Here is a 456909-nt window from a genome sequence, read left to right on the forward strand (position 1 = left end):
TCCCGAAGGCGGTGCCGCGGCCCCAGCGGTCGGCGGGGTCCGCGAGCACGAGGTCCAGGCCCTGCCCTCGCCGCGCCGCGGCCCGGCACAGGTGCAGGGCCACGAGGGTGCCCGCCGCCCCGGCACCGGCCACCACGACCAGGGGGCGACCGCCCCGCCGCACGACCGCCACGGCTCCTCCTCCTCCTCGTCCCGCGAGCGTCAGCTCGCGCCCTGCGTCGCCTGGTTGTTCAGGAAGAGGTCGTCGGTCGCCGGGACCTCGCGGATCATGCCGATCGACTGCATGAACTCCGCGAAGGTGCCGAAGCCGGTGGGCTTCGTGGTCCAGCCGACGTCCTCGGCCGTGATCTGCGCCAGCAGCTCCTGCGCGGTCTGCCCCGTCTCGGCCGCCAGGGTGCGGGCCGCCTCCTCGGGCTGGTCGGTGAGGCGCTCGTTGGCCTCGCGCACCGTCGACACCAGGGCGTCGACGACCTCGGGGTTGCAGGCGGCGAAGTCGCGCATCGTGTAGGCGCTGTTGAACGTGTGCCGGCCGAAGAGGTCGTAGCTGGACAGCAGCGCGCGCGCCCCCGCGGCCTCCTCCTGCTCCTGGAAGGGCGGGGCGGTCAGGTGCCCGGCGACCTGCCCGGCCACGAGCGCCTGGACGCCGTCGGGGTGCCCCATGGCGACGACCTGGCTGTTCAGGGCCGCGGCGTCGCCGAGCTCCTCCTGGGCGCCGCGGCGCAGGACCACCGCCTGGATCGAGTCGGGCGCGGGCACCGCGATGCTCCCGGCCCCCCGCAGGTCCTCGAGCGTCCGGATGGCGGGGTCCTGCACCATGAGCTGCAGGCTCATCTCGTTGAGCCCGGTCACGACCTGCCAGTCGACGCCCCCGTCGACCCCGACGAGGAACGGGCCGATGCCGCCGGCCCCCACCTGGACGTCGCCGGCGATCATGCCGTCGCGGATGGCCGCGCCCGAGTCGAGCTGGCGCCACGACACGTCGACGTCGGGCAGCGCCTCCTCGAGCGTCCCCTCCTGCTTGGCGAGCAGGAGCGAGGCGTAGCCGAGGCCCGGCTGGTAGGCGATGGTCACCTCGTCGGCCGGCTCGCAGCCCGAGCCCGAGCCGGCGGAGGAGCTGGAGCTGCCGCAGCCGGCGAGGCCGACGGCGACGGCGGCGGCGAGGGCGGCGGCCCCGCGGGAGCGGAGTGTGGTGCGCAGCATCTGGGTGCCTCTCGGTGACGGCGGCGCGCGGCGGGCGCGCCGGGACCGCCGCGGCGGTCCGTGTGCTGGGACGTGCTGGGACGTGCTGGGACGTGCTGGGACGTGCTGGGCCGTGCTGGGACGTGCCGGGGGGTGCTGGGACGTGCCGGGGGGTGCTGGGACGTGCCGGGGGGTGCTGGGGAGCTGGGCCGGGCGGGCGTCGGGCCGGCCCGGCGCGGGCGTCAGGCCCTGCCGGCCATGCCCCAGCGGACGACGGTCCGCCGCTCCACCAGGGCGAAGAGCAGGTCGAGGGCGATGCCGATGAGGGCGATGGTGACGAGGCCCGCGAAGATCTCGGGGGTGCGCAGGAAGTAGCGCGCGTCGTTGATGAACCAGCCGAGCCCGCCCCCGCCGCCGGCGACGCCGAAGACCAGCTCGGCGGCGATGATCGTGCGCCAGCCGAAGGCCCAGCCGGTGCGCAGCCCGCTGAGGATGTGCGGCAGGGCCGCCGGCAGCAGCACGTCGCGCACCATGCGCCAGCCGCGCAGGCCGAGGGTGCGGCCGACGGCGACGAGCGTCGGGTTGACGGTGCGGAACCCGGTCGTGACGTTGATCGCGATGGGCCACACGACGGCGTTGGCGATGACGACCACCAGCGCCTGCGTGTCCAGGCCCAGCCAGAGGATGACCAGGGGCAGCACCGCGATCGACGGCAGCGGGTTGAGGATCGAGGTCAGCAGGGCCAGCAGGTCCTCGCCGAGCCGCGTCCAGGTGGCGAGGGTGGTGAGCACCGCGGCCACCACGGTGCCGATCGCCATGCTCGTGAGGAGCACCTGCAGCGTCAGGACGGTGGCGTCGAGGAGCCGGCCGTCCGCGAAGCCCTGCGCGAGGGCGCGCGCGACGTCGACCGGTCCGGCCACGAGCAGCGGGTCGACGCCCGAGGCGCTGACGTACAGCTGCCACAGGCCGACCATGGCGACGAGGAGCGCCGCCCGGCGCGGACCCACCGGCAGCGAGCCCCACCCGCGGCGCCGGCGGGGGGCCCGCGGGAGCGGCCGCGGCACGGCCGGGGTGGTGGTCGTCACGGGGGCGCTCACTCGAACCCCAGCCCGGTGGGCTGGTCCTCGTCGCCGGCCAGCAGCGCCCGCAGGCGCGCGGTCGCCGCCCCCGTCGCGGGGTCGGTCGGGTCGCCGAGCCCGCTGACGTCGAGCTCCTCGACGACCCGCGAGGGGCTGCCGCCGAGGACGACGACGCGGGTCCCCACCTGGACGGCCTCCTGGATGCTGTGGGTCACGAAGAGGACCGCGACGCCGGTGCGCTCGGCCACCTCGACGAGCTCCGCCTGCAGCCGCGAGCGGGTCTGCGCGTCGAGCGCACCGAAGGGCTCGTCCATGAGCAGCACCTCGGGGTCCGTGGCCAGGGCCCGGGCGATGGCGACGCGCTGCTTCATCCCGCCCGAGAGCTGGTGGGGGAAGCGGTCGGCGGCCGCCGTGAGGTGCATGAGCGCGAGGTAGTCCTCGGCGCGGGCGCGCGCCTCGGCCCGCCCGCGCCCGAGGACCCGCTGGGGGTAGGCGATGTTGTCGCGGACCGTGCGCCAGGGGAACAGCTGGTCGAACTCCTGGAAGACGACGGCACGGTCCGGCCCGGGCCGCAGCGCTCCCCGCCCGCGCAGGGTGATGCTCCCGTCGAACGGCTCCACGAAGCCCGCGACCGCCTTGAGCAGCGTGGACTTCCCGCAGCCCGACGGCCCCAGGAGCATGGTCCGCTCGCCGCGGCGCACCTCGAACGAGACGTCCTCGACCGCCACCTGCGGGCGGCCGTCCACGACGTAGCCCACCCGGGCCCGCTCCACGCGGAGCAGCGCCCCTCCGGCGGTCACCGCGGCGCGCGAGCGCGCCGGGCGCGTCCTCATGCCGATCATCCGTGCGGTCCTCCCACGGCGGCGCGACCCTCGTCGCGCCGTCCCGTCGTCGTGCTGGTCCCGGGCCGCGCTGCCCGCAGGCACGACCCTGGCACCTCGCCGCAGCCCTTGTCTAGTAAACCGCTCAAGTTGCAGGGGCTAGAGGTCTGACCACGGGTGCGGGGCGTCGCGGCCGTCCCGGACCGGCCCGTGCAGCGGCACCTGCCGCAGCGGCGCGCCGTCCCCGACGAGCAGCACGGCGCCGGGGGCGAGCGCGTCGCGGAGCCGTACGAGCGCGCGCCGCCCGGCGTCGGGGTGCCGGCCGTCGAGCGCCCCGACGCGGACCGCGACCGCGAGGTCGTACGGCGCCTCGCCCGGCTCCAGGACGAGGTCCTCGACCGCGACCCGCCGGAAGCCGAGGACGCCGGCGGCGACCTCCGGCGCGGAGCCCTCGAGCGCCTGCCGCACGGCGGTCGCCGAGCGGTCCACGCCGAGCACGTACCCGCCGTCGAGCCGGCGGGCGACCTCGCGGGCCAGCGCCCCGGGGCCGCAGCCGACCTCCAGGACGCGCAGACCCGGGCGCAGGGGGAGCGCGTCGGCGACGGCGCGCAGGCGGTCGGACAGCGGGGCCACGGCACCTCCTCGTCGCCGTGCACCGCAGCAGGGCGTCAGGGATCCGTCAAGACCGGGGGCGGGGGCGTCAGGGATCCGTCAGGAGGGCCGGGGGCGGGGTCGGGCCGGGCGTCCCCTGGAGGGGCACGACCCCGCACCCCCGACAGGAGCACCCCCATGTCCGACGTCCTCTTCCTCCTGCTGGTCCTGGCCTCCGTCGCCGGGCTGGCCCTGCTCGCGAAGGGGCTGGAGCGGCTGTGAGCGCCGAGGACGCGGTCGGGCTGGTGCTGGCCGTCCTGCTCGCCGCCTTCCTGCTCGCCGCCCTGCTGCGCCCGGGGGGCGAGTGATGTCCGAGGGCCTCGCCGGCGCCCTGCAGGTCGCCGTCCTCGTCGCCGCCCTCGCGGCCGTCCACGCGCCGCTCGGCGACGCCATGGCGCGGGTCTTCACCGCGCGCCGCCACCTCGCCGTCGAGCGGGCGCTCTACCGCGTGGCGCGCGTCGACCCGGGCGCCGACCAGCGCTGGTCGACGTACGCCTTGTCGCTCCTCGGCTTCAGCGCCGCCTCGATCCTCGCCCTCTACGGGCTGCTGCGCCTGCAGCACCTGCTGCCGCTCTCGCTGGGGCGCGAGGGCGTGCCGCCGGACGGCGCCTTCAACACCGCCGTCTCCTTCGTCACGAACACCAACTGGCAGTGGTACTCCGGCGAGTCCACGCTCGGGCACCTCGTGCAGGTGGTCGGCCTGACCGTCCAGAACTTCGTCTCGGCGGCCGTGGGGCTCGCCGTGCTCGTGGCGCTCCTGCGCGGCCTCACCCGCTCGCGCACGGACCGCCTGGGCTGCTTCTGGGTCGACCTGACCCGCGGGTGCGTCCGCATCCTCCTGCCGCTGGCCGCCGTGAGCGCGGTCGTGCTCGTCGCGGCCGGCGTGGTGCAGGACCTCGCGGGGCCCGAGGAGGTGCGCACCCTCTCGGGCGGGACGCAGACCCTGCTGACCGGGCCGGTGGCCTCGCAGGAGGCGATCAAGGAGCTCGGCACCAACGGCGGCGGCTCCTACAACGCCAACTCCGCGCACCCGTTCGCGTCGCCGAACCCCTTCACCAACCTCCTCGAGGTGTTCCTCCTGCTCCTCGTCCCGAGCGCTCTGCCCCGGACCTTCGGCCGGATGGTCGGCGACCGCCGGCAGGGGCTCGCGGTCCTCGGCGTCATGGCCTTCCTCTGGCTGGCGGCGCTCGTCGCCACCACGGCGGCGGAGGTGGCGCACGCCGGCACCGTGCCGCAGGCGGTCGGCGCCGCGATGGAGGGCAAGGAGGTGCGCTTCGGCGTCCCCGGCTCCGCCCTCTTCGCGGTGTCGACGACCGCGACGTCCACCGGTGCCGTGAACTCGTTCCACGACTCCTTCACCGCCGCCGGCGGCGGGGTCACGCTGCTCAACATGATGCTCGGGGAGGTGTCGCCGGGCGGCGTGGGCTCCGGCCTCTACGGGATGCTCGTGCTCGCCGTGCTGGCCGTCTTCCTCGGCGGCCTCATGGTCGGGCGCACCCCGGAGTACCTCGGCAAGAAGATCGGCCGGCGCGAGATCACGGTGGTGGCGCTCTACGTGCTCGCGACGCCGACGGCCCTGCTCGTCGGGTCGGCGCTCGCGGTGTCCTTCGCCGGCCCCGCGTCCTCGGTCCAGGACCCCGGTCCCCACGGGCTCACCGAAGTGCTCTACGCCTTCGCCTCGGCGTCCGGCAACAACGGCAGCGCCTTCGCCGGCCTGGCCGTGGCGACCCCGTTCTGGAACACCGCGCTGGGCCTGGCGATGCTGGTCGGCCGCTTCGTGCCGATCGTCCTCGTCCTCTGCCTGGCCGGCGCCCTCGCCCGCCAGCAGCCGGTCCCGGCGAGCGCCGGCACCCTGCCGTCGCACCGCCCGCTCTTCGCGGGCCTGCTGACGAGCGTCGTGCTCGTCGTCGCGGCGCTCACGTACGTCCCCGCCCTCGCGCTGGGCCCGGTCGCCGAGGCGCTCGCATGAGCGCCCGCGGCACCCGGTCTGCCGACCCCACCCCGGAGGCACCTGCCATGACCACCGACGTCGAGGCCCCCGCGGGCACGGAGCCCGCGCCGGTCGTCGGCGCCGCCGCCCGGCGCCGCGTCGCGGGAGGCGCTTTCCAGCCGCGCGCGCTGTGGGCGGCACTGCCGCAGGCGGTGCGCAAGCTCGACCCCCGCGACGTCGCCCGCACCCCGGTGCTGCTCGTCGTCGAGGTGGGGGCCGCCGTCACGACCGTCCTCGCGGTGGTGGACCCGTCCGTCTTCGCCGCGGCGATCGCGCTGTGGCTGTGGGCGACCGTCCTCTTCGCCACCCTCGCCGAGGCCGTCGCCGAGGGCCGCGGCCGCGCCCAGGCGGCGACGCTGCGCCGCGCCCGGGAGCACACGACCGCCCGCCGCACCACGGGCGAGGTCGTCCCCGCGTCCGAGCTGCGGGCCGGCGACCTGGTCGTGGTCGAGGCGGGCGAGACGGTCCCCGGGGACGGGGACGTCGTCGAGGGCGCCGCGAGCGTCGACGAGTCGGCCGTGACCGGCGAGTCGGCGCCCGTGGTCCGCGAGTCCGGCGGCGACCGCTCGGCGGTGACGGGCGGCACCCGCGTCCTCTCCGACCGCATCGTCGTGCGCGTGACGGCCAAGCCGGGGGAGAGCTTCCTCGACCGGATGATCGGCCTCGTCGAGGGCGCCTCGCGCCAGAAGACCCCGAACGAGGTGGCGCTCGACATCCTGCTGGCCGCGCTGACCCTCGTCTTCCTCCTCGCGGTCGTCACCCTCCAGCCGCTCGCCACCTGGTCGGGCGAGCCGCAGGCGCTCGTCGTGCTCACGGCGCTGCTCGTCTGCCTGATCCCGACGACCATCGGCGCGCTGCTGTCCGCCATCGGCATCGCGGGCATGGACCGGCTCGTGCAGCGCAACGTGCTCGCCATGTCGGGGCGCGCGGTGGAGGCCGCCGGCGACGTCGACGTGCTGCTGCTCGACAAGACGGGCACCATCACGCTCGGCGACCGGCAGGCGGTCGAGCTGCTCGCGGCACCGGGCGTCGGGGAGGAGGAGCTCGCCGACGCGGCGCGGCTGTCGAGCCTCGCCGACGAGACGCCGGAGGGCCGCTCGGTCGTCGTGCTGGTCGAGGAGCGCTACGGGCTGCGCGCCACCGGCCCCGGCGTCGTCGACGGGGCGTCGTTCGTCCCCTTCACCGCGCAGACCCGCATGAGCGGCGTCGACCTGGGCGACCGCCAGGTGCGCAAGGGCGCCGCGGCCGCCGTGCTGCAGTGGGTCCGCGAGGCCGGGGGCAGCACCCCGACGGAGGTGGGCGGGGCCGTCGACCGCGTCGCGGCCGCCGGCGGCACGCCGCTGGTCGTCGCCGAGGCGGGGCCCGGGACGACCGCCGGGGCGCGGGTGCTCGGCGTCGTCCACCTCAAGGACGTCGTCAAGCCGGGCATGCGCGAGCGCTTCGACGAGCTGCGCGCCATGGGCATCCGCACCGTGATGGTCACCGGCGACAACCCGCTGACGGCGCGCGCGATCGCCGCCGAGGCGGGGGTCGACGACGTCCTGGCCGAGGCGACGCCCGAGGACAAGCTGGCGCTCATCAGGGCCGAGCAGGCCGGCGGGCGGCTCGTGGCGATGACGGGCGACGGCACCAACGACGCGCCCGCCCTCGCGCAGGCCGACGTCGGCGTCGCGATGGGCACGGGGACGTCGGCCGCCAAGGAGGCCGGCAACATGGTCGACCTCGACAGCGACCCGACGAAGCTCATCGAGGTCGTGGAGGTCGGGAAGCAGCTGCTCATCACCCGCGGGGCGCTGACCACGTTCTCCATCGCCAACGACGTCGCGAAGTACTTCGCCATCGTGCCCGCGATGTTCACCGGGCTGTTCCCGCAGCTCGAGGCGCTCGACGTCATGCGCCTCGCGACGCCCGAGTCGGCCATCCTCTCCGCGGTCGTGTTCAACGCGCTCGTGATCGTCGGGCTCGTCCCGCTGGCGCTGCGCGGCGTGCGCTACCGCCCGTCGTCCGCCGAGGCGCTGCTGCGGCGCAACCTGCTCGTGTACGGCCTCGGCGGCCTCGTCGCGCCCTTCGCCGGCATCAAGCTCATCGACCTGCTCGTCCGCCTCGTCCCCGGGATCGGCTGACCATGACCTCGCTCACCGCCACGCTCGCCGCCCTCGGCCGGCAGTCGCTCGCCGGCCTGCGCGTGCTGCTGCTGCTCACGGTCCTGCTCGGGGTCGCGTACCCGCTCGCCGTCACCGCCGTCGCGCAGGTCGCGTTCCCGCGGCAGGCGCACGGCTCGATGATCGAGCTCGACGGGCGCACCGTCGGCTCGAGCCTCGTCGGGCAGGCCTTCGAGGGGCCGGAGTGGTTCCACGGCCGTCCCTCGGCCGCCGGCGACGGGTACGACGCCCTGGCCAGCGGCGCGTCCAACCTCGGCCCGGAGAACCCGGACCTGCTCGCGGCGGTCGAGGAGCGCCGGGCCGCCGTCGCCGCGCAGGACGGGGTCGACCCCGACGACGTGCCGCCCGACGCCCTCACGGCGTCGGCCAGCGGGCTCGACCCGCACGTCTCCCCGGAGTACGCCCGCCAGCAGGCCGACCGCGTCGCGTCCGCCCGGGGGCTCGACCCCGCGGAGGTCCGCGGCCTCGTCGAGGAGCACGTGCAGGGTCGTACGCTCGGCGTCCTGGGAGCGCCCCGCGTCAACGTCCTCGAGCTCAACGTCGCGCTCGAGCGGCGGTCCGGCGCGGGGGAGCCGTGAGCGCCGGAGGGGGCTGAGGTGCGCAGGGGCAGGCTGCGGGTCTACCTCGGGGCGGCGCCGGGGGTCGGCAAGACGTACCGGATGCTCGGCGAGGCGCACCGGCGGGCCGAGCGGGGCACCGACGTGGTCGTCGCGCTCGTCGAGACCCACGGGCGGCGGCGCACCGCCGCGATGGTCGAGGGGCTGGAGGTCGTCCCGCGCAGGGTCGTCGTGCACCGGGGCGTCGAGCTCGGCGAGCTCGACGTGGACGCCGTCCTCGCCCGCCGACCCGAGGTCGCCCTCGTCGACGAGCTCGCCCACACCAACGCGCCCGGCAGCCGGCACGAGAAGCGCTGGCAGGACGTCGAGGACCTCCTCGCCGCGGGGATCGACGTGATCTCCACGGTCAACATCCAGCACCTCGCGTCGCTGACCGACGTCGTCGCGTCGATCACCGGGGTGCGCCAGCAGGAGACGGTGCCCGACGAGGTGGTGCGCCGGGCCGACCAGGTCGAGCTCGTCGACATGACGCCGGAGGCGCTGCGGCGGCGGCTGGCCCACGGCAACGTCTACGCGGGCGAGACGGTCGACGCGGCGCTCGCGCAGTGGTTCCGCCCGGGCAACCTCACCGCCCTGCGCGAGCTCGCGCTGCTGTGGCTCGCCGACCGGGTGGACGACGCCCTCGAGGCGTACCGCGCCGAGCGGGGGATCGCCGCGACGTGGCCGGCCCGGGAGCGCGTGGTCGTCGCGCTGACGGGCGGGCCGGAGGGCGAGACGCTCGTACGGCGCGCCGCCCGCATCGCCCGCCGCGGCGCGGGCGGTGAGCTGCTGGCCGTGCACGTCGTGCGCGACGACGGCATCGCGGGGGCGGCGCCGGGGGCGCTCGCCGCGCAGCGCCGGCTGGTCGAGGAGCTCGGCGGCAGCTTCCACGCGGTGGTCGGGGACGACGTCGCCGACGCGGTGCTGGACTTCGCCCGCGGCGTCAACGCGTCGCTGCTCGTCCTCGGCGTGAGCCGCCGGCGCCGCCTCTCGGTGGCCCTGCGGCCCGGTGCCGGGGAGCGGGTGATCCAGGGGTCGGGCGCGATGGACGTCCACGTGGTGACGCACGAGCGGGCCGGGAGCCGCCGGCGCCGCGCGCCGCGCCGCGACCCGCTCGGCCGTCGCCGCAGGGTCGCGGGCTGGGTGCTCGCGCTCGCCGGCCCCGCCGCCCTCGCCGCCGTGCTCCTCGCGACGCAGGACCTGCACAGCCTGCCGACCGAGCTCATGCTCTTCCTGACCCTGACGGTCGTCGTGGCGCTGGTCGGCGGGCTGTGGCCGGCCGTCGCCGGCGCCGTCGTGGGCAGCCTGCTCGTCAACTTCCTCTTCACCCCGCCGGTGCGCACCTGGACCGTCGCCGACCCGGAGAACGCCTTCGCGCTCGGGGTGTTCGTCGCGGTCGCCGTGGCCGTCGCCTCGGTGGTGGACCTCGCCGCCCGGCGCTCGGCCCAGGCCTCGCGCGCCCGGGCGGAGGCCGAGACCCTCTCGCTGCTCGCCGGCAGCGTGCTGCGCGGCGAGGTCGGGGTGGACGCCGTGCTGGCCCGGCTGCGCGAGACCTTCGCGGTGCGCTCGGTGAGCCTGCTCGAGCGCGACGACGAGCGCAGCCCGTGGCGCTGCGTCCGGTCCAGCGGGGCCGGGCCCTGCGCCGCCCCGGAGGAGGGCGACGCGGAGATCGTGGTCTCCCCGCGGCTGGCGCTCGCCCTGCAGGGGCGGGTGCTGGCGGCGGGCGACCGGCGGGTGCTCGAGGCCTTCGCGGCGCACGCGGCGACGGCGCTGGAGCGCGAGCGCCTGGCCGCGGACGCCGCGCGGGCGCAGGAGCTCGAGGAGGGCAACAGCATCCGCTCGGCGCTGCTGGCGGCGGTCTCGCACGACCTGCGCACCCCGCTCGCGACGAGCCGCGCCGCCGTGAGCAGCCTGCTGCAGCAGGACGTCGCCTTCAGCCCCGAGGACGAGCGCGCCCTGCTCTCCACCGTCGACGAGGCGACGTCCCGGCTCGAGCGGCTCATCGACGACCTGCTCGACGTGTCGCGCATCGAGGCGGACGCGGTGCGGGTGCGGCTGCGCCCCGCCAGCCTCGACGAGGTGCTGCCGGGGGCGCTCGCGGCGGTCCCGCCGGGGGCGGTCGAGGTCGACGCCCCCGAGGACCTGCCGCTGGTGAGCACGGACCCCGGCCTCGTGGAGCGCGCGCTGGCCAACGTGGTGGAGAACGCGGTGCGGCACGCCCCGCGCGGCTCGCGGGTGCGGGTCTCCGCGGCCGTGGTCCCCGCCCCGGGCGGGCCGGTCGTGCAGGTGCGCGTCGTGGACCGGGGTCCAGGGGTCCCCGACGAGGACAAGCCGGCGATGTTCCGGCCGTTCCAGCGCCTGGGCGACGCCCCCGCGGGCGCCGGGACCGGCCTCGGGCTCGCCGTCGCGCGCGGCTTCCTCGACGCGGTCGGCGCCCGGGTCGCCGCCGAGGACACCCCGGGGGGTGGGCTGACCATGGTCGTCGACCTGCCGCTGGACGGGGCCGGGGCCCCCGCGGCCGCCGGGGCGGGCGCGTGAGCCGCGTCCTCGTCGTCGAGGACGAGCCCGGGCTCGCGCGCGCCCTCGCGATCAACCTGCGGGCCCGCGGCTGGGAGGTGGTCACGGCCGCGGACGGGCGGGGAGCGCTGGAGGCCGCGGCCGCGGAGCACCCCGACGTCGTGGTGCTCGACCTGGGCCTGCCCGACCTCGACGGCGTCGAGGTGATCCACGGCCTGCGCGGCTGGAGCCGGGTGCCGGTCGTCGTGCTCAGCGCCCGCCACGACTCCGACGACAAGGTCGAGGCGCTCGACGCGGGCGCCGACGACTACGTCACCAAGCCCTTCTCCATGGACGAGCTGCTCGCCCGGCTGCGCGCCGCCGTGCGGCGGGCGGCGCCGGGCGACGCCGACGAGGCGGTCGTCGTGGCCGGCGCCCTCACCGTCGACCTGGCGCGCAAGAAGGTGCGCCGGGACGGGCACGACGTGCGCCTGACCCCCACGGAGTGGCAGCTGCTCGAGGTGCTCGTGCGGGCCCGGGGCCGGCTCGTCGGCCGGCACGAGCTGCTCGCCGAGGTGTGGGGGCCTGCCTACCGCACGGAGACGCACTACCTGCGCGTCTACACCGCCCAGCTGCGCCGCAAGCTCGAGGACGACCCCGCCCACCCGCGGCACCTGCTCACCGAGGCGGGGATGGGCTACCGCTTCGAGGTCTGAGCACCGGGTGCACCGCTGACCCGACCGGGGTCGTACTTCGCGCAGGGTGAGACGAACTTTTCACACAGTGTTGACAACCTTGTCCCTCCTCCGGTGTGATGCGTCACAGGCCCCCCGGAACCGCCGGGGACGCCAGCCGTCCGGACCGCTGACCGGGCGCACGGGCCCCCCGCGCGCACCGGCACGGCCAGCGCCCGGACCGCGCCACGGCACGGGTGCCGGCCCGCCGTCGGCGCGCCCCCGTCCACCCCCGAACCGACGGCACGCGGTCGTTCCGCGTGCAAGCGCTTGCCGCCCTGCTCGGGGCACGAGGTCCCGAGGTCCGCGCACGCCTGCGCGCGCCCCGACGCACGACGCGTCGGCGGCGCCGCTCCGTGCTGCCCCGGCGGGCGCGCCTGGAAGGAGATCCATGAGCGAGCCCACCTCCCCGCGGGACCTGCGCCGGAACGCGTTGTCCCGGCGGGCCCTGCTCGTCGGCGCCGCGGGCACCGTCGCCGCGACCCCCGTGGCCACCCTGGCCCTGGGCGCCGGCGGCACCGTCACGGCCGCCCCGGCGGCGGCCGCCACCGGCCGGACCCGCGCCATCACCATGTACGCCGAGCGGATGGACGGCGGCATGGTCGGCTACGGCCTCGAGCCCGGGAAGGCGACGGTGCCCGGCCCCCTCCTGGAGATGTGGGAGGGCGACACCCTCGAGATCACGCTGGTGAACACGACCGACCAGCGCCTGTCGATCCACCCGCACGGGGTCAACTACGACGTCGACAGCGACGGCAGCCCCTTCAACGGCTCCTTCAACGAGCCGGGCGAGACGCGGACGTACACCTGGACGACCGTGCCCATGAAGCGCGACCGCGGCATCTGGATGCCCGGCAGCGCGGGCTACTGGCACTACCACGACCACGCGTGGGGCGAGCACGGCACCCAGGGCATCGCCGCGGGCCTGTACGGCGGCCTCGTCGTCCGGCGGGTCGGCGACATCCTCCCGGACCGCACGGTGACCGTCGTGTTCAACGACATGACGATCAACAACCGGATGGCCCCGGACGCCCCGATGTTCGAGGCCCGCCTGGGGGAGCGCGTCGAGTGGGTCTGCATCGGCCACGGCAACCAGCTGCACACCTTCCACCTGCACGCGCACCGCTGGGCCAACAACCGCACGGGGCTGCTGCAGGGCCGTGACGACGTGACGCAGGTCGTGGACAACCGCGACCTCAACCCCGGCGACTCGTTCGGGTTCCAGGTCGTCGCCGGGCTCGGCGTCGGCGCGGGCGCGTGGATGTACCACTGCCACGTCCAGTTCCACGCCGACGGCGGCATGGCCGGGATCTTCCTCGTGCGCAACGCCGACGGGAGCATGCCGCCCGGCGCGCAGGAGTCCATCGACCGCTTCCACGCGGGCCACGGCCACGGCACCACCGCGCCGCCGGCGAGCGGCAGCACCGGCGGCCACGCCGGCCACTGACCAGGCCCCCCCGAGAGACCTCCCGGCCCGACCCTGCCCCGGGCGCCCGCACCGATGACGAAGGAGCCAGAGAGTGCTACGTAGGCGCGAGACCCCCACGACGGCGAGGGGGCGCTCCCGACCGGGGGTCCTCCGGCCGCTGGCCGTGGCCCTGACGAGCGCGGCGCTCGCGGTCGGCCCGGCCGCGGTCCCCGCAGGCGCCCAGCCCGACGCGGCAGCGCAGGCCACCGCGGCGCAGCAGGCTCCCGCGGAGGCCCGCACGAAGGCGGCCGCGAAGGCGTCCGCGAAGGCGGCGGCGACGGCGGCGGCGCCGGTGCGCGTCCTCGTCTTCCACGGCGCCCCGGACGCGCAGGACGACCCGGTCGCGGAGGCGGCCCAGGCGGTCGCCCAGCTCGGCGCGCAGCACGGCTTCGCGGTCGAGGCGTCCTCCGACCCGGCCGTGTTCAGCGCCGCGGGCCTGGACGGCTACCGCGGCGTGGTGTTCCTGTCGGCCGAGGGCGTCGAGCTCACCGGCGCCCAGGAGAGCGCGCTCCAGGACTACGTCGGTGCCGGCGGCGGCTTCCTCGGCGTGCGCGACGCCGCGCGGGCCCAGGAGGCGTCGCAGTGGTTCGGCGGCCTCATCGGCGCCCGCGTGGCCGGCGCCCGGCCGGACCCGGAGGACGTCGCGGAGGTCTCCGCCACGGCGGAGAACGCCCCGAACGAGGACGCGGAGAACCTCGTCGACGGCGACCCCGGGACCAAGTGGCTGGCCTTCGAGCCGACCGCGACGCTCACGGTGCGCCTGGCCGAGGCGGTCGCGGTGAAGCGCTACACCCTGACCTCGGCGAACGACTTCGACGGCCGCGACCCCCGGTCGTGGACCCTGCAGGGCTCGCAGGACGGCCAGGCGTGGGAGGACGTCGACGCCCGCAGCGGCGAGGACTTCCCCGAGCGCTTCCAGCCGCGCGACTTCGACGTCGAGGGCGAGACCGCGTACGGCTGGTACCGCCTCGTCATCACCGAGAACGCGGGCGACGACCTCACGCAGCTCGCCGAGCTGTCCCTCTTCGGCCCGGACGCGGTCGAGCAGCCCGACCCCGAGCTGCCGGTGGAGGAGGGCACCGTCGACCTCGTCGACCGCCAGCACCCGGCGACGGCCCCGCTGCCGCTCACGTGGGACCACGAGGACAAGTGGCTGGACTGGGCCGACGACCCGGCGGGCGAGGTGCACACCGTCGCCCAGCTCGAGCCGCAGGGCCAGCCGGCCGGCGGCGTCTCCGCGTTCACGCCCGTGTCCTGGTGCCGTGACTACGACGGCGGCCGCTCGTTCTACACCGGCCTCGGCGGGACGCCGGAGACCTGGACCGACGCGACGTTCCGCCGGCACCTGCTGGGCGCCCTGCAGTGGACGACGGGCACGGTCCGCGGCGACTGCCAGGCGACCATCGCCTCGAACTACCGCACCGAGCGCCTCACGGCGGAGAACGAGGACGGCGAGCTCGACCAGATCGGCGAGCCGCACGGCCTCACGGTCGCGCAGGACGGCACCGTCTTCTACGTCGGTCGCGGCGCCTGCCCGAGCGGGCCGGTCGTGCCCTGGAGCGACCCCGACGTCGGGCTCGGCTGCGGCACGATCCACCAGTGGGACCCCGAGACCGGCCAGGCCTCGCTGCTGACGACGCTCGACGTCATGGGCAACCGCGGCAGCGGCGACGAGCTCGTCAAGAACGAGGAGGGCCTGCTCGGCATCGTGCCGGACCCGGACTTCGCCGAGAACCACTGGCTCTACGTCTACTGGATGCCGCACGACTCGATCGACCGCGAGCGGCGCGTCGGGCTGCGCACGGTGTCCCGCTTCACCTACGACCCCTCGGGGCCGAGCATCGACCAGAACACGCGGGTCGACCTGCTGCAGTGGGAGACGCAGATCCACAGCTGCTGCCACGCCGGCGGCGGGATGGCGTTCGACGACGAGGGCAACCTCTACGTCGGCTCCGGTGACAGCAACTCCTCCGGAGGGTCCGGCGGCTACTCCGGCAACAACTGGGAGCAGGAGTACGCCGGGATCAGCTTCCAGGACGCGCGCCGCACCGCGGGCAACACCAACGACCTCAACGGCAAGATCCTGCGGATCCACCCGGAGGACGACGGCACGTACTCGATCCCGGCCGGCAACCTCTTCCCGGAGTCCCGCGACCCGGGCGACAAGACCCGCCCCGAGATCTACGTCATGGGCGTGCGCAACATCTCGCGCCTGCAGGTCGACGCCGACACCGACTGGCTGACCGCGGCCTGGGTCGGGCCGGACGCCTTCGCGCCGGACCCCGAGCTCGGGCCCGCGAAGTACGAGACGGCGACGATCATCACCTCGGCGGGCAACCAGGGCTGGCCGTACTGCATGGGCAACGGCCAGCCGTACCGCGACCGGAGCAACGAGGACGCCGACGTCCTCGCCGGCTGGTACGACTGCGACGCGCCCAAGAACACCTCGCCGCGCAACACCGGCCTCGTCGACCTGCCGCCGGTGCGCGACAACATGATCTGGTACTCGCCGAGCGGCGGCGGCCCGGTCTTCCCGCTCCGCGAGGACGGCAGCGGCATCCCCACGTACGAGGAGGAGGACGCCACCTACACGCTGCCGTGGCTGCGCGGCGGCGGGCAGGCCGTCATGTCCGGCCCGACGTACCGCACCTCGCAGGTCGACCCGGCCAGCGACGTGGCCTGGCCGTCGTACTGGGAGGGCAAGTGGTTCCTCGGGGACCAGTCCAACCCGAACAACCGCGTCGCCGTGACGGTCGACCCGGCGCAGGTGCCGGCCCAGGGCGCCCCCGCGTTCGGCGAGGACCTGCGGCACATCCTCCCCGGCGGGCGGGCGGACGACCGCGTGCAGAGCTGGATGGACGCCAAGTTCGGCCCTGACGGCGCGCTCTACATGCTCGACTACGCCGGCGGCTTCTTCAGCCTCGACGACAACCAGAAGCTCGTCCGGGTGACGTACCACGGCGGGGCCCCGACCCCCGCGCCCGCCGCGTCCGGCACGAGCGTGCAGGGCGACCCGCTGACCGTGGCCTTCACCGGCGAGCGGTCCGGGGGCGTCGCGTACCGCTGGGACTTCGGCGACGGCACCACGTCGACGCAGGCGAACCCGCGGCACACCTACGCCCGGGTCGGCTCCTACGAGGCCACGCTCACCGTGACCTACGCCGACGGCAGCACCGCCACCGTCACCGCGGACGCGACGACGACCTGCACCATCCCGGACGACCGGGGGACCGTGTGGTTCGGCGACGTGGACTCCGGGGTCGCCAACGACGACCTGGGCGGCTGCACGGTCAACGACCTGTTCCAGGACGAGAAGGAGTGGGCGAGCCACAACCAGTTCCTGCGCCACGTCAAGGGCGTCGCGGCCGGCCTGTTCGAGGACAGCCGCATCACCCGCAAGGAGCGCCAGGCCCTGGTGAACGCTGCCGCCCGCTCGCAGATCGGCGTGGAGCCCGGCGGCTACCGCACGATCTTCGACGGCACGCGCGAGTCGCTGCGCGACTGGGTGCAGCTGCCCGGCGGGAGGTTCGACCTGCGCCCCGACGGCTCCCTGCGCTCGAACGGCGGGCTGGGGATGCTCTGGTACGCCGGCGAGGAGCTCGGCGACTTCTCGGTGAAGCTGAAGTTCCGGGACGTGTCCCAGGGCGACACCTACGCCAACGGCGGCGTCTTTACCCGCTTCCCGGACCCGACCGCCCCGGCGGACGAGCTGCCGGAGTGTGCGCAGGGCGCCTCGTCGCCGGCCTGGGTGGCCATCTACTGCGGCCATGAGATCCAGATCTACGACGGGCCCACCGGCGAGCCGCAGAAGACCGGCTCGGTCTACAACTTCGACCCGGTCGGCCTCGACCAGGCCGCGGTCAGCCCGAAGGGCGCGTGGAACGAGTACGAGGTCCGCGTGGTCGGCCAGCAGTACACGATCATCCGCAACGGCGTGGTCATCAACGAGTTCGAGAACTCGCCCGGCAAGCAGTCGTCCCGGGCGGGCGACCCGCCGACGGACCTGCGCCAGTTCGAGCGCGGCTTCATCGGGCTGCAGAACCACGGCGCGAACGACCTCATCGAGATCCGCGACGTCCGGGTGCAGGAGCTGTAGCGCCCGGCCGGGCCGGCGGGGCGGCACGTCCGCCCCGCCGGCCCGGCGCCCCCTGCCGCTCCTGCGGCACACAGACCACCGGAACCACGACGCACGAGGAGTGCGAACCCCATGGATCGACGCAGCGCACGGCGGGTCATGGTCGGCGTGCTCGCCGGCCTCACCGCCGTCACGGTCGCCCCGGCAGCGGCCTCCGCCGCACCGGCGGCGGTCCCCGTCACGGCCCGGGCCGCCGAGCGGGCCGCGGAGCAGGCCGCCGAGCAGACCCTCGTCTGGACGGCCGACAACAGCGTCACGGACTACAAGTCCGCCCCGGCGACGGCCGTCGCCGGCGAGACCACCATCGTCTTCGAGAACAGCACGGCGACTGGCAACACCATCGCCATGCCGCACACCCTGACGTTCGACACGTCGACGCCGGGCTACAACCACGACGTCGCCCTCAACATCCTCGCCAACCCGTTCGACGCGAACCAGGGCCGGCACGAGGCGACGGTGACGCTGACGCCGGGCACGTACCTCTACTTCTGCTCCATCCCGGGCCACGGCCAGATGCGCGGCGAGCTCGTCGTCACCGGCGAGGGCGGGGGCGGCGACGAGGACACCACGGCGCCCGAGGTCACCGCCGAGGTGACCGGCGAGCAGGACGGCGACGGGGCGTACGTCGGCTCCGCGACCGTCGCGCTCACCGCCACCGACGAGGAGGGCGGCTCCGGCGTCGCCTCGGTCGAGTACGCCCTCGACGGCGGCGGCTGGACGGCGTACGGCGAGCCGGTCGTCGTCGACGCGCCGGGCGAGCACACGCTGACGTACCGGGCCACCGACACGGCGGGCAACGCCTCGGAGACCGGCTCGACGACCTTCACGGTCGTCGAGGGCGGCGGTGGCGGCGAGGAGGACACCACGGCGCCCGAGGTCACCGCCGAGGTGAGCGGCGAGCGGGACGCCGACGGGGCGTACGTCGGCTCCGCGACCCTCGCCCTGACCGCGACCGACGAGGGCTCGGGCGTGGCGTCGATCGAGTACGACGCGCACGGCGGGCACTGGATGCCCTACACCGAGCCCGTGGTCTTCTCCGAGCCCGGCGAGCACACGGTGTCGTACCGCGCCACCGACGAGGCCGGCAACGTCTCCGAGACCGGCTCGACGACCTTCACCGTCGTCGAGGGCGGGGGTGGCGGCGAGGAGGACACGACCGCCCCCGAGGTCACGGCCGAGGTCAGCGGGCAGCAGGACGCCTCGGGCGCGTACGTCGGGTCGGCGGCCGTCACGGTCACCGCGGCCGACGAGGGCTCGGGCGTCGCGTCGGTCGAGTACGACCTCGACGGCGCCGGCTGGCAGCCGTACACCGGGGCGGTCGTCATCGACGGGCCCGGCGAGCACACGCTCTCCTACCGGGCCACCGACGAGGCCGGCAACGTGTCCGAGGACGGCTCGGTGACCGTCACGGTCGTCGCGGCGGACCCGGGCGACACCGAGGCCCCGTCGGTCTCGGCCCGCCTCACCGGCGCGCGCAACGCCGCGGGGGAGTACCTCACCGCCACGGTGCAGCTGAGCGCCAGCGACGGGGACTCCGGCGTGGAGAAGGTGGAGTTCCAGCTCGACGGTGGCGCCTGGACGCGCTACGCGAACAAGATCACGGTGACCGCGGCGGGCGAGCACGTGCTCGCGTACCGGGCCACCGACGTCGCCGGCAACGTGTCGGCGCCGCAGACGCTCGCCTTCGCGGTCGCCTCGCGGGTGCCCGCGGACACCACGGCCCCCGAGGTCACCGCGGCGGTCGGCGGGTCGCGGAACGGCGACGGCGCCTTCGTCGGGCGCGCGTCGGTGCAGGTCACCGCGACCGACGCGGGCTCCGGGGTCGGCACCGTCGAGGTGCAGGTGGACGGCGGCGCGTGGCAGCGCTACGCGGCGCCCGTCGTGCTCGTCGGCGACGGCGACCACACGGTCGCGTACCGCGCGACCGACGTGGCCGGGAACGCGTCCCGCACCCGGTCCGTGACCTTCACCGTCGTCACGCTGGCCCGGGACGCCTGCCCCGGGTCGGACGTGCGCCCGACCGTGGTCATCGGCGGGCACGACAGCACGGTCGAGAACAAGGACGACGGCGAGGGCTGCACGGTCAACGACCACATCGCCGAGGGAGGCGACCACGCCAGCCACCGCGCGTTCCTGCAGCACGTCAAGGCCGTGACGTCGGACCTGACCCGCGGCAAGGTCATCTCCTGGGCGGAGCGCCGGCGCATCGTCGCCGCCGCGACGCTGTCGGACGTCGGCCGCAGCTGACGAGGTCCCACCCACGACGAGGGCCCGGGTCGCGCCCCTCCGGGCGCGGCCCGGGCCCTCGTCGTACGGGCCCGGTGCAGCCCGCTAGGCCGCCGCGGCGGCGCGCCGCACGAGCTCCTCGACCGCGGACGGGTCGTCCTCGTCGACGACGAGGAACCCGGCCCCGGTCTCGCCCTCCTGGTGGATCGCGATCCCGGGGTTGTGCACGTCGGTGCCGTCGGCGAGGAAGAAGTGCGGGCTCCCCTGCACGGCGTCGCGGTGCGCGCGGTACTCGCGCAGCATCGGCCCCCGGGCCCGGCCCGACTCGAGGTCGTCCCGCAGCCGGTCGAGGTCCACCCGGTCGCAGGCCGCGGCCACGTCGAGCACCTCGTGCAGCATCGACACGCAGCGGCTGTCCCGCCAGAAGCCCAGCCGCAGCGCCATGTCCAGCTGCTCCGCGGCGGCGTACGACTGCCCCTTGGCCGCCTGCACCGCCTCGTTGGCGAGCAGGCTCGTCACCGGGTACTCGGAGAGGTCGCGCTGCCAGGGCTTCACGCCGAGGCCGGGCTCGCAGGCGCCGACGACGGGCTTCTCCGGCTCGATGATCCGCCAGCCCAGCGCCACCTGGTTGACGTCCTCCAGCAGGAACACCCGGTGGTCGACGCGGACCGCGTCGTCGAGCCCCGCGGCGGCGCGGGCCCGGTAGAAGCGGTGCAGGGCCACCGTGGCCCACCCGCACATGACGTCGCTGACGAGGGTGACGGTGCCGGGCGCGGTCGTCGGTCGGCTCATGCGGGCCGTCCTACCCCGCGCCCGGCGCGGCGGCACCCGGGGGCGCTAGAGGATCGGGCGCCCGCCGGTCACGGCGATGCGCGCACCGCTGATGTAGCTGCCCTCGTCGGAGGCGAGCAGGACGTACACCGGCGCGAGCTCCGCCGGCTGCCCGGGGCGCCCCAGCGGCGTGTCGCCGCCGAAGCTCTCGACCTTCTCCTCCGGCATGGTCGCCGGGATGAGCGGGGTCCACACCGGCCCGGGGGCGACGCTGTTGGCGCGGATGCCGCGCTCGCCGAGCATCTGCGCCAGGCTCGCCGTGAAGTTCGCGATGGCGGCCTTGGTCGCGGCGTAGGGCGCGAGGGTCGGCGAGGGCGAGTCCGAGTTCACCGACGAGCTGCCGATGATCGACGAGCCCGGCCCCATGTGCGGCAGCGCCGCCTTGACCAGGTGGAACATCGCCCGCACGTTCGTGTCGAACGTCCGGTCCCACTCCTCGTCCGGGATCTCCTCGATCGACTGCCGCGTCATCTGGTAGGCGGCGTTGCTGACGAGGACGTCCACCTTGCCGAACTCCTCGACCGCCTTGGCGACGACCGCCTTGCAGTGCTGCGGGTCGGCGAGGTCGCCCGGCACGAGGACGGCGCGGCGGCCGGCCCGCTCGACCCAGGACGCAGTGTCGCGCGCGTCCTCCTCCTCGTCGAGGTAGCTGATGAGCACGTCCGCGCCCTCGCGGGCGTAGGCGATGGCGACGGCGCGCCCGATGCCGCTGTCGCCGCCGGTGATGATCGCGGCCCGGCCCTCGAGGCGGCCGTGCCCGCGGTAGCTCTCCTCGCCGCAGTCGGGCTTCGGCGTCATCTCGCCCTGGGTGCCGGGCACGTCCTGCTGCTGGGGTGGCTGGCTCACGTCGACCTCTCCTGTGGTGGTGGCGTACGCCGCCCCTGCTGCCCCGCGGCGGCCCGCTCACGCGCCCGGACCGCTCCCGGGCGCCGGGCGGGGCCGGCGGGTGCGCGGGGGGCGACGGGTCGCGCGGCCGCGGGCGGGTACGGGAGGGCAGCGGCCGGCCGGCCGACGACCAGCGGGACGGACCGCGGCCCGCGGACGACGACGGGAGACCCACGTGCCCCTGGACCACCCCACCGAGCCCCCCGCGGCCGGCGGGCCGCCGGCGGACGAGCCCGTCGGCGAGCTCGAGCTCGTGCACGCCTTCACCGGTCCGATGCCGACCGGCGTGAGCGTCTCGCACGGCGGCCGCGTCTTCGTCAACTTCCCCGAGTGGGGGGACGAGGTGCCCGCGACCGTCGTCGAGCTGCGGGACGGGCAGGAGGTGCCCTTCCCCGACGAGCGGTGGAACAGCCCCGCGGGCGACGACGACGCGACGGCCTTCGTGTCCGTGCAGAGCATCGTCGTCGACCCGCTCGACCGGCTGTGGGTGCTCGACACCGGCAGCCCCCTGTTCCGGCCGACGCGGCCCGGCGGTCCCAAGCTGGTCTGCGTCGACCTCGAGCGCGACGAGGTCGTGCGGGTCATCACCTTCCCGCCCGACGTGGCGCTGCCGACGACGTACCTCAACGACGTCCGCTTCGACCTGCGCCGGGGGACGGCCGGGACCGCGTTCATCAGCGACTCGGCCGACCAGGGGCCGAACGGGATCATCGTCGTCGACCTGGGGTCCGGCACGTCCTGGCGGCGGCTCCACGAGCACCCGTCCACCACGGCGCTGCCGCTGCAGGAGTTCCGCCCGGTGGTCGAGGGCCGCCCGTTCCTCGAGCGGCCCGAGGAGGGTCCCCCGCAGCCCGTGACCATGGGCGCGGACGGCATCGCGATCTCCGCCGACGGGCACCGGCTCTACTACTGCCCCCTGGCCTCCCGCCGGCTGTGGAGCGTCGCCGTCGGCGCGCTGCTCGACCGGGGCATGGACGACGCGACGGTGGCCGAGACGGTGCAGGACGAGGGCGACCGCGGGTCGGGCGCCGACGGCCTCGAGACGGACGACGCCGGGCGGCTGTACGCGACGGCGTACGAGCAGGACGCGGTGCTGCGCCGCACGCCCGACGGGGACTGGGAGACCCTCGTCCACGACCCGCGGCTCCTCTGGCCCGACACCCTGTCCCTCGCCGCCGACGGGCACCTCTACGTCACGGCGAACCAGCTGCACCGCCAGGAGAAGTACCAGGGCGGGCAGGACCTGCGGCGCAAGCCCTACGCCCTGTTCCGCACGCCGGTCGACGCGGGCCCCGTGCTGCTGCGCTGAGCCCTAGGCTGCGCCCGTGGACGCGGAGGTGCGCGAGGTCGAGCGGGTGCAGGGCGCCTGCGGCGAGCTCGTGCTGCGCACCGACGGACGGCACCACGAGATCGTCGCCAACGGCACGTTCCTCATGGACGACCGCGACGGCCGCTCCGAGCGGCTGCTCGCCCGGGCGCCCCTCGACCTCGTCGCGCGCCCGGCCCACGTCCTGATCGGCGGGCTGGGGGTGGGGACGACGCTGCGGGAAGCGTTGTCCCACCCCCGCGCCGCCCGGGTGACCGTCGTCGAGGTCGAGCCGGCGGTCGTGCGCTGGAACCGGGAGCTGCTGGGGGGCGCGGGGGCCCTCGACGACCCCCGTACGGTCCTCGTCGTCGGCGACCTGCTCGAGCACCTGGCGACGACGGGCGCCACCTACGACGCGGTCTGCCTCGACGTCGACAACGGGCCGGACTGGACGGTCGTCCCGGGCAACGCCAGGCTCTACGAGCCGCAGGGGCTCGCGCTGGTCCGGCGGGTGCTCGCCCCCGGCGGTGTCCTCGCGGTGTGGGGGGCGGCCCGCGCCCCGGCGTACGAGGCCCTGCTGGCCCGGACGGGGGAGGTCGCCGTGCACGAGGTCCCGGTGGCGCGGGGCGAGCCCGACGTGGTGCTCGTGGTGCGGGCGGGAGGGGGTGGTCCCCGTGGCGGATGACGCGCGCCGCGCGCCGGCCGGCCAGGGGCCGCTGTCGCGGGTGCTGCCGGCCGTCGGCCACGCGCTGCACGCGCTGGGCGTCGGGCGGCACGAGCCGCCCCCGCCGCCCCTGCGCCCGACGGAGCGGGTCGTCGGGCAGGTGCGCCGGCTCGTGGCCGACGCGCAGGTGCTGCACGACGTCGCCGCCGAGCGGGTGGGCCGCAACGACCACACGATGCGCGAGTTCGTCCTCATCCGGGACCGGCTGGCGGACCTCGTCGGCGAGGACGGCGCGGCGGTGCGCACCGAGCTGTCCACCCGCTTCGACGACCCGGAGCAGTGCACCCGGATGGCGCGGCTCGTCGGCGGCGACGAGGTGCTGACGATCCAGGCGTTCGACGCCTACCGCTACGCGCGCGCCCGCGGTCGCGGCGCCGGCAGCTCCGTCGACGAGCTGTTCCTCGTCGTGGAGCGGGGCGGCGGCGCCGGCCGGGGTGCGCCGGAGGTCGTCGCGGTGCTCCCGCTCGACCCCGACACGCTGCAGTGGGAGGACGCGCTGCGCGGCGGCAGCCCGGAGGCGTGGCTGCGCGAGCTCACCCGCTTCGTCGAGCAGGACGCGGCCGCCGTGTCGGCGCAGGTGGGGCAGCTGCGCCGGAGCTGACGCACTCAGGACCGCGGGGGCGGCGCCATGCCGCCCGGGGCCCCGCCCCCGCTCGGCGGCTGCCCGCCGCCGGTGGGCTCGGTGCGGGTGTCGACGCGGACGGCGAGGGACACCGCGTAGCCCGCGTCCACGTCGCCGGTCGCCGTGGCGAGCTGGCTCGCGCCGCCGTCGTCGCCGAAGACGCCGTCGGAGTCCAGGCTGACGCGCGCCAGGTTGGCGACCGACGCCTCGTACCCGTCGGTCGCGTAGACGGCCTCGCACACGGCCTGCGGCAGGGCGAGCTGGGAGGTCGCGATGGCGTTCGCCGCGTCGTCCGTGCTGTCGAGGTCGGGGTAGACCTCGACGTGCACGTGCGGCCAGCGGCCGTCGTAGCAGGCGGGCACGACGCTGGTGAAGCGCACCCGGCCGTCGGCGTCGGCGACCTGGACGCCGCGCAGGTAGTCCTCGTCCTCGACGCCCTCGGAGTACATCGAGTACCGGCCCTCGCGGTCGCAGTGCCAGACGTACACCGCGACGCCGGCGAAGGCCGAGCCGCCGCTCGCCAGGTCGCTCACCGCGAGCTCCAGGGTCATCGGCACGCCCTCGGCGGTGCCACCGGCGCCGCCGAGGCTCGTGCGCAGGTCGCTGCGGACGACGCCGCTCTGCTCGAGGACGTCCGGCCCGTTCGAGCCGTCCCCCGGGTACGGCCCCGCCGTCTCGTCGGGGATCTCGCCGGTGGCGCCCGCCGCGGACGCCGAGGACGTCCCCGAGGACGACGCCGAGGACGACGCCGAGGACGCCGCGGAGCCCGTCCCGCAGGCGGCGAGGCCGAGCCCCAGCGTCCCCAGGCCCAGGGCGCGCAGCGCCTGCCGCCGCCCGAGCAGCGTGCCCAGGTCGAACCCGAGCCCCTGGTCGACGACCTCCTCGTCGGGGCGGGCCAGGGCCCGGCCCTCGTACGTCGGTGCGTCCCGCCGCGTGCGGCGCCCAGCGCGGTCCATCCGGTCCTCCTCGTCGTCCCCGCCGGTGCCTCCGGCGGTACGACGAGCCTCGGCGGTGGACCCGGGCACCGGCTGTGGCGCCCCTGTGGGCCTGCTGTGGACGCTGCTCGAGCGGCCGCGCGTGGCGCCGGGGACCCGGGGTAGTCGCCGTCCACGACCTCGCGGCCGGCCGGCAGGTCGTGGGGCCGAGGCCCGGCGCTCCAGACCACGTGGGCGCCGGGCCGCCCCGCGCCCGCGACGGCCGGGGACGCGAGGGTCAGGCCGGGGAGCCAGCCCCGCGGCCGGTGGCGGACGCACGCGGCGTGCGCCGCGTCGCGACGCGTCGGGCGGCGACCTCGCGCAGCACCTGCGGGGCCAGTTGCGTGGTGGTCGCGAAGCCCTGGCCGGGCCTCCACCGCCTCCCTCCGCCGCCGCGCGCCGGTGGGCCGCGGGTCCCGCGCCCCCACCGGGGCTCGGCCCCGGCGGCGGCGCGTCACACGGCGAGGGCCGCGCCGCCGCCGGTGCGCGCCCCGGACCCCACCTCGACGACGCGCCAGCGCGCGTCCAGCGCCGCCGGGCTGTGCGTGACGAGCAGCACCGCGCGCGGGTCGTCGGCGAGCACGCGCAGCACCCGGGCCGCGAGCGGGCCGTCGAGGTGCGCGGTCGGCTCGTCGAGCAGCAGCAGGGGCGCGGGGCTCAGCAGGGCGCGCGCGACCGACACCCGGGCGCGCTCCCCGGCGGAGAGCCGCTCGCCGGACTCGCCGACCCAGCCGTGCAGGCCGACGCCGTCGAGGACGTCGTCGAGGCCGAGGGCGCGCAGGACGTGCGCGAGGTCGGCGTCGGTCGCGTCGTGCCGGGCGAGGCGCAGGTTGCCGGCGACCGTGCCGCCGAGGAGCTGGGGGGACTGGGCCGACCAGGCCGAGCGGGCCCGCACGTCGGCGAGCGCGAGGTCCCGCGCGTCGGTGCCGCCGAGGAGCACCCGCCCGCGGTCGGGGTCGCGGGCGCGCAGGGCGAGGGCGAGCACGGTGCTCTTGCCGGCGCCGCTGGGCCCGGTGAGCGCGACCTTGTCGCCGGGGCCCACCTCGAGGTCGAGCCCGTCGAGGGCGGGGCGGGCCGCGCCGGGGTAGGTGAGGGCGACGCCCTCGAGCCGCAGCCCCGTCGCCCCGGGGGCGGGCAGCGGCTGCCCGGGCTCGCGGACCGCGGGCTCCAGCGCGCCGAGGGCCCGGACCCGGTCCGCCGCGGCGCGCACGCCCGCCGCGGCGGCCCAGGCGGCGCCCAGGCCCGCGACCGCCTCGAAGGCGCCGAGGACGCCGAGGGCGGCGGCGGCGAGGAGGGCGGGGTCCGTACCGCCCGCGGCGACGCCCTCCCCGACGAGCCACAGGGCCGCGACGAGCCCGAGCGCCGGCACGCCCTCGCGCAGCCAGGTGGTCGCCGCCGCGACGCGGGCGGCGGAGCGCTCGGCGATGACCTGCCGGTCCAGGTGCGCGTCGAGCGCGCCGAGGGCCGTACGGCCGCCGTCCGCGCCGAGGTGGTCGGCGAGCCCGTGCAGCAGGTCGAGGACGTCGGCGCCGACGGCCGCCTCCTCGCGCGCGCGGGCCACGGCCGAGCGCCGCCCCGCCCGCCGGGCCCACAGCGGCACGCCGGCCCCGAGCAGCACGAGCAGCGCGGCGAGGACGAGGGCCAGCGCCGGGCTCACGAGGGCGGTCAGGGCCACCGCCGCCCCCCCGGCCACGACCGCGACGGCGGCGGGGGCGAGCAGGCGGACGAAGGCGCCCTGCAGCTCGTCGACGTCCGCGCGGACCGTGGCGAGCAGGTCGCCGCCGCGCACCCCGGTCAGGGCCGCCGGCGCGAGGGGGACGAGCCGCTCGAGCAGCCCGGCGCGCAGGCGCGTGACGAGCCGCAGGGTGAGGTCGTGGGAGACGAGGCGCTCGGCGTACCGGGCCGCGGCGCGGGCCACGCCGAAGAGCCGGACGGCCGTGATGAGCGGCATGAGGACGAGCAGGGTGCTCGGCCGCTGGGCCGCGCCGGTGATGAGGGCGCCCGAGGCCGCGAGGAGGGCCGCGCCGCACAGGACGGTCAGCGTGCCCAGCAGCACCGCCAGCGCGGCCCGGCCGCGGGGGAGCAGGCGCAGCAGGTCGCTCACCGCCCGGCCCCCGAGGGCACCGCGGCGCCGTCGCGCAGCACGACGACCCGGTCGTGCAGGGCCAGGGGCGCCTCGCGGTGCGTGACCGTGAGGACGGTGCGGCCGCGCGCCAGCGCGTCGAGGGCGGCGAGGACCTCCGCCTCGCCCTCGGGGTCGAGCTGCGACGTCGGCTCGTCGAGCACGACGAGGACGGCGTCCTTGACGAGGGCCCGGGCCAGCGCCACCCGCAGGCGCTCGCCGCCCGACAGCAGCGCGCCGTCCTCGCCGACGGGCGTCGCCGCGCCCCGCGGCAGTGCGCGCACGAAGCCCAGCGCGTGCGCGGCCGCCAGCGCCGCCTCCACCTCCGCGTCGCTCGCGCCGGGCCGGCCGAGGCGCACGTTGTCCGCGACGCTGGCCGGCATGAGCCACGGGCGCTCGGGGACGTACGCCACCCGCGCGCGCCAGGCGTCCGGGTCGAGCTCGGCGAGGGGCACCCCGTCGACGAGGACCGCCCCCTCGTCGGGCGCGGTGAAGCCGAGCAGGACCCGCGCGACGGTGCTCTTGCCGGCGCCGCTGGGGCCGACGAGCGCGGTGCGCGAGCCCGCGGGCAGGTCGAGGTCGAGCCCGTCGAGGGCCGCCTGCCCGTCGTGCCGCACCACGACGCCCTGCAGCCGCACGCCCGGCACGCCCGCGGGGACGGGGCGGGTGCCGCGCGGCGGCTGCGGCCGGTCCAGCAGCGCGAGGAGCCGCTCGGCGGCCGGCACCCCCTCCAGCCGCGCGTGGTGGTCGCCGCCGAGGGCGCGCAGCGGGGCGAAGAACTCGGGGGTGAGCAGCAGGACGAGCAGCGCGCGCTCGAAGCCGAGGTGGCCCTCGAAGAGCCGGACGCCGACGGTGACCGCCACGAGGGCGGTGCAGAGCACCGCGCCGAACTCGAGGACGAAGCCGGAGAGGAACGCGGTGCGCAGCACGCGCATCGTCGACGCGCGGTACGCCTCGCCGGTGCGCACCAGCCAGTCCGCGCTGCCGCGCGCCCTGCCGTAGGCGACGAGGGTCGGCAGCGCGCGCAGCGTGTCGACGAGCAGGGCGCCGAGCCGGCCCAGGGCCTCCCACTGCCGGTCGGCGGCCTGGGCGGCGCGGGTGCCGACGAGCCAGAGGAAGACGACGAGGAGCGGACCGGTGACGACGAGGAGCAGGCCGCTCGGGGGGTCGAGCACGAGCACGGTCCCGGCGACGAGCACCGGCACCACGGCGGCGGTCACCGCCCCCGGCACGAAGCGGGCGACGACCGCGTCGAGCCGCGCCACGCCCTCCGTGGCGGTGCTCGCGACCTCGCCGGCGCGCTCCCCGACGACGGCGTCCGGGCCGAGCGCCAGCAGCGCGCGGGCGAGCCGGGCCCGGGCCGTGCGCCGTGCGGCGGAGGACGCGCGGGCGGCGAGCAGGTCGCGGGCCGCGACGGCACCGGCGCGGGCCGCCCAGGCCGCGAGCACGCCTGCGAGGGGCGCCGGCAGGGCGGCGGGCGGCGTGCCGTCGACCACGGCCACGACGACGTGCGCCACGAGCGCCCACTGCGCCAGCAGCAGCGCCCAGACGAGCACCGCCAGCGCGGCGCACGCCGGGACGAGCCACCGCGCGCCGGCGAGGGCGAGCACCCGTCCGGTCGCGCCCCCGGCTCCCCTGGCCACTAGGAGACCGCCACTAGTAGCCCCGGTCGAGCGCGCCCTCGTCCGGGCGCACCCGCTCGCGGAAGACGTAGTAGTTCCAGATCTGGTAGCCGATGATGAGCGGCAGGAAGATGGCGCCGACCCACGTCATGAGCTCCAACGTGTACGGCTCGCTGGCCGTCTCCTCGAGGGTCAGGCTGAGGTCGTCGCTGATGGTCGACGGCAGGACGACCCCGCGCGTGAACAGCGCGATGAAGACCGTCATCGTGGCGAAGACGATGGTCAGCCCGCTCATGACGAAGGCGAGGACGTCCCGGCGCGTCACGAGCGCGAGCCAGATGCTCGCCAGGGTCAGGAAAGCGGCTGCCGGGAAAAGCCACGGCAGCACGCCGAAGTCCTCGAAGAGGCCCTCGGTCACGTAGCCCTGGATGACGAACACGAGGATCGCCACGGTCGCCAGGGCGCCCCAGACGAAGGCCATGGTCCGGGCCCGGCGGTAGAGGACGGTGTCCGTGTGCAGGCGCAGCAGCAGGAAGTTCGCGCCGTGCAGGACGAAGAGCAGCAGGGTCGCCGCGCCGCCGGCGAGCGCGAACGGCGTGAACACGTCGCCGAGCCCGCCGCCGACCGTCTGGTCGTCCCGCACCGGCATGCCCTCGATGATCTTGGCCATGACGACGCCCCACAGGAACGACGGCACGATGCTGCCGAGGAAGGACATCCAGTCCCAGACGTCGCGCCAGCGCTGGCTGTCCACCTGGTTGCGGTACTCGAAGGACACCCCGCGCAGCAGCAGCGCCAGCAGGATGACGACGAACACCGGGTAGAGCCCGCTGAAGAGCGCGCCGTACCAGACGGGGAACGTCGAGAACATCACGCCGGCGGCGGCGATCACCCACACCTCGTTGCCGTCCCAGAACGGGCCGATGGTGCCGGTGAGGGCGCGCTCCTCGCTCTCGTCCTTGGCGATGAGCGGGCGCAGCGCGTCGACGCCGAAGTCGAACCCCTCGAGGAAGAAGTAGAGGGTGAAGGTGAGCGCGATGAGCCAGAACCAGAGGTCGACGAGGTCCACGGCTCAGCGCTCCCGGTCGTAGCCCACGGGCCCGCCGACCCCCGTGCCCTCGTAGTCCGGGGCGGGCGCGGCAAGGATCTCGGCATCGGGCTTGTGCGTGCCCGCCTTCGCCGTCTTGGTGAGCAGGTAGATGTCGAGCCCGATGAGCCCGAGGTAGACCACCCACAGGCCGACGAGCCCGGTGAGCACCTCGGTCACGGAGTTGGCGCTGACGCCCTCGTCGACGGTGAGCAGGCCGTAGACCATGAACGGCTGGCGGCCCATCTCGGTCGTCATCCAGCCCGTGAAGTTGGCGATCCACGGCAGCGGCAGCAGGAGCACGAGGGCGCGGAGGTACCACCGGGTGCCGTCCAGGGCGCCGCGGCGGCGCCACCACAGGAACAGGCCCGCGAAGGCCGCGCCCATGAGCAGGACGCCGATGCCGACCATGATGCGGAACGACCAGTAGACCCAGGTGACCGGCGGGATGTAGTCGCGGCCCTCGCCGTAGAGCTCCTGGTACTCCTCGTTGAGCGAGTTCAGCCCGCGGTAGCTCGCGCTGAGGTTGTTCTCGGCGAGGATCGACCCGACGTACGGGATCTCCAGGCTCCAGGTGTTCTCCCGGCGCTCCTCGTCGATGAGGGCGAGGGCGGACCAGGGGGCCGGGGAGCCCGAGTCCTCCCACTGGGCCTCCATCGCCGCGAACTTCATCGGCTGGTCCTCGCGGGCGTACTGCGCGGCGGTGTGCCCGCTGGCCGCCGAGAAGACCGTGCCGACGGCCGCGAAGACGAGCGCGAGGCGCAGCGCGCGGGAGAAGACGTCGACGTCGTGCTTGCGCAGCAGGTGGTAGGCGCTGATGGCCAGGACGAAGAAGCCGGCGACGGTCCAGGCGCTGCCCTGCACGTGCAGCGAGTAGAGCCACGCCTTGGGGTTGAAGACGACGGCGGAGAAGTCGGTGAGCAGCGCGCGGTCGCCCACCACCTCGTACCCGACGGGGTGGTGCATCCAGGCGTTGGCGAGCACGATCCAGAACATGCTGATCTGGGTGCCGATGGCGACGAGCCAGATCGCGCCGAGGCGCATCCACGGCTTGAGCCGGTCCTTGCCGAACCACCACAGGCCGATGAACGTGCTCTCGAGGAAGAACGCCATGAGCACCTCGAGCGCCAGCGGCACGCCGAAGATGTTGCCGACGAACTCCGAGTACTCGCTCCAGTTCATGCCGAACTGGAACTCCTGCACGATGCCCGTCACGACGCCCACGGCGAAGTTGATGAGGAACAGGTGCCCGAAGAAGGAGCTCATCCGGTCGTAGACCGTGCTCCGCCCGCGCCGGAAGTACGCGAACGTCTCCATGACCGCGATGAGGAAGGCCAGTCCGACCGTCAGCGAGACGAAGAAGAAGTGGAAGATGCTCGTGGACGCGAACTGGAACCGGCTGAGATCGACCACGTCCATGGGGTGCGGACCTTCCTCCGTACGGGGGACCGTGCCCGTCCAGCCTGGCACGGGTCCCCGCGGTCGGCAGGGGGACGTTCGTCACGCTGCCCCGGTACGGCGGGGTCAGTCGCCCCGGTCGGCGCTGGTGGACCGCGTGGACCCGTTGCCGCGGGCACCGTCCCGGCGGTCGTCCCACAGGGGCTGCGGCGTGCCGAGCAGGCGGTTCAGCGCCACGCCGAGCACGGTGACGAGCACGACGGCGCCGCCCATCGCGACGAGCTCCGCGGCCGAGGTGAGGATGCCCAGGCTGACGATGAGCGTCGTCGCCCCGGCCGGCGGGTGCGGGGCGTCGAGGAGCTTGAGCACGAGGGCCGTGAGGGCGACGGAGAGCGCGGCCGCGCCCGTACGGGCCGCGGTCACGCCCTCCTGCACCACCGGCGGGTGGTCCGCGAGGCCGAAGGCGACGAGGCAGGCCGCACCGGCCAGCAGCGCCACGCCGTGCCCGAGGAGCGTGTTGCGCGGCGCGGCCGAGCGCTGCCGCGGCGTCTCGAAGAACAGCATCACGGTCGGGCCGAGGCTCGGGAAGAGCAGCGGCTGGCGCAGGAGCAGCGCGGCGAGCCCGGCCGCCGCCAGGACCGCGAGGCAGAGGAGGAAGGCGTACGCGCCGCCGCCGACCCGCCCGGCCCGCTCCTGCGCCGCCCCCAGCAGACCGCCGCTCACGTCGAGCCGCCGCCGGCGAGGAGCGCCTGCGGCGCGGCCTGCTTGATGCGGGTGTTGAGCCACCGCAGCTGCTGCGTCGTCTCCTGCTCGCACTCCGCGACGAGCTGGAGCAGCTCGCGGTCGCGCACGCCCTGCGCCGCCTGGCCCAGGACGGTCCAGGTGATGTCCACCAGGCTCGCGAGGAGGTAGAGGTCCTGCAGGTCGCGCAGCAGCCCCACGCCGCCGGAGCGGGTCTCGGACAGGGCTTGCGCGTGCAGCCGCTCGGGCTCCTCCTCACGCTGCTCGCCGTAGCGCTCGACGGCTGTCCGCAGGCGCTCGACGTGACCGTCGCACCACTGGGCGAGGTGGTGGCAGAGGACGTGGACGTCGGGCTCGGCCGCGTGCCCGTCGGCGACCTGCCGGAAGGAGGCGGCGAGCGCCTGCGAGGCGCCGTGCTGCAGGCCGAGGTACGTCGCGAGGTGCACGTCAGCCCCTCCCGGTCCGGACGTCCTCGTCGACCCGGGCGTCCGGCCCGCCGACCGTCCGCGGCACGCCGTCGGGCCGCGCCGGGGCGGAGGCCGTCGTCGTCGGGGCGGGCGAGGCGCCGGTGCCGGGCCGGACGCGCGTGATGCTCACGGCACCCACCTTGAAGAGCGGCTGCTTCGACACCGGGTCCCACTCGGTGAGGGTCATCTCGTTGGCCGCGCGGCCCGGCCCGCCGCCGGGCGATGACCCGTCGCCCGGGAGGTCCCAGTAGCCGAAGTGGAACGGCACGAAGGCCACGCCGTCGCGCCCCCTGCCGACCCGTGCCGGTGCCTCCACGGACCCGCGGGGCGAGGCGACCCGCACGACGTCGCCCTCCTCGACGCCGAGCCGCTGCGCGTCGCCCACGGAGAGCTCGACCCACGCGCCCGGCGCCGCGCGGCGCAGCTGCCGGGACCGCCCGGTCTTGGTGCGGGTGTGGAAGTGGTAGACCGTCCGGCCCGTGGTCAGGGCGAAGGGGAACTCCTCGGACGGCGACTCCGGCGGCGGGACGTACGGTGCGCCCTTGAGGAAGGCGCGGCCGTCGGGGCGCTTCGCGCGGTAGGTCTGCTCCCCGATCGCCCCGCCGGTGAGCAGGTCGTGCCCGTACGACTCGCAGACGTCCGGCGCCGTGGGGAAGACGCCGTCGGCGTAGAGCCGGTCGGTGCCCTCCGGGCGCTCCGCCGGGGCTGGCCACGGGATGCCGCTGCCGCCGCGCAGGCGGTCGTAGGACAGGCCGGTGTAGTCGCAGGGGCGCCCGCGCGTGCACTCCCTCCAGGCCTCGAACACCTCCTCCGGGGAGGTCCAGGTGACGAGCGGCGCCCCGTCCTTGTCGCGGAAGCCCATGCGCCGGGCGTAGTCGAGGAAGATGTCGAGGTCGCTGCGCGCCTCGCCGGGCGGCTCGACGGCCTTGTCCGACAGGTGGACGGTCCGGTTCACGTTGGTGAACGTCCCCTGCTTCTCGCCCCAGAGTGCGGCCGGCAGGACGACGTCGGCGAAGCGGGCCGTCTCGGTGAGGAAGCCGTCCTGCACGACCACGAACAGGCCCTCCCGCTGGAGGATCCGCCGGACCCTGGCCAGCTCGGGCAGGCTCACCGCGGGGTTGGTCGCGGAGATCCAGAGGAAGCGGATCGACCCCTGCTCGCAGTAGCGCCAGATCTGCATCGCGTGGGTCGGCGGGGACCAGTGCGGGATGACGAGCGGGTCGACGTTCCACAGGTCCGCCAGCTCCTGGATGTGCTCGGCGTTGTCCCAGTTCCGGAACCCGGGGAGGTCGCCGTCGGCGCCGCACTCCCGGGTGTTCTGCGCCGTGGGCTGGCCGTTCATCTGCAGGACGCCGCAGCCCGGGCGGCCGAGCAGGCCGCGCAGCAGGTGCAGGTTGTTCACCTGGCAGGCCGCCGCCGTCGCCTGGTTCGACTGGTAGAAGCCCTGCAGCACGGTCGAGAGCACGCGCCCGCTGGTGCCGAAGACCTCGGCGGCGCGCCGGACGTCGGCGGCGGGGACCCCGCAGACCTCGGCCACGTGCTCCGGGGTGTACGGCTCGACCTCCCGCGCGAGCTCGTCGAGGCCCAGCGTGTGCGCGGCGACGTACTCCTCGTCGACCCAGCCGCGGTGGAGCACCTCCCGGACGAGCCCGTTCATGAGGGCCTGGTTCGTGCCCGGGAGGGGGGCGAGGTGCACGCCGCCGGTGGCGACGGCGGCCTCCGCGACCTTGGTGGTGCGGGGGTCGACGGCGACGACCACCGGCGGGTCCACCCCCTCGATGCGGTCGAGCACGCGCATCCACAGGACCGTCTGCGTCTCGGCCATGTTGTGCCCGTAGAGGAAGATCGCGTCGGTCGCCTCGATGTCGGTGTAGCTGCCCGGCTGGCCGTCCGAGCCGAAGCTCTCCTTCATGGCGGCGGCGGCCGTCGCCGTGCACAGGCGCGTGTTGCCGTCCATGTGCGGGGTTCCGAGGCCGGCCTTGCCGATGACGCCGAGGGCGTAGTACTCCTCGAGGAACAGCTGCCCGCTGGTGTAGAAGCCGTGGGTCAGCGCCCCCGCCTCGGTGGCCAGCAGGCGCTGGGACTCCGCGACGACCCGGCCCATCGCCGTGTCCCAGTCGGTCTCGACGAGCTCCCCGGAGCCGTCGCGCACCAGGGGCCGGGTCAGGCGGTCGCTGCGGTCCCACTGCCAGGAGCCGTACAGCCCCTTGGGCCCGAGCCGGCCCCGGTTGACGACGTCCACCGCCCGGCCGCGGACGCCGACCATCCGCCCGTCCTTGACGGCGATGTCGCACGCGCAGCCGTTGCTGCAGAGCACGCACGCCGACTGGACCCAGCGGTCCGGCTCGCCGGACCCGGGGTCGAGGTGGGTGTCGATGCGCACGGGCCACGGCTCGTCCCGGCCGTGCGGGGTGCGCGTGCCCCAGACGTCGGCGATGCGGTCGGTCACCGGTCCTCCTCGTACCCCGTCCCGTCGGTCCGGGCGCCGGACCGTCGCGACGACTACCCCGCGGGACCCGCGGCGCACCTGTCGGTCGCCTGACGGTCCCGACGGTGGTGCACCACCGGCCGTGTCCGGCGGCGGCCGGTGGGGCAGGGTCGGGGCATGGGCTCCCGGATCGAGGACTACGCCGTCGTCGGCGACCTGCAGACCGCCGCGCTCGTGGGGCGCGACGGCTCCGTCGACTGGCTCTGCCTGCCCTCGTTCGACTCGGGGGCCTGCTTCGCGGCCCTGCTGGGCGACCGGCAGGCCGGGCGGTGGCGCGTCGCTCCGGCGGGGGCGGGGGACTGCACGAGCCGGCGCTACGTCGGGGAGTCGCTGGTGCTCGAGCAGACCTGGGAGACCCCGACGGGCACCGTGCGGGTGCTCGACCTCATGCCGCCGCGCGGGGAGGCGCCCGACCTGGTGCGCATCGTCGAGGGGGTGGAGGGCGAGGTCGAGGTCGAGAGCGACCTCGTGGTCCGGTTCGACTACGGCAGCGTCGTCCCGTGGGTGCGCCACCCCAAGGGCCGCTGGTCGGCCGTGGCGGGACCCGACGCGCTGTGGCTCGACACGCCGGTGCGGCTCGAGGGGCGCGACGACCGGACGACGTCGTCGCGGTTCCGGGTGCGGGCCGGCGAGCGGGTCCCGTTCGTGCTGACCTGGCACGAGTCGTACCGCAAGGCGCCCCACCCGGTCGACCCGGAGCACGCGCTGCAGGAGACGCTGCGCTTCTGGCGGCACTGGCTGCGGGGCTCGACCTACGCGGGACCGTACGAGGCCGCCGTGCGCCGCAGCCTGGTCGTCCTCAAGGCGCTCACCTACGCCCCGACCGGCGGCGTCGTCGCCGCGGTCACCACGTCGCTCCCGGAGGCGCTCGGCGGGGTCCGCAACTGGGACTACCGCTTCTGCTGGCTGCGTGACGCCGCGTTCACGCTGCAGGCCCTCGCCGGCGCGGGCTTCGTCGACGAGGCCAAGGCCTGGCGGCGCTGGCTGCTGCGGGCCGCCGCGGGCGACCCGGCCGACGTGCAGATCATGTACGGCCTCGACGGCCGCCGCCGGCTGCCCGAGCACGAGCTGCCGTGGCTGGCCGGGTACGAGGGCTCGTCGCCCGTCCGCGTGGGCAACGCCGCGGTCGACCAGTTCCAGCTCGACGTCTACGGCGAGGTCCTCGACGGCCTGCACGCCGCCCGCTCGGCCGGCCTGAGCGCCAACGACGACGCGTGGGACCTGCAGGTGGCGATCACCGAGCACCTCGCGACGGTGTGGCGGCGCCCCGACCGCTCGCTGTGGGAGGTGCGCGGCCCGGAGCGCCACTTCGTGCACTCGAAGGTCATGGCCTGGGTGGGCTTCGACCGGATGGTCAGGACCGCCGAGGAGGGGGGCCTGGACGCGCCGCTGGACCGGTGGCGGGCCGAGCGCGACGCGGTGCACGCGCAGGTGTGCGAGCAGGGCTGGGACGCGGAGCGCGGGACCTTCACGCAGTACTACGGCTCCCGCGGGCTCGACGCGGCGCTGCTGCTGCTGCCGCGCCTGGGCTTCCTGCCGCCGGAGGACCCCCGGGTGCGGTCCACGGTGCGCGCGGTGCAGCGCGAGCTGTGCGAGGACGGCTTCGTGGTGCGCTACCGCCCCGACGCCGACCCCGAGGGCGAGCACGGCAGCGTCGACGGCCTCCCCGGTACGGAAGGCGCTTTCCTCGCCTGCAGCTTCTGGCTGGCGGACGCCCTGGCGCTCATCGGCGAGGAGGACGAGGCGGTCGCGCTCTTCGAGCGCCTCCTGGGACTCTGCAACGACGTCGGGCTGCTCAGCGAGATGTGGGACCCGCACCTCGGCCGCCAGCTGGGGAACACCCCGCAGGCCTTCAGCCACGTCGAGCTGGTCAACACCGCGATCGCGCTTGGGGCGCACCGCCCGGAGCGGCTGCGCACCGACGACGGGACCGACGCGCGAGGTTGCGGGCCGGGGTGACGGGTAGCCGGTGCCGGAGCGACCGACCAGCAACGGGAGGCACCATGAAGGCCGTCGTGTGGCACGGGCCCGGCGACATCAGGCTCGACGACGTGAGCGACCCGACCATCCAGGAGCCGAACGACGCGGTCGTGCGGATCACGACGTCGGCGATCTGCGGCACCGACCTGCACATGGTCCGCGGCACCATGGCCGGGATGGAGCCCGGCACGGTCCTCGGGCACGAGGCCGTCGGCGTGGTCGAGGAGACCGGGCCCGGGGTCCGGAACCTGCCGAAGGGCACCCGGGTCGTCATCGGCTCGACCGTCGGGTGCGGCTACTGCTCGTACTGCCGCTCGGGGACGTACTCGCAGTGCGACAACGCCAACCCCAACGGGCGCAACGCGGGCACCGCGTTCTTCGGCGGCCCGGGGCCGACCGGGCCGTTCGACGGCATGCAGGCGGAGTACGTGCGCGTGCCGTTCGCCAACGTGGGCGCGGTCCCGGTGCCCGAGGGCGTCACCGACGAGCAGGCGATCATGGTGTCGGACATCTTCCCCACCGCCTGGTTCGGCGGGCGGCTCGCGGAGGTCGGCCAGGGGGACACCGTGGCGGTGCTCGGGGCCGGTCCCGTCGGGCAGTTCGCGGTCGTGTCCGCGCTGCTGCAGGGCGCCGGGCGGGTCATCGTCGTCGACGGGGTGCCGAGCCGGCTCGAGGCGGCGCGGCGGCTCGGTGGCGAGGCCGTGGACTACAACGCCGAGGACCCCGTGCAGGTCCTGCAGGAGATCACCGGCGGCAGCGGCCCGGACCGGGTCATCGACGCGGTCGGCGTCGACAGCGAGCGCCCGAAGACCGGCCCCGCCGCCGAGGGCGCCGAGCCCGCCGAGCAGGCGGAGCAGGAGCGCGCCCAGGTCGCGCCGGACAGCGGGCAGCGGGGCGAGCAGTGGGAGCCGGGCGACGGGCCCTCGCAGGCGGCGCTGTGGGCCGTGCAGGGGATCGCCAAGGCGGGGACGATCGGGGTCATCGGCGTCTACCCGCAGACCTACGCGACCTACCCGTTCGGCCAGGCGTTCATGAAGAACCTGACGATCCGCACCGGCAACTGCCCGCACCGGCGCTACATCCCCGACCTGCTGCGGCTCGTCGCGAGCGGTGTCGTCGACCCGGCCACCGTGATGACGCAGCACGAGGGGGTCACGAACGCGATCGAGGCGTACGAGACCTTCGACCGCCGCGAGGAGGGCTGGATCAAGACGGTCCTGAGCACGTCGTGAGGGCGCTGCTCGTCGGGGCGGCCGCCGGGGCGGCCGGCACGACGGCGCTCGACGCGGTGACCTACGTCGACATGGCGCTCCGCGGGCGACCCGCCAGCTCGACGCCGGAGCAGTCCGTGGAGAGGCTGGCGGACAGGGCGCACGTGCGGGTCCCGGGTGAGGGGGAGCAGCAGGACGCCCGGGTCTCGGGGCTGGGTCCGCTGCTCGGCATCGCCAGCGGCGTCGGCGTGGGCGTGCTGTACGGCGCCGTGCGCGACCTGGGCTGGCGCCCCTCCGTGCTCGTCGGCGGGCTGGCCACGGCGGCTGCCGCGATGGTGGGCACCAACGGACCCATGGCCGTGCTCGGCGTCTCGGACCCCCGGACGTGGAGCGCCTCGTCCTGGGTGTCTGACGTCGTCCCGCACCTCGCGTACGGCCTCGTCACCGCGGCGACGGCGGCAGCGGCGGAGCGCTGAGGCGGAGGGTCACCGGCGGCGGTCGCGGACGAGGTCCGTGACCGCCGCCGCGTCGTAGCGGGGCCGCCCGCCCGCGACGGACACCGCGAGCGAGGCGGCGGCCGAGGCCCGCCAGGCCGCGTCCTCCACCGGGTCGCCCCTGAGCAGGGCGACGGCGAGGGCGGCGACGTACGAGTCCCCGCCGCCGGTCTTGTCGACGACGTCCACGTCGAGCAGGGGGATGCGCAGGCAACCGCGTTCCCACGCCACGACGTTGCCCTCGGGCCCCGCGCCAAGGGCCACGACCCGCGGGCCGGCGGCGACGAGCTCGCGGGCGGCTTCCTCGACGGCCCCGACGTCGGGCAGCTCGCGCCCCACGAGAAGCTCGGCCTCGTGCGCGTCGGCGCGCAGCACGTCCGCCCGGCGCAGCAGCGCCTCGCGCAGGCCGTCGTCCCCCGGCGCGCCGTCGGCCAGCAGGCACGGAGCGCCCGGAGCGGCGGGGCCGAGGGCCTCGAGGGCGGCGTACGCGGCGTCCGCGGGGGTCTGCAGCTGGAGCAGGACCCACCGCGCGGCGGCGAGCGCACCCGCCGACGCCCTGACGTCCTCGGGTCGTACGAGCACCTCGTCCGGCGCGTCCTCCAGCAGCCGGCGGGTGCCGTCCTCCTCGACGACGTCGAGCAGCAGCGCGGTGGCGGCTGCGGGGCGCACCACGACGCCCGACACGTCCACGCCGTCCCGGCCCGCCGTGCGCAGCGCCCGCGCGCCGGCGTCGTCGTCGCCGACCACGCCGACGAGCGCGGCGGAGGCGCCGAGCCGGCGGCACGCCACGGCCTGGTTCGCGCCCTTGCCGCCGAGGCCCTCCCACTCCCGTCGGGCCGGCGCCGACCCGTCGGGGCCGGGCAGGCGCGACGCGCGCACCACCAGGTCGCGGGCGACCTGCCCCACGACGACGACCTCGGCCGCGCTCACCGCGCCACCGGGTCGCGCTGGCGGAGGGCCCGCCGCGAACGGCAGCAGGTGGCCGAGCGAGCGGCCGGCAGGACGTCGCCGGCGCTGCGCACGCCGAGGTCCGCGACCGCCCCCGCCGGGCCTGCCACGAGGTCCGGGTCCTCGCCCCGGGGGACCCGCCGGCCCACGTGCCGCATCCGTGCCTCCTGCGTCCTGCGTCCTGCCGCGCCCGGGCAGGCGCAGCGCAGGGTGCCGGGCTACCCGCCGAGGGGCCGCTCCACGCCGTGGCGCTCGCCGTGCCCCCGGGGAGGGAGCCGGACCGCCTGCCGCCCCGGACCGACGCCGCTGCCTTGCGGTCGCCTGACGACCTCAGCCCGGGCCGTGACGCGCCCGGCCCGGCCGGGCACCGGGGCTCCATGACCGGTGGACGACGCACGGCGCTGCGCGCCGCGACGGGGGCGCTCGCCGCCCTGGCCGTCGCGGGCTGCGGCGCGGGGACCTGGGGGCAGGAGCAGGAGAGCGCCTCGACCACGCCCGACGTGGCCGAGGTCGACGACGACCGGGGGGTGCTGCTGCGCGGGGCGTACCTGCAGGAGCCGCCGGACGGCGCGCGGGCGTGGGCGGAGGGCAGCGACGTGGCGGTGCAGGGCCGGCTGCTCAACGAGGCCGCGGCCCGCGACGCCGTGCTGTCCGCCTCCTCGCCGGCGGCGGCGGGCGTCGACCTCGTCGACCCGTCCGGCGCGGTCGTCGGCTCGCTCCCGCTGCCGCCGGGCGAGCCGGTCGACCTGCGTCCCGGCGGCCCGACGCTGGTGCTCCGCGACGTGCAGCGGGAGCTGCCCGAGGGCGAGCAGGTCCAGCTCACGCTCGTGCTGCGCGAGGCCGGCGAGCTGCCCGCGACCCTCCAGGTGCTCATCGAGGACCCGGCGGCCGGCTGAGCGTTCGCACCGCGCCCAGCGGGGTAGCGGCGTGCGGGGTCGGCCGGGAGGGAGCGGAGGTGCGCGATGGGCGAGTACGCGGGTGCCCTCGGCCTCCTCCTCGTGGCGCTGGCCGGGGTCGGCGGGCTCTACCTCGTGCACCGTGCCACCGCGCTGCGCCCGGACGCCGTCGAGGCGCTGCCGTTCCTGTCCGGCTGGGAGCCGGAGCAGCACGCGCTGTCCCGCTTCCACGTGCGCTGGTACCCCGCGACGCTCGTCTTCCTGGCCTTCGACGTGGAGATGCTCTTCATGTACCCGTGGGCCGTGGTGGTCGCGGAGGTCGGCGCGTCCGCCGTCGTCGAGATGTTCCTCTTCCTCGGCGTCCTGTTCGTCCCCGTGGTGTGGGCCTGGCGCGAGGGGGCGCTGCGGTGGGTCTGAGCCTGGACCGCCTCGCCCTCGGCGGCACGCGCGTGCTCGTCGCCGAGGCGCCCGGGGCCCGGGTCGTCCGCGCCGCCGTGGAGCGCGCGGCCCTGGGCCGCGGCTGGGGGCTGGCCTCGTCGCCGGCGCAGGCCGGGGTGCTCGTCGTCTGCGGCGCGCCGCAGCAGCGGCTGCAGGAGGCGGTCGACCGGGTCTGGGACCAGCTGCCGGGGCCCCGGGCCCGGGTGGGGGTGCTCGTGCCGCAGGACGCCGCCCCCGCGCTCGAGCGCGCCGCGGGGCACCTCGCCGACCGGGCCGAGCAGCGGCGCGACGCGGACGCGCGCGGCGCCGGCCCGGGCGCCGGCGGCGAGGAGGGCGACGACGGGGGGCACGGGGACGACGGGGACATGAGCGACATGGGCATGGCGCCCGCCGGGGTGCCGCTCGCCGGCGGCGACGAGGACCGGGACGGGCTGGAGATGGACGTCCTGCAGGTGCCGCTGGGGCCCGTCCTGCCGGCGTGGCCCGCGGGGCTCGTGCTGCGCTGCGCGCTGCACGGGGACGTCGTGGCGTCGGCGGAGGTCGAGGTGCTCGCGGGGAGCGGCCCGGGCGGCGGCAGCGCCGCTTCCCGGGCCGCCGACGGCGCGGCGCGGCTGCTCGCCCTGGCCGGCTGGGACGACGCCGCCGCCGCAGCCCGGCGGGCGCGCGACGCGCTGCTCGACGGGGACGACGCGCGCGCCGGGCACGTCCTGGAGGGCCTGCGGCGGCGCGTCGCCCGCTCCCGGGCCCTGCGCTGGCAGCTGCGGGGCCTGGGCCGGCTCGACGGGGCGGCGCTCGCCGAGCACGGCCTGCCCGGCCGGCTCGGCGGCGACGTGCACGACCGCCTGCTCGCGCTGCTCGACGCGGCCGCGGGCGACCCGCGGTATACGGGCGAGGGGGACCCCGACTCCGCCGCTGCTGCCGACGCCGCTGCGGCCGACGCTGCCGTCGTCGCGGCCCTCCCGGCGCTCGTCGCCGGGCTCGACCTCGCCGCCGCGCGCCTCGTCGTCGCGAGCCTGGACCCGGAGCCCGTACCGGAGCGGCGGGTGGCCCGTGGCTGAGGCGGCGGTGGAGACGGCCGCGGCGCCGTGGGCGCTGCTGGCGGCCGTGCTGCTGGGCGCGCTGGCGCTCGGGGCCGCGTGCCTCGACGGCGTCCTCGCGGCGTGCGCCGAGGGGGTCCCGGCACGGGTGGGGCTGCGCGCCCCCGTGGCGCGCACGGCCGCGCTGCTGCGCCAGCGCCGGCGCACGACCGTGGCGGCGGACGGGCTGCTGCAGCGGGCCGGTGGCGGCGGCCTCGTCGTCGCCGCCCTGCTCATGGTCGCGGTCGTCCCGCTGGGCGGGCACGCCCTCGCCGACCTCCCCGCCGGCGTCGTGTGGTTCAACGCGATGGACGTCCTCGTCTGGGCGCTCGTCTGGCTGGCCGGCTGGGGCGGGGACTCCGCCCTGGCCCTCGTCGGCGGCTACCGCTTCCTCGCCCAGGCCCTCGCGTACGAGCTCCCGCTCATGTTCGCCCTCACGGCCCCGGCGGTCGCCGCGGGCAGCCTCCGGGTCGCCGACGTGGCCGCGGCCCAGGACGGGCTGTGGCACGTGGTGTGGATGCCGGTCGCCTTCGCGGTGTACTGCGCCGGCGTCGTCGCCTTCAGCGTGCAGGGGCCCTTCGCGCCGCCGGCCGGCCTCGACCTCGCGGGGGGCGTCCTCACCGAGGCCTCCGGCGCCGACCGGCTCCTGCTGCAGGCCGGTCGGTACGCCCTGCTCGCCGCGGGGGCGGCGTTCGCGGTGCCGCTCTTCCTCGGCGGCGGCGCGGGGCCGCTGCTCCCGGGCTGGGCCTGGGTCCTGCTCAAGGCAGGGCTGCTGCTCGCCGCCCTCGTCGTCCTGCGCCGCCGCGTCCCGGCGGTGCGCCCCGACCGCTTCCTCGAGGCGGGCTGGCTGGTGCTCCTGCCCGCCGTGCTGCTGCAGCTGCTCGTCGTCGCCGTCGTCGTCGTGGGGAGGGGCTGAGCGTGCCGACCGACCTGGGCGCCGCCGTGGGCGTCGCGTTCTGGGGGCTCGCCGTCGTGGCGGTCGCCGCCGGCGTCGCCGTCTTCCGCGTCGACTCGATGGCCCGGGCGACGTACGCGCTCGCGGTCTCGTTCGTCGCCGTCGGCGCGGCGCTGCTCCTCGTCGGGCTCGACTACGTCGGGCTCGTCGTCGTCCTCATGATGGTCATGGAGATGGCCGTCATGGGCGTCTACATGGTCATGCTCATGGGGATGAACCCGGCCCTCATGCCGATGAGCATGGTGCACTCGGGCCGGCGCGCGGCCGTGCTCGCCGCCGGGACCTTCGTCGTCCTCGCCGCCGGGGCGCTGCTCGTGCCCTGGCCCGAGCGCCGCGGCGCCCCCGCCCCCGACACGGTCGCCGCGCTCGGCACCGCGCTCATGGAGTCGACGATGCTCGTGATGCTCGTCGTCAGCCCGGTGATGGTCGCGACGATCGTGGCCGGCGTGGCGCTCGCCGTGCCGCGCGGGCGCTACGACCGGCTCGGCGACGACCTGCGCCGGCGCCCCGCGGACGACCCCCAGCCGGGCGGGGTGGGCCGGTGACCCTCGAGGCCGTGCTCGTCGTGGCCGCCGCGCTCGTCGCCGTGGGCCTCTACGGCGCGCTGTCGCAGCAGGTCGTCGTCATGGTGATGATGGGCCTCGAGCTCATGCTCAACGGCGTCATCCTCGCCGCGGGGGCGGTGTGGTGGTTCCTCGCGCCCGACCCGACCGGGCAGGTGCTGCTCCTCGTCGTCGTCGCCGCCATGACCGTGGAGATGGCCATGGGGTTCGCCGTGGCCACGCTGCTGCACCGCTCCCGCGGCACGGACATGACCGACATGGCCGCGGACCTGCGGCGGTGAGCGCTCTCCCGCTCTGGGGCCTCGTCCTGCTGCCGGCGGTCGCGGGGGCGGCGCTGGCGCTCGCCGGGCCGCGGGCCGAGCGGGTCGCCGTGCCCGTGTCGCTGGTGACGGCGACCGCCACGGCCGTGCTCGCCGGCGTCGCCGCGGTCCAGCGGCCGTCGCTGTCGGTGCCGTTCGTCGCGGGGGCGCCGTTCGCCCTCGCCGTCGACGCGCTCGCGGCCCTCGTGCTGCCGGCGGTGGCGGTGGTCACGCTCCTCGTGCTCGTCTTCGCGGCGGGGGACGTGCACGCCTCGCGGGCGCGGTTCCACGGCCTGGTGCTGCTCTTCGCCGCCGCGGTCGGCGTCACGGCGACCGCGACCACCCTGCCCGCGCTCCTGCTGGCGTGGGAGGTGATGGGGGCGACCTCGTACGCCCTCATCGGCTTCCCCTGGTCCGACCGGGCGCACGTCGCCGGCGGCGAGGCGGCGTTCGTCACGACCCGCACGGCCGACCTCGGCCTCTACGCCGCGGCGGCGGCCGGGCTGGCGGGCGGCGCGGGGCTGCGCCTCGACGACCTCGCGTCCGCCGACGGGGCCTGGCAGGACCTGGCGGCGGCGGGCGTCCTCGTCGCGGCGCTGGGCAAGGCGGCGCAGCTCCCGTTCTCCGCCTGGCTCTCGCGGGCCATGCTGGGGCCGAGCCCGGTGAGCGCCCTCCTGCACTCGGCGGCGATGGTCGCCATGGGCGGCTACCTGCTGCTGAGGGCCGCGCCCCTGCTGGAGGCGACGGGCTGGGCCGCGACCGCGGCGGCGTGGGCGGGTGCCGCGACGGCGCTGCTCCTCGGCGTCGTCGCGCTCGCCCAGCGGGACCTCAAGCAGCTGCTCGCGGCGTCCACCGCGGCGCAGCTCGGCTTCGTCGTCCTCGCGGCGGGCCTCGGCGCGGTGGCGGGCGGGGCGGCGCACCTCGTCGCCCACGCGGCCACCAAGGCGCTGCTGTTCCTCGCGGCGGGCGCCTGGCTCTCCGCCCTGGGCACGCGGCGCCTGGAGGCCCTGCGGGGTGCGGGGCGCCGGTGGGTGCTCGTCGGCGCGACGGCGGCGGTGGGCGCCCTCTCCCTCGCCGGGGTCGCGCCGCTCGCGCTCTGGGCGACGAAGGACGCGGTGCTCGCGGCCGCCCGGGAGGAGGCGCCCGCCCTGTACGCCGTCGGCCTGGCCGCCGCGGCCCTCTCGGCGGCGTACGCGGGCAAGGTCCTGCTCGTCGTGTGGCGGCCCGCTCCCGACGGCGTCGAGGACGGCTGGGACGACGAGCGCCCCGGGACGCGCCACGTCGGCCGCCTGGAGCAGGCGCCGCTGGTCGTGCTCGCGCTGGGGGCGGCGCTGCTCGGCGCGCTCGCGCTGCCGCCGGCCGGGGACGCGCTGCGCCGCGCCCTGGGCGGGTCGACGCCCGCCGCCGGCGCCGCCGAGCTGGCCCTGTCCGCGGTGCTGGCGCTGGCCGCCGTCGCCGCGGTGGCGCGGTGGGGCTCCCCGGAGCCGCGCTGGGCGCTCGACTGGCTGGGGCTCGAGCGGGCCACCCGGGCCGTCGCCGTGCGCCCCGTGCTGGCCCTCGCCGAGGGGCTGGCGCGGTTCGACGACCGCGTGCTCGACCGGGCGGTGCACGGCGGCGCGGGCGCGGCGCTCGCGGCCGCGCGGGCGCTCGCGGGCCTGGACGACCGCCGGGTGGACGGCGCCGTCCGGGCCGCGTCCCGGGGCGGCCTGCTGCTCGGGGCCGCGGCCGCGCGGGCGGACACCGGGGGCGTGGACCGGGCCGTCGAGGCGACCGCCGGGGGCGCGCGGCGGGCCGGGCGGCTCGCCCGCCGCCCGCAGACCGGCCTCCTGCACGAGTACTACGCCCAGGCCGCCGCGGTGCTCGCGGCCGGTGTCCTCCTCCTCGTCCTCGTGAGGTGAGCGTGCTCAGCGTCCTCGTCGTCCTGCCCCTCGTCGCCGCGGCGGTGCTCGCCGCGGCCCCCGCGCTGCCCGACCGGGCCGCGCGCCGGGGCTGGGTCGCCGTCAGCGGCGTCGAGGTGGCCCTCGTGGCGGCGCTCTGGCTCGGCTACGAGGACCCCGGCCCCCGGCGGCTGGCGCACGAGGAGCAGGTGCCGTGGATCCCGGGCGTGGGCAGCAGCTACCACGTCGGCGTCGACGGGCTGAGCCTGCCGCTGCTCGCGCTGACCTGCGTGGTGTTCGCCGCGTGCGCGGTGCACGCGCTGCGCGAGGAGCGCCGGCCCCGCGTGCAGGCGGCGCTCATGCTGTTCCTCCAGGCGACCTGCCTCGGGGTCTTCGCGGCCCAGGACCTCGTCCTGTTCTTCGTGTTCTTCGACCTGTCGATCGTCGGGATGGACTTCCTCATCGCCGGCTGGGGCCACGGCGACGCCGCCCGCTCGGCGCTGAAGTTCTTCCTCTACACGTTCCTGGGCTCGCTCGCCCTGCTGCTCGGGTTCATCGGCCTCTACGCCGCGTCCGAGCCGCGCACCTTCGACATGGTCGCGCTGGCGCAGGACCCCCCGCTGCAGGACGAGCCCCTGGTGGGCGGCCTCGTGCTCGCGGCACTGCTCGTCGGCCTGGCGGTCAAGACGCCCACGTTCCCCTTCCACACCTGGCTGCCGCCCGCCCACACCGACGCGCCGGCGGTGGGGTCGGCCGTGCTGGCGGGCGTGCTGCTCAAGATGGGCACGTACGGCTTCGTGCGCATCGCGATGCCGATGCTCCCGGCCGCCTGGCGCGACTGGGCGTGGGTCGTCGTGGCCGTGGGGGTCGTCTCGGTCCTGCACGGCGCCCTCGTCGCGCTCGCGCAGACCGACCTCAAGCGCATGGTCGCCTACACGTCCGTGAACCACATGGGCTACGTCGTCCTGGCCGTCGGCGCCGCGGGCGTCGTCGCGGGCTCGGACGCCGAGGCCCGCGAGGTGGCCGTGACGGGGGCGGTCGTGCAGATGGTGAGCCACGGCCTCATCACCGGCGCCCTCTTCCTGCTGGCCGGCACGCTGCACGACCGGGCGGGCACCTACGACCTCGACGCGTACGGGGGCCTCGGCACGGTCGCGCCGCGCTTCGCCGTGCTGCTGTCGGTGGGGGCCTTCGCCTCGCTCGGGCTGCCCGGCTTCAGCGGCTTCATCGCGGAGTTCCAGGTGTTCGCGGGCAGCGTCGCCACGGTGCCCTGGACCGCGGTCGCCCTGCTCGGGATCCTCGTGACCGCCGCGCTGTTCCTGCGGGCCCTGCAGCGCCTGCTCGTCGGCGAGGTGCGCGGGCGCTCGGCGGGCTTCCGCGACCTGCGCCCCTCCGAGGTGTGGTCGGTCGCCCCGCTGCTGCTCCTGGCCCTCGTCCTCGGCATCGTGCCGCGCCCGCTGCTCGACGTCGTGGAGCCCGCCGCCGGGGCCGTGGTCGGCCTCGTCGGGCGGTAGGCGTGGAGCCGCTCGCCCTGCTGCCCGAGGCGCTGCTCCTCGGCGGGGCGCTCGCCGCCCTCCTGGCCGGCTCCTTCCTGCCGCGGGAGCGGCAGTGGGTCGCCCGCCTCGTCGCGGCCGCCGCGCTCCTCGCGTCGTCGGTGGCGTCGGCTGTCGCCCTCGCCGGCCCCGCGCGGACGGTGTTCGAGGGGACGTACGCCGTCGACACCGCCACGGGAGCGGCCCGTCTCGTCGTGGCCCTCGCGACGCTCCTCGTGCTGGGCCTGGGGGTCGACGAGCTGGCGGGGGACCGGCAGGAGAGCGAGGCGTACTGCCTGCTCCTGCTCTCCGCGCTCGGGGCGGTCGTGGTCGCCGGCGCCGACGACCTGCTCGTCCTCGCCGTCGGCTTCCTCCTCGCGAGCATCCCGCTCTACGCGCTGGTCGGACTCGCCCGCACGCCCGCGGCGGCGGAGGCCGCGCTGAAGACGTACCTGCTCGGTGCCCTCTTCGGCATCACCATGCTCCTCGGGGTCACCGTCCTCTACGGCGCGACCGGCACCACCTCGTACGCCCTCCTCGGCGAGCGCTTGCCCGGTGCGCCGGACGCGGCGGTCGCGCTGGGCGCGGTCGCCGTCGTGGGTGGCCTCATGTTCAAGGCCGGCGGCGTGCCGGGCCACTTCTGGGTGCCCGACGCCGCGCAGGGCGCGGGGGTCGCGGCCGCGGCCTTCGCCACCACCGTGCCGAAGGTGGGCGCCCTCGTGGCCGTGCTCCGGCTCGTCGACGTGCTGGCGCCCGTGGCCGGCGTACGCCTCCTCGTCGGCCTCCTCGCCGCGGCCGGGATGGTGCTGGGGAACCTCGCGGCGCTCGGGCAGACCGACCCGCGCCGGCTGCTGGGCTGGTCGACCGTCGCCCAGGTCGGCTACCTGCTCGTCCCGGTCGCCGTGGTCGGCCGCTCGGACCTCGCCGTCCCGTCGCTGCTGCTCTACCTCGCCGCGTACGCCGTCACGAACCTCGCCGCCTTCGCGGTCGTCGCAGCGCTGCCCGCGCGGCGGGACCTCGCCGCGTACCGGGGCCTCGCCGGCGCGCGCCCTGGGCTGGCCGCGGCGCTGCTCGTCGCCCTGCTGGGTCTGCTCGGGACGCCGCCGACGGCGGTGTTCGCGGGGAAGCTCACGACGGCGACCGCGGCGTGGGACGGCGGCGAGCCCTGGCTCGCGGTCGTCGTGGTCGTCACCACGCTGCTCAGCCTCGGCTACCACCTGCGGTGGTTCGTCCCGGCGTACCGGGCGGGGGAGCCGCCGGAGCGCGCGGACCGCGGTGCCTTCGTCCCGCGGCCGCGGGCCGCGGCGGCCGCCGCCGTGGCGGCGGTGGCGAGCGTGGCGCTGGGGGTCGCGGCCGGCCTCGCCTGGGCCGTCGCCGACGGCCCGCTCGTGCGCTGAGCCGCCGCCCCGGCGGTGCGCCGGGGCCGGTCAGCGCAGCCAGGTGTCCGACGGGTCGCCGGGCCCCGGGGCCGGCGCGTCCTGCGCCGCGCTCCGCCGCGCGGCCACCGCCGCGTCCACGGCGTCCCGGTGCTCGGGCAGGGCGGCCTCCCGCAGGTCCGCGAGCATGACGTCCAGCCGCCGCAGGACGCGGGGGGAGTCCGAGCCCCAGTGGGCGATCTCCTCGGTGGCCAGGGCCAGGTGGTCGGCGAGGGCCGGACCGGGCACGTGGACCGCGAGCGCGCCGTCCCGCGTGCACCGCTGGCGCGGCCGCAGGTGCCGGCTGACCAGGCGGCGCAGGAGGTCGTGCAGCTGGTCGACGACCTGCACCGCGGTGGTGGGGTCGTTGACGCCCGGCGACAGCGCCCGCTCGGCGATGTCGACGAGCTGGCGCAGGCCGAAGCCCACGTCCTGCTGCAGGCTGCGCTCCTTGCCGAGCAGGACGCCCGCCCGCAGCCGCGCGGCGGGCAGCGCGTCCTCGTCGGCGCCGTGGACGTCGAGCAGCGGCGCCCCCGCCGGCACGAACTCGCCGACGGCGCGCCGCAGGACGACCGTAGCCCCGCAGCCGCCGGCGAGGCGGGCGAGCCCGGCGTCGTCGACCTCCTGCACCACCCCCGGCGCCGCTGCCGCCACCGTGCGCCCCGGCCACGGGGGCAGCGGCAGGCCCGCTGCGGGGTCGGCGTCGGCCGGGTGCACGCGCTCCAGCAGCGCGCGGGTCTCGTCGCCGATGCGCTCGACGATGGTGGCGGCCCGGATGGACTGCGCGATGTGGTGGATGTAGCCGAGGAAGACGAGCACGCTCGCGAGGACGAAGGCGAACGCGGTCGTGACGGCGAGCTGGGGGACGAACGGGTCGACCTGCGCGGTCCCCCGGACCGAGCGGAGCACGACGAGGGCGTACGTGAAGGTCGCCACGAAGACGCCGAGCGCGAGCTGGTTGGAGCGGTCGTCCAGGAAGCTGCGCAGCACCCGGGGCGAGAACTGGCTGCTCGTGAGCTGCAGGACGACGACCGTGATCGAGAAGACGAGGCCCGTGAACGAGATCATCGACGAGATGACGGCCGACAGGACGGCGCGGGCACCCTCCGGCCCGCCGGCGAAGAGGAACGGCAGCGTCAGCGAGGTGTCGAGCGAGCGGTCGAGCCGGGCCAGCGCGAGGCCCAGCAGCGCCGCGGACGCCGTGCACACCAGCGGGAGCACCCAGAAGCGCCGGGCCAGCCGGCGCACCCTCTCCAGCACGGGACCTCCCCGGGTACGGGCCGGCCCTTCCGGCGCCGGCCTCGTCCGCGCCCTGGCCACTCCCGACGCGACCGGTCACGGCGCGCGGCACGGGCCGGGCTCAGGGCGCCGCGCCGACGAGGAGCCCGCCGAGCCCGAGGAGCCGCAGGACGCGGGCCACCGGGGGGCGCGCCCCCCAGACGCGCAGGCAGGTGCCCCGCGCCTCGGCCTCGCCCGCGAGGAGCCCGAGGAAGCCGGCGCCGGCCGCGTCGGCGGAGGTGACGTCGGACAGGTCGACGACGAGCACCGGCGGGACCGGCCGGACCCGCTCCAGCACCCGCTCGAGCTCGGGCACCCGGGCGAGGTCCAGCTCCCCGTCGAGCTCGACGGTGACGGCGACCGGTCCCCGGTCGTGGACGGCGACGTTCATCGGGTCCCCCTCCCGCGGCCTGACGGACGCCTCCACCCGACCAGCCGGCGGGCGCCCGGGCAAGCCCGCGGCCGGCATCGTCAGCGGACCGTCAGGCGCGGCGGGTGCCGCGGGCGGTGCGGGCGGGGGCGTGCCCGTCGCCGGGGCGGGTAGCGGACCGGCAGCGACCTCGGGCCCGCGGGGGCGCACCGGGAGGAAGGGGGCCGTGATGGCCGGCAGCAAGCCGCACGAGGAGGCCGAGGAGCTGCGCGACGAGGTGCCCTCGACCGTGGCGCGGTCCGACGACAAGGCCGTGCGCACGTTCGCCAAGACGCTCGAGTCGGCGGAGGAGTCGTACGGGCCGGGCGAGCGCGCCCGGCGGACCGCCTTCGCCTCGCTGAAGCACACGCACGAGAAGGTCGGCGACCACTGGGAGCCGAAGGACGAGAACGGGCCGTCCGACCCTCAGGCGGCGAAGAGCGCGCCGGAGTCGCGCGACGCCCCGCGGGAGAGCGCGCAGGGCGTCGACGCGGCGGCGAGCAAGGCGCACCTGCTCGAGGTGGCGGAGAAGGTGGGCGTGGAGCACACGAGCCGGATGACCAAGGACGACCTCGTCGAGGCGATCCAGAAGGCGAACGCCCGCGCCACGGCGAAGGCGCGCCGGGGCTGAGCGCGCCGTCCCTGCTCACGGTCGGGCACGGCACCCTGCCCGCCCCCGACCTCCTGGCGCTCCTCGCCGGCGCGGGCGTCGAGGAGCTCGTCGACGTGCGCCGCTTCCCGGGCAGCCGCCGCCACCCGGACGTCGCCGGACCGGCGCTCGCCGCGGAGCTGGAGCGGGGCGGGGTGGCGTACCGGTGGGAGGAGGCGCTGGGCGGGCGGCGCCGGCTCGCCCCCGGCGACCCCTCGCCCGACGCCTGGTGGCAGGTCGCCTCGTTCCGCGCCTACGCGGCGCACACCCGCACCCCGGGGTTCCGGGCCGCGCTCGACGCCCTGCTCGACGGCGCGGCGGGCCGGCGCACCGCGGTGCTCTGCAGCGAGGCGGTGTGGTGGCGGTGCCACCGCCGGCTCGTCGCGGACGTCGCCGTGCTGGCGCGCGGGCGGCCCGTCGACCACCTCATGCCGGACGGGCGGCTCGCCCCGCACCGCCCGGCGGCCGGGGCGCGCGTGGTCGGCGACGACCTGGTCTGGGACGGCCCGCCCCAGCAGCCTCAGGCGCCGGTCGCCGCGGGGCGCCCGCTCGCGCTCCAGGCCGACCAGGAGCCCGGGTAGAGGCGGCCGCGGCCGAGCCCGGCGTGCTCCATCGCGAGCAGCACGTGGCAGGCGGTGACGCCGGACCCGCAGTACGCCACGACGGGCCGGCCGCCGTCCGCCCCCGCGGCGGCGAAGCGCTCCCGCAGCGCCGCCGGCGGCAGGAAGCGCCCGTCGGGGCCGAGCGCGCCGCGCGCGGGGAGGCTCACGGCCCCGGGGACGTGCCCGGGCCGCGGGTCCACCGGCTCCACCTCGCCGCGGTAGCGCGCGGCGTCCCGCGCGTCGAGGACGACGTGCGCCGGGTCGGCGGCGTCGTCGGCGTCCGCGAGCAGCGCCCCGGGCCACGGGCGCGGGGTGCGCGGGGCCGGCGGGAGGCGGACGTCGGCGGTCTCGAGCGCGCCGGCCTCGGCGCTTCCGGCCGCGAGCCCGCCGTCGAGCAGGGCGGCCGGCTCGCCCAGGGCGCGCAGCAGCCACACGAGCCGCGCGGCGACCGTGCCGCCGGCGTCGTCGTACGCCACCACGGCCTGCCCGTCGCCCACGCCGAGCGCGCCGAGCCCCTCGGCGAACGCCGCCGGGTCCGGCAGCGGGTGCCGGCCCCCGTCCGCACTGGGCGGGGCCGCGAGCACGCGGTCGAGGTCGACGTGCACCGCGCCGGGCAGGTGCCCCTCCCGGTAGGCCGTCCGCCCCGACCGGCCGTCGAGGTACCAGCGCACGTCGGCGAGCACGACCTCCCCGCGGTGCGCGTGCAGCCAGTCCGCGTCGACGACGGGGGGCAGCCGGGGGTCGGGCGGCGCGGCGTCGGGGGCGGCGGGTGAGGCGGGTGCGGGCACGGCGGCAGCGTACGCGCGGGGCCTCCGCCCGGCACCGGAAAGACGTACTGTGGTTCGCATGAAGCGGTCGCTGGGGGCCCTGGCCGCCGTCGTGGCGGCCCCCGTGCTCGCCGGGTGCGAGCGCCCCGTGCCGGCGGTCACGCTCGCCGCGGACGCCGGGTCGGTGCGGACCACGGCCGCCGCCTGGTGCTGGGGGCCGGCGGGGCCCTGCGTGGACCGCCCCTCGGACGTGCCGGGCCTGCCGGTGCGGGCCGGGGACTGGCTGCTCGTGGCGGTCGACCCCGACGTGGTCGAGCGGGGGTGGCGGGTGCTCCTCGACGGCGTGCCGCAGCCGCCGGTCACCGGGACGACGACGCTGGAGCTGGTGGCCCCGCGCGTCGCCCCGGGCGGGCGGGTCGAGGTCGTCGTCGAGGCGCTCGGCGGCCCCGGGGGCGGGCCCTCCGGGCGCTGGGCGCTGCAGCTGCTGCCGCGCTGATCAGCTCCGGGGCGGGGCGACCAGGTCGAGGAAGGCGCTCACCTGCACGTGCGCCTCGAGCGGGTGCCGGAACGGCAGCCCGGTCGCGACGCGGTACGTGTTGCGCCGCCCGACGCGCTCGCGCTCGACGTACCCGGCCTCCTCGAGGTCGCGCACGATGAGCTGCACCGCCCGCTCGGTGATGCCCACCCGCTCGGCGACCTCGCGCACCCGCGCGTGCGGGTCGCGGGAGAGGGCCACGAGCACGTGCCCGTGGTTGGACAGGAAGGTCCAGTCGGCGGCCACGGGCCGAGGCTAGCGACCCGCGGCACCGGGGTTGCGCAGAACGACGAACTGCGTTTCACTGGTCGTGTCGTTGGAGGGGAGTACCCCCGCAGCGCAGCGTCGTCACTCCGGCCGCCAGGCCCGGCGCTGCGGACCCCCGGCAGGGGGTCGGGGGAGACCTCCGGTCCCTGCGGATCGGGAGGCCCTCGTTGGACGTACCCCTCTGGGCGTGGCTCGCCGTCCTCGCCCTCATCCTCGGCATGCTCGCCGTCGACCTCGTGGCCCACCGGCGCGCGCACGCCATCGGCGTCGGCGAGGCGGCGGCCTGGTCGGCGGTCTGGGTGGCCACCGGCGTCGCCTTCGGCGTCGTCGTCTGGCGCGCCTGGGGCGCCGAGGCCGGCCAGCAGTACTTCGCCGGCTACCTCGTCGAGAAGTCGCTCGCCGTCGACAACGTCTTCGTGTGGGCGGTCGTGCTCACCTGGTTCGGCGTCCCGCGCGAGCTCCAGCACCGCGTGCTCTTCCTCGGCGTCCTCGGGGCGCTGGTCTTCCGCGGCGCCTTCATCGCCGCCGGCAGCGTCCTCATCGCGAGCTTCTCGTGGGTGCTCTACCTCTTCGCCGCGCTGCTGCTGTGGACGGGCTGGCGGATGCTGCGCCAGCGCGACCAGCACCTCGACCCCGAGCGCTCGCGCGCGCTGCGCCTGTTCCGGCGCTGGGTGCCGATGACCGACGCCTACCACGGACAGCGCTTCCTCGTACGGATCGACGGTCGCCTCCTCGCGACGCCGCTGCTCGCGGTGCTCGTCGTCATCGAGGTCAGCGACGTCGTCTTCGCCGTCGACTCGATCCCGGCCATCTTCGCCGTCACCGAGGAGCCGTTCCTCGTCTTCACGGCCAACGCGTTCGCGGTGCTGGGCCTGCGCGCCATGTACTTCCTGCTCGCCGACCTCATCCACCGCTTCGTCTACCTCAAGACCGGGCTCGCCCTCGTCCTGCTCTGGGTCGGCGTGAAGATGCTCCTCAAGGTCGACCTGGTCTACGTCCCCACCACGCTCTCGCTGGCCGTCGTCACGGCCATCCTCACCGTCTCCGTCGTCGCCAGCCTGCGGGCCACCCGCGGCCAGGGCCGCCAGGCGCCCCCGGCGCCGGCCGACCCGCCGTTCCGCGTGGCCTCGCCGGAGGAGACCGCCGCCCTCGAGCCCGTCCTGCGCCGCCGCACCCGTACGACCGTCGGAGGAGCCCCGTGACCAGCCCCGTGACCAGCCCCGTGACCAGCGCCGTGACCGGCCCGCCGGACGAGCCCGCCGCGCCGGCGGCGGGCCCCTCGACCCCCGTGCGCCCCGCCGGTCGGGCCCGCCGCCCGCGCGTCCCCTCGCCGGCCCAGGTCTCCGCCCTGCAGGCGGTGCGCGGGCGGCCCTGCGTGTCCCTGCTCTGCAGCACGACGCCGGGGCAGCGCATGGCGCCGGCGGACGCCGCCCGCCTGCGCGCGCTCGCCGCGCAGGCCGTGCGCCGGGTCGCCGCGGAGGGCCGCGACGACGCCGACGCGGTCCTCGACCGCCTCGGGCAGCTCGTGCCGGAGGCGGTCGCGGGACCCGTCGACGCCGCGGTGGCGGTGTTCGCCTCGGCCCGGATCGGCCAGGTCGTGCACCTCCCCGTCCCCGTGGCCGACCGCGCGGTCGTGGACCGCAGCTTCGCCACCCGCGACCTCGTGCGCGCCCTGCACCGCACGCCCCGGCACGTGGTGCTGGTCCTCAGCGCCGACGAGGCCCGGCTGTTCGACGGCGTCGGGGGGACGCTGCAGCCCGCCGTGCGCAGCGGCTTCCCGCTGCGCGCCCGTGACGTCCTGCCGGCCCCGCGCGACGGGCGGGCGGACGGGCGCGGCGACCGCGGCGGGCGGCGCCCCGCCGACGCCGCCACCGCGGCGTTCCTCAGGGCGGTCGACCGGGTGCTCGTGGCGTACCTGCGGCTGCACCCGGCGCCCCTCGTGCTCGTCGGGCCCGAGCGGCTCGTCGCCGCCTTGCGCCTCACGACGCGCGCCACCCGGGTGGCCGGGGCCGTCACGGGCGCGCGCCCCGGGGCCCCGCTGCCGGAGCTGGCGCGGCTCGTGCGACCGGTGCTCGACGCGTACCTGCACTCGCGCCAAGCCGAGGCCCTCGCCCTGCTCGAGCGGCGCACCGGCCAGCACCGGGCCGTGTCCGGCCTGGAGGACTGCTGGTTCGCCGCCCGCCGCGAGCGCCCGGAGATGCTCGCGGTCGAGGACACCCTCGCCCGCGCGGCCCGGCTCGGGCCCGACGGCGACGTCCTCCTGCCGGTCGACGACCCGTCCTCCCCGGACGTCCTCGAGGACGCGGTGGACGAGCTCATCGAGCTGGTCCTCGAGCGCGGCGGGTGGGTCGCCCTGGTCGAGGAGGGCGCCCTCGCCGGCCGCGGCGGGGTGGCGCTGAGCCTGCGCACCCGCTGACGAGGGGCACCCCCAGGCGCTGCGCCCGCGCGGGCGCGACGCCTGGGGCTCCCGCTCAGCGGCCCGCCGGGACCGCTCCCGCGGCGGGCCCGGGCCGCGCGGGGTCGCGGGGCCGCAGCGCGAGGTGGGCCTCCCCGTCGACCTCGACGCGGCGCACGCGCACCTCGTACACCGGCTCGAGCACCCCGGGCACGAGGACCTCCGCGGGGGTGCCGGTGGCGACGACCCGCCCGCCCTGCAGCAGCACGAGGTCGTCGCAGTAGCGCTCGGCCAGACCGAGGTCGTGGAGCACGACGACGACGGTGGTGCCGAGGCCGCGGACGAGCGCGAGCACCTCGTGCTGGTAGCGCACGTCGAGGTGGTTGGTGGGCTCGTCGAGCAGCAGGTGGTCGGCCTCCTGCGCCAGCGCCCGGGCGAGCAGGACCCGCTGCCTCTCCCCGCCGGACAGGGCGGCGAAGGGCCGGTCGGCGAGGTGCAGCGCCCCGACCCTCAGCAGGGCCCCCTCCGCGACCTCCTCGTCGTGCCCGCCGGCGCGGGAGAACGTCCCCAGGTGGGGCGAGCGCCCGAGCATCACCATGTCGGCGACGGTCAGCGGCACGTCGCCGCCGTGCTCCTGCACCACGACCGCGAGCCGCGTCGCGAGCGTGAGCGCGGACAACTCGGAGAGCGCTGTCCCGTCCAGCCGCACGCTGCCCGCCGACGGGCGGAGGGAGCCGTACAGGGTGCGCAGCAGGGTCGTCTTGCCGCTCCCGTTCGGGCCGATGAGCCCGAGGACGCGCCCCGGCCGCGCCCGCAGCGAGGCGCCGTGCAGCACCTCCGTGGCGCCGTACGCGAAGGACACCCCCTCGGCCTCGATCACCGCGCCCCCCGGTCCCACGCGACGAGCCGCTGCAGGCCCTCCAGGGCGAGGGGCGACGGCGGCTCGGTGAAGTTGAAGAGCTGCGTGAAGAGCCGGTCCTCGCGGACCGCGGTGAGCCGGTCGGCCCCCGGCAGCGACGCCAGCGCCTCGCGCACCGGGCCCGGCTCGCCCTCGGAGTGCAGCAGGACGAGGACGTCCGGGTCGCGGCCGATGACCTCCTCGAGCGTCACCTCGAACACCCGCTGGTCCACGTCCGCGAAGGCGTCCTCGAAGCCGGCGGCCTCGAGCTGCGGGTGCGCCATGCTCCGGGTGCCGTACGCGTAGAGCGTGCCGCCGCCGACGGTCGGGTAGAGCACGGCCGCGGTGCGGGCCTCGCCCTCGGGCGCGTCGACCACGGACGCGGTCGTCTGCTCGAGCTCGGCCCGCAGGGCGGCGACGCGCTCCTCGGCGCGCTGCTCGCGGTCGAAGACGCGCCCGTACGCCCGCAGCTGCTCCTCCACGGCGGCGAAGGAGGGCTCCTCGGGCGGGTCGGGGCACAGGGCCGGCTCCTCGAGCAGCGGGACGCCGACCGCCTCCAGCGTGGCGCGGTCCAGGTTGTCGGTCTGGCCGAGCACGAGGTCGGGCTCGAGGTCGAGCACCGACTCCGGGGAGAGCTGCAGGTGCCCGCTCGCGTCGAGCTCGTCGGTGAGCAGCGGCACCTCCTGCAGCTCCGCCCACGTGGCGTCGTCGTAGTACCCGCGCGGGTAGGCCCCGGCGCGCGCCACCACCCGGTCCAGGACCCCCAGCTCGTGCAGGTACGTCACGGGCGCGCTCTTGAGGAGCACCACCCGCTCCGGCGGGGCGTCGAGGGTGACCTCCGCGCCGCAGTTCTCCAGCGTGAGCGGGTACGCGCCGCCCGCGGCGGCCGCGCCGCCCTGGTCGCCGGCACCGGCGTCCGCGCCGCAGGCCGGCAGGGCGAGGACGGCGGCCCCGGCGAGGGCGAGGGCGGTGCGGCGGCGGGCGGTCACGGGGGGGTCCTCCGGGTGGTGTCGGGTCGCGCCGTCAGGCGGTGTGGAGGCGGCGGACGAGGGTCAGCAGGAACGGGGCGCCGACCAGGGCGGTGACGATGCCGATGGGCAGCTCGCGCGGCTGCAGGGCGACGCGGGCGACGACGTCGGCCCAGACGAGGAACACCGCGCCCATGAGGGCCGCGACCGGGACCGCGCGGGCGTGCGCGGCGCCGACGGCGCGCCGCGCGAGGTGCGGCACGACGAGCCCGACGAACCCGATGCTCCCCGAGACCGCGACGAGCACGCCGACGCAGAGCGAGACGAGCACGAGGAGCCGCGTGCGGAAGGCCGTGGGGGACACCCCGAGCGAGAGCGCGGTGTCGTCGCCGATCGCGAGCGCGTCGAGCCGCCGGCCCCGGAGCGCCAGCAGCGCCACGGTCAGCGCGACGACGACGGCGACGACCGCGAGCGGGCCGCCCCAGCGCGCGAGGCCGAGCGAGCCGAGCAGCCAGAAGAGCACCGACCGCGCGCCCTCGGCCGAGCCGGAGGCGAAGATGAGGAAGCTCGTGGCGGCGTAGAGCGCGTACCCGACGGCGACGCCGGCGAGCAGCAGCCGCACGGAGGTCACCGTCCCCGCCGACCGCGCGACGAGGAACACGAGCAGCGCGGCGGCGAGGGCGCCGACGAAGGCGCTGCCCTGGAGCGCGTAATCGCCGAAGCCCGCCCCGACGCCGAAGAGGATCGCCGCCGCGGCGCCGCTGGACGCCCCGGAGCCGATCCCCAGCAGGTACGGGTCCGCGAGCACGTTGCGCACCATGGCCTGCAGCGCGGCGCCGCAGACGGCGAGCCCCGCGCCGACGAGGACCGCGAGCAGCACGCGCGGCACCCGCACCTGCCAGACGATGGCGTCCTGGCTCGGGCTCCACGCCTGCTCCGCGGGCCAGCCGAGGGTGTGGTGGCCGACCACGGCGGCGACGGTCGCCGGGGGCACGGCCACCGCCCCGGCGCCGACCGCCACGAGGACGCTGACGACGAGCAGGGCCAGCAGCCCCCCGGTCCACAGCACGGCCCGGCGCCGGCGCCGCGCGAGGCCGAGCCGATCGGCCGCGTTCGCGCCGGCCCCGGCGGGCGCCCCCGGGCGCGGCGGCGCGGGCGCGGGGCCTGCGCTCATGCCGGGGTCCTCCTGGGGGGTGCAGCGGTGGTCGTGCCGGCAGCCTCCCACGCCCCGCGACGCGTGTGCAATTGCGCAGCGTTCGCAGGAAGCGGGCGGAGGTGGCGGCGCAGCAGCGCGACGGCCACCGCGCCCGCGGCGGGCAGCGCGGCGACCAGGAGCCAGGGCAGCGCCCGGGCCGGCCCCGCGGCCCCACCCGCGTCGAAGGCGCGCCCGACCAGCGCGCCGCTCGCGAGGACGGCGACGCCGCCCGCGGTGCTCAGCAGCCCGTAGCGCGCGCCGAGGTGGCGCCCTGCCGCCAGGCGCGCGACGACGTCGCGGGTCACCGGCAGCAGGAGCATCTGCCCGAGCGTGAGCAGCAGCACGAAGCCGCCCGCCGCGGCGACGAGCGCGCCCGACGCGCCGGGCTGCGCCTGGCGGACCGCGGCGACGAGGAGCGCGCCGGCGGCGAGGGCGATGAAGCCGAGCACGAGGGACCGTACGGTCCCCAGCCGCCGCTCCGCCCACCGGGTGAGGGGCAGCTGGGCGAGGACGACGAGCAGCGACGCGCCGACGAAGAAGGGGCCGACCGCGGCGTCGGAGCCGGTGCTGCGCGCGAGCTCCAGGGGCAGCGCCAGGTAGAGCTGGTGGTAGGTGGCGAGGTAGCCGCAGGAGGCCGCGGCGAAGAGCAGGAACGGCCGGTCGCGCAGCACCTCGCCCCAGCCGGCGAGCACCGGCGCGCCGCGGTGCGCGGGGGCGTCGCGCGGCAGCAGGCGCAGGTGGACGGCGAGGACGCCGGCGAAGACCGCCGCGGCCACCAGGCAGGAGGCCCGGAAGCCGGCGAGCAGCAGCGCGGTGCCGAGGGCGGGGCCGAGCAGGGTGCCCACCTGCGAGCAGACGCCGTTGAGCGCGAAGACCTCGCTGCGCGACGGCCCGTCCCCGCGCTCCTGCGTCGTCCGCGCGAGCGCCGCCTCCACCGCCGGCGTGAAGAGCGCGCCCGCCACGCCGACGAGCACGACCCCGGCGACGACGCCGCCGAGGCCCTGCGCGGCGCCGAGCAGCACGAAGCCCGCGATGCGCACGACGATGCCCGTGAGCACGACCGGCCGGGTGCCCAGGTGGTCCGCCAGCGTGCCCCCGAGGAGGAACAGCCCCTGCTGGCTCGCCGTCCGCAGTCCCAGCAGGAGGCCGACGGTGCCGGCCGCGAGGCCGAGGTCCTCGCCGAGGTGCACCGCGAGGAACGGCAGCACCATGAAGAAGCCGACGTTGAAGGCGAGCATCGTCAGCACGAGCAGGCGCGCCACGGGGTCGACCCGCCGGAGCAGGGCGAGCGCGGACCAGCGGTCCAGGGCGCGCGGCACGGGCTGCCTCCGGGTGCGGTTGCTGCGAGGACTTCGCAACAGCGAAGCACACGCGCTAGCGTCGCCCGCATGACGGTCCTCGAGCGCGCGCCCGCCCCCGTCGGCGGGTACGCGGTCCGCCCCGCCGGACCGTCCGACCTGGCCGCGGTGCGCGCGCTCGTGCTCGACGTCACCCTGCGCGACCTCGGCTACGGCTACGAGCCCGCGTGGCACCGCGACCTCGACCGCGCGGCGCAGACCTACCTCGCGCCCGGGCGCACGCTGCTCGTCGCCGTCGACGGCGACGGCCGGGTCGTCGCCACGGCGGGGGTCCGGCCGGGCGGGCCGACGGCGCCGGCCGCCATGGTCGAGCGGTACGCCCGCGCCGGGCGCGTCGCGCAGCTCGTCCGGGTCGCGACCGACCCGGCGCACCGGCGGCGGGGCCTGGCCCGCGCGCTCGCCGAGGGCTGCCGCGCCTTCGCCGCGACCGCCGGGTACGACGTCCTCTGCCTGCACACGAACGCCCGCACCCCCGCCGCGCTGCCGTTCTGGCGCTCCCTCGGGGCCGTCGTCGTGCTCGACGAGCGCGGGCGCGAGGCCGACCCTCGCCTGGCGACGGTGCACCTCGAGCTGCCGCTGGGTCGGGCCGCCGCGGGCTGAGCCGGGTGGGGCCCGGCCGCGCCCGAGCCCGTCCTCCCGCGCGGCCGGCCGGGCGGGGCCGGGACAGGTCCGGCTGGTGCCGCGCGCCGGCGCCCCCGCTGCTGCCGCGGGTGCGCCGGCGTGACGGCCTTGTGTGCGCCATGAGGGGCACCCTCAGGCAGCGGTGCCGGATGAGGGGCACCCTCAGGCAGGGGTGCCGGATGAGGGGCACCCCCAGGCAGCGGTGCCGGATGAGGGGCACCCTGAGGCAGCGGTGCCGGATGAGGGGCACCCTCAGCAGAGTCGAGTCTGCTGAGGGGCACCCTCAGGCGGGGAAGCCGCTCGAGGGGCACCCTCAGGCGGGAGGGTGAGGCACGCTCAGGCGGCTGTGCTCAGGCGGTTGTGCTCAGGCGGCGTGCTTGCAGGTGCTGCAGGAGCAGTCGGCACAGGTGCAGTTCGCGCAGCTGTCGGAGCAGTGCGCGCAGGCGCAGGTGTTGTGGTTGCACGTGGCGCAGGTGCAGTCCGTGCACGAGCAGTTCGCGCACAGGTCGGTGCAGCCCTGGCACGAGCAGGTGGCGCACTCGTCGTAGTGGCCGTCGTGCTCGTGGTGGGCGTGGCCGTCGTGCAGGTAGTCGACGTGGTCCTCGTGGATCACGGCCTCGTGCCCGCAGGCGGGGCCGTGGGTGTGCCCGTGGGACTCGGCGGTGCGGTGGTCGGTGACCGTCATGCGGGGTTCCTCTCGTGCTCCCCGGCGCGGCGGGCGCCGGGGCAGGGCGGGGCGACGGCGGACCGGGCGTCCGTCGGCGGTGGTCGTGCTGGTGGTCGTGCGGGTGGTCGTGCGCCCGGTCAGGTCGCGACGGGGCGGTCCTCGGCGGCGTGCTGCACCGCGTCGAGGACGATGTGCGCCACGTGCTCGTCCGCGAGCGCGTAGACGACCTCGCGGCCCTGCCGGTCGCCGCGCACGAGGTGCGCGGCGCGCAGGTGCCGCAGGTGCTGGCTCACCAGGGGCTGCGAGGCCCCCAGCGCGTCGACCAGCTCCTGGACCCGCCGCTCGGCCCGCGCGAGCTCCACGACGATGCCCAGCCGGAGCGGGGTCGACAGCACCTTGAACAGCTCGGCGGCCGCCAGGAGGGCGGGGTCGCCCCCGGGGCGGCCGTCGGGCTGCTCGTCAGGCACCGCAGGACCGTAGCACGTATAGCGACGTGTGCATATGTCGATCTCCGCCGGCGGCAATTACCGCACCGCGAGCGTGAAGAGCAGCAGCCCCGCCCCGTGCGTCTCGACCTCGAACTGGCCGGTCTCGTCGGCGGTGAGCTCCAGGGTGCCGGGCACGCCGGGCTCGAGGTCGAGCGACGGGCCGCCGAAGCCGTGCACGTGCAGCTCGTCCTGCTCGTCGCTGGTCACGGTGATCCGCACGCGGTCGCCCTCGGCGATGTCGTACGTGCCCGTCGCCGGGCTGACCTCGCCGTCGGCGATGGCCACCTCGATCTCCCGCGCCGCGGTGGCGTCGGGCGCCTCGGGCGCGGTCGTGCCGGGGGCGGGGACAGCGGCAGAGGGGCTGGCGGGCGGGCTGGCGGGCGGGCTGGCGGACGGGCTGGCGGACGCCGCGGGGGCGGCGCCCGACGTGCCCTCCTCGTCCGCCGACGCGCAGCCGGCGAGGCCGCCGGCGAGCGCGGCGAGCAGCAGGAGCGCGGCAGGGGCGCGGCGGGCGCGGGTCGTACGGGTCGTGCGCGTGGTCATGCGTGGTCCTCCTGGGGCGTGCGGGGCCGCCGGGCCCGCCCCACGGACAGGGGCGGGCCCGGCGGGGCTCGGGTGTGCGCTCGTGGCGCGGGGGTGCGCGGGTCAGGCGCCGGCGGGCGTGCGCCGCCGCAGCCGGGCGCGCAGCCCGAGCAGCACGTCGACGGCGAGGAACGCGAGCAGGCTCACCCCGAGCAGGGGCAGGGCCCAGCCCACGGCGAGCGCGGCGAGGCCGACGAGCGCGACCGCCCACGGCGGGGCCGAGCGCAGGGCGCCCCGCGGGTACGGCCGCCCCACCCCGCCGCGGCGGGACAGGTCGGGCCGGCGCTGCCACCACATCCGGTAGCCCCAGACGATCGTGCAGGCCAGGCCCAGGGCCAGGGCGAGCAGCACGAGCTGGTTGAGCAGGCCCCACGAGCCCATGTGCAGGTCGACGCCCCAGCGGGCCAGCTTGGCCATGAGCGGGTGGTCGGCGAAGTCGACCCGGTCCACGACGGTGCCGCTCGCGGGGTCCACCGACGCGGCGTCGACGTCGGTCGGGAAGCCGCGGTCGATCTCGGTGACGGTCCACGCCGCGCCCTCGCCGGCCGGCGGCTCCACCTCGACCTTGCCGGCGTCGATCCCGCCGTCGCGGGCGACGGCCAGCGCGCGCTCGTAGTCCGAGGCCAGCGCCGCCGGGTGCACGTCGGCGCCGTGCCCCTCGTGCCCCGCGAGCCCGCCGTGGTCCGCGTGCTCGCCGGCCGGCTCGGAGGTGCCCTCGCTGCCGGGCAGCGCCGTGCTCACCGCGGGCGTCGACCAGCCCAGCGCGCTGCGGAGGTCGGAGACGCCGGCCCCGGCGTACGTCGACCACGTGAGGCCGGTCGCCGACAGCGCCAGGAGGCCGAGCGAGGTCCACGCGCCGACGGCGCCGTGGAAGCTGCGGGTGCGCCGCCGGCCCGAGGCCGACAGGTCGGGCAGCAGGAGCCGCCGGGCGCGCGCCCGGCGCCGCGCGCGCGCCGTCCACAGCACGAGGCCGCTGAGGGCGAGCACCCACAGCCACGAGGCGGCGAGCTCGCTGTAGAGGCGTCCGGGCTCGCCGAGGTGCAGGTGCCGGTGCAGCTGGCTGACCCAGGTGCGCAGCGGGAGGACGCCGCTCGTGCCGTACACGGTGAGCTCGCCGCGCACCTCGCCCGTCCCGGGGTCGACGAAGACGGCCCGGGTCTCGGACTCCGCGAGGTCGCCGACGGCGAACATGACGCGGGTCGTGTCGGAGGGCGTCGGCGCGGGGCGCACCGCGACGAGGTCCTCGGCGTCGTGCACGGCGAACGCGGCTTCGACCTGCTGGCCGAGCGGCAGCTGCGTCGGCGACGGGTCGACGCGCAGCTCGTCGCGGTAGACGACCTGCTCGAGCTGCGGCGTGGCGGCGTAGAGGGCGCCGCTGAGCGCCGCGACGAGCAGGAACGGGCCGACGAGGACGCCGGCGTAGAAGTGCCAGCGCAGCAGCAGCGGGCGCCACCAGCCGGCACGGGGGGCGCTGGGGCCCTCCGGCGAGGTGCGGGGGCGGACGAGGGCGGTACGGGCGGCGCCGTCGGTGCGGCCGCCGGTGCGGCTGTCGGGGCCGGTGCGGGCGTCGGTCGGCGGGGTGGTCGGCGGGGCGGTCTGCGGGGCGGCGCCGGGCACGGCGGGGCCTGGGGGTGGGTTCACGGGGGTCCGTCCTGGGACGCGGGGTGTCGGGGGCACGGCGGGGCCGGCCCCGCACCCCGTCTCAGCGGACGGCGGCGGCGGCGACGGCCCGGCGGTGCGCCGGGGGGCCGCGACGGGCGGCGTCGAGCACGAGCAGGCGCGGGCGCAGCGGCACGGGCCGCGCGGCCGGTCGCGCCAGCGGGGCGCGGGCGGGCAGCGCCCGGGCCACGAGCAGGCGCACGAGCGGGCGCAGCAGCTCCAGCAGGGCGGCGGCGGCCCGCTCGCCCGCGCGGAGCACGACGGCCGCGGCGAGCGTCGCGACGACGTGGGCGAGGCCCATCGCGTCCGGCGGCAGCACGGGGTCGGCGGCGGGCAGCGCGCCGTGCGCGTGCCCGGCGGCGCCGGCCGCGTGCAGGAGCACGTGCACCGCCACCTGCCCGAGGGCCAGCAGCGCCAGCACCTCGGCGGCACCGACCGGGCGGCGCGTGGCGGGCCACCAGAGCGCCGCGACGAGCGCCGCGGACAGCAGGGCGGCGAGGGCGTCCGGCGGGTGGCCGGAGGCCAGGACGTGCGCGAGCACGCCCAGCGCCGTCGTCGTGCCGGCCGCGACGAGGCAGCGCAGGGCGCGCAGCGCACCCCGTGCCGTCGTCGTCACGCGGGCCACCCTAGGCGCAGGCGCACCGCGCGCACGAGGGGTCCGGGGCGCGCGCAGGCAAGCCTCTCCTGCCTGGACGGACCTGTGCGGACCCGGCACGCTGGGGCACGACCCGGCCGTCACGGGTCGCCCGGCGACGAGGAGGAGAAGGACATGTCGACCGTCCAGGAGCTGCCCCCGGTCCAGGAGTGCTCCGTCGGCAGCTGCTCGTACAACGCGGACGCCGCCTGCCACGCGGGCGCGATCACCGTCGGTGGCGAGCACGCCCACTGCGGCACCTTCGTGGAGATCCCGCTCAAGGGCGGTCTCGACCGGGTCGGCCGCGTCGGGGCCTGCCACCGGCAGGAGTGCCGGCACAACGACGACCTCGAGTGCGGCGCGCCGTCGGTGCGCGTGGGGCCGGCGCGCGACGTCGCCGACTGCCTGACCTTCGAGCCGCGCTGACGGCCGGGGCGCGACGAGCCCGGGCTGCCCTCGGCGTCGGCCGACCTGCCGCCGGGCCGGCGTGACCGGCTAGGGCGCGGCGAGGGCCGGCACGGCCAGGTCGTCGTGGGCGAGGGAGCCGTCGTCGCCGCACCGCAGGGCGGCGTCGGCCACGGCCAGCGCCGCCACGGGGTCGGCGTCGTCGAGCAGCACGGCCGCGCCGGTGGCCGCGACGCGGCGCACCGCGGCGAGGACGTCGCGTCGCTCGGCCGCGGCGAGCCCGGCCGAGGGCCGTACGGCGAGGAGCACCGGCACGCGCTCCCGGCAGGCCTCGTCGAGGGCCGCGACGCGCGCGGCCGCGGGCTCGCCCGGGGCGGGCTCGACGCGCAGCACGCCACGCACGGCGTGCCCGCCGGCGCAGCGCGCCGCGCGGGGGTCGAGCGCGGAGCGCACGCGGTCGCGGGCGCCCTCGGGCCCCAGCAGGACGGTGACCTGGCCGCGCTGCAGGCGCAGGCGCGGCGCGTCGTCGTGGCGGTGCACGGCGCTCCTCGGCTCGGGGTCAGGGAAGCCTAACCTGAGCTCCGCCCCGGAGCCAAGGCCGTGCCCGCCGGCAGCGGGCAGTCGCCGCACGTCCCCCCGCCCGGCAGCCGGTAGTAGAGGCAGCAGGTCGAGCGCCGGAAGCCGCGCGACGCGCCGCCCGCGCCCCGCAGGGGGTGGCGGGCCAGCAGCCGGTCGACCAGGTCGTGCGCGCGCCCGCCGGCCTCCGCGTCGTGGCGGGCCAGCACCGCGGCCGCGCCCGCGAGCCCCGAGGCGACGTTCCCCAGGAGCAGGGCCCGGGCCAGGGGGGCGACCCGCCGCGCGGTGCGCGCCAGCGGCACGAGCAGGGGCTCGACGAGCTGCTCCTGCAGCGCGTCGGCCAGCCGGGGCGCGCCGCCGGTGGCGGCCCACGACGTACCGGGGTCGAGGCGCAGGGCCACGGGGCCGGGTCCCGCGTCGCGCCACCGGAGCCCGTCCGGCTGCGGGACCATGCCGTGCAGCGCCGCGAGGCCGAGGACGGGCGCGCTGAGCCGCGCTGCGACGCCGAGGACGACCACGGACGCGGCCACGCGCTGCTCGACCTCCCCCGGCGCCAGCCCGGCGAGGCGGGCGAGCAGGGCGCGGCCCGCCTCCACCCGCCCCCGCAGGAGGGCCTCGTCGGCGACGAGCGCGCCGACCGGCCGCCACCCGCCGGGCGGATCGCCCGGCCCGGGTCCCTCGAGGATGAAGAACGGCCCCGCGCCCCCGAGGGAGCGCAGGGCCGTCGCGAGGTCCTGCGGGGCGGGACCGGCCTCAGGCACCGGCGGGCACGGGGGGAGCCGTCCGGTGGGCGCCCCGGCCGCGCAGGTGCCGGTCCACGAGCGCGCCGGTCACCAGGCCCAGCGCAGCCCAGAGCACGGCCTGCACGGCGAGCGTGCTCACCCGGAAGCGCCACAGGACGTCGGCGGGGAAGCCCTCGCTGGACACCTGCTGGTCGGGCAGCAGCAGCGCGACCAGGGCGCAGCCGACGACGTACGCGCCGACCGCCACCAGCACCGCGTCCCAGCGGCCGAGCCGCGGCACGAGCGCCCCGGCCAGCACGGCCGCGGCGACCGCGAGGGCGACCGAGGCCGCGACCATGGCGAAGTACGTCGCCGTGCGCGTCCCGATGCTGTCCGGGTCGCCCACCGCGGGCGGGTTCGCCGGCTGCACGAGGAACGGGACCAGGTAGACGGCGACGAAGCCGACCAGCGCGAGCACGCCGGCCGTCGAGCGGGCGCCGGTGAGCCCGAGCGCGCGGAGCCGGCCGGAGGCGGCGCCCAGGACGAGGGCGAAGACGCCGCCGAGCGCCACGCCGTACAGCGTCGTGGCGGTCAGCAGGCCGACCCCGCTCTGGGTGGAGCGGCTGACGAGCTCCTCGTCGTCGGTGCCGGGCGCCTCGTCGGTGCCGGTGGCGGCGCCGTGGTCGTGGGCGCCGTGGTCGTGGCCGCCCGCCGCGCTCTCGACCGCGATGGCGTCGCGGAGCGGGGCCTCGCCGTAGGACCAGGCGACCACGAAGGCGAGCAGGCCCGCGACGAGCCCGGCGAGCAGGCCGCGGACGAGCAGGGTGCGTGCCACGCTCCCCCGCCTCAGTGGCAGGGGAAGCCGAGCAGGTGGCGGCCGTCGTGCACGAACTCGTGCACGGCCTCGCCGGAGACCAGCGACGTGGCGCCCTGCTCGGCGCCGACGAAGTAGACGAGGACCAGGCCCAGCACGGCGGCGAAGAGCGCCCAGGGCAGGAGCTCGCGCACCGGCACGGTCGGCAGGCTCGGGGCCTCGACCGCGGTGCCGGTCAGGGCCGGGCCGGGCAGGGGGAGGGAGGGGCTGGACACGGGGGCCTCCTCGGGATCGTGCGTCCCGTCGTGGGGTGACCGGCGGCGGAGGGTCTGACTCCCGGTCCTCGGCGCGCTGGGCGCCGGGGGCCGGACACAGTGGCGCGACCGTGCCGAGGTTTCATCGGCTTCCTCCACCGCCGCGCTGCGGAGGGCGAACGTACGCCACCGCCGCTCCGGCCGTCCACCCCCGTCCCCGCCCGGGCCCGGGTAGCGCCGCGGCGCCCGACCGGGGCGGTGGCCCGGCCGGGCGCCGCGGGCGCCGTACGGCCGCTCAGCCGTCGGTCGGGCCGCCGAGCTGGCCCTTGAGCTCCTGCATCACCGTGTTCGGGCCGTCCACCTCGCGCACGCCCTTGAGGGCGTCCACGAGCTCCTGGTCGGCACCGTTGGACTGGGCGAGCTCGGAGAGCGCCGCGCCGTCCATGGGGTAGTTGGCGCCCTTGAGGGCCTTCTGCACTTCGGTCACCTGGAATCCAGCCATGCGCCGGACGTACCCCCGCCGCGCGGGGCGAACCGCCCGCGCCCGGCCGCCGCGCCGGTGCGGCGCACCGCCGGGCCCCGGGTCCGGGACCGGGACCTAGGGCCCTGGCCGCGGTGCGGCGCGGGGGGCACCGTCGGGGGCGTGGACGCGGAGATGACGATGATGGAGCGCGCGGAGTGCCTCGCGCTGCTCGCGGACCAGCAGGTGGGACGGGTCGTGCACGGGGGCGGTCCGCTGCCCGCGGTCGTCCCGGTGACGTACGCCCTCGACGGCGAGGACGTGCTGCTGCGCACCCTCGCCAGCTCCCAGCTCGCCGCGGCGGTGGGCCGAGTCGTGGCGTTCGAGGTCGACGAGGTCGAGCCGGCGCTGCGGGCGGGCTGGAGCGTGGTGCTCCAGGGGCGCCTCGAGCGCGTCACCGGGCCGGAGCAGGCGGAGCGGGCCGAGCGCCTCGTCGAGGCCTGGGCGCCCGGCCCGCGCGACCTGCTCCTGCGGGTGCGCCCGACCCTCGTCAGCGGCCGGCGCATCCGGCCCGCCACGGGCGCCCGGGCGCGGACGGGCTGAGGGTCCCCGCCGGTGCCGCCGGCGCCGGGCCGCTCGCGGCGGCCCGGGTCGCTCCGGCCTGCTCGGGCCTGCTCGGGCCTGCTCGGGCCTGCTCGGGCCTGCTCGGGCCTGCTCGGGCCTGCTCGGGCCTGCTCGGGCCTGCTCGGGCCTGCTCGGGCCTGCTCGGGCCTGCTCGGGCCTGCTCGGGCCTGCTCGGGCCTGCTCGGGCCTGCTCGGGCCTGCTCGGGCCTGCTCGGGCCTGCTCGGGCCTGCTCGGGCCTGCTCGGGCCTGCTCGGGCCTGCTCGGGCCTGCTCGGGCCTGCTCGGGCCTGCTCGGGCCTGCTCGGGCCTGCTCGGGCCTGCTCGGGCCTGCTCGGGCCTGCTCGGGCCTGCTCGGGCCTGCTCGGGCCTGCTCGGGCCTGCTCGGGCCTGCTCGGGCCTGCTCGGGCCTGCTCGGGCCTGCTCGGGCCTGCTCGGGCCTGCTCGGGCCTGCTCGGGCCTGCGCTCGGGCCTGCTCGGGCCTGCTCCGGCTGCTCCGGGGCCGCGCTGGTGCGGGCCGCTCAGAGGTACCCGTGCTGCTCGAAGGCCGGCGGCAGGGGCGCGGGGACGAGGCGGACCCCCGTGACCCGCTGCGGGATGAGCCTGACCCAGTGCTCGTGCGGGCCGGGGGCCCAGGGCTCGAGGCCCGTGGCCGCGCTGGCCCGCACGAGCGCCTCGTCGTGCTCGGGGCCGAGGACCTCGGCGAGCCCCCGCACGAGGACCGACCAGCCCGCCTCGTGCACGGGGTCGACCTGGTCGACCTGCAGCGAGGCGTTCGCGTGGTCGGCGGCGTCGAGCACCAGCCCGGGCGCGAGGCGCAGCACGACGACCCGGTCGTGCAGGGCGTAGTTGACCGGGTGGACGACGGGCCAGTGCCCCGCGACGACCGCGAGCCGGCCCACGCGCTGGGAGGCGAGCAGGGTCCAGCAGGCGTCGGGGTGCAGGTGCAGGCGCTGCGCGCCGTCCGCGCTCACGGCGCGCTCCGGCGGGCCACCGCGACGGGGCACTCGGCGCGACGGAGGACCGCGCGGCTCACGGAGCCGAGCAGCATGCCCGCGAAGGCGCCGCGCCCGTGCGAGCCGACGACGAGCAGCCGCGCGCCGCGGCCGGCGTCGACGAGGGCCGGTACGGGGTGGGCGGCCACGACGCACTCCTCCACCCGGACGTCGGGGTGGCGCTCGCGCACCCCGGCCACCGACTCCGAGACCCAGCACCGCGCCTCCTGCACCAGCTGGGTGCGGAAGTCCTCGTGGACCCAGAGCTCGAGCGGGGCGGTGACGGCCATGACCACCTGCAGGAGCGCGCCCGCCGCGGAGGCCTGCTCCGCCGCGAACGGCACGGCGTCGAGCGAGCACGCGCTGCCGTCGACGCCCACGACGACCCGCTGGGGGCCCGTGCCCGCCGGGAGCGGGGAGCGGACGACGACGAGGGGGCACCGGCTGCGCGCCGCCAGGTGGGTGACGAGCGAGCCGACGCCGCGCGCGCCGACGAGGGACTCGTGCGCACCGAGGACGAGCACCGCCGAGCGCCCGCTCTCCTCGACGAGCTCGGGCACCCGCCCGCCGCGGCGCTCCACGACCTCGACCCGCAGGTCGGGGGCGACGGCCGCGACGTGCGCCTGCGCCTGCTCCAGGGCCTTGCGCCCCTGCTCGAGCAGCAGCCCGTAGAACGCCCCCGGCACCGGCGCGAGCGCCGCCTCGTGCGCGGCGAGGTCCGCGACGTTGACGAGCCGCAGCGGCACCCTGCGCCGCGACGCCTCCTGCACCGCCCAGTCCAGCGCGTGCGCGCCCGTCCCGCCCCCGTCGACCCCGACGGTCACCCTCTGCTGCACAGCCCCTCCCGGTGCTCCTCGTGGTCCCCGTGGTCCCCGTGCCCGCTCGTGCGGTCAGCCGACGCGGGAGGGCGCCAGCGCCCGCCCGATCCCGGCGGCCCAGTCCTCGACCTGCGCCCAGTCGCGGAAGTCGCCCTCGGGCGCCCGCAGCGCGCGCAGCACCGCCCGCTCCGCGAACGACAGCCGGGCGCGCTCCACGCGGCCCGGCAGCACGCGGTGGTCGCGGGCCGCGGTGCTCGCCAGCACCCGCTCCACGTCGACCGGCTCCCCGACCGGGTACGGCGGGTCCCCGACCGGTCCGCTCGAGAAGAGCCAGACCGGCCGCAGGACCAGCTGCGCGCTGAGGCGCAGGGCGAGGGCGCGGGCGGGGGCGAGCCAGTGCCCCGCGTACACCGCGCTGCCGAGCACGACCGCGTCGTAGCCGTCGACGGCGCCGACGTCGTCGGGCCGCACGAGGTCGACGTCGTGCCCCCCGGTGCGCAGCACCTGGGCGACGCGCTCGCCGATCTCGGCGGTGGCCCCGTGCTTGCTGGCGACGCTCACCAGGACGCGGGCGCCGGCCGGCGCGCGCGGTGGGGTGGGGTGCACGGCTCCTCCTCGGGTCGTCTGCTCCCAGGCTCGCTGCGGCGCCCGTACGGCGGCAGGGCCGAAGGTCCCGGCCCGGCCCCGCCGGCCTGCGGTAGGACTGGGCGCATGGACGGGACGGGCGTGGTGCGGGTCTTCCTCCTCGACGACCACGAGCTGGTGCGCTCGGGGCTGCGCGAGCTGCTCGAGCACGCCGGGGGGTTCGAGGTCGTCGGCGAGTCGGGGTCGGCGCAGGAGGCGTCCCGGCGGATCCCGGCGCTGCGCCCGCACGTGGCGGTGCTCGACGCCCGGCTGCCCGACGGATCGGGGATCGACGTGTGCCGGGACGTGCGCTCGGTCGACCCGTCGGTGCGGGGGCTCGTCCTCACCTCGTACGACGACGACGAGGCCCTCGTGTCGGCGGTGCTGGCGGGCGCGTCGGGCTACGTGCTGAAGACGGTGCGCTCGCGCGAGCTGCTCGACGCCGTGCGCCGGGTCGCGGCGGGCAAGTCCCTGCTCGACCCGGTGCTCGTGCAGCGGGTGCAGGAGCGGCTGCAGGCCGGCCCCGACGAGCCCGAGGAGCTGGCGGGGCTGACCGTCCAGGAGCGGCGGGTGCTCATGCTCGTCGCCGAGGGGCTCACGAACCGCGAGGTCGGCGAGCGGCTCTCGCTCGCGGAGAAGACGGTGAAGAACTACGTGTCGAGCGTGCTCGCGAAGCTCGGCTTCGAGCGGCGCACGCAGGCGGCGATCTTCGCCACCCGGCTCACCGGCCGCTGACGGGCACGGTCCAGGTCAGGACGGTGCCGCCGCCGTCGCGGTCGGCGACGGAGGACGTGCCGCCGTGGCGGGCCGCCCGCGCGTCGAGGCCGGCGAGGCCGCTGCGGTGCTCGGGCGAGCCGACGCCGCGGCCGTCGTCCTGCACCGTCAGGCGCACGGCCTCCCGGTCCACCGACAGGTGGATCTCGACGTGGCGGGCACCGGCGTGGCGCACGACGTTGGAGAGCGCTTCCTGCAGGGCCGCCAGGAGGTCGTGGCGCACCTCGGGCGGCACGCCGAGGTCCACCGGCCCGTCGAGCACCAGCCGGGGGGAGGTGCCGAGGTGGTGCCGGGCGTCCTCGACGAGGCGGGCCAGCTCCGCGGCGAGCCCGGTGTCGTCGCGCCGCCGGTGCAGCTGGAAGATCGCCGCGCGCAGGTCCCGCATCGTCACGTCGATGTCCTCCACCGCGGCGAGGACCCGCTCCTCGGCGGGGCCGGGGCCGGCGAGCTCCGCGGCGGTCTGCAGCCGGAGCCCGACGGCGAAGAGGCGCTGGATGACGGTGTCGTGCAGGTCGCGGGCGATGCGGTCGCGGTCCTCGAGCACCGCGATGCGCTGGCGGTCCTCACGGGCCCGCGCGCTCTGCAGACCGAGGGAGGCCTGGTCGGCGAACGACTGCAGCTCGGGGACGTCGTCGGCGACGAGGCCGGCGCCACCGGGACCGGGCCGCGCGAGCAGCAGCACGCCGACGGGCCCCTGCGGGCCGGGCAGCGGCACCAGCAGGCCCGTACCCGCGGGGACGGCGGCCCCGAGGCCCGGGACGGCGGCGGCGAGGTCCGGGACGACGACGGCGTCGCCGGAGAGCGCCTCGCCGAGCGCCCCGTCGTCGGCGGCGAGGCGCACCCCCTCGGCCGCGCGGGCGCCGGGACCGTCCGCCGCGCGCACCTCGAGCAGGTCGCCCTGGCGGACCGCCACGAGGGCGGCGTCCGCGCCGGTCAGCGCCAGGGCCTGCTCCGCGACGACCCGGGCGGCGCCGCGCCCGTCGGCCGGGCCGAGCACCGCCTCGGCGGCGGCGGCGGCGCCCTCGAGCCAGCGCTGGTGGCGCCGGGCGCTCTCGAACAGGCGGGCGTTCTCGACGGCGATGCCGGCGGCCGAGGCGAGGGCGGTGACCACCGTCTCGTCGTCGTCGGTGAACTGGTGGCCCCCGGCCTTCTCGGTGAGGTAGAGGTTGCCGAACACCTGCCCGTGCACCCGCAGGGGGACGCCGAGGAACGTCGTCATCGGCGGGTGGTGGGCCGGGAAGCCGTACGACGCCGCGTGCTCGCGGATGTCGGGCAGGCGGATCGGGGCCGGGTGCGTGATGAGGTGCCCGAGGACGCCGTGGCCCTCAGGCGGAGGGCCGATGCGCGCGCGCTCCTCGTCGGTGATGCCGTGGGTGATGAACTCGACGAGGGTGTCGTCCGGGCCGATGACGCCGAGCGCCCCGTAGCGGGCGCCGGAGAGCCGGCACGCCGTGCCGGTGATGCGCTGGAGCAGGCTGCGCAGGTCGAGGTCGGAGCCGAGCGCCACGACGGCGTCGAGGAGCTGGCGCAGCCGCTCCTGGGTGGAGACGACCTCGCCGACGCGGTCGAGGAGCTCGGCGAGGAGCTCGTCGAGGTGCACGCGCTCCAGCGGTCGCAGGGCGCTCGACGGCGCGGGCTCCGGGATCCTCTCGGCCACCCGCCGAGGGTACGGCGCGGTACGTGACCTTCGACCCTGCCGCCGGGCCCCGCGCGGGCCGATGCTGCGGGGCATGGTCGGTCGTGCGGCGGGTGGTGAGCTGGGGTCCGAGGAGAGCCGGGCCCTGCTGCTGGCCGCTGCGCTGGCGCGGCTCGTGTACGTCCACCGGGCGCTGCCGGCGGTGGCCCCGGTGGTGCCCGTGGCCGACGGGGGCTGCCTCGTGTTCGCCGCGCCCGCCGGCTCGGAGGTCGCCACCGCCGCTCCGGGGAGCGTCGTGGCCCTGCACGCCGACGACCTGCACGGTGACGGCGGGTGGGCGGTGACGGCCACGGGCCTGGCCGAGCTGGTCGCGCCGGAGGAGGAGCCGGAGCTGCGGCGGCGGGCCGGGGAGGCGTGGGGGCCGTACGACGTGCTCCTGCGGCTGCCGCTCGAGGTCGTGCGGGGGCAGCGGCTGGGCTGAGGCGGGGCCGCCGTCGGCCACGGGCGGTCGTCGGGCGGCGGCGCGGGGCGGAGGGCCTGCGCCGTACGGGTGGCTGTGGTGCGCTGCCGTGGGATAGCGCCCTCCTGGTCGTGGAGCTGTCGGTGCTCGAACGTGGGTTCGCAGCGGGGTGGAGCAGGTGGTGGGGTCGCCGGTGGCGGCTGCGCTGGGCGAGGTCGCGGCGGTGCTGGGGTCGGTGTCGCTGGTGACGTCCGACCCGCGCGCGGTCGCCGCGGAGGACCCGGGTGCTGCGGGTGCTGGTGGCGCGGGTGGTGCGGTGTGGCAGGTGCCGACGGGGAGCTGTCGCAGGTGGTGGCGGCGGTGCTGGGGTCGCGGGCCGGTTGGACGCTGTGCTGCTGGCGGTGGTGCGTGAGGCGGACGTGCGGGGGGTGCACGCGGCGGCGGGTGCCGGGTCGACGGCGCGGTGGTCGGCCGGGGTGGCGCGGTGGGAGCCGGCGGAGGCGCGGGGGTGAACCGCCCACGAGGGTCGGGCCGGGACCGTGGTGGAGGTGGTGCCGCCGCGGTGGGTCGACCCCGAGCAGCGACCCCGCCGCCACGAACGCCACCTCGCCCAGCGCCTCACCCGGCGCCGGTGGGAGCCCGCCGCGTCGGTCCGGCCGCGGCCGGCCCCGGCGAGGTCCTGCGCAGGCGGCTCGCGCCCCGGAGGGAGTCCCCGCGGCCCGTGCGTCAGCGCAGGACGCGCCCGGAGCTACGCCGCCAGCGGCGCCGTGAGCGGCGTGACCGTGCCGGCGTCGACCCGGACCACGGCGTCGAGCCCCTGCAGCGCCTCGGCGCGGTGGGTGACGACGACCAGGGTGCGACCGCGGGCGGCCTCGCGCAGCGAGGCGGTGAGCTCGCGGGCGAGCGCGACGTCGAGGTGCGCCGTGGGCTCGTCGAGGAGCAGCACCGGGGCGCCCGAGAGCAGGGCGCGGGCCAGGGCGAGCCGCTGGCGCTCGCCGCCGCTGAGCGTGGCGCCCTCCTCGCCGAGCACGGTGCCGAGGCCGGCGGGCAGGGTGCGGACGCGGTCGAGGAGGCGTACGGCGCGCAGGGCCGCCTCGAGGTCGGCGTCCGCCGCGCCCGGTGCGGCGAGCCGCAGGTTCTCGCGCACCGACGTGTGGAAGACGTGCGCGTCCTGGCCGCACCAGGCGAGCCGGCTGGCCACCGCGTCGCCCAGCGCGGCGGGGTCCTCGCCGCCGACCCGCACCCGCCCGCGCTCGGGCACCAGCGCGCCGAGCAGCGCGGCGACGAGCGTGCTCTTGCCCGCGCCGCTGGCACCCACCACCCCGACGTGGGCACCGGCGGGGACCACGAGGTCGACGTCCCGCAGCACGGGGGCGGCCGCCCCCGGCCAGCGCAGCGTCGCCCCCTCCACGAGCAGGTCGGGCACGCCCGTCGGCGCCCCGGAGGCGTCCGGCCCCGCGAGCGGGCGCGCCGCCGGCCGCTCCTGCGCCAGCACCTCCTGCACCCTCGCCGCAGCGGCCCGGGCGCGCTGCAGGGCCACGGCCGCGGCCGGCAGCCCGGCCACCGCCTCGGCGACCGCGAGCGGCACGAGCACGACCAGCGCGAGCAGCACCGGGTCGAGGGCGCCCGTGCGCACGGCCGGCACCCCCACGAGCAGGCCGCCGGCGACCGGCACCGCCAGCCCGAGCTGCGACAGGGCCGTGCCGGCCCCCGCCCAGCGCGCGGACCGGCGCTCGGCCGCCGCGAGCCGGGCCTCGAGCCGGTCGAGGTGGTCCAGACGGGCCGGCCCGGCGCCGAGCACGAGCAGGTCCGGCGCGGCCCCCACGAGCTCGGCCGCCGCGGCCGCGACGTCGGCCCGCGCGGTGGCGGCAGAGCGCTCCGCGCGACGCGCCGTCGCCGCGGTCAGCGCCGGTGCCGCCACCCCGGCGACGCCGAGCCCGGCGAGCAGCAGCAGCGCCGCGGCCGGCAGCACCGCGGCGAGCAGGGCCGCGCTCCCCAGCGACACCGCGGCGGCGGCGACCGCCGGCAGCAGCACCCTCAGCGCGAGGTCGGGCACCGCGTCCACGTCCGCGACGAGCCGCGCGAGGAGGTCCCCCCGGCGCCGCCCGGCCAGGCCGCCGGCGCCCCCGGCGTCCACCGCCCGGAAGACGCGCACCCGCAGGCCCGCGAGCAGCCGCAGCGCCGCGTCGTGGGCCAGCAGCCGCTCCAGGTAGCGCAGCACCGGCCGCCCCAGCCCGAAGGCGCGCACGCCCACGACCGCGACGGAGAGCACCAGCACCGGCGGGTGCTGCGCCGCCCGGCTGATGAGCCACGCCGAGCACGCCATGAGGGCGACGCCGCAGCCGAGCGCGAGGCTCCCGACCGCCGCCGCGATGGCGAGGCGCCGCGCCGCCGGCCGCAGCAGCGCGGACGGGCTCACCGGGCGCTCCCCGCGGTCGCGAGGGGCGGCACGACGACCTCGACGGCGTCGCAGAGGTCCAGCGCCGCACGGCGGTGGGTGACGAGCACGACGGTACGACCGCCGGCCTGCGCGGCCAGGGCGGCGAGCACCTGGGCCTCCGTCGCGTCGTCGAGGTCCTCGCTCGGCTCGTCGAGCAGGAGCAGCGGGGCGTCGCGCAGCAACGCGCGGGCCAGCGCGACGCGGCGGCGCTGCCCCGCCGACAGGGTGGCGCCCCGCTCGCCCACGACGAGGTCGAGCGGCAGGTCGACCTGCGCGGCGGACGCGGCCGCCGCGACCTCCGCCGCCGCGGCGGTGGTGCCGAGCGCGACGTTCTCGGCGACCGTCCCGGCCACGAGGCGCGGGCGCTGGGGCACCCAGGCGACGTGCCGGCGCCAGGCGTCCGGCGGCACGTCGGCCAGGTCGGTCCCGTCGACGAGCACGCGTCCGCGCGTGGGCCGCACCGTCGCGAGCAGCAGGCCCAGCACCGTGGACTTCCCGGCCCCGCTGGGACCGACAAGCCCCAGCACCGTCCCGGGCTCGACGACGAGGGAGAGCCCCTCGAGGGCGGGGCCGTCGGCGCCCTCGTACGTCACGGCGACGTCCTGCAGCTCGATGCGGCCGGGCCGCGGCGCCGGCCGGTCGCCGTGCTCCGGGAGGGGCTCCCCGAGCACCGCGAAGGCGCTCTCCAGCGCGGCGGCGCCCTCGGCAGCGGCGTGGTACTGCTCGCCGACCCGCCGCAGCGGCAGGTAGGCCTCCGGTGCGAGGAGCAGCACCAGCAGCGCGGTCTCGAGGTCGACCGAGCCGTGGACGAGCCGCAGCCCGATCGACACCGCGACCAGCGCGACGGACAGCGTCGCCACGAGCTCGAGCACCAGCGAGGACAGGAAGGCCACGCGCAGCGTGCCCATCGTCTCCCGGCGGTGCCGTTCGCTGACCTCCCGCACGGCGTCCGCGTAGCCGCGCGAGCGGCCGTACGCGCGCAGCTCGGCGAGCCCGCCCAGCGCGTCGGCGAAGTGCCCGCCGAGCCGCTCCAGCGCGCGCCACCGGCGCCGCGTGCGCTCGCGCGTCGCCAGCCCCACGAGCACCATGAAGAGCGGCACCAGCGGCACGGTCACCGCGACGACGAGCCCGGAGAGCGGGTCGGCGACGAGCATCCGCAGGCCGACGAGGGCGGGGACCAGCGCCGCCAGCGGCAGCTGGGGCAGGTAGCGGGCGAACCACGGGTCGAGCGCGTCGAGGCCGCGCGTCGCGAGCGTCGTCACCTCCCCGGCGCGGTGCCGGGCCAGCCGCTGCGGGCCCAGGAGCAGCACGTGCTCGAGCAGCCGGCGGCGCAGGCGGGCCCGCACCGCGGCGGAGGTGCGGGCCGCGAGGGACTCGGTCAGCCAGGACAGCCCGGCGCGGGCCGCCAGCACCGCGCCCAGCGCCAGGACGGCCCCGCCGACCTGCCCCGGCCCGGCGCCGTGGACGGCACGGGCCACGGCGGAGGCGACGAGCTCGGCCTGCAGCACGACGAGGACCGCCGTGACGAGGCCGACCGCGACGCAGAGCACCAGGTACGCCGCCGCGGGCCGCGCCTCGCGCAGCAGGCGCGGGTCGACCGGCCCCGCCACGTCAGCCGACCTGCTCGGGGGCGGTCTCCGGGCGGCGCTGCGCCGGCAGCGCGACCGGGGCGGGGATCGACCCCCGGCCGATCCGCCGGCGGAACACCCAGTACGTCCAGCCCTGGTAGAGCAGCACGAGCGGGGTGCCGAAGGCGGCGACCCGGGTCATCACCTCGAGGGTGTAGCCCGACGAGGCGGCGCCGGCGATGCTCAGGGTGCCCGCCGGGTCGGTCGACGAGGGCATGACGTCGGGGAAGAGCGCCACGAAGAGGGTGGCCACCGCGGCGACGAGCGTCACCGCCGTCAGGGCGAAGGCCCAGCCCTCGCGCCGCGCGCGCTGCGCCACCAGCCCGGCGACGAGGGCCGCCGCCGCGACGGCCGCGAGGGCGAGGGTGGCGGCGCTGCCGCGCAGGGCCTGCGTCCAGCCCAGGAACGCGACGGCGAGGGCCGCGGCGACGGGGCCGAGCGCTGCCGCCGCGCGGTGCGCGCGCTCGCGCACCCCGCCCGTGGTCCGCAGCGCCAGGAAGAGCGCGCCGTGCAGGAGGAACAGCGTGCAGGTGGTGAGGCCCCCGAGGAGGGCGTAGGGGTTGAGCAGGCCGAGGAGCGAGCCGTCGAACTCCCCCTCCGCCGTCATCGGCACGCCGCGGACCAGGTTGGCGAACGCGACGCCCCAGAGCACCGAGGGCAGCAGCGAGCCCCAGACGATGCACAGGTCCCACCGCCGCCGCCAGGAAGCGCTGTCCACCTTGCCGCGGTACTCGAACGCCACGCCCCGCACGATGAGCGCGACCAGCACGAGCAGCAGCGGGAGGTAGAAGCCGCTGAAGAGCGAGGCGTACCAGTCGGGGAAGGCGGCGAAGGTCGCGCCGCCCGCCACGAGCACCCACACCTCGTTGCCGTCCCAGACCGGGCCGATGGTGTTGAGGACGACGCGGCGGTCGACCTCGTCGCGGGACAGCCCCGCCAGCAGCATGCCGACGCCGAAGTCGAAGCCCTCGAGGACGAAGTAGCCGGCCCACAGGACGGCGATGAGGACGAACCAGAGCTCGGGGAGGGTCATCGGGAGCTCCTCAGTACGCGAAGGACAGGACGGGCTCGTCCTCGTCCGCGGGGTCGGGGGAGTGCGCGGGCACCGCGGGCGGCCCGGCCTTGGCGTAGCGCACGAGCAGGCCCAGCTCGACGACGGCGAGGACGCCGTAGAGGGCGGTGAGGACCGACAGGCTCGTCGCGATCTCGGCGACCGACATGGTCGGCGAGACGCTGGAGCTGGTGGGCAGGACCCCGTACACGGCCCACGGCTGCCGGCCCATCTCCGTGAAGACCCACCCCACGGAGTTCGCGGCGAAGGGCAGCCCGATCGCGAGCACCGACGCCCGCCAGAACAGCCGGCTCGCGGGCAGCCGCCCGCGGCGGGTCAGCCACAGGCCGAGGACCGCGAGGCCGGCGGACAGCACCCCGAAGCCGATCATCAGGCGGAAGGTCCAGTACGTGACGGGCACGTTCGGCACGTAGTCGCCCTCGCCGAACCGCTCCACGGACGCGGCCTGGAGGTCGTCGATGCCCTCGACGCGCGCGTCCGGGTCGCCCTCGGCCATGAACGACAGGACGCGGGGCACCCGCAGGCTCCACAGCTCCTCGCTGCCGTCCAGGCTGCCGAGGGTCAGCACCGAGAACGAGGCCGGGGCCTGCGTCTCGTACAGGGCCTCGGCGGCCGCCATCTTCATGGGCTGCTGGTCGGTCATGAGCTTGGCCTGCAGGTCGCCCGTGACGGCGACCCCGACGCTGCCGACGAGGGCGACGACGAGCGCGAGCCGCAGCGACGGGCGGAAGACCTCCACCTCGTTGCCCCGCGCCAGGTGCCACGCGCTGACGCCGAGCATGAAGGCCGCACCGGTCACCAGCGAGGCCGTGATGACGTGCGGGTACGCGACGAGGACGGTCGAGTTGGTCAGCACCGCGCCGATGTCGGTGAGCCGGGCCCGCCCGGTGGCCGGGTCGACGGCGTAGCCGACCGGGTGCTGCATCCAGGAGTTGGCCGCGAGGATGAAGTACGCGGAGAGCCACGTCCCGAGCGCGACGACCCAGATCGTGGCGAGGTGGACGCGCCGCGGCAGGCGGTCCCAGCCGAAGATCCAGAGGCCGAGGAACGTCGACTCGAGGAAGAAGGCCAGCAGGCCCTCCATCGCCAGCGGCGCGCCGAAGACGTCGCCCACGAAGCGGGAGTAGTCGCTCCAGGCCATGCCGAACTGGAACTCCTGCACGATCCCGGTCACGACGCCCATGGCGACGTTGATGAGGAAGAGCTTCCCCCAGAACTTCGTGGCGCGCAGGTAGCGCTCCTGCCCGGTCCGGTGCCACGCCGTCTGCAGCCCCGCGACGAGGACCGACAGGCCGATCGTCAGCGGGACGAAGAGGAAGTGGTACACGGTGGTGATGCCGAACTGCCACCGCGCGAGGTCGAGGGCGTCCACCCGTCGCTCCGTACGTCGTGCCCGCGGCGCGCGAGCGCCGCGCCCGCGGTCCGGCGGGCAGGAGGAGCGTCGTCGCGGCGGCGCCGCCGCAGCAGGGCCGAAGGTCCCGCCGGCCGGTGTGACGCCCGCCGCTCAGGCGCCCGCGGCGGCGGGCGCTGCCCCCGCGGGCGTCGTGACGCCCCCGCCCGCGTCCAGCGACGCCACGAGCGCCGGCACCGCGGCGGCGGGGACGGGGCGCGAGAAGTGGTAGCCCTGCACGAGCCGGATGCCCACGCCCGTGACGAGGTCGAGCTCGTCGGCGGTCTCGACGCCCTCGGCCACGCAGTCCAGGCCGAGGCGCGCGGCGAGGTCCGCGACGGCCGCGACGAGCACGCGGGTGCGCGGCTCGTGCAGCGCCGCCTGGACGAACTCCCGGTCGAGCTTCACCGCGTCGGGCTGCAGCCGGCGCAGGTAGCGCAGCGAGGACCAGCCGGTGCCGAAGTCGTCGACGGCGACGCGCACGCCGCGCTCCTGCAGGGCCGCGAGGGTGCGCCGGGCCGCGCCGAAGTCGTGGAGCAGGCCGTCCTCGGTGAGCTCGACGTGCAGCAGCCCGGCGGGCACGCCGTGGCGGTCCAGCGCGGCCGCCAGCCGGCACGGCAGCGCCGGGTCGGTGACGTCGGCGGCGGTGAGGTTCACCGCGACCGGCGTCCAGGCGCCCGCGCCCTCGTCGTGCCAGCGGCGCAGGTCGCGCGCGACCCGGTCCAGGACGTGGTCGGTGAGCACGCCGAGCGAGCGGACCTCGCGCGCCAGCGGGACGAACACGGCCGGGCTCACCGGCCCGTGGACCGGGCTCGTCCAGCGCAGCAGCGCCTCCAGGCTGCGGACCCGGCCGGCGACGGCGTCCACCACCGGCTGGTAGTGGACGTCGAACTCCGCGAGGTCGGGGTCGGCGAGCGCCTCGCGCAGGGCCGAGGCCTCGCGGGCCCGGTCCCGGGTCGCCCCGTCGAGCACGTGCACCGCGGCCCCGCGCTCCTCGCCCTCCCCGTGCTTGGCCCGGCGCAGCGCCAGGTCGGCCTCGACGAGCAGCTCCGCGCTCGCCGACGGCGCGGCACCGGGGCCGCGGAGCACGACCCCGACGCAGACCCGCAGCGGCCAGCGCACCCGCCCGAGGGGGAGGGTCGCCGGCAGCGCGCCCGTGACGTCCCGGGCGGCCCGCTCGCCCGCCGCCACCCCGCCGACCCCGCCGACCTCGCCGACCTCGCCGACCCCGCCGACCCCGCCGCCCAGCGGAACGACGACCGCGAACTGGTCCGTGCCCACGCGGGCGACGAGCGAGGCGCCGGGCACCCCCGCGACGAGGTGGCCGGCGACGGCGCGCAGCAGGGCGTCGCCGTGCTCGTGCCCGTGGTTGTCGTTGAGCGTGCGGAAGCCGACCACGTCGACCACGACGAACGCGAACGGCCGACCGTCGCGACCCAGCGCGTCGAGGTGGGCGGCCAGCGCGACCCGGTTGGCCAGGCCCGTCGGCTCGTCGGTGGTGGCCCGCCGCCGGGCGTCCTCGGCCTCGTCGGCGAGCTCCTGCACGAGCCGGGCGGCGACCCGCGTCGCGACCGCGTGCCGCACGAGCACGCCGGTGGCGACGACGAGCACGGGCGCGGCCAGCCCGGCGACCGCGGGGGCGCCGGCGGCGTGCCGCACGGCGGACAGGCCCAGGGCGAGCACGAGGGGGGCGTACGGGAGCAGCGCCGGCACCAGCGCTCGGGCCCGCGCCGGCGGCGCGGCCGCCGCCGCGGCGACGCCGCGCGAGCGGAGCGCCGCGACGGCGAGCACGAGCAGCGCCGCCTGGTTGAGCACGGCGGCGGCGGAGGTGGGGGCGTACGTGCCCTGCCGGAGCTGCCACGCGTAGAGCACGTCGCCGGCGCCGAGCACGAGCATCCCCGCCGCGGCCCAGCCCACGAAGGGGCGGGCCGCCGGGGCGGCCAGCGGGAGCACCCCGAGGGCGGTGGCGACGACGAGGGCGGGCAGGACGACGTACACGACCTGCAGGGCCTCGCCGGGCCTCGTCAGCGCGGCCGAGACGTCGGCCGGGACGGCGAGGACCACGAGGTACCAGAGCGCGCCGCCGGCGACGGCCGCGTCGGCGAGCACCCGCAGGCGCCCGCCGAGGTCGGCGCGCACCCACGGGACGCTGACCAGCCCCGCGACGGCCAGGGGCGCGTAGCCGAGGTAGAGGACGGCCGCGGCGCCGCCCACGGGCGGGGTGCCGTCGAGCACGGCCTGCACGCCGGCGAGGACGCCGCTCGCCATGCCGACGAGCAGCGCGCCGGCGAGCAGGAGGCGCCCGGGGCGCACGGCGCTGGCGCGCCCGCCCGCCAGCAGCAGCCCGGCCGCGAGGGCCGCGGTGAGGGCGCGGACGAGGTAGCTCGCCACGTCGTCCGCCGCGACGGCGGCGAGCGAGGCGGCCGCGGCCCCGGCCGCGAGCAGGGCGGGACGAGCGCGCACGTGCCCCTCCCTCCCCGTCGCCGCCGGGCCGTCCGGCCCGTGCACCGGGACCATCGGCGGGGCCGGGCGGGACCTGAGGGCCCGACCGGGCGGCGGGGCGGGCGGTGGGCGGGGCTCAGGAGCGGACGAGCCGCGCGATCGCCTGCGACGCCTCCTTGATCTTGGCGTCGGCCTCCTCGCCGCCGCGGGCGGCCGCGTCGACGACGCACCCGCTCATGTGCTCCTCGAGCAGCTCGAGGGAGAACGACTGCAGCGCGCGGGTCACCGCGGACACCTGCGTGAGGACGTCGATGCAGTACTTGTCCTCGTCGACCATGCGCTGCAGGCCGCGGACCTGGCCCTCGATGCGGCGCAGCCGCTTGAGGTGGTCGTCCTTGCGGTGCGTGTAGCCGTGCGGCGGGCTCGCGCCGCTCACGGCGCCGCGACCTCGTACCCGGCCTCCTCGACGGCCCCGGCCACGGCCGCGTCGTCGAGCGGGCGGTCGCTCGTGACGACGACCCGGCCGGCGGGCACGTCGACGTCGACGGCGGTGACGCCGGGCAGGGCCGTGACCTCCTCGGTCACCGCGCGGGCGCAGTGGTCGCAGGTCATGCCGCGGACGGCGTACGTCGTGGTGGTCGCCACGGTGCTCCTCCTCGCCCCGGGGCGCGTGCGGTCCCGGGTACCCGTCAAGAGTACCCCCCCGGGGTAGAGGGGGAAGCAGTCAGCCCATGGACGCGAGCAGCGCCCGGCAGGCCTCCTCGCACTCCCGGCACGCCTCGGCGCACAGCCGGCAGTGCTCGTGCATCCCGGCGTGCGACGCGCACTCGTCGCCGCAGGAGCGGCAGGCCGTGACGCAGGCCTCGAGCAGCGCGCGGGAGAGGTTCGCGTCGTAGGCCGTGTGCCGCGACAGCACCTTGCCGGTCGCGAGGCACACGTCCGCGCAGTCGAGGTCGGTGCGGATGCACTTCGCGAGGTCCGCGACCATGTCCTCGCCGAGGCAGGCGTCCGCGCAGGCGGTGCACGCCTGCGCGCAGGCCCACAGCGCGTCCAGGGCCCGCCCGAGCAGGTCGCGGTCCAGGTCCACGGCGTCCTGCGGGTGGGTGTCGAGCAGCCGGCGGGCGTACGTCACGAGGTCCTCCGTCGTCGTGGGGTCGTGCGGGGTGGTCGTGCGGGGCGGTCGTGCGGGTGGTCGTGCGGGGTCGCGGGCGCGGCCGCGCACCCCCGGTGCCTGCCCGCTGCGCGCCCGGGCGAACGCCCGCGGGTAGCGTCGGCCCGTGGCCCTCTCCGTGCTCTTCCTCGGCGGCACCGGCATCATCAGCTCCGCCTGCGTGGCGCGGGCGCAGGCGGTGGGCCACGAGGTCACCGTCGTCAACCGCGGGGCCACCTCCGCGCGGCCCGTGCCCGACGGGGTCGAGGTCCTGCACGCCGACGTGCGCGACCCGGCGGCGCTGCGCGGCGCGCTCGGCGGGCGCTCCTTCGACGTCGTGGCCGACTTCGTGGCCTTCCTGCCCCAGCACGTCGAGGACGACGTCGCCCTGCTCGCCGGGCGCACCGGCCACTACGTGCTCATCAGCAGCGCGTCCGCGTACCGGACGCCGCCCGGGCGGCTGCCCGTCGTCGAGTCGACACCGCTGCGCAACCCCTACTGGCAGTACAGCCGCGACAAGATCGCCTGCGAGGACGCGCTCGTGCGGGCGTACCGGGACACCGGGTTCCCGGGCACGGTCGTGCGCCCCTCGCACACCTACGACCGCACGCTCGTGCCCACGCACGGCGGCTGGACCGACGTCGACCGCATGCGCCGCGGCCTGCCGGTCCTCGTCCACGGCGACGGCACGTCGCTGTGGACGCTGACGCACCACGCCGACTTCGCCCGCGCCTTCGTCGGCCTGCTGGGCCACCCGGACGCGGTGGGGGAGGCGTTCCACATCACCAGCGACGAGGCGATGGCGTGGGACCGGGTGTACGAGGCGCTCGGCGCGGCCGCGGGGGTGCCCGCGCCGCGGCTCGTCCACGTGCCCTCGGAGGTCGTCGCCGAGCACGACCCGGAGACCGGGGCGAGCCTGCTCGGGGACAAGGCGCACTCGATGGTCTTCGACAACAGCAAGGTCAAGCGCCTCGTGCCCGGCTGGGAGGCCACGACCCCGTTCCACGTCGGGGCCCGCGAGGTCGTCGCGTGGTACGACGCCGACCCCGCCCGCCGCCGCGTCGACGCCGGGTGGGACGCGCTGTCGGACCGGCTGACCCGCCGCTAGGCGAGCGGCCCCCGCCAGGGCGTCGGCGCCGCGCCCCCGCACTGCGCGATGAGCTCGGCGTGGACCCACGCCTGGAGCGCGCGCACGTCGTCGGGCTGCACCATCGTCAGCAGCTCGCGGTCGCGGGACCAGGCGTCGAGGGCGCCGAGCGCGTCGCGGAACTCGCGCACGAGCTCCTCGCCGCCGGGCGCCCAGGGGTAGTGCAGGTCCACGACCGCGTCCCCTCGCAGGTACGCCTCGCGCCGCTCGCGGTCCGGCCCCGGCAGGTCGTCCCCGAAGCGCTCGCTGGCCTCGGCGGCCACCCGCAGCAGCCGCTCCGGCGCGTGGGTGCCGCCGCGAGCGGCGCCGTCGGCCAGCAGGGCGCACTCGCGCAGCAGGGCCTCGGCGTGCTCCTTGGCCCGCAGCCCGAGCTGCACCGGGTAGTCGCGCAGGACGAGCAGGCGGGCCGCCGGCGGGTCCTCCGGGGGCTCGTCCGGCCAGGCGGCGAGGAGCGCGTCGACGTCCAGGTCCTCCGCGACGGGCGCGGGCGCGAGGTCGAGCTCGCACCAGACGACCTTGCCGACGCCGGGGCGGGGGTCCACCCCCCACGCGCGGCAGAGCGCCTGCACCATCTCCAGCCCCCGGCCGGTGACCGCGCCGTCGCTGTGCACGACCTGCCGGGGGACCCGCGCCGAGCGGTCGAGCACCTCGAGGCGCACCGCGCCGGAGGCGAGGGCGACGAGCACCTCGAGCTCGGTCCGGGCGTGCAGGACCGCGTTGGTGACCAGCTCGCTCACGCAGACCTCGGCGTCGGCCACGACGTCGTCGGGCACGGTGCCCGCGCCCAGGTGCCCGCGCACCAGGCGGCGGGCGGCCGGGACCGACGCGCTGGCGGCCGGGAACCGGGCGCGCGCCGCCCCGGGCGCGGTGGTCGGGCCCACAGCGGCGCCTCCGTGCATCGAGATCTCCCCCGTCCATCGCCTCGCGCCGACCCAGTGTTACCGATCGGCCACGAGGCGTCCTGCCAGACGCGGGACCCGGGCACCAGCCACCGGCCGCATCAGCCCCCGGCCGCAGCGGCCTCCGGCTCGCGCACCTCGACCTCGAGCCGGCCGTCGCGCACGCCGAGGCGCGCGACCTGGCCCCGGCGCAGCCGCCCGCCGAGCAGCAGGTTGGACAGCCGGTCGTCGACCTGGCGCTGGACGGTGCGCCGCAGCGGGCGCGCGCCGTACTCCGGCTGGTAGCCCTGCTCGACGAGCAGGTCGCGCGCCTCGTCGTCCACCTCCAGCACGACGCCCTGGGCGTGCACCCGCCGGCGGCTCTCCTCGAGCACCAGGTCGACGACCTGGCGCAGCTGCGCCTGCTCGAGCCGGCGGAAGACGACGATCTCGTCGATCCGGTTGAGGAACTCCGGGCGGAAGGACTCGCGCAGCCGGCGCATGACGCGGTCCTGCACGTCCCGCTCGGCCGGCCCGTCGCCGGTGCTGAAGCCGATGCGCCCGACGGTGCCCACCACGGCCTCCGAGCCGAGGTTGCTCGTCATGATGACGACGACGTTCTTGAAGCTCACCGTCCGGCCCTGCGAGTCCGTCAGCCGGCCGTCGTCGAGCAGCTGCAGCAGGACGTTGAACACGTCCGGGTGGGCCTTCTCCACCTCGTCGAGCAGCAGGACGCAGTACGGGCGGCGCCGCACGGCCTCGGTGAGCTGCCCGGCCTCCTCGTGCCCGACGTAGCCGGGGGGAGCGCCGACGAGCCGGCTCACGGTGTGGCGCTCCTGGAACTCGCTCATGTCGAGGCGGACCATCCGGTCCTGGTCGCCGAAGAGCGCCTCCGCGAGCGTGCGCGCCAGCTCGGTCTTGCCGACGCCCGTGGGGCCGAGGAACAGGAAGCTGCCGATCGGGCGGTCCGGGTCGCCGAGGCCCGCGCGGGAGCGGCGCACGGCCTGCGCCACCGCCGCGACCGCCTCGTCCTGGCCGACGACCCGCTGGTGCAGGGCCTCCTCGAGGCGGGAGAGCCGGTCCATCTCCTCCTCGGTGAGCTGCGCGGCGGGGATGCCGGTGCGGCGCGCGACGACCTCGGCGACGTCCTGCGCGGTCACCTCCGGCACCGCGCCCGTGCCCGTGCGCGCCTGGTCGACCTGCTCCTGCAGGGCCGCGACCTCGTCGCGCAGCGCGACGGCGCGCTCGTACTGCTCGTGGGCGACGGCCTGGTCCTTGTCGCGGCGCAGCTGCTCCAGGCGCTGCTCCAGCCCGCGCACGTCCGCCGCGGGGGTGCGCACCCGCAGCCGCTTGCGCGCGCCCGCCTGGTCGACGAGGTCGATCGCCTTGTCGGGCAGGAACCGGTCGGCGACGTACCGGTCGGACAGCTCGGCGGCGGCGGCGAGCGCCGCGTCGGCGTACCGGACCTGGTGGTGCGCCTCGTAGCGGTCGCGCAGGCCGCGCAGGATCTCCACGGTCTGCTCGACGGTCGGCTCGGGCACGAGGATCGGCTGGAAGCGTCGCTCGAGCGCCGCGTCCTTCTCGACGTACCGCCGGTACTCGTCGAGCGTCGTCGCGCCGACGACGTGCAGCTCGCCGCGGGCCAGCGCCGGCTTGAGCATCTGCGCGGCGTCGGCGCCGCCGCCCTCGCCGCCCCCGCCGGCGCCCACCACGGTGTGCAGCTCGTCGATGAACAGGACGAGCTCGTCGCCGTGGGAGCGGACCTCGTCGAGCACCGACGTCAGCCGCTCCTCGAAGTCGCCGCGGTAGCGGGTGCCGGCGACGAGCCCGGTCACGTCGAGGCCCACCACGCGCCGCCCGCGCAGCGTCTCCGGCACGTCGCCGTCGACGATCCGCTGGGCGATCCCCTCGACGATCGCCGTCTTGCCGACGCCGGCCTCGCCGACGAGCACCGGGTTGTTCTTGGTCCGCCGCGACAGCACCTCGAGGGTCTGCTCGATCTCCTCGTCGCGCCCGACGACCGGGTCGAGCCTTCCGGAGCGGGCGGCCTCGGTGAGGTCGCGGCCGTACCGGTCGAGGGTGGGGGTGCCGCTGGTCGCGCCCTGGCCGCCGCCGGGCTGGCCCTGCGGCGCGGGGCCCCCCGGGACCGGGGCGCCGGTGGCGCCGCCGCCGGCCGGCGGCCCGGCCTGCAGCGACTGCGCCGTGACGCCGTTCGCCGCGAGCACCTGGGCCGCGCCCGACTCGCCGTTGAGCAGCAGGGCGAGGAGCAGGTGCTCCGGGCCGATGTACGAGGCCCCCAGCGCCCGCGCGACCTGGTGCGCGTCCAGCAGGGCCCGCTTCGCGGCGGGGGTGAGCACCGGCGGCTCCTGCGCCGCGGGCGCGCCCTCCATGACGAGCTCGAGCTGGCGCAGCACCGCGTCGGGGTCGGCGCCGGCGCGCGCCACGAGGCCGCGCCCGGGCTCGGTGCGCAGCACCGCCCAGAGCAGGTGCTCGGTGTCGAGGTCGTCGCTGCCCCACTGCGCGGCCTGGCGCGCCGCGGCGGTGAGCACCTCGCGCGCGGCCGCGCTCATGAGCCGCGTGATGTCGACCCGGTGCACGGGCCGCCCCGCCCCGCCGAAGAAGCGGGCGAGCAGGTCGTCGAACGAGCCCGGGTCGAGCGGGCCGCCGTACCCGGCGCTCACCGGCGCGCCCGGCCGGTGCTCGCGGCGCGGGCCGGGCCCGCCGCGCCCGGCAGGGGCGTCCGGGTCGTCCGGGGGGTCCGGGTCGTCCGGGGGGTCCGGGTCGTCCGGGGGGTCCGGGTCGTCCGGGTCGTCCGGGTCGTCCGGGTCGTGGTCGTGGCGCTGCGCATGCCGGCCCGGCTTCCCGGCGTCGCCCCGGCCTAACGCGCACGACCGGTACCGTCCGTCCTGCACGGGGGCCGGGACGCGCGAGGAGGTGCCGAGGTGGCCGCACGGAGCGGTCCGGACGCGGGGCGTCGTGCCCCGACGCTGGAGCAGGTGGCGAGCCTGGCCGGCGTCGGGCGGGGCACCGCGAGCCGCGCCCTCACCGGAGCCCCGCAGGTCAGCCCCCGGGCGCGCGCCGCCGTGGAGCGGGCGGCGGCCGAGCTGGGCTACCGGCCCAACCGCGCCGCGCGCAGCCTGGTGACGCGCCGCAGCGGGTCGCTGGGCCTGGTGCTCAGCGAGACCGAGGAGCAGGTGTTCGGCGACCCCTTCTTCGCCGCGGTCGTGCGCGGGGTCAACGAGGAGCTGCTCGCCACCGACGTGCAGCTCGTGCTCATGATCACGCGGACGCCGGTGGAGCGTGAGCGGCTGGAGCACTACGCCGTCGACCGGCACGTCGACGGGATGATCCTCGTCTCCTCGCACGGCGACGACCCGCTGCCGGGCACCCTCGCCGGCGCGGGCGTGCCCGTCGCGGTGCTGGGCCGCCCGGCCCACGACGTGCCGGGCGTCCTCGTCGTCGACGCGGACAACCGCGGCGGCGCCCGGGCCGCGACCGAGCACCTCGTCGCCGCCGGCCGCCGGCGCATCGCGACGATCGCCGGGCCGCAGGACATGGCGGCCGGCGCCGACCGCCTCGAGGGCTACCGCGAGGCGCTCGTCGCGGCGCGGCGGCGCCCGGCCAAGGCGCTCGTCGGGCACAGCGACTACACGGTGGCGGGGGGCCGCGCGGCGATGGAGCGGCTGCTGCGCCGCGAGCCGGGCCTGGACGCCGTCCTCGCCGCCTCGGACCTCGTCGCGGCCGGCGCCCTGCAGGCCCTCGCCGCGGCCGGGCGCCGGGTGCCCGAGGACGTCGCCGTGGTCGGGTTCGACGACATCCCGCTCGCCGCGCACCTGCAGCCCGCCCTCACGACGGTGCGCCAGCCCATCGACGAGATGGGCCGGCGCCTCGCCCGCATGCTCCTCGACGCCGTGGCCGGGCGCGCCCCCGAGCCCTCGACGGTGGTGCTGCCGACCGAGCTGGTCGTGCGCGCCTCGGGCTGAGGCGGGCCCGGGCTCAGCCGCGCGAGGCCGCCCGGTCGATCCAGACGAGCACCTCGCGCGGCCCGCCGGGCACGGCGAGGGCCATCGCGGACACCCGGGCGCGCACCGCCTCGAGGTCCTCCTCGGCCCAGCCGCCCGGTCCCGGCGGCTCGACCTGCACGCTCACCGCGAGGAACGGCTGCTCGGGGTCGATCCAGCGCTTCTCCGCGACGACGCGCGCGACCCGCACCCCGCCCGCCTCGACCGCCGCCGCCTCGCGGGCCACGACCTCGACGGCCTTGGCGACCGCGCGGTCGAAGGACTCGGCGCGGTCACGGCGCAGGTGGTCGGACCGGGCCCGCCGCGCGTCGGCGACGGCCTCGGCCCGCGAGCGCCCCACGCGGTACGCCGGCCGCTCCGGCGCCGGGTCCGGCGCCGCCGGGGGGCGCCGCGGCCGCTCGCCCCAGTGCAGGTGGCCGTACGGCTCGTCCACGCCCCCCGCCCCCCTCCTCGTGCCGACCCCTGCCCGTCGGCCGCCGCGGGCCCGACCTGAGCAGGCGCGCGGCCGCGGGGGGTCACGCCACCCAGGGCGGCGGGCCGTCCGGGCGCAGCACGTGCACGTCGAGCAGGAGGGCGGCCTCCACGCCGAGCGCCGGGCCCGAGGCCCGGGCCATCCAGGTGAGGAACGGGCGCGGCTCGGGCCCCGCGGCGCCGAGGCCCGCGGTGTACTCGGCGTGGGCCTCGAGCGAGCGCACGCCGCGCTCCAGCGGCTCGCCCGTGACGTCGACGCCGTGCGTCGGGTGCGGGGAGCCGGCGACGGCCACGAAGCGGACCCCGCCCCAGGGCTCCAGCCCGTCGGCCAGCTGCTCCGGGAAGACCCACCGGTTCCCGGCGTCGCGGGCCGCGTCGAGGGCGGCGAGCCCGACCACCCGGTGGTCCGCCTGGTTGACCATGCCGCCGACCATGCGCACGTCGAAGGCGCCGGTGAGGAGCACCTCGGGGCGCAGGCGGCGGACCTCGAGCGCGATCTCGCGCCGCAGCCGCAGGGCGTCGTGGACCACGCCGTCGGGGTGGTCGAGGAACACCAGGTCCTCGACGCCGACCTCCCGGGCCCCCGCGCGCTCCTCCTCCTCGCGCAGCGGCCCGGCCCGCTCGGGGGCGAGCGCGTCGATGCCGGCCTCGCCGCGGGTGGCGAGGAGGTACGTCACGCGCTTGCCCTGCGCCGTCCAGCGGGCGACGGCCGCCGCGGTGCCGTACTCGAGGTCGTCGGGGTGGGCGGCCACGGCCAGGCAGCGCTCCCAATCCTCGGGGAGCGCGGGCAGGAGGCCGGCCGCTGGGCTGGACGCGTCCACGGCGCGGACGCTAGCCCCGCCCCTCCGCCCGCGCCATGGCCCGTACGGACCACCCCGCGCACCGGCGGGGGTGCCGGGGCGGCGCCAGGCGGTACGGTCCCGGTGTGCCGCCCGCGCCCGAGCCCCCGCGGGAGCCGCGGCCCCCCGCCGCCGTGCTCCCGGGCGCCCTCGCGTCCGGCGGCCGGGTGGGGCGCGACCTCGCCGCGGTCGACTGGGCGGCCACGCCGCTCGGCGACCCGGCCGGCTGGCCGCAGAGCCTGCGCAGCACGGTGCGGATCCTGCTCACCTCGCGCTTCGCCATGTGGATGGCGTGGGGCCCGGAGCTGACGTTCCTCTGCAACGACGCCTACCGCCGCGACACGCTCGGGCGGAAGTACCCCTGGGCGCTCGGCCGGCCCGCGCGCGAGGTCTGGGCCGAGATCTGGCCGGACATCGCGCCGCGCATCGAGCGGGTGCTCACCACGGGCGAGGCGACGTGGGACGAGGCGCTCATGCTCTTCCTCGAGCGCAGCGGCTACCGGGAGGAGACGTACCACACCTTCTCCTACAGCCCCCTCACCGACGAGGACGGCGTCGTCGTCGGCATGCTCTGCGTCGTCAGCGAGGAGACCGAGCGGGTCGTCTCCGCCCGGCACCTGGCGACGGTGCGCGAGGTGGGCTCGGCGCTCACCGCGCTGCGCAGCGAGCGGGAGGTCCTCGACGCGGCGGCGGCCCGGCTCGCGGCCGACCAGCGCTCCCTGCCGTTCACGGCGACGTACCTCGTCGACGCCGAGGCGGTCACCGCGCGGCTCGGCGCCGCCAGCGGCGTGCTCCCCGGCGCGCCGGCGGCCCCGCTCGAGCTGCCCCTCGGCGACGGCGGTGCCTGGCCCCTCGCCGACGTGCTCGCCGGGCGCACCGCGGTGCTCGACGTCACCGCCCGCCCCGGCCTGCCCACCGGCGCCTGGGACGCCCCGCCCCGGCACGTCCTCGTCGTGCCGCTGCGCCAGCAGGGCCCCGACGGCGGCACCCGGGTCGCGGGCGCCCTCGTCGCCGGGCTGAACCCGTGGCGCCCGCTCGACGCCGACGCCCGCGGCTTCGTCGAGCTCGTCGCCACCCAGGTGTCCAGCGCGCTGGCCGGCGCGCGGGCGTACGAGGAGGAGCGCGAGCGCGCGGAGCGCCTGCAGGAGCTCGACCGGGCCAAGACCGCCTTCTTCACCAACGTCAGCCACGAGGTCCGCACGCCCCTCACGCTGCTCCTGGGACCGGCGGAGGACGCGCTCGCCGACCGCGCGCACCCGCTGGCGCCCCCGCAGCGCGAGCGCGTCGAGGTGGTGCAGCGCAACGGCGAGCGCCTGCTCAAGCTCGTCAACACCCTGCTGGACTTCCAGCGGGTCGAGGCCGGGGGGCTCCGGGGGCGCTTCGAGCCGGTCGACCTCGCCGCCGCGACCGCCGAGCTCGCCGGCACCTTCGCCGCCGCGTACGAGCGGGCCGGCCTCGCGCTCGTCGTCGACTGCCCGCCGCTGCCCGGGCCGGTCCACGTGGACCGGGAGATGTGGGCCGAGGTCGTCCTCAACCTGCTGTCCAACGCGCTGAAGCACACGTTCGAGGGGCGCGTCACCGTGCGGCTGCGGGCCGGCGACGGGCGCGCGGTGCTCGTCGTCGAGGACACCGGCACGGGGATCCCGCAGGACCAGCACCACCGGCTCTTCCAGCGCTTCGCCCGCGTGGAGGGGGCGGCCTCGCGCAGCCACGAGGGGTCGGGGATCGGCCTGGCGCTCGTCGCCGACCTGGTCCGGGCCCACGGCGGGACCGTCGCGGTGCGCAGCGCGCCGGGCGCGGGGAGCGCCTTCGAGGTCGCCGTCCCGCTGGGCAGCGACCACCTGCCGGCAGACCAGGTCGTCGCGGAGCCGGGCCCCGCCGGCGGCGACCGGGCCGCGCGCACCGCGCGCGGCTTCCTCGCCGAGGCGCTGCGCTGGAGCGCCGCGGCGCCGGAGCCCGACGGCGAGGACCCCGCGGACCCGCGGGAGCCGGCCCGGGCGGCGCCCGCCGCCGCGCCCCCCGCCCCGGCGCCGGGCGGGCGCCCGCGCGTGCTCGTCGTCGACGACAACGCCGACATGCGCGACCACGTGCGCGGGCTGCTGGCCGCCGACCACGAGGTCCTCACGGCCCGCGACGGGCGCGAGGGCCTGGCCCTGGCCCGCGAGCGCTCGCCGGACCTCGTGCTGAGCGACGTGATGATGCCGCGCCTCGACGGCTTCGGCCTGCTGGCGGCGCTGCGGGCCGACCCGCTCACCGCCCGCACCCCCGTCATCCTGCTCTCGGCGCGCGCCGGGGAGGAGGCGACGGTGGAGGGCCTGGAGGCGGGCGCGGACGACTACCTCACCAAGCCCTTCTCCAGCCGCGAGCTGCTCGCGCGGGTGCGCGCCAACCTCGAGCTCGAGCGGGTGCGGCGCAGCCGGGGCGACCTCGCCAGGGCCCGCGAGCTCCTGGACCAGGCCCAGCGCCTGGCGCGGGTGGGCAGCTGGGAGATCGACCTGGCCAGCGGGGCGCTGCGCGCCTCCACCGAGCTGCGCCGCCAGCTGCAGCTCTCGCGCGCCGAGCTCGACGCCGCCGGCTCGCAGGGCGTGCTCGACCTGCGGGTGCCCGACGGCGACCGGCAGCGGCTGCGCGCCGCGCTCGACGCGGCGGCCGAGGGCGAGCCCCTCGACCTCGAGGTCCCGGTCGCCACGCCCGACGGGCAGCAGCGCACCTACCGGGTCCTCGGCGAGCTGGAGCGCGACGACGAGGGCCGGCCGGTGCGGCTGCGGGGCAGCACGCAGGACGTCACGGGGCGGCGGGAGGCGGAGCGGGCGGTGGCCCGCGCCGCCGCGGTCGCCGAGGCCGCGGCCCGCGAGCGCAGCATCGCCGACGAGCTGCAGCGCAGCCTGCTGCCGGAGGTGCCGCCGCGCGCCGAGGCGCTGCGGGTCGCCGCGTACTACCGGGCGGGCACCGAGGGTACCCAGGTGGGCGGCGACTGGTTCGACGTGATCGAGCTGGGGGCCGGGCGCACCGGCCTGGTCCTCGGCGACGTCATGGGCCGCGGGGTCAGGGCGGCCGCGGTGATGGGCCAGCTGCGCTCGGCCGTGCGGGCCTTCGCGCGCCTCGACCTGCCGCCCGCCGACGTGCTCGAGCACCTCGACGGCGTGGTGCGCGACCTCGGCGACGACCAGATCGTCACCTGCCTCTACGCGGTGCACGACCCGTACGACCGCGTGCTCACCTGGGCCAACGCGGGCCACCTGCCGCCGCTCGTGCGCGACCCGGACGGCGGCGTGCGGCGCCTCGCGGACGCCGAGGGCCCGCCGCTCGGCACCGGGGTGGGGGCGCTCGCCGAGCGCTCGACGACGCTCGAGCCCGGCGCCCTGCTCGCCCTCTACACCGACGGGCTCGTCGAGCGGCGCGACAGCGACATCGACACGGGGGTCGGCGCGCTGGCGGCCGCGCTCGCCGGCCCGGGGGCGGCCCGGCTCGCGCCCGACCTGCCCGGGCGGCTCGTCGACGCCCTCGTCCCCGGCGAGCCCGACGACGACGTCGCCGTGCTGCTCGCGCAGGTCGACCCCGGGCCGACCGCCCCCACGGTGTCGATCGACGTGCCCGACGACCCCGCGGCCGTCGCCGCCGTGCGCCACCGGGTGGCCGACGTCGTCCGCTCGTGGGGCGCCGGGCCCGTGGCGGTGCTCGACGACGTGCTCCTGCTGCTCAGCGAGCTCGTCACCAACGGGCTGGTGCACGGCGCGCCGCCGGTGCGGGTGCGGCTGCGGCGCGCGCCCTCCGCGCTGGTGCTGGAGGTGCACGACGGGGCCCCGTCGCTGCCGCGCCGGATGCGCCCCGGGGCCGACGACGAGCACGGGCGCGGCCTGCAGCTCGTCGCGCTGCTCGCCGGGCGCTGGGGCACGCGGCCCACCCCGGGCGGCAAGGCGGTCTGGTGCGAGGTGGCGCTCCCCCCGGGGTGACCTCGGCCGCGGGAGGGGTGCGCGGGTCGATCAGGGGTAACGGCGTGACCATGCCGTCCCTCCCCTCGAGGCACCGCCTCCGAGACCTCCTGCCCGGCTCCAGCGCGGGCGCGGTCGACCTGCGCGACCGGGACGAGCCGGACCCCCGGCTCGTGCAGGCCGCCGCGCGGGCCGCGCAGCCCTACGTGGACCGCTCGGTGCAGCACGCGTGGGACGTGCACGAGACCAGCTGGGACCGCCTCGACCCGGACCGGGCCGTGCCCTGGCCCGTGCGCGCGAGCGCGGCCTGGGCCTGGCGCGGCCTCGTGCTCGCCGCGGCGGTGTGGGTGGCGATCCAGGTGGTCTCGCGGCTCACCCTCGTCGTCTACTCGCTCGTCGTGGCGCTGCTGCTCGTGGCCCTCATCGGCCCGGCGGTGCCGCGCCTGCAGCGGCTGGGGATGGGGCGCACGCCCGCGGCGGCGCTGGTGTTCCTCGGGGGGGTGCTCGCGGTCCTCGGGATCCTCTCCGCGATGACGGCCTCGCTCATCGCGGAGGGCCCGGACATCGTCACCAACGCCTCGAGCGGCATCACCCGGATCCAGGACTGGCTGCGCACCGGGCCGCTCGGGCTGGAGGACCGGCAGATCCAGGGCTACCTCGACCAGGCCCAGGACTGGATCGTCGACAACCAGGGGACCCTGACCCAGGACGCGTTCGGCATCTTCGGCACCGCCGGCAACATCCTCACCGGGCTCGTGCTCGCGCTCTTCACGGCGTTCTTCTTCCTCAAGGACGGCGAGCGCATCTGGCGCTGGTTCGTGCAGCTGTTCCCGCGGCGCGGTCGCGAGGCGGCCGACGAGGCCGGCCGGCGCTCGTGGACGGCCCTCGTCGGGTACGTCCGCGGGCTCGTCCTCATCGCCGCCATCGACGCCACCGGCATCGGCCTGGTCCTCGTCTTCGTGGGCGTGCCGCTGGCCCTGCCGCTGGCCGTGCTGGTCTTCTTCGGCGCCTTCGTGCCGATCGTCGGTGCGGTCGTCACCGGGGCGCTCGCCGCGCTGGTCGCGCTCGTCACCAACGGCGTGACCGCCGCCGTCATCGTCCTCATCGGGATCCTCGTCGTGCAGCAGCTCGAGGGCAACGTGCTCCAGCCGATGATCATGAGCCGGAGCGTCTCGGTGCACCCGCTGGCCGTGGTGCTCGCCGTGACGGCGGGCGGCCTGCTCGCCGGCATCGGCGGCGCCGTCGTCGCGGTGCCGCTCGTGGCCGTGCTGAACACCGCGCTGCTCAGCCTCTTCGGCCGGGCCCGCAAGCTGCCCGAGGAGGTGCGCGACGCCCCCGAGGGTGCGCCGTCGCCGCACCCCGAGGACGACGCCCGGGCCGAGCGGCAGATCGAGGAGGGCCCGCGGGCCGAGGGCGCCGCGCGCGGCGGCGGGGGTCAGACGACGCCGTAGAGGCGGTCCCCCGCGTCGCCGAGGCCGGGCACGATGTAGCCGAGCTCGTTGAGCCGCTCGTCGACCGCGGCGGTCACGACGGACACCCGCGAGCCCGTGCCGTCGGCCTCGACGGCGTCGCGGAGCACCTGCACGCCCTCCGGCGCCGCCAGCAGGCAGATCGCGGTGATGTCGTCGGCGCCGCGCTCGAGCAGGAAGCGCACCGCGGCGACGAGGGTGCCGCCCGTGGCCAGCATCGGGTCGAGGACGAAGCACTGCCGGCCGGACAGGTCCTCCGGCAGGCGCGTCGCGTACGTCGAGGCCTGCAGGGTCGACTCGTCGCGGATCATCCCGAGGAAGCCCACCTCGGCGGTCGGCAGCAGCCGCACCATCCCGTCGAGCATCCCGAGCCCGGCGCGCAGGATGGGGACGACGAGCGGCTTGGGCGCCGCGAGGCGCACGCCCGTCGTCGAGGCGACCGGCGTGCGGATGCTCGCCGGCTCCACGCGCACGTCGCGCGTGGCCTCGTACGCGAGGAGGGTGACGAGCTCGTCCGCGAGGCGGCGGAAGGTGGGGGAGTCGGTCGCCTCGTCGCGCAGCGTCGTCAGCTTGTGGGCGACGAGCGGGTGGTCGGCGACGTGGAGGCGCATGGGGGCACGCTAGCGGGCCCGCGGTGAGAGGTGTCACGACGTCGGGCCCGCGCCGCCCCGGGGCCCGCCGCGCGGGTGCAGCGTCGGGGGTGCCCGCTCCCCCCGCCGCCCCGGAGGACCCCGTGATCGCACGCCGCACCCTGCTCCAGCTCGGCCTGGGCGCCGGCGTCCTCGGCACCGTCGCCAGCCCGGCCCTCGCCCTCGGCGGCGCGCGCCCCCGCTCGGCCGCCGCGGTGCCGCACTTCACCCGCCCGCTCACCGTCCCGCCGGTGCTGCGGCCCGTGCGCCGCACCCGGGACACCGACCACTACCTCGTCGTCGTGCGCCGCGCCCTCGCCGAGCTCGTGCCCGGGGTCCGGACCGAGGTGCTCTCGTACGGGGGCGGCCTGCCCGGCCCGACGATCAGCGCGACGCGGGGCCGGCGGGCCGCCGTGCACCACGTCAACACGCTCGCCGACCCCGTCTCGGCGCACCTGCACGGCGGCGCGAACCCGGTCGAGCACGACGGCGGGATGATGGACACGGTGCCGCGCGGCGGCCGGCGGACGTACGTCTACGAGAACGACCAGTCCGCGGCGTCGCTGTGGGTGCACGACCACGCGCACCACGTCGAGTCCGAGCACGTGTACCGGGGGCTGTCCCACCTCTACCTGCTCCGCGACCCCGCCGAGGACGCGCTCGGCCTGCCGTCGGGCCGGTACGACGTCCCGCTCGTCCTGCGCGACGCCCGCCTCGACGAGCGGGGGCGGCTCGTGTACGAGCTCGACGACGCCGAGCAGCGCTCCACCGTGCTGGTCAACGGGCGGGCCTGGCCCTACCTCGACGTGGCGGCCCGCAAGTACCGGCTGCGGCTCGTGAACGCCTCGAACCTGCGCACCTTCGTGCTCGCGCTGTCCGACGGCGCGCCCCTGCAGGTCATCGCCTCGGACGGCGGGCTGCTCGAGCGGCCCTTCCCGACCCCGGTCGTCGTGGTCTCGCCCGGCGAGCGGGTCGAGGTGGTCGCCGACTTCTCCGGGTACGCGCCCGGCACGCAGCTCGTCCTGGCCAACATGACCGGCCCCGGGCCGATGGACCAGGTGGGCGAGGTCCTGCGCTTCCACGTCGGGGCGCCCGCGCCCGACGACAGCCGGGTCCCCGAGGTCCTGCGCGCCCTGCCGCCGCTGCCTGAGCCGACGGTCCGCCGCGAGTTCGTGCTGTCGATGGACGAGCCGGGGACGGGCCACGCGGGGCACGGCGGGCACGGCGCCGAGGGGCGCAGCGGCACCATCAACGGCCGCACCTTCGACCCGGCGCGCATCGACACCCGCGTCCGGTGGGGGACCACCGAGCACTGGACCGTCACCAACGCCGGCGCCACGGTGCCGCACAACTTCCACCTGCACCTGGCGCAGTTCCGGCTGCTGACCCGGGACGGGCGCCCCGTCGACCCGACCGAGGCCGGCGAGAAGGACACCGTCCTGCTGTTCCCCGGCCAGACCGTGACCCTGCAGGCCACCTTCGACACCCACCGCGGCGTCTACCCGTACCACTGCCACCTCGTCGACCACGCCGCCATGGGGATGACCGGCCAGCTGGAGGTCGTCTGAGGCCGGGCCCCGCACCCGCGACCGGCGCCGGCACCCGCGCACGACCCGCACGACCCGTACGACCGACCCGCACACCCGATCCCAGGAGGACCGCCATGACCGCCATGACCACCGCCACCACCGCAGCCGTGCCCGCCGCGGCGGGGACGCGCGCGCGCCGCGCCCTGACCGCCCCCGCGGCCGCGCTCGCCGCCCTCGTGACCTGGGCGCTCGCCGTGCCCGTGCTCGACGTGGACCTCGCCGTGCGCCAGGGCGGCACCGAGACCACCGTCGCCGCCCCTGCCGTCGCGGCGGCCGCGGTCGTCGCCGCCCTCGCCGGCTGGGCCCTGCTCGCCGTCCTCGAGCGCGCCGTGCGCCGCCCGCGCACCGCCTGGACCGCCGTCGCGGGCGTCGTGCTCGTGCTCTCGCTGGGCGCGCCGCTCGGCAGCGGGGTCGGCGGCGGCGCGCAGGCCGTGCTCGCCCTGCTCCACGTGGTCGTGGGCGCGGTCGTGGTGGCCGGGCTGCGGCCGACCGCGCGGCGCTGACGCGCTGCCGCGCCGGAGCGCTCGGACGCCCCCGGGGACCGGAGTCCCCGGGGGCGTTCAGCGCCGCGGCGGAGGGGTAGTGCGCTCACGGTGCGTCATGGGACAGTCGACCCAGCGCATCGACCTCGTCACCCGTGGAGGTGCACCGTGACCGCTGGCCTCGCCGCCGACCGCCCCGAGGTGCTGCGCGCGGCGCCGCCGCCGGGCGCTGCGGACCCTGCGGGCGCGGAGGCGGCGGACGGCGCGGACGGCGCGGACGGCGCGGCGGACTTCGCGCTCGCCGCGTGGCGCGAGGACGGCGCGTGGAGCCTGGCGCCGCTGCCCCCGTGCACGGCCGGGCACCTCCCCGACCTGCTGCGCGCGCTGCGCCAGCTCCCGGCCGACGCCGGGGCGCTCGGCCTCGTCAGCCTCGCGGACAGCACCTTCCTGCTCGTGCGGGTGGGGGGCGGCGAGACCCGCCTGCTCGTCGCCGACCCCGAGGCCGCCGAGGGCACGGCGCTGGGGCGCGAGGCGGTCGACGCGCTCGTCGACGCCGGGGCCGACCTCGCGCCCGAGGACGACCCGTGGCTCGGGGACCTCGGGCTGCTCGCCGACCTCGGCCTCGAGCCGGCCGCCCTGCGCTCGCTGTGCGAGGACGACGAGGCGTACCCCGATGAGCTCCTCGGCGTGCTCGCGGAGCACCTGGGGCTCGGGCCCGCGTACGAGGCCGCGCTCGACGCGACCTGAGCGGCGCGGCCCGTACGCTCCCCGCGTGCCGCCGCCCGCCGTGACCGCCGCCTGGGAGCCCGCCATGCGCCGGGCCCTCGCGCTCGCCGCGGGCGCCGGCGACGACGGCGACGTGCCGGTGGGCGCGCTCGTGCTCGGCCCCGACGGCGCGGTCCTCGGCGAGGGCGGCAACGAGCGCGAGGGGCGCGAGGGCGCCGCGCCCGACCCCACCGCCCACGCCGAGGTCCTGGCCCTGCGCCGCGCGGCGGCGGCCCGGGGCTCCTGGCGGCTCGACGGCTGCACCCTCGTCGTCACCCTCGAGCCGTGCACGATGTGCGCCGGCGCGGCGGTGCTCGCGCGGGTCGACCGCGTCGTCCTCGGGGCCTGGGACCCCAAGGCGGGGGCGGTCGGCTCGCTGTGGGACGTGGTGCGCGACCGGCGGCTCAACCACCGCCCCGAGGTCGTCGCCGGGGTGCTCGAGGGGGCCTGCTCGGACGTCCTGCGCCGGTTCTTCGCGCACCACAGGGTCCGGTAAGGTACTCCGCGGTGGTGTGTCCGAGCGGCCTAAGGAGCACGCCTCGAAAGCGTGTGAGGGTTCACGCCCTCCGTGGGTTCAAATCCCACCGCCACCGCAGCCGCCGCCCCGTCGAGGGGCGGCCCGCGCAGAGCCCCCCGGGTGAGCCCCGGGGGGCTCTCGCGCGTCCGGGGCGCCTGCGGACCCCCGTCCCGTGGTCCGACCGGGTGATCTGCGTCTCCGCCCGTGCTCAGGGAGCCGCCTGGGGGTGACCAGGAGCGTCCGGTGGAGGAGGCTAGGGGCAGCCGTCGCGCCGGCCGGCCTCCCGGGCACGTCCCCCCGGACCCGGGAGGTCCCTCCGCCCCTGTCCCCCCGTGGGCGGCGGGAGGTCGGCGCGGCGGCCCCCTGGTGCGTCCCCGGGCCGCGGCGAGCCCCCCGCCGGTGCGCCGCGGAGCGCCGCCCCGGTGCGCCGTCGCCCCGCCCCCGCCCCCCGCGTCCGGCCCCGTCCCGGGCCTGCCGCGCCGGTCCGCCGGGTCGGGGAGCGCCTGCCCGGTCCGTCCGGTCCCGGCTGGTCCGTCCCGGTCCCGGCCCGTCCGTCCCGCTCCCGGCTGGTCCGTCCCGATCGGGGCCCACCCGCACCCATCCGCCGCCACGGCGGCCCCGAACCCCTGGGCGAGGACCGGCTCCCTGCCCTCGGAGGGAGGGGCAGGGCGCCGGTCCGGCCGCACCACCGGCGCGCCGCGCCCCGGCGGACAGCCGCGCAGGGGGCAGCGGTGCGTCAGCGGAAGACGACGGTCCGGGTGCCGTTGAGCAGGATCCGGTGCTCGGCGTGCCACCGGACCGCCCGCGCCAGCACCTGCGCCTCGACGTCGCGCCCCGCGGCGACGAGGGCGTCGGCGTCCATCGCGTGGTCGACCCGTACGACGTCCTGCTCCACGATCGGGCCCTCGTCGAGGGCCGCGGTGACGTAGTGCGCGGTGGCGCCCACGAGCTTGACCCCCCGCTCGTGCGCCTGGTGGTACGGCCGCGCCCCCACGAAGCTCGGCAGGAACGAGTGGTGGATGTTGAGGCAGCGGCCCTCGAGCGCCCGGCACAGGTCGTCGGAGAGGACCTGCATGTAGCGGGCGAGCACGACGAGGTCGACCTCGAGCTCGTCGACGAGCTCGAGCAGGCGGGCCTCCGCGGCCGCCTTGCCGCCGGCCGGCACCGGCACGTGGTGGAAGGGCACGCCGTACGACTCTGCCAGCGGCCGCAGGTCCTCGTGGTTGGACACGACGGCGGGCACCTCGACCGGCAGGCCGCCCGCGCGGGTGCGGAAGAGCAGGTCGTTGAGGCAGTGCCCCGCCCGCGACACCATGACCAGCGCACGGGTGGGGCGGGACCGGTGCAGCTGCCAGTCCATGGCGAAGCGCTCGGCCACCGCGGGGAAGGCCGCGGCGAGCGCGTCGAGGCGCTCCTCGCCCTCGAGCGGGGCCATGGCCACGCGCATGAAGAAGCGGCCGGTCTCCGGGTCGCCGTACTGCTGGCTCTCGACGATCGTGGCGCCGGCCTCGAGGACGGCGCCGCTCACGGCGTGGACGATGCCGGCCCGGTCCGGGCAGGAGAGGGTGAGCACGCGCACGGCGACGAGGGTAGGCGTTGGGCGCGCCGCCCCGGCGCCCAGGCGCGTCAGCAGGCGCGGGCGGTGGGCGGCACCGCCGCGTGGGCGGCGAGCTCGCGGGCGACGCCGAGCGCGTCGGCGCTGCTGCGGAGCCCGTCGAAGCCCTCGTGCAGCACCAGGTGCACGACGCCGCGGGCGCGCCTGTCGAGCACCGGGACGGCCCCGGGCACCTGCGCGAGCAGGGCGGCAGCGGCGGGGCGCCCGCCGCGGCCGTACCGCAGCTCGGCGCTCGTGCCCGGCCGGTCGTCGCGCCCGGTGTCGTCGCCGGCGGGGCCGGCGAGCCGGAAGCCGCGGGCCGCGAGCTCCTCGGCGGTCCGCCCCGCCAGCCCGGAGGAGCGGGTGGAGTTCCAGACCTGCACCGTGACCCGCGCGGGCGGTGCCGGGGCGACCCCGGCGAGGGCGGCGGCCGGCCCGCGCGGCCCGCAGCCGGGGCCGCCGGCCGCCGGGACGGCCGTGCTCACGGGGTCGGGCTCGACGAGGAGGCGCCAGCTGGCGACCGCGCCGCCGCCGAGCAGCGCGAGGACGAGGCCGACGGCCGCGGTGCGCGCGGCCGCGCGGCGCAGGGCGTGCGGGCGGCGCCCGTCCGCGCCGAGCGCGAGGGCGGCGTCCCTGGCCTCCTCGTACGGCGCGCTGTCGCGGGACCCCCTCGGCACAGCGGCACCCTACGACGGCCCCCAGCCGCTCCGCAGCCCCTCGCGGGCCCTCGGGCGCGGGGCGTCAGGCCGTCGGCTCCTCGTCGAGGACGAGCACGCGGGCGTGCAGGACCTGGCGCTGGTGCAGCGCGGCGCGCAGGGCGCGGTGCAGGCCGTCCTCGAGGTAGAGCGTGCCGCGCCACTGCACGACGTGCGCGAACAGGTCGCCGTAGAAGGTGGAGTCCTCGGCGAGCAGCGCCTCGAGGTCGAGCGTGCGCTTGGTCGTCACCAGCTCGGCGAGGCGGACCTGGCGGGGCGGCACCTGCGACCACTGGCGCGGGCTGAGGTCGTGCTCCGGGTAGGGCCGACGGTCGCCGACGGCGCGGAAGATCACGCGCCGAGCCTAGCGAGCGGGGGAGGGGGGCCGGTCGCCCGGCGCCGGCACGAGGCCGGCGCCGGGCGGCGCGACGGCGGAGGATACGAGATTTGAACTCGTGAGGGGTTGCCCCCAACACGCTTTCCAAGCGTGCGCCCTAGGCCACTAGGCGAATCCTCCGCGGACGAGCATACAAGCCGCCGCGGGCGGCCCGACCACCGCCGGGCGTCGGGTACGGTGGTGCGCAGACCCCTCGTGCGGCGTCATCCCACCGAACCCCCCCAGGGCCGGAAGGCAGCAAGGGTAGGCAGGCTCTGGCGGGTGCGCGAGGGGTCCTCTGCTGCCCGGGGCCGTGCGGCGCCGACGGCGCCTGCTCAGCGGGGGAGCCAGCGCGACGTGCGGGGGAAGCGGACCACGACGTCCCCGACGCCGGCCGAGCCGCGCACGTGCAGGAGCGTCCCGCCGCCGCCCGGGCTCTCGCCCACCTTGTTCTTCACCGACCCCACCCCGGCGCTGACCTGGTCGGTGCGCGCGCTCCAGCCCTCGGGCACGACGAGCACGACGTTGCCGACGCTGGCGCGCACCTGCACCTCCACCACGGGGTGGGCGCACACGGCCTCGGTGAAGTCCACCTTCACCGTGCCGAGGCCGGCCTCGGCGACGATGCGCCGCGGCACGACCCAGCGCCCCTCCTGCTTGCGGTCGCCCACGGGGGCGCTCAGGCGCAGCACGTCCTCCTCGCCCACGGGCAGCCCGCCCGCGACGGGCACGGGCAGCGCCGCCGGCCCCGGCGCGGCGGCGCCGGGCAGGTCGGCGAGGAGCGCGTCCAGCTCGCCGTAGGTGCGCGCGGAGTGCGCGCGCTCGAGGCGCTCGTCGAGCTCCTCGAGGTCGAGGAAGCCGTCGCCCGCGGCCCGGCGCAGCACCTCGGCGACCGCATCGCGGTCCTGGTGGCCGCAGCGCAGGCCCGCCCGCCCGCCCGTCGGCGCGTCCTCCCGGCCGGTCCCGGCCTCCGCGACCCCGTCGCCCTCCACGGGCGGGAGCCTAGCCGCGGCGAGGGCGCAGCGGGAGGGCCGGCGGCGGGCCCGTCCGGGCCGGGCAGGGGCCGGGCGGCGGGCCCGTCCGGGCCGGGCAGGGGCCGGGCGGGGGGCGGCAGGGCTCGGGCAGGGGCCGGCTAGGGGGCCGGCAGGGGGGCGGCGGAGGACGGGCAGGGGGGCGCTGCCGAGCCGGCGCCGCTGTCGGGCGGGCCGGTTAGTGTCGTCGTCGTGCCGCCCGCCCTCTACCGCCGCTACCGGCCGGAGACCTTCGCCGAGGTCATCGGGCAGGAGCACGTCACCGAGCCGCTGCAGCAGGCCCTGCGCCGCGGGCGCACCAGCCACGCGTACCTCTTCAGCGGCCCCCGCGGCTGCGGCAAGACGACGAGCGCGCGCATCCTCGCCCGCTGCCTCAACTGCGTCGAGGGCCCCACGCCGCAGCCGTGCGGGCGCTGCGACTCCTGCGTGGCGCTGGCCCGCGGCGGCCCGGGCCACATCGACGTCATCGAGATCGACGCGGCGAGCCACGGCGGCGTCGACGACGCGCGCGAGCTGCGCGAGAAGGCGTTCTTCGCGCCCGCCGCGTCGCGCTACAAGGTCTACATCGTCGACGAGGCCCACATGGTCTCCGCGAGCGGCTTCAACGCGCTGCTGAAGATCGTCGAGGAGCCGCCGCCGCACGTCGTCTTCGTCTTCGCCACGACCGAGCCCGACAAGGTCATCGGCACCATCCGCTCGCGCACGCACCACTACCCGTTCCGGCTCGTGCCGCCGCGGCGCCTGCTCGACCACCTCGCCGACGTCGCGGGGCGCGAGGGCGTGGCCGTGGAGAAGGGCGTGCTGCCCCTCGTCGTGCGCGCGGGCGCGGGCTCGGTGCGCGACGCCATGTCGGTGCTCGACCAGCTCGTGGCCGGCGCCGGCGACGACGGGGTGTCCTACCGGCTCGCGGTGGGTCTGCTGGGCTACACCGACGGCGCCCTGCTCGACGACGCCGTGGAGGCGCTGGCGGCCGGCGACGGGTCCACCGCGTTCCGGGTCGTGGACCGGGTCGTCGAGGCCGGGCACGACCCGCGCCGCTTCGCCGAGGACCTCCTCGAGCGGGTGCGCGACCTCATCGTCCTGCAGGCCGCGCCCGACGCCGCCGCGGAGATCCTCGACGACGTGCCCGAGGACCAGCTCGAGCGGCTGCGCGGGCAGGCCTCGCGCCTCGGCGCCGCGGAGCTGTCGCGCGCGGGCGACCTCGTCGCGACCGCCCTGACCGAGATGCGGGGGGCGACCACCCCGCGGCTGCACCTCGAGCTGCTCGTGGCCCGCATCCTCCTGCCGGGCGCCGAGGACGACGCGCGCAGCCTCGCCGCCCGGCTCGACCGGGTCGAGCGCCGCCTGGCCGTCGCCGGCGCACCCAGCGCGGGGCCCGCGGCCGGCGTGCGCCCGGTGCTGCGGCCCGCGGCGCCGGCTCCCGCGGGGGAGGTCGACGGCCACGCCGCGCCGGCCTCCGCCCCCGCCCGCCCGGGTCCGGCCGAGCAGGGTGGCGGCGACGGCGCTGGTCGGGGGCCCGCGGGAGCCCGTCCGGGCTCGTCGCCCGCCGCCGCTGCCGCCGCCGAGCCCGCCGCCGAGGGTGCGCGCCCCGCCGCCGAGCCCGCAGCCGAGCCCGCCGCCGGCCCCGGCGTCGAGGCCTGGCCCGAGGTCGCCCTGCCGCCCGCGGGCGCGCCGGGCGCCTTCGGCGAGGACCCCGCCCGGGGCGGCTCGGCCGCGGTCGCTCCGCCGGAGCACCCGCCGACCGGGCCCGTCGCGGCCCCCGCCCCGCCCGGGGCGCCGCCCCCGGCGCCCCACGCGCCGCCGCACGACCCCCCGACGGTCGACGGCCGGCCCGCCGACGCCCCGCACGCCCCGCCGGTGCCCGTCGACCCGGCCGCGGCCGGGGCCATGGACCTGGCCGCCGTGCGCGGGCTGTGGACCGAGGTGCTCGACCGGCTCCGGCGCAAGCGGGTGACGTGGAGCCTCGTCGCGCACAACGCCTCGGTCGTCGACCTCTCCGAGGGCCGGCTCGTGCTCGGCTTCCCGCACGCGGCGCTGCGCGACCGCTTCGGGTCGGGCGCCCACGGCGACTGGGTGCGCCAGGCGCTCATCGACGCGATCGGCCTCGACGTGCGGGTCGAGGCGATCCTCGACCCGTCGGCCGGCGGCTCGCCCGCGCCGCCGCGCGGCGGCGCGCGCGCCCCCGAGCCCGACCCCGGGCCGCCCGCGGACCTGCCGGCGTGGTCCCCGCCGGGCCAGGGCGCGCCGGGCCAGGGCGCGGCGGGCCAGGGCGCGGCGGGCCGCGGCGGCCCGGACGACGGCGCGGGCGCCGAGCGGGGCCCCGCCCGGGCTCCCGCCGGCCGGCCGGCGGGCGCTGCGCCCGTGGCCCCGGCGCCCCCCGCCCCGGCCGGACCCGGCGCCGCCGCGGCGGCGCGCGCCGCCATGGCCGCGGGCGCGCCCCCGGCCGCCGCGGCCGCCGGGCGCGAGCGGCCGCGGCCCCCCGAGGACGGCGGCGCGAGCGCCGACGACCCCGACGTCGACGACACCGGCCTGTCCGGGCGCGACCTGCTCGTGCGCGAGCTCGGCGCCACGGTGATCGGCGAGTACGACGAGTAGGCTCGGCCGCGAGCCGCACCTCCCCCCGGCAGTCCCGCCCGGCAGTCCCCCCGACAGTGCAGGAGACCCCGTGTTCCCCGGTGGCCAGCCCGACATGGCGCAGCTGCTCGCCCAGGCCCAGCAGCTGCAGCAGCAGCTCGCGCAGGCGCAGGAGGAGCTGGCCCGCACCCGCGTCGACGGCTCCGCCGGCGGCGGCCTGGTGACCGCGACGGTCATGGGCTCCGGCGAGCTCGTCGACCTCACCATCAGCCCGCAGGCGATCGAGGGCAGCGACGCGGCCGAGGCGGCGGAGACCGTCGCCGACCTCGTGCTCGCCGCGGTGCGCGACGCGACCTCCAACGTGGCCGACCTGCAGCAGCAGGCCCTCGGCCCCCTCTCGCAGGGCCTCGGCGCGCTGGGCGGCGGGCTCCCCGGCACGCCGGGCGCGCCCGGCCTGCCCGGGCTGTAGGGGCGCGGTGTACGAGGGCGTCGTCCAGGACCTCATCGACGAGCTCGGCCGCCTGCCGGGCGTCGGTCCCAAGAGCGCGCAGCGCATCGCGTTCCACCTGCTCAACGCCGACCCGGCCGACGTGCGCCGGCTCGCCGCCGCGCTCGAGCAGGTGAAGGAGAAGGTGCGCTTCTGCGCGACCTGCTTCAACGTCGCCGAGTCCGAGCAGTGCCGGATCTGCCGCGACCCGCGGCGCGACCTCACGGTGCTGTGCGTCGTGGAGGAGCCCAAGGACGTCGTGGCCATCGAGCGCACCCGCGAGTTCCGCGGGCGCTACCACGTGCTCGGCGGGGCGATCAGCCCCATCGAGGGCGTCGGCCCGGACGACCTGCGCATCCGCGAGCTCATGGCCCGCCTCGCGGACGGTACGGTCACCGAGCTCATCCTGGCGACCGACCCGAACCTCGAGGGGGAGGCGACCGCGACGTACCTCGCGCGGCTCACCCGCCCGATGGGGCTGCGGGTCACGCGCCTGGCGAGCGGTCTGCCGGTGGGCGGCGACCTGGAGTACGCGGACGAAGTGACGCTCGGACGGGCGTTCGAGGGGAGGAGGCTGCTCGATGTCTGAGGACCTGACCGGGTTCACCGCGGAGATCGCCGACCAGGTGGAGAGCTTCGTGCTCGCGGTCCGCGAGATCTCCACGGGCCAGAGCCCCGACCACGCGATCAGCCTGCTGCTGCTCGAGGTCAGCCAGCTCATGCTGGCCGGCGGCCGGCTCGGCGCCATCAACGACGTCGTGCCCGAGGAGCGCTTCGAGCCCGACCCGGGCGGCGACCCCGACGTCGAGGGCGTGCGCGACGCCCTCGCCCGGCTCCTCGAGCCGATCGACGAGTTCCGCGAGGTCTTCGACCCCTACGCGGCCGAGCCCGAGGTGCTCGTCACCCGGCTCTCCGACGACATCGCGGGGATCGTCTCCGACCTCGCGCACGGCCTGGCGCACTACCGCCGCGGCCGCTCGCTCGAGGCGCTGTGGTGGTGGCAGTTCTCGTACCTGTCGAACTGGGGCGGCACGGCCGGGTCGGTCCTGCGCGCGCTGCACTCGGTCGTCTCGCACGTGCGCCTCGACGCGACGGTGGACGACGAGGTGGCCGAGGAGGACCGCCTCCTCGCCGAGGTCTCGGCCGACGCCCTCGGGGTCGGCGGCGACGAGCGCTGAGCGCGCCGGCGGTGCGTACGTGAGACGGCCGTCCCAGCATCTGGAACGCCCGGGGCTCGTCGGACCGCCTCGCTAGACTCGGCCCGGCAGCCGAGAGCGTCGACCGCCCGTCGCGGTCGCCCTGACAGCGGGAGTCGCAGTGGGCCTGGTCGTCCAGAAGTACGGCGGTTCCTCCGTCGCGGACGCCGAGGGCATCAAGCGCGTGGCGCAGCGCATCGCCGCGACGAAGAAGGCCGGGCACGACGTCGTCGTGGTGGTCTCCGCGATGGGCGACACCACCGACGAGCTCATCGACCTCGCCGAGCAGGTCAGCCCGCTGCCCCCGGCCCGCGAGCTCGACATGCTGCTCACCGCCGGCGAGCGCATCTCCATGGCCGTCGTGGCCATGGCGATCGCCAACCTCGGCATCGAGGCGCGCTCGTTCACCGGCAGCCAGGCCGGGGTCATCACCGACTCCGCCCACGGCAAGGCCCGGATCATCGACGTCACGCCGGGGCGCATCCAGACGGCGCTCGACGAGGGGTCGGTGGCGATCGTCGCCGGCTTCCAGGGCGTCTCGCAGGACACCAAGGACATCACCACCCTCGGGCGCGGCGGGTCCGACACCACGGCGGTCGCGCTCGCCGCGGCCATGGGCGCCGACGTGTGCGAGATCTACACCGACGTCGACGGGGTGTTCAGCGCGGACCCGCGGCTCGTGCCGACGGCGCGCAAGCTGCCGCGGGTGACGTACGAGGAGATGCTCGAGCTCGCGGCCAACGGCGCCAAGGTGCTCCACCTGCGCTGCGTGGAGTACGCCCGCCGCTACGGCATCCCCATCCACGTGCGGTCCTCCTTCAGCCAGAAGGAGGGCACGTGGGTCACGGACCAGCCCCAGGACCAGCAGGAGGAGCCCGGCATGGAGCAGGCGATCATCTCGGGGGTCGCCCACGACCGCAGCGAGGCCAAGGTCACGGTGGTCGGCGTGCCCGACAAGCCCGGCGAGGCCGCGTCGCTGTTCCGCGCGGTCGCCGACGCCGGCATCAACATCGACATGGTCGTGCAGAACGTCTCGGCGGCGGCGACCGGGCGCACCGACATCTCGTTCACGTGCCCGCGCAGCGACGGGCAGGCCGCGCTGTCGGCGCTGGACCGGGTGCGCGGCGCCATCGGCTTCGAGCAGCTGCTCTACGACGACAGCATCGGCAAGATCTCCCTGGTCGGGGCGGGCATGCGCTCGCACCCCGGCGTCACCGCCGAGTTCTGCGGCGCGCTCGCCGACGCCGGCGTGAACATCGAGCTCATCTCGACCTCGGAGATCCGCATCAGCGTGGTCTGCCGCGAGGAGGCGGTCCCGGCGGCCGTCGCCGCGGTGCACCACGCGTTCCAGCTCGACGCGACCGACGAGGTCGCCACGGTCTACGGAGGCACCGGACGATGAGCGCGCGCGACGACCGCCCCACCCTCGCCGTGGTCGGCGCCACCGGCGCCGTCGGCACGGTGATGCTCGACATCCTGTCCACCCGCGAGGACGTGTGGGGCGAGATCCGCCTGCTGGCCTCCCCGCGCTCCGCGGGGCGCCGCCTCACGGTGCGCGGCGAGCAGGTCGAGGTGCAGGCGATCAGCCCCGAGGCGTTCGACGGCGTCGACGTGGCGATGTTCGACGTGCCCGACGACGTGTCCGCCGAGTGGGCGCCGGTCGCGGCGTCGCGCGGCGCCGTCGCTGTCGACAACTCCGGCGCGTTCCGGATGGACGACGACGTGCCCCTCGTCGTGCCCGAGGTCAACGCCGCGGCGGCGCGCACCCGCCCGCGCGGGATCATCAGCAACCCCAACTGCACCACGCTGTCGATGATCGTCGCCATGGGCGCGCTGCACCGCACGTACGGCCTGCGCGAGCTGGTCGTCGCGTCGTACCAGGCGGCCTCCGGCGCCGGCCAGGCCGGCATCGACACCCTGCACGACCAGATCGCCAAGGTGGCCGCCGACCGCGAGCTCGGCACCCGGGCCGGCGACGTGCGCCGCGCCGTCGGCGACCTCGGGCCGTTCCCGGCGCCGCTCGCGCTCAACGTCGTGCCGTGGGCCGGCTCCCTCAAGGACGGCGGCTGGTCCTCCGAGGAGCTCAAGGTCCGCAACGAGTCGCGCAAGATCCTCGGCCTGCCGGACCTCCGGGTGAACGCCACCTGCGTGCGCGTACCCGTCGTGACCACGCACTCGCTCGCCGTCCACGCGACGTTCGAGCGCGAGGTGTCGCAGCACGAGGCCCAGGCCGTGCTGCGCGACGCCGCCGGCGTGGTGCTCTGCGACGACCCCGCGGCGTACGAGTTCCCCACCCCCGCCGACGCCGTCGGCACCGACCCCACCTGGGTCGGCCGGGTCCGCCGCTCGCTGGACGACCCGCACTCGCTCGACCTGTTCCTCTGCGGCGACAACCTGCGCAAGGGCGCCGCGCTCAACACCGCGCAGATCGCCGAGGTCGTCGCGGCGGAGCTGACCGAGGGGCGCTGAGGCCGGTGGCCGGCGCCGGGCCGTGGGTCGTCCGCGGGGGAGAGGCGGTGCGGCCCGCGCCCGAGGTGCTCCACGAGCTGCGCCCGGACGGGCTGACCGAGCGGTCCGTCGGGCGCGTCCTCGGCCCGTCGGCCGGCGGCGGGTGGTTCGTGGCGTTCGTCGGCGGCGGGTACGCCGGGGTGCCGGGGCTGCTCGGCGGGGCCGACCTCGTGCCCGTCGAGCTCGACGATCCGTTCCGGCACGGCCTGGGGACCGACCCGCCCCTCGCCGCGGTGCGCGCCCTGCTCGAGCGGCACGACCCGGACGGGACGGGCGGGGGGTCGTACGCGCTCACCGCCGCCCTGCTCGCCGAGCACCTGCGCGCGCTGGGCACGGTGGGCTGGGCGGCGCGCGACGCGGCCGCGGACCTGTGGGCGGTGCGTCGCGTCGCCGGCTCCGCGGTCGCGCCCGGGGCCGCGCCCCCGCGACCGCTGCTGGCGGACCTGGCGGCGCTGCGGTGGTGAGGCCCGCGCGCCGCAGCGCCGGCCTGCTGCTGCACCGCGGCGAGGGGGCCTCGCTCGAGGTGCTCGTCGGGCACATGGGCGGGCCGTACTGGGCGCGCAAGGACGCCGGCGGCTGGTCGGTCCCCAAGGGCGAGCACGGCCCGGACGAGGAGCCGCTCGCCGCGGCGGCCCGTGAGTTCACCGAGGAGCTGGGGCTCCCCGCCCCCGACCTCGCCGCGGCCGTGCCGCTCGGCGAGGTGCGCCAGTCCTCCGGGAAGGTCGTGGCGGTGTGGGCGGTCGCCGCGGACCTCGACCCGGCCTCCGTGGTGCCGGGGACCTTCAGCCTCGAGTGGCCGCCGCGCTCCGGACGGGTGCAGGAGTTCCCGGAGCTCGACCGGGTCGCCTGGCTCGCCCCCGACGCGGCGCGCGCGGCGCTCGTCGCGTACCAGCGCCCGTTCGTCGACCGGCTCGAGGCGCTGCTGCGCTGAGGGGGCCTGGCGGAGGGGCCTTGCTGAGGGGGGCCTGCCGGCCCAGCTGGACGCGGACCCGCGTCCCGGACCCGGAACCACGGCCAGGACCAGGACCCGGACCCGGACCCGGACCCGGACCCGGACCCGGACCCGGACCCGGACCGGACCGGACCCGGACCCGGACCCCATGAGGGTGCCCCTCAGGGCGCCGACCCAGGCGTACGGGTGCCGACGCAGGCCAGTGGGCCTGGGCCGGCACCCGTAAAGGTGCTGCACGTGGTCGACAGGGCAGCAGCGGGAGGGCTCAGCCCGGCAGGACCTTGCCGGCCAGGCCCTGCAGGGTCGCGCGGGGGCGGTAGGCCTGCACGAGGTAGGACGTCAGGACGATGTTCGCCCCCGACAGGACCGGGACGAGGGCCTGGGCGACGCGCTGGCGCTGCTGCCAGGCCGCGATCTCCGGGGGCGTCGCCGGCGAGGGGAGGGTGGCGTCCTTGGTGTCGACGTTCTCACCGCGGGCGTGCGCGGCCTCGGCGAGCTTGCCGATCTGCATGCCGCTGTACGCGGCGTAGGCGGTGGCGCCGGCGCCGAGCACGGTCACGGCGACCTTGGCCGCGCCCGTGCGCCGGAAGCCCTCCTGCGCGGCCAGGCGGCCCTTGTTCGTCGCGCTGAGGCGCAGGCCGGCCAGCGCGGTGGCGGCGATCCCGCCCCACTGCGCGGGGGCGAAGCGCTGCCAGGCGCTGCTCGCGACGCGGATGCGGTCGATGCCGCTCGTGAGGTCCTGCCCGGACTTGTTCACGCCGGCGACGCCCATGACGGACCCGCCGAACCACAGGGCGGCGCCGAGGTCGTGGACGGCCTGCGCGAGGCCGTGGTTGTCGCTGCTGTTCGTCACGCTGGTCTCCTCGATGGTGGGGTCGCGGGCGCCACTACCCGTCAGGCGCGGCCTTCCACGTCGGTGCGCCCGTCGTTCGCGCCGCGGGCGCCCGAGCCGGACCCGGCCTCGGCCTCCGCGAGCTCGACGTCGCTGCCCGCGTTCACGCCCTCGGGCTCGACGAGCCCCTCCGCGCGGCTGGTCTCCGGCTCGGGGGCGCCCGGCGCCCCGGTGGTGTCGGTCATGCCCCCTGCGGTGCCCCGCGGCCGGCGCGCCCATGCGCGTAGCGTCGGGCCCGTGGGCGACGACGCGGCGTGGCGCGAGCAGCAGCGCGAGGCGGCGCTCGAGCGCCGCGCGGCCCTCGAGCGCAGGGAGGCCGCCGAGGCGGGGGCGGCCCGGGAGCTCGTCGCGGCGTTCCTCGCCCGGGTCGCCGCCGGCGGGCCGCCGCCGGTCGCGCTGCGCGCCCGCGGCTACGACGGGCGCGACTACCGCACCGCCCTGACCGGCTGGTACGTCCGCCGCGACCGCTCGGCGGCCGTCGCGGCCGACGGGCGGTTCTACGTGCTCAGCGCCCCCGGCGGGCTCGCGGCGCGTCTGCGCGGCGTGCGCCCGCAGCCGTCGGACCCGCCGCTCGTGCTCGGCGCGGGCGGGCGCGACGGGGACTCGGTGCCGCTCGAGGTGGCGCTGCAGCGGGTGCTCGACGGGGAGGTCTGAGCGGGCGGCGCCCCGGCCTACCCGACGGGGGCGGGCTCCGGCGGGGCCGCGGCGGGGGAGGCCGGCCCGCCGGCGAGGCGGACCCGGTCGCGCCCGGCGCGCTTGGCCTCGTAGAGCGCCGCGTCCGCCGCGGCGTACAGCCCCCGCAGGTCGGTGGCGTCCCGGGGGCGCACCGCCACCCCGACGCTCACGGTGACCGGCGCGTGCCCGCCCTCGGGGAGCGGGGCCGGGGCCGCCCGGACCGCGCGGACGAACCGCTCCGCGACCTCGGAGGCGACGGCCAGCCCGCAGCCGGGCAGCAGGACCGCGAGCTCGTCCCCGCCGAGGCGCGCGACCGTGGCCCCCTCGCGGCAGCAGCCGCGCAGCACCGCGGCCACGTGCACGAGCACCGCGTCCCCGCCCGGGTGGCCCCAGGCGTCGTTCACCGCCTTGAACTCGTCGACGTCGACGAGCACGAGCGCGGTCTCCTGCGCGCTCGCCCCGGCGTCGAGCGCGCAGCGTGCGGCCTCGTCGAGGACCCGGCGGGTCGCCAGGCCGGTCAGCGGGTCGACGGCGGCCTGGCGCCGCAGCTCGGCGTTGAGGCGCTCCTCCCGGTCCCGGGCGCGCACGAGCAGGAGGCAGACGACGGTCAGCGTGGCCGCGACGGCCGCCAGGTCGCTCAGCGCGCGCTCCAGCGGCAGCAGGAGCAGCACGACGAGCGCGTCGGCGAGCACCACCTCGAGCAGGACGGCGTAGGCGAGGCGGGGGCGCAGCTCGTACGCGGCGTAGAGCACCGGCCAGCACAGGAAGACCTGCCCGCCGGCGCTCGCGTCGCGCGTCACCAGGTCGAGCACGAGCGTGACGACGACGACGACCGTCGGGACCCCGGCCCAGAACAGCCGCGGCAGGCGGTCCGGCGCCCGCAGCGCGACGACCCCGAGGACCACGAGCACCGCGGCCATGGCCAGCGTCGTCACCAGGCCGAGCGTGCTGCCCCCGGTGAAGGCGGGCGAGGCGGCCGTCGCCACCCCCAGCACGGCGGCGCCAGCCAGCGCGAAGGCCGCCCCGGCCCGCGCCGCGGAGGCGCGGTCCCGCGGCTCCAGCTCCTGGCGCAGGCCCATGCCCCCAGGTTCGGCACCCCCGCGCCGCTCCTGAGGGGCCGGCGCGGGTCAGGCGCGGGTCAGGCGCGGCTGGCCTGGATGGCGGTCAGCGCGATCGTGTAGACGATGTCCTCGACGAGCGCGCCGCGGCTCAGGTCGTTCACCGGCTTGGCCAGGCCCTGCAGCATCGGCCCGACGGACACCACGTCCGCGCCGCGCTGCACCGCCTTGTACGTCGTGTTGCCGGTGTTGAGGTCCGGGAAGACGAACACGTTCGCCCGCCCCGCCACCGGGCTGCCGGGCCGCTTGGTCCGCCCGACCGAGGCGATGGCCGCCGCGTCGTACTGCAGCGGGCCGTCGATCGCGAGCCCCGGCGCGCGCTCGCGGGCGATGCGGGTGGCCTCGGCGACCTTCTCCACGTCCGAGCCCGCCCCCGACGTGCCGGTCGAGTACGAGAGCATCGCGACCCGTGGCTCGATGCCGAACGCCTCGGCGGAGCCGGCGCTCTGCAGCGCGATGTCGGCGAGCTGCTCGGCCGTCGGGTTGGGGTTGATCGCGCAGTCGCCGTAGACGACGACCTCGTCGGGCAGGCACATGAAGAACACCGACGACACCAGCGCGGCGCCCGGCGCGGTCTTCACGAGCTGCAGCGCGGGCCGCACGGTCGCCGCCGTCGTGTGCACCGCACCGCTCACGAGCCCGTCGACGTCGCCCTGCGCGAGCATCATCGTGCCGAGCACCACCGTGTCCGCGAGCTGCTCGCGCGCCATGTCCTCGGTCATGCCCTTGTGACGGCGCAGCTCGACCAGAGGGGCGACGTACTGCTCGACGAGGGACTCCGGGTCGAGGACCGTGACGCCCTCCGGCACCGCCCGCGCCTCGTCCGGGCCCGCGAGCAGGACCGGGCGGGCGATGCCGCGCTGCGCGCAGACGGCCGCGGCCTGCACGGTGCGCGGCTCGGTGCCCTCGGGGAGCACGATCCTCCTGTCGGCCTGCTGGGCCAGCTTGACGATGCGGTAGCGGAACGCCGCGGGGGACAGGCGCCGCTTCACCGGCGCGGCCGTGGCGACCCCGCGCAGCCACTCCTCGTCGATGCCGTCGGCGACCGACTGCATGACCGACCCGGCGCGCTCCGCGTCGTCGACCGGGATCTCCGGGTCGATGTCGTGGACGAGGGTGGCGGTCTCGTACGTCGAGCGGGGCGTGAAGAGGACCGGCAGGCCGGTCGCCCGGGCCGACTCGGTGAGCGCCCAGACCTCGGGGTGGGGCACCTCGTTGGTCAGCAGCAGCCCGGCGAGGCGGGTGCCGTTGGACGCGGCGAGGCAGGCGGCCATCGTCACGTCGTCGCGGTCCCCGGAGGAGACGAGCAGCCGGTCCTCGGTGAAGACGTCGAGCACCCCCGGCACGCCGCGGGCGCACACCGAGACGTCCGCGACGCGCCGCGCCTCCTGCTCGCCCGGGTGCAGCACCTGGGCCCCCAGCGCCCGCGCGACGTCGAGCACGCGGACGCGGGCCAGCTCGGGGTCGTCGGCGACGTGCCCGACGAGCGGCAGGCCGTGCAGCGCGAGCGACTCGCGCAGCGCGGCCACCGCCGGCGGGGACACGTCGGGCAGGCGGTTGGCGATGCAGCCGACGACGCGGGCGTCCTCGCCGCTCGCGTACGACCCCGCGGCGATCGCCATCGCCTCGACCAGGTCCTCCACGTCGCCGCCGGTGTGCGGGCCCGGTGCGCCGACCAGGACCACCTTGGCGTCCAGCGCCTTGGCCATCGCGAGGTTGACGCGGGTCGAGTAGACGAGGGTCGGGCCCGGCACCATGCCCTCCACGACCACGACGTCGTGCGCCGCGAGGACCTCCTCCGCGGCGCCGACGACGTCCTCCATGAGGTCGTCGACGGCGCCCTCGGACAGCCGCGCCTCGACGTGCTCCAGCGGCAGCGGCTCGGGCGGGGTGAGGGCGGTGGCGAGCCGGACGAGGGCCGTCGAGCGCTCGGGGCCCGCGGGCTCGCCGGGGCGGGGCTGCGCGATCGGCTTGGTGAAGCCGACGCGCACCCCCAGCCGGTCGAGGGCGCGCACGAGGCCCAGGCAGGCGGCGGTCAGCCCGACCCCGTGGCCGGTGGGGACGACGAGCAGCGTCTGGGGCACGGGGCCATCCTGCCCCGGTCGCCCGCGGTGACCCGTCCCGCGCGCAGCCCGGGCTCAGCCCTCCGCGGCCACCGCCCGCCGCTCCTGCAGGAGCCGGTCCTTGGACCGGACGAGGCGCAGCAGCGTGACCAGCCCGAGCCCGCCCACCACGTTGCCGAGGGTGGTCCACCAGAACCAGCCGAGCCAGGCGCCGTACCCGAAGGGGGCCTCGCCGGTGTGCAGGGCGCCGAAGATCAGCAGCGAGTCGAGGATGCTGTGGAACATCTCCAGCCCGGCCAGCAGGAACGCCCCCGCGACGGCCGCCGCGATCTTGCCGACCATCTCGTCGGTGCCGTGCTGCATGCGGGTCATGAGCGTGATGGCCGCGCCGGCGAGCACCGCGAGGGCGAAGGTCTCCGGGGACAGCGGCGCGGTCGCGAAGTGCGCCGCGGACTCGACGGTGCGCGCGCGCAGGTCGGGGAACGCCGTCACGACGAGCCACATGATGAGCCAGCCGCCGGCGAGGTTGGCCAGCAGCGTGCCGGACCAGAGCTTGCCGAGCTGCGCCGCGCTCGCCCGGCCCGCCGCGACGGTGGTGACCGGCACGAGGAAGCCCTCGGTGAACAGCTCGCTCTTGCCGAGCAGCAGGGCGAGGAAGCCGACGCTGAACGCCAGCCCCGCCAGCAGCGCGCTGCCCGTCGCCTCGCGCACCGCGACGAGGGCCAGCACCCCGAACGCCACCTCGGTGCCGCCGAAGAAGCCGGTGACGAGGACCTCGCGCCACGGCCGGTGCAGGCGCTGCACGCCCTCGCCGACCAGCCGCTCGAAGGCCTGCTCGAGCTGGTCCTCCATCGGCCCGTCGGTCTCGCCGATGTCCCGGCGCTGGGCGGTGGTCGGGTCGCTCATGGTGCTCCTCGGCGGTGGGCGGCAGGGCGCGCACTACCCCCGGCGGCGCCCGCCCAGTCCTGGCCGGCGGCCTGAGTACGAGCACCCGGGTGCCCGCGGCGCCGCCGCCGCACGCTGGGGGCATGCCGCACCCGACCGCCCGCACCGCACGCACCGCCCGTCCCGCCGACGTCCTCGCCGTGGCCGCGCTCGCCGCCGCCGTCCCCGTCCTCACCTGGTACGCCGTGGGCGACCTCTCCGTGCAGGGCACCGACCTCGACCACGCCTACCGCGCCCCGGAGCTCCCCGCGTGGGCCGACGCCGGCCTCGTCGCCGCCGCGCTCCTCGCCGCCGGCCTCGCGGCCGCCCGGCTGCTGCGCCCCGCGGGCCTGCTGCGGCGGGACCGCCGCTGGTGGGGCGTCCTGCTCCCGGCGGCCGCCACCGGCCTGCTCGCCGGGTGGGGCGTGCGGGTGGCCACCGCCGGCGTCATCGGCGCCAACATCGGCGCCGGGCTCGTGCTGCTCGTCGGGGTACCGCTCGGCGGGGCGCTGCTGCTCTGGGCCGTCGGGCGGGCGGGGGTGCTGCTGCGGCGTCCCGCGTCGACCACGTGAAGCAGGCGCACGGGTGCCGCACGTGGCTCGTCGGCCTTGGCCGGCACCCGTACGCCTGCCTCACGTGGTCATCGCCGGGGCGCCCGGCAGCTGGCGGCGCACGAAGTCCAGCTCCGCGCGGACCTGCCGGATCCGCTCCTCGACGACGAGGGAGCCGTGCCCGGCGTCGTAGCGGTAGACCTCGTGCGGCACGCCGCGCTCGGCGAGGCGCGCGAGGTAGTTCTCGATCTGCCGGATCGGGCAGCGCGGGTCGTTCTCCCCGGCCATGACGAGCACCGGCACCCGCACCGCGTCGACGTACGTGATGGGGGAGGCCCGCTCGTACTTCTCCGGCACCTGCGCGGGCGAGCCGCCGAAGAGCGAGCGGTCGAACGCCTTGAGCGGCTCCATCTCGTCCTCGTACGCGGCCACGTAGTCCGCGACCGGCACGGCCGCCAGCCCGAGCGCCCAGCGGTCCGGGCTCGTCCCGAGCCCCAGCAGGGTGAGGTAGCCGCCCCACGAGCCGCCGGCGAGCACCACCCGCTCCGGGTCGAGCACGCCCTGCTCGACGAGGGCGTCGCGCACCGCGACGACGTCCTCGAGCTCGGTGAGCCCGACGCTCGCCTCGAGCGCGTCGCGCCACGCGGTGCCGTACCCCGTAGAGCCGCGGTAGTTGACCCGCAGCACCGCGAAGCCGTGGTCGACCCAGGCGGCGGTGCCGGCGGCGAATGAGTCCGTGTCGTGCCAGGTCGGGCCGCCGTGCACGTCGACGACGACCGGGTAAGGCCCCTCGCCGGCCGGGCGGGACAGCAGCGCGTGGATCCGCCCGCCGGGCCCCTCCACCCAGACGTCCTCGCTCGGGACCGACGGCGGGGCGGGGTCCCCCGGCGGCGCCAGGACCACGTCACCGGTCGTGGAGCGCACCACCGGCGGGTGCTCGCTGGAGGACCAGGAGTACTCGACCGTGCCGTCGGGGCGGGCGCCCGCCGCCGTCACCACGCCGGGCGGCGTCGGCAGGTCCTCCAGGGAGCGCCTCGCGAGGTCGTAGCGGTGCAGCGTCGAGCGCCCCGCGTGCTCGTGGACGACGAGCAGGGCCGCGCCGTCGGGGTACCAGTCCGCCGACAGCTCGCCGGGCAGGTCCAGCTCGAGCTCGACCTGCTCGCCGGACGCCACGTCCCACAGCAGCAGCTCCGGGCGGCCGCGGCGCTCGTGCTCGACGAGCAGGCGGGTGTCGCCCACGGCCGGCGCGAACGCGATCGCGCCGAGACCGCGCTCGGGGCCGTCCCACAGGTCCGCGACGGTCGAGCCGTCGGCGGTCCGCAGCACCCGCACGGCCGTGCGCCGGCTGTCGCCGTGCTCGCTGTGGTCGAGGGCGAGCAGCGACCCGTCGCGGCTCAGCGCCGCCGCCTCGGCCTGCTCGGCGTGCCGGTAGAGCAGCCGCGGCGCCTCGCCGGGCGTCGCCCACCAGACGGTCGTCTCGTCGTCGGCGCTGCTGCCGACCACCGCCGTGCCGCCCCGGCCCAGCTCCAGGCCCGCGGGGTAGCCCGGCTCGAGCCCGGGCACCGCCGGCTCGGGGTCGGCGCCCCCGGCGAACGGCTCGCGCACCCACGTGCCGAACTCGTCGCCGTCGGTGTCCGCGAACCACCACACCCACTCCCCGGACGGGTCGATGGCCGCGTGCGACGTGCCCTCCGTACGGCGCGTCACCTGCCGCTGCTCGCCGGTCGCCCGGTCCCAGGCGTAGACCTCGAACACCCCGGAGGCGTTGCCGACGTACACGCAGCGGTCCGGGGCGTCCTCGGCCCAGTCGGGCAGGGACACCCGCGCGGCGCGGAAGCGCCGCTCCCAGGCGGGGACCTCGGGGGCGTCGGGCGCGGAGCTGGGGGTCGTCACGGGGGCATCCTGCCCCGTGGTGACAGGGGTCGCCTCACTCGTCCGGGTCCTCCGGCCCGGGCGGTACGGGCCGATGGGCCCGGTACGCGGGGACTTGCCCCCGACCACGACCCAGGGAGCCCTCGTGCGCATGCCGTCCCGCCGTACCGTCCCGCTCGCCGCCGCCGCGCTGCTCGTCAGCCTCGGCGGCGGTGCCGTCGCCGCGACCGCCGCCTCCAGCGCGCCGGAGACCGACCGCGTCTTCGTCGCGAGCGCGAAGGGGTCCGACGCCCAGCTCGCGGCCGCCGCCGCGGGCAAGGTCGGCGCACCGCTGCTGCTCACCGAGCGCGACGACCTGCCGGCGGCGACGGCGAAGGCCATCAAGCAGCTCGAGCCCCGCCAGATCGTCGTCGTCGGCGGCGGCGCGGCGGTCTCCGCCGCGGTGGAGAAGGAGCTGCGCGGGCTCGCGGGCAGCGTCAAGCGGGTCAGCGGCGCCACCGCCGAGGACACCGCAGCGGCCCTCGCGACGTTCTCCGCCGGCCTCCCGCGGGTGACTGGCCCGCAGGGCCCGGCCGGCGCGAAGGGCGCCAAGGGCGACCCCGGTGCCAAGGGCGCCCCGGGCGCTCCGGGAGCGAAGGGCGAGAAGGGCGAACCCGGCGAGAAGGGCGAGCCCGGTGAGAAGGGCGAGAAGGGCGAGCCCGGCGCGGCGGCGCCGGCCGCGGGCTTCCTGCTGTCGGGCAGCACCACGGTCGGCCAGCTCACCCCGGACGCGGAGGTCGGCTTCGGCGCGGTGACCAACGGCACCGGTTGGCAGAAGGCCGTCGTCGCCCCGCGCGACCTCGTGCTCAGCGACCTGCGCCTGTCGGTCTACTCGCCCACCACCGGCGAGGCGCTCGTGCCGGACGACCAGGTCCGGGCCTACCTGCGCGTCGAGGGCGAGGAGGAGCAGGACACGCAGGGGCACTGGTTCGCCTGCGGCACCGGCGGCGTGACCTCCGGCTGCACCTCGAACCCCGGCTCCGAGGCCGTGGTGCGCGCTGGCGAGCGCTTCTGGGTCATCGTCCCGTCGTACGGCTCGCTGGGCCTGCCGGCCGACACGGTCGTGGCGGTGAGCGTCGAGGCCCGCTGACCCGGCCCCCCGTACGGCGACGGCCGGCAGCCCCCCGAGGGGGACTGCCGGCCGTCGTGCGTCGGGGTGGCGGGATTTGAACCCACGACCTCTTCGTCCCGAACGAAGCGCGCTACCAAGCTGCGCCACACCCCGGAGTGCTCGACGAGGATAGCGGACGCGGGTCGGTGCGGGCGAACCCGTCCCCGCGGGCCGGCCGGGCGCCCGGCGCGCGGTGCGAGGATGGCGGGCATGGCTGACCTCAAGGACCGGCTCCGCGGCGACCTGACCACCGCGATCAAGGCGCGCGACGAGCTGCGCTCGGCCACGCTGCGCATGGCGCTCACCGCGGTGACGACGGAGGAGGTCGCGGGCAAGGAGCAGCGCGAGCTCAGCGACGAGGAGGTCGTCGCCGTGCTCGGGCGCGAGGCGAAGAAGCGGCGCGAGGCCGCGACCGCGTACGACGACGCGGGCCGCGCCGAGCTCGCCGCTCGCGAGCGCGACGAGCTGGGGGTCCTCGAGGCGTACCTGCCGGCGCAGCTGTCCGACGAGGAGCTGCGCGACCTCGTCGCCGCGGCCGTGGCGCAGACCGGTGCCTCCGGCCCCAGGGGGCTGGGCCAGGTCATGAAGGTCGTGCAGCCGCAGGTGGCCGGGCGGGCCGAGGGCGGGCGGGTCGCGGCCGAGGTGCGGCGCCAGCTCGCCGGCTGAGCCGGCGGCGCCCCTGGCCGCGGGTGCGCCCTCCGCGCGTGGTCGCGGCGGGGTACGGGGACCGACCGGCACCTCGGCCGCCATCTGCGCATGATCGCGGCGGGGCTACGGCGACGCCCCCGGCCGCGGTGCGGCCGGGGGCGTCGTGGTCCGTGCAGGGCGGTCAGCCGTTGCCGCGGCCGCCGCCGTTCCCGCCGCCGTTCCCGTTCCCGTTCCCGCCGCCGTTCCCGCCGCCGTTCCCGCCGCCGTTCCCGCCGCCGTTCCCGCCGCCGTTCCCGCCGCCGTTCCCGCCGCCGTTCCCGCCGCCGTTCCCGCCGCCGTTCCCGTTCCCGCCGCCGCGCGGCTGGTCGGTCGCGCGCTCGCTCGGGCGGGTGCCGGGCTCGTCGGTGGGCTCGTCGGTGGGCTCGTCGGTGGGCTCGTCGGTCGGCTCCTCGGTCGGCTCCTCGCTCGGCTCGGGGTCGGGCTCGTCCTCGCCGCCGGAGAGGTAGATCGTCACGGTGTCGCCGGGGTAGGCGCTGGAGCCGCCGCCGGGGGAGGTGTAGGCGACGTCGCCCTCGTCGACGGAGCTGGAGTCGACGCGGTCGGAGGAGACGCGCCAGGAGAAGCCCGCGTCCTCGAGCTCCTCGACCGCGCCGGAGCGGCTCTCGCCGCGCACGTCGGGCACCGTGACCGCCGCGCCGCGGACCGTCTCGGTGTCGGGCTGGACGAAGTCCTCGACCGGCAGGTCGCGGACCGCGACCTCCATGGTGTCCTTCCAGATCGGACCGGCGACGGTCGAGCCCGCCGCGGCCGAGATCGACTGGCCGTTGATGACGACGTTGCGCATCTTCTGCCGCACGATCTCGCCGTCGCGCACCCGGCCCGGGTCGCCCACCCACACGGCCGCGGCCATGTTGGGCGTGTAGCCCGCGAACCAGACGTCGTAGTTGTTGCTCGTCGTGCCGGTCTTGCCGGCGGTCGGCCGGCCGAGGTCCATGTTGCGGCCCGTGCCGTTGTCGACGACCCCCTCCGTGAGCAGGTTCGTCGCGTCGGCGACCTCCTGGTCCATCACCTGGCGGCACTCGGGCTTGGTGAAGGGGCGGCGCTCGCCGTTGCGGTCGCGGACCTCGAGCAGCGGGGTCGCGGGGCAGTGCAGGCCGCGGGCGGCGAAGGTGGCGTACGCCTCGGCGACCGTCACCGGCGCCACCTGGGCGATGCCCAGGGTGAAGGACGGGTAGCGCTCGAGCTCGTCACCCGTGGCCGTGTGGATGCCGACCCGCTCGGCCATGTCGACGGCCTTGCACTGGCTGATGATCTCCTGCAGGCCGACCGCCCAGGTGTTCACCGACCAGGCGAGGCCCTCGCGCATGTCGAACGTGCCCGAGCGCGTGGAGTTGACGACCGTGTACGGCGGGAAGTCCGCGCCGGTGTCGCAGTTCTCGAACCCGCTGAACGTGCGGGTGGCGGGCGAGCTGATCGTGCGCGAGATCGGGATGCCGTCCTCGATCGCCGCGGCCGCGGTGAAGACCTTGAACGTCGAGCCGGCCTGGAAGCCGACGCCGCCGTTGTACTTCTGGTCCACCGAGTAGTTCAGCTGCGTGTAGCCCGCCTCGTCGCTCTCGCCCCACGAGCGGTTCTGCGCCATGGCGAGGACGCGGCCGGTGCCCGGCTGCACGACGACCGAGGAGGTCGCGAAGCCGCTCTCGTCGTCGCGCGGGATGTTCTCGTCGACGGCCTCCTGCGCGCCGCGCTGCATGCGCGGCTCGAGGGTGGTGCGGATCGTCAGGCCGCCGCGCAGCAGCACGCGCTCGCGCTCACCGCGGGTCGCGCCGAAGGCGGGGTCGTCCTTGATGACGTTGACGACGTAGTCGCAGAAGAACGGGGCCTCCGTCGAGGAGCACCCGTTGCGGGTCGGCGCCTCGTTGACGCCCAGCGGCTGCTTCTTCGCCGCCGCGGCCTGCTGCGGGGTGATGGCGGCGACCTCGGGGTCGGACATCCGGTTGAGCACCGTGTTGCGCCGGACCTTCGCCCGCTCCGGGTTGATCGTCGGGTCGAGCACGCCGGGGCTCTGCACGAGCCCGGCGAGCATCGCCGACTCCTGCAGGTCCAGGTCGGCCGCGCTCTTGCGGTAGTAGTGCTGCGCGGCGGCCTCGACGCCGTACGCGCCGGAGCCGAAGTAGGCGATGTTGAGGTAGCGCTCGAGGATCTGGTCCTTGGTGAGCTTCTCCTCCAGCGCCACGGCGTAGCGCATCTCCTGGAGCTTGCGGGCGTACCCCTCCGTGCCGGAGCGCACGACGGCGGCCTGGGCCGCCGCCTCGTCGCCGCGGGCGAGGGCGGTCTCCTGCTGCACGAGCTTGACGTACTGCTGCGTGAGGGTGGACCCGCCCTGCGTGCTCTCGCCGCTCTGGTTGCTGACGAAGGCGCGCGCCGTGCCGCGCACGTCGACGCCGCCGTGCTCGTAGAACCGGTAGTCCTCGATCGCCACGATCGCCTTGCGCATCGCCGGCGACACCTTGGACAGCGGGACGTTGATGCGGTTCTCGTAGTAGAACTGCGCGATCACCCCGCCCTCGGCGTCGAGCATGGTGGTGCGCAGGGGCAGCGGCGGGGTCTGCAGGTCGGCCGGCAGCTGCTCGAAGCTGCGCGCGCCCTCCCGCCCCACGAGGCCGATCGCCCCCGTCACCGGCAGCGCGAGGCCGGCCACGAGCAGGCCGGCGACCACGGCCGCCGCCACGAACATCACCAGGCGCGCCCCGGCCTTGCCGAGGCGCAGAGAGAGACCCGCCATGCCACCACAGTAAGGGCAGGACCGGCCGGCGGGGCCGGTCGCGCGCTGTGCGGAGCGACACGGCCACGCTGCGTACGAGAACCCCTAGCACAGTTCACCGTCCGGTGGGGCCTAGTCCCTAAGGGCTACCCGAAGTTGGACCGATGGGCCCTGGTGGGGACCCCGCGGCCGGTGGGAGCCTCGTCGTACCGGCCCGGGGGCGCGAGCCGCCGGGAAGGGGGGAGCCGCGGCCGGTGGTCGCGGGGGGAGCTTCACGGGCCAGGAGGCCGGCATGACCGCAGGGTGGGACGAGGGCTGGGCGGCGCGGGGGGCGTGCCGCACGGCCGACCCGGACGCGCTGTTCGTCCAGGGCGCCGAGCAGAACCGCGCGAAGGTGGTGTGCCAGGGCTGCCCGGTGCGCACCGAGTGCCTGGCCGACGCCCTCGACAACCGCGTCGAGTTCGGCGTGTGGGGCGGGCTCACCGAGCGCGAGCGGCGCGCGCTGCTGCGCCGGCGCCCCAACGTCACCTCGTGGCGCGCCCTGCTGCAGGCCGCCCGCGAGGAGTACGAGCGCGAGGGGCAGCTGCCCGTCGCGATGTGACGCGCCGCCGCGCGGCACCACGGGCTCCGGGGGGAGCACGGCCGGCGCGCGGGGCCTGGCAGGCAGGTCCGGAGGGGGTCCGGGACCGCCCTAGGCCTCGCGCGCCAGGTCGCGCGCGACGGCCCGCAGCCCGTCGAGGTCGTGCACGTCCTCCGCGCGCGCCCGCACCTCGACCACGGGGACCGCGGGGTGCGCCCCCGTGAACCGCTCGCGCAGGCGCTGCTCGCGCCGCACCGTGGCGGCCCGCTCGGCGTGCAGGCGCAGCAGCTCGGCGGCGAGCTCCGCGTCGCGCGGGGCCCGCCCGCCCTCGGCCAGCTCGTCGAGCCGGTCCGCCGCGTCGCCCGCCCGACCGGCGGACAGCCGCGGGGCGGCCGTGGTGTGCACCCGGTTGAGCACGAGCCCCGCCAGGGGCATGCCGTCGGCCGCGAGCCGGTCGACGAAGTACGACGCCTCCCGCAGCGCGTCCGCCTCCGGCGCCGCGACGACGACGAACGCCGTGCCGGGCGCCGCGAGCAGCTCGTACGTCGCCTCGGCGCGCTCGCGGAAGCCGCCGAACATCGTGTCCAGGGCCGCGATGAACCCCTGCAGGTCGTGCAGGACCTGCCCGCCGAGCACCTTGGTGAGCACGCCGGTCACCGCGCCCACGCCGGCGCTGAAGACCTTGAGGTACGCCCGGCCGCCCGCCTTGGCCGGTGCCATGAGCAGGCGGATGAAGCGCCCGTCGAGGAACGAGCCGAGCCGCTGCGGGGCGTCGAGGAAGTCCAGCGCCGACCGGCTGGGCGGGGTGTCGACGACGACGAGGTCCCAGCGGCCCTCGGCCTGCAGCTGGCCGAGGCGCTCCATCGCCATGTACTCCTGCGTGCCGGAGAAGCTCGACGAGAGCGCCTGGTAGAAGGGGTTGGCGAAGATCGTCGCCGCCCGCTCGGGGGTGCTGTGCTCGAGGACGATCCCGTCGAACGTCCGCTTCATGTCGAGCATCATCGCGTCGAGCCGCCCGCCGGCCGCGCCGTCGACGCCCGCCACCGGGTGCGGCTCGTTGCCGAGCTCCTCCAGGCCCATCGCCTGCGCCAGCCGCCGGGCCGGGTCGATGGTGAGGACGACGACCGTGCGCCCCCGCTCGGCCGCCCGCAGGGCCAGCGCGGCCGCCGTCGTGGTCTTGCCGACGCCGCCGGAGCCGCAGCACACGACGATGCGGGTGGCGGGGTCGCCGACGACGGCGTCGAGGTCGAGCAGCGGGGTCGCGCGGCGCCGCGGCGGCGCGGGGGAGGCTGGGGCGCTCACGCCGGACCGCCCCCGGCGGCCCGCGCGGGCGCCCCGGCCAGCGGCGCGAGGTCCTCCGCGAAGCGGTAGAGCGCCCCCAGGTCGACGCCCTCGGCGAGCAGCGGCAGCTCGAGCACGGGGCGGTCCAGCGCCGCGACGCGCTCGCGCTGGCGCGCCTCGAGCGCGGCCCGCGCGGCGTGCTCGGCCCCCACCGCGAGCAGCGCGTCGAGCACGGCCGGGTCGGGCTCGAGCCCGCCCGCGCGCAGCGCCTCGGCCACCCCGTCGCGGGGGAGCCCGCCCTCGGCGGCCGCCGCGAGGACCGCGGGCTCGAGCCGGGGGTCGCGGGCCATGTTGACCACGACGGCCCCCACCGGCAGGCCGGCCGCCCGCAGTTCGGCGACGGCGTCGACGGTCTCCTGCACGGGCATCTCCTCGAGCAGCGTCACCAGGTGCACGGCCGTGCGGGGCGAGGCGAGCAGCCCCATGATCGAGTCGGCCTGGCTCCGGATCGGCCCGACCTTCGCCAGCCCGGCCACCTCGCTGTTGACGTTGAGGAAGCGCACGACCCGGCCCGTCGGCGGGGCGTCCATGACCACGGCGTCGTACACCGGGCGCCCGTCGCGGTCCCGGCGCCCCACGGCCTCGTACGCCTTGCCGGTGAGGAGCACGTCGCGCAGCCCGGGGGCGATCGTCGTCGCGAAGTCGACCGCGCCGACCTTCTTGAGCCCGCGCCCGGCGCGGCCCAGCCGGTAGAAGAGCTCGAGGTACTCGAGCAGGGCCTCCTCGGCGTCGATCGCCAGGGCTAGCACCTCGCCGCCGCCGGGCGCGACGGCGACCCGGCGCTCCTCGTACGGCAGCGGGGGCGCGTCGAAGAGCTGCGCGACGCCCTGGCGGCCCTCGACCTCGACGAGCAGGACCCGCCGCCCGCCGGTCGCGAGGGCCAGCGCGAGGGCCGCGGCGACCGTGGTCTTGCCCGTGCCGCCCTTGCCGCTCACCACGTGCAGGCGGACCCCGTCGGGGGCGGCGCCGCCCGGGCCCTGCCGCCTCGTGGTCACGGGGGCGAGCCTAGCGAGGGGACCACTAGGGTGCCTGCCATGGCCAAGTGGGAGTACGTCACCGTGCCGCTGCTCGTGCACGCCACCAAGCAGATCCTCGACACCTGGGGCGACGACGGGTGGGAGCTCGTGCAGGTCGTGCCGGGCCCGTCCGGGCCGGAGCAGCTGGTGGCGTACCTCAAGCGGGAGAAGGCGTGAGCGCGCCCGAGGAGGCCCTGGCCGGCCTCGGGCTCGCGCTGCCGCCGGTCGCCGTGCCGGCGGGGGCGTACGTCCCCGCGGTGCGCACCGGCTCCCTCGTCTTCACCGCGGGGCAGATCCCCGTCGTCGACGGGCAGGTGCAGGCCACCGGCAAGGTCGGCGGCGCCGTGACCCCCGAGCGGGCGCGCGAGCTGGCGCGGCTGTGCGCCCTCAACGGCCTCGCCGCGGTCAGGGCCGAGGTCGGCGACCTGTCCCGGGTGCGCCGCGTGGTCAAGGTCGTCGGGTTCGTGGCGAGCGAGCCCGGGTTCGACGGGCAGCCCGGCGTCGTCGACGGCGCCAGCGAGCTGCTCGGGCAGGTGTTCGGCGACGCGGGGCGGCACGCGCGCAGCGCGGTCGGGGTGGCCGTGCTGCCCAAGGACGTCCCCGTCGAGGTGGAGCTCGTCGTCGAGGTCGAGTGACCCAGCACGCCTCGCCCGCGGCCGCCGAGCAGCCGGTCGTCGACACCGCGTACGCCCGCCTCGACGAGCTGCGCAGCACCGCGCAGGAGCGCCTCGACGCCGTGCGGCGCTCCCGCCCGTCGGGCACCGCGCAGAGCCGCTCCGAGCGCGACGCCTTCGCCCAGCTCTACGAGGACCGCCTCGCGCAGCTGCGCGGCGTAGAGGACCGGCTCGTCTTCGGCCGGCTCGACCTGCGCGACGGCACCACGCGCTACGTGGGCCGCATCGGGATGTCCGACGAGGACCAGCGCCAGCTGCTCGTCGACTGGCGCGCCCCCGGGGCCGAGCAGTTCTACCAGGCCACCGCGGCCGCGGCGGGCGACGTCGTGCGCCGCCGGCACATCGCCCTGCGCGGGCGCACCGTCACCGGGGTCGAGGACGAGGTGCTCGACCTCGACGCGCCCGCCGAGGGCGACCTCGTGCTCAGCGGCGAGGGCGCGCTCATGGCCGCGCTCGCCGAGCACCGCACCGGGCGCATGCGCGACATCGTCGGCACCATCCAGGCCGAGCAGGACCGCGTGGTGCGCGCGCCGCTCGCCGGCGTCCTCGTGGTGCAGGGCGGCCCCGGCACCGGCAAGACCGCGGTGGCCCTGCACCGCGCGGCGTACCTGCTCTACACGCACCGCGAGCGCCTCGAGCGCAGCGGTGTCCTCGTCGTCGGGCCGAGCCCGGTGTTCCTGCGCTACATCGAGCAGGTCCTGCCGAGCCTCGGCGAGACCGGCGTCGTGATGTCGACCCCGGCCGAGCTCTACCCCGGCGTCGTCGCGCGCGGCGCGGAGGACCCGCGGGCGGCGGCCCTCAAGGGCGACCTGCGCATGGCCAAGGTCGTGCGCCGCGCCGTCGACGCGCGCCAGGTGGTGCCGGCCGAGCCGGTGCCGCTGCGCGTGGAGGGCACCACGGTGCACCTGCGCCCGCAGGTCGTGGCCGAGGCCCGGGCCCGGGCGCGGCGCTCGGGCAAGCCGCACAACGCGGTCCGCGCCACCTTCGTCAAGCAGGTCCTGGACTCGCTGCTCGGCCAGCTCGCCCGCGAGCTGCGCGTCACCCTCGACGAGCACAGCCGCCCCGAGCTGCTCGCCTCGCTGCGCGAGGCGCCCGACGTGCGCCGCGAGGTCAACCTCTGCTGGATGCCGCTCACCCCCGAGCGGCTGCTCGCGGACCTCCTCGCCGACCCGCGCCGGCTGGCCGCGGCGGCCCCCTGGACGACCCCCGCGCAGCGCCGCCTGCTCGCGCGCCCGCGCGACGCGGCCTGGACCCCGGCCGACGTGCCGCTGCTCGACGAGGCCGCGGAGCTGCTCGGCGAGGACGACACCGCCGCCCGGCTCGAGGCGCGCCGGGCGGCGGCCGAGCGGGCCGCCGAGGTCCGCTACGCCCAGGGCGCCCTGCAGCTCAGCGGCGCCGGGGCGATGGTGAGCGCGGAGCTGCTCGCCGACCGCTTCGCCGACCACGGCCCGCGCCTGAGCCTCGCCGAGCGCGCCGGGGCCGACCGCACCTGGGCCTTCGGGCACGTCGTCGTCGACGAGGCCCAGGAGCTCACCCCGATGCACTGGCGCCTGCTCGCGCGCCGCTGCCCCAGCCGCTCCATGACCCTCGTCGGCGACGTCGCGCAGACCGCCGCGCTGGGCGGCGCGACCTCGTGGGCCGCCGCGCTCGACCCGGTGCTCGAGGGGCGCTGGACGCTCGAGGAGCTCACGGTCGGCTACCGCACCCCCGCCGGCATCACCGCCGTGGCGGCGGGCGTGCTCGAGGCCGCCGGGGTCGACGTGCGCCCGCCGCGCGCCGCGCGCGAGGGGGAGCCGCCGGTGGCCCACCGCCTCGCGCGCACCGACGCGGCGGCGGTGGCGGGGGTGCTGCGCGGCGAGCTGGCGCGCCTCGGGGGCGGCCGGCTGGCCGTCGTCGTCCCCCGCCGCGGGCACGAGGACCTCGCCGCCGGGCTGCCCGGCCTGCTCCCCCCCGGCACCGTCGGCGCCGGGGGCCTGGACGACGCCCCGGTCTCGGTGCTCGACGTCGAGCAGGTCAAGGGCCTGGAGTTCGACGTGGTGGTGCTCGTCGAGCCGCTCGACGTGCTGGAGCAGTCCCCGCGCGGCGCCAACGACCTCTACGTCGCCCTCACCCGGCCGACCCAGCGGCTCGTCGTGGTCCACGCCCGCGACCTGCCCCCGGGCATGGGGGCGCTGCGCGCGCTCGACCGGAGCGCCTGAGGCTCAGTCCTCGTCGTCCGGCTCGAGCAGGTGCCGGGCGAGCGCCGCCTCGAACCCCGCGGTGAACGCCCGCAGCGCCAGCGGCAGGACGTCCGCGGTCACGGCCTGCGTGGCGCGCACCCGTGCGGCCACCTCGCGGGCCGCCGCGGCGGCCGCCAGGTGGCACTCGACGACGACGTCGTGCGTCACGCCGGCCCCGTGCAGGTCCGCGCCCAGCGCGGCGAGCGCCCTCGTCGTCCACCACGAGCCGTCCTCGCCGCGGCGCAGGATGCCCGCCGCCTGCAGCTCCTCCGGCAGGGACGGGCGGATCGCCCGGACGAGGTCCATGCCCCCCTCGGCGAGGGGGACCGCGTCGTCCTCCCACGGCCCGCCCCGCGCCGGCCCCACCGGACCGAGCAGGCCCGCGTACACGAGCGGGGTCTCCACCACGAAGCGGATCGCCTCGAGCGAGAAGCCGCGCTCCTGGAGGTCGCGCACGAGCATGAGCCGCGCCACGTGGTTCCCGCCGTAGTAGGCCCGCCCCCCGACCACCTCCGGCGGGTCGAGCAGGCCCCGCGACTGGTGCGCGCGCACGTTCCGCGGCGTCATGCCCACCAGCTCGGCCAGCTCCTCCACCGTCAGGCCCCTGCTCCCCGGCACCCCGTACCCCCGTCCCCGTGACCGCTCCTCCCAGCGCGAGGGAGGGCGACCGCACCGTAACCGCTCCCACCGGCGGCGCACGACGGACTCGGCCGGGCAGGAGCCCGTACGATCCGCCGCGTGACCGCCGTCCCGCGCTCGGCCCCCGTCCCGGAGGCGGGCCGGGCCCGGGCGCGCGCCTGGCTCGCCGGCGGGCTGGAGCCGGTGCCGGCGCGCGACGCCGCGACGGTGCTGCTGCTGCGCGACGGGGTGCGGGGGCTGGAGGTCTACCTGCAGCGGCGCTCCGGGGCGCTGGCGTTCGCCGGGGGGATGCACGCCTTCCCGGGCGGGACCGTCGACCCCGCCGACCGCGACGGGGGTGCCGCCGCGTGGGTGGACCCGCCGTCGGCGCAGGACGCCCGGCGGCTCGGCGGGCCCGCCGCCGCGCTGCTGCGCGCCGCGGCCCGCGAGTGCCTGGAGGAGTGCGGGGTGCTCCCGGCGCTCGACGCCGACGGCCGGCCCGCCGGTCCCGTGCCGCCCGGCGACCGCGCCGACCTGCTCGCCGGCGCGGTGGGCCTCGACGGGGTGCTGGCCCGCAACGGGCTGCGGCTGTCCGCCGCGCTGCTGCGCCCCTGGTCGCGCTGGGTCACGCCGCTGGACCAGCCCCGGCGGTACGACACCCGCTTCGTCGCCGCGGCGCTGCCGCCGGGGCAGGAGCCGTACGAGACCGGGGGCGAGTCCGCCGGCGGGGCCTGGGTGCGCCCCGCCGACGCGCTGCACGAGCACGCCGCGGGGCGCCGGGCCATGCTCCTGCCCACGCAGGCCGCGCTCGCCGAGCTGGCGCCGCTGCCCACCGTCGCCGCGGCGCTGCGGGCCGCCGAGGACCGGGACTGCGCGCCGGTGCTGCCGCGGGTCGTCGAGCGCGACGGGCGCCTCGTCGTCGAGGTGGTCCCGTGAGCGGCGCTCCCGGCGGCCCGGAGCCGGCGCCGCCGCTCCCGCCGTGGGTCGCGCTCGTGCGCGCGCCCAACCCCGGCCCCATGACGCTGGAGGGCACCAACACCTGGGTGCTGGGCACGGCCGGCGGCGTGGTCGTCGTCGACCCGGGGCCGCTGCACGAGGAGCACCTGCGCCGCGTCGCCGCGCACGGGCCGGTGCTGCGCACCGTCCTCACCCACGGGCACCCCGACCACGCCGAGGGCGCCCGGCGCTTCGCCGCGCTCACCGGCGCGCCGGTGCTGGCCCGGGACCCGGCGCTCGCCCTCGACGGGCCGGCGCTCGCCGCGGGGCCGCTCCCGCTCGACGCCGCTCCCGGCGCCGCGCCGCCCGGGCTCGACGTCGAGGTCCTGCTCACCCCGGGGCACACCGCGGACTCCGTGTGCCTGCTCGTGCGCGGCCCGGACGGCGCGCGGGCCCTGCTCACCGGCGACACGGTGCTCGGGCGCGGCACCACGGTCGTGGCGCACCCGGACGGGCGGCTGGGCGACTACCTCGCCTCGCTGCGCCGGCTCGCCGCGCTGGGGCCGCTGCCGGTGCTGCCCGGGCACGGACCGCCGCGCCCCGACGCCGGGGCCGCGGCGCGGGCGTACCTCGCCCACCGCGAGCAGCGCCTCGCCGAGGTCCGCGCGGCCCTCGCCGCCGGCGCGCGCACCCCGGCCGAGGTGGTGGCCGCGGTCTACCCGGACCTGCCGGCGGCGCTGCGCCCGGCCGCCGAGCGCACGGTGCGCGCCGCCCTCGTGCTCCTCGGGCAGGAGGGGCTCAGCGCGAGCGGCGCGTGAGGCGCTCCACGTCGAGGATGACGACGGCCCGGGCCTCGTGGCGCAGCCAGCCGCGCTGGGCGAAGTCGGCGAGGGCCTTGTTGACCGTCTCGCGCGAGGCGCCGACGAGCTGCGCGAGCTCCTCCTGCGTGAGGTCGTGCGTCACGTGGATGCCGTCCTCGCTCTGCACGCCGAAGCGCTTGGCGAGGTCGAGCAGGGCCTTGGCCACGCGGCCGGGGACGTCGGAGAAGACGAGGTCGGCCAGCGTGTCGTTCGTGCGGCGCAGGCGCTGGGCGAGCGCGCGCAGCAGCTGGGTGGCCACCTCGGGGCGACCGGTGAGCCACGGCTGCAGGTCGGCGTGCCCCAGGGCGATGAGCGTGGTCGAGGTGACCGCCGTCGCGGTCGCGGTGCGCGGGCCCGGGTCGAAGAGCGACAGCTCGCCGAACATCTCGCCCGGGCCCTGGATCGCGAGCAGGTTCTCGCGCCCGTCCGAGGAGGTGCGGCCGAGCTTGATCTTGCCCGAGGTGACCACGTAGAGCTGGTCGCCCGGCTGGCCCTCGTGGAAGAGCACGTCGCCGCGCGAGAGCCGCACCTCGGTCATGCTCGCCCGCAGCGCGGACGCCGCCTCGTCGTCGAGCGCCGCGAACAGAGGGGCCCCCCGGACGTCGCCCTGCCGGTCCTCTGCCACCGCGGTTCCTCCTGCTCGACGTGCTGGTCCCGCGGTCGCGCCGCGGGGTCCGTCACCGGATCGTGACACGGCCCATACTGCCGCACGCCCGCACGGGGCGCCGGGAGGTGCCGCCGCGCAGCGCCCGGCGCGCCCGGCCCGGCGCCCGCCCGGCGCCCGCCCGGCGCCCGCTCAGCGGCGCGCGAACGGACCCTGCAGCGGCAGTGCCGCGAGGCAGCTCGACGGGTCCTCCCGGTAGCGCGCGATGAGCTCGGTGGTGGCCTCGTCGATCCAGCGGTGCAGCGTCGTCCGGTACGCCGACAGGTCCTGCTCCGCCCGCTCGAGCCGGGCCACGAGGGCCGCCCGCTCGGCCGGGTCCTCGCCCGGCAGGCTCGCCCACAGCACCGCGAGGTCCGGCAGCGGCGGCGCCTCGCCGTCCTGGCGCACCCGCACCAGCGCCGTGCGCCGGCTCGCGGCCGCACCCGTGCTCAGCGCCTCGCGCAGCCTCTGCGGGTCCGGCGGCGAGGGGGCCCGCCGCGAGCGCGCGTCGCCGCGCACGACGTCCAGCCGCGCCTGGATGAGGCGGCGCCAGTACGAGACGCGGTCCTCCTCCGTGGCGAGCTCGCCGCGGTACGCCCGCAGCTGCTCCAGCGGCAGGTGCGCGAGGTCAGCGCACCGCTCCAGTCCCGTTCCCACCATGTCGTCCGTGCTCCCGTCGGCCGAGGGCCCGTCCGTGGGCCCTCCTCCCCAGGACCGTCGTCGCCGCCGCCGCGGCGCTTGAGGCGCGGCGGCGCGGATCACCCGAGCGGGGGGCGGTCGACCGGTCGTACCCTTCCGGGGTGCCCGTCGCCGCCCGTACCGCCGCCCGCTGGGCGGAGGAGACCCCGCTGGGCCGCACCCGCCGCGCGCGCCGGATGCACCGGCTCCTCGCCGAGCGCTACCCGGAGGCCCGGTGCGAGCTGGACTTCGCCGACCCGCTGCAGCTGCTCGTCGCGACGGTCCTGTCCGCGCAGACGACGGACGTGCGGGTCAACCTCGTGACGCCGGTGCTCTTCGCGCGCTACCGCACGGCGGCGGACTACGCCGCGGCGGACCGCGAGGAGCTCGAGGGGATCATCCAGTCCACGGGCTTCTACCGGGCGAAGGCGAACAGCCTCCTCAACCTGGGGACGCAGCTCTGCGAGCGGTTCGGCGGGGAGGTGCCGCCGCGGCTGGAGGACCTCGTCACCCTGCCGGGCGTCGGGCGCAAGACCGCCAACGTCGTGCTCGGCAACGCCTTCGGCGTGCCCGGCATCACCGTCGACACGCACTTCGGGCGCCTCGCGCGCCGGTTCGGCTGGACCGCCTCGGAGGACCCGGTGCGGGTCGAGGCCGAGGTCGGCGACCTGTTCCCGCCGCGCGACTGGACGATGCTGTCGCACCGGCTCATCTGGCACGGGCGGCGCACCTGCCACGCACGGCGCCCCGCCTGCGGCGCCTGCCCGGTCGCCGCGCTGTGCCCCTCGTACGGCGAGGGCGAGACCGACCCCGAGCGGGCGCGCAAGCTCCTCAAGTACGAGCTCGCCGGCACGTGAGCGCCCCGCCCGCCGCCGCGCCGGGGGTGCCGGCGTGGCTGGCCCCCGTCGCCGCGCTGCCCGGGCGCCTCGGCCCGTACGACCTGAGCCGGCTGCGCCCGCCGCGCGGCGACGAGCGGCCGGGCGCCGTGCTCGTGCTGTTCGGCGAGGGCGACGAGGGGCCCGACCTGCTGCTCATCGAGCGCGCGGCGACGCTGCGCTCGCACTCCGGCCAGCCCGCCTTCCCCGGCGGGGCCCAGGACCCCGGCGACGACGGCCCCGCGGGCGCCGCGCTGCGCGAGGCGCAGGAGGAGACCGGCCTGGACCCGGCGGGCGTGCAGGTGCTCGGGCTGCTGCCGGCCCTGTGGGTCCCCGTCAGCGGCTTCGCGGTGGTGCCCGTGCTCGCCTGGTGGCGCGAGCCCTCGCCGGTGCGGGTGGTCGACCCCGCGGAGTGCGCCGCGGTGCACCGGGTGCCGATCGCCGAGCTCCTCGACCCGGCGCACCGGGTGCGCACCCGGCACCCGTCCGGGCACGTCGGGCCCGCCTTCGCGGTGCGCGGGATGCTCGTCTGGGGCTTCACCGCGGGGATCCTCGACCGGGTGCTGCACCACGCGGGGTGGGAGCGCCCCTGGGACGAGAGCCGCGTCGTCCCCGCCCCGGCCGACCCGCCGAGGGACGTGCCGCCGGCGTGAGGGCCCGCTGACGTGGACCTCACCTGGGTGGACGCCGCCCTGCTCCTCGCCTGCCTGGCCGTGGGGCTCTCCGGGCTGCGCCAGGGCTTCCTCGTGGGCCTGCTGAGCTTCGCCGGCTTCCTCGGCGGCGGCGTGCTCGGCATGCTCCTCGTGCCCGAGGTCGTCGGCTCGTGGGACCCGGGCCTCGCGCAGGTCGTCGCCGCGGTCGCGCTCGTCGTCGCGGTGGCCACGGTGGGGCAGGTGCTGCTCGGCTGGGCGGCGCTGCGGCTGCGCGCCGCGCTGCGCTGGCGCCCGGCGCGGATGCTCGACTCCGGCGCCGGCGCGCTGCTGGGGGTGGCCTCGCTGCTCGTCGTCGCGTGGTTCGTCGGCGCCGCGCTGCGCCAGGCGCCGCTGCCGACGGTGGCCCGCGAGGTCGCGGCCTCGCGCGTGCTCAGCGCGGTGGACCGGGTCATGCCCGACGACGCGCAGGGCCTCTTCGGCTCCTTCCGCTCGGTGCTCGGCGACAACGGCTTCCCGCAGGTGTTCGGCGGCCTCTCGCCCGAGCGCATCGCGCCGGTCGACCCGCCCTCGGGCGGGGCCGTCGGGTCGGCCGGGGTGCGCGGCGCCGCCGGCAGCGTGGTGCGCCTGGACGGGCAGGCGCGGGACTGCGGCCGCAGCATCGAGGGGTCCGGCTTCGTGTACGAGGACGGGCTCGTCATGACGAACGCGCACGTCGTCGCCGGGGTGGACGAGCCGCGGGTGCGGGTCGGCGGGCGCGGCGCGAGCCTCGAGGGCGAGGTCGTCGTCTTCGACCCCCAGCGCGACCTCGCCGTCGTGCGCGTGCCCGGCCTCGACGCGCCGCCGCTGCAGTTCGTCGAGGGCGCGGGCCGCGGCGACGAGGCCGTCGTCGCCGGCTTCCCGCGCGGGGGGCCGTACCGGCTCGACCCCGCCCGCGTCCGCGAGCAGATCACCGCGCGGGGGCAGGACATCTACGACGAGCGGCGCGTGGCCCGCTCGGTGCTCTCGCTCTACGCCCTCGTGCAGCCGGGCAACTCCGGCGGCCCGCTGCTGGCGCCCGACGGGCGGGTGTACGGCGTCGTCTTCGCCAAGTCCCTCGACGACCCCGACACCGGCTACGCGCTGAGCCTCGAGGAGGTCGCGCCCGTCGCCGAGGCCGGACGGACCGCCGACGGCCCGGTGGACACGCGCGGCTGCACCGGCTGAGCGGCACCGCCGGCGCGCCCGGCCCGGCCTCAGCCGGGGCGCGCGAGCCAGTCGAGCAGGACCTCGCCGAACGCCCCCGGGTCCTCCTCGTGGGGGAAGTGCCCGGTGCCGGGCAGCTGCGCCCAGCGGTACGGCCCCCGCACGTGCGCGCCGCTGCCGGCGGCGGTGGTGGGCAGGACCGACGGGTCGAGGCTGCCGTGCACCTGCAGCACCGGCAGCTCGACGGGGCGGCGCATCGCGTGGGCGTAGCGCAGGCCGTCGCTGCGCGCCACGGAGCGCACGGCCCAGCGGAAGGTCTCCAGCGCGCAGTGCGCGGCCCCCGGGATCCGCAGCGCCGCGGCGTAGTAGTCCTCGGCCTCGCGGTCGGGGAACGCGCCCGGCCCGGACCAGGCGCGCAGCAGCCCGGCGACCGTCCCCTCGGCGGCGAGGTGCCGCTCGGGCAGCACGGGCAGCTGGAAGCGCAGGGCCCCGCGGCTCGCCGCCATCTGCGCCGGGTCGGTGAGCAGGGCGGTGCGCAGCCGCCGGGGGTGCGCCGCGGAGACCACGCACACCCGCGACACGACCTGCGGGTGCGCGACGGCGGCCGTCCAGGCGAGCAGCCCGCCCCACCCGTGGCCCACGACCACGGCCCGCTCCACCCCCAGCGCGCGCACCACGCCGGCGACGTCGCCGACGAGGGTCGGGGGGTCGTACCCGCGCGGGGGCTTGTCGCTCGCGCCGTAGCCGCGCAGGTCCACGGCCGCGGCCCGCCAGCCGGCCGCGGCGAGCGGCTCGAGCAGGTGCCGCCAGGCCCACCAGCACTCGGGGAAGCCGTGCAGGAGCAGCACGAGCGGGCCCTCGCCCACCTCGGCGACGTGGAACCGGGCCCCGTTGGCGCTCACCATGCGGTGGCTCCAGGGGCCCGGCGTCAGGACGCAGGACGCGTCCACGGGGGTGGGGCGGGCGGGCACGCTCAGCGCCGCGCGCCGCCCCTGCCCGCGCCCTTGAGCACGGCGACCGTCTCCTTCGACGAGCGCAGCGTGCGCTCGGGCGCCTTCACCTGCTTGACCTGGCGCAGCCCCACGAAGGCCACCGCACCGGCCACGAGGAGGTACACCCCGCCCACGACGAGGAACGAGGCCCACGTCGGCAGGCCGAGCTCGACGAGGACGTACACCAGGCAGAACGAGAGCAGGACCGACGCGAGCAGCGCGACGACCCCGGCGACGGCGAACATGCCCGCGCCGACGCCGGCGTGCTTGACGTCGTCCTTGAGCTCGGTCTTGGCCAGCTCGATCTCGTCGCGCACCAGGGCCGAGAGGTCGCGGCTGGCCGAGGCGACGAGGGCACCGAGGGTCGGGTCGTCCGGGCCCGGCCGGGCGCTGCTGCGGGCGGGGGTCGACGAGCCGTAGGTGGTGGCCATCGTGGTCCTCTCGTGCGGACGGGCTGGTTCGGTCGCGGTGCGTCGGGCCGGAGCGTACGGGGGTCCGGCCCGGCCGGGCTCCCATGCCCCGGCCGGGCCGCGCCCAGTCCTGCTCCTGCTCCCTGCTGGTGCCGGCTAGTCCTCCGCCGAGGAGCCCGAGCCGAGCCCCTGCCCGATGAGGTTCATCACCGTCGGGTCGGCGAGGGTCGTCACGTCGCCCAGGGAGCGGTTCTCCGCGACGTCGCGCAGCAGCCGGCGCATGATCTTGCCGGAGCGGGTCTTGGGCAGCTCGGCGACGACCATGACCTGGCGCGGCTTGGCGATCGGGCCGATCTCCTTGGCCACGTGCCGGCGCAGCTCCTGCACGACCGCCTCGCCCGCCTCCGCGTCCTCGGCCGCCGCCTCGGCGGCGGCGCCGCGCAGGATGACGAAGGCGACGATGCCCTGGCCCGTCGTCGGGTCGGTCGCGCCGACCACGGCCGCCTCGGCGACCTTGGGGTGCGACACCAGGGCGGACTCCACCTCGGTCGTCGAGATGCGGTGGCCCGAGACGTTCATGACGTCGTCGACCCGCCCCAGCAGCCAGAGGTCGCCGTCCTCGTCCTTCTTGGCCCCGTCGCCGGCGAAGTACATCGCCTCGAAGCGCGACCAGTACGTGTCGACGTACCGCTGGTCGTCGCCCCAGATGGTCCGCAGCATCGACGGCCACGGCTCGCGGAGCACGAGGTAGCCGCCGCCGCCGTCGGGCACCGACGCGCCGGTGTCGTCGACCACGTCGGCCACGACGCCGGGCAGCGCCACCTGCGCCGAGCCGGGCTTGGTGGCGGTGACGCCCGGCAGCGGGCTGATCATGATCGCGCCGGTCTCGGTCTGCCACCAGGTGTCGACGACGGGCGTGCGGTCGCCGCCGATGGTGCGCCGGTACCAGACCCACGCCTCGGGGTTGATCGGCTCGCCCACCGACCCCAGCACGCGCAGCGAGGACAGGTCGAACTGCGCCGGGACGTCGTCGCCCCACTTCATGCAGGTGCGGATCGCCGTGGGGGCGGTGTAGAGGATCGTCACGCCGTACTTCTGCACGATCTCCCACCACCGGCCCTTGTGCGGGGTGTCCGGCGTGCCCTCGTACACGACCTGCGTGGCGCCGTTGGCCAGCGGGCCGTAGACGATGTAGCTGTGCCCGGTGACCCAGCCGATGTCGGCGGTGCACCAGTACACGTCGGTCTCCGGCTGCAGGTCGAAGACGTTGCGGTGCGTGTACGCGCACTGGGTGAGGTAGCCGCCGGAGGTGTGCAGGATGCCCTTGGGCTTCCCGGTCGTCCCGGACGTGTAGAGGATGTAGAGCGGGTGCTCGCTGTCGTGCGCCTCGGCGGCGTGCTCCGCCGACTGGCGCGGCACCACGTCGTCCCACCAGACGTCGCGGCCCTCGGTCCACGCGACCTCGCCGCCGGTGCGGCGCACGACGAGGACGTGCTCGACGCTCGGCGTCTGCGCCACGGCCTCGTCGACGGCCGGCTTGAGCGCCGAGGCCTTGCCGCGGCGGTAGCCGCCGTCGGAGGTGACCACGAGCTTGGCCTGCGCGTCGTCGATCCGCGAGCGCAGCGCCTCGGCGGAGAAGCCGCCGAAGACCACCGAGTGCGGGGCCCCCAGCCGGGCGCAGGCGAGCATCGTCACGATCGCCTCGGGCACCATCGGCAGGTAGATCGCGACCCGGTCGCCCTTGCGCACGCCCAGCTCGAGCAGGGCGTTGGTCGCCCGGCACACGTCGTCCTTGAGCTGCGCGTAGGTGATGGTGCGGGTGTCGCCGGGCTCGCCCTCCCAGTGGACGGCCACCCGGTCGCCGAGGCCGGCCTCGACGTGCCGGTCGACGCAGTTCACCGCGACGTTGAGCTGCCCGCCGACGAACCACTGCGCGAACGGCGGCTGCCAGTCGAGCACCCGCTCCCACGGGCGCTCCCACCGCAGCGCGCGCGCCTGCTCCTCCCAGAAGCCGAGCCGGTCCGCGGCGGCGCGCTCGTAGAGGTCCGGCCCGGCCACGGCCCGCGCCGCGAACTCCGGCGAGGGCGGGAAGCGCCGCTCCTCGTGCAGGAGGTTGGACAGGCCCGCGCTGGTCCCAGCGTCCGCGCCTGCGCTGCTTGCTCCGGTGGTCATCCTGCCTCCGCGACGAGGGTGGGCTGCTCTGCCGACTGCCTGCCTGCCGCACCCTAGCGAGCCGGGCCCCGGGCGACACCCGCCCCGCCGCCCGGCCCGGGGACGGGCGGACGACGGGGCGGGGTGGCGGTGCTCAGCGGGGGCGGGTCAGTGCACGACCGCCTTCTCGGCGCCGGCGCCGGTCAGCGCGCGGACCTCCATCTCGGCGGCCTTCTCCAGGTCGGGCCGCTCCTTGCTCGTGACGCTGCCGAGCCAGCCGAGGAAGAAGCCGAGCGGGATCGACACCAGGCCCGGGTTGTCCAGCGGGAACCACGAGAAGTCGATCGACGGGTCCGTGATCATCGACAGGCTCTTGCCGGTCACCGGGTCCGCGGGCTTGCCCGAGACCACCGGCGAGAACGCGATGAGCAGCAGGCAGGACCCCAGGCCGCCGTAGATGCTCCACAGCGCGCCGCGGGTGTTGAACCGCTTCCAGAACAGCGAGTAGAGGATCGTCGGCAGGTTCGCCGACGCCGCCACCGCGAACGCCAGGGCGACGAGGAAGGCGATGTTCTGCCCGTTGGCCAGGATGCCGCCGACGATGGAGACCAGGCCGATGACCACCGCGGTGATGCGGGCGACCCGCACCTCGGACCCGGGCTCCGGCTCGCCGCGCTTCATGACGTTCGCGTAGATGTCGTGCGCGAAGGACGCGCTCGCGGTGATCGTCAGGCCGGCGACGACGGCCAGGATCGTCGCGAAGGCGACGGCGGCGATGACGCCGAGCAGGATCGTCCCGCCGAGCTCGAACGCCAGCAGGGGGGCTGCCGAGTTGGCGCGGCCCGGCGCCGCCCGGATCGCCTCCGGCCCGACCAGCGCCGCCGCGCCGTACCCGAGGACGAGGGTGAACAGGTAGAAGAGGCCGATGAGCCAGATGGCCCACACGACGCTGCGGCGGGCCTCCTTGGCGGTCGGCACCGTGTAGAAGCGCATGAGGATGTGCGGCAGGCCGGCGGTCCCCAGGACCAGCGCGAGCGCCAGCGAGATGAAGTCGAGCTTGGTCGTGCCCGTGAGGCCGTACTGGTTGCCCGGGTCGAGCAGGCCCGGGTTGCCCGAGCGCTCCACCGCGTCGCCGAGCAGCGTGGACAGGTTGAACGAGGACTTGGCGAGCACCCACACCGTCATGAGCCCGGCGCCGGCGATGAGCAGCGCCGCCTTGACGATCTGCACCCAGGTCGTGCCCTTCATGCCGCCGACGAGGACGTACACGATCATGAGCACGCCGACGACGGCGATGACGAGGCTCTGCCCGCCCCGGTCGTCGATCCCCAGCAGCAGCGCGACGAGGCCGCCGGCGCCCGCCATCTGCGCCAGCAGGTAGAAGAACGAGACGACCATCGTCGAGCTCGCGGCGGCCATGCGGACCGGCCGCTGGCGCAGCCGGAACGACAGGACGTCGGCCATGGTGAAGCGGCCGGTGTTGCGCAGCAGCTCGGCCACGAGGAGCAGGGCCACGAGCCAGGCGACGAGGAAGCCGATCGAGTAGAGGAAGCCGTCGTACCCGTTGAGGGCGATGGCGCCGGCGATGCCGAGGAACGAGGCCGCGGAGAGGTAGTCCCCGGCGATCGCCACGCCGTTCTGCGGGCCGGTGAAGGACCGCCCGCCGGCGAAGTAGTCCGCCGCCGTCGCGTTGTTGCGGCTCGCGCGGATGACGATCGCCAGCGTCACGACGACGAAGAGCAGGAAGATGCTGATGTTGACCGCGGGCTCGCCGACGGACTCGGCGGCCAGGACCTGCGCGCTCACGCGTCCCCCTCGATGCGGCGGCGCAGGCGCTCGGCCTGCGGGTCGAGCCGGCGGTTCGCGAACCGGACGTAGAGCATCGTGATCGCGAAGGTCGACACGAACTGGAGCAGGCCGAAGACCAGGCCCACGTTGATGTTGCCGACGACCTCGCGGCCCATGAAGCCGTGGGCGTAGTCGGCCAGGAGGACGTAGAGGAAGTACCAGGCCAGGAACAGCAGGGCCAGGGGGAAGACGAAGCTGCGGTGGGTCCTGCGCAGCTCGGCGAACTCGGGGGAGTCCTGCACCTCCCGGAAGGAGGCGCGGGCCGTCGGCGGCGGGCCGTCCGGCTCGTACGACGTGCTCATGGGGCAGCTCCTCGGCGTCGGGGGGCGCGGTCCGGGCGGGGCGGACCCGTGTGTCGCGGACCACAATGCACGCACCGGGCCCGTGCGCGGCAGAGGGCGCGCGGTGCCCGCGCGCCTAGGCTCGGGAGCGTGCCCGACCCGCTCGCCGCGGTCGCCGCGCTCGACGGGGTGGACGCCGCCGTGGAGCGCAGCCGCGCCGCCCTCGACCCGCTCCTGCGCCACCGGGCCCTGCGCCGCTCGGGGGGCGTCGTCGCCGTCGAGGCCTCCCTGCGCGGCGCGCTCGCCGCCGCCGCCCTGCAGGACCCCGCGGTGCCCCACGACGACGCGGCGCTCGACGCGCTGCGCGCCCGGCTCCGCGAGGGCGCCGAGCCCGAGGGCGCGGCGCTGCGGGGGGCCGTACGGGTCGCCGCCGGGCTGGGAGCCCTGGTGCCGGTCTGGCGGCGGGCCCCGCTGCAGGCCCTCGCGCGCCTGCACGGGCTCGCCGCCGCCGACGCGCTGCCCGCCGCGGCGCTCGGCCGGCCGCGGACCTCGGCGCTCGACGGCGCCCCGCCGCCCGCCGAGGCCGCCGAGCGGCTGCAGGCCCTGGCGGCGCTCGTCGCCGCGCCGACGGGCGCGCCGGCCCTCGTCGTCGCGGCGGTCGTGCACGGCGAGCTCCTGGCGGTCCGCCCGTTCGCCTGGGGCGGCGCGCTCGTCGCCCTCGCCGCCGAGCGCCTGGTCCTCGCCGACCGGGGCCTGGACCCGCGCGGGGCCTGCGTCGTCGAGGCCGGCCACCTCGAGGCGGGGCGGGGGTACGCCGCCGCGGCCCGCGCCTACGCCGACGGGGACGTCGCCGGCTGGGTGCGCCACTGCGGGCGCGCCGTGGAGGTGGGCGCGCGCGAGGGGCTCGCGGTCTGCGAGGGCGTGGCGCGCGCCGGGTGAGGCCCGCGGGTGCGGGGTGCGCGGCGTCAGCGCAGCTCGGGGCAGGCCCCCTCGATGGCGTGCAGCACGTCGCGCTGGAAGCGGAAGCCGAGGGAGGTCCAGGTGTTCGGCGTCGCCGCGAGGTCCAGCTCCTCGCCCCGCGGGACGACGTAGAGGCCCAGCCCGTCGGACAGCGGGGAGAAGTCGAGCTGGTCGCAGCTGGGCAGGGTCAGGACGACCGGGACGTCCGCCGTGCGCCCGGCGGGCAGCACCGGGACCTCCTGCACGCCGGTGTCGGGGAGCGGCACCACGGTCGACCAGGGCGGCTCGACGCCGCGCAGCACGAGCTCCCGGTCGCCCCCGTTGGTCACGGCGAGCTCGAAGGCGAAGCGGCCGCGCCCGGGGGCCTCGCGCGGCCCCTGGTAGACGGCCTGCACGGGCGCCTCCGCGCTGAGCCCGCCCTGGCAGAGCCCCAGGCTCCACGCGTTCACCAGACCGGCCGGCCCGGCGTCGAGGGGGACGTCGCGCACCTCGCCGTCACGGGTGCGCACGTCGAGGGCCACCCGCAGCTCGGCGTCGCCGAGCACCTCGGTGCAGTCCACCTCGCCCACGAGGCGCAGGGGGCGGTCGTCGCCCGGGGCGAGCTCGGTCGGGCCGTCCTGCACCCCCGTGACCCGCAGCCCGGGGGCGCCGGTGGCACGGGCGCCGACGACGTCCACCGGCAGGGGCCCCTCGTTGCGCAGCCGCAGCACCGCGACGACCCCCTCGTCCCGGCTGCTGCCGGGCACCAGGGCGTCGCCCCAGCCGGCCAGCTCGACGTCGGCGACGGCCTCGCGGGCCGCCTGCTCGCGGCCCTGCGCCCGCTCCCCGGCCACGCCGGCACCCAGCACGGCGCCCGCCGCGACCAGGGCGGTGCCGCGCAGGAGCCCCGTGCGGTGCTGCCGGGCCCAGGCGGCGCCCGCGCGCAGCCGGTCGCGCAGCGGCGGGGGCGGCGGGTCGCCCGCGCGCTCCTCGGGCAGCGCGTCGAGGTCGACCGCCCGCGCGGGCCCGGCGCCCGGCCCGCGGGCGGTGCGCAGGAGGCGGCCCTCGCCGTCGGGCCGGGTGTCCAGCTCCTCGACCGACATCAGCCCCTCCTCCCGCGCCGGCGCGCGGCCCAGACCGCACCGGCCGTCGCCGCCCCGACCCCGACCGCCCCGACCGCGCCGACGGCCAGCGGGGCGGGCCGGGGCAGCAGCGGTACCGGGCGCTCGAACGCGAGCACCGGCCAGCCCCGCTCGCGGGCGGTGCGGCGCAGCGCGCGGTCCGGGTTCACCGCGTGCGGGTGGCCGACGGCCTCCAGCATCGGCAGGTCCGTGGCGGAGTCGCTGTACGCGTAGCTGGCCGCCAGGTCGTAGCCCTCCTGCGCGGCGAGGCGCCGCACCGCCCGGGCCTTCTCCGGGCCCTGCACCCACGTGCCCACCCGCCCGGTGTAGCGGCCGTCGACCACCTCGAGCGACGTCGCGACGCTCCGGTCGGCGCCGAGCAGGGCCGCCACCGGCCCGACGAGGTCCTCGCTCGACGCGCTGACGACGATGACGTCGCGCCCGGCCGCCCGGTGCTCGGCGACGAGCTGGACCGCCTCCTCGTGCACGAACGGCTCGACGGCCGTGCGCAGGGCGTCGGCGACGACCTCGCGGACCCGCTCGACCTCCCAGCCCGCGACGAGGGGGACCAGGGCGGCCTGGACGCGGCGCACCTGCTCGTCGTCGGCGCCGAGCGCGCGGTGGGCGGCGTGGGCGTACGCGCTGCGCAGCAGCCCGGCCCGGGTCAGGAGGCCGCCGGAGTAGAGGGGGCGGCTGAACGCGACGGTGCTCGACCGGGCGATGACCGTCCGGTCGAGGTCGAAGAACGCGGCGGCGCGGGGCGCCGCCGGCTCACCCGCGCTCACCCGCGCTCACCCGCGCTCACCCACGTCGCGAGCATAGGCGCAGGTCGCGCGGCGTGGCGCGGCCCGACGGGTTTGCGCTCGGGGTCACCCGGGTGGAGCATGGTCATGACGCCGAGGGAGCGCCGGTCGCTCCCGCCGAGGCGCGCTGGACCCGGCCCGATCCCTCCCCCCCGGGTCGGACCGCAGACGGCCCCCGCCCTCCCCCCTGGCGGGGGCCGTCGCACGTCCGCGACCCGCCCGCCCGTCGTCCACAGGGGCCGACGCGCCCGCCCGTCCACAGCCGTCCGCCCCCGGCGGAGCGGCCGCGGCCGGCACCGCAGCACCCTCGCACCTCCGTCCCGACCCGGAGGTGCCCGTGCCCAGCCCGCCCGTCCCGCGCCCGCTCCTCGCCACCGCCGACCCCGACGTGCTGGACGCCGCGCTGCGGGTGTGCGCCGCGGTGGGGGTCGAGCCGCTCGTGGCGCACGACCCGGCCGCCGCGCGCCGCGCGTGGTCGGGAGCCCTGCTCGTCCTCGTGGGGGCCGACCTCGCGCCCGCCCTCGTGGACCCGCCGCCCCGGCGCCGCCCCGACGTGGCGCTCGTCGCCACGGACCTCGACGACGCGCGGGTGTGGGCGCTCGGGGTCGCGCTCGGCGCCGAGCGGGTCGTGCTGCCCGGCGACGCCGACGCCGAGGCGTGGCTCGTCGAGCACCTGTCCCGCGGCCTCGCGGACGCCGCCCTCGGGTCCCGCCCGCCGGCGCCGGTCGTGGGCGTCGTCGCCGGCTGCGGCGGTGCCGGGGCCAGCACGCTGGCCGTCGCGCTCGCGGTGACCGCCGCCCGCCAGGGCGGTGCGCCGTTCCTCCTCGACGCCGACCCCTGGGGCTGCGGCCTCGACCTGCTCGTCGGGGCCGACCTGTGCCCGGGCCCGCGGTGGCCCGACCTCGCGCACGCGCGCGGCCGGCTCGACCCGGCCGCGCTGCAGGGCGCGCTGCCGGGGGCGGGCGGTGTCAGCGTGCTGGCCTGCCGCGACGCCGGCGACGTCCCGCCGGAGGCGCTGGCCTCGGTCGTCGACGCCGCGCGCCTGTCCTCGGACCTCGTGGTGGTCGACGTGGCGCGGCGCCCCGGCGCCCTCGCCGAGGTCCTGCTGCCGCGCTGCGACGCCGCGCTGCTCGTCGTGCCGTCCGACCTGCGCCGGGTGGGCGCCGCGGAGCGGGTCCTCGGGGCCGTCGGCGCCCTGCCGCCCTGGACCGGCGCCGTCGTGCGCCGGACCGCGCAGTCGGACCTGCGGGCGGAGGAGGTGGCCACCTGGCTCGGCCTGCCGCTCGCCGGCGCGATGGACGAGGACGCCGAGCTGGCGCCCGCCCTGCGCACCGGTCGGGCCCCGGGGTCGTGGGACCGCGGTCCCCTCCCGGCCTTCTGCCGCGGCTTCCTCGGTGACTGGGCCCGGCGGGCGGCGGGCTGACGTGCCCGCCGCGTGCCCACGACCGGCCCTCCCCGCGCCGCCCGCCCCGGGCGCGCCGGTGGTGCCGGGCCTGCCGGAGGGGCTGCTGCGCCGGGTCCGCGACCGCCTGGCGGCCCGCGGCGAGGACCCGACCCCGGCGCGGGTCGCGGCGGCCCTGCGGGCCGAGGCGGGCGTCATCGGCGACGCCGAGGTCCTGCGCGCCGCCGCCGTCCTGCGCGCGGAGCTGGCGGGCCTCGGCCCCCTCGAGCCGCTCCTCGCCGACCCCGCCGTGACCGACGTGCTCGTCAACGGGCCCGACGCGGTGTGGGTCGACCGCGGCGAGGGCCTCGAGCGGACCGCCGTGCGCCTCCCGGACGAGGCCGCCGTGCGGCGGCTGGCCTGCCGCCTCGCGGTGGCGGCCGGGCGGCGCCTGGACGACGCCTCGCCGAGCGTGGACGCGCCGCTGCCCGGCGGCCTGCGCCTGCACGCGGTGCTGCCGCCGGTCGCCGTGCCGGGCACGCTGCTCTCGCTGCGGGTCCCGGCGCGCCGCCCCTTCGCCCTGCCGGACCTCGTCGCCGCCGGGACGGTGCCGCCGGTGCTCGCCCAGGTGCTGCGCCGGCTCGTCGAGGCGCGCCGCTCGTTCCTGGTGTCGGGCGGCACGGGCACCGGCAAGACCACCCTGCTCTCCTGCCTGCTGGGGCTGGTGCCGCCCGACGAGCGGGTGCTGCTCGTCGAGGACAGCGGCGAGCTCGCCCCGGAGCACCCGCACGTGGTCCGGCTGCAGGCGCGCCGCGGCAACGTCGAGGGCGCGGGGGAGGTGGGGCTGGGCGACCTCGTGCGCCAGGCGCTGCGGATGCGGCCCGACCGGCTCGTCGTCGGCGAGGTGCGCGGCGCCGAGGTGGTGGACCTGCTCGCGGCGCTCAACACCGGGCACGAGGGCGGCTGCGGGACGCTGCACGCCAACTCCGCGCACGACGTGCCCGCGCGGCTCGAGGCCCTCGGCGTGGCGGCGGGCCTCTCGCGGGAGGCGGTGCACAGCCAGGTCGCCGCCGCGGTCGACGTCGTCGTCCACCTCGTGCGCCCGCGCGGCGGCGCCCGCCGGGTGGACGCGGTCTGCGTCGTCGAGCGGGGCCCGGGCGGGCTCGTGGAGGTCGCGGCGGCGCACGACGCCGCCGGCCGGCCCGGGCCCGGAGCGGCCCGCCTCGCCGCGCTCCTCGACCGCCCGGTGCACGGGTGAGCGGGTACGGCCCCCTCGCCGCCGCCCTCGCGGGCCTGGCGGTGCTCGTGCTCGGTGCGCCGCGCGCGCTGGTGCGGGCGCGTGCCGCGGCGCGCGCCGGTGCCCCCGCGCGTCCCGCGCCCGGCAGCGGGACCCCGGCCCGGCAGGCGCCGTCGGGGAGCCCGCGCCGGGTGCTGCCGCTGCTGCGGGCCCTGCCTCGGGTGCTCCTGCCCGCGCGCGCCGCACGGGGGCGCGAGCGGGCGCTGCGCGCGGCGGGCACCGCCCTCGTCGCGGCCCTCGCCGACGAGCTGCGGGCCGGCCGCGACCGGCACGAGGCGCTCGCGGCAGCGGCGGCCTCGCTGCTGCCCCCTCCGGCGCCCGGCGCCGTGACGGGCGCCGCGCAGGGTCGTGGGGCCGACCCCGCCGACGGTGCGGCCGGGAGCTCCCCGGCGGGGCGCGGGCTGGGTCTCGACCCCCTGCTGCGGCGCCTGGAGGCGGTGGGGCGCCTCGGCGGTGACGCGGGCGCTGCCCTGCGCGCGGCGGGTGCGGCCGCGGGCGGCGCCCCGCTGCGTCGCCTCGCGGTCTGCTGGGACGCCACCGCCGCCACGGGCGCCGGCCTCGCCGCGGCGCTGGACCGCACGGCCGAGGGGCTGGCCGCCGACGACGCGGTGCGGCGCGAGGTGCAGGCCCAGCTGGCCGGGCCGCGCGCGACGGCCGGCCTCCTCACGGTGCTGCCCGCGGTCGGGCTCGCCCTGGGCGCCGGCCTGGGCGGCGACCCCGTCGGGGCGCTGCTGGGCACCGGCTGGGGGCGTGCCTGCCTCGCCGGGGGCGTCCTCCTCGTGGTCCTGGGCCGGTGGTGGACCGCCCGGCTCGCCCGCGGCGTGGAGCGGCAGGTGGCGGCGTGAGCGCCGGTCCGGCGGGGCTGACCGTCCTGGCCGCGCTGCTCGCCGCGACGGCGGTGCTGCTGCCCGGGGCCCCCGCGGCCCTCACGCGGTCTCGGCTCCGCCAGCGGGGGACGGGGGCGCCCCGGCACGGCGCGGGGCACGCGGGCCTCGGCCGTCCCCCCGCAGGGAGGCCCGGGGGACGCGGTCATCGCACCGCGGGGGAGGCCGTCGGCCCGGGCGGTGCAGCCCCTGCCGAGGGGGAGGCGCGGGACCGCGCCGGCCCGCTGCGGCCCGGCGCCGCGCTCCTCGCGGCCGCGGGCACGGTCGCGCTGGTGCCGGGGCCGGCGGGGGTCGCGCTGGGTGCCCTCGTCGGCGTGGGGGCGCTGCAGGCCCTGCGCGGCCTGGAGGACCCGCGCGAGGCCCGCCGGCGCGAGCGGGTCGTGGCGGACCTCCCGGTGGCCGCGGAGCTCCTCGCCGCGGCGGTCCGGTCCGGCTCGACGGTCGAGGCCGCGGCCGTCGCGGTCGCGGACGGGCTGGGCGGGCCGCTGGGCGAGGAGCTGCGGCGGGTCGTCGGCCTGGTCCGGCTCGGGGCGGACCCGGCGCACGCCTGGGCGTCCTTCGCCGCCGCCCCCGCCCCTGCCGCCGCCGGCGTCACCGCGGCCATGACCTCGACCGGTCGCGGGTCGGGCTCCCCTCGCGACGAGGCGGCCGTGGCCTTCGCCCGGGCCGTGGCGCGGGCGCTGGGCAGCGGCGCGCCGCTCGCGCCGGCCCTCGAGCGGGTGGCGCGCGAGCAGCGGGCCCGCGCCCGGGCGCGCGCCGAGGAGGCCGCCCGGCGGGTCGGCGTCCTCGCCGTGGGACCGCTGACGCTGTGCTTCCTGCCGGCGTTCGTGCTCGTCGGCGTGGTCCCGGTCGTCGTCGGGGTCCTCGGCGAGGTGCTGGGGGCCACCGCCTGACGCCGGCGCCGGGCCCGACCGCGCAGCACGCCCCCGGCAGCACGCCCCCGGCAGCACGCCCCCGGCAGCACGCCCCCGGCAGCACGCCCCCGGCAGGACGCCCCCGGCAGGACGCGCCCGTCAGCCCCCTCCCGTCCGTCCACAGGCGCCGGGCGGAGCACCTGTCCACAGCGCTCCCCGCGAGCCCGCGTCCCCCGCCCGTACCGCCGCGAGGCTCGCCGCAGCGCCGGGCACCCGCCCGGCCCGGACCCTGGAGGAACCCGTGACCCGTCCCGCCCCCGCCGCCGCCCGCGAGGCGGCCGTCCGCGCGGCCCCGCCCGCCGGCCGGCCCGCCGGCCGGCCCGCGGCCACGACCCGCCCCGCCCGCCGGCCGCGGTCCCCGGTCCGCCCGGCGCTGCACCTGCCGGCCCGCCTCGCGGGCGACGACGGCATGACGACCGCCGAGTACGCGGTCGGCACGGTCGCCGCGTGCGGCTTCGCCGGCCTGCTCTACAAGGTCCTCACCAGCGGCCGCACCTCGACGATGCTCGGCGACATCGTCGAGCGCGCCCTGTCGATCGTCCTGTGAGCACGGCGCCCCCGCCCCCGCCGCCGGCGGCCGTGCCCCGCCGCGCCCGGACGGCGGGGGCGCCCGACGCCGGCTCGGTCACGGCCGAGCTGGCCCTGGCCCTGCCGGGCCTGGTGCTCGTGCTCGTCGTCGCCGTCAGCGCGCTCGGTGCGGCCGCGGCGCAGCTGCGCTGCGTCGACGCCGCCCGCGACGTGGCCCGCGAGCTGGCGCGCGGCGAGGCGCCGGCGCGCGCCACGTCCGTGGCCGCGCAGGTCGCGCCCGGGGCGCGGGTGGGCACGCGCGCCGAGGGCGGCCTCGTGCGCGTGGTCGTGACGGACCGGGTGCGGATCGGTGCCGGGCCGCTCGGCGTCACCGTCGACCTGCGCGGCGAGGCCGTCGCCCGACCGGAGCCCGCGCCCGCGACGGGCCCGCCCACCGCGCCGGACGCCGCCGCACCGCGGACGGCGCCGTGAGCGCGCCGACCACGTGCGCGGCAGCGCGCCACCGCGGGGGCCACCACGACGACGGCTCCGCGTCGGTCCTGGTGCTCGGCGCGGGCGCGCTCCTGCTGCTCGTGCTCGCCCTCGGCCTGGCGCTCGCGGCGGTCGCGGTCGCCCGCCACCGGGCCGCGACGGCCGCGGACCTCGCCGCGCTGGCGGGCGCCGCGCGCCCGTGGCCGGGCGCGCCCGTCGCGGGCTGCGCGGCGGCCGGGCGGGTCGCCCGCGCCCAGGGCGCTCAGCTCGCCCGCTGCTCCGTGCGCCCCGACGGCTCGGTGGAGGTGTCCGCCTCGGTCGCCCCGGCGGGCCGGCTCCCCGGCTCCGTCGTCGCCCGCGCGCGGGCGGGCCGGTGACCGGCGTCCCGCTCGGCCCGGTGCTGCGCCGCCACCGCCTCCTGCTCGGCGGCGGCCCGCTCGGCGGCGGGCCGCTCGGCGGCGGCCCGCTCGGCGGCGGCCCGTCCGGCGGCGACCCGCTCCTGGGCGACCCGCTCCTGGGCGGCCCGCCCGGGCTCGTCCGCACCCTGGTCGCCCGCGCCGTGCGCAGCACCGGCGAGGAGCACGTCGAGGAGCCGTACGGCGCCGGCCTTGTCCAGCGGCTCGTTGCCGTTGCCGCACTTGGGCGACTGCACGCAGGACGGGCAGCCCGCCTCGCAGCCGCAGGAGCGGATCACGTCGCGGGTGGCCCGCAGCCACTCCTGCGCCGCCGCGAAGCCGCGCTCGGCGAAGCCGGCACCGCCGGGGTGCCCGTCGTAGACGAAGACCGTCGCCCGCCCCGTGTCCTCGTGCAGCGGGGTGGAGACGCCGCCCACGTCCCAGCGGTCGCACGTGGCGACGAGCGGCAGCAGGCCGATCGAGGCGTGCTCGGCCGCGTGCGCCGCGCCGGCGACGTCGCCCGGGGCCAGCCCCGCCTCCGCGAGCTGGTCCTCGTCGACGGTCCACCACACCGCGCGGGTGCGCAGGTGGCGCGGCGGCAGGTCGAGCGGCACCTCGCCGAGCACCTCGCCGGTGAGCACCCGCCGCCGCAGGTACGCCACGACCTGGTGCGTCACCTCGACGCTGCCGAAGCTGAGCCGGGCGCGGCCCCACGGCACGGTCGCGCTGGTGCCGAGCACCCGGATGTCGGTGACCTCCCGCGCGGTGGTCGTGTGGTCGGGCTCGGCCCGCTCGAGCAGCGCGACGTGGTCCTCCAGGTCCAGCGAGCGCACGAGCCAGGTCTCGCCCTGGTGGACGTAGACCGCGCCCTCGTGGACCGTCGAGTGCGAGGCCCCGGCGTCGACGGTGCCGAGCATCCGCCCGGTGCCGGGTTCGCACAGGCGCACCGGCGGCCCGCCCGTCCCGCGCAGGTCGGCGAGGTCGCAGGCGCGCTCGCGGCGGGTCCAGTACCACCCGCCGGGCCGGCGGCGCAGCCGCCCGCCCGCCACGAGCGCGTCGAGCACGGCGGGCGCGGCGGGCCCGAACAGGGGCAGGTCCTCCTCGCGCAGCGGCAGCTCCGCGGCCGCGGCGCACAGGTGGGGGGCGAGGACGTACGGGTTGTCGGGGTCGAGCACCGTGGCCTCGACCGGCCGGCCGAAGACGGCCTCGGGGTGGTGCACGAGGTAGGTGTCGAGCGGGTCCTCGCGCCCGATGAGCACGGCGAGCGCCTGCTGCCCGGCGCGGCCGGCCCGTCCCGCCTGCTGCCACAGCGAGGCGCGCGTGCCCGGCCACCCGGCGAGCAGCACCGCGTCGAGCCCGCTGACGTCCAGGCCCAGCTCCAGCGCGTTGGTCGTGGCGACGCCGAGCAGGTCGCCGCGCTGCAGCGCCGCCTCGAGGGCGCGGCGCTCCTCCGGCAGGTAGCCCCCGCGGTACGCGGCGACGCGCCCGGGCAGCGAGGGGTCGACGTCCTCGAGCAGCCGGCGCGCCGTCATCGCGACCGCCTCCGCGCCGCGGCGGGAGCGGACGAAGGCCAGCGTGCGGGTGCCGGCGACGACGAGGTCGGCGAGCAGGTCCGCCGCCTCCGCGGTCGTCGTGCGCCGCACCGGGGCGCCCCCCTCCCCGCCGTGCGGGGCGAGCGGGGGCTCCCAGAGCGCGAAGGCCGTGCCGCCGCGCGGGGAGCCGTCGTCGGTCACGGCCTCGACGGGCAGCCCGGTCAGCCGGCCCGCCGACGCCGCGGGGTCGGCGACGGTGGCCGAGGCGAGGACGACGACGGGGTCGGCGCCGTACCGCGCGCACACCCGGCGCAGGCGCCGCAGCACCTGCGCGACGTGCGAGCCGAAGACGCCGCGGTAGCCGTGCACCTCGTCGACGACGACGTAGCGCAGCGCCCGCAGGAAGGACGACCAGCGGGCGTGCCCCGGCAGGACCGAGCGGTGCAGCATGTCGGGGTTGGTGAGGACCCACGTGGCGTGCGCGCGCACCCACTCGCGCTCGTCGGGCGGGGTGTCCCCGTCGTACGCCGCCGGCCGCAGGCCGGGCACGTCGAGCCCGCGCAGCACGCGCAGCTGGTCCTGGGCGAGGGCCTTGGTGGGGCTGAGGTAGAGCACCGTGGCGCCGCGCCCGCTCGGCGCGCCCGCCCCCTCGGCCACCGCGGTGGCCGCCGGCAGGAGGTAGCCGAGGGACTTGCCCGACGCCGTGCCCGTGGCGAGCACGACGTGGCGGCCGGCGCGGGCCAGGTCTGCGGCCGCCACCTGGTGCGACCACGGCCGCTCCACGCCGCGGGACCGCAGGCCCTCGACCAGGGCGGGCTCCGCCCACGCCGGCCAGGGCGCGTGCCGGGCGGGCCGGGGCGGGACGTGCTCGACGTGGGTGAGCCGCTCGGCGCGCCCGGGCGCCGCGAGCACCTGCTCGAGCGCCGCGCCGGGACGGGGGTCGGCTGCCACCACAGGAGTGTGCCAGGCGGGGGTGCGCGCCCGGCAGTGCCGCGCCGCCGCGCGGGGGGCGCCGGGCGGGACGGTTTAGCCGTGCGGGCGGCCCCGTGGTTGTATGAGGGCCGAGCCGTGCGTGGAGCCACCGCGCAGCGGCACCTGCACCTGATCTGCTGGAGGGCTCGTGGACCTGTCCCTGTCGACCCGCGCCGAGGGCGACCGCACGGTCGTCGAGGTGGGCGGCGAGATCGACGTCTACACGGCGCCGAAGCTGCGCGAGCAGCTGGTGGACCTCGTGGCGGACGGCAAGTACCACCTGGTCGTCGACATGGAGCGCGTCGACTTCCTCGACTCGACGGGCCTGGGCGTCCTCGTGGGCGGGCTCAAGCGCGTCCGCGCGCACGACGGCTCGCTGCGCCTGGTCTGCACCCAGGAGCGCATCCTCAAGATCTTCCGCATCACCGGGCTGACCAAGGTCTTCCCGATCCACGAGTCCGTCGAGGACGCGGTCGCGGCCACCGACTGACCGCCCGACCACCCCGGACCCGCGGAGGCTCCCCCAGATGGCGACCGTGGAAGTGCGCTTCAGCGCCCTCCCCGCCCACGTGCGCACCGCCCGGCTCGTCGCCGCCGCGGTCGCCCGCCGGTCCGGTGTCGACGAGGCCGTGCTCGACGAGGTGCGCCTCGCCGTGGGGGAGGCCTGCTCCCGGGCGGTCGACCTGCACCGGCGGCACTGCCCCGAGCAGCCCGTCGAGATCCGCCTCACCGACGACCCGGGCGCGTTCCGGGTCGCCGTGCACGACCAGGCGCCCAGCGCGCCGGCCGGGGTCCCGGCCTCGCCCGCCGACGCGCTCGGCGCGCTGGCCGACTCCGCCGACCCCGCCAGCGAGGGCGGCGCGCTCGACCTCGGCGGCCCGGGCGACGAGGCGGTGCCCGAGGGCGTGGGCATCGCGGTCATCACCGGGCTCGTCGACGACGTCGTCGTGCGTCCCGCCCCCGGCGGCGGGACGTCCGTGGAGATGACCTGGTCCGCGGAGCGCGTCGCCGGCGGCTGACCGCCACTCAGGGCACGCGCGCCGTCACCGGGGTGCGGGGACAGCCCGCGGCGGCGTGCGTAGACTCCGCCCGTCGAGCCGGGCGGCCCTCGGGTCCCGGCTCGTCGCGCATCCCGCGCACGGCGCCCCGGCCGGAGCTGTCCCGCCCGGCGGCGCCCTGCACCGTCGTCGAGGAGGACGCACGTGACAGGGTCGACCCTCGCCGCTGAGAGCGGCATCGACGCAGGACTCTCGGGGGGCAACACCACCCTGGTCCTCGTCGTCCTGCTCATCGCGGTCATCGCGCTCGTGATGACCATGGTGTTCCGCCGCCAGGTCCTCGCCGCCGGCGAGGGCACGCCGGCGATGCAGGAGATCGCCCGGGCCGTCCAGGAGGGCGCGACCGCGTACCTCAGCCGGCAGTTCCGCACCCTGGGCGCTTTCGTCGTCCTCGTCTTCGCCCTGCTGTTCCTGCTGCCCGGTGACATGGACGTCAAGGTCGGGCGCTCGCTCTTCTTCGTCGTCGGCGCGCTCTTCAGCGCCAGCATCGGCTTCCTCGGCATGTGGCTGGCGACGCGCGCCAACCTGCGCGTCGCCGCGGCGGCCGAGACCGAGGGCCGCGACGCGGCCATGCGCATCGCCTTCCGCACCGGCGGCACGGTCGGCATGGCGACCGTCGGCCTCGGCCTGCTCGGGGCGAGCGTCGTGGTGCTCCTCTACGGCACCGACGCGCCGAGCGTGCTCGAGGGCTTCGGCTTCGGCGCGGCGCTGCTCGCGATGTTCATGCGCGTCGGCGGCGGCATCTTCACCAAGGCGGCCGACGTCGGCGCGGACCTCGTCGGCAAGGTCGAGCAGGGCATCCCCGAGGACGACCCGCGCAACGCCGCCACGATCGCCGACAACGTCGGCGACAACGTCGGCGACTGCGCCGGCATGGCCGCCGACCTCTTCGAGTCGTACGCCGTCATGCTCGTCGCCGCGCTCATCCTCGGCCGGGCGGCCTTCGGCGCCGAGGGCCTCGTGTTCCCGCTGCTCGTCCCGGCGATCGGCGCGCTCACCGCGGTCATGGGCGTCTACCTCACCCGCCCGCGCCCCGGCGAGGGCGGGCTGACGACGATCAACCGCAGCTTCTACGTGTCCGCGCTCGTGAGCGCCGTGCTCTGCGGCATCGTCGCGTACGCCTACCTGCCCGGCTCCTTCGCCGAGCTCACCGGCGTCGACGAGGGCGTCGCGGCCCTCGACGGCGACCCGCGCCTGCTCGCGACCGCCGCGGTCGTCGTCGGCGTGGTCCTCGCCGGCGTCATCCTCGCCCTCACCGGCTACTACACCGGCACCGAGGACCGCCCGGTCCAGGACGTCGGCAAGACCTCGCTCACCGGCCCGGCCACCGTCATCCTGTCGGGCATCTCGCTGGGCCTGGAGTCGGCGGTCTACACCGCGCTGGTCATCGGCGCCGCGGTGTACGGCGCGTTCCTGCTGGGCGGCGGCTCGGTCGTGCTGTCCCTGTTCCTCATCGCGGTCGCCGGTACCGGCCTGCTGACGACGGTCGGCGTCATCGTCGCGATGGACACCTTCGGCCCGGTCTCGGACAACGCGCAGGGCATCGCCGAGATGTCCGGCGAGGTCCACGGCGAGGGGGCGCAGATCCTCACCGAGCTCGACGCCGTCGGCAACACGACGAAGGCGATCACCAAGGGCATCGCCATCGCGACCGCCGTCCTGGCGGCCACGGCGCTCTTCGGGTCGTACACCGACGCGGTCGACACCGCGCTGCGCGACGCGGCCGCGACCACGTCCGACCTCACCGCGGCGTTCACGCAGGAGATCGTCAGCCCGAACACCCTCGTGGGCGTGCTCATCGGCGCCGCGGTCGTGTTCCTGTTCTCCGGCCTGGCGATCAGCGCGGTCGGCCGGGCGGCCGGCGCGGTCGTGTACGAGGTGCGCCGCCAGTTCCGCCTGCACCCGGGGATCATGGACGGCACCGCGAAGCCGGAGTACGGCCGCGTGGTCGACATCTGCACCCGCGACTCGCTGCGCGAGCTGGCCACGCCGGGCCTGCTCGCCGCCCTGGCGCCCATCGCCGTGGGCTTCGGCCTCGGCGTCGGCCCGCTCGCCGGCTTCCTGGGTGGCGCCATCGCCACGGGCACCCTCATGGCGGTGTTCCTGGCCAACTCCGGTGGGGCGTGGGACAACGCGAAGAAGCTCGTCGAGGACGGCTACCACGGCGGCAAGGGCTCCGAGGCGCACGCCGCGACGGTCATCGGCGACACCGTCGGCGACCCGTTCAAGGACACCGCGGGCCCGGCGATCAACCCGCTCATCAAGGTGATGAACCTCGTCTCGGTGCTCATCGCCCCCGCGATCGTGCAGCTGTCCATCGGCGACGACGCCAACGACGTGCTCCGCGTCGGCATCGCGCTCGTGGCCGCCGCGATCGTCGTCGCGGCGGTCGTCTACAGCAAGCGCTCCTCCGCGGTCATCGGCGAGGAGGCCCCGGCGGAGGTCGCGCGCTGAGCGCCGAGCACCCCGACCGGCAGCCCCTCGACGACGCCCGGCGCGTCCGCGAGGGGCTGCTGGCCGTCGGGTACGACGCCGACGGCGTCGCGGAGCTGCTCGGTCCCGTCGCCCAGCGGGCGCTGGCCCGCTCGGAGACGGTCCCCGCGCGCCGGGCGACCGCCGGCGGCTCGGCGCTGGAGCAGCTCGTCCGGCTGTGGCTGCTGCAGCTCCCGGTGCCCGAGGAGGCGGTCGCGGAGGCGCTGCCGGTCGAGGCCGCGCTGCGGCTCGGCCTGGTGGCCCGCGACGGCGCGTCGCTGCGGGCCCGGCTCGACGTGCGCCCGTACGACGAGGGCTTCCTCGTCGTCTCCGACCTGGGCACCGGGCTGGACGGCGAGGTGTCGCCGCTGCCGGCCGACCACGTGCTGGGCGTCGGCGGCGCCTCGACGTCGCTGGCCGAGCTCACGGTCCGCCCGCCCGTGGGCCGCGCGCTGGACCTCGGGACGGGCTGCGGGGTGCAGGCGCTGCACCTGTCCGGGCACGCCCGCGAGGTCGTCGCGACGGACGTCCTGCCCCGGGCGGTGCGGCTCGCCCGGCTGACCGCCGCCCTGTCCGGGGTGGAGCTCGACGTGCGCGAGGGCTCGTGGTTCGCGCCGGTGCGGGGCGAGCGCTTCGACCTCGTCGTGTCGAACCCGCCCTTCGTCGTCGGCGGGACGGCCGGGGGCGGGGAGCGGACGTACCGCGACGGGGGCGAGGCCGGCGACGCCCTGTGCGCCCGGCTGGTGCGGGAGGCCCCCGCGCACCTCACCGAGGGCGGCTGGTGCCAGCTGCTGGCCAACTGGGTGCACCGCCGGGGCGAGGACTGGCGCGAGCGGGTCGGCGGGTGGCTGCCCGAGGGGTGCGACGCGTGGGCGCTGCAGCGCGAGGTGCTCGACCCCGCGGAGTACGTCTCGCTGTGGCTCCACGACGCGGGCGACGCTGCGGGCCCGCGCTACCGGGACCTCTACGACGCCTGGCTCGGCGCCCTCGAGCGCGACGGCGTCGAGGGCGTGGGGTTCGGCTGGGTGTCGCTGCGGCGGGTCGACGCGGCCGCGCCGCAGCGCCGGGTGGAGGACTGGCCGCACGCGGTGGAGGCTCCGCTCGGCCCGCACGTGCTCGACGCCTTCGGCCGCTGGGAGTGGCTGCGAGGGCACGCCGCGGACCTGCTCGGGCAGCGGCTGCGCGTCGCCGACGGGGTGGTCCAGGAGCAGGTCGGCCCGCCGGGGGCCGAGGACCCGGAGCACCTGGTCCTGCGCCAGCAGGGCGGCCTGCGCCGGGCCGAGCGCGTGGGCACCGCCGCCGCCGGCCTGGTCGGCGCGTGCGACGGCACGGTGCCGCTGGGGGTGCTGGTCGAGGCGGTGGCCGCCGTCCTCGACGAGGACGCCGAGGGGCTGCGCGCCTCGGTGCTGCCGGTGGTGCGCACGCTCGTCGCCGACGGCACGCTCGTCCCGGCGTGAGCGCGGCCGGCGCGCGTGGGCGCGCCGCGACGGGGCACAGGGCCCCCGCGCAGGGACCGCCCTGCACGACGACCACCGGGCACGACGCGAGGAGGACCCCCATGGGCATCGAGGGCATGCAGGAGAAGGCCAGCGACGCGGGCATCGAGAAGGCCGGCGACGCGGTGGACCAGAAGACCGGAGGCAAGGGCGAGTCCCAGGTGGACAAGGCCCAGCAGGCGGCCGACCAGAAGGTCGGCGGCCAGTAGCCGCAGCGACGAGGGGGCCCGGCCGCGACGCGGCCGGGCCCCTCGTGCGTCACCCGGTCGGCGCAACGCCGCGGGCCCCCGCGGGCCGATGCAGGTGGGGTGACGGTTGACGAGAGCGCCCCCACCCCGCGGGCGGCCGGACGGACCCCGCTGCCGCGGCACGGCGCCACCGGCCTCAGCGCCCCGACCGGCGACGACGTGCGGCAGGCCCTGCGGCGGCTGCCCGGCTGCGACGCCGAGGCCGTGTGGGACCGGGTCTGCGACCGGGCGCGGGTCCCCCGGGGCGCGTACCTGCTCGAGCTCGAGGAGCTGGACCGCCTCGCGGCGGCGCTGCTGCAGGAGCCGGGCGAGGTCGGCCTCGCGGGCCGCGCCCTGGCCGTGCGCGCGGGGACCTACCGCGCGCTGGCCGGGCGGGGGGACTCCGCGCTGCGGCGCCGCGTGGACTGGGGCCGCGAGGCGCTGGAGCTGCTGCTGCGCAGCCGCCTGCAGGACGTCGAGCGGCTGCGCGCCGTCGCGCGCCTCGACCCGTTCCGGGCGGAGGTCAGGGACCGGCTCGACCGGGTCTGCCGCGACACCGCGGTCCAGTTCGGGCAGGACGCCGGCGCGGTGACGTTCGTCCTCGACGGCGCCCAGGCGGTCGCCGGCAGCCACGGCGTGGGCGGGTGGGTGCTCGAGAGCGGCGGCCTGCCCGTCGAGTGGTCCTTCTGCGCGACGACGGTGCGCACCCGCCGGCCGTACGTGGTCGAGGACGCGACCGAGGACGTGCTGCAGCGCACCCACCCCCTCGTCGTCGGCCCGGAGGGCCTCCGGTCCTACGCGGGGGCCCCGCTCATCACGGCGGCGGGGCACGTGCTGGGCGCGCTCTGCGTGGTGGGGGGCGCCGCCCGCGCCGTGTCCGCGCAGGAGGTCGCCGAGCTGCAGTCCCGGGCCGCCGCCCTCGCCGCCGACCTGGAGCGCACGGCGCCCGCCGCGGCCGCCTGACCGGCGCCGCCGCCCCGCGCGGCGCACCCGTCCGGCCGCTCAAGCAGGGGGGCCGGACGCCCGAGACCAGCAGTCGGGGGACCCGCCCCCGGACTCCGTGAGAGGCCCGCCATGCCGCAGACCGTCCCGAGCCCCCGCACCGGCCCCGCCGGCGACGCGCACGCGCGCGCCCTCGCCGCGGCCGTCGACCAGGCGCACGCCGTCGTCGAGTTCGACGTCGCCGGCATCGTGCAGGCGGCGAACGCGAACTTCCTCGAGGTCATGGGGTACGAGCTGGACGAGGTGGTGGGCCAGCACCACCGGATGTTCTGCGGTCCGGAGGTCGTGGACGACCCGGCGTACGGCGAGTTCTGGCGGCGCCTCGGCGCCGGCGAGCCGTCGACGGGGGAGGTCCGGCGCCTCGCGAAGGGCCGCCGGCCGGTGTGGCTGCAGGCGACGTACCAGCCGGTCGTCGAGGACGGGCGGGTCGAGCGGGTCGTCAAGCTCGCCGTCGACGTGACCCCCGCGAAGCTCACGGCGCTCGAGCACCTGGCCAAGGTCGAGGCGATCGACCGCACCACCGCGGTGGTGGAGTTCGACCTGCAGGGCCGGGTGCTCTCGGTCAACGCCAACTTCCTGCGCGCGGTGGGCTACGCCGAGGCCGAGGTGCTCGGCAAGCACCACCGGATGTTCTGCGACCCCGCCTACGTCGCCAGCTACGAGTACGCCGAGCTGTGGGAGCGGCTGAACGCCGGCGAGTTCGTCGCGGGCGAGGTCCGCCGGGTGACCAAGGGCGGGGGCGACCTCTGGCTGCAGGCGACGTACAACCCCGTCCTGGACCACGAGGGCAAGCCCCGCCGGGTCATCAAGTACGCCACCGACATCACCCGCGCGAAGTCCGAGCAGGCGGACTTCGTGGGCAAGATCAACGCGCTCGAGCGGTCCCAGGCCGTCATCGAGTTCGACCTCGAGGGCCGCGTGCTCACCGCGAACCGGAACTTCCTCGACGTCATGGGCTACGCCCTGGCGGAGGTGCAGGGCCGGCACCACCGGACCTTCTGCGACCCCGACTACGCCGCGACGAAGGAGTACACGGACTTCTGGGAGCGCCTCGGCGCCGGGGAGTACGTCGCCGGGGAGTTCCGCCGGATCGCCAAGGACGGCAGCACGGTCTGGCTGCAGGCCACCTACAGCCCCGTCCTGGACGCCACCGGGCGCCCGTGCAAGGTCGTGAAGTTCGCGGCCGACGTGACCGCCGAGAAGGTCCGCAGCACCGAGGTGGCCGGCAAGATGGCGGCCGTCGAGCGGGCGCAGGCCGTCATCGAGTTCGACCTCGACGGCATCGTGCTCACCGCGAACGACAACTTCCTGCGGACCATGGGCTACTCGCTGCGCGAGGTGGTCGGTCAGCACCACAGCCACTTCTGCTCCGAGGACTACACGCGGTCCGAGGAGTACCGCGACTTCTGGCTGCGCCTGGGGCGCGGCGAGCTCATCAGCGGGCGCTTCGACCGGGTGGGCAAGTACGGCCGCGAGGTCAACATCCGCGCGACGTACACCCCGATCCTCGACACCGCCGGCAACCCCTGCAAGGTCGTCAAGTACGCCTATGACATCTCCTCGACCGTGCAGCTCGAGCACCGGATCGCGGCGAGCACGACCCGCATGACCGAGCTCGTCAGCAGCCTGTCCGCGGCGATGGGCGACATCGGCGCCAGCTCCGGGGTGGCGACCGACCTCGCGACGGAGACGCACGCCAACGCCGAGCGGGGCGTCGAGGCGCTGCGGGCGAGCCTCGAGGCCATCGGGCTCATCCAGCGCTCCTCCCGCTCGATCAGCGAGATCGTCCGCGTCATGGGCGAGATCGCCAACCAGACCAACCTCCTCGCCTTCAACGCCTCCATCGAGGCGGCGCGGGCGGGCGAGCACGGCCTCGGCTTCTCCATCGTGGCCGGCGAGGTCCGCAAGCTCGCCGAGCGCTCCTCCCAGGCGGCCCAGGAGATCGGCAAGCTCATCGAGGAGTCCGCGGAGCGCGTCGAGCAGGGGTCGGAGGTGTCCAAGCGCGCCGAGGACGCGTTCGGGCGCATCGCCAGCGGCGTCGCCCGGACCAACGAGGCGATCCGCGCCATCGCCGAGGCGGCCAGGGTCCAGCAGGAGGCCTCGCGCGAGGTCGACGCCCTCGTCGGCGAGCTCGCCGCCGCGCGGGCCTCGGCCTGAGCCGGTGAGCGAGCGCGCCGGCGGTCCGCCCGCCGAGGACGACGTGTACGGGCTGCTGCGCATCGCCGGCTCCGACGTGGGCCTGCCCCTCGCGGCCCTGCGCGAGGTCGTGCCCTGCCCGCAGGTGCTCGCGGCGGTCCCCGCCCGGGCGCCGGGGCTCGTGGGCGCCATGGAGCTGCGCGGGCTCGTCGTGCCCGTGGTGGACCTCGCGGCGCTGCTCGGCGCTCCCGCGCGCGTCGGGGACGCCGGGGACGGTCCCGAGCGGGTCGTCGTCCTCGCCGCCGCCGACGACCACCTCGTCGGCGTCCTGGCCGACGAGGTGGTCGGGATCACCCGGCTGCCGGACGAGGAGCTGCTGCCGGTGCGCGCCGCCGCCCTGGACGGCGGGCCCGGGCCGCTCCTGCTGTCGCACTGGTTCCGGCACCCGGACAGCGGCGCGGTCGTCAGCGTCCTCGACGCGGCGCGGCTGCTGGCGCTCCCCGGCGTGCCCGTGGTGCGCGACCGGGCCCGGCCGGAGGAGGGCGGAGCCCTGCCGACGGGGGGGACGCCCGCGCCGGGTCTGCCCGGCACCGGTCCGCGGCTGACGCTCACCGTCGTGCGCTGCGGGGACCACGTCCTCGGCCTCGACGTCGAGCACGTCCACACCACGCTCCCCGGCGCGGAGCCCGAGCCCTCGGTGCTCGCGGGCGGCGCCTGCACCGGGACGACGACGTTCAGTGGGCGCGAGGTCCCCGTCGTCGACCCGCTGCAGGTCCTCGGCCTCGGGGCCCGCGCCGGCGTGCCCGCCGGCGCCGGGCTGGTGCTCGACACGGGGACGGGCTACGTCGTGCTCGCCGTCGACACCCTGCTGGACCTCGCCGAGGTGCCCGCGGAGGACGTCCTGCCGCTCCCGGCGTCGGCGATCGGCCGCGGGGACCTGGTCCCGGCGCTCGTGGACCTCCCCGGGGCCGGCCAGGCGCTCGTCGTGGACGGGGCCGCGCTGCGGGCCGAGCCGTCGCTGACCGCCCTGGGCTCCCTCAACACCCAGGTCGACGGGGCGGACGACCCCGCGGTCGCCGGCCTCGACGCCGACGTCGCCGGGCGCGCCGCGGCGGCCCTGGCCGCTGAGCCGCACCTGTCCTACTCCGCGGGCGCGGACGTGCTGAGCCCCGTCGGGCAGGTCGCCGAGATCCTCCCGCTGCCCGCGGACGTCACGGCCACCGGCGCGCACCCCGCGCTGCGCGGGGTGCTGGTGCACCGGCGCGCGGCCGTGCCGGTGCTCTGCCTGCCCACCCTGCTGGGGGTCGCCCCGCGCCCGGACCAGGGCGAGGGGTGCCTCCTGCTCGTCCACGGCGAGCGCGGGCCGGTGGCCTTCGCGATCGACGCGCTCCGGACGATCGTCCACCCCACCTGGCAGGACGAGGAGCGGCCCAAGGGCACCCCGTCCACACCGGGGGACGTGCTGCGGTGCAGCCCCCTGGCGGTCGTCGAGGAGCCGGCCCAGCTGCTGCCGGTCGTCGACCTGCTCGGGCTCGCCCGCATGGTGGAGGGCGCCGAGGAGGGGGACGGCGGGGACGGTGCCGCGGCGCCGCCCGGCGCCCCGCTCGCGCGGCTCGCCGGCTGAGCGCCCGGCCCCGGCGCAGGTCGGCTCAGCCCAGGGCGACCGGGGGCGCGGGGGCGGGGTCGGGGGACGTACGGCCGCGGGGGAGCCCCAGCGCGACGAGCGCGCCGAGCGCGGCGACGCCGGCGACGGCGGCCCAGGCGGTGCCGAACGAGGTGGCGCCGGCGATGGCGGGCACCCCGAGGGTGCCGGCGAGCCCGCCGGCCTGCAGGACGAGCGACTGCACCGAGAGCAGGGTGGTCCGCTGCCCGGACGGCGTCTCCTCGTGCAGCAGCTCCCCCGTGAGGGGGTCCCCGAGGCCGAGCGCGGCGTAGAGGCAGACGTACGCCCCCGCGGCGGCCCACCAGCCCGGCAGCGCGACGCAGGCCGCCGCGGCCGCGACGAGCAGCGAGGACACGACGACCCCGCGGCCGCTGCCGCGCAGCAGCCGGGCGAGGGCGGGCGCCAGGTGGGCGCCCACGGCGGTCCCGGCGAAGCCGGCCGTCACGACGGTCGAGTACGCCGCCGCCCCGGCCTCGCCGCCCAGGGTGAGCGGGGCGAGCAGCTCGGTCCCGGCGAGCACCACGCCGAGCAGCGTCGACAGGGCGGTGAGCCGCCGCAGCACCGGGTTGCGCCCGGCGAGCGCCGCGCCGGCGCGCACGGTGGCGGGCACCTCGGCGAGGGCGGCGCGCAGCCCGCCGCCGCGCGGGACGTCGGTGACCCAGCGGACCACCAGGGCCACCTGCACCAGGGCGACGGCGGCCGCGGCGAGGAAGGGCACCGACAGGCTGAGCAGGGGGTCGCCGCCGGCGTCCGCGAGCGGCACCAGGGTCAGCGCGCCGCCGCCCAGCGCCCCCAGGGCGAGGCCGGCGGAGTCGGCGGTCGCGCCGCGGGCCAGCCCGGGCTTGAGGTCCGCGTCCGCGTCGAGCGCGTGCACCGCGTCGACGTACCAGGCCTGCAGCGGGCCGGAGTCGAGCGCGCGGGCGGTGCCGGCCAGCAGCGTGCCGGCGACCAGGGCCGGCGCGGCCTGCCCCAGGGCGAGCACGAGGTTGGCCGCGGTCCCGAGGGCCACCGAGACGACGAGCACGGCGCGGCGCCCGAGCGCGTCGGCCAGCGCGCCGCTGGGCAGCTCGAGCAGGGCGCAGGCCAGGCTGTACGCCGCCCACACCGCGCCCACCTGCGCCACCGACAGGCCGCGCCCGCTGAGCAGGAGCACCTGGACGGGGATGACGAGCCCCGTGGGGAACCAGCGCAGGAAGGTGAGGACGACGTACCGGCGCCGGAGCAGGTCGAGCCCGGTCACGGCCGCTCCCCCTCGGCCCAGAAGGAGTGCAGGTGCACCACGACGCGGCGCGCGGCCGGGTCGTCGCTGCGCTCGTGCTCGAGGAGCAGCGCGGTGATGCGCCGCTTCAGGTCGGCCAGCTCCTCGGCCGTGACCTGCACCAGCAGGTCGGAGGAGGCGTGCGCCGCCTGCCACTCGCCCGGCCAGCCCGGGCCCTCGCGCCGGCGCCGGCGCAGGCCCTCGCGCAGCCCCTCCTGCTGGGCGGCCAGCAGCTCGTCGAGGGCGTCGCGGGCCTCGGGGTCGGCGAGGTCGGGCAGGTCGACGTCGGTGTAGTCGTGCCGGGCCCGCCAGCGCTTCTCCCGGCGGGAGGCCTGCTCCGGGTCGGGCTCGACGAAGCCGTACCGCGCGAGCTGGCGCAGGTGGTAGCTCGTCGCGCCGCTGGACTCGCCGAGCGCGCGGGCCAGGGCGCTGGCCGTGGCGGGCCCGTGCAGGCGCAGGTGGGCGAGCAGCCGGGTGCGGAGCGGGTGCGCCACGGCGCGCAGCACGACGGGGTCCGAGACGCGGTACGAGGTCGCCACGCTGGGGAGGCTAGACCGCCAAGGACCCTTTGCAAAGACCGCTTTGCGATCACGCGCGGCACCCGGCGGCGGGAAGGGGCGTTACCGTCGGGGGCGTTGACGGGGCAGCGGCCCCGCAGCGCCGCACCCGAGCACCAGCACCAGAAGCACCCGACGACCGGAGCACCGTGGCCCAGAAGAGCGCCCAGAAGGACGGGCAGAACCGCACCCGACGCCTCGTGATCGTCGAGTCCCCCGCGAAGGGGCAGAAGATCGCGGGGTACCTCGGCGCGGGCTACGACGTCGAGGCGAGCGCCGGGCACATCCGCGACCTGCCGACGCCCAGCGAGCTGCCGCCCGAGATGAAGAAGGGCCCGTTCGGCAAGTTCGCCGTCGACGTCGACAACGGCTTCGAGCCGTACTACGTCGTCGACGCGGACAAGAAGAAGAAGGTCTCCGAGCTGCGCCGCAAGCTCAAGGACGCCGACGAGCTGCTCCTCGCCACGGACGACGACCGCGAGGGCGAGGCCATCGCCTGGCACCTGCTGCAGGCCCTCGAGCCCAAGGTGCCGGTCCGGCGCATGGTCTTCACCGAGATCACCAAGGACGCGATCCTGCGCGCGGTGGAGAACACCCGCGAGATCGACCAGCACCGCGTCGACGCGCAGGAGACCCGGCGCATCCTCGACCGGCTCTACGGCTACGAGGTGTCGCCGGTCCTGTGGCGCAAGGTCCGCGCCGGCCTGTCCGCCGGGCGCGTGCAGTCCGTCGCGACGCGGCTCGTGGTGCAGCGCGAGCGCGAGCGGATCGCCTTCCGCGCAGCGTCGTACTGGGGCGTCGACGCCGAGCTGGCCGCCACCGGGGAGGCCCCGTTCACCACGCGCCTCGTCGCGCTCGACGGCACCCGGGTCGCCACCGGCCGCGACTTCGGCGACGACGGGCAGCTCCGGGCGCGCGAGGTCGTGCACCTCGACGAGCCGGCCGCGCAGGGCCTCGTCGCCGCCCTCGAGGGCCGGCCCTTCGCCGTGCGCTCGGTCGAGGAGAAGCCGTACACCCGCCGCCCGGCGGCGCCGTTCATCACCTCCACCCTGCAGCAGGAGGCCAGCCGCAAGCTGCGCTTCTCCTCCGACACGACGATGCGCATCGCGCAGCGGCTGTACGAGGAGGGCTACATCACCTACATGCGCACCGACTCGACGACGCTGTCGCAGTCGGCGCTGGACGCGGCGCGGGCGCAGGCCCGCGAGCTCTACGGCGCGGACCACGTGCCGGACGTGCCGCGGCGCTACGAGAAGAAGGTGAAGAACGCCCAGGAGGCGCACGAGGCGATCCGCCCCGCCGGCGAGGTGTTCCGCACGCCCGGGCAGGTGGCGCGCGAGCTGTCCCGCGACGAGTTCGCGCTGTACGAGCTCATCTGGAAGCGCACGATCGCCAGCCAGATGAACGACGCCCGCGGGTCGACCGCGACCCTGCGCTTCGGCGCGGAGCCGGGGGGCGCCTCGCCGTACCGCGACGCCGAGTTCAGCGTCTCCGGCACCGTCATCACCTTCCGCGGCTTCCTCGCCGCGTACGAGGAGGGGCGCGACGAGGAGCCGGCGCGCGACGACTCCGCCGAGGGGCGCCGCCTGCCGGTGCTCGCCGTCGGTGACCGGGTGGAGGTGCAGCGCCTCGCTGCCGAGGGGCACGTCACGAGCCCGCCGGCGCGCTACACCGAGGCCTCGCTCATCAAGGCGCTCGAGGAGCGCTCGATCGGGCGCCCGTCGACGTACTCGCCGACGATGAAGGTGATCCTCAACCGGGGCTACGTCTTCAAGAAGGGCAGCGCGCTCGTCCCGACGTGGCTGGCGTTCGCCGTGACCCGGCTGCTCGAGGAGCACTTCGGCGAGCTCGTCGACTACGACTTCACCGCGGAGATGGAGGACGACCTCGACTCCATCGCCGGGGGGCGCTCGGACCGGGTGGAGTGGCTGTCGAAGTTCTACTTCGGCTCGGGCAACGAGCTCGGCGGGCTCAAGGGCCTCGTGGAGGACCTCGGCGACATCGACGCCCGCGACATCAACACGGTCGAGGTCGGCGAGGGCATCGTCCTGCGCGTCGGGCGGTACGGCCCCTACCTCGAGCGCGGCGACCAGCGCGCGTCGGTCCCCGACGACCTCGCGCCGGACGAGCTGACGCTGGAGAAGGCCGAGGAGCTCCTCGCGGCGCCGTCCGGCGACCGCGAGCTGGGCACCGACCCGGCGACCGGCCGGGCGGTCGTGGCCAAGGCGGGCCGCTTCGGGCCGTACGTCACCGAGGTCCTCACCGCCGAGGAGGAGGCGCTGCCGGCCAGGAGCCGGCCCAAGCCGCGCACCGGCTCGCTCTTCACGACGATGACGCTCGACACGGTCACCCTCGACGACGCGCTGACCCTGCTCACGCTCCCGCGGGTGGTCGGGGTGGACCCGGCGGACGGGCAGGAGATCACCGCGCAGAACGGGCGCTACGGGCCGTACCTGAAGAAGGGGACGGACTCGCGCACGCTGCCGTCGGAGGAGCAGCTGCTCACCATCACGCTGGACGAGGCGCTCGCGGTGTACGCCCAGCCCAAGCAGCGCGGGCGCGGGCGGGCCGCCGCGCCGCCGCTGCGCGAGCTGGGCGCCGACCCGGTGAGCGGGGCGCCGATCCTCGTCAAGGACGGGCGCTTCGGGCCGTACGTCACCGACGGGGAGACCAACGCGACGCTGCGCAAGGGCGACGCGGTCGAGTCGGTGACCCTGGAGCGCGCCGCCGAGCTGCTGTCGGAGAAGCGCGCCAAGGGCCCGGCGCCGAAGAAGGCGGCGGCGCGCAAGACCGCGAAGGCGCCCGCGAAGAAGGCGGCGGCGAAGAAGGCGCCGGCGAGGGGCGCGGCGGCGAAGGGGGCCGCGGCGACGACGGCGACGACGGAGTGAGCCACCGGCCGGGGCGCCTCGTGGCGCCCCGGCGGTGCCGGCCGCCGCGGCTACGCTGACGGCGTGCCTGCAGCCCCGCGCGAGCCCGCCGTCCGCCACGCCGCGCGGGGGGCGTCCTCGCACGTGCCGGTGGCGGTGCTGCAGGTGCCGGCCTTCCGCAAGCTCTGGGTCTCGCTGACCCTGTCGAGCTTCGGCGACTGGCTCGGCCTGCTCGCCATGACGGCGCTCGCCGCCAGCCTCGCCGACGGGTCGTACCAGCAGACGAGCCTGGCCGTCGCGGGCGTGTTCATCCTGCGCCTGGCGCCGGCGATCCTGCTCGGCCCGCTCGCCGGCGCCGTCGCCGACCGCTGGGACCGGCGCAGGACGATGGTGGTCACCGACGTCGTGCGGGGCGCGCTGCTGGCCTCGATCGCGTTCGTCGGGACCCTGTGGTGGCTCTACGTCGCCACGGTCCTCATCGAGTGCGCGGCGCTCTTCTGGCAGCCGGCCAAGGAGGCGTCGGTCCCCAACATCGTGCCGCGGGACCAGCTCGAGCAGGCCAACCAGGTCAGCCTCCTCGCGACGTACGGGTCCGCCCCCGTCGCGGCCGGCGCCTTCGCCCTGCTCACCGTGGCGGGCGGCCCGCTCTCGCGCATCGGCGTGGACGCGGTCGACCTCGCCATCCTCTTCGACGCGGCGACGTTCCTCGTCGCCGCCCTCGTCATCGCCCGGCTCGACATCCCGGCGCCGCGCGGCGGGCAGGCCGTGGCCCGCGAGAGCGTGTGGCGCACGGTCGTCGAGGGCTGGCGCTTCGTCGTCGTCACGCCGCTGGTGCGCGGCCTCGTCGTCGGCATGCTCGGCGCCTTCGCCGCCGGCGGCGCGGTGGTCGGCCTCGCCCGCACCTACGTCGCCAATGTCGGGGCGGGCGACCCCGGGTACGGCGTCCTCTTCGCCGCCGTCTTCCTCGGCCTCGCCGCCGGGATGGGGGCGGGCCCCCGGCTCCTGCACGGGCTGAGCCGCCGGCGCCTCTTCGGCCTGGCGATCGCCTGCGCGGGGGTGGCGCTCGTCGTCCTGGGCCTGGTCCCCGACCTGGTCCTCGCGACCGTCGTCACGCTCCTGCTCGGGCTCATGGCGGGCGTGGCGTGGGTGAGCGGCTACACCCTGCTCGGCCTCGAGGTCGCCGACGAGGTCCGCGGCCGGACGTTCGCCTTCGTGCAGAGCATGGTGCGGGTGGTCCTCGTCCTCGTGCTGGCCGCGGCGCCGCTGCTGGCGGCGGCCATCGGGCAGCACGACGTGCGCATCGGCGACCAGGAGCTGTCGTTCACCGGCGCGAGCATCGTCTTCGTCGTCGCGGGCGTGCTGGCCACCGTCCTGGGCGTGACCTCGTACCGGCAGATGGACGACCGGCGGGGCCACCCGCTGCTGGCCGACCTCCTGCAGGTCGTGCGGCGCCGCCACCTCGACCCGGAGTCGGTCCGCCACGGCGGGCTCGGCGTGTTCGTCGCCCTCGAGGGCGGCGAGGGCGCGGGCAAGTCGACGCAGGCCGAGCGGCTGGCCGAGCGGCTGCGCGCGCGCGGGCTGGAGGTCGTCGTGACCCGCGAGCCCGGCGGCACCGCCACCGGGCGCCGGCTGCGCGAGCTGCTCCTCGACCCGGCGAGCGAGGGGCTCTCCGAGCGCGCCGAGGCGCTGCTCTACGCCGCCGACCGCGCCGAGCACGTCGCCCGCGTCGTGCGCCCGGCCCTGGAGCGCGGTGCCGTCGTCATCACCGACCGGTACGTCGACTCGTCCCTCGCCTACCAGGGCGGCGGGCGCGAGCTGGCGCGGGACGAGGTGGAGCGGCTCTCCGCCTGGGCCACCGGGGGGCTCGCGCCCACCCTCACCGTCGTGCTCGACCTGCCCCCGGACGTGGGGCTCGCCCGCGCCGGGCGCACCGGCGCCCCCGACCGGCTCGAAGCGGAGCCGCGCGCGTTCCACGAGCGGGTGCGCAGCACGTTCCTCGAGCTGGCTGCCCGGCGCCCCGACCGCTACGCCGTCGTCGACGCCGCGCGCCCCGCCGAGGAGGTCCTCGCCGAGGTGGCCGCGAGGGTCGAGGCCGTGCTGCCGGTTGCCGAGGGCGCCGCGGCTGCGCCGGGCGTGCCCGCCGGCTCCGGCGCGACGGCCGCCGCGGCGGGGGACGACGCCGGCCCGGGCGCGGCCGGCGCCGGAGGCATCGCGGCCGGGGCCGCGGGCGCTGCCGGCGCCGCGGGCGCTGCCGGCGCCGCCGGTGCTGCCGCGGGCGCCGCCGCCGCGGCGGACGCGGTCGCGCGGGGCGGCGCGGGTGCGGGCCTGCGGCGCGGGCTCGCCGGGGTGCGCGCCGCTGCGACGCGCACGGTGGCGCGGGGCGCGCGGACCGGCTCCGGCTCCGGCCCCGCCTCCGGTGGAGCGGCGGACGCCACCGGGGCGTCCGGTGCCACCTCCGCGGGGGGCGCCCCCGGGGCGTCCGCCGCGCAGGACACGAGCGGGCGGGCTGCCGGCGGCGCCACCGTCGCGCCGGGCACGGCCGCGGCCTCCGCCGCGCCGACCGCGGCGGGTGCGACGGGAGTGGTCGCGGGAGCGGGCGCGGCGGGAGCGGGCGCGGCGGGAGCGGTCGCGGGGGGAGCGGGTGCCGCGGGCGGGCGGGGCGGGGCCGACGGTCCTCACGCCGCGGACGGCGCCTCCCTCGCCGACGCGGTCGCCGAGCGCGAGCGCCGGCACCGGCGCGCCGAGAGCGCCCGCCGGGTCGCGGCGCAGGAGCGCAGGGACCGGCTGGTCGCCACCCGCGCGCGGATGGTGGCGCGCGAGCGGGCCCGGGAGGCCCGCCGGCGCCAGCGGCTGGCGCAGGACGAGGCCGAGCGCAAGCGGGCCGAGGAGGCCGCGCGCGCGCTCGCGGAGCAGGAGGCGCGCCGCCGCGAGGCGCAGGACGCCGAGCGCCGTGCGGCGGAGGAGGAGCGCCGCCGGGTCGAGGCCGAGCGCCGGGCCGTCGAGGAGGCCGCGCGCCGCGAGCGCGAGGAGCGCCGGCGGGCCGAGGAGGAGGAGCGCCGCCGGGTCGAGGCCGAGCGCCGCGCGGTCGAGGAGGCCGCCCGGGCCGAGCGCCGCGCCGCCGAGGAGGCCGCCCGCGCGGAGCGCGAGGCCGCTGCCCGGGCGGTGGCCGAGGAGCGCCGCCGCGAGGAGGAGGCCCGCCGGGCCGAGCAGGAGCGGGCGGCCGCCGCGGAGGCCGCGCGCCGCGCCGCGGAGCGCGCCCGGCGCGAGGAGGAGGAGGCCCGCCGGCGCGCGGAGCAGGCGGCGCGCTCGGCCGAGCAGGCCCGCCGCGCCGAGGAGGAGGCGCGCCGGCGCGCGACCGTCGGGGAGGCCGCTCCCCGGCACGTCCGGGGCGCGCCCGCAGCCGGTCCCGACGACCGCACGGTCGACCTCGCCCGGGTCGAGTCGTCCCGGGCTGAGCCGTCGCGGCTCGCGGGTGCGGCGGCGCGCCGCCGCCGGCGCCGCCGCAGGGACGACCTCGACGAGACCCTCGTCGACGACCTCTTCAGCCTGGCCGCCGACGACGAGCGCGGGCGGGACGAGCGGTGAGCGTGTGGGACGAGGTCGTCGGGCAGGACGCCGTCGTCGCCGACCTCGTGCGCGCGGTCGAGGCCGCGGCGCGGCAGGTGGGCGGCGCCGCCGTACCGGGGGGCGGCGCCGGGCGGCCCGGCGGGACCGGCGCCGGCAGCACCGCGATGACGCACGCGTGGCTCTTCACCGGCCCGCCGGGCAGCGGCCGCTCCACCGCGGCGCGGGCGTTCGCGGCGGCGCTGCAGTGCCCGCGCGGCGGCTGCGGCGCGTGCACGGTCTGCCGCACCGTGCGCGCCGGCACCCATCCCGACGTGCGCGTGGTGCGCACGGAGCAGCTCTCGATCCGGGTCGACGACGTGCGCGGCCTCGTGCTGGAGGCGTCGCGGCACCCGGCCGCGGGGCGCTGGCAGGTGGTCCTCGTCGAGGACGCCGACCGCCTCACCGAGCAGGCCGGCAACGCGCTGCTCAAGGCGGTCGAGGAGCCGGCGGAGCGCACGGTCTGGCTGCTCTGCGCACCGGCGCTGGAGGACGTGCTGCCGACCATCCGGTCGCGCTGCCGCCACCTGGGCCTGCGCACCCCGCCGCTCGACGCCGTCGCCGAGGTGCTGCAGCGCCGCGACGGCATCGACCCGGCGATGGCGCACTTCGCCGCGCGGGCGGCCCAGGGGCACATCGGGCGGGCCCGGCGCCTGGCCACCGACGAGAACGCCCGGCTGCGCCGCCAGGAGGCGCTGCACCTGCCGCGGAAGGTCGCGGCCCTGGACGCCGCCCTCGCGGCGGCGGCGGAGCTCGTCGAGGGCGCCGCGGACGACGCGGCGGCGATCACCGGCGGCCTCGACGAGCGGGAGACCGCCGACCTGGGCCGGTCCCTCGGCGCGGGCACCGTGGGGCGCGGGATGGTGGCCGGTGCCGCGGGCGCGCTCAAGGAGCTGGAGAAGCAGCAGAAGCTGCGCGGCAAGCGGCTGCAGCGCGACGCGCTGGACCGCGCGCTCGTCGACCTGGCCTCGGTCTACCGCGACGCCCTCGTCGTGCAGCTCGGCGCCGACGTGGGCCTGGTGAACGAGGAGGCGCGCCGCGACGTCCTCGAGCTCGCCCGGGGGACCGGCCCCGAGACGACGCTGCGGCGCATCGAGGCGGTCATGGCCTGCCGCACCGCGCTCGAGGGCAACGTCGCGCCCCTGCTCGCCGTCGAGGCGATGGTGCTCGCGCTGCGCGCGGACCCCGACGGGGAGTGACGCGGGGGCCCTGGGCTACACTCCTCGGGCGCACGCCGCCTTAGCTCAGTCGGCTAGAGCGACGCACTCGTAATGCGTAGGTCGTCGGTTCGATTCCGACAGGCGGCTCGACCAGGAGGGGCCCTCGCCCGGCGGTGACGCCGGGCGGGGGCCCCTCCTGCGCGTGTGGCGGGCGTGTCAGGGACGGCACAGGGCCGCGGCGAGCCGTCCCGTCGCCGCCGCCAGGTCGGGCAGCGGCCTCCCGTCGCCGAGCCAGTGCCGCACCTGCTCGGCGCTGAGCGCGGCGAGGAGGGCCTCGGCTCGGGTGCCGGGGTCCGGTGCGCCGGCCTCCGTGAGCAGCAGCGCGCAGTGCTGGCGCCACAGGGCGTACGCGGGTCCGCGCAGCCGCCCGCCCGGCGTGGCGGTCTCGGACATCAGCACGAGGTCGAGGTGCGCCGCCTGGAACGCGAGGTAGGCCTCGGTGAACGCGACCAGCCTCCGTGCCGGAGGGGCGCCCGGGCCGAGGGGGGCGGGGCCGCGCACCATCTGCTCCTGCAGCTGGCGCCCCCGCTCGCTCAGCAGCGCCGCGGCGAGCCCGCCCTTGTCCCCGAACCGCCGGTAGAGCGTGCCCTTGCCGACGCCCGCGGCGGCGGCGACGTCGTCCATCGTCGTCGCGGCGACGCCCCGCTCCGCGAAGAGCGCCTCGGCCGCGGCGAGCACGCGGCGGCGGTTGCGCGCCGCGTCGGCGCGCTCGCGCACCACGGGCGCCGTGAGGAGCGCGAGGGCCTCCCCTTCCGCCCCCGTTGACGATCCGGACTCGGGTCCGCTACGTTCCTCGACCATGAACCGGACTGTAGTCCACATCGAGGGGAGTCGGGCATGAGGGTCCTGCTGGTCGGAGCCACCGGGTACGTCGGGTCGGCCGTGGCGGAGCGGCTGGCGGGGGCGGGGCACGAGGTCGTCGCGCTGCTGCGGCCGGGGCGGGACGCGCCGCCGCCGGTGGGCGAGGTCCGCAGGGGCGACCTGCGCGACCCCGCGTCGCTCACCGCCGCCGTGACCGGCGAGGTGGACGCCGTCGTGCACGCCGGCGCCCCGACCGGGGACGGGGCGGTCGACGCGGCGGCGGTGGAGGCGCTGCTCGCGCCGCTGCGGACCGGCGGCGGGACGTTCGTCCTCACGAGCGGCGTGTGGGTGCTCGGCGGCACCGGCTCGGCGACGCTCGACGAGTCGGCGCCGGTCGCACCGGTCGCGCTGGTGCGCGAACGGCCAGCCGTCGAGCAGCGGGTGCTCGCCGCGGCCGCGGACGGCGTGCGCGCCGTCGTGCTGCGCCCCGGGGTGGTGCACGGGCGCGGCGGCGGGATCCCCCGGCTCCTGGTCGACCTCGCGAGGACGCACGGCGCCGGTCGCTACGTCGGCGCCCCCGTGGGCTGGCCCATGGTGCACGTGGACGACCTCGCCGACCTCTACGCCGTGGCGCTGGAGCGGGCGACGGCGGGCACCGTGCTGCACGGGGTCGCCGAGCCGTCGGTCCCCGTGGTCGAGCTGGCGGACGCGGCGGCGCGGGCCGCGGGGCTCGGTGGCGGCGCCGCCGCGTGGCCGCTGGCCGAGGCGCGGGCGGCGCTGGGCGCGCCCTTCGCCGACGCCCTCGCCCTCGACCAGTCCGTCAGCGCCGAGCGGACGCGCCGTTCCCTGGGCTGGCGGCCCTTCCGGCCGGGCGCGGTGGAGGACCTCCGGGCGTCGTACGGCGTGGCGGCCGCGGCCTGACGGGCCAGCGCGGGGGCGGGCTCAGTGCACCACGGCGTACGTGGACTGCACGAAGCCCGCCCCCAGGACGCTCGTCGACCGGTGCTCGAGCGCCACGTCGGCCTCGAGCGGGCCGAACAGGGGGAGGCCGGCGCCGAGCAGGACGGGGGCGGTGGTGATGGTGAGCTCCTGCACGAGCCCGGCGGCGAGGAACGAGCGGACCGCACCGCCGCCGTCCACGTACACCCGGCGCGCCCCCCGCGCGACGATCGCGTCGACGGCCTCCGGCACGTCCCGCACCACCTGCACCCGGGGGTCCGCACCGGCCTCGGCGCGCCGGCTGAGGACGAGCACGGTCCGCCCGTCGTAGGGCCAGGCGTCGAAGGTGAGGGCCTTCTCGTACGTGGCGCGGCCCATGACGAGGCAGTCGATCCCGGCGATGAAGGCGTCGTAGCCGGTCTCGCCGGCGTCGCGGCCGCGGCTGGTGAGCCAGTCGATGTCGCCGTCGGGGCGCGCGATGCACCCGTCGAGGCTCGTCGCGATGAAGACGCAGCCGGTGAACGGGCGGGGGGTGCGAGCGGTCATCCACGGCCTCCAGGGGGCGGGGTCGGACGGTCGGTGCGGTGCGGGAGGAGCACGGCGTCGAGCGCCGCGTGCAGCTCCTCGGGCAGGGGGGCGCGGCCCACGAGGGGCCAGAGGACGAGGGCGCCGTTGTAGGCGACGTAGAGGGAGCGGGCGAGCGCCCCGGTGTCGGTGCCAGGGGACAGGTCGCCCTCCTGCACCGCCTCGGCGAGCAGGCCGGCGATCTCCGCCTCGGTGCGCAGGGCGTTCGCGGTGGCGTGGCGGCGGAAGTCCTCGTCGCGCAGGTCGAGCAGCAGGAAGCCGAGGTCGTTGGCGAGCTCGTCGCGCCCGTCCAGGTCCGCGACGAGCGCGCCGAGGGCTCCGTGCAGCGCGTCGAGCGCCGAGGCGGCGTGCGCGCGGCTGCCGGCGAAGCACGCCGCCGTGGCCTCCTCCGCGCGCTCCGAGAACGCGAGCAGCAGGGCGCGCTTCGAGCCGAACCGCTGGACGAGGCCGGAGGCGGACAGGCCGGCCTCGCGCGCCACGGCCGCCAGCGTGGTGCCGGCAGGGCCGTGCCGGCGGACCACGCGGGCCGTCGCGGCGAAGACCTCGTCGTCGCTCGTCGTGCGCGGGCGCGCCACACCGCCTCCTCGGGTCGCCAGTTCGTTAACGAACGTACGTTAACGAACCGGCGCCCGTCAACGTGGTGCTGCGCGCCTCCTGCCGCGGCGGCCCCGGGAGCGCGAGGTCAGCCGAGCAGCGCGCGCACCTGCGCGACGAGCGCCTCCCGGTCGGGGCGCGCCCAGGTCGCCGCGGCGACGACCCCGACCGCCGCTGCCGCCGGGTCGGGCGACCCGGCGGCGAGCAGCGCGCCGACGGCCGACGCGGCCGGGTCGACGGCGGGGTGCTCGGGCTCGGGGGCCGTGGCGTCGAGCACCCTGGCGGTCCCCACGGCCCGGACCTCCCGCACCTCCGCGTGCAGCGGCCCGGGGTAGGCCCAGGCGTAGGCGGCCGCGTGGTCGTCGAAGGGCGGGGGGACCGGCCGGCCCGCGCGCAGCGCGTCCAGCGCGGCGACGACCTCCGGTGCCCCGTCGAGCCCGGCCCGGGCGCAGGCGCCCCGGGACACCTCGAGCGCCACCGCCCGCTGCACCGCGGCCGGCGCGGCCGCCAGGTCCTCGGCGAGCCGCCGGTCCCAGCGCCCCAGCGCGGCGGCCTGGTCGCCGGCGCGGCGCAGGGCGTCGCTCGGCGGCACCTCGCCCCACTGCAGGCGCTCGAGGAACGCGTCACGCGCGTCGTGGCCGAGCCGCAGCTCCTCCGGCTCGCCCGTCAGCGCCGCGTCGCGCTCCTCCCGGGCGGGTGGCGGCGGGGTGCGGCGCGCCTCGTCGTGCCAGTACTGCGCTGCCCGGCTCCCGACCCGCAGCACGGCGTCGGGCGCGGGCGGTGCGGGCCACAGCTGCAGGAGGTACCGGTCCGGGGCCGGCTCCCCCTCGAGCCGCGTGTCCTGCTCCTGGGCGGTGTCCATGCCGGAGGCGCACCACCGGACCCGCAGGCCCTGGGTACCGGGCAGCGTGAAGCCCTCCCAGTCCTGGAAGGTCACGAGCGCGACATCGGCCTGGACGGGCGCGTACGAGACCTCCACGACGTCCTCCCACCCGCCGTCGTCCGGCGGCTCCTCGTCGTGCGCCTCGATGCGCAGCGGCACGGGCCCCGAGTGCAGCCCGGTCACGAAGCTGAGCGTCCCGGGGTGCCGGGCGCCCACCAGCCCGTTGGCCTGACCGCCGGCTGCTCCGGCGAGGTCGTCGGCGTGGTCGTGGTCCGCGGGGACGAGGTGGATGGAGCGGTAGGAGACCGGCAGCTCGCCGTCGAAGAGCACCTGCACGAGGGGCACTCTCGCGCAGTCCGGCCGCGAGGGCTACCGCTGCACGCGTCGCCGCCGCTGCGCTCCGTGTCGGTCGGCACCCTCTCCGGTCGCATCCGCGGTCCCGCGTCCCGGTGCTGCACCTCCCGCCGCGATCATGCGCGGATGGCGCGGCGGTGCCGGTGCCGCCGCGCGCCGAGCCCGCCGTGGTGCGCGCGCCGCAACTTCCCGCCGCGGTCATGCGCGGATGGCGCGGCGGTGCCGGAGCCGCCCTCGGCGCGCTCCCCGTCCGGCGCGGGGAGCGCGGGCAGCGCGCCATCCGCGCATGATCGTGGGAGGGAGGGGTCCGCGTGGGCGGCGGTAGCCCGCCTCTGCGCCCGCGCGGAGCCCCGTCCCTCCCGGTCGAGCGGCCGCGGGGCGAGCCCGCCGCTGCTATGCGTGCTGCAGGTCCTGCCGCGATCATGCGCGGATGGCGCGGACGGCGCTGCAGTACCGGTGGCGCCGTCCGCGCATGATCGCGGCGGTGGGTGGGTGGTGCCCGGCTCGTGCCGACCGCGACGGGCGCGGGCGACGCCGGCGACGCCAGCCCGCCATGTGCGCATGATCGCGGCGGGGAGGGGGGGAGCGCAGGGGACCGCGTCCCGCCGAGCCGCGCCCTCGGTCGGCGCGGCGACGTCAGCGCAGCAGGAGCGCGCTGTCCCCGAACTCGTGCCAGAGGTACCCCTCGCGCAGTGCGGACGCGTAGGCCGCGGCGACGCGCTCGGGCCCGACGACGGCCTCGAGCAGGGACAGGTGCGAGGCGCCCGGGGCGTGCCAGCCGGTGACGAGGCCGTCGACGACGCGGGCCGGGCGGTCGGGGCCGAGCACCAGGTCCGTCCAGCCCGCCGAGGGCGCGACGGTGCCCGTGCCCGCGGCGGCCGTCTCCAGGGCGCGTACGACGGTGGTGCCCACGGCGACGACGCGGCCGCCGGCGGCGCGGGTGGTCGCGACGAGGCGGGCGGTGGCGGGCGGGACGGCGTACCGCTCGGGCAGCGCCCCCTCGCCCTCCTCGAGCGAGGACACCCCGCAGTGCAGGACCACCGGGGCGACCGCGACGCCGTCGGCGACGAGCTCCGTCACGAGCTCCGGCGTGAAGGGCCGCGCCGCGCTCGGCATCTCGGCGCTGCCGGGCACCCGCGCGAAGGCGGTCTGGTAGGCCGACAGCGGCCAGCGCCCCTCGACGTACGCGTAGCTGACCGGCCGGCCGTGCCGCCGCATGACCTCCTCGGCGCCGCCGCGCGCGGTCACCGCCGCCTGCCACAGCCGCCCGTGCGGGGCGCCGAGGTGCAGCGCCGCCGGCCCGGGCAGGTCGACGCGGGCGCCGGCCAGGTCGCCGCCCAGCGGGCCGGTCGCCCGGCCCGGCGGGCGCACCTCGACGAGCCAGGTGCCGTCGTCGCGCCGCGTCGACAGGTGCACCGTGACCGGGCGCCCGTCGAGGGTCCCGTCGACCGCGGCGGGCAGCGTCGCCGACGTGTTGACGACGAGCAGGTCGCCGGGGCGCAGCACCTCGCCGATCTCGTGGAAAGCGCGGTGCCGCAGGCCCTGCCCGTCGGCGACGAGGAGCCGTACGCCGTCGCGCGGGACGCCGCGCACCTCCGGCGGCACCGTGGCGCTGAGGGCCGCGGGGAGCTCGAAGCGGAGGGCGCTCACCGCGCCACCGCCGGCAGCAGGTCGGCGGCGCGCAGCCGGCCGCTGGGCGGGCGCTCGTCGAGCAGCCGTACGAACGCGGGGACAACGCTCTCCGGCACCGGTCGGTCGGAGATGTCCTCGCCGGGGAAGGCGTCCTGGTGCATCCGGGTCCGCAGGTCGCCGGGGTCCAGCGACCAGCAGCGCAGGTCCGGCCGCTCGGCGGCGAGGACCGCGGTGAGGTGGTCGAGGGCGGCCTTCGTGGCGCCGTACGGCCCCCACCCCGGCCACGCGCCGACCGCCGCGTCCGAGGTCACCGACACCACGGCGGCGGGCGGGACGAGCAGCGGCAGGGCCTCCTGCACCAGGGCGACGGGGGCGACGACGTTCGTCTCCCACAGCGCGCGGAGGGCGGCGGGCGGCACCTCCGCGACGGACGGCAGCGGGCTCGGACCCAGCGCGGAGGCGTTGTTGACGAGCAGGTCGAGCCCGCCGAGGGCCGCCGCCGCGGCCACGAGGTCGCGGCGGTGCGGCGGGTCGGTCACGTCGCCCGGCAGCGCGACGACCTGCCCGGCCGGCAGGTCGCGGACCGCGGAGCGCAGGTCGTCGGCGCCGCGGGCGTCGACGACGAGGGACCAGCCGAGGTCGGCGAGGCCGTGGGCGAGCGCGCGGCCGAGGCCGCGGGACGCTCCGGTGACGAGGGCGACGGGCACGGGTTCCTCCTTGTGCTGGGTCGGTGTGGCCGTCATGCTCGGACCTCAAGCGCACTTGAGGTCAAGGGGAGTCGTCGATGGGCCCGCAGGACCTGCTCACGATGGGCGAGGTGGCGCACCGCAGCGGGTACGCGCCGTCCGCCCTGCGGTACTACGAGCGGCTGGGGCTCGTCTCGGCCACGAGGACCGCGGGCGGGCAGCGGCGGTACGAGCGCAGCGTGCTGCGCCGGCTCGCCTTCGTCCGGGCCGCGCGGACCGTCGGCCTGAGCCTGGAGGAGGTGGCGGCGGCCCTCGACGCGCTGCCCGACGCCCGTACGCCGACCCGGGCCGACTGGTCGCGCCTGTCCCGCGCGTGGCGCTCCCGCCTCGACGAGCAGATCGCCGCCCTCGAGGCGCTGCGCGACGGGCTCGACTCCTGCATCGGCTGCGGCTGCCTGTCGCTGCGCCGGTGCGCCATGTCGAACCCCGGCGACGCCGCGGGCCGGCAGGGGCCGGGGGCGCGGTGGCTGCCCGAGCGGCTGCGCCAGCCCGCGCCGGAGGGGTGATCGGGCAGGATCGGCGCGTGGCCAGCCCCGCCGAGACCGCCGCCATGGCCCGCGCCGTCGAGCTCGCCGCGCGCGGGACCGCGACGGCGCTGCCGAACCCCGTCGTCGGCTGCGTGCTGCTCGCGCCCGACGGCGCGACCGTGGGGGAGGGGTGGCACGAGCGCCCGGGCGGGCCGCACGCCGAGGTGCACGCGCTGCGCGCCGCGGGCGGGCGGGCGCGCGGGGCCACGGCCGTGGTGACCCTCGAGCCCTGCGCGCACACCGGGCGGACCGGCCCGTGCACCGAGGCGCTCCTCGCGGCGGGGGTCGCCCGCGTCGTGGTCGCGGTGCGCGACCCCTGGGCCACGGCCGCGGGCGGGGCGGAGCGCCTGCGCGCGGCCGGCGTCGACGTCGAGGTCGGCCCGGGGGCGGCGGCCGCCGAGCGCGTCAACGCCCCGTGGCTGCTGTCGGTGCGGCTCGGGCGGCCTTACGTCACCTGGAAGACCGCCGCCACGCTCGACGGCCGCTCGGCCGCGGAGGACGGCACGAGCCGCTGGATCACCGGCGAGGCCGCCCGGGCGGACGTGCACCGGCTGCGCGGCGAGGTCGACACCGTGCTCGCGGGCGTCGGCACGGTGCTCGCCGACGACCCGCAGCTCACGGTGCGCCCCGCGGGCGGCGGCGCCCCCGGGCGCCCGCCGCTGCGCGTGGTCGCCGACACGCACGGGCGGACCCCGGCGGGCGCGCGGGTGCGCGACGGGGCGGCCCCGACGTGGGTCGCCACCGCCCGCGAGGTCGCCACCGGGCCCGACGGGCACCTCGACCCGGCGGCCCTGCTCGCCGCGCTGCACGCCCGGGGGCGGGTGCACGTCCTGCTCGAGGGCGGGCCGCGCCTCGCCGGCGCCTTCGTGCGGGAGGGACTGGTGGACCGGGTCGTGGCGTACGTCGCGCCCGCCCTGCTGGGCTCCGGCGCGGCGGCGCTGGGCGACGCGGGGGTGCGGGGCATCGCCGGGGCGCACCGGCTGCGCCTCGAGGACGTGGCCCGGGTGGGCGAGGACGTGCGCCTCACGGCGGTGCCGCTGCGCCCGGCACCGGGCCACCCGCGGGCCGACGGCGGGTGACGGCCCTCGCACCGCTCGGGGGAGCGTCCCGGCGGACCCGCCGCCTACCCTGGTCGGGCAACCGTCGCCGAGGAGGACAGCGTGAGCGGACCGGCCGTCGCGGGACCGCCCGCCGGGGGCGTCGACGACGCGCCGGAGCCGGCGCCCGGCGCGACCGCGGAGCAGGCGCCGCACCTCGGGACCGCCGCCCGGCTGGCGCCGTGGGCGGCCGCGCTGGTCGTCCTCGTCGTCGCCCTGCTCGCCGGCGGCGGCGGCCCGCAGCCGGTCCCGCAGGGCCTGCCCGACGCGGGCGCCGGCACCGGCTGGGGCCTGCCCGTCGTCGAGCTGCTCTACGAGCTCACCGCCGCGGGCACGGTCGGCGCGCTCCTGGCGGGCGCCGCGCTGGCCCCCAGCCCGCCCCGCGGCCTGTCGGCCACGGCCTTCCGCTGCCTGCGGGCCGGCGCGGGCTGGGCGCTCGCGTGGCTGCTGGCGACCGCGGCCCTGCTCGTGCTGGGGGCCTCGGAGACCGTCGGCGTCGGCGTCGGGGAGACCCTCTCCGGCGGCGTCCTGCGCAGCTACGCCCTCGAGCTCGACCAGGGGCAGGCGCTCGTCGTCACCGCCGTGGCGGCCCTGTTCGTGGCGCTCTGCGCACGCTGGACGCTCAGCACCTCCGGCGCGTTCGTGCTGCTCGGGGTCGCGCTGCTCGGCGTCGTCCCGAAGGCGCTGACCGGCCACTCCGCCGGCGCCGCCGACCACGACATCGCCGCGTCCAGCCTCGTCGTGCACGTGCTCGCGGCCGCCCTCTGGGTGGGCGGCCTGCTCGCGCTCGTGCTGCACCTGCGCCGCAGCCGCACCGCGCTGGCCGTCGCGGTGCCGCGCTACAGCGCGCTGGCCCTCGTCTGCTTCGTCGCGGTCGGCCTGTCCGGCCTGCTGAACGCGACGGTGCGCATCGAGGCGCCCTCGCAGCTCGTCACGAGCGGCTACGGCGCGCTGCTGCTGGCGAAGGTGCTGGCGCTCGGCGCCCTGGGCTGGGCCGGCTGGCGCCACCGCGGGCGCACGCTGCCCGCGCTGGCGGCCGGCTCCGGGCGGGCCTTCCTGTCCTTCGCCCTCGCCGAGGTCGTCCTCATGGCCTCGGCGGTGGCGCTGGGCGTCGCGCTCTCGCGCACGCCGCCGCCCGCGGGCGAGGAGGTGACCGCGCTGGGCAGCCCGGCCGCGGCGTTCCTCGGCTACGAGCTCGCCCCGCTCAGCGCGGCGCGCTGGGTGACCGCGTGGCGCCCGGACGCGCTCGTGCTCGGCGCGGTGCTGCTGGCCGGCGCGCTCTACGCGCTGGGCGTGCACCGGCTGCTGCGCCGGGGCGACCGCTGGCCGTGGGGGCGCAGCGCCTCGTTCGCCGCCGGCCTGCTGCTCGTGGTGTGGGTGACCAACGGCGGGCCGGGGGTGTACGGCACCGCGATGTTCAGCATGCACATGGTCCAGCACATGGCGCTGACCATGCTCGCGCCGATCCTGCTCACGCTCGCCGCGCCCGTGACGCTGGCGCTGCGCGCGCTGCCCGCCGCGCGCTCGCGCGGCGGGCAGGGCTCCACCGGCCCCCGCGAGTGGCTCCTCGCCGCGGTGCACAGCCGGGTGGCCTCGTTCCTGACGCACCCGCTGGTGTCGTTCGGGCTCTACGTCAGCACGCTGTACGCCTTCTACTTCACGCCCGCGCTCGCCTGGTCCATGCAGAGCCACGTCGCGCACCTGCTCATGCACGCGCACTTCCTCGGCGTCGGGCTGCTCTACCTCTGGCCGATCATCGGCGTCGACCCGGCGCCGCGGCGGCTGCCGCACCTCGCGCGCATGGTCCTGCTCTTCGCCTCGATGCCCTTCCACGCCTTCTTCGCGGTCGCCGTCATGAGCTCGGACGACCTCTTCGCGCGGGACTGGTTCAGCGGGCTGCAGCTGCCGTGGGTGGACCTCTACGCCGACCAGCGCCTCGGCGGCGGCATCGCCTGGAGCTTCGCCGAGCTGCCGGCGCTCGCCGTGCTCGCGGCGCTCTTCGTGCAGTGGTACCGCCACGACCAGCGCACCGGCGAGCGGGCCGACCGCCGGGCCGGCGCGGACGGCGAGGCCGAGCTCGCGGCGTACAACGCCCGCCTCGCGGCGCTCGACGCGCGCTCGCGCCGCCAGGGCTGAGCCGTGGCCGACCTCCCGGGTGGCGGCCCGGCGGCGGCGCTCAGGCGACGGGGGGAGCGGGGCGGGTCGGCGCGGGGACCCGCCCGTGCGGGTCGAGCGCGCGCAGCGCCGAGGCCCGGTCCGGGTGCAGGTCGAGGACGTCGACGACCTGCGTGAGCCGCAGGACGGTGAGCACGCCGGCGCGGGCGCCGGCGACGCAGAAGCGCCGGCCCATGAGTGTGGCGCGCCGGTGCGAGGCCATGAGCGCGTGCAGGCCGGAGGAGTCCAGGAACCCGACGCCGCCGAGGTCGAGGACGACGTCGCCCTGGCGCAGCCGCCGCAGCAGCTCCTCGCGCAGGGCGGGGGCCGTGGCGAGGTCGAGGTCGCCGTGCGGCGCGACGCACCAGCCGCGGGCGACCGGTGTCGTCGTGGTGGTGAGCACGGGGCCGACGGGCTCGAGCTCGCGGTCGGGGGTGGGCTCGGTCAGGGGTGAGGTCACGAGGTGCCTCCCGTGGGGGCGGGAGTGGGACCCGGTCCTGCCGTTGCTCGACGCCGGGAGCCCGAGACTACGCCCGCAGGCCCGGGCGCACCAGCCCCGCGGCGCAACCTCGTCACCATGGGTGACTGCCCGTCGGAGGGTGCCTACTCGCCGGGCTCGGCGAACGCGGCCTGCAGCTCGCGCTCGGTGCGCTCGGCCTCGGCCGTCATGAGCGTCGCTGCCACCCGCAGGCCGCTGGAGCCGAAGCGCGAGCGGATGCGCTCGACGGCCGCGACGATCTCGGGGTCGGGGTGCTGCGGGTCCTGCACGCGTCGTCGCCTCCTGCTCGTGCGGCGGGACGCCCCGGTCCGTGGCTCCGGGACCGGCGCGACCCTGCTGGCCCTCGTGCTCCTTCCCGGCCGCGCGGGGGCGCGAAACGGGCGCGGGCGCGTCCGGCGGCGCCCGTCGGGCAGGATGCAGGCACCGCGGCGCCGGGCCGCGCCGCACCACCGGGAGGCCGCGTGCCCTGGTCCGTGGACAGCGAGGTCGGCCGGCTGCGGCAGGTGCTGCTGCACCGGCCCGACCTCGAGCTCAAGCGCCTCACCCCGTCCAACAAGGACGGCCTGCTCTTCGACGACGTCCTCTGGGTCAAGCGGGCGCAGCAGGAGCACGACGCCTTCGCCGACCTGCTGCGGGCCCGCGGCGTCGTGGTGCACCTGTTCGGCGACCTGCTGCGCGAGACGATCGAGGTGCCCGAGGCCAAGAAGCACGTCCTCGACCTCACCGTCGACGAGCGGGTGTACGGCCCGCTCGCCGTCGACGCCCTGCGCAACGCGTTCGACGCGATGGACGACGACGAGCTGACGGCGTACCTCGTCGGGGGGATCACCAAGCGCGAGCTGCTCGAGCGGATCGAGGAGCCGCGGTCGGTCGCGTTCCACGTGCTCGACCCGGACGACTTCGTGCTGCCGCCCCTGCCCAACCACCTGTACACGCGCGACACCTCGGCCTGGCTGTACGACGGGGTGTCGGTGAACTCGATGCGCAAGGAGGCCCGGCGCCGCGAGACGATCCACTACGAGGCGCTCTACCGCTGGCACCCGCTGTTCGCCGACGGCGGCTTCCACGTCTGGTCGGAGGGGTCGGTGAACGGGGTGGCCACGACCGAGGGCGGTGACGTGCTCGTGCTCGGGCGCGGCGCCGTGCTCGTCGGGCTGTCCGAGCGGACCACCCCGCAGGGCGTCGAGCGCCTCGCGCGCAACCTGTTCCGCGGGGGCCGGGTCGAGCGCGTGGTCGCGCTGGAGATGCCGCAGACCCGCGCGCTCATGCACCTCGACACGGTGATGACGATGGTCGACGAGGAGACGTTCACCCAGTACGCGGGGCTCGGGATGCTCCCCGCGTACACGATCGAGCCCGGCGACACCGACAAGGAGCTCCGGGTCACCGACCACCCGCCGGAGGACATGCACCGCGCGATCGCCGCCGCGCTGGGCCTCGACGGGATCCGGGTGCTGACCGCGACCCAGGACGTGCACGCCGCCGAGCGCGAGCAGTGGGACGACGGCTGCAACGTCCTCGCGGTGGAGCCGGGGGTCGTCGTGGCGTACGAGCGCAACGTCACGACGAACGCGCACCTGCGGGCGGCGGGGGTCGAGGTGCTGACGATCCAGGGCAACGAGCTCGGCCGCGGCCGCGGCGGCCCGCGGTGCATGAGCTGCCCGCTGGAGCGCGCCGGGCTGTGACCCGCGGCGCGGCCGCGGGCCGGCGCTACCGTGCGGGCATGACCAGCCTGACCGGACGCTCCTTCCTGCGCGAGCTCGACCTCACCACCGACGAGCTGCGCGCGCTGCTCGACCTCTCCGCGACCCTCAAGCAGGAGCGCCGGGAGCGGCGCGAGGAGCAGCGCCTGCGCGGGCGCAGCATCGCCCTGGTCTTCGAGAAGACGTCCACCCGCACCCGCTGCGCGTTCGAGGTGGCCGCGTACGAGCAGGGCGCCCACGTGACGTACCTCGACCCGTCGGGCTCGCAGGTGGGGCACAAGGAGTCGGTCCGCGACACCGCCCGCGTCCTCGGGCGGATGTACGACGGCATCCAGTACCGCGGGGCGTCGCACGCGGACGTCGAGGTGCTCGCCGCGAACGCGGGCGTGCCCGTGTGGAACGGGCTCACCGACGACTGGCACCCGACGCAGTCGCTCTGCGACGCGCTCACCCTGCGCGAGCACGTGCGCAAGCCCGACGGGGAGATCGCGTTCGCCTACCTCGGCGACGCCCGCAACAACGTCGGCAACTCGCTGCTCGTCATGGGCGCGCTGCTGGGCATGGACGTGCGGATGGTCGGCCCCAAGGCGCTGTGGAACGCCGACGACGTCGTGCTCGCCGCGCGCCGGGTCGCCGAGCAGACCGGCGCGCGCATCACCCACACCGAGGACGTGGCGACCGGGGTCCGCGGCGTCGACGCGCTCTACACCGACGTCTGGGTGTCGATGGGCGAGCCGGAGGAGGTCTGGGACCAGCGCATCGAGCAGCTGCTGCCGTACCAGGTGAACGCCGCCGCGGTGGAGGCCACGGGCAACGACGACGTCGTCTTCCTGCACTGCCTACCGGCCTTCCACGACCGCGGCACGGCCGTCGGCGAGCGGATCTTCCGGCGCCACGGGCTGGAGGCGCTGGAGGTCACCGACGAGGTGTTCGAGTCCGAGCGCTCGGTGGTCTTCGACCAGGCGGAGAACCGCCTGCACACGATCAAGGCGGTCCTGGTGGCGACGCTGACCTGAGCGCTGCGGTCCCGCGACGACCACGCGAAGCAGGCCCCGCGGGGCTCCGCGTGGTCATCGCGGGACGGCGCCGGCGGTTCAGCCCGTCGAGCGGGGCTGGGCCGGGTTGGTCGGGTCGCCGTGCGAGGGCGGGTTGATCTTCGGCCCCGACGAGGCGGGCGACACCTCGGAGCCGCCGGACGGCGGCGGGGCCGCCTCGGGGGTCGCCGCCGCGGGGTCGCCGCCGGAGGGCTGGGCGCCGGCGGCGAGCTGGCGCAGCCGCTCCTCGACGACGGTGACGACGGGGGCGCGGTCGCCGTGCGCGCGCTCGTACGCCAGCACGCGGTCCAGGTCCTCGGCCTCGAGGCTGCGGATGCGGTGCTGCAGCGTGGCGAGCGGCAGGTGGTCGTAGTCGGGCAGCGGCAGGTCGGCGCGGTCGGTCATGCCCCCGTCCCTGCCCCGGCAGCCCGGGCCCATGCAGCCTCAGCGCAGGACCGCGACGAAGCCCGCGCGGGCCCGGGCGAGCTCCAGCAGCAGCGCCCGCTCGCGCTCGGCGAAGCCGGGCACCCGCAGCCCCTGCTCCGCGCGGTCCCGCAGCAGCCCGAGCTCGAGCGCCGCGTCCTGGTACGCCGCCATGGCCCGGCGCGCGCCCGGCCCCTGCGTCTCCTCGGCCCAGCGCCGGGCCCGGCGCCGGGTGGCCGGCGTGGAGGCCATCGCCACGTCGTAGGCGGGCAGCCAGCCCGCCCGCGCGTACTCCGGCAGGGCCCGCTGGATCGCCCGCCGCTCCCGCCCGGAGACCCAGGCCGCGAGCAGCACCGCGGCGACGAAGAGCGGGACCATGAGCACCAGGTAGCCGCCGAGGAAGCCGTTGACCCCGCTCACCGCCTGCAGGTTCCAGCCCGCGTGCAGGGCGACCGCGAGCAGGTAGCCCAGCACGGGCGCGCCGATCCTGCGCCGCGCCGTCCAGGCGTGCGCGGCCAGGCCCAGCCCCACGCCGGTGAGGCTGGTGAAGAGCGGGTGGGCGAACGGCGAGAGGACCCCGCGCAGCACGAACGTCGCCCCCGCGGCGAGCACCCCCGAGCCGGGGGCGGCCGTGTCGGCCTCGAGGTACGCCCGCCCGTAGTAGAGGACGTTCTCGGTGAAGGCGAAGCCGAGCCCGACGAGCCCCGCGCACACCACCCCGTCGACCACCCCGTCGAACTCGCGCCGCCGCGCGAGCAGGATGACGAGCACGCCGAGGCCCTTGGTGGCCTCCTCGACGAACGGGGCCACCGCGACGGCGGTCACCTCGAGGCCCGCCCCGCCGGCCGAGGCGCGCGCGATCGCGGCCATGCTCGCGGAGTTGACGAAGACCGAGGCGAGCGCGGCGACCACCGCGCCCCAGCCGAAGGCGAAGAGCAGCAGCCCCGGCGGCTCCGGCTCGTGCCGGTCCACCCACATGAAGGCGGCGACGACCAGCGGCACGGGGACGAGGGCGAGCGCCACGCCGAGCGCGAAGCCGAGCACCCCCGTCTGGCTCTCGACGAGCACCGCGAGCACGAGCCCGAGCAGGGCGAGCACGAGCACGAGGAACGCGGTGCCCAGCACGCGGAACGTGCGCCCGCCGCGGCGGCGGGGCGGCGGCAGGCGCCCGTCGAGCACCTGCGCCGGCAGCGGCACGGGCGGCACCCGCTGCGGTAGGACTGGGCCCATGGCGACCTCCCTACCCCTCAGCATCTCCGACGTGCGCGCGGCCGCGCGCCGCGTGGAGGGGGCGGTGACCCGCACCCCGCTCGTCACGTCGCGCACCCTCGACGCGCTCACCGGCGCCCACGTCGTCGCGAAGGCCGAGAACCTGCAGCGCACCGGCTCGTTCAAGGTCCGCGGCGCCTGGAACCGCCTCGCGCTGCTGCCGCCCGAGGAGCGCCCGCGGGGCGTCGTGGCGTACTCCTCCGGGAACCACGCCCAGGCCGTCGCGCTGGCCGGGCGCGAGCTCGGCGTGCCGGTGACCGTCGTCATGCCGTCCGACGCGCCGGCGAGCAAGCGCGCCGCCACCGAGGGGTACGGCGCGCGGGTCGTCCCGTACGACCGCGCGAGCGAGTCCCGCGAGGAGGTCGCGGCGCGCGTGGCCGACGAGAGCGGCGCCGCGGCGCTCGTGCCGCCGTACGACGACCTGGCCGTCATGGCTGGGCAGGGCACCGCCGCGCTGGAGCTGCTCGAGGACGGCCCGGTGCCGGACGTCGTCGTCGTGCCGCTCGGCGGGGGAGGGCTGCTCTCGGGCTGGGCCACGGCGGTGCGCGACGCGGTGCCGGGAGCGCGCATCGTCGGCGTGGAGACCGTCGGGGCCGACGACTGGGTGCGCAGCCGCGCCGCCGGCCGCCCCGTGGCGATCGACCCGCCCGCGACCATCGCCGACGGCATCCGCACGCTGTCGCCGGGGGCCCTGACCTGGCCGGTCGTCGACGCGCTCGTCGACGACGTGGTGGTGGTCCGCGACGAGGACGTCGTCGAGGCGCTGCGGCTCGTCGTGGGCCGGCTCAAGCTCGTCGTGGAGCCCACCGGCGCCGTCGCGCTGGCCGCGCTGCTCACCGGCGCCGCGGGCCCCGTCGCGGGGCGCACGGTCGCCACCGTGCTGTGCGGCGGGAACGTCGACCTGCCCGCCCTCGCCGCGCTCCTCGGCTGAGCGCGGGCCGGCGCCGCTCAGGCGCCCGGCTCGGCGGCGTGCCGCTCGGCGTCGCGGTGCGCGCTCGCCACCGCCCGGCGCCGCGGCCCGGCCCACCCGCAGGGGCAGCGGGCCTGGGCCCAGGTGCGCTCGTCGGGCACGGTCGGCACGTGCACGACGACCTCGGCGGGACCGGGTGGGGCGGGCTCCGGGGACGTCACGGCGAGCAGGCTAGCGCCGGCGGGGGACGGCGGGCGTGGGGGCGGTGACCATGCCGGGATGGCCCGGAGGATGGCCCGCACGGGTCATGCGCGCGGGCGCGGGGCGTTCCTATCCTGGCGGGCAGACGACGGGGGTGGACGACGGCGAGGGGGCGTGGGCACCGGTGGTCGGGGACTCGGACGCACGGGTGACGGACACCCAGGCGCTGGAGGAGATCGCGCTCTACGGCGAGGTGGTCATCGCCGCGAGCGCGAGCGACGGCCCGCTCACCACCGAGGAGCTCGACCGGGTGCTGGGCGTCGAGGCGCCCGTCGACTGAGCGCACCGCCACGGACACGACGAGGGGCCGCCGGCAGCTGCCGGCGGCCCCTCGTCGTGCGCGCCCCGGACGGGGGCGGCGCCGGTCAGCCGAAGCGGCCCGAGATGTAGTCCTCGGTGGCCGACTGCGACGGGTTGGAGAACATGACGTCGGTCGGGCCCATCTCGATGAGCTTGCCCGGCTTGCCGGTGCCGGCGATGTTGAAGAACGCCGTGGTCTCGCTGACCCGGGCGGCCTGCTGCATGTTGTGGGTCACGATGACGATCGTGTAGTCCTCGCGCAGCTGCTGGATGAGGTCCTCGACCGCGAGCGTGGAGATCGGGTCGAGGGCCGAGCAGGGCTCGTCCATGAGCAGCACCTGCGGCTGCACCGCGATCGCCCGGGCGATGCACAGGCGCTGCTGCTGCCCGCCGGACAGGCCCGAGCCGGGCCGGTCGAGGCGGTCCTTGACCTCGTTCCAGAGGTTCGCCCCGCGCAGCGAGCGCTCGACGACCTCCTCGGCCTCCGCCTTGCGCATGCGCTTGTTGTTCAGGCGCATGCCCGCCAGGACGTTCTCCGCGATGGACATCGTCGGGAACGGGTTGGGGCGCTGGAAGACCATGCCGATCTGGCGGCGCACGCCCACCGGGTCGACGTCGGAGGCGTAGAGGTCCTGCCCGTCGATGACGACCTTGCCGTCGACGTGGGCGCCCGGGATGACCTCGTGCATGCGGTTGAGGGCGCGCAGGAAGGTGGACTTGCCGCAGCCGGACGGGCCGATGAACGCGGTGACCGACCGCGGCTCGATGGTCATGGTCACGCCCTCGACGGCCCGGAAGGAGCCGTAGTAGATGTCGAGGTCGCTGACGTCGATGCGCTTGGCCATGTGCTGGTCCCTGTGTCTCGAGGTCGGGAGCCGGCTCAGCGGCCGGTCTGCGGGGCGAAGAAGCGGGCGATGAGGCGCGCCACGACGTTGAGCGCCATGACGATGAGGATGAGCACGAGCGCGGCGGCCCACGCCCGGTTGTAGCCGGCCTCCGGCGGCAGGCCCGGCGACACGTACTGCGAGTAGGCGAACACCGGCAGGGTCGTCATGCGTCCCTCGAAGAGGCTCCAGTTCGTGGTGGACGTGAAGCCCGCGACGAGCAGCAGCGGCGCGGTCTCGCCGATGACGCGCGCGATGGCGATGGTGACGCCGGTGGCGATGCCGGCGACCGCCGTCGGGATGACCACCTTGGTGATCGTCCTCCACTTCGGCACGCCCAGCGCGTACGAGGCCTCGCGCAGCTCGTTCGGCACGAGCTTGAGCATCTCCTCGCTGGAGCGGATGACCACCGGGACCATGAGGACCGACAGCGAGACCGCGCCGGCGATGCCCAGGCGCACGCCGGGGCCGAAGAAGATCACGAAGAGGGCGTAGGCGAAGAGACCGGCGACGATCGACGGGATGCCGGTCATGACGTCGACGAAGAACGTGATCGCCTTGGCGAGCTTGCCGCGGCCGTACTCCACCAGGTAGATCGCGGTCATCAGGCCGATCGGCACCGAGATGACGGTCGCGGCGAGGGTGATGAGCAGGGTGCCGACGATGGCGTGCTGCACGCCGCCGCCCGAGCCCAGCACGCCGCGCATGTCGGAGGTGAAGAGCTCGGTGTCGAAGCGCGCCGCGCCGCGGCTCAGCACGGTCCACACGAGCGCGACGAGGGGGACGAGGGCCACGAGGAAGGCGCTGGTGACGATCGTCGTGACGAGCCGGTCGGTCGCGCGGCGCGAGCCCTCGACCGCCCGCGACCAGGCGTAGACCCCGACCGCGAAGAGGACGACGGTGAGCACCGGCAGGGCGACCCAGCCCAGGCCGACCGTCGGGGCGAGGACGGCCGCGGCGACCGCGACCGCGCCGAGGAGCACCGCGGGCACCGCCCAGCGCGGCAGGGAGGGGCGGGTGAGGGGCACGTCCGCGGCGTCGAGCGCCGGGCGGGTGCTGGTGGAGGTGGCCATCAGTTCGCTCCCGAGAACTCGCTGCGGCGCCCGACGAGGTAGCGGGCCGTCATGTTCACCGCGAGGGTGATGACGAACAGGACCAGGCCGGTGGCGATGAGCACGTTGACGTCGAGCCCGGAGGACTCCGGGAACTGCTGGGCGATGTTCGCCGCGATGGTGTTGGGGTTGGACTGCGCGATGAGGTTCAGCGTGATCCCGCCGCCGGCGGAGAGCACCAGCGCCACGGCGAGGGTCTCGCCGAGCGCGCGGCCCAGGCCGAGCATCGCACCGCTGACCAGGCCCGAGCGGGCGTACGGGAAGACCGTCATCCGGATCATCTCCCAGCGGGTCGCGCCGAGGGCCAGGGCGGCCTCCTCGTGCAGGCGCGGGGTCTGCAGGAAGATCTCGCGGTAGACCGCGCTCATGATCGGCAGGATCATCACCGCGAGCACGATGCCCACGGTCATCATGGTGCGCCCGGTGGCCGTGGGGTCGCCGAAGAACGGCAGGAAGCCCAGGTTGTCCGAGAGCCAGCGGTAGGCGCCGACGAGCTTGGGCGCGAGCCAGAAGATGCCCCAGAGGCCGTAGATGACGCTGGGGATGGCCGCGAGCAGGTCGACGAGGTAGCCGAGGCCCTGCGCGGCGCGCCGCGGCGCGTAGTGCGAGATGAACAGGGCGATGCCGATCGCCAGCGGGGTCGCGATGAGCAGCGCGAGCAGGGCGGCGACCAGGGTGCCGTAGACGAGCGGGCGCACGTAGCTGAGCAGGGACTGCTCGCCCGGCAGCTCCGACGGGTCGGCCAGCAGCGCCGGCCAGGCCTCGCGGGTGAGGAAGAGGGCGACGCCCGCGAGCGTCACGAGGATGAGGACGCCGGCGGCGAGGGACAGGCCCGAGAAGACCCGGTCGCCGAGCCGCCCCGTGCTCGCGCCCGCGGTGCCGCCCAGCGGGGTCGTGGGCGGCAGGGGGGCCTGGGGCTGCGCCGGGCTGGCGGGGTCCGGCCCGCCGGTGCTGGTGCTCACGCTGCTCCTCGCGCTCCTGGTGCTGTGCTGGTGCTGGGCTGGTGCTGGGCTGTGCCGTGGTGCGTGGTGGTGCTCGCGCCGCCGCCCGGGGTGGTCCCGGGAGGCCGTACGCCCCTCCCCGCGCTCGGCGGGGAGGGGCGTGGCGGCGTCGGCCGGTGGGGCGTCGTCAGCCCGCGGCGCTGATCGCGTCGACCTGCTCGGTGATCTGCTCGCGCAGGCCCTCGGAGATCGGCGCGGAGCCCGCCTGCTGCGCGGCGGCCTGCTGGCCCTCCTCGCTGCCGACGTAGGTCATGAACGCCTTGACCTTGTCCGCGTCCTCCTGCGACTCGTACTGCTTGCACACGACGTGGTAGCTCACGAGGAACAGCGGGTACGCGCCGGCCTCGGTCGTGGTGCGGTCGATCTCGTAGGCCAGGTCGCCCTCGGGGCGGCCCTCGGCGAGCGCGGAGGCCTCGAGCGCGGTGGCCGCGCCCTCGGGGCTCGGCGCGACGTACTCCTCGCCGACCTTCAGCGCGGCGGTGCCGAGCTCGCCGGCCTGGCTCAGGTCGGCGTAGCCGATCGCGCCCTCGGCCGCGGTGACGGCCTGGATGACGCCGGAGGTCTGCTGGGCCGCCTCGCCGCCCTCGGCCGGCCAGACGCCGTCCGGCTCGTACGGGAAGTCCGCCTCGGCGTTGGCCACCAGGTACTCGATGAAGTTCTCCGTGGTGCCCGAGTCGTCCGCGCGGTGCACGGCGGTGATCGGGGTGCTCGGCAGCTGCGCGTCGGGGTTGTCCGCCGCGATCGCCGGGTCGTTCCACGTGGTGATCTGGTTGTTGAAGATCTTCGCCACGGTGGCGGGGGAGAGCTGCAGCTCCGGCACCGACGGGAGGTTGTAGACCACCGCGATGGGGCTGATGTAGTGCGGCAGGTCGATGGCCCCGCCGTCGCCCGCGCAGCGCTCCTGGGAGCTGGTCAGCTCCTCCTCGTCGAGGTAGGCGTCCGAGCCGGCGAAGAGCACGCCGCCGGCCAGGAACTGCTCGCGGCCGCCGCCGGAGCCCACCGCGTCGTAGTTGACGGTGATGTCGGGGTTCGCGTCCTGGAACCCGACCGCCCAGGCCTGCATGGCCGCCTGCTGCGAGCTCGCGCCCGCGCCGTTCAGGTCGCCCGAGAGGCTGGAGCCGCCGCCGGAGCCGCTGCCGGCCGAGTCGCCCTCGTCGTCGCCGCCGCAGGCGGCCACGGTCAGGGCCAGGGAGAGCGCCAGCGCCGTGGCGGAGGCCGGACGGCGGAGGGTGCGCAGGTTCACTGTGGGATGTCCTTGTCCATCGGGCCCGTCGCAGGGCCGGGTGGTCGCGATCGTCGTGATGACGTCCAGGACGGTAGGTGGGCCAGGTGAAGCGCCTGGCGGGCGCAGGTGAACGGGGCCTGAACGGTCCCGGGCTGCCCGGCGTCCGTCGGGCGGCCCCGTGGTGCACGTCACGTGAACGACCCCGGGACGGCTCCTGGTGCTACCGCCCGTGACGTGCTGGAGACGTACAAGAAGTCTTGTGCAAGGACCCTCGCCGGTCTAGCGTCGGTGCCGTGGCCGACGACCCCGGGGACCTGCACCTCACCGACCCGCGCGCCATGCGCGCGCTCGCGCACCCCACCCGGCTGCGCCTGCTGGGCGAGCTGCGCGTGCGGGGGCCGCAGACCGTGGGGATGCTCAGCGAGGTCGTCGACGAGGCCCCGGGGTCGGTGAGCTACCACCTCGGCCAGCTCGCCCGGCACGGCTTCGTGGAGCCGGCGCCCGAGCGGGCCCGCGACGGGCGCGAGCGGTGGTGGGCCGCCGCGCACCGGCGCACCCACTGGGAGCCGCTGGAGGCGCTCGAGGACCCCGAGCGCCGGGCCGCCTCGGGGGTGCTGCGCCGGGCGGTGTTCCGGCGCTACCTCGCCGTCCTCGAGGAGTACCTCGAGAGCGAGCCGTCGCTGCCCGCGGAGTGGGTGGCGCCGATGGCCAGCAGCGACGCGGTGCTGCACCTCACCGCCGCCGAGCTCGGCGAGCTGCGCGCGGACCTCGAGGCGCTCGGCGCGCGCTGGGAGGCCCGCAGCGACCCGGACCGCCCCGGGGCCGAGGCCGTCACCCTCGTCTACCAGGCCTTCCGGCGCCCGTCGTGACCCGCGCGCCCCGGCGGGCCGGCCCGCTCGTCGCCCTTCTCGCGGCGCACGGCACCTCCCTGGCCGGCAACGTGCTCACGCTCGTCGCGCTGCCCCTGCACGTCCTCGCCGAGACCGGCTCGGCCTCGCTCACGGGCCTCACCGGCGTGGTGGCGACCCTGCCCGTCGTCGTCGGCGGCGCGCTGGGCGGCGTGCTCGTCGACCGGTACGGCTACCGCCGCTCCAGCGTCGCCGCCGACCTGGCGAGCGGTGCGACGATCGCCCTCGTCCCGCTGCTCGCCGCGACGACGGGGCTGCCGCTGTGGGGGCTGCTGCTCCTCGTGCTGCTGTCCGGGCTCCTCGACGCGCCGGGCGAGACGGCGCGCGCGGCCCTGCTCCCCGAGGCGGCGCGCGCGGCGGGCGTGCCGCTGGAGCGTGCCGTCGGCTGGATGTCCGCCGTCGAGCGCGCCGCCCGCCTCGTCGGCGCCCCGGCGGCAGGCTTCCTCGTGCTGGCGCTCGGCGCCCTGCCGGTGCTCGCGGTCGACGCGGCCACCTTCGCGCTGGCCGCGCTGCTCGTGGGGCGGTGGGTACCCGCGGCCCTGGACCGGCCGCGGCCGGACGGCCCCGGCGCCGGCTACTGGGCCGAGCTGGGCGAGGGTCTGCGCTTCCTGGTGCGCGAGCCGGTGCTGCGCCTCGTGGTGCTCGTCGTCCTCGTCACCAACGCCCTCGACGCGGCGTCCTCGTCGGTGCTCAGGCCGGTGTGGGCGGACGCCCGGCCGGACGGCGCCGCCGCGCTGGGCCTGCTCGTCGGCACCATGGGCGGTGGTGCCCTCGTCGGGTCGCTGCTCTTCGGGGCGGTCGGGCACCGCCTCCCCCGCCGGGCCACCTTCGTCGTGGCCTTCGCGCTGTGCGGGCCGCCGCAGCTGCTCGTGCTCGCCTCGGGCTGGTCGCTGGGGCCCGTGCTCGTCGTGACCGCCCTCGCCGGCGTCGCGGCGGGCGCCATCAACCCCGTCCTCAGCACGGTCGAGCTCGAGCGGGTCCCGCCGGGCCTGCGCGCCCGCGTCTTCGGGGCGGTGCGCGCCGGCTGCTGGGCCGCCATGCCGCTGGGCGCCCTGGGAGCCGGCGTCGCCGTCGACCTCGTCGGCCTGCGCCCGGTCCTGCTCGCCGGTGCCGCGGCCTACCTGCTCGTCGTCCTCGCCCCGCTCACCGGCGGGGCGTGGCGGGGGATGGACCGGGCCTCGCTCAGTGCGCCGCAGCCCCCCGCCGCCGCGCCACGAGCGTGACGACGGCGACGACGACAGCCCCGACGACGAGGCCGACGAGGGCGCTGGCGAGGGTGTCCACCACCCAGGCGACGACGCCGCCCAGGGCGCCCGTGGCGTCGTGCGCCGCCTCCTCGAGGTGGTGCACGGCGTCGTACAGCACGTGCACGCCGAGCTCCTCGGTCCCCACGAGCAGGATGTGCCCGCCGACCCAGAGCATCGCGGCGGTGCCGACGACGGTGAGCGCGCTGAGCAGGCGCGGCATCGCACGGACGAGGAAGCGCCCGAAGCGGGCGACGCCCGCGCCGGGGCGCTGGGCCAGGCTGAGCCCGACGTCGTCCATCTTCACGATGACGCCGACGACGCCGTACACGAGCACCGTGATGGCGACCGCGACGAGCGCGAGGATCACGGCGCGGCCGAGGAACGGCTGGTCGACGACCTCGTTGAGCGAGATGACCATGATCTCGGCGGAGAGGATGAAGTCGGTGCGCACGGCGCCGGAGACGATCGTCTGCTCGTCGGGCAGCGCCTCCTCGCCCGCCGCGTGCTCGTCGGCGTGCCCGCTGAACCGGTGCCAGAGCTTCTCGGCGCCCTCGTAGCTGAGGTACGCCCCGCCGAGCATGAGGATCGGGGTGAGCAGGAACGGCAGGAACTGGCTGAGCAGCAGGACCGCCGGCAGGATGATCAGCAGCTTGTTGCGCAGCGAGCCGAGGGCGATCCGCTTGATGATCGGCAGCTCGCGCTCGGCCGCGAGGCCGCGCACGTACTGCGGCGTGACGGCGGTGTCGTCGACGACGACGCCCGCGGCCTTCACGCCGGCCCGCCCCGCGGCGAGCCCGATGTCGTCGACCGAGGCCGCGGCGGCGCGCGCCAGCACCGCCACGTCGTCGAGGAGCGCTACGAGTCCACCCGCCACGGGAGGTCCTTCCGGTCGGTCGCCGTCGCCTGCTGCGTCGATGATCCCGGCACCGTCCCTACCCGCGGAGGCGCCGGGTGCACCCCGGCGCCGGCCCGCGTCAGGGCCGCTGGCGCTCGGCCCCGAGGACCTGGCCCTTGGCCACGTGCAGGACGAGCAGCTCGCCGGGCCGCAGCGGCCGGGCGTCGAGGCCGAGGTCGACGGGGGTGCCGTCGGCGAGGTCGCGGGCGCGGGCCACGAGGGAGGGCAGCACCGGCCGGTGCGAGCAGAGCAGCGCGGGGCGCCCGTCGTGGACGAGGCGCTCGAGCAGGTCCGGCGCGGCCGCGGGCGCGGCCTCGAGACCCCCCTCGGACAGCTCGTCGACCAGCTCGGGATCGGCGTCCAGATGGGCGAGGGTGCCCACGCAGCGGGTCGCCGGCGAGCTCACGACCCGCTCGGGCTCCCAGGCGGCGAGCAGCGCCGGCAGCCGGGCCGCCTGCTCCTCGCCCTCGGGCGCGAGCGGGCGCAGGGCGTCGTCGCCGCCCCACGCCTTGCGCGAGCGCGCCTTGGCGTGGCGCAGCACGAGCACGGGCGCGGTCTGCACGGGCAGGCGGGCGAACTCGGCGAGCACGGCCCGGTCCGACTCGCGGTGCACCCGGTCGCGCGCGTCCTGCACGGTGCGCCACTCGAGGCCGTCGACCTCGTCGTTGGGCTCGAACGCCCCGTCGACGACGCGGGCCGCCCAGTAGTGGACCCGCTTGGGCCGCCCGAGGGCGAGGTACGACGTCGCGCCGAGCGGGCGGCCGAGGTGGACGCCCAGCCCGGTCTCCTCGCGCACCTCGCGCAGGGCGGTGGCGACGAGGTGCTCGCCCGGGTCGACCTTGCCCTTCGGCAGCGACCAGTCGTCGTAGCGGGGACGGTGGACGACGGCGACCTCGACGCCGTCGGGGCCGCCGGGGCGCCAGCACACGGCCCCGGCGGCGAGGACGACCGCGTCGCTCATCGGGTCCCGGGCGCGCGGCGGCGGGACGAGCGTCGCGGCTTCGCGGCGATGAGGTGCTCCTGCAGGTCGAGCAGCGGGGTGCCGTCCGGCGCGCGGTGGTGCCGCTCCCACGAGCCGTCGGGCTGCAGGTGGAAGGAGGAGGTCTCGTCGCTCATGCCCTGCTCGAAGAGCTGCACGAGCTCGGTGACGTGCTCCTTGCGCCCGAGGCGCACCAGCGCCTCCACCCGCCGGTCGAGGTTGCGGTGCATGAGGTCCGCGCTGCCGATGTAGACGAGCGGGTCGCCGCCGCCGTCGGCGAAGGCGAACACCCGCGAGTGCTCGAGGAACCGCCCGAGGACGCTGCGCACCCGGATCGTCTCGGACATGCCGGGCACCCCGGGGCGCAGGGCGCAGATGCCGCGCACCCACACGTCGACGGGCACGCCCGCCTGCGACGCGCGGTAGAGCGCGTCGATGACGGTCTCGTCGACGATGCTGTTCGCCTTCATCTTGACCCAGGCCGGGCGGCCCGCCCGGTGGTGCTCGACCTCGCGCTCGATGCACTCGACGAGCCCGCGCCGCAGCGAGCGGGGCGCGACGAGCAGGCGCCGGTACGACGTCTTCGGCGCGTAGCCGGAGAGCTGGTTGAACAGCCGGGTGAGGTCCTCCCCGACCTGCGGGTCGCAGGTGAGCAGGCCCAGGTCCTCGTAGAGGCGCGCGGTCTTGGGGTTGTAGTTGCCGGTGCCCACGTGCGCGTAGCGGCGCAGCCCGTCCGGCTCCTGGCGCACCACGAGGGCGAGCTTGCAGTGCGTCTTGAGCCCGACGAGGCCGTACACGACGTGCACGCCGGCCTGCTCGAGCTTGCGCGCCCACTTGATGTTGGCCTGCTCGTCGAAGCGCGCCTTGATCTCGACGAGGGCCAGGACCTGCTTGCCGGCTTCGGCGGCGTCGATGAGGGCGTCGACGATGGGCGAGTCGCCGGAGGTGCGGTAGAGCGTCTGCTTGATGGCGAGCACCGCCGGGTCGGCCGCCGCCTGCTCGAGGAACGCCTGCACGCTCGTGGAGAAGGAGTCGTACGGGTGGTGCAGCAGCACGTCGCGCTGGCGGATCGCGGCGAAGAGGTCGGGCTGCTTCGCCGACTCGACCTCGGCGAGCGAGCGGTGCGTCTTCGGGACGAAGGAGGGGAACTTCAGCGCCGGCCGGTCGAGGTCGGCGATGGAGTTGAGCCCGGTGAGGTCGAGCGGCGCGGGGAGCGCGAAGACCTCCTGCTCGCTGACGCCGAGCTCGCGCACGAGCAGGTCGCGCACGTGCGGGTCGATGGACTCCTCGACCTCGAGGCGCACCGGCGGGCCGAAGCGGCGCCGGGTGAGCTCGCGCTCGAGGGCCTGCAGGAGGTTCTCGGCGTCGTCCTCCTCGACCTCGAGGTCCTCGTTGCGGGTGACCCGGAACGTGTGGTGCTGCAGGACCTCCATGCCGGGGAAGAGCTGCGGCAGGTGCGCGGCGATGACGTCCTCGAGGGGGACGAAGCGCTCGGGCGAGGCCTGCAGGAAGCGCTGCAGCAGCGGCGGCACCTTGACGCGGGCGAAGTGCTCCTTGCCGGTCGCGGGGTTGCGCACGACGACCGCGAGGTTGAGCGACAGGCCGGAGATGTAGGGGAACGGGTGCGCGGGGTCGACCGCGAGCGGGGTGAGCACGGGGAAGACGCGGTCGCGGAAGATCGCGTGCAGCTCCTCCTGCTCGGCCTCGGTGAGCTCGTCCCAGCGCAGCAGCTCGATGCCCTCGGCCGCCAGGGCGGGGAGCACCTCGTCGCGGAAGACCGCCGAGTGCCGGGCGGTGAGCGAGCGCGCGGTCGCCCAGATGCCCTCGAGGACCTGGCGCGGCTGCAGCCCGCTCGCCGCGCGCACCGCGAGCCCCGCGGCGATGCGCCGCTTGAGGCCGGCGACGCGCACCATGAAGAACTCGTCGAGGTTGCTCGCGAAGATGGCGAGGAACCGGGCCCGCTCGAGCAGCGGCAGGTCGGGGTCCTCGGCGAGCTCGAGCACGCGCTGGTTGAACTGCAGCCAGCTCGTCTCGCGGTCGAGGAACCGGTCCTCGGGGAGCTCGTCCGCGGCGTCCTCGGCGGGGGCGTCGACGGCCGGGACCGCCCCGTCGCGGGCCGCCGCCGTACGGGGGCGGCGGGTGCGCGTGCGCGGCGCCGGCTGCTCCGGGCCGATGCGCTCGACGAGGTCGGACTCGGTGGTCTGCGCGCTCATGGGGGTCACTCTCCCACCGCGAGGTGAACGGCACGCCCGTAGGCCACGTCGACGTCCCACCGCACGAAGCCCAGGCCGCGGTACGTGCGCAGCGCGGCCTCGTTGTCGCCGTCGACGTAGAGCATCACCGCGGGCAGGCCGCGGGCCTGCAGGTGCCGCAGCCCCACGAGGGTGACCAGCGAGCCGAGGCCGAGGCCCTGCGCGGACGGGTCGACGCCCACGACGTACACCTCGCCGAGCGCCTCCGGGCCGCTGCCGTGCACCTTCGTCCAGTGGAACGCCACGAGGCGCCCCTCGCGCTCGGCGAGGAAGAACCCGTCGGGGTCGAACCACGGCTCCTCGCGGCGCAGCCGGAGGTCCTCCACGGTCATCCGGCCCTGCTCGGGGTGGTGCGCGAAGGCCCGCGCGTTGAGGGCGACCCACGCCTCGTCGTCCTGCCCCGGCACGAAGGTGCGCAGCACGACCCCCGGCGGCGGCGCGGGGCGCGCCAGCGCGCCGTCGAGGGGGCGGCGCATCCGCCACAGCTCCCGCACGCGCGCGAGGCCCAGCCGCGCGGCGAGCGCGGCGGCGCCGGCGTGGTCGCCGTGCGCCCAGAGCCGCACGGGCGCCCCCGCGGCCTCCTCCAGCAGCGCGGCCACGAGGGCGCGACCGTAGCCGCGCCGGCGCAGGGCCGGCGCCACGACGGCCTCGCCGGTGCCGGTGCCCGGGTCGAGGTGGGCCGCGCCGGCGAGCTCGTCGCCGGCCCAGAGCAGGACCGTGGTGCCGCCGCCGTGGCGCAGCTGCAGGGTCGTCTGCTCGCCGAGGGGCCGTACGCCGTCCTCGTCGGTCGCCTGCTCGACGAGCCAGGCGACCCGCTGCAGCTCCGCGGGCTCCAGCCGCGGGAGCACCTCGACGCGCGCCAGCCGCTCCTCGACCATGGCGGTCACCCTACGGGCGGGCGAGGGCGGGCCCCGCGGCCGGACCGGCCCTAGCGGGCGTCGGCCCCGGCACGGGCCGGCGGCACCGCGGGCGCGACGTCCTCGACGGGGGGCAGCTCGGTGGCCGGCTGCGGCACCACGAACCGGTAGCCGACGTTGCGCACGGTGCCGATGAGCGCCTCGTGCTCGGCGCCGAGCTTCGCGCGCAGCCGCCGCACGTGGACGTCGACGGTGCGCGTGCCGCCGAAGTAGTCGTAGCCCCACACCTCCTGCAGCAGCTGGGCGCGGGTGAACACGCGCCCGGGGTGCTGGGCCAGGAACTTGAGGAGCTCGAACTCCTTGAAGGTGAGGTCGAGCGTGCGGCCGCGGACCTTCGCGGTGTACGCCGCCTCGTCGATCGCGACGTCGCCGCTGCGGATCTCGGTCGGCCCCTCCGTGCCCCCGGCGGCGGCCGCGCGGCCCAGCGCCAGGCGCAGCCGGGCCTCGACCTCGGCGGGCCCGGCGACGTCGAGCAGCACGTCGTCCACGCCCCAGTCGGCGGACACGACGGTCATGCCGCCCTCGGTGAGGACGAGCAGCACGGGGCTGGACACCCCCGTGGTGCGCAGCAGGCGGCACAGCGAGCGCACCTGCGGCAGGTCGCGGCGCCCGTCGACGAGCACGACGTCGGCCGGCGGGGCGTCCACGAGCGCCGACGCCTCGGCGGGCGCCACGCGCACGGCGTGCGAGAGCAGCCCCAGGGCGGGCAGCACCTCGGCGGAGGGCTGCACGGCGTTCGTCAGCAGCAGGACCTGGCTCATCCGGGTCTCCCCTCGTCGGCCCCGGCAGGGGCCAGCGGGTGGCGGTGCGTCGACGCTGACGCCTGGGTCGGGCACAGCGCCGGGGCTGCCCCGGCCCGGCGCACGAGGGGCCCGCGCGTCGCACCGCTGCGCGCCCGGCGTCGCCGCCGGAGGGGTCCTCGTGCGCAGAATGTAGCGCGCGGGGGCTCCGCGCGGAACGGACGGGAAACAGGAGGCGGCCGATGGGCACCCGGGACGAGGGGCCGCCCGGCGGCGCGCTGGTCCGCTACTGGGCGGCGGCGCGCGCTGCCGCGGGCACCGCCGAGGAGCGCCTGCCGGGGGCCACGGTCGGCGAGGTCCTCGCGGCCGCGCGGGCCGCGCACGGCGGCGACGGCGGGGAGCTGGCGCGCGTCCTCGCCCGCTGCTCGGTGCTCGTCGACGGCGTGCGCAGCGACCCGGCCGCCCCGGTGGGCCCGGGCGCGGTCCTCGAGGTGCTGCCCCCCTTCGCGGGGGGCTGAGGGGCGCGGCGGCGGCGGGGTGCTCTGGCACGATGCGCGGGTGAGGACCAGCCCCGCGGGACCGACGGCGGTCGCGCTGCCCGCGGCGGGCGTGGCCCTCGTGCTCGCCCTGGTGGCCCTGCTGGCCGCCGCGGCCGGCGACCTGCTCCTGGCCTTCGCGCTCGCCGCCGTGCAGGGGGTCCTGCTCACCGGCTGGCACCGGGTGTGCGGCGCGGGCGGCGCGGCGGGCGGGGCGCTCGTGGCCCTCGCGGCCGCCCTCGGCGCGGACGGCCTGGTGGCCGCCGTGGCGGACGGCCGCCTCGCGCCGCGCGCGACGCCCGCCGAGCCCGTCCTCTGGGTCCTCGGGCCGGCCGTGCTCGTCGCCTTCCTCGCCCAGCTGGCCCGCCGCGACGGGCGCCCCGACGTGGTGCGCAGCGTGACCGCGACGCTCGCCGCCGCCGTCGTGGCGGTGCTGGGCGCGCTCGCGCTGGGGGCCGTGCAGGTGCCCGAGGGCGCCGCGGCCCTGGCGAGCGGGCTGCTCGGCGCCGTCGTCGGCCTCGCCGTCGCCGCGGTCCCCGTGCCGGGGGGCGCCCCCGCCGGCGCTGGCCTCGCGGCGGTGCTGGGCGCGGGCGCCGGCGCGGCCCTCGCGGTGGCGCCGCTGGACCGCCTCGTCGTCGACGGCGACGCGGTGGGCGCGCTCGGCTGGGGCCCCGCCGCGGGGGCGGGGTGCGCGGCCGTCGCCGCCCTGCTCGCGGTCGCCGTCCTGCAGCTGGCCCGCACCGGGGGCGACCGGGCGAGCTCGCTGGCCGTGGCCGCCGCCGCGCCGGTCCTGCTCGCCGCGCCGCTCGCGTACGCCGTCGGCAGGGCCCTCGCGTGAGGCGCCGCCTGGGGTGCCTGCTGCTGGTGCTCGTCGTGCTCGCCCTGCTCCTGCTCGCGCTGGACCGCGGCGCCGTCGCCGTCGTCGAGCGGGTCGCGCAGGACCGCGCGGGGTCGTACGGGGTCGAGGGTGCCGACGTCGAGGTGCGCGGCTTCCCGGTGCTGCAGCAGCTCGTGCGGCTCGAGGCCGAGGACGTCGACCTGCGGGCGGACGCGCTCGAGCGCGGCGGGGTGCGGGTGCAGGACGTGGTGGGCACCGCCGACGGGGTGCGGGTGGCGACGCTGTCGAGCGTGGAGGTCGCCCGCCTCCGGGTGCGCGGCACCGTGCCCTTCGCCGAGCTGGAGGAGCGCGCGGGCCTCGAGGCCGGTTCGGTCGCGGCCGCGGGGCCGGACGCGGTGCGGGTGTCGCAGGTGGTGGAGCTCCTGGGCCGGCCGGTCGAGGCGGTGGTGACCGCGCGGGTCGCGCTCGACGGGGGCGAGCTCGTCGTCACCCCGAGCGCGCTGCAGGTGGACGGCCGCGACGCGCCCGACCTGCTCGAGGTCGTGCGCGAGCGCGTGACGGCGCGCGTGCCGCTGCCGGCGCTCCCGGCCGGGGTCGAGGTGCGCTCGGTGGCGGTGGGCCCCGGCGGGGTCGACGTGCGCGCCGACGGCACCGACGTGCTCCTCGAGCGCTGAGGCGCGGTAGGAAGGGGCCGTGGACCTGCTCTGGAGGCTCGCGGCCTCGGCCCTCGCCCTGTGGGTGGCGGCGCGGCTCGTCGACGGCGTCGACGTGACCGCCACCACCGACGGCGGCACCGTCGCGACGGTCGCGCTCGTCGCCGTCGTCTTCGGCGTGGTGAACGCCGTCGTCAAGCCGGTCGTGAAGCTGCTGGCCCTGCCGCTGTACGTCCTGACGCTCGGCCTGCTGACCTTCGTCGTCAACGGCCTGCTCCTGTGGCTGACGGGCGCGCTGGCCGAGGCGCTGGACATCGCGTTCCGCGTCACCGGCCTCTGGCCCGCGGTCCTCGGCGCCCTCGTCGTGAGCGTCGTGAGCTGGGCGGCGAGCCTGCTCGTCGGCGACTGAGCCGGGACGGGGCCGTCGTCTCGCAGCGTGGGAAGGGCTGACCGCGGGCCGGACGGAGGCCTTACCATGGCGCCCGTGACGACGACGGAGCTGACGAAGCGCCGCGCAGTGGACTACGGGCGCACCACGAGCGCGCTCTGTCGCACCCGCTGACGCCCGTCCCCGCGCGCGCCTGCGCGCCCCCGTCAGAGCCCCGCGCCACCCCCGACAGGAGATCCGCCATGAGCCGATCCGACGTGCTCGTCGACGCCGACTGGGTGCAGCAGCACCTCGACGACCCGAAGGTGGTCGTCGTCGAGGTCGACGAGGACACCACCGCCTACGACAAGAACCACATCCGCGGCGCCGTGCGCCTGGACTGGCGCACCGACCTGCAGGACCAGGTGCGCCGCGACTTCGTGGGCAAGGAGGAGTTCGAGCAGCTCCTCTCGGCCCGCGGCATCGGCAACGACGACACCGTGGTCCTCTACGGCGGCAACAACAACTGGTTCGCGTCCTACGCGTACTGGTACTTCAAGCTCTACGGCCACCGCGACGTGCGGCTGCTCGACGGCGGGCGCAAGAAGTGGGAGCTCGACTCGCGCGAGCTCGTCACCGAGGTGCCCGAGCGGCCCGCGACGACGTACGTCGCCCAGGAGCCGGACAGCTCGATCCGCGCGTTCCGCGACGAGGTCGTGGAGCTGGCCACCTCGCAGGCGAAGAACCTCGTCGACGTGCGCTCGCCCGACGAGTTCTCGGGCCGGCTGCTCGCCCCCGCGCACCTGCCGCAGGAGCAGTCGCAGCGCCCGGGCCACGTGCCCGGGGCGAAGAACGTCCCGTGGAGCAAGAACGCCAACGACGACGGCACCTTCAAGTCCGAGGACGAGCTGCGCGCGCTCTACGAGGAGCAGGGCGTCGACCTGTCCCGCGACACCGTCGCGTACTGCCGCATCGGCGAGCGCTCGGCGCTGACCTGGTTCGTGCTGCACGAGCTGCTCGGCCAGCCGAACGTCAAGAACTACGACGGCTCGTGGACCGAGTACGGCTCCCTCGTCGGCGTGCCGATCGAGCTCGGCAAGGGGTCCTGACCGTGTGCGGCGTGAAGCCGGGCGGCGTCAGCCTCGACGGCGTCGACACGTCGCGGGCCACGGTGATCCAGGGCGTCGTGCAGCGCGAGGGGCAGCCGGTCGGCGGGGCGTACGTCCGCCTGCTCGACACCGACGGCGAGTTCACCGCCGAGGTGCCCACCTCGGCCACCGGGCACTTCCGCTTCTTCGCCGCGCCCGGCACGTGGACCCTGCGCACCCTGGCCCCCGGCGCCAGCGTCGACCGCACGGTCGTGGCCCAGCAGGGCGTGGTCAGCGAGCTCGAGATCGCGGTCTGAGCCCGCCGCCGGCAGCACCACCTGCGCATGATCGCGGCGGGGTCCTCCTCACGGGGGACCCCGCCGCTGCACGTCCCCCCGCCGCTGCACCCCCCACCCTTGCCGTGATCATGCGCAGGTGGCGGCGCGGCGGTCAGTAGACGAGCGCCTGCACCCCGTCGGCCATGACCTCGGCGAGGAAGGCCTGCGAGCCGGCGACGCGCACGCCCTCCAGCACGTCGCCCTCCCCGATGCCGCGGCGGGCGGCGCACTGCGTGCAGAGGGTGACCCGCCCGCCCGCGAGCACCGCGGCGAGCAGGTCCTGCAGCGGGGCGGCCTCGGGCAGCGAGAACCCCTCGGCGCGGCCCGGCAGGGCGTACCAGGCGCTCTCGCCGGTGAGCCACAGCGAGACGTCGAGCCCGGACGACACGCCGAGGGCCGCCACGGTGAACGCCTGCGAGCAGCGCTCGGGCGCGTCGGCGCCGGCAGTGGTCTTCACGACGAGCGAGGTGCGCACGGCACGCGACGCTAGCGCGCTGCGCCGGGTGCGCGGCCCGCACGTACCATCGGTGGCGTGGACGCCCTCGAGATCTTCTACACGAGCCTGCTGGTGCTCGTCTTCCTGCTGGTGACGTGGTTCTCCGTCTACGTGGTCTGGAAGCTCTACAAGGGCCAGGACTGACGTGGCGGGAGGCACCCCCGCGCCGGTCGAGATCCCCGCGGACCTCCCGGCGCCGCTCGTGCCGCTGGCGTGGCTCCTCGGCACCTGGGAGGGCGCCGGCGTGAGCGGCTTCCCGGGCCAGGAGGAGGCGCGCTTCGGCCAGGAGGTCGTGTTCTCCCACGACGGGCGGCCCGTCCTCTCGTACGTCTCGCGCACCTGGCTCCTCGACGAGGACGGCACGCCGGGCGAGCCCCTGACGACGGAGACCGGGTACTGGCGCCCGCTCGACGGCCTCGGCCTCGAGGTGCTGCTCGCCCACCCCGACGGGGTCGTCGAGGCGTACCTCGGCGAGGTCGACGGCGCGAAGGTCGAGATGCGCACCGACGTCGTCGTGGCGACCGAGTCGCCGAAGGACCACCCCGGCTACAGCGCCGGGCACCGGCTCTACGGCCGGGTGGAGGGCGACCTCATGTGGGTGTACGAGCTCGCGGCGCAGGACCAGCCGCTCGCGCCGGTGATGAGCGCGCGGCTGAAGCGGGTGTGACGGGAGGGGCCGTGGGGGCAGGGACGGGTCCGGAGCTGCGCGCGGAGCTGCGCGCGCGGGGCCTGCGGCTGACCCCGCAGCGCCAGCTCGTGCTGCAGGCGGTCACCGCGCTGCGGCACGGCACCCCCGACGAGATCCTCGCCGAGGTCCGGCGCACCGCCGACGGCGTCAACATCTCGACCGTCTACCGCACCCTCGAGCTGCTCGAGGAGGTCGGCCTCGTCCGCCACGCGCACCTCGGGCACCGGGCGCCGACGTACCACTCCGCCGACGACGCCGGGCACCTGCACCTGGTCTGCCGCGAGTGCGGCACCGTGACCGAGGTCGACGTGGCCGAGGCGGACGCGTTCGCGGGAAGGATGCGCGAGCGGCACGGGTTCGAGACCGACGTGGAGCACTTCGCCGTCTACGGCCGCTGCGCGGCCTGCGCGTCCTCGTGAGCGGCTACCGCTCGCCCCTGCTCGCCCGCCCGGGCGCCGTCGAGGCCGACCCGCCGGACTCCGGCGTCGCGTCGCACTACGGCGACCCCTTCGTCGAGCAGCGCCGCCTCGAGGCCGGCGAGGGCCTCGTCGACCTCTCGCACCGGCCGGTCGTGCGCGTCGCGGGCCCGGACCGGCTCACCTGGCTGCACTCGCTCACCACCCAGCACCTCGAGCGCCTGGCCCCCGGCGAGGGGACGACGGCGCTGGTGCTCAGCCCGCACGGGCACGTCGAGCACCACCTCGCGCTCGTCGACGACGGCGAGGCGGTCTGGGCGCACCTCGAGCCGGGGACCGCCGAGGGCCTCGTCCGCTTCCTCACGACGATGCGGTTCTGGTCGCAGGTCGAGGTCGAGGACGTCACCGACCGCTTCGCGGTGGTGTGGGAGCCGGTCGCCGAGCCCCGCCCGCCGCACACCACCCGCGTCGAGCCCCCCTCGCGCGACGGCTCGCCCTTCGGCCGCGACGTGCTCGTGCCCCGCGACGAGCTGCCCGCGTACGCCGAGGGCCGCCCGCTCGCCGGCACCTGGGCGCTCGAGGCGCTGCGCATCGCCGCGGCCCGCCCGCGCCTCGGCCTCGAGACCGACCACCGCACGATCCCGCACGAGCTCGACTGGCTGCGCGAGGCCGTGCACCTGGACAAGGGGTGCTACCGCGGGCAGGAGACCGTCGCCCGCGTGCACAACCTCGGCCGGCCCCCGCGCCGCCTCGTGCTGCTGCACCTCGACGGCTCGGTGGAGCACCTGCCGGCCACCGGCGACGACGTCGTCCTCGACGGGCGCGCGGTCGGGCGCGTCACCAGCGCCGCCCGCCACCACGAGCTCGGCCCGGTCGCGCTCGCCGTGGTCAAGCGCAACGTCCCCGTGGACGCCCCCCTCCTCGCCGGCGGCGTCAGCGCCGCCCAGGAGGTCGTCGTCCCGGCCTGAGCCCGGCCAGGTGCATGATCGTGGCCGAGGAACTGCATGATCGCGGCCGAGGAGATGCATGATCGCGGCCACGAGGACGGCCGCGATCATGCAGCTCCCCGGCGACGACCGTGCAGCCGGAGCGGCCTCACACCTCCACGAGCAGGGTGAGGGGGCCGTCGTTGACGAGGGCGACCTGCATGTCGGCGCCGAAGACGCCGGTCTCGACGTGCGCGCCGAGGTCGCGCAGGGCGGCGACGACGGCGTCGACGAGGGGCTCGGCCACCTCGCCGGGGGCGGCGGCGGACCAGGTGGGGCGCCGGCCCCTGCGCGTGTCGCCGTACAGCGTGAACTGGCTGACGACGAGCAGCGGGGCGCCGAGGTCGGCGCAGGAGCGCTCGCCGGGCAGCACGCGCAGGCCGTGCACCTTCTCCGCGAGCCGCCGGGCCGTCGCCGCGTCGTCGGCGTGGGTGACCCCGACGAGGACGAGCAGCGCCGGGCCCTCGACGGCGCCGACGACCGACCCGCCGACGCTCACGCTCGCCGACGCCACCCGCTGCACCACCGCCCGCACGGCGCCGATCCTCCCGGACGTGGCACGATGCCCGCCATGGCAGGGGGGACCGGACGTGCGCCGCGCGCGACGCTCATCACCGTCGCGCCGACCGGCGCCGAGACGGCCAAGGCCGACTGCCCGGCGCTCCCGGTGACGCTCGACGAGCTCGTGGCGACCGCGGTGGCCTGCGAGGCGGCCGGCGCCGCCGTGGTGCACGTGCACGTGCGCGGGGCCGACACCCGCCCGACGCTGGACCCGGTGGTCCTGCGCGACACCGTCGACGCGCTGCGCGAGCGCACCTCGCTCGTCGTGCAGCTCTCCACGGGCGGCAGCGTGCGGGACGGCTACGACGCCCGCCTCGCCGTGCTCGACGCGCAGCCGGACGCCTGCTCGCTCACCACCGGCACCGTCGACTTCGGCGACGACGTGTTCCTCAACCCGTGGCCGTTCGTGAGCGAGCTCTACCGCCGGTCGCAGGACGCGGGCGTCGTCCCGGAGTTCGAGCTGTTCGACCTCGGCCACGTCGAGCGCCTGCACCGGTTGCTCGACGGGCACGGGGCGCCGCACGGCGGCCACGTGCACTGCGACCTCGTCATGGGGGTCCCGGGCGGCATGCCCGGCACCGCCGCGGCGCTCGTGGCGGCCGTCCAGGCGCTGCCGCAGGGCGCGACCTGGTCGGCGACGGGCATCGGCCGCACGACGCTGCCCGTGGCGCTCGCGGCCCTCAGTGCGGGCGGGCACCTGCGGGTGGGCATGGAGGACACGCTGAGCTTCGGCCCGCGCCGGCCGGTGCGCGACAACGCCGAGCTCGTGGAGCGGGCCGCCCGGCTCGCGGAGCTCGCGCAGCGCCCGGCGATGGCGCCGGCCGAGGCGCGCGGGATGCTCGGCATCGAGGACAGGACCACAGCGATCCAGGGGGGCGCGCGATGACCGATCCGATGCCGGGGGGCCGCCGGCGCATCGACCGGGTGCTCGGCGAGGGCTTCCTCGAGGGGCTGGCCGACCTGCCGCTGCAGGAGGTGCGCGAGCGCCGCCGCGAGGCGGAGCAGGAGGAGGCCGACCTCTCGTACGTGCGCCGGATGCTCCAGGGCCGCTCGGACATCCTGCGCGCGGAGATCGCCCGCCGTGCCGGCGGGAGCCACGTCGGCGGCGCCGGCGGCGACGAGGAGCTCGTGCGCCGCCTGACCGAGGTCCTCACCGACGCCCCGCGCGGGGACCAGCGCCAGCGCAGCGACCACGGCCTCGGCCGCTTCCTGTCCGTGGAGCCGAGCCGGGTCGACGAGCACCGCCGCGAGGTCGAGCAGGTCGTCGCCGACGTGGGCATCTCGGACGTCACGGGGGCGAGCGACGAGGAGCTGCGCGCGGCCCTGGCGCGCGTCGAGGACTTCGAGCACCGGGTGTCGGCGAGCCGGCGCCGGGTGCAGGAGGCCATGGACGCCTGCACCGCGGAGGTCGCCCGCCGCTACACCGAGGGCCAGGCGCGCGTCGACGACCTGCTGCCCGAGCGGTGAGCGGCGCCCCCGCGAGCCCCAGCACGGTCGAGGTCGTCCGCTCGGGCGTCGTCGAGAGCACGCACACCGCGACGGTCGCGGTCCTCGGCGCCGACGGGGCGCTGCTGCACGCCGCGGGGGACGTCGACGCCCCGGTCTTCCCCCGCTCCTCCAACAAGCCGCTGCAGGCGGTCGGGCTGCTCGAGGCCGGCCTCGACCTGCCCGACGACCTGCTGGCGCTGGCCTGCGCGAGCCACTCGGGGGAGCCGTACCACGTCGCCGGGGTCCGGCGGCTGCTCGCGACGGCGGGCCTGGACGAGTCGGCGCTGCGCACCCCGCCGGACCTGCCGCTCGACCGCGAGGCGGCCACCCGGCTGCTGCGCGCCGGCGGCGGGCGCGACCCGGTGCTCATGAACTGCTCCGGCAAGCACGCCGGGATGCTCGCGGCGTGCGTCGCCGCCGGGTGGCCCACGGGGTCGTACCTCGACGCCGACCACCCGCTGCAGCGCGGCCTGCGCGCGGCGGTGGAGCGCCTCACCGGCGAGCCGGTGGCGGCGGTGGGCGTCGACGGGTGCGGCGCGCCGCTCTTCGCCGTCGGCACCGCCGGCCTGGCCCGCGGGTTCGCCGCGCTGGCCACCGCGCCCGAGGGCACCCCGGAGCACCGCGTCGCCCGCGCGATGACCGCGCACCCCGAGCTGGTCGGCGGCACCGGCCGCGACGTCACCCGCGCCATGCGGGCGGTCCCCGGCCTCGTCGCCAAGGACGGCGCCGAGGGCGTGTACGCCGCGGGCCTCGCCTCCGGCGCGGCCGTCGCGCTCAAGGTCCACGACGGCGCGGAGCGGGCCCGGCCGGGCCTGCTGGTGGCGGCGCTGCGCCGGGCCGGGCTGCCGGACGGTACGGACGGGACCGCCCTCGACGCCGTCGCGCACGTGCCGGTCCTGGGGCACGGGCGCCCCGTGGGCGAGGTGCGCGCCGCGCTCTGAGGCGTCGGCGCGGACCCGCGACCACCCCGCCGGTGCGATCTCCGGCACACGCTTGCCGGAACGCTGGCGGGAGCGGTCCCGGCGTGGTGTCCTGGTGCCGTGCGCGGTGGGCGCGCACCTCGGCACGGGGGCCGGGTCCGTCCAGCAGGAGGCGCCCCGTGGCCCGTACCGTGCTCGTCCGCCACGCCCTCGCCGGCGACAAGGCCCGCTGGGCCGGCGACGACGCGCTCCGCCCGCTCGAGCCCGCGGGCGCGGCGCAGGCGCTGCAGCTCGTCCCGCTGCTCGGCGCCGTGCCCGTGCGCCGGGTCCTGACGAGCCCGCTGGTGCGCTGCCGCCGGACCGTCGAGCCGCTGGCCGCCGCGCGGGGGCTCGCGGTCGAGGAGCACGCGGCGCTGCGCCCGGACGCGCGCGTCGGCGACGTCCTCGCGCTGCTGCGGAGCCCGGGCGCCGCCGGCGCGCTGGTGTGCACGCACGGGGAGGTCCTCGTCGCCCTCGGGCTCGCGTGGTCGCACGGCGAGCCGGAGAAGGGCGGCGCCTGGCTCGTGGAGCACCCGCTCCAGGCGGGGGCGACGCCGGTCCGCGTGCTCCCCGCCCCCGCCGCGCCCCTCGTGCCGGGGCCCCGGGCGGAGCAGCGTCAGGCGGTCGCCGGGTAGGGGTTCGCCCGGCAGCCCTCGAGGCTCTTGGTCTGCTGCACCATGACCGGCGCGGGCGCGCCCGGCTCCGGGCAGCCCACGTGGTGCCGCCCGAGGCCGTGCCCGACCTCGTGGGCGACGAGGTAGCGGCGGTACCCCTCGAGGTCGTCCCCGTAGGTCTCCGAGCCCCGGCCCCAGCGCAGCGCGTTGATGACCGCGCGCTCGCCGTTCCAGCACGAGACGCGCCCGTACGTCAGCAGCGGCGCGCAGAGCTCGTCCGTGCGGTCGGGCGAGGCGAGGGTGACCGTGAGGTCGGCCGCGCCGCGGTCGGCGACCTGCACGAACCGCACGCCGAGCACCCCCTGCCAGCCGCGCTCGTCGACGAGGATCTCGTGCACCGCACGGGCGAAGCGGGCGCCGTCGAAGGGCAGCCCGCGCTCCACCTCGACCGCGTACCGGACGGTGTCGCCGTCCTCGACCGTCGCCGGCAGGTCGAGCCCGTACGTCCCCAGCGACCCGCCGGCGGACCGCGGCACCTCGACGGGCCGGTCCTGCGTCCACGGGGTCGGCGCCGGGCGCGGCGCCCGGGCCGCCGGGGTCGTCCGCGCCGTCGGCGGGGGCGCGGTGGCGGTGGGTCCGGCCGCGGGCGAGGTGCCGCTGGTCCCGACGAGGGCGGCGGGCGCGTCCTCGTCGCCGCCCGCGGCGCGCACCCCCGCGGTCACGACGAGCCCGGCCGCGACGAGCCCGGCCAGCACGCCGAGCCGCCGGCGCCGGTACACCGCGGCCGAGGGCCGTCCCGGCCGGCGCCGCCCGGGGGCTCCGGGTGCGGAGGGCGCGGGGCGGGGCGTCGGGCGGGGCGTCGGGCGGGGCGTCGGGTCGGCGGGGTCCGGCACGGGGCCAGGCTAGGCGGGCGGCGCCGCGGGGTCCGGCAGCGGCGCGTCGAGCGCGAGGTCCACCACGACCGGGGCGTGGTCCGAGGGCCCCTTGCCCTTGCGGGCCTCCCGGTCGACGTACGCGTCGCGCACCGCGGCGGTGAAGGCGCCGTCGCCGTAGACGAGGTCGATGCGCATCCCGAGGTCCTTGTGGAACATGCCGGCCCGGTAGTCCCAGTAGGTGAAGGGGTGCGGCCCCTTGCCGGGGCGCGGGACGACGTCGCCGAGGCCCAGGGCGCGCAGCCGGCCCAGCGCCTCGCGCTCGGGCGGGGTGACGTGGGTGGACTGCGCGAACGCGGCCGCGTCCCAGACGTCGGCGTCCGTCGGCGCGACGTTGAAGTCGCCGAGGACCGCGAGCGGGCGCGGGCCGAGCTCGGCCGCGAGGGTGGCGCGCAGCGCCTCGAGCCAGGCGAGCTTGTACGCGTAGTGCGGGTGCCCCGGCTCGCGCCCGTTCGGCACGTAGACGGACCACAGCCGCACCCCGCCGCAGGTCGCGCCCACCGCCCGCGCCTCGGGGTCGGGGAAGCCGGGCTCGTCGTCGAGGCCGCGCCGCACGTCCTCGAGCCCCACCCGGCTCAGCAGGGCGACGCCGTTCCAGCGCGACGTGCCGTGCGCCGCCGTGGCGTAGCCGAGCTCGGCGACCTGCTCGGCCGGGAACGCGTCGGCCGCGCACTTGGTCTCCTGCAGGCAGACCACGTCGGGCGCGGCCTCCTGCAGCCAGCCGAGCAGGCGGGGCAGGCGGGCGCCGACGCTGTTGACGTTCCAGGTCGCGACGCGCACCCGCTCAGGTCTCCTTCCGGGTCGCCTTCGGCGCCGAGCGCACGGCCCGGGCCAGCTCGTCGAGGACGCGCCGCGGGCGCAGGACGGGGCTCGTCGTGCCCGCGCCGGCGCCCATCGCGGCGACCGCCTCCGCGAGCGCGCTGCGCGCGTCGGTGGCGGGCTCCCAGCCGAGCACCTCCCGGGCGCGGGCGGCCTCGAGCAGCGGCACGGCGAAGGCGAGGTCGATCCAGCCGGGGTCGAGGGGCTGCAGCCGGGCCTGCCAGGCGGCGGCCGCGGCGGCGCGCACCACCGGGTACGGCACGTGCACGGCACGGGCCCCCAGCACCTCGGCGATGAGGTCGCGGGTCACCGGCGGGTCGGCGACGAGGTTGAAGGCGCCCTCCGCCCGGCGCTCGAGCACCCGCACGAGCGCGTCGGCGACGTCGTCGGTGTGCACCGCCTGGAAGACCAGCGAGCGGTCCAGCGGCAGCACCGGCACGTGCCGCACGACGGACGACGGGACCCAGGCCGGCAGGCCGTACCGGAGCAGCGCCGAGCCCGCGGCGCCCTGCAGGACGATCCCGGGGCGCATCCGCGCGATGCGCAGCCGCTCGTCGTCGGGCCGGTCCGCCTCGTCGCGCTCGACCTCGTCGAGCAGGCGCTCCACGGCGACCTTGTGCCGGCTGTACGCCAGCGAGGAGACCCCGCCGGTCGGCCACGCCTCGTCGACGCGGCGGTCGTCCGGGCCGGGGGAGTACGCCCCGAGCGAGGACAGGTGCACCAGGTGCGGCACGCCCGCGCGGCGCACGGCCTGCACGACCGCCCGGCTGCCGCCGACGCCGACCCGCTCGAGGTACGCGGTGTCGTGCGAGGGCTGGAAGAGCCACGCCAGGTGGACGACGGCGTCGGCCCCCTCGACGACCTCCCGCAGCCGCGACGCCGCCGAGGCGTCGCCGAGGTCCAGGGCGTGCCAGGTCGCCCCCTCGTACGGCTCCCCGCCCCGCGGCGGCCGCCGGGCGACCCCCACGACGTCGTGCCCGTCGACCAGCCGGCGCAGCAGCGCCGTGCCGAGGTTCCCGCTCGCGCCCGTGACGACGACCCGCACCCGGCTCCTCCTCGCTCCGCTCCCGCGGCTGCCGCACCCGTCCGACCTGTCCCGACCGGCCGCCCCCTACCCCGCGCGGCGGCGCGGGGAACCGGCCCGCGAGCAACTCCAGCGAGCACGGCGCTTGCACGAGCTAGCACGGTGGGGCACCCTGGGGGCATGGCGAGGATCGACGTCGGGTCGCTGGGCTCCCTGCAGGGCAGCGTCGGGGACTACATCCGCGAGCAGCGGCGCAGTGCCCAGTGGTCGCTGCGCCAGCTCGCCGACGCCGCGGGGGTGTCCAACCCCTACCTGAGCCAGATCGAGCGGGGGCTGCGCAAGCCGAGCGCCGAGATCCTCCAGCAGATCGCGAAGGCGCTGCGGATCTCGGCGGAGACGCTCTACGTCCGCGCGGGCTTCCTCGAGGAGCGCGAGGGAGGGCACGAGGTCGTCACGGCGATCCTCGCCGACCCCGTCCTCACCCAGCGCCAGAAGCGCGTCCTGCTCGACATCCACGCCTCGTTCCGCCGCGAGGCGCTGAGCGAGGCCGCCGGGGCCGTCGACGAGCCCACCGCCGACCCCGAGGACCCCGCCGCCGACCCCGCCGGCCCCGCCGACCCCGCCGGGACCACCGGGACCACCGAGACCACCGAGACCACCGGACCCCTGGAGGACCGATGACCACCCTGCGCACCCCGCGCCTGCCCCTGCCCGAGCTGCGCTCGGTCGAGCTGCCCGACCTGCGCCTGCCCGAGCTGCCCGACCTGCGCGAGCTGCGCAGCCTGGCCGACCGGCCCGAGCTGCGCCGCCCCGCGTACGCCCTCGCCGGCGCCGGCGACCTCGCCGTCGCCGCGCTGCGCGGCGTCCCCGCCCGCCTCGCCGGGCTGCGCGCCGAGGTGCCGGCGCCCCGCGCCGCCGCCGAGCAGGCCGCCGGGCAGCTGGCCGCGGCGTACGACGGCCTGGCCGCCCGCGGCGAGGACCTCGTGACCCGCGTGCGCCGCCAGCCGGCCGTGCGCGAGGTGCAGGAGCGGGTCGAGGCGACCGAGCGGGCCGCGGAGTCCACCGTCGCCACCGCCCGCAAGGGCGCGGCGCGCACCCGCCGCTCCGCCGAGGGCACGGCGAACGCCGCGCGCCGCACCGCCGCCAGCGCCCGCCGCGCCGCGAAGCAGTCCGCCGACCAGGTGGGCTGACCCGCTCGCGGGGTACGGCGCGGGCCCCCGCGCCGTACCCTGGTCGGGTGGAACCCTTCCAGGCCGTCGCCGGTGTGCAGAACGTCGTCGTGCTCGCGCTGCTCGCGCTGCAGGTCGGCGTCAAGGTGTTCGCGCTGGTCGACGCCCTGCGCCACCGGTCCGAGCTCTACCCGGCCGCCGGCAAGCGCACCAAGGGCCTGTGGCTCGCGATCCTCGGCGTCACCCTCGCCGTGCAGGTCGCGATCCTCTACCCGCTGAACTTCCTCAACATCATCGGCCTCGTCGCCGCGGCGGTCTACCTCGTCGACGTGCGCCCGGCCCTGCGCTCCCTCACCGGGCGCGGCGGCGCGGGCGGGCAGCACATGGGCCCGTACGGCCCCTGGTGACGCTCCCGCCGCCCGCGCCGGTCGTGCGGGCGGGGGCCGGGCACCCGGTGGCGGTGGTGCCGCTGCCGGCCGGCGCGCGCGTCGTGCTCGACCCGGCGCCGCTGCCGGTCGACCCAGCCCTGCTCGCGGCCGGGGCCGCCCACCGCGACGCCGTCCTGGCCCGCAGCCCCGGCACGTTCGACGGCGCCCTCCTCGCGCTCTGGAGCGCGTCGGAGGACGGCCTGGTCGTCCGGCCCTCGTCCTACTTCGCGATGCTCGCCACCTGCGACGCGCTGCGGGCCGAGGCGCAGCACGACCCCGACGGGCCGTTGCGCCGCCGCGCGCTCGCCGCGGCGGGGGACCCGTGGACCAGCGGCGCCGGGCGCGCCGCGGCGGTCGGGGTGTCCGTCGCGTGCACGGTCCCCGTGGGCGGGCGGGCGCACCTCGTCCTGGGCCGGCGCCGCGCCGGCCTCGCCGCCGACCCCGGCGCCTGGCACGTGGCCCCGTCCGGGATGCTCGAGGACGGCGCCCCCGACCCGCTCGCGGCGACCGTCGCCACCGAGCTGCGCGAGGAGCTCGGCGTCGTGCTCGACGCCGCGGACGTCGCGCGACGGCTGGTGGTGCTCGGGCTCGCGCACGACGTGCGGCGCCTGCGCCCCGACGTCTGCGTCCGGCTCGACCTGCGGGCCGGGGAGGTCCCGCCCGGCGGGCCGCACCCGCACCCGTCCGAGTACGACGACCGCGACCTCGTCCCGCTCGACGCGCTGCCCGCGCTGTGGGCCCGCCGCCCGCCGGGGACCCTCACCGCCCCCGCCGCCGGCACCCTGGCCCTGCTGGGGGCGTAGGCGCGGGGCGCAGGTCCCTCAGCCCGCCAGCAGGCCGCGCATCCGCTCGATCTCGGCGGTCTGGGTGGCGATGACGTGGTCGGACATCTCCTCGACCTGCACGTCCGCGCCGCCCGTCGCCCGCAGCTGCTCGGCCATGGTGAGCGCGCCCTCGTGGTGCGCGATCATGAGCTCGAGGAACATCCGGTCGAACGCGGCGCCGCTCGCGGCCTCGAGCTGCTCCATCTGCTCGGGCGTGGCCATCCCCGGCATGCCCTCGTGACCGGCGTGGTCCCCGTGCCCCTCGTGCCCGCCGTGCCCGCCGTGCCCCCCGTCCTCGCCCGGCACCTGCACCCCCGCGCGCTCGGCCTCGGCCGGCACCGGGAGGTCCGCCGCCTGCAGCCACGCGGCCATCTGGTGCACCTCGGGCCCCTGCGACGCCGCGATGCGCGCGGCGAGCGAGGCCACGGACGGGTCCTGCGCCCGGTCGGGCGCCAGCGCCGCCATCTCCAGGGCCTGCGCGTGGTGCGGGACCATCGTCGTCACGAACTCCGCGTCCGCGGCGTTGTGCTGCGGCGCCGGCGCGAGCGACCCGGTGCCCGTGCGGTTGGGCTCGCCGGGGCGCCCGGGCAGGACCTCCACGGCCCCGTCGGGCGTGCCCGTGGGCGCCGGCGCGGAGGAGGGCGCCGCGGCCGGCGACCCGGCCGCGTCCGTGCCCGCGCCGGAGCAGCCGGCGCCGAGCAGCGCCACGCCCGCCGCCAGCGCGAGCGCGCCCGCCCGGCGCCCGAGCCTGCCCCCGGGCCGTCCCGCCGTGCCTCGACCGGGCCGCCGCCCGCCTGCCGCCATGCGGTCCTCCGGTGCTGCTCGACGACGGTGCGTAGGTGCCTGCAGCACCGTCCGTGCGGAAATGGGGTCTGTTCCCGCGGCCCAACCTACGACATAGTGCGGTGCACCACACCGCACTCCGTCGCCCGTGCGACGGACGAGTGAAGGCAGGTCGAATGACGCGAACCAACCGCGCGCCCGGGGGCCGTACCCGGCTCGGCGCGCTCGTCGGCGCGGGGACGCTCGTCGCCGGGCTCGCCACCGCGCTGGTGCCGGCCACCCTGGCCACCGCGGCGCCGGACGACTGCGAGCAGGGCCAGGCGGTGCAGCGCACGGCGGACTTCCTGCAGCGATGCCTGCCGGGCGAGGCGCCCGCCGAGGGTGCGGCCGCCAAGGCCGAGGCCAAGGCCGCCGGCGTGCTCCCCGAGGGCGCGCAGGCCAGCAAGCGCATGGCGCTGCTCGCCAACATCCCGAAGGCCGGCGCCTTCGCCCAGGAGTCGTCCTTCAACAGCGACATCGCCTTCCAGGGCGACTACGCCTTCATCGGCAACTACGACGGCTTCGTGATCTACGACGTCAAGAACCCGGCCCGGCCGCAGCGCGTCACCCAGGTCGTGTGCCCGGGCTCGCAGAACGACGTGTCGGTCATGGGCGACCTGCTGTTCCTGTCGACCGACTCGCGGCGCACGGACGACTCGTGCCAGAGCGGCCCGGCGGCGCCGATCAGCACGACCGACCCGACCCAGGTCCTCACGGACTACTGGGAGGGCATCAAGGTCTTCGACATCAGCGACGTCAAGGGCCCGCGCTACGTCGCGGCCGTCGAGACCGACTGCGGCTCGCACACCCACACGCTCGTGCCCGACAAGGCCGGCGAGACGGCGTACCTCTACGTCAGCAGCTACTCGCCGTCGCCCCAGCTCGCGGACTGCCAGCCCCCGCACGACAAGATCAGCATCGTCGAGGTCCCGCTCGACGACCCGGCCTCGGCGAGGGTCGCGGCCGAGCCGGTGCTCTTCCCGCGCGGCGGCAACCCGGGCAGCGGCCCGACCAAGCAGAACCCCAACGGCTGGTCCGCGACGACCGGCTGCCACGACATCACCGCGTACCCGGAGAAGGACATCGCGGCCGGCGCCTGCATGGGCGACGGCGTCCTCTGGGACATCTCCGACCGCCTCGCCCCGAAGGTCATCGACCAGGTCCGGGACAACAAGAACTTCTCGTTCTGGCACTCGGCGACCTTCAACAACGCCGGCACCAAGGTCGTCTTCACCGACGAGCTCGGCGGCGGCGGCGCGCCGACCTGCAACCCGCAGGTGGGCCCGAACCGCGGCGCGGACGGCATCTACGACATCGAGGGCGAGGGCCGCGACAGCGAGCTCGTCTTCAAGTCGTACTACAAGATCCCGCGGGCGCAGTCCGACACCGAGAACTGCGTGGCGCACAACGGCTCGCTGATCCCGGTCGAGGGCCGCGACATCATGGTCCAGGCCTGGTACCAGGGCGGCATCTCCGTCTTCGACTTCACCGACTCGGAGAACCCGGTCGAGCTCGCGTGGTTCGACCGCGGCGCCCTCGACGACGAGCGCCTCGTGCTCGGCGGCTCGTGGTCGGCGTACTGGTACAACGGCAAGATCATCTCCAGCGACATCCAGAAGGGCCTCGACGTCCTCGACGTCCGGCACCCGCTGGTCAACGGCGCGAAGTCCTACCGCTACGAGCAGGAGCACTTCAACCCGCAGTCGCAGCCGCAGTACTGACGGCTCGGCAGCACCGCCCGACCCGCACCACCCCGGCGGCCCGGTCCCTCCCTCGCGGGAGGGGCCGGGCCGCCGCTCGCTAGGGTGAGCCGCATGGCCGACGCCCCGTACACCCTGGTGCTGCTCCGCCACGGCGAGAGCGAGTGGAACGAGAAGAACCTCTTCACCGGGTGGGTCGACGTCGACCTCACCGAGAAGGGCCGCGGGGAGGCGCTGCGCGGCGGCCGGCTGCTGCGCGAGCAGGGCCTGCTGCCCGACGTCTGCCACACGAGCGTGCTGCGGCGGGCGATCAAGACCTCGGTGCTCGCGCTCGACGAGGCCGACCGGCACTGGGTGCCCGTCCGGCGCTCGTGGCGGCTCAACGAGCGGCACTACGGCGCCCTGCAGGGCAAGGACAAGGCGCAGACGCTCGCCGAGTTCGGCGAGGAGCAGTTCATGCTCTGGCGCCGCTCCTACGACACGCCCCCGCCGCCGCTCGCCGACGACGCCGAGTTCAGCCAGGTCGGCGACGCGCGCTACCTCGACCTGCCGCCGGAGGTGCTGCCGCGCACCGAGTGCCTCGCCGACGTCGTGGTGCGGATGCTGCCCTACTGGTACGACGCCGTCGTCCCCGACCTGCGCCGCGGCCAGACCGTCCTCGTCGCCGCGCACGGCAACTCCCTGCGCGCGCTCGTCAAGCACCTCGACGGCATCAGCGACACCGACATCGCCGGGCTCAACATACCCACCGGCATCCCGCTGGTCTACCGGCTCGACGCCGACCTGCGCCCGACCGTCCCGGGCGGGGAGTACCTCGACCCCGAGGCCGCCGCGACGGCCGCGGCCGCCGTCGCCGCCCAGGGCCGCAAGCGGTAGGGCCCCCGGCGGGCGCCCCGCCCGCGCAGCACGCAGCAGCCCCCGGCCTCCGGCCGGGGGCTGCTCGCGCGGTACGGGTCCCGCCGGGGGGCTCAGGCCCCCTGGGCGAGGCCGTTCGTCGCCGGGTACTCGCCGGTGACGAGGTAGACGACGCGCCCCGCGACGGTGACGGCGTGGTCGGCGTAGCGCTCGTAGTAGCGGCCGATGAGGGTGAGGTCGATCGCGCACTCCATGCCCTGGTCCCACGACCCGTCGAGCAGGTGGCGGAAGAGCAGGCGGTGCAGGCGGTCCATCTCGTCGTCGTCGCGCTCGAGCTGCAGCGCGGCCTCGACGTCCTTGCTGGCCACCACCGAGCCGCACTTGACGACGATGCGCTCGGCGACCTGGCTCATCTCCAGGATGGTGCCGCGGGCCTGCGGCGGCACCGCGGAGTCCGGGTAGCGCAGCCGCGCGACCTTGGCGACGTGGCGCGCCAGGTCGCCCATGCGCTCGAGCTCGGCGCTCATCCGCAGGGTGGTGACGACGATGCGCAGGTCGGTGGCGACCGGCTGCTGGCGGGCCAGCAGCTCCACGGCCCGCGCCTCGAGGTCGTGGTGGAGCTTGTCGACCGCCTCGTCGGCGGCGATGACGCTCTCGGCCAGCTCGAGGTCGGCGTCGAGCAGCGCCTGCGAGGCGCGGCCCATGGCCGACCCGACGAGCCGCGTCATCTCGACGAGGTCGTCGTTGAGGCCGTCGAGGGCCTCGTGGAAGGCGTCGCGCATGGTGCTCCTGTCCTCGTGGGTCCGACCGCCGATGGTGCCACCCGGGGCTGAACGACCCCGGACCCGGAGGTGAACATCCGGTCGTGCGGGCCCTGCGCGGTCGGTCCCGAGCCCTGCGCGTGCCTACGATCACCGTGTGGGGTCGACCGCCGCCGTCGTGCTGGCCGCCGTCGCCGGGCTCCTGCTCGGCGCCGCCGCGGCCCTCGTCGCGCTGCGCGGGCGCCCCGCGGCGCAGGAGGTCGAGCGGGGGGAGCGCGCGGTGGCGGCGGACGTGCCGGCGGGCGTGGCGGAGGTGCTCGCCGCGCTGCGCCACTCGGCCGCCGTGGTCGACGCGCAGGGCCGGGTGGTGCGCGCGAGCCCGGCCGCGTACGCCTCCGGCGTGGTGCGCGGGCAGGCCCTGGGCACGCCGGCGCTGCAGGAGCTCGTCGAGCGGGTGCGCGACGACGGGCACGCCCGCGACGCCGAGGTGCAGGTGCCGCGCGGCGCCCTGACCGCCCAGCAGGTGCAGGCGCAGGTGCGCGCCGCCCCGCTCGCCGGCGGCGCGCTCGTGCTCGTCCTCGTCGACGACCGCACCGAGTCGCTGCGGGTCGAGGCCGTGCGCCGCGACTTCGTCGCCAACGTCAGCCACGAGCTCAAGACCCCCGTCGGGGCGCTGCGCCTGCTCGCCGAGGCGGTCAGCGGCGCCTCCGACGACCCCGAGGCCGTGCGCCGCTTCGCCGGGCGGATGCAGCACGAGGCCGAGCGGCTCAGCGTGCTCGTGCAGGACATCATCGACCTGTCGCGGCTGCAGGGCCAGGACGCCCTCGACGCCCCCGAGCTCGTCGACCTCGACCACGTCGTCGCCGAGGCCGTGGACCGCTCGCGGCTCATCGCCGGCGCCAAGGGCATCCGCCTGGCGCACGGCGGCGACCAGGGCGTGCACGTGCTCGGCGACGAGGGCCTGCTCGTCACCGCGCTGCGCAACCTCGTCGACAACGCGGTGAGCTACAGCCCGCAGCACACCCAGGTGACCGTGGGCGTGCGCCGCACCGGCGACGTCGTCGAGGTCAGCGTCGCCGACCAGGGGATCGGCATCCCCGAGCGCGACCTCGAGCGCATCTTCGAGCGCTTCTACCGCGTCGACCCGGCCCGCTCCCGCATGACCGGCGGCACCGGGCTCGGCCTGAGCATCGTCAAGCACGTCGTCGCCAACCACGGCGGCGAGCTGAGCGTGTGGAGCGTCGAGGGCGCGGGCTCGACCTTCACCCTGCGCCTGCCGGTGGGGTCCACCCACGAGGCGCCCGACCCGCTGCCCGACCCGCTGCCCGTGCAGGAGGCCGCCACGTGACCCGTGTGCTCGTCGTCGAGGACGAGGAGTCGTTCAGCGACGCCCTGTCCTACATGCTCCGCAAGGAGGGGTACGAGGTCGCCGTCGCCCCCGACGGCCCCGCCGCCCTCGAGGAGTTCGCCCGCACCGGGGCCGACATCGTGCTGCTCGACCTCATGCTGCCCGGGTTGCCGGGCACCGAGGTGTGCCGCCAGCTGCGGACCCGCTCGCAGGTGCCGGTCATCATGCTGACCGCGAAGGACAGCGAGGTGGACAAGGTCGTCGGGCTCGAGCTCGGCGCCGACGACTACGTCACCAAGCCGTTCAGCTCCCGCGAGCTCGTCGCGCGCATGCGCGCGGTCATGCGCCGCGGCGGCGAGGCCGAGGAGCCCGACGCGGGCGCCCTCGAGGCCGGGCCGGTGCGCATGGACGTCGACCGGCACGTCGTCACCGTCGGCGGCGAGACGGTGCAGATGCCGCTCAAGGAGTTCGAGCTGCTCGAGATGCTCCTGCGCAACGCGGGGCGCGTGCTCACCCGCATGCAGCTCATCGACCGCGTCTGGGGCTCGGACTACGTCGGCGACACCAAGACGCTCGACGTGCACGTCAAGCGGCTGCGCAGCAAGGTCGAGCCCGACCCCGCCTCGCCGAAGCACCTCGTCACGGTCCGGGGCCTGGGCTACAAGTTCGAGCCCTGAGCCGCGGGCGGGCCCGACCCCGCCGCGTCGCGGGGCCCGCGGCAGGGCAGGATCGACGGTGGCCCGCCGACCTGCGCGGGCGCTCGGGCGGCGGGAGGGTGCGGTGGCGGTGCGCGGCGGTACGGCGGCGGTCGGCAGCCTGAGCGCGCGGCGCCCGGCGCGCCCGCGCCGGGTCGCCATGCTCTCGGTCCACACGTCCCCGCTCGACCAGCCCGGCACCGGCGACGCTGGCGGGCTCAACGTGTACGTCGTCGAGCTCGCCCGCCGGCTCGCCGCCCGCGGCACCGAGGTCGAGGTCCTCACCCGGGCCGCCCGCCCCGGCCTCGCGCCCGCGGTCGAGCTCGCGGACGGCGTCCTGGTGCGGCACCTGCCCGCGGGGCCGTACGAGCCGCTGCCCAAGGAGGACCTGCCCAGCCAGCTGTGCGCCCTGGTGGCGGGGGCCCTGCGCGTCGAGGCGGGCCGCGCCGCCGGGCACTACGACCTCGTCCACTCGCACTACTGGCTCTCGGGCCAGGTCGGCTGGCTCGCCGCGGAGCGCTGGGGCGTGCCGCTCGTGCACACCATGCACACCATGGCGCGGGTCAAGAACCTGTCCCTGGCCGCCGGCGACGCCCCGGAGCCGCGGTCGCGCGAGATCGGCGAGCAGCAGGTCGTCGACGCGGCCGACCGGCTGCTGGCGAACACCCGGCTCGAGGCCGGGCAGCTGGTCGACCTCTACGGCGCCGACCCGCGGCGCGTGGCGGTGGTCCCGCCGGGGGTGGACCTCGAGCTGTTCCGCCCCGGCGACCGGGCCGCGGCGCGCGCCCGGCTCGGCGTACGGCCCGACGCCGCCGTCCTGCTCTTCGTCGGCCGCGTGCAGCCGCTCAAGGCGCCCGACGTGCTCGTGCGCGCCGCGGCGCGGCTCGTGGCGGACGACCCGGCGCTGCGCCGCAGGCTCCAGGTGGTCGTGCTCGGCGGCCCCAGCGGGTCGGGCACCGAGCGCCCGCGCGCGCTCGAGGAGCTCGCCCGCTCCGAGGGCGTCGCCGACGTCGTCACGCTCGCCCCGCCGGTGCCGCGCCCGGTCCTGGCCGACTGGTACCGCGCGGCCGACGTGTCGGTGGTGCCGTCGTACAGCGAGAGCTTCGGCCTGGTCGCGGTCGAGGCGCAGGCGTGCGGCACCCCCGTGGTCGCGAGCCGGGTCGGCGGGCTCCCGGTCGCGGTGCGGGACGGGGTGAGCGGGCTGCTCGTCGACGGGCACGACCCGGACGACTACGCGCGGGTGCTGCGCCGGCTGCTCGACGAGCCGCGGCTGCGCCAGCGCCTGTCGCTCGGTGCCGTCGAGCACGCGGCGCGGCACGGGTGGGACGCGACGGCCGACGGGGTGCTGGCGGCCTACCGGGGCGCGCTCGACGACGCGGAGGCGGCGCGGGCGGCGCGCGGGCGCGCGGCGGGCCGCGGTGCCTGACGCGGCGGGCGCCGCCGCGGTGCTGCGCGGCACCCTCGCCGCGCTCGGCGTCGAGCACGAGGAGGTGGGCCCGGGCCGCTTCGCGGCCGTCCTGCCGGGCGAGGCGCGCCTGCGCACGACCTGCCTGCTGGAGGTCGGCCGGCACGCGCTGAGCGTGCGGGCCTTCGTCGCGCGGCGCCCCGACGAGGCGCACGCCGAGGTGCACCGGATGCTGCTCGAGCGGAACGCGCGGGCCGGGGCCGTCGCCTTCGCCCTCGACGCGGCCGGGGACGTGTGGCTCGTGGGGCGGCTGCCGCTCGTCGCCGTCGTGCCCGAGGTCGTGGACGGCCTGCTCGGCGAGGTGCTCGAGGCCTCGGACGGGACGTTCAACGCCGTCGTCGAGCGCGGCTTCGCCTCGGCCGTGCGCCGGGAGTGGGCGTGGCGCGAGCGGCGCGGCGAGCCCACCGCGAACCTCGAGGCCTTCCGCCGGCTGCGCCCCGCGCCCGGCGAGGGCGCCTGAGCGGGACGCCCGGGCTCAGCCGGGGCTGCGGGCCGCCACCCGGTGCACGAGGCCGGCCCGTCCCGAGCGCCCCGCCTCCTGCACGGCGAAGCCGGCCCGCTCGGCGTACCCGCGCGGGTCGCGCAGCAGGTGGTCGGCCTGCAGCCGGACGGTCAGCGGGTCCAGCAGGCGCTGCGCGGCGCGCACCCACCAGGGGCGGGCGGGGCCGTGCTCGACGAGGACCAGCCGCCCGCCCGGGCGCAGCACCCGCCGGGCCTCGCGCAGCACCGCGAGGGGGTCCGGGACGCAGCACAGCGCGTACGTCCCGAGCACGGTGTCGACCGAGCCGTCCGCCAGCCCCGTGCGCGCGGCGTCGCCCCGGCGCAGCTCGACGGCGACGCCCCGCCCGCGCAGCAGGTCGGCGCGCCCGCGCGCGCGGTCGAGCATCTGCGCGGACAGGTCGACGCCCACGACGCGCACGACGCCGGGGCCGTACAGCGGGAGGTTCAGGCCGGTGCCGACGCCCAGCTCGAGGACCGAGCCCGTCGCGCGCGAGGTCGCCCACGAGCGCTGCCCGGGGCCGAGCAGGTGGCGCTCCGCGGCGGCCATGGCGCGGTCGTAGTCGCGCGCGTGCGCGTCGAACCAGCGCTCCACGCGCCGCGCGGAGCGGGCGTCGTCCCCGGCGCCCGGCACGGCGGGCTCAGGGGGTGGCGTCGGGCGTGGGCTCGGCGCTGGACTCGGGGGTCTGCTCGCCGCTGGGCTCCGCGGTCGGCTCGGAGACCTCCTCGCCCTCCTCGCGGCCCACGGCCGGCTCCTCCTGGGTGGCGCCCGGGGTCGGGGCGAGCGTCGGCGTCGGCAGCGGGCCCGGGGTCGGGCTCACGAGCTGGTCGGCGGTGAGGCCCTCGTAGTAGCCCGTGGGGGCGACGACGGGCGGGTTGAGCACGACGCTGCCGGCCTCCTCGAAGAGGAGGGTCAGCTCGACGTTGCCGCCGACGGGGCCCTGGAAGTCCTCGAGGAGGATCTGGTCGGTGGAGCTCGGCGCCCCGTAGCGGACCGAGGAGCCGGCGGCGACCTCGGTCTCGCCCTCGATGCGCGCGGTCGCGTCGCTGACGGTCACGTCCTGGAGCGTGTCGCCCTGGTCGCCGGCCGTGATCGTCATCGAGAGGATCGCGGTGCCGCCCTCCTCCGCGGGCTCCACGACGAGCGCGTTGAGCACCCGCAGGTCGCCGAGGATCGCCTGCACGCCGTCGGCGGGGGCGTAGTTGCGGGTGACGGCCGAGGTCTCGGGGTTGGTGCCGCACGCGGCCAGCGCCGGCACGAGCAGGGCGCCCGCGAGTGCGGTGCGGCGGCGGGTGCTCACGTCGTCGGTCTCCTCGGTGCGCTCGGCCGGGGCGGTGCGGCGGGGACGCCCCCGGCGGGCCGTGGTGCGGTCCGCCCCGCTGCGCAGAGCGTACCGACGGTCGGTGAGGGGGCGCCCACCGGGACGCGCCGGGTCGGCGCGGGGGGTCGGGCGCGGGCGAGCAGTCGGGTCAGCCGAGGGAGGCCGTACGGGCCGCCAGCAGCGCGACCCCGACCGCTGCGGTGCCGACGGCGAGCACGAACCCCCGCCGGGAGCCGCGGGCCCCCCCGTCGAGCGCCGCCGCGACCGCGAGCCCCCCGCCGGCGGCGAGGGCGGCCCAGCCCGCCGGGCCGGCGGGCCCGGGCGGGAGCAGGGCGAGGACGGCGACCGCCGCGACGAGCAGCAGGCAGCCGAGCAGCCGGCCGGCGGCGCGGCCGAGCCGGACGGGCAGGCCCCGTACGCCCGTCCCCTCGTCGTCCTCGACGTCCGGCAGCGCGTTGAACAGGTGGGCCCCGACGCCGAGCAGCGCGCCGGCGGCGCACAGCCAGGCCGGCGGGGCGGCGCCCGCGGCGAGCACCGGGACGGCGGGCAGCAGCCCGAAGCCCGTGGCGTAGGGGAGCCACGACAGCGGCCCGGCCTTGAGGCCGAGGTTGTAGGCCCAGGCGCTCGCGACGAAGCCGAGGTGCGCGGCCCCCGCGGCGGCGCCGAGGGCGAGGCTCGGGGGGAGCGCCGCGGCCAGCGCGAGGGCGGTCGCGACCGCGGCCGCGCGCACGGGGGCGCCCGCGGCGGCCAGCGGCTTGTCGGCGCGGGCGGTCGTCGCGTCGCGCCGCCGGTCCAGCAGGTCGTTGGACCAGCCCACGGAGAGCTGCCCCGTGAGCACCGCGGCGGCGAGGAGCGCGAGGTCGGCCGCGGCGAGCCCCACGGCGGCGCCCAGCGACGTCGTCAGCGCGGTGACGGCCGCCGTGGGCACCGGGTGGCAGGACAGGAGCAGGGCCCGCGCGGTGGACGGGGCGGCGGGCGCGGGTGCCGCGGGACCGCGCGCCACGTCAGCCGCGCCCGAGGCCCGCGAGCGCCGGGCCGAGCCGCTGCTCGAGCGCGCCCTCGGCCTGCGCGTCGGGCACCAGGGCGTCGACGACGCCGTCCGGGCCGACGACGAGGACGGTCGCCCCGAGCGGGTCGGCCGTCGCCGCGACGGCGCCGGGCGCCTCCTGCAGGGCGGTGAGCAGGGCCCCGTCGACGTCCTCCTGCACGAGGGCCCGGGCGCCGGTCGCCGCGGCCGAGGCCTGCTCGACGGCGCGGCCCTCGCCCTCCTGGGCCACGAGCCACAGCCGCACGCCGGCGCGCGAGGCCAGCACGTCGAGCCGGCGGACCAGGTCGGGGCAGTCGCAGGCCGCGGGGACCAGGGCCACGACCCCCGGGCGCAGCGACTGGGCGCTGCGCCGGGTGCCCGCGACGAGCGAGCGGACCTCCGCGTCGGGCAGCAGCCCGCCCACCGTGCCGGGGGGCGCGCCGGTGCTGGCCAGCGGAGCGGCCTGCGGGCGCTGCTGCGCCCCCGGGCCGAGGACGCTGGTCAGCAGCGCCACGACGACCACGGCGAGCGCCCCGAGGGCCAGCAGGGGCCCGAGGCCCGAGCGGCGCACGGCCCCCTCGCCGCCCGCGCCCCGGGCCCCGCCGGCGGTCCGCCCGGTCGCGCCGCCGGCCCAGCCCGCCAGCCGCGCGCGGCGGCGGTCCCGGCGCCGGGCCCGCTCGCGCTCGACGAGCTCGGCGACCCAGGCCGTGCGGTCGGCCTCGAGCTCGCGCGGGTCGTCGGGCACGCGCAGGCCCGCGAGCGGGTCGTCCGGGGCGCCCCCCGCGCCCTCGCGGCGCGGGTCGTCCTCGCCCTCGCCGGGCCCGTCGTGCCGGCTCATGCGCAGCTCACGACCCCAGTATCGACCGTCGCCGCGCCCCCCGCTCGCGGGCCCCGGGAGGGGTCCCAGCACGGGCTCGGGGGATCTGTCAAGCCCCTGACCTGCGGAAACGTCGCGCGCGACCCCTGGAGGCCGGTGAGGACCGTGCTACTCTGGAGGCCGCGAAAGGGGACTTGGCACATGACGTTCACCGTCGGCGAGACCGTCGTCTACCCGCACCACGGGGCTGCACTGATCGAGGCCATCGAGACCCGGACCATCAAGGGCGAGGAGCGGCTCTACCTCGTGCTCAAGGTCGCCCAGGGCGACCTCACCGTCCGCGTCCCCGCGGACAACGTCGACCTCGTCGGCGTCCGCGACGTCGTGGGCCAGGACGGCCTCGACCGCGTCTTCGAGGTGCTGCGCGCCCCGCACACCGAGGAGCCGACCAACTGGTCGCGGCGCTACAAGGCCAACCTGGAGAAGCTCGCCAGCGGCGACGTCATCAAGGTCGCCGAGGTCGTGCGCGACCTCTGGCGCCGCGACAAGGACCGCGGGCTCTCCGCCGGCGAGAAGCGCATGCTCGCCAAGGCCCGGCAGATCCTGGTCTCCGAGCTCGCGCTCGCCGAGAACACCAACGAGGACAAGGCCGAGACCGTCCTCGACGAGGTGCTCGCCTCCTAGGCGCACCCGCCCGCTCGACGCCCACGGCGCCGGCAGCCCCACGGGGCTGCCGGCGCCGTCGTCGTTCCCGGCCCGCCGTCCCCGGCACCCCGGCCCCGTCCGGTCCCGTCCGGTCCCTGCCCCCCGGCCCGTCGCCCCGCCCGCCGCGATCGTGCGCGGGTGGCGTGAGCATCTGCACACCCTTGCGCCTCCTGCACATCCGTGCTGCAATCGCGAGGCCGACGTGACGCACGTCTGCACGCACGTGCAGATGCACTGCTGCCGACTCCCTCGGGAGGCTCCTCGTGACGACCACCGCCAGCCCCACCGCGCCCGCCGGGCGCCCACCGGTGCCCGAGCCGCCGCGCCCGCCGCTCTCCGGCGACCGCGCCACCGGGCTCGCGACGCTGCGCACGCTGTGGACGGTCCGGCGGTTCGAGGAGGCGGTCGACGACCTCTTCGCGCGCGGGATGATGCACGGGACGATGCACCTGTCGATCGGGCAGGAGGCGAGCGCCACGGGCGTCTGCTCCGCGCTGCGCGAGGACGACCTCATCGCCTCGACCCACCGCGGTCACGGCCACTGCATCGCCAAGGGCGCCGAGCTGGTGCCGATGATGGCCGAGCTGCTCGCCAAGGACACCGGCTACTGCCGGGGCCGCGGCGGCTCGATGCACATCGCCGACGCGGCGCGCGGCAACCTCGGCGCGAACGGCATCGTCGGCGGCGGGGTGCCGATCGCGGTCGGCGCGGCGCTGGCCCAGCAGCGGCTGCGCACCGGGCGCGTCGCGGTGAGCTTCTTCGGCGACGGCGCGACCAACGAGGGCGCCTTCCACGAGGCGGCGAACCTCGCAGCGATCTGGAAGCTGCCGGTCGTCCTGGTCTGCGAGAACAACAAGTACGGCATGAGCTTCTCGACCGAGCGGTCGATGGCGGTCGCGACGATCGCCGAGCGGGCGGCGGCGTACGGGTTCCCCGGGGTGCGGGTCGACGGCAACGACGTCGACGCGGTGCACGCCGCGGCGACCGAGGCGGTGGCCCGGGCCCGCGCGGGGGAGGGCCCGACGCTGCTGGAGTGCGTGACGTACCGCTGGAAGGGCCACTCCAAGAGCGACAAGAACCTCTACCGCACCCGCGAGGAGATCGAGGAGTGGCGGGCGCTCGACCCGGTGACGCGCTTCGAGCGGCGGCTGGTCGAGGCGTGCCCCGGCGTCGGCGAGGAGGACGTCGCGGCCGTGCGGGACGCGGTGCGCGACGCGGTGCGCGACGCGGTGCGCCAGGCGATGGCGGCGCCCGACGCGGACCCCGCGGACCTGCTCGGGGACCTGCCGGCGGCGGTGTTCTGGCAGCCCGTGGGCACCGACGCCCGCCGCGAGGGGGTGGCCCGGTGACGGCCGTGCTCGACGGGACGGCGGCGGCCGGCGCCGCGGACGCCCGCACGCTGACGTACGCCGAGGCGGTGCGCGAGGCGCTCGGCCAGGCGATGGCCGAGGACGAGCGCGTGCTCCTCATGGGCGAGGACGTCGGCGTGTACGGCGGCGCGTTCGGCGTCTCCGGCGACCTGTTCCACCGGTTCGGCCCGGAGCGGGTCGTCGACACCCCCATCTCCGAGCTGGGCTTCGTCGGCGCCGGCGTCGGGGCGGCGATGGCCGGCCTGCGCCCCGTGGTGGAGATCCAGTTCTCCGACTTCACGTGCCAGGCGATGGACCAGATCGTCAACCAGGCTGCGAAGATCCACTTCATGCTCGGCGGCGCCGCGCACGTGCCGATGGTGCTGCGCGCGCCGGGCGGCTCGGGCACCGGCGCGGCCGGGCAGCACTCGCAGAGCCTCGAGGCCTGGTTCGCGCACACCCCCGGGCTCAAGGTCGTCATGCCGGCCACCGCCGCCGACGCGAAGGGCCTGCTGCTCAGCGCGATCGACGACCCCGACCCGGTCGTCGTGCTCGAGCACAAGCTGCTCTACAAGGCCTCCGGGCCGGTGCCCGAGGAGGCCGTACGGGTGCCCCTGGGCGTCGCCGCGGTCCCGCGCCGGGGCGGCGACCTCACCATGGTCGCCACCGGCGTCATGGTGGGCCGCTGCCTCGAGGCGGCCGAGCGCCTGGCGGGGGAGGGCGTCTCGGCGAGCGTCGTCGACGTGCGCACGCTGAGCCCCTTCGACGCGCCCACCGTCCTGCGCGAGGTCGAGGCCACCGGGCGGGCGCTGCTCGTGCAGGAGGCGCCGCGGCACGTCGGCTTCATGGCCGAGGTCGCCGCGCGGATCGTCGAGTCGGACGCGGTCTACCGGCTGCGCGCCCCCGTCGCCCGGCTGTGCGGGCTGGACACCCCGATCCCGTACGCCCCCCAGCTCGAGCGGGCGGTCGTGCCGCAGGTCGACGACGTGGTCGCCGCGGCGGTGCGCCTGGCGGGGGTGGGCTGATGCCGCGCGCGGCGCTCGTCATGCCCAAGATGTCGATGACGATGCAGGAGGGCGAGCTCGCCACCTGGCACGTCGCCGTCGGGGACGAGGTGGTCGAGGGCCAGGTCGTCTGCGAGGTCCTCACCGACAAGGTCGACATGGAGGTCGAGGCGACGGCGTCGGGGACCGTCGTCTCGCTCGAGGCCGCCGAGGGCGACGTCGTCGCCGTCGGCGCCCCGCTGGCCTGGGTCGAGGCCGCCGAGGAGGGCCTCATGGCCGGTCTCTTCGGCGACGACGGCCCCGCGGCCGCCCCTGGACCCGCACCGGCGCCCGCCCCCGACGCCGCGGGCGACGCCGGTGCGGCCCCCGACCCGGCGCTCGCCCCCGCCGGCGCCGGCCCCGCCGGCGCCGGCCCTGGCGGGCCGCCCTCGCCCGGCGGGGGCCCGGAGCCCTGGACGCCGGTGCGCGCGATGCCCGGCGCCCGGCGGCTCGCGGCCGAGCGGGGCCTGGACCTCGCCGCGCTCGCGGGCAGTGGCCCCGGCGGGGCGGTGATGCTCGGGGACGTCCCGGAGCAGCGCCCCGCCCCCGTCCCGGAGCCGACCCCGGTGCCCGGTGCCGCCCGGCCCGCGCCGCCACCCCCCGCGGCGGCGGCGCCCGCGGCCGCGGCGCTGCCCGCGCCGGCTCCGCCGCCGCTCCTCGCGGCGGACCTGCACCCCCGCGGCCCGGCGGCGCCGGTGGTCGTCGAGCGCGAGGTCGTCCTCGGCCCGGCCGGGGGCGGGTCGCCGCTGCTGGCCGCGCGGGCGGTGGCGGCGCTCGCGGCGGCGCTCGCGGAGGCCGGTCCCGAGCCGGTGCGCGACGACCCGCGGGTCGGGCTCGTCGTCCCCTCGCCCGCCGGGCCGGTCGTGCTCACCGTCGCGGCGGCCCACGCGCTCGACGCCGCCGCCCTGGGCGGGCTGCTCGAGGCCGGGGCGCAGGGGGCCCGCGAGGGGCGGGTCGACGTGCGCCTGCTGGCCCCGCCCGACGCCACGGTCGCGCTCGTCGAGGGGGTGAACCGGGCGGTCGTACCCGCCCGGCCGGGCACCCTGCTCTCGCTCGCGGTGGCCGCCCCGGCGGACCGGGTGGTCGCGCTCGCGGGCGGCGTCGCGGTCCGCAGCGCCACGACGGTGACGGCCAGCGGTGGGGCCCGTACGCGCAGCGAGCACGACCTCGCCGGGCTCGTCGCCCGCGTCGCGGCGCGCCTGGCGGTGCCCCGCGCGGGTGCTTGACGGCGGGCCGCCGAGGCCCCACCATCGCCGCACGGACGTGAGATGCGCGTCACGTAGGTGAGGACCGGAGGCAGCGTGGCCACCAAGAGCGTGCTCGTCATCTGCGGCACGGGGGTCGCCACGTCGACCGTCGTGGCGACGAAGGTCAAGGAGCACTGCGCCGAGCGCGGCCTCGACGTCACCGTCCGCCAGGGCAAGGTCATGGACCTCGTGAGCGGCTCCGCGGACGCCGACCTCGTCGTCGCCACGACCCAGGTGCCCGCCAGCGTCACGGTGCCGGTCGTGGCCGGCCTGCCGTTCCTCACCGGCGTCGGCCTCGACGCCACCCTCGACGAGATCGTGGGCCACCTGCAGCGCTGACGCCGCAGGGGCCCGAGCCCAAGGAGAGCGACGATGCTCGAAGCCGTCTCGGACTACCTCACCGACCTCGGGGCGTCCGTCGTCCTGCCGGTCCTCATCACCGTGTTCGCGCTGGTCCTCGGGCAGAAGCCCGGGCGCGCGCTGCGCTCCGGCCTGCTCATCGGCATCGGCTTCGTGGGCATCGGCCTGGTCATCGGGCTGCTGGGCACCGCGGTCTCGCCGGTGGCGCAGGCGCTCGCCGAGCGCTTCGACCTCGACCTGTCCGTCGTCGACGTCGGCTGGCCCTCCAGCGCGGCCATCGCCTTCGGTTCGTCGGTGGGGGCGGCGGTCATCCCGCTGTGCCTCGTGCTCAACGTCGTCCTGCTCGTCACCGGGCTGACCCGCACCTTCGACATCGACCTGTGGAACTACTGGCACTTCGCGCTCTCGGGCGCGCTCGTCGCGGCCGTGACCGACTCGTACGTCCTGGGCCTCGTCACCGCCGCCGCCGCCATGGTCGTCACCCTCGCGCTCGCCGACTGGTGCGCGCCGGTGGTGCAGAAGTACTACGGCCTGCCGGACATCACCTTCCCGCACGGCACCAGCGCGCCGTACGTCCTCTTCGCCATCCCGCTCAACGCCCTCTTCGACCGCGTCCCGGGCGTGCGCTCGTGGAAGGCCGACCCGGACAGCATCCAGAAGCGGTACGGCGTCCTCGGCGAGTCGATCTTCCTCGGGCTCGTCATCGGCCTGGTGCTGGGCCTGGCCGGCTACGGCCTGGACGACCCGCGCGCCGACTCCATCGCGATCCTGCAGCTCGGCATCAACGTCGCGGCGGTCATGCTCATCCTCCCGCGCATGGTCGCCATCCTCATGGAGGGCCTCATCCCGGTGTCGGAGGCGGCCCGCGAGTTCGTGCAGCGCCGCTTCCCCGGCCGCCGCTTCTACATCGGCCTGGACTCCGCGATCGCCGTCGGGCAGCCCGCCGTCATCGCGACCTCGCTGCTGCTCGTCCCGCTGACCCTCGTCGCCGCGCTGCTGCTCGAGCCGCTCGGCAACCAGGTGCTCCCGCTCGTCGACCTGGCCACGATCCCGTTCATCGTCGCGATCATGGTGGCGATCTTCCGCGGCAACATCGTGCGCGCGGTGCTCGGCGGCATCCTCGTCATCGGCGGCGGCCTCTTCATCGCCACCGGCCTGTCGGCCACGTTCACGACCGTGGCGACCGCGTCGGGCTTCCAGGCCCCCGAGGGCGCCTCGCAGTTCTCCTCGCTCGTCGACGGCGCGAACCCGCTGACCGGCCTGCTCTACCTCGGCGGCAAGGTGGGCTCCGCGGGCCCGGTGGTCCTGCTCCTCGCCTCGCTCGCCTTCGCCTGGGTGATCGCCCGGCACGTGGCCCGGCGCGAGGCGACGGGCGACGCGGCCGCCGCGGCGGCGGGCTCGGTGCCCGCGCCGTCGCGGCCGGCGGACCGCACCGTCGACCTCACCGCCGCCGACGGCGGCGCCCGCACCGGGCGGCGCGGGCGCCGCGGGCGCGGCTGAGCCCCGCGCCCCGTCCCGCGCCCCGTCCCGCGCCCCGTCCCGCCCGCGCCAGGAGGAGCCGCCGTGAGCAGCACCGCCGTCGTCCCCGAGCTCAGCGTCGTGCGCCCGCGCACGGCCACGGCGCCCGAGCTGCTCGCCCTCATGGCCCGCCGCGCCCACGCGGCCGGCTGGGTGGGCGACGGGTTCGAGGCGGCCCTCCTGGCGCGGGAGGTCGCGTTCCCCACCGGCCTGCCCACGCCCGTACCGGTGGCCCTGCCGCACGCCGACCCCGAGCACGTGCGCCGGCCCGGGCTGGGGGCCGCGCTGCTCGACCCGCCCGTCGCCTTCGGGGAGATGGGCACGACCGGGGAGCGCACGGTCGCGGTTAGGCTGGCGCTCGTCCTCCTCGTCGACGACCCGGCGCAGCAGGTGCCGCTGCTCGCCCGGCTCGTCGGGGTGCTGCAGCGGCCGGACTGGGCCGACGGGCTCGAGGACGTCCACGACGCCGCCGGCCTGGCCGAGCGCCTCAACGGGCTGCTCGGCGCGGTCCCCGCACCCTGAGGGGCCGTACGGGAGAGGGGAGGACCCGGGTGCCCGCCGCCCGCGACCCCGACGTGCTGCTGCGCGCCGCGCGCCTCTACTACGAGGAGCGGCTCTCGCAGGACGAGGTCGCCGCCCGCCTCGGCACGAGCCGCTCCAACGTCTCGCGCATGCTCACCGCCGCCTTCGAGCAGGGCATCGTCGAGATCCGGGTCAACGACCCCGCCGGGCGCGACGGCGAGCTCGAGCGGGCGCTCGTCGCGCGCTACGGGCTCGACGCCGCCGTGGTCGCGGTGCGCTCGTCGCTGCCGGGCCTGCACGTCCGCGACCGGGTCGCGGCCCTCGCCTGGCAGTGGCTGCGCGGGGCGCTGCGCGACGGCATGGTGCTCGCGCTGTCCTGGGGGCGCGCGCTGCAGGACCTCGTGTACGCCGTCCCCGCCGGCTCCCCGGTCGCCGTCGAGGTCGTGCAGCTCGTCGGCGGCCTGTCGGCCGTCGACCACGCGACGACGGGCCAGGAGCTCGTGCGCGAGCTCGCCGCGCGGCTGCAGGCCCGCTACCGCTACCTGCACGCGCCGGCGGTCCTCACCAGCGCGACCGCGCGCGACACCCTCCTCGCCGAGCGGTCGGTGCAGGAGCAGCTCGACGCCGCACGGCGCGCCGACCTCGCCGTCGTCGGCATCGGCGCGGTCGGGCGGGGCTCCTCCGGCGCCGTCCTGCGCTCGCTCGCGCTGAGCCCCGAGGAGCGGGCGGCCTTCGAGGCCGCCGGGCCGGTGGGCGACGTGGCGGCGCGGTTCTTCGACGCGCACGGGCGGGAGGTGCACGGCCCGGTGCACGACCGGGTCCTCGCGGTGACGCTCGACGAGCTGCGGGCGGTGCCGACCGTGGTGGGCGTCGTGCACGGGCGGGAGAAGGTCGACGCGGTGGCCGCGGCCCTGGCCGGCGGGCTCGTCGACGTGCTCGTCTGCGACGACGCCGTGGCCCGGGGCGTCCTGGCGCAGCCGACCGAGCGGGCGGTGCCGGCGTGAGCGGGCCGCACCGCCCGAGCGCGGCCGTCGTCGTGCTCGCCGGCGGCAGCGGCACCCGCGTCGGCGCCGGGCTCAACAAGGTCTACCTGCCGCTCGCCGGGCGGCGGGTCGTGTCGTGGTCGTTCCGCTGGGCGTCGGCGGTGCCGGAGGTGGGGGCGTACGTCCTCGTGGTCCGCCCCGAGGACCGCGAGCTCGCCGAGGAGGCGCTGCGCCGCGAGGTGCGCCTGCCGGTGCGCCTCGTCGTCGGCGGCGGCACCCGGCACGCCTCGGAGCAGGCCGCGCTCGACGTGCTCGCCCCCGACGTGCGCTCCGGCGCGGTCGAGGTCGTGGCCATCCACGACGGCGCCCGCCCCCTCGCCGGGCCGTCGCTCTGGGGGTCCGTGGTGCGCACCGCCGCCGACGTGGGCGGCGGCGTGCCCGCGCTGCCCGCCACCGGGGTGCTCCCGGTGCTCGACGACGGCCACCCGCACCCCGGCCCGCCGCCGGGGCCCGACCCGGGCGCCCTGCTGCGCGTGCAGACCCCCCAGGCGTTCCGCGCCCCCGAGCTGCTCGACGCGTACGCCGCCGCGGGCCGCGCCGGCGTCGAGGGCACCGACACGAGCAGCACGGTCACGCGCTTCGGGGGCCTCGCGGTGCGCGCGGTGCCCGGCAGCCGCGAGAACCTCAAGGTGACGTACCCCCACGACCTCTTCCTCGCCGAGCGGCTGCTCGCCGCGCACCGCTACCAGCTCGCCTGACCGCCGTCCGCCCGGGAGGTGCCGTGAACCGCAGCACGACCGTCCTGACCTGCGTGGCCTGCGGCCAGGAGTCCCCGCACGAGCTGGTGGTCGTCGGGCGCCTGCTCCACTCGACCCGCTGCACCGCCTGCGGGCACGTCGTGCGCCACGAGCAGCGCGACCTCATGGCGACGTACCTGCGCGACCTCGAGCACCGGCTGCTCACCAAGCCGCAGCGGCTCGTGCGCCGCGCGCTCACCGAGCCCGCCACGTTCCTGCTGACCCTGCCCGGTGCCGTCCTGCGCCAGCCCGGCAAGCTGCTCGAGGAGCTGCGGACCCTCGCCCGCCGCTGACCCGCCCCTGCGGCGATCATGCACTTCCCCGGCGGCGATCGTGCGCCTCTGCGTCGCAGATCCGCAGGACCGTGCAACCCCGGGGGCGCGCCGACCGTGTGAGGTGTCGTGGGATCCGAGAGGGACCGGCGCGACCGGGCGTTCGCCGAGCTGTTCGGCGGGCGCGCCGTTGCGCTGCGCCGCGTCGCGTACCTGCTGTGCGGTGACTGGCACCGCGCCGAGGACCTCACGCAGACGGCCTTCGCCAAGGTGTACGCCGCCTGGCCGCGGCTGGTCGACCTGGGCACGGCGGAGGACTACCTGCGCCGGACCCTCGTCAACGCCTTCCTCGACGAGCAGCGCCGCGCCTGGCGGCGCGAGCGGGCGACCGCGGAGCTGCCGGAGCTCCCGCACCACGACCACCGCTCGACCGACGACCGGCTGCTGCTCGTCGCCGCCCTGGGCGCGGTGCCGCCGCGGCAGCGCGCGTGCCTCGTGCTGCGCTTCTTCGAGGACTGCTCGGTGGAGCGGACCGCGGCGCTGCTCGGGTGCAGCACCGGCACCGTCAAGAGCAACACCGCGCGGGGGCTCGACAGCCTGCGCCGCGCCCTGGACGGCGCCCTCGACGACCACGTGACCCCCTAGGAGGACCCGGTGCTGGACGAGTCCGAGCTCCCGCAGCGCCTGCGGCGCGCCGTCGCCGACGAGCCGCCCCTCGACCTGGAGCTGTCCGCGGTCCTCGCCTCGGGGCGCCGGGTCCGCCGCCGCCGACGGCTCGCGGTCACCGCCGGGGCGGCGGCCGCCGTCGCCGCCGTGGGCGCGGTGGCGGTCCCCGCCGTGGTCGCGGGCGACGCGGGGACCCGTACGACCGCCGTCCCGCCCGCCGCGGCCCCCCCGGCCCGGCCCGACGTGGACCCGCTGCGGGGCGTCGACCTGTCGGGGGCGTCGGCGGCGCAGCGCGCGGAGGTGGCGGACCGGACCGTCACGCGGGACGAGTTCCGGGCCGCGTTCCTGCGTTACCGCGCGTGCATGGGCGCGGCCGGCTACGACCTGGGCCCCGTGGAGCTCACGGGCGACCGGTTCGACTACAGCGTCCCCGACGCGGCGGTCCGGGACGGCACCGACGAGGAGTGCTACCGCCGCGAGCACTACCTCGTCGACCTGGTGTGGCAGACGTCCGGCGCCGTCCTCGACGCCTCGGGCACCACCGAGCTCCTGCGCGCGTGCCTGCGCGAGCGCGGCATCGAGCCCGCCGCCTCCCGGGGCGAGGTCGACGCGCAGCTGCGCGCGCAGGGCCTCGAGCTCCCCGACTGCCTGCCCTGAGCCCTGCGCTCAGGTGCGGGCGAGCGGGTCCCCGCCGACGTGCAGCACGGCGTCGGCGATGACGAGGTCCTGCTCGGTCGCGACCCGGAAGACCTCTCCGGGGGCCGGGACCGAGCGCAGGCGCCCGCCGCCCCCGCCCTGCACGAGCTCGGGCAGGACGTGCGCGCCGCCGGCGCGCAGCGCCGCACGGGGGGCGCGGCGCAGCGCCTCGTGCAGCGGGCCGGTCCGGTGCGCCTGCGGGCTGTAGACCATCCGGAACGCCGAGCGGTCGGCGTGGCCGGTCACGACCTCGTCGGGGTCGACCCAGGTCAGCGTGTCCGTCACCGGTCGTACGGGGACCGCCGCACCCCAGGCCTCACCGTCCGGCGCCGGCTCGTCGAGCGCGGCGACGACCGCGTCGACGAGGTCCGGCGGGGCCAGCGGGTGCAGCGGGTCGTGGACGACGACGACGTCGGGCACCGGCCCGTCACTGGCGAGCACCGCGTCGAGCGCGGCGAGCACCTGCCCGCCGGGTCCGCTGCGGGTGACGGCGAGCACGTGGACCGCCGGCGCGAGCCCGTCGAGCGCCTCCTCCACCGCGAGCGCGAGCCCGGGCGCGGTGGGCACGACGACCCGGCCCACCCGCCGGGCCGCGAGCAGCGCGGCGACGGACCGGCGTACGAGGGGCAGCCCGCGCAGCACCCGCAGCGCCGCGCTGCCGCCGGGCGCCGCCGGGTCGTCGCGCTCGACCGGGACCACCGCCGGCACGCCCGGGCCGGGCGCCGGCGCACGTCGCGCGGCGCCGGGGTCGGTCGTGGGCATCCGCAGAACCTAGCGCGGTGGTTGGATGCTGGCCCGTGGAGCACCCCCTGCCGCTGGTCGGCCTCGGCGTCGACGTCCACCCGTTCGCCCCCGGCCGCGAGCTCTGGGTCGCGGGGCTGCACTGGCCCGGCGAGGAGGGGCTGGCCGGGCACTCCGACGGGGACGTCGCGGCGCACGCGGCCTGCGACGCGCTGCTGTCCGCGGCCGGCCTGGGCGACCTGGGCGCGCAGTACGGTACGAGCGACCCGGCCTGGGCGGGCGCGTCCGGCGCCGCCCTGCTCGCCGAGACCGCGCGCCGGGTCCGTGCCGCCGGGTACGAGCTCGGCAACGTCGCCGTGCAGGTCGTGGGGGAGCGCCCGCGGCTCGGGCGCCGGCGCGCCGAGGCGCAGGAGGCGCTCGCGGCGGCCTGCGGGGCGCGGGTGACCCTGTCGGCGACGACGACCGACGGTCTCGGGCTCACCGGCCGCGGCGAGGGCCTCGCCGCGCTCGCCACGGCCCTCGTGGTCGCGCGCGGCTGAGCCCCGCCGAGCGTGTGGGGCCGCACCCGCCGCGGTACCTGTCGCGCGGTCCCGCCCGCCGCGCGGGCCCGCCTGCCGCGCGGTCCCGCCTGCCGTGATCATGCGCGGAAGGCGCCGAGGCGGCTCCTGCTCGACGCAGCACGGCACGACTGCCGCGATCGTGCGCGGTCGGCGCGGGGTCGTCGCCTCCCCGCGCCAGGCGCCCGCCGGGATCCCCCTGGCGCGCCATCCCCGCATGATCGCGGCGGGTGGTCGCTGGCGGGCAGGGCGCTGGGCGAGCCATGGGGCCACGAGCGCGCCGGGCGGTCGCTCAAGAGCAGGGCCGCCGGGCGTGCCCTCCGCGCAGGGTCGCGGCGGGTCGTGGCTCCGGGGTCGCGGGGCGCACCCCGCGCACGGTCGCGGCGGGTGCCGGCGTCAGGCGGCGCGGCCGGAGCGAGCGCCGAGGCGGGGGTCGAGGTGGGTGCGGGCGCCGGGCACGGGGGCGCCGGGGTCGGTGAGGCCCGCGGCGACGAGCCGGAGGTGGGTGAGGAGGGCGTCGGCGGCCAGCCGCTCCTCGCGCTCGGCCGCCTCGGCGGCGCGGCGCCCGGCCCGTCGGGCCCCGGCGCGGCGCAGCAGCTCGACGCCGCCGACGAGCAGCCCGCCGCTCGCGGCGGCCCACAGGAGGAGCGCCGCCGCGGTGGCCAGCAGGGCGCCGGGGAAGGAGGTCGGGTCCACGCGCCGTACCCTAGCACCCCACTAGGGATAGGGGGCAAGGACTGGCGGCTACCCTGGCCCGGTGAGCCTGCGCCTGTACGACACCGCCACCCGCGCGGTCCGCGACTTCGAGCCGCTCGTCCCCGGCCAGGTCGGCATCTACCTCTGCGGTGCGACCGTGCAGGCCCCGCCCCACATCGGGCACGTGCGCAGCGGGCTCGCCTTCGACCTGCTGCGCCGGTGGCTCGAGCACCGCGGGCACGAGGTCACCTTCGTGCGCAACGTGACCGACGTCGACGACAAGATCATCGCCCGCGGGGCGGGCGAGGGCGTGCCCTTCTGGCGCGTGGCCGCGCGCAACGAGCGCGCCTTCACCGCGGCGTACGACGCCCTCGGCTGCCTGCCGCCCACGGTCGAGCCGCGGGCGACCGGCCACGTCACGGAGATGGTCGGGCTCATGCACCGGCTCATCGAGCGCGGGCACGCGTACGCCGCGGGCGGCGACGTCTACTTCGACGTGCGGTCCTGGCCGGCGTACGGCGAGCTGTCGGGCCAGTCGCCCGACGACATGCGCGCCGCGGAGGACAGCGCGTCCTCCCTCAAGCGCGACCCGCGCGACTTCGCGCTGTGGAAGGGCGCCAAGCCCGGCGAGCCCTCCTGGGAGACCCCGTGGGGCCCCGGCCGGCCCGGCTGGCACCTGGAGTGCTCGGCGATGGCCGAGCGCTACCTCGGCCCGGTGTTCGACATCCACGGCGGCGGGCTGGACCTGGTCTTCCCGCACCACGAGAACGAGATCGCGCAGTCCCGGGCCGCCGGCGGGGAGTTCGCCCGGTACTGGATGCACAACGCCTGGGTGACGATGTCCGGCGAGAAGATGAGCAAGTCGCTCGGCAACTCGCTGCTCGTCGCCGAGATGGTGCGCCGCGTGCGCCCGGTCGAGCTGCGCTACTACCTCGGTGCCGCGCACTACCGCTCGACGGTGGAGTACTCCGAGGAGGCGCTGCGCGAGGCGGCCACCGCCTGGCAGCGGGTCGAGGGCTTCCTGCGCCGGGCCGGCGAGGCGCTGCGCGAGGCCCCGCCGGAGACGACCGGGGACTGGCTGCCGGACGCCTTCACGGCGGCGATGGACGACGACCTCGCGGTGCCGCAGGCGCTCGCCGTGCTGCACGACAGCGTCCGCACGGGCAACAAGCTGCTCGCCGAGGGCGGCGAGCGCGACGAGCTCGCGACGCTGCGCGGCGCGGTGCACGCCATGGTGTCGGTGCTGGGCCTGGACCTGCCCGACGCGGGCAGCGGCCAGGACGAGCGGCTGCGCCGCGCGGTGGACGCCCTCGTGGCGGTGGCGGTGGAGCAGCGGGCGCAGGCGCGCGCCCGCAAGGACTACGCGACGGCCGACGCCATCCGGGCGCGGCTCGGCGAGGCCGGCGTCGTGCTGGAGGACGTGGCCGGCGGGGGTACCCGCTGGTCCCTGGAGGGGGACGCCTGATGGCGGGCAACAGCCAGCGCCGGGGCGCGAAGCGCAACCCGGGCTCGAAGAAGGGCGCGGTCGTCGGTTCCGGCGGCCAGCGCCGCCGCGCGCTCAAGGGCCGCGGGCCGACGCCGAAGGCGGAGGAGCGCACCGGCCACCCGGCCGCGCGCAAGGCGGCCGCGGTCGCGCGCCGGGCGGCCAGCGGCCAGGGCGGCCAGGGGGGCCAGGGCGGCGGGCAGCGCCCGAGCGGCCCGCGGCGCACCGGCGGCCCGCGGGGCAAGGAGTCCTCCGAGGTCGTGGCGGGGCGCAACAGCGTCGTCGAGGCGCTGCGCGCGGGGGTCCCGGCGAGCACGCTCTTCGTCGCGACCGGCCTGGACTCCGACGACCGCGTGCGCGAGGCGCTCAAGCGGGCGAACCAGGCGGGCGTCGCGATCCTCGAGGGCACGCGCACCGACCTCGACCGCATCACCGACGGCGCGGTGCACCAGGGCGTGGCCCTGCAGGTGCCGCCGTACGACTACGCCGAGCCGCAGGACCTCCTGCGCGACGACACCGCGGGCGCGCCGCTCGTCGTGGCGCTCGACGGCGTCACCGACCCGCGCAACCTCGGGGCCGTCGTCCGCTCGACGAGCGCCTTCGGCGGCGCCGGCGTCGTGGTGCCCGAGCGGCGCGCCGCCGGGATGACCGCGGCGGCCTGGAAGACCTCGGCGGGCACGGCCGCGCGCACCCCCGTCGCCCGCGCCACCAACCTCACCCGCGCGCTGCAGGACTACAAGGAGCGCGGGCTCTTCGTCGTCGGCCTCGACGCCGACGGCGAGGTGGAGCTGGACGAGCTCGAGATCGCCACCGAGCCGCTGGTGCTCGTGGTCGGGGGCGAGGGCGCGGGCCTGTCCCGGCTGGTCAAGGAGACGTGCGACCTCGTCGCGCGCATCCCCATGGACCGCGGCACCGAGTCGCTCAACGCGGGCGTGGCCGCCGGCGTCGCGCTCTACGAGGTGTCGCGCCGCCGCCGCGCCGCCCGGGGCTGAGGCCCGGGCGGCACCGGCCGCTCAGTCCTCCCAGGTGATGCGCATCTCGGCGGTGTCCTCCATCGCCGTGCCGACCCGGGCGCCGAGCACCGCGCGCTCGTCGGGCTTGGTGCGCAGCACCTCGTCGAGGTACGACCGCCGGGCCGCGGCGAGCCCGATGTCGCGCCCGGCGCGCTCGGACAGGAACCAGCGGTGCTCGAGGATCTCGTGGAAGATCTCGGCGGGCTCGAGCTTGGCGGACAGCTCGCGCGGCACCGCCCGCACCGTCGGCTCGAAGACGTTGCTCAGCCACTCGTGGGCGACGATCTCCTCGTCTTCGCGCTGCTGGTTGGTCGCCGCGCGGTAGGCGTCGAGGTCGTTGAGCAGGCGCCGCGCCTGGTTCTCCTCGACGTCGAGGCCGGTGAGCCGCAGCAGCCGCCGGGTGTGGTGGCCCGCGTCGACGACCTTGGGCTGGATCTGCACGGACTGGCCGTCGAAGTCGGTGGCGATGTCGAGCTCGGCGACGTCGAAGCCGAGGTCGTTGAGCCGGCGGATCCGCGCCTCGATGCGGTAGCGCTCGCCGGTCTCGAAGACCTCGGGCTCGGTGAGCTCGGACCACAGCTGGCCGTACCGGGTCTCCAGCGACGCGCCCAGCTCGAACGCGTCGACCGACTCGTGGAGCAGCTCGCCGGCCTCGAGGTCGAAGAGCTCGCCGATGATGTTCGTGCGCGCGGTGTCGAGGTCGTACGCCCGCTGCCCGTCCGAGAGCCGCTCGTGCAGCTCGCCGGTCTCGGCGTCGACGAGGTACGCCGCGAAGGCGCCCGCGTCGCGGCGGAACAGCACGTTGGACAGCGAGCAGTCGCCCCAGTAGAAGCCCGCCAGGTGCAGGCGCACCAGCAGCGCGGTGAGCGCGTCGACGAGGCGCACGGCGGTGTCGGGGCGCAGGGTGCGCGAGAAGAGCGCGCGGTAGGGCAGCGAGAACTGCAGGTGCCGCGTCATGAGGATGACGTCGAGCGGCTCCCCCGTGCGGGTCACCCGCCCGCCGACGATCCCGAGCCCCTTGACGGCGGGCACGGCGAGCCGGTCGAGCTGGCGCAGCAGCCGGTACTCGTTCTCCGCGGGGCGGGCGGCGATCTCCTTGAGCGCGAGCACCTCGCCGTCGACCCGGATGAAGCGCACGGTGTGCCGGCTGATGCCGCGCGGCAGGGCGACGAGGTGCTCGTCCGGCCACTCCTCGAGCGGCAGCGTCCAGGGCAGGTCGAGCAGCGCCGGGGAGATCCGGCCGGACGTCGAGAACTGCAGGGCCACGGGGCCATCCCATCGTGCGCGGCGGCGGGCACGTGCGGCGGGGGCGTACGCGCGAGGCGCCCGGGCCGGTCTCGTCGACCGGCGCGGGCGCCCCGTGCGTGCGGCGGGGGAGCGTCCCCCGCCCTCGGCGCCGGCCGGGCCGGCGCGGGAGGGTCAGGCCGGCAGGCGCTGGCCGGTCTTGGTGGAGAAGGCGTGCTCCTCGCCCTGGCGGATGCGCAGGTAGACCTTCTCGCCCTTCATCGGGGGGCGGCGCGGGTCGACGCGCGCGGCGATGTCGCTCGAGGCGAGCGCCGAGGCGGCGGCCGGGTTCTCGATGCTGCCGTAGAGGATCGCGTCGGAGCCGAGCTCCTCGACGAGGTTGACGAGCACCGGGAAGCCCTGGCCCTCGCCCACCAGCTCGACCGACTCCGGGCGGAAGCCCAGGGTGACGTGACCGGTGCCGTCGGCCTGCGCCGCCTCGTACGTCGACCGCTGCAGCGGGACGGTCACGTTGCCGACCGTGGCGCCGCCGTCGCGCAGCTCGAAGTCCGCGATGTTCATCGCCGGGGAGCCGATGAAGCCGGCGACGAAGACGTTGTTCGGGCGGTCGTACATGGCGCGGGGGGTGTCGACCTGCTGCAGGACGCCGTCCTTGAGCACGGCCACCCGGTCGCCCATGGTCATGGCCTCGACCTGGTCGTGGGTGACGTAGACCGTCGTGACGCCGAGGCGGCGCTGCAGCGAGGCGATCTGGGTGCGGGTCTGCACGCGCAGCTTCGCGTCGAGGTTGGACAGCGGCTCGTCCATGAGGAAGACCTGCGGCTCGCGGACGATGGCGCGGCCCATGGCCACGCGCTGGCGCTGGCCGCCGGAGAGGGCCTTGGGCTTGCGCTCGAGGTACTGCTCGAGGTCGAGCAGCTTGGCCGCCTCGCGGACGCGGCGCTCGCGCTCCTCCTTGCCCACGCCGGCGATCTTCAGGGCGAAGCCCATGTTCTCGGCGACGCTCATGTGCGGGTAGAGCGCGTAGTTCTGGAACACCATGGCGATGTCCCGCTCCTTGGGCGGGAGGTCGGTGACGTCGCGCTCGCCGATGCGGATGGCGCCGGCGTTGACGTCCTCGAGGCCCGCGAGCATGCGCAGGGAGGTCGACTTGCCGCAGCCGGAGGGGCCGACGAGGACGAGGAACTCGCCGTCGGCGATCTGGAGGTCGAGCGCGTCCACCGCGGGGCGCTCCGCGCCGGGGTAGATGCGGGTGGCCTTGTCGAAGGTCACGGGTGCCATGGGGTGTGTCCTCTCACCGGCAGGAACGTGCCGGACGATCCGAGTGAGGGTGGTCACGCGCACCCTAGGGCTTCCAGGGGGTCGCGGCACATCCGCGGTCACCTGCATGTCACCCGATCGTGACCTGGGCGGGCCCCGGGCGGGCGTCGGCTAGCATGGATGCATCATGGGTACAGCACAGGCACCGGCAGCCGACCGGGTGTACGAGCACGTGCGCCGCGCCATCCTCGACCGCGACTACGCCGGGGGGCACCTGCTCACCGAGGGCGAGGTCGCCGAGGCGGTCGGCGTCTCCCGCACCCCCGTGCGCGAGGCGCTGCTGCGGCTCGAGGCGCAGGGGATGCTGCGGCTCTACCCCAAGCGCGGCGCCCTGGTCCTCGCGGTGAGCGCCGAGGAGGCCGACGACCTGTTCGAGGCCCGCGAGGTCGTCGAGGGCTTCTGCGCGCGCCGCGCCTGGGAGCGCCGCGGCGCGCTGCTGCCGCGCCTGGAGGAGCTGCTGGAGCGGATGCGCGCCCACCGGGCGGCCGGCGACGCCCGCGCGCTGTCCGAGCAGGACCGCGCCTTCCACGCCGCGGTCGTCGAGGCGGCCGGCAACGCGGTCTTCACCCGGCTCTACGACTCCCTGCGCGACCGGCAGACGGTGCTCGGCGAGGCCGCGGTGCACGCCTCGCCCGAGCGCATGGACCGGGTGGTGGAGGAGCACGACGCCCTGCTGGCGGCGCTGCGCGGCGACGACCCGCACGTGTTCGAGGAGCTCGTGCGGCACCACGTCGAGTCCGCGGCGGACAACCTGCGGCGCAGCCGGTGAGCGCCCGCGACGAGCGCGCCCCCCGCGGCGCGCTGCTCGTCTGGGGGACGGGCCTGCTCGCGTACCTCGTCGCGGTCCTGCACCGCAGCTCCCTCGGCGTCGCCGGGCTCGAGGCCTCGGAGCGGTTCGGGATCAGCGCCGCCACCCTGTCGCTGCTGACCGTGCTGCAGCTGGCCGTGTACGCCTCGATGCAGGTCCCGGCCGGCGTGCTGCTCGACCGCTTCGGCTCCCGGCGCCTGCTCGTCACGGGCGCGGCGCTCATGGCCGGCGGCCAGGTCGCGATGGCCCTCGCGGACGGCTTCGCGCAGGCCGTCGCGGCGCGCGTCCTCGTCGGGCTCGGCGACGCCCTGACCTTCATCAGCGTCCTGCGGCTCGTCGTCGCCTGGTTCCCGCCCCGGCGCACGCCCCTGTTCACCCAGCTCACCGGCGCGCTCGGCCAGCTCGGCCAGGTGCTCTCCGCCGTGCCGCTCGTCGCCGTGCTGCACGGCGCGGGCTGGCGCTCGGCGTTCCTCTGGGTCGCGGGCATCGGCGCGGTGGTGCTCGTGCTCGTGGCCGTCGTGCTGCGCGACGTCCCGCCGGGGCGGGTGCGGGTGGTGCCCGCCGTCGGGGTGCGCGACGTCGTCGACCTGCTGCGGCACGCCTGGCAGGAGCCGGGCACCCGGCTCGGGCTGTGGACGCACTTCGTCACGCAGTTCTCCAGCACCGTCTTCGTGCTGCTCTGGGGCTACCCGTTCCTCGTGTCGGGCCAGGGCCTCTCGGCCGGCGCCGCGGGTGCCCTGCTCACCGTGCTGACCCTGGTCAGCGTCGCTTCCGGCCCGGTGCTCGGCCACCTCGTCGGCGCGCACCCGTTCCACCGCTCGACCCTGGCGCTGGGCACCGTGGCGGCGAGCGCCACCGCCTGGGCCGCCGTGCTCGCCCTGCCCGGCCCGGCGCCGGTCTGGCTGCTCGTCGTCCTCGTGGTGACCATGGCCGTCGGCGGCCCCGCGTCGATGATCGGCTTCGACTTCGCCCGCACGGCGAACCCGGCGGCCCGCCTCGGCAGCGCCACCGGCATCGTCAACGTCGGGGGGTTCGTCGCCAGCCTCTGCACGGTGCTCGCCGTCGGGCTCGTCCTCGACGCCGTCGACGCGGGCGCGACCGGCACCGGCTACTCCCTCGAGGCGTTCCGCTGGGCGTTCCTCGTCCAGTACGCCGTCTGGGCCCTCGGCGCCGCCCAGGTCCTGCGCTACCGCCGCCAGGTCCGCCGCCGCCTCGCCGCCGCCGACCCCGACCGGTACGCCGCCCTGCGCCGCGGCGAGCCCGTCCCCATCACGTCCGCCCTGCCCTGAGCCCTCCGGCGGCGACCCCGCACCCCCCGCCGTGATCATGCAGCCCCTCGGCCGTGATCATGCAGCTCCCCGGCCGTGGTCATGCAGCTGCTCGGCCGTGATCGTGCAGCCCCTCGGCCGTGATCATGCAGCCGCCCGGCGGTGATCGCCCGCCCGGCGGCGGTGGTGCAGCGCGCCGGGCTCACGCCGCCGCGGGCCCTCAGCGCGCGGGCCGCACGCCCGGGGCGGGCCCGGTCGAGCCGCGGACGACCAGCTCGGGGCGGAACATGAACTCCGCCCGCGGCGCCGGGGTGCCGCCGATCTCGTCGATGAGGGCGCGGACCGCCGCGGTGCCCATGGCGGCGACGGCCTGGCGCACGGTCGTCAGCGGCGGGTCGGTGAAGGCGATGAGCATGCTGTCGTCGTAGCCGACGACCGACACGTGGACCGGCACCTCGAGGCCGCGCCCGCGCACCGCCCGTACCGCGCCGAGCGCCATGAGGTCCGAGCCGCAGGCGACGGCGGTGCAGCCGAGGTCGAGCAGGCGCTCGGCGGCGGCCTGCCCGCCCTCGACGGAGAAGAGGCTGTACTCCACGTGGGCCTGCGCGCCCGGCACCTGCGCGACCGCCGCGCGGAACCCGCGCACCTTGCGCACCACCGGCACGAAGCGCTCCGGGCCCACGGCCAGCCCGATCCGCCGGTGCCCCAGCGACGCGAGGTGCGACACGGCGAGGTCCATCGACACCACGTCGTCGTTGGAGACGAACGGCGCGTCGATGCCCTCGGCGTAGCCGTTGACGAGCACGACGGGCAGCCCGCGCTCGCGGAGCCGGTGGTAGCGCTCGTGGCTGGCGAGGGTGTCCGCGTGCCAGCCGCTGACGAAGATGATCCCGGCGACGCCGCGCTCGAGGAGCATGTCGACGTACTCGTCCTCGGTGACCCCGCCGGGCATGTGCGTGCACAGGACCGGCGTGTAGCCGCGCTGGGCCAGCCCGTTCTCGATGACCTGGGCGAACGCCGGGAAGATCGGGTTCTCCAGCTCCGGGACGACGAGCCCGACGAGGCCCGCGCTGCGCTCGCGCAGCTTGCTGGGGCGCTCGTACCCGAGGACGTCGAGGGCGGTGAGCACGGCCTTGCGGGTGTGCGCGGCGACCCCGGGCTTGCCGTTGAGGACGCGGCTGACCGTGGCCTCGGAGACCCCCGCCTGGACGGCGATGTCGTAGAGCCGGGCTGCCATGGGCGGGACTGTAACGTCTTGCAGCGGCTTGTGGTGGTGCTTGCAAGCGCCTCAGGCGGGGGCCGGCCGCGGCGCCGGGGCGCTGAGCCGGTAGCCCATGCCGCGCACCGTCGCGATGCGCTCGGCCCCCAGCTTGCGGCGCAGGTAGCGCACGTAGACGTCCACGACGTTGGAGCCGGGGTCGAAGTCGTAGCCCCAGACGTGCGAGAGGAGCTGCTCGCGGCTCAGGACCTGGTCGGGGTTGCGCAGGAAGGTCTCCAGCAGGAGGAACTCGCGCGCCGTCAGGTCGACCGTACGGCCCCCCACCGCCGCCCGGCGGGTGCGCAGGTCCAGCGTGATGCCGCCGTGCGCGAGGACCGTCGTCTCCGACGTGCCCCCGGTGGCGCGCAGCCGCAGCCGGATGCGCGCGAGCAGCTCCTCGAAGCGGAAGGGCTTGGGCACGTAGTCGTCCGCCCCGCCCTCGAGCCCCGCGACGGTGTCGGTGACCGAGTCGCGCGCGGTGAGGATGACGACGGGGATCCGGCTGCCGGACCCGCGGACGCGCGACAGGACCTCGAAGCCGTCGCACCCGGGCAGGCCCACGTCGAGCACGAGCAGGTCGAACTCGCCGGTGAGCGCGTGGTCGACCGCGGAGGGGCCGTCGCCGACCACGCTGACCGTGAACCCGTTCGCCCGCAGCCCCTTGGCCACGAACATCGCGATGCGCTCCTCGTCCTCGGCGATGAGGATGCGGTTCACGGACGCCCTCCCTGGTCGTCGAGGTGCACCGGCACGCGCCGGTCCACCGGGATCTCGAGCTCGACGACGGCCCCGAGGCCGACGCCGCTGCGCATGCTCGCGCGGCCGCCGTGCGCGGCGGCGATGGCGGAGACGATGGCCAGGCCGAGGCCCGAGCCCTCCGTACGGGTCGAGCTGCCGCCGCGGACGAAGCGCTCGAAGACCCGGTCGGCCTCGGCCTGGTCGAGCCCCCGGCCGGTGTCGCGGACCCACAGCCGCGCCACGGGCCCGTCGACGGCGGCGCCGACCGCCACCGTGGCGCCCTCCTCCGAGTACTTCACCGCGTTCTGCGCGAGCTGCACGAGCGCCTGGGTGAGCCGCTGGCGGTCGGCGAGGACGACGGCCTCGGGCCGCGCGTCCACGAGCCAGGTGCGCGGGCCCAGGGCGCGCGCCTTGTCCACGACGTCCTCGACGAGCTCGCCGAGGTCGACGCGCTCGGGGCGCAGGAAGTCCGGGCGCTCGGCCTTGGCGAGCAGCAGCAGCTCCTCGACGAGCCGGCTCATCCGGTCGACCTCGTCGACGAGCAGGTCGCGCGTCTCCGCGACGTCGCGCGGGTCGTCCGGGTCCAGGAGCTCGAGCTGGCCCCGCAGGATGGTCAGGGGGGTGCGCAGCTCGTGGCCCGCGTCGTCGATGAACTCGCGCTGCGTGGTGAAGGCGCTCTCCAGCCGGTCGAGCATCGCGTTGAACGTGCGCGCGAGCTCGGACACGTCGTCGGCGCCGCGCACGGCGATGCGCTGCGACAGGTCGTCGTCGCTGATGCGCTGCGCGGTGCGCCGCAGCGCGCGCAGCGGTGACAGCAGCCGCCCGGCCACGAGCCAGCCGGCGGCGGCGACCAGGGCCAGGGCGACCACGGCGGTGACCGCGTACGCCCGCACGGCCGGGATGAACTCCGCGTGCTCGCGGTCGATGAAGCTCGCGACCACGTAGTGCCCCGCCTCGGCGCCGCGGCGCACCTCGAGGGCGGCGAAGCGGATCTCCTCGCCCTGCACCTCGACGGTGCGGAAGGCGGCGCCGTCCACCCCGTTCACCGCCGCGATGAACGCCGGCTCGGTCTCCAGCGGCAGCTCGTCCCGCCCCGGGGTGAACACCACGGGGGCGCCGCCGACGAAGCCGACGATGCGCTCGTGCTGGTCCGGGACGTTGCGCTGCAGCGCCACGGTCAGCAGGCGGGTCAGCGAGGTGAAGGCCTCGCCGGTCTGCGGGTCCACCCCGGTCTCCTGCAGGCCGCGGAACTCCTCGACCTCCTGGCTGATCGCCTCGTCGGTGCCGCGGTCGATGCGGGCGGTCTCGACGAGGTACGCCGTCGCGCCGGCCCCGCCGAGCCCGAGCGCGCTGAGGACCACGACCCAGGTCAGGATCCGGGTGCGGACGGTGAAGGTGCCGCGCAGCCGCCGCAGGCCCCCCGGGGCGGGCTCCGCCGCCGGGGTGCGGCGGGTACGGCCGGTGGGGGTGCCGGCCGGCGGGGCGGCCGGCCGCGGGGGCAGGGAGGGCTGCTCGCGCGTCGGCGCCCCCGGGTCCGCGGGGCGTCCGCCCGTGCCGCTCACCGCCACGCGCCCATCCTCGCCCCGGTCGACGGTGCCGGTGCTCACCGGTCGTCGCCGTCGCCGTCGTCGTCCCCGCCGTCGTCGTCCCCGCCGGCCCCGCTGTCGTCGTCCCGGCTGTCGTCCCGGCTGTCGTCGCGGTCGTCGTCGCGGTCGTCGCGGTCGTCGCTGCGGTCGTCGCTGCGGTCGTCGCTGCGGTCGTCGCCGCGCCGCTCCGCCCGGTCGTCGTCGTCCCCGCCCGAGGAGCCGGCGCCCCCGGACGCGCCGGACCCGCCGGACCCGCCCCGGGCCGGCGCCGCGCCGCCGTCGTCGTCCCGGTCGTCCCGCTCGTCCCGCTCGTCGCGGTCGTCGCCCGGCTCGACGCGGTCGTCCCGGTCGCGCTCGCCGCCGTCGTCGTCCACGGTGCGGGGCGCGGGCACGACGGGCGTCGGCCGCGGCGGCGGGCCCGCCGGGCGCCCGGCGGGGGTCGTCCCCGGGGTGGCCCCGGGGGTGGCGGGCGCGGTGGCCGTCGGGACGTCGAGGACGAGCGGCCCCCCGAGCTCCGGCGGCGGGGTGCTGCCCGTCGTCGCCGCGGCGACGGCGAGGCCGGCGACGGCCGAGGCGCCGAGGGCGGCGACTGCCTTGAGGACTGGACGCATGCCCCCAGGGTGCGGGAGGCGGAGGAGGCGCGCGTGAGACTCCTGTGAGAGGACTCTCATCCGCGGTGGACCGTCCCGGTGCGGCTAGCCTGGGCGCCCGCCCGCGAGGGCCCGCCGGCGTGGCGCAACTGGCAGCGCACCCGACTTGTAATCGGGCGGTTGGGGGTTCGAGTCCCCCCGCCGGCTCTCGCGCCGCCGCGGCCCGCGCGCCGCGGCGGCCCGTGCCCCACCGGAGGAGCGGCGGGCGCCGCGCTTGACGGCGCACGACCGCCCGCCGCAGAGTCGGGCGGGTGCCCACCGACCCCCCGGACGCGCCCCAGCCGGACCAGCCGGACCAGCCGGACGTACCGCTGCGGGCCGCGCTCTTCCTGCGCGGCGACGCGGAGCGGCACCTGGCCCGGCTCGACGCGGTCGACGCCGACGCGGTGGTCGTGGACCTGGAGGACGCCGTCGACCCCGCCGGGAAGGACGCGGCGCGGGCCCTGGTGGCCGAGCACCTGCGCCCCCGGCCGCGGGGCCGGGCGCTGTGGGTGCGGGTGAACGCGGCGACCGGCCCGGTCGTCGACCTCGACCTCGACGCCGGGCTGTGGCCCTGCACCAGCGGTGTCGCCCTGCCCAAGCTGCAGGACCCGGCGGAGCTGGTCCTGCTCGACGCGGCGCTGGCGCGATGGGAGGCGGCCCGCGGCGTGCCGGTCGGCACCACGGGCGTGCTCGGGATGGTGGAGACGGCCGCCGGCGTCCTGGCCCTGCCCGCGGTCCTCGCGGCGCGGCCGGCCCGCCCGCTGCGGCTGGCCTTCGGCCCGGCGGACTACGCGGCGGAGCGCGGCCTCGCGGTGGAGGCGGCGCTGCCGGCGCTGGAGCACGCCCGCGCCGCGCTCGTCCTGCACTCGGTGGCCGCGGGCCTGCCCGCGCCGCTCGACGGCCCGTGGATGCGCGTCGGCGACGACGCCGGCCTCGCCGCGGACTCCCGGCGCTCCGCTGGGCACGGCTTCGGCGGGCGCCTGGCCATCCACCCCGGTCAGGTCCCGGTGGTCCGGGCCGCGTACGGCGGCGGCGAGGACCTGGAGCGGGCCCGCGCGGTCGTGGCGGCGTGGGCGGCGCGCCCGGCCGGCACCGGGTCGGTGCGCGTCGGCGACGAGTTCGTCGACGCCCCCGTGCACGCCGCGGCGGCGGCGCTGCTCGCCGCGACGGGCGAGGCCGACCGGACGGGGGAGCGGCCGTGAGCGAGCGCCGGCGCCTGCCGCTGGAGGGCCTCACCGTCGTCGCCGTGGAGCAGGCCGTCGCGGCGCCCCTCGCCACCCGGCACCTCGCGGACCTCGGCGCGCGGGTCATCAAGGTCGAGCGCCCCGGCCGCGGCGACTTCGCCCGCGACTACGACACCACGGTGCTCGGCCAGTCCAGCCACTTCGTGTGGCTCAACCGCAGCAAGGAGAGCATCGCCCTCGACCTCAAGAGCGAGGACGGCCTGCGCACCTTCGAGCGCCTCCTCGCCCGGGCCGACGTGCTCGTGCAGAACCTCGCGCCCGGCGCCCTCGACCGCATGGGCCTGACCGCCGCCGCCCTGCGCGAGCGGTTCCCGCGGCTCGTCGCGGTCGGCATCTCGGGCTACGGCACCAGCGGCCCCTACCGCGACAAGAAGGCGTACGACCTCCTGGTCCAGTGCGAGGCCGGGGTCGTCGCGCTGACCGGCACCCCGGACGCGCCGAGCAAGACCGGCATCCCGGTCGCCGACATCGCCGCGGGCATGTACGCGTACGCCGGCGTCCTCGCCGCCCTCGTCGAGCGCTCGACGACGGGGGAGGGGCAGGTCGTCGAGGTGTCGATGCTCGACGCCCTCGTCGAGTGGGCGGGCTACGCGCTCTACTTCACCGGCTACGGCGGGGCGCAGCCGCCGCGCTCGGGCGCCCACCACGCGGCGATCGCGCCGTACGGGCCCCACCGCGCCGGCGACGGGCACCAGGTGTTCCTCGGGGTGCAGAACGACCGGGAGTGGCGCGCCTTCTGCGCGCTGGTGCTGGAGGAGCCCGACCTCGCCGACGACCCCCGCTTCGCGACGAACAGCGACCGGGTGGCGCACCGCGACGAGCTCACGGCGGCCACCGAGCGGGCGTTCGCCGGGCTGACCGCCGACGAGGTCGTCGAGCGGCTCGAGCGGGCGCGGGTGGCCAACGCCCGCCTGCGCGACGTGGCCGAGGTGCTGGGCCACCCGCAGCTGGCCGCCCGCGACCGGTGGCGCGAGGTCGCCACCCCGGCGGGCCCGGTCCGGGCGCTGCGCCCGCCGACGGTGTCCGACCGCGAGGCGCGCATGGACCCGGTCCCGGCGGTCGGCGAGCACACCGCGCAGGTCCTGGCCTGGCTCGACGCGCAGGACGGGGCCGGCTAGCCGTGCCCGACCTTTGACGGTACGTCCCGACCCGCACTAGCGTCCGCGGGTCCGGGCAGCGCAGCAGCGACAGGACGGGACGGGTGTCGACGTGGAGGCCCTGCACACGGCGGTCGCGATCCTCGGGGTCGTCCTGCTCATCATCGTGGTCCGCGTCGACCCGGTCATCGCGCTGGTGCTCGGCTCGCTCTACCTCGGACTGGCCGCCGGCCTCGGCTTCGAGGAGACGCTCGCCCAGCTCGTCGGCGGGTTCGGCGAGATCATGGCCGAGGTCGGCCTGCTCATCGGCTTCGGCGTGCTGCTGGGGTCGTTGCTCTTCGCCATGGGCGCGCTGCAACGCCTGGTCGAGCTCATGCTGCGCGTCCTCGGCCCGCGCCGCCTGCCGTACGCGCTGAGCGTCGTGCTCACGACGGTCTTCCCGTCGATCTACGTCGACGTGCAGCTCGTCCTCGCCGCGCCGCTGGCCCGCGGGGCCGCCCGCCAGCTCGGGCGCGACGGCCTCGGCCTCATGGGCGGCGCGCTGACCGCGGGCATCCTCGTCGGGTACGTCTTCGTCGTCCCCGGCCTCGGCACGGTGGCGATCGCCGGGCTGCTCGGGGTGCCGCTCGGCACGATGCTCGTGTACGGCCTGCTCGTCGGCCCCCTGACGGCGCTGCTCACGACGCTGGTCTACGCCCTCGTGCTGCGCCGCGGCTTCTGGACGCCGGAGAAGGACGAGCACGAGAGCAAGGCCCTGCTCGAGGCGGAGGCCCAGGCGCGCGCCGAGGGCACGGCGGCCGTCGGTGCGTCGGGGGCGTCGACGTCCGCGGGGCCGTCCACGTCGGCCTCCGCCGGCCCCGCCGTGGTCGGGGCGGGACCGGGCCGGGGCCGCGAGCGGCGGGTCCCGCCGCTGGCGGTCTCGCTGCTGCCGATCCTGCTGCCCCTCGTGCTCATCGCGACCGGCGCGATCGCCGCGGCCGCCGGCGTCGAGTCCTCCGCGCTGGCCTTCTTCGGCGACCCCGCCCTCGCGCTCTTCCTCGGCCTCCTCGGGGCGTACGTCCTCGCCCGCCGCTCGCTCGGCGGCGAGGCGACGGAGGAGGCCCTGACCAAGGGCTTCGGCACGACCGGGCAGATCCTGCTCATCACCGGCGTCGGCGGCTCGCTGGGCGCCGTCATCGCCGCGACCGGCCTGGACCAGGTGCTCGGCGACCTGTTCTCCGCCGAGTCCGGCCTGCCCGTCGCGCTCGTGCTCCTGCTCGCCTGGTTCGTCGCGGCCGTGCTGCACCTGGCCATCGGCTCGATCTCCGTCGCCGCGATCACCGCCGCGGGGATCATCGGCCCGGTCCTCGGCGACCTCGACGTCGAGCCGGCGATCGTCGGCCTCGCCATCGGCGCCGGCGCGCTCTTCGCGCTGCAGGTGAACAGCAACTTCTTCTGGATGTTCCAGACCCTGCTCGGGGTGTCGACCCGCGGCGCGCTCAAGGCGCTCACCTTCGTGACGTCCCTGGCCTCGGTGGTCTCGCTGCCGCTGATCTTCCTGCTCAGCCTCGTCGTCTGACGGACGCCCCCGCACTGCGGGGAGTGCCGTTCGCCCCCGCGGGCAGCGCCGGCCCGGCTACCGTCGGGGGCGCACGGTACGAGCACGAGGAGCGTCATGCGGGGACGAGGTGGGCTGCGCCGCGCGTTGGCCGAGCGGCGGCTGCGGCGCCGGGGCTTCGTCCCGCACCCCGTGACCTGCCGCTACTGCGCCGACCAGCCGGTCGTCGCCGTCGCGTGGATGCCCTCGGCCTGCTGCGGGCAGGGCGTCGTCGCGGCCTGCGGGGAGCGGCTGCGCGACCACTTCCAGCAGGCGCACCCCGAGCTGCGCCTGGGGCCGCGACCGGGGCCCGCCGGCGCCTGCGAGCTGCGGTGCGCCGCAGGCGACCCCGCGCCGCGCTCCGCTTGAACGTCCGCGGCCGTCAGGCCGAGGCGCGCAGCGCCGGAGCGGCGGGCTCGGCCGGTCCGTCCGCCCCCGCCGCGGGCAGGCGGACGACGAAGCGGGCGCCGGGGGCGGCGTCCTCGTACCGGACCTCGCCGCCCGCGGCCGCGACGAGCCGCCGGACGATGTGCAGGCCGAGCCCGGTGCCCTCGGCGGCCGTGCCGGGCGCGCGGCTGCCCCGCTCGAAGAGGTGCGGGACGAAGGCGGCCGGGACGCCGGGACCGTGGTCGCGCACCCGCAGCTCCACGCCGCCCGGGACGGCGCGGGCGCCCAGCTCGACCGGGCCGCCGCCGTGCTTGGCGGCGTTGGCGACGAGGTTGCCCAGCACCTGCTGGAGCTGGCTCGGGTCGGCCAGGAGGGTGCCCGCGGCCTCGGCGCCCGGCAGCACCTCGACGCGGACCCCGACCGCCCCGGCGGCGGCGCGCTCGAGGGCCGCCGCCGCGCGCACCGGCTCCACGTCGGCGGTCAGCGCTCCCGCGCGCGCCATGGCCAGCACCTCGTCGACGAGCTCGCGGACGCGGTCGGCGGCCAGGCGGGTCCGGGCCAGCATCGCGGTGCGCAGCTGCTCCGGCATCGCGTCGCCGTCGTCCTCGAGCAGCTCGAGGTAGCCGCGCAGCGCGCTGAGCGGCTGGCCGAGGTCGTGGGAGAGCATCGCGACGAGGTCGCGGCTGAGCTGGTCGGCCTCGCGGAGCTCGTCGTTCGCCGCGCGCAGGCGCCGCGCGCCGTCCTCGAGCGCCGCGTCGGCCCGGGCGCGGGCGGTGATGTCGAGCAGCTGCGTGACGAAGTGCAGGGGCGCTCCGGACGGGTCGCGCACGAGCACCGTGGACTGGCTGACGTGGACGACCTGCCCGTCGGGGCGCAGGAAGCGCTTCTCCAGGTCGTAGCCGTCGCGCTCCCCGCGCAGGACGGCCTCGATGGCGGCTGAGGTGCGGGCGACGTCGTCGGGGTGGGTGACCTGCGACCAGTGCTCGGGGTCGGGGCCCTCGTCGAGCGCGAGGAGGCGCCGGGCCGCCGCGTTGGCCTCGCGCAGCCGCCCCTCGGGGGAGCTGATGACCATGCCGAGCTGCGAGCTCTCGAAGACGCTGCGGAACTTCGCCTCCGACGCGTCGACCGCCGCGCGGGCCGCCGCCTGCTCGGTGAGGTCGACGACGTGGCAGACGAGGTGGTCGCCGGCCGGCCCGTCGCCGCGCACGAGCGAGGTGCTCACGTGCACGGGGACCTCGCTGCCGTCCGCGCGCCGCCACCGCTGCTCGCGGTGCCCGGGCTCGAGCGACGCCCCCCTCTCGGCGGGGCGGGTGCCGACGAGACCGCCGTCCACCACCCCCAGCAGGTCGTGCGCGGCCCGGTTCGCGCGCAGGACGCGCCCGTCGGTGCCCACGAGCAGGGTGCCGTTGGGGGCGTGGTCGAACACCGCGCGGTACTCGCGGTCCGCGGCCCGCTGCTGCTCGGCGAGCGCCCGGACCCGCTCCTCCTCGAGGTCCGCGAACAGCTGGGCGCCGCGCATGAGCTCGGCGTACGAGCGGCGCAGCGACAGGTAGAACAGCGCGACGCACGCCGTGAGGGCGTCCCAGACGGCCATCGGCCAGCCCGGCGCCGTCGGGTGGCCCGCCGCGGCGTGGACGGCGTGCAGGGCGTGCAGGCCGTGCCCCACGGCGCAGGACAGGAAGATCGTCCCGGTGGCGAGGCCCAGCGGGTTGGTCCGGAGCTGCCCGCTGGCGACGAGGGGGCGCAGGATCGCGACGGCGATGGCGAGGTAGGCCGTCGTCACGACGGCGTTCGCGCCGAGGAGGGCCCACTGCTGCACGACGGGGACCTCGGCACGGCCGACCGGGGCCTTGAGCCCCCGCGCGTACGGCCGGAGGGGTGGCGCGCCGCGCGGCTCCTTCAGCGGGCGGGGACCGGGGTCGATGGGACGGGCGTGGAAGGACCTCGTACGCCCCGCTCCCGGCGCGGCGCCCGCTGGGCGCTCGCCGGGTGCGTCGCGCTGGTCCTGGCCGCCCTGTCGGCGTTCGCCGGCGTGGCCGTCGGCGCCTCGCAGGACGACGCGCGCGAGCAGCGCTCCCGCGCGGCCGCCCAGGCGTCGGCCGGCGCGCTGGAGCGGCGGGTCGCCGCGCACGAGGAGGTGCTGCACGGGCTCGCGGCCTGGGTCGGGACCACCGGCTGGCCCCGGCGCGCCGACTGGCACGCCTCCCTGGTGCGCCAGGACGTCCTCGCCCGCGACCCCGGGATCAAGGTGCTCGGGGCGGCGCCGTACGTCCCCGCCGGCGCCGGCCCCGCCTGGGCGGGCGGGGTGCGGGCGGACGCGGCCGCGTCGGGGCTGGGCTACCCCGCCCTGCCCGCGCCGGCCGCGGGCCGGGCCGGCGCCCCCATCGCGTACCTCGAGCCGCTGGCCGGGAACGCTGCGGCGTACGGGTTCGACCTGCTGTCCGAGCCCACCCGCCGGGCCGCCGTCCTCGGCGCCCGCGACAGCGGTGCCCCGCGGGCGACCGCCCCGCTGCGCCTCGTGCAGGAGCGCGGCGAGCAGCGCGGGCTGCTCGTCGTCGTGCCCGTGTACGCGCCGGGGGCCCCGACCGGCACGGTCGGCGAGCGCCGGGCCGCCTTCCGCGGCGTCGTGTTCGCCGCGTTCCGCGCCGGCGACCTGCTCCGCGCGGCCCTGCCCGAGCACGCCGGCGGCAGCGCCGTGCTCGACCTCGGCCCGTCGTCGGCCCCCGTGGCCCTGCGCGACGCCGATCCGCTCGTGCTCGGGGGCACCCCGCCGCGCGACGCCCGGCGCGTCGACCTCGACCTGGCCGGGCGGCGGTACGCGCTGCTCGTGCCCGGGCTGCCGCCGGCCACCGCGGTCGAGCGGTGGGCGCCGGTCGTGCTCGTCGTCGGGGGCGCGCTGCTGGCGCTGCTCTCGGGGGCGCTCGTGCTCACCTCCGCCGCGGCCCGCGAGCGCGCCGAGCGCCGGGAGGCGGCCAGGACGCGGGAGCTGGAGAGCGTGGTGGCGTCCTCGCTGGACGCGGTCGTCACGGTGGACGCGCAGGACCGGGTGGTCTCCTGGAACCCCGCCGCGGTCGCGCTGCTGGGCCGCAGCGGCCCGGAGGTGCTGGGCCGCCCGGCCGCGGAGGTGTTCCCCGGCGGGCTGCGGAGCGCCCTCGGCGAGGACGGCGCCGGCGCGACCGGGGTCGAGCTGACCGCCACGGGCCCGGACGGGCGGCCGCTGCTCGTCGAGGCCACCCTGGCGCCCTGGCACGGCGACGGCGGCGGGTACGTCACCGCCATCGCGCGCGACGTCACCGAGCGGCGGGCCGCCGAGCGGGCCGTACGGCGCGCGCACGCTCTGCTGCGGGCGGTGCTCGACGCGGCCACGGGCACGGCGGTCGTGGCCACCGACCCCGACGGGGTGGTCACCGTCCTCAGCGCGGGCGCGGAGCGCATCCTCGCCCGCAGCGCCGACGAGGTCGTGGGCAGGCTGCGGCTCACCGACGTGCACGACGCCGTGGAGCTGGGCCGGCGCGCCGGCGAGGTCGGCCTGCCCCCGGGGCCTGCGGCGCTCGCCGCCGCTGCGGGCACCGAGGGCCCCGTGGCCCGGGAGTGGACGTGGGTCCGTCCCGACGGCGAGCGGCGCCTCGTGGCGCTCACCGTGACCGCGATGCACGACGCCGAGGGCCGGCCCGCCGGCTGGGTCGCGGTGGCCGACGACGTCACCGAGGCCCGCCGGCTCGAGCGCGAGCGCCTGCACCTCGCCGACCGCCTCGAGACGCTGCTCGCCTCGACGGCCGAGGGCATCTTCACCATCGGCGTCGACGGCCGCACGGCGTCGGCGAACCACGCCTTCGCCGCGCTCGTCGGGCGCCCCGTCGAGGAGCTCGTCGGCGCCGACGCGCACGGCCTGTTCCACCACCGCCGCCCGGACGGCACGCCGTACCCCCGCGAGGAGTGCCACGTGCTCGCCGCCGCCCGCACGGGGGTCGCGCGCCGGGTCGACAGCGAGGTGCTCTGGCGCCCGGACGGCGCGGCGGTCCCGGTGGAGTACCTCGCCGCCCCGCTCGTGCGCGACGGGCGCACCGAGGGGGCCGTGGTCACGGTGCGCGACATCCGGGAGCGCAAGCGGACCGAGCAGGCGCTGCTCGAGGCCGTGGCGCACGAGCGCGAGGTCGCGCTGCGCCTGCGCGAGCTCGACCGGGTGCGCGCGGACTTCGTGGCGACGGTGAGCCACGAGCTGCGCACGCCGCTGACGAACGTCTGCGGCTACCTCGAGGTGCTCCTCGACGGCGAGGCCGGCCCGCTGGCGCAGGAGCCCCTGCGCATGGTGGAGGTGGCGCGGCGCAACGCCCAGCGCCTGCTCGCGCTCGTGGAGGACCTGCTCGTGCTGAGCCGGGTGGAGACCGGCGGCTTCCAGGTGCGCCAGGACGAGGTGGCCCTCGGCGCGGTCGTCGCGGCCGTCGTCGACGACGTCGCCCTGCCCGCGCGCGAGCGCGGCCTCGAGCTCGTCGTCGTCGACGAGGGCGTCGGGACGGTCCTCGGCGACGAGGCCCAGCTCGAGCGGGTCCTCGCGGCCCTGCTGAGCAACGCCCTGAAGTTCACCCCGCCCGGCGGGCGGGTCACGGTGACCGCCGGCACCGAGGGCGGGCGGGCCCGGGTCGCGGTCGCGGACACCGGCGTCGGCATGTCCGAGGAGGAGCGGGCCCAGCTCTTCACGACCTTCTTCCGCGCCGCGGGGGCCAGCGAGCGCGCGGTCCAGGGCGCCGGGGTCGGCCTCAGCGTCGCCAAGACCGTCGTGGACCGGCACGGCGGCGAGATCCGGGTGGCCTCCGCCCCCGGCGCCGGCACGACCATGACCCTGCTCCTGCCGCTGCTCGTCGCGGCGCCGGCCTGACGCGCAGGGGCCCCGTACGCGCGACGGGGCGCCGGCAGCCGTGGCTGCCGACGCCCCGTCGGGGTGCTCCTGAGCGGTCGCTCAGATGGCGCGGACGTTCTCCGCCTGCGGGCCCTTCTGGCCCTGCGTGACCTCGAACTCGACGCGCTGCGCCTCGTCCAGCGAGCGGTAGCCGCTGCCCTGGATCGCGGAGAAGTGGACGAAGACGTCGGCGCCGCCGCCGTCCTGCTCGATGAAGCCGTAGCCCTTCTCGGCGTTGAACCACTTCACGGTGCCCTGTGCCATGTGCCTGTCTCCTTGCCGGTGGTCGTCCGCGTCGTGCGGACCTGTCGGGCCGACTGCCCCGCCGTCTGACCGCCCCTGACCGTGCCGGAGACAGCAGACGCCCGCGCTGGTGTGCTCGCGGGCGTCCGAAGAACGTACGAGTAGCTAGTACAACCACCGCCCACCGTAGCACCGGCGCCGCCCACGGGGAAGCGCCGCGCCCCCGGCCTCCCGCGGCGCGCCGCGGGAGGAGGAATGACACCCGTGTGGTTCGCACCTACGATGGCGCCAGCCAGACTCGACCCAGGGGGAGCCGTATGGACGCCGCGAACGCGCTGCCGGTCACCGGCGGCCCGGACGCCGGGCTCAGCGAGCGGGACCGCGAGGTCCTCGCGTTCGAGCGCCAGTGGTGGAAGTACGCCGGCGCCAAGGAGCAGGCGGTCCGCGACCTGTTCGACATGTCGGCCACCCGCTACTACCAGGTGCTCAACGCCCTCATCGACCGGCCCGAGGCCCTGGCGCACGACCCCATGCTCGTCAAGCGGCTGCGCCGGCTGCGCGCGAGCCGCCAGCGCGCCCGCTCCGCCCGCCGCCTCGGCATCGAGCTCTGACCCCGGTGGGCGAGGAGCGGGAGGACCAGCAGGGCGGCCTCGGCGCGCGCACCCGCCGGGGCGCGCACCGCGCGCGGCCCGAGCCGTGGCGCGCGGTGGTGCCGGCGGTCGTGCTCGCCGCGGTGGTCGCGGGCGGTGCGGTGGCGCTCACCACCGGGGACGACGGGGGCGGGCCGTCGACGACGACCGCGTCCGAGCAGCAGCCGGCGGCGCAGCCCCCGGCGACGGCCACCGCTGCGGCCGAGCCGTCCGAGCAGCCGTCGGGGAGCCCGTCGGGGGAGCCGTCCGAGGAGCCGTCCGGGGAGCCGTCCGGGGACCCGTCCGGGGAGCCGTCCGAGGAGCCGTCCGAGGAGCCGTCCGAGGACGCGACGCAGGACGAGGGCGGGGCGGCCGGCGGCGCCGAGGTCGTCGTGCTCAACCAGACGTCGGTCAAGGGCCTCGCCGCGAGCCTCGCGGAGGACCTGCGCGGCGAGGGGTGGGCCGTGACCGGCACCGGCAACTTCCGCGGCACCGTGCCGTCGACGACGGTCTACTACCCCGAGGGCCTGCAGGACGAGGCCGAGGCGGTCGCCGCCGACCTGCCCGGGCCCGACCGCACGCGCCCGGTGTTCGGCAACCTGTCGCGCGACGCCCTCACGGTGGTCGTCACGGAGGACATCCGCTAGGGCAGGCTGGGCGGGTGAGCACCCTCCCCGTCCCCGTGACCGAGGCCGGGCGCACCGCCCTGGCCGCGCTGGCCGCCGCCCCCGCGCAGGCGCTCGTCGCCTGCGACTACGACGGCACCCTGGCGCCCATCGTCGACGACCCCGCGGCGGCGCGCGCCGACGCAGGAGTGGCCGGCGCCCTCGCCGACCTCGGGGCCGTCCTCGGCCGGGTCGCCGTCGTCACCGGGCGCCCCGCGGCCGTGGCCGTCGAGCTCGGCGGGCTCGCGGACGTCCCCGGGCTCGTCGTCCTGGGGCACTACGGCCTCGAGCGCTGGCACGGCGGCGAGCTGAGCGCGCCCGACCCCGCGCCGGGCGTCGTCGCGGCGCGGGCGGAGCTGCCCGGGCTGCTGGGCGGACTCGGTGCCGACGGCGCCCGCGTGGAGGACAAGCGCGCCGCCGTCGCGGTGCACACCCGCGGCGCCGCGGCGCCGCAGGAGCTGCTGGAGCGCCTGCGCGCCCCGCTCGGCGACCTCGCCGCCCGGCACGGCCTCGTCGTCGAGCCCGGCCGGCTCGTCCTCGAACTGCGCCCGCCGGGCGTGGACAAGGGCGCCGCGCTGCGCTCGCTCGTGGAGGCCCCGCCCTTCGACGGCCGCCCCTCCTGCGTCGTCTTCTGCGGCGACGACCTCGGCGACCTCCCCGCCTTCGACGCCGTCGACGCCCTGCGCGCCCAGGGCGTGCCCGGCCTGCTCGTCGCCAGCGGCTCCGACGAGGTGCGCGCGCTCGCCGAGCGCGCCGACCTCGTCGTCGACGGCCCCCCCGGCGTCCTGCAGGTCCTGCGCGCCCTCCTGCCCTGACCCCTGCGCCCCCCGGGACTCGGGAGCCGCCATCCCCGCCTGGTCACCGCAGCGACCCGCTCGCCGCGATCGTGCGCGTACGGCGTCCCTGGCACCTGGGCACCGCCATCAGCGCATGATCGCCGCGGAGGGAGTCCGCCGCGATCATGCGCGGATGGCGGACCCCAGGCGCGGGAGCGGGTCGGGGAGCGGGCCGGACCCGGTAGGGCCTGAGGGCGTCCCGCGCACCGCCCCACCCTCGGCCGCGATCATGCGCGTACGGCGGCCCCTGGCACCTGGCGGACCCCAGGCACGGACGCGGGTCGGGGAGCGGGTCGGACCCGGCGGGGCCGGAGGGCGTCCCGCGCACCGCCCCGCCCTCGGCCGCGATCATGGGCGTACGGCGTTCCCTGGCGGCAGCTGGGCACCCGCCCTCAGCGCATGATCGCCGCAGGGGGTGCGCCGCGATCATGCGCGCATGGCGGGCCTTGGCGCGCGAGCGGGCCCGGGAGCCGGCGATACCGTGACCGGCGGGATCGCAAAGGCGGTCCCCCGCACCCCTCAGCGCATGATCGCCGCAAGGGGTGCGCCGCGGTCATGCGCCGATGGTGGACTCCGACTGCGCGCCGCCGTCAGCGCATGATCGCCGTGGGGGGCGGGTCAGCGGCGGCGCTTGGTGCTGGCCCGGTGGACGACCTCGCCGGGGACGCGCTCGACGCGGACCCCGTCGTCCTCGGGGAGCGGGCCGAGGGCGAGGTCGGCGAGGCGGCGGCCGAGGTCGCGCAGCGGCAGGGCCACCGTGGTGAGGGCGGGGGTGGTCTCGCGGCCGACGGGGAGGTCGTCGAACCCGGCGAGGGCGACGTCCTGCGGCACCTTGAGCTTGCGCTCGCGCAGGGCTGCGAGGGCGCCGACGGCGACGGTGTCGCTGACGGCGAGGACGCAGGAGCCGCGCAGGTCGACGGAGGCGGCGAGCTCGAGCGCGGCCTCGTACCCGCCCTCGCGGCTCAGCGCGCCGTTCACGACCTCGCCGAGCCGGCTCTTGCGCCCGCCCGCCGTCCCGTCCTTGAAGCCCGCGACGCGGTCACGGGCGGTGACGAGCTCCTTGGGGCCGGCGAGGACGTGGAAGCGCTCGAAGCCCTGCTCGACGAGGGAGGCGGCAAGCGCTTTCGCCGACGGCCGGTTCTCGAGGAGCAGCGTGTCGGTGCCCAGCGTCCGCTGCCCCAGGACCGCGACGCGCCCGCCGGCGAGCTCGAAACCCTCGACCTCGGCGGCGAGGCGCCGGCCGACGTCGCGGCCCGACGTGCGGCTGCCCGCGAGGACCACGGCCCGGGCGCGGTGGTTGCGCATGGAGGACACGTGCTCGAGCTCGAGCTCCGGGTCGTGGCCGGTGCTCACCACGCTGACGAGCAGGCCCATCTCCCGCGCGACCTCGAGCACACCGGCCGCGACCTCGGCGTCCCACGGGTCCGTGATGTCGGGGACGACGAGGCCGACGAGGTCGGACGCGCCCCGGGCCATCGCCTGGGCGGCGGGGTTGGGCCGGTAGCCGAGCTCGGCGGCCGCGGCGAGCACCTGTTCGCGCAGGACGGGCCCGACGGTGCGGACGCTGCCGTTGAGCACCCGGGACGCGGTGGCGAGGGAGACGTCCGCGGCGCGCGCGACGTCCGCGAGGGTGACAGGACCTGAGGGCACGGGGGACCGCCTCTCCGACGTGTGGTCGCGCTCACCGTACTGCACCGGCGCCTCCCGGCACCGCCAGGACGCGGCTTTCCCGCTCCGCGTCCGGTCACTCCGGGCTAGCGCTTTCTCACCCCAGGGCGTCGACCTGGGCCGCGAACCACCGCTCCGGGGGCACCGCCGTGGCCGCCGCGGCGAGGCGGCGGCAGCGGGAGCGGCGCTCCTCCGGGGGCATCGTCAGCGCCCGGTGGAGGGCGTCGGCGGTCTCCCCGACGTCGTACGGGTTGACGAGCAGCGCGTCGCCGCCGAGCTCCTCGGCGGCCCCGGCCTCGGTGGACAGCACGAGCGCGCAGCCGTCCTCGGCGAGGACGGGGCCCTCCTTGGCGACGAGGTTCATCCCGTCCCGCACCGGGTTGACGAGGAGGACGTCGGCGAGCCGGTACGCAGCGAGGCTGCGCGCGTAGTCGTCCTCGACCTGCAGGACGACGGGCTGCCAGTCGTCGGTGCCGAACTCGTCGTTGATCTCCTCGGCGACCCGCAGGACGGCGGCGGTGTACTCGCGGTACTCGGGGAGCTCGGCCCGGGAGGGGTAGGCGAAGGCGACGTGCACCACCTCGCCGACGTGCTCGGGGTGCCCGCGCAGGAGCTCGCGGAAGGCCAGGAGCCCGCGGACGATGTTCTTGCTCAGCTCGGTGCGGTCCACGCGCACGACCGTGCGGCGCCCCCGCAGGTCCTCGGCGAGGGCCGCCCGGCGCGCCTCCACGTCGGGCCGCGCCGCGCGCTCGCGCAGCTCGGCGCCGTCGACGCCGAGCGGGTGCACCCCGAGGCGGGTGGTGCGCCCGGCGTGCTCGACGGTGAGCGCCGCGCGGTCGACCCGGGCGCCCAGGACCCGCTCGGCGCAGTCGAGGAAGGCCCGCGCCCACCGGACGCTGAGGAAGCCGGCGTGGTCGGCGCCGAGCAGGCCCTCGAGGAGGCTCCGCGCGACGCGGGCGGGCAGGAGCGCGTAGTAGTCCGGCGGCGCCCAGGGGGTGTGGGAGAAGTGGGCCGTGCGCAGGTCGGGCCGCAGGTCGCGCAGCATCCCGGGCACGAGGCTCAGGTGGTAGTCCTGCACGAGGACCTTCGCGCCCGGGGCCGCGTCCTCGGCGACCGCCTCGGCGAAGGTGCGGTTGTAGGCGACGTACCCCTCCCACTCGCGCGTGAAGGGGGCGCCGAAGACCGGGGTGAACGCGGTCGACCAGAGCAGGTGGTGGACGAACCACAGCGTCGAGTTGGCCACCGCGTCGTACGCGCGGTGGAAGGTCAGCGCGTCGATGTCCAGCATCCGGACCACGGCGTGCCCGGCCCCCACCGGCTCCCCGAGGTGCCGGTCGACGTCGTGCGGCGCGAGCCGACCGCCCGGCACCGACCGGGACGCCTCGCGGTCGGCGTCGCCGAGGGCGGCGCACACCCACAGCGCCCCCGTGGCGCCCGCGACCGCGGAGAGCCCCGAGACGAGGCCGCCGCCGCCGCGGCGCGGGACGAGGCCGCCGTCCTCCGCGCGCACGAACGTGACCGGTCCGCGGTTGGACGCGACGAGCAGGGGAGCGCTGCCGGCCACGGGAGTGCCTCCGGCGGGGTGGGGCGGGTCGTGGGCCAGCGACCCTAGCCGGTCCCGCCGCCGGCCCGGCGGGCGGTCCCGGCCCCGAGGGGGCCGGGCGGCCGCTGCCCGTGCCGCGGTGCCCTACGATGGGGGGCACAACTGAAGACCGCTCATCCAGAGGGGCAGAGGGACACGGCCCGACGAAGCCCCGGCAACCCCGTGCGTACGACCGCGACCTCCGCGGCCCCGGCGCGCGAAAGGTGCCAACTCCGTCCCGCGGACCATCCGGCGGGAAAGATGAGGAGAGAGGCCTCGTACGTGACTGCCACGACCACCCCCCTGCCCACCGCCGTCGAGCCCGACGTCGACCTGGGGCCGGCCACCGGCCTGACCTGCCGCGAGTGCGGGGCGTCCTTCCCCCTCGGCGCGCGCTACGCCTGCGAGGAGTGCTTCGGCCCCCTCGAGGTGGCGTACGACTACCGCGGCGTGACCCGCGCCTCGATCGAGGCCGGTCCGCGCAACATCTGGCGCTACCGCGGCCTGCTGCCCGTGCCCTCGACGGTCACCGAGGTGCCGAACCTCGAGCCCGGCTTCACCAAGCTGGTCCGCGCGGACAACCTCGCCGCCGCGCTGGGCATGCGCCGGCTGTGGGTGAAGGACGACTCGGGCAACCCCACGCACTCGTTCAAGGACCGCGTCGTCGGCGTGGCGCTCGCCGCCGCCCGCGAGCTCGGCTTCCAGGTCCTCGCCTGCCCGTCGACCGGGAACCTCGCCAACGCCGTCGCGGCGGCCGCGGCGCGCGCGGGCATCCGCTCGGTGGTCATGGTCCCGAGCGACCTCGAGCAGCAGAAGATCGTCACGAGCGCCGTGTACGGCGGCACGCTCGTCGCGGTCGAGGGGACGTACGACGACGTCAACCGCCTCGCCTCGGAGATCGCGGGCGAGGAGGAGGACTGGGCGTTCGTCAACGTCAACGTGCGCCCCTACTACGCCGAGGGCTCCAAGACGCTCGGGTACGAGGTCGCCGAGCAGCTCGGCTGGCGCCTGCCGGAGCAGCTCGTGGTCCCCATCGCCTCCGGCTCGCAGCTCACCAAGATCGACAAGGGCTTCCGCGAGCTCGTGCACCTCGGGCTCGTCGACGACGCGCCGTACAAGGTCTTCGGCGCCCAGGCGACCGGCTGCTCGCCCGTCGCGCAGGCCTGGAAGGCCGGGCACGACGTGGTGCGCCCGGTGAAGCCGGACACGATCGCCAAGTCCCTGGCCATCGGCAACCCCGCCGACGGGCCGTACGTGCTCGACGTCTGCCGCCGCACCGGCGGGGCCGTGGAGGACGTCACCGACGCCGAGGTGGTCGAGGGCATCCGCCTGCTCGCCCGCACCGAGGGGATCTTCGCCGAGACCGCCGGCGGCGTCACGGTGGCGACGCTGCGCAAGCTCCTCGCCTCCGGTCAGCTGGACCCCGCGGCCGAGACGGTCGTGTTCAACACCGGCGACGGGCTGAAGACGCTCGACGCCGTGTCCCCCGTCGTCGGCCCGACGGCGACCATCCCCGCCTCGCTCGAGGCCTTCCGGAAGGCGGTCAGCGCGTGAGCGTCAGCGTGCGCATCCCGACGATCCTGCGGACCTACACCAAGGGGGAGTCCGAGGTGAGCGCGGAGGGCTCGACGCTCGCCGAGGTCATCGCCTCGCTCGACGCCTCGTACCCCGGGATCGGCGCGCGCGTCCTCGACGACGCGGGCAAGCTGCGGCGCTTCGTCAACGTGTACGTCGGCGACGAGGACGTGCGCTTCGCCGACGGGCTGCAGACCCCGACGCCCGAGGGGGCGCAGGTCTCGGTCATCCCGGCGGTCGCCGGGGGCTGACGCGGGCGGCGGTACGGTCCCCGCCATGGCCAGGGCGGCGAGCGGCGGGGGCGACCCCGCGCGCACCCTCGCCCTGCTGTGGGACCTCGACCCGCCGAGCCCCCGCGGCCCGCGACAGCGGCTGCGCCCCGCGCAGGTCGGGGACGCGGCCGTGGCGCTCGCCGACGCGCAGGGCCTGGACGCGGTGACGGTGCGCGCGGTCGCCGCGCAGCTGGGTGTCGCGCCGATGACGCTCTACACCTACGTCCCCGGCCGCGACGAGCTGCTCGACCTCATGGTCGACCTGGTGCACCGCGAGGAGCTGCCCGCGCTGCGCGGCGGCTGGCGCGAGCGCGCCGAGCAGGTCGCCCGGGAGCGGCTGGACCGGGCCCGCCGCCACCCGTGGCTGCTCGAGGTGGCGACCCGCCGCCGCCCGCCGCTGGGGCCGGGGACCATCGGCACGTACGAGCGCGAGCTCGTCGCCCTCGACGGCGCCGGGCTGAGCGACGTCGAGCGCGACCTCGTGGTGGTCCTGCTCGGCGACGTCGCGGACGGCGCGGCGCGCGGCGGCACCGCCGCAGGGGCGCAGGACGCGGACTGGTGGGCGGCCAGCGGGCCGCTGCTGGAGCGGGTGCTGGACCCGGCGCGCTACCCGCGGGCGGTGCGGGTGGGCGCGGCGGCCGGCGCGGAGCAGGGGGCGGCGTACGACCCGGGGCGGGCCCTCGCCTTCGCCCTCGACCGGGTCCTCGACGGGGTGGCCGCGCTCGTCGCCGGGCGCCCGCCCGCCTGACCCGGGGTCGCTTGCACTCTCCAGGGTCGAGTGCCAACATGGGCCTAGCACTCTCGTGCAGGGAGTGACAGGAACGACCGGTCGGCGAGGGTCGGCGCAGCGGGGACGTGACCGCGCGCTCCGGCTCGTCCGTCGCGGGCGCTGGACCGGTCGCCATCCACCCCGTCTGGGAGGGACCGGAAACTTCATGGCAAAGATGATCGCTTTCGACGAGGAGGCCCGTCGCGGCCTCGAGCGCGGCATGAACCAGCTCGCCGACGCCGTCAAGGTGACGCTCGGCCCGCGCGGCCGCAACGTCGTCCTGGAGAAGAAGTGGGGCGCCCCCACGATCACCAACGACGGTGTGAGCATCGCGAAGGAGATCGAGCTCGAGGACCCGTACGAGAAGATCGGGGCCGAGCTGGTCAAGGAGGTCGCGAAGAAGACGGACGACGTCGCCGGTGACGGCACGACGACCGCGACCGTCCTGGCCCAGGCGCTGGTCCGCGAGGGCCTGCGCAACGTCGCCGCCGGCGCGAACCCGATGGCGCTCAAGCGCGGCATCGAGAAGGCCGTCGAGGCCGTCTCCGAGCAGCTGCTGAACGTCGCCAAGGACGTCGAGACCAAGGAGCAGATCGCCTCCACGGCCTCGATCTCCGCCGCCGACACCCAGATCGGCGAGATGATCGCCGAGGCGATGGACAAGGTCGGCAAGGAAGGCGTCATCACCGTCGAGGAGAGCAACACCTTCGGGCTCGAGCTCGAGCTCACCGAGGGCATGCGCTTCGACAAGGGCTACATCTCCGGCTACTTCGTGACCGACGCGGAGCGCCAGGAGGCCGTCCTCGAGGACCCGTACGTCCTCGTGGTCAACAGCAAGATCTCGGCGGTCAAGGACCTGCTCCCGCTGCTGGAGAAGGTCATGCAGTCGGGCAAGCCCCTGCTGATCATCGCCGAGGACGTGGAGGGCGAGGCCCTGGCCACGCTCGTCGTCAACAAGATCCGCGGCACCTTCCGCTCGGTCTCGGTCAAGGCCCCGGGCTTCGGCGACCGCCGCAAGGCCATGCTGCAGGACATCGCGATCCTCACCGGCGGCCAGGTCATCAGCGAGGAGGTCGGCCTCAAGCTCGAGAACGCCGGCCTCGAGCTGCTCGGCCGCGCGCGCAAGGTCGTCATCACCAAGGACGAGACGACCATCGTCGAGGGTGCGGGCGACGCGGACCAGATCGCGGGCCGCGTCAACCAGATCCGCGCCGAGATCGAGAAGTCGGACTCGGACTACGACCGCGAGAAGCTCCAGGAGCGCCTCGCCAAGCTCGCCGGCGGCGTCGCCGTCATCAAGGCGGGCGCGGCCACCGAGGTCGAGCTCAAGGAGCGCAAGCACCGCATCGAGGACGCGGTGCGCAACGCCAAGGCCGCCGTCGAGGAGGGCATCGTCGCCGGTGGTGGCGTGGCCCTGCTCCAGGCGTCCGTCTCGGCGTTCGACAAGCTCGAGCTCGAGGGCGACGAGGCCACCGGTGCCGCGATCGTCAAGCTCGCGCTGGAGGCCCCGCTCAAGCAGATCGCGGTGAACGCCGGCCTCGAGGGCGGCGTCGTGGTCGAGCGCGTGCGCAACCTCGAGCCCGGCAACGGCCTCAACGCCGCGACCGGCGAGTACGTCGACATGATCAAGTCCGGGATCATTGACCCGGCCAAGGTCACCCGCTCGGCGCTGCAGAACGCCGCCTCCATCGCGGCGCTCTTCCTCACCACCGAGGCCGTCATCGCCGACAAGCCGGAGAAGGCCGCTGCGGCCCCGGCCGGCGGTGGCGACATGGGCGGCATGGACTTCTGAGCCACGCCGCTCGCACCACCTGAGCACCACCCCGAGGGGCGGTCCCGGCTCGCGCCGGGGCCGCCCCTCGCGGCGTCGCACCCCTAGGCTCCTCGTCGTGGAACGTCCCTGGCTGCCCCACGAGGCGCTGACGGGTGCGGCGGGCACCTTCGGCTGGACCGCCGCCCGGCACTACGACGACCGGCCCCGCCGGCGCCGGGCCGTCCGGGCCGGCGTCCTGGCGGGCCTGCTCGTCGCCGAGGCCACCCGTCCCGCGCGCCACGGGCGACCGGTCGCGCCGGCCCCCGAGCGGCACGCGGGGCCGCACCCCGCGCCGCAGGACCCCGCGCCGGAGGACCCCGCGCCGGAGCACCCCGCGCCGGAGGACCCCGCGCCGGAGGACCCGGCGCCCGGCCTCCGGGACCTCCCGTGGCCGCTGGTCGCGGCCGGGCTCGGCGCCTCGGTCGCCGGCACGGTGCTGTGGCACCGCGCCGAGGACCGCTGGCTGCGCCGGCTCGCCCGTCGCGGGCACCGCAGCCCCGCCGCCTCCCTCGGGCTGGGCCTGGCGGGGGCGCAGCTGCTCATGGCGCTCGGCGCCGGGGCGGTCGCCCGGCGCCGCGACGCCCGCCGCGGCTGAGGGCCCGCGGCGCCCTCAGCCGAAGCTGCGGGCGACCTGCTCCTCGGCGCCGGCGTACGCCGTCCCCGCCTGCGCCAGCAGGTCGGCGATGCCGGTGAGCGCCTGGTTGAGCCCCTCGGCGCTGCGCTGCCACTCGGCCCACAGCTCCTGGAAGCGCGCCTGCGCGACGCCCGCCCAGTCGCCGCCGAGGGGCGCGACGGACGCGGCGAGCCCGCGCAGCTCGCCGTCGATGCTCCCGGCGCCGCCGCGGACCCGTCCGGAGAGGGAGTGCAGCTGCTCGGGGGTGACCCGGAACCCGGTCATGGGGTGCTCCTGTCGTGGCCGGCGGCCCCCGTCGGGCCGCGTCCGGCGCACCGTACGGCCGCGCCGCGGACCCCCGGCCCGGGCCGTCCACAGCCCTGTGGACGGTCGGCTCAGCCCGGCGGGAGCGCGCCCAGCGGCGCGACGACCCCGCACCCCTCGGTGCACACCCAGTGCGGGTCGGGCCCGAGCTCGGGCTCCACGCCCAGCGGCTCGCCGTCGTGCACGCGGCAGGTCGGCCAGCGGCCCTCGGTGTCCATGAGCCGGTCCTGCACGTCCTGGGCGACCTGGCCGGCCACGTACGCCCCGCCCTCGGGCCACTGCCCGACCCACCAGCGCCGCTCGACGACGACGTCCTCGACGAGGTCGACGACGTCGGGGGTGTCGGCGCCGTAGGCCGCGAGGTCGTGCAGCACGAGCGCGCGGGCGCGCAGCAGCGGGTCGGCGGGGGCGTCGCTCATGCCCCCCATGGTGCCCCGGCGGCTAGGCTCGCCCGCTGTGGCGATCCTCGTCGACCCGGCCATCTGGCCCTGGCGCGACAAGCTGTGGTCGCACCTGGTGAGCGACACCGGGTACGACGAGCTGCACGCCTTCGCCGAGCGCCTCGGCGTGCCGCGCCGGGCGTTCCAGGGCGACCACTACGACATCCCGGAGGAGCTGCGGGACCGGGCGATCGCCCTCGGCGCGCAGGACGTGACGGGGCGCGAGCTCGTCACCCGGCTGCTGGCCTCGGGGCTGCGCCGGCGGCCAGCGCGCTGAGCTCGCGCGCGACGTTGTCCCGCGCGGCACGCTCCCCGTGCGCCCCGGTCGGCGTGCGGAAGAGCCGCGGGTGCGCCAGCAGCCCCCGCAGCACCGCGGCGCGGCCGGCGGCGAAGGCGGCGTCGGGCACGTGGGCGTGCTCGCGGCGCACGTCCGCGGCGTACTCCGCGTAGCGGGCCGGGTCGGCGGCGAGCACGCCGAGGTCGGCGTCGGCGAGGACGCACCCGTCCGCGTCGCCGTCCGCGGGGTCGTGCCCCGCGGTGAGCAGCACCAGCCGGGCGACCTCGCCCGCGGCGGGCACCCCGAGGGCGCCGAGGACCGCGGTGGCCAGCCGCGCGGAGCGCTCCTCGCTGCCGGGGCGGTGGACGTCGTACACCGCGTCGTGGAACCACGCGGCCAGCCGCACCGCGCCGGGGTCGCGGGCGTGCCGCGCGAGCGCGTCGACCCGCTCGAGCACCTCCGCGAGGTGCCGGCGGTCGTGGTACGCGCGGTGCGGCTCGTCCCAGCGCGCCAGCAGGTCCCGCCCCGCCGCGTCCAGCGCCGGGCCGGGGCGCGCCCCGGCGCCGACCGCCGCCGCGGCCCACCGCGCGAGCAGGTCCTCGTCCGCCACGACCGTCACGTCCGCCACCCCCGCATCGTCCCGCGGCCGACCGTCAGTCCGCGGGCTCCAGCAGGTCGGAGCGGCGGACCGCCTCGAGGGCGAGGGTGCGGTAGCCGGACTCGTCGAAGAGGACCGTCACCCGGTCGGGGTCGCCCTCGTAGCCCATGACCACCCCCTCGCCGAACTGCTCGTGGCGCACCCGCTCCTGCAGCGCGAAGGGGGCGTCGGCGACGTCGGGCACCTCCTCGGCGGTCCCGGCCCGGCAGGTGTCGCAGTGCCCGCACGGCTCGGGCAGCTCCTCGCCGAAGTACGACAGCATGAACTGGCGGCGGCAGCCGGTCGTCTCGGCGTAGCCGCGCATCATCTCCAGGCGCGAGCGCTCCATGGTCCGCTGCGCCTCCGCGAGCTCCACCGCCCGCTCCGCCGCCGCGTGCGGGTCGCCCCGGCGGTCGTCCTCCACGTCCTCGAGGAGGTTGACGATCCGCCCGAGCTTGCGGGGGCCGAGGCCGGTGCGCTCGCGCAGCTCGGCCCGGTCGTCGCGGTCCGAGGGGTCCGCGCCGGTGCGCTCGATCGCGCGGGCCACCTGCTCGACCTGCTCCTCGTCGGGGGCGCTCGTGGTGAAGAACCGCCGCAGGCCGAGGTCCTCGGGCCGGTAGAAGAGCACCGCGGAGGAGGGCTCGCCGTCGCGCCCGGCGCGCCCGACCTCCTGGTAGTAGCTGTCGGGGGAGTCGGGGACGGTGGCGTGCACGACGGTGCGGATGTCGGCCTTGTCGATGCCCATGCCGAAGGCGTTCGTCGCGACGATGACGTCGAGCTCGCCGGCCATGAACCGCTGCTGGACCTCCTCGCGGTCGCCCGCGCGCATCCCGCCGTGGTAGGCGGCCGCGCGCAGGCCGAGCTCGGCGACCGCCTCGGCGTACTCCTCGGTGTCGCGGCGGGTCGCGGTGTAGAGGATGAGCGGCTTGGCCTCGGCGGCGGTGCGCAGCAGGACCTCGTCGCGCTTCTCGGCGTCCGAGCGCAGCCGGACGACCTGCAGGTCGATGTTGGTGCGGGCGAAGCCCTTCACCACGACCTCGGGGTCGCGCATGCGCAGGTGCTCGACGATGTCGTCGCGCACCTGGGGCGCGGCGGTCGCGGTCAGGGCGATGACCCGGGGGCGCCCGAGCGCGTCGATGAACTCGCCGAGGCGCAGGTAGTCCGGCCTGAAGTCGTGCCCCCAGGAGGACACGGCGTGCGCCTCGTCCACCGCGACGAGGCTCGGGCGCAGGGCGCGGACCCGCTCGAGGACCTCCGGGTTGGCCAGCTGCTCCGGGGCGAGGAAGAGGAACTCCGCGTCGCCCTGGCGCACGGCCTCCCAGGCCTCGCGCCGCTCCCGCGCGCTCGTCGCGGAGCTCACCGCGTACGCCTCGGTCTCGGCGCCGTGCTCGCGCAGCCCCTCGACCTGGTCCTGCTGCAGGGCGATGAGCGGGGAGACCACGAGCGTCGGGCCCTGCATGAGGACCGCGGGCACCTGGTAGACGGCCGACTTGCCGCCGCCGGTGGGCATGACGAGCAGCACGTCGTGCCCGGCGAGCAGCGCCGCCATCGCCTCCTCCTGCCCCTCGCGCAGCTGCTCGTAGCCGAAGACCTCGCGGGCCACCCGCCGGACCTCCGCCAGCGCCTCCTCGCGGGGCAGCGCGGCGTCGCGGGGGACGGTGCTCATGCGGGCGGCCTCCAGGGGCTCGTGGGGGCCCGGCGGGGTGCCCGGGCGACCGCCCAGCGGTACCGCGCGGCGGCCGGCGCGAAACGCGGCCCGCGGCTGTCGGCCCCGGTGGGTAGCGTGCCCGCGTGCCCGAGGAGACCGACGCCACGCCCTTCCACGACCCCGCCGCCCACGTCGCGCTGGCGCGCACGACCGGCCTGGCGCTCTCGCCCGACGGGACGCGCCTCGTCGCGACCGTGGCGAGCCTGGCGCCGGACCGGACGGCCTACCGCAGCGCGCTGTGGGAGGTGGACCCGGCGGGCGGGCGACCGGCCCACCGGCTCACCCGCTCCGCCGAGGGCGAGGCCGGGGCCGCCCCCGCCCCGGGCGGCGACCTGCTCTTCCTCTCCCGCCGCCCGCTGCCGCCGGCGCCGCCCGACGCGGAGGGCCGCGGCGACGGCGACGTGGCCGCGCTCTGGGCGCTGCCCGCGGGCGGCGGCGAGGCGCGCCGGCTCGCCGAGCGCCCCGGCGGGTTCGACGCCGTCGTCGTGGCGCGCGACGCGGGCACGGTCGTCGCGCTCGCGCCCGCGCTGCCGGGCACGAGCGGCGACGCGGAGGACCGCGCGCGGCGCACCGCCCGGGAGGAGGCGGCCGTCACGGCGCTGCTGCACGAGGAGGGGCCCGTCCGCTCCTGGGACCACGACCTCGGCCCCGCGGAGTCGCGCCTGCTCGTCGTCGAGCCGGGCGAGGGCGATGCGCCCGCGGTGCTGCGCGACCTGACGCCCGCGCCGGGCCGCGCCCTCGACGAGCAGTCGCCGGTCCTCACCCCGGACGGGGCCCACGTGGTCACCGGCTGGTCCCGCGCGCAGGGCTGGCGCGAGCGGGTGCAGGACCTCGTCGCGGTGGCCACGGCCGACGGCGCGGTGCGCGTGCTCGCGGCGGCCGAGCCGGACGCGGTGTCCTGGGGAGCGCCCGCGGTGTCCCCGGACGGGCGGCTCGTCGCGTGCCTGCGCGAGGGCCTCAGCGGCTACGACCGCGTCCCCACGCTCGACCTGTGCGTCGTCGACCTCGAGGGCGGCGAGCCGCGGGTCCTCACCGCGGGCTTCGACCTGCGCCCCGGGCGGCCCGTCTTCACCGGCGACGGGGCGGCGCTGCTGTTCACGGCCGACGAGCAGGGGCACCGCCCGGTGTTCCGGCTCGACCTCGCGACCGGCGCCGTCGTGCGGCTGACGCGGTGGGGGGCGTACGACGCGCTGTGCCCCTCGTCGGACGGCCGGCACGTCTTCGCGCTGTCCTCGTCGTACGAGCACCCGGCCGAGCCGGTGCGCCTCGACGCCGCGGCGCCCGACCAGGACCCCGTGCCGCTGCGCGGGCCGGTGCCGCGCCCGCAGGTCCCCGGCCGCCTCGAGGAGGTGCGCACGCGGGCCGAGGACGGCACGCCGCTGCGGGCCTGGCTCGTGCTGCCGCCCGGCGCGTCGCCCGACGCCCCGGCGCCGCTGCTGCTGTGGATCCACGGCGGGCCGCTGGGCAGCTGGAACGACTGGTCGTGGCGGTGGAACCCCCACCTCATGGCGGCGCGCGGCTGGGCGGTGCTGCTGCCCGACCCGGCGCTCTCCACCGGGTACGGCGACGCGTTCGTCCAGCGCGGCTGGGGCCGGTGGGGCGCCGAGCCGTTCACCGACCTCATGGCGGTGACCGACGCCGCGCTCGAGCGCGGCGACCTCGACGCCGGGCGCACCGCGGCCATGGGCGGGTCGTTCGGCGGCTACATGGCGAACTGGGTGGCCACCCGCACGGACCGCTTCCGCGCGATCGTCACGCACGCCAGCCTCTGGGCGCTCGACCAGTTCGTGCCGACGACCGACGTGCCGGCCTACTGGGCCCGCGAGTGGGGAGCCGCGCTGGAGCAGCCGGAGCGCTACGAGGCCTGGTCGCCGCACCGCTACGCCGACCGCATCCGCACGCCGATGCTGGTGGTCCACGGCGACCGCGACTACCGGGTGCCCATCGGCGAGGGGCTGCGCCTGTGGAGCGACCTGCAGCGGCTCGGCGTCCCCTCGAGGTTCCTCTACTACCCGGACGAGAACCACTGGGTGCTCGGGCCCGGCAACGCGCGGGTCTGGTACGAGACGGTCTTCGCCTTCCTCGACCACCACGTGCTCGGCCGGGAGTGGCGGCGGCCCGAGCTGCTCTGAGGCGCCCGCCCGGCCGGCGCGGCAGCCCGGCCCCGCCCGTCCGCTCAGTGCGGCGCGCGGGGCCGGCGCAGCGCCGGGAAGAGGTGGTGCGCCTCGGGCTCGCGGACGGCGAGGCTCCGCGCCCGCTGGTCCGCCGCCGCGTCCGACTCGGTCATGCGCCCCTGGTGCTGGCGCAGGTGCTCCTCCCACGAGCCGACGAGGTACGCCTCGACGAACCGGTGGGGCACCTCGCCGTCGCGGTAGAGCTGCCACCGGTACGCGCCGGTGCGCTGGCGGGCCCGGCGCACCGGCACCATCGCCTCGAGGAACGCCTCCTCGGCCTCCTCGGGGACGTCGTAGGTCGACGTGACGAGGACGGGCCCGACGTCGGGGTCCGGGTCGATGACGAGCTGCGGCTCCTGCCAGTAGATCGCCGGTGCCCGCCCGCCACCCGCGCGGCGCAAGGGCCACCACAGCACCGACGCGCCGCCGAGCGCGAGCAGCGCGGCGGCGGCGAGGAACGTCCGTACGAGCCCGAACCGGTCGGCGGCGAGGCCCCAGGCGAAGGACCCCGCGGCCTGGCTGCCGAAGAAGGTGATCTGGTAGACCGCGAGCCCGCGCGCCCGTACCCAGCCGGGCAGGAAGAGCTGCAGGGTCGCGTTCATCGTCGAGAGCACCCCGACCCAGGCGCCGCCGGCCGGCAGCAGGGCGAGCAGCACGACCGGCAGCGAGTCCACGAGGACCAGCACGGCGGTCGCGACGGCGAACAGCGCCGTGGACAGGCCGATGACGGCGTTCGGGGAGATGCGGGCGCGGATCCGCGGCAGCACGACCACGCCCAGGACCGCGCCGATGCCGAGCGCGGCGAGCAGGACCCCGTACCCGCTGGAGCCGAGGCCGAGCTGCTGAGCGGCCACGACGGGGAGCAGCGCCCAGAGGGCGACGGCGGGGAGGATGAACAGGACGACCCGCAGCAGCAGCCGGCGGGTCACGGGGGAGTGGCGGACGTACCGCCCGCCGGCGCGCAGGGCGGGGACGAACCGCTCGCGCTGGGGCACGTCCTCGACCGGCGGGCGCCGCCAGGCGAGCAGGACCCCGACGAAGACGGTGAAGCTCAGCGCGTTGAGCCCGAACACCGCGGCGGTGCCGATGTGCGTGATGAGCAGCCCGGCCACGGCGGGCCCGACCGCGCGGGCGAGGTTCATGCTCACCGCGCCGAGCGCGGAGGCCGAGGCCAGCATCCCGCGCGGCACGAGCTCGGGGATGAGCGACTGGTACGTCGGCGCGGTGAGGGCCGTGCCCACGCCGAGCGCGAAGGTCAGCAGGAGCAGCGTCGAGGGCCCCATCCGGTCCAGGGCGATCAGGACGGTGAGGGCGATCCCGACGAGCGCCATGTACGCCTGCACCGCGAGGAGCATGCGCCGCCGGTCGAAGCTGTCGGCCAGCACGCCCGCCGGGAGCGCGAGCAGCACCACCGGCAGGGTGCTGGCCGTCTGCACGAGGGCGACGAGCGTGGAGGCGTTGGGCCGGTCGACGAGCAGCAGCTGCGCACCGACCGTCTGCATCCAGGTGCCGACGTTGCTGAAGAGCGTGGCGAGCCAGAGGGCCCGGAACACCGGCTGGGCCAGCGGCGCCCACGGACCGCCGCCGTCGAGCGTCCCGGGGGCCGGGGGCGGCGGGTCGGCGGCGGGCACCGTGGGCGTCGTCATGGCGGCGATGCTCTACCCGCCCACCGCCCCGGTGCACGCAACCGGGCCCCTCGGCCGGGACGACGACGGGGCGGGGACCCTCCGGTCCCCGCCCCGCCGCCCCTCCTGCGGGCCGGCCCGCGCCCCGCGTCAGCTCGGCCGGAAGGTCCCCTGCCGGCCCGGCCGGCGCGCCGTGGTGAGGCGCCCGCTCGCGTGGACGAGGTACGCCCCCGAGCCGGCCACCTGCAGCGCCCAGCCCTTGTCCCGGGCGACCCGGCGGAAGCTCGCCTGCCCGGCGAACGCGGCGCCCTCCTCGACCGGGTCGATGCGGACGACGCCGTCGACGACGCGGACGTACCGGTCCGGGTGGTTGACCGACTGCAGCGACTCGGTGCCCTGGCCGGCGAGGCCGGGGACGAAGCGCCACTGGGTGTCGGCGAGCTCGCGGACGTCGCGGTCGACCCGCACCACGGACTCGGCGTGGCGCACGAACGAGCGCGGCGCGTCGAGCGGGGAGAGCCGGACGATCGGCCCGCCCCGCCCGACCGGGACGCCGAACAGCGGGGTGCCGTCCTCGGCCCAGTAGACCCGCTGCACGCGGGCGTTGCGGTTGGGGTCGAACAGCGGGTCGCCGACGATGTCGCGGTAGTCGCGGGCGTGGTAGACCATCACGTCCGTGCCGTCCTCGGCCACGGTGAACGAGTTGTGCCCGGGGCCCCACTGGCCGGTCTGCTCGTTGCTGACGAAGACCGGCGTCGGCGACTTGCTCCACGACGCGCGGTCGAGCAGGTCCGCGTCCGCGTCGGCGGTGAGCAGGCCGAGGCAGTACCGCGCGTCCGTCGCGCTGGCCGAGTAGGTCATGAAGACGCGGCCGTTGCGGATGAGCACCGCCGCGCCCTCGTTGACCGCGAAGCCCTGCCGCTCCCAGGCCAGGGTCGGGGTGGAGATGCGGGTCGGGGCGGTGGCCAGCTCGTACGGGTTCTTCATCCGCGCGATGTAGAGGCTCGTGTTGACCTGGATCTCCGGCTCGGCCTGCGCCCAGACGTAGTAGCGGCTGCCCCCGTGCTGGAAGGTCGTCGCGTCGAGCTTGAACGAGCCCCACGGCGTCTCGACCTCGCGCGGCGCGCCCCAGCCGGACGCGTCGCGCGGGTCGGCGAGGGAGGACGAGAGGACGTACATCTTGATCGCGAACGGGTTCGGGTCGTCGCCCGCGGCGAAGTAGATGTACCAGCGCCCGCCGATGCGGTGCAGCTCCGGCGCCCAGACGTAGCCGCCCAGGGGGCCCGTCGCCGGCCGGCGCCAGACCACGGTCTCCTCGGCGTCGGTGAGCCCGGCGAGCGTCGGCGCGCCGCGGACGACGAGGCGGTCGTACTCCGGCACGGAGCCGGTGAAGTAGTACATCCCCCCGACCGGGCGGGTGACGAACGGGTCGGCCCGCTGGACGACGAGCGGGTTCACGGTGGTGACGCCGTAGACCTCCGCGTCGCTCGGCGGCGCCCCCGCGGCGGCGGTGGCGGGCGCGGCGCCCGCGGCCCCGGCCCCGGCCAGGCCGAGGGGGAGCGCGGCGCCCGCGCCGAGCCCGGCGCGCAGCAGGGCCCGGCGGCTGATGTCGATGCTCATGCGGGTCGCCCTCACCTGGTCGTGATGCGGAGGAAGGTCACGGAGTTCGGGGCGAACGTCCGCGTGAACCGGCTGGAGATGCCGCGCACGGTGGTGGTCACCGGCCTGATCGGCTGCGCCGAGCGGGTGTTCTGCTCGCCCGGGTCGCCGGTGATGACGGTCATCCGGGCCCGGGGCGCCACGCGCTGGGCGCCGAGGTCGACCCGCGTCACCGCGGGGCGGTCCTGTGCGTTGACGACCTTGACGATGAGCTCGCCGGTCGCCTCGTCCCGCGTCACGACCTGCGCGAAGGGCTCGACGACCCGGTCGTCGCTGAAGGTGTCCCAGACGACGCCGTCCTGCAGCAGCGTCACCTGCGTGCCGCGCACCTGGACCTGGAGCTCGTACTCCTGGCCCGTCACCACCGACTCGCCCTCGTGCGCGACGAGCGTCTCCTTGGCGCCGCCCGTGGCCTTCTCGACGACGCTGCGGGTGTTGCCCCAGCCGCCGATGTTCCACCAGTAGTAGTCGCCCGTGCCCTCGACCCCGAAGCCGAGCAGGAAGCCCTCGCGCCCGGCGGTCTTGGTGGCCTTGACGGTGATGTCGTAGTCCGTCGCGCCCACCGCCGGCGAGACGACCATGGTGTTCTCCGCGGCCGCGTCGGACTGCTCGTAGGCGCCGTCGACGACCGACCAGGAGCCGCGGCCCTCGAGGCTGCGCCACCCGTCGGCCTCGCCGTCCTCGAAGTCGTCGGCGAGGAGGACGCTGCCGTCGGGGGCGGTGACGGTCACGTCGTCGTACCGCGCGGCGGTCGCCCAGGTCGACAGGCCGACGGACCCGGTGATCGGCTCCGGCTGCACCACCGCGCCGCTCGCCCGGCTCGGCACGACGTGGTCCCCGACGTTGTTCATGAACAGCTTCTGGACCTCGTACGAGGTGCTGCCCCACGACTCGTCGTTGTCGAACCAGATCATGTCCGGGCGCCACTGCACGTTGTCCACGTCGGCGAGCAGCGGGGCGTACGACGCGAGCTTGACGACGTCGGCGTTGCGCTCGAGGCCGGTCATGTACGCCGCCTCGGACAGGCTGTTGAACAGCTTGCCGTCCTGCGAGGCGTACTCGCCGAGGAAGACCTTCGGCCCGTTGCGGTCGTACGCGTCGTAGCGGTCGTTGTTCTGGAGGAACCAGGTCGGGCTGTTGTAGTAGTGCTCGTCGACCATGTCGACGTCGTTGGCCCGGTTGTTCGCCCAGTGCTCCTCGAAGACCGGCCCCTGGTCGTCGGGGCCGGAGTTGCTGATGACGACCATGTCCGGGTGCTCCGCCTTGATGGCGTCGCGGAACTGCACGAAGATCGGCGCGTACTCGCGGGGCAGGTTCTCCTCGTTGCCGACGCCGATGTGGGTGAGGCCGAACGGCTCCGGGTGCCCCATGTCGGCGCGCAGCTGCCCCCACGTCGAGGTGGCCGGGCCGTTGGCGAACTCGATCAGGTCGAGGGTGTCCTGGATGTGCCGCTGCAGCAGCGCGGGGTCGTCCGTCGCCCGGTTCTGCCCGCAGCCGGTCAGCAGGGCCGGCACGACCGGCAGCGGCATGGCGCCGATGTCCTCGGCGAACTGGAAGTACTCGAAGTAGCCGAGGCCGTAGGACTGGTTGTAGCCCCAGAAGTTCGCGTTCGTCGCCCGGGTCTCGACCGGCCCGACGGTGTCCTTCCACTGGTACGACCGCGCCCGCTGCCAGCCGGACGCCTCGTCGTAGCCGTAGTGGCTGTTGACGTTGACGATGCAGCCGCCGGGGAAGCGGACGAACCCGGGGTCCAGGGCCGCGATCTTCTCGGCGAGGTCCTTGCGCAGGCCGTTCTCGCGGCCCATGAAGGTGTCCTGCGGGAAGAGGCTCACCATGTCCAGGCGCAGCGTGCCAGTGCCCTTGGCGAGCACCGAGAGGCGCCCCGCGTCGCTCGTCGCGGTGGCGGTGAGCGTGCCCTCGTACTTGACCCAGCCGTCGCCCTCCGCCCGCAGCACGAGCGGCTTGGCAAGCGCCTTCCCGGACGCGGTGGCGAGGCGCACCGTGATCGGTGTCCCCGCCTTGGCCGTGGTGCGGGCCCACACCGAGAAGTCGTACTTCCGGCCCTCGGCCACGGCGACGCCGGTGCCGTACCCGCCGTTGGTGACCCCGTAGGCCCCGCCCGCCGCGTTGCGCAGGTCCAGCCGGAGGTAGGTGCGGTTGCGCTCGTGCAGCCGCGCGTCGTCGTTCGGCGTCGCCGCCGTGCCGGCGCCGCCCGCGAGCGCGGTCTCGCCCCACCCGGTGAGGCCGTTCCAGCCCTCCCGGTCCGCGGGCAGGAACTCGAAGGACCGGTTGCGGACCAGCTCGGCGTAGAGCCCGCCGTCGGCCGCGTCGTTGATGTCCTCGAAGAAGACGCCGTACATGGTGTCGTCGATCGCCGGGCCGGTGGCCGCGGTGTCGACGTCGATGGTGTAGTCGGGCTCGGCCGGTGCGGCGCTCGCCTGGCCGGGCACCAGCGCGGCGGCGAGCAGGGCGCTCACCGCCAGGCCGAGGCCGGCGCGTGCGGGGGTCGTCATCGTCCCTCCTGGGGTCGTCGGTCGTGCGGGGGTTCCGTCGGCCCGGGCCGCGGGGCTCGTCCGGGACCGCCCGGTCGGCGCGCGGCAGCTGCCGCCCGGCGCCACGGGGCGGGGGTCGGGGTGGGGGTGCGGGGGTGCCGCCACCGGCCTCTGCGGGGCAGGGCGTGATGTGCGGCACGTCACGATGTGAGCGCGAACATACGGCCGGTCCCGACGTGTGTCAACCGTGTGACGCGGGCGTGGACGAGTTGCGTCGAAGCCCTTGACGAGCCCGATGTGAACGCTCACTCTTGGCGGACGTGACCGCGGTGACAGCGGTCACAGCGGTCCCCCGCCACGTCCGGGACGCCCGGGGCCCGCTCGACCCGGGGCGTGGCGGGGACCGCCACGAGCCAGCCATCAGGAGGACGACGGTGTTCAAGAAGATGCTCACGGGTGCGGTCGGCGCGGTCGTCCTGACCGCGCTCACGGCGTGCGGCGGCGGCGACGGCGGCAGCACCGCCGCGAGCGGCGGCGACGGCACGATCACCATGGGCTTCGCCCAGGTGGGCGCGGAGAGCGGCTGGCGCACGGCCAACACGAAGTCCGTCCAGGAGGCCGCCGAGGAGGCGGGCATCGAGCTCAAGTTCTCCGACGCGCAGCAGAAGCAGGAGAACCAGATCAAGGCGATCCGGTCCTACATCCAGCAGAAGGTGGACGTCATCGCCTTCAGCCCCGTGGTGGAGACGGGCTGGGACACGGTGCTGCTCGAGGCCAAGCGCGCGGGCATCCCGGTCATCCTCACCGACCGTGCGGTCGACTCCGAGGACGAGAGCCTCTACGAGACCTTCCTCGGCTCGGACTTCGTCGAGGAGGGCAAGAAGGCCGGCGAGTGGCTGGTCGAGGAGGTCGGCAGCGAGCCGACCAGCGTCGTGGAGCTGCAGGGCACGACGGGCGCCGCGCCGGCGATCGACCGGCAGGAGGGCTTCGCCGAGGCCGTCGCGGGCTCGCCGAACATCCAGGTGGTCGCCTCGCAGACCGGCGACTTCACGCGCACCGGCGGCAAGCAGGTCATGGAGGCCTTCCTCAAGAGCCAGCCGGACATCGACGTCGTCTACGCGCACAACGACGACATGGGCCTCGGCGCCATCGAGGCCATCGAGGCCGCCGGCAAGGTGCCCGGGAAGGACATCAAGATCATCACCGTCGACGCGGTGAAGGACGGCATGCAGGCCCTCGCCGACGGCAAGATCAACTTCATCGTCGAGTGCAACCCGCTCCTCGGGGACCAGCTCATGGAGCTCGCGGAGAAGGTCGTCGCCGGCGAGGAGGTCGAGAAGCGGGTCGTCACCGAGGAGACCACCTTCACGCAGGAGCAGGCCGTGGAGGCGCTGCCCACGCGCGAGTACTGACCGGCGCGCGCACCGGGCGCGCCGACCAGCCGCCACCGCGGTCCCCGCCCGTGCCCCGGCCCGGGCGGGGACCGCACCCCACGTCGAAGGAGGCAGGCATGCACCCCGAGCAGGCCAGGACCGCGACCATCCCCGCCGGGGGCAGCCCGCCCGCTCCCGCCCCGCGCACCGCCGCCACCCCGGACCCCGTGGTCCAGATGCGCGGCATCACCATCGGGTTCCCCGGCGTCAAGGCGCTGCAGGACGTGGACTTCCGGCTCTTCCCCGGCGAGGTCCACGCCCTCATGGGCGAGAACGGCGCCGGCAAGTCCACGCTCATCAAGGCGCTGACCGGCGTCTACGCGGTCGACGCGGGCGAGGTCCGCGTCGGCGGGCGCGCGGTGCGCTTCGCCGGCCCGGGCGCCGCCCAGGACGCCGGCGTCAGCACGGTGTACCAGGAGGTCAACCTCTGCCCCAACCTCACGGTGGCGGAGAACATCATGCTCGGGCGCGAGCCGCGCCGGTTCGGGGCGGTCGACGGGCGCGCCATGCGGGCCCGCGCGCGCACCCTGCTCGAGCGCATGGGGCTCGGCATCGACCCGGGGTCCACCCTCGGCAGCCACCCCATCGCGGTGCAGCAGCTCGTCGCGATCGCCCGCGCGGTCGAGGTGGACTGCCGCGTGCTCATCCTCGACGAGCCGACGTCGAGCCTGGACGCGGACGAGGTCGCCGAGCTCTTCCGCGTCATGCGCGGCCTGCGCGACGAGGGGGTGGCGATCCTCTTCGTGTCGCACTTCCTCGACCAGGTCTACGAGATCGCGGACCGCATGACGGTGCTGCGCAACGGCAGGCTCGTCGGCGAGCACCTCACCCGCGACCTCGGCCGGCTCCAGCTCGTCTCGGCGATGGTCGGGCGCGACCTCGACGCCCTCGAGGCGGTCGAGGCCCGCGCCCACGCGGCGGGCGAGGCGGCCGAGTCCGCGCCGCCGCTGCTGCGCGCGGAGCGGCTCGGGCGCAAGGGCTCGATCGAGCCCTTCGACCTCGAGGTCCGCGCCGGCGAGGTGGTGGGGCTGGCGGGCCTGCTCGGCTCGGGCCGCACGGAGATGGCGCGCCTGCTCTTCGGCGCGGACCGGCCCGACACCGGCCGGCTGCTGCTCGACGGCCAGCCGCTGCGCCTGCGCAGCCCCCGGTCCGCGATCGCCGCCGGGATAGCGTTCTCCTCCGAGGACCGCAAGGGCGAGGGCATCGTCGGCGACCTCAGCGTGCGCGACAACCTGGTCCTCGCGATGCAGGCCTCGCGCGGATGGGCGCGCCCCATCCCGCGCCGCACGGCGGACGAGCTCGTCGAGAAGTGGGTCGAGGCGCTGGACATCCGCCCGGCGAACCCCGACGCCCCGGTCCGCAACCTGTCCGGCGGCAACCAGCAGAAGGTCCTGCTGGCGCGCTGGCTCGTCACCGAGCCGCGGCTGCTCGTCCTCGACGAGCCGACCCGCGGCATCGACGTCGGCGCGAAGCTGCAGATCCAGAAGCTCGTCGCGGACCTGGCGGCGCAGGGGATGGCCGTGGTCTACGTGTCCACCGAGCTCGAGGAGGTCGTCCGCCTCGCGCACCGCGTCGTGGTGCTGCGCGACCGCCGCAAGGTCGGGGAGCTGGAGGGCGCCGACGTCAGCGTCGGCGACGTCATGGAGATGATCGCGAGCAGCGGCGCGGCCGGCCTGCTCGCCGAGGAGGCCTCGTGAGCACCGCCGCCGCCGGACGGTCCGGCACCGCAGCGCTGGCCCGCGCCAAGGGCAGCCCGATCGCGTGGGCGGTGCTCGCCCTCCTCGCCCTGCTCGTCGGGAACGTCGTCGTGACGCCCGGCTTCCTGTCGGTGCGCGTGCAGGACGGGCACCTCTACGGCAGCGTCGTCGACATCCTGCGCAACGGCGCCCCGGTGATGATCGTGGCGCTCGGCATGACGCTGGTCATCGCCACCCGCGGCATCGACCTGTCGGTCGGGGCCGTCGCCGCCATCGCGGGCTCGGTGGCGTGCGTGTCCATCGCGGGCGCCGAGGACCCGACGAGCGCGGGGGCGGCCGTCGTCGCGATGACGACCGCGCTCGCGCTGTGCATCGTGCTGGGCCTGTGGAACGGCTTCCTCGTCTCCGTCCTGGGGATCCAGCCGATCATCGCGACGCTGGTGCTCATGACGGCCGGGCGCGGCATCGCGCAGCTGGTCACCGGCGGCAACATCACCACCGTCACGAACAGCGCCTTCCGCCAGCTCGGCGCCGGCTACCTCCTCGTGCCCGTCGCCGTCCTCGTGGTCGCCGCGGCCATCCTCCTCGTCTGGGGCACCACGCGGCGCACCGCGCTGGGCACGTTCGTGGAGTCGGTGGGCATCAACCCGGAGGCGAGCCGCCTCGCCGGCGTGCGCTCGCGCACCATCGTCTTCACGGTGTACGTCTTCTCGGCCTTCTGCGCCGGGCTCGCCGGCCTGATGATCGCGTCGAACGTCAGCTCCGCAGACGCGAACTCCATCGGCCTCTACCTCGAGATGGACGCGATCCTCGCGGTCGTCATCGGCGGCACCTCCCTCGCCGGCGGGCGCTACTCGCTGCCCGGGACCGTGGTCGGCGCGCTGCTCATCCAGACGCTGACGACGACCGTCTACACGGCGGGCATCCCGACCCAGGTGACGCTGGTCTTCAAGGCCGTCGTGGTCATCGCGGTCTGCCTGCTGCAGTCCCCGCGGGCGAGGGCCGTCCTCGTGCGCCGGCGCGCGCCCCGCCCGCTCGTGCCCGAGGCGCGGGCCTCCGGGGACGCACCGGCCCCGTCGGCCGCCCTGCCCGACCCCCTCGACGCCTCCGGCGGTGACGCCGGCGGCCCGTCCTCCTCCTCCGCGCACAAGGTGGCCCAGCCGTGACGACGCCCCAGCTCGCCCCCGAGGGCCCGCGCACCGAGCGCGCGCCCGCCCGACCCCGTACGGCGCCGCGCGGCGCGCGGTTCGTGCCCCCGCAGCGCTTCGTCCCGGTCATCGCGACCTTCGTGCTCTTCGTCGCCATGTTCGGCGCGGGCTCGGCCCGCTACGAGGGCTTCGGCGACCCGCAGGTCTTCCTCACCCTGTTCGTGGACAACGCGTACCTCATCGTCCTCGCGGTGGGGATGACCTTCGTCATCCTCACCGGCGGCATCGACCTGTCGGTGGGGTCGGTCGTCGCGCTCACCGGCATGGTGGCGTCCTGGGCGCTGCAGGAGGGCTGGTCGGCGCCGGTGGTCATCGCCGCCGTCCTGCTCATGGGCACGGCCTTCGGGCTCGTGCAGGGCGCCATCATCGCCGTGTTCGACATCCAGCCGTTCATCGTCACGCTCGCGGGCCTCTTCTTCGCCCGGGGGCTGTGCTACCTCATCAGCACCGAGTCGTTCCCGATCCGCGACGACACCTTCATCAGCCTCGCGTCGGGCTCCCTGGAGCTGCCCGGCGGCTACTACGTCTCGTACACCGCGGTCGCCGCGGTCGCGGTCGTCGCCGTCGCGGCGTTCGTCCTGCACCTGACCCGCTTCGGGCGCACCGTGTACGCGATCGGCGGCAGCGAGGCCTCCGCGGTCCTCATGGGCCTGCAGGTGCGCCGCACGAAGATCGCGGTGTACGCCGTCAGCGGCCTCTGCGCCTCCCTGGGCGGCCTGCTCTTCGCGCTGTACTCGCTCTCCGGCTACCCGCTGGCCGCGCTGGGCATGGAGCTCGACGCGATCGCGGCGGTGGTCATCGGCGGGACGCTGCTCTCCGGCGGCGTCGGGTTCGTCGTGGGCTCGATGCTCGGCGTACTCGTCTTCGGCACGATCCTGACGCTCATCAACTTCGACGGCACCCTCAGCTCCTGGTGGACGAGGATCGTCATCGGGGCCCTGCTGCTCGCCTTCATCGTCATGCAGCGCGCCTTCCTGCGGGCCCGGGCCTAGCCCGGCGCACCGCGGCAGCCGCCGCGCCCCCTGCTGCGCCCACCCCGGCGCACCCCACCACGGACCCTCTGCGAGGAGCACCCATGCCCGACGCCAGCCTGCCCGAGGTCTGGTTCCTCACCGGGAGCCAGGGCCTCTACGGCGAGGACACCCTGCGCCAGGTCGCGGACCAGTCCCGCGACGTCGCCGCCCGGCTCGACGCGAGCCCCGCCGTGCCGCACCGCGTGGTGTGGAAGCCGGTGCTCACCGACGCCGCGGCCATCCACGCCCAGGTCCTCGAGGCCAACGCCGCGCCGCAGTGCGTCGGCCTCGTGGCGTGGATGCACACGTTCTCCCCGGCCAAGATGTGGATCTCCGGGCTCGACGCGCTGCGCAAGCCGCTGCTGCACCTGCACACCCAGGCCGGGGTGGCCCTGCCGTGGGACACCATCGACATGGACTTCATGAACCTCAACCAGGCCGCGCACGGCGACCGGGAGTTCGGGTTCGTCCAGGCCCGCCTCGGCGTGCCGCGCAAGACCGTCGCGGGGCACGTGAGCGACCCGCGGGTCGCCGGGCGGGTCGGGGCGTGGGCCCGCGCCGCGAGCGGCTGGGCCGAGCTGCGCACCCTGCGCCTGGCCCGCTTCGGCGACAACATGCGCGACGTCGCGGTCACCGAGGGGGACAAGGTCGAAGCGCAGCTGCGCTTCGGCGTCTCGGTGAACACGTACGGGGTCAACGACCTCGTCGCCGTCGTCGACGAGGTGCCGGACACCGACGTCGACAAGCTCGTCGCGGAGTACGCCGACGTCTACGACGTCGCCCCGGAGCTGCTTCCCGGAGGGGAGCGGCACGCCGCGCTGCGGTACGGCGCGCGCATCGAGGCCGGTCTGCGCCAGTTCCTCGCCGAGGGCGGCTTCGGGGCCTTCACCACGAACTTCGAGGACCTCGGCGGGCTGCGCCAGCTGCCGGGGCTCGCCGTGCAGCGGCTCATGGCCGACGGCTACGGCTTCGGCGGCGAGGGGGACTGGAAGACCTCGGTCCTGCTGCGCGCGGTGAAGACGATGGGGCGCGGGCTCCCGGGCGGCACCTCGTTCATGGAGGACTACACCTACGACCTCACCCCCGGGCGCGAGGTCGTCCTCGGTGCCCACATGCTGGAGGTCTGCCCGACCATCGCGTCCGGGCGCCCGCGCGTCGAGGTGCACCCGCTCGGCATCGGCGGGCGCGAGGACCCGGTGCGCCTGCGCTTCACCGCCGCGCCCGGTGCGGGCGTCGTCGTGGGCCTCAGCGACGTCGGCGAGCGCTTCCGCCTCACGGCCAACACCATCGACGTCGTCGAGCCGCCGCACGACCTGCCGCGGCTGCCCGTGGCGTGCGCGGTGTGGCAGCCCCACCCGAGCCTCGCCACCTCGGCCGAGTGCTGGCTGGAGGCCGGCGCGCCGCACCACACGGTGCTCTCGACCGCGGTCGGCGTGGAGGAGCTCGACGACTTCGCCGAGATGGTGGCGACCGAGCTCGTCGTCATCGACGCGGCGACGACGCCGCGCCGCCTGCGCCAGGAGCTGCGGTGGAGCGCCGCGTACCACCGGCTCTCGGCCCGGCTCTGAGCGACGGGGCCCGCGGCGCGCAGGCCGCGGGCCCCGCACCCACCACGGAAGGAGGAGCCCCGTGCACCTCGCCCCGGACCCCGCCGGGGCCGACGACGCCGCCGGCGCCGCCCTCGCCGCGGCCCGCGCCGGCGGGGCGGCCACCGTCCCGGCGCCGTCCCGGCCGCCGGTCATGGGCGACGTGGCCCGCCTCGCCGGGGTCTCGCACCAGACGGTCTCGCGGGTCCTCAACGACCCGCAGACCGTGCGGGCGGCGACCCGGGCCCGGGTGGAGCAGGCCATCGCGGCCCTCGGCTACCGCCGCAACCCCGCGGCCCGCTCGCTCGTGACCCGCCGGTCGGAGACCCTGGGCGTGGTCAGCTTCGACACCACGCACTACGGCCCGGCGTCCACGCTGTGGGGCATCGAGCGCAGCGCGCGCGACGCCGGCTACTTCGTCAGCGTCGCGACGCTGTCGGCGCTGTCGCCGCGGGCGGTCCGCAGCGCGGTCGACCGCCTCCTCGCGCAGCAGGTCGAGGGCCTGGTCGTCGTGGCCCCCCAGGACGAGGTCTGCCAGGCGGTGGCGACCCTGCCGCGCGACCTGCCGCTCGTCGTCGTCGAGACCGACGACGTGCAGGGCGTGTCGCGGGTGTCGGTCGACCAGGCGCGCGGCGCCCGCCTCGCGGTGGAGCACCTGCTCGGCCTCGGGCACCGCACGGTCCACCACGTCGCCGGGCCGGCGGACTGGCTCGAGGCGCGGGCCCGCACCGCGGCCTGGGAGCGGGCGCTGCGCGACCGCGGGCGCCCGGTGCCGCGGGTGCTGCAGGGGGACTGGAGCCCGGCGTCGGCGTACCGGGCGGTGCTGGACCTCGACCTCGCCGACGTGACGGCCCTCTTCGTGGGGAACGACCAGATGGCGCTGGGCGCGCTGCGCGCGCTGCACGAGCGCGGGGTGCCGGTGCCCGAGCGGGTGAGCGTGGTCGGGTTCGACGACGTGCCGGAGGCCGCGTACTACTCCCCGCCCCTGACCACCGTGCGCCAGGACTTCCAGGAGGTCGGGCGCCGCTGCATCGGCCTGCTGCTCGAGCGGGTGCGCGAGGGCGCCGGGCCGGCCACCTCGGTCGTACGGCCCGAGCTGGTCGTCCGGGCCAGCGCCGGCCCGCCGCCCTGACCGCGGCGGGTTCGCCCGCCGCGGCGGCGGGAACCGCGGGTGCATGGCTGACTCCACCCGGACCCCCCGCACCGCCATCGTCACCGGCTCCGACTCCGGCATCGGCCGGGCGACCGCCGTCGCCCTCGCCCGCGCCGGCTGCGACGTCGGCGTCACCTGGAACACCGACGAGGCGGGGGCGCAGGCCACCGCGCAGGAGGTCCGCTCCCACGGGCGGCGGGCCGAGGTGGCGCACCTGGACCTCACCCGGCTGCCGGGCGCGGGCGACGTCGTCGACGACCTCGCCGAGCGGCTCGGCGGGGTCGACGTGCTGGTGAACTCCTCCGGCACCGGCACGTCCACGCCGCTGCTCGACCTGGAGTACGAGGACTGGCGCCGGACCGTGGCCACCGACCTGGACGGCGCGTTCGTCTGCCTGCAGCGGGCGGCCCGGCGCATGGTCGCCCAGGGCCGCGGCGGGCGCATCGTCAACATCACGAGCGTGCACGAGCACCAGCCGCGGGTGGGCGCGGCCCCCTACTGCGCGGCCAAGGGCGGGCTGGGGCTGCTCACGCGCACCGCGGCGATCGAGCTGGCCGAGCACGGCATCACGGTGAACGCCGTCGCGCCCGGCGAGATCGCGACGCCGATGACCGGCCAGACCGACACCGAGCCGCGCGAGCGGACCGAGGACGAGAGCCGGCCGGGCGTCCCGCTGGGCCGCCCTGGCGACGCGCGCGAGATCGCCGCCGTCGTGGCGTTCCTCTGCTCGCCCGAGGCGGCCTACGTCACCGGCGCCTCCTGGCCGGTCGACGGCGGCATGCTGCAGATGGGGCCCATGGCCGGCTCGCACCTGACGTCGGACGACTGGCGCCGCCCCTGAGGCCGCCCCCCCCGCGCCGGTCGCGGGGGGACGGGCCGCCGCGCCCCTGTGGACGGCCGGCGCCGCGCCGCCGGCCGGCACGGCATGCTCCCGCTGCACGGGCGGGGAGCCGCAGGGCGCGAGGGGGAGCGGTGGGCGAGGTGCTGGTCGAGCCGGCGGTGCTGGCGGCGGCCGAGGCGGGGGTGGCGCGCGCCGCGGAGGCCGCCGGGGCCGTCGCGCCGCGCGTGCGGGCCGTGGCGCCCGCCTCCGGCGCCCCGCTCGTCGAGGACGCCGCGCGGGTGTTCGCCGAGGAGGCGGCCGGGCGGCTCGCCCTCGCCGCGCAGGGGCTGCACGACGTCGCCCGGGCGCTGTCCGCGGCCCGCGCCGCGTACGGGACCGCCGAGCGCACCGCCACCGGGGTGCCGCGGTGAGCCCGGTCACGACGGGGCTCGCCCCGGCGCTGGCCGCGGCGCCGCGCCCCGAGGGCGACCCGGGGGCCGTACGGGCCGCCGCCCTGGCCTGGGGGTCGGCCGCGGACGCCGTCGACCGGGCGCGCGGTGGCCTGGGCGGGACCGTCGCCGCGGCGGCGGCCGGCTGGCGGGGCGTCGCCGCCACCGCGTGGGAGGGGGCCTGCGCCGAGGCGCTCACCCGCGCGGGCGCCGCCGCGCAGGCGCTCGACGCGGCGGCGGGGGCGCTGGCCCGCTTCGCGGCCGAGCTCGCGGCGGCGCAGGCGGCGTGGGACGCGGCGGAGCGGGCGGCCGCCCGCGACGACGAGCGGCAGGCGCTCGAGCGCGCGCGGGTGCTGGTGGCGGCCGACGCGGCGCTCGCGCAGCACGCGCGGGCGGAGGCGGTCGCGCGGGCCGCCGGCGGCCCCCGGCCCGACCCGCCCGCGCTGCCCTCGTGGTCCCCGGACCCGGCGAGCCCGGCCCGCCGGGCGGCGCTCGACGCCGCGCTCGACGCCCGGGCGCGCGCCGCGGCGGCGGCGCGCGCCTGCGCCGCCGCGCTCGACGCCGCGCGGGCCACGGCCTGGCCGGGGTACGCCGCCGGCCCGCCGGCGCGCGAGCTGCCCGTGCTGGGTGGGCTGAGGGCGGGGGAGCCCGGCGCCTGGGGGCGCGCGGTCTCGGCCGCGCTGCTGCGGACGCTGTGCCTGCCGGCCGCGGGCTACGACGGGGGCGGCTGGCTGCGGGGGCCCGACGGACGGGACTACCCGCTCGTCGTGCCGTTCGTCGTCGAGGACGGGGTGCGCCGCACCGGCGACGAGGCGGCGCACGGGCCGGCCGTCGAGGACCTCGACGGCCAGGACCCGGGGTGGCGGACGGTGGCCACGACGACCGGGCTGGAGCACCTCGGCGGCCGGCCGGGCGCGGGGCTGCTGCTCGCCGGCGCGCTCGCGGGCAGCGCGGGCTGGACGCCCCCGGTCGCGCCGCGCGCCGACGCGCTGCCGCTGCTGCGCGTGGGGCCGACCGGGTGGCCGTCGCTGGGCCGCGCGCCCGCTCCGGCGGCACCGGCGCCGCCGCAGAACCCGCTGGAGGTGCGCCGCGGCACGCCGCCGCGCGTGCTGCGCGACGGGGCGGGGCGCCGGCTCGCCGCGCCCCCGGGGCCGCTGGACCCGGCGGAGCGCTCCGCCGGGCGCGGGCGGGTCGGCCTGGGCGCGGCCGGGGCGTCCGACCTCGCGACGCTCGGGCTCACCGCGGCCGCGGGCGCGCGCCTCGCCGGCGACGCCCGGGCCCGGTGGACGGTCGTGCGCTTCCAGGAGCACGCCGACGGGCGGCGGCGGGCGCTCGCGCGGACGTACCGGGTGGAGGAGGGCCGTGGCGGCCCCGTCGTGCGGGTGGCGAGCCTGCACGCCGACCCGCAGGGGCGGCCGGTCGAGCGGCCGGTCGCCTGGCGGCGCACCTGCGGGCCGGTCCTGCGGCCCGCGGGCTACGCCGTCGGGTGAGCGCTCAGGCGTCCTCGCCGGCGAGCACGTCGTCGGCGTCGACGATGCGGTAGGCGTACCCCTGCTCGGCGAGGAACCGCTGGCGGTGCGCCGCGTACTCCTGGTCCAGGGTGTCGCGCGAGACGACGGCGTAGAACCGCGCGCCGCGCCCGTCGGACTTCGGGCGCAGGACGCGGCCGAGGCGCTGCGCCTCCTCCTGGCGCGACCCGTACGCGCCGCTGACCTGGATCGCCACCGCCGCCTCCGGCAGGTCGATGGAGAAGTTCGCGACCTTGGAGACGACGAGCGTGTGCAGCTCGCCGCTGCGGAAGGCCGCGAAGAGGCGCTCGCGCTCCTTGACCGTGGTGTCGCCCTTGATGACCGGCGCGCCGATGTGCTCGCCGAGGAGGTCGAGCTGGTCGATGTACTGCCCGATGACGAGGGTCTGGTCGCCGCGGTGCTTCTCGACGAGCTTCTCCACCACGCGGTTCTTGGTGTCGGTCGTCGAGCAGAGCCGGTAGCGGTCCTCGGGCTCGGCGGTCGCGTAGAGCATGCGCTCGCGGTCGGTGAGGGTCACGCGGACCTCCACGCAGTCCGCCGGGGCGATGTAGCCCTGCGCCTCGATGTCCTTCCAGGGCGCGTCGTACCGCTTCGGGCCGATGAGGCTGAACACGTCGCCCTCGCGCCCGTCCTCGCGCACCAGGGTGGCGGTGAGGCCGAGCCGGCGGCGGGACTGGATGTCCGCGGTGAACCGGAAGATGGGCGCGGGCAGCAGGTGGACCTCGTCGTACACGATGAGGCCCCAGTCGCGCTCGTCGAAGAGCTCGAGGTGGGCGTAGACGCCCTTGCGGCGGGTCGTCAGCACCTGGTACGTCGCGATGGTGACGGGGCGGATCTCCTTCTTCGCCCCGCTGTACTCGCCGATCTCGTCCTCGGTGAGGCTCGTGCGCTTGAGCAGCTCCGAGCGCCACTGCCGGGCGCTCACCGTGTTGGTGACGAGGATGAGCGTCGTCGCCTTGGCCTCGGCCATCGCCGCCGCGCCGACGAGGGTCTTGCCGGCGCCGCAGGGGAGCACCACGACGCCGGAGCCGCCGTGCCAGAAGCCGTCGACCGCCTCGCGCTGGTACGGCCGCAGCGTCCAGCCGTCCTGGGCGAGCTCGATGGGGTGCGCCTCGCCGTCGACGTAGCCGGCGAGGTCCTCGGCCGGCCAGCCGAGCTTGAGCAGCACCTGCTTGACCGCGCCGCGCTCGCTGGGGTGCACCTGCACGGTGTCGTCGTCGATGCGGTTCCCGACGAGCGGCGCGACCTTCTTGCTGCGCAGGACCTCCTCGAGGACCGCGCGGTCGGTGGACTCCAGGACGAGGCCGTGCACGGGGTGCTGCAGGAGCTTGAGCCGGCCGTAGCGCGCCATCGTCTCGGCGACGTCCACGAGCAGGGCGTGCGGCACGGCGTAGCGGCTGTAGGTCAGCAGGGTGTCGACGACCTGCTCGGCGTCGTGGCCGGCCGCGCGGGCGTTCCACAGGCCGAGGTTCGTCAGCCGGTAGGTGTGGACGTGCTCGGGGGCGCGCTCCAGCTCGGCGAACGGGGCGATCGCCTTGCGGCACGCCTCCGCCTGCTCGTGCTCGACCTCGAGCAGCAGGGTCTTGTCGGACTGGACGATGAGCGGGCCGTCGGTCACGCGGGGCCTTCCTGTCGGCGCGGTACGCAGGCTGCAACGCCGGGACGCACGAGGGCCTTCCCGCCGGCCGGCGGGAAGGCCCTCGGGAGCTGGGGGGCCGGTCGTGCGCGGCACGACCGCGGAGGCGGGCTCCGGCGCGGGCGTCAGCGCACGGCGCGGCGGTTGCCCCCGGTCACCGCCTCGGCGACGCCGATGAGCAGCACGCTGGCGATGACGGCGACGACGAAGCCGATGACGTTGAGCTCGAAGACGTCGCCGGTCCCGATCGCGCTGGCGATGGTGCCGCCGATGACGGAGCCGACGAGGCCGAGCAGCAGGGTCGCGAGCAGGCCGAGGTTCTGCTTGCCGGGCTTGATGAGGCGCGCGAGGGCGCCGATGACGAGTCCGGCGACTATGAAGCCGATCATGGTTCCTCCTGGGGGTCGTTCCTCCTCCCGTGCAACGACGGGGCTGCCCTCCCTGTGCCCGGGCGGCGCGGCGCCCACGCGCACCCGCCCGTGTGACGCGCGTCAGCGGTAGCGTCGCGACGTGCGCGTCCTCAGCCTGCACCGCTACCCGGTGAAGTCGCTCCTCGGCGAGGCGCTCGAGGCCGCGCAGGTGGACGCGCGGGGGCTGTCGGGGGACCGCCGCTGGGCCGTGGTCCACCCCGACGGCAAGCTCGGGAGCGGCAAGTCCTCGCGGCGGTTCCGCCGCACCCCCGGCCTGCTCGACCTCGCTGCCGTGCTGGTGGACGGGCGCCCCGTGGTCCGGCTGCCCGACGGCCGCTCGTTCGGCCCCGGCCCGGGCGCCGACGCGGCGCTGGCCGAGCGCCTCGGCGTGGACGTCGCCCTGCGCGAGGAGGACGGCGAGCCGTTCTTCGACGACGGCCCGGTCCACCTGGTCACGACCTCCTCGCTCGCCCGGCTGCGCGACGAGCTGGGCCACGACGTCCCGGCCGGGCGGTTCCGGGCCAACGTGGTCGTGGAGACCGGGGACAGCGCTTTCGCCGAGGACGCCTGGGTGGGGCGGGGGCTCGCGCTGGGCGAGGTGCGGCTGCGGGTGGCCGAGCGGATGCCCCGGTGCGTCATGGTGGGGATGGAGCAGGGCGCCCTCCCCGACGACCGCGCCGTGCTGCCGGGGGTCCACCGGGTCAACGAGGGGACGTTCGGGGTCTGGGCGACGGTGGTGCGCCCGGGCCGGGTCGCGGTGGGCGACCCGGTCGCGCTCGTGTGACCCACCGGGCCGCGGCAGGGGGCCCCGCGGGCTCCGACGGCTCCCCCGAGCGGGCGCTCGACCGCGACGAGGGGTTCGAGGCGGACGGCGGCGAGGCGCACCGGACCGACCACGGGCCGTGGACGGCACCTGCGCCGCCGCGCCCCTGCGCGGGCTCCTCGGCGAGCCCGCGCCGGAGTCGGCGCTCCGGAGGGGCCCGCCGTACCGGGACGTGCGGTCCGGCGAGGACGAGCCGCCGTGCGGGACGCACCGGGGGCCGGGCGCTGCGCCCGCTGTGCGCCCGGCTCGACCGGCACGTCCTGGCCCGCTGGGGGCGCCCTCAGTCGAGGGCGCGCCGCAGGAACCCGCGCACCCCGAGCGCGCCGAAGGCGCCGGTCGCGGCGGCGAGGACGAGCAGGCAGACCCAGGCGGGGATGTGCGGCACCGACGGCACCAGCGCGCCGCGCAGGGCCTCGGAGACGTAGGTCAGCGGGTTGAGCGCGGTCACCACCTGGAACCAGCGCAGCGTCTCCAGCGAGCGCCACGGGTACTGGCTGCACCCGGTGAACAGCAGCGGGGTGAGCACGAGGGCGAACACGACGTTGATCCGGTTGGGGGTCACGGAGGTGCCGAGGACCAGCCCCAGCGCGGAGCCGGCGAGGGCGCCGAGCACGAGGACGGCGGCCACCAGCGGCAGCGCCCCGGCGCGCCAGGGGACCTCGCCGAGCACGAGCACGCCGACGGGGAACATCACCACCGACGCGACGAGCGCCCGCAGCGACGCGAAGACCATCTTCTCCAGCGCGACCCAGGCGACGGGCAGCGGCGCCAGCAGGCGGTCCTCGATCTCCTTGGTGAACGAGAAGTCGATGACGAGCGGCAGCGCGGTGCTCTGCAGCGCGGTGAGGAACGCGGTGAGGGCGACCACGCCGGGGAACAGCAGGTCGGCGTACGCCTGCTGCGCGTAGCCCAGCTCGGTGAGCACCCGGCCGAAGACGAACAGCAGGAACAGCGGCTGGAGCACCACCTGGGCCAGGAAGCTGGGCAGCTCGCGCCCGGTGACCCGCACGTCCCGCCACAGGACCGCGCGGAAAGCGGTTGCGGAGGTGCCGGTCACCGCAGCGCCCGTCCCGTCAGCTCGATGAACACGTCCTCGAGGTCCTTCCGTCCGAGGGAGACGTCGGTCAGCGTGGCGCCCCCGGCGGCCACGGCCGCGGCGGCGGGGGCGAGCAGCTCGGTCGCGGGGCCGTCGACCCACAGCCGCACGGCGCCGTCGCGCGGCTCCACCCGCATGACCCGGGCCAGCGCCGCGAGGTCGTCGACGAGGTGCGGCGGGGGGTCGTCGACGGCCAGGTCCAGCGTCTCCTCGCCGGGCAGGGCCCTGACCAGCGCGTCGGGGGCGTCGAGCGCGAGCAGGCGGCCCCGGTCCATGATCCCGACCCGGTCGGCGAGCTCGGTGGCCTCGGCCATGTCGTGCGTGGTCAGCAGGACCGTGACGCCCCGCTCGCGCAGCGCCCGCACCCGCTCCCACACGAAGAGCCGGGCCGCGGGGTCGAGCCCGGTCGACGGCTCGTCGAGGAAGAGCACGCGCGGGTCGTGCATGAGGGCGCGCGCGATCATCATCCGCTGCGCCTGGCCCCCGGAGAACCGGTCGGGCTTGTCGCCGGCCCGCTCGGCGAGGCCGAACTCGTCGAGCAGGGCGTCGGCCCGCCGGCGCGCCTCGGCGCGCGGCACCCCGTGGTACGCCGCGTGGAACAGCAGGTTCTCGCGCACGGTGAGCGAGCGGTCGAGGTTGTTGCGCTGCGGGACCACGGCGAGCACCCCGCGGGCGCGGACCGGGTCGCGCACCACGTCGACCCCCGCCACCCGGGCCGTGCCGGCCGTCGGCCGCGCCCGCGTCGTGAGCACGCCGACGGTCGTCGTCTTGCCGGCGCCGTTGGGCCCCAGCAGGCCGAAGACCTCACCGGCGGCCACGGTGAAGGAGACGCCGGCCACGGCGTCCTGCTCGGCCTTGGGGTAGCGCTTGCGGAGGTCGGCCACCTCGACCTGCGGCACGTCGGGCACGGGCGGACGCTAGCGCCCCGCGCGCATGATCGCCGCGGGGGAGCGGGTCAGTCGGCGAGGGCGGCGACGCCGGTGATGCGGTGCACGGCGAAGGTGCGCACCTCGTCGCGCAGGTGGTCGAACGCCGTCACGTGGCCGCCCTCGACCCGTACGGGGTCGATGACCCGCTCGCTGGCGTGCCCGTCGTTGTTGACGTAGCCGATCCACAGCGACGCCCCCTCCTCCGCGGCCGAGCGCAGCGCGGCGAGGGTGTCCCCGACCGCGCTGCGCGGCACGAGGGCGGCGGGGGCCGGTGCCGGGCGCCGCTCGGCGCGCACCGCGCGGTCGCCCGCCCGCACGGCCCGCACGGCGGCGGTGAGCAGGCGGTCGTCGGGGGCGGCCGGCTCGGAGCGCAGGCGCGGCGGGCGGGCCACCTCCGGCGTGCGGTGCACCCCCGGGCGGCGCACGAGCACGTCGCCGTCCGGCGTCTCGGCCATCGGCGCGTAGCCCAGCGCCCGCAGCTCCTCGAGCACCTGCTCCACCGGGGCCTGCGCCGCGAGCACCGTGGGCGCGAGCCGGCGCAGCCGCAGCCTGCCCGCGCGGCGGTGCGCGGCGAGCTCGGCGAGGACCGAGGCGTCGTCGCAGCGCACGTACGCGCTCGCGGTCCCGACCCGGATGCGCCCGTGCCGGCGGGCGACGTCGTCGACGAGGTACGTCAGCGGCTGCGGCACCGGGGTGCGCGAGCGCTCGGCGAGCACCCGGTGCACGTCGTCGGCGGTGCGCCCGGCGTCCAGGGCGCGCCGCACCGAGGACTCGCTGAACCGGTAGACCGTCGCCCCGCCGCGGCTCTCCACGTCCGCGAGCAGCGCGATCTCCTGGGCCAGCGCGGGCTCGAGGGGACCCGGCGCCACCGCCGTCAGGTCGGCCTGCAGCAGGACGTGGTCGAGCGGCTCGGGCAGCAGCCGCCCGAGCGCCCCGCCCGCCGTCTCGTCGTCGCCGGCGACGAGGAGCCGGCCGGGCCCGGACAGCGCGCCGCGCCCGGTCAGCCCCAGCAGCTCCGCCTCGCGCAGCGCGCCCGCGACGAGGTCGCTGCGCACCCGCCCGGCGCGGCGGGGGCGGCGCCACACCACGCGCTCGTCGAGGCTCGCGGGCGTGGCCGCGGCGCCCGGCGGCAGGGCGGCCAGCTCGCCGAGCACCTGCGCGCGCACCTCCGGCGCGGCGCCGTGCGTCAGCTCGTGGGACAGCGCGTTGCGCGGCTTGTCGCGCTCGTCGCGGCTGCCGACCAGGCCCGCCACCCGCGTCGACTCCACCCACGAGCGGGCCAGCCGGGCCCAGCGCGCGCCCGGCGGCTCCTCGAGCCAGGCGTCGTACGCGGGGGTCGGCCACCAGCGCTCGTCGACCTCGGTGCTGCGCCCCACGAGCCCGGCGGCGTACGCCAGCTCGGCGACGAACGCCGCGTGCTGCTCGTCGACGTCGAGGGCGGCGGCGGTGCGGCGCAGGTCGCGCACGCCGAGCCCGCCGGTGCGCAGGACCGCCGGGCCGTCGGCGCTCCACGCCTCGAGCAGCTCCTCGACGTGGCGCAGCAGCTCCGACGCGGCGCCGCCCGCGGTGCGGTCGACGAGCGCCGGGTCGAGCTCGCGGACCTCCGGCGCCGGCGGCTCGGCCTCGTGGCGGGCGTGCACGTGGCCCCCGCGCAGGTGCACCGCGACCTCGCGGGGGAGCACGACCGCGTCGCGCTCGGTCGCGACGAGCAGGCCGCGGGCGAGCAGCTGCTCGACGGGGGTGGACGCGGAGGCGAGGGTGACGTCGCGCTGGGCGTCGCCCACCCGGCCGTACGCCGGCCCCCACAGCAGCCGGTCGAGCACGGGGCGCGCCGCCCCCGGCACCTCGGCGAGGAGCCGGTCGAGCACGGCCGGGTCGGACAGGTGGGGGGCGATCCGCTCGGTGGCCCGCGCCGGGTCGCCGGTCGCCGGCAGCCCGAGGTCGGCGAGGAGGGCGGCGGTGCGCCGCGGGCCGTACGTGCCCAGCGCCTCGCGCAGCGGCGGGCCCAGCCCGGCCGGGCTGCCCACGACCTGGCGCACCGTGCGCACCAGGCGCAGCGCGTCGTCGGGCCCCCACAGCAGGCCGAGCAGGCGCAGGCGTTGCACGCCGGGGCGCGGGTCGGCGCCGAGCCAGGCGCCGGCCTGCTCGAGCGTCGCCGGGTCCGGCAGGGCAGCGAGGACCTCGGCGACCTGCAGCACGCCCCGGTCGAGCCGGTCGAGGGCCCGGGCCACGGACGCCTGCGTGGTGGCGCGCGCGGCGAGCTGCCCGAGGTCGCCCGGCACCGGCGCGAGCAGGTCGGGGCGCTCGCGCAGGAGCGCGGCGAGGTCGGCGTCGTCCCGGGCGCGCAGGTCGTCGGACAGGCTGCGCGGCGGGTCCACCGCGGGGCTGGACATCCTCTCCACGGTAGTGGGAGCCCTCCCCGGCCCGCGAACGCGACCGTACGCTGGCCCGCGTGGCGCCCCTCACCGTCGGCTTCGACCTCGACATGACCCTCATCGACAGCCGCCCCGGCATCGCCGCCACGTGGGCGCGGGTGTCCGAGGAGACCGGCGTGCGGGTCGACGGCGAGCTCGCGACGAGCCGGCTCGGCCCGCCGGTGGAGCTCGAGGTGGCGCAGTGGTTCCCGCCCGAGCGGGTGCAGGAGGTGGCCGACCTCTACCGGGCGCTCTACCCGTCCACGGCGGTCGCGCGGGTCGGCGCGCTCCCGGGCGCGGTGGAGTCGGTGGCGGCGGTGCGCCGCCACGGCGGGCGGGTCCTCGTCGTCACCGGCAAGCACGCGCCGAGCGCCCGCCTGCACCTGGACCACCTCGGCATGGCCGTCGACGAGGTCGTCGGGCAGTCCTTCGCGGCGGTCAAGGGCGAGCGGCTGCTCGAGCGCGGCGCGCACGTCTACGTCGGCGACCACCTCGGCGACCTCGAGGCCGCGCGGGGGGCCGGCGCGGTCGCGGTCGGCGTCGCCACGGGGCCGTACGACGCCGCGGCCCTGCGCGCCGCCGGCTTCGACGTCGTCCTCGACGACCTCACCGGCTTCCCCGCCTGGCTCGACGAGCACGTCCTGCAGCGGCGGCTCGCGGACCTCGAGGAGCGGCTGCGGGGGCTCGGGTCGGTGCTCGTCGCGCTCTCCGGCGGTGCCGACTCGGCCTTCCTGCTCGCCGCGGCCGTGCGCGCCCTCGGCCCGGAGCGGGTCGCCGCGGCCACGGGGGAGTCCGCGTCGCTCGCCACCGGCGAGCTCGACGGGGCCCGCGCGCTCGCCGCCTCGCTCGGCGTGCGCCACCTCGCGCCGGCGACCGCGGAGCAGGAGCGCCCCGGCTACCGCGCCAACGGGCCGGACCGCTGCGCGCACTGCAAGGCCGAGCTGCTCGACGTGCTGCGCCCGCTCGCCGAGGCCGAGGGGCTCGCCGCCGTCGCCACCGGCACCAACGCGGACGACGCGGCGAGCGGCCTGCGCCCGGGCATCGCCGCGGCGCAGGACCGGGGCGCCGTCGCCCCGCTGCGCGACGCGGGCCTGACCAAGGCGCAGGTGCGCGAGGCGTCGCGCCGCTGGGGGGTCCCGACGTGGGACAAGCCGGCGGCCGCCTGCCTGGCCTCGCGGGTGGCGTACGGCCTCGAGGTCACCCCCGAGCGGCTGGCCCGCGTCGACCGCGCGGAGGCGGCCCTGCGCTCGGCGCTCGTCGCCGCGGGCGTGCCGGTGCGCGACCTGCGGGTGCGCGACCTCGGCGACCGCGCCCGCGTGGAGGTGGACGCCGCGGCCGTGGCGCGGGTTGCGGCTCTGCCCGCGGCGGCCGAGGCCGTCACCGGCGCCGGCTTCGCGGCCGTCGAGGTGGACCCCCGGGGCTTCCGCTCCGGGTCGATGCACGAGCTGCTGCCCGACCCGCGCCCGCGCGCCTGAGGCGGCTCGGGCGGCTCAGGCGTCCAGGTCGTCGGCGACGGCCCGCAGCACGGCGGAGACCTTCTTGGCCTGCCCGCGCTCGGGGTAGCGGCCCCGGCGCAGCCCCGCCGAAACGCCGTCGAGCAGGCTGATGAGGTCCTCGACGATGACGACCATGTCCTCGGCCGGGGTGCGGGTGTTGCGGACCACGCTGGGCGGCGGGTCGAGCAGGCGCACCTGCAGCGCCTGCGCGCCGCGGCGGCCCTGGGCCACGCCGAACTCCACCCGGGTGCCGGGCTTGACCGTGCTCACGCCGCTGGGCAGCGCGCCCTTGTGCAGGAAGACGTCCTCGCCCTCCTCGCTGGTGAGGAAGCCGAAGCCCTTCTCCGTGTCGTACCACTTGACCTTGCCGGTGGGCACGTGGACCTCTCTCGCACGTTCGGGGTGGACCGCCGGGACGCCGGCGCCAGCCTGCCAATGTAACCGCCGCCGCGGCGGCGCGTAGGGTCGAGCGCGTGAGCTCAGCCCGTTCCGCCGACCGCCTCGTGACCGCCGGCGGCGCGCTGTTCCTCGTGGGGGCCGTTGCCACGCTGGCGACCGTGGCCCCGCTGCTGCTCGGCGCCGACCGGCTGCCGACCGTCGTGTACGTCGTCGCCGTCGTCGGGACGGCCCTGGGCTTCCTGCTCGCCCTCGTCGGGATGCTGCGCGGCAACCGCGCCCGCCGTCGCGCGCGGGGGCGCTGAGCGGGTCAGTCCGCGGGGCGCAGGGTGAAGAGCCAGGCGCCGCGGGTGCCGGTCTCCTCGCCCTCACCGGTCACCGCGACGACCCGCAGGGTCACCGTGGCCTGCTCCGCCGACAGCTCCGGCAGGGCGAAGCGGTAGTACGTCGACTCGAGCGGGTCCGCGACGAGCGGCTGCTCCTGGGCGCCGGCGCCGGTCGCGACGTAGGGGATCCAGCCGCCCTCGGCGACGTCGACGTCGACGCTGATGCCGACGGTCTCCGACGCCTGGTACTCGATCGAGGGCACCTCGTCGCCGGGGGTGCAGGTCGACGGGTCGACCGGCTCCTCGTCGAAGCTCCAGCACACCGCGTGGGCGTTGACCGAGGTGGTGCCGGTGAAGACCGTCACGAGCGGCGTCGGCGCCTCGCACCCGGTGAGCACGAGCGCCCCGGCACCGGCGAGGGCCGCGGCGCGGACCGCGGGGCGGGGGCGGGGTGCGCGGGCGCGCAGGGACATGCGGTCTCCAGCGGAAGCGGGTGCGGGGCGTCGTGCGAAGGCTACCCGGCGGTGCCGGGGGACCGCCCGCGCAGGGGCCGCTCGCGCAGGACGAGGACCAGGCCCGCGCCCAGCAGGACCGCCGCGAGGAGCAGGCCCTGCCCGCCGCCGAGGGGCACGAGGATGCCGAGGCCGCCGCCGAGCACCCAGGCGAGCTGCAGCACCGTCTCGGTGCGCGCGAACGCGGACGTGCGGACCTCCTCGGGCACCTCGCGCTGCACGATGGCGTCGAGCGAGAGCTTGCCCATCGACTGGGCCGCGCCGGCCGCGCAGGCCACCAGGGCGAGCACGAGCGCCCCGCTGCGGTCGCGCTCGTACGTCCACGCCCCCAGCAGGCTCGCCGCCGCCGCGACGCCGACGACGACCACGACGACGACCTCGGGCCGGCGCTCGCGCAGGAGGGTGCCCAGCGACGTGCCGAGCCCCGCGCCGGCCGCCGCGCCGACGACGACCAGGCCCAGCGCGAGGGTCGCCGGCAGCCCGTCGAGCGGCTCCTCGCGCACGAGGAAGGCGACCCACAGGGTGAGGAAGCCGGAGAAGGCGCGCAGCGCGGCGTTGGCCCGCACGCCCCTGATCACCGAGCGCCCGACGTTCCACCCGCGGCGCCCGTCGGGCTCGGGCCGCGCGCTCCACCGCGCGCCCACCTCGCCCTCGTCGGAGTCCACCGTGGGCGGCAGGCGCAGGCTCTGCACGGCGCCCAGCGCCATGACGGCCGCGCAGGCCCAGAGCACCGCACCCGGCCCCAGCAGCGCCGCCACGCCCGCCCCCAGCCCGCCGGCCACGCTGAGGGCGGCGGTGCCGGCGAGCTGCGCGCGGCCGTTGGCCGAGACCAGCCCGATGCCGGGCGGCAGCAGGCGCGGCATGACCGTGGCGCGGGTGACGCCGTACGCCCGCGACAGCACGAGCACGCCGAAGGCCGCCGGGTAGAGCCGCAGCGGGTCCTGGGTGCCGGAGACCGCGGAGGCCATGACGAGCGCCAGGACGGCGCGCAGCGCGAAGGTGCCGGCGAGCGCCCAGCGCCTGCCGCTGCGCACCCGGTCGAGCAGCGGCCCGACGACGGGGGCGAGCAGCGCGAAGGGCGCCATCGTCACGAGGAGGTAGAGGGCCACGCTGCCGCGGGCCTCGCCGACGGGCACCGAGAAGAAGAGGGTGCCGGCGAGGGCGACGGTGACGAGCGCGTCGCCGGCGTGGTTGAGGCCCTGGAGCTCGATGAGCCGGCCGAGGCCCGTCGCGCCGGCGCCCTGCGCGTGCGTGGCGCGGCGCACCCGGCGCGCACCGGCCCGGGCCCCGCGCGCGGTGGCCCCGGCGGCGCGGGCCCCGTGGCGCCCGGCGGTGCGCAGCGCGCGCCCGGCCGCCTGGGCGCCCCCGCCGGGGGCGCGGTGCGCCCCCGGCCGCCGCGCGCCCTCGTCCGCGCGCGGCCCGCCGGCGGTGGTGCCCTCGTGCGCCGCCCCGTCCTCCACGCGCCCATCCTGCCGCGGCGGGCCGACAGCCGGGCGGGGTCCGTGCGCGTCCGTGCGGGTCCGTGCGGCTCCGGACGGGCGGCGCGCCGGCGCCGCGGCGGAGCCGGTCGCGCGCGGCGGTCCCGGCGTGCGACGATCGGTCACCGTGCCTCCCTCAGCGACGCAGGACGCCCCGACCGCGCCGAAGCGCGCGCGCCGCCGTGCGCCCGTGCTCGACCAGCAGTGCGCCGACGCCGTCGACCTCGCCCGCGCCGCGGCCGAGGAGCTCGCGGCGCCGGACCCGGTCGGCGAGCACCTCGGCGTCGTGGCCGAGGGCGACCGCATCGTGACCCACCGGTTCGCCTGCACCTCGCGCGCGTACGTCGGCTGGTACTGGGCCGTCACCGTGGCCCGCGCCTCGCGGTCCCGGGTCGTGACCGTCGACGAGGCCGTCCTGCTCCCCGGGGAGGGTGCCGTGCGCGCCCCCGAGTGGCTGCCGTGGTCCGAGCGGCTGCGCCCCGGCGACCTCGGCGTCGGCGACCTGCTGCCCACGGCGGCCGACGACCCGCGCCTGGTGCCCGGGTGGGGCGAGGCGCTCGCGCCGGGCCTGGAGGAGGCCGGCGAGGACGACGCCCTGGACCGGGCGCTCGGCTGGCAGCTGGGCCTCGGCCGGGCCCGGGTGCTCTCGCAGGTCGGGCGCGACGACGCCGCGGACCGCTGGTACGCCGGGGACCGCGGCCCCGACGCCCCGATCGCGAAGGCCGCGCCGGGGCAGTGCTCGACCTGCGGCTTCCTCGTGCCGCTGACCGGCGTGCTGCGCCGCGCCTTCGGCGTCTGCGCCAACGAGTACAGCCCGGCCGACGGCGGGGTCGTCGCCGTCGACCACGGCTGCGGCGCCCACTCCGAGGCCGAGGTGCTGCCGCCGGCCCCCGCCGCCGCGCCCGTCGTCGACGAGCTCGGCTACGACGAGGTCGACGCGCGGCCCGCGCCGCACGAGCCGGGCTCGGTCGACGACGCCTCGCCGGGCGAGGACCTCGGGCACAGCTGACGGTGGCCGACCCGTTCGGCACCGCGGGCCTGCGCGAGCGCGTGCTCGCGGCCTGGTCCGCGTCCCCCGCCCGCCTGCGCGAGGACGCGAACGCCGAGGAGGACCTCGCGCTCGGCGGCTACCGGGACCGCCTCGTCGTCGAGCTCGCGCAGAACGCGGCCGACGCCGCGGCCCGGGCCGGCGTCCCCGGCCGACTGCTGCTGCGCCTCGACGGGAACCGGCTCGTCGCCGCCAACACCGGCGCCCCCCTCGACGCCGCCGGCGTGCAGGGGCTCGCGACGTTGCGCGCCTCGGCCAAGGACGCCTCCGGCGCCAGCGTCGGGCGCTTCGGCGTCGGCTTCGCGGCGGTGCTCGCCGCCTCCGACGAGCCGGCCGTGGCCTCCCGGGCCACGGGCGGCGTGCGCTTCTCCAGGGCCCGCACCCGCGGGGCCGCCGGCGCCGAGCACGTGCCGGTGCTGCGCCTGCCCTGGCCCGCGGACGTCGCGGTGCCCCACGGCTACGACACGGTCGTCGACCTCCCGCTGCGCCCGGGGGCCGACCCCGGTCCGCTCCTCGACGCGGTCGGCGGCTGGCTGCTGCTCGTCCTGCCGGGCCTCGCCGAGGTGGCCGTCGAGCGGGACGGGCGCCGGCGGGTGCTGGCGGCGCGGCACGAGGGGCCGTACGCCCTGCTCGACGACGACGGCGCCACCACGCGCTGGCGGGTGCACCGCGCGTCCGGGCGGCTCGACCCGGCGCTGCTCGCGGACCGCCCGACCGAGGAGCGGGCGCGCCGGGACTGGTCGCTCGCCTGGGCGGTCGCGCTGGAGGGCGCGCAGCCCGTGGTGCCCCCGCCGGGGGTCGCGCCGGTCCTGCACGCGCCGACGCCCTCGGACGAGCCGCTCGGGCTGCCGGCGCTGCTCGTCGCGCCGTTCCCGCTGGACCCGTCGCGGCGCCACGTCGCGCCGGGGCCGCTGGCCGACCACCTCGTGGAGCGGGCCGGGGCCGCGTACGGCGACCTGGCGCGCGCCCTCGCCGCGGACGGCGCCGACCCCGCGCCGCTGGTCCCGTCCCCGGCCGCCGTGCTCGGCGCGCTCGACACCGCCCTGCGCCGCGCGGTGCTGCGCCGGCTCGAGGACGTGCCGCTGCTGGCGTCGGCCGAGGACCCCGGGGCGCTCGTGGCGCCGTCCGCCGCCGTGGTGGTCGAGGGCGCCGGGCCCGACCTCGTGGCCGCCCTCGCCCCCGTGCTGGGCGGGCTGGTCCGCACGTCGTGGCCGCGCGCGGCGCTCGCGGCGGTGGGCGTGCGGCCGGTCGCGCTCGCCGACGTCGTCGACCAGCTCGCCGGCCTGCAGCGCCCGCCGGGGTGGTGGCACGACCTCTACGCCGCGCTGGCCGCCGGGGGAGCGCGCCCGGACGACCTCGGCGCCCTGCCGGTGCCCCTCGCCGACGGCCGCCTCGTGCGCGGCCCCGCCGGGACCCTGCTGCCCGACCCCGACGGCGCGCCCGCCGAGGCGCTGCGGGGCCTGCCGCTGCGGGTCGTCGACCCCGGCGCCGCCCACCCCCTCCTCGAGCGGCTCGGCGCCCGGCGCGCGACGGTCGCCGCCGTGCTCGACGACCCGGCCCTCGCCGGGGCCCTGCGCGCCGCCGCCGACGACGGGGACACCGGGCCGGGCGAGGCCGTGCTGGGCCTGCTCGCGGCCGACCCGTCGGCGGCGGGCCCCTGGCCCTGGACCGGGGAGCCGCTGCTGCCGGGCGAGGACGGGCCTGCCCGCGCGGACGAGCTCGTCGTGCCCGGCAGCGCCGCGGACGGCCTGCTGACCGGGCTCGGGCGGGCGGCGGCGGGGCTCGTGGCGGCGTACGGCGAGGACACGCTCGCCCGCGCCGGCGCGGTCACCGGCCTCGGCCTGCTCGCGCTGGAGGACGTGGAGCTCGGCGACGCCCTCGAGGACGCGGTGGGCGACCCGGGGGTGGACGGCCTGCTCGACTGGGTGGACGACGCGCGCGACGCCGCCGGCGTCGCCGACGGCGACCTGCCGCCCCTCGTGCCCGGGCTGGTGCTCGTGCGCGACCTCGACCTCGTCGACCCGGCCCGCTGGGGCGGCGCGCTCGACCTGCTCGCCCGGCCGCCGCTGCGCGCCGCCGTGCTCGACCCGGTGCGGGTCGTGCTGCCCGGCGGGCGGGTGCGGGAGGTGCCCCCGTACGCCGCCTGGTGGGTCCGCGAGCACGCCCTCGTCGGGGGGCGGCCGACCGCGGCGCTGCGCCTCGCCGGCTCGGACCCGCTGCTCGAGGGCCTCTACGAGGACGTCCCCGCCGGCGCCGACGAGGAGCTGCTGAGGGCGGTCGGCGTACGGACCTCGCTGGCCGCCCTCCTCGCCGAACCGGGCGGGCCGGACGACCTGCTGCGCCGGGTCCTCGACGCTGACCTGACCGCCGCGCGGGTCCGGGCGCTGCACGCCGCCCTCGCCGCCGCCGGGGCGCGGGTCGAGGACCCGCCGGCGCGGGTGCGGGTGCCCGACGGCGACGGCAGCCGCGCCGTCGACGCCGACGACGTCGTCGTGGCGGACGGCCCGCAGTGGCTCCAGCTGCGGTGGGCGGTCCCGCCGCTGGCCGCGCCGCGGGCCGCCGCGCTCGCCGACGCCCTCGACGTCGACCTGTGCTCGGAGCGGCGCGAGGGGCGGGTGACCTCGACCGGGACCCCGGCGGACGTGCCCCCGGTCGTGGCGCGCGTGCTGCCCGGGGCGCCCGGGCGCTGGACCGCGCACGACGACCTCGAGGTCGACGGCGAGCCCGTGGACTGGTGGGTGGACGGCGCCGGGGTGCACGCCGCGACGACCGAGGGCCTGGCCGCCGGGCTCGCGTGGGCGGCCGCCGCCTGGCCGCGCCGGCACCTGGTCGCCGCGGCGCTCGCCGACCCGGCGCGCGCCGACGCGCTGCTCGCCGACGCCGCCTGGGACTGACGCCGCCGGGGACCGGCCGCGCCGGGGACCGACGCCGGGGACCGGCGCCGCCGGGTCAGGCCCCGTCGTCGTGGGGGCGCTCCAGGCCCGCGCGCAGCCGGGCCCGGCGGCGCAGGAGGAAGGCGGTGCCGCAGAGCCCGAGGCCGGTGCCGGCGAGCGCGGTCCAGGGCCACAGGCCGTACCCGGCCTCCGCGAGGCGGTCGCGCAGCACGAGCAGGACGACGGCGGCCAGGGCCCACACGAGCGTGCCCCCGGCGACCACCGGCACCGGGTCGACCTCGAACGGCTCCAGGTCGGCGGGCTGCGGGCGCCGGTCCGGAGGGGTCACGGCGCCAGGCTAGCGGCGGGGACGGTTGCCGAGGCGCGTCCCGCGTCTGGCACCCTTCCTGCGTCGCGGGGCCGCGCCCCCGCCGGCCCCCCACGTCTCGCGAGAGGGTCCCCGTGTCCACTGCCGCCCCCGCCACGCGCGCCGGCTCCCGCCTCGACCGCTACTTCTCGATCTCCGCGCGCGGCTCGACCGTGCAGCGCGAGGTGCGCGGCGGGCTCGCCACCTTCTTCACGATGGCGTACATCGTCGTGCTGAACCCGCTCATCATCGGCACGGCGCCCGACGTCGACGGCCGCGTCCTCGGCGTGCCGCAGGTCGCCGCGGTGACGGCGCTCGTCGCGGGCGTCATGACGATCGCCATGGGGCTCGTGGCGCGCTACCCCTTCGCCATCGCGACGGGGCTCGGGCTCAACGCCTTCCTCGCGGTGACGGTCGCCTCGGACATGACGTGGGCCGACGCCATGGGGCTCGTCGTGCTCGAGGGCCTCGTCATCACCGTGCTGGTCCTCACCGGCTTCCGCACCGCGGTCTTCCACGCCATCCCCGGCGAGCTGAAGACCGCGATCGCGGTGGGCATCGGGCTGTTCATCGCGCTCATCGGCTTCGTCGACGCGGGGGTCGTACGGCGCCTGCCCGACGCGGCGCAGACCACCGTGCCGGTCGGCCTCGGCGTGGGGGGTCAGCTGCAGGGCTGGCCGGTCGCGGTGTTCTGCTTCGGCCTGCTCGTCACCGCCGTGCTGCTCGCGCGGCGCACCCGCGGCGCGATCCTCCTGGGCATCCTGGCCACCACGGTCCTCGCCGTCGTCGTCGAGGCCGTCGCCGACGTCGGCCCCTCGGTCGGCGCGGACGGCACGCCGAACCCGACCGGCTGGAGCCTCGTCGTCCCGGGCGTCCCCGACAGCGTCGTCGACCTGCCCGACCTCGGCCTGCTCGGCGAGTTCAGCCTGCTCGGCTCCTTCGAGGCCGTCGGCGCCACGGCGGCGCTGCTGCTCGTCTTCACGCTCCTCATCACCGACTTCTTCGACACCATGGGCTCGGCCGTCGGCCTCGGCGCCGAGGCGGGGCTGCTCGACCGCGACGGACAGCTGCCCGACGTCGACAAGGTCCTGCTCGTCGACAGCCTCGCGGCGGTCGCCGGCGGCGGCGCGTCCAGCTCGTCCAACACGACGTACATCGAGTCGGCTGCCGGCATCGGCGAGGGCGCCCGCACCGGGCTCGCCAGCGTCGTCACGGGCGCGCTCTTCCTGCTCGCCACGTTCCTCACGCCGCTCGTGCAGGTCGTGCCGTTCGAGGCCGCCACCCCGGCCCTCGTCATCGTCGGCTTCCTCATGGCCAGCCAGGTGCGCTCGCTGCGCTGGGACGACCACGGCATCGCGATCCCCGCGTTCCTCATCATCACGGTGATGCCGTTCACCTACTCCATCGCCACCGGCATCGGCGCCGGCTTCGTCACGCACGTCGTCATCCGCGCCGCCCAGGGCCGCGCCCGCGACGTCCACCCGCTCCTGTGGGTCGTCGCCGCCCTCTTCGCGCTGTTCTTCGCCATCGAGCCGCTGCAGCAGGCGCTCGGGGTGCGCTGACGGGTACGGCCCGGGCTCCCGGCAGGCGGGCGCGACCCATGAGGGGCACCCTCAGGCGCTGATCGACCGTGAGGGGCACCCTCAGCAGACTCGACTCTGCTGAGGGTGCCCCTCATCCGTCGTGGACGCCTCGGGGTGCCCCTCACGGGTGTCGCTGCGTCCAGGTCCGCGTACGGGGCGCACCGTCCACAGGACCGCCACGGCCGTCGTCCACAGCCCCGGAGCGCGCAGACCTCGATGCGCACGATGCTGCGCGCATGCCTGCCGCACACCACGCGTACGTCCCCGCCGTCGCTGCGCTGCTCGCCTCGGGCCAGCACGTCGTGACCCGGTCCAGGCTGCTCGCGCTCGGCATGAGCTCCGACACGATCAGGCACCACGTCACCACCGCCGACGACTGGCAGTGGCTCCTTCCGGGGACGTACCTGCTGCGCCGGGGGACGCCGACGTGGCACGAGCGGGCGACGGCCGCGCTCGCGTACGCCGGGCCGGGGGCCCTGCTCTCCGGCGGTGCCGCGGCGCACCTGCACGGCGCGGGGGACCGGCCCGAGGCGCTCCACGTGCTGGTGCCGCACGCTCGCCGCCGCAAGGACTGCCGCTTCGTCCGGGTCGAGCGCACGCGCCGGCTCCCGGACCCCGTCGACCGCTCCGGGCTCGCCGTCGCGCCCCTCGCGCGCGCCCTCGCCGACGCCTGCCGCGCGAGCACGGCGCCCAGGTCGACGCGGGCCCTCGTCGTGGCGGCCGTGCAGCGGGGGTGCCCGCTGGACGCGCTGCGGCGCGAGCTCGAGGAGGGCCCGATCAAGCACAGCGCCCTCCTGCGCTCGGTCCTCGAGGAGGTGGGCGCGGGGGTGCGCTCCATCGCGGAGGTGGACGCCCGGCGCCTGGTCCGGCGGGCACGCCTGCCCGAGCCGCTGTGGAACGCGGACCTGCTCGACCTGCAAGGCCGCTTCCTGGCCAGGCCCGACGGCTACTGGCCGGAGGTGGGCGTCGCCTGGCAGATCGACTCGCGCGAGTGGCACACGAGCGCCGAGGACTGGGAGCGGACGCTGCGCCGGCACGCCGCGCTCGCGAGCCGTGGCGTGCTGGTGCTGCACACCCTGCCGAGCCAGGTGCGCACGGACGAGGCTGCGGTGCTCGCCGAGCTCGCCCGCACGCTCGAGAGCGGGCGCGGCAGGCCCGTGCCGGCGGTCGTGGTCGCCGGGCTGCAGAGCGCGGGCTGACGCCGGTCGGAGCGGCTGCCCGTACGAGCGCGGTGGCCTTGGGTGATGCATGAGGGTGCCCCTCAGGCGGCCACGACCCATGAGGGTGGCCCCGAGCAGAGTCGAGTCTGCTGAGGGTGCCCCTCAGGCGCGCACGCCGCCTGAGGGTGCCCCTCATGGGTCCACCGGGCGCCTGAGGGTGCCCCTCAGCGGGGGCGACGCCCAGCGCCCACCCGCACCCGCCCCCGCAGGACGGGCACCCCGGGCAACCATGACCTACCCTCGCCGGGTGGCGGTGGAGCGCGGGGCGGGGCGGGTCGCGGCCGCGCGGCGCCCGCCGGCGGGGGCGGCGCGCGCGTGAGCCCGATGTTCCGCGCGCTGCGGGCGTACAACTACCGCGTCTACTTCCTCGGCGGCCTCGTCTCCAACACGGGCACCTGGGTGCAGCGCATCGCGCAGGACTGGCTGGTGCTGCAGCTCACCGGGGGCAGCGGGACCGCGCTGGGCGTCACGACGGCGCTGCAGTTCCTGCCGATGCCGCTGTTCGGGCTGTGGGCGGGCACGCTCGCCGACCGCTACCCCAAGCGCCGGGTCCTCGCCGTGGCGAACGCCGCGATGGGCCTGGTGGCGCTCGTGCTCGGCGTCCTCGTGCTCACCGGTGCGGTGCAGGTCTGGCACGTGTTCGTGCTGGCGTTCCTGCTGGGCACGGGCTCGGCGGTGGAGAACCCGACCCGCCAGTCGTTCGTGGTGGAGATGGTGGGGCGCGACGACCTCACGAACGCCGTGGGCCTCAACAGCGCGTCGTTCAACAGCGCGCGGGTCGTCGGCCCCGCGGCCGCCGGCGTCCTCATCGCCGCGCTGGGCGACGAGACGGGCCCGCTGTTCCTGCTCAACGCGGCCTCGTACGCCGCCGTGATCCTCGCCCTGCGCGCCATGCGCCCGGGGGAGCTGCAGCCGGCGCCGCGCACGCCGCGGGGGCCGGGGCAGGTGCGCGAGGGCCTGCGCTACGTCGCCGGGCGCCCGGACCTGCTGCTCGTCCTGCTCGTCGTGTTCTTCGTCGGCACCTTCGGGCTGAACTTCCAGATCACCAACGCCCTCATGGCGACGCAGGAGTTCGGCCGGGGGTCGGAGGCGTACGGCCTGCTCGGGTCGGTCATGGCGGTCGGCTCGCTGTCCGGCGCCCTGCTGGCCGCGCGCCGCCGGGCGCCGAGCCTCGCCCTGCTCGTCGGGGGCTCGCTCGTGTTCGCGCTGCTCGTGGTCGCGAGCGGGCTCATGCCGACGTACGCGCTGTTCGCCGTCTCGCTGGTGCCGGTGGGGGTCGTCAGCCTCACGGTCATCACGACGGCGAACGCGTCGCTGCAGCTGGGGGTCGACCCGCTGGTGCGGGGCCGGGTCATGGCGCTCTACATGGTCGTGTTCTTCGGCGGCACCCCGGTGGGCGCGCCGCTCGTGGGCGCGCTGGCCGAGGCCGTCGGGCCCCGCGCGAGCCTGGTGCTCGGCGGCGTCGCGGTGCTCGTCGGCGTGCTCGGCTCGCTGCTGGTCCTGGCCCGGCGCCCGGGCGTGGCCGTCGCCGCGCGCCTCGGGCGGCACCCGGCGCTGACGGTGAGCGCGGCGCCCGAGCGCGCCCGTCCGGGGCCCGCGCGCGCCTGACCGCGTCCGCGCGGGCGTGGGAGGCTGGCCGCATGACGGTCCCGCCGGCCCCGGACGCCCCCTCCACCCGGCTCGCGCCGGAGCGCTACCTCGCGCTGCTGCGCGCCGACGCCGCGCGCGCGGCGGCGCTGGCCGTGCCCGGCGCCCTCGACGGCCCGGTGCCGCACTGCCCGGGCTGGAGCGTGCGCGACGTCCTCGTGCACACCGGGCGGGTCTACCTCGACAAGGCCGCCGTCCTGCGCACGGGCGCCCCGGCCGGGGAGCCGGACGAGCGGCCCGGCGACGACGAGGTGGTGCCCTGGTTCCTGGGCGCGCTCGGCACCGTCGTCGGCGAGCTCGAGCGGCGGGACCCCGCCGCGCCGGCGTGGAGCTGGTGGCCGCAGGAGCCGACCGTCGGCTTCTGGTACCGGCGCATGGCCCAGGAGACGGCGGTGCACCGCGTCGACGTCGAGGGGGCGGTCGACGCGCTGACGCCCGTGGCCGCCGACCTCGCGGTGGACGGCGTCGACGAGGTCCTCACCCGGTTCCTCGTCGACCCGCGCACCCCCGCGCCGGAGGGCGTGGAGCCGGGGATCATCGCGGTGCGCACCGCGGGGCGCACCTGGCGGGTCGCGCTCGACGCCGACGGCGTGCAGGTGGCGCACGGCCCCGGCTCGTCCGACGCCACCGTGACCGGCGACCCGTCCGAGCTGCTCCTGTGGCTGTGGCGCCGCCGCGGCGAGGAGGCCGTCGACGCCTCCGGCGAGGCCGGGGTCGTCGCCGCGCTGCGGACCTGGATGGGCGCCGCGACGCAGTGAGGCTGTTCGTCGCCCTCGTCCCGCCGGCGGCGGTCGTCGCGCAGGTGCGCGCCGGTACGGCGGCCGCCCGGGCGGCGGCGCCGGGGCTGCGGTGGGTGCCCCCCGACCGGCTGCACCTGACCCTGGCGTTCCTCGGCGAGGTCCCCGACGACCGGGTCCCCGAGCTGACGGCGGCGCTGGCGCGCGCCTGCGCCCCTCTGCCCCGGCCGCGGCTCGCGCTGCACAGCGCCGGGCGCTTCGGCGGGCGCGTCCTGTGGGCCGGCGTGCAGGGCGCCACCGCGGACCTCGAGCGGCTCGCGGCGGCCTGCGGCGCGGCGGCCGCCCGCTGCGGGGTGCCGCTGGAGGACCGGCCCTACCGGGCGCACCTCACGCTGGCGCGGGCGCGGGAGCCGTACGACCTCGCGCCGCTCGTCGCGCTCCTCGACGGGCTGCGGGCCGGGCCGTGGACCGCCCGCTCGGCGACCCTGGTCCGCAGCCGGCCGGGGCGGCTGCCCGCGTACGAGCCGCTCGCCGCCCTGCCGCTGGCCGCCCCGGGCGGCGGATAGCCTCGCCCGGTGGACTACCGGACCCGCAGGATCGTGGCGCTGGTCGCGCTCGTCGCGCTGGTGCTCGTGGTGGCGGCCGGCAGCCTCCTCTGAACGCCAGCGCGCCCCGGCCCGCCGTGCGGACCGGGGCGCGCTGCTGCCGCCCGGGGGGTCAGGCGCCCGCGGCGGAGCGCCCGGGGTGGTCGACGCGGTACAGCGACTGCACGGCCGCGCCGCGCACGGTCGCCCGCACCTGGAGCGTCGCGCTGCCCGGGGGCAGGTCGGCGAGGCCGGTGCTGCGCGTCAGGTAGACCGCGGCGCCCGGCTGCACGGTCCGCGCCGTGGTGTCGCCGTAGGCCGTCAGCATCCGCACCGACACCGGCGCCCGCCCGGTGTTGACGAGGTGGCCGGCGACGTACGCGACGCGCTCCTGCGGGTGGACCCAGCTGCCGCCGCTCGCGCGGCCGGTCGGCAGGGCCCGCGCCGGGCCGCCCTGCAGGTCGACCCCGACCACGAGCGGGTCGTGGTCGCTGGAGCGGTACGGGTCCGGCGCGAAGAGCGCCTCGTCGCCGGAGTACTGGTAGGCGGAGGACTCGACCGAGTTGATGTTCCAGTGCGTCGCGCCCGTCACCTTCGCGGCCATCGCGCGCGTCGCGAGCGCGTGGTCGAGGGAGCCGGACAGCGCCTCGAAGACGTAGCTGTAGCGGCCCGGGTCGAGCGCGCTGCCGAGGTCGACGAGGCCCTCGCGCTCCAGCAGGTCGATCGGGTCCTCGCGGGTGTAGGCGTTGTAGTCGCCGAGCGAGACGACGTCCGGGTCGCCGGTGCTGCGCACGAGCCGGTCGAGGAAGGCGTCCAGCGACGCGGCCTGGCGGACCCGGTCGCCGTTGTACGCGCCCTGGCCGTTGTCGGCGTTGTCGCCGGTGCCGGTGCCGCCCTTGGACTTGAAGTGGTTCGCGACGACCGTGAACGTGTCGCCCCGGGCCTTGAAGGTCTGCGCGACCGGCTCGCGCGCGTTGGACCAGACGGTCTCGTCGACGAGCCCGACCGGGGCGCCGACCGGCCTGACGGCCGCGCGCTTGTAGATGATCGCGTTGCGGATCACGTCGCGCTCGACGCCGTAGAGCTCCTGCGGGAAGGGCGAGTACGCCCACACCCGCCCGCCGGCCGCGGCGTTGAGGCGGGCGACGAGGTCGGCCACCGCGGTGTCCGCGTCGCCCGGGGTCAGCCCGGTGGAGTCGGTGTCCTCGATCTCCATGAGCGTCACGACCTCCGCGTCGAGGCCGCCCAGGGCGCTCACGACCTTCGCGGCCTGCTGCTCGAACTCCGCGTCGGTGCGGGCGCCGCGGCCCGGCTCCTCCCGGGTGAGGAAGTAGTTGAGCACGTTGAAGGCGCCGACCCGCAGGTCGCCGCCCACCGGCTCCGGCGCCTCCGGGCGGGTGTCCTGCGGGGCGAAGGTGCCCTCGGCGGTGCCGTCGGCCGGCTGCAGGCGCCAGGCGTCGAAGCCGTACCCGAGCACGAGCGGCGCCGTGAACCGCAGGGCGTCGCCGACCCGCACGGGGGTCTGCGGGGTGAGGTACGGCAGCGTGGTCACGCTGACCCGCGAGCTCACGGCGTCGTCGAGCACGATGCTGCGCAGCGCGCCCTGCGCCGCGACGGCCTCGGCGGCCTCGCCCGGGCGGGCGACCTCGGTCGGCTGCACGAGGAGGCCGCCCTCGGAGAGGGTCAGCTCGCCGAAGGAGGTGAGGTCGTACACCTCGCTGACGGTCAGCGCGTCGGCGGGCGCGACGAGCATGCCCTCGAGGCGCTCGCGCTCCGCGTCCCCGGCGGGCAGGTCGAGCGCGGCGGGCGCGGGCAGGTCCGCGGCGGTGCCGTCGGCGCACACCTCGACCCGGTCCGCGGAGACCTGGGTCTGCGCGAAGTACTCCTCGGCCTCGCCGGTGACCGCGACCTCGTCGCCGAGGTCCACCTGCGCGCCGGGCTCGAACACGAAGACGCCGTCGGAGGTCGCCGGGTCGCCGTCGCCGTCCGCGTCCTGCAGGTAGAACCCGGACAGGCCCTCGACGTCGCCGACGACGGTGCCGCGCACCCTGACGGTGCTGCCGGCGAGCGGGGTGGCGTCGCCGCTGCCCTGCACCGCGCCGACCTGGTGGGTCGGGGTCGCCGCGCAGGGGTCGCCGACCGGCGGCTCCTCCGGACCGGTGCCGCCGCCGGGGTTGACGGCGCCCCGCGTGGCGGGGGCCGGGCCGGACCAGACGAGGGCGTCCGCGGCGGCGTCGTACGTCCGCGACAGCGACTGCCCGGCGGGCTCGCTGCCGGCCTCGGCGACGCCGATGTCGGTGCTGGTCCTGCCGGCGGCCGGGCCGTTCGTGGCGGTGAGGACGCCCTCGTAGGACAGGAGCTCGAGGACCTCGCTGCCGCGGACCAGGGCGATCCCGTCCGGGCTGCCGTTCTGCACGCCGTTGGCCGGGTAGTCGACCACGGCGACCGCGGGCGCGTCGGCCGGGGCGGTCACCAGGGGCAGCGCGTCGGTGTCGTACACCGCCCCGCCGCTGCCGTTGTAGAGGACCACCGAGAGGCCGGCGGAGCTGGTGCCGGGCGGCAGCTGGACCTCGACGAACTCGCCGGTGTCGGCCCCGTCGTTGTCGTAGTGGACCTCGGAGACGAACGGCGCGGCGGGCGGGGCGGCGGCGGCGGGCAGCGCGCCGACCGCGCCGAGCGCCGTCGCGGCGAGCGCGCTCAGCGCGGTCGCGCCGGCGAGCGCGGCGCGCCGGGCCGGGGAGGGGGTGGTGGGGAGCACCTGGTTCCTTCGTGTCGTGCGGTGTGTACGTGCTGTGACGCCCCATGGTGCGGGTTCGTCCCCTCCGGGCGCCATCGCCCGGGTGAACCCGGGATGACGGGCTCGTCGAGGGGAGTGCCGGCCCGTCGTGGGTAGCCTCCCGGGCGACCTGCGGCCGGCCGGCGGTGGGACGGGGCCGGACGCGAGGAGCGACGTGCTGGGGCTGCCCGAGGGCGTGACGGCGTGCCTGTTCGACCTGGACGGGGTGCTCACGGACACTGCGGCCGTGCACGACGCCGCGTGGACGGAGGTCTTCGACGCGTTCCTGCGCGAGCGCGCGGAGCGGACGGGCGGGCGCTTCGTGCCCTTCGACCCGGTGCAGGACTACGCCGACCACGTCGACGGCAAGCCGCGGGCCGACGGGGTGCGCGACTTCCTGGCCAGCCGGGGCGTGCACCTGCCGGAGGGGTCCCCCGACGACGGGCCCGCGGAGCCGACGGTGCACGGGCTCGGGAACCGCAAGAACGAGGCCCTGCTGCGGCGGGTGCGCGAGGACGGCGTCGAGGTGTTCGCGGGCTCCCGGCGCTACCTCGAGGAGGCGGCGGCGCTCGGGCTGCGCCGCGCGGTGGTGTCGAGCAGCGCCAACACCCGGGAGGTGCTCGAGGTGACCGGCCTCGCCGCGCTCGTGGAGGAGCGGGTGGACGGCGTGGTGCTGCGCGAGACCGGGCTGCGGGGCAAGCCGGCGCCCGACACGTTCCTCGAGGGGGCGCGCCGGCTCGGCGTCGCGCCGGCCGCGGCCGCGGTCTTCGAGGACGCCCTGGCGGGGGTCGAGGCGGGCCGGGCGGGCGGCTTCGGGGCGGTCGTGGGGGTGGACCGGGTGGGCGGCGGGCACGCGGACGACCTGCGCGTGCACGGGGCGAGCGTCGTCGTCCGCGACCTCGCCGAGCTGCTGGGGGAGGGCGCGTGAACGGCGGCACCCCCTTCCCGGTCGACCCGTGGCAGGTGCGCGAGACGCACCTCGACCTCGGGCTGCTCGACCGGTCCGAGTCGCTCTTCGCGCTGTCCAACGGGCACATCGGCCTGCGGGGCAACCTCGACGAGGGCGAGCCGCACGGGCTGCCGGGGACGTACCTCGGGTCCTTCTTCGAGCTGCGCCCCCTGCCCTACGCCGAGGCCGGCTACGGCTACCCGGAGGAGGGCCAGACCGTCGTCAACGTCACGAACGGCAAGGTCCTGCGGCTGCTCGTGGACGACGAGCCGTTCGACGTGCGCTACGGCGTGCTGCACGCGCACGAGCGAGCGCTCGACCTGCGCGCCGGCACGCTCGTGCGCGACGTCGACTGGGAGTCGCCCGCGGGACGGCGCGTCCGGGTCCGCTCGACCCGCCTCGTCTCGTTCACCCAGCGCGCGGTCGCCGCGGTCGAGTACGTCGTCGAGGCCGTCGACCGCCCGGTGCGGCTCATCGTGCAGTCCGAGCTCGTCGCCAACGAGGAGCTGCCGCAGCAGGCGGCCGACCCCCGCGTCGCGGCGGTGCTCGAGCGCCCGCTCGAGGCGCTGGAGCAGGGGCACCTCGAGCGCGGCGCGGTGCTGCTGCACCGCACCCGGCGCAGCGACCTGCAGATGGCCGCCGCGATGGACCACGACGTCGAGGCGCCGGGGAGGGTGGAGACCGAGACGCGGGTGCACGAGGACTGGGCCCGCACGACCATCGTCTGCTCGCTGCAGCCGGGCGAGCGGCTGCGCGTCCTCAAGCTCCTCGCGTACGGCTGGTCGAGCGTGCGCTCGCGCCCCGCCCTGCGCGACCAGGTGGCCGCGGCCCTCACGGGCGCCCGCTACAGCGGCTGGGACGGGCTGCTGCGCGAGCAGCGCGACTACCTCGACGACTACTGGGTGGGGGCCGACGTCCAGGTCGACGGCGACCCGGAGGTGCAGCAGGCCGTCCGGTTCGCGATGTTCCACGTCCTGCAGGCCGGGGCGCGCTCCGAGGGCCGGTGCATCCCGGGCAAGGGCCTGACCGGCCCGGGCTACGACGGCCACACCTTCTGGGACACCGAGGCGTACGTCCTGCCCGTGCTCTCGCACGTCGCCCCCGCCGCGGCCGCGGACGCGCTGCACTGGCGCTACACGACGCTGCCGCTGGCCAAGGAGCGGGCCGAGACGCTGGGGCTGCACGGCGCGGCGTTCCCGTGGCGGACGATCCGCGGGCAGGAGTGCTCCGGCTACTGGCCGGCGGGCACCGCGGCGTTCCACGTGAACGCCGACGTCGCCATCGCCGTCGAGCACTACCGCGACGTCACCGGCGACGACGGGGTCGAGCTGCGCGGCGGGCTCGAGCTGCTCGTCGAGACCGCGCGGCTGTGGATGTCGCTGGGGCACCACGACCGCGAGGGGCGCTGGCACGTCGTCGGGGTCACCGGCCCCGACGAGTACAGCGCCGTCACCGAGGACAACGTCTTCACCAACCTCGCCGCGGCGCGCAACCTCCGCGCCGCGGTGCAGGCGGTGCACCGGCACCCCGACATGGCCCGCGGGCTCGGCGTGGACCTCGAGGAGACGGCCCGCTGGCGCGCGGCCGCGGAGCACGTCGTCGTCCCCTACGACGAGGACCTGCGGGTGCACCAGCAGTCGGCGGGCTGGACGCGGCTGCCGGAGTTCGACTTCGAGGGCAAGCGCTTCCCCCTGCTGCTGAGCACGCCGTACTTCGACCTCTACCGCAAGCAGGTCGTCAAGCAGGCCGACCTCGTCATGGCGATGCTGTGGTTCGGCGACCTGTTCACCCCGGAGGACAAGGCCCGCAACGTCGACTACTACGAGCGGCGCACCGTCCGCGACTCGTCCCTGTCGGCGTGCGTGCAGGCGGTGATGGCCGCCGAGGTGGGCCACCTCGAGCTGGCGCACGACTACCTGCACGAGGCCGCGCTCGTCGACCTGCGCGACCTGCACGGGAACAGCCGCGACGGCCTGCACATCGCCTCGCTGGCCGGCACCTGGACGGCGCTCGTCGCCGGCTTCGGCGGCCTGCGCGACCGCTGCGGGCACCTCGCGCTCGACCCGCAGCTGCCGGACGGGATCACCGGCCTGCGCTTCCGGGTGCGCTGGCGCGGCCTGTCGCTCGTCGTCGCGGTCGAGCCGGAGCAGGTGACGTACGAGCTCCTCGACGGCGAGGGCTCCTCGCTCGCCTTCCGCCACGCCGGCGAGGACGTCGTCGTGACCGTCGGCGAGCCGCTCGTGCGCCCGCTGCGCCGGCGGGCGCCGCTGCTGGACCGGCCGCGCCAGCCCCCGGGCCGGGCGCCGGTGGAGCGCCGCGACCGGCGCTGAGGCGCGCAGCCGGCGCTGCGGCCCGGGGGTCAGCGCACCGCGAGCCCGGCGACGACCGCCCGGTGGTCGGTGCCCGGCAGGGCGACGGTGCGCGAGCCCGTCGGCACGGCCGCGCCCTCGCGGACGAGGACGTGGTCGATCCGCACGAGCGGCGGCACGCCGAGGTCGGCCGGCCAGGTCGGGCGCACCAGCGCGCCCGGACCGCCCTCGGCGGCGTCGACGAGCCCCGTGCCCAGCAGGGCCCGGAAGGGGCCGTGGTCGCGGGTGGCGTTGAGGTCCCCGGCCACGACGACGCGCTCCCCGGCGCCGCGCGACCAGGCGGCGAGCCGGCGCAGGTCGCCCCGCCAGGCGCCCTCCGTCTCGGGCCGGGGCGAGACCGGGTGCACCGCCGCGACGAGCAGCGGTGCGCGGCCGGGCAGCTCGAGGGCCGCGACGGGGGCCGGGAAGGTCGTGCCGCCGACCAGCCCCGCCGGGCGCAGCGGCGTCCGCGCGTACACCGCCGCGCCCGCGGCCCCCTCGCGCGCCTCGACCACGCGCTCCGGCAGCTCGCGCGCGAGGCCCGCCGCGTCGAGCCGGTCCGCCAGGCCGGTCGTCAGCTCGACGAGCACCAGCACGTCGACGGCGTGGTCCCGCACGGCGGCCACCACCGCGTCGGGGTCGGCCCGGCCGACCTCGACGTTCGCGGTCATCACCGTGAGGTCCGCGGCCCCCCTGGGCGGCGCCGGGTGCGGTGCGACCTGCGGCGCCGCCCAGGCCACCTGCAGCAGGAGGAGCGCGGCCGCGGCGGCCGCGAGCGGGCGCGCGCGCAGCAGGCCGGCCGCCAGGAGGACGAGCAGCAGCCCCGGGGCCAGCAGGGGGACGAACGCGACCACCTGGGGGAGCGGGGCCGAGCCGTCGAGGCGCAGCAGGCTCACCAGCGCCGCGGCCGCGACCGCGGCCCACAGCCCGCCCCGCAGCACCCGCCTCAGGGCAGGACCCCGTCGAGCAGCTCGGCCACGGGCTCGGGGTGCTCCCACGCCGCGAAGTGCCCGAGGAGCAGGCGGTGCACGGGCAGGCCGCGCCCCCGCGCCTCGTCGGCCACGGCGTCGTACGCCGCCGACAGCTGGACGTAGGAGGCGGGCGCGTCCGGCCAGCCCGGCGTGGCGGGGACGGGCTCGTCGAAGAAGGCGAGGTCCCGCGGCCGCAGCGTCGCCGCCAGCGCCGGGTCCCCCAGGGCGTCGCCGTAGTCCGGGAAGCGCCTGCCCTCGCGGAGGACCTCCTCCACCGCCGCGGCCGCGACCGGGTCCTCCGCGCGCAGCAGCGCGAGCCGCGTCGCGGGCACCGCGGGGGGCAGCACCGCGTCGAGCAGGACGTGCGCCTCGACGTCCGTACCGCCCTCGCGCAGCAGCGCCGCCACGAGCCCGGCCAGGGCGCCCGCGCCGGAGTGCGCGACGAGCACCGCGGAGCCGGCGGCGGCGCACTGGCGGGCGGCGGACGCCGCGTACGCGGTCGCGAAGGGCGGGTCGAGGTCGTCGCCGACGTCGGGCGCGTGGACGCGCCGGCCCCGCTCGAGCAGCGCCGCGGGCAGCCCGCCCCAGACGGCGGCGCTCGTCAGCGGGCTGTGCAGCAGGACGACCGTCGGGCCCCTCACCGGCTCACCACGCGTACGCCTCGGGCGCGGGCCCGCCGGGGCCGGGGAAGACCGCGTCGAGCCGCTCGAGCACGTCCTCGCCGAGGTCGAGCTCGAGCGCGCGCAGCGACCCGTCGAGCTGCTCCAGCGTCCGCGGGCCGACCAGCGGGGCCGTGACGCCCGGCCGGCCGAGCAGCCACGCGAGGGCGACGTCGGCCGGCTGCTCGCCCAGCTCGCGGCACAGGTCCTCGTACGCCTGCACCGTGCTGCGGTGCCTGCCCAGCAGCTCGCGCAGGCGCGGCGAGGCCCGCCGGCCCTCCTCCGCCCTGCCGAGGGCGCCCGCGAGCAGGCCCTGCATGAGCGGGGACCACGGGACGACGCCGATGCCGTAGTCCTGCGCGGCCGGCAGCACCTCCAGCTCCACGTCGCGCACGAGCAGGTTGTAGATCGACTGCTCGCTCACCAGCCCGAAGGAGCCGCGCCGCCGGGCGGCCTCCTGCGCCTTGGCCAGGTGCCAGCCCGCGAAGTTCGACGAGCCGACGTACACGACCTTGCCCTGGTGGCGCAGCACGTCCATCGCCTCCCACACCTCGTCGAAGGGCGTGGAGCGGTCGACGTGGTGCATCTGGTACACGTCGACGTAGTCGGTCCGCAGCCGGCGGAGGGAGGCGTCGCACGCATGGCGGATGTTCCGGGCCGACAGGAAGGTGTCGTTGGGCCAGTCGCTCATCGACCCGTAGAGCTTGGTGGCGAGCACGGTGCGCTCGCGCCGGCCGCCGCCCTGGGCGAACCAGCGCCCGATGATCTGCTCGGTGACGCCCTCGCCCTGCACCCACCCGTAGACGTTCGCGGTGTCGAAGAAGTTGATGCCGTGCTCGTGCGCCCGGTCCATGATCGCGTGGGAGTCCTCCTCGGAGGTCTCCGGCCCGAAGTTCATCGTGCCGAGGCACAGCCGGCTCACGCAGAGGCCGCTGCGCCCGAGGTGGGTGTGCTCCATGCGCCCACGCTGCCACAGCCCGCCCCCGGCCGCGCCGGGCGCAGGACCGCGGCGGTGGCCGCCGGCGTGCTCGCGGTGCTCCCGTCGGCGGCCGCCGCGGCCGCCGCGGCCTCCCCGGACGTCGTGCTGCGCATCGAGGACCCGGGCATCACCGAGTCCAGCGGCCTCGCGGTCGGGGTGCGCCACCCCGACGTGCTGTGGACGGTGGACGACAGCGGCGGCGGCCCCGTCGTGCACGGCGTCGGGCGCGACGGCAGCACGGTCGCCGAGCTCGAGCTCGAGGGGGTCGAGCCGCGGGACTGGGAGGCCCTCGCTCCGGCCCGGACGCCCGACGGGCGCCCCGCCCTGCTCGTCGGCGACATCGGCGACAACTCCGCGAGCCGCGACCGCGGCATCCTCCTGCACCTCGTCGAGGAGCCGCGCGACCTGGGCAGGACGAGCGCGCCGGTCGTCGCGTCGTACCGGCTGCGCTACCCCGACGGGCCGCGCGACGCCGAGGGCCTGGCGGTCGACCCGCGCGACGGCAGGGTCCTCGTGGTGAGCAAGGAGCTGCTCGGCGGCGGGGTGTACGCGGCCGCGGCGCCGGACCCCGACGGCCCGACGGTCCTCGAGCGGGTCGCGGACGCGCCGTCGCTGGTCACCGACGCGGCCTTCCTGCCGGACGGCCGGCTCGTGCTCCGCGGCTACCAGGGCGCCCGCGTGCTGGGCCCGGACCTCGCGACGCTGGGCTCGTTCGACCTGCCCAGCCAGCCGCAGGGCGAGACGCTGGCGGTGGACGGGGACGGCACGCTGCTCATCGGCAGCGAGGGGGAGCGCAGCGAGGTGCTGCGGGTGCGCCTGCCGGAGGAGCTCGCCGCCGCCGCGGCGGGGCCGTCGCCGTCCGCGTCCCCGCCACCCGGCGACGACGGGCCCGACGAGGAGCTGCCGTGGCCGGGAGGCGGCGAGCCGTCCCGGCTGGTCCTGCTCGCCCTCACCGCGGGCGCCGTGGGGGCGCTCGTGCTGCGGGTGCGGGCCCTGCGCCGGCGCCGCTGACCCGGGGCCGCCCACGGCCCCCGGGCGGGGCCCTCAGCCGGCGGTGCTGGGCACGGCCGCCGGCGGCTCCTCGGCGGGCCAGTCGCGCACCCGCCAGCGGTGGCCGACCGGTCCCGCGCCGGCCCCGGCGGGGTAGGCGTCCACGACCGCGGCGGTGACGTACTGCTTGCCCCGGCGGACCGCCTCGACGACGTCGAGGCCCTGCGCGAGCCAGGCCGTCGTCGCCGCGGCCAGGCAGTCGCCCGTGCCGTGGGTGTGCGGGGTGGCGACGCGCGGGGCACGCAGCTCCAGCACGCGCTCGCCGTCGAAGAGCACGTCGACGGCCGGCTCGCCCTCGGCGACGTGACCGCCCTTGACCAGCACCCACCGCGGCCCGAGCGCGTGCAGGGCGCGCGCCGCCTCGACCTGCCCCGCCCGGTCGGTGACCGGCAGGCCGGTGAGCAGGCGCGCCTCGGGGGCGTTGGGGGTGACGAGGGTGGCGAGCGGGAGCAGCCGGGTGCGCAGGGCGTCGAGCGCGTCGGGCCGCAGCAGCCGCGAGCCGTGCATCGACGCGCAGACCGGGTCGACGACGAACGGCCCGACGTCCAGCCGCTCCACGACGTCCGCGACCGCCTCGATGATGGGGGCCGAGGCGAGCATGCCGGTCTTCGTCGCACCGACCCCGATGTCGCCGACGACGGCCTCGACCTGGGCCGCCACGACGTCGGCCGGGACCTCGTGCACGCCGGTGACGCCGCGGGAGTCCTGCACGGTGACGGCCGTCACCGCGGTGGCGCCGTGCACCCCGCAGCACAGGAACGTGCGCAGGTCGCACTGCAGCCCGGCGCCGCCGCCGGAGTCCGAGCCGGCGACGGTCAGCGCCCGCGGCGGGACCCCGCCGCTCACAGCGGCCACCCCTCGAGCCGCCAGGAGGCGTCCCAGAACATCCACTCGTACCGGGTCGAGGTGCGGAAGGCGCTCTCCATGAGCGCCTGCTCCCGCGGGCCGGGCGCGAGCCGGTCGGTGAGGTCGAGGACCGCGTCGACGACCGCGGAGAAGTCGTCGCCGCCGTACGCCGCCACCCAGCGCGCGTAGAGCGGGTCGGGCGACGACCGCGGCAGCAGCTCGCGGCCCACCTCGCGGTAGACCCAGTAGCAGGGCAGCACGGCCGCCACCCCCTCCGCCCACGAGCCGGTGTGCACGGCGGTGAGGAGGTGGTCGACGTACGCCCGCGTGGTCGGCCCCGGCGGGACCGCGTCGACCGGCGCCCCGTCGAGGTCGTCGAGGAACTCCTCGTGCAGGCCCTGCTCGACGGCCACCGCGCCCACCGCGTGCTCGGCGAACATCGCCGCGGACGGCTCGTCGGGCGCCCGGGCGGCGAGGGCGCGCAGGGCGCGGGCGTACCCGCGCAGGTAGTGCGTGTCCTGCACGACGTAGTGCCGGAAGGCGTCGCGCGGCAGCGTCCCGTCGGTGAGGCCCGCGAGGAACGGGTGCTCCAGGACCGCGGCGTACAGGTCCTCGCTGCCGGCCCACAGCAGGCCGCTCGTGCTCGTCCGGACGTCCGTCATCGTCTCCCTCTCCCTCCGCCGGCATGACCCGGAGCAGGTTCGACGGTCGGCGGCCCCAGCCGCCCTCTCAGCCCGCTCGGTGCGGGCTCCCGTGGTGCGCCACGGACGCTACACCGCGGCGCGCCCCCGCACCCGCCGGGCCAGCTCGGCGGCCGCGGCGCCCGGGTCCTCCGCCCCGGTGAGCGCGCGCACCACCACGACGCGGCGCGCGCCGGCGTCGAGCACCTCGTCGAGGGTCCCCAGGTCGACGCCGCCGATGGCGAACCACGGCTTCGCGGTGCCGAGGGCGGCGGCGTGCCGGACGAGCCCGAGCCCGGCGGCCGGCCGGCCCGGCTTGGTCGGGGTCGCCCACGTCGGCCCGACGCAGAAGTAGTCGACGGCGGGGTCCGCGGCGGCGGCGTCGGTCTCCGCCGGCCGGTGCGTCGAGCGCCCGAGCACGGGCCCCGCGCCGAGCAGGGCGCGGGCGGCGGGCACCGGCAGGTCGTCCTGGCCGAGGTGGAGCACGTCGGCCCCCGCGGCGTGCGCCACGTCGGCCCGGTCGTTCACCGCGAGCAGCGCGCCGTGGCGCCGCGCGGCGTCGGCGACGACCTCGAGCAGCGCCAGCTCCTCGCGGGCCTCGAGCCCCTTCTCGCGCAGCTGCACGACGTCGACGCCCGCCCCGAGCACCGCGTCGAGGAAGGCGGGCAGGTCGCCCTGGCGGCGCCGGCCGTCGGTGCAGAGGTAGACGCGGGCGTCCTGGAGCCGGTCGCGGAGCGGGTCACGGGGGGAGGTCGTCACGGGGACGAGCGTGCCACGGCGGCCGGGGCTAGCCTGGGGCGGAGCACGGGAGCCCGGCAGCGGGCTGAGAGGGCGGGCAGGCCGCCGACCGTCGAACCTGATCCGGGTCATGCCGGCGAAGGGAGCGCACGTGGAGGGCTCGTACGACGCCGTCGTCGTCGGCGCCGGCGTCATCGGCGCGGCGGTCGCCTGGCGGCTCGCCGGGCGGGGGCTGTCCGTGGCCCTCGTCGACCCCGCACCCGGCGCCGGGGCGTCGCGGGTGGCCGCGGGGATGCTCGCGCCGGTCACCGAGGTGCACTACGGCGAGGAGCCGCTGCTGCGCCTGAACCTCGCGGCCGCGGAGCGCTACCCGTCCTTCGTCGCCGAGCTGCGCGAGGCGGGCGGCGACCCGGCGTACCGGGAGAGCGGCACCCTCGCGGTCGCGCTCGACCGGGGAGACCGGGACGCGCTCGCCGAAGTACGCGCTTTCCAGCGCTCGCTCGGGCTCGAGGTCACCGAGCTGAGCGGGCGGGAGTGCCGGCGGCTCGAGCCGATGCTCGACCCCGCCGTGCGCGGCGGGACGCTCGTCGCGGGCGACCACTCCGTCGACCCGCGGCGGCTGCACGCGGCCCTCGTGGCGGCGGGCGGGCGCGCCGGGGTGCAGGTCGTGCCGCGGGCGGTGGCCGAGGTGCGGGTGGTCGACGGGGCGGTGCGGGGCGCGGTCCTCGACGACGGTGCGCACCTCGCCGCCCCGGTCGTCGTGGTGGCGGCCGGCAGCCGCAGCGGGCTGCTGCCGGGGCTGCCGGGGGCGGCGCGCCCCGACGTGCGCCCGGTGAAGGGCCAGGTGCTGCGGCTGCGGGTGCCACCGGCGTACCGGCCGCTGCTCAGCCGCACCGTGCGCGCGACGGTTCACGGCGCGGACGTCTACCTCGTGCCGCGCGAGGACGGGGAGCTCGTGGTCGGCGCCACCGTGGAGGAGCTCGGCTGGGACGAGCAGGTCACCGCGGGCGGGGTGTGGCAGCTGCTGCGCGACGCCCGCGCCCTGCTGCCGGCCGTCACCGAGCTGGCCTTCGTCGAGGCGAGCGCGGGGCTGCGGCCCGGGTCGCGGGACAACGCCCCCGTGATCGGCCCGGCCGGCGTCGAGGGGCTCGTCGTGGCCACGGGGCACTACCGCAACGGGATCCTCCTGGCGCCGGTGACCGCCGACGCGGTCGCCGCCCTCGTCGTCGACGGCGCGCTGCCGCCGGTCGCGGCGCCCTTCGCCCCCGCGGCGCGCGAGGGGGTGCCGGCGTGAGCGTCCTCGTCAACGGCGCCCCGCGCGACGTACCGCCCGGTGCGACGGTCGCGGACGTCGTCGCCGCCCTCACCACCGCGCCCACCGGCGTCGCGGTGGCCCGCAACGACGAGGTCGTGCCGCGCGGCGCGTGGGCGACGACCGCGGTGTCCGACGGGGACCGCCTGGAGGTCCTCACCGCCGTGCAGGGGGGCTGACGTGGACGACCCGCTCGTCATCGCCGGGGAGGCGTTCTCCTCCCGGCTCATCACGGGCACCGGCGGCGCGCCGAGCCTGGACGTGCTCGAACGCGCGCTGCGCGCCAGCGGCACCGAGCTGACGACGGTGGCGATGCGGCGCGTCGACCCGGGGTCCCGCGGCTCGCTGCTCGACGTGCTCGCGCGGTGCGGCGTGCGGCTGCTCCCCAACACCGCGGGCTGCGCGACCGCGGGGGAGGCGGTGCTCACCGCGCGGCTCGCCCGCGAGGCCCTGGGCACGCACTGGGTCAAGCTCGAGGTCGTCGCCGACGAGACCACGCTGCTCCCCGACCCCGTGGAGACGCTCGACGCGGCCGAGCGGCTCGTCGACGACGGGTTCGCCGTGCTGGCGTACACCAGCGACGACCCGGTGCTCGCGCGCCGCCTCGAGCAGGCCGGCTGCGCGGCGGTGATGCCGCTCGGGGCCCCGATCGGCACCGGGCTGGGCGTGCTCAACCCGCACAACGTCGAGCTCATCGCCGCGACGCTCTCGGTGCCGGTCGTCCTCGACGCCGGCATCGGCACCGCCTCGGACGCCGCGCTCGCGATGGAGCTGGGCTGCGACGCGCTCCTGCTCGCCACCGCGGTGACCCGCGCCCGCGACCCCGAGCTCATGGCGACCGCGATGCGCCACGCCGTCGAGGCCGGCCGGCTCGCCCGCCGCGCCGGGCGGATCCCGCGCCGCCGCCACGCGCAGGCGTCCTCGCCGGTGGACGGGCGCGCCGACCTCGCCTGAGCCGGGGGGACCCCCGCTCAGGCGGGGACCGCGGGCGGCGGATCCTCGGCCGGCCAGTCCCGCACCCGCCACCGGTGCCCGACCGGCCCGACGCCCGACCCGACCGGGTACGCGTCCGCGACGGCGGCGGTGACGTACTGCTTGCCGCGCCGCAGCGCCTCGACGAGGTCGAGGCCGCGGGCGAGCCACGCGGTGGTGGCGGCGCCCAGGGCGTCGCCGGTGCCGTGCACGTGCCGGGTCGGGATGCGCTCCGCGCTGAGCTCGAGGACGTCGGTCCCGTCGTAGAGCACGTCGACCGCGGGCTGGTCCGGCGGCAGGTGCCCGCCCTTGACGAGCACCCAGCGCGGGCCGAGGTCGTGCAGCGCGCGGGCCGCCTCGACCTGGCCCGCGCGGTCGCGCACCGGCAGCCCGGTGAGCAGGCGCGCCTCGAGCACGTTGGGGGTCACGAGCGTGGCGAGCGGGAACAGCCGCCCGGTCATCGCCGTCAGCGCGTCGGGGTGCAGCAGCGGCTCGCCGTGCATCGAGGCGCTCACCGGGTCGACGACGAACGGGGCCACCCCGAGCCGCGCCACGACGTCGGCGACGGCGTCGATGATGGCGCGCGAGGCGAGCATGCCGGTCTTCGCCGCGCCCACGCCGATGTCGGTGACCACGGCCTCGACCTGCGCGGCGACGACCTCGGCCGGCACCTCGTGCACGCCGGTGACCCCGAGCGAGTTCTGCACCGTGACCGCCGTGACGGCCGCGGTGCCGTGCACCCCGCAGCACAGGAAGGTGCGCAGGTCGCACTGCAGGCCGGCGGCGCCGCCGCTGTCCGAGCCCGCGATGGTGAGGGCCCGCGGCGGCACCCCGCCGCTCAGGACCGCCCCACGACGTGGTCGATGCACGCGGTGAGCGCCTCGACGTCGGCCGGCTCCACCGCGGGGAACATGCCGACCCGCAGCTGGTTGCGCCCCAGCTTGCGGTAGGGCTCGACGTCGACCACGCCGTGCGCGCGCAGCACCTTCGCCACCGCCGCCGCGTCGACCGCGTCGTCGAAGTCGACGGTGCCCACGACCTGCGAGCGCTGCGCGGGGTCGGCGACGAAGGGGGTCGCGAAGGACGAGCGCTCGGCCCACCCGTACAGCCGGGAGCTGGAGTCGGCGGTGCGGGCGACGGCCCAGTCGAGCCCGCCCTGCCCGTTCATCCAGTCGAGCTGGTCGGCGAGGAGGAAGAGGGTCGCCACGGCCGGGGTGTTGTACGTCTGGTCCTTGCGGCTGTTGTCGACCGCCGTCGGCAGGTCGTAGAACGGCGGGACCCAGCGGTCGGAGGCCGCGATCTCCTCGATGCGCGCGAGCGCGGCCGGCGAGAGCACGGCGATCCAGAGGCCGCCGTCGGAGGCGAAGACCTTCTGCGGCGCGAAGTAGTAGGCGTCGGCCTGCGCGATGTCGACGGGCAGGCCGCCGGCCCCGGACGTCGCGTCGACGAGCACCAGCGCGCCCTCGTCCGCGCCCTCGACGCGGGCGATCGGCATCGCGACGCCGGTGGAGGTCTCGTTGTGGGTGAGCGCGTACGCGTCCACCCCCGCCTCGGCCCGCGGCAGCGGGTGGGTGCCGGGGTCGCTCTTCACGACGCTCGGCTCGGCGAGGAACGGCGCGCCCCCCGTCACCGCGGCGAACTTGGAGGAGAACTCGCCGAAGTGCAGGTGCTGCGACTTCTCGCGCACGAGGCCGAACGCCGCGATGTCCCAGAAGGCGGTGGAGCCGCCGTTGCCGAGCACGACCTCGTACCCGTCGGGGAGGCCGAAGAGGGCCGAGACGCCCTCGCGCACCCGGCGCACGAGCCCCTTGACCGGCGCCTGGCGGTGGCTCGTCCCCATGAGGCCCGCCCCCTCGGAGGCGAGCGCGGCGAGCGCCTCGGGCCGCACCTTGGACGGGCCGCAGCCGAAGCGCCCGTCGCGCGGCAGGAGGTCCTCGGGGATGGTGGTCTGCGCCAGGTCGCTCACGTGCTGCCTCTTCCGGGGGAGACGAGGGAGGGCCGGCGGGCCGTCTCGCGACGGCCCGCCGGCCCCAGTCTGTCAGCCCCCGCTCAGCCAGCGGACGCGGTCCGCTCGCGCGCGGCCTGGCGCAGCACGCGGGCGTCCTCGTCGGCCTCCTCGGCCGAGCCGATGCTCGGCCCGCGCTCGGGGATGGCGTCGTACACGGCGGGGTCGAGCTGCTCGACCCGGCCCGAGGCGACCGAGGACAGGATGCCGTCGAGCCCGATGTACGCGGTGCGGGTCAGCACGGCGCGGTACTGCTGCCCGAGCGTCTGCGTCTGGCCGCGGATCTCGAACAGGACGGTGCCGCTGCCGTTGAGGCCGAAGGCCCCGAGGGCCGTGCCGGGCAGGTTCGTGTCCTGCGGGTAGAGCGTGATGTTGCCGAAGACCGGCCGCTGGTTCGCCTTGCCCTGCAGGGCGTTCCAGGCCGCCACGTTGAGCTGCTTGGAGTACTCGAGGTCGTACGTGTCCGCGTACTCCTCCAGCTCGGGGTCGCTCGCCGGGTCGTCGATGAACTTGCCCGAGATCGACATCGTCACGAACTCGTCCGGGTCGTCCGGCATGACGTAGCACGCGCCCTGGTGGTGCAGGTCGACGTACGTGTCGACCTCGCCGAACTCCGCCTGCAGCCCCCGGTAGAGGTCACGGACCGTCTGCGCCTCGGGCGTGATGAACCAGCCGGTCTCGGCCGAGCTGCCGGGGAAGTCCTCGGGCTGCGGGAAGTACGACAGGTCGGGGTTGTAGTCGCGGTTCACGTCGAAGCCCGGGCGCGAGGCGTAGTCGTCGCCCTGGATCTCGCGGGTGTAGTAGTTCCACGCCGGCTCGCTGCCGCGCAGCTGCGGGAACCGCGCCGTGACCTGGTCCCACGTCATGTCGTTGCCGCGCCGGTCGAGCTCGGCGGCGTCGGGGTTCATCTTGGGCACCGCGACGATGGTCAGCTCGCTGCGCCACTGCCGCGCCTTGCGGGTGTCGGAGGTGCCGACCCAGTCGAGCAGGTCGAGCACGGCCTCCGTGCCGACCTTCTCGTTGCCGTGGATCTCGCTGGTGAGCAGGACGACCTTGTCGCCCTCGCCGACCCGCGCCGTCCAGATCTCCCGGCCCTGGTTGCTGCGCCCCGCGACCTCGACCTCGACGCGGCCCTCGCTGACCCGCTCGATGCGGGCCAGCTCGTCGCGCAGCTCCTCGTGGTCGGTGAACTCGTTGATCGGCAGGTCGCGCGGCTGGTCGCTGCACGTCGGCGCGGCCGCCATGAAGGCGCGGTCCGAGGGCTGCGCGCGGTCGAGGGCGGCGGAGGACGCGGGCGGCGCGGCGGCGGGCGCCGGGGCGGCGCTGGCCTGGGCGCCGGTGAGGGTGGCGCCGAGCGCCAGGGCGGTGGCCGCCGCGGCGAACGTACGGCGGCTGCGCAGCAGCGGGGAGGGGGCGGGGGACGGCACGAGCGCCTCCAGGAGGGGGTCGGCCGGGGCGGATCAGCCCACGGTGAGCAAGACCTACCAGAGCGCAGCGAGCCGGGACAAGGGTCGCGGAGCGGGCTGAGCACCCGGCGGGTGCGGGCCCGCGTGCCAGCATGGGCCCGTGACCGACCCCGCCGCCCTCGCGGCCCTGCGCCGCGACTACGCCCTCGCCGGGCTGTCCGAGCAGGACCTCGCCGGCGACCCGTACGCGCAGTTCGCCCGCTGGTTCGACGACGCGGTCCGCGCCGGGCTCCCCGAGCCCAACGCGGTGGTCCTCGCGACGGCGGCGCCGGACGGGCAGCCGTCCGGGCGGACCGTGCTGCTCAAGGCGTACGACGCGCGCGGCTTCGTCGTCTTCACGAACCACCGCTCCCGCAAGGGCCGGGAGGTCGAGGCCAACCCGCGCGCCTCCCTGGTCTTCCCGTGGTTCCCGGTCGAGCGCCAGGTGGTCGTCGTCGGCGCGGTGGAGCACGTGGCGCGCGAGGAGACCGAGGCGTACTTCCGGACGAGGCCGCGCGGCTCGCAGCTGGGGGCCTGGGCCAGCGAGCAGTCCGCGGTGGTGGCCTCGCGGGCGGTGCTGGAGGAGCGCTACGCCGAGCTCGAGCGGCGGTTCCCCGAGGGCGAGCCGGTGCCGGTGCCGCCGCACTGGGGCGGGCTGCGCGTGGTGCCCGCGACGGTGGAGTTCTGGCAGGGCCGCTCGTCGCGGCTGCACGACCGGCTGCGCTACCGCCGCGACGCCGGCGCGTGGGTCGTCGAGCGCCTCGCGCCCTGACGCGCGCGCCGATCACCGGGAGGGGCGCGGAGGGGGAGCGGGCCCGGGACGCAGACGACCCGCGGGCTGCCCCCTCGTGCGAGGGAGGCTGCTGGGAGGAACGACTCCCCAGCGCCCGCGGGTCGGGTGACTGCCTCGTCCTCGCCGGCCGCTACGCGCGCGGTGCGCGCGGACCAGTCGGCGTCGGCCCCGGAGGGGCCTTCTCTGCGGTCGTGCGGCTAGCGGACAGCCACCTCACGCGTTCCCGAAGTACTCAAAGCTCCGGACCACCTCCTTTCCCGTGTACGACGAGCGTACGTCGCGCTCCGGCGCTGCACAACGCGGTTCCCCGTCCGGTCCGTGGTGGTTCGCCAGGAGCGCACGCAGGGGTCAGCAGGCGGCCTGCGGCGCGAGGTCGAGCCGGGCCGCCGGCACGGGGCGCCCGAAGTAGTAGCCCTGGCCCTCGTCGCAGCCCAGCTCGCGCAGCAGCGCGCACGCGGCCCGGTCCTCGACGCCCTCGCCGACCACCCTCAGGTCGAACGAGTGCCCGAGGTCGATGACGGTGCGCACCAGCCCGTGGTCGGTGCCCGGGCGCCCGGCGTCGCGCAGGAACGAGCGGTCGATCTTCAGCTCGTGCACGGGCAGGTCGCGCAGGTACGCCAGCGAGGAGTAGCCGGTGCCGAAGTCGTCGAGGGACAGGCGCACCCCCGCCTCGCGCAGGCGGGCGACGACGTCGAGGGCGCCGGCCGGGCTCTGCATGACGGCGCTCTCGGTGAGCTCGAGCTCGAGCGCGGAGGCCGGCAGCCCCACCCGGTCGAGCTCCTCGAGGACGCGGGCGACCAGGTCGCCGTCGTGCAGGACGCGCGCGCTGAGGTTGACCGCGACGGCCCGGGGCGTCCCCGCGTCCTGCCAGGCGCGGGCCTGGTCGAGGGCGAGCCCGAGGACCCGCCACGTGAGCGGCGCGATGAGCCCGGTGCGCTCGGCGAGGGGGATGAACGCGTCGGGCGGCACGAGCCCGTGCCCCGGGCGCTCCCAGCGCACGAGCACCTCCACCGAGGTCGTGGCGCCGCTGCACAGGTCGACCTTGGGCTGGTAGTGCAGCACGAGCTGGTCCCCGGCGATGGCCTCGCGCAGGGCCGCGGACCGGGCGAGGCGGTCGGGGCCGGCCGGGCTCCCGTCCGGCTCCTCGCCGCGGTGCACGGCCACCCCGCCGGCGAGCCCCTTGGCCCGGTACATCGCCAGGTCGGCGCGCTTGAGCAGCGCGTCGGCGTCCTCGCCGTGCTCGGGGGCCAGGGCGATGCCGACGCTGGCGTCCACGTGCAGCGCGAGCGAGCCCGCGTGCACCGGGTCGGCCAGCCGCTCGCGCACCGCGGCGGCCACGGTGACCGCCTCGTCCGGCGAGGGCAGCCCGGGCAGGACGACCGCGAACTCGTCGCCGCCGAGGCGCGCCACGGTGTCCCCCGCCCGCGTGGCGGTGCGCAGCCGCCCGCCCACGACGCGCAGGACCTCGTCGCCGGCGTCGTGCCCGAGCGTGTCGTTGACCTCCTTGAAGCCGTCGAGGTCGAGCAGCAGCAGGGCGACCGCGCCGCCGGCGCGCCGGCGCTGGCGCAGGGCCTGCTCGAGGCGGTCCACGAGCAGGACCCGGTTCCCCAGCCCGGTCAGCGGGTCGTGCAGCGCCTGGTGGCGCACCTCCTCCTCGGCCCGCAGCCGGGTGACCGCGGTCGCGAGGACGGTCGCCACCGCCTGCAGGAAGGCGACCTCCTCCTCGCCGAGCCGCCGCTCGGCGGGGGCCTGGGCCACGAGGACCCCGAAGGGGGCGGCGCCCGCCGCGCTCGGGCGCACCACCGGCACGACGGCGCTGCCGCCGGCGTCGCGCAGCGCCCGCGCGAGGCGGTCGCGGCCCGGCAGCAGCGAGGCGTCCGCGGCGAGCGCGGGTTCGCCCGTGGTGAGCGGCGGGCCCAGCAGGGGGTCCGCGCGGTCGTACGGGACCCGGGCGAGGCCCCGCACCCCGCCGGGCCAGCCGGCCGTGGCGCGCGCGAGGAGCCCGTCGCCGCGGGGGAGCAGCTCCAGCACGGCGGCCCGCTCCACCTCGAGCGCGCCGACCACCGCGGACGCCGCCTCGTCGAGCAGGTCGTCCAGGCCGCCGCCGGCGAGCGCGTGCTGGCCGAGCCGGGCCACGGCGGCCTGGCGCTCCTCGGCCCGCCGCAGGCCGGTCACGTCGTGCAGGACGAGGGCGAGGCCGCGGTCGGCGCGGTCCGCGCGGCCGGCGCCGGCGCCGCCGTCGGGGTGCGCCGCGGTGCCGGACGGCAGGACCGAGACGTGCAGGGCGCCGCGGCGCCCGTGCGCCGCCCGCCGCAGGCGCACCGAGCCGTACTGGGGCCGTCCGGTCCGCAGCGCCGTGGCGAGCAGGCCGTGCGGTCCGTGCAGGACGCTGCCGGAGGACTGCTCGGCGAGCAGCGCCTCGAGCCGGCCCAGCGGGGCGCCGGGGGCGGCGGCGGCCCCGAGCAGGCGCTCGGCGGCGGGCGAGGTGGTCCGGACCAGCAGGTCGGCGTCGTACTCGAGCGCGCCGACCGGCAGGTCCTCGTGGACCGCGCCGTGCGCGCCGAGCTCGAGCAGCGGCGCGTGCTCGCGCACCGACCGCTCCGCCGCGCGCCGCTCGGTGACGTCGGTGAGGGTGCCGACGTTGGCGACGGGGGCGCCGTCGGGCCCGCGCAGCAGGCGCGAGTGGAGCTGCACGAGGCGGTGCCCGCCGTCGCGGGTGAGGTAGCGGCCCTCGTGGTGGCAGACGTCGGCCCCGCCCTCGACGACGGCGAGGAAGAGCGCCAGGGTGGCGGGCACCTCGTCGGGGTGGACCCAGTCGAGGAACGGCCGGCCGAGGCTCTCCGCGACGGGCCAGCCGGTGAGCGCGGTCCAGGCCGGGTTGAGGTACGTCCACCGCCCCTCGGCGTCGGTCCGGAACACCACGACGTCGAGCGCGTCGACGAGGTCCTCCGGCAGGGCAGGGGTGTCGTCCGCGACGCCCGCAGCCCTGCGTAGCGGTTCCATGACGGGATATGAAACCACCGCCGGAGCGGGGTGGCGTGGCGGCGTAGCGGCGTGGAGGTGGTCCCGGTGGCTCGTGGTGCGGCTCGTGGTGCGGCTCGTGGTGCGGCGGCTCGTGGCGCGGCGGGTGCGGTGCGGCGGTGGACGGCGGTGGCGGCCGCGTCGGCGGTCCTGGTCACCGGCGCGGGGGCGGGCGGTGCGTCGGCGTCCCTCGTCGCCGGCGGCGACGGGCGGGACCCGCTCATGCTGGGCTGGACGAGCGTGCTGCCGCCGGCCGTGGGGACGTACGACCCCGGCAGCGAGGACGCCTGCCGCAGCGGCCGGCCGCAGTGCCTCGAGCGCACGCTGCGCTGGATGCGCGCGGACCTCGACCGGCTGGCCGCGGCGTGCCACCACTCGTCGGTCTTCGCCCTGTCCTACCTGCGCACCACCGAGGAGTACGGCCGCGCCGTCGCGACGCCCGGCTTCTTCGAGGACCCGCGGTTCCTCAACCACTACGACGCGGTGTTCGCCGAGTTCTACGTTCGGGCCCGCGAGGACTGGGACGCCGGCCGGCGCGGCGACGTGCCGCCCGCCTGGCGGGTCGCCTTCGAGGCCGCGGAGCAGCGCCGGGTGCCGGCCGCGGCGGACCTGCTGCTGGGGATCAACGCGCACGTCAACCGCGACCTGCCGTTCGTCCTCGCCGGCATCGGCCTGCGCGCGCCGGACGGCACGAGCCGCAAGCGCGACCACGACGCGGTGAACGTCTTCCTCAACCGGGTGACCGAGGACCTCATCGACGAGGCGGCGCGGCGCTTCGACCCGAGCATCGACGACGCGGAGCTCCCGCTCGGGCTGACCTGGACGACGCTCATGCAGCTGCTGCTGACCTGGCGCGAGACGGCCTGGCGCAACGCGGAGCGGCTCGTGGCCGCGCCCGACGAGGCGGCCCGCGCGCGGGTGGCGGCGCAGGTCGAGGCGACCGCGGAGGCGTACGCCCGCTCGGTGGTCCTGCTGACGTCGTACCTGCCGCCGCTCACCTCCCCCGCCGCCCGCGAGCGGCACTGCGCGGTGCACGGGCGGGGCTGAGCCGCTGCCGGCGCCGCTCCCTCAGGCGGCGGGGGACCGCCGCGCGAACTCGGCGAGGTCGACGGCCACCCACACGGCGTGGGCGCGGCCGAGGACGCGGCCGTCGCCGTCGTACAGGGTGGTGGCGCTGAACGAGCGCCGCCCCTGCTCGCCGAGCAGCGCCCCCATGACGACGCAGCGCTCGCCCGCCCGCGGCAGGGCGTCGACCTGCGCCGTCATGCGCCCGAGGACCGACGGGCGGCCCGGCAGGTCGACGGTCCAGCCGCCGGGGCAGTCCAGCGCGGCCCACGCGACCTCGGCCGGCACCTCCCCGTCGGGGCCGGCGTGCTCCGGCCGAGGGGTCCACGCGGCCGCCGTGGTGCCGGGCCGCGCGGGCAGCGGGCCGGGGCGCAGGCCGAGCCCGTCGGGGCGCCCGGTGCCGCACACCCAGCAGCGCGGGAAGGGGTGCCGGGCGAGGCCGGGGAAGCGCGCGCCCGCGGCCAGCGCCTCCTCGTACGGCACCGGCTCGACGCAGTCGACGTCGAGCTCGGTGGCCAGCGCCTCGGCCACCAGCTCGCCCGCGGCCTCCAGGCGCAGGCCGGGCCCGTCGGCGACGACGTCGAGGGGGGCCGCCAGCGGCGGGGGGCGCCGCAGCGCCACCTGCGCCGCGGGGGCCCCGCCGCGGGGCAGCCGGGCCGCCAGCAGGCCCGCGAGGTAGCCGCCGTTCGCGGACCCGTCGGGACCGCAGCGCTCGGGCTCGACGACGAGCCGCCCCGCCTCCGGGGCGGCGCCGGGATGGTGCTCGATCACCCGCGCAAGCCTAGGCGCCGCCCGCCGCGAGCAGGTCCGCCCCCACGCGCAGGTCGGCGACGAGGGCCGCGTACGCGCCGTCCCGGTCGTCCGCCCGCAGCACCGAGCTCGGGTGCACGGTGACGAGGAAGCGGCGCTCGCCGCGGGAGGTCTCCCGCTCGAGCACCTGGCCGCGGTCGCGCAGGACCCGCACCTGCGTGCCGAGCAGCGCCCGCACCGCCGTGGCGCCGAGGCAGACGGTGAGCTCGGGGTCGACGTCGCGCAGCTCGGCCGTGAGCCAGGGCTTGCAGGCCTCGAGGTGCACCCGGTCGGGGGTGGCGTGGATGCGCCGCTTGCCGGGGCCGGCCTGGGTGAAGCGGAAGTGCTTGACCGCGTTCGTCACGTAGACGGCGGTCCGGTCGACGCCCGCGTCGTCCAGCGCCCGCTGCAGCAGCCGTCCCGCCGGGCCGACGAACGGCACGCCCTTGCGGTCCTCCTCGTCGCCCGGCTGCTCCCCGACGAGCGCCATCCGCGCGCTCGTCGACCCCGCCGAGAAGACCACCTGCGTGGCCGGCTCCCACAGCTCGCAGCCCCGGCACTGCGGCGCCGCCGCCCGCAGCGCCTCCACCGGCCCGTCCTCGGGCACCCACTCCTGCGCGCCGGGGCGCTCCACCCCGTCCTTCGCCGTCGCCATGCCCCCTGGCCTTCCCCGGGCGTGCCCGGCGACCCCTCCTCGCCCTGCCCGGGCGGCGGACAGCTCCTGCTCGCCCTCGTCCGGCTGGTGCTCGCCGAGCCCGTGCTGCGAGAGCCTGCCGTGATCATGCTCGGAGGGCGCGGCGGGTCCGGGTGGCGTCTCCGCCGCTGCCTCGCCGTGGTCGCCGCCAGCGCCGTCCGAGCATGGTCGCTGCGGGCCGCCGGTGGTGCTGTCGAGGGCCCGGCGCCGGTCAGGGGCCGACGACGACGGTCCAGGGGCGGACGGTCCACGAGGAGACGGCGCCGTGCAGGACGTACGGGTCCTCGCGCGCGAACCGCTCGACGACGGCCGGGTCGTCGACGGACCACACGAGGACGGCCCGGTCGGGCGGGTCCGCGAGGGCGCCGGCGAGGAGCACCTCGCCGCGCTCGTGGGCGGCGCGGACCAGGCGGAGGTGCTCGTCGCGCAGCGGGGCGCGGCGCTCGAGGTAGTCGTCGGGGAGGGCGTACTCGAGCAGGTAGAGGGCCACGGGCGCCATCCTGCACCGGGTCCCGGGCGACCAGCGCTCAGCCGAGGGCGGGGCGGCCGTACGCCCGCCGGGCGTGCCCGGCGATCCCGATGCCCCAGCCGAGGGCCGGCCAGACCGGCCAGGGGTACCAGGCGCCGGCGCTGAGCCCGACGGCGAGCCAGATGCCGACGAGCAGGGCCATGACGGCGGCGTACGCGCGGACCTGGGGGCGCAGGCACGCCTGCGCGGAGGCGCGCTCGCGCAGCGCCCGCTCCCGGCGCTCGCGCTCCTGGCGGAGGCTGGCCGGCAGGTCCGCGACGAGCGCGTCGAGCTCGCCGGTGGTGCGGGCGGCGAGCGCCCGGTCGAGCCGCTCGTCGAGCTCGTCGAGGCGCAGGTACCCGGCCCCGGCGGCGTCGCCGAGCAGGGCGCTGGTGCGCTCGCGGTCCGCGTCGCCGGCGCGGGCGCGGGCGCTGCCGGTGCGGGCGGGCTGCTGGTCGGTCATCTCGGGCTCCTCGTGTCCACAGTGGACGGTCACCCCAGCGTGTACCGTCCACAGAGGACGGTCAACCCCCGGGAGGCAGGGTGAACGCGACGTCGGCCTCGCTGCTGGGGCTGCTCGACGTGTGCGGCGGCGAGCTCACCGGGGGCGAGCTCGTGCGGACCGCGCAGGAGCGCCTCGGGGAGTTCTGGACGCTGACGCGCAGCCAGGTGTACCGGGAGCTGGCGGTGCTGGAGCGCGACGGGCACGTCGCCCCCGGCACCCCGGGGCCGCGGGACGCGCGGCCGTACCGCGTGACGCCGGAGGGGGTCGCGGCGTACCGCGCTTGGATGAGCGGGGCGCCGCGGGCCGACACCATCCGCATCCCCCTGCTGCTCACCGTCGCCTTCGGGCGCCTCCTGCCGCCGGACCGGTACGCCGCCGTCCTCGACGCCGCCCGCGAGGAGCACGCCCAGCGGCTGGCGGGCTACCGCGCCCTGGACGAGCGGCTCGAGGCCGAGGCTGCCGACGCGTTCGCCCGGGCGACGCTGTCGTTCGGCCTGCACTACGAGGAGGCCGTGCTGCGCTGGTTCGACGCGCTGCCGACCGAGGTCCGCCGGGGGGTTGACCCGCCCCGAGCGTAAGCGCAGACTTACGCATGTGCTCGCCCACCGGGTCGTCGAAGCCCTCGGCGACCCCACGCGCCGGGCGGTCTGGGAGCGCCTGGTCCGGGGACCGGCGTCGGTCGGCGAGCTCGCGGCGGGCCTGCCGGTGAGCCGGCCCGCTGTGTCGCAGCACCTGCGGGTGCTCGCGGCGGCGCGCCTCGTCGCGGCCACCCCGCAGGGCGCCCGCCGGGTCTACCGCGCGACGCCCGACGGCGTCGACGCTCTGCGCGCCTGGCTCGACGACCTCCAGCGCTTCTGGGACGACGCGCTCGCCGCGTACGCCCGCGACCCCGCCCTCCAGCCCGACCGACCCGCCGAGGAGCCCCGTGATGACCCCTGAGACCGCACTGCCGGCCGTGGCCAGCAGCGTCCATGTCCCCGTGGACCCGACGGCCGCCTTCGACGCCTTCACCGCCGGGATCGACCGCTGGTGGCCGCGCAGCCACTCCGTCGGCTCGGCGCCGCTCGCCCGCGCCGTGGTCGAGCCCCGCGCCGGCGGGCGCTGGTACGAGGTCGGCGAGGACGGCTCCGAGTGCACCTGGGGCGAGGTGCTCGCGTGGGAGCCCGGCGCGCGCCTCGCCCTGTCGTGGCGCATCGACGGCTCGTGGCAGGCCGACCCCGACCCCGCGCGGGCCAGCACCGTCACCGTGACGTTCACCGCGGCCGACGGCCCCGACGGCCGCCCCGGCACGCGCGTGGACCTCGTCCACGACGGCTTCGAGCGCCACGCCCGCGCCGCCGACGAGCTGCGCAGCAGCGTCGCCGCGGACGACGGCTGGCCGGGGCTGCTCGCGCGTTACGCCGCGACGGCCTGAGCCCGGCCCTCCGCCGGCCGTCCCGGGGACTCAGCCGTCGAGCCAGACCCGCAGCAGGTGGAAGGCGGCCTCCTCGGGCGTGTACCCGAGCTCGGCGGCGCGCGCCTTGAGCTGCTTGCGCATCGCCTTGGGCAGCGGCACGACGAGGTCGACGGCCTTGTCGCCGTCGCCGGGGAACGGCACGTGCGACGCGCCCTTGGCGCCCTTGCCCTTGGGCTTCGGCGGCAGCTCGGCGCGCAGCGCGGCGAGGTGCGGCGCGGCGGGGTGCACCGTCGCGTCGGCGGCCCGGCGCAGGGCGGGGCGCGGCTCGGGGTTGCTCATCGGGACCTCCTCGTGGCGCCGGCCCGCCCGCCGAGCGGCCCGGACGCGCCGTCGATGCCGAGCAGCCGCTCCAGGTAGCCGCCGAGCACCTGCCCCACCTCGCGGGCGCCGGGGGAGCGGTAGGCCTGGACGGGGACGTACGCGCCGGCGGCCTGCTGCACGGCGGCCCGGTCGGGCAGCGCGGGGGTCAGGAGCAGGTCGTCGTACGCGTCCTCGAGCTCCCGCAAGCGGTAAGCGTGTTCCGCCGAGCGCGCCCGGACCCGGTTGACCACGACCCCGGCCGGGCGCAGCCTGAGGTTGGAGCTGCGCCGCACGACGTCGACCGCGTCGAGCGCCTGCTGGGCGCCGTGCAGCGCGAACAGGGTCGGCTCGGTCACGACGAGCGCCCGGTGGCTCGCAGCAAGCGCGTTCCTCGTCAGGTCGCCGAGGGACGGCGGCGAGTCCACGAGCACGAGGTCGTAGCCGTCGAGGCCGTCCATGGCGATGCGCAGCCGCAGGGTGCCGTCACGCCCGGCCGAGGGCAGGTCGCGGTTGCGGTGCTCGAGCGCCCGCTCGGCGACGACGACGTCCACCAGGTCGCCCCAGCCGGAGCGGCTGACCGCCTGGCGCAAGACCCCGGCGCGCGCGTCGGCGAGGACGTCGTTGCTCGTGTACGTCACCTCGCGCGGGTCGAGGACCGTGGAGGCGTTGGCCTGCGGGTCGAGGTCGACGACGAGCGTGCGCACCCCGCGCTCCAGGGCGGCGCCGGCGAGGCCCAGGACGACGGACGTCTTGCCCACGCCGCCCTTGAGGCTCACCACGCTCACGACCAGCACGGGCGGACCCTACCGGTTCAGCCGGCCACCTCCTGGTAGCGGCGCAGCGCCTCCTTGCGCTCCTCGCCGTGGTCCACCACCCGCTCGGGGTAGCCCGTGGGCAGCCCGCCGGGCAGGGTCCACGGCTCGTGCACCGCGCCGCCCGGGACGTCGCGCAGCTCCTCGACGTACCGCCGGACGTAGTCGCCGTCGGGGTCGTGCTGGCGCCCCTGGGTCACGGGGTTGAAGACGCGGAAGTACGGCGCCGCGTCGGTGCCGGTGCCCGCGACCCACTGCCAGCCGTGGTTGTTCGACGCGAGGTCGCCGTCGACGAGGTGCTGCATGAAGTGCCGCGCGCCCAGGCGCCAGTCGAGGTGCAGGTCCTTGCAGAGGAACGAGGCGACGACCATCCGCACCCGGTTGTGCACCCAGCCCTCGGTGAGGAGCTGGCGCATCCCCGCGTCGACGAAGGGGAAGCCCGTGCGGCCCGCCCGCCAGGCGTCGAGCAGCGCGCCGGCCTCGTCCTGGCGCATGCGGGCCATCTCGGGCCGGTACGCCTCGCGCGCCGTGCGGGGCTCCTCCCACAGCACGTCGGCGTAGAAGTCGCGCCAGGCGAGCTCCTTGCGGTACGACTCCGCGCCCTCGCCCTCGTCGTCCCCGAGGTCCGCGAGGACCGTGCGCGGGTGCAGCTCGCCGTACTTCAGGTGCACGGACAGCCGGGACGTGCCGGACAGGTCGGGGCGGTTGCGCGTCCCGGCGTAGCCGTGCAGCCGCTCGTCGCGGAAGGCGCGCCAGCGGCGGCGCGCGGCCTCCTCGCCGGCGGGCGGCAGGTGCGTGGCCCCGAGGTCGGGCACGTCCGGCACGCCCTGGTCCTCCAGCGGCCGCACCCAGCGCACGTCGCGCGGCGACCCGGCCGGGGCGTGCCAGCCGACCTGGCGCCACGCGCGGTAGAAGGGGGAGTAGACCCGGTACGGCGAGCCGTCGGGCTTGCGCACCCGTCCGGGGGCGACGGCGTACGGGGACCCGGTGCGCACGAGCGGCACGCCCGCGTCGGCGAGCGCGCGCTCGACCCGCCCGTCGCGCTCGCGGCCGTACACGCCGGTGTCCGCGGCGGCGTGCACCGACTCGGCCCCGGCGGCGCGCGCGGCCCGCACGACCTCCTCGGCGGGGTCGCCCCGCCGGACGACCAGCCCGGTCCGCTCGCGCAGCGCGTCGAGGCTCCGCGCGAGGTACGCCCGCCGCGGCGCCCCGCTCGTGCCCCACAGCCGGGGGTCGACGACGAAGAGGGGGACGACCTCGTCGGCCTCGGCCGCCGCCAGCAGGGCGGGGTTGTCGGCGAGGCGCAGGTCGCGGCGGAACCACATGATCCGGGTCGTCACGGGGGAAGGGTCCCCGCAACCGGGCGGGTCCGCACGCCGGACCGCCGGCTCGCGGGGCCGCGGAGGTGAGGGTAGCCTTCCCTTCGTGCTCGACCAGCCCGTCGCCGACCTGCCCGGCTGCGCCCTCGCGGCCCTGCGCAGCGGCGAGCCGCCCGCGGGCACCGCCACCCCGATCCGGTCCTGGGTCGCCCTCGAGCACGACGGCCCGTGGGGCCGCGACGTGCTCGCCCGGGTCCTGGCGGACGTCCTCGAGCCCGGTCCGCGGGCCCGGCTGCTCGCCGCGCAGCGGGAGGCCGGGCTGCGCCCCCTCCTCGTACGGCGCCCCGCGCCCGAGGGTCGGCGGGTCGGCCCGTCCGGCCCGCCCACGGTCCTCGTCGGCAGCGCCCGGCGCGGCGCGGCCTGGCTCGAGCGGCTCCCGCTCACGGACCTGCGCGAGCTCAACGACCTCGACCCGGCCGCCGTGGCCCACGGCGCGGGCGGCCTGGGCGAGCCCGTCGACGGGCCGGTCTTCCTCGTCTGCACGCACGGGGCGAAGGACCTGTGCTGCGCGGTGCGGGGCCGTCCGGTCGCGTCGGCCGTCGCCCGGGACCACCCCGGGGCCACGTGGGAGTGCACCCACCTCGGCGGCGACCGGTTCGCCGGGAACCTGCTCGTCCTGCCCGACGGCTACCTGCACGGGCAGCTGGACCCGCAGGGCGCCCGCGAGGTGGCCGCCCAGGCGGCGGCCGGCCGGGTCGTCGTCGGCTCGCTGCGGGGCCACACCCGCGCCAGCCGCTGGGAGCAGGTCGCGGAGGTCGAGGTGCGTCGGCGCACCGGGCTCACCGGCACCGCGGACGTGGCCCCGGTGCGCCAGGTGCTCCGCCCCGGCGAGGGCGCCGACGTCGTCGTGCGCGGCGGGGGCCGGCTGTTCACCGTCGCGGTGCGCCTGCGCGACCTGGGCCCGCGCTCCAGCCGGTGCACCGGCCTGCAGGAGCCGTCCCGGGTCCCCGTGGCCGTCGCGGTCGTCGAGGGCGTCCGCGCGGCGGAGGTGCTCCCGGGGCGCGGAAGCGCACGCCGGGCCGCTCTGTTGCAACAATCTGCGTAGCGCCCAGCGGGTGGGTGCGGCCGCGGACGGAGCAGCGCTTGAGCCACGACCTGATCGACACGACCGAGATGTACCTCCGCACGATCTTCGAGCTGGAGGAGGAGGGGATCATCCCCCTGCGCGCGCGCATCGCCGAGCGCCTCCACCAGAGCGGGCCCACGGTCAGCCAGACGGTGGCCCGGATGGAGCGCGACGGGCTCGTGACGGTGCAGGGCGACCGCCAGCTCGTGCTCTCCGAGCAGGGGCGGGCCCTGGCCACGCGGGTCATGCGCAAGCACCGGCTGGCCGAGTGCCTCCTCGTCGACGTGATCGGCCTCGGCTGGGAGGACGTGCACGCGGAGGCGTGCCGTTGGGAGCACGTCATGAGCGAGCAGGTGGAGCGCAAGCTGCTCGACCTGCTCAAGCACCCGAAGGAGTCCCCGTTCGGCAACCCGATCCCGGGCCTCGAGGAGCTGGGGGAGGGCGTCGACCCGACGCAGGAGCAGGACGTGCGCGCGCTGCGCACCGTCGCCGGCCCCTCGCGGGCCCAGGTGGTCGTGCGCCGCATCGGCGAGCCGATCCAGACCGACCACGACCTCATGACGACGCTGCGCCGCGCGGGCGTCGTCCCCGGCGGGTCGGTGACGGTCCAGGAGTCGCCCGGCGGGGTCCTCGTCGGCTCGCACGGCGAGACCGCCGAGCTGACCACCGACGTCGCCGCCCACGTCTTCGTCAGCGCCTGAGCCCGGCTCCGGGGCGCCCGGTCCGTCCCGGAGCGCCCCGGTCCGCCCCGCACGCTGCGTGGGCGCGTCCTGCGGGTCCCCGCATCTCGTGGACGCGGTCCCGCGCGCTGCCCTAGGTTCGCGACCGGCGCAGGGCCCCCGGGGTCTCCCCCCCATCCCGCGGGGCCCTGCGCTGCCCGCGGCGGGCGGGCGGGCGGCCGCCCGCCCTCAGGTGCTGACGGGCGCGTTCCAGACGAGCACCACCCGCCGGTCGTGCTCGTACCCGAGCAGCGACAGCGTCGCCGGGTCGAGCCGCAGCAGCGCGCCCGCGGCCGCGTCGAGGCCGAGCCAGCGCGCGGCGAGCACGCGCAGCAGGTGCCCGTGAGCGACGAGCGCCACCGTGGGGTGCTCGCCCTCCAGGCCCTCGGTCACCCGGGCGAGCACCCGGTCGGCGCGGGCGCCCACCTCGTCCGCCGACTCCCCGCCGGGCGCCCCCCGCTCCCACACCGACCAGCCGGGGTCGCGCCGCTGCCAGTCCTTGGTCGTGATGCCCTCGACCTCGCCGTAGTCCCACTCGCGCAGGTCGTCGTCGGTGCGGTCCACCCGCAGCCCGGCCAGGTCCGCCGTGCGCCGCGCCCGCTCCAGCGGGCTCGCGACGACGAGCGAGGGCTCGTACGAGGCCACCACCGGCGCCGCCGCCCGCGCCTGCTCCTCGCCCCGCTCGGTGAGTGGCACGTCGGTGGTGCCGGTGTGCCGGCCGGTGCGGCTCCACTCGGTCTCGCCGTGGCGCAGCAGGAGCAGGCGGGGGCGCTGCGGCGGCGCCTGGTCGGGGCGGGCCTCGCCGGAGGCGGGGACGCCGGGGGAGCCGGGGGAGCCGGGGGAGCCGGGGGTCGTGTCCGTCACACGACCGACCCTAGGACGTGACCGCAGCGGCGCTCGAGGTCGCGCACACTGGGAGCACCATGCCGATCGATCCCTGGGGCTTCACCAAGCACCCCCGCGTCGAGCCGCCCAAGCGCCCCGTGCAGGAGCGCCTGGCGGACTGGGACGTGGTCTACCGCCGCCCGTCCCTGCCGCTCGTGCGCGAGCAGGCCCGCCGCTGCATGGGCTGCGGCGTGCCGTTCTGCCACGGCGGCTGCCCCCTGGGCAACCTCATCCCGGACTGGAACGAGCTCGTCGGCGACGACCGGTGGGCCGACGCCATCGAGCGGCTGCACGCCACCAACAACTTCCCGGAGTTCACCGGGTGGCTGTGCCCCGCGCCCTGCGAGGCCGCCTGCGTGCTGTCCATCAGCGACCAGCCGGTGACCATCAAGCAGGTCGAGCTGTCGATCATCGACGAGGCGTGGGACCGCGGCCTCGTGGGCCCCAGGCCGCCGGAGCGGCTCAGCGAGGCCTCGGTCGCGGTCGTCGGCTCGGGCCCGGCCGGCCTCGCCGCGGCCCAGCAGCTCACCCGGGCGGGGCACACGGTCGTGGTGTACGAGCGCAGCGACGCCCTCGGCGGCCTGCTGCGGTACGGCATCCCCGACTTCAAGATGCCCAAGGGGCACATCGACCGGCGCATCGAGCAGATGCGCGCCGAGGGCACCCGCTTCTGCACCGGCCACGACGTCGGCGGCGCGGGCCTGTCCGTGCGCGACCTGCGCGCCCGCTTCGACGCGGTCGTCCTCGCCGTCGGCGCGCTCGAGCCGCGCGACGTCGCGTACGAGGGCCGTGACCTCGAGGGCGTGCTCCAGGCGATGGACTACCTCCCCGAGGCCAACCGGGTCCTCGCCGGGAAGCGGCCGGCGCCGCCGGTCGACGCGAAGGGCCGGCACGTGGTCGTCATCGGCGGCGGCGACACCGCCGCCGACTGCCTCGGCACCGCCAACCGGCAGGGCGCCGCCTCGGTCACCCTCGTCGACCACAACCCGCGCCCGGCGCCCCTGCGGGACTGGATCGCGAACCCGTGGCCGCAGTGGCCGCGCATCGCCCGCCGCTCCCCGGCCCACGAGGAGGGCGTGCAGGAGGAGTGGGCCACCGAGGTGCTCTCCTTCGTCGGCGACCTCGGCGGGCACGTCCGGGGGGTCCGGGTGCACGAGGTGCGCCGGACGTACGTCGACGGCCGGCGCGTGTTCGAGCCGGTCGAGGGCACCGAGCGCGAACTGCCGGCCGACCTGGTCCTGCTCGCGGCCGGCTTCGTCGGCACCGGCGCGGACGAGCTGCTCGGCGGGCTGGGCGTGGGCGTGACCCCCGAGCGGGGCACCGTGCGCGTGGACGGGCGCTGGGCCACCGACGTGCCCGGCGTCTTCTCCTGCGGCGACGCCTCGCGCGGTGCCTCGCTCGTCGTCTGGGCGATCGCCGACGGGCGCGCCTGCGCCGCCGCCGTCGACGAGCACCTCACCGGCGAGCGGCGCCTGCCCGCCCCCGTCACCCCGTCCGACCGCCCCCTCTGAGCGCGGCCGCCCCGGCCCCGGGGGGCGGCCCTCAGGGCCGGCGGCGCAGGGCGGGCAGCCGGGTCCGGGTGAGCCGCACGCCCGCGAGCCGGGGCCCGGCGAGGCTCGGCCCGGCGATGCGGCGCTCGAAGCGCGCGACCTCGCGGGCGGCCGGCTGGCCGAGGAAGCTGCCGAGCACCACGCCGGCCGCGAGCGCGAGGCCGACCGACGTCGCCTGGGTGAGGGTCAGCAGCCCGCCGACCGTGTCGCCCTGGCTCAGCCGCAGCATGCCGCGGAAGAGGGTGAGCCCCGGCAGCAGCGGGATGATGCCCGCGGCCACGTGCAGCAGCGGCGGCACCCGCTGCAGGTGGGCGAGGGCGTAGCTGCCCGCGCCGACGACCACCGCGCCGCCCGCGGAGGCGAGGGCCGCCCCCAGCGCGGCCTCCTGCAGCAGGGCCAGCACGAGCCAGCCCGCGGCCCCCGCGACGCCGGCCGCGGGCAGGGTCCGTCGCGGCGCGTGGTTGGCGCAGGCGAAGGCGGCGGCCGCGACGCCGGCGCTGAGCACCTGCAGCGGCAGGTCGCCGAGCGAGGGGCTCGTGGAGGTGAGCAGCACCCGCACGCCCGCCCGGCTGCCCACCGCGAGCGCGACCGCGACGCCCGCGATGATCCCGGCGGTGGACACGAAGACCTCGAGGGCGCGCCCCGCCGCGGTCACCGGGAAGCCGGTGATGGCGTCCTGCACGCAGCCGACGAGCGCCGAGCCGGGCAGCAGCACGATGATCCCGCCCGCCACGACGAGCGACGGGCGCACGTCGACGTCGACGCCGGCCAGCACGAGCGCCGCGGCGGTCGCGATGGCCGCGCCGACCGCGTTGCGGAAGAACTCCGGCAGGTGGCGCCGGGCGAGCGCGCGGATGACGCGGTCCACCACCGCCGAGGTCAGCAGGGCCACGCCGGCGACGAGCGGGCCGCCGCCCAGGAGCACCGCCACCGCGGCGGCGAGCAGCGCGGAGGCTGCGGTGACGGTCCAGCTGCCGTACGGGTGCCGGCGGTGCCGGACGTCGTCGAGGCGCTCGGACGCCTCGGCGGGCGTGAGCCGGCCGTGCACCAGGTCGTCGACGAGGTTGTCGACCTCCGTCACCCGCGTGTAGTCGAGCAGGCGCGCCCGCACCAGCCGCATGCTCGTCACGGGCGCGACGTCCGGGGCGCGGACGTACGAGACCGTGATCGTCGTGTTGGTGACGTCGACCTCGACCCGGCGCAGGCCGCACGCGCCGGCGACGGCCATGACCGTCGCGGTGACGTCGGCGGCGCCGGCGCCGCCGCTCAGGACGATCTCGGCGGCGCGCAGGGCGATGTCCAGGGCGCGGTACGCCTCGCGCTCGTCCGGCTCGGGCAGGTGCACGGGCTCGACGGGCGCCCGGCGGGCGCGCCGCTCGCGGGCGCGACGGTCCTCCTCGCGCTGCCCGGCCCTCCGCACCCCGCCATGATGGCGGACCGGCCCCCGCGCCCCGCGGGGCGGGGAGAGGGGCGGCGGGTGGCCGAGCGGCCGGGGGTGCTGTGCGTCGGGCTGGCCACGCTCGACGTCGTGCAGCGGGTGGACCGGCTGCCCGGGCCGGACGAGAAGGTGGTCGCGCAGGGCCTCGACGTGGCCGCCGGCGGCCCCGCGGCGGGTGCCGCCGTCACGGCCGCGGCGCTCGGCGCCCGGGCGGTGCTCGTCACCGCGCTCGGCGGGTCGCCGCTGGCTCGGCTCGTCGCGGAGGACCTGCGGGCCGCCGGCGTGCGCCTCGTCGACGCCGAGCCGGGCAGCGAGCGGCTCCCCGCGGTGTCCTCGGCGACGGTCCTCACGACCACCGGCGAGCGCTCGGTCGTCTCGGTCAACGCCGAGGGCGTCGCCGCCGCGCCGCCGGACGGCCTGGCGGGTCTCGTCGCCGGCACCGGTGCGGTCCTGCTCGACGGGCACCACCCGGCGCTGGCCCTGGCGGCCGCCCGGGCGGCCCGCGCGGCCGGCGTCCCGGTCGTCCTCGACGGCGGCAGCTGGAAGCCGCACCTGCCCGACCTGCTCCCCCTGGTGGACGTCGCCGCCTGCTCCTCCGCGTTCCGGCTGCCGGCGGGGGAGCCGCTCACGGCGCTGCTCGGCGACGGCGCGCGGGGGCCGCGCTGCGTCGCGGTCACCCGGGGCGGGGGCCCGGTGGGCTGGTGGGCGCGCACGCCGGGCGGGACCCGCTCGGGCGAGGTCCCCGTCGCGCGGGTGCGGGCGGTCGACACGCTGGGCGCCGGGGACGCCTTCCACGGCGCCCTGGCCGCGGCGCTGGCGGTGGCGCCGCCCGGCCCCGACCCCGTGCCCGGGCTCGTCGCTGCCCTCGGCCTCGCGGCGCGGGTCGCGTCGGTCCGGGTGGAGCACGCGGGGCCCCGCGCCTGGCTCGCCGACCCGCGCGTGGCGGGGGCGCTCGGCTCGGGGTGGCGGGGCGTCGGACCCCGCCCCTAGGCTCGCCGCGACCTGGCGGGGGCGAGCGCAGGAGGCGCTGTGACGGGTGCTGCGACGGGCAGGACGAGCGGTGGGAGCGGACCGGCCCGGTGGGCGCGGCTGCGGCGCGGCCTCGTCGCGGGGGTCGGTACGGCGCTCGCCGCCGCGCTCGTCCCGGCGCCGGCCGGCGCCGCGCCCGTCCCCGCCCCCCGGGCCGAGGCGGCCGCCGAGGCCCCGCCCCCGGCGTGGGAGCCGTGCCCCGAGGGCGTCGGCCAGGAGGGGCTCCCCCCGCTGGAGTGCTCGAGCGTGGCGGTGCCGCTCGACCACGGCGACCCGGCGCGCGGCAGCATCGACCTGGCGCTCTACCGCGCGGCGCTGCCCGCCGGGGCGCCCCGCCCGCCGCGCGTGCTGTTCGTCAACAGCGGCGGCCCCGGCGGCGAGGCGTCGCTGCTCACCAGCCTGGTGAGCGCGACGTACCCCGCGCCCGTGCGGGCGCGCTACGACGTCGTGGGCGTCGACCCGCGCGGCGTCGGGCGCAGCGTCCCCGTGTCGTGCCTGCCGCCGGTGACCGGCGGGCCCGTGCCGACGCCGGACCAGCGCCTCGTGACCCCCGCCCAGCGCCGGGCCGCGGTGGCGGCCGGCGCCGCCGTCGCGGCGGGCTGCTTCGCCCGCTCCGGCGACCTCGTGCCGTACCTCTCGACCGAGCAGACGGCCCGCGACTTCGACGTCGTGCGAGCGGCGCTGGGGCAGCGGACCGCGGCCTTCGTCGGCTACAGCTACGGCACCCTGCTCTTCGCGCGCTACGCCACGCTCTTCCCGACGCGGGTCGAGCGCCTCGTCCTGGACAGCGCCGTCGACCCGGCCACCTGGGGGCAGCGCTTCTTCGCCGAGCGGGTGCAGCCCTTCGAGGACCGCCTCGTGGACTGGGCCGGCTGGGCGGCGCGGTACGACGACCGGCTCGGCCTGGGCGCGCAGCGGTGGCGGGTGCTGCGGACCTACGACGCGGCGGTCGCCGGGCTGGCCCGCCGGCCGGTGGTCGTCGACGGCACCCCCGTCGGCGCGGGCGACCTGCAGGGCGTGCTGGGCCAGGCGATGTACAGCGACGCCCTGTGGCCCGCCGCCGCGCAGGCCCTCGGGCTCGTCCGCGCCCTGCAGACCGGTGCGGCCGCCTCGGCGGCCCAGCGCGCGGCGGGCGCCCTGCTGCCGGGGGCGGCCGCGGCGCTGCCGACCCCGGGCCCGGACAACCAGCCCTCCGCGCTCTACAGCGTGCTCTGCAACGACGGCGCCTTCCCCGACCGCCCGGGCCCGGTGCTGCGCGACGTCGACCGCGCGCTGCGCACCGCGCCGCGCCTCGGCGCGATCCAGGCCTCGGCGGGGCTGCCGTGCGTGTCGTGGCCGCTCGACCCGGTGCGACCGGTGGTGCGCGACGTCCCGGGCGGCCCGGTGCCGCTCGTGGTGCAGGCCCGGCGCGAGGCGGTGACGCCGTACCCGATGGGGCCGGCGATGGCCGCGGCGACGGGCGGGCGGCTGCTCACGGTGACCGGGGGCAACCACACGCACGTCGGGCTGGCCCTCGAGCCGTGCACCGACCGGGTGGTCACGGCCTACTTGCTGCGCGGGCGGCTGCCCCGGGAGGGCGCGGTCTGCGGCGGCGCGCCGCTGCCCGTGCCGCCGGCCCCGACCGCGGCCACCGCGCCGTCCCCGGTCGAGGCCGCCCGGTCCGCGCTGCTGCGGCGGGGCTGAGCACCCCGGGCTGCTGCACCCGGGCTGCTGCGGCCGGGACTCAGCGGCGGGGGCTCAGCGGCGGGGGCTCAGCGGCGGGGGCCGCGGTCCCGCCGGACCGTCGCCTTGCGCCCCTTGAGGGTGGTCGCGCGCAGCGCCGTCACGACCTCGTCGGCCCGGGCGTCGGGCACCTCGACGAGGGAGAACCGGTCGGCGATCTCGATGGCCCCGATGTCGCGGCCCTTGAGCGAGGTCTCGCCGGCGATCGCGCCGACGAGGTCCTGCGGGCGCACGCCCGCGGCGCGCCCCGCGCCGACGAAGAGCTTGACCATGCCGGCGGCGGGGCCGCGGGGCGGGCGGCCGGCGCCGCGCTCGGCCCCGCCCGCGCGCGGGCGCGTGTCGCGCTCGGGGACGTCGGGGATCTCCTCCTCGTCGGCGGCGGCGCCCGTGGCCTCGTGGGCCAGCTTCACGGCGGCGAGCGCGACGTCCATGAGGTCGAAGTCGTCGGTGAGCGTCTCGACGACGACGCGGAAGCGGTCGAGGTCGTCCTCGACGAGGCTCTCGTGCAGCGCGGCGCGGGTCATCTCCAGCCGCCGGGTGCGCAGGTCCGCCACCGTCGGCAGCTTCTCGACCGGGATCTTGCGGCCGGTGGAGCGCTCGATGGTCTGCAGCATGCGCAGCTCGCGCGGCTCCGCGAGCGTGAGCGCGACGCCCTGGCGCCCGGCGCGGCCGACCCGGCCGACCCGGTGGACGTACGACTCGGGGGCGCTCGGGACGTCGTAGTTGACGACGTGGGTGAGCTGCTCGACGTCGAGGCCGCGGGCGGCGACGTCGGTGGCGACGAGCAGGTCGGCGGTGCCGCTCTTGAGCCGGCCCATGACCCGCTCGCGCTGGTCCTGGCTCATGCCGCCGTGCAGCGCCTCCGCCCGGTAGCCCCGCCCGTTGAGCGTCTCGGTCACGGTGTCGACCTGCTCGCGCGTGCGGCAGAAGACGATCGCCGACGCGGGGGCCTCCACGTCGAGCACGCGCCCGAGCGCGGCGGTCTTGTGCCCGCGCGGCACGACGTACGCCCCCTGGCGCACCAGCGGCGCCCCGCTCTCGACCGTGGCGGGGCGCTGGATGCGGATGCGGACCGGCTCGCGCAGGTGCGCCCGGGCCAGGCCCTCGATGCGGGCGGGCATCGTCGCGGAGAACAGCACCGTCTGCCGCTCGGGCGGGCACGCCTCGAGGATCGCGTCGATGTCCTCGGCGAAGCCCATGTCGAGCATCTCGTCGGCCTCGTCGAGCACGACGGTGCGCAGGTCGCCGAGCGGCAGCGTCCCGCGCCCGAGGTGGTCGAGGGCGCGCCCCGGCGTCGCCACGACGACGTCCACCCCGCGGTCGAGCTCGCGCAGCTGCCGGCCGATGGGGGCGCCGCCGTAGACCGGCAGCACCCGCGCGCCGAGCTCCTTGCCGTAGCGGTGCATCGCCTCGCACACCTGCACGGCGAGCTCGCGGGTCGGCACGAGCACCAGCGTGGACAGGCGGTGCTCGTCCGGTTGCAGCGCGTGCAGGGCGGGCAGCGCGAAGGCGGCCGTCTTGCCGGTGCCGGTGGCCGCCTGGCCCAGCAGGTCGCGCCCCGCGAGCAGCGGCGGGACGGCCTCGCGCTGGATGGGGGTGGGCTCCTCGTAGCCCAGCGCGGCGAGCGCGCCCAGGAGCTCCGGGCGCAGGCCCAGGTCCTCGAAGCCGCCGCTCTCCGGGGCCGCCGCGGGGGCGCCCTCCCCGGCGGTGCCGGCCTCGTCCACGCTCATCCGCCTACTGCCCCTCGTCCGCCGGTCCTGGGTGCCCCCGAGAGGATTCGAACCTCCGACACACGGTTTAGGAAACCGTTGCTCTATCCCCTGAGCTACGAGGGCGCGGGCGCTGCGGCCCCCCGGGAGGGTACCGGAGCCGGCTGCCGGCCCCCGGCCGAGCGGGGTGGTCGAGCCCCGGTCCTCGACCCGGGCGGTTGAGCCACCGCCCCCGGGGAAGATCACGCACCAGCAGGCGACCCCAGCACCAGGGGTCGCACCGTCATCAGCAGCCGCAGGAGGACAGCGTGGAGATCATCGGGCTCATCGTGGTGGGTGCCGTCATCGGCCTGCTCGGCAAGCTCGTCGCACCGGGGGACAAGGACAACGTCCCGATCCTGCTGACGATCGTGCTCGGCGTCGTCGGCGTCGTCGCGGGCTTCTACCTCGCAGCGGCGCTCGGCGTCGAGGCGACGAGCGGCATCGACTGGATCCGCTGGATCATCAGCATCGCCGTGGCGGCCGTGCTCGTCGTGGCGGCCAGCACGATCATGGGGCGCAACACCTCGCAGCGCCGCATCTGACGGCGCCCGCACCGCGACGACGACGGCCCGCCCCCTGCAGGGGGCGGGCCGTCGTCGTGCCGGGCCGCGAGGCGCGGCGTCGTGGGCTCAGGACGGGCGGTTCATCATCCCGCCGAAGGACAGCAGCGCCTGCGAGACGTCGATGAGGTTCGCGCCCTCGGGGGCGGTCACCGGCTCGGCGCCGGTGTCGACGGCCACGTCCACCACGGCGTCGGACTCGACCGGGCCGTCCTCCGCGAACTGCCCGAGCGGCAGGACCATGCCGGTCAGCTCGCCGTCCTCGACGAAGACGTCGACCGTCACGTCGCGGTCGGGGACCTGCTGGAGGTCCTCGGTGAGGTCCGCGCCCTGCGTGCCGCCGAGGCGCTGCAGGTCGTCCGCCAGCTCGCCGGCGACCTCGCGCAGCGGCGCGGTGAGGCGGTAGCCGTCGCCGCGGTCGCCGCCGTCGACCTCCTCGACCGTCACGTGCTCGTCGTACGCGGTGCGCAGCGACTGCAGGAGGCCGGCGGCCGCCGTCGGGTCCGGGGTCGGGGCGCCGGCGGCGCCCTGCTGCAGCTGCTGGAAGAGGCCGAGGTTGGCGGCCGCGTCGATGGTCTCGTCGAGGTCGACGCCCACCCACTCGCCCTGCAGGCCCTTCTGCAGCGGCGCGAGCGCCGGGGGCAGCTGGGCGGCCATCGCCTCGAGCTGGGCGGTGTCCTCGCCGGCGAGCTCGGCGATGCGCGGCACGTCGGCCTGGGCGAAGAGCGTGGCGTCGACGAAGCGCAGCTCCCCGAGGGCGCTGCCGTCGAGGTTGACCGCCATCGAGAACGACCCGGTCTGCGCCAGGGCGGCCTTGAGCTTCTCGGGGTCGGCGAGGTCCGCCGCGCCGAGCTGCTGCGCCTGCGCGGTGTCGGCCAGGGTCTTGCCCTCGGGCGCGGTGACCGCGTAGACGACGTCGCCGGCGAGGACCTGCTCGAGGACCCGGCGGTCCTCGGCGTCCATCGGGCTCTCCGGGTCGAGCGCGGTGAAGTCCTCGACGGTGCCGTCGAGCTTCATCGTCATGCTCATCGAGGTCGCGTCGTAGACGCCGGTGAGCGCCTGCTCGACGGTGGCCTTCGCGTCGCCGGTCGGCGCGGCCTCCTCGCCGGCGGCCCCGCCGCTCTCGTCCGACCCGCAGCCCGTGAGCGCGAGGCCGGCGGCCAGGGCCAGGGCGCCGGCGCGCGTGGTGACGCGGCCGCCCAGACGGTGGTGGTGCACGGTTCTCCCCCCTGGCGACCGGGACCGCCCCGGCCGCGACGTGGTCCCGCGGAGCGGTCCGCCCGCGGGGGTGTCGCCGCGCCGACGGTCCCGCAGCCGCGCGACCTGTCCATCATGGACCGTCCTGTCCCGGCTGCGCAGCCCGTCCGGCGGCGCGTACGGGTGAGTCGTCGGCGTCCCGCGGTGATACTCGCCCGGCCGGGTGACCGGTGTCACGCCCGGTGGGGCCCCGGGCGGTCAACCGGCGGGCTCGAGCAGGTCCCACCGGTTGCCGTGCAGGTCCTCGAAGACCGCGACGGTGCCGTACGCCTCCCGGCGCGGCTGTTCGAGGAAGCGCACCCCCGCTGCCGCCATCCGCGCGTGGTCGGCGGCGAAGTCGCGGGTGGTGAGGAACAGGCCGACCCGCCCGCCGTGCTGGTCGCCGACCCGCGCCCGCTGGCGCTCGCTGTCGGCGCGGGCGAGCAGCACCGCGGCGCCGTGCCCCGCGCGCGGCGCGACGACGACCCAGCGCTTCCCGTCGCCGCGGTCGGTGTCCTCGACGACCTCGAAGCCGAGGGCGTCGCGGTAGAAGGCGAGGGCGGGGCCGTACTCCTCGACGAGGACGGTGACGAGGGACAGCCCGGCCGGCGGTGCGTGCCCGGGCGTGCGGCCCGTCCGGCCCCGCCAGCGCCAGGCCTCGAGCGGCGCGAGCCCGGGCAGCCCGGCCCGCCCCGTCGCCCAGAGCAGGGCGGCGCACGGGTCCGCGCCGCCGGCCCGCTCGCGCGCCTCGGGCAGGATGCGCGCGAGCGCCCGGTCGCACGCGCCGCGCGGCGGCTCCCACGCGACCCCGAGCGCGGCGGCGACGTCGCGGACGTGCGCGACGAGCTCCACCACGCCCATCGCGGCGAAGCTCTCGGCGTCGCTCGTGCCCGACGGGTGCCAGGCGACCGCGCCGGGCTCGGACCGCACCGCGGCGGCGAGCAGCACCCCGGCGGCGCGCAGGGCCTCGAGCATCCCGTCGGCGCCGCTGCCGGGGTCGACGCGCAGGGCGAGCTCGGGCCCGCCGGGGCGCGCGGCCGCGGCGGCGAAGGGGACGTAGCGGCCCTGCGGCCGCCCGGTGACCTGCAGGGCGTACGCCACGAGGGTCTCGGCGAGGTGGTCGAGCGACTCCCAGCACGACCACTCCACGCCCTGCGCGGGGGCGTCCCAGCCGTCGGGTGCGGCGGACAGGGCGGCGACGGCCGCCTCCGTGGTGCGCTGCACGTCGTCGGCGGTGACCGGTCCCGGGGTGCCCATGCGGGGGAGCGTAGGGCCGTCCGGGGTGCGGCACCGGGGCGCGGGCACGAGGATCGCGGCAGGCGACGGCGGGAGGGGACGGGGTGGCGGCGCGGCGGTGGCTGTTCGGCGACCAGCTGGGGCCGCACTTCCTGGACTCCGAGGACCAGCAGGTGCTCATGGTCGAGGCGCGCGGGGTCTTCCGGCGGCGCCGCTTCCACCGGCAGAAGGCCCACCTCGTCCTGTCCGCGATGCGGCACCGGGCGCTGGAGCTGGGCGACCGGGTCCGCTACGTCGCCGCCGACGGCTACCGCTCGTCGCTGGCCGACGGGCCGCTGAGCGTGTGCCGGCCGACGTCGTGGGCGGCGTACCGCTTCGTCTCCTCGCTCCCGGAGGTCGAGGTGCTGCCGGCCCGCGGCTTCGCCACCGAGGTGGACGACTTCGCCGCCTGGGCCCGGTCCCGGGGCCGGCGCCGGCTGCTCATGGAGGACCACTACCGCCGGGCGCGCGCCCGGCTCGGGGTCCTCATGGAGGGCGAGGACCCGGTCGGCGGGCGGTGGAACCTCGACCACGACAACCGCCAGCCCCCGCCGAGGGGCGTACGGCGGCTGCCGGTGCCCGAGCCCTGGTGGCCGCAGGAGGACGAGGTCGACGAGCAGGTGCGCGCCGACCTGGACCGCTGGGAGGCCGACGGCGACGTGTCCTTCGTGGGCCGCGACGGGCCGCGCCTCTTCCCCGCCACCCGGGCCGAGGCGCTGCACCGCCTCGAGGACTTCGTCGAGCACCGGCTGCCGCTCTTCGGGCCGTACGAGGACGCGATGCTCGCCGGCGACGACTGGATGGCGCACTCGATGGTCAGCGCGCCGATGAACCTGGGCCTCCTCGACCCGGTCGAGGTCGTCGAGCGGGTGGAGAGGGCTTTCCGCGACGGGACCGTGCCGCTGCAGTCGGCGGAGGGCTTCGTCCGCCAGGTCATCGGCTGGCGCGACTACGTGTGGAACGTCTACTGGCTCGGCGGCGAGGACTACCGGCACCGCAACGCCCTGCAGGCCCGGGAGCCGCTGCCGCGCTGGTTCCAGGAGCTCGACGCGGACGCGGTCGAGGCGCGCTGCCTGTCCGACGTGCTGCGCTCGGTGCGCGACCACGGGTGGGCCCACCACATCCCGCGGCTCATGGTGCTCGGGAACTACGGGCTCCAGCGCGGCTGGGACCCGCTCGCGCTCACCGACTGGTTCCACCGCTCCTTCGTGGACGGGTACGACTGGGTCATGGTCCCCAACGTCGTCGGCATGTCCCAGCACGCCGACGGCGGCGCGATGGCGACCAAGCCGTACGCCGCGGGGGGCGCGTACATCAACCGGATGAGCGACTACTGCGGCGGGTGCGCCTACCGCCCGTCGGTGCGCCGGGGTGACGACGCCTGCCCCTACACCGCGGGCTACTGGTGGTTCCTGCACCGCAACCGGGAGCGGCTCGCAGGGAACCCGCGGATGCGCCAGCCGCTCAACGGCATGGACCGGCTCGCCGACCTCGAGGACGTGGTCGCGCAGGAGCGGGAGCGGGGGTCGGACGCGCCGTGACCGGCGACCTGCGCCCCGGGACGGTCCCCGACGCCGCGACCGCGCGGTCCCTCGCGGACGCGGTGCCGGCGGAGGGGCACGAGCGGACCGGTGTCGCGGTGCACGTCGCGCTGCACGAGCGTGCCGGGCCCGGCGCCGCGATGGGCGCGCCCGCGGTGGCCGACGGGGCGGCCGTCGCCTCCCGACTGCGGCGCTGGGTGGGGCTGCTCGGCGGGGGCGACGACGACCACGCGGTCCAGGCGGCGAGCACGTCCATGGCGTGGTGGCACGTGCGCACCCACCTGCCCGGTGCCCGCCCGCCCGCACCGCCCGCACCGGGCGGGGGCGGGCCCCTCGTGCGGGGCGACCTGGCGGCGCCGCGACCGGGCGCGCTGGGCGAGGTGCTCGACGCGTTCGTCGCCGGGCGCCAGCTGCGGGTCGTCAACTACCACTCGACGCCCGAGCGGCTCGCGCACGTCGTCGAGGAGGAGGTGCGGGACTACGCGGCCCGGTACGACGTCCTCGGCCCCGCGGGCCTCGCGCGCCTGCTCGGGACCGGTGAGTGGCCGGGGGAGCGCCCGCCGCTCGTCGTCGGGCTCTTCGACGGGTTCCGGAACAACGCCACCGTGGCGCTGCCCGCCCTGGACCGGGCCGGGGTGACCGCGTGGCTGCACCTGCCCACCGGGTTCCTCGACGCCGCGCCCGAGGACCAGCCGGCGGTCGCCGTGGCCCACGCCGTGCGCGTCGCCCCGGAGGAGGTCGCGGCGGGCGCGCGCCTCGCGATGACCTGGGACGAGGTCGCCGCGGCCGCGGAGCGCCACGCCGTCGGCGCGCACACCGCCACCCACACCACCGCGGCGGCGGTCGCCGACCGGGCGGCGGTCGAGCGGGAGGTCGTACGCCCCCTCGCCCGCGTCGCGGAGGTCACCGGGCGGCCAGCGGACGCCTTCGCGTTCCTCGGCGGCACCCCGTGGGACCCGGCCTCCGACGCCGGGAGGGCGGTGCGCGACGCGGGGGCCGCCTGGTGGGTCTCCGGGCTCGGCTACGAGCGCCTGGCGCGCCGGTAGTCTCGGAGGGGTGCACGACACCCCGTCCGACCCCGTCAGCGAGGCCTCCCGCCGGCGCACCTTCGCGGTCATCAGCCACCCCGACGCCGGCAAGTCGACCCTGACCGAGGCGCTGGCCCTGCACGCGCGGGTCATCCACGAGGCGGGTGCGGTGCACGGCAAGGCCGGCCGGCGCGGCACGGTCTCGGACTGGATGGACCTCGAGAAGGCGCGCGGGATCTCCATCACGTCGGCCGCGCTGCAGTTCTCGTACAAGGGCGCCGTCGTCAACCTGCTCGACACCCCCGGGCACGCCGACTTCTCCGAGGACACGTACCGCGTCCTGTCGGCCGTCGACGCCGCGGTCATGCTCGTCGACGCCGCGCGCGGCCTCGAGCCGCAGACGCTCAAGCTCTTCGAGGTCTGCCGGCACCGCGGCATCCCGATCATCACCGTCATCAACAAGTGGGACCGCCCCGGCCGGGACGGCCTGGAGCTGCTCGACGAGATCAGCACCCGCATCGGCCTCAAGCCGACCCCGCTCACGTGGCCCGTCGGCATCGCGGGCGACTTCCGCGGCGTGCTCGACCGCCGCACCGGCGCGTTCATCCGCTTCACCCGCACCGCGGGCGGCGCGACCGTCGCGCCCGAGGAGCACCTCGCCCCGGAGGTCGCGGCGGCGCAGGAGGGCGACGCCTGGACCACGGCGGTGGAGGAGTCCGAGCTGCTGTCGGCCGACGACGGCGACCACGACCAGGAGCAGTTCCTCGCCGGGCGCACGACCCCGGTCCTCTTCGCCTCGGCGGTGCTCAACTTCGGCGTCGGGCAGCTGCTCGACGTGCTCCTCGACATCGCGCCCGCGCCCGCGCCGCGACCGACCGTCGACGGTGGCGCGCGCCCCGTCGACGCACCGTTCTCCGCCCTGGTGTTCAAGGTGCAGGCGGGCATGGACAGCGCCCACCGCGACCGCGTCGCCTTCGCCCGCGTCTGCTCCGGCGTCTTCGAGCGCGGCATGGTCGTCACGCACGCCGGCACCCGGCGCCCCTTCGCCACGAAGTACGCCCAGGCGGTGTTCGGCCGCGAGCGGTCCACCCTGGACACCGCTTTCCCGGGTGATGTCGTCGGGCTCGTCAACGCCCAGGCGCTGCGGGTGGGCGACACGCTGTACGTCGACCAGCCCGTCGTGTTCCCGCCGATCCCGTCGTTCGCCCCGGAGCACTTCGCCGTGGTGCGCGCCAAGGACACCGGGCGCTACAAGCAGTTCCGCCGCGGGATCGAGCAGCTCGAGCAGGAGGGCGTCGTGCAGGTGCTGCGCTCGGACCTGCGCGGCGAGCAGGCGCCCGTGCTCGCCGCCGTCGGCCCGATGCAGTTCGAGGTGGCGTCGCACCGCATGGAGAACGAGTTCTCCTCCGCCGTCCTGCTCGAACCGCTGCCGTACTCCATGGCCCGGCGCACCCGCGCCGAGGACGTGGCCGTGCTCGACGCGGTCCGCGGCGTCGAGGTGCTCCGGCGCGGCGACGGGGCGCTGCTCGCGCTCTTCCCGGACCGGTGGCGGCTGTCGTCCGTGCAGCGCGAGCACCCGGGGCTGCTCCTCGAGCCGCTCGTGGCGAGCGCCGACCTGCCCGTGGCGGCCGGCGCGTGAGCGGGCGCGACCCCGACGACGACCTGCTCCCCGAGCAGACGTCGGACGACCGCGACGAGGGCTGGGAGCGCTCCGCCGGCGACGACGACGACCGCTTCCTGCGCGAGGTCCCGCCGCACCACGGCGGCTGAGGGTCCGGGGCGGCCCGGGGGCCGGGTGCCTGTGGACGGCGCACGACGGGCCGTCGCCGGGGGCCCTAGCGTCGCGCGGGTGCGCCGACCGCTCCTGCCCGCCGACCTGCTGCGCGTGCTCGCCCGCCACCGGCTCGTCCTGTCCGCGGCGGCCGCCGCCGGTGCCGTCGCCGCCGCGCTCGGGGCCCTCGCCCCGGCACCGCCGCCGAGCACGCCGGTGCCCGTCGCCGCGCGCGACCTGCCCGCCGGGCAGCGGCTCGCCGCCGGCGACGTGACGACCGTGCGGCTCCCGCCGGGCGCGGTCCCGGACGGCGTCGTGGGGGAGGGCGCGCTGCCCGGGCGGGTCCTCGGCGGCCCGGTGCGCCGCGGTGAGCCGCTCACCGACGCCCGCCTGCTCGGCCCGGCCCTGCTGGGCCCCGACGCGGACGCCGTCGCCACAGCCCTGCGCGTCGCCGACCCGGGGGCGCTGGCGGTGCTCGGGCCCGGCGACCTCGTCGACGTGCACGCCGCGGCGGCGGGCCCGGACGGGACCGCGGTGGTGCGCACGGTCGCCGCGCGGGTCCGCGTCCTCGCCGTGCCCGCCGCCCAGCCGGGCGACGCGGGTGCCGCAGCGGGGTTCGACGAGGGCGGCCTGCTCGTGGTCGCCGCCCGCCCGGCGGTGGCCGCCGAGCTGGCGGGCGCCGCGGCGACCGCGCGGCTCACCGTCGCGGTGCACGGGCGGTGAGCGCGGCGCGGCGCGGCCGGGCGCGGCGCCTGGTGCGCCGCCGGGGCGGGTGGCAGCCTGGCGCCGCTCCCGCGGACCGCAGCGCCGCCGACCCGGGAGCGCCCACCCGCAGCGCCTCCAGCAGAGAGGGACCCCCATGCTCCGCGGCTTCCGCGACTTCGTCCTGCGCGGCAACGTCATCGACCTGGCCGTCGCCGTGGTCGTCGGCGCGGCGTTCGGCGCCGTCGTCACCGCGCTCACCGAGCGCGTCCTGCAGCCCCTCGTCAACGCCGTCGGCAGCCCGCGGACCGGCGGCCTCGGCTTCGAGGTCCGCGCGGGGGTGCCCTCGACCTTCGTCGACCTCGGCGCCGTCATCACCGCGGCGGTCAACTTCGTCCTCGTGGCGGCGGTCGTGTACGTCGCCGTCGTGACGCCGATGAACCGGCTGCTGGCCCTGCGCAAGCGCGACGAGGTCGAGGAGCCTGCCTCGCCGCCCGAGGACGTGCAGGTGCTGCAGGAGATCCGCGAGCTGCTGCGCCGGCAGGTCGCCCTGCAGGAGGCGGGCGCCCCGCCGGCGGGGCCCGGTGGCGGGGCGGGCGCCTGAGCGGCCGGCCGAGGGGCGCAGCGCGGGGCGCCGGGCTCGGCGCGGGGCGGTCAGGCGGCGCTGCTCGAGCCGCTCGAGGACGTGGACGAGGAGCCGCTGCCCGACGAGGACGACGACGAGGCCCCGCCGCCGGAGCCCGAGGAGGACGCGGCCTTGGTGTCCGAGCCCGCGCCGGACCCCGAGCCGGACCCCGAGCCGGAGCCGGACCCCGAGCCGGACCCCGGACCGGAGTCGGACGAGCCCTTGGCGGCGCCGGAGCCGCTGCGCGAGTCGGTGCGGTAGAAGCCCGAGCCCTTGAAGACCACGCCGACGGCCGAGAAGACCTTGCGCAGCCGGCCGGAGCACGCGGGGCACTCGGTGAGGGCGTCGTCGCTGAAGGACTGGACGGCCTCGAACTGGTGGCCGCACTCCGTGCAGGCGTACTGGTAGGTCGGCACGTGGTCCTCCTGCGGGCGTCTCGCTGCTGGCACTCGTCCGGTGCGAGTGCCAATGATGCGGCACGACCGGCCCCGGCGTCCACTTCCTCCCGCACCGCGGGGTGCCGCGCCGTGCGGGCCCGGCTCAGGGCAGGCGCAGCCGGACCCGCCGGGTGCGGTGCCCCGCGTCCTTCTCGAGCACGACGGCGGCGCGCCCGCGGGTGGGCAGCACGTTGCGGCGCAGGTTCGGACCGTTGGTGCGGTGCCAGATCGCCGACGCCGTCTCCCGCGCCTCCTCGTCGGAGAGGGCGGCGTACCGGGTGAAGTAGGACCCGGGGCGACGGAAGGCGGTGTCGCGCAGGGCGAGGAAGCGGGCGACGTACCACGCGAGGAGGTGCTCCTCGGCGGCGTCGACGTAGACCGAGGTGTCGAAGTAGTCCGACGCGACGACCCTGGGCCGCCCGTCCCGCGCGGGCGAGGCGGGCTGCAGGAGGGTGAGCCCCTCGACGACGAGCACGTCGGGGCGGTCCACGACCTGGCGCTCGCCGGGCAGGACGTCGTACGCGACGTGGCTGTAGACCGGAGCCTGCACGTGCGGCTCCCCGGCGCGGACCGCGGCGAGGAAGTCGAGCAGGGCCCGGGTGTCGTACGACTCCGGCCAGCCCTTGCGCGCCATGAGCCCGCGCCGCTCGAGCTCGGCGTTGGGGTGCAGGAACCCGTCGGTCGGCACGAGGTCGACCCGCCGCCCGCCGGCCGAGAGGAGCTCGCGCAGCAGCCGCGCGGTCGTCGACTTGCCCACGGCGACGCTGCCCGCGACCGCGACGACGAAGGGCGAGCGGCGGGCGGGCGCGCCGAGGAAGGCTGCCGTGGCCTCCCGCGCGTGCGAGCGCGCGGCGTCCTGCAGGAGCAGCAGGCGGGCCAGCGGGGCGTACACCTCCTCGACCTCCCGCGGGTCCACCACGTCCCCGAGCCCGGCCAGGGCCTGCACCCGGGAGGCGTCGAGCCCGGCGCTCTGGCCGTCGCGCAGCGCCGCCCACGCGGCGCGGTCGAGGTCGACGTAGTGGTGGGCGTGCGGCACCCGTCCATCCTGGCAGCCGGCGGGAACCGCACCTGCGGCTCGACCGGCGCCCAGGGGCCGCACGTGCGGCTAGGCTCCGCGTCGTGCCGACCTTCACCGTCCGCGAGGCCGCGGCGCTGCTCGGCGTCTCCGACGACACGGTGCGCCGCTGGGCGGACGCCGGGCGGCTGCCGACGACCGCCCTGCCGTCCGGGCGGCTCGCCGTCGACGGCGCGGACCTGGCCCGGCTCGCCGGCGAGATCGCCGCCGCGGCGCCGCCCCCCGCCGGGGCCCGGGTCGTCCAGGAGTCGGCCCGCAACCGGTTCACCGGCCTCGTCACCCGCGTCGTGCGCGACACCGTCATGGCGCAGGTCGAGCTGCAGGCCGGGCCGCACCGCGTCGTGTCGCTCATGAGCCGCGAGGCCGCCGACGAGCTCGGGCTCGAGCCGGGCGTCCTGGCCGTCGCCGCCGTGAAGTCGACCAACGTCGTCGTCGAGATCCCGGAGGCCCCGTGAGGGCGCCCGCGGTCCTCGCCGCGGCGGCGGTCCTGCTGGCCGGGTGCGGCGCCCAGGACGGGGACGAGGTCCTCGACGTGCTGGTCGCCGCGTCGCTGACCGACGTGGTCGAGGAGCTGGCGGCGGCGTACGAGGGGGAGCACCCCGGCGTCGACGTGCGGGTCACGTCCGGCGGCAGCCCGGCGCTGGCGCACCAGGTCGTGGAGGGGGCGCCCGCCGACGTCTTCGCCTCGGCGAGCGCCCGCGACATGGCCACCGTCGTCGACGCCGGACTCGCGCAGGAGCCGGTCGTCCTGGCCCGCAACGCGGTGCAGGTCGTGGTCCCCGCGGACGACCCCGCCGGGGTGCGCTCGCTCGCCGACCTGGGGCGCGAGGGCGTACGGGTCGCCCTGTGCCAGCCGCAGGTGCCGTGCGGCGCGCTCGCGCGCGAGGCCCTCGACGCCGCCGGGGTCGCCGTGCGCCCGGTCACGGAGGAGCCGGACGTGCGCGCGACGCTCACCAAGGTGCGCCTCGGGGAGGTCGACGCCGGGATCGTCTACCGCACCGACGTCCTCGCCGCGGGCGACGAGGTCCGGGGCGTCGCGGTGCCGGGCGCCCCCACGACCGACTACCCGGTGGCGGTGCTCGGGCAGGGCTCGCCCGACGCGCGCGGGTTCGTGGACCTGCTGCTCTCCGTGCGGGGGCGGGAGGTGCTGGCGCGCGCCGGCTTCCTGCCGCCGCCATGAGGGGGCCCCTCAGGCGGCCGGGGGCGGTGCCGGCGCCGCTCGCCGTACCCGCCGGTCTGGCGGTGCTGTTCCTGCTCCTGCCGCTGCTCGGGCTCGTGCTGCGCGCGCCGTGGCGCGACCTGCCGGAGCTGCTGGCGCGGCCCGAGGTCGCCGAGGCGCTGCGCCTCTCCGTCCTCGCCGCCAGCCTCGCGACCCTGCTGTCCCTGGTGCTCGGCGTGCCCCTCGCCTGGGTCCTCGCGCGCGGCCGGCTGCCCGGGCTGGGGGTGCTGCGCGCCCTCGTGACCCTGCCGCTGGTGCTGCCGCCGGTGGTCGGCGGCGTCGCGCTGCTGCTGGCCTTCGGGCGCAACGGGGTCGTGGGCGCGCCGCTGGAGCGCCTGACCGGCGTCACGCTGCCGTTCACGACGGCGGGGGTGGTGCTCGCCGAGGCGTTCGTGGCGATGCCGTTCCTCGTCGTCGCCGTCGAGGGGGCCCTGCGCTCGGCCGACCGGGGCCTCGAGGAGGCCGCCGCGACGCTCGGGGCGGGGCGGCTCACGACGTTCGCCCGCGTCACGCTGCCGCTCGTCGCGCCCTCGCTGCTCGCCGGGACCGTGCTCTGCTGGGCCCGGGCGCTCGGCGAGTTCGGCGCCACCGTGACCTTCGCCGGCAGCGCGCCCGGCGTGACGAGGACTGTGCCGTCGCAGGTCTACCAGCTGCTCGACACCGAGCCGGAGGCAGCGGTGGCGCTCAGCCTGGTGCTCCTCGCGGTCTGCGTCGCCGTGCTGCTGCTCCTGCGCGGGCACTGGGTGCGCCGGTGAGCGGGCTGCGCGCGCACGCGGTCGTACGGCGCGGCGCCTTCGCGCTCGACGCCCGGCTCGACGTCGCGCCGGGCGAGGTCGTCGCCCTGCTCGGACCCAACGGCGCCGGCAAGACGACCCTCCTGCGGGCGCTCGCGGGGCTCGAGCCGCTCGCCGGCGGGCGCCTCGAGCTGGCCGGGACCGTCCTCGACGACCCCGCCCGGCGGGTGCTCGTACCGCCGGAGGCGCGGCGCGTCGGGGTCGTCTTCCAGGACCACCGGCTCTTCCCGCACCTCGACGTCCTCGCGAACTGCGCCTTCCCGCTGCGGGTGCGCGGGGCGTCCCGGCGAGCGGCGCGCGCGGCGGCCGGTGCGCACCTCGACCGGCTGGGCCTGCGCGACCTCGCGGCCCGGCGTCCGCACCAGCTCTCCGGCGGGCAGGCGCAGCGCGTCGCCCTCGCCCGCGCGCTCGCCGCCGAGCCCGCGCTGCTGCTGCTCGACGAGCCGTTCGCCGCGCTCGACGCGGGCGCCCGCCGCGCCGTGCGGACCGGCCTGCGCGCGGACCTCGCCCGCTTCCCCGGCCCGGTCGTCGTCGTCACGCACGACCCGGTCGAGGCCCTCGTGCTCGCGGACCGGCTCGTCGTCCTCGAGGGCGGGCGGGTCGTGCAGGACGGGCCGCCGGCCGAGGTCGCCCGCCGGCCCGCCACCGCGTACGTCGCGGGCCTCGTCGGGCTCGCCCTCTGGCCGGGGCGCCGCGACGGGGGCTCGCTCCGCCTCGCCGGCGGGGCGGTGCTCCCCGCCCCGGCCCGCGCCCCCGCCGGACCGGTGCTGGTCGCGGCACCGCCCGCCGCGCTGCGCCTCGTCGCCCCCGGCACCGGCGCGTGGGACGGCGAGGTGGGGGTCCTCGAGCCGTACGGCTCCCTGGTCCGGGTCCACGTCGACGGCGCCCCGCCGGCCCTCGTCGACGTGCCCGTCGCCGCGGTGCCCGGGCTCGGGCTGGTGCCCGGGGCGCGGGTGGGGGTCGCCGTGGACGTCGGGGGGCTCGAGGTCTGGTCCGCGGGGGCCGTGCCGACCACGTGAGGCGCCCGTGCGCCTGCCTCACGTGGTCGACAGGGGACGGCCGCGGCGCCGGCCAAGGCCGACGGGTGCCGGACGAGGCCCACGAGCCTCGGTCGGCACCCGTACGCCTGCCGGACGTGGTCGACAGGGGCTGGGCTGCGCCCTCAGGCGTCCCGGCGGGCGAGGAGGACCGCGCCGAGGGCGACGAGCAGGGCGGTCTCGAGGGCGAAGACGCCGAAGCCGGTCCAGGGGCCGAGCTGGTCGGGGTCCCACGGGACGACGGTGGTGACGGCGGAGCCGGCGTTGCCGGGCATGAGCTTGGCGACCCACTCGCCGACGGTGCCGGGCAGCAGGGTGACGAGCTGGCCGACGACGAAGACGAGGGCGATGCCGACGGTCACCGCGGCGGCGGTGTGGCGCAGCACGAGGCCGAGGCCGAGGCCGAAGACGGCGAGCACCGAGAGGTAGAGCGCGTTGCCGACGAGCGCGCGCAGCACGCCGTCGTCGGACAGGGGCACGCCGACGCCCTCGCGGGAGAGGAAGAAGTCGCCGACCGCGTAGCTCGCGAACGACACCGCCAGCCCGAGGACCAGCATGACCGCGGCGAGCACCGCGACCTTCGCGCCGAGCAGGCGCATCCGCCGCGGGACCGCGGCGAGGGAGGGGCGGATGGTGCCCGAGGCGTACTCCGAGGTGATGACGAGCGTGCCGAGCACGAGGGCGGCGATCTGCCCGAAGGTGATGCCCCAGGTCACGAACATGGCGGGGAGCTCGCCGGCCTCGCCGCTGGCGAGCTCGTCGGCGATGGCCCAGGTGACGAGGCCGGTGAGGCCGACGCTCACGACGACGAGCGCGGCGAGGGTCCAGGCGGTGGAGCGGACGCTGCGCAGCTTGGCCCACTCCGCGCGCAGGACGTCGGCGGTCCCCGCGGGGCGGTACGGGACCGGGGTGCCGGCCGGTCCGGGCGGCGTGGTGGGGGCGGTCAGGGTGGTCACGGGGTCACGCTCCGGCGGGGACGAGGTGGCGGTCGGGGACGGCGGCGCTGTACTGCACGCTGTCGGCGGTGAGCTGCATGAAGGCCTCCTCGAGGGAGGCCTGCACGGTGGTGAGCTCGTGGAGCACGAGCCCGGCGTCGGCGGCGCGCTCGCCCACGTCGGGGGCGCCGGCGCCGCGCACCGCGAGCGCGCCGTCGGCGAGGGCGTCGACCTCGAGCCCGGCCGTGCCGAGCGCGGCGGCCAGCTCGGCGGGGCGCGGCCCGCGCACGCGCACCCAGGACGCGGCGTGCTCATCGAGGAAGGCGCGCACCGAGGTGTCGGCGAGGATGCGCCCGCGCCCGATGACGACGAGGTGGTCGGCGGTGAGGGCCATCTCGGACATGAGGTGGCTCGACACGAGGACCGTGCGCCCCTGCGCGGCGAGCGAGCGCATGAGGGTGCGGATCCAGAGGATGCCCTCCGGGTCGAGCCCGTTGACCGGCTCGTCGAAGAGCAGCGTGCCCGGGTCCCCGAGCAGCGCGCCGGCGATGCCGAGGCGCTGGGACATGCCGAGCGAGTAGCCGCCGGCGCGCCGGTCCGCGACGCCGGTGAGCCCGACGAGGTCGAGGACCTCGTCGACGCGCCGGCGGGGGATGCCGTTGCTCAGGGCGAGGACCGTGAGGTGGTCGCGGGCGGTACGGCCCTTGTGGACCGCCCCCGCGTCGAGCAGCGCGCCGACCTCGCGCAGCGGTGCGGGCAGGTCGGCGTACGCCCTGCCGTCGACCGTGATGCTGCCGGCGCTCGGGCGGTCCAGGCCCAGCGCCATGCGCATCGTCGTGGACTTGCCGGCGCCGTTGGGACCGAGGAACCCGGTCACCCGGCCCGGCTCCACGACCATGTCGATGCCGTCCACCGCCACGGACGAGCCGTAGCGCTTCGTGAGCCCCGTGGCGACGATCATCGCTGCGGCCCCTTCCCGTCGCATGCGCCCGGACCGTCCGGGCACCGCTGACGCTAGGGCCGCGAGAGCGCTCCCACGAGGGCTCCCGGGGGAGGTCCAGGGGCGGGCCAGGGGCGCCTCGGGGTCGACCCCGAGGCGGCCCCCGAGCCGGTCCCCGGAGGCGGGCCCGGAGGCGGGCCCGGGCCGGGTCCGGGCCGGGCCCGGGCGCGGGTCGAGGGCCTGCCGGCAGCGGGCCGGCGCCGGCCCCGGGCCGCTCAGTCGGGCGGCTCGACCGCCACGACGTCGCCGTCCAGCACGTCCTGGTCGGGCGTCGTCGCCGCCCCCTCGCCCTCCGGCACCTCGAGGTCCGGCGCCAGGCCCTCCCCGGCCGCGGGGACGGAGGCGGCCTCGGGCGGTGCCGCGGCGCCCGCGCCGGGGACGTGCCGACCCCCTCCGGTCGTGCCCGTGCCGGTGGTGCCGGTGGTCCCGCCGTCCGTGGTGTCCATGGGCGCACGCCTACCCGGTCACCCGCGGCCCACCCGCTGCGCGTCGCGGGGCCCTGCGCGGGGTACGTCCTCCCGGTCACCCCGCCGGGCGGGAGCGCCGAGGGGCGCTCGTACGTCCTGCAGGGCGGGGCCCGCCGCCGGCGGCGCCCCGGGCGGGCCCTCGGGCGCCGCCCACCGCACGAGCAGGAGGAGGGACCGTGGCGTCGCTGTTCGCCAAGGTGCAGAAGTTCGCGCAGAGCCCGCAGGGCCGCAAGCTCATCGGCGAGGCGACCCGCAAGGCCCAGCAGGCCGCGCAGGACCCGCGGAACCGGGAGCGCATCGAGCAGGTCCGCCGGCGGTTCACCGGGAAGCCCTGAGCGGTCGCGGCGTCAGCGCCGGTCGCGCCCGCGCCGCCCCCCGTGCCAGTCGGCGAGCCGGCCGTGGAGCGACACCGCGCGCAGCCGGCGCTCGGCCTCCTCGCGGTCGCCGCTCGTGGCGACCACGAGGAGCTCGTCGCCGTGGCGCAGGATCGTGCGCCGGTCGGGGACGACGGCCGTGCCGCCGCGCACGACGAGCGTGACGGCGCAGCCGGCCGGCAGGCGCAGCTCGAACACCTGCACGCCGTTGAGCCGGCTGCCCTCCGGGATGGTGACGGTCAGCAGGTCGGCGCCGAGGTGGGTCAGGGGCGAGGCGTCGACGTCGAGCTCGCGCGCCTCCTCCGGGTCCCCGCGCAGGCGCAGGGCGCGGGCGACCGCGGGCAGCGTCGGCCCCTGCACGAGGGTGAACGCCACGACGAGCACGAAGACCACGTCGAAGACCAGCTGGCTGCGCTCGACGCCCTCGACCACGGGCACGGTGGCGAGCACGATCGGCACCGCGCCGCGCAGGCCGGCCCAGGACAGCAGGGCCTGCTCGCGCGGGCCCAGCCCGAACGGCGTCGCGGACACCAGCACCGAGAGCGGGCGCGCCAGCAGCAGCAGCGCCGCGCCGATGCCGAGCGCGGGCAGGACGGCCGGCCCCAGCTCGTGCGGCGTGACGAGCAGGCCCAGCATGACGAAGAGGCCGATCTGGGCCACCCAGGCGACGCCCTCCGCGAAGCCGCGGGTGGCCGGGCCGTGCGCGAGGCGGCTGTTCCCCAGCACGAGCGCGGCCAGGTAGACCGCCAGGAAGCCCGAGCCGTGCGCGACGGCCGCCGCGCCGTAGGCGCCGAGCGCCAGCCCGAGGACCGTGATGGGGTAGAGGCCGGACGAGGGGAGGGAGACCCGCTGGAGCAGCAGCGCGCCCGCGCGGCCCACGCCGAGGCCGACCACGGCCCCCACCGCCAGCTCGAGCACCAGCTCGCCGGCGATCCCCAGCGGGTCGAGCCCCTCGCCGTGCACCAGCGACTCGGCCAGCGCGACGACGAGGATCACCACCGGGGCGTCGTTGAAGCCGGCCTCGGCCTCGAGCATGCCGACGAGCCGGCGCGGCAGCGGCACCCGGCGCAGCACGGAGAACACCGCCGCGGCGTCGGTCGAGGACACGACCGCGCCCAGCAGCAGCGCGAGGCCCCAGTCGGGGACGAGCAGCACGTACGCCGCCGCGCCGGTGACCGCGACGCTGACCAGGCTGCCCACCGTGGCCAGCACGGCGGCCGCGGGCACGGCCGGGCGGATCGAGCGCCACGAGGTCGTCAGCCCGCCCTCGGCGAGGATCACCGCCAGCGCGGCGTAGCCGAGGACGCCGGTGAGCTCGGCGTCGTCGAAGTCCAGCCCGAGCACGTCCTCGCCGAGCAGGAGGCCGAGGCCGACGTACAGCAGCAGCGAGGGCAGCCCGCTGCGCACGGACAGCCGCACGGCCAGCACGGCCAGCAGGAGCACGCACGCGGCGACGAGCAGCACCGGGCCCAGGTCGTCGCGCGACACTCAGCCGCCCCCGGCGCCCGGGGCGGAGAGCCGGTGCGCGCCCCCGGGGTCGACGGCGAGGTGCACGCGGGCGTCGTGCGGCTCCGCCGGCACCGCGTCCAGCAGCTCGCCCCGGCGCAGCAGCGCGACGACCGGGGCGCGCCGCGCGCGGGCGAGCGCCCGGTCGTACGACCCCCCGCCGCGCCCGAGCCGCGTCCCGTCGCGCCCGACCGCGAGCGCCGGCACCACGACGAGCCCGGCCCCCGCGACCGCCTCCCGGCCCAGGCGCGGGCCGGCCGGCTCGCGCAGGCCCCGGCGGCCCGGCACGAGGGGCCCGCCGTCCCAGGCGGCCCAGTCCAGGTCGTCGTCCTCGCGCAGCACCGGCAGCAGCACCCGCCAGCCCGCGGCGCGGAGCCGGACGAGCAGCCCGGCGGTCGGCGGCTCGGTGCCGGCGGCGGCGTACGCGGCCACGGTGCCGGCCCCCGGCGCCCCCGGCGGGGGGAGCAGGGCCAGCACGGCCGCCGCGAGCGCGTCGGCCTCGGCCGCCCCCGCGGGCCCCGCCGCGCGCCGGGCGGCGAGCAGGCGCCGGCGCAGCGCGGCCTTGGCCGCGCGCACGTCGCCCCCGCCGGGGCTCAAGGTCGCGGGCGCGGCTGCCGAAGGGGTCACGTTGGTCATTGTCCGGGTCCTCCGGCTGACCGGGTGAGGGGTGCTGCGTGAGCCTGCGGAACAGGCTGTGGCTCGTCGTCGGCGCGCTCGTGCTCCTGCCGCTGCTCGTCGGCGGGGGCGCGGCCGTCAGCGTCGTGCAGCGCGACGTGCAGCGGGCGGACCAGGAGGTCCTCGACGCCCGCACCGACGCCGTGGCCGTCGCGCTCGCCCGCGCCTGCGCGGAGGCCGGCGTGGCCGCCCGGTCGGTCGGCGCCGAGGCGGCCGTCGGGTCGCCGGAGGCCGCCGTGCAGGCCCTCGTGGAGTCCCGGTACGTCGACTACAGCGCGGTGCTCCAGCGGGGCCGGGTCGTCGCCGCGTCGGACGTCCCGCCGTACCCGGGTCGCGAGCTCCTCTCCTGCGCGGCCGGCGACGTGCCCCCCGCGGGCGCGGGCGGCCCGGTGATCGCCGAGCGCGTCGAGGTCCGGGGCGACGACCGCATCGACACCGCCGTCGCCGCGATCCGCCCGGACCTCACCGACCTCGCCCGCATCGGCGACGAGGACGTCGCCGGCGCGCTGCTGCTGCTGACGCCCGAGGGCGGGCTGGCGGGCGCGCACGGCGGCGGCGACGTGGCCGCCGCGCTCGCGGGGGCGGCCGCCGCGGTGGAGGGGTCGGGCGCCTTCGAGGTCGACGGCTGGGAGGCGTTCGTCCAGCGCGCCGACGACCCCGTGGGGAGCGCGCGCAGCCCGTACACCGTCGTCGTCGCCACCGAGCACGGGAGCCTGCTGGGCCTCGGCCTCGTCGTCGCCGGCACCACGGTGGTCCTCGTGCTGCTCGTGCTCTTCCTCGGCTGGAACCTCGCGCGCCAGCTGTCCCGCCCGCTCGCCGAGCTCACCGAGGCCGCCGAGCGGGTCGCGGCGGGCGACCTCGACCAGACGCTGCCGGTGCGCCGCCGCGACGAGACCGGCCGGCTCGCCCTCGCCTTCAACCGGATGACGCGTGAGCTGCGCCGCACCGTCGCCGACCTGTCCCGCAGCCGGGACGACCTGCGCGAGAGCCTGTCGCGCCTCGGCGGGGCGCTGGGCAGCACCCACGACCTCGAGGGGCTGCTCACGGTCGTCCTCGACACGGCCGTCTCCATCTCCGGCGCCCAGGCCGGCGCCGCGTGGGTGGACGAGGGGCACGGCGCCCTGCAGCTCGTCACGACCAAGGGCCGCCAGCGCGACGTCCCCGACCGCTTCGTCGGCGGCGACGGGGCCGAGCTGCTCATCCGGGCGACCGAGACCGGGCGCATCGAGCGCGACGAGCGCCAGGTCGTCGTCCCCCTGCTGCGCATGGGCCGGGTCGTGGGCCTGCTCGGCCTGGGCTCGGACGGCGGGGCGCCGCGGATGGACGACGCCGCGGAGACGGCGCTGCAGACGCTCGCCGCGCAGGCCGGCATCGCCGTGGACAACGTCCTCGTGCACCGCGAGGCCCAACGCCTCTCGATCACCGACCCGCTCACGGGCCTGTGGAACTTCCGCTACCTCTCGATGAACCTGGCCCGCGAGATCGAGCGCGCGAGCCGGTTCGACCGGCCGCTGGCGGTGCTCATGATGGACCTCGACCACTTCAAGTCGGTCAACGACACGTACGGGCACGCCCGCGGCGACGCCGTCCTGCGCGAGCTCGCCGCGCGCCTGTCCGAGCAGATCCGCGAGGTCGACACCCTCGCCCGCTACGGCGGCGAGGAGTTCGTCCTCGTCCTGCCGGAGACCACGCTCGAGGGCGCCGGGCGCCTCGCCGAGCGCATCTGCGCCGCCGTGCGCCGCGAGCCCTTCGGCGGCGAGGACGGCGAGGTGCCGCTGCCCGTCACCGTGTCGGTGGGCGTGGCGGGCTTCCCGGACCACGGCGCCAGCGCGGCCACCCTGATGCGCGCGGCGGACGAGGCGCTCTACGTCGCCAAGCACGAGGGCCGCGACCGCTGGATGCTCGCCGGGGTGCGCGAGGACGCCCACGCGGGCGACTAGGGTGCGGCGCATGCGCGCGCGCACCCCCGTCCCCGCCCGCCGGACCCCCGGCGGCCGCCCGTGAGCGCCCCGCAGGGCGGGCAGCTCTGGGCCTCGGGGCGCCGCCAGCACGACCCGGTGAGCGTCGAGGAGCACCTCGAGCGGGTGCTGCGCGGGGTCGCGCCGCTCGCGCCGCTCGACCTCGTGCTCGCCGAGGCGCACGGGCGGCTGCTCGCCGAGGACGTCGTGTCGGCCACCGCGCTGCCGCCGTTCGACAACTCCTCCATGGACGGGTACGCCGTCCGCGTGGAGGACGTCGCCGGCGCCTCCGAGAGCACCCCGGTCACCCTCCCCGTCGTCGGGGACGTGCCCGCCGGCACCGCGTCGCCGTACACCGTGCAGCCCGGCTTCACCGCGCGCGTCATGACCGGCGCCCCGCTCCCGCCCGGCGCCGAGGCGGTCGTCCCGGTGGAGTGGACCGACGGCGGGGTCGCCGCGGTGGTCGTGCGCCGCGCGCCCGAGCCGGGGCAGTACGTCCGCCGCCGCGGCGAGGACGTCGCCGAGGGCGAGACGGTGCTGCGCGCCGGCACCCGCATCGGCCCGCCGCAGGTCGGGCTGCTCGCCGCCGTCGGGCGGCCCCGGGTCCCCGTGCGCCCGCGCCCGCGGGTGGTCGTCATGTCGACCGGCAGCGAGCTCGTCGAGCCGGGCCAGCCGCTCGCGCCGGGGCAGATCAGCGACAGCAACAGCTTCATGCTCACCGCGGCCGTGCGCGAGGCCGGGTGCATCGCCTACAACGTCGGCATCGTCCCGGACGAGCGGCGCGTGCTGCTCGACGCCATCGAGGACCAGCTCATCCGCGCCGACCTCGTCATCACCACGGGCGGGGTGAGCGCGGGCGCGTACGACATGGTCAAGGACGTGCTGTCCCGGCTCGGCACCGTGCGCTTCGACCGGGTGCGCATGCAGCCGGGGATGCCGCAGGGCTTCGGCGTCGTGGGGCCGGACTCCACGCCGATCATCACCCTGCCCGGCAACCCGGTGAGCGCCTTCGTCTCCTTCGAGGTGTTCGTGCGCCCCGCGCTGCGCCGGATGCTCGGCGTCGAGCCCCTGCAGCGGCCCCTCGTGCGCGCCGTGCTCACCGAGGGGCTGCGCTCCCCGGCGGGCAAGCGCCAGTACGCCCGCGCCCGCCTCGACGCCTCCGGCCCCCGCCCGCGGGTCGCGCCGGTCGGCGGCCCCGGCTCGCACCTCGTCGGCGACCTCGCCCTGTCCGACGCGCTCGTCGTAGTGCCGGAGGACGTCACCGAGGTGCCCGCGGGCGCGGAGGTCGACGTCATGGTCCTCGAGCGGCGGCGGGCGTGAGCGCCCGGCTGACCCACGTCGACGCCTCGGGCGCGGCGCGCATGGTCGACGTGTCCGGCAAGGAGGTGACCGCCCGCTCGGCGACGGCCTCGGGCCGCGTCGTCGTCGCGCCGGAGGTCGTGGCCCTGCTCCGCGGCGAGGGCGTGCCCAAGGGCGACGCCATCGCGGTGGCGCGCATCGCCGGCATCCAGGCCGCCAAGCGCACGCCCGACCTCGTCCCGCTGTGCCACCCCGTGGGGGTCCACGGCGCCACCGTCGACCTCGAGGTGCAGGACGACGGGGTCGCGATCACCGCGACGGTGCGCACCGCCGACCGCACGGGCGTGGAGATGGAGGCGCTGACCTGCGTCACCGTCGCCGCGCTCACCCTCGTCGACATGGTCAAGGCCGTCGACAAGGGCGCCGTCATCACCGACGTGCGGGTGGAGCACAAGGCCGGCGGGCGCTCGGGGGAGTGGCGGCGCGCATGAGGGCCCTCGTCGTCACCGTGTCGAACCGCGCCTCGGCCGGCGTCTACGAGGACGCGGGCGGGCCCATCCTCGTCGAGGGGCTGCTCGGCATGGGCTTCGCGGTCGACGGCCCCCGCGTCGTCCCCGACGGCGAGCCCGTCGAGGCCGCCCTGCGCGAGGCGGTGGCGGCGGCGTACGACGTCGTGCTCACCACCGGCGGCACCGGCCTGTCCCCGACGGACCGCACCCCGGAGATGACCCGGCGGGTCGTGGACCGCGAGGTCCCCGGCATCGCCGAGGCGGTGCGGGTGTCCTCGCTCGGACGGGTGCCGACCGCCATGCTGAGCCGCGGCGTCGCGGGCCTCGCCGGGCGCACCCTCGTGGTCAACCTGCCCGGCTCGCCCGGCGGCTGCCGCGACGGCGTCGCCGTGCTCGCCCCGGTCCTGCCGCACGCGGTGGACCAGCTCGCCGGGGGCGACCACTGACCGCGGGCTGGCCGGTGACCCTGTCGGCGGACGGCGTCGGGCTCCGCCCGGTGCACCGCCGCGACGCCGCCGAGTGGCGCGAGGTGCGCCGGCGCAACGCCGACTGGCTCGCCCCGTGGGAGGCGACGCCGCCGCAGGGGGCCGCACCGGAGACGACCTTCGGCGGCATGGTCCGCTTCATGCTCCGCGAGGCGCGCGACGGGCGGATGATGCCGTTCGTCATCACGTACGACCGCCGCCTCGTCGGGCAGGTCACCGTCTCGGGCATCACGTGGGGCTCGCTGTGCTCGGCGCACGTGGGCTACTGGGTGGACAGCGCGGTGGCCGGGCGCGGCATCGTGCCGACCGCCCTCGCGCTCGTCACCGACCACTGCTTCGCGCACGGCCTGCACCGCGTCGAGGTGAACATCCGCCCGGAGAACCGCGCGAGCCTGCGGGTGGTGGAGAAGCTCGGCTTCCGCGACGAGGGGCTGCGCCGGGCGTACCTGCACATCGACGGCGCCTGGCGCGACCACCGCACGTTCGCCCTGTGCGCCGAGGAGGTCCCCGGGGGCCTGCTCGCGCGCTGGCGCGCGGCCCGCTGACGAGCCCGCCCACGACACGCCCGCGACGGTGCGTGTACGCAGGTCACGCCGCCGTTAGCGTTCGTGCCCGTGGGGACCAGCAGCTTGATCTACGTCGTCATCGTCGGGCTCTGGGCCGCCTACCTCGTCCCCAAGCTCATGCGCCGCACGGCGCTCGAGGACGCCGAGGGCACCGCCGCGCCGACCGCCCCGCGCGTCGTGCGCCCCGCGACCCGCGCCGCCTCCGAGTCGGCGAGCGAGGGCCCGGCAGAGGCCGCGCCCGCTGCGCCCGACGCCGCTGAGCAAGCGGTATCCGAGCGTCGACCCCGGCTCTCGCGGCGCGAGGCGGCCGCGCGCCGGCGCATGGCCGCCCGCCGCCGGCGCTGCCTGCTGCTGCTCCTCGCCCTGCCCGTCGTGGCGCTCGCCCTCGCCGGGCTCGGCGCGCTGCCGCCCGCCGCCGGGCTCGCGCCCCTCGCGCTGCCCGCCCTCTACCTCGTCGCCCTGCGCCGGGCCGCCGTCCGCTCCCGCGCGGCGCTCGCCGCCCCGGCCGCCGCCGGGCCCGGCGGGGCCGCCGAGCCCGTCCGGCCGGTCGAGGTCGCCGAGCCCGTCCGGCCGGTCGAGGTCGCCGAGGACGTCCGGCCGGTCGAGGTCGCCGGGGCCGGCGCTGCGCCGGCCGAGCAGCAGGCCCCCGCGGTGCAGGGGGGCGCCGGGGCCGGTGGGGCCCGGGAGGCGCGGGACCCCGCGCCCGTGCCGGCGCAGGCCGCGCCCGCCGAGGACGCCGCGCCGCTCGACGACGGCTCCTGGGAGCCCCTGCCGATCACCCTGCCGACGTACGTCACCAAGCCCAAGGCCGTGCTCACCGCCCGGTCGATCGACCTGTCCGGCGACGGCGCCTGGACGCAGGTGCAGGGCTTCGTCGTCAGCCACGCCGGCGCCACGCGCTCGATCGACCTGCGCAGCGAGGCCGGTCGCGAGGTGCCGGCCGAGCGCCGGCGCGCCGCCGGCGAGTAGCCCGGCGGCCGGGCCGGGGGACCCCGGGGCCGGCGCGGGGGGCGCCCCCGCGCGTGCTAGGGTTCTTCCTCGTCTGGGGCTGTAGCGCAGCTGGTAGCGCACCTCGTTCGCAACGAGGGGGTCAGGGGTTCGAGTCCCCTCAGCTCCACACCACCCGAAGGGCCCCGGTGACCTGGTCACCGGGGCCCTTCGCCGTGCGGCGGCCGGGCCGGGCGGGGGAGCCGGCCGGGCGCGCGCGGCGCGACCCCCGCCCGGTGGGGAGTGGGCGGGGGCCGCGGTCGGGGGCGGGCTCAGCCGGCGGTCACCTGCCGCGAGGTGGTCGCGGAGCGGCCCCAGGCGTCGGTGGCGGTGAGCACCACCGTGTACGTCCCCGCCGCCGCGTAGGTCCTCGTCTGCGTCGCGCCGCCGCTGGTGGACGTGCCGTTGCCCCAGGCCCAGGCGTACGCCACCGCGTCGCCCTGCGGGTCGACCGTGCCGGCCGCGTCGAACCGGCACACGAGCCCGGTGCACGTCGCGGTGAAGGTGGGGACGGGCGGTGCGTTGGTGGCCGGCTCGGCGAGCACCACCGTGCGGGTGGTCGACGCGGCGCGCCCCCAGCCGTCGGTGGCGGTGAGCGTGACGACGTACGTGCCGGTGCGGGCGTAGCGGTGCGCCGACGGGGTGGCGCCGGTGCTCGCGGCGGTGCCGTCGCCCCAGTCCCAGCGGTACGCCACGACGTCCCCCGCGTCGGGGTCCCTCGTGCCCGTGCTGCTCACGCTGCACGACAGGGCGAGGCAGCCGGTGGTGAAGGTCGGCACCGGCGCGGTGTTGCCCGCCGGCTCCGCGACCGCCACCTGCAGGCTCGTCGTCGAGGTCGCCCGCCACCGGTCGGTGACGGTCAGGGTGGCGGTGAAGGTGCCCGGGGTCGCGTACGTCTTGACGGGGACCGGCCCCGTGCCCCCGACGACCGGGCCGCTCGTGGTGCCGAAGGACCACGCGTAGGTCAGCCCGGCCACGTCCTCGTCGGTGGACGAGCGGGCGTCGAACGAGCAGACGTTCTGCGCGCAGCTCGCGGTGGCGCGGGCGACCGGCGGCTGGTTCGCCGGCTGGCGCACGACGATGCCGGTGGCCGCGCGAGGCTCGCTGACGAAGCCGTGCCCGTCGGTGGCGCGGACCTGCACGCTGTACGTGCCGACCGGCACCACCGGGCTCGTCCAGGAGTAGTTGGACCCCTGGCTGCCGGGGCTCGTGAGGAAGGCCGAGCGCCAGCTGGCCGCGGTGCTCGTGAAGGTGCCGGTCGAGGACATCCAGCGCCCGGCCGCGTCGACGAGGCCCACCTCGACCCGCGCGACGCTCACGTCGTCCACGGCCCGCCCGGTGACGACCACGCGCCCGTCGTCGAAGACCGCCCCGTCGACGGGGGCGCCCAGGGCCGCCTCGAACGTCGGCGGCAGGTCGCCGGGGTAGTACCGGTAGGTCGCGGTGGCCCCCGAGGGGTCCTGCTGCCCGGCCGTGTCGACCGCGAGCACCGTGACCCGGTAGTCGCCGGCCCCCGGCAGGTCGACCGGCAGGCTCCACGCGGTGCTCGTCGCGCCGGGCGCGGCGAGGACGGCCGGCACGGACGCGGCGCCGGAGGAGAACGAGCCGTCGGCCTTGAGGTAGCGCCCGGTGTCGTCGTCGAGCACGCGGACCTGCACCGCCGCGACGCCCTTGTCGTCGCTCGCCGTGCCGGCCAGGTCGAGGTGCGGGCCGGCGGGCACCTGCGTGCCGGTCACCGCCAGCAGGCCGTCCGGCGGGGCGTCCCCGGGCACGGTCGCGCTGAGCGTCAGCCGGCCCTGCCCGGCGGTCGCGGTGACGAGCCCCTCGTCGTCGGTGGCCCGCACGGCGAAGGAGTAGGTCCCCGGCGAGAGCGCGGGCGTCGTCCAGGCCCAGCGGTAGCTGACCGCGGCCACGTCGGCCGGCGAGACCCGGTGCCACCCCGCGACGAGACCGGTGCCCCAGCTGCCGTCGGCGGCGAGGACCTCGCCGGTGGTGCTGTTGCGCAGGCTGACCTCGACCGAGCGGACCCGCGTGTCGTCGGTCGCGGTGCCGGCGAGGCGCAGGGGTGCGCCGGGCTGCACCGCGACGGCGGGCACCGTGAACGGCGGCACCATCGCGACGGGCTCCTCGACGGCCACCACGGGGGCGACCGCCGTGGCGTCGACGGTGATGTCGCGGGTGGCGCTGCGCAGGTCCGCCTGGCCCGCGGTGTCGATGGCGGTGGCGCTGGCCCGCCACACGCCCTCGTGCGGCAGCGTGACCTCGTACGACCACGTCGCGCTCGTCGCGCCGACCACGTCGGGCTGGCCGCGGAAGGTGCTGTAGACCTCGCTGAGGCTGCCGTCGGGCTGCAGGTAGCGGCCCTGGGCGTCGCGGAACCAGTACGTCAGCGCGGTGACCCCGCGGTCGTCGGTCGCGGTCCCGGTGAGGGTCAGGGTCGTCGTGGTCTGCACGCCGCTCGGGCCGGTGACGGACGTCGCCGGCGTCTGGTCGTCGAAGCTGAAGGACTCGGCCTTCTTCACCGCCTTGGTCCTGTCGGCCGAGCCGCGGCTGTCCACCGCCTTCGCCGTCACCTGCAGCGCGTGGTTGCCGGTCAGGGTCAGCGGCAGCGACCACGGCCGGCTCGTCGTGCCCGCGCCGAGGACCGCGGGCAGCGTGTTGGCCGCGCCCCAGGTCACGAGGTCGTCCTGGAGGAACTGCTTGGTGTCCCGGTCCTGGACCTCGACCTGGACCTCGCGCACGGTGCGGCCGGCGGCCACCGTCGCGGTGCCGGTGAGCGTCGTCGGCGTCCCGGCGGTGAGCACCCGCCCCTCGAGGGGTGCCGCGATCGTCGTGTCGGGCAGCGCCGGCGCCGGCACCGTCGCGAAGTCGTAGACGGCGACCCGCCCGGTGCGGACCCCGCCCTGGAACATCCCGTCGCCGCCGACGAGGAGCCCGCGCGGCGTGACCTCCATGGCCTTGTTGCCCTCGAAGCTCGTCGAGCCCGGGTTCCACTCCAGCGCCGTGCCCGTGCGCGGGTCCAGCGCGCCGATGTGGTCCCGGCGGACCACCTGGTCGCCGAGGCCGTAGCCGGACAGGCCCTGGCCGGTGCCGTACCCGACGTCGTCCAGGCCCGGCCACGGCACGTCCGCGGTGGGGGACTCGTTCCAGCTGAAGTGCCCGCCGAGGTACACCGCGGACTCGCTCACGGCGACCGAGTAGATGCTGTCGAAGGCCCGGTGCACCCACAGCGGCCGGACGTCGTCGCCGCCCTCCAGCGGGTACGCCACGACGGTGTCGTTGACCGGCGGGGTGTCGCCGCCCGACCCGCTCGCCACGACGAAGTACGTGTCGTCGGGCGCCACGTCCGCGGCGTACGCCCGCACCACGCCGCCGACGCGGGCGAGGTTCTCGTCCCACAGCCGGGTGCGCCAGGGCAGCAGCCGCTTGGTCGCGGTGTCGACCATCGCCACGGCCAGCCGGTCCTGCCCGGCGACCTGGCGGCCGGTGTGCACGACGACGAGCCGCCGGTCGTCGTGCGTGAGCTCGAGCTGCTGCACCGTGAGGGTGCCCCCGACGCCGGTGCCGCCGGAGATCGAGTTGTCGAACCCGGGGTCGACCGCCCCGGTCGCCGTGCTCAGCGCGGCCAGCCCGGTGCGCGCCGCCCCGTTGACCCGGGTGAAGCGCCCGCCGACGTACAGCGTGGTGTCCGTCGCCGCCAGCGCGGTCGCCTGGTTGTTGGTGCTGCGGCTGGTGTCGAAGGCCGCGACGGGCGCGCCCGTGGCGAGGTCGAGGCGGGCGACCTTCTGCCGCTGGACGCCCCCGACCCTGCCGAAGGAGCCGGCCACGAAGAGCCCGGTGCCGTCGGGCGTGGCCTCCACGGCGCTCACCGCCCCGTCGAAGGTCGGCCGGAACCCGCGGTCGAGCAGCCCCGTCGACAGGTCGAAGCTGAGCAGCCCGGCCTGGTTGAGCACGGTCGTCGTGCCCCGGGTGTCCTGGACCCGGGTGAACGACCCGGCGACGAACGCCCGGTCGAGCCGGGGCACGACCTCGATGTCCCAGATCTCGCCGTCGAGGATGCGCGGGGTGTCCGCGCGGGGCTTGTCCGGCACGAGCCGGGCCCCGTGCGCCGGGACCGGCTGCGCGGCGGCGGCCGGGCCGGCGGTCGCCGCGGGAGCGGCGACGGCGGTCAGCGGCAGGAGCAGCCCGGCGAGGGCTGCGCCTGCGGCGCGGCGGAGCGAGTTCATGCGACCCCCTGCTCACCGGGGGTGTCGCGGAGCGCGTCCTCCGCAGGCGTCCGACCACCGGTGCCACCGACGGTAGGCAGCGCGCGACCGGTCCGGCGGGGATGTCCGGGAGGTCGCCCCGCGGTAGTACGCAGCGTCACGGCACCGCCCCGTCCGGCCGGGGCCGGGTGGCCCGGCGGGGACGGGGCCGGACGGGGGGCGTGCGCCCGGACGGCCCAGCCCGCGCCCCTCAGATCCAGCTGCGCAGCCACATCCGGTCGTACCAGGAGCCGTACGGCACGACCTCGGCGGTGAGCACGGGGTAGAGCCAGGCGAAGTCGACGACGACGAGCAGCACGTACGCCCCCGCGAGGGCGAGCCCCCAGCGGCGCCGCCGCGGCGGCGCGCCCGGCGGCCCGACCACCATCCCCAGCACGAGGACCACGGCGAGCACGAGGAACGGCACGAAGGCCACCGCGTAGAACGAGTAGATCGTCCGGTCCTGGTACGCGAACCACGGCAGCCAGCCCGCCGCGACCCCGCACAGCACGGCGCCGGCCCGCCAGTCCCGCGCCCCCGCCCAGAGCACGAGGAGCACGGCGAGGGCGGCGACCGCCGCCCACCACAGCGCCGGCGTCCCCAGCCCCGTCACCGCCTGCGAGCAGCTGTCGGCGTCGCCGCAGCCCGGCGTGCCCGGCTCGGGCGTCTCGTAGTAGAAGGACACCGGGCGCGCCAGGACGAGCCAGCCCCAGGGGTTCGACTCGTACGGGTGCGGGGTCGAGAGGTCCTGGTTGACCTGCAGCATCTGCGCCTGCAGGTGCAGCCAGGAGCGGACGCTCGCGGGCAGCCAGGAGCCCGGCTGCCCGGCCGCCCAGTCCCGCCCGTACGCCCGGTCGGGCCCGGCGGCGAACCAGCCCGCCCAGGAGGTGACGTAGAGGACGGCGGAGGTCAGCACGAGCGAGGCCGCGGCCGGGGCGGCGTCGCGCAGGAGCGCCCCGCCCCAGGGGCGGCGCACGCCCGCGGCGCGGCGGGCGCCCACGTCCCACAGCACCGTCAGCAGCCCGAAGGCCGCGAGGAAGAAGAGGCCGCTCCACTTCGTCGCGCAGGCGGCGCCGAGCAGGACCCCGGCAGCCAGGCGCCACGGGCGCAGGCCCAGCGGGGGGCCGTACCGCGCGGCGTCGAGGGGCAGCGCCGCCGCCAGCCGCTCGCGCACCCGGTCGCGGTCGACGAGCAGGCAGGCGAACGCGCAGAGCACGAAGGTGCCGAGGATGACGTCGAGCAGCGCGGTGCGGCTGTGCACCACGTGCAGGCCGTCCACCGCGAGCAGCAGCCCCGCGGTGCACCCCAGCAGGGTCGAGCGGAGGAGGCGCCGCCCGGCGCGGGCGAGGACGAGGACCGAGAGGGTGCCCAGGAGCGCCACGACGACCCGCCAGCCGACGGGGTCGTAGCCGAGCACCTGCTCGCCGAGCCCGATGAGCCACTTGCCGAGCGGCGGGTGCACGACGAACTCCGGGGCGCCCGCGTCGGTGACCTCGGTGCCGTGGCGCAGCAGGTCGCGCGCCTGGTCGGCGTAGTAGACCTCGTCGAAGACGAGCTCGCCCGGGGTGCCGAGCCGCCAGGAGCGGATGCCGCCGGCGACCGCCGCCACGAGCAGCGGGCCCAGCCACGACCAGGGGCGCTCGGCGGGCAGGGGCGTCAGCAGCCGGTCGCGCGCGCCGCGCCGGACCCGGGCGGGGCGGGCGGGCCGGGCGTCCGGCGCGGCCGGCGCCGTGGGCGCCGCCGGCGGCTCGAGGGAGGTCGACGGCACGCGCTCCACTCTCCCACGGCCCGTAGGGTCGGGGCGTGAGCGGAGCGGCCGGCGGCGTCCTCGTCCTCGCGGGGACCCCCCTCGGCGACCCCGACGACGCGTCCCCGCGGCTGCGGCGCGAGCTCGAGCGCGCCGACGTCGTGGCCGCGGAGGACACCCGCCGGCTGCGCCGGCTGTGCGCGGCGCTCGGGGTGGAGCCGCGCGGGCGGGTCGTCTCCTACTTCGAGCAGAACGAGGCCGCGCGCACCGCCTCGCTCGTCGAGGCGCTGCGGGCCGGGGAGCGGGTCCTGCTCGTCACCGACGCCGGCATGCCCAGCGTGTCCGACCCCGGCTACCGGCTGGTCGCCGCGGCGGTCGAGGCGGGGGTGCCGGTGACGTCCGCGCCGGGACCGTCGGCGGTGCTCACGGCGCTCGCCGTGAGCGGGCTGCCCGTCGACCGGTTCTGCTTCGAGGGCTTCCTGCCGCGCAAGGGCGGCGAGCGCGCCCGGCGCCTCGCCGAGCTCGCCGCCGAGCCGCGCACGCTCGTGCTCTTCGAGGCGCCCCACCGCACGCAGGCGGCGCTCGAGGCGCTGGCGGGGGCGTTCGGGGCGGACCGGCGGGCCGCCGTGTGCCGTGAGCTGACCAAGACGTACGAGGAGGTCGTGCGCGGCCCGCTCGGCGAGCTCGCCGCCTGGGCCGCGCAGGGCGTGCGCGGCGAGGTCACGCTCGTCGTGGAGGGGGCGCCGCCGGCGCCGCCCGAGAGCGACCCCGGGGAGCTGGCCCGCCGGGTCGCCGTGCGCGAGGGCGCCGGCGAGCGGCGCAAGGAGGCGATCGCCGCGGTCGCCGCCGAGGCGGGCGTGCCCAAGCGCGCGGTGTTCGACGCCGTGGTCGCCGCCAAGGCGGCGGACGGGGCCCGCGCCGGCGCTCCCTAGGATCGGGGGCCATGACCCGCCACATCCTCACCGCGGTCGCCTGGCCCTACGCCAACGGCCCGCGCCACATCGGGCACGTGTCCGGCTTCGGCGTCCCCTCCGACGTCTTCAGCCGCTACATGCGCATGGCGGGCCACGACGTCCTCATGGTGAGCGGGACGGACGAGCACGGCACCCCGATCCTCGTGCAGGCCGAGCAGGAGGGCGTGGCGCCGCGCGAGCTCGCGGACCGCTACAACCGGGTCATCGTCGAGGACCTGCACTCGCTCGGGCTGTCGTACGACCTCTTCACGCGGACCACGACCCGCAACCACTACGCCGTGGCGCAGGAGGTCTTCCGGACCCTGCACCGCAACGGCTACATGGTCGAGCGCACCACCAAGGGCGCGATCTCGCCGTCGACCGGGCGCACCCTGCCCGACCGGTTCATCGAGGGCACCTGCCCGATCTGCGGCTACGACGGCGCCCGCGGCGACCAGTGCGACAACTGCGGCAACCAGCTCGACCCGACCGACCTCATCCGCCCGCGCAGCCGGATCAACGGCGAGGAGCCCCGGTTCGTCGAGACCGAGCACTTCTTCCTCGACCTGCCGGCGCTCGCCGACGCCCTGGGGTCCTGGCTGCAGACGCGCACCGACTGGCGGCCCAACGTCCTGAAGTTCTCGCTCAACCTCCTCGAGGACCTGCGCCCGCGGGCGATGACCCGCGACATCGACTGGGGCGTGCCGGTCCCGCTGCCCGGCTGGGAGGAGAACCCGTCCAAGCGGCTGTACGTCTGGTTCGACGCCGTCATCGGCTACCTGTCGGCGTCGGTGGAGTGGGCGCGGCGCACCGGCGACCCCGACGCCTGGAAGGCGTGGTGGACCGACCCCGAGGCGCAGTCGTACTACTTCATGGGCAAGGACAACATCACGTTCCACTCCCAGATCTGGCCGGCGGAGCTGCTCGGCTACGACGGCCGCGGCGCCAGGGGCGGCACCCCGGGGCCGCTGGGCGAGCTGCAGCTGCCCACCGAGGTCGTGTCCAGCGAGTTCCTCACCATGGAGGGGCGCAAGTTCTCCTCGTCCCGCCAGGTCGTCATCTACGTGCGCGACTTCCTCGCGCGCTACGACGCCGACGCGCTGCGCTACTTCATCGCGGTGGCCGGGCCGGAGACGCAGGACACCGACTTCACCTGGTCGGAGTTCGTCCGGCGCAACAACGACGAGCTCGTCGCGGGCTGGGGCAACCTCGTCAACCGCACCGCCTCGATGATCGCGAAGAACGTGGGCGCGGTCCCGGCCCGCGGGGAGCTCACCGACGCCGACCGCGCGCTCCTCGCCACGACGGGCGCCGGCTTCGGCAGCGTGGGCGACCTCATCGGGCGCCACCGGCAGAAGGCGGCCGTGCAGGAGGCGATGCGGGTCGTCGGCGAGGTCAACACGTACCTGTCGCAGCAGGCGCCGTGGAAGCTCAAGGAGGACCCGGTGCGCCGCGACGCGGTGCTGCACGTCGCCGCGCAGGCGGTCGACGACTGCAACCGCCTGCTCGCGCCGTTCCTGCCGCACACCGCGGGCCGGGTCGCGGCCATGCTGCGCGGCGAGGGCAGCGTGGTCACGCCGGGCTCGAGCATCCGCGAGGTGCAGGACCTCGACGGCCCGGAGCACTACCCGGTGCTCATGCTCGACGAGGGCCCGGGGTCCGGCTGGGGTCCCGTCCCGCTCGTGCCCGGCACCCCCGTCGCCCCGCCGACGCCCGTCTTCCGCAAGCTCGACGCCTCCGTCGTCGACGAGGAGCTGGCCCGGCTGGAGGGCGAGGGTGGCTGAGCCCGCCGGCGCGGGCCCCACGCGGCGCCGCTCGGGCGAGGGGCGCACCCGCGACCTGAGCCGCCCACCGGCGCCGGAGCCGCTGCCGCTCCCCGTCGTGGACACCCACTGCCACCTCGACATCGCCGACGGCCCGGGCGACGCCTGGTGGCCCGTCGAGGAGGCCCTCGCGGCGTCCGCGGCGGTCGGGGTGCCCCGGGTGGTGCAGGTGGGCTGCGACCGGCCCGGCGCCCGCTGGGCGGTGCGCTGCGCGGAGGAGCACGAGGCGGTCGTGGCCGCCGTCGCGCTGCACCCCAACGAGGCGCCGCTGCTGGCCGCCCGCGGCGAGCTCGACGAGGCGCTCGCCGAGGTCGACGCCCTGGCCGCGCACCCGCGGGTGCGCGCGGTGGGCGAGACCGGGCTCGACGCGTTCCGCACCGGCCCGGAGGGGCGGGCGGCGCAGGAGGCCTCGTTCCGCGCGCACATCGCCATGGCCAAGCGGCACGGCAAGGCGCTGCAGATCCACGACCGCGACGCCCACGACGACGTGCTGCGGGTGCTCGAGGAGGAGGGGGCGCCCGAGCGGGTCGTCTTCCACTGCTTCTCCGGCGACGCGGCCATGGCCCGGCACTGCGCGGAGCGGGGCTACTACCTGTCCTTCGCCGGCACGGTGACGTTCAAGAACGCCCAGCCGCTGCGGGACGCGCTCGCGGTCACGCCGCTGGAGCGGGTGCTCGTCGAGACCGACGCGCCCTACCTCGCGCCGATGCCCTACCGGGGCCGGCCCAACGCCTCGTACCTCGTGCCGCTCACCGTGCGGGCGCTGGCGGCGGGCCTGGGGCGCGACCTGGCCGAGGTCTGCTCGGCGCTCGCCGCGAACACGGAGCGTGCCTTCGGCGCCTGGTGACGAGCGGTGTGAGCCCGCTCACGCCGGAAGCGCGTCACTCTCCGTCACCGCGGCGAGGGATGCCCACGACACCGCCAAGGGACGGCAAAGGATGGCGGCGGGCGCTCCCCGGCCCTTGGTGGGGCGCCGCCGGAGTGCGTACGGTCCCCTGGTCGGTCCCGACGGAGCGCCGCGCCAGCAGACGCTGCGACGCCGCGCCACCAGGACCGCCACCGAAGCAAGCCGGGGTCGGGGAAGGCCCCGGGCTGCTCGTCGCCCGCAGGCCGCGCAGAGCGCGGTCCGACGGCGCGCGCCGCCCGGCCCCCGTGCCCGGGACCTCCCAGCACAGGAGCACCGTGCGCCGTCGTCCTGCCGTGCTCGCCTTCCAGGCGGCCGTCCTCACCACCCTCGTCGGGGGCACGACCGCCTTCGTCACGCTCGACAAGACCGTCACCCTCAGCGTCGACGGCCAGGAGCGCGAGGTCCGCAGCTTCGCGCGGACCGTCGAGGGCGTCCTCGACCGCGAGGGCATCGAGGTCGGCCCGCACGACGTCGTCTCCCCGGCCCCGGGCAGCGACCTCAAGGACGGCCAGCGCGTCAGCGTCCGGTACGGCCGCCTCCTCACCCTCACCGTCGACGGCGAGCAGAAGCGGCTGTGGACCACGGCCGACGACGTCGACGAGGCGCTCGACCAGCTCGGCGTGCGCGCCGAGGGCGCCTTCGTGTCGGTGTCCCGCGACGCGGCGATCAACCGGGAGGGCCTGGCGCTGCAGCTGCGCACGTCCAAGCGGGTCAACGTCCTCGCCGACGGCCGCGAGCGCCCCTTCACGACCAACCGCCCCACGGTCGCGCACGTGCTGCGCGACGCGGGGGTCCGCCTCGGCGAGCACGACCGCGTGACGCCGGCGCTGGGCACCGCGCCGGTGGCCGGCACCACCATCACCGTCGAGCGGGTCGCGCTGCGCAAGGTGGTCGAGCGCTTCGAGCTCGACGCCGGCACCGACCGCCGCGAGACCGACGAGCTCTACGAGGGCGAGACCCGGGTCGAGAGCGAGGGCCGCGACGGCGAGCGCGTCGTCGTGCTGCGCGAGCTGCTCGTCGACGGCGAGGTCCGCGACCGCGCCCGCCTGCAGGACCGGGTGAGCGCGCCGGTCGACCGCGTCGTCCTCGTCGGCACCAAGGAGCGCCCGGCGCCCGAGCCGGAGCCCGAGCCCGCCTCGAGCGGCTCCGGCGGGTCGTCCGGCTCGGACGACGACGAGGGCTCGAGCGGCTCGGGGGGCTCGGGCTCCTCCGGCGGCTCGGACGAGGACTACACCCCGCCGTCGAGCGGTGGCCTGGACTGGGCCGCGCTGGCCGCGTGCGAGTCCGGCGGCGATCCGGACATCGTGTCGTCGAACGGCCTGTACCACGGCCTCTACCAGTTCTCGGTCTCCACCTGGCGGTCGGTGGGCGGCTCGGGCCTGCCGTCGCAGGCCTCGCCCGCCGAGCAGACGATGCGCGCCCAGATGCTCTACGACGCCGCGGGCCCCGGCCAGTGGCCCGTCTGCGGGTCGCGGCTCTGAGCGAGCAGGGGCACCAGCGCGACGAGCACGACCCGGCCGGGCCGGCAGCCGAGGGGCTGCCGGCCCGGCCGCGTGCCGCCCTGCTGGGGCCCGCCGAGGTGCGCGCACTCGCCGAGCGCCTCGGCACGCGCCCGACCAAGCAGCTCGGGCAGAACTTCGTCCACGACGCCAACACGGTGCGCCGGATCGTGCGCGCGGCCGGCGTGGGCCCCGGCGACGTCGTCCTCGAGGTCGGCCCGGGGCTCGGCTCGCTGACGCTCGCGCTGCTCGAGGCGGCGCGCTCGGTCGTGGCGGTGGAGGTCGACCCGGTGCTCGCCGCGGCGCTGCCGGGCACCGTCGCGGAGCGCGCGCCCGCGCTGGCCGGGCACCTGCGGGTGGTGGCGGCGGACGCGCTGCGGGTCCGCGCCGAGGACGTCGCGCCGGACGGCGCCCCGCCGCCGACGGCGCTGGTCGCCAACCTGCCGTACAACGTCGCGGTGCCGGTCCTGCTCACCCTGCTCGAGCGCCTGCCGTCGCTGCGCACGGTCCTGGTCATGGTGCAGGCGGAGGTCGCCGAGCGGCTGGCCGCCGAGCCGGGGTCGCGCACGTACGGCGTCCCCTCGGTCAAGGCCGCCTGGTACGGCCGGGTGACCCGCGCCGGCGCGGTGGGGCGCACCGTCTTCTGGCCCGTGCCGAGGGTCGAGTCGGGGCTGGTCCGCCTCGAGCGGCACGACCCCCCGGCGACGAGCGCCACCCGCGAGGAGGTCTTCGCGGTCGTCGACGCGGCGTTCGCGCAGCGGCGCAAGACCCTGCGCGCGGCGCTCGCGGGCTGGGCGGGCTCGGCCGAGGCCGCGGAGGCCGCGCTGCGCGCGGCGGGCGTCGACCCGGCGGCGCGCGGCGAGGCGCTGGGCGTCGCCGAGCTGGCCCGGGTGGCCGCCGCGCGCCCCGCGCCCGCGCCCCCGCCGGCGCGGGCCTAGGGTGGCGGGATGGTGCGCGACGGGTCCGTGACGGTGCGCGTGCCCGCGAAGGTCAACCTCCAGCTCGCCGTGGGCGCGGCCCGCCCCGACGGCTACCACGAGCTCGTCTCGGTCTTCCACGCCGTGTCGCTGCACGACGACGTCACCGTCGCGCCGTCCGACGCGCTGCGCGTCGTCGTCGAGGGCGAGGAGGCGGCGGGGGTCCCCGCGGACGAGACCAACCTCGCCGCCCGCGCGGTGCTCCTGCTCGCCGGGCGCCTCGGGCGCGAGGCGGACGTCCTCGTGCACCTGCGCAAGGGCATCCCGGCCGCGGGCGGCATGGCCGGCGGCAGCGCCGACGCCGCCGGTGCGCTGCTCGCCGCGGACGCGCTCTGGGGGGCCGGGCTCGAGCGGGCCGAGCTGCTCGAGCTGGCGGCCGAGCTCGGCAGCGACGTGCCGTTCGCGCTCGTCGGGGGCACCGCGGTCGGCCTCGGCCGCGGCGAGCGGCTGACGCCCGCGCTCGCCCGCGGGCACTTCGAGTGGGTGCTCGCCCTGGCCGAGGAGGGGCTGTCCACCCCGGCGGTGTACGCCGAGGCCGACCGGCTGCGCGCCGGGCGGGTGCTGCCCGAGCCGCGCCCGAGCGAGCGGCTCATGGCGGCGCTGCGCGCCGGCGACCCGGTGGCGCTCGCGCGGGCGCTCGAGAACGACCTGCAGCCCGCGGCCGCCTCCCTGGCGCCCGGCCTGCACGCCACCCTGCAGGCCGGCGAGGACGGCGGCGCGCTCGGCGGTGTGGTGAGCGGCTCGGGGCCGACGTGCGCGTTCCTCGCCGCGGACGCCGAGGCGGCCGACGAGCTCGCCGGGGCGCTGCTGGACAGCGGCACCTGCCGCGCCGTCCGCCGCGCCCACGGCCCGGTGGCCGGCGCGCGGGTCGTCGAGGGCGGCGCGCGGGAGGGCCGCGGCCAGTGACCCGCAACCTCGTCAACCTCGAGGCCGTCAGCAAGACCTGGGGCACCCGCACCCTCCTCGACGGCGTCTCCCTCGGCGTGGCCGAGGGGCAGCGCACCGGCGTCGTCGGCCGCAACGGCGGCGGCAAGACCACGCTGCTCGAGGTGATGACGGGGCTCGAGCCGCCGGACGCCGGGCGGGTCACCCACGCCGGCGACCTCGCCCTCGGCGTCCTCGCGCAGCACGACGACCTCCCGGCCGACGCGACGGTGCGCGACGTGGTCGTCGGCGGCGCCGCGGCCCACGAGTGGGCCGGCGACCCGCGGGTGCGCGACGTCCTCGTCGGCCTGTTCGGCGGGCTCGACCTGCCCGGGCTGCCGCACGGCATGGACAGCCCGGTGCGCCACCTCTCCGGCGGCGAGCGCCGCCGGGTCGCGCTCGCGCGGCTTCTCGTCGGCGAGCACGACCTGCTCGTCCTCGACGAGCCGACGAACCACCTCGACGTCGAGGGCATCGCCTGGCTGGCGCGGCACGTCCGGGCCCGCCGCGGCGGCCTCGTCGTCGTCACGCACGACCGGTGGTTCCTCGACGAGGTCTGCGACACCACGTGGGAGGTCGCCGACGGGCGGGTGCACGCCTACGAGGGCGGCTACTCCGCGTACGTCCTGGCCCGGGCCGAGCGCGAGCGCGTCGCCGCCGCCGACGAGCAGCGGCGGCAGAACCTCCTGCGCAAGGAGCTGGCCTGGCTGCGCCGCGGCCCGCCCGCGCGCACGTCCAAGCCGCGCTTCCGCATCGACGCGGCCAACGCCCTCATCGCCGACGAGCCGCCCGCGCGCGACAGCGTCGAGCTGGTCCGCTTCGCCTCCGCCCGCCTCGGGCGCACCGTGTACGAGGTCCACGACGCCACCCTGCGCGTCGGCGGGCGCGACCTGCTGGCCCGGCTGACGTGGGACGTCGGCCCGGGCCAGCGCATCGGCGTGGTCGGCGTCAACGGCGCCGGCAAGACCTCGCTGCTGCGCATGCTGCTCGGCCTGCTGCCGCCGGCCGAGGGCCGGGTCGTCACGGGCGTGACGGTCAAGGCGGCGTACCTCTCGCAGCAGGTGAGCGAGCTGCCGCCGGCGCTGCGCGTGCTCGAGGCGGTGGAGCAGGTCAAGCGGGTCATGGAGCTCGGCGGCGGGCGCACCATGACCGCGTCGCAGCTGTGCGAGCGCTTCGGCTTCACCGGCGACAAGCAGTGGACGCCCGTCGGCGACCTCTCCGGCGGGGAGCGGCGGCGCCTGCAGCTGCTGCGCCTGCTCATGGACGAGCCGAACGTGCTCGTCCTCGACGAGCCCACGAACGACCTCGACATCGAGACGCTCACCGCGCTCGAGGACCTGCTCGACGGCTGGGCGGGCACCCTGCTCGTCGTCTCGCACGACCGCTACTTCCTCGAGCGCACCTGCGACACCACCGTGGCGCTGCTCGGCGACGGCCGGCTGCGCGACCTCGTGGGCGGGGTGGAGGAGTACCTCGCGCGCCGCGAGGAGGCGGCCGGCGCGGCGTCGCGCCCCGGGGCCGGCGCGGGCGGCGGGCCGGCCGCGGCCGCGCCGCAGGACGGGCCCGTCGGGCCCAGCGCCCAGGACGTGCGCCAGGCGCGCAAGGACCTCTCCCGGGTGGAGCGGCGCCTCGACCGCATCGCCGCGGAGGAGGCGCGCCTGCACGAGCAGATCGCCGCCGCGGCCACGGACTACGAGCGGGTGGCGGGCCTCGACGCGCAGCTGCGCGCGCTGGCCGCCGAGCGCGAGGCGCTCGAGGAGGAGTGGCTCGCGGCCGCCGAGGTCGCCGGCTGACGCTCGGTGGCGGGGCTAGGGCTCGTTGTCGAACGGGACCACGAGCACCCGGAGCATGTCGGCGAGCTCGCGGCGCCGCCGCGGGGTGAGCGCGGCGAGCAGCTCGTGCTCGCGGGCGAGCAGGTCGGCCATCGCCGCGTCGACCCGGGCGCGGCCCTCGTCGGTGAGGCGCACCTGCACGCCCCGCCGGTCGTGCGGGTCGCGCGCGCGCTCGACGAGGCCGCGGGCGGCGAGGCGGTCCACCCGGTTGGTCATGGTGCCGCTCGTCACGAGCGTGCGCGTGAGCAGCTGGCCGGGGGACAGGACGTACGGCGCCCCCGCCCGCCGCAGGGCCGAGAGGACGTCGAACTCCCACACCTCGAGGCCGTGCGCGGCGAAGGCGGCCCCGCGGGCGCGGTCGAGGTGCCGGGCCAGGCGCGTCACGCGGCTGAGCACCTCGAGGGGGCTGACGTCGAGGTCGGGCCGCTCGCGGACCCAGGCGCCCACCAGCCGGTCGACCTCGTCCTGCCCGCCCCGGTCCTGCACGGCGCGCAGTCTAGGTGCGCGCGTCGAGACTCTCGACGTCGAGAGACCGCTCGGCGCCGTCACCGCGCGGGGCGGGACCCGGGCCCGCGGGCCCGCGGGGCGCGCGCCGGCCCCGCCGGCGGTGCCGCGCGCGGCGCGCGGCGGGGCCGTAGCGCTCGTGCAGGAGCAGCAGCCCGAGCGTGGTGCTGGCCACGGAGACGAGGTCGGCGGCGGTGAGCCCGTTGCCGGTCGCGACGGCGAGCAGGACGGGCCCCTCGAGCGGGCCGTTGACGCGCACCCACACCAGGGACAGGACGAGCAGGGAGCCGACGGCCTCGGGGACGCGCCGGCTGGCGGCGAGGGCGCCGCTCGCGACGAGGCCGAGCAGCACCGCCACGGCGACGATCGTGTCCTGGTGCTGGCGCACCGGGACGACCACGTCGTGCAGGACGTCGAGCACCCGTCCCCCTCGCGCCGCCGGTCCGCGCCGGGCGCGCGGGAACGTCGATGCTAACCCGCGGCCGGCTGCCCGGGGGGCTGCTCCGGGGGCTGGTCGGGGCTGTGCCCGCGGGCCCGCCCGGCGGCCCGCCGGTCCGGCACGGGCGCGGGCGCCGGCGCGGGGCGCGAGCGCAGCCGGGGCTGGTGCTCCAGGCGCGTGAGCCCGTTCCAGGCGAGGTTGACCAGGTGCGCGGCCACCTCCTCCTTGCCGGGGCGGCGCTCGTCGAGCCACCACTGCCCGGTGAGCGCCACCATCCCGACGAGCATCTGCGCGTAGAGCGGGGCGTGCTCGGGCGCGAAGCCCCGGGCGCTGAACTGCGCGGCGAGCAGGTGCTCGACCTGGCTCGCGGCGTCGCTGATGAGGGTCGCGAACGACCCGGTCGACTGGGCGAAGGGCGAGTCCCGCACGAGGATGCGGAAGCCGTCGGTCGAGGTCTCGATGTAGTCCAGCAGCGCGAGCGCGGCCGCCTCGAGCACCGCGCGCGGCTCCTCGGCGCCGCGCAGCGCCTCGGTGATGCCCCCGAGCAGCTGCTGCATCTCGCGGTCGACGACGACCGCGTACAGCCCCTCCTTGCCGCCGAAGTGCTCGTACACGACGGGCTTGGACACCCCGGCCCGCCCGGCGATCTCCTCGACGGACGTGGCGTCGACGCCGCGCTCGGCGAAGAGCGCGCGGCCGACCCCGACGAGCTGCTCGCGCCGCTGCTTGCCGGACATGCGCACCCTCGGGGCCTCGGGCCCTGCGCCCGCGCCGCCCACGCTGCTCACGCGGTCCCCCTGCCCTAGGCTCGTCCTGCGCGCACCGGTCCCGCGTTGGTCTGCTGGTAGGGCCCGCTCGGCTTTGAACCGAGACTAGCGACGCAGGTTCGATTCCTGCCGCGGGAGCAGGGGCCGCGGGCGGCGGGGGGCCCTGCTCCGGGGGCTATCCTCGACGCCGTCCGCGACTCGACGACGCCGAGGAGCCCCCCCGCGTGGAACCCGCCCGTCCGGCTGCCGTCGTCGTCCTCGCCGCCGGCGAGGGCACGCGCATGCGCTCCTCGCTCCCCAAGGTCCTGCACCCGCTCTGCGGGCGCACCCTGGTCGGGCACGCGGTGGCGGCGGCGCGGGCCCTGCAGCCCGAGCACCTCGTCGTCGTCGTGGGCCACGGCCGCGACGCCGTGCGGGCCCACCTCGCCGAGGCCGACCCCGGCGTCGTGACGGCCGTCCAGGACCGCCAGCTCGGCACCGGGCACGCGGTCGCGTGCGGCCTCGAGGCCCTCCCGCCGCTGACCGGCACCGTCGTGGTGACGTACGGCGACGTGCCGCTGCTGTCGGGGACGACGCTGCGGGCCCTCGTCGAGGCGCACGAGCGCGACGGCAACGCCGTGACCGTCCTCACCGCCCTGCTCGACGACCCCACCGGGTACGGCCGCGTCCTGCGCGCCGTCGACGGCACGGTCGCCGGGATCGTGGAGGAGAAGGACGCCACGCCCGAGCAGCGCACCGTCTACGAGGTCAACTCCGGCATCTACGCCTTCACCGCCGCGGCGCTGCGCGACGGGCTCGCGCGCCTGACGACGGACAACGCGCAGGGCGAGCTCTACCTCACCGACGTTCTCGCCCTCGCGCGCGCGGCAGGGGGCCGGGTCGACGCGCTGCGCACCGCGGACACCTGGCAGACCGAGGGCGTCAACGACCGCGTGCAGCTGGCGCGGGTCCGCCGCGAGCTCAACCGCCGCGTGGTCGAGGCGTGGATGCGCGCCGGCGTCACCGTCGAGGACCCGGGGACGACCTGGGTGGACGTCGACGTCACCGTCGGGCGCGACGCGGTGCTGCGCCCCCAGGTGCAGCTGCTCGCGGGCACCGTCGTCGGCGAGGGCGCGGTCGTCGGCCCCGACACCACGCTGCGCGGCACCCGGGTCGGGCCCGGCGCGCAGGTCGTGCGCTCGCACTGCGAGGGCGCCGTCGTCGGCGAGGGCGCCGCGGTGGGGCCGTTCGCGTACCTGCGGCCCGGGGCCGTGCTCGGGGCGGGCGCGAAGGTCGGCACGTACGTCGAGGTCAAGGGCTCGACCATCGGCGCCGGGTCCAAGGTGCCGCACCTGTCCTACGTGGGCGACGCGCAGATCGGCGAGGGCGCCAACATCGGCGCTGCCACGGTGTTCGTCAACTACGACGGGGTCGCGAAGCACCGGACGGTCGTGGGCGACCACGTGCGGGTCGGCAGCGACACGATGCTCGTGGCTCCGCTCGTCGTCGGTGACGGGGCGTACACGGCGGCGGGCTCGGTCGTGACCCAGGACGTGCCCCCGGGGGCCATGGCGGTGGCGCGGGGGCGCCAGCGCAACGTGGAGGGGTGGGTCGAGCGCCGCCGCGCGGGCAGCCCCGCGGCCGAGGCCGCGCGGCGGGCCCGGGAGCAGGGGGCCCGGGAGCCGGGGGGCCGGGAGCCGGGGGGCCGGGAGCCGGGGGGCCAGGAGCAGGTCGGCACAGCGGGCGAGGAGCAGGCGTGACCTTCATCAAGACCACCGGCGAGAAGAAGCTCATGCTCTTCTCCGGCCGGGCCCACCCGGAGCTGGCCGAGGCGGTGGCGGACGAGCTGGGCATCGAGCTGACGCCGACGTCCGCGTACGACTTCGCCAACGGCGAGATCTTCGTGCGGTTCGAGGAGTCGGTGCGCGGCTGCGACGCCTTCGTCATCCAGAGCCACACCGCGCCGCTCAACCAGTGGATCATGGAGCAGCTGATCATGGTCGACGCGCTCAAGCGCGCCTCGGCCAAGCGGATCACCGTGGTCACGCCGTTCTACGGCTACGCGCGGCAGGACAAGAAGCACCGCGGGCGCGAGCCCATCTCCGCGCGGCTCATGGCCGACCTGCTCAAGACCGCGGGCGCCGACCGGCTCATGGCGGTCGACCTGCACACCGCGCAGATCCAGGGCTTCTTCGACGGCCCGGTCGACCACCTCTTCGCGCTGCCCCTGCTCGCCGCGCACGTCGGGCGCCGGGTGGACCGCAGCCGCATCACCGTGGTGTCGCCGGACTCCGGGCGGGTGCGGGTCGCCGAGCGCTGGTCCGACACCCTCGGCGGCACCCCGCTGGCCTTCATCCACAAGACGCGCGACCCGCTGGTGCCGAACCAGGCGACCGTCGGCAAGGTCGTCGGCGAGGTGCGCGACCGGGTGTGCGTCCTCATCGACGACATGATCGACACCGCCGGCACCATCACCAAGGCGGCCGACGCGCTCTTCGACAACGGCGCCGCCGACGTCGTCGTCGCGGCCACGCACGGGGTGCTCTCCGGCCCGGCCGTGGACCGGCTCAAGAACTCGCGGGTCAGCGAGGTCGTCGTCACCGACTCGCTGCCCATCGACGAGTCGCGCCGCTTCGACGGGCTGACCGTCCTGCCCATCGCGCCCCTCATCGCCCGCGCCATCCGGCAGGTGTTCGACGACGGCTCGGTGACGAGCCTGTTCGACGGGCACGTCTAGCCCGCCGGCGACCGGGCAGGGGCGCCCGGCCCCGGGGGCGGCGAGGACGCCCGCGGGCCTCGGCTAGACTGACGCGGTTGCCTCGGCGAGGGACGCCGCCACGACACCGTGACGGCCTCCGTGATCGACGCGGTGGTCGCTGCGCGGGCCCCTGCCGGGCCCCCGACGCGCCCCGCGCGCCGCCGACCGCCGCCGCACTGCCCGTTCGTCACCCCAGGAGTCACCGTGTCCGAGGTCCGCATCGCCGCCGAGCCCCGCACCGAGTTCGGCAAGGGCGCCGCCCGGCGCATCCGCCGGGACGCGAAGGTGCCCGCCGTGCTCTACGGCCACGGCACCGAGCCGCGCCACATCGCGCTGCCGGGGCACGAGCTCATGCTCGCCCTGAAGACCCCCAACGTCCTGCTCTCCGTCGACCTCGAGGGCTCGACCGAGCTGGCCCTGCCCAAGGACGTCCAGCGCGACCCCGTCAAGGGCTTCCTCGAGCACGTCGACCTGGTCCTCGTCCGCCGCGGCGAGAAGGTCGTCGTCGACGTCCCCGTGGAGGTCGGCGGCGAGGCCGAGTCCGGCACGCTCGTCACCGTCGAGAGCGCCACGCTGCAGGTCGAGGCCGAGGCCACGCACCTGCCGGAGTCGTTCCCGGTCAGCGTGGACGGCCTCGCCGCGGGCACCCAGGTCCTCGCCGGCCAGGTCGCGCTCCCGGAGGGCACCACGCTCGCCGGCGACCCGGAGGCGGTCGTCGTGCTCGTGGCGGCGGCCCCGACCGCCGAGCAGGTCGACGCCGAGCTCGCCGAGGCCGAGGCCGGCGCCGGCATCGTCCACGAGGAGAAGGACGCCGACGCGGGCGAGGTCGGCGCCCCCGAGGGCGCGGAGCAGTCCGGCGACGCCCAGGGCTGAGCCCCCGCACCACCAGCAGCAGCAGGCCGCGCGCCCGGTCCCCGCGGGGGGCCGGGCGCGCGGCGCACCCGGCGGCGGGCCCGGCGCGCGGGGCGAGCAGGGCGAGGAGGACGAGGACGTGGCGCAGGACAGGTGGGTCGTCATCGGGCTGGGCAACCCCGGCCCGGAGTACGCCGGCACCCGCCACAACGTGGGGCACCTCGTCGTCGACGCGCTGGCCGCGCGCGGCGTCGGGCGGCTGTCGCCGTCGCGCCGCACCCGCTCGGACGTCGCGGAGGGGCGCCTCGGCGGCCCCGGGGGCGTCCCCGTCGTCCTGGCGAGGCCGCGGTCGTACATGAACGAGTCGGGCGGGCCCGGCGCTGCGCTGCGCGACTACTACGACGTGCCCCCGGAGCGGCTGGTCGTCGTGCACGACGAGCTGGACCTGCCCTTCGGGTCGCTGCGCTGCAAGCTCGGCGGCGGGGACAACGGCCACAACGGGCTGAAGTCGCTGCGCCGGTCGCTCGGCACGGGCGACTTCCTGCGCGTGCGGGTCGGCATCGGCCGGCCCCCGGGGCGCATGGACCCCGCCACCTACGTCCTGCGCGACTTCTCCGGCGCCGAGCGCAAGGAGCTGGACCTCGTGGTGGAGACCGCCGCGGACGCGGTGGAGTCACTCTGCGTGGACGGGCTGGAGCGGACGCAGGCCGCCTTCAACTCCTGAGGGGCGCCGGCGCCGGTCGTCGGCACGGAGCGTGATGAGGGAGTGGCGTACGGGTGATGTGGCGCAACCCCCTGTCACCGTCGCGGGCCCGCCCCTAGGATGGCGGGGCCGTCGGGCACCGGTCCGGGGAGGGACCCCCGCCCGACGCGCACCGTGAGTGCTGTTCCAGGGGGGGACATGACGATCGTCGACGCCGTGCTGCGCTCGACCGGGTTCCAGCGCCACCGGGGCCCGGGCGACCTGACCGTGGAGCTGCCGCAGCGGCCGCCCTGGCAGGTGGCCTACGTCCGCACCGCCGTCGTCGTGGACCTGCTCGTCGGCCTGACGGCCGGCCTCGTCGCGCTGCTCGTGCGCTTCGGCGACGACGCGATCGCGCCGTACGTCGTGGCGGTCGCCGCGACGCCGTTCCTCTGGGTGGCGACCCTGGGGGTCCACCGGCTCTACGAGCACCGCTTCCTCGGCTCCGGGCCGGAGGAGTTCCGCCGCCTGCTGAGCAGCGCGGTGCACCTCGGCGCCGTGGTCGCGGTGCTGGCCTACGCCACGAAGACCGAGGTCGCCCGCGGCTTCCTCGGCCTGGCGCTGCCCACGGCCCTCGTGCTGGGCCTCGCCGCGCGCTACGCGCTGCGCCTGCGGCTGCACCGGGCCCGCCGCGCGGGCCGCGGCATGCAGCGCGTCGTCGCCGCCGGCCACGCCGCGGACGTCGTGCGCCTCGTGGACCAGCTGGCCCTCGAGCCGTCGCACGGGCTGCAGGTCGTCGGCGCCTGCCTGCCGCAGAGCGGGCAGGTCGACGTGCTCCTGAGCCGCGGCATCCCCGCCGTCGGGGGCTTCGACAACGTGCTGCGCACCGTGCGCCTGTGCGGCGCCGACACCGTCGCCGTCGTGTCGAGCCCGGAGCTGGCCGGCGAGGAGCTGCGCCGCCTCAGCTGGAAGCTGGAGTCGAGCGGCACCTCGCTCATCGTCGCGCCGGGCCTGGTCGAGGTCGCCGGGCCGCGCCTGTCGATCCGCCCGGCGGCCGGGCTGAGCCTGCTGCACGTCGAGCACCCGCGGCTCTCCGGCGGCCGGCGCATCGCCAAGTCCGCGCTCGACCGCGGCCTCGCCGCCGCGGCCCTGCTGCTGCTGTCGCCGCTGCTGCTGGCCGTGGCCGTGGTGGTGGCGCTGACGAGCCCGGGCCCGGCCGTCTACCGCCAGCGCCGCGTGGGCGTCGGCGGTCGCGAGTTCACGATGTACAAGTTCCGCACGATGTACCGCGACGCCGACGCCCGGCGCGCGGCGCTGCTCGCCCGCAACGAGGGCAACGACGTGCTGTTCAAGATGCGCAACGACCCGCGGGTCACCCGGGCCGGGCGCTTCCTGCGGCGCTACTCCCTCGACGAGCTGCCCCAGCTGCTCAACGTGCTCCTGGGGCACATGGCGCTCGTCGGGCCGCGCCCGCCGCTGCCGGAGGAGGTCGCGCAGTACCCGGAGGAGGCGCACCGCCGGCTCCTCGTGCGCCCCGGGCTCACGGGCCTGTGGCAGGTGTCCGGGCGCTCGGACCTGTCGTGGGAGGAGTCCCTGCGGCTCGACCTGCGCTACGTCGACAACTGGTCCCTCGCGCTCGACGTGCTCATCCTCTGGAAGACCGGGCGCGCCGTCGTCCGCGGCTCCGGCGCCTACTGAGGCCGCTCCGCCCCGCCTCAACCGACGCCCCGTGCACACCTGTGCGCGGGGCGTCGCGCTTCTCGGCCGCTGCTCGGTGGCGCACGACGCAGTCACCGGTACGGCCCCGTCGACCGGCCCCGCCAACCCTCCCGCGACGTTAGGGTGTGGCGTGGGCAGGGCGGTGCCGGGGGCGCCGCCACGGACGGATCCGAGGGGGGCCCATGGGGGACGACGGGGCGAGGAGCGCCCGGGCGGCGCTCGACGACGGGGTGGCGCGGGCGCTGGACCTGGCGCTGGACGAGGCGCGGGGCCAGGAGCAGCCGCCGGCGCGGCTGTGCTTGCGCCTGGCCCGCCTGCACGCCGACGCCGGCGACGCGGCGGGGGCGCTGCGCTGGTGCGCCGCGGTCGTGGACGCGGGGGAGGACCTCGCGAGCTGGACGGCCGCCTCGGCGGTGCTGGCGCGCGTGCTGCCGGAGGTGGGTCCGCTGCCGCGCTCCGCGCGGGTGGCGGTGCTCGGCAGCTCGACGACGAGCCAGCTCGCCGCGCTGCTGCCGCTGGCGCTGGCGCGCGCGGGGGTGGCGGCGGAGGTCTACGAGTCGGGCTACGGGCAGTACCAGCAGGAGGTGCTCGACCCGACGAGCGGGCTGCACCGCTTCGGCCCCGACGTCGTCGTGGTCGTCCCGGACGAGACCCAGCTGCACCTGCCGGAGCACAGCGACGAGCCGGTCGCGGCCGTCGACGCGGAGGTGGAGCGCTGGAGCCGGCTGTGGCACCGCGTGCGGGCCGCGACGGGGGCGCGGGTGGTCCAGCTGACCGTCCCGGTGCCGGTGGACCAGGCCCTCGGGCACCTGGGGCTGCGGGTGGCGGGGAGCCGCTACCGGATGCGCCTGCTGCTCGACCTGCGCCTGGCCGACGCCGCGGCGCAGGCCGGCGTGGCCCTGGTGGACTGCGGCCGGCTGGCGGCGCGGGTGGGGGCGGACCGCTGGTCCGACGCCCGGCTGTGGCACGTGGCCAAGCAGGCGGTCGGCCTGTCGGTCGTGCCGCTGCTCGCCCGGCACGTCGCGGCGGTCGTCGCGGCCGAGCTGGGCCGGGGCCGCAAGTGCCTCGTCCTCGACCTCGACGGCACCGTCTGGGGCGGCGTCCTCGGCGAGGACGGGCTGGGCGGCATCGCGCTCGGCGACGGGCCGGCGGGCGAGGCGTTCGCCGCGTTCCAGGAGTACGCCCTGGCGCTGGAGGCGCGCGGCGTGGTGCTCGCGGTGTGCTCGAAGAACGACGAGGAGCTCGTGCGCGAGGCGTTCCGGGTGCACCCGGGCATGCGCCTCACGCTCGAGCGCATCGCCGTGCTCTCCGCCGGCTGGGACGACAAGCCCGCGCAGCTGCGGCGCATCGCGCAGGTCCTCGGGCTCGGGCTCGACGCGCTCGTCCTGGTCGACGACAACCCGGTCGAGCGCGAGGCCGTGCGCCAGCTCGTCCCCGAGGTCGACGTGGTCTGCCTGCCGCCCGACCCGGCCGACTACGTGCGCGCGCTCGCGGACTACCCGTGGTTCGAGGCGCCGGCGCTCACCCAGGACGACCGCCGCCGCACCGAGCAGTACCGGGCCCGCGCCGAGGTCGCCGCCCTGCAGGAGAGCGCGAGCAGCCTCGACGACTTCTACCGCAGCCTCGTCATGGCCGCGCGGGTCGTCGAGGTCGACGACCTCGTGCTGCCGCGGGTGGCGCAGCTCGTCGGCAAGACCAACCAGTTCAACCTGACCGGCCGCCGCCGCGGGCTCGCCGAGCTGCGGGCGCTGGCCGGGGACCCGGCGTGGGAGGTCCTGGCGGTCCGGCTCAGCGACCGCTTCACCGACCACGGCGTCGTCGGGGTGCTGCTGCTCGAGCAGCGCGGCGGCGCGCTGCACGTGGACACCTGGCTCATGAGCTGCCGGGTCATCGGCCGCACGCTCGAGGACGAGATGCTCGGGCTGGTGCTGGCGGCCGCCGGGGAGCGGGGCTGCGACGAGGTCGTGGGCTCGTACGTCCCCTCCCGGCGGAACGGCCTCGTGGCGGGGCTGTACGAGCGGCTCGGCTTCTCCCGCGCGGGGGCCGGGGCGCCGGGACCGGGTCCGGGCGGGCCGGCGCAGGACGGTACGGCCCGCTGGGTCCTGCGGGTGGCGGGGGCGCGGGCGGGACGAGGGTTCATCGAGGTGCAGGACGAGCGGCGCCGGCCCGTGCGGGCCGGGGCCGGGGGACGCGAGGGGGCGCACGGATGATCGACGAGCGGCTGCAGCAGGTGTTCCGGGACGTGCTGGGCGACCAGGGGCTCGAGCTGAGCGAGGGGACGACGGCGCGCGACGTGGAGGGCTGGGACAGCCTGGCGCACATCAACCTCATGGTGAGCGTGGAGGGCGAGTTCGGGGTGAGCTTCACCAGCGCGCAGCTCACCGCGTTCCAGGACGTGGGCGCGCTGCAGCGGTTCCTCACCGAGCGGGGGGCGCTCGCGTGACCGCGCTCACCGAGGGCCGCGGGTCGTCGGGCGCGCCCGCCGAGGGTGCGCCGGGGGAGGCCGAGCAGGGGGCGGCCGCGCAGGGTGCGGTGTCCACGGCGCCGCTGCGGGTGCTGCTGCGCGAGGACCTGCGCACGCACGGGCGGCTCTCGCACCCGGGGCTGCACGTGCTGGCGGTGTACCGGGTGGGGCACTGGCGCCGCTCCCAGCCCGCGCTGGTGCGCAAGCCGGTCTCGGCGCTCTACAAGCTCGTGGACCGCTGGGTGGTGCGCACGCTCTACGGCACGGAGATCTCGGACCGGGCGCGCATCGGGCGGCAGGTGAAGATCGGGCACCACCAGGCCCTCATGGTGCCGGCGGGCTCGGAGATCGGGGACGGCTGCCTGCTGCGCCAGGGGGTGAGCATCGGCTACGCCCGGGACGGCGCCCCGGCCGGTGCGGTGCCGCGGCTCGGCCGCCGGGTCGAGGTCGGGCCGCACTCGGTGATCATCGGGCCGATCACGATCGGGGACGACGTGAAGATCGGGCCGCTCTCGCTGGTCTCGCGCAGCGTGCCGGCGGGGGCGACGGTGTTCTCCGCGCCGGCGCGGGTGATGCCGGCGCCGCCGCGGGGCTGAGGCCCCGGGCCCCGCGCACCGTCCGCCACCCGCGGGATGCGGCGGCGGACGGTGCGCCGGGGACCGCTGGTGCCCGGGAGGGCGGCGGCGTCGGGACCGTGGGGCGGCTCAGCCGAGCCCGGCCTGCTCCTCGCGCAGCCGGTCGACGAGGCGGCCCTCGGGCACCGCCACGTCGGCGTAGGTGAGGACCTCGTCCTTGCCCACGTCGCGCAGCAGCCGGCAGCCCTCGGCGAGCCCGAGGGGGAGCAGACCGCCCTCGCGCGTCGCCGCGGCCGTCTCGGCCTGCCCGTAGCTGTGGTAGCCGCCGAGCGCGTCGAGCACCGTGCCGGCCGCGAGGTCGGTCTTGGCCGTGGTGACCACCTCGACGCGCGCAGCGCCGGGAGCCGCGAGGACCGTGTCGCCGAAGTCCACCGCGCGCACGATGCTGTTCGGCACCTCGAAGTGGCAGAGGTGGTAGGGCGTGTAGAACGAGTAGAGCGGGCCCTTGCCGAGCTTGTAGAGCTCGAGGTAGTGCCGCTGCTTCGGATCGTCGTGCGTGGCCAGGACGAAGACGCCGGGAGAGGGCTTGCTGCCCACGACGTAGTCCACGACGCCGCCGAGCGCGCGCAGCTCGTCCACGTCGTAGCGGTCGACCAGCTCGTCGACGTGCCCGTCGTGGTCCCAGCCGTTCATCCCGCGCTTCGGCACCGTGAAGCCCGCGGCGTTGGCCACGATCGCCTGCTCGAAGGAGATCTTCGTGCCGTCGGCGAAGCTGGTGACCATCCACGGGTCCTGGCCCCACCGCTCGGCGAAGCCCTTCTGCGTCGTCGGGGTGCGGTACGGGTCCTGCAGCCCCTTGATGTTGCCGGCGACGAGGGGGGTGCAGCCGATGCCCTGCACGAAGCGCAGCAGGTTCATCTGCACGCCCGGCTGGTCGCCGTCGCTGCCGGTGAACACGACCCCGGCCTTGCGGGCCCGCTCGGCGAGCACGGGGCCGACCGTCCCGTCGAGCTCGGCGTTGAGGGTCACCAGCGGCTTGCCGGCGTCGATGGCGGCGACCGAGAGGCGGGCGCCGTACTCGACCGCGCCGGTGACGTCGACGAGGCAGTCGACGAGCCCGGCCCCGACGAGGGCCATCGGGTCCTCGGTGACGACGGGCGTGCCGCGCTCGATCGCGCGCTGCACCCCCGCCGCGTCGTCGGCGACCACGACGCCGTCGACGCCGGCCTCGGCGTACGCCCGCTCGGCCTTGTCCCGGTGCCGGTTCGCCACGGCGGACAGCGTCATCCCGGGGACGCTGTTCACGATCTGGTTGGCCAGGCCCCGGCCCATGAAGCCGGCCCCGACCATGCCCACGCGCAGCGGCCGGCCCTCCGCGACCCGGCGCCGCAGGGCCTCGTCGACGAGGATCACGCCGCGCCCCCCGCGGGAGCGGCCGCGGTCTCGCCGAGCAGCGCCCAGGAGCGGTCCTTCTCGGAGACGACGCTCACCGGGACCGGCCAGTCGATGCCCAGGGCCGGGTCGTCGTGGCGCAGGCCGCGCTCGGTGCCGGGCGTGTAGGCGGCGCTCACCTGGTACACGACCTCGGCGCCGTCCACCAGGGTGAGGTAGCCGTGCGCGAACAGCGGCGGCACGTACAGCGCCCTGCGGTTGTCGGCCGTCAGCTCGACCGCGACGTGGCGCAGGTACGTGGGGGACTCCGGGCGCATGTCGACGATGACGTCGACGATCGCGCCGCGCGTGCACCGCACGAGCTTGGCCTCGGGCGCCGGCTCGACCTGGTAGTGCATGCCGCGCAGGGTGCCCGCGCGGTGGTTGTAGGACAGGTTGCACTGCTCCACCAGCGGCTCGAGGCCCGCGGCCTCGAACTCGCTGCGGCAGAAGGTGCGGGCGAAGAAGCCGCGCTCGTCCTCGCGCAGCTCGAGCTCGACGACGGCGGCGCCGGGGAGCTCGGTGGGGGTGATGATCACGGGGCCGTCCAGTAGAGCTGGTCGTCGAGCTGGCGCGTGCGCATGAGGTGCTCGAGCTGCTTCAGGCGCGTGTGGCCGCGGCCGGTGAAGGTCTCCGCGTCCATGCCGATGCGCTCGAAGACGGCGCGCAGCTGGCGGGCGCCGGAGAGGGCGTCCCACTCGCAGGAGAACCCGGGCAGCACCTTGTGGATCTTGTCGAAGCTCACCTTGTAGCTGCGGTTGTCCGCTCCGGCCTCGCCGAAGGAGAGCTCGCAGCCGGTGAACACCTCGGCGACGGTCTCGGCGATCTCCTTGACCTGGTAGTTCTGCTCGTTGCTGCCGACGTTGAAGACCTCGCCGTGCACCACGTCGCGGTCCGCGGCGAGGACGCAGCGGATCGCCTTCGCGATGTCGAGGCCGTGCACGAGCGGGCGCCACGGGGTGCCGTCGCTCGTCATGGCGATGCGCCCCGTCGTCCAGGCCAGGCCCGAGAGGTTGTTGAGCACGATGTCGAACCGCATGCGCGGCGAGGCGCCGAAGGCGGTGGCGTTGCGCAGGAACGTCGGCGAGAAGGAGTCGTCGGCCAGCGCCGAGACGTCGCGCTCGACGTACTGCTTGCAGTAGGCGTAGGCCGTCTGGGGATTCGTGGGCGAGGTCTCGTCCACCTCGCCGTCGGCGACGCCGTACACGCTGCAGGAGGACATGTAGACGAAGCGCTGCACGCCCGCGTCCTTGGCCAGCTGGGCCAGGCGCACCGAGCCGGCGTGGTTGATGTCGTAGGTGACCTCGCCGATGAGGTCGCCCAGCGGGTCGTTCGACAGCTCCGCCATGTGGACCACGGCGTCGACGCCCTCGAGGTCCTCCGGGCCGATCCGGCGGATGTCCTTGGCCAGCGTGCGCGGCGTCGCGGGGACCCCGTCGTAGAGCCACCCGTTCTTGTAGTAGCCCGTGTCCACGCCGAGCACGTCGTGCCCCTCGGCCATGAGCGTCGGCGCCAGCAGGCAGCCGAGGTAGCCCTCGGTCCCCGTGACCAGGATCTTCATCTGCCCCATCCCCTCGCCCCCGGGCGACCGGGTCAACGGCAGACCCGTCCCGTCCCCCCTGGGCGTGCACGAGGCTAGCGGCAGGGCCGCGCGCGGCGGGGCGGTTCCGGGCGATCCCGGCGCCGCCGGACGGGCGACGTGACCGGCGCGACCCCGCACGAGCGGCACGAGGTGGGTCAAGCGCCTGACGCCGCCCGCGGGGCGCACCTAGCCTGAGGCCGTTCACGACGGAGGGGGACACACGGATGGACGGCACCACGACGACCCCGGGCGCAGCCGACCGGCTGCTCGACCCGAAGGACATCCCCGTGGTGATCCTGTGCGGGGGCATGGGGACCCGGCTGCGCGAGGCGAGCGAGAAGCTGCCCAAGCCGCTGGTCGACATCGGCGGCAAGCCGATCCTGTGGCACGTCATGAAGACGTACAGCCACCACGGCTACCGGCGCTTCGTGCTCGCGCTGGGCTACAAGAGCGACCTCATCAAGCGGTGGTTCCTCGACCTGCGCGAGCAGACGAGCGACTTCACGCTCACCCTCGGCGGCGACCACCGCCCGGTGTTCCACACCGGCGCGGACGTCGAGGAGGACTGGGAGGTGACGTTCGTCGAGACCGGGCTGCTCAGCGGGACCGGTGCGCGGATCCGGCGCGTGGCGCCGTACCTCAAGAGCGACGTCTTCGCCCTCACCTACGGCGACGGCATCGGCGACGTGGACCTCACCGCGCAGCTGCGCCACCACGTCGAGCTGGGGCGGGCCGCCACGGTGACCGGCGTGCACCCCACGAGCCGCTTCGGCGAGATCCGCGTCGACGACGCGGCCTCGCGGGTCGTCGAGTTCAACGAGAAGCCCGCGGCCGCCGGCTGGGTCAGCGGCGGGTTCTTCCTCTTCCAGCGCTCGTTCGTCGACGACTACGTCTCGGACGACCCGGGCCTCATGCTCGAGGCGGCGCCGCTGCAGCAGGTGGCCCGCGACGGCCAGCTCTCGGTGTTCCCGCACGAGGGCTTCTGGGCGGGCATGGACACCTTCCGCGACTGGACCGACCTCAACGCCCGCTGGGACGCGGGGAAGGCGCCGTGGAAGGTGTGGGACGCCTGAGGTCGACCGCACGGTCGGGGTCGAGGGGGCGGGCCGCCGCGGCGGCGCCGCCCCCTGCGGCGTCCGGGGTGCTCGAGGTGCTCGAGGTGCCCTGGGTGCCCGCGACCCAGCGCGCCCGGTGGGCGGCGCGCTCCTCGTCGCTCCAGAAGTGCCGCGCGTAGCGCGAGCCGTACATCCGGTCGAGGTAGTCCCCGTCGAGGGTCAGTCGGCGCTCCACGGCGCGGTACGCGTCGGCGTAGTCCTTGCCGCTGCTGACGTTGCGGCTCGCGAGCCGCACGCCGGGCAGGCCGAGGAAGGCCTCGACGGCCTCGCCGAAGCAGCGCCCGAGGTCCTCGTAGCGCAGCACGAGCACGTCGGCCCGCTCGCCGCGCAGCACCGCCCAGCCGCGCTCGCGGGGGAACGGCGCGCTCCAGGGGTCGACGCCGAACGGGACCGCCAGCTCCGCGTCCACCCAGCGCACGGGGCCCTCGTGGTCGTCGAAGCGCTCGAGGAAGAGCGCGCGCACGGCGTCGACGACCTCGTCCTCGGAGCGGTCCCGCGCGAGCTCGCCGAGGTCGAGGCCGTACCGCGAGCGGGCGACCTGGAAGAAGCTCGAGACGTTGCGCGCGACGGGGTCGCGCACGACGGTGACCACCTGCCAGCGCCGCTGGGGCTCGCGGGCCAGGCGCCCGGCGACCCACTGGCCCTGCCAGAGGTGCTGCGCCCCGCGGTGGCCGGGGTCCCAGCGCCGCGCGTAGCTCGCCTCGAGCGCCGCGAGGCCGGCCGGCGAGACCGCGTGGACCTGGTAGACGGGGTCCAGGCCCGCCTCCTGCAGCGACGCCGTCACCGAGGACGAGGCGACCTTGCCCATCTGGTGGACGAGCAGCGGCTGGGGCCGCCCCCGGCGCCGGCGCGCCAGGCGCAGGCGCGTGCGCGCCTTCGCGGCCTCGTACGCGGCGCGGCGCCGGAGCGCGGCCGAACCTGCCGCAGCGTGAGGGTCGCTCATGCGGTCAACGTACCGCGCCCGCCCCTGCGCTGGGTGACCTTCTGCGCGACGACCTGCGACGCCGCGGAGCCGAGGTTGCGCGCGAGGGTGCCGCGCCACTTCACGGCCCAGGGCCCGAGGTACGCGTAGCAGCGCGCCTTCTCCGCCTGGGGCAGGGGGGCGCGGTGCACGCCGCGGGCGTACTCGGCGCCGACGCGCCAGCGCGGGAGCGTGACCTTGCCCGAGCGGCGGGGGTCGAAGAACGCGTTGCGCGCCCGCGTCGTGGTGAACGCGCGCATGCTGCGGCCCGGGTGGTCGCGGCGGTGGAACAGCTCCTCGTCGAGCTCGAGGAAGCGCCCGCGCAGCGCCAGCTCGGCCAGCAGCGGGTTGTCGCTGTTGGGGTAGCCGCCGTGCAGGGCGGTGCCGAGCAGCGCGGAGCGCCGGATGACCCCGTGCGCGGGGAAGCACTCCGCCTCGTGCAGGACGACGTCGCCGAAGCGCTCCGAGGGATTGGCCTGGGTCGCGCGGTCGGTGCGCGGCCAGACCTTGAACGGCCTGCTGCGCTCGTCGACGTACGTCGTGCGGGTGTGGGCGAGGACGAGGCCCGGGTCGGCGTCCAGCGCCGCGACGCAGGCGCCGACCATGCCGGGCAGGCGCACGTCGTCCGCGGCGTTCCACATGAAGAACTCGCCGCGGCCCTCGTGGAAGACCGTGTTGAAGTTCCAGGCGAGGCCGCGGTTCACGTCGCTGCGGAGGTAGCGCACCCGCTCGTCCTGCGCCGCGTAGCGCTCGCAGATGCCCTGCGTGCCGTCCGTGGAGCCGTTGTCGCTGATGACGACCTCGAGGTCGCGGAAGTCCTGGCGCAGCACCCCCTCGAGGGCCTCGGCCAGGAACTCCTCGCCGTTGTAGACCGGGACGCCCACGCTCACGCGCGGGCTGCCTGCTGCTGTCGTGCGCGGCTCCGCCACGTCCCCCCCTCGAGGCCGGCCCGGCGCTCGCCGGGACCCGCAGGCAACCATGGCGGGACGGGGCCGCCGGGGCCAGCGGTTCGGCCAGATCCGCACCCCTGCAGGGCAATCCGGTCGCGCTGCGCACGCGGCTGCGCACGGTCCGCCGAGCGTTCCGTCGAAGCCCGGTCGCGGGCACCCCGCTGTGCTTCACTGTCACGGACACGCGCAGCGGCCGCGACGACGCACCGCCCACCCCCCAGCGCGACGATCGGACCACCACGCGAGGGACGCCCGTGACTGCGTACGACAGCCGCACCGACTCCGACCAGGAGCCGGCGCCCGCCACGACCTTCTCCCTGCGCGAGCTGTGGCGGCGCCGCGCCGTCGTGGCCGGCGCGCTCGTCGCGACGGTCCTCGTCGCGGTCGCGCTGACCCTGGTGCAGGGCAAGACCTACCGGGCCAGCGCCGACGTGCGGGTCTCCTCGGGCAACCTGCAGAGCATCTTCGGGCCGCAGCAGAACGGCGACACCGCCACGCTGCTGGCCACGCAGGTGAGCGTGCTCGAGTCGACGCAGATGCGCGCCGACGTCGAGGAGCGCCTCGGTGACGGCGTCGAGGTGCTCGACGTGCTCGTCGAGGGGGTGCCGGAGAGCCAGGTCGCCACGGTCACCGTCGACGCCACCACCGCCCAGGGCGCGGCCGACGCCGCCAACGCGTACGTGCTGGCGTACAAGGACCGGCGCGACCTCGCGGCCGGGACCGAGGCGCAGCGCCGGGCCGACGCCCTGCAGGAGCAGGTGGCCGAGCTGGAGGGCGAGCTCGCGGTCGCGCAGCGCGAGGTGGACGCGGAGTCGACCCGCATCAACCTGCAGCTCGCCGAGATCACCGTGGCGCGCGACCGGGCGGCGGCGTCCGGCATCGCGCTCGACCCGGCCGAGGTGGCGTCGCCGACCACGGCCACGTTCACGGCGCTGCAGGCGCGCTACAACGACGTCGCCGGCCGGCTCGCCGACCTGCGCGCGACGCAGCAGCAGTACGAGGTCGCCGCGCAGCTGCGCGAGGGCGGCGCCGCGGTGATCTCGACCGCGACCCCGCCGACGAAGGCCGCCTCGCCGAACCTCGGGCAGACCGTCCTGCTCGCCGCGCTGCTCGGCCTGGCGCTCGGCATCGCGCTGGCGCTGCTCCTGGCGGCGCGCGACCGGCGGCTGCACGACCGCGACGGCGTCGCCCGCGCGGACCTCGGCGCCCCCGTCGTCGGCACCGTCGCGGGCTCCCCGGCGCGCGTGGACGCGGTCGACCTCAGCACCGCCTCGGCCGGCCCGGTGAAGGCCGGCGAGGACTACGTCGCCCTCGCCTCGCAGGTCCTCGTGGCCGCGCGCCGGCGCGACCTCTCCCGCCTGCTCGTGACGAGCGCCGCGGGGGAGGACGGCAAGGCCGGCGTCGCGGCCGGGCTCGCCGTCGGCCTCGCCTCGCTCGGCCAGCGCGTCGCCCTCGTCGAGGCCGACCTGCGCGCCGGCGGCAAGGGCGTGCGCGAGGACGGCCCCGTCGGGCTCTGCGAGGTCATCAGCGGCACCGCGACGGTCGCCCAGGCGCTGCTGCCCGTACGGGTGCAGGGGACCGGCTCGCTCGTGGTGCTCCCCGCCGGCCGGGGCGGCGTCGAGCCGACCCAGGCCCTGACCAGCGAGCCCGCGGCCCGCGCCCTGCAGGACGTCGCCGCCGACGTGGACCTCCTCGTCGTCGTCGGCGCCCCGCTGCTGCCCGTCGCGGACTCGATGGTGCTGCTGCCCTACGTCGACAGCGCGCTGCTCACCGTGCAGCTCGGCGACACCACGAGCACCGACGTGCGCGCCGCCCTCGACCGGGTGTCGGCCATCGACGGCGGGGTCCTCGGCCTCGTGCTGCGCGGGCGCCGCGACGCCGGTCGCCCGGCGGCCGTCCTCAGCCGGGGCGCGGCCCCCGCCCGCGGTGCGGCGCCCGCCGCGCCCGCGGTGCCCGCCGCCCGGGACTGACCGGGCGCACCAGCACGACGAGGGCCCGGGGAGCGACGCTCCCCGGGCCCTCGTCCGTCCTGCCCGCGCCGGCGGTGCCGGTCGCGGTGGTGGTGGTCCTACGCGGTGGCGGTGCCCGGTGCGGGTGCCGGCGGGGTGCGCCGGCGCTACGCGCCGCGCGTGCGCGCGGCGGCGGCGAGGACGTCGAGCAGCTCGGCGCGGTAGCGGTCCAGGGTGAAGCGCGCGCGGGCGCTGCGGCAGCCGCGGCGGGCCAGCTCGTCGGCGCCCGCGCGGTCCGCGAGCAGGCCGCCGAGCGCCGCCGCGAGGGCCGCGGGGTCCTCCGGCGGTACGACGACGCCGGCGCCGTCCTCGGCGATCTCCGGCAGGCCGCCCACGCCGCTCACCACGACCGGCCGGCACGCGGCCATGGCCTCCACGGCCACGCTGCCGAAGGGCTCGAGGCGCGAGGGCACCGCGACGACGTCCGCGTCGAGCAGGTGCGGCCACACGTCCTCCCGGAAGCCGGGCAGCAGCAGGCGGTCGGCGACCCCGAGCTCGGCCGCGAGGGCGCGCAGGGAGTCCTCGTACCACTCGTAGCCGCGGAACACGCTGCCCACCAGCTCGAGCTCGACGTCGTGCCCCTCGCCGACGAGCGCCGCGAGGGCGCGCACGGCGACGTCCTGGCCCTTGCGGGGGCTCAGCCGGCCCACGACGACGACCCGCCGGCGGGCTCCAGGCGCCGCGCGGCGCGGCCCCTCGGGCGCCGGGGGGAAGTCGAAGCCGTTGAGCACCACGCGGGTGCGGGCGGCGAGCCGGCGGTGCTGGGCGGCGAGGAAGGCCGCGGTGGCCCGGGAGTTCGCCACCACCGTGCCCGCGGCGAGCAGCGGCGCGGTGAGGGTGCGCGTCACGGCGCGCGGCGAGGCGGACTCCAGCTCGCGCACGTGGCAGACCGCGGGGACGCCCTGCGCCCGCGCCGCGGCCAGCCAGTGGGGGAGCGTGAGCGTGTTGACGTACACCACGTCCGGGCGCTGCTCGCGCAGCACGGCCCGCAGCCGGCGGTGCTCGGCGGGGGCGCCGAGCACCAGCCCGGCGAGCCCGCGCGGGGACAGCAGGGCCTTGCGCAGCACCGGGAAGGGCAGCACGCGGTGCTCGACCCCCTGCGCCGCCACGCGCTCGAGGAGCGGCCCGGGCTCGGGCACCACGAGGAGCACCTCCACGCCGGCCTCGACGAGCCCGCGCAGGCTGCGCAGCAGCATGAGGTCGGCGCCGTAGAGGTCGGGGAACGGGTGCGCCACGAGCACGCGGCGCAGCCCCTCGACGCGGGCGCGCGGCGCGTCCTGCCCGCCGGGCGGGGTGCCGGGCGCCGCGCTCACGCGCCGCGCCCGGACGCCCCGGCGGGGGCGCCCGGACCCTCGGCCGCGTCCTGGCCGCCGGCAGTGCCCGGCGCGGTGAGCCCGAGGACGCCCGCGAGCTGCTCGACGCGCCGGTCCCAGGAGTGCTGCGCGGCGAAGGCGCGGCGGCGGGCCACGAGCGCCTCGTCGCGCGGCGTCGCGAGCGCGCGGGCGACCGCGTCGGCGAACGCCTGGCGGCCCGTCGTGAGCTCGGTGAGGTCGGTGCCGAGCCAGCGCACCGAGGGCAGGTCGTTCGCGACGACGGGCAGCCCGGCGGAGAGGTAGTCGAGGACCTTGAGCGGGAAGCTCGCCCGGTTGAACGGGCTGTCGGTGTAGGGGACGAGCCCGACGTCGACGTGGCGCAGGTAGGACGGCACCTCGTGGTGGCGCTTGGGCCCCACCCACTGCACGTTGGGCCGGGCGAAGATCCGGTCCAGCGCCGCGTGCGGCGCGGCCTCCGAGCGGGGCCCGACGAGCAGCACCGAGTGGCCGGCCTCGGCCACGGCCTCGAGCAGGTCGGCGTCGGTGCGCTCGTTGAGCGTGCCGATGAAGCCGGCCACCGGTCGCCGCAGGGTGACCTCGGGGGCGGGGACCGCGGTGTCGGTGCCCGCGAAGAGGTCGTAGTCGCAGCCGTTGGTCATGAGCACCGGGTCGTGCCCGAGCGCGCGCCACTTCTCCTCGAGGACCGGCGACACGGCGACGACGCGGTCCGCGCGGCGCGACACCTCGCGCTCGCGGCCCCGGACCCACCGCACGGCGACGTCGTTGAGCTGCGCCCCCGCCACGAAGTCGTCGGAGGCCAGGTGCACCGACACCCGCTCACCGAGGGTGCCCAGGACCGGGAAGTGCGGTGGCACCTGCACGACGGCGGCCACGTCGCCGCCGAGCGCGCGCACGGCGCGGCGCACCTGGTGGCGGAAGGACGCCGTCGCGACGGTGCGCATGCCGGGGCGCGTCTTGGCCGGGGGCACGACGACGGTCAGGCGGGCGAGGCGGTCCTGCAGCAGGCGCAGGCGGGGCTCCTGGTGGCTCTGCGCCATCCAGGGCTTGCGGAGCGTGGATAGCGGTGTCCGCGGCGGGTCGACGTAGAGCACCGGCGCGTAGCGCGTGAGCCGCTCGGCGATGTGCTGGGCCCCCAGCCGGTTGCCCTCCCAGGTGACGCCCGCGACGAGGACCACCATGCCCCGCCAGTCGCCGGCCAGACCGTTGCCCATCGTGCGGTGCTCCCCCTCGCGTCCGGCGCAGCGGGGCCCACGGCCGGCCGCCGTCGCCACTGCGGCGCCCCCTGCCGTCCCGACGACGGTAGCAGCGGCGCCCCCGGCCGAGGGCTGGTTGCGCGGACTCCCGGCACCGGGGGCCCGGCGCGGGTACCGTGGCGGCAGCCCCGCGGGCGCCCCCGGGGGGCGCGGGCCCCGCCGGGGGTCCGACGCGCGCCCCAGCACGGCACCAGCGCGCACCGGCACGGGACCAGCCCGGGCCCGGCACGCACCAGCCAGGACGGACGGACATGCCAGCCGCTGCCTCGAACCGCCCCGGAGCGGGCCCCGCCCCGCGCCCCGCGACCCCCTGCGGGACGCGCTGATGGGGGGGTACGACGACTCGGTGCCCGGCCGCCCCGGCCCGGGGTCCCCGGGATCTCCCGGGTCCTCGGGGTCCCCGGGGTCCGCGCGCGCTGCGGGCGGCGCCGGCGGCGGTGCCCGCGCACCCCGCGGCGGCGGCCCCGGCCCGTCCCGGCGCTCGCTGCTCGTGGCCGCCGGCGGGCTCGGCCTGGCCGGGGTGGGCGGGGCGGTGCTGTGGCGCTCCCTCGGCGACGACGGCCCCGGTGGTGCCGCGGCCGGGCCGGCGCCCCGCACCCCCGCGCCGTCGCAGACGCCGTCGCCCGTCACCGGTGCGGACGACGCCTCGCCCGAGCTGCAGGGCCTGCTGGACGCCGGCGACGCCCGCGTGGTGCTCCCCGAGGGCAGCCACGTCCTGCGCTCGGGGCTCGTGGTGCCGCCGCACGTGCGCGAGATCGAGGTCCCGGAGGGGACCGTGCTCACGATGGCCGGGGACGAGGTGCTCCTGCGCCGCAACGGGCGCATCGAGCAGCAGCCCCGGCAGGTGGTCACGGCGGTGCAGGGCGCCGACGCGGTCCGCCTCGCCGACGTGTCGGGCATCCGCGCCGGGGCCTGGGTCTACCTGTGCAGCGACGACTGGCTCAAGGAGGGCAAGAGCAAGCGCGGCATGCTGCGCCGCGTCGAGGCCGTCGAGGGCGACCTGCTGCGCGTCGACAAGCCGCTCATCAGCAGCCTGTCGACGGCCCCGCGCGCGCACGTCGTCGCGCTCGCGCCGTCGCTCGCGCTGACCGGCGCCGGCGCCCTGGAGAACGCGGACCCGCAGGGCACGTTCTCCAACCTCGTGCGCCTGGACTTCGTGGAGTCGCCCGAGGTCGCCGGGGTCGAGCTGCGCTTCTGCGGCAGCGCGGCCCTGCGCACCTTCGGCACGGTCGGCGGCACCATCGACGCGTACATCCACGACTGCGTCGACGACCAGGGCCGCAACCACTACGGGTACGGCGTCAGCTGCACCTCCACGACACGGGACCTGCGCGTCCTCGGCCGCATCGAGCGGGTGCGCCACGCCTTCACCACCGACCACGGGTACGACGCCCTCGTCGAGTCGATCGCGCAGACCGGCGAGCCCGAGGACATCTACGTGGCCCCGCGGGTGCGCGAGACGTCCTCGACCGGGATCGACACCCACGAGCCGGGGGACGGCATCACCATCGTCCCCGACATCGAGGGCTGCGGGACGATGAAGTGGGGCGGCATGAACGTCCGCGCCCGCAACGTGACGATCCAGGGCGGGACCGTCCGCGACTCCAACGAGTGGGGGATCTTCGTGCAGCCGAGCGCCGGCGGCACGACGGTGATCCGCGACGTCGAGGTGTCGGGGGTCCGCGACGGCCGGGGCGTGCACTGCAAGGCGGGCGCCCGCATCGAGGGCGGCAGCGTCTCCGGCTTCGGCGACCGCTTCGGCATCCACATCGAGCCCGGGACCACGGTGGACGTCGAGGGCACCCGCATCGACGGCGGCCAGGCCGACGGCTCCCGTGGGATAGCGCTTGCTGGCACGTCGTGCAGCCTCACCGGGACGGTCGCGAACTGCTCGGTCGGCGTCCTGGAGCTCCCGGACGCGTCCGACAACCGCGTCCTGCTCGACTACGACAACGTGGCGCGCGAGGTCATCAGCGCCACCTGAGCCCGATGCCGAGGGCCCCCACCCGGGCGGGGTGGGGGCCCTCGGTGCACGGGGGCCGGGGTCAGCCCGCCGGGCGCTCCTCGCGGTCGCGGGCCGCGCGCTCCCAGCGCCGCACCGCGTCGGGGGCCAGCGCCCGGAACCGCTCGAGGTCGGGGGCGAGGCGATCGCGCAGCGCCCGCTCGGTGGCCGGGGAGAGCGCGCCGGTGCCGGCCGGGAGCTCGCGCGAGCCTGCGCGGCGCACGGCCTCGCGCAGCGGGGCCGGCACCCTGGCGAAGGCGCCGTGCAGCGCGGGGAACGAGGCGGCGACCTTGAGCAGGCCGCGGCGCTGGCGCCGGTCCTCGCTGCGGTACCACTGCGTCCCCTCGGGGGCGGCTGCCGGCAGCGGCTCGACGCCGACGAACCGGTGCACCCGGGCGAGGACGGCGTCGCGGTCCTCGCGCAGCTCCTCGCTCGTGCAGACGAGCAGCTGCTCCGGCGCGAAGCGCTCGAGCCAGCGCTCGGCCTGCAGGGCGTAGCTGCTCGTCTCGAGGTAGTGCGGCTCCTCGAGCAGCGCCACGTCGGCCGGGCGCCGCTCGACGCCGGCGGCGACCTGGTGGACGTACATCGAGCGCATCCGCGCCACCGGGTCGCGCACCAGGTAGACCAGCCGCGCCCCCGGCACGACCGCTGCCGCCCGCTCGGGGACGCCGTGCCAGTGCGGGTGCTTGGCGTAGTCCGGCGAGACCTCGCCGGCGACCTGACCCGGTGCCGCGCCCGCGAACTGCCGCCGGTACCAGTCGACGCCCCGGCCGAAGTGCCGGTCGTCGCGGAAGAAGTTGAGCTCCTTCGTCGTCGGCAGGTGCAGCCCGGGGTGCGCGGCGAGGTAGTGGTGCAGGCTCGTCGTCCCGGCCTTCATCGCCCCGATGACGAGGAAGCCGGGCAGCGGCCCGCTCACGCGCCGGCCCGCGCGCGCGGCGGCGCGACCACCCGGCGCTCGACGAGGCCCGCCACCTGCGCGTCGAAGCCCTCGGCCGTGAACGGGCGCAGCGCCTCGGCGAGGTCGGCGGGCAGCGCCGGGGCGCCGTCCGCCAGCACCGCGAGGTCCGGCTCCTGCGCGTCGACGACCTGCACGGCGCCGGCCAGGTCGGCGGGGAAGCCGGCGACCGCGAAGGGCGTGGCCAGGACCGGGCGGCCGTGGGCGAGGGACTCGACCACCTTGACCTTCATCCCGCCGCCCACCCGCACCGGGGCGAGCGTCACGTCGACGTGCCGGTAGAAGTCGGCCGGGGACGGCACGGGGCCCAGGACCCGGGCGTGCGGCCCCGCGTCCATCCGGTCGCTCGCGAGGCCGGCCACCACGACGTCCCAGCCCAGGGCCGCCAGGCGGGGCGCCCAGCGCTCGCGCAGGAGCTCGAGCGCGTCCACGTTGGGCCAGTACTCGAAGTTGGCGAAGAACCCCGCGGCCGGGCGGGCCGAGGGGTCGCGCGGGACCTGCGCCGTGGCGACCGGTGTGGGCAGCCACGCCACCTCGTGGCCGGCGCGCCGACGCAGGGCCTCGGCGTCGACGAGGCCCGCCGCGGTGGTGACCGCGGCCTCGGCCGCGAGCCGGTCCTCGGCGCGGACGACGCCGCGCAGCTGCAGCGCGGCGGTGCGCCGGGCCAGGCCCCTCCGGCGCCCGGCCTCGCGGGCCACCACGTCGCTGTAGAGGTCGGAGTGGTCGACCCAGAGGGCGGTGCCGGGCATCGCGCGGACGTACCGCGAGAAGGGCAGGACGCTCACCACGAGCAGGTCGACGGGGGCGAGGGAGGCGAGGGCGCCGGCGACGCCGGCGCTCATCCCGCCCACCGCCGTCGGCAGGGGCACGAGGGTGCGCTTGGCCCGGCGGACCCACGCGGGCCAGTCCCGGGTGCCGACGGTGGTGGACGCCACGGGCAGCACCCGCGCCCCGGCCGGCGGCTGGGCGCCACCCGAGGTGCCGGGGTCGTGGGCGGCCGCGGCGGGGTCCTGCGGGAACACGACGACGACCTCGTGGCCGAGCCGCGCGAGCGCGGCGACGAGGGCCCGGGTGCGCAGGGTGCCGCCGTGGGCGGCGCGGTACGGGTCGGTGAGCGAGAGGACGACGACCCTCACCGGACGGTGGTCCTCTCCGCCGCGGGCCCGGGCACCTGCGCGCGCACCGCCGCGAGGTCGACGACGCCGGCGGGCCGCACGTCGAGGTCGGCCGGCGGCGTCGCCGCCGTGCCCTCGGCGAGCGCGAGGCACAGGCGCTCGTAGTCCGCGGCGACGCCGTCCCAGTGGTAGCGGTGCAGCACGTCGGCGTGCGCGAGGCGCCCGCGCTCGTGCGCGGCGGCCGGGTCGGCCTCGGCGTCCTCGACGGCCCGCGCCACGTCCTGCGGGTCGCGGAAGAACACGCCGTTGCCGAGCAGGACCTCGCGGTTGAAGCTCACGTCGAAGGCCACGGTGGGGGCCCCGCCGCCGACCGCGCGCAGCAGGGAGGGGTTGGTGCCCCCGACGGAGTGCCCGTGCAGGTACGTCCGCGCCCCCGCGTAGAGCTGGTCGAGCAGCTCCTGGTCCCACACCGGCCCCACGAGCCGGATGCGCGGGTCGTCGCCGGCGGTGGCGCGCACGAGGTCGCCGTAGCCGGAGTCGTAGGGCGCCCCGCCCACGACGACGAGGGGGAGCCGCGCCGCGCTGCGCCGGTAGCCCTCGACGATGCGCTCGACCTTGTTCTCGGGCTCGAAGCGGGCGACGACGAGGTGGTAGCCGTCGGCGGCGAGGTCGAGCTCGCCGAGCCGCCCGCCGCCGACGCCGCTGGTGTCGGGCGCGCCGTAGGGGATGAACCAGGTGCGGGCCCGGTGCTCGTCGCGGTAGTAGTCCTGGATCCCGCGGGCGTCGGCGATGAGGGCGTCGCCCCAGCGCACGGCGAGCTTCTCGGCCAGCCGGTAGTAGCGCTGCCCGGTCGCGCTCCACTTGGTGCGCTGCCACTCCAGGCCGTCGACGTGCACCGCCGTCGGGATGCGCCGCAGGCGCAGCGCGGGCAGCAGCGGGGCGTTCGCGGCGTTGAAGACGACCGCCACGTCGGCGCGCGCGACCTGCTGGTGCAGCACCGACGCCGCGGTGTGGCTCAGCGTCTCCGCGGTGCGGCTGCGCAGGGCCGGCAGGTGGACGAGGTCCATGCCGAGGTGCTCGCGCTTGCCGGTGTCCTCCGCGCCGCGGCAGTAGACGACGACGCGGTGGCCGCGGTCGACGAGGCGGGCGCCGATCTCCTCGGCGGCGGTCTCGAAGCCGCCGTACCGGGCCGGGACCCCGCGCGTGCCGATGAAGGCGATCCTCATGGTGCGACTCTCCTGTCGAGGGTGCGGGTGCCGCGCGAGCGGGCGGAGGGACCGCGCTCGATGGGGGCGCGGGAGGCGCCCCGCAGGCTGAGGTAGCCGATGAGCGCGCCCACGAGGGCGGCGCCACCGACGCGGTGCATGTCGGGCTCGAAGGCGTGGATGAGCATGAGCCCGAGCAGGCTCACGGCCAGCGCGACGTCCACCGGCGGCATGCCCTCGGGCCCCGCGGCGCGGCGCAGGACGCGCGCCACGGGGACGAGGACCATCGCGAGGAACGCGAGCAGGCCGACGAGCCCGGTCTTGACGAGGTACCAGAGGTAGCCGTTGTGCACGAAGCGCGAGCCGAACTCGGGGTCCGTCTCGAACGCCTGCAGCAGCGGGTCGGCGATCATCGGCGGGTGGTAGCTGGCGCCGATGCCCTGCCCGAAGAGCGGGTTCTCGCCCCACGTCATGAGCGCGTAGCGGTTCTCGAGCAGGCGGTACTCGTTCCCCGGCGTCTCGACCTGCTCGGTGGTGAGCCCGCCGAGGACCCGCTCCTCGAAGCCGGCGACCTGCCGCGCGACGAGGTTGCCGTCGGGGTCGCTGAGCAGCGACGCGGTGCCCGTGAGGCCCACGACGCCGACGAGCGCGGCGGCGGCCAGCACCACGGCGCCGAGCCGGCCGCCGTGCAGGTCGGCGCGCCGGCGCAGCACCAGCAGCACCGCGGTGCAGAGCAGCAGCGCCAGGAGCGTGGCCCGCGCGTAGCCGAGGAAGGTCACGAGGAACGCGGGCAGGGCCAGCACCGCGGCGAGCAGGCGCTCGCGCGCGCCCGCCCGCCGGCTCAGCAGCACGGTGGCCGCCGCCACGAGGACCACGAAGGCCAGGACCTTGCTGTTGACGATGAAGCGCGTGGCGTCGAGCTCGGCCGCGGTCCCGCCGACGCCCTGCACCCGCACGTTCGCCACGCGGCCGGCCAGCAGCTCGGTGCCCGTGACGATCGTGACGAGCATGAGCCCGGCGGAGTACCAGAGCACGACCAGGGCCGCGCGCACCGCGGCGCGCGAGTGCACCGGGCGCCAGAGCCGGCTCGCGATGACGTAGCCGAGCACGATGTACGCCGGCCCGCGCAGGTCCTGGGTGAACGCCTGGAACGGCTGGTGCCGCACGATGCCGACGGCCGAGTCGAACGCGATGACCGCGGCGTAGGCCAGGACGAGCAGGTCCGTGCGCTGCAGGCGCGAGCGCCGCGTCAGGGCCACGACCGCGGCCGCGGGGAGCAGGAGGTCGCTGAGGTAGAGGGACTTGCCGCCGACCGTGACCGACAGGGGCAGGGCCAGGAGCGGCGGCGTGGCGGCGACCGCGAGCGCGAGCACCGGCAGCAGGCCGGGGCGCGAGCGCTGCAGCAGCAGGCCGACGAGGAGGGCGACGGCGGCGGCCGGCAGCAGCGCCACGGGGCCGCCGAGGCCGACGAGGGCCCCCGTGACGGCGCCGACGCCCGCCGCGAGCAGCGCGGGGCGCGCGAGGCCCTGGTCCACGGCGCTCACCCGCGCAGCCTGCGGCGCACCGAGGTGAGCAGGCTCCGGCTGCGCCCGCGGTTGAGCGCCACCGCGAGGGCGGTCTTGCCCGGCAGCGCCAGGGCCTGCCCGGCGAGGCGCAGCACCGGCGGCCGCAGCGGGACCGGGGCGTAGCCCAGCCGCTGGGCCTCGGGGGCCGTCACCCGCTGGCTGAGCCAGGTCTCGGCGCGGCCGAGCCCGGTGCGCCACTGCCCGACCACCGAGGGGTCGACGCCCGACCCGCCGCGGTCGGTGCTGTTCGAGGAGCTGATGCGCGGGACGTCGAGCATCCCCGGCGCCACGTCGAGGCCCCAGGGGCGCAGCAGGCGCTCGAGCTCGCCCTGCGGGTCCTGCACGAGGTCCTCGAACCGCAGCAGGGCGACCCGCGGGTGCTCGGCCGCGCGCAGCCCGGCACGCACGCCGCCGCGCCACAGCAGGCTCGTGGTGAGCGGGTGGTAGTCGGCCCACTGGCGGAAGGTCGTCGCCAGCGGCACGCCGCTCGTGCCCCGGAACCGCCGGCGCCACCAGTTCTTCTGCGACAGCAGCACGTCGCGCGGGTCGCGCACGAGGACCACGGCGCGGGCGCGCGGCAGCAGGTCGAGCAGCTCGGTGAGGTAGAAGACGTTGCGCGGCGTCTGCTCCAGGGCGACGTCGCCGCCCTCCGCGGCCGCCTCGTGCGCGAGCACGGCGGCGAGCACGTCGTGCCCCCGCACCGGGCCCGGGCGCTCGGCCAGCGGCGCCAGGGCCTCGCGGGCGACCTCGGCGAAGGCGCCGGGCACGTGCGGGCGGTGGTACCACTCGCGCCGGTTGTGCAGCAGGCGGTCCGCGAGCGCGAGGGCCTCGTCCCCGCCGAGCGCGCGGTCGCGGTCGGCGGGGAGCCACATCTCCTCGGCGAAGTGCAGCTCGCCGAGGTCGACGACGCGCGGGTGGCGCCCGAGCATCCGGGCGAGCATGGTCGTGCCGCTGCGGCTGTTGCCGGCGACGAGGACCACGTCGACGTCGCCGGGGTCCCCGTCGGCGCGGGCCCCCTGCGGGGCCTGGGTCGACGCGGGGGCTTCCGGCACGGGGTCCTCCTGCGGGGTCGTCGGCCGCGCCGCGGAGGAGCCCGCGGGGCGTCGTACGGGGGACGTCGTCGACCACGCGCCCCCCGGCGGCAGCGAGTCTTGCAGCGCGACGGGGGGCAGTGCCACCGCTTCGGCGCAAGTCACACGCACGGACCACGGTGCGTGCCGGAGGGCGCACAGCGGGTCGGTGACGCGGGGGTCGTACGGCCCCTCACGCGCCGCGCGCGCCGGCGCGGCGGCGCCGCGACGGCAGCGCGAGCGCCGCGTACCCGACGACCTCGCGGAAGCGGGCGGGGGCGAGCAGGCGGACGAGCAGGGGGTAGGTCAGCGCCGCGACGGCGAGCGACGCGCCCAGCGCGACGGCGGTCGGCGCGTCCGCGAGCAGCACGTGGCGCACCAGCGCGACGGCGCCGGCCATGAGCCCGCCGCTGAGCAGCAGCGGCAGCAGCGGCACGACGAACTCGCGCCACGAGAAGCCCAGCGCCCGCTTGGCCGGGGCGATGGACAGCGGCGCCAGCAGGTACGCGCGCACGGCGTAGGCGACCGCGACGGCGAGGATGCCGAAGTTGACGGCCACGAGGAACCCGACGACGTTGACCGCCGCGATGACGGCCGTCACCCGCAGGACGGTCTGCGGCCGCCCGATGGCCATGAGCAGCGAGTTGTTGGAGTAGAGCAGCGCCTGCACGAGCCCGGCGAGGGCGAGCACCTGCATGACCGGCACCGCGTCGTCCCACCGCTCGCCGAAGAACAGCGCGACGAGGTCGGGGGCGAGCACCGCGACGGCGAGGTACGCCGGCGCGGCGACGGTCAGGCTCGCGCGGATCGCGCTCTCGTACGCGCGGCGCATCCGCGGCACGTCCCCCTGCAGCCTCGCGAAGGTGGGGAAGGCGACGCCGTCGATGGTGAGGTTGAGGACCTCGGTCATGATCGTCAGCAGGCGGTAGGCCACGGAGTAGAGCCCGAGCGCGACCGGCCCGAGCACCGAGCCGATGAGCAGGTCGTCCGAGCGCTTGCTGAGGAACTCCAGCAGCTTGATGCCGATGACCTTGTTGCTGTAGCCGAACAGGTCGCGGAACGCCGCGCGCGAGAAGCGCAGGCCGGGCCGGTACGGCGTGACGGCCCACAGGGCGACCGTGGCGACGAGCTGCTGGGTGACGGCCTGCGCGACGAGGGCCCAGACGCCCCACCCGCCGAACGCCGCCGCGACGCCGGCGACGCCGCCGACGAAGGTGCCGAGCAGCTTGCGGTAGGCCAGCGAGCGGAAGCCGAGCTCGCGCCGGAGCACCGAGGTCGGCGCGCTGGCGGTGGCGCCGAGCACGAGCGTCGCGGAGAGCGCTTGCAGCACCGGCACCAGGTCGGGGGCGCCGACGAGCGAGGAGATCGGGTACGCGAGCCCGCACAGCGCCCCGGCGAGCAGGACGCCCGACCCGAGGGTGGTCCAGAACGCGGTGTCCAGGTGCTCGTCGTCGAGCTCGCGCCGCTGCACGAGCGCCGAGCCGAACCCCTGGTCGACGAACATGCTCGTCAGCGAGATGAACACCAGGGCGAGCGCGACGAGGCCGATCTCCGCCGGGGTGAGCAGCCGGGCGAGCACCACGAAGACCACGGCGGTCATGGCCCGCGAGCCGACGGCCATGAGCGTGGTCCAGGCCACGCCCTTCGCCGCCTGCTGCCTCAGCGGGGCCCCGCCGCCCACGGGGGTCCCGGGGCCGCTCACCGACGTGCCGCTCACTGCTCTCCTCGACGCTCGTCGCCCTGGCGCGCACGGGCGCGGGCGCCGCGGGCACGCCCCGCTCGGCGGTGGGCGGGCCGCACCACGGTACGGCAGGAGCCCGGCCCCGCGGGCGCTCCCCGGGGAACGGGCCCCGCGCAGCGGGAGGGCCGCGGCGTGCGCCGCGGCCCTCCCCGTGCTCCCCGGGGGTCGGGGAGGTCCTGCGGTGGTTCAGCCGAACGTGGGGCGGGCGACGCCGACGTAGGAGACGCCGTTCAGCGACGCGTAGCTCGCGCCGTGCACGCCGATCGCGCCCTTGACGCCGCGCAGGCCGATGGTCGCGCCGCTGAGCACCGCGCCCTTGGCCGTGCTGTTGACCTGCACGCCGACCTGCTGGGCGGAGTCGACGACGAGGCCGGCGCCGAGGGTGGCGGGCTGGTGCAGGGCGACCGCGCGGGTGCCCTTGCCGCCGACGATGCGCACGTTGCGCACGACCGGCGCCTCCGCGAGGGTCCAGGCGACCGCGCCGGGGGCGGGACGGGCCACGGTGAGGCCCTCGTCGTACGCGCCCGTGATGGTCACGCCGTCGACGACGGTGCCGCGCGAGCGGATGAAGACGCCGCCGCCGCCCTCCTTGCCGTTGGTCGAGCCGGCGGCCCGGTAGCGGCCCGGGTCGGTCACTGTGGAGCCCGCGAAGGAGATCGCCCAGCCGGGCTCGTGGGTGTCCAGGCCGGTCGAGGTGGTGCCGCGCACGTCGAGCGAGACCTTGAAGGACTCCGGGTCGCCCATGCCGCGGATGCGGGAGTCGACCGGCTGGTACGCCGCGTTGGTGGTGAAGGCGTGGCGGACGGTGTGGACCTGGCCGGTGATCCGCAGGTCGCGGGCGGCGCCCACGGCCTCGATGCCGTAGCCGTAGTGCCGGCCGCTGCCGTAGCGCTTGCCCGACTCGTCGTCGAGCAGGTCGTGGATCCTGACGTCGAAGCTGCCGCCGACGGTGCTGCCGACGCGCACGCCCGAGGCGCCGCCGTTGCGCAGCTCCACGCCCGCGAGCACGGGGGACTGCACGAGGTCGAGCGTGACGAGCGGGTAGTAGTTGCGGGTCGGGGTCGCGTGCTCGATGGCGCCGCCGGTGACGGTCAGCGGGGCGGCGAGGTTCGCGACGTACGCCCGGGGGCTGGTGCGCATGGTGCGGTTCAGCGGCGTGTCGAGGGTGACGCTCGTGCCGCTGACGGCGACGACGCGGCGCAGGTGGCCCGGCTGCATCGGCTTGTGGTCGGCGAAGGCGTCGGACGAGCCGAGGAACAGCCAGCTGCCGACCTTCAGGCCCGCCGCGGTGCTGAGCTTGACCGTGCTGGAGCCGCGCACGGCGCCGGCGGTGATGCCGTACTGCGCCGCCCCGAGCGACCCCTTCTTGCTGAGGGTCCCGCGCTTCGGGTCGCCCTGCTGGCGCAGGACGGTGGTGGGGGCCATGGTGATCGAGGTGACGGCGCCGGGGACCTCGAGCGTGCCGTTGACGCGGTAGGTGCCGGGGCCGAGCGTGAGCGCGCCGCCCTTGGTGGCCGCGGCGGCGAGGGCCGCGGTGAGCGCCTTGGTGTCGTCGACGGCGTCGTTCGCGCGGGCGCCGTAGGCGGCGGCGTCGACGCCGGTGGTCGCGGCGCCGGCAGGGGTGGCGCCGAGGCCCGCGACGACCACGGGGCCGGCGAGCAGTGCGGTGGCGGCGGCCCGCAGGGCGCGGCGCAGGGGGGACTTCGGCAGGGGGTTCGGGGTCATGACCTGTGCTTCGGGTGGTAGGGTGACGGCCTTTTTCCCCCGAACGTGTGGTCAAGGTCGAGGGCCCCCCAGCCGGGCGCGATGGGACCACGGATCGGGCGTTCCGCCCGTGCGGCGCGCCGAGGACACCTACCGTTCACCCCATGGCCCCCCGCACGTCAGCCGCCGCACGCCCGGCGGCCCCGGCGCACGAGCGCCCCCGCACGGCCCGCCCGCCCGGGTGGCGCACCCTGCTCCCCGTGGTCCTCGTGGGGGGCCTGCTGCTGCTGCGCGTCGTGGCGCAGGGCCCGTACGACGCCCTGGTCCGCGAGGACGGTCCCGTGGAGTGGGCGACCGTCCTCGTCTACCTGGTCGCCGCGGGCGCCGCGGCGCTCGTGGTCCGCGCGCTGCTGCGCGGCGGCCGGCGCGTCGAGGCCCTGCTCTGGGGCGTCGTGGTGCTCGCCTTCCTCGGCATCGCGAGCGAGGAGGTGAGCTGGGGCCAGCGGATCGCGGGCTTCGAGGGGCCGCAGGCGCTCGTGGAGCGCAACAAGCAGGACGAGGCCAACCTGCACAACCTCCTGCGCCGGCACCAGCTGCACGCCGTCTACCTGGCCGTGGGCCTCTACGGCGCGGGGCTGGGCCGGCTGCTCGTGCGGCGGCACCCGTGGACGCGCGCCCGGGCGGCCCTGCTCGCCCCGGGCCCCCGCGAGGCCTGGTTCTTCGGCGCCCTGGTGGCCGTGTACGGCTACTACGAGCTCGGCGAGCCGGTCGTCGCGCGCCTCCTCGGCCCCGGCCACGACGCCCTGTCGCTCGGGGTCTCGCGCCTGCAGGAGGTCGCGGAGCTCTCCCTCGCCCTCGGCTTCCTGCTCTTCGCGCTGGGCGCCCGGCGCGCCGCGTCGTCGGCGCCCGCGGACCCCGCGGCGCGCGGTGCTGCGGGCGGGTGACGCGCCCCACCCGCTCCCGCGTTCCGTACCGGCCCCCCGCCGTCACGCTCTAGAGTCGGGGCACTCGAAGGGGGTCACCACACGTGCTGTCCGATCACCAGGCGCCCGGAGCGCCCGCCGGCCCGCAGGGCCTCGACGACGCCGCCGTCGCGCGGCGCGTCGCCGACGCGGCCGGGCGCGCCCTGCTCGCGGTCCGCGCCGAGCACGCCGGCGCGAGCGACCTGAAGGCGCGCGGCGACCGCGGCGCCCAGGAGGTCATCGCCGCCGAGCTCGCCGCGCTGCGCCCGCAGGACGCCGTCCTGAGCGAGGAGGCGGTCGACGACCCGGCGCGCCTGGACGCCGAGCGCGTCTGGATCGTCGACCCGCTCGACGGCACCCGCGAGTTCGGCGAGGGCGACCGGCACGACTGGGCCGTCCACGTGGCGCTGTGGGAGCGCGGCGACCTCGTCGCCGGGGCGGTCGCGCTGCCGGCGCTCGGGCGCACCCTCGTCACCTCCGACGTCGGCGCGCCGTGGCGGGAGGCGCCCCTCGAGGGCCGGCGCCCGCGCCTCGCCGTGAGCCGCAGCCGCGCGACCGACGTCGTGACCGGCCTGGCCCGGGCGCTCGGCCTGGACCTCGTCCCGCTGGGCTCGGCGGGCTACAAGACGTCCGCCGTGGTGCTGGGCGAGGTCGACGCCTACGTGCACACCGGGGGGCAGTACGAGTGGGACAGCGCGGCGCCGGTCGCCGTCGCCCGCGCCGCGGGGCTGTTCACGAGCCGCGTCGACGGCTCGCCGCTCACCTACAATCGCCGGGATCCGCTGCTGCCGGACCTCGTCGTGTGTCGGCCGGAGCTGTCCGACGCGATCCTCGACCACCTCAGCCAGACCACGACGGAGCGGGAGACCGCATGACCGCCAACCCCGACTACCGCCTGAGCCACCTCGCGGCGCTCGAGGCCGAGTCCATCCACATCTTCCGCGAGGTCGTCGCGGAGCTCGAGCGCCCGGTGCTGCTCTTCAGCGGCGGCAAGGACTCGATCGTCATGCTCCGCGTGGCGGAGAAGGCGTTCTGGCCCGCGCGCATCCCCTTCCCGGTGCTGCACGTGGACACCGGCCAGAACTTCCCCGAGGTCCTCGACTTCCGCGACCGCCGCGTCGACGAGCTCGGCGTCCAGCTGCTCGTCGCCTCCGTCCAGGACGCGATCGACCGCGGCCAGGTGCAGGAGGAGCCGAACGGCTCGCGCAACCGCATCCAGACGCCGGTGCTGCTCGACGCCGTGGAGAAGCACCGCTTCACCGCGCTCTTCGGCGGCGCGCGGCGCGACGAGGAGAAGGCGCGGGCCAAGGAGCGGGTGTTCTCCTTCCGCGACGAGTTCGGCCAGTGGGACCCCAAGAACCAGCGCCCCGAGCTGTGGAGCCTCTACAACGGGCGGGTCCACCTCGGCGAGAGCATCCGCGTCTTCCCGCTGTCGAACTGGACCGAGCTCGACATCTGGCACTACATCGCGGCCGAGGGCATCGAGATCCCGGCGATCTACTACGCCCACGAGCGCGAGGTGTTCCTGCGCGACGGCATGCTCATGGCCGTCAACGAGTTCGCCCAGCCCAGGGAGGGCCAGGAGACCTTCGTCAAGCGCGTGCGCTACCGGACGGTCGGCGACGCCAACCTCACCGCGGCCGTCGAGTCCGACGCCGACACCGTGGAGAAGGTCATCGAGGAGATCGCGGCGACCCGCCTGACCGAGCGCGGCGCCACCCGCGGCGACGACCGGGTCAGCGAGGCCGCCATGGAGGACCGCAAGCGCGAGGGGTACTTCTGATGACGACGACCACCGGGACCCGCCCCGAGGCCACCGGCGCGCACGCCGTGGACATGCTGCGGTTCGCCACCGCCGGCTCGGTCGACGACGGCAAGAGCACGCTCATCGGACGCCTGCTCTTCGACTCCAAGTCGATCTTCCAGGACCAGCTCGAGGCCGTGGAGCGCACGAGCGCCTCGATGGGCGACGAGTACACCAACCTCGCGCTGCTCACCGACGGCCTGCGCGCCGAGCGCGAGCAGGGCATCACCATCGACGTGGCCTACCGCTACTTCGCCACGCCGCGGCGCAAGTTCATCATCGCCGACACCCCGGGCCACACGCAGTACACCCGGAACATGGTCACCGGCGCCTCCACCGCGGACCTCGCGATCGTCCTCGTCGACGCGCGCAAGGGCCTGGTGGAGCAGAGCCGCCGGCACGCCTTCCTCGTGTCGCTGCTGCGCGTGCCGCACCTGGTCCTCGCGGTCAACAAGATGGACCTCGTCGACTACTCGCAGGAGGTCTTCGAGCGGGTCAAGGACGAGTTCACCGCGTTCGCGACCAAGCTCTCGGTGCCGGACCTCGAGGTCATCCCGCTCTCGGCGCTCAAGGGCGACAACGTCGTGTCGCGCTCGGAGAGCATGCCCTGGTACGAGGGCCCGTCCCTGCTGCACCACCTCGAGAACGTGCACGTGGCGAGCGACCGCAACCTCGTCGACGCGCGCTTCCCGGTGCAGTACGTCGTGCGTCCGCAGTCCAGCACCCACCGCGACTACCGCGGCTACGCCGGGCAGGTCGCCGGCGGGGTGTTCAAGCCCGGCGACGAGGTCGTCGTGCTGCCCTCGGGCTTCACCAGCCGCATCGCGTCCATCGACACCTTCGACGGGCCCGTGCAGGAGGCGTTCGCCCCGATGTCGGTGACGATGCGCCTCGAGGACGAGATCGACATCTCGCGCGGCGACATGATCTGCCGGCCGGGCAACCAGCCCCAGGCCACGCAGGACGTCGAGGCGATGGTCTGCTGGATGGACGAGACCCAGGCGCTCGCGCCGGGGCGCAAGTACGCCATCAAGCACACGTCGCGCTCGGCGCGCGCGCTCGTCAAGGAGCTGCCGTACCGCCTCGACGTGAACACGCTGCACCGCAGCGAGGCGCCGGGGCAGCTCGCGCTCAACGAGATCGGGCGCGTGCGCCTGCGCACCACCGCGCCGGTGTTCTGCGACGACTACGCCCGCAACCGCACGACGGGCGGCTTCATCCTCGTGGACGAGGCCACCAACCGGACCGTCGCCGCCGGCATGGTCATCGGCAGCGACTGACCGCCCCGGCGGGCGGCGCCCGCCCGCCCCGCGCACGACGAGGCCCCCGCCGCGAACGGCGGGGGCCTCGTCACGCACGGCTCCGGTGCGTAACGTGGTGCGCCACGCGAACGACGCGGGGGGTAGCGCGCCCGTTGGGCCGTACGGGTGGTGCAAGGTGTCCGCGGGGGGACGACGACCGGAACAGTCCATGCGGGAGGGCCGCCCACGTGCACCATGGTCAGGCAGGGCAGCGCGCCACACCCCCCGGCGGGCTCGCCCAGGACCGCGACGGGGGGACGGACGGGCGGAGGACCGGGATGGCGGCGGAACCTGCGTGGGACGTGCCGCTGCCGGGGCCCGAGGGCCTCGCGCCGCCCGCGCCGCCGGCCCCCCGGGACGAGGTGGGGGCGGCGCGCGCCCGGCGCCGCGCGGCCGACCGGCCGGCGCGCACCGGCCGCGGCGACGGCGAGCGCCCCGGGCGCGTGCTGCTCGTCTGCAGCAGCGGGGGCCACCTGGCCCAGCTGCTGAGCCTGGGCGAGTGGACGCGCGAGCGGCCCACCCGCTGGGTCACCTTCGACACCGCCGACGCCCGCTCGCTCCTGGAGGGGGAGGACGTCGTGTGGGGGCACCACCCGACGACCCGCAACATCCCCAACCTGCTGCGCAACACCGTGCTCGCCGCCCGCATGATGCTGCGCGAGCGCCCGGCCGCGGTGGTCTCCACCGGCGCCGGGATCGCCGTGCCGTTCTTCGTCCTCGGCCGCGCCCTCGGGGTGCCGACCGTCTTCATCGAGGTGGTGGACCGCATCGAGACCGCGACGCTCACCGGGCGGCTGTGCCGGCCCTTCGCCACGCGGGTGCTCGTGCAGTGGGAGGAGCAGCGCGCCCTCTACCCGGGCGCCACCGTCGTGGGACCGCTGCTGTGAGCCCGCTGCCGGGGCCCGCGGGCTCGCGCCCGCTCGTCGTGCTCGCCGTCGTCGGGACCGACCACCACCCGTTCCAGCGCCTCGTGGACTGGGTCGACGCGTGGGCGGGGGAGCGCGGGCGCGCCGTCCGCGTCGTCGTGCAGCACGGCTCCGCCCGCCCGCCGGCCGTCGCCGAGGGGCGCGCGCTGCTCGGCGCCGAGGAGCTGCAGGGGCTCTTCGCGGTGGCGGACGCGATCGTGACCCACGGCGGGCCCGCGACGATGAACGAGGTGCGCTCGCGCGGGCTGCTGCCGCTCGTCGTCCCGCGCGACCCGGCGCTCGGCGAGCACGTCGACGACCACCAGCAGCGCTTCACCCGCCGGCTCGCGGACCTCGGCGAGGTGCGGCTCTGCCCCACCCGGGAGGACCTCGTGGGCGCCCTCGACGCCGCGCTGGCCGACCCGTCGGTGCTCCGCCTGGACCCCGCCGCGGAGCGGCTCCGCGCGGATCAGGTGCAGGCCGCGGTGCAGCGCGTCGGGGCCGTCGTCGACGGGCTCGTCGCCGAGGCCGCGGAGGCCGCGTCGCGTCGGCGCCCCTGGGCGCGCCGCGCCGCGCGCTGACCGGTCCGCCGACCCGTCTCCACGCCCCCGGGACGCCGCCCGGTGCGCCGGCCTCAGGCCGACGCCTCCACGCGCACCCAGTCGATGTCCCCGGCGAAGTAGTCGCAGGTGACCTCGACCTGGTCGCAGTTGATCTTGCCGCCGATGGTGAACGGCACCGCGTTGTCGAGCAGCCCGGTGGCGCCGCGGATCGTGCGCCGCTCGCGCAGCACCAGGTCGGCGTCCTGGCCCGTCGGGTCGTCCCACACCGTGAGCGCCACCCCGGCCGCCGTGCGCTCGCAGCGGACCCGGTGCCACTGCCCGTCGTGGTACGCCCCGGCGGACCGGACCGCGCGCCGCCCGAGCGCGCCGGTGTAGAGGCAGCTCTCGGTGCCCCGGGGCAGCTGCACCTTGACCTGCCCGCCGCGGGTGGTCGCCTGGCCCTTCTGCAGGATGTTGCCGAACGGCCGGGTGGTCCGGTAGCGGAAGACGACGGCGTAGTCGCGGGTGCCGGGGTCGAGCCGGCCGTCGGCCACCTGCGTCACCCGCTCGGGCGTGGCCGGGGGCTGGTTGGGCCGCACGTCCGACCACCGGTGCAGCAGCGGCGTCCCCCCGGCGACCCCCGTCCGCACCGCGGCGCCGACGACCCCGTCGACGCCGTGCGACGAGGCGTCGACGAGCACCCGGCTGCCGGCCGGCTCGTCCATCCGCCACTCGGCGACCACGCCCGACGCGGCCCCGAGAGCCGGCGCCGGGGCGGGGCCGACGAGGCCGACGGGGCCGACGAGGCCCAGCAGGGCGGCCACGGCCACGGGCAGGGCGCGCGCTCGGCGCGGCGTACGGGTCATCCTCGTCCCCCCGGTGGTGCGGCCGCGCCCCCCGCGCGGCACGGGGTCCACGCTCGCACGGGGGCGCCGGGGGTGTCAGCCGGACGGGTGGACGGGACGGCCGGCGGCGGGCCGCCCGCCCGGGCTCAGAGCGCCCGGGCGGTGCGCGCGCTGCCGAGGGCCGCCCGGTACGCGCGCAGCTTGGCGGCGCTCTCGTCGAGCGGCCAGTAGACGGTCTCCTTGGAGTTCCGGCCCGAGTTGAAGTAGGAGACGATCCCGATCTTGTCGGGGTTGGCCGAGGCCCACGTCCAGGACGCGTTCCACCAGTCGACGGCGGAGCGGGAGGAGAACGAGCCGGTGCAGCCGGTCTCGCCGATGCCGATCATCTTGCCGCCGGCCCCGTGGGCGCCGAGCCAGGTGACGATGCGCCCGAGGCGCACGTCGAAGGCGTCCCCCGAGGCGTTCTGGTAGCAGTCGACGCCGAGGAAGGCCATGCGGCGCAGGACGGCCGGGGTGAGGTAGTCCTCGGGGTGCCCGCTGCGGTTGCGCGGGTTGAACTCCCAGTCGCCGATGATCGGGGCGAACGCCACGTTGCGCAGGCCCGTGGTCGCCTTCATGACGTCGTGGATCCGCACCCAGGCCGCGGCGAACGCGGCGCCGTCGTCCGAGTCGTTGGTCGGCTCGTGGTGGAAGGTGACGACGACGGGCTTGCGCGTCCCGGCGTACGCGAGGGCGCGCTGGCGCAGCTGGGCGTCGTAGGTGCCGGCGGCGAGCGCCTTCCAGCCGGCGGCGCCGCCGGGGGGCTTGAAGGAGACCCAGGGCAGGCGGGCGGCGGCGTGGTCCGTGCGGATCTGGCGCACCTCGTCGGCCACCTGGTCCCAGCCGAAGAACGAGCGCTGCGTGCCGACCGCGCCGGTGGCCGTGGTCGCGAGGGCGATCTCCCCGGGGCAGGACATGCCGAGGTAGACCTTGCCCGGCTTGTGGCCCGGCCAGCGCGGGGTCGCGGTGGCGGCGGCCGCCGGCGCGAGGGCGCCCGGGGCGACGGCGCCGGCGAGGCCGAGGGCCGAGAGGGACAGGAAGCCGCGGCGCGAGAGGGAGCTGCGGGGCTCGACGGCGGGACCGGCGGAGGGACGCAGGGAGCGGTTCATGCTGGGTGGATCGGGGACGCGCACTACCGTCTTGAGGGGGTCCTCGTCAAGTTCGGCCGATCGGGTGATCATCGGCGGAGGTGTCCGCGGGGCGACGGGCGGGGGACGACCGGCGAACGGGTGAGCGTCGCGCAACGGGCACCGTGCGTCGTGCCCGCTTGTACCCTCGTGCCTGGATCGGGTGCACCGGGGACGGTGGGCGGCGGACGCCGCCGGGACCCGGGGGAGGGGCACCAGCTATGGCACGGACCGGGGCACGGGGCGGCGCGCGCGGCCCGCTGCTCGTCGCGGCCGGGGCGCTCGCCGTCGTGGCGTGCGGCGCCGGCGGCGCGGCGGCGGGGTACGCGGTGCACGAGAGCCTGCCGGTGCGCTACGCCGCCGACGCGTCGGTGCTCGTGCTGCCGACCGCGGGCGGCCTCGACTCCAGCGTGGCGGGCAGCCGCAGCGCGGCGGACATCCAGATCGAGACCGAGGCCGAGCTCATGGGCTCGGCGCAGGTCGCGGCCGCCGCGGCCGAGCGCCTCGACGGGCGCCTCTCCCCGGCGCAGCTGCTCGACGGCACCGAGGTCACGGTCCCGACGAACAGCCAGGTGCTGCAGGTGGCCGTGCAGGCGGGGTCGCCCGAGCTGGCCCGCGACGGCGCCATGGCGGTCGCAAGCGCTTACCTGGACCGGCGCACGGGTGAGGCCAAGGCCGCCGTGACGGCGGTCGCGGACTCCCTGCGCGCGCAGGTCGGCGACCTGACCGAGCGGTTGGAGGCCAACGCGGAGGAGATCGGCGGGCTCGCCGACGACGCGACGAGCCAGCGCTCCCTGCTGGAGTCGCAGCGCAGCCTGCTCGTCGACCAGATCGCCGACATCAACAGCCGCCTCGTCGCGCTCGACGTCGACGGCACGCGCGGCGGCGAGATCATCACCGAGGCGACGCTGCCGACCGCGGCCGCCTCGCCCGACCTGCTCGTGGACGTCGGTGGCGGCGCCGCCGTCGGCACGCTGCTCGGGGCCGGCCTCGTGCTCGGCGCCGCCCGCCTGCGGGCCCGCCGCGGCCGCACCGGCGCCGAGGGCGGCCCGCAGCTGCCGGTCCTGGCGACCGTGGGCGTCGGCGCCGACGGCGACGACGTGGCCGCCGCGGACCTCGCCGTCCTGCGCCGCCTCGGGGCGGAGGTGCGCGACCACGACGCCGCCGGCGGCCCGACCGTCGTGGTCGGCGTCGGGGACCGCTCGGTGCGCAGCCGCGTCGCGCTCGGCCTCGCCGAGAGCTCCGCCGCCGACGGCGCGCCGGCCCTGCTCGTGCTCACCGAGCCGCCGGCCGGGCACCTCGCCGCCGCCCTGCCGGCCGGTGCCACGGGCCTGCTCGACGCCGTGCGGGGCGAGGTCGCCGCGACCCGGGCGGTCGTCGGCGTCGACGGCTCGCCGGTCCGCCTGCTCGGCCCGGGCCGTCCCGGCCGCGAGGGGGAGGCGGTCGAGGTCGCCGACCTCGACGATCTGTGGGGTCGGCTCGAGCGCGACCTCGGCACGGTCACCGTGCAGACGAGCTCCTCCCTGGAGAGCCCGCTGGCGCAGTCGGTCCTGCAGACGGCCGGGCGCATCGTCGTCGTCGTCGAGTCGAGCCCCCGCCAGACGCGCGAGCTCACCAGCGCGCTCGCCGAGCTCGACTGGCTCGGCCTCACCGACCGGGTGGTCGGCGTCATCGTCGTGGTGCATCGGCCCTCGGCGCGCCAGGTGCTCGGCGCCGCCGCGGCGCCGGCGCGCGAGGTGGCCGACGGGCGCGCGGGCCGCCAGGAGGTCTCCGGGGGTCGTCGTGACGGGCGCTGACGCGGCGCGCCGACCGACGGTGCTCTACATCGCGGGCGCGGGGCGCTCCGGCAGCACGCTGCTCGAGCGCATGCTGGGCGCCGTCCCCGGCCTGGTCAACGTCGGCGAGCTCGTCGACCTGTTCCGCCGGGTCAAGGACGGCGACGAGCTGTGCGGCTGCGGCCGCGCCTTCTCGGCCTGCCCGTTCTGGACGGCGGTGGGCGAGCGGGCCTTCGGCGGCTGGACGCCCGCCCTCGCGGCCGAGTTCGTCGAGCTCAAGGCACGGGTGGGCCGCCAGCGCGACCTGCCCCAGCTCCTCGCCCCGACCCGGGCACGCGCTTTCCAGGACGGGCTCGAGCGGTACGGCGAGCTGCACCGCCGCGTCTACGACGCCGTCCTGGCCGAGTCCGGCGCCCACGTCGTCGTCGACGCGAGCAAGGGGGTGGCGCACGCGCTGGCGTTCACGCGCAGCGGCCAGGTCGACGTGCGCCTGCTGCACCTCGTGCGCGACGCCCGGGGCGTGGCGTTCTCGTGGGCCAAGGCCGGCGTGGCCCGTCCGCAGGCCGGGGCGCCGGGCGCGACGATGTCGAGCTTCAGCCCCGAGCTGACCGCCGCCCGCTGGACGCTGCTGCAGGGCGAGATCACCATGGCCCGGCGGCTGTTCACGGCGTCAACCCGCGTCCGGTACGAGGACCTCGTGCGCTCGCCCGCGCGCGTCGTCGGGGACGCGCTCACCGCCCTCGGGCTGCCGCCGGGGCCGGGCGCCCTCGCCCACATCGACGGCAACCGCGTCGACCTGCCGGTCACGCACGGGCTGTCCGGCAACCCCTCGCGCTTCCGCTCGGGGGTGCAGGAGCTGCGGGCCGACGAGCAGTGGCGCCGCGACATGTCCCGGCGCGACCGCATCGTCACGACCGCCATCGCCGCCGCCCCGCTGACCGGCTACGGCTACGTCGGCCCCCGCGAGAGGAGGCCGTCGTGAGCGCCCCCGCAGCCCCGCCGGCGGCCCCCGCCGTGACGGTCGTCGTGCCCACCCGCGGGCGCCCCGAGCTCGTGCGCGCCGCCGTCGCCGCCGTCGTGGCCCAGCGCTACGACGGGACGGTGGACTGCGTCGTCGTGCACGACCAGGAGCCGGTCGACCCGTCCCTCGAGGAGCTCGCGCGCCCGGGCCGCGGGGTGCGGGTCGTGGCCAACGACGGCACCCCGGGGCTCGCCGGCTCGCGCAACGCCGGCCTGCGGCTGGTGCGGACGCCGTACGTCGCCTCCTGCGACGACGACGACGCCTGGCTGCCGGACAAGGTGCGCCTGCAGGTGGAGCGCCTCGAGTCCGACCCCGCGCTCTGGGCCGTCGGCGCCGGCATCCGGCTGCTCATGCCCGGCGGGCGGGTCGTGGAGTGGCTGGGCCCGTCCGACCTCGTCACCCGCGAGGACCTGCTGCGCTCGCGGCGCAAGGAGCTGCACTCCTCCACCCTGCTCATGCGCACCGCGGTCTTCGAGCGCGTCGGCGGCTACGACGAGCAGCTCCCGCAGGGCTACGCCGAGGACTACGAGTGGCTGCTGCGCGCCAGCGCGCTGGGGCCGCTCGGCGTCGTGCGGGTGCCGCTCGCGGACATCCGCAAGGACGGCGTCTCCTGGTACCGCGGGCGCGGCGAGGTCACGGCGGCGGCGCTGGAGCACCTGCTCGCGACGCACCCGGAGCTCGCGACCTCGCGCCGCGGGCACGCGCGCATCCTCGGGCAGGTCGCGTTCGCGCACAGCACGCTCGGCGACCGGCGCACCGCCCTGACCTGGGTCGGGCGCTCGCTGCGCCGGTGGCCGCTCGCGCCGCAGGCGGGCCTGGCCCTCGTGCACCTCGTCTCCGGCGCCGACCCGCGCCTGCTCCTGCGCTCGGCCCGGCTGGTCGGCCGTGGCCTCTCCTGAGGCGCCCCGGCCCGGCGCCCCCGTCCTCGTGACCGGGGTCCCGCGCTCGGGCACCACCTGGCTCGCGCGCCGGCTCGCCACGGCGCGCGGCGCCGGCATGCCCGGGCGCGAGCCGATGAACCCGCGCGGGGGGCAGTGGGGCCTCGGGGGCACCCTCACGGGCTGGACCCAGCTCGACGAGCCCACGCCGCGCCAGGCCCGCCTGCTGCGGCGGGCGTACCGCGGCCTCGAGCCGCGCACCTGGAGCCGGTACGGCGTGCGCGCCCACGTGGCGGCGCTGCCGGGCGGGCGGGTCGTCGTCAAGGACCCCTTCGCGCTCCTCTCGCTGCCGGCCGTCGTGCGCACGACGGGCGCGGTCCCCGTGCTCGTCTACCGGCACCCCGGCGCGGTCCTGGCGAGCTACCGCAGGATGGGCTGGCGCGCCGACACCGCGGAGCTGCGCCGGCTCCAGGGCCGTCCCGCGGCGGGCGACGGGGCGCTCGACGACGTGACCGCCATGGGCGAGTTCTGGGCCGAGCTGCACCGGCGCGCCCTCGCGCGCGGCGGCGAGGTCCCGGGGCTGCGCGTCGTGGCGCACGCCGAGCTCGCCGAGGGCGGCGACGCCGCCCTGCACCGGCTCATGGCCTCGGTGGGCCTGCGGCCCCGGCGCACCGCCCCCGCCCCGGCCGGCGAGGCCCCCACCGGGCCCCGCGCCGGGGGGCTGCACGACTTCCGGCGCAGCGCCCAGGAGGTGGCGCAGGGCTGGCGCGCGGCGCTCGCCCCCGGCGAGGAGGAGGCCCTGGCCGCGCTCACCGCCGACGTGTGGGACGCGCTGGAGGCCGCCCGCCTGCCGCTGGGCCCCCCACCCGCACCCGCTCCGGCACCCGCACCCGGCAGCAGCCCCCGCCCGACCGACCGCGAGCCCGCCCGCAGGAGCGCCCCGTGACCCGCCCGAACTTCCTCTACCTCGGCCCGGACAAGGCCGGCTCCTCCTGGCTGCACGACGTGCTCATCCGGCACCCGCAGGTGTTCATGCCGGAGGCGAAGGACCTCTACTTCTTCGACCGCTACTACGACCGCGGCCTCGGCTGGTACCTCGGGCAGTTCCGCGCCGCCGGCCCGCAGCACCGCGTCGTCGGCGAGGTCTGCCAGGACTACCTCGCCGCGCCGGAGGCCCCGGGGCGCATCCACGCGTCCCTCGGGGACGACGTGCGCTTCATGGCGACCCTGCGCGACCCGGCCGAGCGGGCGTGGTCCTCCTACCTCTACATGCTCAAGCACGGCGAGGAGCCGGGCACGTTCCTCGAGGCCCTCGAGGGCCGCCCCGAGCTGCTCGAGCACGGGCGGTACGGCACCCAGCTGCAGCGCTACGCCGAGCGCTTCGGCCTCGAGCGGGTCCACGTGGCCGTCTTCGACGACCTCGGCGCCGACCCGCAGGCCTTCGTCGACCCGCTGCTGGCCTGGCTCGGCCTGGACCGGATGGTCCTCGGCGAGGACCTGCTCGCGGTGCGCCTGCCCGCCGGGCGGGCCCGCTCGCTGCCCGTGGCGCGCGCCGCGCGCTGGGCGGCCGCGCGGGTGCGCGAGCTCGACGGCGCGAACCTCGTCGGGCGGGTCAAGCGGTCCCCCCTGGTGCAGCGCGCCCTCTACGCCCCGCTCGCCGACGGCAAGCCGGTGATGTCGGACGAGGAGCGCGCCGCGGTCCACGACGCGCTCGCCGGCGAGGTGGCCCTCGTGGACGAGCTCACCGGCCTCGGCCTGCGCGGGCGCTGGGGCTGGCCGGCGGCCGCCCCCGCCGCCGCGGGCCCCGGCGCGGCCCCGTCGGCCCGTACCCCCCGGACGGCGTGAGCCGGCCGTGACCGTCCTGCAGCCGGCGCCCGCCGCCCGCGCCCCCCGGGGCGGGGCGGAGCGCCCGCGCGCCGCCGGGCCCGCGCGCCCCGGCCGCGGCTCCTGGCTGGAGCGGCGGCTCGGCCCGGCGTGGCCGCTCAAGGTGCTGCTCCTCGGCTTCCCGCTCTGGTGGGCGCTGGGGCTGGCCAGCTTCGTCTTCCTCCTGCTCGCCGTGCCGATGGCGGTGCAGGTCGTGCGGCGCGGGCCGCTCAAGGTGCCCGCCGGCTTCGGGGTCTGGGTCCTCTTCCTCGCCTGGATGCTCCTCGGGGTCCTCGTCCTGTGGGCCGACGCGCCCGGGACGCTCGGCGGGGGCGGGCCCGAGCGGCTCCTCACCTACGGCTACCGCGTGCTGTGGTACCTCGCGATCACCGTGGCGATGCTCTACCCGATGAGCCTGCCGTCGTGGGTGCTGCCGACCCTCGACGTGGCCCGCTGGCTCGGCGCCCTCTTCCTCGTGTGCGTCCTCGGCGGCCTCGCGGGCATCGCGTTCCCGCACCTGGAGTTCACCTCGCTCGCCGAGCTCGTCGTCCCGGGCGCGCGCCAGGAGGGCTGGGTGCACTCGCTCGTGCACCCGTCGCTCACCACCTACAGCGACTTCCTCGGGTACGAGCAGCCGCGTCCGAAGGCGCCGTTCGTCTACCCGAACGCCTGGGGCAACAACGTCGGCCTGCTCCTGCCGTTCTTCGTCGTCGGCTGGCTCACGGCGCCGCAGCGCTGGCGGCGCTGGGCCGTCCCCGTGGTGCTCGCCGCGGCCGCCGCGCCCATCGCCTTCAGCCTCAACCGCGGCCTCTGGCTGGGACTCGGCCTCGTCGTCGTCTACACCGCGGTGCAGCTCGCGCGCTCCGGGCGCCTCGCGGCGCTCTGGGCGCTCACCGTGGCCGGGCTCGTCGCCGCCGCGGTGCTCGTCGCCTCGCCCCTGTGGTCGACGGTGACGCTGCGCATCGACACCCCGCACAGCAACGACCGCCGCGGGACCGTGGCGGAGGTGGTCACGACGACGACCCTCGAGGGCTCCCCGCTGCTCGGCTACGGCTCGACCCGCCAGGTCGACGGCAGCTTCGCCTCCATCGCCGGCGGCAAGACGCCCGACTGCCGCCAGTGCGCGGCGCCGCCGCTCGGCACGCAGGGCTTCATGTGGCGCCTCGTCTTCACCACCGGCTTCGTCGGCACGGCGCTGTTCCTGGGCTTCCTGGCGGTGCAGCTCCTGCGCCACGTGCGCCGGCGCACGCCCGCCGCGGTCCTGGGCTGCCTCGCCCTGCTCACCTCCGGGCTGTTCTTCTTCGTCTACGACTCGCTGGAGTCCCCCCTGTTCGTGCTCATGCTCGCGGTCGGGCTCATGAACCGGGAGCGGCTGGAGGACGAGGTCCGCCGCCGCACCGGCCGCACGCGCCCGCGCGTCCCGCGGCCCCCGCGCCGCGTCCCGCCGCCGGTGCGCGACGGCGCCACGGCCCTGGACGCGGCCCGGTGAGCGCCCCCGACGGCGCCCTCGCCGACGTGGCGCGGCTGCTCTGGCCGGCCGGCGGCGCGCGGACCACCCGGCGCCCCGGCGCGCCGGGCCTGCTCGCGCTGCCCTCGAGCGCGGCGCCGCGCCTGCTGGTCCCGGCCGACGTGCCCGGCGCGGCCGGGATGCTGCGCCGGCACAGCACCTCGGGGCGCCGCCGCGCCGCGCAGGACGCCCTGGCCCGCGCCCAGCGCGCGGGGGCGCTGCGCTGGCTGCCCCTGCCGCGGCTCACCGGCGCCGGGGGGCTGCCCGCGCACGCCGCGGCCACCGTCGAGGGCGGGCACCGGGTCGGGGTCCTGCTCGGCCCGCCGCGCGCGAACGCCAAGCCGGTGCTGCAGGTCTTCGACCGCGCCGGGCGCACGGTGGCCTTCGGCAAGGTCGGGCACACCCCGCGCGCCGCCGCCCTGGTCCGGCACGAGGCGGGGGTGCTGCGCGAGCTCGACGGGGCCCCGCTGCGGGCCCTCGAGGTGCCGCGCCCGCTGCACGCGGGCACCTGGCGCGGGCTGGAGCTGCTCGTCATGAGCGCCCTGCCCGCGGCCCAGACCCGCTCGGGCTCCTGGGAGCCCCCGCTGGCGGCGCTGCGCGAGCTCGCCGAGCACGGCGGCACCACGACCGCCCGGGTGGGGCGGGGGGCGTACGCCGAGGACCTCGTGCGCCGCTGCGCGGCCGCGTCGCCGGGGACGGGCGAGCTGGCCCGCGCCGCCGTCGCCGCCGTCGCGGACGTCGAGCTCGGGCACGGCCGCTGGCACGGGGACTGGGCGCCCTGGAACACCGCCGCCGGGGCCGACGGGCGGGTGCAGGTCTGGGACTGGGAGCGCTCGGCCACCGGCGTCCCCCTCGGCCTCGACGCGGCCCACCTGCGCGCCCAGGCCCTGCTGCGCGACCGGGCGGCCCCGTCCGAGCTCGCCGGGGGGCTGCTCGCCGCGGCCCGCGGCGACCTGGCCGCCTGGTACGACCGCGAGGACCGGCGCCGGGCCACCGTCCTGCTCTACCTGCTCGAGGTGCTCCAGCGCTACCGCGCGGACGCCGACGCAGGGAGCACCGAGGCGCTCCGGCGCCGTACCGCGACCGTCGAGGCGGCGGTCGACCACCTGCTCGACCCGCGCGCGGGGACCCCGCGCGACGACACGACGGAGGGCACCCGTGCCGGCGCTGAAGCGTAGGGCCCCGCAGGGCCTGAAGGTCCTCGGCCGCAGGGCCTCGGTGGCGACCGGGCGGTGGACCGCCGGCCTGCGCCTGGCGCCCGGCTTCCTGCTCGCCGGCGTCCAGCGCGGCGGGACGACGTCGCTGTTCCGCGCGCTCGTCGACCACCCGGCGGTCCTGCCGGCGAACTTCCACAAGGGCGTCAACTACTTCGACGTCCACTACGCCCGGGGCTGGGACTGGTACCAGGGCCACTTCCCGCTGCGTGCGGCGGCCGCGCTGCGCACCCGGGGCGCGGGCGAGCCGGTGACGTTCGACGCGAGCGGCTACTACGCGTACCACCCGCACGCCGCGGAGCGCATCGGGCGCGACCTGCCCGGCACCAAGGTGCTCGTGATGCTGCGCGACCCGGTCGAGCGGGCGTGGTCGGCGTACAAGCACGAGCACGCGCGCGGCTTCGAGACCGAGGCGCCCGAGCGGGCGTTCGCCCTCGAGGACGAGCGGGTGCAGCCCGAGCTCGAGCGGATGCTCGCCGACCCGGCCTACTACAGCGCGAGCCACCGCCACCACTCCTACCGCCGCCGGGGGCAGTACGCCGAGCAGCTCGAGCGCCTGCACGCCGCGGTGGGCGCGGCGGACGTGCTCGTCGTGGACAGCCGCGACTTCTTCGAGCGCCCGGAGGAGGAGTACCGCCGGGTGACGGACTTCCTCGGCCTCGCCCCGCACGCGCCCGCGCGCTTCGACCGCTGGAACGCGCGCCCGGGGAGCGGGATGCCCGAGGGCGTGCGCCGCGACCTCGAGCGCGCGCTGGAGCCGCACGACCGCGCCCTGGAGTCGCTGCTCGGCGCGCCGCCGAGCTGGCGGCGGTGACGGCGCCGTGCAGCTGCACCCCGACACCCCCGACCCGGTCCTCGCGCGCCTGCGCACGGCCCGGTGGCGCGTCGTGGCCGGCCTCGCCCTCGGCCTGGCGGCCGGCGCGGCGCTGCACCAGGCGCAGGACCCGGTGTACCGCTCCACGGTCGCCGTCGAGCTCGGCGAGGTCGCCCCGGCCGTCGACCTGAGCCCCACGGCCCAGCAGCCGCGGCTGCTGAGCATCGACACCGACGCGCAGCTCGTCCGCTCCGACGCGGTCGTGGGCGCGGTGGCCGACGTGGTGGACCGCCCGGCCGCCGAGGTGCGCACGGACCTGCGGGTCGGCGCGCGCCAGCTCACCCGCGTCCTGGAGATCACCTACGCCGACGGCACGGCGCGCGACGCCCTGGCCGGGGTGCGCGTCGCCACCGAGGCGTACCTCGCCGAGCGGGAGCGCCTCGTCGTCGAGCCCGCGCGGGCGTACCTGCGGGGGATCGGGGAGGCGACCGACGACCCGGTGCGGGCCCCGGACGGCGCTGCGCCCGACGCCGACGCGGGTGCCGACGCCGACGCCGACGCCGCCGGGACCGACGCCTCGGTCGAGGCGTCCGCCGGCGACGTCAGCGGCGCCGCGGAGTCCGAGGCGCGGCGCGAGCGCGCGCTGCGCCTCGAGCTGGCGCTGCCCGCCGCCGGCCGGGTGCTGCAGGCGGCCGACCCCGCGCCGGCGCCGGAGCGCCCCGACGTCGAGGTGCCGCTGGCCTCGGGCGCCGCCGTGGGCGCCCTGCTCGGCCTGGGCAGCACGGCCCTGGTGCCCGCCCGTCCGCGCCGCCGGCGCCCCGGGGTGGCATCGTGAGCGCGGCGACGCGGGGGGCGCCGGTGCCCGGCGCGGCCCGGTCCGGCCCGCAGGGCGGGGCGCACGACGGGGCGCAGGACGGGTCCGGGACGGAGGGCATGGCCACGGTCGGGCGGCACGCGGCGCGGGCGGGCTCCCGGGCGCGCGGGGCGCGCCGGGCGCGGGGCACCGGCCGCTGGTCGCGGCCGCTCGCGCCCTGGCGGGCGCTGCTCGTCGCGCTGGTGGTGGGCCTGCTGGGTGCCGCCGCGGCCGGCGGCGCCGCGAGCGCGGTGCTCGCGCCCCGGGCCACCGCGCAGGCCTCGCTCGTCCTCGCCCCCGCGCCCGGCAACGCGTACGCGACCGCCTCGCGCGACGTCCTCGCGGACCTGGAGACCGAGGCGGAGCTGCCGACGTCCGACGCGGTGCTGGAGCGGGTCGTGGCGGCCGTGCCCGGCACGACGGTGGAGGGGCTGCGCGGGCGGGTGCGCGCGAGCGTCGCCCCGCGCACCCAGGTCGTGCAGGTGCAGGTGAGCGCCCCGCGCCGCGCCGAGGCGCTGGCGCTGGCCCGGGCCCTCGCGGACGCGGTGCTGGCGACCCGGGCCGAGCGGGCCGGGGCCGCGCTCGGCGCGCGCCGGGAGGTGCTGGAGCGCCAGCTCGCCGCGGCGGAGGGGGCGCTCGTCGCCGTGCGCTCCGCCGAGGCCGCCGACCCCGTCGAGGACGCGGTGCTGAGCCGCCGCGTCGTCGCCCTGCGCACCGAGCTGCGCGCCACCGGCGCGGAGCCGTCCCCGGGCGCGCTCATCGGCACCGTCCCCCTCGGGCAGTCCCGCAGCCGCGAGCTGCTCGCCGCGGCCGGGGCCGGCGGTGCGCTCGCCGGGGGCGCGGCCCTGCTGCTCGCCCTGCGCCGGCCGCGACCGGCGCGCCGGGCCCGGCGCGCGGCGCGGGACCGGGGGTGAGCGCGCCCCCGCTCGGCGGGGCCGCCCCCGCCGGGACGCACGTCGAGCGCGCCGCCCGCTCCGGCGCGCTGAGCCTCGCGGGCGCGCTCGTCTCGGCCGTCGCCGGCGTCGCGCTGACCGCCGTCGTCACGAACGGCTTCGACCGGGCCACCGCCGGCACGGTGTTCGCCCTGACCAGCCTCTTCCTCATCGTCACCGGCGTCGTGCAGCTCGGCACCGAGGTGGGCCTCGTGCGCGCGCTGCCCGTCGCCCTCGTGCGCGGCGAGCCGTGGCGCGTGCGCGCGGTGCTGCGCACCGCCCTGGTGCCCGTCGCCGTCCTGTCCCTCGTCGCGGCGGCCGCGGGCGTGCTCCTGGACGGGACGGTCGCCGGCCTCGCCGTGCCGGGCACGGGCCAGGAGGGCGCGCGCCAGGTCCTCGTGCTCGCGCTGGCGCTGCCGGCGGCGGCGCTGCTCAACGCGGCCCTGGCGGCGACCCGCGGCCTGCGCACCATGCGCCCTACCGTCGTCGTCGAGGCGCTGGGGCGCAGCGTCGTGCAGCTCGCGGCCGTCGCCGCGGTCGCGGCCCTCGGCCTCGGACCGGTCGCCGCGGTGGCGGCCTGGTCGCTGCCGTACGCCCTCGCGCTGGTCGCGGCCGCGCTCTGGCTGGCGGCGCTGCTGCGCCGGCGCGCCCGCGGCAGGCCGCCGGAGGGCGCCGCGGTGCCCGGCCCGCGGGCCGAGGCGGGGGAGTTCTGGCGGTTCACCGCGCCCCGCGCGCTGGGCACGGTGTCGCAGGTGCTGCTCAAGCGCGCCGACGTCGTCCTCGTGGCGGCGCTGCGCTCGCCCGCCGAGGCCGCGCTCTACGCCGCCGCCACCCGCTTCGTCGTCCTCGGCCAGCTCGGCGTCCAGGCCCTGCAGCAGTCGCTCTCGCCGCAGCTGGCCGCGCTCTTCGCCGCGGGCGACACCGCGGGGGTGCGCGAGGTCTACCGGGCCGCGACGGCCTGGTCGATGATGCTCGCCTGGCCCGTCTACCTGGCCTGCGCCGTCCTGGCGCCCGAGCTCCTGACCCTCTTCGGCGAGGGGTACGACGAGGTCGCCCCCGTCGTCGTCGTCCTCTGCACGGCCATGCTGGCCGCCACCGCCTGCGGGGCGGTCGACACCGTGCTGCTCATGTCCGGCGGCGCCTGGCGGAGCCTGGCGAACAACTCCGCCGCGCTCGTGGTCAACCTCGTCCTCAACGTCGTGCTCATCCCGCGGTACGGCGCGGTCGGCGCCGGCGCGGCGTGGGCCGCGTCCATCCTGCTGCGCAACGCCCTGCCGCTCGTGCAGGTGTGGACGCTGCACCGCATCTCGCCGCTGGGGCGCCAGACCGCGGTGGTGGGCCTGAGCGCCGGCCTGCTGCTCGGGGTGGTGCCCGCGCTGGTGCGCTGGGCCACCGGCTCGGGGGCGGTCGTGCTCGGCGCGCTCGTCGTCGGCGGCCTCGTGCACCTGCTCGTCCTGGCCCGTCACCGCGAGGAGCTCCAGCTCGCGGCGCTCGCCGGTGCGCTGCGCCGCCGGGGCGCCCGGGCGGGCCGCGGGCGGGGCTGAGCCCCACCCACGGCCCCGGCGCCCGGGTGCCCCCTCGCTCAGAGGCGGCAGGCGGTCGACGAGGTCAGGCTGCGCCGGAAGGCCGCCAGCTTCGTCGCGGACTCGGTGAGGAGCCAGTTGTTGCCCGAGTTGTTGTTGTGCAGGCTCGAGAAGTACGAGATGGCGCCGATGCGCGAGGTGCGCGCCGCCGCCCAGTCCCACGAGCTGGTCCACCACTCGGCGCCCGACGGGTCGCGGTAGCCGTCGGTGGCGCCGGTCTCGCCGACGCCGACCATGAGGTCGGAGCGGCCCCGGGCGTCGAGGTAGCCGAGGATGCGGCCGAGCCGGACCTCGTACCCGTCGCCGGACCTGTTCTGGTAGAGGTCGATGCCCAGGAAGTGCGCCCGGTCCAGGACCCCGCCGGAGAGGTAGCCCTCCGGGGAGTCCCGGCGGTTCACCGGGTTGAACGTCCAGTCGCCGAGGATCGGCACGGACGCCACGTTGCGCAGGCCCGTCTCGTCGCGCATGACGTCGTGGACCCGGCACCAGGCCCGGGCGAAGTCCTGCGAGGTGCCGAGGTGGCCGACGTCGGTGTGCGGCTCGTGGTTGAACGTGGCGACGACGGGGCCGCCGAGCTGGGCGTACCGGCGGGCGCGGGCGCGCAGGTCCGCGTCGTAGCGCCCGGACGCGATCTGCGACCAGGAGGCGCCGGACGGCGGCTTGAAGGAGATCCACGGCAGGCGGCCGGCGCGGTGCGCCGCGGTGATGTTGCGGGTCTCGCGGGTGCCGTCGCCCCACTTGTAGTAGGTGCGCGCCAGGCCGAGCTGGTCCTGGACGGCCGAGAGCTGGCCGGAGCCGCCGAGGTAGATGCGCCCGGGCTGGTGGCCCGGCCAGCGCGCGGCGGCGGCCGCGGGGGCCGCCAGGGCGGTGGCCCCGGCGCCGGCGAGCACGGTGCCGGCGGCACCGAGCAGGGACAGCCGCAGCAGCTGGCGGCGGTCGAGCAGGGGTCCGGTCGCCGGGTTCACCGGGTGCCGCCGGGGGTACGGGGTGCCGGGCCGGCGGGGGTGCCGGGCCGGGCCGGGGCGAGGGGGGCCCCGGACGCGGGCAGGGTCGAGTGCACGGACGGTCCTTCTCCGACGCCTGCGGGGTCAGCTGTCGGGTTCGGGCCGGAGGTGGCCCGGCCGCCGGAGCGGCTTCACCCCGAGGACGCGCGCGAGGGGGTGCGCGCGCCCGGAAGTGGGTCCCCCGCTCCTGCCTGCGGTGTGCTCGTGGGGCTCGCACCGGGGCAGGACTCGGCGGACGGGCGAGGCCTCGGCGGAGGGGGGAGCCGGGGCGTCCGGAACCTACGGGAGCGGGTCGGTCCGGCTCAACACCCGGTCGAGTGCTTGACCCGCCCTCGACCGCTGCATTGCGTGCCCTTTGCCGAGCAACGACCGTGCGCGACCGGTCGTCCGCGCCCCGTCGCGCCGGGGCGCGGTGGGGTCAGCCCGCGGGGGCCTCGACGACGACGTCGTCGACGGCCCCGAAGTACTGGTCGTTGCCCGCCTTGAGGTTCTTGCCGGCGATGCGGACCGGCCCCTCCGGGTCCACCGGCAGGCCGTCGGGCACCGGCGCCCGGCCCCGCTCCTCGCCGTCCACCACGATGGACAGGCTCGCGCCGGCGCGCACGCACTCGACCCGGTGCCACCCGCCGTCGGCCACGTCGACGTCGGCCCGGACCTGGTGGATCGTGCTGTCGCCGCGGCCGACCAGCGTGCACGAGGGGTGCCCGGCCAGGCCGTCGACCTGCAGCTTCCACTGGCCCCCGCCGCCGACGGAGAAGCCCTGCTGCAGGACGTTGGAGCCCTTCGACGTGCGCCCGGCCGGCAGGGCGAGCGACGCGCCCCAGCGCAGGTCGCCGGTGCCCGGCGCCAGCCCGGCCGCGTCCTCGACCTCGACGACGCCCTTGGGGCAGTCCCCCTCGACGGTGCTGTCGCAGGGGGCGGGCAGCTGCAGCGCGAGCCCGCGCCCCGGCGCGCCCTCGACCAGCGCGAGCCCCCCGGTCGGTCCGGCGAGGCGCACCCGCGCGTCGTGCCCGCTCCCGCTCGCGTCGGGCACGAGCGCGCCCTCCCCGAGCCGGTCGCCCGCCGCGCCGTCGTCGAAGGTCAGCTCGAGCACCCGCTCGGCGCCGCCGGACCGGCCCGTGCCGGCGTCCGCGCCGGGGGTCAGCAGCGGGCCCAGCGTCGAGGGTGGCGCCGGGGCGCCCGCGGGGCCGGGGTCCTGCCCGCAGCCGGCCAGGCCGAGCAGCCCCAGCAGCCCCAGCACCCCCGCCAGCGCGAGCGCCGGCGCGCCGGCGCGCCGGCGCGCCCGTACGTCCGGCCCGGCCCCACCCGCGCCGTGACCGCTGCGGACCGCCTGCTGCACCCGGGACCCCGCCCTCGTCGTCGTCCGGCCCGTCGCGGGCCGCGCTCCATCGTCGCACGCAGCGTGACTGCTCGGGTGCGTCCACGTCCTCCGCGGCGGTGTCACGCCAGGGTCGTCGCCACGGGCGAGCGCAGGCTCGACCGGAACCCCTCCAGGAGGTCCTCGGACTGCTCGAGCACCCACCGCACGCCCTGGCGGTTGTTGCGCTCGCTGTTGAAGTACGACACCACCCCGACGCGGTCGGCGCTGCCCTCCACCCAGGACCAGGAGTCGGACCACCAGTCCACGGCGCTCGGCGCGCCGTAGTCGTCGGTCGCGCCGGTCTCGCCGACCCCGAGCATGAGGTGCCCGGCGCCGCGCCCGTCGAGCCAGTCCAGCACCCGGCCGAGCCGCACGTCGTACGCCGCCCCGGCCCGCGACTGGTAGACGTCGACGCCGAGGAAGGCGGCGCGCTCGAGCACGTCGTCGGTGAGGTACTCCTCGGGCCGGCCGCGCTCGTTGCGCGGGTTGAACTCCCACTCGCCGAGGATCGGCACGCTCGCGACGCCGCGCAGCCCCGTCTCGTCGTGCATGACGTCGTGGACCCGCGACCAGGCGGCCGCGAACTCCTCCGGCGTCCCCTCCTCGTCGTTGTGCGGCTCGTGGTGGAAGGTCACGACGACGGGGCGGTCCAGCGCGTCGTAGCGCCGCGCCCGCTCGCGCAGGTCGTCGTCGTGCGCGCCGGAGGCCACGGCGGCCCAGCTGCCGGGCCCGCCGCCGGGCGGCTTGAAGGACACCCACGGCAGGCGGTCGGCCGCGTGGTCCTCGCGCACCACGGCCTCCTCGTCGTCGAGGCCGTCCCAGGGGAAGAACGAGCGCCGCACGCCGAACGGCCCGGTGGCGGCCAGGGACCCCTCGAGGTCGCCGCCGACGGCCATGCCGAGGTAGACGCGCCCGGGGCGGTGCCCCGGCCAGCGGCCGGCGTCGTCGCGGTCGTCGTCGCGGTCGTCGTCGCGGTCGTCGTCCCGGTCGTCGTCCCGGTCGTCGTCGCCGCCGCACGCCGCGAGCAGCGGGGCGCCGAGCGCGCCGAGGCCCAGCAGGGCCAGGACCGCCCGGCGGTCGGGCCCCGCCGCCCCGCCCTCCGCGCCCACCCCTGCGCCTCCTCGTCCTCGGGCCGTCCCGTGCCCGTGCCGTGCCGTGCCCGTGCCGTGCCGTGCCCGTGCCGTGCCCGTGCCGCGTCCGTCGCGTGCCGTGCGTGCTCGCCGTTCGCCCAGCCGGGCGCCGCGCGCCCCGCCACGCTACCCGCGCGCGGGCGTCAGCGCGCCGTGCTCCCGCTGCGGTCCGCCGCGTCGCCCGCGGCGCGCGGGCCCCCGGCCCCGTCCCCGCCGTCCCGGCCGTCCCGGCCGGCGCGCGCTGCGCGCTCGCGCCGCCCCGTCGCCGGCAGGCCGGCCCGCCGGCGCGCCCAGGCCCAGGCGAGGGGCCCGGCGACGCACACCGCGAGCAGGCACCAGCCGAGCGCCACGTTCGGCACCCCGACGAGCTTGAGGCCCGACGCGAGCAGCACGAGGGTCAGCGCGCGGCGCACGAGCCCGCCGTTGGCGCGCGAGGAGAACCGGGCCCCGACGTACACCCCGGGCAGGGCGCCGACGAGCAGCGACGTGGTGACGTCGAGCTGGAAGTCGCCGAAGAGCATGTGCCCGACCGCCGCGGACGCCACCAGCGGCACGGCCTGCACGAGGTCGGTGCCGACGAGCTGGCTGGCGTGCAGCGCCGGGTAGAGCGCGAGCAGGGCGATGATGATCAGCGAGCCGGACCCCACCGAGGTCATGCCGACGATGAGGCCGCCGAGGACCCCGACGAGCACCGTGGGCACGGGGCGCAGCACGACGTCGGGGCGCCCGGTGGCCGAGCCCTCGGGGGGCAGGCCCTCGCGGTGCCGGCGCGCCCGGTCGCGCATGCCCAGCCAGGCCTTGCCGACGAGCGAGGCGGTGGCGATGAGCAGGGCGACGCCGAGCGCGACCTTGACGACCTCCTGCACCGTCTCGTCGTCGCCCAGGGCCTTGATGACGAGGACGCCGGCGAACGCGCTGGGCACCGAGCCGAGCATGAGCAGCTTGACCAGGCCGAGGTTCACGGTCCCGTTGCGCAGGTGCACCAGCCCGCCGACGGGCTTCATCACGGCGGACACGACGAGGTCGCTGGACACCGCGGCGAGCGGGGGCACGCCGAAGAAGAGCACGAGCACGGGCGTCATCAGCGCGCCCCCGCCCATGCCGGTGAGGCCGACGACGGCGCCGATGAAGAGGCCCGCGACGGCGAGGCCGAGGTCCACGTCAGTCCTCCGGGGTGGCGAGGTAGCCGCGGCCCTCGAGCAGGGCGAGCACGGCGCCGGCGGCGTCGTCGACCGGGCCCTGGGAGGTGTCGAGGACGAGCTCGGCGTCCTCGGGGGCCTCGTACGGGTCGGAGACGCCGGTGAACGCCGGGATGAGGCCGGCGCGCGCCTTGGCGTAGAGGCCCTTGCGGTCGCGGGCCTCGCAGACCTCGAGCGGCGTCGCGACGTGCACCAGGACGAAGTCGCCGACGGCCTCGGCCATCGCCCGGACCTCGGCGCGCACGGACGCGTAGGGCGCGATCGGCGCGCACAGGGCGATCCCCCCGTGGCGGGCCACCTCCGCGGCGACCCAGCCGATGCGCCGCACGTTGGTGTCGCGGTCGGCCTTGGAGAACCCGAGCCCGCTGGAGAGCACGTGGCGCACCTCGTCGCCGTCGAGCAGCGACACCCGGCGGTCCGAGCCCTCGACGAGCCGCTCGGCGACCCGGCGCGCGACCGTGGACTTGCCGGAGCCGGAGAGGCCGCTGAGCAGCACGACGACGCCACGGCGCGGCGGCGGCGGCCGCCAGCGCGCCAGCTCGCGCGCGACCCCGGGGGTCGCGTCGGCGGCGCCGAGGGCCCCCGCGTCCAGGGCGGCGCGCAGCTGCGCCGGGCCGGGGGCGCCGCTGGGGGCGGGTACGGCCGCCAGCGGGCTCCCGGCCGCGCCCGCGCCCCCGAGCAGGTGGGTCGCGCCGTGGGCGGCGGCCACCTGCGCGCCGAGCGCGAGGTCCTCGGCCGGGCCCGCGGGGCCGGTGCGGTGCGCGAGCGGCACGGTGACGACGGTCGCGGCCGGCAGGTCCGGCAGCGCCGCGAGCACGGTGCGCACGAGCACGTCCGCGGGCAGCCCGTCGGGGCCGGCGTCCGCGGTGCGCACGAGCAGGAGCAGGTGCGCGCCGGCGGCCGGGCCGCCCGGGGCGACGGCGGCCCGCAGCGCCGCCACGTCGGCCGCGAGCGGCGGGCGGTCCACGAGCGCGGCGAGCACGGGCCCCTCGGGCAGGCCGGCGCGCACCGCGCCGGGGGAGCGGTGCAGCGCGGCGAACGGGCCCTCGCTGCGCCGGCCCAGCGCCGTGAGGCCGCCGGCCAGGGCGAGCCGGCCCGGGCGCCGCCCGGGCGCGGCCTCGGCGACGCGCAGCAGCGCGACCGGCACGGACTCGGTGTCGGCGAGGACCACGGCGCCGGCGGCCCGGGCGGCCTCGGCCTCGGCCTCGGGCAGCTCGAGCGCGAGCGCCACGGGCCAGGGCGTGCCGTCCGGCAGCGCTCCGCCCGCCTCGACCGCGGCCCGCGCCGCGGCGTCGAGCGGCCCCGTGAGCGGCGCGAGGGCGCCGGAGAGGAGCAGCTCGACGTCGGCGAGCCCGGCGGGGTCGGGTACGGCCACCGGCAGGTCGGTGAGGTCGGTCCCGCCGCCCCCGCCCGCCGGTCGCGCTCCTGCGGCAGTCACGGCGGCGAGTGTGCCACGCACCCCTGTCGCGCCGGTGGGGATCGGGGGGCGCGACGACCCGGACGGAGCACCCCCAGCCGCCGCGGCGCTGCCGCGCGGTCGCGGTACGAGCACGCTGCGTCGATCCGGGGGCCGCGCTCCTGTGACGCTGCGTCATCGGGACCGGCCACCCGGGTCACCCCGTCCCCGACCGGCCGACCGCTCGCGCACCGCCTCCCGGTCCCGGCCGGGCGGGCGGGCGGCGACGCTGCGCCCGACCTCCTCGAACCGCTCGAGCGCGACGGCGGCCGTGGGCCGGCGGGTCTTCGACGTGGCCGTGGACGGGCGGGTCGCGCCGGCGCGGAGGTCCTCGCCGCGTCCGGGCAGGCCGCCTGGCACGACGCGCGCGGCGCGTTCCTCCTCGACGGGGTGCTGTGGACCGGCGGGGCCGACGGCACGCTGTCGCGGCGCGCCCTCGGCGGCGAGCGCACGGGCCCTGCCCAGCCCGTGCCGCTGGCTCGGCGCGCCCGCCCAGGAGCTGCAGCGGTGACCGGCACGGCCTACGCCGACGGCCGGCTCTCCTGCACCGTCGCCGGGCACGACGCCCTCCAACGCCCGCGGCCTGTCGTGCTGCCGCCGCGGGCGTCGTGAGCAGGGCGGCACCCGGTCGGGTGAAGCGGGACACCGGAGGGTCATCCGGGCGTAACGTGGCGCGGCCCGGGGACGACGAGCACGGGTACGGGCGAGGACAGGGGGACGACGTGCAGGTCGACGTGCAGGTCCGGGGCGGGCGCGCCGGGCGCCGCCGGCGGGCGGCCGCGGGGGCGGCGGCGCTCGCCGCGCTCCTCGCGGGCACCACCGGCACGACGGCCGGCCCCGCGGCCGCGGCGGGACCGAGCCACGGGCGCTCCGTGGTGACGGTGGACCCGGTGGACGTCACCCCGCACGTCATGGACGGCGCGGTGATGTCCGTCGTGCAGGTGGGGCGCACGGTCTACGCCGCGGGCACCTTCACCAGGGTCCGCCAGGCGCTCGACGGTCCGGACCTCGCACGGCGCGGCCTCGTGGCCTTCGACGCCGAGACCGGGCGGATCGACACCTCGTTCGACGCCCGCCTGACCGGCCCCCTCAAGTCGATCGACACCGACGGGACCCACCTGTTCGTGGGCGGCAGCTTCGGCGGGGTCGACGGGCGCACCACCCAGCGGCGGGTCGCGAAGCTGACGCTCGCCGGCCACCTCGCGCCGGGCCAGCCGGCCGTGCCCGGCTCGCAGGTCAACGAGGTCGTGGTGCGCGGCGACCGGGTCTACCTCGGCGGCAAGTTCACGACCGTCGGCGCGCACGTCCGCAAGGGCCTGGCGGCGGTCAGCGCCACCACCGGCGCCGTGCTGCCGGAGGTCGCCGTCCCCTTCGAGGGCACCTACAACGGCGGCGGCAGCGGCATCATCCGCATGGACGTCGCTCCCGACGGGCGGCGCCTGGTGGCGGTCGGCAACTTCGTCGAGGTGGCGGGCGCGCCGCGCGAGCAGGTCGCGGTGCTCGAGCTGCCCGCCACGGGCGCGGCCGCGCTCTCGAGCTGGGGGACGCTGCGGTTCTCGCACGCCCTCAACCCCGGCTGCTCGGTCGACCACGACGCGTGGGTGCGCGACGTCGACTTCGCCCCCGACGGGTCGTACTTCGTCGTCACGACGAGCGGCGCCTTCGGCGGCGGGGCCCGCGCCGGCACCCTGTGCGACACGGTGTCGCGCTGGGAGGGGCGGGCGACCCGGGGCGGGCAGCAGCCGACCTGGGTCGCCTACACCGGCGGCGACACCGTGTACGGCGTCTCGGCCACCGGCGCGGCGGTGTACGTCGGCGGGCACTTCCGGTGGTTCGACAACCCGTTCCAGGGCGGGCAGGCGGGTCCCGGCGCCATCCCCCGTGAGGGCCTGGCCGCGCTGGACCCGCTCAACGGCCTGCCCCTGCCGTGGGACCCGGGCCGCGCGCGCGGCGTCGGCGCCGAGGCCCTGCACGCGACCCGCACCGGCCTGTGGGTCGGCAGCGACACCACCCGGATCGGCCAGCCGTGGCAGACCCGCTCGCGCATCGCGTACCTGCCGCTGGCCGGCGGGACGACGGTGCCGGCCACGCCCGCGTCGACGCTGCCCGGGGACGTGCTCCGCGTGACCTCGACGGGCGCGCTGCAGCGGCGGGCGCTCGGGGCCGACGGGCGCCCGGCGGGCGCGGCGAGCGCCGTCCCGGGGGAGGGCCTGGCCTGGACGCAGGTGCGCGGCGCCTTCCTCGTCGGCGGCACCCTCTACTACGGCCACACGAGCGGGCGGATGTACGCCCGCTCCTTCGACCGCGCGACCGGGCGGGTCGGGCCGGCGCACGAGGTGGACCTGCGCACCGACCTCGACGTCCCGTCGAAGCCGGCGAAGATCCCGTTCCCCCTGGAGAAGCTGAGCGGGGCGTCCTTCGACCCGGCGACGCACCGCCTCTACTACACGGTGCCGGGCGACGCGCGGCTGTTCTACCGGTACTTCACCCCGCTCGGGCACGTCGTCGGCGCCCAGACGTTCGTGGCCGAGGGCGCGCCGGACATGACGCGCGCCGCCGGGCTGCTCGTCGCCGGCGGGCGCCTGCTGTGGGGCTCCAGCGCGGACGGCGCCCTGCGCGCGGCGCCCTTCGCCGCGGGTCGGGTGACGGGGCCGGCGGTCGTGGTCGACGCCGACCGCAGCTGGAACCTGCGCCAGCTGCTGCGCTGAGCCCCGCCGCGCCGCGGGGGCTGCGCGGCGGCCGGCTCAGCCGGTGTTGCGCAGCCCCGCGGCCACGCCGTTGACGGTGAGCAGCAGCGCGCGGCGCAGCTCGTCGTCGGGCCGGTCGGCGGCGCGCACCCGCCGCAGCAGCGACACCTGCAGGTACGAGATCGGCGCGAGGTAGCTGTCGCGCACCTGCAGCGTCTGCGCGAGCACCGGGTTGGCGCCGAGCAGCTCGCGCTCGCCCGTGATGGCGAGGACCTCGCGGACGGTGCGGGCGTACTCGTCCTCGATGGTCGGCAGGAAGCGGCGCAGCCGCGGCTCGACGAGCTGCTCGACGTAGTGCCGCGCCACCCCGAGGTCCGTCTTGGCCAGCGTCATGGAGACGTTGGACAGGAAGTTGCGGAAGAAGTGCCACTCGCGGTGCATCTCGAGCAGCGCCTCGCCGTGGCCCGCCTCGCGCGCGGCGGCCAGGCCGGCGCCGACGCCGTACCAGCCGGGGAGCACCTGGCGCGACTGCGTCCAGCCGAAGACCCACGGGATCGCGCGCAGGCCCTCCAGGCCCTTGCCGGTGTCGGGGCGGCGCGACGGGCGCGAGCCGAGGTGCAGGTCGCCGAGCTGCTCGACGGGCGTCGACTGGCCGAAGTACGCCGGCAGGTCCGGGTCGTCGACGAGCGCGCGGTGCGTCGCGAAGGCCGCGTCGGACAGCACGTCCATGACGGCGTCCCAGCGGGCGAGCTGCTCGGCGCTCGAGCGCGGCTGCTGGTGCAGCACGGTCGCGCGCAGGCTCGCCGCCACGGTGAGCTCGAGGTTCTCGCGGGCGAGCGCCGGCAGCATGTACTTGTCGCTGATGACCTCGCCCTGCTCGGTCACCTTGATCTCGCCGTCGAGCGTGCCGTTCGGCTGGGCGAGGATCGCGTCGTACGTGGGCCCGCCGCCGCGGCCCACGGTGCCGCCGCGGCCGTGGAAGAGCCGCAGCCGCACGCCGTGGCGCCGCGTGACGTCGCGCAGGCGGCGCTGGGCGCGGTGGATCTCCCACTGCGAGGTCGCCAGGCCCGCGTCCTTGGTCGAGTCCGAGTAGCCGAGCATGACCTCCTGCACGTCGCCGCGCAGCGCGACGAGCCGGCGGTACGAGGGGTCCTCCAGCAGCTCGCCGACGATGGTGTCGGCCGCGCGCAGCTCGGCGACGGTCTCCAGCAGCGGCACGAAGCCGACGCGGGCCACCCCGCCGGGCAGGTCGACGAGCCCCGCCTCGCGGGCGAGCAGCACGGCGGCGAGCACGTCGTCCGCGCCGTGGGTCATCGAGATG

The 456909-nt window shown here is 77.4% G+C and carries 428 protein-coding genes, 8 tRNA genes, 1 other RNA gene, 3 pseudogenes and 2 riboswitches (2 of these 442 running past the window's edge); of the genes and pseudogenes, 242 read left to right on the plus strand and 198 right to left on the minus strand.

Annotated elements, in window-relative coordinates; translation table 11 throughout:
• From D5H78_RS00560 to D5H78_RS00580, 5 genes are all read right to left on the minus strand, one after another.
• A protein-coding gene (locus D5H78_RS00560; protein ID WP_119948465.1) for an FAD/NAD(P)-binding protein crosses the window boundary here: on the minus strand, positions 1–172 show its start. It extends 2603 nt beyond the left edge of the window; the window shows 172 of its 2775 coding nt (coding positions 1–172); it begins with the start codon at positions 170–172; the stop codon falls past the left edge of the window.
• A gap of 29 nt (positions 173–201) precedes the next feature.
• The gene (locus D5H78_RS00565; protein WP_119948466.1) at positions 202–1200 is read right to left on the minus strand and encodes an ABC transporter substrate-binding protein; all 999 of its coding nucleotides are present in this window, start codon (positions 1198–1200) and stop codon (positions 202–204) included.
• 221 nt (positions 1201–1421) lie between these two features.
• Entirely contained in the window at positions 1422–2264 is an 843-nt protein-coding gene (locus D5H78_RS00570) for an ABC transporter permease (RefSeq protein ID WP_218566074.1), read from the minus strand.
• Between the two features lie 8 nt (positions 2265–2272).
• Positions 2273–3091 carry an ABC transporter ATP-binding protein gene (locus D5H78_RS00575; RefSeq protein ID WP_218566075.1) on the minus strand — a complete coding sequence of 273 codons (819 nt, stop codon included), beginning with the start codon at positions 3089–3091 and terminating at the stop codon, positions 2273–2275.
• 147 nt (positions 3092–3238) lie between these two features.
• On the minus strand, positions 3239–3712 hold the full coding sequence (locus tag D5H78_RS00580; protein ID WP_119948468.1) for an SAM-dependent methyltransferase: 474 nt from the start codon (positions 3710–3712) through the stop codon (positions 3239–3241).
• 236 nt (positions 3713–3948) lie between these two features.
• Between D5H78_RS00580 and D5H78_RS20395 the strand changes: the two genes are divergently transcribed.
• The 9 genes and pseudogenes from D5H78_RS20395 to D5H78_RS00625 all read left to right on the plus strand — a co-directional run.
• Positions 3949–4038 (plus strand): potassium-transporting ATPase subunit F, encoded by a 90-nt coding sequence (locus D5H78_RS20395; protein WP_119948469.1) that lies wholly within the window; start codon positions 3949–3951, stop codon positions 4036–4038.
• The gene (gene kdpA / locus D5H78_RS00590) at positions 4038–5699 is read left to right on the plus strand and encodes a potassium-transporting ATPase subunit KdpA (RefSeq protein WP_119948470.1); all 1662 of its coding nucleotides are present in this window, start codon (positions 4038–4040) and stop codon (positions 5697–5699) included. Before D5H78_RS20395 ends, kdpA begins: the two co-directional genes overlap by 1 nt.
• Positions 5700–5746: 47 nt before the next feature.
• Entirely contained in the window at positions 5747–7843 is a 2097-nt protein-coding gene (gene kdpB, locus D5H78_RS00595) for a potassium-transporting ATPase subunit KdpB (protein WP_119948471.1), read from the plus strand.
• A gap of 2 nt (positions 7844–7845) precedes the next feature.
• Positions 7846–8460: a potassium-transporting ATPase subunit KdpC gene (kdpC, locus tag D5H78_RS00600; protein ID WP_119948472.1), complete on the plus strand. Its 615-nt coding sequence runs from the start codon at positions 7846–7848 to the stop codon at positions 8458–8460.
• Positions 8461–8478: 18 nt separating this feature from the next.
• Positions 8479–11016 carry a DUF4118 domain-containing protein gene (locus D5H78_RS00605; RefSeq protein WP_119948473.1) on the plus strand — a complete coding sequence of 846 codons (2538 nt, stop codon included), beginning with the start codon at positions 8479–8481 and terminating at the stop codon, positions 11014–11016.
• Positions 11013–11690: a response regulator gene (locus D5H78_RS00610; RefSeq protein ID WP_119948475.1), complete on the plus strand. Its 678-nt coding sequence runs from the start codon at positions 11013–11015 to the stop codon at positions 11688–11690. Before D5H78_RS00605 ends, D5H78_RS00610 begins: the two co-directional genes overlap by 4 nt.
• 409 nt (positions 11691–12099) lie before the next feature.
• A complete protein-coding gene (locus tag D5H78_RS00615) occupies positions 12100–13155 on the plus strand; it encodes a multicopper oxidase domain-containing protein (RefSeq protein WP_119948477.1) in 1056 nt (351 codons plus the stop codon).
• A gap of 73 nt (positions 13156–13228) precedes the next feature.
• Entirely contained in the window at positions 13229–17272 is a 4044-nt protein-coding gene (locus tag D5H78_RS00620) for a ThuA domain-containing protein (RefSeq protein WP_425472881.1), read from the plus strand.
• Positions 17273–17383: 111 nt separating this feature from the next.
• Positions 17384–19288: pseudogene (locus D5H78_RS00625) on the plus strand (OmpL47-type beta-barrel domain-containing protein); the annotation flags it as partial.
• Positions 19289–19642: 354 nt separating this feature from the next.
• Here D5H78_RS00625 and D5H78_RS00630 read toward each other — a convergent pair.
• Together D5H78_RS00630 and D5H78_RS00635 are read right to left on the minus strand one after the other, a co-directional pair.
• On the minus strand, positions 19643–20329 hold the full coding sequence (locus D5H78_RS00630; RefSeq protein WP_119948481.1) for a DsbA family oxidoreductase: 687 nt from the start codon (positions 20327–20329) through the stop codon (positions 19643–19645).
• 45 nt (positions 20330–20374) lie between these two features.
• Positions 20375–21214, minus strand: a complete 840-nt coding sequence (locus tag D5H78_RS00635) for a glucose 1-dehydrogenase (protein WP_119948482.1) — start codon at positions 21212–21214, stop codon at positions 20375–20377.
• A gap of 214 nt (positions 21215–21428) precedes the next feature.
• On the opposite strand from D5H78_RS00635, the gene D5H78_RS00640 reads away from it, so the two are divergent.
• From D5H78_RS00640 to D5H78_RS00650, 3 genes are read left to right on the plus strand one after another with little or no spacing between them, the layout of a single operon-like run.
• Positions 21429–22562: an L-dopachrome tautomerase-related protein gene (locus D5H78_RS00640; protein ID WP_218566077.1), complete on the plus strand. Its 1134-nt coding sequence runs from the start codon at positions 21429–21431 to the stop codon at positions 22560–22562.
• A 16-nt stretch (positions 22563–22578) separates the two neighbouring features.
• Positions 22579–23244, plus strand: coding sequence for a spermidine synthase (locus tag D5H78_RS00645; protein ID WP_218566078.1), 666 nt, complete (start codon positions 22579–22581; stop codon positions 23242–23244).
• Positions 23234–23884 carry a hypothetical protein gene (locus D5H78_RS00650; RefSeq protein ID WP_133411970.1) on the plus strand — a complete coding sequence of 217 codons (651 nt, stop codon included), beginning with the start codon at positions 23234–23236 and terminating at the stop codon, positions 23882–23884. The genes D5H78_RS00645 and D5H78_RS00650 overlap by 11 nt, the downstream gene beginning before the upstream one ends.
• Positions 23885–23889: 5 nt before the next feature.
• Here the strand turns inward: D5H78_RS00650 and D5H78_RS00655 are convergent, their stop codons facing one another.
• From D5H78_RS00655 to D5H78_RS00690, 8 genes are all read right to left on the minus strand, one after another.
• Positions 23890–24861 carry an intradiol ring-cleavage dioxygenase gene (locus D5H78_RS00655; RefSeq protein WP_119948486.1) on the minus strand — a complete coding sequence of 324 codons (972 nt, stop codon included), beginning with the start codon at positions 24859–24861 and terminating at the stop codon, positions 23890–23892.
• 472 nt (positions 24862–25333) lie between these two features.
• Complete coding sequence (gene cydC / locus D5H78_RS00660; RefSeq protein ID WP_119948487.1) at positions 25334–26983, minus strand: thiol reductant ABC exporter subunit CydC; 1650 nt, start codon at positions 26981–26983, stop codon at positions 25334–25336.
• Positions 26980–28644, minus strand: a complete 1665-nt coding sequence (gene cydD, locus D5H78_RS00665) for a thiol reductant ABC exporter subunit CydD (RefSeq protein WP_119948489.1) — start codon at positions 28642–28644, stop codon at positions 26980–26982. Before cydD (D5H78_RS00665) ends, cydC (D5H78_RS00660) begins: the two co-directional genes overlap by 4 nt.
• A 13-nt stretch (positions 28645–28657) precedes the next feature.
• Positions 28658–29692, minus strand: a complete 1035-nt coding sequence (cydB, locus tag D5H78_RS00670) for a cytochrome d ubiquinol oxidase subunit II (protein WP_119948491.1) — start codon at positions 29690–29692, stop codon at positions 28658–28660.
• A 3-nt stretch (positions 29693–29695) separates the two neighbouring features.
• Positions 29696–31129: a cytochrome ubiquinol oxidase subunit I gene (locus D5H78_RS00675; protein ID WP_119948492.1), complete on the minus strand. Its 1434-nt coding sequence runs from the start codon at positions 31127–31129 to the stop codon at positions 29696–29698.
• A gap of 105 nt (positions 31130–31234) precedes the next feature.
• A complete protein-coding gene (locus tag D5H78_RS00680; RefSeq protein ID WP_119948494.1) occupies positions 31235–31831 on the minus strand; it encodes an HPP family protein in 597 nt (198 codons plus the stop codon).
• On the minus strand, positions 31828–32295 hold the full coding sequence (locus D5H78_RS00685; RefSeq protein WP_119948496.1) for a hypothetical protein: 468 nt from the start codon (positions 32293–32295) through the stop codon (positions 31828–31830). The genes D5H78_RS00680 and D5H78_RS00685 overlap by 4 nt, the downstream gene beginning before the upstream one ends.
• A gap of 1 nt (position 32296) precedes the next feature.
• Complete coding sequence (locus tag D5H78_RS00690; protein ID WP_119948497.1) at positions 32297–34765, minus strand: molybdopterin oxidoreductase family protein; 2469 nt, start codon at positions 34763–34765, stop codon at positions 32297–32299.
• Between the two features lie 156 nt (positions 34766–34921).
• On the opposite strand from D5H78_RS00690, the gene D5H78_RS00695 reads away from it, so the two are divergent.
• The 3 genes from D5H78_RS00695 to D5H78_RS00705 are packed head-to-tail and all read left to right on the plus strand — an operon-like array spanning position 34922 to position 38471.
• Positions 34922–36763 (plus strand): glycoside hydrolase family 15 protein, encoded by a 1842-nt coding sequence (locus D5H78_RS00695; protein ID WP_119948499.1) that lies wholly within the window; start codon positions 34922–34924, stop codon positions 36761–36763.
• 44 nt (positions 36764–36807) lie between these two features.
• Positions 36808–38016 carry a zinc-dependent alcohol dehydrogenase gene (locus D5H78_RS00700; RefSeq protein WP_119948501.1) on the plus strand — a complete coding sequence of 403 codons (1209 nt, stop codon included), beginning with the start codon at positions 36808–36810 and terminating at the stop codon, positions 38014–38016.
• Positions 38013–38471, plus strand: coding sequence for a hypothetical protein (locus tag D5H78_RS00705; RefSeq protein WP_218566079.1), 459 nt, complete (start codon positions 38013–38015; stop codon positions 38469–38471). Before D5H78_RS00700 ends, D5H78_RS00705 begins: the two co-directional genes overlap by 4 nt.
• A 9-nt stretch (positions 38472–38480) precedes the next feature.
• Here the strand turns inward: D5H78_RS00705 and D5H78_RS00710 are convergent, their stop codons facing one another.
• Both D5H78_RS00710 and D5H78_RS00715 read right to left on the minus strand, forming a co-directional pair.
• Positions 38481–39419: a PfkB family carbohydrate kinase gene (locus D5H78_RS00710; protein WP_119948502.1), complete on the minus strand. Its 939-nt coding sequence runs from the start codon at positions 39417–39419 to the stop codon at positions 38481–38483.
• Positions 39416–39595 carry a hypothetical protein gene (locus D5H78_RS00715; RefSeq protein WP_119948504.1) on the minus strand — a complete coding sequence of 60 codons (180 nt, stop codon included), beginning with the start codon at positions 39593–39595 and terminating at the stop codon, positions 39416–39418. Before D5H78_RS00715 ends, D5H78_RS00710 begins: the two co-directional genes overlap by 4 nt.
• A gap of 219 nt (positions 39596–39814) precedes the next feature.
• Here D5H78_RS00715 and D5H78_RS00720 point away from each other — a divergent pair, with 219 nt between their 5' ends.
• From D5H78_RS00720 to D5H78_RS00760, 9 genes are all read left to right on the plus strand, one after another.
• Entirely contained in the window at positions 39815–40333 is a 519-nt protein-coding gene (locus D5H78_RS00720) for a copper chaperone PCu(A)C domain-containing protein (protein WP_133411971.1), read from the plus strand.
• A 66-nt stretch (positions 40334–40399) separates the two neighbouring features.
• Positions 40400–40750: an NADH-quinone oxidoreductase subunit A gene (locus D5H78_RS00725; protein ID WP_119948507.1), complete on the plus strand. Its 351-nt coding sequence runs from the start codon at positions 40400–40402 to the stop codon at positions 40748–40750.
• Entirely contained in the window at positions 40741–41829 is a 1089-nt protein-coding gene (locus D5H78_RS00730) for a hypothetical protein (protein WP_119948509.1), read from the plus strand. The genes D5H78_RS00725 and D5H78_RS00730 overlap by 10 nt, the downstream gene beginning before the upstream one ends.
• Positions 41822–42763 carry an NADH-quinone oxidoreductase subunit H gene (locus tag D5H78_RS00735; protein WP_119948511.1) on the plus strand — a complete coding sequence of 314 codons (942 nt, stop codon included), beginning with the start codon at positions 41822–41824 and terminating at the stop codon, positions 42761–42763. Before D5H78_RS00730 ends, D5H78_RS00735 begins: the two co-directional genes overlap by 8 nt.
• Positions 42760–43347, plus strand: a complete 588-nt coding sequence (locus D5H78_RS00740) for an NADH-quinone oxidoreductase subunit J (protein ID WP_425472903.1) — start codon at positions 42760–42762, stop codon at positions 43345–43347. The genes D5H78_RS00735 and D5H78_RS00740 overlap by 4 nt, the downstream gene beginning before the upstream one ends.
• The gene (locus D5H78_RS00745; RefSeq protein ID WP_119948512.1) at positions 43344–43646 is read left to right on the plus strand and encodes an NADH-quinone oxidoreductase subunit NuoK; all 303 of its coding nucleotides are present in this window, start codon (positions 43344–43346) and stop codon (positions 43644–43646) included. Before D5H78_RS00740 ends, D5H78_RS00745 begins: the two co-directional genes overlap by 4 nt.
• Positions 43643–45562: a proton-conducting transporter transmembrane domain-containing protein gene (locus D5H78_RS00750; RefSeq protein ID WP_119948514.1), complete on the plus strand. Its 1920-nt coding sequence runs from the start codon at positions 43643–43645 to the stop codon at positions 45560–45562. The genes D5H78_RS00745 and D5H78_RS00750 overlap by 4 nt, the downstream gene beginning before the upstream one ends.
• Before the next feature lie 2 nt (positions 45563–45564).
• The gene (locus D5H78_RS00755; protein ID WP_119948515.1) at positions 45565–47055 is read left to right on the plus strand and encodes a complex I subunit 4 family protein; all 1491 of its coding nucleotides are present in this window, start codon (positions 45565–45567) and stop codon (positions 47053–47055) included.
• Between the two features lie 2 nt (positions 47056–47057).
• Entirely contained in the window at positions 47058–48470 is a 1413-nt protein-coding gene (locus D5H78_RS00760) for an NADH-quinone oxidoreductase subunit N (RefSeq protein ID WP_119948517.1), read from the plus strand.
• Between the two features lie 30 nt (positions 48471–48500).
• On the opposite strand, the gene D5H78_RS00765 is transcribed toward D5H78_RS00760, so the two are convergent.
• The gene (locus tag D5H78_RS00765; protein WP_165865540.1) at positions 48501–49748 is read right to left on the minus strand and encodes a DUF2254 domain-containing protein; all 1248 of its coding nucleotides are present in this window, start codon (positions 49746–49748) and stop codon (positions 48501–48503) included.
• A 100-nt stretch (positions 49749–49848) separates the two neighbouring features.
• Positions 49849–50157 carry an STAS domain-containing protein gene (locus D5H78_RS00770; RefSeq protein ID WP_165865541.1) on the minus strand — a complete coding sequence of 103 codons (309 nt, stop codon included), beginning with the start codon at positions 50155–50157 and terminating at the stop codon, positions 49849–49851.
• A gap of 208 nt (positions 50158–50365) precedes the next feature.
• On the opposite strand from D5H78_RS00770, the gene D5H78_RS00775 reads away from it, so the two are divergent.
• Both D5H78_RS00775 and D5H78_RS00780 read left to right on the plus strand, forming a co-directional pair.
• Positions 50366–50806: a ChaB family protein gene (locus D5H78_RS00775; protein ID WP_119949239.1), complete on the plus strand. Its 441-nt coding sequence runs from the start codon at positions 50366–50368 to the stop codon at positions 50804–50806.
• Between the two features lie 53 nt (positions 50807–50859).
• The gene (locus D5H78_RS00780) at positions 50860–51405 is read left to right on the plus strand and encodes a DUF488 domain-containing protein (RefSeq protein ID WP_281268662.1); all 546 of its coding nucleotides are present in this window, start codon (positions 50860–50862) and stop codon (positions 51403–51405) included.
• Here the strand turns inward: D5H78_RS00780 and D5H78_RS00785 are convergent.
• Positions 51345–52214, minus strand: a complete 870-nt coding sequence (locus tag D5H78_RS00785; protein WP_218566082.1) for a sulfurtransferase — start codon at positions 52212–52214, stop codon at positions 51345–51347. The two genes, D5H78_RS00780 and D5H78_RS00785, sit on opposite strands and share 61 nt — an antisense overlap.
• Before the next feature lie 58 nt (positions 52215–52272).
• Here D5H78_RS00785 and D5H78_RS00790 point away from each other — a divergent pair, with 58 nt between their 5' ends.
• Positions 52273–52689, plus strand: a complete 417-nt coding sequence (locus D5H78_RS00790; RefSeq protein WP_119948523.1) for a hypothetical protein — start codon at positions 52273–52275, stop codon at positions 52687–52689.
• Here the strand turns inward: D5H78_RS00790 and D5H78_RS00795 are convergent, their stop codons facing one another.
• Positions 52690–52974 (minus strand): helix-turn-helix transcriptional regulator, encoded by a 285-nt coding sequence (locus D5H78_RS00795; protein WP_119948525.1) that lies wholly within the window; start codon positions 52972–52974, stop codon positions 52690–52692.
• Between the two features lie 188 nt (positions 52975–53162).
• Between D5H78_RS00795 and D5H78_RS00800 the strand changes: the two genes are divergently transcribed.
• Positions 53163–54197: a TerC family protein gene (locus D5H78_RS00800; protein WP_119948527.1), complete on the plus strand. Its 1035-nt coding sequence runs from the start codon at positions 53163–53165 to the stop codon at positions 54195–54197.
• Positions 54194–55411, plus strand: a complete 1218-nt coding sequence (locus tag D5H78_RS00805; protein ID WP_119948529.1) for a baeRF3 domain-containing protein — start codon at positions 54194–54196, stop codon at positions 55409–55411. The genes D5H78_RS00800 and D5H78_RS00805 overlap by 4 nt, the downstream gene beginning before the upstream one ends.
• A gap of 55 nt (positions 55412–55466) precedes the next feature.
• Here the strand turns inward: D5H78_RS00805 and D5H78_RS00810 are convergent.
• From D5H78_RS00810 to D5H78_RS00825, 4 genes and pseudogenes are all read right to left on the minus strand, one after another.
• Positions 55467–56210: pseudogene (locus tag D5H78_RS00810) on the minus strand (ABC transporter ATP-binding protein); the annotation flags it as partial.
• A gap of 56 nt (positions 56211–56266) precedes the next feature.
• Positions 56267–57277 carry an ABC transporter substrate-binding protein gene (locus D5H78_RS00815; RefSeq protein WP_119948530.1) on the minus strand — a complete coding sequence of 337 codons (1011 nt, stop codon included), beginning with the start codon at positions 57275–57277 and terminating at the stop codon, positions 56267–56269.
• 34 nt (positions 57278–57311) lie between these two features.
• Complete coding sequence (locus D5H78_RS00820; RefSeq protein ID WP_119948531.1) at positions 57312–58430, minus strand: FecCD family ABC transporter permease; 1119 nt, start codon at positions 58428–58430, stop codon at positions 57312–57314.
• Positions 58427–59770, minus strand: coding sequence for an MFS transporter (locus D5H78_RS00825; RefSeq protein WP_218566083.1), 1344 nt, complete (start codon positions 59768–59770; stop codon positions 58427–58429). The genes D5H78_RS00820 and D5H78_RS00825 overlap by 4 nt, the downstream gene beginning before the upstream one ends.
• Positions 59771–59839: 69 nt before the next feature.
• Here D5H78_RS00825 and D5H78_RS00830 point away from each other — a divergent pair, with 69 nt between their 5' ends.
• The gene (locus tag D5H78_RS00830; protein WP_119948532.1) at positions 59840–60409 is read left to right on the plus strand and encodes a GNAT family N-acetyltransferase; all 570 of its coding nucleotides are present in this window, start codon (positions 59840–59842) and stop codon (positions 60407–60409) included.
• A 385-nt stretch (positions 60410–60794) separates the two neighbouring features.
• Here the strand turns inward: D5H78_RS00830 and D5H78_RS00840 are convergent, their stop codons facing one another.
• The 5 genes from D5H78_RS00840 to D5H78_RS00860 form a co-directional block, all read right to left on the minus strand.
• Positions 60795–61115 carry a hypothetical protein gene (locus D5H78_RS00840; RefSeq protein ID WP_119948534.1) on the minus strand — a complete coding sequence of 107 codons (321 nt, stop codon included), beginning with the start codon at positions 61113–61115 and terminating at the stop codon, positions 60795–60797.
• Between the two features lie 119 nt (positions 61116–61234).
• The gene (locus D5H78_RS00845) at positions 61235–61564 is read right to left on the minus strand and encodes an ArsR/SmtB family transcription factor (protein WP_165865542.1); all 330 of its coding nucleotides are present in this window, start codon (positions 61562–61564) and stop codon (positions 61235–61237) included.
• Positions 61565–61621: 57 nt separating this feature from the next.
• Positions 61622–62128 carry a cupredoxin domain-containing protein gene (locus tag D5H78_RS00850; protein ID WP_119948535.1) on the minus strand — a complete coding sequence of 169 codons (507 nt, stop codon included), beginning with the start codon at positions 62126–62128 and terminating at the stop codon, positions 61622–61624.
• 102 nt (positions 62129–62230) lie between these two features.
• Complete coding sequence (locus D5H78_RS00855) at positions 62231–63808, minus strand: PepSY-associated TM helix domain-containing protein (protein ID WP_218566084.1); 1578 nt, start codon at positions 63806–63808, stop codon at positions 62231–62233.
• 61 nt (positions 63809–63869) lie between these two features.
• Positions 63870–64442 carry a hypothetical protein gene (locus D5H78_RS00860; protein ID WP_119948536.1) on the minus strand — a complete coding sequence of 191 codons (573 nt, stop codon included), beginning with the start codon at positions 64440–64442 and terminating at the stop codon, positions 63870–63872.
• 153 nt (positions 64443–64595) lie between these two features.
• On the opposite strand from D5H78_RS00860, the gene D5H78_RS00865 reads away from it, so the two are divergent.
• A complete protein-coding gene (locus D5H78_RS00865) occupies positions 64596–64886 on the plus strand; it encodes a DUF1540 domain-containing protein (RefSeq protein WP_119948537.1) in 291 nt (96 codons plus the stop codon).
• Positions 64887–64955: 69 nt separating this feature from the next.
• On the opposite strand, the gene D5H78_RS00870 is transcribed toward D5H78_RS00865, so the two are convergent.
• From D5H78_RS00870 to D5H78_RS00890, 5 genes are all read right to left on the minus strand, one after another.
• Positions 64956–65405 (minus strand): hypothetical protein, encoded by a 450-nt coding sequence (locus D5H78_RS00870; RefSeq protein WP_218566085.1) that lies wholly within the window; start codon positions 65403–65405, stop codon positions 64956–64958.
• A gap of 29 nt (positions 65406–65434) precedes the next feature.
• Complete coding sequence (locus D5H78_RS00875; protein ID WP_119948538.1) at positions 65435–66202, minus strand: (2Fe-2S)-binding protein; 768 nt, start codon at positions 66200–66202, stop codon at positions 65435–65437.
• On the minus strand, positions 66195–66998 hold the full coding sequence (locus D5H78_RS00880; protein ID WP_119948539.1) for a CbtA family protein: 804 nt from the start codon (positions 66996–66998) through the stop codon (positions 66195–66197). The genes D5H78_RS00875 and D5H78_RS00880 overlap by 8 nt, the downstream gene beginning before the upstream one ends.
• An 11-nt stretch (positions 66999–67009) precedes the next feature.
• A complete protein-coding gene (locus tag D5H78_RS00885; protein WP_119949246.1) occupies positions 67010–67216 on the minus strand; it encodes a CbtB domain-containing protein in 207 nt (68 codons plus the stop codon).
• A gap of 310 nt (positions 67217–67526) precedes the next feature.
• Complete coding sequence (locus D5H78_RS00890) at positions 67527–67718, minus strand: DUF2795 domain-containing protein (RefSeq protein WP_218566087.1); 192 nt, start codon at positions 67716–67718, stop codon at positions 67527–67529.
• A gap of 156 nt (positions 67719–67874) precedes the next feature.
• On the opposite strand from D5H78_RS00890, the gene D5H78_RS00895 reads away from it, so the two are divergent.
• Positions 67875–68294 (plus strand): pyridoxamine 5'-phosphate oxidase family protein, encoded by a 420-nt coding sequence (locus tag D5H78_RS00895; RefSeq protein ID WP_218566088.1) that lies wholly within the window; start codon positions 67875–67877, stop codon positions 68292–68294.
• Between the two features lie 539 nt (positions 68295–68833).
• Here the strand turns inward: D5H78_RS00895 and D5H78_RS00900 are convergent.
• The 3 genes from D5H78_RS00900 to D5H78_RS00910 are packed head-to-tail and all read right to left on the minus strand — an operon-like array spanning position 68834 to position 70731.
• Complete coding sequence (locus D5H78_RS00900) at positions 68834–69286, minus strand: pyridoxamine 5'-phosphate oxidase family protein (RefSeq protein ID WP_165865543.1); 453 nt, start codon at positions 69284–69286, stop codon at positions 68834–68836.
• A complete protein-coding gene (locus tag D5H78_RS00905; RefSeq protein WP_119948542.1) occupies positions 69283–70143 on the minus strand; it encodes a universal stress protein in 861 nt (286 codons plus the stop codon). The genes D5H78_RS00900 and D5H78_RS00905 overlap by 4 nt, the downstream gene beginning before the upstream one ends.
• A gap of 54 nt (positions 70144–70197) precedes the next feature.
• On the minus strand, positions 70198–70731 hold the full coding sequence (locus D5H78_RS00910) for a flavodoxin domain-containing protein (RefSeq protein ID WP_119948543.1): 534 nt from the start codon (positions 70729–70731) through the stop codon (positions 70198–70200).
• Between the two features lie 120 nt (positions 70732–70851).
• Here D5H78_RS00910 and D5H78_RS00915 point away from each other — a divergent pair, with 120 nt between their 5' ends.
• A complete protein-coding gene (locus tag D5H78_RS00915) occupies positions 70852–71484 on the plus strand; it encodes a response regulator (RefSeq protein ID WP_119949248.1) in 633 nt (210 codons plus the stop codon).
• Here D5H78_RS00915 and D5H78_RS00920 read toward each other — a convergent pair.
• Positions 71471–73180 carry a sensor histidine kinase gene (locus D5H78_RS00920; protein ID WP_218566089.1) on the minus strand — a complete coding sequence of 570 codons (1710 nt, stop codon included), beginning with the start codon at positions 73178–73180 and terminating at the stop codon, positions 71471–71473. The genes D5H78_RS00915 and D5H78_RS00920 overlap by 14 nt on opposite strands.
• Before the next feature lie 73 nt (positions 73181–73253).
• On the opposite strand from D5H78_RS00920, the gene D5H78_RS00925 reads away from it, so the two are divergent.
• Positions 73254–73640, plus strand: coding sequence for a pyridoxamine 5'-phosphate oxidase family protein (locus tag D5H78_RS00925; RefSeq protein WP_165865544.1), 387 nt, complete (start codon positions 73254–73256; stop codon positions 73638–73640).
• 727 nt (positions 73641–74367) lie between these two features.
• Here the strand turns inward: D5H78_RS00925 and cydC (D5H78_RS00935) are convergent.
• The 8 genes from cydC (D5H78_RS00935) to D5H78_RS00970 all read right to left on the minus strand — a co-directional run bounded on the left by cydC (D5H78_RS00935) (position 74368) and on the right by D5H78_RS00970 (position 83723).
• A complete protein-coding gene (gene cydC, locus D5H78_RS00935; protein ID WP_165865545.1) occupies positions 74368–76038 on the minus strand; it encodes a thiol reductant ABC exporter subunit CydC in 1671 nt (556 codons plus the stop codon).
• Entirely contained in the window at positions 76035–77669 is a 1635-nt protein-coding gene (gene cydD / locus D5H78_RS00940) for a thiol reductant ABC exporter subunit CydD (protein WP_119948547.1), read from the minus strand. The genes cydC (D5H78_RS00935) and cydD (D5H78_RS00940) overlap by 4 nt, the downstream gene beginning before the upstream one ends.
• Position 77670: 1 nt before the next feature.
• Positions 77671–78720 (minus strand): cytochrome d ubiquinol oxidase subunit II, encoded by a 1050-nt coding sequence (gene cydB / locus D5H78_RS00945; protein ID WP_119948549.1) that lies wholly within the window; start codon positions 78718–78720, stop codon positions 77671–77673.
• A gap of 10 nt (positions 78721–78730) precedes the next feature.
• On the minus strand, positions 78731–80131 hold the full coding sequence (locus D5H78_RS00950) for a cytochrome ubiquinol oxidase subunit I (RefSeq protein ID WP_119948550.1): 1401 nt from the start codon (positions 80129–80131) through the stop codon (positions 78731–78733).
• A 132-nt stretch (positions 80132–80263) separates the two neighbouring features.
• Positions 80264–82612: a putative bifunctional diguanylate cyclase/phosphodiesterase gene (locus tag D5H78_RS00955; protein ID WP_133411972.1), complete on the minus strand. Its 2349-nt coding sequence runs from the start codon at positions 82610–82612 to the stop codon at positions 80264–80266.
• Between the two features lie 115 nt (positions 82613–82727).
• A complete protein-coding gene (locus tag D5H78_RS00960; protein WP_119948553.1) occupies positions 82728–83027 on the minus strand; it encodes a metal-sensitive transcriptional regulator in 300 nt (99 codons plus the stop codon).
• Positions 83024–83203 (minus strand): heavy-metal-associated domain-containing protein, encoded by a 180-nt coding sequence (locus D5H78_RS00965; protein ID WP_218566251.1) that lies wholly within the window; start codon positions 83201–83203, stop codon positions 83024–83026. Before D5H78_RS00965 ends, D5H78_RS00960 begins: the two co-directional genes overlap by 4 nt.
• Before the next feature lie 112 nt (positions 83204–83315).
• On the minus strand, positions 83316–83723 hold the full coding sequence (locus D5H78_RS00970) for a four-helix bundle copper-binding protein (protein ID WP_218566090.1): 408 nt from the start codon (positions 83721–83723) through the stop codon (positions 83316–83318).
• Positions 83724–83868: 145 nt separating this feature from the next.
• Here D5H78_RS00970 and D5H78_RS00975 point away from each other — a divergent pair, with 145 nt between their 5' ends.
• Positions 83869–84849, plus strand: a complete 981-nt coding sequence (locus D5H78_RS00975) for an SDR family oxidoreductase (protein ID WP_119948555.1) — start codon at positions 83869–83871, stop codon at positions 84847–84849.
• Here the strand turns inward: D5H78_RS00975 and D5H78_RS00980 are convergent.
• Both D5H78_RS00980 and D5H78_RS00985 read right to left on the minus strand, forming a co-directional pair.
• Entirely contained in the window at positions 84846–85769 is a 924-nt protein-coding gene (locus D5H78_RS00980) for an ATP-binding protein (RefSeq protein ID WP_165865546.1), read from the minus strand. The genes D5H78_RS00975 and D5H78_RS00980 overlap by 4 nt on opposite strands.
• A 119-nt stretch (positions 85770–85888) precedes the next feature.
• Positions 85889–88447 carry an ATP-dependent Clp protease ATP-binding subunit gene (locus D5H78_RS00985; RefSeq protein ID WP_119948557.1) on the minus strand — a complete coding sequence of 853 codons (2559 nt, stop codon included), beginning with the start codon at positions 88445–88447 and terminating at the stop codon, positions 85889–85891.
• 261 nt (positions 88448–88708) lie between these two features.
• Between D5H78_RS00985 and D5H78_RS00995 the strand changes: the two genes are divergently transcribed.
• On the plus strand, positions 88709–89749 hold the full coding sequence (locus D5H78_RS00995) for a LacI family DNA-binding transcriptional regulator (RefSeq protein WP_119948559.1): 1041 nt from the start codon (positions 88709–88711) through the stop codon (positions 89747–89749).
• A 13-nt stretch (positions 89750–89762) separates the two neighbouring features.
• Here D5H78_RS00995 and D5H78_RS01000 read toward each other — a convergent pair whose 3' ends face one another.
• Together D5H78_RS01000 and D5H78_RS01005 are read right to left on the minus strand one after the other, a co-directional pair.
• Positions 89763–90221 (minus strand): hypothetical protein, encoded by a 459-nt coding sequence (locus D5H78_RS01000; protein WP_119948560.1) that lies wholly within the window; start codon positions 90219–90221, stop codon positions 89763–89765.
• 82 nt (positions 90222–90303) lie between these two features.
• Complete coding sequence (locus D5H78_RS01005; RefSeq protein WP_119948561.1) at positions 90304–91080, minus strand: PIG-L deacetylase family protein; 777 nt, start codon at positions 91078–91080, stop codon at positions 90304–90306.
• A gap of 152 nt (positions 91081–91232) precedes the next feature.
• On the opposite strand from D5H78_RS01005, the gene D5H78_RS01010 reads away from it, so the two are divergent.
• Together D5H78_RS01010 and D5H78_RS01015 are read left to right on the plus strand one after the other, a co-directional pair.
• Positions 91233–95051 (plus strand): SpoIIE family protein phosphatase, encoded by a 3819-nt coding sequence (locus D5H78_RS01010; RefSeq protein WP_425472904.1) that lies wholly within the window; start codon positions 91233–91235, stop codon positions 95049–95051.
• 50 nt (positions 95052–95101) lie between these two features.
• A complete protein-coding gene (locus D5H78_RS01015) occupies positions 95102–96481 on the plus strand; it encodes an AI-2E family transporter (RefSeq protein ID WP_245941590.1) in 1380 nt (459 codons plus the stop codon).
• Here the strand turns inward: D5H78_RS01015 and upp are convergent.
• Positions 96466–97110 (minus strand): uracil phosphoribosyltransferase, encoded by a 645-nt coding sequence (gene upp / locus D5H78_RS01020; protein ID WP_119948564.1) that lies wholly within the window; start codon positions 97108–97110, stop codon positions 96466–96468. The two genes, D5H78_RS01015 and upp, sit on opposite strands and share 16 nt — an antisense overlap.
• 122 nt (positions 97111–97232) lie before the next feature.
• Between upp and D5H78_RS01025 the strand changes: the two genes are divergently transcribed.
• The 5 genes from D5H78_RS01025 to D5H78_RS01045 all read left to right on the plus strand — a co-directional run bounded on the left by D5H78_RS01025 (position 97233) and on the right by D5H78_RS01045 (position 100557).
• The gene (locus D5H78_RS01025) at positions 97233–98696 is read left to right on the plus strand and encodes a multicopper oxidase family protein (protein ID WP_119948565.1); all 1464 of its coding nucleotides are present in this window, start codon (positions 97233–97235) and stop codon (positions 98694–98696) included.
• A 95-nt stretch (positions 98697–98791) separates the two neighbouring features.
• Entirely contained in the window at positions 98792–99220 is a 429-nt protein-coding gene (locus tag D5H78_RS01030) for a DUF6069 family protein (protein ID WP_218566092.1), read from the plus strand.
• 147 nt (positions 99221–99367) lie between these two features.
• Complete coding sequence (locus D5H78_RS01035) at positions 99368–99946, plus strand: tRNA adenosine deaminase-associated protein (RefSeq protein ID WP_165865547.1); 579 nt, start codon at positions 99368–99370, stop codon at positions 99944–99946.
• 64 nt (positions 99947–100010) lie between these two features.
• Positions 100011–100460, plus strand: coding sequence for a nucleoside deaminase (locus D5H78_RS01040; protein ID WP_218566252.1), 450 nt, complete (start codon positions 100011–100013; stop codon positions 100458–100460).
• A 10-nt stretch (positions 100461–100470) separates the two neighbouring features.
• A tRNA-Ser gene (locus tag D5H78_RS01045) sits at positions 100471–100557 on the plus strand.
• Positions 100558–101217: 660 nt separating this feature from the next.
• Here the strand turns inward: D5H78_RS01045 and purU are convergent.
• The 4 genes from purU to D5H78_RS01065 all read right to left on the minus strand — a co-directional run bounded on the left by purU (position 101218) and on the right by D5H78_RS01065 (position 103287).
• Positions 101218–102060 carry a formyltetrahydrofolate deformylase gene (gene purU, locus D5H78_RS01050; protein ID WP_245941568.1) on the minus strand — a complete coding sequence of 281 codons (843 nt, stop codon included), beginning with the start codon at positions 102058–102060 and terminating at the stop codon, positions 101218–101220.
• A 47-nt stretch (positions 102061–102107) separates the two neighbouring features.
• The gene (locus D5H78_RS01055) at positions 102108–102752 is read right to left on the minus strand and encodes a LytR C-terminal domain-containing protein (RefSeq protein WP_119948569.1); all 645 of its coding nucleotides are present in this window, start codon (positions 102750–102752) and stop codon (positions 102108–102110) included.
• Positions 102753–102816: 64 nt separating this feature from the next.
• Positions 102817–103125: a type II toxin-antitoxin system VapB family antitoxin gene (locus D5H78_RS01060; RefSeq protein ID WP_119948570.1), complete on the minus strand. Its 309-nt coding sequence runs from the start codon at positions 103123–103125 to the stop codon at positions 102817–102819.
• Between the two features lie 77 nt (positions 103126–103202).
• Positions 103203–103287, minus strand: a tRNA-Ser gene (locus D5H78_RS01065).
• A 64-nt stretch (positions 103288–103351) separates the two neighbouring features.
• Between D5H78_RS01065 and ffs the strand changes: the two genes are divergently transcribed.
• Positions 103352–103448: signal recognition particle sRNA small type (gene ffs, locus D5H78_RS01070), an RNA gene on the plus strand.
• Between the two features lie 33 nt (positions 103449–103481).
• On the opposite strand, the gene D5H78_RS01075 is transcribed toward ffs, so the two are convergent.
• Positions 103482–104138: a DUF1707 SHOCT-like domain-containing protein gene (locus tag D5H78_RS01075; RefSeq protein WP_218566093.1), complete on the minus strand. Its 657-nt coding sequence runs from the start codon at positions 104136–104138 to the stop codon at positions 103482–103484.
• Positions 104139–104369: 231 nt separating this feature from the next.
• Here D5H78_RS01075 and D5H78_RS01080 point away from each other — a divergent pair, with 231 nt between their 5' ends.
• The 8 genes from D5H78_RS01080 to D5H78_RS01115 all read left to right on the plus strand — a co-directional run bounded on the left by D5H78_RS01080 (position 104370) and on the right by D5H78_RS01115 (position 111873).
• The gene (locus D5H78_RS01080; protein WP_119948571.1) at positions 104370–106772 is read left to right on the plus strand and encodes a DNA polymerase III subunit gamma and tau; all 2403 of its coding nucleotides are present in this window, start codon (positions 104370–104372) and stop codon (positions 106770–106772) included.
• 94 nt (positions 106773–106866) lie between these two features.
• Complete coding sequence (locus D5H78_RS01085) at positions 106867–107220, plus strand: YbaB/EbfC family nucleoid-associated protein (RefSeq protein WP_218566253.1); 354 nt, start codon at positions 106867–106869, stop codon at positions 107218–107220.
• A 7-nt stretch (positions 107221–107227) separates the two neighbouring features.
• Entirely contained in the window at positions 107228–107827 is a 600-nt protein-coding gene (gene recR, locus D5H78_RS01090; RefSeq protein WP_119948573.1) for a recombination mediator RecR, read from the plus strand.
• Positions 107820–108416: a DUF5063 domain-containing protein gene (locus D5H78_RS01095; RefSeq protein WP_119948574.1), complete on the plus strand. Its 597-nt coding sequence runs from the start codon at positions 107820–107822 to the stop codon at positions 108414–108416. Before recR ends, D5H78_RS01095 begins: the two co-directional genes overlap by 8 nt.
• Before the next feature lie 139 nt (positions 108417–108555).
• Positions 108556–109836 (plus strand): aspartate kinase, encoded by a 1281-nt coding sequence (locus tag D5H78_RS01100; protein ID WP_119948575.1) that lies wholly within the window; start codon positions 108556–108558, stop codon positions 109834–109836.
• Positions 109833–110903, plus strand: a complete 1071-nt coding sequence (locus D5H78_RS01105; protein ID WP_119948576.1) for an aspartate-semialdehyde dehydrogenase — start codon at positions 109833–109835, stop codon at positions 110901–110903. Before D5H78_RS01100 ends, D5H78_RS01105 begins: the two co-directional genes overlap by 4 nt.
• Positions 110904–110950: 47 nt before the next feature.
• Positions 110951–111406, plus strand: coding sequence for a hypothetical protein (locus D5H78_RS01110; protein WP_133411973.1), 456 nt, complete (start codon positions 110951–110953; stop codon positions 111404–111406).
• Positions 111403–111873, plus strand: a complete 471-nt coding sequence (locus D5H78_RS01115; protein ID WP_119949254.1) for an NUDIX hydrolase — start codon at positions 111403–111405, stop codon at positions 111871–111873. The genes D5H78_RS01110 and D5H78_RS01115 overlap by 4 nt, the downstream gene beginning before the upstream one ends.
• A 286-nt stretch (positions 111874–112159) precedes the next feature.
• Here the strand turns inward: D5H78_RS01115 and D5H78_RS01125 are convergent, their stop codons facing one another.
• Complete coding sequence (locus D5H78_RS01125) at positions 112160–112747, minus strand: hypothetical protein (RefSeq protein WP_119948578.1); 588 nt, start codon at positions 112745–112747, stop codon at positions 112160–112162.
• Between the two features lie 41 nt (positions 112748–112788).
• A complete protein-coding gene (locus D5H78_RS01130) occupies positions 112789–112971 on the minus strand; it encodes a hypothetical protein (RefSeq protein ID WP_119948579.1) in 183 nt (60 codons plus the stop codon).
• A gap of 52 nt (positions 112972–113023) precedes the next feature.
• Here D5H78_RS01130 and D5H78_RS01135 point away from each other — a divergent pair, with 52 nt between their 5' ends.
• Entirely contained in the window at positions 113024–113440 is a 417-nt protein-coding gene (locus tag D5H78_RS01135) for a hypothetical protein (protein WP_119948580.1), read from the plus strand.
• A 17-nt stretch (positions 113441–113457) separates the two neighbouring features.
• On the opposite strand, the gene D5H78_RS01140 is transcribed toward D5H78_RS01135, so the two are convergent.
• Genes D5H78_RS01140 through D5H78_RS01150 form a run of 3 tightly spaced genes read right to left on the minus strand, consistent with a single transcriptional unit; the run spans position 113458 to position 117548 of the window.
• Entirely contained in the window at positions 113458–114540 is a 1083-nt protein-coding gene (locus D5H78_RS01140; RefSeq protein WP_119948581.1) for a GGDEF domain-containing protein, read from the minus strand.
• Positions 114541–114599: 59 nt separating this feature from the next.
• Positions 114600–116663 (minus strand): phosphate acetyltransferase, encoded by a 2064-nt coding sequence (gene pta, locus D5H78_RS01145; protein WP_119948582.1) that lies wholly within the window; start codon positions 116661–116663, stop codon positions 114600–114602.
• Positions 116664–116717: 54 nt separating this feature from the next.
• The gene (locus D5H78_RS01150; protein WP_119948583.1) at positions 116718–117548 is read right to left on the minus strand and encodes a formate/nitrite transporter family protein; all 831 of its coding nucleotides are present in this window, start codon (positions 117546–117548) and stop codon (positions 116718–116720) included.
• A 122-nt stretch (positions 117549–117670) separates the two neighbouring features.
• Between D5H78_RS01150 and D5H78_RS01155 the strand changes: the two genes are divergently transcribed.
• Positions 117671–118138 carry a hypothetical protein gene (locus tag D5H78_RS01155; RefSeq protein WP_133411974.1) on the plus strand — a complete coding sequence of 156 codons (468 nt, stop codon included), beginning with the start codon at positions 117671–117673 and terminating at the stop codon, positions 118136–118138.
• Positions 118139–118198: 60 nt separating this feature from the next.
• Here the strand turns inward: D5H78_RS01155 and D5H78_RS01160 are convergent, their stop codons facing one another.
• Entirely contained in the window at positions 118199–120010 is a 1812-nt protein-coding gene (locus D5H78_RS01160; RefSeq protein WP_218566094.1) for a S9 family peptidase, read from the minus strand.
• Between the two features lie 130 nt (positions 120011–120140).
• On the opposite strand from D5H78_RS01160, the gene D5H78_RS20180 reads away from it, so the two are divergent.
• Complete coding sequence (locus tag D5H78_RS20180) at positions 120141–121118, plus strand: cell wall-binding repeat-containing protein (RefSeq protein ID WP_218566095.1); 978 nt, start codon at positions 120141–120143, stop codon at positions 121116–121118.
• 61 nt (positions 121119–121179) lie between these two features.
• Here D5H78_RS20180 and D5H78_RS01175 read toward each other — a convergent pair.
• A tRNA-Pro gene (locus tag D5H78_RS01175) sits at positions 121180–121253 on the minus strand.
• A gap of 96 nt (positions 121254–121349) precedes the next feature.
• Here D5H78_RS01175 and D5H78_RS01180 point away from each other — a divergent pair.
• Entirely contained in the window at positions 121350–121805 is a 456-nt protein-coding gene (locus D5H78_RS01180) for a GatB/YqeY domain-containing protein (protein ID WP_165865548.1), read from the plus strand.
• Between the two features lie 163 nt (positions 121806–121968).
• On the opposite strand, the gene D5H78_RS01185 is transcribed toward D5H78_RS01180, so the two are convergent.
• Positions 121969–124572 carry a transglycosylase domain-containing protein gene (locus D5H78_RS01185; RefSeq protein WP_119948588.1) on the minus strand — a complete coding sequence of 868 codons (2604 nt, stop codon included), beginning with the start codon at positions 124570–124572 and terminating at the stop codon, positions 121969–121971.
• Between the two features lie 271 nt (positions 124573–124843).
• On the opposite strand from D5H78_RS01185, the gene D5H78_RS01190 reads away from it, so the two are divergent.
• Positions 124844–125152: a WhiB family transcriptional regulator gene (locus tag D5H78_RS01190; RefSeq protein ID WP_119948589.1), complete on the plus strand. Its 309-nt coding sequence runs from the start codon at positions 124844–124846 to the stop codon at positions 125150–125152.
• Between the two features lie 90 nt (positions 125153–125242).
• On the opposite strand, the gene bagB is transcribed toward D5H78_RS01190, so the two are convergent.
• Positions 125243–126433 (minus strand): ArsA family ATPase, encoded by a 1191-nt coding sequence (gene bagB, locus D5H78_RS01195; protein ID WP_119948590.1) that lies wholly within the window; start codon positions 126431–126433, stop codon positions 125243–125245.
• Positions 126430–127467, minus strand: a complete 1038-nt coding sequence (gene bagA, locus D5H78_RS01200; protein WP_119948591.1) for an ATPase BagA — start codon at positions 127465–127467, stop codon at positions 126430–126432. Before bagA ends, bagB begins: the two co-directional genes overlap by 4 nt.
• 39 nt (positions 127468–127506) lie before the next feature.
• Here bagA and sp36 point away from each other — a divergent pair, with 39 nt between their 5' ends.
• The 3 genes from sp36 to D5H78_RS01215 are packed head-to-tail and all read left to right on the plus strand — an operon-like array spanning position 127507 to position 130360.
• Positions 127507–127665 carry a Sp36 family protein gene (gene sp36 / locus D5H78_RS01205; protein WP_119948592.1) on the plus strand — a complete coding sequence of 53 codons (159 nt, stop codon included), beginning with the start codon at positions 127507–127509 and terminating at the stop codon, positions 127663–127665.
• Complete coding sequence (locus tag D5H78_RS01210; RefSeq protein WP_119948593.1) at positions 127662–128123, plus strand: RidA family protein; 462 nt, start codon at positions 127662–127664, stop codon at positions 128121–128123. Before sp36 ends, D5H78_RS01210 begins: the two co-directional genes overlap by 4 nt.
• On the plus strand, positions 128120–130360 hold the full coding sequence (locus D5H78_RS01215; protein ID WP_119948594.1) for a HelD family protein: 2241 nt from the start codon (positions 128120–128122) through the stop codon (positions 130358–130360). Before D5H78_RS01210 ends, D5H78_RS01215 begins: the two co-directional genes overlap by 4 nt.
• Positions 130361–130363: 3 nt before the next feature.
• Here the strand turns inward: D5H78_RS01215 and D5H78_RS01220 are convergent, their stop codons facing one another.
• Positions 130364–130975 carry a MerR family transcriptional regulator gene (locus D5H78_RS01220; protein ID WP_119948595.1) on the minus strand — a complete coding sequence of 204 codons (612 nt, stop codon included), beginning with the start codon at positions 130973–130975 and terminating at the stop codon, positions 130364–130366.
• Positions 130976–131119: 144 nt separating this feature from the next.
• On the opposite strand from D5H78_RS01220, the gene D5H78_RS01225 reads away from it, so the two are divergent.
• Positions 131120–131935: an NUDIX hydrolase gene (locus D5H78_RS01225; protein ID WP_119948596.1), complete on the plus strand. Its 816-nt coding sequence runs from the start codon at positions 131120–131122 to the stop codon at positions 131933–131935.
• Positions 131932–132753, plus strand: coding sequence for an MBL fold metallo-hydrolase (locus D5H78_RS01230; RefSeq protein ID WP_218566096.1), 822 nt, complete (start codon positions 131932–131934; stop codon positions 132751–132753). The genes D5H78_RS01225 and D5H78_RS01230 overlap by 4 nt, the downstream gene beginning before the upstream one ends.
• Here D5H78_RS01230 and D5H78_RS01235 read toward each other — a convergent pair.
• Positions 132734–133420 carry a Crp/Fnr family transcriptional regulator gene (locus D5H78_RS01235; protein WP_245941569.1) on the minus strand — a complete coding sequence of 229 codons (687 nt, stop codon included), beginning with the start codon at positions 133418–133420 and terminating at the stop codon, positions 132734–132736. The genes D5H78_RS01230 and D5H78_RS01235 overlap by 20 nt on opposite strands.
• Before the next feature lie 171 nt (positions 133421–133591).
• On the minus strand, positions 133592–134098 hold the full coding sequence (locus D5H78_RS01240) for an RsiG family protein (protein WP_119948597.1): 507 nt from the start codon (positions 134096–134098) through the stop codon (positions 133592–133594).
• 215 nt (positions 134099–134313) lie between these two features.
• On the opposite strand from D5H78_RS01240, the gene nth reads away from it, so the two are divergent.
• The 3 genes from nth to D5H78_RS01255 are packed head-to-tail and all read left to right on the plus strand — an operon-like array spanning position 134314 to position 136847.
• Entirely contained in the window at positions 134314–134973 is a 660-nt protein-coding gene (gene nth / locus D5H78_RS01245) for an endonuclease III (protein WP_119949257.1), read from the plus strand.
• The gene (locus D5H78_RS01250) at positions 134970–135644 is read left to right on the plus strand and encodes an NUDIX hydrolase (RefSeq protein ID WP_218566098.1); all 675 of its coding nucleotides are present in this window, start codon (positions 134970–134972) and stop codon (positions 135642–135644) included. Before nth ends, D5H78_RS01250 begins: the two co-directional genes overlap by 4 nt.
• Positions 135645–135656: 12 nt before the next feature.
• Complete coding sequence (locus tag D5H78_RS01255) at positions 135657–136847, plus strand: MarP family serine protease (RefSeq protein ID WP_119948599.1); 1191 nt, start codon at positions 135657–135659, stop codon at positions 136845–136847.
• A 29-nt stretch (positions 136848–136876) separates the two neighbouring features.
• Here D5H78_RS01255 and D5H78_RS01260 read toward each other — a convergent pair whose 3' ends face one another.
• The 5 genes from D5H78_RS01260 to D5H78_RS01280 form a co-directional block, all read right to left on the minus strand.
• Complete coding sequence (locus D5H78_RS01260; RefSeq protein ID WP_119949258.1) at positions 136877–137731, minus strand: alpha/beta fold hydrolase; 855 nt, start codon at positions 137729–137731, stop codon at positions 136877–136879.
• A 68-nt stretch (positions 137732–137799) separates the two neighbouring features.
• Entirely contained in the window at positions 137800–138249 is a 450-nt protein-coding gene (locus tag D5H78_RS01265; protein WP_119948600.1) for a phage holin family protein, read from the minus strand.
• 135 nt (positions 138250–138384) lie between these two features.
• The gene (gene acs, locus D5H78_RS01270) at positions 138385–140400 is read right to left on the minus strand and encodes an acetate--CoA ligase (RefSeq protein ID WP_119948601.1); all 2016 of its coding nucleotides are present in this window, start codon (positions 140398–140400) and stop codon (positions 138385–138387) included.
• A 147-nt stretch (positions 140401–140547) separates the two neighbouring features.
• The gene (locus D5H78_RS01275) at positions 140548–142185 is read right to left on the minus strand and encodes a solute symporter family protein (RefSeq protein ID WP_119948602.1); all 1638 of its coding nucleotides are present in this window, start codon (positions 142183–142185) and stop codon (positions 140548–140550) included.
• Positions 142182–142529, minus strand: a complete 348-nt coding sequence (locus D5H78_RS01280; RefSeq protein WP_119948603.1) for a DUF485 domain-containing protein — start codon at positions 142527–142529, stop codon at positions 142182–142184. The genes D5H78_RS01275 and D5H78_RS01280 overlap by 4 nt, the downstream gene beginning before the upstream one ends.
• A 129-nt stretch (positions 142530–142658) precedes the next feature.
• Between D5H78_RS01280 and D5H78_RS01285 the strand changes: the two genes are divergently transcribed.
• Complete coding sequence (locus tag D5H78_RS01285; protein ID WP_119948604.1) at positions 142659–143447, plus strand: oxidoreductase; 789 nt, start codon at positions 142659–142661, stop codon at positions 143445–143447.
• A 26-nt stretch (positions 143448–143473) separates the two neighbouring features.
• Here the strand turns inward: D5H78_RS01285 and D5H78_RS01290 are convergent, their stop codons facing one another.
• Together D5H78_RS01290 and D5H78_RS01295 are read right to left on the minus strand one after the other, a co-directional pair.
• On the minus strand, positions 143474–144550 hold the full coding sequence (locus tag D5H78_RS01290; protein WP_119948605.1) for a hypothetical protein: 1077 nt from the start codon (positions 144548–144550) through the stop codon (positions 143474–143476).
• Complete coding sequence (locus D5H78_RS01295) at positions 144550–145353, minus strand: HAD family hydrolase (protein ID WP_119948606.1); 804 nt, start codon at positions 145351–145353, stop codon at positions 144550–144552. Before D5H78_RS01295 ends, D5H78_RS01290 begins: the two co-directional genes overlap by 1 nt.
• Before the next feature lie 355 nt (positions 145354–145708).
• Here D5H78_RS01295 and ssd point away from each other — a divergent pair, with 355 nt between their 5' ends.
• The 7 genes from ssd to D5H78_RS01325 all read left to right on the plus strand — a co-directional run bounded on the left by ssd (position 145709) and on the right by D5H78_RS01325 (position 151223).
• Positions 145709–146794, plus strand: a complete 1086-nt coding sequence (ssd, locus tag D5H78_RS01300) for a septum site-determining protein Ssd (protein ID WP_165865549.1) — start codon at positions 145709–145711, stop codon at positions 146792–146794.
• A gap of 70 nt (positions 146795–146864) precedes the next feature.
• Entirely contained in the window at positions 146865–148010 is a 1146-nt protein-coding gene (locus D5H78_RS01305; protein WP_119949259.1) for a TadA family conjugal transfer-associated ATPase, read from the plus strand.
• Complete coding sequence (locus tag D5H78_RS19125; protein ID WP_165865550.1) at positions 148007–148894, plus strand: type II secretion system F family protein; 888 nt, start codon at positions 148007–148009, stop codon at positions 148892–148894. The genes D5H78_RS01305 and D5H78_RS19125 overlap by 4 nt, the downstream gene beginning before the upstream one ends.
• A complete protein-coding gene (locus D5H78_RS01310; protein WP_165865551.1) occupies positions 148891–149826 on the plus strand; it encodes a type II secretion system F family protein in 936 nt (311 codons plus the stop codon). The genes D5H78_RS19125 and D5H78_RS01310 overlap by 4 nt, the downstream gene beginning before the upstream one ends.
• 262 nt (positions 149827–150088) lie before the next feature.
• Positions 150089–150394, plus strand: a complete 306-nt coding sequence (locus D5H78_RS20185) for a DUF4244 domain-containing protein (RefSeq protein WP_119948609.1) — start codon at positions 150089–150091, stop codon at positions 150392–150394.
• Entirely contained in the window at positions 150391–150846 is a 456-nt protein-coding gene (locus D5H78_RS01320; protein WP_218566100.1) for a TadE family type IV pilus minor pilin, read from the plus strand. Before D5H78_RS20185 ends, D5H78_RS01320 begins: the two co-directional genes overlap by 4 nt.
• Entirely contained in the window at positions 150843–151223 is a 381-nt protein-coding gene (locus D5H78_RS01325; RefSeq protein WP_119948610.1) for an Rv3654c family TadE-like protein, read from the plus strand. Before D5H78_RS01320 ends, D5H78_RS01325 begins: the two co-directional genes overlap by 4 nt.
• Here the strand turns inward: D5H78_RS01325 and D5H78_RS01330 are convergent.
• Positions 151109–153724: a DEAD/DEAH box helicase gene (locus D5H78_RS01330; RefSeq protein ID WP_245941570.1), complete on the minus strand. Its 2616-nt coding sequence runs from the start codon at positions 153722–153724 to the stop codon at positions 151109–151111. The two genes, D5H78_RS01325 and D5H78_RS01330, sit on opposite strands and share 115 nt — an antisense overlap.
• 169 nt (positions 153725–153893) lie before the next feature.
• Here D5H78_RS01330 and D5H78_RS01335 point away from each other — a divergent pair, with 169 nt between their 5' ends.
• The 8 genes from D5H78_RS01335 (at position 153894) to D5H78_RS01370 (ending at position 163760) form a co-directional block, all read left to right on the plus strand.
• Positions 153894–154235 (plus strand): STAS domain-containing protein, encoded by a 342-nt coding sequence (locus D5H78_RS01335; RefSeq protein ID WP_119948612.1) that lies wholly within the window; start codon positions 153894–153896, stop codon positions 154233–154235.
• Positions 154236–154272: 37 nt separating this feature from the next.
• Positions 154273–154764 carry an ATP-binding protein gene (locus D5H78_RS01340; protein WP_119948613.1) on the plus strand — a complete coding sequence of 164 codons (492 nt, stop codon included), beginning with the start codon at positions 154273–154275 and terminating at the stop codon, positions 154762–154764.
• Positions 154765–154947: 183 nt separating this feature from the next.
• Positions 154948–157257: a sodium-translocating pyrophosphatase gene (locus D5H78_RS01345; RefSeq protein ID WP_119948614.1), complete on the plus strand. Its 2310-nt coding sequence runs from the start codon at positions 154948–154950 to the stop codon at positions 157255–157257.
• A 59-nt stretch (positions 157258–157316) separates the two neighbouring features.
• Positions 157317–158732, plus strand: a complete 1416-nt coding sequence (locus tag D5H78_RS01350; RefSeq protein ID WP_425472905.1) for a DUF7059 domain-containing protein — start codon at positions 157317–157319, stop codon at positions 158730–158732.
• Positions 158729–158980, plus strand: coding sequence for an antitoxin (locus tag D5H78_RS19035; RefSeq protein WP_133411976.1), 252 nt, complete (start codon positions 158729–158731; stop codon positions 158978–158980). The genes D5H78_RS01350 and D5H78_RS19035 overlap by 4 nt, the downstream gene beginning before the upstream one ends.
• Positions 158981–159079: 99 nt before the next feature.
• Positions 159080–159961 (plus strand): GAF domain-containing protein, encoded by an 882-nt coding sequence (locus D5H78_RS01360; protein ID WP_119948616.1) that lies wholly within the window; start codon positions 159080–159082, stop codon positions 159959–159961.
• A 111-nt stretch (positions 159962–160072) separates the two neighbouring features.
• Entirely contained in the window at positions 160073–162157 is a 2085-nt protein-coding gene (locus D5H78_RS01365; RefSeq protein WP_119948617.1) for a methyl-accepting chemotaxis protein, read from the plus strand.
• Positions 162158–162161: 4 nt separating this feature from the next.
• Positions 162162–163760 carry a chemotaxis protein CheW gene (locus tag D5H78_RS01370; RefSeq protein WP_119948618.1) on the plus strand — a complete coding sequence of 533 codons (1599 nt, stop codon included), beginning with the start codon at positions 162162–162164 and terminating at the stop codon, positions 163758–163760.
• A gap of 25 nt (positions 163761–163785) precedes the next feature.
• On the opposite strand, the gene D5H78_RS01375 is transcribed toward D5H78_RS01370, so the two are convergent.
• The gene (locus D5H78_RS01375; RefSeq protein ID WP_133411977.1) at positions 163786–165039 is read right to left on the minus strand and encodes an MFS transporter; all 1254 of its coding nucleotides are present in this window, start codon (positions 165037–165039) and stop codon (positions 163786–163788) included.
• Positions 165036–165596 carry an ArsR/SmtB family transcription factor gene (locus D5H78_RS19515; RefSeq protein ID WP_119948620.1) on the minus strand — a complete coding sequence of 187 codons (561 nt, stop codon included), beginning with the start codon at positions 165594–165596 and terminating at the stop codon, positions 165036–165038. Before D5H78_RS19515 ends, D5H78_RS01375 begins: the two co-directional genes overlap by 4 nt.
• Positions 165597–165763: 167 nt before the next feature.
• Here D5H78_RS19515 and topA point away from each other — a divergent pair, with 167 nt between their 5' ends.
• The 4 genes from topA (at position 165764) to D5H78_RS01400 (ending at position 173391) form a co-directional block, all read left to right on the plus strand.
• Positions 165764–168502 (plus strand): type I DNA topoisomerase, encoded by a 2739-nt coding sequence (topA, locus tag D5H78_RS01385; RefSeq protein ID WP_119948621.1) that lies wholly within the window; start codon positions 165764–165766, stop codon positions 168500–168502.
• A 63-nt stretch (positions 168503–168565) separates the two neighbouring features.
• Positions 168566–172066 (plus strand): dTMP kinase, encoded by a 3501-nt coding sequence (gene tmk / locus D5H78_RS20190; protein WP_218566102.1) that lies wholly within the window; start codon positions 168566–168568, stop codon positions 172064–172066.
• Positions 172063–173283: a DNA polymerase III subunit delta' gene (locus D5H78_RS01395; protein WP_119948622.1), complete on the plus strand. Its 1221-nt coding sequence runs from the start codon at positions 172063–172065 to the stop codon at positions 173281–173283. The genes tmk and D5H78_RS01395 overlap by 4 nt, the downstream gene beginning before the upstream one ends.
• Positions 173284–173317: 34 nt before the next feature.
• A tRNA-Thr gene (locus tag D5H78_RS01400) sits at positions 173318–173391 on the plus strand.
• A 69-nt stretch (positions 173392–173460) separates the two neighbouring features.
• Here D5H78_RS01400 and D5H78_RS01405 read toward each other — a convergent pair.
• Positions 173461–174105 carry a TetR/AcrR family transcriptional regulator gene (locus D5H78_RS01405; RefSeq protein WP_119948623.1) on the minus strand — a complete coding sequence of 215 codons (645 nt, stop codon included), beginning with the start codon at positions 174103–174105 and terminating at the stop codon, positions 173461–173463.
• Between the two features lie 36 nt (positions 174106–174141).
• Here D5H78_RS01405 and D5H78_RS01410 point away from each other — a divergent pair, with 36 nt between their 5' ends.
• Positions 174142–175026, plus strand: a complete 885-nt coding sequence (locus D5H78_RS01410; RefSeq protein WP_119948624.1) for an NAD-dependent epimerase/dehydratase family protein — start codon at positions 174142–174144, stop codon at positions 175024–175026.
• A gap of 21 nt (positions 175027–175047) precedes the next feature.
• Here the strand turns inward: D5H78_RS01410 and D5H78_RS01415 are convergent, their stop codons facing one another.
• The 5 genes from D5H78_RS01415 to D5H78_RS01435 form a co-directional block, all read right to left on the minus strand.
• Complete coding sequence (locus tag D5H78_RS01415; protein ID WP_119948625.1) at positions 175048–175590, minus strand: dihydrofolate reductase family protein; 543 nt, start codon at positions 175588–175590, stop codon at positions 175048–175050.
• Positions 175587–176204, minus strand: coding sequence for a TetR/AcrR family transcriptional regulator (locus tag D5H78_RS19520; protein WP_177891078.1), 618 nt, complete (start codon positions 176202–176204; stop codon positions 175587–175589). Before D5H78_RS19520 ends, D5H78_RS01415 begins: the two co-directional genes overlap by 4 nt.
• 107 nt (positions 176205–176311) lie before the next feature.
• Positions 176312–177442, minus strand: coding sequence for a hypothetical protein (locus D5H78_RS01425; protein ID WP_133411978.1), 1131 nt, complete (start codon positions 177440–177442; stop codon positions 176312–176314).
• A gap of 654 nt (positions 177443–178096) precedes the next feature.
• Positions 178097–179110: an S-adenosylmethionine:tRNA ribosyltransferase-isomerase gene (locus D5H78_RS01430; RefSeq protein WP_119948627.1), complete on the minus strand. Its 1014-nt coding sequence runs from the start codon at positions 179108–179110 to the stop codon at positions 178097–178099.
• The gene (locus tag D5H78_RS01435; protein ID WP_218566103.1) at positions 179107–179799 is read right to left on the minus strand and encodes an SDR family NAD(P)-dependent oxidoreductase; all 693 of its coding nucleotides are present in this window, start codon (positions 179797–179799) and stop codon (positions 179107–179109) included. The genes D5H78_RS01430 and D5H78_RS01435 overlap by 4 nt, the downstream gene beginning before the upstream one ends.
• Positions 179800–179876: 77 nt before the next feature.
• Here D5H78_RS01435 and soxR point away from each other — a divergent pair, with 77 nt between their 5' ends.
• From soxR to D5H78_RS19135, 3 genes are all read left to right on the plus strand, one after another.
• The gene (gene soxR, locus D5H78_RS01440) at positions 179877–180344 is read left to right on the plus strand and encodes a redox-sensitive transcriptional activator SoxR (protein WP_119948629.1); all 468 of its coding nucleotides are present in this window, start codon (positions 179877–179879) and stop codon (positions 180342–180344) included.
• Between the two features lie 44 nt (positions 180345–180388).
• Entirely contained in the window at positions 180389–181444 is a 1056-nt protein-coding gene (ribD, locus tag D5H78_RS01445) for a bifunctional diaminohydroxyphosphoribosylaminopyrimidine deaminase/5-amino-6-(5-phosphoribosylamino)uracil reductase RibD (protein ID WP_177891103.1), read from the plus strand.
• Between the two features lie 81 nt (positions 181445–181525).
• Entirely contained in the window at positions 181526–183598 is a 2073-nt protein-coding gene (locus D5H78_RS19135) for a bifunctional copper resistance protein CopD/cytochrome c oxidase assembly protein (protein WP_165865552.1), read from the plus strand.
• 40 nt (positions 183599–183638) lie between these two features.
• Here D5H78_RS19135 and D5H78_RS01455 read toward each other — a convergent pair whose 3' ends face one another.
• Both D5H78_RS01455 and D5H78_RS19140 read right to left on the minus strand, forming a co-directional pair.
• A complete protein-coding gene (locus tag D5H78_RS01455) occupies positions 183639–184076 on the minus strand; it encodes an STAS domain-containing protein (RefSeq protein WP_218566104.1) in 438 nt (145 codons plus the stop codon).
• Between the two features lie 143 nt (positions 184077–184219).
• Positions 184220–184384: a hypothetical protein gene (locus D5H78_RS19140; protein WP_165865553.1), complete on the minus strand. Its 165-nt coding sequence runs from the start codon at positions 184382–184384 to the stop codon at positions 184220–184222.
• A gap of 192 nt (positions 184385–184576) precedes the next feature.
• Here D5H78_RS19140 and D5H78_RS01460 point away from each other — a divergent pair, with 192 nt between their 5' ends.
• Complete coding sequence (locus D5H78_RS01460) at positions 184577–185800, plus strand: arginine deiminase (RefSeq protein ID WP_119948631.1); 1224 nt, start codon at positions 184577–184579, stop codon at positions 185798–185800.
• A 38-nt stretch (positions 185801–185838) separates the two neighbouring features.
• On the plus strand, positions 185839–186834 hold the full coding sequence (argF, locus tag D5H78_RS01465) for an ornithine carbamoyltransferase (RefSeq protein WP_119949264.1): 996 nt from the start codon (positions 185839–185841) through the stop codon (positions 186832–186834).
• Positions 186835–186912: 78 nt separating this feature from the next.
• Here the strand turns inward: argF and D5H78_RS01470 are convergent, their stop codons facing one another.
• Together D5H78_RS01470 and D5H78_RS01475 are read right to left on the minus strand one after the other, a co-directional pair.
• Positions 186913–187257 carry a DUF8129 domain-containing protein gene (locus D5H78_RS01470; protein ID WP_119948632.1) on the minus strand — a complete coding sequence of 115 codons (345 nt, stop codon included), beginning with the start codon at positions 187255–187257 and terminating at the stop codon, positions 186913–186915.
• Positions 187258–187296: 39 nt separating this feature from the next.
• Positions 187297–188505: a PrsW family intramembrane metalloprotease gene (locus D5H78_RS01475; protein WP_133411979.1), complete on the minus strand. Its 1209-nt coding sequence runs from the start codon at positions 188503–188505 to the stop codon at positions 187297–187299.
• Between D5H78_RS01475 and D5H78_RS01480 the strand changes: the two genes are divergently transcribed.
• Positions 188504–189475 carry a pyridoxal-phosphate dependent enzyme gene (locus tag D5H78_RS01480; protein WP_119948634.1) on the plus strand — a complete coding sequence of 324 codons (972 nt, stop codon included), beginning with the start codon at positions 188504–188506 and terminating at the stop codon, positions 189473–189475. The two genes, D5H78_RS01475 and D5H78_RS01480, sit on opposite strands and share 2 nt — an antisense overlap.
• Before the next feature lie 17 nt (positions 189476–189492).
• Here the strand turns inward: D5H78_RS01480 and D5H78_RS01485 are convergent, their stop codons facing one another.
• Entirely contained in the window at positions 189493–189675 is a 183-nt protein-coding gene (locus D5H78_RS01485) for a hypothetical protein (protein WP_119948635.1), read from the minus strand.
• 188 nt (positions 189676–189863) lie between these two features.
• Here D5H78_RS01485 and D5H78_RS20195 point away from each other — a divergent pair, with 188 nt between their 5' ends.
• The gene (locus D5H78_RS20195; protein ID WP_281268657.1) at positions 189864–189995 is read left to right on the plus strand and encodes a hypothetical protein; all 132 of its coding nucleotides are present in this window, start codon (positions 189864–189866) and stop codon (positions 189993–189995) included.
• A gap of 85 nt (positions 189996–190080) precedes the next feature.
• On the opposite strand, the gene pstB is transcribed toward D5H78_RS20195, so the two are convergent.
• From pstB to pstS, 4 genes are all read right to left on the minus strand, one after another.
• Positions 190081–190860 carry a phosphate ABC transporter ATP-binding protein PstB gene (gene pstB / locus D5H78_RS01495; RefSeq protein ID WP_119948637.1) on the minus strand — a complete coding sequence of 260 codons (780 nt, stop codon included), beginning with the start codon at positions 190858–190860 and terminating at the stop codon, positions 190081–190083.
• Positions 190861–190895: 35 nt separating this feature from the next.
• Positions 190896–191972, minus strand: coding sequence for a phosphate ABC transporter permease PstA (gene pstA / locus D5H78_RS01500; RefSeq protein ID WP_119948638.1), 1077 nt, complete (start codon positions 191970–191972; stop codon positions 190896–190898).
• On the minus strand, positions 191972–192916 hold the full coding sequence (pstC, locus tag D5H78_RS01505; RefSeq protein WP_119949265.1) for a phosphate ABC transporter permease subunit PstC: 945 nt from the start codon (positions 192914–192916) through the stop codon (positions 191972–191974). Before pstC ends, pstA begins: the two co-directional genes overlap by 1 nt.
• 223 nt (positions 192917–193139) lie before the next feature.
• The gene (gene pstS / locus D5H78_RS01510; RefSeq protein WP_218566105.1) at positions 193140–194255 is read right to left on the minus strand and encodes a phosphate ABC transporter substrate-binding protein PstS; all 1116 of its coding nucleotides are present in this window, start codon (positions 194253–194255) and stop codon (positions 193140–193142) included.
• A 275-nt stretch (positions 194256–194530) separates the two neighbouring features.
• On the opposite strand from pstS, the gene D5H78_RS01515 reads away from it, so the two are divergent.
• Both D5H78_RS01515 and D5H78_RS01520 read left to right on the plus strand, forming a co-directional pair.
• Complete coding sequence (locus tag D5H78_RS01515; protein WP_218566107.1) at positions 194531–195106, plus strand: ArsR/SmtB family transcription factor; 576 nt, start codon at positions 194531–194533, stop codon at positions 195104–195106.
• Complete coding sequence (locus D5H78_RS01520) at positions 195103–196368, plus strand: MFS transporter (RefSeq protein ID WP_119948639.1); 1266 nt, start codon at positions 195103–195105, stop codon at positions 196366–196368. The genes D5H78_RS01515 and D5H78_RS01520 overlap by 4 nt, the downstream gene beginning before the upstream one ends.
• Here D5H78_RS01520 and D5H78_RS01525 read toward each other — a convergent pair.
• The 5 genes from D5H78_RS01525 to D5H78_RS01545 all read right to left on the minus strand — a co-directional run bounded on the left by D5H78_RS01525 (position 196328) and on the right by D5H78_RS01545 (position 202196).
• Positions 196328–197266 (minus strand): DUF808 domain-containing protein, encoded by a 939-nt coding sequence (locus tag D5H78_RS01525; RefSeq protein ID WP_119948640.1) that lies wholly within the window; start codon positions 197264–197266, stop codon positions 196328–196330. The two genes, D5H78_RS01520 and D5H78_RS01525, sit on opposite strands and share 41 nt — an antisense overlap.
• Positions 197267–197366: 100 nt before the next feature.
• On the minus strand, positions 197367–198248 hold the full coding sequence (locus D5H78_RS01530) for an NUDIX hydrolase (RefSeq protein WP_119948641.1): 882 nt from the start codon (positions 198246–198248) through the stop codon (positions 197367–197369).
• Positions 198245–200479 (minus strand): RNA degradosome polyphosphate kinase, encoded by a 2235-nt coding sequence (locus D5H78_RS01535; protein ID WP_119949268.1) that lies wholly within the window; start codon positions 200477–200479, stop codon positions 198245–198247. Before D5H78_RS01535 ends, D5H78_RS01530 begins: the two co-directional genes overlap by 4 nt.
• A 5-nt stretch (positions 200480–200484) precedes the next feature.
• Complete coding sequence (gene mshD / locus D5H78_RS01540; protein WP_119948642.1) at positions 200485–201396, minus strand: mycothiol synthase; 912 nt, start codon at positions 201394–201396, stop codon at positions 200485–200487.
• Positions 201397–201446: 50 nt separating this feature from the next.
• Entirely contained in the window at positions 201447–202196 is a 750-nt protein-coding gene (locus D5H78_RS01545) for a winged helix-turn-helix transcriptional regulator (RefSeq protein ID WP_119948643.1), read from the minus strand.
• Positions 202197–202417: 221 nt separating this feature from the next.
• Here D5H78_RS01545 and D5H78_RS01550 point away from each other — a divergent pair, with 221 nt between their 5' ends.
• The 6 genes from D5H78_RS01550 (at position 202418) to D5H78_RS01575 (ending at position 205974) form a co-directional block, all read left to right on the plus strand.
• Positions 202418–202693 (plus strand): MoaD/ThiS family protein, encoded by a 276-nt coding sequence (locus D5H78_RS01550; protein ID WP_119948644.1) that lies wholly within the window; start codon positions 202418–202420, stop codon positions 202691–202693.
• Positions 202694–202733: 40 nt separating this feature from the next.
• Positions 202734–203549 carry a hypothetical protein gene (locus D5H78_RS19145; RefSeq protein ID WP_165865554.1) on the plus strand — a complete coding sequence of 272 codons (816 nt, stop codon included), beginning with the start codon at positions 202734–202736 and terminating at the stop codon, positions 203547–203549.
• A complete protein-coding gene (locus tag D5H78_RS01560) occupies positions 203546–204223 on the plus strand; it encodes an LmeA family phospholipid-binding protein (protein ID WP_119949269.1) in 678 nt (225 codons plus the stop codon). The genes D5H78_RS19145 and D5H78_RS01560 overlap by 4 nt, the downstream gene beginning before the upstream one ends.
• Positions 204224–204242: 19 nt before the next feature.
• The gene (locus D5H78_RS01565; RefSeq protein WP_119948645.1) at positions 204243–204611 is read left to right on the plus strand and encodes a phage holin family protein; all 369 of its coding nucleotides are present in this window, start codon (positions 204243–204245) and stop codon (positions 204609–204611) included.
• A 221-nt stretch (positions 204612–204832) separates the two neighbouring features.
• Positions 204833–205678 carry a sulfurtransferase gene (locus tag D5H78_RS01570; RefSeq protein ID WP_119948646.1) on the plus strand — a complete coding sequence of 282 codons (846 nt, stop codon included), beginning with the start codon at positions 204833–204835 and terminating at the stop codon, positions 205676–205678.
• A 2-nt stretch (positions 205679–205680) separates the two neighbouring features.
• Positions 205681–205974 (plus strand): DUF1416 domain-containing protein, encoded by a 294-nt coding sequence (locus tag D5H78_RS01575; RefSeq protein ID WP_119948647.1) that lies wholly within the window; start codon positions 205681–205683, stop codon positions 205972–205974.
• A 133-nt stretch (positions 205975–206107) separates the two neighbouring features.
• Here the strand turns inward: D5H78_RS01575 and D5H78_RS01580 are convergent, their stop codons facing one another.
• A complete protein-coding gene (locus tag D5H78_RS01580) occupies positions 206108–206470 on the minus strand; it encodes a DsrE family protein (protein WP_119948648.1) in 363 nt (120 codons plus the stop codon).
• A gap of 166 nt (positions 206471–206636) precedes the next feature.
• On the opposite strand from D5H78_RS01580, the gene D5H78_RS01585 reads away from it, so the two are divergent.
• The 3 genes from D5H78_RS01585 to ygfZ are packed head-to-tail and all read left to right on the plus strand — an operon-like array spanning position 206637 to position 208563.
• Positions 206637–207158: a heme-binding beta-barrel domain-containing protein gene (locus tag D5H78_RS01585; protein WP_119948649.1), complete on the plus strand. Its 522-nt coding sequence runs from the start codon at positions 206637–206639 to the stop codon at positions 207156–207158.
• A 35-nt stretch (positions 207159–207193) separates the two neighbouring features.
• Positions 207194–207598, plus strand: coding sequence for a Fur family transcriptional regulator (locus D5H78_RS01590; protein WP_425472906.1), 405 nt, complete (start codon positions 207194–207196; stop codon positions 207596–207598).
• A complete protein-coding gene (ygfZ, locus tag D5H78_RS01595) occupies positions 207595–208563 on the plus strand; it encodes a CAF17-like 4Fe-4S cluster assembly/insertion protein YgfZ (RefSeq protein WP_218566110.1) in 969 nt (322 codons plus the stop codon). Before D5H78_RS01590 ends, ygfZ begins: the two co-directional genes overlap by 4 nt.
• 127 nt (positions 208564–208690) lie before the next feature.
• Here the strand turns inward: ygfZ and dtd are convergent, their stop codons facing one another.
• Positions 208691–209116, minus strand: coding sequence for a D-aminoacyl-tRNA deacylase (dtd, locus tag D5H78_RS01600; RefSeq protein WP_119948651.1), 426 nt, complete (start codon positions 209114–209116; stop codon positions 208691–208693).
• 36 nt (positions 209117–209152) lie between these two features.
• Between dtd and D5H78_RS01605 the strand changes: the two genes are divergently transcribed.
• From D5H78_RS01605 to D5H78_RS19150, 4 genes are all read left to right on the plus strand, one after another.
• Entirely contained in the window at positions 209153–210028 is an 876-nt protein-coding gene (locus tag D5H78_RS01605) for a beta-keto acid cleavage family enzyme (RefSeq protein WP_119948652.1), read from the plus strand.
• Positions 210025–210609, plus strand: coding sequence for an RsiG family protein (locus D5H78_RS19020; RefSeq protein ID WP_123131039.1), 585 nt, complete (start codon positions 210025–210027; stop codon positions 210607–210609). The genes D5H78_RS01605 and D5H78_RS19020 overlap by 4 nt, the downstream gene beginning before the upstream one ends.
• On the plus strand, positions 210606–211571 hold the full coding sequence (locus D5H78_RS01610; protein WP_119948653.1) for an asparaginase: 966 nt from the start codon (positions 210606–210608) through the stop codon (positions 211569–211571). Before D5H78_RS19020 ends, D5H78_RS01610 begins: the two co-directional genes overlap by 4 nt.
• A gap of 158 nt (positions 211572–211729) precedes the next feature.
• On the plus strand, positions 211730–212224 hold the full coding sequence (locus D5H78_RS19150; RefSeq protein ID WP_165865555.1) for a SixA phosphatase family protein: 495 nt from the start codon (positions 211730–211732) through the stop codon (positions 212222–212224).
• Here the strand turns inward: D5H78_RS19150 and D5H78_RS01620 are convergent.
• Genes D5H78_RS01620 through D5H78_RS01630 form a run of 3 tightly spaced genes read right to left on the minus strand, consistent with a single transcriptional unit; the run spans position 212206 to position 214999 of the window.
• Entirely contained in the window at positions 212206–213096 is an 891-nt protein-coding gene (locus tag D5H78_RS01620) for a DUF3152 domain-containing protein (protein WP_218566111.1), read from the minus strand. The two genes, D5H78_RS19150 and D5H78_RS01620, sit on opposite strands and share 19 nt — an antisense overlap.
• Before the next feature lie 9 nt (positions 213097–213105).
• Complete coding sequence (locus D5H78_RS01625) at positions 213106–213915, minus strand: exodeoxyribonuclease III (RefSeq protein ID WP_119948654.1); 810 nt, start codon at positions 213913–213915, stop codon at positions 213106–213108.
• Between the two features lie 4 nt (positions 213916–213919).
• Positions 213920–214999 carry an NAD-dependent epimerase/dehydratase family protein gene (locus D5H78_RS01630; protein WP_119948655.1) on the minus strand — a complete coding sequence of 360 codons (1080 nt, stop codon included), beginning with the start codon at positions 214997–214999 and terminating at the stop codon, positions 213920–213922.
• 159 nt (positions 215000–215158) lie between these two features.
• Here D5H78_RS01630 and D5H78_RS01635 point away from each other — a divergent pair, with 159 nt between their 5' ends.
• From D5H78_RS01635 to D5H78_RS01650, 4 genes are read left to right on the plus strand one after another with little or no spacing between them, the layout of a single operon-like run.
• A complete protein-coding gene (locus D5H78_RS01635) occupies positions 215159–215659 on the plus strand; it encodes a helix-turn-helix domain-containing protein (RefSeq protein WP_119948656.1) in 501 nt (166 codons plus the stop codon).
• Complete coding sequence (locus D5H78_RS01640; protein ID WP_119948657.1) at positions 215656–216168, plus strand: hypothetical protein; 513 nt, start codon at positions 215656–215658, stop codon at positions 216166–216168. Before D5H78_RS01635 ends, D5H78_RS01640 begins: the two co-directional genes overlap by 4 nt.
• A gap of 47 nt (positions 216169–216215) precedes the next feature.
• Entirely contained in the window at positions 216216–216554 is a 339-nt protein-coding gene (locus D5H78_RS01645) for a DUF2516 family protein (RefSeq protein WP_177891080.1), read from the plus strand.
• Positions 216551–217378 carry an NUDIX domain-containing protein gene (locus tag D5H78_RS01650; protein WP_119948658.1) on the plus strand — a complete coding sequence of 276 codons (828 nt, stop codon included), beginning with the start codon at positions 216551–216553 and terminating at the stop codon, positions 217376–217378. The genes D5H78_RS01645 and D5H78_RS01650 overlap by 4 nt, the downstream gene beginning before the upstream one ends.
• Before the next feature lie 18 nt (positions 217379–217396).
• On the opposite strand, the gene D5H78_RS20200 is transcribed toward D5H78_RS01650, so the two are convergent.
• Positions 217397–218203: a DUF305 domain-containing protein gene (locus D5H78_RS20200; protein ID WP_119948659.1), complete on the minus strand. Its 807-nt coding sequence runs from the start codon at positions 218201–218203 to the stop codon at positions 217397–217399.
• A 155-nt stretch (positions 218204–218358) separates the two neighbouring features.
• On the opposite strand from D5H78_RS20200, the gene D5H78_RS01660 reads away from it, so the two are divergent.
• Together D5H78_RS01660 and D5H78_RS01665 are read left to right on the plus strand one after the other, a co-directional pair.
• On the plus strand, positions 218359–219942 hold the full coding sequence (locus D5H78_RS01660; RefSeq protein WP_119948660.1) for an LVIVD repeat-containing protein: 1584 nt from the start codon (positions 218359–218361) through the stop codon (positions 219940–219942).
• Between the two features lie 93 nt (positions 219943–220035).
• On the plus strand, positions 220036–220797 hold the full coding sequence (locus D5H78_RS01665) for a phosphoglyceromutase (RefSeq protein ID WP_119948661.1): 762 nt from the start codon (positions 220036–220038) through the stop codon (positions 220795–220797).
• Between the two features lie 92 nt (positions 220798–220889).
• On the opposite strand, the gene phoU is transcribed toward D5H78_RS01665, so the two are convergent.
• On the minus strand, positions 220890–221558 hold the full coding sequence (gene phoU, locus D5H78_RS01670; protein ID WP_119948662.1) for a phosphate signaling complex protein PhoU: 669 nt from the start codon (positions 221556–221558) through the stop codon (positions 220890–220892).
• Positions 221559–221694: 136 nt separating this feature from the next.
• On the opposite strand from phoU, the gene D5H78_RS01675 reads away from it, so the two are divergent.
• The 4 genes from D5H78_RS01675 to D5H78_RS01690 all read left to right on the plus strand — a co-directional run bounded on the left by D5H78_RS01675 (position 221695) and on the right by D5H78_RS01690 (position 225505).
• Positions 221695–222885 (plus strand): sensor histidine kinase, encoded by a 1191-nt coding sequence (locus tag D5H78_RS01675; protein ID WP_218566112.1) that lies wholly within the window; start codon positions 221695–221697, stop codon positions 222883–222885.
• Complete coding sequence (locus D5H78_RS01680; protein ID WP_119948663.1) at positions 222882–223562, plus strand: response regulator transcription factor; 681 nt, start codon at positions 222882–222884, stop codon at positions 223560–223562. Before D5H78_RS01675 ends, D5H78_RS01680 begins: the two co-directional genes overlap by 4 nt.
• Positions 223563–223740: 178 nt before the next feature.
• Positions 223741–225006 carry a D-inositol-3-phosphate glycosyltransferase gene (gene mshA / locus D5H78_RS01685; protein ID WP_119949274.1) on the plus strand — a complete coding sequence of 422 codons (1266 nt, stop codon included), beginning with the start codon at positions 223741–223743 and terminating at the stop codon, positions 225004–225006.
• Complete coding sequence (locus tag D5H78_RS01690; RefSeq protein WP_119948664.1) at positions 224999–225505, plus strand: type III secretion system chaperone family protein; 507 nt, start codon at positions 224999–225001, stop codon at positions 225503–225505. The genes mshA and D5H78_RS01690 overlap by 8 nt, the downstream gene beginning before the upstream one ends.
• Before the next feature lie 15 nt (positions 225506–225520).
• Here D5H78_RS01690 and D5H78_RS01695 read toward each other — a convergent pair whose 3' ends face one another.
• The 4 genes from D5H78_RS01695 to D5H78_RS01710 form a co-directional block, all read right to left on the minus strand.
• Positions 225521–226177 carry a class I SAM-dependent methyltransferase gene (locus D5H78_RS01695; RefSeq protein WP_218566113.1) on the minus strand — a complete coding sequence of 219 codons (657 nt, stop codon included), beginning with the start codon at positions 226175–226177 and terminating at the stop codon, positions 225521–225523.
• Positions 226178–226184: 7 nt separating this feature from the next.
• Positions 226185–226844 carry a hypothetical protein gene (locus D5H78_RS01700; protein WP_119948665.1) on the minus strand — a complete coding sequence of 220 codons (660 nt, stop codon included), beginning with the start codon at positions 226842–226844 and terminating at the stop codon, positions 226185–226187.
• A gap of 169 nt (positions 226845–227013) precedes the next feature.
• Entirely contained in the window at positions 227014–227868 is an 855-nt protein-coding gene (locus tag D5H78_RS01705) for a UbiA family prenyltransferase (RefSeq protein ID WP_119948666.1), read from the minus strand.
• A 1-nt stretch (position 227869) separates the two neighbouring features.
• A complete protein-coding gene (locus tag D5H78_RS01710) occupies positions 227870–228730 on the minus strand; it encodes a hypothetical protein (protein ID WP_119948667.1) in 861 nt (286 codons plus the stop codon).
• A 180-nt stretch (positions 228731–228910) separates the two neighbouring features.
• On the opposite strand from D5H78_RS01710, the gene D5H78_RS01715 reads away from it, so the two are divergent.
• The 12 genes from D5H78_RS01715 (at position 228911) to D5H78_RS01770 (ending at position 238828) form a co-directional block, all read left to right on the plus strand.
• The gene (locus D5H78_RS01715) at positions 228911–229393 is read left to right on the plus strand and encodes a CarD family transcriptional regulator (RefSeq protein WP_119948668.1); all 483 of its coding nucleotides are present in this window, start codon (positions 228911–228913) and stop codon (positions 229391–229393) included.
• A 329-nt stretch (positions 229394–229722) separates the two neighbouring features.
• Positions 229723–230763 carry a thiamine pyrophosphate-dependent dehydrogenase E1 component subunit alpha gene (locus D5H78_RS01720; RefSeq protein ID WP_119949276.1) on the plus strand — a complete coding sequence of 347 codons (1041 nt, stop codon included), beginning with the start codon at positions 229723–229725 and terminating at the stop codon, positions 230761–230763.
• A complete protein-coding gene (locus tag D5H78_RS01725; RefSeq protein WP_218566115.1) occupies positions 230760–231788 on the plus strand; it encodes an alpha-ketoacid dehydrogenase subunit beta in 1029 nt (342 codons plus the stop codon). Before D5H78_RS01720 ends, D5H78_RS01725 begins: the two co-directional genes overlap by 4 nt.
• A complete protein-coding gene (locus D5H78_RS01730; protein ID WP_119948669.1) occupies positions 231788–233032 on the plus strand; it encodes a biotin/lipoyl-containing protein in 1245 nt (414 codons plus the stop codon). Before D5H78_RS01725 ends, D5H78_RS01730 begins: the two co-directional genes overlap by 1 nt.
• A gap of 75 nt (positions 233033–233107) precedes the next feature.
• A complete protein-coding gene (locus tag D5H78_RS01735) occupies positions 233108–233392 on the plus strand; it encodes a PTS sugar transporter subunit IIB (protein ID WP_119948670.1) in 285 nt (94 codons plus the stop codon).
• 33 nt (positions 233393–233425) lie between these two features.
• Positions 233426–234913 carry a PTS galactitol transporter subunit IIC gene (locus tag D5H78_RS01740; protein WP_119948671.1) on the plus strand — a complete coding sequence of 496 codons (1488 nt, stop codon included), beginning with the start codon at positions 233426–233428 and terminating at the stop codon, positions 234911–234913.
• 63 nt (positions 234914–234976) lie between these two features.
• Complete coding sequence (locus D5H78_RS01745) at positions 234977–235453, plus strand: PTS sugar transporter subunit IIA (RefSeq protein WP_119948672.1); 477 nt, start codon at positions 234977–234979, stop codon at positions 235451–235453.
• 29 nt (positions 235454–235482) lie between these two features.
• A complete protein-coding gene (locus D5H78_RS01750) occupies positions 235483–236457 on the plus strand; it encodes a sugar-binding transcriptional regulator (protein ID WP_119948673.1) in 975 nt (324 codons plus the stop codon).
• On the plus strand, positions 236454–237194 hold the full coding sequence (locus tag D5H78_RS01755) for an IspD/TarI family cytidylyltransferase (protein WP_218566116.1): 741 nt from the start codon (positions 236454–236456) through the stop codon (positions 237192–237194). Before D5H78_RS01750 ends, D5H78_RS01755 begins: the two co-directional genes overlap by 4 nt.
• 23 nt (positions 237195–237217) lie before the next feature.
• A complete protein-coding gene (locus D5H78_RS01760) occupies positions 237218–237526 on the plus strand; it encodes a hypothetical protein (protein ID WP_119948674.1) in 309 nt (102 codons plus the stop codon).
• Positions 237527–237634: 108 nt separating this feature from the next.
• Positions 237635–238150: a SigE family RNA polymerase sigma factor gene (locus D5H78_RS01765; RefSeq protein ID WP_119948675.1), complete on the plus strand. Its 516-nt coding sequence runs from the start codon at positions 237635–237637 to the stop codon at positions 238148–238150.
• Positions 238151–238159: 9 nt separating this feature from the next.
• Complete coding sequence (locus D5H78_RS01770) at positions 238160–238828, plus strand: hypothetical protein (RefSeq protein ID WP_119948676.1); 669 nt, start codon at positions 238160–238162, stop codon at positions 238826–238828.
• Positions 238829–238837: 9 nt separating this feature from the next.
• Here the strand turns inward: D5H78_RS01770 and D5H78_RS01775 are convergent, their stop codons facing one another.
• Positions 238838–239629 (minus strand): IspD/TarI family cytidylyltransferase, encoded by a 792-nt coding sequence (locus tag D5H78_RS01775; RefSeq protein ID WP_119948677.1) that lies wholly within the window; start codon positions 239627–239629, stop codon positions 238838–238840.
• Positions 239630–239664: 35 nt separating this feature from the next.
• On the opposite strand from D5H78_RS01775, the gene ispF reads away from it, so the two are divergent.
• Positions 239665–240147 carry a 2-C-methyl-D-erythritol 2,4-cyclodiphosphate synthase gene (gene ispF, locus D5H78_RS01780; RefSeq protein WP_119948678.1) on the plus strand — a complete coding sequence of 161 codons (483 nt, stop codon included), beginning with the start codon at positions 239665–239667 and terminating at the stop codon, positions 240145–240147.
• A 414-nt stretch (positions 240148–240561) separates the two neighbouring features.
• On the opposite strand, the gene D5H78_RS01785 is transcribed toward ispF, so the two are convergent.
• A complete protein-coding gene (locus D5H78_RS01785; protein ID WP_119948679.1) occupies positions 240562–240861 on the minus strand; it encodes a hypothetical protein in 300 nt (99 codons plus the stop codon).
• A 61-nt stretch (positions 240862–240922) separates the two neighbouring features.
• Here D5H78_RS01785 and cysS point away from each other — a divergent pair, with 61 nt between their 5' ends.
• Both cysS and rlmB read left to right on the plus strand, forming a co-directional pair.
• The gene (gene cysS, locus D5H78_RS01790) at positions 240923–242326 is read left to right on the plus strand and encodes a cysteine--tRNA ligase (RefSeq protein ID WP_119948680.1); all 1404 of its coding nucleotides are present in this window, start codon (positions 240923–240925) and stop codon (positions 242324–242326) included.
• Entirely contained in the window at positions 242326–243336 is a 1011-nt protein-coding gene (gene rlmB / locus D5H78_RS01795) for a 23S rRNA (guanosine(2251)-2'-O)-methyltransferase RlmB (protein ID WP_119948681.1), read from the plus strand. The genes cysS and rlmB overlap by 1 nt, the downstream gene beginning before the upstream one ends.
• A gap of 21 nt (positions 243337–243357) precedes the next feature.
• On the opposite strand, the gene D5H78_RS01800 is transcribed toward rlmB, so the two are convergent.
• Positions 243358–244623 (minus strand): DUF4032 domain-containing protein, encoded by a 1266-nt coding sequence (locus D5H78_RS01800; RefSeq protein ID WP_119948682.1) that lies wholly within the window; start codon positions 244621–244623, stop codon positions 243358–243360.
• 153 nt (positions 244624–244776) lie between these two features.
• Positions 244777–245883 carry an ABC transporter ATP-binding protein gene (locus D5H78_RS01805; RefSeq protein WP_119948683.1) on the minus strand — a complete coding sequence of 369 codons (1107 nt, stop codon included), beginning with the start codon at positions 245881–245883 and terminating at the stop codon, positions 244777–244779.
• 166 nt (positions 245884–246049) lie between these two features.
• On the opposite strand from D5H78_RS01805, the gene D5H78_RS01810 reads away from it, so the two are divergent.
• Both D5H78_RS01810 and D5H78_RS01815 read left to right on the plus strand, forming a co-directional pair.
• A complete protein-coding gene (locus D5H78_RS01810; protein ID WP_119948684.1) occupies positions 246050–246691 on the plus strand; it encodes a GntR family transcriptional regulator in 642 nt (213 codons plus the stop codon).
• Positions 246688–248019: an MFS transporter gene (locus D5H78_RS01815; protein ID WP_119948685.1), complete on the plus strand. Its 1332-nt coding sequence runs from the start codon at positions 246688–246690 to the stop codon at positions 248017–248019. Before D5H78_RS01810 ends, D5H78_RS01815 begins: the two co-directional genes overlap by 4 nt.
• A gap of 199 nt (positions 248020–248218) precedes the next feature.
• Here the strand turns inward: D5H78_RS01815 and D5H78_RS01820 are convergent, their stop codons facing one another.
• The 4 genes from D5H78_RS01820 to D5H78_RS01835 are packed head-to-tail and all read right to left on the minus strand — an operon-like array spanning position 248219 to position 252191.
• On the minus strand, positions 248219–249235 hold the full coding sequence (locus D5H78_RS01820) for a LacI family DNA-binding transcriptional regulator (RefSeq protein ID WP_119948686.1): 1017 nt from the start codon (positions 249233–249235) through the stop codon (positions 248219–248221).
• A 51-nt stretch (positions 249236–249286) separates the two neighbouring features.
• Positions 249287–249973 carry a response regulator transcription factor gene (locus D5H78_RS01825; RefSeq protein ID WP_119948687.1) on the minus strand — a complete coding sequence of 229 codons (687 nt, stop codon included), beginning with the start codon at positions 249971–249973 and terminating at the stop codon, positions 249287–249289.
• Complete coding sequence (locus D5H78_RS01830) at positions 249970–251562, minus strand: sensor histidine kinase (RefSeq protein WP_133411980.1); 1593 nt, start codon at positions 251560–251562, stop codon at positions 249970–249972. The genes D5H78_RS01825 and D5H78_RS01830 overlap by 4 nt, the downstream gene beginning before the upstream one ends.
• A gap of 35 nt (positions 251563–251597) precedes the next feature.
• Complete coding sequence (locus D5H78_RS01835) at positions 251598–252191, minus strand: hypothetical protein (RefSeq protein ID WP_119948689.1); 594 nt, start codon at positions 252189–252191, stop codon at positions 251598–251600.
• A gap of 113 nt (positions 252192–252304) precedes the next feature.
• On the opposite strand from D5H78_RS01835, the gene D5H78_RS01840 reads away from it, so the two are divergent.
• From D5H78_RS01840 to D5H78_RS01860, 5 genes are all read left to right on the plus strand, one after another.
• Positions 252305–252377: transfer RNA gene (locus tag D5H78_RS01840), tRNA-Thr, on the plus strand.
• A 104-nt stretch (positions 252378–252481) separates the two neighbouring features.
• The gene (locus D5H78_RS01845; RefSeq protein WP_119948690.1) at positions 252482–253414 is read left to right on the plus strand and encodes an HpcH/HpaI aldolase/citrate lyase family protein; all 933 of its coding nucleotides are present in this window, start codon (positions 252482–252484) and stop codon (positions 253412–253414) included.
• Positions 253411–254574, plus strand: coding sequence for a CaiB/BaiF CoA transferase family protein (locus tag D5H78_RS01850; RefSeq protein WP_165865556.1), 1164 nt, complete (start codon positions 253411–253413; stop codon positions 254572–254574). Before D5H78_RS01845 ends, D5H78_RS01850 begins: the two co-directional genes overlap by 4 nt.
• A 91-nt stretch (positions 254575–254665) precedes the next feature.
• A complete protein-coding gene (locus D5H78_RS01855) occupies positions 254666–256111 on the plus strand; it encodes a GntP family permease (RefSeq protein ID WP_119948692.1) in 1446 nt (481 codons plus the stop codon).
• Between the two features lie 96 nt (positions 256112–256207).
• Positions 256208–256498, plus strand: a complete 291-nt coding sequence (locus D5H78_RS01860) for a hypothetical protein (protein ID WP_133411981.1) — start codon at positions 256208–256210, stop codon at positions 256496–256498.
• Positions 256499–256511: 13 nt separating this feature from the next.
• Here D5H78_RS01860 and D5H78_RS19040 read toward each other — a convergent pair whose 3' ends face one another.
• On the minus strand, positions 256512–258335 hold the full coding sequence (locus tag D5H78_RS19040) for a sensor histidine kinase (RefSeq protein ID WP_165865557.1): 1824 nt from the start codon (positions 258333–258335) through the stop codon (positions 256512–256514).
• A gap of 114 nt (positions 258336–258449) precedes the next feature.
• Between D5H78_RS19040 and D5H78_RS01875 the strand changes: the two genes are divergently transcribed.
• A complete protein-coding gene (locus D5H78_RS01875; RefSeq protein ID WP_165865558.1) occupies positions 258450–261392 on the plus strand; it encodes a PAS domain S-box protein in 2943 nt (980 codons plus the stop codon).
• 81 nt (positions 261393–261473) lie between these two features.
• Here D5H78_RS01875 and D5H78_RS01880 read toward each other — a convergent pair whose 3' ends face one another.
• Positions 261474–261677 carry a cold-shock protein gene (locus tag D5H78_RS01880; protein WP_119948695.1) on the minus strand — a complete coding sequence of 68 codons (204 nt, stop codon included), beginning with the start codon at positions 261675–261677 and terminating at the stop codon, positions 261474–261476.
• Positions 261678–261973: 296 nt separating this feature from the next.
• On the opposite strand from D5H78_RS01880, the gene napA reads away from it, so the two are divergent.
• From napA to otsB, 3 genes are read left to right on the plus strand one after another with little or no spacing between them, the layout of a single operon-like run.
• Positions 261974–262267, plus strand: coding sequence for a nucleoid-associated protein NapA (gene napA / locus D5H78_RS01885; protein ID WP_119948696.1), 294 nt, complete (start codon positions 261974–261976; stop codon positions 262265–262267).
• Positions 262268–262272: 5 nt separating this feature from the next.
• Positions 262273–262932 carry a LytR C-terminal domain-containing protein gene (locus D5H78_RS01890; RefSeq protein ID WP_119948697.1) on the plus strand — a complete coding sequence of 220 codons (660 nt, stop codon included), beginning with the start codon at positions 262273–262275 and terminating at the stop codon, positions 262930–262932.
• 14 nt (positions 262933–262946) lie between these two features.
• A complete protein-coding gene (gene otsB / locus D5H78_RS01895) occupies positions 262947–263765 on the plus strand; it encodes a trehalose-phosphatase (protein WP_119948698.1) in 819 nt (272 codons plus the stop codon).
• A 639-nt stretch (positions 263766–264404) separates the two neighbouring features.
• On the opposite strand, the gene D5H78_RS01900 is transcribed toward otsB, so the two are convergent.
• Together D5H78_RS01900 and D5H78_RS01905 are read right to left on the minus strand one after the other, a co-directional pair.
• Positions 264405–265436 (minus strand): LacI family DNA-binding transcriptional regulator, encoded by a 1032-nt coding sequence (locus tag D5H78_RS01900; protein WP_119948699.1) that lies wholly within the window; start codon positions 265434–265436, stop codon positions 264405–264407.
• Between the two features lie 115 nt (positions 265437–265551).
• Positions 265552–267018, minus strand: a complete 1467-nt coding sequence (locus tag D5H78_RS01905; protein WP_218566117.1) for an alpha,alpha-trehalose-phosphate synthase (UDP-forming) — start codon at positions 267016–267018, stop codon at positions 265552–265554.
• Between the two features lie 149 nt (positions 267019–267167).
• A riboswitch (SAM riboswitch) is annotated at positions 267168–267304 on the plus strand.
• Here D5H78_RS01905 and thrC point away from each other — a divergent pair.
• The 5 genes from thrC (at position 267298) to D5H78_RS19525 (ending at position 272060) form a co-directional block, all read left to right on the plus strand.
• Positions 267298–268590 (plus strand): threonine synthase, encoded by a 1293-nt coding sequence (gene thrC / locus D5H78_RS01910; RefSeq protein ID WP_119948700.1) that lies wholly within the window; start codon positions 267298–267300, stop codon positions 268588–268590. Its footprint overlaps the riboswitch before it by 7 nt.
• Positions 268587–268862: a MoaD/ThiS family protein gene (locus D5H78_RS01915; protein WP_119948701.1), complete on the plus strand. Its 276-nt coding sequence runs from the start codon at positions 268587–268589 to the stop codon at positions 268860–268862. The genes thrC and D5H78_RS01915 overlap by 4 nt, the downstream gene beginning before the upstream one ends.
• A gap of 25 nt (positions 268863–268887) precedes the next feature.
• Complete coding sequence (locus D5H78_RS01920; RefSeq protein WP_119948702.1) at positions 268888–269631, plus strand: TetR/AcrR family transcriptional regulator; 744 nt, start codon at positions 268888–268890, stop codon at positions 269629–269631.
• A gap of 187 nt (positions 269632–269818) precedes the next feature.
• Positions 269819–271444: a chaperonin GroEL gene (groL, locus tag D5H78_RS01925; protein ID WP_119948703.1), complete on the plus strand. Its 1626-nt coding sequence runs from the start codon at positions 269819–269821 to the stop codon at positions 271442–271444.
• Between the two features lie 97 nt (positions 271445–271541).
• Positions 271542–272060: a hypothetical protein gene (locus D5H78_RS19525; protein ID WP_177891082.1), complete on the plus strand. Its 519-nt coding sequence runs from the start codon at positions 271542–271544 to the stop codon at positions 272058–272060.
• A gap of 15 nt (positions 272061–272075) precedes the next feature.
• Here the strand turns inward: D5H78_RS19525 and D5H78_RS01935 are convergent, their stop codons facing one another.
• Both D5H78_RS01935 and D5H78_RS01940 read right to left on the minus strand, forming a co-directional pair.
• Positions 272076–272363, minus strand: a complete 288-nt coding sequence (locus D5H78_RS01935; protein ID WP_119948704.1) for a WXG100 family type VII secretion target — start codon at positions 272361–272363, stop codon at positions 272076–272078.
• Between the two features lie 110 nt (positions 272364–272473).
• Complete coding sequence (locus D5H78_RS01940) at positions 272474–272821, minus strand: hypothetical protein (protein WP_119949281.1); 348 nt, start codon at positions 272819–272821, stop codon at positions 272474–272476.
• 37 nt (positions 272822–272858) lie between these two features.
• Here D5H78_RS01940 and D5H78_RS01945 point away from each other — a divergent pair, with 37 nt between their 5' ends.
• On the plus strand, positions 272859–273119 hold the full coding sequence (locus D5H78_RS01945) for a DUF4031 domain-containing protein (protein ID WP_119948705.1): 261 nt from the start codon (positions 272859–272861) through the stop codon (positions 273117–273119).
• Here the strand turns inward: D5H78_RS01945 and D5H78_RS01950 are convergent.
• Both D5H78_RS01950 and D5H78_RS01955 read right to left on the minus strand, forming a co-directional pair.
• The gene (locus D5H78_RS01950) at positions 273073–273747 is read right to left on the minus strand and encodes an HD domain-containing protein (protein WP_119948706.1); all 675 of its coding nucleotides are present in this window, start codon (positions 273745–273747) and stop codon (positions 273073–273075) included. The genes D5H78_RS01945 and D5H78_RS01950 overlap by 47 nt on opposite strands.
• A 25-nt stretch (positions 273748–273772) precedes the next feature.
• Positions 273773–275422, minus strand: a complete 1650-nt coding sequence (locus D5H78_RS01955; RefSeq protein WP_119948707.1) for a RecQ family ATP-dependent DNA helicase — start codon at positions 275420–275422, stop codon at positions 273773–273775.
• A 125-nt stretch (positions 275423–275547) separates the two neighbouring features.
• On the opposite strand from D5H78_RS01955, the gene D5H78_RS20205 reads away from it, so the two are divergent.
• Positions 275548–277596 carry a S9 family peptidase gene (locus D5H78_RS20205; RefSeq protein ID WP_119948708.1) on the plus strand — a complete coding sequence of 683 codons (2049 nt, stop codon included), beginning with the start codon at positions 275548–275550 and terminating at the stop codon, positions 277594–277596.
• Positions 277597–277640: 44 nt separating this feature from the next.
• On the opposite strand, the gene D5H78_RS01965 is transcribed toward D5H78_RS20205, so the two are convergent.
• The 3 genes from D5H78_RS01965 to D5H78_RS01975 all read right to left on the minus strand — a co-directional run bounded on the left by D5H78_RS01965 (position 277641) and on the right by D5H78_RS01975 (position 283435).
• Positions 277641–279284: an MFS transporter gene (locus tag D5H78_RS01965; RefSeq protein WP_119948709.1), complete on the minus strand. Its 1644-nt coding sequence runs from the start codon at positions 279282–279284 to the stop codon at positions 277641–277643.
• A 129-nt stretch (positions 279285–279413) separates the two neighbouring features.
• Positions 279414–280883 (minus strand): family 43 glycosylhydrolase, encoded by a 1470-nt coding sequence (locus D5H78_RS01970; protein WP_119948710.1) that lies wholly within the window; start codon positions 280881–280883, stop codon positions 279414–279416.
• A gap of 11 nt (positions 280884–280894) precedes the next feature.
• Positions 280895–283435 carry an alpha-L-arabinofuranosidase C-terminal domain-containing protein gene (locus tag D5H78_RS01975; RefSeq protein ID WP_119948711.1) on the minus strand — a complete coding sequence of 847 codons (2541 nt, stop codon included), beginning with the start codon at positions 283433–283435 and terminating at the stop codon, positions 280895–280897.
• Positions 283436–283860: 425 nt separating this feature from the next.
• On the opposite strand from D5H78_RS01975, the gene D5H78_RS01980 reads away from it, so the two are divergent.
• From D5H78_RS01980 to D5H78_RS19155, 9 genes are all read left to right on the plus strand, one after another.
• Positions 283861–284826 carry an ABC transporter substrate-binding protein gene (locus D5H78_RS01980; RefSeq protein ID WP_119949282.1) on the plus strand — a complete coding sequence of 322 codons (966 nt, stop codon included), beginning with the start codon at positions 283861–283863 and terminating at the stop codon, positions 284824–284826.
• Positions 284827–285023: 197 nt separating this feature from the next.
• Positions 285024–286544 (plus strand): sugar ABC transporter ATP-binding protein, encoded by a 1521-nt coding sequence (locus D5H78_RS01985; protein WP_119949283.1) that lies wholly within the window; start codon positions 285024–285026, stop codon positions 286542–286544.
• A 35-nt stretch (positions 286545–286579) separates the two neighbouring features.
• The gene (locus tag D5H78_RS01990) at positions 286580–287710 is read left to right on the plus strand and encodes an ABC transporter permease (protein ID WP_119949284.1); all 1131 of its coding nucleotides are present in this window, start codon (positions 286580–286582) and stop codon (positions 287708–287710) included.
• 83 nt (positions 287711–287793) lie between these two features.
• Positions 287794–288744, plus strand: coding sequence for a galactofuranose ABC transporter, permease protein YjfF (yjfF, locus tag D5H78_RS01995; protein WP_342782406.1), 951 nt, complete (start codon positions 287794–287796; stop codon positions 288742–288744).
• A gap of 83 nt (positions 288745–288827) precedes the next feature.
• Positions 288828–290333 carry an L-arabinose isomerase gene (gene araA / locus D5H78_RS02000; protein WP_119948713.1) on the plus strand — a complete coding sequence of 502 codons (1506 nt, stop codon included), beginning with the start codon at positions 288828–288830 and terminating at the stop codon, positions 290331–290333.
• Between the two features lie 172 nt (positions 290334–290505).
• Complete coding sequence (locus D5H78_RS02005) at positions 290506–291483, plus strand: LacI family DNA-binding transcriptional regulator (RefSeq protein ID WP_119949285.1); 978 nt, start codon at positions 290506–290508, stop codon at positions 291481–291483.
• Positions 291484–291526: 43 nt separating this feature from the next.
• On the plus strand, positions 291527–292345 hold the full coding sequence (locus tag D5H78_RS02010) for an SDR family oxidoreductase (protein WP_119948714.1): 819 nt from the start codon (positions 291527–291529) through the stop codon (positions 292343–292345).
• 131 nt (positions 292346–292476) lie between these two features.
• On the plus strand, positions 292477–292755 hold the full coding sequence (locus D5H78_RS02015) for a hypothetical protein (RefSeq protein WP_119948715.1): 279 nt from the start codon (positions 292477–292479) through the stop codon (positions 292753–292755).
• Positions 292752–294263: a hypothetical protein gene (locus tag D5H78_RS19155; protein WP_165865559.1), complete on the plus strand. Its 1512-nt coding sequence runs from the start codon at positions 292752–292754 to the stop codon at positions 294261–294263. Before D5H78_RS02015 ends, D5H78_RS19155 begins: the two co-directional genes overlap by 4 nt.
• 4 nt (positions 294264–294267) lie before the next feature.
• Here D5H78_RS19155 and D5H78_RS02025 read toward each other — a convergent pair whose 3' ends face one another.
• Positions 294268–295920 (minus strand): DNA repair helicase XPB, encoded by a 1653-nt coding sequence (locus D5H78_RS02025; protein WP_119948716.1) that lies wholly within the window; start codon positions 295918–295920, stop codon positions 294268–294270.
• A 143-nt stretch (positions 295921–296063) separates the two neighbouring features.
• A complete protein-coding gene (locus D5H78_RS02030) occupies positions 296064–296327 on the minus strand; it encodes a GlsB/YeaQ/YmgE family stress response membrane protein (RefSeq protein ID WP_119948717.1) in 264 nt (87 codons plus the stop codon).
• A gap of 121 nt (positions 296328–296448) precedes the next feature.
• On the opposite strand from D5H78_RS02030, the gene D5H78_RS02035 reads away from it, so the two are divergent.
• Entirely contained in the window at positions 296449–297132 is a 684-nt protein-coding gene (locus D5H78_RS02035) for an MOSC domain-containing protein (protein WP_119948718.1), read from the plus strand.
• Positions 297133–297451: 319 nt separating this feature from the next.
• Here the strand turns inward: D5H78_RS02035 and D5H78_RS02040 are convergent, their stop codons facing one another.
• Genes D5H78_RS02040 through D5H78_RS02050 form a run of 3 tightly spaced genes read right to left on the minus strand, consistent with a single transcriptional unit; the run spans position 297452 to position 301589 of the window.
• On the minus strand, positions 297452–298228 hold the full coding sequence (locus D5H78_RS02040; RefSeq protein WP_119948719.1) for an ABC transporter permease: 777 nt from the start codon (positions 298226–298228) through the stop codon (positions 297452–297454).
• Positions 298225–299175, minus strand: a complete 951-nt coding sequence (locus D5H78_RS02045; RefSeq protein ID WP_218566123.1) for an ABC transporter ATP-binding protein — start codon at positions 299173–299175, stop codon at positions 298225–298227. The genes D5H78_RS02040 and D5H78_RS02045 overlap by 4 nt, the downstream gene beginning before the upstream one ends.
• A 47-nt stretch (positions 299176–299222) precedes the next feature.
• Positions 299223–301589: a helicase C-terminal domain-containing protein gene (locus tag D5H78_RS02050; protein ID WP_119948720.1), complete on the minus strand. Its 2367-nt coding sequence runs from the start codon at positions 301587–301589 to the stop codon at positions 299223–299225.
• Positions 301590–301681: 92 nt separating this feature from the next.
• Here D5H78_RS02050 and larE point away from each other — a divergent pair, with 92 nt between their 5' ends.
• The gene (gene larE, locus D5H78_RS02055) at positions 301682–303085 is read left to right on the plus strand and encodes an ATP-dependent sacrificial sulfur transferase LarE (RefSeq protein WP_119949287.1); all 1404 of its coding nucleotides are present in this window, start codon (positions 301682–301684) and stop codon (positions 303083–303085) included.
• A gap of 15 nt (positions 303086–303100) precedes the next feature.
• On the opposite strand, the gene D5H78_RS20210 is transcribed toward larE, so the two are convergent.
• Positions 303101–303484: a cold-shock protein gene (locus D5H78_RS20210; protein WP_119948721.1), complete on the minus strand. Its 384-nt coding sequence runs from the start codon at positions 303482–303484 to the stop codon at positions 303101–303103.
• Between the two features lie 95 nt (positions 303485–303579).
• On the opposite strand from D5H78_RS20210, the gene D5H78_RS02065 reads away from it, so the two are divergent.
• Positions 303580–303807, plus strand: a complete 228-nt coding sequence (locus tag D5H78_RS02065) for a hypothetical protein (protein WP_119948722.1) — start codon at positions 303580–303582, stop codon at positions 303805–303807.
• Between the two features lie 5 nt (positions 303808–303812).
• Here D5H78_RS02065 and D5H78_RS02070 read toward each other — a convergent pair whose 3' ends face one another.
• Both D5H78_RS02070 and D5H78_RS19045 read right to left on the minus strand, forming a co-directional pair.
• Entirely contained in the window at positions 303813–304301 is a 489-nt protein-coding gene (locus D5H78_RS02070) for a hypothetical protein (RefSeq protein ID WP_119948723.1), read from the minus strand.
• Between the two features lie 41 nt (positions 304302–304342).
• On the minus strand, positions 304343–305800 hold the full coding sequence (locus D5H78_RS19045; RefSeq protein WP_218566125.1) for an MFS transporter: 1458 nt from the start codon (positions 305798–305800) through the stop codon (positions 304343–304345).
• Between the two features lie 208 nt (positions 305801–306008).
• Between D5H78_RS19045 and D5H78_RS19640 the strand changes: the two genes are divergently transcribed.
• Both D5H78_RS19640 and D5H78_RS02080 read left to right on the plus strand, forming a co-directional pair.
• On the plus strand, positions 306009–306827 hold the full coding sequence (locus D5H78_RS19640) for a DUF3027 domain-containing protein (RefSeq protein ID WP_218566126.1): 819 nt from the start codon (positions 306009–306011) through the stop codon (positions 306825–306827).
• 2 nt (positions 306828–306829) lie between these two features.
• Positions 306830–309760, plus strand: a complete 2931-nt coding sequence (locus tag D5H78_RS02080) for a sacsin N-terminal ATP-binding-like domain-containing protein (RefSeq protein WP_218566127.1) — start codon at positions 306830–306832, stop codon at positions 309758–309760.
• A 55-nt stretch (positions 309761–309815) separates the two neighbouring features.
• Here the strand turns inward: D5H78_RS02080 and D5H78_RS02085 are convergent, their stop codons facing one another.
• Positions 309816–310088, minus strand: coding sequence for a DUF2530 domain-containing protein (locus D5H78_RS02085; RefSeq protein WP_119948724.1), 273 nt, complete (start codon positions 310086–310088; stop codon positions 309816–309818).
• 113 nt (positions 310089–310201) lie between these two features.
• Between D5H78_RS02085 and D5H78_RS02090 the strand changes: the two genes are divergently transcribed.
• The 5 genes from D5H78_RS02090 (at position 310202) to thpR (ending at position 315859) form a co-directional block, all read left to right on the plus strand.
• Positions 310202–311668, plus strand: coding sequence for an NCS2 family permease (locus D5H78_RS02090; protein WP_119948725.1), 1467 nt, complete (start codon positions 310202–310204; stop codon positions 311666–311668).
• Between the two features lie 257 nt (positions 311669–311925).
• Complete coding sequence (locus D5H78_RS02095) at positions 311926–312888, plus strand: hypothetical protein (protein ID WP_119948726.1); 963 nt, start codon at positions 311926–311928, stop codon at positions 312886–312888.
• A gap of 345 nt (positions 312889–313233) precedes the next feature.
• On the plus strand, positions 313234–314517 hold the full coding sequence (locus D5H78_RS02100) for an MFS transporter (protein WP_119948727.1): 1284 nt from the start codon (positions 313234–313236) through the stop codon (positions 314515–314517).
• A 32-nt stretch (positions 314518–314549) separates the two neighbouring features.
• Positions 314550–315314 carry a maleylpyruvate isomerase family mycothiol-dependent enzyme gene (locus D5H78_RS02105; RefSeq protein WP_119948728.1) on the plus strand — a complete coding sequence of 255 codons (765 nt, stop codon included), beginning with the start codon at positions 314550–314552 and terminating at the stop codon, positions 315312–315314.
• The gene (gene thpR, locus D5H78_RS02110; RefSeq protein WP_165865560.1) at positions 315311–315859 is read left to right on the plus strand and encodes an RNA 2',3'-cyclic phosphodiesterase; all 549 of its coding nucleotides are present in this window, start codon (positions 315311–315313) and stop codon (positions 315857–315859) included. The genes D5H78_RS02105 and thpR overlap by 4 nt, the downstream gene beginning before the upstream one ends.
• 151 nt (positions 315860–316010) lie before the next feature.
• Here thpR and D5H78_RS02115 read toward each other — a convergent pair whose 3' ends face one another.
• The gene (locus tag D5H78_RS02115; RefSeq protein ID WP_218566129.1) at positions 316011–318635 is read right to left on the minus strand and encodes an ExeM/NucH family extracellular endonuclease; all 2625 of its coding nucleotides are present in this window, start codon (positions 318633–318635) and stop codon (positions 316011–316013) included.
• A 193-nt stretch (positions 318636–318828) separates the two neighbouring features.
• Here D5H78_RS02115 and D5H78_RS02120 point away from each other — a divergent pair, with 193 nt between their 5' ends.
• Both D5H78_RS02120 and D5H78_RS02125 read left to right on the plus strand, forming a co-directional pair.
• Complete coding sequence (locus tag D5H78_RS02120; protein ID WP_119948730.1) at positions 318829–319581, plus strand: beta-phosphoglucomutase family hydrolase; 753 nt, start codon at positions 318829–318831, stop codon at positions 319579–319581.
• Entirely contained in the window at positions 319578–321932 is a 2355-nt protein-coding gene (locus D5H78_RS02125) for a glycoside hydrolase family 65 protein (protein ID WP_119948731.1), read from the plus strand. Before D5H78_RS02120 ends, D5H78_RS02125 begins: the two co-directional genes overlap by 4 nt.
• Positions 321933–321961: 29 nt before the next feature.
• Here D5H78_RS02125 and D5H78_RS02130 read toward each other — a convergent pair whose 3' ends face one another.
• Genes D5H78_RS02130 through D5H78_RS02140 form a run of 3 tightly spaced genes read right to left on the minus strand, consistent with a single transcriptional unit; the run spans position 321962 to position 324538 of the window.
• Positions 321962–322891 (minus strand): endonuclease/exonuclease/phosphatase family protein, encoded by a 930-nt coding sequence (locus D5H78_RS02130; RefSeq protein WP_119948732.1) that lies wholly within the window; start codon positions 322889–322891, stop codon positions 321962–321964.
• Between the two features lie 5 nt (positions 322892–322896).
• Positions 322897–323562 carry an alpha/beta fold hydrolase gene (locus D5H78_RS02135; protein ID WP_119948733.1) on the minus strand — a complete coding sequence of 222 codons (666 nt, stop codon included), beginning with the start codon at positions 323560–323562 and terminating at the stop codon, positions 322897–322899.
• 4 nt (positions 323563–323566) lie between these two features.
• On the minus strand, positions 323567–324538 hold the full coding sequence (locus tag D5H78_RS02140; RefSeq protein WP_119948734.1) for an aldo/keto reductase: 972 nt from the start codon (positions 324536–324538) through the stop codon (positions 323567–323569).
• A 54-nt stretch (positions 324539–324592) separates the two neighbouring features.
• Here D5H78_RS02140 and D5H78_RS02145 point away from each other — a divergent pair, with 54 nt between their 5' ends.
• Positions 324593–325570, plus strand: coding sequence for an SdiA-regulated/phytase-like domain-containing protein (locus D5H78_RS02145; protein ID WP_119948735.1), 978 nt, complete (start codon positions 324593–324595; stop codon positions 325568–325570).
• A 33-nt stretch (positions 325571–325603) separates the two neighbouring features.
• On the opposite strand, the gene thiD (D5H78_RS19645) is transcribed toward D5H78_RS02145, so the two are convergent.
• The 3 genes from thiD (D5H78_RS19645) to thiE all read right to left on the minus strand — a co-directional run bounded on the left by thiD (D5H78_RS19645) (position 325604) and on the right by thiE (position 327894).
• The gene (gene thiD, locus D5H78_RS19645) at positions 325604–326455 is read right to left on the minus strand and encodes a bifunctional hydroxymethylpyrimidine kinase/phosphomethylpyrimidine kinase (RefSeq protein WP_245941574.1); all 852 of its coding nucleotides are present in this window, start codon (positions 326453–326455) and stop codon (positions 325604–325606) included.
• The gene (gene tenA / locus D5H78_RS19650; protein WP_218566131.1) at positions 326452–327117 is read right to left on the minus strand and encodes a thiaminase II; all 666 of its coding nucleotides are present in this window, start codon (positions 327115–327117) and stop codon (positions 326452–326454) included. Before tenA ends, thiD (D5H78_RS19645) begins: the two co-directional genes overlap by 4 nt.
• Positions 327118–327225: 108 nt before the next feature.
• Positions 327226–327894 (minus strand): thiamine phosphate synthase, encoded by a 669-nt coding sequence (gene thiE / locus D5H78_RS02155; protein WP_119948736.1) that lies wholly within the window; start codon positions 327892–327894, stop codon positions 327226–327228.
• A 109-nt stretch (positions 327895–328003) separates the two neighbouring features.
• Here thiE and thiO point away from each other — a divergent pair, with 109 nt between their 5' ends.
• The 3 genes from thiO to D5H78_RS02170 are packed head-to-tail and all read left to right on the plus strand — an operon-like array spanning position 328004 to position 330139.
• A complete protein-coding gene (thiO, locus tag D5H78_RS02160) occupies positions 328004–329167 on the plus strand; it encodes a glycine oxidase ThiO (protein WP_165865561.1) in 1164 nt (387 codons plus the stop codon).
• Positions 329164–329364: a sulfur carrier protein ThiS gene (gene thiS, locus D5H78_RS02165; protein ID WP_119948738.1), complete on the plus strand. Its 201-nt coding sequence runs from the start codon at positions 329164–329166 to the stop codon at positions 329362–329364. Before thiO ends, thiS begins: the two co-directional genes overlap by 4 nt.
• A gap of 1 nt (position 329365) precedes the next feature.
• The gene (locus D5H78_RS02170) at positions 329366–330139 is read left to right on the plus strand and encodes a thiazole synthase (protein ID WP_119948739.1); all 774 of its coding nucleotides are present in this window, start codon (positions 329366–329368) and stop codon (positions 330137–330139) included.
• A gap of 17 nt (positions 330140–330156) precedes the next feature.
• On the opposite strand, the gene thiD (D5H78_RS02175) is transcribed toward D5H78_RS02170, so the two are convergent.
• The 3 genes from thiD (D5H78_RS02175) to D5H78_RS02185 all read right to left on the minus strand — a co-directional run bounded on the left by thiD (D5H78_RS02175) (position 330157) and on the right by D5H78_RS02185 (position 333523).
• Entirely contained in the window at positions 330157–330987 is an 831-nt protein-coding gene (gene thiD / locus D5H78_RS02175; protein ID WP_245941575.1) for a bifunctional hydroxymethylpyrimidine kinase/phosphomethylpyrimidine kinase, read from the minus strand.
• Positions 330988–330995: 8 nt separating this feature from the next.
• The gene (gene serC / locus D5H78_RS02180) at positions 330996–332114 is read right to left on the minus strand and encodes a phosphoserine transaminase (protein ID WP_119949293.1); all 1119 of its coding nucleotides are present in this window, start codon (positions 332112–332114) and stop codon (positions 330996–330998) included.
• A gap of 92 nt (positions 332115–332206) precedes the next feature.
• A complete protein-coding gene (locus tag D5H78_RS02185; protein ID WP_425472907.1) occupies positions 332207–333523 on the minus strand; it encodes a M14 family zinc carboxypeptidase in 1317 nt (438 codons plus the stop codon).
• A gap of 205 nt (positions 333524–333728) precedes the next feature.
• Between D5H78_RS02185 and pdxH the strand changes: the two genes are divergently transcribed.
• Positions 333729–334379, plus strand: a complete 651-nt coding sequence (gene pdxH, locus D5H78_RS02190; RefSeq protein ID WP_177891084.1) for a pyridoxamine 5'-phosphate oxidase — start codon at positions 333729–333731, stop codon at positions 334377–334379.
• A gap of 369 nt (positions 334380–334748) precedes the next feature.
• Here the strand turns inward: pdxH and D5H78_RS02195 are convergent, their stop codons facing one another.
• The gene (locus tag D5H78_RS02195) at positions 334749–337403 is read right to left on the minus strand and encodes a sensor domain-containing protein (protein WP_119948740.1); all 2655 of its coding nucleotides are present in this window, start codon (positions 337401–337403) and stop codon (positions 334749–334751) included.
• 147 nt (positions 337404–337550) lie between these two features.
• Here D5H78_RS02195 and D5H78_RS02200 point away from each other — a divergent pair, with 147 nt between their 5' ends.
• Entirely contained in the window at positions 337551–338468 is a 918-nt protein-coding gene (locus tag D5H78_RS02200; protein ID WP_119948741.1) for a DUF5995 family protein, read from the plus strand.
• A 21-nt stretch (positions 338469–338489) separates the two neighbouring features.
• On the opposite strand, the gene D5H78_RS02205 is transcribed toward D5H78_RS02200, so the two are convergent.
• From D5H78_RS02205 to D5H78_RS02220, 4 genes are all read right to left on the minus strand, one after another.
• Positions 338490–339257 carry a hotdog family protein gene (locus D5H78_RS02205; RefSeq protein WP_218566133.1) on the minus strand — a complete coding sequence of 256 codons (768 nt, stop codon included), beginning with the start codon at positions 339255–339257 and terminating at the stop codon, positions 338490–338492.
• 10 nt (positions 339258–339267) lie between these two features.
• On the minus strand, positions 339268–339930 hold the full coding sequence (locus D5H78_RS02210; protein ID WP_119948742.1) for a UdgX family uracil-DNA binding protein: 663 nt from the start codon (positions 339928–339930) through the stop codon (positions 339268–339270).
• Between the two features lie 250 nt (positions 339931–340180).
• A complete protein-coding gene (locus D5H78_RS02215; protein WP_119948743.1) occupies positions 340181–340468 on the minus strand; it encodes a YciI-like protein in 288 nt (95 codons plus the stop codon).
• A 28-nt stretch (positions 340469–340496) separates the two neighbouring features.
• The gene (locus tag D5H78_RS02220) at positions 340497–340940 is read right to left on the minus strand and encodes a DUF1707 domain-containing protein (RefSeq protein ID WP_119948744.1); all 444 of its coding nucleotides are present in this window, start codon (positions 340938–340940) and stop codon (positions 340497–340499) included.
• A gap of 80 nt (positions 340941–341020) precedes the next feature.
• Between D5H78_RS02220 and D5H78_RS02225 the strand changes: the two genes are divergently transcribed.
• Genes D5H78_RS02225 through D5H78_RS02235 form a run of 3 tightly spaced genes read left to right on the plus strand, consistent with a single transcriptional unit; the run spans position 341021 to position 342396 of the window.
• The gene (locus D5H78_RS02225) at positions 341021–341560 is read left to right on the plus strand and encodes a PadR family transcriptional regulator (RefSeq protein WP_119948745.1); all 540 of its coding nucleotides are present in this window, start codon (positions 341021–341023) and stop codon (positions 341558–341560) included.
• A gap of 16 nt (positions 341561–341576) precedes the next feature.
• Entirely contained in the window at positions 341577–341921 is a 345-nt protein-coding gene (locus D5H78_RS02230; protein WP_119948746.1) for an ArsR/SmtB family transcription factor, read from the plus strand.
• Complete coding sequence (locus D5H78_RS02235) at positions 341911–342396, plus strand: SRPBCC family protein (protein ID WP_119948747.1); 486 nt, start codon at positions 341911–341913, stop codon at positions 342394–342396. Before D5H78_RS02230 ends, D5H78_RS02235 begins: the two co-directional genes overlap by 11 nt.
• A 30-nt stretch (positions 342397–342426) precedes the next feature.
• Here D5H78_RS02235 and D5H78_RS02240 read toward each other — a convergent pair whose 3' ends face one another.
• From D5H78_RS02240 to D5H78_RS02250, 3 genes are read right to left on the minus strand one after another with little or no spacing between them, the layout of a single operon-like run.
• The gene (locus D5H78_RS02240) at positions 342427–342717 is read right to left on the minus strand and encodes a hypothetical protein (protein ID WP_119948748.1); all 291 of its coding nucleotides are present in this window, start codon (positions 342715–342717) and stop codon (positions 342427–342429) included.
• Positions 342714–343532 (minus strand): ParA family protein, encoded by an 819-nt coding sequence (locus D5H78_RS02245; protein ID WP_218566135.1) that lies wholly within the window; start codon positions 343530–343532, stop codon positions 342714–342716. The genes D5H78_RS02240 and D5H78_RS02245 overlap by 4 nt, the downstream gene beginning before the upstream one ends.
• 17 nt (positions 343533–343549) lie before the next feature.
• Positions 343550–344890: a cryptochrome/photolyase family protein gene (locus D5H78_RS02250; protein WP_218566136.1), complete on the minus strand. Its 1341-nt coding sequence runs from the start codon at positions 344888–344890 to the stop codon at positions 343550–343552.
• Between the two features lie 85 nt (positions 344891–344975).
• Here D5H78_RS02250 and D5H78_RS02255 point away from each other — a divergent pair, with 85 nt between their 5' ends.
• Together D5H78_RS02255 and D5H78_RS02260 are read left to right on the plus strand one after the other, a co-directional pair.
• The gene (locus D5H78_RS02255) at positions 344976–345974 is read left to right on the plus strand and encodes a ferredoxin family protein (protein ID WP_218566137.1); all 999 of its coding nucleotides are present in this window, start codon (positions 344976–344978) and stop codon (positions 345972–345974) included.
• A 68-nt stretch (positions 345975–346042) separates the two neighbouring features.
• Positions 346043–346696 carry an iron-dependent transcriptional repressor DtxR gene (locus D5H78_RS02260; protein ID WP_218566258.1) on the plus strand — a complete coding sequence of 218 codons (654 nt, stop codon included), beginning with the start codon at positions 346043–346045 and terminating at the stop codon, positions 346694–346696.
• A gap of 207 nt (positions 346697–346903) precedes the next feature.
• On the opposite strand, the gene D5H78_RS02265 is transcribed toward D5H78_RS02260, so the two are convergent.
• The gene (locus tag D5H78_RS02265) at positions 346904–347476 is read right to left on the minus strand and encodes a histidine phosphatase family protein (protein ID WP_119949297.1); all 573 of its coding nucleotides are present in this window, start codon (positions 347474–347476) and stop codon (positions 346904–346906) included.
• A gap of 161 nt (positions 347477–347637) precedes the next feature.
• On the opposite strand from D5H78_RS02265, the gene D5H78_RS02270 reads away from it, so the two are divergent.
• Positions 347638–349110, plus strand: a complete 1473-nt coding sequence (locus tag D5H78_RS02270; protein ID WP_119949298.1) for a glutamate synthase subunit beta — start codon at positions 347638–347640, stop codon at positions 349108–349110.
• A gap of 31 nt (positions 349111–349141) precedes the next feature.
• On the opposite strand, the gene D5H78_RS02275 is transcribed toward D5H78_RS02270, so the two are convergent.
• The gene (locus D5H78_RS02275; protein WP_165865562.1) at positions 349142–350569 is read right to left on the minus strand and encodes a threonine/serine exporter family protein; all 1428 of its coding nucleotides are present in this window, start codon (positions 350567–350569) and stop codon (positions 349142–349144) included.
• 57 nt (positions 350570–350626) lie between these two features.
• Between D5H78_RS02275 and D5H78_RS19050 the strand changes: the two genes are divergently transcribed.
• Both D5H78_RS19050 and D5H78_RS02280 read left to right on the plus strand, forming a co-directional pair.
• A complete protein-coding gene (locus D5H78_RS19050) occupies positions 350627–351577 on the plus strand; it encodes a PfkB family carbohydrate kinase (RefSeq protein ID WP_218566139.1) in 951 nt (316 codons plus the stop codon).
• A gap of 39 nt (positions 351578–351616) precedes the next feature.
• Positions 351617–353299, plus strand: coding sequence for an alpha/beta fold hydrolase (locus D5H78_RS02280; RefSeq protein ID WP_119948753.1), 1683 nt, complete (start codon positions 351617–351619; stop codon positions 353297–353299).
• 68 nt (positions 353300–353367) lie between these two features.
• Here the strand turns inward: D5H78_RS02280 and D5H78_RS02285 are convergent, their stop codons facing one another.
• Positions 353368–355068, minus strand: coding sequence for a DEAD/DEAH box helicase (locus D5H78_RS02285; RefSeq protein ID WP_119948754.1), 1701 nt, complete (start codon positions 355066–355068; stop codon positions 353368–353370).
• Between the two features lie 32 nt (positions 355069–355100).
• Positions 355101–355173: transfer RNA gene (locus D5H78_RS02290), tRNA-Arg, on the minus strand.
• A gap of 182 nt (positions 355174–355355) precedes the next feature.
• On the opposite strand from D5H78_RS02290, the gene D5H78_RS02295 reads away from it, so the two are divergent.
• Entirely contained in the window at positions 355356–355631 is a 276-nt protein-coding gene (locus D5H78_RS02295; protein WP_119948755.1) for a GlsB/YeaQ/YmgE family stress response membrane protein, read from the plus strand.
• Between the two features lie 87 nt (positions 355632–355718).
• Here the strand turns inward: D5H78_RS02295 and D5H78_RS02300 are convergent, their stop codons facing one another.
• From D5H78_RS02300 to D5H78_RS20510, 3 genes and pseudogenes are all read right to left on the minus strand, one after another.
• Positions 355719–356867 carry a hypothetical protein gene (locus tag D5H78_RS02300; RefSeq protein WP_119948756.1) on the minus strand — a complete coding sequence of 383 codons (1149 nt, stop codon included), beginning with the start codon at positions 356865–356867 and terminating at the stop codon, positions 355719–355721.
• Positions 356868–357104: 237 nt separating this feature from the next.
• Positions 357105–357485: a VOC family protein gene (locus D5H78_RS20400; protein WP_342782407.1), complete on the minus strand. Its 381-nt coding sequence runs from the start codon at positions 357483–357485 to the stop codon at positions 357105–357107.
• Positions 357486–357716: 231 nt separating this feature from the next.
• Positions 357717–358142, minus strand: a pseudogene (locus D5H78_RS20510) (maleylpyruvate isomerase N-terminal domain-containing protein); the annotation flags it as partial.
• A gap of 83 nt (positions 358143–358225) precedes the next feature.
• Here D5H78_RS20510 and D5H78_RS02310 point away from each other — a divergent pair.
• From D5H78_RS02310 to mscL, 6 genes are all read left to right on the plus strand, one after another.
• The gene (locus D5H78_RS02310) at positions 358226–359701 is read left to right on the plus strand and encodes a cryptochrome/photolyase family protein (RefSeq protein WP_119948757.1); all 1476 of its coding nucleotides are present in this window, start codon (positions 358226–358228) and stop codon (positions 359699–359701) included.
• A complete protein-coding gene (locus tag D5H78_RS02315; protein ID WP_119948758.1) occupies positions 359698–360747 on the plus strand; it encodes a polysaccharide deacetylase family protein in 1050 nt (349 codons plus the stop codon). The genes D5H78_RS02310 and D5H78_RS02315 overlap by 4 nt, the downstream gene beginning before the upstream one ends.
• 10 nt (positions 360748–360757) lie before the next feature.
• Positions 360758–362368, plus strand: a complete 1611-nt coding sequence (locus tag D5H78_RS02320; protein ID WP_119948759.1) for a peptide chain release factor 3 — start codon at positions 360758–360760, stop codon at positions 362366–362368.
• Positions 362365–362499, plus strand: coding sequence for a hypothetical protein (locus tag D5H78_RS20215; RefSeq protein WP_281268658.1), 135 nt, complete (start codon positions 362365–362367; stop codon positions 362497–362499). Before D5H78_RS02320 ends, D5H78_RS20215 begins: the two co-directional genes overlap by 4 nt.
• Before the next feature lie 79 nt (positions 362500–362578).
• Positions 362579–363223 (plus strand): RcpC/CpaB family pilus assembly protein, encoded by a 645-nt coding sequence (locus tag D5H78_RS02325; RefSeq protein WP_218566141.1) that lies wholly within the window; start codon positions 362579–362581, stop codon positions 363221–363223.
• Positions 363224–363359: 136 nt separating this feature from the next.
• Positions 363360–363806 (plus strand): large conductance mechanosensitive channel protein MscL, encoded by a 447-nt coding sequence (gene mscL, locus D5H78_RS02330; protein WP_119948760.1) that lies wholly within the window; start codon positions 363360–363362, stop codon positions 363804–363806.
• Between the two features lie 50 nt (positions 363807–363856).
• Here the strand turns inward: mscL and D5H78_RS02335 are convergent, their stop codons facing one another.
• Positions 363857–364243, minus strand: a complete 387-nt coding sequence (locus D5H78_RS02335) for an FmdB family zinc ribbon protein (RefSeq protein WP_119948761.1) — start codon at positions 364241–364243, stop codon at positions 363857–363859.
• A gap of 124 nt (positions 364244–364367) precedes the next feature.
• On the minus strand, positions 364368–365300 hold the full coding sequence (gene coaA, locus D5H78_RS02340; RefSeq protein WP_119948762.1) for a type I pantothenate kinase: 933 nt from the start codon (positions 365298–365300) through the stop codon (positions 364368–364370).
• Positions 365301–365383: 83 nt separating this feature from the next.
• Here coaA and D5H78_RS02345 point away from each other — a divergent pair, with 83 nt between their 5' ends.
• Genes D5H78_RS02345 through D5H78_RS02360 form a run of 4 tightly spaced genes read left to right on the plus strand, consistent with a single transcriptional unit; the run spans position 365384 to position 368371 of the window.
• Positions 365384–365794, plus strand: coding sequence for a TOBE domain-containing protein (locus D5H78_RS02345; protein ID WP_119948763.1), 411 nt, complete (start codon positions 365384–365386; stop codon positions 365792–365794).
• Positions 365791–366519, plus strand: coding sequence for a molybdate ABC transporter substrate-binding protein (modA, locus tag D5H78_RS02350; RefSeq protein WP_119948764.1), 729 nt, complete (start codon positions 365791–365793; stop codon positions 366517–366519). Before D5H78_RS02345 ends, modA begins: the two co-directional genes overlap by 4 nt.
• A gap of 26 nt (positions 366520–366545) precedes the next feature.
• Complete coding sequence (locus D5H78_RS02355; RefSeq protein ID WP_218566142.1) at positions 366546–367313, plus strand: ABC transporter permease; 768 nt, start codon at positions 366546–366548, stop codon at positions 367311–367313.
• A complete protein-coding gene (locus D5H78_RS02360; RefSeq protein WP_218566143.1) occupies positions 367310–368371 on the plus strand; it encodes an ABC transporter ATP-binding protein in 1062 nt (353 codons plus the stop codon). The genes D5H78_RS02355 and D5H78_RS02360 overlap by 4 nt, the downstream gene beginning before the upstream one ends.
• 143 nt (positions 368372–368514) lie before the next feature.
• Here D5H78_RS02360 and D5H78_RS02365 read toward each other — a convergent pair whose 3' ends face one another.
• The 3 genes from D5H78_RS02365 to D5H78_RS02380 all read right to left on the minus strand — a co-directional run bounded on the left by D5H78_RS02365 (position 368515) and on the right by D5H78_RS02380 (position 370770).
• The gene (locus D5H78_RS02365; protein WP_119948766.1) at positions 368515–369345 is read right to left on the minus strand and encodes an ABC transporter permease; all 831 of its coding nucleotides are present in this window, start codon (positions 369343–369345) and stop codon (positions 368515–368517) included.
• 4 nt (positions 369346–369349) lie between these two features.
• Complete coding sequence (locus tag D5H78_RS02370; RefSeq protein ID WP_119948767.1) at positions 369350–370285, minus strand: ATP-binding cassette domain-containing protein; 936 nt, start codon at positions 370283–370285, stop codon at positions 369350–369352.
• A 254-nt stretch (positions 370286–370539) separates the two neighbouring features.
• Positions 370540–370770 (minus strand): hypothetical protein, encoded by a 231-nt coding sequence (locus tag D5H78_RS02380; protein ID WP_119948768.1) that lies wholly within the window; start codon positions 370768–370770, stop codon positions 370540–370542.
• 197 nt (positions 370771–370967) lie between these two features.
• Here D5H78_RS02380 and D5H78_RS19160 point away from each other — a divergent pair, with 197 nt between their 5' ends.
• Positions 370968–371126, plus strand: a complete 159-nt coding sequence (locus D5H78_RS19160) for a hypothetical protein (RefSeq protein WP_165865563.1) — start codon at positions 370968–370970, stop codon at positions 371124–371126.
• 12 nt (positions 371127–371138) lie between these two features.
• On the opposite strand, the gene D5H78_RS02385 is transcribed toward D5H78_RS19160, so the two are convergent.
• Both D5H78_RS02385 and D5H78_RS02390 read right to left on the minus strand, forming a co-directional pair.
• The gene (locus D5H78_RS02385) at positions 371139–372653 is read right to left on the minus strand and encodes a potassium/proton antiporter (protein WP_119948769.1); all 1515 of its coding nucleotides are present in this window, start codon (positions 372651–372653) and stop codon (positions 371139–371141) included.
• Positions 372654–373298, minus strand: a complete 645-nt coding sequence (locus D5H78_RS02390; RefSeq protein ID WP_218566144.1) for a 5-formyltetrahydrofolate cyclo-ligase — start codon at positions 373296–373298, stop codon at positions 372654–372656. It lies immediately after the preceding gene.
• A 47-nt stretch (positions 373299–373345) separates the two neighbouring features.
• Here D5H78_RS02390 and D5H78_RS02395 point away from each other — a divergent pair, with 47 nt between their 5' ends.
• From D5H78_RS02395 to D5H78_RS02425, 7 genes are all read left to right on the plus strand, one after another.
• Positions 373346–375286, plus strand: a complete 1941-nt coding sequence (locus D5H78_RS02395; protein ID WP_119948771.1) for a GGDEF domain-containing protein — start codon at positions 373346–373348, stop codon at positions 375284–375286.
• A gap of 60 nt (positions 375287–375346) precedes the next feature.
• Positions 375347–376624 carry a molybdotransferase-like divisome protein Glp gene (glp, locus tag D5H78_RS02400; RefSeq protein WP_119948772.1) on the plus strand — a complete coding sequence of 426 codons (1278 nt, stop codon included), beginning with the start codon at positions 375347–375349 and terminating at the stop codon, positions 376622–376624.
• Positions 376625–376665: 41 nt separating this feature from the next.
• On the plus strand, positions 376666–377094 hold the full coding sequence (gene moaC / locus D5H78_RS02405; RefSeq protein ID WP_119949301.1) for a cyclic pyranopterin monophosphate synthase MoaC: 429 nt from the start codon (positions 376666–376668) through the stop codon (positions 377092–377094).
• Entirely contained in the window at positions 377091–377558 is a 468-nt protein-coding gene (locus D5H78_RS02410; RefSeq protein ID WP_119949302.1) for a MogA/MoaB family molybdenum cofactor biosynthesis protein, read from the plus strand. Before moaC ends, D5H78_RS02410 begins: the two co-directional genes overlap by 4 nt.
• A gap of 14 nt (positions 377559–377572) precedes the next feature.
• On the plus strand, positions 377573–378142 hold the full coding sequence (locus D5H78_RS02415) for a GNAT family N-acetyltransferase (protein WP_119948773.1): 570 nt from the start codon (positions 377573–377575) through the stop codon (positions 378140–378142).
• A 69-nt stretch (positions 378143–378211) separates the two neighbouring features.
• Entirely contained in the window at positions 378212–379132 is a 921-nt protein-coding gene (locus D5H78_RS02420) for a hypothetical protein (protein ID WP_119948774.1), read from the plus strand.
• A gap of 75 nt (positions 379133–379207) precedes the next feature.
• Positions 379208–379280: transfer RNA gene (locus D5H78_RS02425), tRNA-Ala, on the plus strand.
• Between the two features lie 142 nt (positions 379281–379422).
• On the opposite strand, the gene D5H78_RS02430 is transcribed toward D5H78_RS02425, so the two are convergent.
• Both D5H78_RS02430 and D5H78_RS02435 read right to left on the minus strand, forming a co-directional pair.
• On the minus strand, positions 379423–383376 hold the full coding sequence (locus tag D5H78_RS02430) for a PKD domain-containing protein (protein ID WP_119948775.1): 3954 nt from the start codon (positions 383374–383376) through the stop codon (positions 379423–379425).
• A 229-nt stretch (positions 383377–383605) separates the two neighbouring features.
• Entirely contained in the window at positions 383606–385171 is a 1566-nt protein-coding gene (locus D5H78_RS02435) for a dolichyl-phosphate-mannose--protein mannosyltransferase (protein ID WP_119948776.1), read from the minus strand.
• Positions 385172–385197: 26 nt separating this feature from the next.
• On the opposite strand from D5H78_RS02435, the gene rsmI reads away from it, so the two are divergent.
• From rsmI to D5H78_RS02470, 7 genes are all read left to right on the plus strand, one after another.
• The gene (gene rsmI / locus D5H78_RS02440) at positions 385198–386073 is read left to right on the plus strand and encodes a 16S rRNA (cytidine(1402)-2'-O)-methyltransferase (RefSeq protein WP_119948777.1); all 876 of its coding nucleotides are present in this window, start codon (positions 385198–385200) and stop codon (positions 386071–386073) included.
• Between the two features lie 11 nt (positions 386074–386084).
• The gene (gene metG / locus D5H78_RS02445; protein WP_119948778.1) at positions 386085–387878 is read left to right on the plus strand and encodes a methionine--tRNA ligase; all 1794 of its coding nucleotides are present in this window, start codon (positions 386085–386087) and stop codon (positions 387876–387878) included.
• A 55-nt stretch (positions 387879–387933) separates the two neighbouring features.
• Positions 387934–388764 (plus strand): TatD family hydrolase, encoded by an 831-nt coding sequence (locus D5H78_RS02450; protein WP_342782408.1) that lies wholly within the window; start codon positions 387934–387936, stop codon positions 388762–388764.
• A 335-nt stretch (positions 388765–389099) separates the two neighbouring features.
• Entirely contained in the window at positions 389100–390305 is a 1206-nt protein-coding gene (locus tag D5H78_RS02455) for a resuscitation-promoting factor (protein WP_165865564.1), read from the plus strand.
• Positions 390306–390361: 56 nt separating this feature from the next.
• Positions 390362–391261: a 16S rRNA (adenine(1518)-N(6)/adenine(1519)-N(6))-dimethyltransferase RsmA gene (gene rsmA / locus D5H78_RS02460; protein ID WP_119949303.1), complete on the plus strand. Its 900-nt coding sequence runs from the start codon at positions 390362–390364 to the stop codon at positions 391259–391261.
• Between the two features lie 9 nt (positions 391262–391270).
• A complete protein-coding gene (locus tag D5H78_RS02465) occupies positions 391271–392206 on the plus strand; it encodes a 4-(cytidine 5'-diphospho)-2-C-methyl-D-erythritol kinase (RefSeq protein ID WP_119948781.1) in 936 nt (311 codons plus the stop codon).
• Positions 392203–394017, plus strand: a complete 1815-nt coding sequence (locus D5H78_RS02470) for an ABC-F family ATP-binding cassette domain-containing protein (protein ID WP_119948782.1) — start codon at positions 392203–392205, stop codon at positions 394015–394017. Before D5H78_RS02465 ends, D5H78_RS02470 begins: the two co-directional genes overlap by 4 nt.
• 15 nt (positions 394018–394032) lie before the next feature.
• Here the strand turns inward: D5H78_RS02470 and D5H78_RS02475 are convergent, their stop codons facing one another.
• The 3 genes from D5H78_RS02475 to D5H78_RS02485 are packed head-to-tail and all read right to left on the minus strand — an operon-like array spanning position 394033 to position 395736.
• Positions 394033–394542 carry a MarR family winged helix-turn-helix transcriptional regulator gene (locus tag D5H78_RS02475; protein ID WP_119948783.1) on the minus strand — a complete coding sequence of 170 codons (510 nt, stop codon included), beginning with the start codon at positions 394540–394542 and terminating at the stop codon, positions 394033–394035.
• A 10-nt stretch (positions 394543–394552) separates the two neighbouring features.
• The gene (locus D5H78_RS02480; RefSeq protein WP_119948784.1) at positions 394553–394981 is read right to left on the minus strand and encodes a hypothetical protein; all 429 of its coding nucleotides are present in this window, start codon (positions 394979–394981) and stop codon (positions 394553–394555) included.
• A gap of 50 nt (positions 394982–395031) precedes the next feature.
• Positions 395032–395736: a TetR/AcrR family transcriptional regulator gene (locus tag D5H78_RS02485; RefSeq protein WP_119949304.1), complete on the minus strand. Its 705-nt coding sequence runs from the start codon at positions 395734–395736 to the stop codon at positions 395032–395034.
• Between the two features lie 89 nt (positions 395737–395825).
• Here D5H78_RS02485 and D5H78_RS02490 point away from each other — a divergent pair.
• From D5H78_RS02490 to D5H78_RS02530, 9 genes are all read left to right on the plus strand, one after another.
• Positions 395826–395904, plus strand: a tRNA-Gln gene (locus tag D5H78_RS02490).
• Between the two features lie 143 nt (positions 395905–396047).
• The gene (gene glmU, locus D5H78_RS02495) at positions 396048–397505 is read left to right on the plus strand and encodes a bifunctional UDP-N-acetylglucosamine diphosphorylase/glucosamine-1-phosphate N-acetyltransferase GlmU (RefSeq protein ID WP_425472908.1); all 1458 of its coding nucleotides are present in this window, start codon (positions 396048–396050) and stop codon (positions 397503–397505) included.
• Positions 397502–398482, plus strand: a complete 981-nt coding sequence (locus D5H78_RS02500) for a ribose-phosphate diphosphokinase (protein WP_119948786.1) — start codon at positions 397502–397504, stop codon at positions 398480–398482. Before glmU ends, D5H78_RS02500 begins: the two co-directional genes overlap by 4 nt.
• 225 nt (positions 398483–398707) lie before the next feature.
• Positions 398708–399376, plus strand: coding sequence for a 50S ribosomal protein L25/general stress protein Ctc (locus D5H78_RS02505; RefSeq protein WP_119948787.1), 669 nt, complete (start codon positions 398708–398710; stop codon positions 399374–399376).
• Positions 399377–399494: 118 nt separating this feature from the next.
• Positions 399495–400079 carry an aminoacyl-tRNA hydrolase gene (gene pth, locus D5H78_RS02510; RefSeq protein ID WP_119948788.1) on the plus strand — a complete coding sequence of 195 codons (585 nt, stop codon included), beginning with the start codon at positions 399495–399497 and terminating at the stop codon, positions 400077–400079.
• Between the two features lie 177 nt (positions 400080–400256).
• Positions 400257–401735, plus strand: coding sequence for a sugar transferase (locus D5H78_RS02515; RefSeq protein WP_119948789.1), 1479 nt, complete (start codon positions 400257–400259; stop codon positions 401733–401735).
• A gap of 203 nt (positions 401736–401938) precedes the next feature.
• The gene (locus D5H78_RS02520; RefSeq protein WP_119948790.1) at positions 401939–403966 is read left to right on the plus strand and encodes an HAD-IIIC family phosphatase; all 2028 of its coding nucleotides are present in this window, start codon (positions 401939–401941) and stop codon (positions 403964–403966) included.
• Positions 403963–404199 (plus strand): acyl carrier protein, encoded by a 237-nt coding sequence (locus D5H78_RS02525; protein ID WP_119948791.1) that lies wholly within the window; start codon positions 403963–403965, stop codon positions 404197–404199. The genes D5H78_RS02520 and D5H78_RS02525 overlap by 4 nt, the downstream gene beginning before the upstream one ends.
• Positions 404196–404816, plus strand: a complete 621-nt coding sequence (locus tag D5H78_RS02530) for a serine O-acetyltransferase (RefSeq protein ID WP_119948792.1) — start codon at positions 404196–404198, stop codon at positions 404814–404816. The genes D5H78_RS02525 and D5H78_RS02530 overlap by 4 nt, the downstream gene beginning before the upstream one ends.
• Before the next feature lie 108 nt (positions 404817–404924).
• On the opposite strand, the gene D5H78_RS02535 is transcribed toward D5H78_RS02530, so the two are convergent.
• The 3 genes from D5H78_RS02535 to D5H78_RS02545 are packed head-to-tail and all read right to left on the minus strand — an operon-like array spanning position 404925 to position 407787.
• Positions 404925–406208, minus strand: coding sequence for an NAD(P)H-dependent oxidoreductase (locus D5H78_RS02535; protein ID WP_119948793.1), 1284 nt, complete (start codon positions 406206–406208; stop codon positions 404925–404927).
• A complete protein-coding gene (gene rfbC / locus D5H78_RS02540; RefSeq protein WP_119948794.1) occupies positions 406205–406765 on the minus strand; it encodes a dTDP-4-dehydrorhamnose 3,5-epimerase in 561 nt (186 codons plus the stop codon). The genes D5H78_RS02535 and rfbC overlap by 4 nt, the downstream gene beginning before the upstream one ends.
• Positions 406762–407787 carry an NAD-dependent epimerase/dehydratase family protein gene (locus D5H78_RS02545; RefSeq protein WP_119948795.1) on the minus strand — a complete coding sequence of 342 codons (1026 nt, stop codon included), beginning with the start codon at positions 407785–407787 and terminating at the stop codon, positions 406762–406764. Before D5H78_RS02545 ends, rfbC begins: the two co-directional genes overlap by 4 nt.
• A 245-nt stretch (positions 407788–408032) precedes the next feature.
• Here D5H78_RS02545 and D5H78_RS02550 point away from each other — a divergent pair, with 245 nt between their 5' ends.
• Positions 408033–408881, plus strand: coding sequence for a glucose-1-phosphate cytidylyltransferase (locus tag D5H78_RS02550; RefSeq protein WP_119948796.1), 849 nt, complete (start codon positions 408033–408035; stop codon positions 408879–408881).
• Here D5H78_RS02550 and D5H78_RS02555 read toward each other — a convergent pair.
• Together D5H78_RS02555 and D5H78_RS02560 are read right to left on the minus strand one after the other, a co-directional pair.
• Complete coding sequence (locus D5H78_RS02555) at positions 408829–409866, minus strand: putative capsular polysaccharide synthesis family protein (RefSeq protein WP_119948797.1); 1038 nt, start codon at positions 409864–409866, stop codon at positions 408829–408831. The two genes, D5H78_RS02550 and D5H78_RS02555, sit on opposite strands and share 53 nt — an antisense overlap.
• Positions 409863–410774 (minus strand): glycosyltransferase family 2 protein, encoded by a 912-nt coding sequence (locus tag D5H78_RS02560; protein WP_165865565.1) that lies wholly within the window; start codon positions 410772–410774, stop codon positions 409863–409865. Before D5H78_RS02560 ends, D5H78_RS02555 begins: the two co-directional genes overlap by 4 nt.
• 314 nt (positions 410775–411088) lie before the next feature.
• Here D5H78_RS02560 and D5H78_RS02565 point away from each other — a divergent pair, with 314 nt between their 5' ends.
• A complete protein-coding gene (locus tag D5H78_RS02565; RefSeq protein ID WP_119948799.1) occupies positions 411089–412804 on the plus strand; it encodes a tyrosine-protein kinase domain-containing protein in 1716 nt (571 codons plus the stop codon).
• Between the two features lie 146 nt (positions 412805–412950).
• Here the strand turns inward: D5H78_RS02565 and D5H78_RS02570 are convergent, their stop codons facing one another.
• Together D5H78_RS02570 and D5H78_RS02575 are read right to left on the minus strand one after the other, a co-directional pair.
• Positions 412951–414156 (minus strand): glycosyltransferase family 4 protein, encoded by a 1206-nt coding sequence (locus tag D5H78_RS02570; protein ID WP_218566148.1) that lies wholly within the window; start codon positions 414154–414156, stop codon positions 412951–412953.
• Positions 414153–415388 carry a glycosyltransferase gene (locus D5H78_RS02575; protein WP_119948800.1) on the minus strand — a complete coding sequence of 412 codons (1236 nt, stop codon included), beginning with the start codon at positions 415386–415388 and terminating at the stop codon, positions 414153–414155. Before D5H78_RS02575 ends, D5H78_RS02570 begins: the two co-directional genes overlap by 4 nt.
• A 532-nt stretch (positions 415389–415920) precedes the next feature.
• On the opposite strand from D5H78_RS02575, the gene D5H78_RS02580 reads away from it, so the two are divergent.
• Positions 415921–417414 carry a right-handed parallel beta-helix repeat-containing protein gene (locus tag D5H78_RS02580; RefSeq protein WP_133411986.1) on the plus strand — a complete coding sequence of 498 codons (1494 nt, stop codon included), beginning with the start codon at positions 415921–415923 and terminating at the stop codon, positions 417412–417414.
• 61 nt (positions 417415–417475) lie between these two features.
• Here the strand turns inward: D5H78_RS02580 and D5H78_RS02585 are convergent, their stop codons facing one another.
• The 7 genes from D5H78_RS02585 to D5H78_RS19165 all read right to left on the minus strand — a co-directional run bounded on the left by D5H78_RS02585 (position 417476) and on the right by D5H78_RS19165 (position 426808).
• Positions 417476–418348 carry a sulfotransferase domain-containing protein gene (locus tag D5H78_RS02585; protein WP_119948802.1) on the minus strand — a complete coding sequence of 291 codons (873 nt, stop codon included), beginning with the start codon at positions 418346–418348 and terminating at the stop codon, positions 417476–417478.
• Positions 418345–419523: a glycosyltransferase gene (locus D5H78_RS02590; RefSeq protein WP_119948803.1), complete on the minus strand. Its 1179-nt coding sequence runs from the start codon at positions 419521–419523 to the stop codon at positions 418345–418347. Before D5H78_RS02590 ends, D5H78_RS02585 begins: the two co-directional genes overlap by 4 nt.
• Entirely contained in the window at positions 419520–420728 is a 1209-nt protein-coding gene (locus tag D5H78_RS02595) for a DUF1972 domain-containing protein (protein ID WP_119948804.1), read from the minus strand. The genes D5H78_RS02590 and D5H78_RS02595 overlap by 4 nt, the downstream gene beginning before the upstream one ends.
• The gene (locus D5H78_RS02600; protein ID WP_119948805.1) at positions 420725–422251 is read right to left on the minus strand and encodes an O-antigen ligase family protein; all 1527 of its coding nucleotides are present in this window, start codon (positions 422249–422251) and stop codon (positions 420725–420727) included. Before D5H78_RS02600 ends, D5H78_RS02595 begins: the two co-directional genes overlap by 4 nt.
• On the minus strand, positions 422248–423324 hold the full coding sequence (locus D5H78_RS02605) for a sulfotransferase family protein (RefSeq protein ID WP_119948806.1): 1077 nt from the start codon (positions 423322–423324) through the stop codon (positions 422248–422250). Before D5H78_RS02605 ends, D5H78_RS02600 begins: the two co-directional genes overlap by 4 nt.
• 211 nt (positions 423325–423535) lie before the next feature.
• Positions 423536–425059: a lipopolysaccharide biosynthesis protein gene (locus tag D5H78_RS02610; protein WP_119948807.1), complete on the minus strand. Its 1524-nt coding sequence runs from the start codon at positions 425057–425059 to the stop codon at positions 423536–423538.
• Positions 425060–425269: 210 nt separating this feature from the next.
• The gene (locus D5H78_RS19165; RefSeq protein WP_165865566.1) at positions 425270–426808 is read right to left on the minus strand and encodes a hypothetical protein; all 1539 of its coding nucleotides are present in this window, start codon (positions 426806–426808) and stop codon (positions 425270–425272) included.
• 143 nt (positions 426809–426951) lie between these two features.
• Here D5H78_RS19165 and D5H78_RS02620 point away from each other — a divergent pair, with 143 nt between their 5' ends.
• From D5H78_RS02620 to D5H78_RS02645, 6 genes are all read left to right on the plus strand, one after another.
• Positions 426952–427731, plus strand: coding sequence for a hypothetical protein (locus tag D5H78_RS02620; protein WP_119948808.1), 780 nt, complete (start codon positions 426952–426954; stop codon positions 427729–427731).
• Between the two features lie 86 nt (positions 427732–427817).
• Positions 427818–428624 carry a 3'(2'),5'-bisphosphate nucleotidase CysQ gene (locus D5H78_RS02625; protein ID WP_119949306.1) on the plus strand — a complete coding sequence of 269 codons (807 nt, stop codon included), beginning with the start codon at positions 427818–427820 and terminating at the stop codon, positions 428622–428624.
• A complete protein-coding gene (gene cysD, locus D5H78_RS02630) occupies positions 428621–429532 on the plus strand; it encodes a sulfate adenylyltransferase subunit CysD (protein ID WP_119948809.1) in 912 nt (303 codons plus the stop codon). Before D5H78_RS02625 ends, cysD begins: the two co-directional genes overlap by 4 nt.
• On the plus strand, positions 429532–430833 hold the full coding sequence (gene cysN, locus D5H78_RS02635; RefSeq protein ID WP_119948810.1) for a sulfate adenylyltransferase subunit CysN: 1302 nt from the start codon (positions 429532–429534) through the stop codon (positions 430831–430833). The genes cysD and cysN overlap by 1 nt, the downstream gene beginning before the upstream one ends.
• Before the next feature lie 464 nt (positions 430834–431297).
• Positions 431298–431741 carry a PssD/Cps14F family polysaccharide biosynthesis glycosyltransferase gene (gene pssD / locus D5H78_RS02640; protein ID WP_342782409.1) on the plus strand — a complete coding sequence of 148 codons (444 nt, stop codon included), beginning with the start codon at positions 431298–431300 and terminating at the stop codon, positions 431739–431741.
• Complete coding sequence (locus D5H78_RS02645) at positions 431738–432340, plus strand: glycosyltransferase (RefSeq protein WP_119948812.1); 603 nt, start codon at positions 431738–431740, stop codon at positions 432338–432340. Before pssD ends, D5H78_RS02645 begins: the two co-directional genes overlap by 4 nt.
• 53 nt (positions 432341–432393) lie before the next feature.
• Here the strand turns inward: D5H78_RS02645 and D5H78_RS02650 are convergent, their stop codons facing one another.
• Entirely contained in the window at positions 432394–433167 is a 774-nt protein-coding gene (locus D5H78_RS02650) for a LamG domain-containing protein (RefSeq protein WP_133411987.1), read from the minus strand.
• Positions 433168–433292: 125 nt separating this feature from the next.
• Positions 433293–434294: a hypothetical protein gene (locus D5H78_RS02655; protein ID WP_119948814.1), complete on the minus strand. Its 1002-nt coding sequence runs from the start codon at positions 434292–434294 to the stop codon at positions 433293–433295.
• Between the two features lie 239 nt (positions 434295–434533).
• Here D5H78_RS02655 and D5H78_RS02660 point away from each other — a divergent pair, with 239 nt between their 5' ends.
• From D5H78_RS02660 to D5H78_RS19180, 11 genes are read left to right on the plus strand one after another with little or no spacing between them, the layout of a single operon-like run.
• Positions 434534–436108, plus strand: coding sequence for a GumC domain-containing protein (locus tag D5H78_RS02660; protein ID WP_119948815.1), 1575 nt, complete (start codon positions 434534–434536; stop codon positions 436106–436108).
• On the plus strand, positions 436095–437069 hold the full coding sequence (locus tag D5H78_RS02665; protein ID WP_119948816.1) for a sulfotransferase: 975 nt from the start codon (positions 436095–436097) through the stop codon (positions 437067–437069). The genes D5H78_RS02660 and D5H78_RS02665 overlap by 14 nt, the downstream gene beginning before the upstream one ends.
• Complete coding sequence (locus D5H78_RS02670) at positions 437066–438007, plus strand: glycosyltransferase family 2 protein (RefSeq protein WP_165865567.1); 942 nt, start codon at positions 437066–437068, stop codon at positions 438005–438007. The genes D5H78_RS02665 and D5H78_RS02670 overlap by 4 nt, the downstream gene beginning before the upstream one ends.
• Positions 437994–438932: a sulfotransferase gene (locus D5H78_RS02675; RefSeq protein WP_119948818.1), complete on the plus strand. Its 939-nt coding sequence runs from the start codon at positions 437994–437996 to the stop codon at positions 438930–438932. Before D5H78_RS02670 ends, D5H78_RS02675 begins: the two co-directional genes overlap by 14 nt.
• Positions 438929–439831 (plus strand): sulfotransferase domain-containing protein, encoded by a 903-nt coding sequence (locus D5H78_RS02680; protein WP_165865568.1) that lies wholly within the window; start codon positions 438929–438931, stop codon positions 439829–439831. Before D5H78_RS02675 ends, D5H78_RS02680 begins: the two co-directional genes overlap by 4 nt.
• Positions 439832–439838: 7 nt before the next feature.
• Positions 439839–441338, plus strand: coding sequence for an O-antigen ligase family protein (locus D5H78_RS02685; protein WP_119948820.1), 1500 nt, complete (start codon positions 439839–439841; stop codon positions 441336–441338).
• On the plus strand, positions 441335–442534 hold the full coding sequence (locus D5H78_RS20220) for a hypothetical protein (protein WP_119948821.1): 1200 nt from the start codon (positions 441335–441337) through the stop codon (positions 442532–442534). Before D5H78_RS02685 ends, D5H78_RS20220 begins: the two co-directional genes overlap by 4 nt.
• Positions 442515–443384, plus strand: a complete 870-nt coding sequence (locus D5H78_RS02695; protein ID WP_218566149.1) for a sulfotransferase domain-containing protein — start codon at positions 442515–442517, stop codon at positions 443382–443384. Before D5H78_RS20220 ends, D5H78_RS02695 begins: the two co-directional genes overlap by 20 nt.
• Positions 443385–443391: 7 nt before the next feature.
• Positions 443392–444219: a hypothetical protein gene (locus D5H78_RS19170; protein ID WP_165865569.1), complete on the plus strand. Its 828-nt coding sequence runs from the start codon at positions 443392–443394 to the stop codon at positions 444217–444219.
• Positions 444216–445151, plus strand: a complete 936-nt coding sequence (locus tag D5H78_RS19175) for a hypothetical protein (protein WP_165865570.1) — start codon at positions 444216–444218, stop codon at positions 445149–445151. Before D5H78_RS19170 ends, D5H78_RS19175 begins: the two co-directional genes overlap by 4 nt.
• Positions 445148–446713, plus strand: coding sequence for a lipopolysaccharide biosynthesis protein (locus tag D5H78_RS19180; protein ID WP_165865571.1), 1566 nt, complete (start codon positions 445148–445150; stop codon positions 446711–446713). Before D5H78_RS19175 ends, D5H78_RS19180 begins: the two co-directional genes overlap by 4 nt.
• A gap of 38 nt (positions 446714–446751) precedes the next feature.
• Here the strand turns inward: D5H78_RS19180 and D5H78_RS02710 are convergent, their stop codons facing one another.
• The 5 genes from D5H78_RS02710 to cysC form a co-directional block, all read right to left on the minus strand.
• A complete protein-coding gene (locus D5H78_RS02710; protein WP_119948822.1) occupies positions 446752–447717 on the minus strand; it encodes a hypothetical protein in 966 nt (321 codons plus the stop codon).
• Between the two features lie 97 nt (positions 447718–447814).
• Positions 447815–447965, minus strand: a riboswitch (cyclic di-AMP (ydaO/yuaA leader).
• Between the two features lie 209 nt (positions 447966–448174).
• Positions 448175–449095, minus strand: a complete 921-nt coding sequence (locus tag D5H78_RS02715; RefSeq protein WP_119948823.1) for a LamG-like jellyroll fold domain-containing protein — start codon at positions 449093–449095, stop codon at positions 448175–448177.
• A gap of 101 nt (positions 449096–449196) precedes the next feature.
• Positions 449197–450225, minus strand: a complete 1029-nt coding sequence (locus D5H78_RS02720; RefSeq protein ID WP_119948824.1) for a hypothetical protein — start codon at positions 450223–450225, stop codon at positions 449197–449199.
• 164 nt (positions 450226–450389) lie between these two features.
• Positions 450390–451406 carry a sulfite exporter TauE/SafE family protein gene (locus D5H78_RS02725; RefSeq protein WP_119948825.1) on the minus strand — a complete coding sequence of 339 codons (1017 nt, stop codon included), beginning with the start codon at positions 451404–451406 and terminating at the stop codon, positions 450390–450392.
• A 1-nt stretch (position 451407) separates the two neighbouring features.
• The gene (gene cysC / locus D5H78_RS02730; protein WP_218566150.1) at positions 451408–452883 is read right to left on the minus strand and encodes an adenylyl-sulfate kinase; all 1476 of its coding nucleotides are present in this window, start codon (positions 452881–452883) and stop codon (positions 451408–451410) included.
• A gap of 686 nt (positions 452884–453569) precedes the next feature.
• On the opposite strand from cysC, the gene D5H78_RS02740 reads away from it, so the two are divergent.
• Complete coding sequence (locus tag D5H78_RS02740) at positions 453570–455609, plus strand: hypothetical protein (RefSeq protein WP_133411988.1); 2040 nt, start codon at positions 453570–453572, stop codon at positions 455607–455609.
• 36 nt (positions 455610–455645) lie between these two features.
• Here D5H78_RS02740 and ppc read toward each other — a convergent pair whose 3' ends face one another.
• A protein-coding gene (ppc, locus tag D5H78_RS02745; RefSeq protein WP_119948828.1) for a phosphoenolpyruvate carboxylase crosses the window boundary here: on the minus strand, positions 455646–456909 show its final stretch. 1475 nt of this gene lie beyond the right edge of the window; the window shows 1264 of its 2739 coding nt (coding positions 1476–2739); its start codon lies beyond the right edge, outside the window; its stop codon occupies positions 455646–455648.

Origin of the sequence: Vallicoccus soli (assembly GCF_003594885.1) — a bacterium.
Lineage (GTDB): Bacteria > Actinomycetota > Actinomycetes > Motilibacterales > Motilibacteraceae > Vallicoccus > Vallicoccus soli.

Coding starts and splice junctions, on each gene's coding strand:
- D5H78_RS01545 (WP_119948643.1), bottom strand. CDS start 202,196: ATGAGCCAGGTCCTGCTGCTGACGAACGCCGTGCAGCCCTCCGCCGAG.
- D5H78_RS01935 (WP_119948704.1), bottom strand. CDS start 272,363: ATGACCGGGTTCCGGGTCACCCCCGAGCAGCTGCACTCCCTCTCCGGA.
- D5H78_RS01105 (WP_119948576.1), top strand. CDS start 109,833: ATGAGCGCGCGCGACGACCGCCCCACCCTCGCCGTGGTCGGCGCCACC.
- D5H78_RS00775 (WP_119949239.1), top strand. CDS start 50,366: ATGGCCGGCAGCAAGCCGCACGAGGAGGCCGAGGAGCTGCGCGACGAG.
- D5H78_RS02380 (WP_119948768.1), bottom strand. CDS start 370,770: ATGGACACCACGGACGGCGGGACCACCGGCACCACCGGCACGGGCACG.
- D5H78_RS01180 (WP_165865548.1), top strand. CDS start 121,350: ATGGCTGACCTCAAGGACCGGCTCCGCGGCGACCTGACCACCGCGATC.
- D5H78_RS02105 (WP_119948728.1), top strand. CDS start 314,550: ATGACGGTCCCGCCGGCCCCGGACGCCCCCTCCACCCGGCTCGCGCCG.
- D5H78_RS00850 (WP_119948535.1), bottom strand. CDS start 62,128: ATGACCACGCGCACGACCCGTACGACCCGCGCCCGCCGCGCCCCTGCC.
- D5H78_RS01660 (WP_119948660.1), top strand. CDS start 218,359: ATGACGCGAACCAACCGCGCGCCCGGGGGCCGTACCCGGCTCGGCGCG.
- D5H78_RS02525 (WP_119948791.1), top strand. CDS start 403,963: ATGATCGACGAGCGGCTGCAGCAGGTGTTCCGGGACGTGCTGGGCGAC.
- D5H78_RS02370 (WP_119948767.1), bottom strand. CDS start 370,285: ATGATCGTCGCCACGGGGCTCACGAAGCGCTACGGCTCGTCCGTGGCG.
- D5H78_RS00565 (WP_119948466.1), bottom strand. CDS start 1,200: ATGCTGCGCACCACACTCCGCTCCCGCGGGGCCGCCGCCCTCGCCGCC.
- D5H78_RS02285 (WP_119948754.1), bottom strand. CDS start 355,068: ATGAGCGTGGACGAGGCCGGCACCGCCGGGGAGGGCGCCCCCGCGGCG.
- D5H78_RS01955 (WP_119948707.1), bottom strand. CDS start 275,422: ATGAGCACCGTCCCCCGCGACGCCGCGCTGCCCCGCGAGGAGGCGCTG.
- D5H78_RS01480 (WP_119948634.1), top strand. CDS start 188,504: ATGGCGACCTCCCTACCCCTCAGCATCTCCGACGTGCGCGCGGCCGCG.
- D5H78_RS00965 (WP_218566251.1), bottom strand. CDS start 83,203: ATGACCTGCGACCACTGCGCCCGCGCGGTGACCGAGGAGGTCACGGCC.
- mscL (WP_119948760.1), top strand. CDS start 363,360: ATGCTCCGCGGCTTCCGCGACTTCGTCCTGCGCGGCAACGTCATCGAC.
- D5H78_RS00865 (WP_119948537.1), top strand. CDS start 64,596: ATGTCGACCGTCCAGGAGCTGCCCCCGGTCCAGGAGTGCTCCGTCGGC.
- D5H78_RS02215 (WP_119948743.1), bottom strand. CDS start 340,468: ATGGCGCCCGTGGCCCTCTACCTGCTCGAGTACGCCCTCCCCGACGAC.
- D5H78_RS01190 (WP_119948589.1), top strand. CDS start 124,844: ATGACCGCAGGGTGGGACGAGGGCTGGGCGGCGCGGGGGGCGTGCCGC.
- mshD (WP_119948642.1), bottom strand. CDS start 201,396: ATGGTCGAGGAGCGGCTGGCGCGCGTCGAGGTGCTCCCGCGGCTGGAG.
- argF (WP_119949264.1), top strand. CDS start 185,839: ATGACCAGCCTGACCGGACGCTCCTTCCTGCGCGAGCTCGACCTCACC.
- D5H78_RS02270 (WP_119949298.1), top strand. CDS start 347,638: ATGCCGATCGATCCCTGGGGCTTCACCAAGCACCCCCGCGTCGAGCCG.
- D5H78_RS01240 (WP_119948597.1), bottom strand. CDS start 134,098: ATGGTGGGAACGGGACTGGAGCGGTGCGCTGACCTCGCGCACCTGCCG.
- D5H78_RS00700 (WP_119948501.1), top strand. CDS start 36,808: ATGAAGGCCGTCGTGTGGCACGGGCCCGGCGACATCAGGCTCGACGAC.
- D5H78_RS01985 (WP_119949283.1), top strand. CDS start 285,024: ATGCGCGGCATCACCATCGGGTTCCCCGGCGTCAAGGCGCTGCAGGAC.
- D5H78_RS01040 (WP_218566252.1), top strand. CDS start 100,011: ATGCGCCGGGCCCTCGCGCTCGCCGCGGGCGCCGGCGACGACGGCGAC.
- D5H78_RS00770 (WP_165865541.1), bottom strand. CDS start 50,157: ATGAACGTCGCCGTCCACGACCGGGGACCGGTCGCCGTCACCGTCGAG.
- thrC (WP_119948700.1), top strand. CDS start 267,298: ATGAGGAGAGAGGCCTCGTACGTGACTGCCACGACCACCCCCCTGCCC.
- D5H78_RS01740 (WP_119948671.1), top strand. CDS start 233,426: ATGCTCGAAGCCGTCTCGGACTACCTCACCGACCTCGGGGCGTCCGTC.
- D5H78_RS02620 (WP_119948808.1), top strand. CDS start 426,952: ATGGCCCCCCGCACGTCAGCCGCCGCACGCCCGGCGGCCCCGGCGCAC.
- D5H78_RS20200 (WP_119948659.1), bottom strand. CDS start 218,203: ATGGCGGCAGGCGGGCGGCGGCCCGGTCGAGGCACGGCGGGACGGCCC.
- D5H78_RS01975 (WP_119948711.1), bottom strand. CDS start 283,435: ATGACGACCCCCGCACGCGCCGGCCTCGGCCTGGCGGTGAGCGCCCTG.
- D5H78_RS02655 (WP_119948814.1), bottom strand. CDS start 434,294: ATGAACCGCTCCCTGCGTCCCTCCGCCGGTCCCGCCGTCGAGCCCCGC.
- D5H78_RS02050 (WP_119948720.1), bottom strand. CDS start 301,589: ATGTCCAGCCCCGCGGTGGACCCGCCGCGCAGCCTGTCCGACGACCTG.
- D5H78_RS00695 (WP_119948499.1), top strand. CDS start 34,922: ATGGGCTCCCGGATCGAGGACTACGCCGTCGTCGGCGACCTGCAGACC.
- D5H78_RS01415 (WP_119948625.1), bottom strand. CDS start 175,590: ATGACCGCTCGCACCCCCCGCCCGTTCACCGGCTGCGTCTTCATCGCG.
- acs (WP_119948601.1), bottom strand. CDS start 140,400: ATGACCACCGGAGCAAGCAGCGCAGGCGCGGACGCTGGGACCAGCGCG.
- araA (WP_119948713.1), top strand. CDS start 288,828: ATGCCCGACGCCAGCCTGCCCGAGGTCTGGTTCCTCACCGGGAGCCAG.
- D5H78_RS00925 (WP_165865544.1), top strand. CDS start 73,254: ATGGTCGGTCGTGCGGCGGGTGGTGAGCTGGGGTCCGAGGAGAGCCGG.
- tenA (WP_218566131.1), bottom strand. CDS start 327,117: ATGACGGACGTCCGGACGAGCACGAGCGGCCTGCTGTGGGCCGGCAGC.
- D5H78_RS02220 (WP_119948744.1), bottom strand. CDS start 340,940: ATGACCGACCAGCAGCCCGCCCGCACCGGCAGCGCCCGCGCCCGCGCC.
- cysD (WP_119948809.1), top strand. CDS start 428,621: ATGACCGCCAACCCCGACTACCGCCTGAGCCACCTCGCGGCGCTCGAG.
- glmU (WP_425472908.1), top strand. CDS start 396,048: ATGCGCTCCTCGCTCCCCAAGGTCCTGCACCCGCTCTGCGGGCGCACC.
- kdpC (WP_119948472.1), top strand. CDS start 7,846: ATGACCTCGCTCACCGCCACGCTCGCCGCCCTCGGCCGGCAGTCGCTC.
- D5H78_RS01365 (WP_119948617.1), top strand. CDS start 160,073: ATGCCGCAGACCGTCCCGAGCCCCCGCACCGGCCCCGCCGGCGACGCG.
- mshA (WP_119949274.1), top strand. CDS start 223,741: ATGCTCTCGGTCCACACGTCCCCGCTCGACCAGCCCGGCACCGGCGAC.
- D5H78_RS02650 (WP_133411987.1), bottom strand. CDS start 433,167: ATGACCCGTACGCCGCGCCGAGCGCGCGCCCTGCCCGTGGCCGTGGCC.
- D5H78_RS02575 (WP_119948800.1), bottom strand. CDS start 415,388: ATGGGCAACGGTCTGGCCGGCGACTGGCGGGGCATGGTGGTCCTCGTC.
- D5H78_RS02485 (WP_119949304.1), bottom strand. CDS start 395,736: ATGTCCGGCAAGCAGCGGCGCGAGCAGCTCGTCGGGGTCGGCCGCGCG.
- D5H78_RS01940 (WP_119949281.1), bottom strand. CDS start 272,821: ATGAGCGACGCCCCCGCCGACCCGCTGCTGCGCGCCCGCGCGCTCGTG.
- D5H78_RS01860 (WP_133411981.1), top strand. CDS start 256,208: ATGCGGGGACGAGGTGGGCTGCGCCGCGCGTTGGCCGAGCGGCGGCTG.
- phoU (WP_119948662.1), bottom strand. CDS start 221,558: ATGCGCGACGCCTTCCACGAGGCCCTCGACGGCCTCAACGACGACCTC.
- D5H78_RS01710 (WP_119948667.1), bottom strand. CDS start 228,730: ATGAGCCGGCACGACGGGCCCGGCGAGGGCGAGGACGACCCGCGCCGC.
- thiO (WP_165865561.1), top strand. CDS start 328,004: ATGCCGGCGAAGGGAGCGCACGTGGAGGGCTCGTACGACGCCGTCGTC.
- moaC (WP_119949301.1), top strand. CDS start 376,666: ATGGTCGACGTGTCCGGCAAGGAGGTGACCGCCCGCTCGGCGACGGCC.
- D5H78_RS02430 (WP_119948775.1), bottom strand. CDS start 383,376: ATGAACTCGCTCCGCCGCGCCGCAGGCGCAGCCCTCGCCGGGCTGCTC.
- D5H78_RS00655 (WP_119948486.1), bottom strand. CDS start 24,861: ATGGACCGCGCTGGGCGCCGCACGCGGCGGGACGCACCGACGTACGAG.
- D5H78_RS01640 (WP_119948657.1), top strand. CDS start 215,656: ATGACCACCCTGCGCACCCCGCGCCTGCCCCTGCCCGAGCTGCGCTCG.
- metG (WP_119948778.1), top strand. CDS start 386,085: ATGACCCGCCACATCCTCACCGCGGTCGCCTGGCCCTACGCCAACGGC.
- D5H78_RS01260 (WP_119949258.1), bottom strand. CDS start 137,731: ATGGTGAGCGCCAACGGGGCCCGGTTCCACGTCGCCGAGGTGGGCGAG.
- D5H78_RS01550 (WP_119948644.1), top strand. CDS start 202,418: ATGGGCACCCGGGACGAGGGGCCGCCCGGCGGCGCGCTGGTCCGCTAC.
- D5H78_RS01570 (WP_119948646.1), top strand. CDS start 204,833: ATGAGCCGATCCGACGTGCTCGTCGACGCCGACTGGGTGCAGCAGCAC.
- D5H78_RS01635 (WP_119948656.1), top strand. CDS start 215,159: ATGGCGAGGATCGACGTCGGGTCGCTGGGCTCCCTGCAGGGCAGCGTC.
- D5H78_RS02100 (WP_119948727.1), top strand. CDS start 313,234: ATGTTCCGCGCGCTGCGGGCGTACAACTACCGCGTCTACTTCCTCGGC.
- D5H78_RS01150 (WP_119948583.1), bottom strand. CDS start 117,548: ATGAGCGACCCGACCACCGCCCAGCGCCGGGACATCGGCGAGACCGAC.
- D5H78_RS00675 (WP_119948492.1), bottom strand. CDS start 31,129: ATGGACGTGGTCGATCTCAGCCGGTTCCAGTTCGCGTCCACGAGCATC.
- D5H78_RS02515 (WP_119948789.1), top strand. CDS start 400,257: ATGACGATCGTCGACGCCGTGCTGCGCTCGACCGGGTTCCAGCGCCAC.
- D5H78_RS01130 (WP_119948579.1), bottom strand. CDS start 112,971: ATGACCGACACCACCGGGGCGCCGGGCGCCCCCGAGCCGGAGACCAGC.
- sp36 (WP_119948592.1), top strand. CDS start 127,507: ATGGCCAAGTGGGAGTACGTCACCGTGCCGCTGCTCGTGCACGCCACC.
- D5H78_RS01265 (WP_119948600.1), bottom strand. CDS start 138,249: ATGGCCACCACCTACGGCTCGTCGACCCCCGCCCGCAGCAGCGCCCGG.
- kdpB (WP_119948471.1), top strand. CDS start 5,747: ATGACCACCGACGTCGAGGCCCCCGCGGGCACGGAGCCCGCGCCGGTC.
- D5H78_RS01880 (WP_119948695.1), bottom strand. CDS start 261,677: ATGGCACAGGGCACCGTGAAGTGGTTCAACGCCGAGAAGGGCTACGGC.
- D5H78_RS01095 (WP_119948574.1), top strand. CDS start 107,820: ATGTCTGAGGACCTGACCGGGTTCACCGCGGAGATCGCCGACCAGGTG.
- D5H78_RS01530 (WP_119948641.1), bottom strand. CDS start 198,248: ATGAGCGACGCGGTCGTCCTCGCCGCCGGGGCCGTGTGCTGGCGCCCC.
- D5H78_RS00820 (WP_119948531.1), bottom strand. CDS start 58,430: ATGAGCGCAGGCCCCGCGCCCGCGCCGCCGCGCCCGGGGGCGCCCGCC.
- D5H78_RS01340 (WP_119948613.1), top strand. CDS start 154,273: ATGGCGACCGTGGAAGTGCGCTTCAGCGCCCTCCCCGCCCACGTGCGC.
- D5H78_RS02030 (WP_119948717.1), bottom strand. CDS start 296,327: ATGATCGGCTTCATAGTCGCCGGACTCGTCATCGGCGCCCTCGCGCGC.
- D5H78_RS01730 (WP_119948669.1), top strand. CDS start 231,788: ATGCCGCGCGCGGCGCTCGTCATGCCCAAGATGTCGATGACGATGCAG.
- D5H78_RS02555 (WP_119948797.1), bottom strand. CDS start 409,866: ATGAGCGACCCTCACGCTGCGGCAGGTTCGGCCGCGCTCCGGCGCCGC.
- groL (WP_119948703.1), top strand. CDS start 269,819: ATGGCAAAGATGATCGCTTTCGACGAGGAGGCCCGTCGCGGCCTCGAG.
- cysN (WP_119948810.1), top strand. CDS start 429,532: ATGACGACGACCACCGGGACCCGCCCCGAGGCCACCGGCGCGCACGCC.
- D5H78_RS01665 (WP_119948661.1), top strand. CDS start 220,036: ATGGCCGACGCCCCGTACACCCTGGTGCTGCTCCGCCACGGCGAGAGC.
- D5H78_RS00575 (WP_218566075.1), bottom strand. CDS start 3,091: ATGAGGACGCGCCCGGCGCGCTCGCGCGCCGCGGTGACCGCCGGAGGG.
- D5H78_RS00630 (WP_119948481.1), bottom strand. CDS start 20,329: ATGAGCCGACCGACGACCGCGCCCGGCACCGTCACCCTCGTCAGCGAC.
- D5H78_RS01140 (WP_119948581.1), bottom strand. CDS start 114,540: ATGGGCCTGCGCCAGGAGCTGGAGCCGCGGGACCGCGCCTCCGCGGCG.
- kdpA (WP_119948470.1), top strand. CDS start 4,038: ATGTCCGAGGGCCTCGCCGGCGCCCTGCAGGTCGCCGTCCTCGTCGCC.
- D5H78_RS02520 (WP_119948790.1), top strand. CDS start 401,939: ATGGGGGACGACGGGGCGAGGAGCGCCCGGGCGGCGCTCGACGACGGG.
- nth (WP_119949257.1), top strand. CDS start 134,314: ATGCACCGGCTCCTCGCCGAGCGCTACCCGGAGGCCCGGTGCGAGCTG.
- D5H78_RS01290 (WP_119948605.1), bottom strand. CDS start 144,550: ATGTCGGTCGAGGAGCTGGACACCCGGCCCGACGGCGAGGGCCGCCTC.
- D5H78_RS01405 (WP_119948623.1), bottom strand. CDS start 174,105: ATGGTCGAGGAACGTAGCGGACCCGAGTCCGGATCGTCAACGGGGGCG.
- cydB (WP_119948549.1), bottom strand. CDS start 78,720: ATGACCCTCCCCGAGCTCTGGTTCGTCCTCATCGCCGTCCTGTGGGCC.
- D5H78_RS01410 (WP_119948624.1), top strand. CDS start 174,142: ATGAGGGTCCTGCTGGTCGGAGCCACCGGGTACGTCGGGTCGGCCGTG.
- D5H78_RS00720 (WP_133411971.1), top strand. CDS start 39,815: ATGACCGGTGGACGACGCACGGCGCTGCGCGCCGCGACGGGGGCGCTC.
- pstA (WP_119948638.1), bottom strand. CDS start 191,972: ATGGCCACCTCCACCAGCACCCGCCCGGCGCTCGACGCCGCGGACGTG.
- D5H78_RS20180 (WP_218566095.1), top strand. CDS start 120,141: ATGCCGTCCCGCCGTACCGTCCCGCTCGCCGCCGCCGCGCTGCTCGTC.
- D5H78_RS01965 (WP_119948709.1), bottom strand. CDS start 279,284: ATGACGACGCCCACGGTGCCCGCCGCCGACCCGCCGCCCCCGGCCCCC.
- D5H78_RS02140 (WP_119948734.1), bottom strand. CDS start 324,538: ATGGAGCACACCCACCTCGGGCGCAGCGGCCTCTGCGTGAGCCGGCTG.
- D5H78_RS01775 (WP_119948677.1), bottom strand. CDS start 239,629: ATGCCCACGACCGACCCCGGCGCCGCGCGACGTGCGCCGGCGCCCGGC.
- ribD (WP_177891103.1), top strand. CDS start 180,389: ATGGCCCGCGCCGTCGAGCTCGCCGCGCGCGGGACCGCGACGGCGCTG.
- rlmB (WP_119948681.1), top strand. CDS start 242,326: ATGGCGGGCAACAGCCAGCGCCGGGGCGCGAAGCGCAACCCGGGCTCG.
- D5H78_RS01820 (WP_119948686.1), bottom strand. CDS start 249,235: ATGGCAGCCCGGCTCTACGACATCGCCGTCCAGGCGGGGGTCTCCGAG.
- upp (WP_119948564.1), bottom strand. CDS start 97,110: ATGCGCCTCCACGTCGCCGACCACCCGCTCGTCGCCCACAAGCTGACG.
- pstB (WP_119948637.1), bottom strand. CDS start 190,860: ATGGCCAAGCGCATCGACGTCAGCGACCTCGACATCTACTACGGCTCC.
- D5H78_RS01155 (WP_133411974.1), top strand. CDS start 117,671: ATGCCGCACCCGACCGCCCGCACCGCACGCACCGCCCGTCCCGCCGAC.
- larE (WP_119949287.1), top strand. CDS start 301,682: ATGACCCTCATCGACAGCCGCCCCGGCATCGCCGCCACGTGGGCGCGG.
- D5H78_RS02195 (WP_119948740.1), bottom strand. CDS start 337,403: ATGGAACCGCTACGCAGGGCTGCGGGCGTCGCGGACGACACCCCTGCC.
- D5H78_RS00840 (WP_119948534.1), bottom strand. CDS start 61,115: ATGACGGTCACCGACCACCGCACCGCCGAGTCCCACGGGCACACCCAC.
- D5H78_RS00725 (WP_119948507.1), top strand. CDS start 40,400: ATGGGCGAGTACGCGGGTGCCCTCGGCCTCCTCCTCGTGGCGCTGGCC.
- D5H78_RS01805 (WP_119948683.1), bottom strand. CDS start 245,883: ATGGCACCCGTGACCTTCGACAAGGCCACCCGCATCTACCCCGGCGCG.
- D5H78_RS01810 (WP_119948684.1), top strand. CDS start 246,050: ATGGGTACAGCACAGGCACCGGCAGCCGACCGGGTGTACGAGCACGTG.
- napA (WP_119948696.1), top strand. CDS start 261,974: ATGGACGCCGCGAACGCGCTGCCGGTCACCGGCGGCCCGGACGCCGGG.
- D5H78_RS19020 (WP_123131039.1), top strand. CDS start 210,025: ATGACCGATCCGATGCCGGGGGGCCGCCGGCGCATCGACCGGGTGCTC.
- D5H78_RS01015 (WP_245941590.1), top strand. CDS start 95,102: ATGCCGTCCCTCCCCTCGAGGCACCGCCTCCGAGACCTCCTGCCCGGC.
- D5H78_RS02545 (WP_119948795.1), bottom strand. CDS start 407,787: ATGAAGATCCTGGTCACGGGGACCGAGGGCTACCTCGGCTGCCTGCTG.
- D5H78_RS02235 (WP_119948747.1), top strand. CDS start 341,911: ATGACCCCTGAGACCGCACTGCCGGCCGTGGCCAGCAGCGTCCATGTC.
- D5H78_RS19165 (WP_165865566.1), bottom strand. CDS start 426,808: ATGACCCCGAACCCCCTGCCGAAGTCCCCCCTGCGCCGCGCCCTGCGG.
- D5H78_RS01470 (WP_119948632.1), bottom strand. CDS start 187,257: ATGACCGACCGCGCCGACCTGCCGCTGCCCGACTACGACCACCTGCCG.
- D5H78_RS01030 (WP_218566092.1), top strand. CDS start 98,792: ATGACCGCCATGACCACCGCCACCACCGCAGCCGTGCCCGCCGCGGCG.
- D5H78_RS01715 (WP_119948668.1), top strand. CDS start 228,911: ATGACGTTCACCGTCGGCGAGACCGTCGTCTACCCGCACCACGGGGCT.
- D5H78_RS00715 (WP_119948504.1), bottom strand. CDS start 39,595: ATGCGGCACGTGGGCCGGCGGGTCCCCCGGGGCGAGGACCCGGACCTC.
- D5H78_RS02595 (WP_119948804.1), bottom strand. CDS start 420,728: ATGAGGATCGCCTTCATCGGCACGCGCGGGGTCCCGGCCCGGTACGGC.
- D5H78_RS02260 (WP_218566258.1), top strand. CDS start 346,043: ATGTACCTCCGCACGATCTTCGAGCTGGAGGAGGAGGGGATCATCCCC.
- soxR (WP_119948629.1), top strand. CDS start 179,877: ATGGGCCCGCAGGACCTGCTCACGATGGGCGAGGTGGCGCACCGCAGC.
- D5H78_RS00830 (WP_119948532.1), top strand. CDS start 59,840: ATGACGGTCCTCGAGCGCGCGCCCGCCCCCGTCGGCGGGTACGCGGTC.
- D5H78_RS02210 (WP_119948742.1), bottom strand. CDS start 339,930: ATGGCGACGGCGAAGGACGGGGTGGAGCGCCCCGGCGCGCAGGAGTGG.
- D5H78_RS01280 (WP_119948603.1), bottom strand. CDS start 142,529: ATGAGCACGTCGTACGAGCCGGACGGCCCGCCGCCGACGGCCCGCGCC.
- D5H78_RS01475 (WP_133411979.1), bottom strand. CDS start 188,505: ATGGGCCCAGTCCTACCGCAGCGGGTGCCGCCCGTGCCGCTGCCGGCG.
- D5H78_RS01970 (WP_119948710.1), bottom strand. CDS start 280,883: ATGAGCATCGACATCAGCCGCCGGGCCCTGCTGCGCGCCGGGCTCGGC.
- D5H78_RS01185 (WP_119948588.1), bottom strand. CDS start 124,572: ATGGCGGGTCTCTCTCTGCGCCTCGGCAAGGCCGGGGCGCGCCTGGTG.
- D5H78_RS02660 (WP_119948815.1), top strand. CDS start 434,534: ATGGCACGGACCGGGGCACGGGGCGGCGCGCGCGGCCCGCTGCTCGTC.
- D5H78_RS01605 (WP_119948652.1), top strand. CDS start 209,153: ATGGCAGGGGGGACCGGACGTGCGCCGCGCGCGACGCTCATCACCGTC.
- D5H78_RS01085 (WP_218566253.1), top strand. CDS start 106,867: ATGGCGCAGCTGCTCGCCCAGGCCCAGCAGCTGCAGCAGCAGCTCGCG.
- D5H78_RS02095 (WP_119948726.1), top strand. CDS start 311,926: ATGCCTGCCGCACACCACGCGTACGTCCCCGCCGTCGCTGCGCTGCTC.
- D5H78_RS01835 (WP_119948689.1), bottom strand. CDS start 252,191: ATGCGTCCAGTCCTCAAGGCAGTCGCCGCCCTCGGCGCCTCGGCCGTC.
- D5H78_RS02550 (WP_119948796.1), top strand. CDS start 408,033: ATGGACGGCACCACGACGACCCCGGGCGCAGCCGACCGGCTGCTCGAC.
- D5H78_RS01980 (WP_119949282.1), top strand. CDS start 283,861: ATGCTCACGGGTGCGGTCGGCGCGGTCGTCCTGACCGCGCTCACGGCG.
- D5H78_RS02070 (WP_119948723.1), bottom strand. CDS start 304,301: ATGTCCCTGCGCGCCCGCGCACCCCGCCCCCGCCCCGCGGTCCGCGCC.
- D5H78_RS00790 (WP_119948523.1), top strand. CDS start 52,273: ATGAAGCGGTCGCTGGGGGCCCTGGCCGCCGTCGTGGCGGCCCCCGTG.
- D5H78_RS02005 (WP_119949285.1), top strand. CDS start 290,506: ATGGGCGACGTGGCCCGCCTCGCCGGGGTCTCGCACCAGACGGTCTCG.
- D5H78_RS02465 (WP_119948781.1), top strand. CDS start 391,271: ATGGTGCGCGACGGGTCCGTGACGGTGCGCGTGCCCGCGAAGGTCAAC.
- D5H78_RS02240 (WP_119948748.1), bottom strand. CDS start 342,717: ATGAGCAACCCCGAGCCGCGCCCCGCCCTGCGCCGGGCCGCCGACGCG.
- D5H78_RS02410 (WP_119949302.1), top strand. CDS start 377,091: ATGAGGGCCCTCGTCGTCACCGTGTCGAACCGCGCCTCGGCCGGCGTC.
- D5H78_RS01920 (WP_119948702.1), top strand. CDS start 268,888: ATGGCCAGGGCGGCGAGCGGCGGGGGCGACCCCGCGCGCACCCTCGCC.
- D5H78_RS01535 (WP_119949268.1), bottom strand. CDS start 200,479: ATGAGCGCGCAGACCACCGAGTCCGACCTCGTCGAGCGCATCGGCCCG.
- D5H78_RS02010 (WP_119948714.1), top strand. CDS start 291,527: ATGGCTGACTCCACCCGGACCCCCCGCACCGCCATCGTCACCGGCTCC.
- D5H78_RS00615 (WP_119948477.1), top strand. CDS start 12,100: ATGAGCGAGCCCACCTCCCCGCGGGACCTGCGCCGGAACGCGTTGTCC.